Consider the following 461,373-nt stretch of genomic DNA (forward strand, 5'->3'; position numbering starts at 1 on the left):
ACGAATCCTCGCCGACATGGATGAAGTCGAAGAAGCCATCGCCGATCAAGGCGTGCCCAAGGGGCGACTGCGGGTCAGTGCCGCCCTTGGCCATGGACGGCTGGCCATCGTTCCCTTGATCGCAGCCTTCAGCGCCCGTTACCCGAACATCGTCGTCGACCTCAACCTCGGCGACGAAGTGGTCGACATTCTTGGCGGGCAAGCCGACGTCGCGGTGCGCTTCGGCCATCTGCCCGACAGCCCGCTGACCGCACGCAGGATCGGCACCACCGGCCAGGTCGTGGTGGCATCGCCGAAGTATCTGCAACGCCACGGCATCCCTCAGGAACCGGAAGACCTGCTCCAACACAACTGCCTGCGCTTCAATTTCAAGCGTGCCGAACCCAACTGGCCATTTATCCGCGATAGCAAAGCGTTTGCCCTGAAGGTCAGCGGCAACATCGAATGCAGCAGTGGTGAAGCGCTGGCGCAATTCGCGCGAATGGGCGCCGGCATTGCCCGTATCGGGGAGTTCAGCGTGAGTGAGGATCTGCAGCGCGGCAAACTGATTGCGCTGCTGGAAGCGTGGAACCCGGGGGACCAAGAACCGATTCATGCGGTATTCGTCGGTGGCACGGCAATGCCGGCGCGGGTGCGGTTGTTCGTGGACTTCTTGGTGGAACATCATCGGATGTCAGCCGAGACTTAAGCTGATATTTGCGGATATTCGTGATGTTGAATTCAACACATGTCGGCCTGGAGAGCGTGGATCAACTTAAATACCCTATCGCTCCCAGAGACTCAATCAAACGCACCAATGCCGGCTTGTCGGCTGGTTTTTCGCCGATGCAACACACATCTGGGTCGCTGAGAGAGCACCAAACCGACACCGGATCGCCTACCTTCAGCCCGTATGAGGCTTTACGCAGAGTTGCAGTTGACCAAGCGTCAATGGTTTCGTTGAGAGACTTGTGAAACCGCTTCCCGTTGGCGCTATAACTGAAGCTCATGAACTGCGCTCCAATCCACGTCCCCTCACTCCCCAGAAACGTTACGTAGCCTTGTACCACTTGCCCCACAGGTACATCGCCAGCGCTCATCAATTATCTCCTGAGAATGTGCCCGACATGCCGGGACGACGCGATCATCCATGTTCCGCTGCCAACATTGACCTGAACTGAGCAATGCTCTCTGAAGATAGCCCGGCATCTTCAAACACTGCGCAGGTGAAGCTGACGGGGCGGTGCCTGGAGCAGTACAGCCAATCCACCCTGCGAACGAAACTGCCCCATAGCAGGAGCAAAAAACCTGACGTCGATCCCGTAAAACGGGGAAAGCATACTCTCAGTCCGCAAACCGGGTGTCAGTTTCAAACCCACGCGAGCCATCAGCCAGGATCCTCCATGAATGCCCGTAACATATGACGACAACAAACAGACATCAAGGGCAGCTTCGGGCCGTTTTCAGTCGCTCAGTGAACGCTAAATTGCCATTCCCCCTCCAGTGCCCCCAGACAGGAACCTGACCCAGTCATTTCAATGGGGCAGAGCTGATCAACGCCTTCGGCTCCAAATACGCACTCATCCCCCACCTGCCCATTTCGCGCCCAAGGCCTGAATGCTTGAATCCACCGAAGGGCGCACGTGATTCGTGGGCCAGGGTGTTGATGAGCACGCGCCCCGCATCGATCTGACGAGCGACGTTCATACAACGTTCCGAGCTTTTTCCCAGCACCAGGGCGCTCAGCCCATAGTCCGTATCGTTGGCAATGCTGATTGCATCGGCATCATCCTCGTAGGGAATGATTGTCAGCACGGGGCCGAAGATTTCCTCACGCGCGATGCGCATCCGGTTGTTGGCATCAGTGAAGATCGTGGGCTTCACGAACCATCCGGCATGCAAGCCTTGCGGGCGACCTTCGCCACCCGCCAGCAACCTCGCGCCTTCTTCCTGGCCGGTACGGATGTAGCGCTGCACCCGTTCCCATTGTTTCTGGCTCACCATCGGACCGATGTCGGTGTCGGTGTTACGCGGATCGCCCGATCGGATCTGTGAGACGCCCTCCTTCGCAATGCGCTCGAACTCTGCCAGCCGGCGGCGCGGCACGAGGATGCGAGTGCCTGCGATGCAAGCCTGGCCGCTGTTGAGAAATCCGGCTTGCAGCACCAGCGGCATGACTGCCTGGAAATCCGCATCGTCAAGTACGACGGTGGGCGACTTGCCGCCGAGTTCAAGCGTCACGCGCTTCATGGTGTCAGCACCGGTTTTTACCAGGTGTCGCCCGATAGCGGACGAGCCCGTGAACGAGATCTTGGCGACATCGGGATGTCGCGCGATTTCCTCACCGACCACATCGCCTCGCCCGTTGACGATGTTGAATACACCCGGTGGCAGCCCCGCTTCGTGCAACGCCCTGACCACGACCTGCGTCTGCAATGCGCTCATCTCGCTAGGCTTGATGACGGCGGTGCAGCCTGCTGCCAGCGCGGTGGCCAGCTTGTTGCAGATGAAGCCTGCATTGCTGTTCCAGGGCGTGATCAGACCGGTCACGCCCACCGGCGTCAGAATGACCCTGGCCATGCCGACCTGTTCCTCGAAATCGAATGCCTCCAGTGCATCGATTGCCTGCGCGATCACCTCGGCCGGATAAGTCGCCATCCAGCGCCCGCGAACCGCAGGTGCGCCGTACTCCACGAGGATGGCTTCCAGCAGCTCCTCCTCCCTTGCCGCCATGGCCCGGTGCATGCGGTGCAGTGCCGCAATGCGCTCCTCCCGGCTGGTACGGGCCCACGCCGGGAACGCAACCTTGGCGGCTGCGATCGCACGCTGTGCGTCCAGTGCGTCGCCCAGCCGAACCTGGCCGATGACTTCCTCGGTACTCGGGTTATGAAGATCAAACCATTCCTGACCGTGTGGAAGGACGAACTCGCCGTTGATGTAGATATGTTCAATGCGTTGCATGGCGACTCCTCGCTCAAAAACGGCTCGCCTGAATCGAGCCTCTGTGAAGGAGTCTAAGAAGGGTTCATTATTCCGATAAGCCATCCTTTGGCTGATGAAGCATCCTTATATTCAGGACAATCCATGCACAGAACAGCAATGACCGAGCTGGAAGTGGTACTGGCCGTGGCGCGCCGCAGCAGTTTTCGCGGCGCAGCACAGGAGTTGGGCATGTCCACCACCGCCGTGAGCAGCGCGGTGGCCGGCCTGGAAGCTCGCCTGAAAGTGCGCCTGTTCAATCGCTCCACGCGCAGCGTTGCCCTCACCGACATCGGCCAACGCTATGTGGCACGCATCGCACCTGCGTTGGCACAGATCAAAAGTGCCGGCGAGGAAGCCAGCGCCGGCCCCGATGAACCCAGCGGCACATTGCGCATCAATGCACCGCATGGCGCGGCCTACCTGCTGTTGGATCCGCTATTGAAGCAGTACGCTCAGCGCTATCCCGATGTGCGCATCGACATCGTCAGCGAATCAAGCATGGTCGACATCATCGCCGGTGGCTTCGACGCCGGGATTCGTCTGGCAGAGTCTGTGCCGCAAGACATGATTGCCGTGGCACTCTCAGGTGACATCCGCATGCTTGTGGTGGCCACGCCCGAGTACCTCGAACGCCAAGGCGTGCCCGAGCATCCGCGAGATCTGCTCACCCACCGGAGCATCGGCATGCGCATGGCCCATGGTGGCCTCTACCAGTGGGAATTGGAGTGCGATGGCCAAAAACTGCAGATGGATCTGCCGGTGTGCTTCGCGTCCAACGAGTTGCTGGCCATCAAACAGGCCGTAGTGTCGGGCCTCGGCATTGGGTTCATTTCCGAGTGGTTCATCCAGGAAGAACTGGCGAGCGGCGCCCTGGTGCCGGTGTTGCTGCCGTGGTGCCCGTCGTTTGGCGGGTTGAGGCTCTACTACTCGGGCCATCGCTTCGTGCCGGCGCGATTGCGCGCACTGATTGAACTGGCGCAGGAGTTACGGCCCACTGTGGTTTGATCTGGGCTGAGTTGGAAATAGTTGACCTTTACCGGCAGCCACTAATGTTTAGCTTTAACAGTTGCACTTTAAACTTATTGAGGTGCGACAATCTCACATCCCCGTAGAGAACTCAGGTGGATGTTTGATTGCAGTTCGTATCGTACGCAAGGCGTCATTGTATTGGCAAAGAACATGCAAAACCCAATCGGCACGTGCGCGGATGCGCATATCATTTTCATCTGAAGGGCACTCACTGTTAAACATTGATTCAACGTTTCTTATAATCAGTTGCTCAGGCAAATACAGGATCCGGCTATTTTTATAGCTTGAAGCACGTAATTCGGTAATTGGGTAGGCTCCCCCAAGTCCAGCCGAAACGCCAACTAGAAGCGCGGGCTTATGTCCTAGTTCGCTGAACCCTGCGTACAAAAAGAAGTTCTTCAGGGCCGGGCAAGCCATGCCATTCCACTCTGGGCTAATCACGATCAATGCTGTTGCTTTTTTGAGGGTGGATTGCTGGGCACTCCAGGCTTTCTGAGTGTCTTCTTCTGGCCACAGCGGTAGCGGACTCGACGCCAGATCTATCAGTTCGCTTGAGTCACAAAGCTCAAGTGCTTCTAACCGCTCGCGCAGATAATGCGCAACTTTGATTGATTGACTGTTGAATCTATTCGATCCAGACAGCAGAACGATATGGCGACTCATTGTGCGACCTTCTGTTTAGCTTCACTTACCTTGGGTGCCGTGCGATGGGAGCGAACGATTGGCCAGAACAATTCTTCTTTCCAGGTTATCGGTGACAAGTGTTCGATACCGTATGCTGGCGGACGCCTACGGGTAATTTTGGCTGTTCCGAACAACACATCCCATAAAAATAACAGGTTACCGAAATTACCTTTGTAGTGAGTCACGCCATCCTCTGCAGTCAAACCGTGATGCGCAGAATGAGTGGATGGAGTGGAAATGGTTCGCTCAAGAACCCAGATGATCGGCCGTAAAGCGCGAATGCGATAAAGTTTGTCGTCCCACGCAACATTGCTGTGTGCGGCGAAGATCACAGTCATTTTTATAATCAAATAAACATAATAAACGGGTGCGAGCCCCAGATAAATCAACACGCCAGATAGCCAGATGCCCGGCATCAAGAGATAGTAGAAACTATTGTTGCGGTAGACGATGCGAATGCTCATATAGGGCGCGGAATGATGTGCGCGATGCAATGCATAAAGAGCAGGAATACGATGCGTCAGGCGATGCCACCAATATTGGGTCATGTCATCCAGCAGTAGAAACAACGCAAATCCTGCGATCCATGGAATAGAGGTCAGTGCGCCCTTCATTTCCGGGATGGCGTGATTTAATATCAGACCACTTAGCCACATGACTAAAGGAAATGTGACCATCACTAATATACCGGAGCCGACGACTTCAATGAGTACGTCACGTTTACTACCTGACGACTGACGAAGCGAGGAACAGGCAAGTTCCAGTAAAATGAAGGAGAGGAAAATCCCGGCTACTATCACTGCGGGGTTATTGACGAGCATTGTTGTATTCATGGCACTCTCGATTTAGGCCCTTCCGGGCAATGCCCTTTCATTAGAAACCTGCGAGCAAGTCCTCCCAATGCGCGAAATGGACAAAATTGAGCTAGAACCGGCCAACCGCGCCCCCCAACGCTTTCATCGCGGCAGGCTGGGCCAGGTATTGGAGCGCTTCCTTGATAGCCAGGTTGCCCGGAAGAGTACGGATTACAACCTGATCGAACTGGATCAACTGTGGCGCGAAGCGGCACGTATCGATCCGGCGATCGGATTAAAATTGTTCGCGCTATTCACCCCCCAGGACTGGCATGTCTTGGCTTATCTTTGCTTGTACAGTCCAGATATTTTGTCAGCCATGCACCTTTGGGCCCGTTACGCACCTCTTGCCTCGGACACAGACAATGTCAGGTTGGTTAATGACGAAAACGGCGTCGGAGTCGAATTGAACGTTGATGCGCCAGGAGAGTTGGCGCGGTATGTCGTCGAACACTACGGGGTGATGTCCATAGCGCAGTTACGACGAGGTACAGGACACAATGTGCAGCCGATTTTGGCAAAGTTCACTCATTCGCGTCCGTCGTATTACAAGCAATACACCGAATGGTTTGGTGATCGTGTTGAGTTTGATTGCTCGATCAACTGCTTCTATTTTCATGCTCGAAGCTTAAGCCTGCCAATGCAAACCCGTCATCACGGGATGTTGGAATTATTAACGCAGGAGCTGGATCGACGGATCGCCGCGCATCGGAATTTCAGCGGTTGGTCAGCCAAGGTTGCTGAAGGAGCGCGACGATCTCTAGCGAGACGTGAAACTCCCAATCTGGAAAATCTGGCGAAGTCGCTGCACCAGACGCCAAGGACCTTGCGCAGACGGCTGGAAGAACAAGGTACAACCTTCAGACAATTGCTCGATCAGATTCGCGCAGAATTGGAAATGCATCTTGAATTGCAGGGAGAGTCATTAACGGAGATTGCAGCTCAACTAGGTTACAGCGATTTGACGGCGTATCTACACGCCCGAAGCCGATGGCGTGACATGAAATAAGGTGGCGGCCAGAATTTTTCGTAACGGCAGTGCGATCTCAAAAATTCGCCTCATCACGCGCGAGTGATTTCTCTCGTGCAGTTTCAACCCTGCGCCAAGCGGGCATCAAACTTCGCATTGTTCACCCCCTCCACCTCTCAACATCGGCGTGATTCAAGCCAGAGATTCCAACTTGTCGTCACAGACGGCAGAGCGCCTGAGTTCCAGGATCGTGCGTTCATGCACTGCTCCCCACTCTCGCATCGCACTCACCAATGGCGCGAGTGAGTCACCTAACGCTGTAAGCGAATACTCCACTTTGGGTGGCACCTCGCGATAGATTTCGCGATGAATCACCCCGTCAGTCTCCAGCTCTCTCAGCTGGAGTGTCAGCATCCTCTGCGTGATATCTGGAATCAGCCGACGTAGCTCGTTAAAGCGCTTCGTGCCTGACATCAGGTGAAAAAGTATGAGCGATTTCCATTTTCCACCAATGACATCAACAGTGAAGGCGACGGGACACGCGAAAGCCTCAATCTCATCCTGAGGGTTACATTTTTTCACTGTTATCACCTTGGTATAAAAAGTGTGCCTACCGCACAAAATTGTGCGTACTTACGTCGATGTGCTGCAAAAGTTAGCATGCTTCCATGTTCACCACGATGGAATCTGCCAGATGAGTTTGTTGTTATCACCCTATGAAATTAAGGGCCTCACCCTGAAAAACCGGGTCGTCATGTCCCCTATGTGCATGCACATGGCGGCGGATGATGGCTTCGTGACTGACTGGCACCGCGTTCATTACGGAGCTCGTGCCCTGGGTCAGGCAGCACTGATTTTTCCCGAAACGCTGGCGATTCAGGCTGACGGTCGTATTGGAGCCGGTGACCTTGGCATCTGGAGCGATGAGCACGTTGCCGGTTTGAAGGCGCTAACAGAATTGCTTCACGGCTTTGGTGCAAAAGCCGGCGCTCAAATCGGCCATGCGGGGCGCAATGCTGACCTGCCCGGTCTGATTCACATCGCGCCATCGGCGATTCCATTTACGCAAACCAGCCCCGTTCCTCGCGAACTCGCGGCTGATGAGATTCCGGCTCTGGTAAAGCTTTACGGCGATGCCGCACGTCGCGCCAGCGAAGCGGGCTTCGATGTGCTTGAGATCCATGCCGCGCACGGCTACTTGTTAAGTGAGTTTCTCTCGCCGCTGGCTAACACTCGCGACGACGAATATGGCGGTGATGCCAAGCGTCGTTATCGCTTCCTGCGCGAGGTACTGGAAGAGGTTAAAACTCATTGGGGGGATCGCCCTCTATTTGTTCGCATCTCCAGCTCTGATTACGCCGAAGGCGGAAACACGCCCGAGTCGTTCCTCGAATATGGTCGCTGGATGAAAGCTCAGGGCGTTGACTTGATCGACTGCAGTTCCGGCGGGGTCAAGATGGTCAAGGTCGAGACCTACCCGGGTTACCAGGTGCCGGCCGCTGAATTACTGCGTAAGGAATTGCATATTGCGACAGGCGCTGTGGGGGTGATCCAGAGTGGGCGTCAGGCTGAAGAAATCTTGCAGAACGGCCGAGCTGATCTGGTGTTTGTCGGGCGGCAAATGCTCCGAGACCCATTCTGGGTTCGCACCGCTGCAGATGATCTTAAGGAAATCATCGAGATTCCTACCGCCTACACACGTTATGGATCTGTCTGGCTTGATACCAAAGCCTGATGCCTTTGTTGCACTAATCCTATGAAGCAGGAGCAAGCACATGAGCAAACCGACTTACGTTGAAGAATACCAAGCCATCACCGAGGTGCTTAACCAGTACATTGAGGGCTGCAAGCAGGCCAAAAGCAGCATCATGAAGCCGGCTTTCAGTGAGCAAGCGACCATGTTCAGCGTCGATGGCGACGGTAAGCTGGCGGGCGGCGCAATTTCAATCCTGTTCAACGGGATCGACAAGGGTTTCCGCCCTTCTCCTGACGCACCAGCAGCTATCGTCCGCGTCGAAGTCGTCGGTACGGCGGCTAGTGCTCGCATCGACGCCAACGACATGTCAGGCATCTCTTTCACCGACTTTTTTCATCTGCTGAAAGTTGATGGCAAGTGGACTGTGATCAGCAAGATTTTTCAAACGCATGGAGCAGCTTGATGACTAGTGCCGTCCGGCGGTTTAGTGTTCGACTCTCCCTGCTCACGCGTTGACATTAGAATCTGCGGGCAAATCTGCTGCGATGAGCGAGAAAAAAGGCGCCAAATTGGCGCCTTTACGTTATTAAGCGACTTTGATCACAACCTTTCCAAATGCTCCCCTCGCGAGATGCTCGTAAGCTTCTCGTGCTGTCTCGAATGGATAAACCTGATCGATCACGGGACGGATCTTGTGCTCGTTGAGCCCTGGCATTTTTCGGTGAAAGGTCAGGATCGATCCTTTGTGCCTGACGCTGGCATCACCGTCACCGAGTCGAATGCGTACGTTCAGTGTGGCGTGTCGGGCTTCGGAATAATTCAGGCACCCGGGATCGCCGTGGCCAAGCATTTGGAAAGTCGCGGTTTGGTGGAAATTCTAAAGCCTTATCGGCCAGCCCCTCGCCCGGTGTCGTTGCTATACCCGAGCCGGACTCATCTGGCGCCCCAGGTTCAAGCCTTTATCGAGTGGCTGCAAGAGCGATTTCCGCAGCTTCATTCTGACTGGCTGGAACTCTAGCGATCGAGCTGTGTAAACGGTGGTTAAGGGGCGGAACCGGTCCTTCGCGAACGTCGGTTCTTACCCAATTCACATAACACCCTTATGTAACCCGAAAACACGCCGATACCGTGCTGCAGCAAGGAAGCACCGCAGCAGCACTTACTTCATGGACGGCAGGAACCCGATCAATGTTGGAACACCTCTGGCGCAGCATCCATTCCCCGGACTACTTCCCCAACGTACTGGACTGGATGCTCCATATTCTCCTCAGCCCGTTCATGGTGATCATGTGCCTGATGGTCGGGGCGCTGGCCGGCAAATGGTGGAGAGCACTGCCCTACGGCAGTCTGACTTGTTATGTGGTCTTTCTGAGCCGGTCTTCTTTCTATCGCTGGGAAAGCATTTTCCCCCTAGCCGGCCTGCCTGCGCTGGCGATAGATGGCGCACTGCTTGCGCTGCTTGGTTTTTATTTGAAAGGCCTACTCAGAGCCCGCGCAGACGCAAAACCCGAAGGCCATTGGCTGCGCAGGCTTTATCAAGGCCTTAAGGTCGTCATGCTGACAGTCATGGTGTTGTTCTGGGGGCTCGTCGTGCTGTTTGTCGTGGTCTTCACTGTCTCGGTCGCGACCCAACCGTCATTGGTGCACTGAGCAGCTTCCTGCGTGATCAGACAAATCGGGACTCAGGAGCGCCGGAAACAGCGCTCGAATGAGCTGTCGGTTCGACAAGATGCACTTCCGTGGCATTGCGCCCCGCCAGCCAGGCCAGCACTGAGGCGACAACCAAGACAGCGGCGCTAAGCTCGAATGTGGCTTTGTAACCACTCAGATCGAAGGCCAGACCTCCAATGATTGCGCCTCCTGCGATCGCCAGTTGAACAATCGCCACGAGCAAGCCGCCTCCGGCTTCCGCATCATCCGGAAGCGTCTGCGCCAACCATGTCCACCAGCCAACCGGCGCGGCCGTCGCAACCAGTCCCCAGAGTCCGAGCAACATCGCGGTGAGTACCGGTGATTTGCCGAAGCTGACCAACGCCAGCGCGATGGCCGCCATGATCAGCGGGATGATGGTCAACGTGCGGTAGAGGCCGCGACCCATAAACCTTTCAATCAGAAAGGTGCCGATAAAACCGGCCAGTCCCAGCCCCAGCAACATCAAGGACAACGTAGAAACGCTGACGCCCGTCACGCCTTCAAGAAAGGGCCGCAGATAGGTGAACAGCATGAACTGGCCCATGAAAAAGACGCTGACGGCGACCATGCCCAAGGCCACTGGCAATTGCTTCATCAGCCGCAGGACGTTGCCGCTACCGGCCTGGCGCTCGGCCTTGAACGACGGAAGGCTGATCAGCAGCCACACGGCGGCCAGCACTGCGACCGGAACCACACAGAAGAATGCCCCACGCCAGCCGATCAGCGAACCGAGAAAGCTCCCTGCCGGAGCGGCTATCACCGTGGCCAAGGCGTTACCGCCATTGACGATGGCCAGCGCTCGCGAAACCTGTTCAGGCTTCACCAGACGCATTGCGGTCGCCGCCGACAATGACCAGAAACCACCAATCGCGATCCCGATCAGCGCACGTCCGAACATGAATGACGGGTAGCCCGGCGCGACCGCGACGACCGTACCGGAGACGATCATCAGCAAGGTCAGGCCCAGCAGCAGCTTCTTGCGTTCGACGCGAGCGGCGACCGAGGCAATCAGCAGGCTGGTGATCAAGGCAAAGGCTCCGGACACGGAAATCCCCTGCCCGGCCTGGCCTTCGGTGATGTGCAGGTCGGCCGCAATCGGCGTCAGCAGGCTGACCGGCATGAACTCTGAAGCGACCAGGGCGAATGCGGCTAGCGACATGGCCAGCACGGCGCTCAATCCGCCTGTTCTTTTAGAAGGATCTGTAGAAGGAAACGTCATGGGAACTACCTGTGGTGCGAAAAACTTGTGGATGTGATGCGCAGGGGCAAGCAGTTTGATGCCCATCCGGGCACTGCCCCTGTAACAGATAGACACATTCTCCCGGTCAATCCGGCCCTTCCCTAGCGCATTCCTCTTGAATGCTTGCCTGATCCTCTGGGGATGCAGGGTGATGGATAGGAAACGTCTCGCGCGCGGATTAGAGTTCGGTCAACAGGAGTGACCCGACATGATCCCTACCCCTCTGCCCCAGGAATCGCCTTTGGCGTTGAACATCGACCCGCGTGTGAGCGCGCCGGGTGACTTCGCCACAGCCATACCCGGGCTGTCGCTGTTTCGTCGCGACCAGCCGGCGCCGCCCGTGGTGTGCATGATCGAACCCAGCCTGATTCTCGTCGGTCGCGGCGAAAAGCGCTTGTGGGTCGGTGGTGAGGGCTACAGCTATGACCCTTCACGGTTTCTGGTGACGTCGCTGGACCTGCCCGCCAACTCCGAAGTGATGCTCGCCAGTCCCCAACAGCCTTGTGTCGGCCTCGTGCTGAAACTGGATGTGAGCATGCTCGCCGAAGTCATCACCAAGAGCGGCTTGCCGGCCAAGCGCCAGCCAGCAACGGGCACGGGCGCCGCGATTGGCAGCCTGTCGTCCGCGCTGGAGGGCGCACTTGATCGCCTGCTGGCATTGCTCGATGAACCCGAGGCGATCCCGGTGCTGGCGCCGCTGATTCTGCGCGAAATCCACTATCGCTTGCTGCACACCGACCAAGGCGCACGGCTGCGGCAGATCACGGCCGTCGATGGTCAGGGTTATCGCATCGCCAAAGCGATTGACTGGCTCAAGGTCAATTACACAGATGCATTGCGCATCGATGATCTGGCCGCGCGGGTGCAGATGAGTGCGCCGACCTTTCACCATCATTTCCGCCAGCTCACCGGCATGAGTCCGCTGCAGTACCAGAAATGGCTGCGGCTCAACGAAGCGCGACGGCTGATGCTGGTCGAGCGCCTCGACGTTTCGCGGGCGGCGTTTGCGGTCGGCTATGAAAGTCCGTCGCAGTTCAGCCGCGAATATGCCCGGCTGTTCGGCACCGCGCCGAGTCGTGACATCGCCCTTTTGCGCGGGCAGCCATTCGAGGCAGAAGCGCTCGGCACCGTCGCGAATTGAACGAACACCGGTGATGCGCCTCGCCGCGCCACCGCTCATAACAATGCACGTCAACCGATGAACAGCGGGTGAATCATGGAACTACGAATCAACCAGAAGACCTATCAGGTCGATGCCGACGCCGATACGCCCTTGCTCTGGGTGATCCGCGATGATCTGGGCATGACCGGGACCAAGTACGGCTGCGGACTGGCGCAATGCGGCGCCTGCTCGGTGCTGGTGGATGGCAACGTCGTGCGCTCGTGCGTCACGCCGGTGGCGGGTGTGGTCGGCCGCGAGGTCACCACGATTGAGGCCATCGAAAGCGATGAGGTGGGCAAACGAGTGGTCTCGACCTGGGTCGATCTGCAGGTCGCGCAGTGCGGCTACTGTCAGTCCGGGCAGGTGATGGCCGCCACTGCGCTGCTCAAACAAAACCCTAAACCGAGTGACGCGCAGATCGAGGCAGCGATGGTCAATCTGTGCCGCTGCGGTACTTACAACGCGATTCATGCCGCCGTGCATGAGCTGGCCGGCAAGGGAGAAGCGTGATGAACGTTCGTATCGACCCTTCACAGCAAGCCTCAGCACTGGATCTGCACGAACCGATCAATGTTTCGCGTAGACGTTTTCTCACCGGTACCGCCGTCGGCGCACTGGTCCTCGGCTTCGGCCTGCCGCTGGGTGCGACGCGCGTGCAAGCTGCCGTGGCAACGGCGACGGCTGAGCGCGGCACGCAGGTGCCGGCGTTTCTCGAAATCCGCCCGGACAACCGCGTGCGTCTGCTCTGCCCGTTCATGGAGGGCGGGCAAGGTACGTTCACCGCAATGGCGCAGATTGTCGGTGAAGAACTGGATGCCGACCCGGCGACCTTCCTGGTCGAAGCGGCGCCGCCCGGCGAAGCCTATGTGGTGTTGGAAAACGGCATGCGCATCACTGGCGGCAGCATGTCGGTGCGCATGAGTTACCCGGTGATGCGCCGCCTCGGCGCCCTCGCCCGCGCCATGTTATTGCAGGCGGGCGCGCAGCAACTTGGCGTGCCGGTAAGTGAATTGACCACCGAGCCAGGCAAAGTCGTGCACGCCAAGTCGGGCCGCTCGCTGGCTTACGGTGAACTGGCCGAGCGCGCGATGGATCTGCCGGTTCCCGATCCGGCCTCCGTGAAGCTGCGTGATCCGAGCCAGTTCCGCTGGATCGGCAAACCGGTGAAGCGCCTCGATGCTTACGACAAGTCCACCGGCAAGGCGCTGTACAGCATCGATCTGAAGGTCGACGACATGCTCCATGCCGCCGTGCAACATGCCCCGCGCCTGGGCATGACCGTGGGTAACCTGCGCAACGAAGAGCAGGTCAAGGCGATGAAAGGCGTGCATTCCGTGCATCGTCTGCCGGGTGCCGTGGCGGTGGTCGCCGAGCGCTGGTGGCACGCCAAACGTGCCGTCGAGGCGATTCAGGTTGACTGGCAAGAGCCAACGGCCGACAGCAAAGTGCGGCCGATGCCTGCTGACTTTTCCAGCGATGCCTGGTTCAAGCGCCTCGCTGAAGATAAAAGCCCGGCCAAAGATGATGAAAACGAAGGCGACGTGGCGGCGATTCTCAAGGAGACCAAGACCCGGATTGACGCCACTTACCACAACCAATACCTGAACCACGGCCAGTTGGAGCCGCCTTCGGCACTGGCCCGATTCAACCCGGACGGTTCGCTGGAAGTCTGGTTGCCGAATCAGGCGCCGGACATGTTCCGCGCCGACATTGCCAAACGCACAGGGCTGGATCCGTCACGCATCACCTTGCATTCGCCGCTGCTGGGTGGCTTCTTCGGTCGGCATTTTCTCTACGATTCGGCCAGTCCCTATCCGCAGGCGATCGCGCTGGCGAAAGCGGTTGGCCGTCCGGTCAAACTGATCTGGAGTCGCGAGGAAGAGTTCCTGCGTGACGTGCTCCGTCCCGTTGCTGCGGTGAATTTCCGTGCCGCACTGGACAGCGACGGCTGGCCGCTGGCAATCGAAGCGATCAGTGCCACCGAAGGGCCAACCGAAGCGCTCGCTGGCAAGCAAGGTGAAAAGCTCGATCCGACGGCGCTTGAAGGTTTGTCCGGCAAGTCCTACGCAATCGCCAACAAGCGCATCGCGCAGATCTATGTCAAAGGCCCGGCGATGCTCGGTTACTGGCGTTCGGTGGGTAACTCGCTGAACGACTTCTTCTATGAATCGTTCCTCGATGAGCTGGCCGACAAGGGCGGCAAAGACCCGTTCGATTTGCGCCTGCATCTGTTACGCGACAACAAACGCCTGACCACTCTGCTGCAAGCGGTGGGTGAACTGTCCGGAGGCTGGAAGCGCGGGCCGTTTACCGCCGAGGATGGCAGCAAACGTGCGCGCGGCGTGGCCATGGCTTCGCCGTTCGGTACCGAGACGGCGGTGATCGCCGAGGTGTCCATCGAGAACGGCCAAGTCAAGGTGCACGACATCTGGCAGGCGATTGACCCGGGCAGCATCGTCAACCCGGCGATTGTCGAGGCGCAGGTCAATGGCGCCGTGGCGCTGGGGCTGTCGCAAACCCTGGTGGAAGAAGCCGTGTGGGTGGATGGTAAACCCCGGGCGCGCAACTACGACTTGTATCCGATCCTGCCGCCTGCGCGGATGGCTCGGGTCCATGTGCGTGTGGTCCAGAGCGGGGAAAAAATGGGTGGCATCGGTGAGCCGCCATTGCCTGCGGTCGCGCCCGCCGTCGCTAACGCGGTGGCAAGGCTAACCGGTCAGCGGGTGCGCAGCCTGCCCATGAGCCGACACACCTTCACTTGATCAGCGCCGGAGCGTCCATGAATAACAGCCGATTCGCAAGAACCGCTGGCTGGCTGGCAGTGCCGTGCCTGGTCGCGGCAGGCCTGCTGGCCTGGTATGTCACCCGCGAGCCTGTCTCGCGCCTGGAAAACCATCAGATCGCCGTGGCCGACATCGACCCGGCACTGGTCGCCCGTGGCGAATACGTCGCCCGGCTCAGCGATTGCGTGGCCTGCCACAGCGTGCCGGGCGGCGCGCCGTTCGCTGGCGGTCTGGAAATGGCCACACCGCTGGGCTCAATCCATGCGACCAATATCACCCCGGACACGGAAACCGGCATCGGCCACTACAGCCTGGCAGACTTCGACCGGGCGGTGCGCCACGGCGTAGCACCCGACCGTCGCCGTCTGTACCCGGCGATGCCCTACCCGTCCTACGCCAAGCTCAGTGATGACGATGTGCGTGCGCTGTATGCGTTCTTCATGAAAGGCGTGGCGCCCGTGAAACAGGCGAACATCCCCAGCGCGATTCCGTTTCCGCTGAACCTGCGCTGGCCGATTGCGCTGTGGAATGGCGTGTTTGTCGACGCCGAACCCTACGTAGCCAAACCGTCGCAGGATGAACAGTGGAACCGTGGCGCTTACCTCGTTCAAGGCGCCGGGCATTGCGGCAGTTGCCACACGCCGCGCGGTTTGGCGTTCAACGAGAAGGCACTGGATGAGGCCGGCAAGCCGTATCTCGCTGGTGCGTTGCTCGATGGCTGGTACGCACCGAGCCTGCGTGATGATCACAACACTGGGCTGGGCCGCTGGAGCGAACCGGAGATCGTCCAGTTCCTCAAGACCGGTCGCAACCAACATGCGGTGGTCTACGGCTCGATGACCGAAGCATTCAACAACTCCACGCAGTTCATGAGCGATGACGATCTGACCGCGATTGCCCACTACCTGAAGTCCTTGCCTGGCGACCGCCAGCGCGATGGCGAGCCCTGGCAGTATCAAGCGGTTTCGGCGGCGGAGCGCCTGGACTCGCCCGGTGCTCATACCTACGTGACGCGTTGTGCTTCCTGCCATGGTCTGGACGGCAAGGGCCAGTCCGAATGGATGCCGCCGCTGGCCGGCGCGACTTCTGCACTGGCCAAGGAAAGCGCCTCGGCGATCAACATCACCCTGAATGGTTCGCAACGCGTGGTGGCGGCCGGCGTGCCGGACGCCTATCGCATGCCGGCCTTCCGCGAGCAGTTGTCGGATCAGCAGATCGCCGAAGTGCTGACCTTCATGCGCAGCACCTGGGGCAACCAAAGCACTGCGGTTGATGCGCAGACGGTGGGCAAACTGCGTGAACACACCGATCCGGCCAGCAGCAGCCCGATCATTCTGCAGATGCGCTAAGAGGAGACACTGATGGAAAGCATCGACTTGCTGGTCCTGCGCACAGCGCGGGACTGGCTTGCCGCTGGCGAGCGTGTGTTGCTCGCCACGGTGGCGCGCACCTGGGGTTCTTCACCACGGCCGACGGGGTCGATGATGGCGTTGCGTGACGATGGTCGCGTGGTGGGCAGCGTGTCTGGCGGCTGCATCGAGGACGATCTGATCCATCGCTACACCACGGCCCATGGCGGCAGCGCTTTCAGTGGCAGCACGCCAGAAGTGGTGCGTTATGGCGTCAGTGCCGATGAGGCGCATCGCTTCGGCTTGCCCTGTGGCGGCACGCTTGAACTGATCCTTGAGTTCAACCCGGCGTGGCAGTCTCTTGATCAGCTGCTGAGGCAACTGGACGCCGGGCAACTGGTTCGCCGTCGCCTGGCGTTGGAGTCTGGTCAGGTGATGCTCGAACCGACCGCAACGCCGGAACAGTTCAGCTTCGATGGCGTGCAGATGCTCAACACCTTGGGGCCGGGCTATCGAATGCTGATGATCGGTGCCGGCGCGCTGGCCGAGTATCTGGCGACCATGGCTTTGTTCAACGGTTTCAAGGTGGCAGTGTGCGATCCGCGTCCCGAGTACATCGAGACTTGGGCGGTAGACGGTGTGGAGCGCATTGTCGGCATGCCGGACGACGTGGTCCGCGACTTCGCGGTCGATCTGCGCACCTGCATCGTCGCCCTGAGTCATGACCCCAAACTCGACGATCTGGCCTTGCTCGAAGCGCTCCATAGCCCGGCGTTCTACATCGGCGCCATCGGCTCGCGGCGCAACAGCCAGCTGCGTCGCGAACGCCTGATCGAGCATTTTGGCGAGACCGAGGCGTCGCTTGCGCGTCTACACGGGCCGATCGGTCTGTACATTGGCAGCAAGACGCCTGCGGAAATCGCCGTCAGCGTGATGGCCGAGATTCTTGCGGCGAAGAATGGCGCCCAGCTGCCGCAAGCATTTTCCATCGCCAGGGCCAAAGCGCTCGCCGAATGAGCCGCGCTGCTACTCTGCGACGGCGTTTTCGGTCGGCAACGAAGCGAGCATTTCTACGCGGCATACCTCAAGAATCTCGTCTGCCAGCGCGGAATCATCCGGGCAGGCACGCGACAGGATAATCGCGCCGACGGCCCGCGACAGCAGGTCGATCATCTGCTTGCGCCCCTCACCCACCTCGGCATCCGGCGCTGTCGGGTATTTCTCCCCCAGCGTTTGCAGGGTGTGCTCAATGCCCTCGGCAAACGTCGCTTTCACCTCATCCGACTGACGCGCCGCGTCGCCGCCCAACGCGGCCATGGTGCAACCGTCGCCGCGTCCGTCGCGATGTTCTCTGTTCACATAAACGTTGATGAAGCCCGGAACATCCAGTGCTTGGGCGGCGGTCAGCGATTTGGCCAGACTGCACGCCGAGGCTTCGGCCATCAGGTCGGCCTTCGACCCGAAATGTTTGTAGAAACCACCATGGGTAAAACCGGCGGCCGCCATGAGGTCCGCCACGCCGACGCCGTCAAAACCGCGCTCGCGGAACAGCTCTGAGGCGGTTTCAACGATGTGTTCTCGATTGGCCTGCGCCTGGGCCTTGGTCACTCTCACGTGCAATACCTCGTGTTTCCGGGGAAATCCTGCGTCCGATGATACATAGATGTTGGCCATAATCAAAACCGTTGACAGTTTAGATTTAGATCATCATCCTAATTGCTCGCAACAACGATCTTCATCAACGGGCACGGAACAACATCAATCGCCGCTGGCTGAATCAAGCATCAGCGCAAGCTGAGCGCGTTCTGTTTCTCACACCCTCAAAGAGAGATAAACCATGAGCACTCGCCCTACTGTTCTGATCACTGGCGCCTCCACCGGCATCGGCGCGGTCTACGCCGAACGCTTTGCGCAACGCGGCCACGACCTGGTACTGGTCGCCCGCGATCAGGCGCGCCTGGATGCACTGGCTGCGCGCTTGCGCAGCGAACACGACGTCGCCGTCGATGTGATCCCGGCGGACCTGACCCAACCGGGCGATCTGAACACCGTTGAAAACCGCCTGCGCGACGATGCCCGCATCGGCATCCTCGTCAATAACGCCGGCGCGGCGCTGTCTGGCCATTTCGTCGAGCAAAGCACCGATAAAGTGGCGCAACTGGTCGCCCTCAACACCACCGCACTGGTGCGGCTTGCCAGCGCCATCGCTCCACGCCTGGCCAAGGCCGGTGACGGTGCGATCATCAACATCGGTTCGGTGGTGGGCCTCGCACCGGAGTTCGGCATGACGGTCTACGGCGCGACCAAGGCTTTTGTGCTGTTCCTGTCTCAGGGTCTGAGCCTGGAACTGTCGCCTCAGGGCGTCTACGTGCAAGCCGTCCTGCCTGCCGCCACGCGCACGGAAATCTGGGATCGTTCCGGCGTCGACATCAACACCTTGAACGAAATCATGGAGGTGGGTGATCTGGTGGATGCTGCGCTCGTCGGCTTCGATCGTCGCGAACCGGTGACCATTCCGCCGCTGCACGAAGCAGAGCGCTGGGATGCCTTGCAGGGCGCACGACTGGGACTTATCGGGCAAATCCGCCAATCTGAGGTTGCCCAGCGCTACCAGACGCCAGAATGATCTTCAGCTAGCGAGCATGCTCGGCGGATTCGATGCAGTCACAAGGCGCTGCATCGAATCCGCAACGCAGCGACTACCATCCGTACACCGACAAGAGCCGCACCTCGATGAAAGCTTTTTTGATTGATCGCTATGGCAAGCACCCCGGGCGCATCGGCGAAGCGCCTGCCCCCGCAGTGGGTCCTCACGACGTCTTGATCGAGGTCCATGCCAGCAGCGTCAACGTGCTGGACTCGAAGATCAGCACCGGCGAATTCAAGTTGATCCTGCCCTACGCGTTTCCATTGATTCTGGGCAACGATCTGGCAGGCGTGGTGACTGAAGTCGGCACGCAAGTGACACGCTTCAAACCGGGAGACGAGGTGTACGCCCGCCCACCGGAAACACGAATCGGTACCTTCGCCGAGTTGATCGCCGTGAACGAAAACGCGATTGCCCTGAAACCGGCCAATACCAGCATGGCACAGGCGGCTTCCCTGCCCTTGGTGGCACTGACTGCCTGGCAAGTGCTGGTCGACACCGCCCAGCTGAAAAAAGGCCAGAAAGTACTGATTCACGCCGGTTCCGGCGGCGTCGGCACCGTCGCCATTCAGCTTGCCAAACACCTCGGTGCCTTTGTCGCCACAACCACCAGCACCGCGAATGTCGAATGGGTCAAGGCGTTGGGGGCTGACGTGGTCATCGACTACAAACAGCAGAACTTCGAAAGTGTCTTGCACGACTACGACGTGGTGTTGAACAGCCTCGGCGCCGATGTCCTGGAGAAATCACTCAAGGTGCTCAAGCCCGGTGGCCAGCTGATTTCCATCTCTGGGCCACCCACCGCGCAATTCGCACAGGAGCAAGGTTTGTCCTGGCCCTTGCAGCAGGTCATGCGCTTGCTGAGCTTCGCTATTCGGCGCAAGGCACGCAAGCGTGACGTCAATTACGCGTTCGTGTTCATGCGCGCCAACGGCGCCCAACTGCAACAAATCAGCTCGCTGGTTGCGGCCGGCATCATCAAACCGGTGATTGATCGAACGTTCCCCTTTGAATCAACGGCCGAGGCGTTGAGTTACGTCGAGCAGGGCCGCGCGAAGGGCAAGGTCGTTGTTTTGATCAAGTGAAGATTCCGGCTATTGCTGAATTATCCGTAGAAACCAGCTCACTGCGTTCTTCGACAGGTCATAGAACCCCTCCCGGCAAGAAGGGTCTGCTCTCTTATAACCTCTCAGGAATCCCCCCATGTCCGCGCAACGCAACCTTGTCCTCCTCGCTCGGGGAGGCTATGCCGCCCGAGGAATGCTTTATCTGATCATCGGTATCTTTGCGTTGCTGGCAGCCCAGGATTCGACTAAACCGAAGGACAGCCACAAGAGTCTGGAAGCCTTGCTGGCCCAGCCATTCGGCTATTTTCTGGTTGGACTTGTCGTGGCGGGACTGCTCGCATTTGCCGCCTGGCGTGTTCTGCAGGCAACGCGTGATGTCGATCATCACGGCACAAAACTCAAAGGTCTGGTGATTCGCACAGGGCTGTTTGTGGGCGGTCTGGTCAACGGTGCTCTGGCGTTCTTTGCATTGGGCCTGCTCATCAGCGGGATTAAAAGCTCGGGCAATTCCGCAGGACAAACCAAAGACTGGCTGGCGCATCTTCTGTCCTGGGAACATTCGAACTGGCTGGTGTACCTGATCGCCCTCGTGCCGCTCGGTGTAGGCATTGCTCACATCATCAAGGGCTGGAAAGCGTCGTTCGAGAAGTATTTCGAGGCCGACGAAGAGGTCATGCGCTACGTCCGCCCGGTCTCGCGGTTTGGTCTGATCGCGCGCGGCGTCGTGTTTATCGAGATCGCATTGCTGCTGGCAATCAGCGGCTCTACCTATCAAGCCATGGATCCACCGGGCATGAAGGAAGCGCTCGATGCACTGCAGAATTTACCCGCTGGCTGGCTGATCTTGATGGTAATAGCCTTGGGGCTGATGGCGTTCTCGGTCTACAGTCTGTCGGAAGCTTGCTGGCGCAAGATCAATATGGATGTGCCAGGCGTATCGAGCACATAACGTGTAACGTCTTTGCCGATGATCACCCGGGCGCGGCATCGATGAGCGAACCTTTCCCCCGAAAACAACGTCCGAGCTAAAGCGTTAACGCTTACCGCTCGCCACGAGGTTTCCGTTTGAAAGCTGCCATCGTCAGAAAATACCGATTGATCATCAAAACGCTGGGCTACGTCGGCTGGGCCTTGTTCTGGCTGTTGCTCTGGGACATCGCTGTCACTGTCGACTTCATGTTGTTTCTCAACACCAAGCTGAATTTACCCCTCATGCCCCTGACTTTATTGGGTTCGGCGTTGATTGTGTTGATCAGTTTCCGCAACAGCAGCGCCTACAACCGCTGGTGGGAAGCAAGGACGCTGTGGGGGGCGATGATCAACAACTCGCGCAGTTTCGCCCGGCAGGTGCTGACGTTGCTGGATGACGCTGACAACGAGGTCAATCCGGTCAAGTCGACTCTATTACGCCGCCACGTCGCCTATGTGAATTGCCTCGCAGCGCATCTGCAAGGCCAGCCTTGCCCTGAGGAAGTCCGCGCGTTCATTCCCGCCGAGGAGTTCGCCCGCAGCGGCACCACCAATAACTTTGCCAACGATATCCTCACCGGCTCGGCGACTTTGCTCGCGCGGGAATACAAGGCCGGGCGCCTGGACAGCATTCGCCTGGCGCGGTTGGAATCGACGCTGGTGGACCTGTCCAACAGCCAGGGTGGCATGGAGCGAATTGCCAATACGCCGCTGCCCTACCCTTATGTGTATTTCCCACGGCTGTTTATCTCGCTGTTTTGCCTGATCGTCCCGGTCGGTCTGGTGGAGTCGCTGGGCTGGTTCACGCCGCTGGCGTCGACCGTGGTGGGCTTTATGCTGCTGGCCATCGAGCGCATCGGCACCGACCTGCAAAGTCCGTTTCGCCACAGCGAGCATCAGATTCAGATGGAAGCGCTGTGCGAAACCATCGAGAAGAATCTGCAGTCGATGCAGCGTGACTCCCTGGGTGACGTGCGCAGGCTTGCAGAGAACGTTTGAGGTGCAGTAATCGGGAACCGTCAGGATGTCTGACGGTTCCCGAATCAATCAGAACGCCGCACAACATCGCTTGTTATCGCACCGCGCTCACACATTTCCCCGAGCGCTCACCGTCATTCCCCCTCTGCTTCCCGCTCCTCGCGGTCTCACATTTTCCGATGTGAGGTTTTCGCATCTGCATAAAAAAGATTGCCGATTCATTGTCAGGTGATTTTTTTCAGCCTATCTTCAATAAAACCTATACAAAGCACTTCATCGCGTACAACTCTTTCGCTATGGATTGGCCCCACGCACAGCACTGCCGCGAGCACCTTGAATGAACCCACTATTAGCCAGCCATTACCGTGAAATTCTCGTCGGCGTCGGTGAAAACCCCGAGCGCGAAGGTCTGTTGGACACACCCCAACGCGCCGCCAAAGCGATGCAGTATCTGTGCAATGGCTACACGATGAGCCTGGAAGACGTCACCAACGGTGCCCTGTTCGAGTCGCAGAGCGATGAAATGGTGATCGTCAGCGACATCGAGCTGTATTCCTTGTGCGAGCACCACATGCTGCCCTTTATCGGCAAGGCACATGTCGCGTACATCCCCACCGGCCGGGTGCTGGGGCTGTCGAAGGTCGCGCGGGTGGTAGACATGTTCGCGCGGCGCCTGCAGATCCAGGAAAACCTCACGCGGCAGATTGCCGATGCCATTCAGCAAATCACCGATGCCGCCGGTGTCGCGGTGGTCATTGAAGCTCGGCACATGTGCATGATGATGCGCGGCGTTGAGAAGCAGAATTCGGTCATGACCTCCTCCGTGATGCTGGGTGCTTTTCGGGACAGTTCGACGACACGGCAGGAATTCCTGCAACTGATCGGGCGGCGATAAAGCTATACAGGAGACAGTCACTGTACAAGCCGCCAGTTCGAATCTCACCCTCTTCACTCGTGCGTTTCAGGGAGTTAGGCAATGACCCGATTTCTGCTGTTACTGACACTGGCACTCAGCGTCGCAAGCTGCGGCAGCGTGGATGTTGCCCGTTATGCCGAGCAACAACCGGCCTTGGACCTGCAGCGTTTTTTCAGCCAGCCCGTCAAAGCCTGGGGAATGTTTCAGAAGCGCAGCGGTGAAGTGGCCAAGCGTTTTGAGGTCAACATCGTCAGCCGGCGTGAGGGTAACAACCTGATTCTCGACGAGCGCTTCCTGTACAGCGACGGCACCCGCCAACGTCGCGTCTGGACCCTCACGCCCGAAGGCCAGGGGCGCTGGAGCGGTCGCGCGGCTGACGTAGTGGGTGTCGCCGAGGGCCAGGTCGCGGGCAATACGCTGCACTGGCGTTATCGCCTGAACCTGCCGGTCGATGACTCGACTTACGAAATGAGCATGGACGACTGGATGTACTTGATGGACGAGGACACGTTGATTAACCGCACCAGCATGTCCAAATTCGGCGTAGAGGTCGGACAGGTGACATTGTTCTTCCGTCGCCAGGGTGCCGGAGTCAGCGAATGAACCGCGCATTGACCCTGGCCTCGCTCGGCGACGGTTATCGCGCGCTGGTGATCGGCGCCAGTGGCGCCCTCGGCACAGCCTTTTGCCAACGGCTGAAACAGGATCCGCGCTGTGCCGGCGTTCGCGCGCTGGGGCGCCGTACGTTCCCCGCGCTCGACCTTGAACGACCTGAAACGATTGCCAGCGCCGCCGCCGAACTGGCAGGCGAAGCGCCGTATCAACTGATCATCCACGCGGCCGGTCTGCTCCATCGTGACGGGATCAAGCCGGAAAAAAGCTTCAGCGCGATCGAGCCGGAGGCGCTGCAAACCGTGTTTCAAGTGAACACGCTGGGTCCGGCATTGGTGTTGCGTCATTTCCTGCCACTGCTCGATCCTCGGGGAGCAATGGCGATGCTTTCGGCCAAGGTCGGAAGCATTGGCGACAACCGATTGGGCGGCTGGTACGCCTACCGCGCTTCCAAGGCTGCGCTGAACATGCTGATCAAGACCGCCGCCATCGAATTGGCACGCACGCGCCCGCAGAGTCGCTTGCTCAGTCTGCACCCGGGCACGGTGGTGTCGGGGTTGTCGCAACCTTTTCGCGGCGCCTCCAGCGCCCGTCCGGCAGACGTTGCCGCTGAACAGTTACTGACTTTGATTGACCAGTTGACGCCGGCCGACAGCGGCCATTTCTTTGCCTACGATGGAGAACGCCTACCCTGGTAGGCAAGGAGTGAAGCATGAACCTGCAAGCCCTCACCGAACGTGCGGCCAACAGTGAAATACGCGAACTGGAGCTGCTGTCACTCGAAGGTGGTTTTTATCTGGCGCGGATCCGCCTGGATCACGGCCAGTTCACCTTGCTGGATGACGCGGCCAAGCCGATGCACCTGCGCTCGATCACCCACCTGCGGGACTTGCTGCAGACCGTTCCGGCCTTTCCCTGCGTGCTGGTGCAGCAATGCGTGCACGACGAAATGTGCGGGCGCGATTCAGGGCCTGTCGAAGAGCTGCGCATTCCGTTTTCGCTCACTACGCCCGTATGAGTCGAACCACGCACATCAACTGGTAATGAGCGGGGCCTCCCCATTTGTCGCGTACCCGCTAAGCTGGTTTTACGGCCGTGCGTCAGTTGAACGTTGTTGGCTGACTGAAAACAGCAAAATATAAATGCTGTCATAACCATGATTTTTTCTGACAAAACGGCGTCTTTTGCAGGTTTTCAAAAGCTCTGCTGAAGCCTGTTAGAGCGCCATTTGCGGCCCAAGCGGGTTATCAAAAATCCAACAACGCTTTATTACTGAATTAGTGATTTAACTAGGTAGTTACCTAACTATATAATGCCCTCCTCATTTCAACGGGACATTCAACGTGAAGCAGAGTCAACGCCTCTCGGGCATATCAAAATTCATTCTGGTCGGGCTGGGCGTCGTCATCGCCCTGCTCGGCTTGGCGCTGGCTGCGGGCGGCGTGAAGTTGGTCAGCCTGGGAGGCTCGTGGTACTTCCTGGTGGGTGGCTTGGTCATGGCCGTTTCCGGTCTGCTGATCGCGCGCTACAAGCCAGCCGGTGCGTGGTTGTTTGCCGCGTTCCTGGTCGGAACAGCGATCTGGGCGGTGAGCGATGCCGGGCTGGTGTTCTGGCCGGTGTTCTCGCGCCTGTTCATGTTCAGCGTGATCGGCCTGGTCGTGGCGCTGGTTTATCCTCTGCTCAAACGTGCCAACGGTGGCGTTGCGGGTCGCGGCGCTTACGCTGTGGCTGCGGTGCTGGCGGTCGGCGTGGTTGTGGCGGCTGGCAACATGTTCGTCGCGCACCCGACCGTTGCCGCCACCGGCACTGGCCCGGGTCTGACCCCGGTCGAGCCGGACAAGGCGCAAAAGGACTGGGCGCACTACGGTAATACCGAAGGTGGCAGCCGCTTCGCCGCGCTGGACCAGATCAACCGCAACAACGTCGACAAGCTGAAAGTCGCGTGGACCTACCACACCGGTGACGTCGCCGAGAGCGATGGCAATGGCGCTGAAGACCAGCTCACTCCGCTGCAGGTTGGCAACAAGGTGTTCATCTGCACCCCGCACAACAACCTGATCGCCCTTGATGCCGACACCGGTAAAGAGCTGTGGAAGAACGCGATCAACGCCCAGTCGAAAGTCTGGCAGCGTTGCCGTGGCATGGCCTATTTCGACGCCAGCGCTGCCATTGCTCAGCCAGCCAATTCTAAAATCATCGAAGCCAAACCGGCGCCGGCAGCCAATTGCCAGCGTCGTCTGCTGACCAACACCATTGATGCCCGCCTGATCGCAGTTGATGCTGACACTGGCGAGTTCTGCCAGGGTTTCGGCAACAATGGCCAGGTCGATCTGAAGGCCGGTCTGGGTGATGTCCCGGACAGCTACTATCAGTTGTCGTCCGCTCCGTTGATGGCCGGCACCACCGTGGTAGTTGGCGGTCGCGTGGCTGACAACGTGCAGACCGACATGCCCGGCGGCGTGATCCGTGGCTTTGACGTGATGACTGGTGCCATGCGCTGGGCCTTCGACCCGGGCAATCCGCAGGATAAAAAGGCGCCGGCAGACGGCAGCACCTATGTGCGCAGCACGCCGAACAGCTGGGCACCGATGTCCTATGATCCGGCGACCAACACCGTGTTCCTGCCGATGGGCAGCTCGTCTACCGACATTTATGGTGTCGAGCGCAGCAAACTCGATCACACCTACGGCGCTTCGATCCTCGCGCTGGACGCCACCAGTGGTGAAGAACGCTGGGTGTTCCAGACCGTGCACAACGATCTGTGGGACTTCGACCTGCCGATGCAGCCGAGCCTGATCGACTTCACCAAGGACGGTAAAACCGTACCGGCCGTGGTCATCGGCACCAAGGCCGGGCAGATCTACGTGCTCGACCGCGCCACCGGCAAACCGCTGACCGAGGTTAAAGAAGTCCCGGTGAAAGCGGCGAACATCCCGAACGAACCGTACTCGCCTACTCAGCCAAAATCGCTGGGCATGCCGCAAATCGGCGCACAGCACCTGACCGAATCGGACATGTGGGGCGCGACCCCTTACGACCAGTTGCTCTGCCGCATCGACTTCAAAGGCATGCGTTACGACGGCCTGTACACCGCGCCGGGCACCGATAAATCGCTGAGTTTCCCGGGTTCGCTAGGCGGCATGAACTGGGGCAGCATTTCCACTGACCCGGTGCACGGCTTCATCTTCGTCAACGACATGCGTCTGGGCCTGTGGATCCAGATGATCCCGTCGCAGAACAAGGGCCAGGTTGCTGGTGGCGGCGAAGCGCTGAACACGGGTATGGGCGCCGTGCCGTTGAAAGGTACGCCGTACGCGGTGAACAAAAACCGCTTCCTGTCGGTAGCCGGCATTCCGTGCCAAGCACCACCGTTCGGCACACTGACCGCGATCGACATGAAGACGCAGAAAGTCGCCTGGCAGGTTCCGGTCGGTACCGTTGAAGACACCGGTCCACTGGGCATCCGCATGCACCTGCCGATCAAGATTGGTCTGCCAACCCTCGGCGGCACCCTGTCGACCCAAGGTGGTTTGATCTTCATCGCCGGCACCCAGGACTTCTACCTGCGCGCGTTCAACAGCGGCAACGGTGAAGAAGTCTGGAAAGCACGTCTGCCAGTCGGCAGCCAAGGTGGCCCGATGACGTATGTTTCGCCGAAAACCGGCAAGCAATACATCGTCATCACCGCCGGTGGTGCGCGTCAGTCGACCGATCGCGGCGACTACGTGATGGCTTACGCCCTGCCGTAAACCACGGTGTTCACGTAAAGCGCGGCACCTTCGGGTGCCGCGCTGCTTTCCCCCTATTGCTCATGTTTTTTGCAGGAAGATTTACATGCTATCGGCTGTTGGTTTTTCCCGTTCCGACCTGTTCAAAGGCCTGTTGCTGGGCCTGACGTGCACCATCGCCCTCCCCGCGCTGGCCGACAACGATTCCGATCTGTTGACCCGCAGCACCCTCAGCGGTGACTGGGGTGGCTTGCGTCACCAGATGGATGAACAGGGCATCAAGTTCACTGGCGACTACAGCGGCGAAATGGCTTACAACGCCGACGGTGGCTTGCACCGCTCGGCGCGTTACTCGCAGAACATCAAGCTCGGCGTGCAGTTCGACCTGAGCAAACTTTACGGCGTCGACAATGCCGGCAAGGTCCAGTTGACCATCAACGACCGCCGCGGCAACAGCGCCTCGGAAGATCTGGTCGGCAACCGTCTGCCGATCCAGGAAAACTACGGTGGCCTGTACACGCGCCTGACCGAACTGAGTTACGAGCGCACGCTGTTCACTCCAGCGCTCAATGTGAAACTCGGCTACATGGCCATGGGCAACGACCTCGGCGGCCTCGACAGCGGCATTCTGTGCAACTTCATGAACGCTGGTTTCTGCGGCCATCCGCTGAACATGTCCGGCGGCAGCGGCTGGACCAACTACCCCAATGCGCGCCTCGGTGTGCGGGTGAAATACGACCTGTCGTCGTCGTGGCAACTGCGCGTGGCCGCGTTCAACGTCGACCCCGAGAGCAACGGCAACTCCAGCCGCGCCTGGCACCTTGATCCGAAACACACCACCGGCACCGTGGTGCCGATCGAGCTGGTTTACAAACACGCGGGCGCCCTGCCCGGCGAATACAAGCTCGGCTACTACTACGACAGCTCCGACGTAAAACGCATCGGCAGCGACAAAGAAGTGTCCGGTCGCGGCGGTCATTATCTGCTGATCGACCAGGCCGTCTGGAGTTCGTCGACGTCCGAAGGCCGCAGCTTGCACGCGTTCGGCCAATACTCGGCGGCCAGCGAAGCGGCGTCACCGTTCAGCAAGTGGTACGGCACCGGCGTGGTGCTGTACAAACCGTTCGAGGGTCGCCCGCGAGACACCGTCGCGCTGGGTTATGGTCGCGCCGTGCCGAACCCGCGCAGCCGCGATGTGCAGCAGGACGCCGCATTGAACAACGGCACGGCGTTCCCGAACCTGGACAGCGCCGAGCAACTGATCGAACTCGGCTACGGTTATCAGGCCACGCCTTGGCTGACCCTGCGCCCAAATGTGCAGTACATCATCGAGCCGGGCGCGTTTTCCGGGCAGGACATCGACAATGCGCTGGTGATTGGTTTGCAGGTCAAAGCGGCGCTCTGATCTCCAAATAGCAGACAATAAAAAACCCGGCTCGAATTGCCGGGTTTTTTCTTGCCTTCAAGATCACTTTTTCTTTTTGGCCGGCTTATCAGCCTTCTTCGAATCCTTGGCCTTCTCAGGCTTGCTGTCGGCTTTTTTCGCCGACTTCTTGGGCTCGGCGTCTTTCTTCTTGTCTTTCTTGTCGGAAGACTTTGAAAGCGTCGAAGCTGCCGCTGATTTCTTTTCTGGTGATGACTTTTTGTCTTTCAGATCCTTTCTGGCTTTCGAAGCGTCACCTTTGTCTTTGATTTTCTTTTCGTCTTTAGCCACGTTGACCACCTCTCGGAGTGTGCCGTTATTGACACATCGCCTGTGCGATTGACCACAAGCTAATCATTAGGCGAGCGGCTCCGACAGCGGTTCAGATTATTTTCAAGCGTTGAAACAGGCCAAATGAAGGCAGCGCCGGCTATCGCCCACGCCACCTTCAGCAACACCTGGTGAATCAGGCCTTGTTGCCCGCTGCTGCCAGCGCCTTTTCAGCATTGAAACCGTCGAAGTTTTCGAACACGCCCATAAAGCCTGGCACGGTCACCTCGCGCGCCCAGTCGCGCTGCAGTTCGCAGTACATCTGTACCCGGCTGATAAGCTTCGCCCCCGCCTGCTCCATTCGGCGCAACGCTGCCTCGTGTGCGGCGAGCGACGTGCCGCCCACCGCATCGACCGGCACGTAAACTTCATAGCCTTCCTGAATGGCGTCGAGCACCGGGAAGGTCAGGCAGGCTTCGGTCCACAGCGCGGTCATGATCAGTTTCTTGCGCCCAAGCGCTTTGACTGCCTGCTTGAACCCGGTGTCCTCCCAACTGTTGATCGACGTGCGGTCATAGGTGGGCAGATGGCCGAGTACCGCTTGCAACTCTTGAATCGGCGGTTTGTTGCGACCGGTCGCGACATTGACGGTCGAGTGGATGATCGGCAGGTTGTAGTTGAGCGCCGCCTTCGCAACGCTGGTGATATTGAAGACCAGTTCATCCCGTGGCATCGAGCGGATCGAAGACACCTGAACCGGTTGATAGTCGATGATGATCAACGCTGAATTGTCGGGCGTCAGGAGTTGATCGGTGTGCGGGTTACGGATGGGTTCGCTTGCCATTTGCAGGTCCTTTTGTATGGGTAACGCACGTCGGTAAAACGGCCGGAGCCCGTGCGGCTAATGGTTCCAGAATGCACGCGAGTGACGCCGTGCCTGGAAAACCCATTGTGCTGTTCCCCTATTCGCAGCAGTAGTAGCATCCCGAGGCGAACTGTGTCGCGCCAAGGGGAACGCGAAAATGGATATCGAAGAACTGCAAACCTTCGTCGAAGTGGCCGATGCCGGGGGCATTTCACAGGCAGCGCTGCGGCTCGGGGTTTCGAAGTCAATCGTCAGCCGCCGGCTGGCGCGGCTTGAAGAGGAACTCGGCGTGCAACTGCTGGCACGCTCCACGCGCGGGGCTTCACTCACCGAAGCCGGCGCGACATTTCGCGATTACGCCGCCCGAGTCTGCAGCGAAATCGACATCGCCAAGGAAACCATCCTGCCCGCCGGCGCCCTGCGCGGTCGCTTGCGCGTGGCGGTGCCGTTGTCGTTCGGGCCGACACACTTCGCCCCCGTGCTGGCGGAAATGGCTCGCCGTCATCCTCAGTTGCACATGCAGACCTGCTACAGCGATCGCTTCGTTGACCTGATTACCGAGGGCTATGATTGCGCCATTCGCGTGGGTTACCTGCAGGACTCCAACTTGATCGCGAGGCGTATCGGCCCGGTCTACACCAAGCTCGTCGCAAGCCCCGACTACATCAAAGCGCACGGCGCGCCCGATACCCCGGACGAACTGCACGCCCATCAGGCGCTCATGCAAGGCACCGAAGCCTGGCAATTCATGGCGGCTGACAAGGTCATCACGGTTCGCCCGCAAGGACGCTTCAAGGCTGACAACGGCACGGCCCTCGCCGCAGCCGCGGCTGCCGGCCTCGGTATCGCCTACCTGCCCGATTGCCTCACCCACGAACACATCGCCTCGGGTGCACTCGTGCCGATCATGACCAACCATCCACCGCCCCCGGCCGGTGCCTACCTCCTCCGCGCGCCAGGCCCGCATCCCGCGCGCAAGATCCGCGTGCTCACGGATCTGCTGATCGAGTACTTCGGCGAATCTCCGCACCTCGCCGTGCAGCCGCTGTCACAGCACGATGAAATGTCGGCGTCCAACTGAGGAAAGTTCGGTCCTGAAGCGATGAAAGGAGAAGTGAGGTGCCGCAACGCCTGCAACAGTCAACGCGTCGGACTGCATTTATCGCAGACACCACAGCGCTGATCCTGTTTTTCACCATCACCGGCATCCTCAATGAATGTTTCATTGCCGGCATGACGTGGGATCAGGTTCTGCACGCGCGCCTGCTGGGCGCGGTGCTGATGATTCCGGTCGCGCGACCTTACGGTATCTGGCGCGATTGGGTGATGACGCGTGCCGGTCAGGGTCGGGTGTCGAGGTTGTTATGGGACAGCATCGCGCTGGTCAGTTTTCAGGTGCCGATCTATGCCGCGATCATTGGCTTCAGTGGTGCATCGGGCGAAGGTCTGGTGCGCGGCACACTGGGTGCGGCCGTGATGATGCTGGCTCTGGGGCGACCCTATGGGGCGTTTCTTAATCGGGTGCGGAAGCTGTTTGGTTTGCCGCCGGGTGGGGACAGACCGATGTCATTGAAGGAGTAGTCGGGGCTACCTCACCAGAACCGGGTTCAACGCTGCTGGCGTTCGCCAGGTTACGTCAGCCCAAGCCCCACCGCCGGGCGCCAGCAACTGACGCAGTTGCGGCTCGTCAAACGCTTCGCCCAGCGAGTCGACGCGAAACGTCGCGACCCATTGCTTGCGCCCCGACTGATAGGCCTTGCCGAAATCTTCCCAACTGTCGAAACAGTCCTGCGCCCGCTGCGCATTGAGCAGCAGCACGCGCCAGGCGAGGTCAGGCTCGAGCCAACGCATCAGCAGCGCACACCGGACCAGAAACGCCACCCGCACGCAGGCAAAAGCCATGGCCGCAGGCGGGTCATCGGTGGCTGTCAGCGCCTGCAAATCGAGGCCAAACCACTGCTGATCGAGCGTCGCACTGAAGTGCGCCCGCACCGCCTCGTCATTGCTGTTGCTGCGGATGCCGGCCTGGTGCAGCAACGCTGCCCGCAGGATCGTCTGCGATTGCTCGGTGAAGTGATCGCACGCCGGGGAGTAGAAACCCTCGACGGCCATCGCATCGACCATGGGCCGGGCCAGCAGCAGCGACCAGTGTTTGCGCTGGCTGAACAATGAGGCGCCGCGAGGTCTGAACGCTCGCCACAACAACCAGCCTGAAACAACCACTGTGATAAGCAAAAACATGTCGGTTTCCTTACCTTACCCGCGCCTGCCAGGCCTGGATTTCCTCCACCAGCGGCGAAGACATGTCCGGCCACGGCACACCTTCGGTCAGGTACTGCGGGTCATTCGGCTCAGGCTCAATGCGCTTGCTGAAAATATGCCGGGTCGCGTACCTGACCGATACCGCTTGCGGGGCCACCTGCAAGAACTGCTGCGGCTGACGCCCGGCCACCAGCCATTCGACCATGGCCGAAGGCGCATCGAGGCGCTCGTACAATTGCGGATAGCGGGCCACCAACCGAGTCTGGGCGGTCGGGTCGTTGACCTCTTCGATGCGCAGCCAGCCCGCGTCGGTACGCACAATGCCGATGGCGATGCAGTCGGCGGGCGTCTGTTCGTCGGTGTCCAGGGCATTCAGACACTGCAGCAGGTCCGGGTAATAACGCTCGACCGGCGGCCGGTTCTGCTTGCCCTTGACCTGCTCGACAGTCAACGTACCGTCGTCCTGGACGATCAGGCTGATAGTAATGTGCGGCTGGCCTTGGCCGTCGCGCAGACTGAACACGCGCATGCGCTGCTCTTCCATCGCTTCGGCGTAGCGTTCACCGTAGCCGCCGGTCAAGGCGCGGCGATCGGCGAACTGGCCCAGGCAATGGCGCATCACGTAACTTTCAAAGGCCATTTCCGCACGCAGCGAAGCACTCTCGGGCCGCAGCTCCTGCAATACGTGCTCAGCGGTGGTCACTCGCGTGAGCAACGCTTCAGGCTGGCTCTGACACCAGCCCTGCTCGACCCGCGCAGCCATCTGCGCATGCTCCTTTTGCCACAGCGCCAGTGCCTGCGGGCAGTTGATCCGGTCAAGCTTGCCGGCCAGCGCGGTGCCCTGACGCGAGGTCAGGAACTCCACCAGCAAGGTCTCCTCGGCCAGCAGCGGCGCTTGCTGCGGATCGACCCAGACCAGCGGCGCGAACGCCTGCTGCGAAGCTTTGCCGGCGTCGCTTAAATGTTTGGCCACCCAGGACGGCGGCTCGGCGCCCAATGCCTCGACAGCCTGCTCCAACGTCAGGATGCACCGCGCAGGTTCGAAGTTACCGACCAGATGACGATAGAAATGGTTGAGCAACCATTTGCTCACCTCTGGTGCATCTCCGCGAGCCTCACTGCGCTCGGCAATGCCGCGCTTGAGTTGATCGGCATTGAGTGCGTTGCGCGGGGCGTAACCGGACTGGCGCTGCGCAGGTGTCACTTCCATATCTGCCACCAGGCCTTGCCGGCCGATTTTTCCGGCGCCTGCAGTTCGGCGATGAACTGGCGAAACTTTTCATTGTTGCCCTGATCCACCTGGCTGTTCGGATCACTGCGCAGGATCGCGCGCTGGTAATAGGCCACGGCCTCTTCCTTGCGCCCGAGCCCCTTGAGCACATCACCGGCACAGCCCAGCAGGGTTGGTTCGTCGCCTTCGTTGATGAGCGGCGCGTAACGCAACCACAGGCTGGTGGCCGCCTCCGGCAGGCAGTACGACAGGTAAAAGGCAATTTTCATCCGTGCGAACAGCGGCGAATACTCCAGCTCTTTGTCGCTGATTTCGCGCTCTTCCTGCCATTTGAGAATGCGCTCCAGCCAGACCGGAATCTCGCGTTCGCGGTCCAGCCAGTACAGGGCACGGGTGACGTCCTGTATGTATTCTTCTGGATCGTGACGGCTATAGCCGTAGTCGGCCGCGTAGTGCCAAAGCTGTTCGGCGGCGTCGGCGATGCCCTCGTTATCCTTCAGCTCGATGCGGTTGCGGAGGATGCCCTGATAATGTTCGGCGAACGAGCTGGCGGCGATGCCGCGGGTATGCAACTCAAGAGCCTGCTCAACGAGTTGTTCGTTGTAGCAGCGGTAATTGATCGCGAGGTTGTTGCACAGCATCGAGTACAGGTGCGCGCAGGCATCGAAGCGATGTCCGCGGCCGCTGGCGAAGCATTGTTCCATACGGGCCTGGCCGAGTTCATAAGCAAGCTTTTGGACTTCGCGCAGCCGCCACCAGGTCGGCTCGGCCTCCTCGCTCGTGAGATCCTCGACATGCGTTTCGACCAGGTCCTCAAGGGCATTCGCGAACTGGTAGTAGTACATGCCAGCGGCCATGGGCGGCAAAGGCTGGCGCAAGGCATCGGCAATGCCGTGCACATCGGCGTGGGCACTGAACAGGCTGAAGACGCTGCGGTTGTCCTGCATAGCGCCGGCCGAGACGGCCTCGCGCAGCATCGTCAGTTGAGTGTTGGCGTCGATGCGCCCGGCCTGATGTTCGCGCACCGCCATCAGGCGGGTAATCCATGGGTGGTTCGGCGCGCGGCGTTCGGCCTCTGCCAGCGCTTGGTCGAAGACGTTGTCGATTTGTTCAAGGTCATTGCGCGCAGCATGCAGAGCATCGAGCAACGGGCCCAGCGACGGCGTCGACTCGTCACGCCACGGCAGGCCGGAAAGGAACTGCTCCAGCACCGTTTGATCGTCACAGGCACGCATCACGCACAACGGCCACCACGCGGACTGATCCTCCGCATCGAGCAGGCGATCGTGGACCCAATAGGCCGTGCCCGGCCACAGTTCGCCGCGCATTTCATAGATTTCCATGAACGCACGTTGCCCGGCCTCTTCGATCTGGCCGCTTTCCAGCAGCCAGGGCAGATGGAAATCAACGAAGTTGTCACCGCCGCTGGATTCCAGGCTCAGGGTTGCCACTTCACAGATTGCCAATGCGCCGGCCAGATTGCCCTGAGCCTGCAGGGAGCGCGCGGCCAGACGCGCCAGACGCACTTCCCATTCCCGGCGCTGGGGCAGCGACAATTCGGCGATCAAGCGCACCACCGGTTGCTCGAACATCGCCAGACGCAATGGCACGATTTCGATCAGCGCATTGCCCAGCCACAGCCAGTCGTTAGCGTCGACGTCCTGCTCTTCGCCAGCGGTGCGCAATGCGGCAATTGCCGCCAGCGCGGCTTCGCGCGCCTCTTCCTCACGTTCATGGTTGGCCAGCACCCGCGCCCGGCGCCGGTACTGATCAGCATCGTCCCAGGCCCGCAGGGCGTGACGGGCCGGGTTGACCTGGGCCAAGGTGTGACGCACCTCGATAGCCTTGAGGGCGACGTCGACGGTGGCGTGCTGCAGATCATCGAAAATGCGGTAACGCCGGTACTGCTCGATATCGAACGGCAGGGGCTCATGGGTCAATTGCTGGAGGGTGTCGAGCGTCAGCAACAGGCCCTGCTCGTCTTTGAGGTAGTTGCCCAGTCGCAGCTGGTAAATCAGCAAATTGACCTTGAGCTCGTTGCGCGCGTCGTCAGGCGTAGTCTCGATCAGTGCCTGTCCGTCGTCGGCCAATACCGCTTTGGCCCTGTCAACGTCACCGGCGTTGACCCACAGCCCGTGCAGACGACCAATCGACTCCAGCGAGGCCGCCCTGAGCGGCTGGGCGCGCAACTGGTCCAGCAGATAGTCGGCACCGTGCTCCTCATGCTCGACCTCAAGACGATCCATCAATTGATCCAGCTGGATGCCGGACAGCACGGTACTGTTTTGCGTCATTGTGAACTCCATTTGCGAATGACTGTGCATCGCCCGATGCATCCTGCGTCGGCGCCCTCGAGTGGGCAGCGGGGACTCGTTTACGTCTGCCAGTGACCGGCAAAATGACGACAAGGATCGGGTAATACAGCGAGGTGGCGCACGCTACCAGTTGGCGTTTGAAAAACCAAGCGTGCGGGTGGGGCGCAATCAGTGATTGGAGTGCAAACAGTGTACGGGCACGATATCACTGGTTTGACAGCTCACTGCAAACGCTCCTTCGATCAGGATCATTGAGATCAGGCTGTGCCTCATCGATTGAGGACCCGCCCTACCCGTCAAACGTTTTTCGCGGTCATGTACTGGCTGAAATTGTTGATGTGGTCGTCAAGGTTATCCTCGAGCATCATCCGGTACTGCTCACAGAAATACTTCAGCATCGCTTCGCGAGCCTGTGCCATTTCTTCGCCCGACTTGAAACCGCGCGCGCTCACCCAAGCGTTGAATCGAGTGGTGCCGAACATCATCGACGCGCTGACTTTGCCAAGGTTTTCGAACACTTTCAGCTGCTCGTTCGACAGGTTTATATGCGCATCGGCGCGATCGTAGAATGCATCATCGGTCGTATCGGTCATTGCTGATTACCTGTCTGTCAGTGTCGGGAAATTGCGTAATTGGAACACTTCCCGCTTTGGCTCGCTACGCCCCAACAGTGCTGACAAGCACGTCAGTAGCCTGTATCACTGCGTGCTCCCCATGCAATATTCCACGCCCGGGCGCCAATCCATGAATACCTTCCAAGCCGCAAATGGCCATCTGATGATTGAATTAGGCGACTTGTCTGATGCCGACTGGAAGGCGCTGGAGCGCAAATTGGTGAATGTCTGGGGCTTTCGGCGCGTCGGCGCAGTCGTGGCCGGCCTGGACCAGACAATCTATCCAGACTTCGAGCGCCCGGATCTGACGCTCGCTGCAGGTTGGGATATCTGGTCAGGGCATCATTTGCTTTCTGAAAGCGCAGCCGGCGACGAATTCTTGCAACGAATGTGTAATGAGCTGCAGTTTTGAGGTGTCCACTTCGGCTCGATTCCGACCCTCACAGAGGAACGTAATCGGTCAACAGCAGACACTCTCTGCCTAGGCCTTAAAGATCTTTGCGAAACATCACGATCTTTGGATGCGTATCAACATACTGACGTATTTCATTCGGCGTATTTAGCGCGGTGTGCCCATAGATTTCGTCGAGTACGACAAGCGTCTCTGAAATCTTGCGATTTCTGCAATACACCGGTATTTCTTTAGACTTTTCGAAGTGTTCCTGCTGCAGTAAAGCCACCAGCCATAAGGTCGGCCGCCACCAATCGTAGGCAAAATCACAGTGTTTGATGACCATCGACGACGATTTACGCTGTGCCAATAAGGCAAAGAAGTTAAGTACGTCGTCAAGCATCAGTCGATCAGCGCGGTCCGCTTGCTCTATCTGGGTATCATTGAGGTTCTGCTTCGACTCATCGAGCACGCGCAATACCGGAATGACGGAGGCTGGGAACGCCAACTGGTCAACGGCGAATAGCCGACTCGCCAGAAAGCGCGCATACGACTCATCTTTGACGCCGGCGAGCAGCGCACGAAATGCACCGTTCTTGACCTTTTGAAACTCGGGAGTGGTGAACGTTTGAAATAAATCGAAGATAGAGCGCTCTATTTCCTCACGCCTTGAATGTTTGGCTTCTTCAGCCTGGAAGAGCAACGTGATAATAACTCCGCCGAAAGCAAGCGCAGTAAACAGAACATTGAGCCCGTTATAGATCGATCCTACGGGCTCGCTAAAAACACCGTTAGGAAGTGCTTTCGATATCGGCCATACCAACGCCCAGACCGTGATGATAAAAACCATCACGGTAATGCCGATCAGTTTGTTTTTTGAAAACATAGCGCGACTCCTATCGCAAATGACGCCGGAAATCCCTTCCAAAAGGTGTTATCGAGGCAAGGTTGAGGTTCGCTGGAAGATACAGAACTGATTGCAATGGGTCCACGAACGATCGACTGATAGTGCAACGTCGCCACTGGTTGACGTTCCCGTCACTCACAAATACCAGCGATACTCCCGCGCACTGATCTCCTGCATAAACGCCAAATGATCCTGGCGTTTATTCTCGCAATACACATCCACAAACTCCGCGCCCAACCCTTCCCGCAACTGCGGCTGATGCTGCATCGCACGCACTGCCTCGAACATCTCCTTGGGGAAATCAATCCCGCTGCTGCGGTCTTCATTCAGCGGTGCGATCGGTTCTTTAGCCGATTCCAGCCCGTGCTCCAGCCCCACCAGTATCGCCGCCAGCACCAGATACGGATTGGCGTCCGCGCCCGCCAAGCGATATTCAACCCGCAAATTCTTCGCGTCCGACTCGGGAATCCGCAGACACGCATCACGATCCTCAAAACCCCAACTGGCCTTGGTCGCGGTGTTCACCGTGCCGCCCAATCGGCGCATCGAGTTCTGGTTCGGCGCGAAGATCGGCATGCTGTGCGGCAGTAATTCCAGGCACCCCGCGACTGCATGGCGTAGCGGCTGCTGCTCATTGGCCGCCAACAGATTATTGCCGGCTGCGTCGTACAAACTGACATGCACATGCATACCGCTGCCCGGATGCTGCAAGTACGGCTTGGCCATGAAACTGGCGCGATAACCATGCTTGAGCGCCACACCGCGCGTGCTGCGGCAGAACAACGCCGCCCAATCGGCCGCACGCAGGCCATCGTCGAGATGGCCGAAGTTGATTTCAAACTGTCCGGGGCCGAGTTCAGCGGTAATCACCGTGGCGTCGATGCCCTGCGCCCGCGTCGCTTCGACCATTTCATCCAGCACCGGCGCGAAGCGTGAAAGACGTTCGATGTGCAGGTTCGGTTGATCATCGGCGTCGTCAGTCAGGTCGTCGCGGGGGAATTGCGGCAGACCGTCGCGCAGCTTTTTATCGAACAGGTAGAACTCCAGCTCAAAGGCCACCACCGGGTGAATGCCTTTGCGCGCCAGACGCTTAAGCACCTGTGCGAGCACTTCACGGGGTTCGAATTCGATCGGCTTTTCAGTGCCGTCGGAAGTGATCAGCATCTGCCCCAGCGGCTGCGCTTCCCATGTCACCGGTTTCAGTGTGCCCGGCACCAGACGGCGCACGGCATCCGGGTCGCCGTCGTTGAAGCAGTAATCGCCGATCGGAAACAAGCCACCCTGCACGCCCAACAGTACGCAATTCTGCGGCAGCTTCAGTACGCTGCCGGCGGCGACTTTTTCGAGCATGTCTACCGGATAACGCTTGCCGTAAAAATGCCCCGGGATGTCCAGGCAAATCAGGTCGACATAACGCACCTCGGGGTAGCGTTGGCGAAACGCCCGTACTTCGGCGAGCAGGTCAGCGCAGACAGCGTCCATCGTGTTCATCCTTTATGGTTATCAGGTGTAGACCCAGAGCACGCGGGTGAGCTGCTCGGTGAGGTTGCCGTAGCGGCAGCGGGTATGACTGTCGAACTGAAAGCTGTCGCCGGCCTTCAACGTAGCCGGCTCTTCATCGTCGCCCAGCCACAACGTCAGTTCGCCTTCGAGGACGTAACCGCCCTGCTCCGAGCTGTCGGTCAGATGGCGATCGCCGCTGCTGGCGCCGGCTTCGAGATGACTTTCGAGCATGGAGAACGAGGCGCGCATCTGCGGCGATACCAGAATGTCGGTGATGCCATTGGCGTAATACAGCGTGCGACGCTCGTCCGGGCGCGTCACCCACGGCAATTCCTTGGGCTTGGGCAGGCTGTAGAAATACGTGGTCGGCACGCCGAAGGTTTCGCTGATCGCAGTCAGGTCCGCCACGGTAGGCCGCGACAAACCGCGCTCGACCTGCGACAGGAAGCCGACCGAACGGCCGATCTTGTCGGCCAGTTCCTTGAGGGTCCATTTCTTGTGCTTGCGCAGGTCGTGGATGAGGATCGCCAGCGCGGCGATTTCTTCTTGCTTGTTCATGGTCAAAGTCTCATCAAATGCTGTCGCGCAGTCGATACCAGGCCTTGCCGATGGCTTCCAGCGGTGCCGCGAAATGTTTGCCACCGGGAAAACGGCCATTGCTCAGGCCCTGGTACAACGCCAATTCATCACTATCGCCGAGGATCGCATGGGACACCGCACGTGCGGCAGCCAATGTCGGCAGGACGCCGTGCCCCGAGTAGCCTTGCAGCCAATAACGGTTACCCTCGCCGCCAACGTCCGGCGTGCGGTTGATCGTCAGGTCGATATGCCCGCCCCAGGCAAACTCGATGCCGACACCCTGGAGCTGTGGGAACACTCGCTCAAGAAATGGCCGCGTTGCCGCCGCGATGTCCTTGGGCATACCGCCCAGGTAAGTGCAGCCGCCGCCGAACAACAAGCGGTTGTCCGGTGTGCGGCGGAAGTAATCGAGGACGAACTGGTTGTCGGTCACGCAAACGTTGTGCGGCAACAGCGCGCTGGCCTGCTCAGCGGTGAGCGGTGCGGTGGCGACCTGATAAGTGCCCACCGGCAGAATGCAACTGGACAGTTGCGGGTCGAGTTCATCGAGGTAGGCATTGCAGGCCAACACCAGCACATCGGCGCGCACCAAACCGCGCTCGGTGTTGACCCGAAAGCCGTCGCCCTGCTCCTGATAACTCAGCGCCTTGCTTTGTTCATGAATACGCCCGCCGGCCCGCTCGATGGCGGCCGCCAGGCCCAAGGCCAGTTTCAGAGGATTGAGGTGTGCGCCCTCAGGATCGTAAAGCCCGGCCTGATAGCGATCGGTGGCCACCCATTCCGGCAATTGATCACGAGGAATGAACTGCAACCCATCATGGCCCCACTTATGGCTGGCCTCGTGTTGCCATTCGCTGAGCAAGCTGACCCGCCGTGGCATCACCGACGTCCACAAATGCCCGGGGCGATAGTCGCAATCGAAACCATGGCGGCCGGGCAATTCGCGCAGTTCGTCGGCAGCCCAGCGCATACCATCCCAAAGCCGTCTGGCCCGCTCATAACCGAGCGCGGCTTCCAGCGGCGGCATATCGCACGACCAACCGAGAATCGCCTGCCCGCCATTACGCCCCGAGGCCGCCCACGCCACGCGACTGGCCTCCAGCACGATCACGCGTTTACCCGCCAAGGCCAGACGCAACGCGGTGTGCAGGCCACTGAAACCGGCGCCGATGACCACCACGTCGGCGTCATGTTCGCCTTCCAGCACCACTCGATCACGCAGAATATCGGCGCAACTGTGGGCGTAATAGCTGTCGACGTGCTGGCTGGATTGCTGAAACATTCACGACCCCATGAAATTTGTTTCTTGTAATTTCATGAAAATCTACAGAAGAAATTTCACACAGGCAACTCGACCTTCGCGATCAACCCTCCGCTCTTGCGATTGCTCAGCGTCAATTCACCGCCCTGCTCACGGACGATGGCTCGCGCTGCGGAAAGACCCAGACCCACACCGCCGGTGTCACGATTGCGTGAAGTCTCCAGCCGAAAGAACGGATCGAAGACCTGCTCCAACGCCACCTCGGGAATGCCGGGGCCTTCGTCGCTGACCTCGATGCGAATCGAATACTCGTCACGCTTCAACGCAATGACCGGACGCTGCGCATACTTCAGCGCATTCTCCAGCAGATTGACGATCACCCGCTTGATCCCCAGCGGGCGACCTTCGTACACCAGATGCGCCGGGCCGCCGAAGTCGACATTGATCTGCTGATCACGGTAATCGTCGACGATGGTTTGCAGCAGCTCCGACAGATCAAATGCTGTGGTCTGCTCGCGGTGGGTGTCTTCGCGGAAGAACGCCAGCGCGGCGTTGATCATCGACTGCATCTCTTCAACGTCGCGAATCAGTTTGCCCTGATGATCGACGTCTTCCATGAACTCACTGCGCAAACGCATGCGTGTCAGCGGCGCACGTAAATCGTGGGAGATCGACGCCAGCATGTGCGTACGCTCGGCAATGAAATGCTGGATCTGCGCCTGCATGGTGTTGAAAGCGATGATCGCTTGACGGATTTCGTCGGGGCCTTCGAGCTTGATCGGCGGTGCGCGCAGGTCGGTGCCAAATCTTCTGGCGGCACGCGTGAAGCGCTGCAATGGATTGGCCAGTTGCCGGGTGGCGACCCAGGCGACGAGCAATGTGGCAATCAGTCCCAACGCGATGACGATCACGATACGCACGCCAAATTCCAGACCCCAACTGCGCTCCGGCGGGATAAATGACAACCAGCTGCCATCGACCAATTGCACGACGGCGGCGTAATGCGCCTGGGCACTGCCTTTCGGCCAGTCGCCCGGGCTGAACACCTCGATTTTTCGATCATTGCCCAGCAGTTGCTGCAGCACCGGCACCCGGCTCGCTGGCAGGCGAAGGCCGTCATTGGGCAGATCGAAGTCGGCGCGCTGTGCTTTCCACGCCACTTGCAGCATGGCGCTGCTCGCCGCTGCGGCCAGTTGCGGGCGCAGGTTGGCCGGGGCGGCTTCGATCACCCGCGAGGTCGCGGCAATCTGCTCGAGCAGGCCGGTGCGTTCAATCGGCGGCCGTGCCCAGATCCCGGCGACTTGCACGAACAGGGCATTCAACGCCAGCGACGCGACCATCGCCGCAATGATCGTCAGGGCGATGCGCCGGCGCAGGGTGTCGCCACGCCACAGTCGGCGAATCACGAGCGGCTGACCTTGGCGGTGAACAGATATCCGCCGTTGCGCACGGTACGGATCAGGTCCGGGCGCTTGCTGTCCGGCTCGATCTTGCGCCGCAGGCGACTGACTTGCACATCGATGCTGCGGTCGAAAGCGTCATGGCCATGGCCGTGAGTCAGGTCGATCAACTGTTCGCGGGTCAGAATGCGTTGCGGATGATCGAGGAACACCACGAGCAAATCGAACTCGCCGCCGGATAACGGAATCATCACGTTTTCCGGCGAGCGCAATTCGCGGCAGGTGATGTCCAGATGCCAACCGGCGAAGCCGATCACCGGGCGTGATGGCTCAACCGGATGCCGCTGTTCACTGGCACGACGCTGCAAGGCGCGCACCCGCGCGAGCAGTTCCTGCGGGGCGAACGGCTTGGTCAGGTAATCGTCCGCGCCCAGTTCCAGCCCGACAATGCGATCACTCAGTTCGGCCATGGCAGTGAGCATGATGATCGGAATGCCCAGTTGCGTATGCACCTTCTGGCACAGGCTCAAACCGCTTTCGCCGGGCATCATCAGATCAAGAATGATCGTGTCCGGACGGTTCTGCGCGATCGCCGCCCACATGGCCTCGCCATGCGACGCGACGTCGACTTCATAGGCGTGCTGCACGAAGAATTTCTTCAGCAGCGCGAGAATTTCCACGTCGTCGTCGACGAACAGCAGTCTGCTCACAGTTACAGATCCATGCGGCGAAAAAACGCCAATCTAAAGCCATTTCGCCGCCCGGGTCATTTATTTCAATCGAGCAACATTTCTACGCGCCAGACATCAAGCGGACATTCTCTGGCAAAACCGCGCGGGCATTCTGCGGCCATTCCAATCCAGGGGGTTCGCATGAAGCTATTGAACGACAACCATTGCGCCGAGGGGCACAACAGCAATCGTCCCTTGATCCTCAGCCAGCGCACTGCCGCGCTCGGCCCTGATACGCCGATTGTGTTTCAGGAGTCGTGCCTGAGCGTTTCCAGCGATCAGAGCCGCATCGTCCTGCGCCGCTACTTCGAGCAGTTCAGCCCGACCAATGCGCACTGGGTCGAATACGTCCACAGCATCGCTGCCGCCGACCTGATCCAATGGATCATGAGCCACGGCCAGTTGCACATCGAATGCTCGGACAGCATCGCCACGCAACCTCACAAGGAAACCCGTTAATGACCCGCACGCATTCGCTGTCGCTGGCCCTCGCCACCACCCTGAGCCTGTCCGCCTGCAGCAGTAACAAGGTCGAACACAGCGGTTTTCTGCATGACTACAGCGTCTTGGCCGAGCGCCAGTCGCCGTCCGGTCAGCCGGTGCTGGCGTGGGTCAGCCCGGCACTCGCCCGGGGCCGATATACCCAGGTTTACCTGGCGCCAAGCCAGTTTTACCCGAGTGCCGAGCCGACGTCGCGGATTCCGCTGAGCACGCTGTCCGGGGTCACTGACTACTACGATGCGGCGCTGCGACTGGAATTAGGCAAGGTGATGCATCTGGTCAACCAACCGGGGCCGAACACGTTGGTGGTGCGCCCCGCCATCACCCAAGTGGCGACCAGCACTCAGGGTTTGCGCTTTTATGAGTGGCTGCCCGTCACCCTCGTCGCTGCCGGTGTGAGCACGGCGACCGGCATCCGCGATCAGGACAGTCAGGTCGCCACCGAGGTTTCGTTCGAGGACGGTTCGACCGGCGAAGTGATTGCCGAAGTGGTGCGCAAAGGCACCGGCGTGCCATTGGAGAACGACAAGCAGGTGTTGACCGCCGACGACATCAAAGTGGTGCTGGATGGCTGGGCCAGCGACCTGCGGCAATCGTATACGGCCATCCGCCGGTAAACACATATCCCCTGTAGCTGCCGAAGGCTGCGATCTTGTTGGGACGCGGAGCGTCCCCGGCTGCATTCCCACGCAGAGCGTGGGAACGATCAATCGCAGCCTTCGGCAACTCCTACACAGGTGTGCCAGGAAAAAAAGCGCCGGGCAGTGAATTATTTCGTGTCCTCATGTATCTGAGCCAAAGAGTACGCGCCATCAAAAAGATGGCATCTACGCGGCACGATGGATCAGCAAAGAGAAGACCCGGATGAAATCACGCAAGAAAACCGTCAAGCCGATCGGCCTGAACGACATCACCATTGTCGACGACGCCAAGATGCGCAAAGCGATTACCGCTGCCGCCCTGGGCAATGCCATGGAATGGTTCGACTTTGGTGTTTACGGCTTCGTCGCCTATGTGCTCGGCAAAGTGTTCTTCCCCGGCGCCGATCCCGGTACGCAGATGATCGCCGCGCTGGCGACGTTCTCCGTGCCCTTCCTGATCCGGCCTTTGGGCGGCTTGTTCTTTGGCGCTTTGGGCGACAAGTACGGACGACAGAAAGTCCTCGCCGCGACCATCGTGATCATGTCGCTCAGCACCTTTGCCATCGGCCTGATTCCGTCCTATGCCTCGATTGGCATCTGGGCGCCGATCCTGCTGTTGCTGGCGAAAATGGCCCAAGGCTTCTCGGTGGGCGGTGAATACACCGGCGCGTCGATCTTCGTCGCCGAATACGCGCCGGACCGCAAGCGTGGCTTCCTCGGCAGTTGGCTGGATTTCGGTTCGATTGCCGGTTTTGTCCTCGGTGCTGGTGTGGTGGTGTTGATCTCGACGACGCTGGGCGAAGCCAAGTTCGAGGAATGGGGCTGGCGTCTGCCGTTCTTCCTCGCCCTGCCGCTGGGCATGATCGGTCTCTACTTGCGCCACGCCCTGGAAGAAACCCCGGCGTTCCAGCAGCACGTCGAAAAGCTTGAGCAAGGCGATCGTGAAGGCCTCGCCGGTGGCCCGAAAGTCTCGTTCAAGGAGGTCGCGACCAAACACTGGCGCAGCCTGATGACCTGCATTGGCGTGGTGGCGGTGACCAACGTCACCTACTACATGCTGCTCACCTATATGCCGAGTTACCTCTCGCACAATCTGCACTACAGCGAAAACCGTGGCGTGTTGATCATCATCGCGATCATGGTCGGCATGCTCTTCGTACAACCGGCGATTGGCTTCATCAGCGACAAGATCGGCCGCAAGCCTTTCATCGTGGTTGGCAGCATCGGCTTGTTCATTCTGGCGATCCCGGCGTTCATGCTGATCAACAGCGGCAAGATCGGTTTGATCTTCGCCGGTCTGCTGATGCTGGCCGTGCTGCTGAACTTCTTTATCGGCGTCATGGCCTCGACCCTGCCGGCGATGTTTCCCACGCACATTCGCTACAGCGCGCTGGCGGCTGCTTTCAACGTCTCGGTATTGATTGCCGGCCTGACTCCGACCGTGGTCGCGTGGCTGGTCGAGAGCACCAATAATCTGTACATGCCGGCGTATTACCTGATGGTCATCGCCGTGATCGGTCTGGCCACCGGGGTGACCATGAAGGAAACCGCGAACAAGCCATTGCGCGGTGCCGCGCCGGCAGCCTCGGACCTCGAGGAAGCCAAGGAACTGCTGCAAGAGCACCACGACAACATCGAGCAGAGGATCGAAGACATCGACGCCGAAATCGCTGCGCTGGAAGCCAAGCGCAAGGAGCTGGTGCAGCAGCATCCGCGAATTAACTGAGTCGCTTTATTCACTCATCCAAATCGCCCGGTCAGCCAAATCGGCTGACCGCGGCATCGATGAACTGGCGCACTTTCGCGGTCTTCTGCCGATGCGCCGTGTACAGCAGATGCATCGCTCTGCTCGGCGCCTCAAACCCCTCCAACAACCTCACCAACTCGCCTCTGCGCAATGCCGGTTCAAGAAAGTCGGCAGGCCCCAGCACAATCCCGAAACCATCCACCGCCGCTGACAACAACGCCTTGCTCTCGTTGACGTGCAAGCGACTGCTCACCGGCACGCGCTCGACCTGCGCACCGTTGAAAAACGACCACTCGTGATCGGCAGGCCGTGACCAATAGGCATAACCCAGGCACTCATGTTGTTGCAGATCGGCGGGCACTTGCGGTGTGCCGTGTTCCGCCAGATAGCGTGGCGCCGCGCAGACAATCAAGCGATACGCGGCCAAGGGCCTGGCGGTGAGGCTAGCCGTGGCCAACGGGCCGATCCGGAAAGCCACCTCAAACCCCTCCTCCACCAGATCCACCGCACGGTCGGTCAGGTGCAGATCAATTTCCACTTCAGGGAATTCGCGCAAGAACGCGGTCATGAACGGCATCAAGCTGTACGAACCGAAGGTTACCGGCGCGCTGATCCTGAGCTTGCCGCGCGGCGTGTCATTCATGATCTGCGCCAGCGAATCAGCGGCCTCTGCCTCAGTGACGATGTGCTTGCAGCGCTCGTAGTAGGCCTGGCCCAGTTCGGTCAGGCTCTGCCGGCGCGTGGTGCGATTGAGCAACCGCGCACCCAGCCGCTGTTCAAGGGCGGCCACGTATTTGGCGACCATTTGCGCCGACATGTCGAGGCGTTGCGCAGCGCTGGCGTACGAGCCCGCTTCAGCCGCCATCACGAAAGCCGCCATGCTGGTCAACCGATCCATTCGAAACTCCTGTTAGCGAAAGTAAGTAACAGAGTGCAATTTATCTGCATCTGGGCAGGAATCATCATAGTGGCTCCCCACCTGACAGAGGAACACACCATGCGCATTGGAATCGTTGGAGCCGGATTCATCGGGCGCGCCGTCGCGCAAATCGTCCTCGCCGCCGGGCACGAAGTAATGCTCAGTAACTCACGCGGCCCGAAGACCATGAGCAGCGTGCTCGCCGGCATCACCGGCTGCCAGATCGGCACGGCCGAACAGGCCACACAGTTTGCCGACGTGGTGTTGCTGGCCATCCCCTACGAACACATCCCGAGCCTGCCGCCAGCCTGGTTCGAAGGGAAAACCGTGCTCGACGCCAACAACTATTACCCGGATCGCGACGGCCACATCGCCGCGCTCGACACGTTCCAGAGCACCACCAGCCGCTTGCTCGCAGAGCATTTGCGCGGTGCCACGGTGGTCAAGGTGTTCAATGCCATCCTCGCCGCGGACTTGCTTACGGATGGCCGCCCGCATGATTCCAGCGAGCGGCGCGCCCTGCCCGTCGCCGCAGATGACGCTGACGCCAAGGCATTGGTCGTGGGTTTGCTGGACGAACTCGGCTTCGATGCGGTCGACGCCGGAGGCCTCGATGAGAGCTGGCGATTCGAGCGGGCGAAACCGGCTTACTGCGCGCCGCTGGACAAGTCCGGGCTGGAAAAGGCGTTGGCTGCAGCCGAGCGCGAGGTCGAGTTACCCTTGGGCAGTTGGCGGCGCTGATCAAGCCTGAACAGCGTCCAGCCAGTCGTGCTTCGGGTGCAACAGCGTCAAATGTCGAACCAGCCACACGCGCTCCTGCACCGACATCCGCGGTAAAGCCATGGCGAAATCGCTGCGGTCTTTGGCGCGCGTGTGCTTGGCTTTGAACAAGAGAACGGCAGCAGGTCGCAGATACGGAATGCCGGCCGTGCTGCGCATCACCATGTCGGCGCGTGAACAGACGATCGACGGATCGCGTTTATAAACCCAGGTGTCCGGCGTGCCCGGTTCGATCATCACATCCACGCGCCAAGCCTGCGCGGCGCGGTCGTATCCCCAGACCTGAAAAATATCTGCAGCGGGCAAGCAAATCGCTGACAAAACCTGGAACGTACCGTCCTTCACCGCGTAGAAGTCGAGATCGCTCAGCGCCTGACGAAAACACGCAAAATCCGCCCGCAACACCGTGAACTCCAGATCACTGTGAGTCCGGGTTTGCCGCCCGTGCCACAAGTCCAGCGCCCAGCCGCCGACCACACACCACGGGCGGTTTACCGCGCTCAGACGTCGGGCCAATTCGTCAGGTGTCCAGGGTTGCCATTGCTCTTGATCGGGCACCAACGGCCGGGCTGTTGTCATGTCTCAGGCTCGTTGTTCTATTGATGGATAACGGGAGTGCGCCATTCGAACCGCTTTCACCACCCGGCTCAAGATTTTTATCAGCTAGCCTTGAAACGGATCGCACGTCATTCAAGGAGCCGTCATGTTCAAGTTCATCAAGACCACCGTGATCGGCGGGCTGCTGTTCATCCTGCCGCTGGTGCTGATTGTCGTGCTGATCGAAAAAGCCATCCACCTGCTGCGCGGGCCGGTAGAAAAGTTATTGCCGATGTTCAAGGGCTATGACGTGGCGGGCGTGGCGCTGGTGAGTCTGGCGGCGTTGCTGGGCCTGATCGTCCTGTGTTTTCTCGCCGGGCTGCTGGCACGCACGTCTGCGGCGGCGCGGGCGCTGGAGGCCACGGAAAACAAGCTGCTCAGCAACCTGCCGGGTTACCAGTTGTTCAAAGACACCACGGCGCGGTTCGCCGGACTGGAAAACGAGGACGGTTCCAAGGTCGGCCTGATTGCCGAGGGCGAAGGCTTTCGCCTGTGCCTGATCGTCGAAAGCGTGGATGACTGGCTGACGATTTTCATGCCGGACGGTGGCCCGGCGGGCAGTACTGCCGGTGAAGTGCGACTGGTGCCGGCCGCACAGGTCATCGTTACTGAGCTGTCGTGGCTGACCCTCGCCACCGGGTTACGCCGAGGCGGCCGTGGCATGTTGGCGCAGATGCAAGCGTGGGTGCCGAAAGCCTGATCAAGGCGCATTGACCACCACATACGTCACATCACTGCCTTGATACTGCGGCTGGTACCAGGTCGAGCCGCATTGCATGTAGGCGACGTTGTACTGAATCACCTGCACACAACTGCTGGGCATTTGCGCCGGGGTAAAGATCGCCCCTACCACCGCCGCAGTGGCCGCGACGGTTGCCGTTACCGCCACTGCGGCCGCCACCGGATGGTAGTGATCGTCGTAGCCATAACGGCCATGGCCGTCGACATCAATATCGACATCGCGGCTGTTGTCGATGTTGACGTTTCGGTTGCCGTTGTTGACGTTCGTACGGTTACCAACGTTGTTGCCGGCATTGACCCGGTTACCCGAATTGACCCGATTGCCCGAATTGACCCGGTTACCGGCACTGACATTGTTGGTGCGCTGCGGCGCATTGATCCGCTGCGCCCGTTGCGCGTTCGGTGCTGGCGCGCGATTGACGTTGGCGCGGGCATGGCCCTGGGCGCGTTGCCCCCGGGCATCGGCTTCGGCGACATAACCGGCGGTCAGCAGCGTGGCGGCGGCCAGCGACAACAACAGACTCCACGTCATCGACTTGTTCATGTCACTGCCCTCCCTGATCGCTGGCTTGTTTGAACGCAATCGCCACATCGCCTTTGCCCGGTTTGAAGGTGAACTGCGTGTCCGGGATATTCGGCTTGAGGTTCCACTGATACACCGCGCTGTACTCGGGGAAGCTCTTATCGTCGGTGGTGGTGATCACCAGCTTGCACGGCAAGGGTTTGTCGGAGCGGGTCAGCCACAATTGCCAGTCGATGCCCTCCTGGCGAAACGCCAAATGGTCGCAGAGCTGGCCCTTGATGACCGACGGGCCCACGTACAACGCGGCTTTCAAGGCATCGATCTGCGCCTGATCACTGCCGAACAGAAACAGGTCCTCCATCGGTACCTGCACACCGTAGAAGTTCTCGACCTTGTGCAGGGTTTCCGCCACGGTGGCCGGGGCGTCGACGGTGGTGTAGTACTTCAGGTATGGCGAATACTGGGTGAGTTTTTTGCCGTTATAGAAAAACTCGCGGGTGCGCACATCGCCTTCGCTTTTCGCATACAGGCGATCATGGCCGACCACTTTCAGGGTGTTGGCGGACTCGGTCTTGATCTTCTGCCCGGACTCCAGAACCGTGTCGCGCGAGACTTGGGCGTCGACCTGGAATTTCGGCAGACTGCGCAGGTAATCGCCCATATCGATGAGCTTGTCGACCACTTGCGGGTTGATCAACGGCGCGTCGTCGGTGGTCTCGGGAGGGGGCGCCGCCGGCGGGTCTTCGGCGCGGACTCCCGGCGCGAGAACCAGTGTGAACATCAGGCAGACAATACTGGCTGGGGCTTTCATCGGTTCCGCTCCTGTCCCTGCGTGGGCGTTGCGCCCGAAGGGCGACTGACTGACCAGCCTAGACGTCCGCTGAGGTGTACGCCAATGCGTCAGCGAGAGGGATGAGTGTCACGGTAGATTTTCTTTGCGCTGGCTCTCCAGAAGCTCGGTGATATCGGCCGGTTGATAGACCCAGCCGATGAACAATTCATAGCCAACCGCCAGAATCACCGGCCCGGTGAACAAACCAATAATGCCGCTGGTGACCATGCCCCCGAGCGCGCCGATCAGTACTACTGGCATCGGCACCGCGACGCCGCGTCCCAGCAGCATCGGTTTGAGCACGTTGTCGGCAAGCCCGGCAATCGCCATCCACACCGCAAAGATAATCGTGCCGGCGCTGACCCCGTCCACGGCGAAGACATAAATCACGATGGGCAGCGTGATCAGCAACACCGGCAATTGGGTGATGCCCAGCAGCAGCACCATCAAGGCGAGAACACCGGCCGCCGGTACGCCCATGACCACCAGTGCCACGCCGACCAGCAGCATCTGAATAAAGGCGATGCCGACCACACCCTGTGCCACGGCGCGGATGGTTGCCGTGCACAGTTGGGCAATCTGCGGGCCGCGCACCGGCCCGGAAATACGTGTGGTGACTGCAACCGCTGTGCGGTGGCCGCGCTCGCCTTGGTGCATGATCAACCCGGCAACGATCAAGGCAATCACAAACACCACGATGCCTGCGCCGACGCCGGCGGCTTGATGCAACACCACTTTGCTCCAGTCCTTGAGGTGTGGCGCCAGTTCCTGAAACACCCAGCTCAGATCCTGTGACGCATGCATCCAGATGCCGTAAAGCGGCGCGCCAATCAACGGCCAGCCTTCAACACTGGCCGGTGGCGGCGGTATCTCGAACTGCCCCGCTTCGAACGTGTGCATGCTGCCCTTGATCGAATCGGCGATCGAAGCACCCAGCAGGCTCAACGGCAGCATCAGAATCACCAGGCCCAGCAGCACCAGAATGATTGCCGCCCAGCCGTAGCGATTACCGAGTTTGGCGCCCAGAGCCTGATTCAGCGGATACAGCGTGACGGCCAGGATCAGCGCCCACAGCATGACATTGAGAAACGGATGGAAAATGTCGTAGCAGAACAGCACCAGAACGGTGATCAGGCCCGCGCGAATGAGCACGTCGAGCAATGCTCTGGAACTCTGAAACGTGATCAGCGGTTTGTCTTCCATGTCGGCGCTCCTGGGTGGGCCATCGATGAACCGCTGTGAGCCTAGTTCACTTCCGGCACATCGTCTTTTAGCCTTAGCGCTCCAGCATGCCGTGACACAACAGATTCAAAACCCCGCGCATGTGCAAGGCGTGCGCGGCCCGATCCGGGATTTCCTGCGTGGCGAGGCGAATGAACGCCATGTTCGCGTATTGGTTGAACAGCGTCGCCACCACATCGAGATCGATCGATTCGCGCACTTTGCCGGCCTGCTGAAAATGCAGAAGCAGCGCTTTGGTCTCTTCGATCACGGCGGCATTCCACGGGCTCATCGCCTCAGCCAACTCACCGGTCAGCAGAAACGGCGCCAATTCGCGCCACAGCGAGGCCGGCATCGCTTGTAGCTGGTAATCGGTCATCAGCCCTTCGAACTCGCACAGCGCTTCCAGCGGATCACTGGCATCGTCGAGATTCGCCCGCGCCTCGCGCATGGCTTGCTCGTCGGGTTGCTTGAGCAGGGCCAGCAAAATCTCCTGCTTGCCGCCGAAATAATTGACCACGGTGGGGGCGGAAACCCCAGCCTGCACGGCGATCTGGTCCAGCGTGGTAGCCGCAAAACCGTTGCGCTTGAACAACTCGAGCGCCGCCTCGGCAATCACCTGCCGGCGCTGTTCCTTCTGCCGTTCTCTGAGTCCGCTCATGTTGCCTCTGTTGATCGTTGCCAATGGCGGTCAGCCTACGGTTATCTTTTTTTACCCACAATTATTTTCTTTACAAAAATATTTTTAGATGACAAAACTTTCCCCGTGCAGCGCTGTGACGAACGCACCCACTTACCCTTTGCTCTGGAGATCCGCCATGTCCGCCGAATTCGATTCGACCCGCAGTACCCGCGATTACCAAGCCGCCGACGCTGCGCACCACATCCATGCGTTCGTTGATCAAAAGGCCCTCAACGAGGAAGGCCCGCGAGTAATGGTCAGCGGCGATCGGCTGGCGTTGTGGGACAACGACGGCAATCGCTATCTGGATGGCATGTCGGGTCTGTGGTGCACCAACCTCGGTTACGGGCGCAAGGATCTCGCCGCCGCGGCGACCGCACAGCTGGAACAACTGCCCTACTACAACATGTTCTTCCACACCACTCACCCGGCGGTGATCGAGCTGTCCGAACTGCTCTTCAGCCTGCTGCCCAAGCACTACAGCCACGCGATCTACACCAACTCCGGCTCCGAAGCCAACGAAGTGCTGATCCGTACCGTGCGCAAGTTCTGGCAGGTCATGGGCAAGCCCGAGAAGAAAATCATGATCGGCCGCTGGAACGGCTACCACGGCTCGACCCTGGCCGCGACGGCGTTGGGCGGGATGAAATTCATGCATGAGATGGGCGGGACCATTCCCGATGTCGCGCACATTGATGAGCCGTACTGGTTCGCCCATGAAGGCGACCTCAGCCCGGAAGAGTTTGGCCTGCAAGCGGCGCGGCAACTGGAAGACAAGATTCTTGAGCTAGGCGCCGACAAGGTCGCCGCGTTCGTCGCCGAACCGTTTCAGGGTGCGGGAGGGATGATCATTCCGCCGGCGACGTACTGGCCGGAAATCCAGCGTATCTGCCGTCAATACGATGTGTTGTTGTGTGCGGATGAAGTGATTGGCGGTTTTGGCCGCACCGGTGAATGGTTCGCGCATCAGGCATTTGGTTTTGAGCCCGACACGCTGTCGATCGCCAAGGGCCTGACCTCGGGTTACATCCCTATGGGTGGCTTGATTCTGTCGCGGCGCATGGCTGAAGCATTGGTCGAGAAAGGTGGCGTATTTGCCCACGGCCTGACCTATTCCGGGCACCCGGTCGCGGCTGCCGTGGCGATTGCCAACCTCAAGGCCTTGCGCGATGAGGGCGTAGTGAATCAGGTGAAAACCGACACCGGGCCGTATCTGCAGAATTGCCTGCGCGAGGTGTTCGGCAGTCATCCGTTGGTGGGTGAGATTCAGGGGGTTGGTTTGGTGGCTGCGTTGCAGTTTGCTGAGGACAAAGCGACGCGCAAGCGTTTTGCCAATGAAAACGATATCGCCTGGCGTTGCCGCACGATTGGCTTTGAGGAAGGCTTGATCATTCGTTCGACGTTGGGGCGGATGATCATGGCCCCGGCGCTGGTGGCCACGCGCGCGGAGCTGGATGAGTTGATCGACAAGACGCGGATTGCGGTGGATCGGACGGCGCGGGAGTACGGCGTTTTGTGATCGGCTGAAATGATGGGTTGGCCGGGCTGACGCCTTCGCGAGCAAGCTCGCTCCCACATTTGGAATGCATTCCACTTGGCTCTTTGGCTGCAAATTTGAAATGCATTCCCTGTGGGAGCGAGCTTGCTCGCGAAGGGGCCGGCCGGAGAGAAAATCGGTGGCAGATTGATCCCGTCGATTACTCCGCACGCCGCTTGGTGTTAAATAGGCGCCAGTCTTAACCTTGTCGCTTATAGCTGTGCAACGAGAACCGATATGAACACCCACTCCAGGAAAAACACCCAAATTCAAACAGCGGTGAGCGCATGATCGAAGTCACCGAAGTTTCCATTGCCCAACTGCGCGCCGCGCTCGAGTCCGGCCAGACCACCGCAGTCGAACTGGTACAGGCATATCTCGCACGCATCGATGCCTACGATGGCGCCGACACCCCAACGGCGCTGAATGCCGTGGTCGTGCGTAACCCTGAAGCGTTGAACGAAGCCCGGGCGTCCGATGCCCGTCGTGCCGAAGGCAAAACCCACGGCCCGCTCGACGGCATTCCCTACACCGCCAAAGACAGCTATCTGGTCAAAGGCCTCACTGCAGCGTCCGGCAGCCCGGCCTTCGCCGATCTGGTCGCTTATCGCGACGCCTTCACCATTGAACGTCTGCGCGCGGCCGGGGCGATTTGCCTGGGCAAAACCAACATGCCGCCGATGGCCAATGGCGGCATGCAACGTGGCGTCTACGGTCGCGCCGAAAGTCCTTACAACGCCAATTACCTCACCGCGCCGTTTGCCTCCGGTTCGTCGAACGGTGCCGGTACCGCCACAGCCGCGAGTTTTGCCGCGTTTGGTCTGGCTGAAGAAACCTGGTCGAGCGGGCGTGGCCCGGCGTCGAACAACGGCTTGTGCGCCTACACCCCGTCGCGCGGGGTGATCTCGGTACGCGGCAACTGGCCATTGACCCCGACCATGGACGTCGTCGTGCCTTACGCACGCACCATGGCCGACCTGCTCGAAGTCCTCGACATCGTCGTCGCCGAAGACCCGGACACCCGTGGCGACCTCTGGCGTCTGCAACCGTGGGTGCCAATCCCGAGCGTCAGCGAAGTGCGCCCCGCCGCCTACGCCGATCTGGCTGCCGACGCCAAAGCGCTGGCCGGCAAGCGTTTCGCCGTCCCGCGCATGTTCATCAATGCCGACCCCGAGGCTGGCACCAGCGAAGCCCCGGGCATCGGTGGCCCGACCGGCCAGCGCATCAACACCCGCGCCTCGGTGATCGACTTGTGGAAGCAAGCGCGCCAAGCCCTCGAAGCGGCCGGTGCCGAAGTCATCGAAACCGATTTCCCGCTGGTCTCCAACTGCGAAGGCGATCGCCCCGGCGCGCCAACCGTGTTCACTCGGGGGCTGGTCTCCAAAGAGTTCCTTCACCATGAGCTGTGGGACCTGACCGCGTGGGCGTTCGACGACTTCCTGCAAGCCAACGGCGATCCGAAACTCAATCGTCTGGTCGACGTCGACGGGCCGAAAATCTTCCCGCACGACCCGGGCACCCTGCCCAACCGTGAAGGCGATCTGGCTGCCGGCATGGATGAGTACGTGCGCATGGCCGAGCGCGGCATCACCCCGTGGAATGAAATCGGCACCGTGCCTGACGGCCTGCGCGGCCTGGAGCAAACCCGACGCATCGACCTCGAAGACTGGATGGACACGCTGGGCCTCGACGCCGTGCTGTTCCCGACTGTTGCCGACGTCGGCCCGGCGGACGCGGACGTCAACCCGGCGTCGGCCGACATCGCCTGGAGCAACGGCATCTGGGTGGCCAACGGCAACCTCGCGATCCGCCATCTCGGCGTGCCAACCGTCACCGTGCCGATGGGCGTGATGGCCGACATCGGCATGCCGGTGGGCCTGACCTTCGCTGGCCGCGCCTACGACGACTCGAACCTGCTGCGTTTCGCCGCCGCGTTTGAATCGACCGGCAGCAAACGCCAGATCCCGCCACGCACCCCGCCGCTGGCGTAAACGCGGTTAAAACTGTAGGAGTGAGCCTGCTCGCGATAGCGGTCTGTCAGTTAAATTTATCGAGACTGACACACCGCTATCGCGAGCAGGCTCACTCCTACAGGGGGTTGTGTGATGCCGTTCATTGAGCACATCCGCTCAATCCCCTGCCCTACATTCCCGCGATCATCCCAGCCACCTTAATTGCCGCTGGCCACCGACCATGATCGACCGCACCCCTTCGCGTCTCACCCTCCTCGCGCTGCTCTGCGGTCTGACCACCAGCGCCCACGCCAGCGGTTTCTTCGACGATGCCAAAAGCGAAATCCTCAGCCGCAACTTCTATCTGAGCAACGATTACCGCTCGCCCTCACCCTCCGGCAAGAACTACAAACAGGAGTGGGCTCAAGGTTTTATCGGCACTTTCTCATCTGGTTTCACCGCCGGAACGGTCGGTTTCGGTATCGATGCCCATGCCTTCGCCGGGCTCAAACTCGACGGTGGCAAGGGCCATTCCGGCACCGGTCTGCTGCCGGTCGACAGCGATGGCCGCAGCGAAAACGATTACTCCAGCGCAGGCGGTGCGCTCAAGCTGAAAGCCTCGCGCACCACCCTCGCCTTCGGTGAAATGACCGTGGAAACCCCGGTGTTCGACACCTCCGACAAACGCCTGCAACCGGAGTACGCCACAGGCTTTCTGCTCAACAGCGCCGAGCTCGACCACATCAATCTGGTGGCCGGGCATTTCACCGCGTTCAAGAATCAGGACAGCTCATCCGGCAAAGGCGATTTCTATGGCTACGGCGCCAATACCGAGGCCGGTGGGATCAGTTTTCTCGGCGCCGATCTGTTCACCGACAGCCCAGTGGGCGGCGCGCTGTATGCCTCCGACCTGAGCGACACCTGGCATCAGTACTACGGCAATCTGCACTTCAAACAGTCCGGCGTACTGCTCGACGCCAACCTCTACCACACCCGCGACAGCGGCCGAGCGCTGGCCGGCGCCATCGACAACACCGCGTTCAGCCTCTCCGGCAAATACGCCTTCGGCCCGCACGCGGTGATGCTCGGCTGGCAAAAGATCAATGGCGACACACCGTTCGATTTCGTCGGTGGCGACTCGATCTACCTCGCCAACTCGATCAAATACGCCGATTTCAACGGCGCCAACGAACGCTCCTGGCAAGCGCGCTACGACCTCGACCTCGGCGCCTTCGGCATCCCCGGCCTGAAGTTCATGACCCGCTACGTCAGCGGTAGCCACATCGACGGCACCCACGCGCCCAAGGGTGGCGCGTACAACCCGTTTGATCCTGACAGCGGCAGTTATCAGCCACAGCAAGGCGATGGTGGCAAGCACTGGGAGCGCGATATCGATTTGAAGTACGTCGTGCAATCGGGCGCGGCGAAGGATCTGTCGGTGCAGGTGTCACATGTTTCACACCGGGCCAATGAGGCGCAGGCCGGCGATGACATCGACCGGATCTACGTGGTGATCCAGTACCCGTTGGGTTTTTAACCCACCGCCCATCCCGATTTGAAACGCTTTCCCCTGTAGGAGTGAGCCTGCTCGCGATAGCGTCTTTTCAGCAACATTCATGCTGACTGATACGCCGTTATCGCGAGCAGGCTCATTCCTACAGGTTTCTGCGTCGATCATCAGGCTGTGTTTACACCGCCGAACCTGTGGGAGCGAGCCTGCTCGCGAAGGGGCCAGTGAAATCAGCGCAAATCGCCTTTTAAACTCCGGTGTTTAAAAGACACCTCCAGACACGCCTTCAAGGCTACAAATTCTTGCGCCGTTGCCTACAGCTACGCCAGAATCCGCCGGCTTGTGCGCCTTGGGGGCGGGTTCTATTGTGGGTCGGTCGCTGATTATCAGTGATCGGGTTTAGCAGCCCGGTTTTTTCTCTAGACGCACAAAGTTCATTGCCGTTATGGCGGCTTTGCGTGGGGCACTTCGGTGCGCCGGGTTCTAGAGTCCTGGTCTGCTAACCCGCGTACAGCCGCCACCTCCTTCGTTAGCAGCGAACGGTGGCAGCTTCATTACTCTAGAGGCTTTACCGATGATCAAACCAACGCCCAACCCACCCGAAACCGACCTCGCCTCCCCCTACGAATCCCTCGATTCCAAAAAACTCAACGACGCCGCCGAACGCGCCCTCGATCACTACCTCTGCCCACCTGGCTCCACACCGCTGCCCCGTAAAACCCGCCGGATGTACGCCGTCACCGCAGACTTCAAAAACGAGGAACTACTGGCTGATGCCTGCGAAACCCTCGCCTCCGCCAGAACCATCGCCCATGACTTCGCCCACCTCATACCCGCGTCGCAGCGACGGACGCTGTTGGGGATTGCGCAATTGATCATGCTGGGGGAGCTGGCGGTGAATCGGGTGATGGATAATTTGGAGGTGCCGGGCTGAGAAGCAGGCAAGAGCCTGTGGCGCGTGAGCTTGCTCATCGCCACAGTGGGCTTGAGCAGGGTCAGACGGTTTTCCGCTTTTTGGATCAAAAGATCGCAGCCTTCGGCAGTTCCTACACCGATGCCCGTAGGAGCTGCCGAAGGCTGCGATCTTTTGCTTTTGACGCTCGCGCCGATGACCACTCGTCGCCACCTGTCAGATCTGACAGGTGCGCAATTCTCAATTAAGCGCTCTGATAACCCCTGCCCGTTCCCAACACGCAGGAGCCTCATCCATGACCACCTCAACCCCGCCGGACAACACCGTCCTCGTCCTGTACCCGCCAAAGGTCAACGGCCAGACCACGCCCGTGGTAGGTGCACACATCGGCGTGCCCCTGGTGGCCTCTGATCTGGTCGCCGACGGTAAAGGTGCCGTTGTTATCGTCGATCCACCGCTGTCGGGCACCATGGACCCCGGCGATGTCATGGAGCTTTGGCTTGAGGGTGAATCGGCGACACTGGATAGCGAGACCATTACAAATCCGAACGCGAAAACCCAGTTACGGACTAAGGGGCGCCTGCATCCGGACAAGGTCAACAAGCTGTACTACACCGTCATGCGTGGCAGCGACAACATCGGCACTTCCACACCATCGCTGGAAATTCTCTATAACCGCGTCCGCCCCGGCCTGAAGGATCGCTTTCCCCAAATCGACGGCCACTCCGAACTCGACCTGGACTTGTCCGACCTCATTAAACAAGGCGTCGGCAAAGACTTCGTCAGCGCGCCCGTCTGCTTCAGTTATCCCTACTGCCGCGCTTACGACACCATCAGCCTGAAGTGCAACGGCGAAATAAAGACCTTCGCGGTCAGCAAGGATCAGGCCCCCGAACCGCCGAACCCGGGCAGCGAAATGCCAACGACCGTCTGCTTCACGGTGGAGCGTGAGTTTCTCGACAAAGCGAAACGTCAGAACAAGGTCCTCAACTTTTCCTACACCGTGACCGATCAACTGCGCAATGGACCGGATTCCGATGCAGTATGGTCTGCTGCGGTGGCGGTGAATGAGGATCTGGATGGCACGTTGTTGGACAAGCCGATTTTGCTGGAACGCAAAGAAGACTATCCCGGTGACGACGCGGAAACCATCGACCTGGAGAAGCTGGCGGGCAATCCGCTGCTGCTGGTCGTGATGACCAAAGACAACCGTTTTGAGGTAGGCGACGAGATTGTGGCGACCTATACCACTACAGGGCAAACCGACCCCGTGGTCGTCCGGGGCAAAGTCGAAGAGGATCCCTTCCTTGGGAAACTGCCCTGCTTCCTTGAAGTACCCAATGACAAGGTCTTCGCTGACAGCAAGGTGACGGCGACATATGAATTGCGCAGGCCCAATGGCGATCTGGTGGGGAATTCCAACACGGCTATCGCCACTGTGACGGGAAGTACTCCGATTAAGTTGTTACCCCCGTTTCTGGTCGACGCTGTGGAGCCGATCGATATCCTGGCGTACCCGAACGGAGTGACTGTGCGCATCAAGTACCTTGAGGCTCTGTCAGGAGACCGCGCACGACTGGTGGAAGTCAATCCACCAGCAGGCTCGCCGCAGTTTCCGTTGGTGGAGTTCAACAGCGAAAAACAGGTGGATACCGTGTTGAGCGCGGCGTTTATGGCGGCGCGACATGGAAAGAATATTGGATTTCGCTGGAATTTGAATCGCAATAACGCACAGGCTGGGAAATCGCCAGTGGCGACATTTAGTGTATTGAAGATTGCCGATGGAGATTCGCGGTTGCCAACACCATGTATTGCTGGTGAAACGAGTAATTCACTGGATGTGACAAAGTTACTGAGTCGCGACCTACTACAATCCGTTAAATGGTTACATCAAACACCCGGGCAAACGGTGTGGGGCGTGTATGAAGGGATTAGCGATAAAGGCGAAGCCATTACGTGCACCGAACCCAATGGGGAACCGATTAAGCTAATTGGCGATTTCGAATGGCCAGTCCCTGTTAAATGGTTGAAAACCCTGCAACACGGCAGCGACCTTCGCGTCAAACTCATGATCAACTCTAATGGAACATCAGACCGTTCAGAAGCCGTGAGCACTCCGACACGCGTGTACAGGGTCCAGAGACAAATCCTCCAATTAACAGAAAGCTTTAACTCATTTCCTCCCTTCGTTAGTACTGAGGAGGGAGAGTTCATAACACCCAACATTACAATCACAACCAGGAAAACCTCGTCAGCCGCTATCGCTTGGGCAATTGAAACGACTGAAGGCGAGAACTACTTTCCAGCAAAAATAGACGGCAGGCACTTCGCGATAAACGCAGCAAAAACCGAGTTTAATTTTGGCAGAACGTGTTCGCGGGTCAGTTTTTGGTACACACACGTTGACTTTGGTAATCACAGAGTCGAAGTTCGCGATGACACCGGATTTTTATTGGACTCAAAAATCTTGCAACTCAATAGAGGAGTAAGAGCAGATCAACTCGTATTCAATCACGACAACATATATAGCGTCATCGTCATCCCCGATTCCTCTGAATCGCTGGTATTTGACAACTTTGAACTCACTACACAATAAGCTCCCCGATTTTTCGCCTTTTAAACTGGAGTGTTTAAAAGAAATCTCAAGACACGCCTTTCAGGCTACAAATTCTTGCGCCATTGCCTACAGCTACGCCAGAATCCGCCGGCTTGTGCGCCTTGGGGGCGGGTTCTATTGTGGTGCGGTCGCTGACGAATCAGCGATCGGGTTTAGCAGCTCGGTAAATTTCAAGGCACGCGAGTACTGCCATTACGTTATGGCGGCTTTGCGTGGGGCACTTCGGTGCGCCGGGATCCTTGAGCCTGGTCTGCTAACCCGCGTACAGCCGCCACCCTATCCGTTTAGCAGCGATGGAATGACGGCTCCACATCTCAAGGAGCTTCACCATGATAAAACCAACACCCAACCCACCCGAAACCGACCTCGCTTCCCCCTACGAATCCCTCGATTCAAAAAAGCTCAACGACGCCGCCGAACGCGCGCTCGATCACTACCTCTGCCCACCCGGCTCCACCCCTCCGCCCCGCAAAACCCGCCGGATGTACGCCGTCACCGCAGACTTCAAAAACGAGGAACTGCTGGCCGATGCCAGCGAAACACTCGCCTCAGCCAGAACCATCGCCCATGACTTCGCCCATCTCATACCGGCATCGCAACGCAGAACGCTGTTGGGGATCGCGCAACTAATCATGCTCGGCGAGCTGGCGGTGAATCGGGTGATGGATAATCTGGAATTGCCGAATTAATGCGTCGCCACTGATGTACAGATCGTTCCCACGCTCTGCGTGGGAATGCCTTAACGGACGCTCCGCGTTCGGCTCTGGATGGGACGCAGAGCGTCCCGGGCTGCATTCCCACGCGGAGCGTGGGAACGATCAATCTACGGCAGCCGTTCTTTGGCTTGTTGGAAACTGGCGGAAGGCAGCCGGAGTCGAACCTGCCCGGGAACGGATGCCGTCCCCAACCGGGTTTGAAGCCCGGCCGCGCCACCGGGCGCGATTGCCTTCCTTGAACTCATTGTGCGCGGGCGTTAGCCAGCGCGTTGTCGGGGCGGATCTGGCGGGATTCGCCGAGGCGTCGGGTCAGGCCTACGCGGTCGAAATATTCGAGGTACTGAATACAGCGTTTGCGTCCCAAGCCTAGCGCATCGCGGAAGGTTGTCACCTGGATCTGCGGATTTTCGCTGGCGAGTTTGAGCAGCACGTTCGCCATCTGGCGCAGTTGCACGTCACTCAAGAACAGGTCGCGCACGACTTGATGCATCAAACCCAAACGCGCCAGTTTACGCAGCAACAAGCGCACGACGGCGTCGTCCTGCCCCAGGACGTTGGCCACATCACGCACCCACGGCGGGTCGAATCCGGCGTTTTCGAACAACGGTTGTAATGCCTGCCAGAGGCTTTCGTCCTCGGCATTCAGGCGCACCTGATGATCCGGCAGGTGCAGCCACGGCCCACTTGCCTGGATCGAGCCGGCCGCGAGCAATTCATCCAGCAAACTGACAAACGTCGCACGCTCCAGCGCCAATCCACTGAAGCGCCGCAAGCGATCGCGATCCGGCCCCATCTGGTCGGGTTCCAGTTCATGGAACTGCGTCAGTTGCGCCAACAGGGTGAACTTCAGCTGTGCCCAGCGCTGCACGTTGAACAGCACCGGGCCTTGACGGGTGTCGATGAGGCGGACGTTTTCCGCTAATGCCCAAGTCGAGCGCGGGCGATTGAACTGACGTTCCAGGCGCAGCGGGTCGAGGCCGCCGGCGCTGTAGTTGAGCAGTACGGGCAAGACCTTTTCAAACTCGTCGCCCGAGACCAAGGCGCGCAATTGCTCCAGACGTTCGGGACTACGACGTTGTCGCGCCGGGGCGAACGGGTCGAGGACCTGGCCGCCGCCCAAGGTGCGTTGCGCGCTCTGGTCGCGCAGGATCAGGCGATCGCCCTTCACCGCGTGCACCGGCGCATTGATCAGCAGTTGCGCGAACATGCGTTCGCCGGGAATCAAGCGCGGACCTTCGAGCAAGGCCACCCGCGCGATGACATCTTGCGTGCCGAGGTGCACGTGCACCGGGTGAAAGTGTTCGAAAGTGCGTTCGCCGGGCAGCAGTTGAAAGTCGATGTCGACCCGTTGCGTTGACGCGTGCAGCCATTCGCTCAGCAGCCACTGGCCGCGATGGATCTGCGTCAGTTCAAGACGCTCGCCGCTGATATTCAAAGCCACCCGTTGCCCGGCGAAAGCCTGTTCGGCGGGTTGATTTTGCGCGTGCAAGCCGCGAACCCGGACCGATTTGCCGGAAGGTCCGAGCAACAGTTTGTCGCCGACCGAAACAGTGCCCGACAACGCCGTCCCGGTCACGACAATCCCCGCACCGGCGACGCTGAACGCGCGGTCGATGGCCAGGCGAAAACCACCTTCGCGACTGCGCTCCAGTACTTCACGTTGCGTCTGCAATAACGTCTCGCGCAGTTCATCAACGCCGTGCCCGGTCACGCTCGACACAAGCACGATCGGCGCTTCGGCAAACGGCCCGGCCTCAAGCAAATCCAGCACCTGCCGCTGAACCTCCTCCACCCTGCCCGCTTCGACCCGGTCGCATTTGCTGATCGCCACCACGGCGCGCGGGATGCCGAGCAATTCGACAATCGCCAGATGCTCGCGGGTCTGCGGCATCACGCCGTCGTCTGCGGCAATCACCAGCAACACCAGATCGATACCCTGCGCGCCAGCGAGCATGTTGTGGGTGAATTTCTCGTGGCCGGGCACGTCGATAAACCCGGTCAGCCCCGCGCCCGGTTCCAGTTCGGCATAGAGATAGCCAAGGTCGATGGTCATGCCGCGTTCGCGTTCCTGCGGGCGGCGGTCGCCGGTTTGTCCGGTCAGCGCTTGTAACAGCGAAGTCTTGCCGTGGTCGATGTGCCCCGCCGTGCCGACGATCACGGGTCGACCTGCAACTGCGGCAATTGCGCGAGCCATGCCGGTTCATCGTCGAGTTGGCGCAGATCCAGCCACAGGCCATCGTCGTCGATGCGCCCGAGCACCGGGATCGGCAAGGCCCGCAACGCCGCTTCCAGATTCAGCAGGCAGCGCCCGCGCAAACGCTTGGAGACTTGCGGGCGCATACACAATGCCGCACTCGGCAAACGCGCCACCGGTTGGCTGCCGCTGCCGATCATGCCCAAGGCCTCGACTGCGCTAACCTGCCAGCTCTCACCTAACAAGTCAGCCATCAACGGCTGCAAACGTAAGGCCTGGGCGAAGATGTCAGCCTGCGGGCGAGTCAACAGGCGCAGACTCGGCAAACGTTCAGTGAGGCGATCCGGATCGCGATACAAACCCAGCACCGCCTCCAGTGCCGCCAAGGTCAACTTGTCCACCCGCAACGCGCGTTTCAACGGATTCTTCTTGATCTTCGCGATCAGTTCTTTGCGCCCGACAATCAACCCGGCCTGCGGGCCGCCGAGCAATTTGTCGCCGCTGAAGGTGACGATGTCCGCGCCGTCCAGCAGCGCCTGCCGCACCGTTGGTTCGGCCGGCAAACCCCAGCGGGTCAGATCCAACAGGCTGCCGCTGCCCAGATCTTCCAGCAACGGCAAGCCATGCCGATGGGCCAACTCGGCCAATTCCGCAGTCGGCACCCGCGCGGTAAACCCTTCGATGCTGTAATTGCTCGCGTGCACACGCATGATCAAACCGCTACGAGGGTTGATCGCCGCTTCGTAGTCGCGAGCATGGGTGCGATTGGTCGTGCCGACCTCATGCAGGCGCACGCCGGCGCGGGCCATGATGTCGGGGATGCGGAAGGCGCCGCCGATTTCGATCAGCTCGCCACGGGAAATGATGCCCTCCTTGCGCGCGCCCAGACTGTTGAGCGTCAGCAGCACGGCGGCGGCATTATTGTTGACCACGGTGACGGCTTCGGCGCCGGTCAGTTCGCGGATCAGCCCTTCGATCAAGTCATCGCGATCACCGCGCTTGCCGCTGGCCAGATCGAACTCCAGATTGAGCGGATAACGTGCGGCCATTTGCACCGCTTCGATGGCTTCGTCGGGCAACAAGGCCCGGCCGAGGTTGGTGTGCAGCACCGTGCCGGTGAGGTTGAAGACACGACGAACCTGACTGCGCTGCTGTTGCGCCAAGCGTTCGCCGACTCGGCCGGCAAGGACTTCGGCGCCGATTTCAACGGCGGACAACTGCCCGCTCAACACGCCGGGCCGCAGCTCATCGAGCAGCTGACGCAGCCCCGTCAGTAACGAATCCCGGCCGTAACGCTCGGCCAACGGCGCGCACGCCGGGTGACGCAACAAGCCGTCAATAGACGGCAACCGCAGGGCAACGCTGGAAGACATCAGCCACTCCTGATTCCACTGAAACAACCCCTTCGGGAACAAGCTCCCTCCCACAAGGGTTTCAGAAGTGTAGACGCACTGTGGGAGCGAGCCTGCTCGCGAAGGCGGTAAGTCAGTCAAAGCTGATGTGGCTGAAATGGCCCCTTCGGGAGCAGGCTCCCTCCCACAGTTTTGCTCTCGTCATTCGTCTCCCGGGGCCAGCAACAGATTCGGCGCCAGACGCTGATAACCGTCCTGGGCCAGACGCATGTCCAGCAGCAGACTGCCGAGATCGGCCGAAAAAGCCTCGGCGTCAGCATCGTTTTCCAGATAAACCAGTTTCAAATAGCTGTTACAACTTGGGCAGACTTCAGCCCGCAGCGGCGCTTGATTCGCCGCGTGGCGATCATCCTCGAGGCTGAAATAGTCGAGGCCTTTGCTCGACTCGCAGTACACGCACTTGACCCGCACCACATGCCATTCGCAGGCACACAGCGAGCAGACCAGATAACGCAAACCGTTGTGCTTGCCGCGATGGCGGATTACCCCGGCCATGGCCGGTGAACCACAGGCCGGGCATTGGCTGAGGCTGTCGCCGGGTTTCAGTTGCAGATTCGCCGCACTAAGCAGCCAGTGACTCCAGGCCACTTGCAGCGCCGCGCCAAGAAACGGCACCAGTTGCGCCGGCACCAGCGAATACTGGCCACTGACCAACGCCACGGCCCACGCGCGCAATTGGCCGGGACTGGCGGCGCCCAGCGTGTCCACCGCTTCAACAACAGCAGGCTGCCCCAAAGGTTCATAACGCTGCAACAAAGCATCGAGATAAGCCTGCCACCCCTCTTCACGCACTAACGTGTCCGCCGCAAACGGCGGCAAACCATGCTGCTGACAGGCCTCGATCCGTTGCTGATCGAACGGTGCGGTCAGCGGCGGATCATCAAACGCCTGCTGCTGCACCCGGCACAGCCCGGCAATCAGTCGCAGGTACTCTGCCAGCGCATGCCCCTCGGCCAGTTGTTCCAGCCGATCAGCCCGCAGCGCAAACAGGTTCGAAGGCGGCAGATGCAGAAACGGCGGCGAACTGGCCGCCGCTTCGATCTCCCCAGGTTCCAGAATGGTTGGCAAACGTCAGCCCTTTTTGGTGATCGGTCGTTCCGGCGCGTCCGGTTGGCGTTCATCGCGGGTGATGTCGCGATACCAGAGTTCATGGTGTTTCTTCGCCCAGCCGCGGCTGACCCAGCCGTGCATCATCGCGTCCACCGAGCCCTTGATCCACAGCCCGGCGTAAATGTGAATGATGATGCTCAGCACCAGAATGAACCCGGCCAGCGCATGCAGGAGCATTGCCCAGCGAATCACAGTAATGCCGAAATACGCACTGAACCAGGCGCGCCAGATCACCAGTCCGGTGAACAGCAAACCGAGCATGCACAGGAGTAAAGTCCAGAACAGCAGCTTTTGCCCGGCGTTGTATTTGCCTACCGGTGGCACGCTTTCTTCATCGTTGACCAACACTCGGTCAATGCGGCGCATCCACTTCCAGTCGTTGTCGATAAAGAAATTCGAACGCCAGAAACGGAACACCAGACCGAGGAACAACACAAACATCGCGATGCCCATGTACGGATGCAGAATCCGCGTCCACGGCCCGCCGCCAAACAGGTTGCTCAGCCAGAACAACGACGGATGAAACAACGCCAGCCCGGACAGCCCGGCCATGAAAAACAGGATCGCCACCAGCCAGTGATTAGTGCGCTGGTTGGCGGTGTAACGCAGGATCGTCTTGTTGCTCATGGCCGGTCCTCCCCGCGTGGATCGAAGGTGTGCACCGCCGGATCGACGACATGCACCGAGGTGTCGGGCGGCGTCGGATGTTCATCCTCTTCGACGCGATTCGGGCCGATGCGCACGTAATGGAAGAACCCGGCCAGCACCGCCGCGCCCATGGCCAGCAGGCCCAAGGGTTTGCTGATGCCTTTCCACAGGCCCACCAACGGACTGATTGCCGGATCTTGCGGTAAACCAGCATAGATTTTCGGCGTGTCGGCGTGGTGCAGCACGTACATCACGTGCGTGCCGCCAACGCCTGCCGGGTCATACAGACCGGCGTTTTCAAAGCCACGGCTTTTCAGGTCGACGATGCGCTCGGCGGCGTGTTCCTTCATGTCTTCCTTGGTGCCGAAGACGATGGCGCCAGTCGGGCAGGTTTTCACACAGGCCGGTTCCAGCCCTACCGCCACGCGGTCCGAACACAAGGTGCACTTGTAGGCCTTGTGATCCTTTTGCGAAATGCGCGGAATGTTGAACGGGCAACCGGTGATGCAATAGCCGCAACCGATGCAGTGATCCTGATCGAAATCGACGATGCCGTTGGCGTGCTTGATGATCGCGCCGGGACTCGGGCACGCCGCCAGGCAACCGGGTTCGGCGCAGTGCATGCAGCCGTCCTTGCGGATCAGCCACTCAAGGTTGCCGGCGTCGGTTTCGTGTTCGGTGAAACGCATCAACGTCCAGGTTTCTGCGCTCAGATCCTGCGGGTTGTCGTAGGTGCCGTGGTTGTGGCCGACCTCGTCGCGCAGCTCGTTCCATTCCGAGCAGGCGACCTGGCAGGCCTTGCAGCCGATGCATTTGGTGGTGTCGATCAGCTTCGCCACCGCTTCCTGATTCCTCACCGATGGCGGCACCGTGGTGGTGGCCGAGCGGGCAATGATGTCTTGGCTGGCCATTTAAAGATTCTCCATCAGAGCTTCTCCACGTTGACCAGGAATGACTTGGATTCCGGGGTCTGGGTATTGCCATCGCCGAGGAACGGCACCAGGGTGTTGGTCAGGTAACCGTGACGCGTCAGGCCGGTGAACCCCCAATGCAGCGGGATGCCGATCTGATGCACGACCTGGCCGTTGACCTGCAGCGGCCGGATCCTTTTCGTCACCACCGCCACCGCTTCGATAAAGCCGCGCTTGCAACTGACGCGCACACGATCACCGGCAGCGATGCCCTTCTCTTTCGCCAGCACTTCACCGATTTCGACGAACTGCTCAGGCTGGGCAATCGCGTTCAACTTGCAGTGCTTGCTCCAGAAGTGGAAATGCTCGGTGAGCCGGTAACTGGTGCCGGCGTACGGGAAGTCCTTGGCCTCGCCAAGGGTTTCCCAGACCGAATCGAAGATCCGCGCCGCCGGGTTGCTGGTGGCTTTCTTGTTTTGCGGGTGCAACGGGTTGATGCCGATCGGTGTTTCGAACGGCTCGTAGTGCTCGGGAAATGGCCCTTCGTTCATCTTGTCGACGGCGAAGAACCGCGCCACGCCTTCGGGGTTCATGATGAACGGGTTCATCCCGGCTTCCGGCGGCACATCAGCCTTGTAGTCCGGCACATCGGTGCCGCCCCAGGCCTTGCCGTTCCACCACACCAAGCGTTTTTTCGGGTCCCACGGTTTGCCGGCGACGTCCGCCGAAGCGCGGTTGTAGAGAATCCGCCGGTTGGCCGGCCAGGCCCACGCCCAGCCGAGATGCTGATGCATGCCGTACGGATCGGCGTTGTCGCGGCGGGCCATCTGGTTACCGGCCTCGGTCCAGCTGCCGGCGAAGATCCAGCAACCGGACGCGGTGCTGCCGTCATCCTTGAGCAAGCCGAAACCTGCCAGTTGTGAGCCGGCCTTGACCGCCACACCCGTGGCATCGGTGAAATCCGCCACGGCGCTGCCGTTGATTTCCTTGGCCAACTCCTCCGGCGAAGGCTCGTCGGGGATCTTGTACGGCCACGTCAGTTTCAGCAGCGGATCAGGGAATTTGCCGCCCTCGGCCTGATAGCGCTTGCGCAGGCGCAGGAACAGTTCGCTCATGATGCGAATGTCGGTCTGCGCTTCGCCCGGGCCATCGGCGCCTTTCCAGTGCCATTGCAGCCAGCGACTGCTGTTGACCAGTGAGCCGTCCTCTTCGGCAAAACAGGTGGTGGGCAGGCGAATGACTTCGGTCTGGATCTCCGCGCTTTTCACATCGTTGTACGGTCCGACGTTGTGCCAGAACTCCGAGGTTTCGGTAGCGAGCGGGTCCATCACCACCAGCCATTTCAGCTTCGCCAAGGCGCCCATCACGCGGTTCTTGTCCGGCAACGCGGCGATCGGGTTGAAGCCCTGACAGAAGTAGCCGTTGACCTTGCCCTGACTCATCAGGTCGAACATTTTCAGCACGTCGTAGTTGGGGATGTCGAGCTTCGGCAAATGGTCGTAGCACCAATTGTTCTCGGCAGTGGCGTTGGCGCCGTACCACGACTTCATCAGACTGACGTGGAATTTGCTGTAGTTCTGCCAATAGGACAATTGCCCCGGCCGCAGCGGGACTTGCGTGCGTTTGTGGATGAACTGGGCGTAATCCTGCTCGGTGTCGCTGCCCAGTGTCAGGTAGCCCGGCAGCGCATTGGAGAGCAAGCCAAGGTCGGTCAGGCCCTGAATATTCGAGTGACCGCGCAAGGCGTTCACCCCACCGCCGGGCATGCCGACATTGCCTAGCAGCAATTGCACCATCGCCGCGCTGCGAATGATCTGCGCGCCGATCGAGTGCTGCGTCCAGCCGAGGGCGTAGAGAATCGTCATGGTCTTGCCCGGCGTCGAGCAGGTGGCGATCTCTTCCCAGATTTTCTGCATGGCATCGACCGGCATGCCGCAGATCTGGCTGGCGAGGTCGATGGTGTAGCGGCTGTAATGCTGCTTCATCAGTTGATAGACGCAGCGCGGGTCTTGCAGGGTCGGGTCGACTCTGACGAAACCGTCGTCGCCCATCTCGTAACCCCAGCCGGATTTGTCGGTGTAGCTGCGTTTCTCCGCGTCGTAGCCGCTGAAGATCCCGTCTTCAAAGCCGTAGCCTGCTCTGACGATGAACGACATGTCGGTGTAGTTGCGCACGTATTCGTGCTGGATCTTGTCCTCGGTCAACAGGTAATTGATCAAACCGCCCATGAAGGCGATGTCGGTGCCGGTGCGGATCGGCGCGTAATAGTCGGCCACTGACGCGGTCCGGGTAAAACGCGGATCGACCACGATCAGCCGCGCAGCGTTGTGCGCTTTGGCCTCGGTTACCCATTTGAAGCCGCACGGATGCGCTTCTGCTGCGTTGCCGCCCATCACCAGGATCAGATTCGCGTTGGCGATATCGGTCCAGGTATTGGTCATGGCACCACGGCCGTACGTCGGGGCAAGACTTGCCACCGTCGGGCCGTGTCAGACACGCGCCTGGTTATCGAACCCCAGCATGCCAAGACTGCGAATCACCTTCTGGGTGATGTAGCCGGCTTCGTTGGACGCCGCCGACGCCGCGAGAAAACCGGTGCTCAACCAGCGATTCACCGTTTGCCCGTTGGCATTTTTCTCGATGAAATTGGCATCGCGGTCGGCTTTCATCAGGTCGACGATGCGATCAAGCGCTTCGTCCCAACTGATCCGTGTCCATTCGCTGCTGCCCGGTTTGCGGGTTTGCGGGTAGAGCAAACGGCCGGGGCTGTGAATGAAATCGAGAAGGCCTGCGCCTTTCGGGCAGAGGGTGCCGCGGTTGACCGGGTGGTCGGCGTCGCCCTCAATGTGAATGATGCTTTGCGCGACATTCTTCGCAGCATCGCCCTGGCTGTACATGATCAACCCGCAACCGACCGAGCAATACGGGCAGGTGTTGCGGGTTTCATGGGTGTGGGCAAGCTTGAAGTGGCGCACCTGCTCGGCGAAGGCTGGCGTCGGGGCCATGCCCAACGCGCCCAGGCTAGAGCCTGCAAGGCCGATACCGGCGACCTTGAAGAACTGACGACGGCTGAGATCCATCGTGCACTCCTGATCAGGTGGAACCCGGTACTGGTGCCGGGTTTTATCTGGACAATCACGGTTGCGGCAAACGTCTGCCGATTTTTTCACTGTAGACAATGACCACACGATCTGTGTGAAAACCGACCGTCGGCCGTTTGTCGGTTCTTTAACTGAAGACCACCAAACCCTGTGGGAGCGAGCTTGCTCGCGAAAGCGGTGTGTCATTCGACATCGATGCTGACTGACACGACGCCTTCGCGAGCAAGCTCGCTCCCACAGGTATTGTGTGAACCTTATAAGCAGCAAGCTCGCCCCCACAGGGGATGGAGGCTTAGAATGGCCGGCAGGACCATTCCCGCCTTCACGAGACCGCGCATGACTTTCGATTTTGATCAGGTATTCGACCGCCACAACACCGGCAGCACCAAGTGGAGCCGCTATTGCGCCGACGTGTTGCCGATGTGGGTCGCTGATATGGATTTCGCCGCGCCGCCGGTGGTGATCGAGGCGCTGCAACAACGCTTGCTGCATCCGCTGGTGGGCTACAGCGTGGCGCAGGACAACTTGCGCGAAGCCATCGTCGCCGACCTCTGGAACAAGTTTTCCTGGAAGGTCAAACCGCAGGAACTGATTTTTCTGCCGGGCGTCGAGTCGGGCTTCAACATGGCTTTGAAAGCGCTGGTGCAGGCGCAGCAGAACGTCGTGGTGCAAGTGCCCAACTACCCGCCACTGCGCCACGCGCCGGGGCATTGGGGCTTGAACAAGGTTGAACTGGAGTTCGTCGCCCAGGCTGACGGCACTTACCTGACGCCGCTGGACGTGTTGCGTGAATCGCTGAACGGCGGTGGTGCGCTGTTGCTGAGCAACCCGCACAACCCGATCGGCAAGGTGTTTGGCCGTGACGAGCTGCAAGCCGTGGCCGATATCTGCGCGGCGCAGGACGCCTGGATCATCTCCGACGAAATCCACGCCGAGCTGTGCTTCGACGGTCGCGTACACATTCCGACGGCGTCGCTGAGCGCGGAGATCGCCGAGCGCACCATCACGCTGATGTCGGCGAGCAAGGCCTACAACATCGCCGGCCTCAAGACCTCGTTCATGATCATCCAGAACGCCGCCCTGCGCGAACGCGTCAATCACGCCCGTTGCGGCATGGTCGACAGCGTCAACCCGCTGGGCATGGAAGCCACTCGCGTGGCGTACAGCGAAGGCGGGCCGTGGCTGGCCGAGCTGAAAACCTACCTGCAAGCCAATCGCGACTGGCTGGTAGAAGCGGTGCGCAACCGCTTGCCGGGCGTGACCATGAATGTGCCGCAGGGCACCTATCTGGCGTGGCTGGATTGCTCGGCGCTGGACCTGGACAACCCGCAGCAGTTCTTCCTTGAGCAGGGCAAGGTTGGCCTCAGCGCCGGTCTGGACTTCGGCGATCAACACCAGCAGTTCGTCCGCCTGAACTTCGGCTGCCCGCGTTCGCTGCTCGAAGAAGGCATCGCCCGCATGGAGCGTGCGCTGACACAGCGCATTATCTGAGAACACCACATCCCCCTGTAGGAGTGAGCCTGCTCGCGATAGCGGTATTTCAGTCAACAATGATGTTGAATGTCAGGATGCTATCGCGAGCAGGCTCACTCCTACAGGGGATGTATGTTCACGCAAAATCATCGTTGGAAATCCGATCGAACTCACGGCAAACACCCCGGGTCAACCACCCATACCTGCCCTGAGACCTCGGAGACCCGCGATGACCGACTATCCAAAACCACCCTTCCCCGCACAAGCCCAAACCGTGCCCGGCGCCCAAGGCAAGATGCAGCCCTATCCCGATTGCGGCGAGCAGAGCTATGTCGGCTCCGGACGACTGGCCGGCAAGATCGCTCTGATTACTGGCGCTGACAGCGGTATCGGCCGCGCCGTGGCCATTGCTTTCGCCCGTGAAGGCGCCGACGTTGCGGTCGCCTATCTGAATGAACACGAAGACGCCCAGGAAACCGCGCGCTGGGTCGAGCAGGCCGGGCGCCAGTGCCTGCTGTTACCCGGCGATATTGCGCAAAAGGCCCATTGCCAGGCCTTGGTCGACAAGACCGTGGAACGCTTCGGCCGCATTGATGTGCTGGTCAACAACGCCGCGTTCCAGATGACCCACGAAACCTTCGAAGAAATCCCCGACGACGAATGGGTGATGACCTTCGACGTCAACATCACCGCGATCTTCCGCTTGTGTCAGGCCGCGATAAAGCACATGGGCGCCGGTTCGTCGATCATCAACACCAGCTCGATCAACTCGGACATGCCCAAACCCACCCTGCTCGCCTACGCCACGACCAAAGGCGCGATCGCCAATTTCACCGGCGGTCTGGCACAGATGCTCGGGCCAAAGGAAATCCGCGTGAACTGCGTGGCACCTGGGCCAATCTGGACGCCGCTGATCGTCTCGACCATGCCCGATGAAGAAGTGCAGAACTTCGGCGGCAACACCCCGCTCGGCCGCCCCGGCCAACCGGTCGAAGTGGCGCCGATCTACGTGTTGCTGGCCTCGGACGAAGCCAGTTACATCACCGGCCAGCGCTATGGCGTGACCGGTGGCAAACCGATGCTGTGATGACGCCTTCGCCAACGCCTACAGTAAAACTGAAGGCCCATTGAACACGGTGCGATTGCCGTCACATCAAACATTTGAAGGCGGCAGATCATGAGTTTTATCGTGTGGGTCGCCGTACTCGGCGCAGTCCTGCTGACCCTGGCGCTGACGTCGTCATACCTGCGCTGGATGCCGGTGACCACCTCGGCGGTTTGTTTGCTGCTGGGTATCGGCATCGGCCCCAGTGGCCTCGATCTGCTGAAACTATCCCTGGAAGACGCTTCGCTGTGGATGGAGCACCTGACGGAAGTCGCGGTGCTCTTCTCTCTGTTCGTCTGCGGCCTGAAATTGCGCCTGCCGCTGCGCGACAAGCGTTGGCGAATCGCCTTCGGCCTCGCCGGCCCCGTAATGGTGCTGACCATCGCCGGGGTGTGCCTGCTGCTGCATTTTGCTTTGCGCTTGCCGTGGGGGCCGGCGTTGTTGATCGGGGCGATGCTGGCGCCCACCGACCCGGTGCTGGCGGCGCTGGTGCAGGTCAATGATGCGCGGGATGTCGACAGCGTGCGTTTCGGCCTGTCGGGTGAGGCCGGGCTGAATGACGGGGTGGCGTTTCCGTTTGTGATTCTCGGCTTGTTGTTGATTCACGGTGATGGCTCTGCCGCCGAGTGGCAGGGCTGGGTCTTGCGCAGTTTGTTGTGGGCGGTGCCCGCAGGCCTGCTCACCGGTTACTGGATGGGCCGTGGTATCGGCCGCGTGACCCTGTCGCTGCGTATTCACAATGACGACAGCACGCTCAGCCCGAACGACTATCTGGCGTTGTCGTTGATTGCCCTGGCGTATGTCGTTGCCGAGGCGATTGGCGGCTATGGTTTTCTGTCGGTGTTCGCTGCCGGGTTGGGCCTGCGTCAGGTCGAAGTCAAATCCACCGGCGCCGGGCAACCGCCCGCCGAGCACTTGGTGCAGCCGGTGGTCGGTCATCAGAACGTCGAACCGCAGCACGCGGTGCACGGCAACACCGAACGGCTGGAAAGCAGCCAGGTCGCCGCCGGGATCATGATGGGCGACATGCTGTCGTTCGGCAGTCTGGTCGAGCGCGCCATGGAAGTATTTCTAGTGACCCTGCTCGGCGTGGTGCTGGTGGCGCACTGGGACTGGCGGGCGTTGCTGGTGGGCGGCGTGCTGTTCTGCCTGATCCGCCCGGCCTGCGTCGCGTTGATGCCTTGGGGCGCACTGCTCAAAGGAAGGCAACGGCTGTTGATCGGCTGGTTTGGCATTCGCGGTATTGGCAGCCTGTTCTATTTGTTTTATGCCTTGAACCACGGGCTGACCGATTCGGTGGCCAGCCTGTGTACCGATCTGACCTTGTCGGTAGTGGCGCTGAGCATCTTGCTCCACGGCATCAGCACGCAACCGATCCTCGCCCGTTACGAACAGCGCAAAAAACAAAAAACTGATTTTTGATTTGCGGATTTAACCGGGAATTGATCGAATTTTTTTCTATAAAAAAATGGATCCCTGATTAATGGCCGGCAGTCACAAGCATAACCCCTCGCCGGATATGTCCGGCGGGGCCTGGCAGGTTCGGTTCCCCTGCGGCGCTACGCCTATGAAACGGAATCATTGAAGATTAAGGTCACGGTCATGAAAGAATGCTCGACTCCTGCGCAAATCAAGGCTTGCAGAGCACTGGCTCTGGAACGCAATCGTCAATTGTTCGATAACGCCCACACCCTCAACCGCGCGGCCAATGCGCTGCTCGACGTTGAACATCTGGATATCGAGCAATTTGAACATTACCGAGCGCTGCGCAAGAAAGCCGATTTGATGTTTGAAGATGCGATCGATCATTTGTGCGTCTTGAACGAAGACTTCCCGCCGATTCCGGTGTCTTCGCAAAACTCGGTGGCGCTGCGTCGAGAGCTTGAGACCGTGGAGTGAGGCAGAAAAGCCCCTCACCCTAGCCCTCTCCCAGAGGGAGAGGGAACTGACCGAGGTGGATGGTCGAGGTACGCCGACGTGAGATACCAGGTTGCACGCAGATTTTGATCGCGACAGAAATCCGCTCACACGGTGTGAACCCTGACAGCCCCTCACCCTAGCCCTCTCCCAAAGGGAGAGGGAACTGACCGAGGTGAATGGTCGAGGTACACCGACCTGAGATACCGAGTCGAACGCAGATTTTGAGTACAACGAAGATCTGCTCCCTTCCCCCCTCGCCCCCATTGGGGGCGGTCCGACGTTTCGGGAGGGTTGGGGTGAGGGGGATCGATCTGAATGGCAACACAAAATCCAAGCGAATGAAAAAGCCCGGCCACATAAGCCGGGCTTTTCTATTTTTGCCCATCACCCGCCCGGATTGGTCACCTGAATAAACACCGCATAACTCCCCAGCAACACCCAAAACGTTGCAAAGATCCACGGCGTACGCACCGAAAACAGCAGGGATTTGCGGTAGCCCTTGTGGCTCGATTCCATCTCGCTGAACAGCGGCGATTCGTCATACGCCAGGCCCATCAGCGGTTCGCTGTGCAGCAAGTGGCTCTGCTTGAAATGCCAGTGGTCGATGATGTCGTACGCCGCGCGAATCCCCGGCCAGGCGTTCAGTGAGCTGAGCAGCCCGAGCAGCGCAAGAAACGGTGGCACCACCAGCGTGAACAACTTGCCCCACTCCGGGTTGAGGTTGGCCATACACGAGGCAAAGGCAATCACCAGAAACGACTGCGCCGCCAGATAAGCGTCGGTACGGTTGGCGAGGATGCTGGTTTCGTACTGGATCTCCCGCCGATAGAAATCCAGCCGTTCCTTGGGTGAGCCAAACATCTTGGCGTCATGTTCGGTCAGGGTTTCTTCAGCGGTGGGCTCAGTCAGTATGCGAGACAAAAGATGCACGCTCCGGGGCGGGGAAAACGTTTAGAAGTCCCCGTTGGCGCGCAAGTTCAGACGGATTGACCGACGCCTTGTTTCATCGATTGGGCAATGATTGCTACCAGATTCATCTGCGTAAACGGCTTGGGCAATCGTGGCAGTTGCGCGGCAAAGCCTTCCAGACGTTCGGCGTAGCCGGTGGCCAGGATGATCGGCAGATCCGGTTTGAGCACGCGCACGGCATGGGCCAGTTGCGCGCCGCTCATCTTCGGCATGGCCATGTCGGTGATCATCAGGTCGATGACCTCGCCCTGATCGAACAACGCCAGCGCTTGCGCACCGGACGTCGCACTGACCACCCGATGGCCGAGGTCTTCGAGCAGCAGACTGGTGCTGGTCAACACCAGCGAATCGTCATCCACCACCAGCACGCTGAGTCTTGGTACCACCACGGGCTCGGCGTGTGGCTGCAGCGACTTGCTGACGGTACCCTCGCCGGCCACCGGAATCCACAGTTCTGCCGTGGTGCCCTGGGCCTTGGCACTCTTGAGGATGAAACGGCCACCGAGTTGTTCCATGAAGCCGTGGACCATCGACAAGCCCAGCCCGGTGCCCTTGCCCAACCCTTTGGTGGTGAAGAACGGATCTCTGGCCGACGCCAGCGTGTGCTCATCCATGCCCTCCCCGGTGTCGATTACGCTGAGGCAGACGTAACGCCCCGCAGGCAGATCCGAATGCCCCAGTTCAAGCACCACTTGCGGTTCAGCGCTGATGCTCACCGTACCTCCATCGGGCATGGCGTCGCGGGCGTTGGTCGCCAGATTGAGCAAGGCCAGCTCCAACTGATTGGTGTCCGCCAGCACCGGCTCGAGATCGTCGGGAAACCGCGTGTCGACACGGATACCCGGCCCCAGCGAACTGCGCAGCAAACCGCTGATGCCCTGAACCAATTGCGCGATATCGACCGACTCGGTCTTCAATTCCTGACGGCGGGCGAACGCCAGCATGCGCTGGGTCAGCGACACACCACGCAAGGCGCCTTGGGTGGCGTTTTCCAGCAGGCGGCTGATTTTCGCATCGTCGCCCACGCGCTTTTGCACAATCTCGAGGTTACCGAGAATCACCGTCAGCAGATTATTGAAGTCATGGGCAATGCCACCGCTGAGCTGACCGATGGCCTGCATCTTCTGCGCCTGGAACAGCGCTTCACGGGTTTTCTCCAGCGCCTTTTGCGCCTGGTGGGTCTCGGTGATGTCGCGGGTGATCTTGGCAAAACCGAGCAATGTGCCGGTGTCACCACGAATCGCATCGACCACCACATGAGCGAGAAACCGCGTGCCGTCCTTGCGCATGCGCCAGCTCTTGTTCTCGAAACGGCCCTCGCGGGTGGCGATTTCCAGCGCCCGTTGCGGCTCGCCGAGTTCGCGGTCCTCGGGGGTATAGAACAGCGAAAAATGCTGACCGATGATTTCTTCCGGCAGATAGCCTTTGATCCGCTGCGCGCCCTGGTTCCAGTTGCTGACCCGGCCTTCGGGGCTGAGCATGTAGATGGCGTAGTCGGTGACACCCTGCACCAGCAAGCGGAACTGCTGCTCGCTTTGCTTTAGGGTTTCTTCGGCCATTTTGCGGTCGGTCAGGTCGCGGGTGATCTTGGCGAAACCGAGCAATTTGCCGTCGGGATCAATGATCGGGTCGATGACCACATGCGACCAGAAATTGGTGCCGTCCTTGCGCACCCGCCAGCCCTCGCCTTCGAAACGTCCCTCACGGATCGCCGTGTCAAGCGCACGCTGCGGCAGACCGGCGGCGCGATCTTCAGCGGTGTAGAAGCGGGAGAAATGTTCGCCGAGGATTTCCGCTTCTTCGTAGCCCTTGAAGCGTTTGGCGCCGGAGTTCCAACTGGTGATGATGCCGTCGGGATCGATCATGTAGATCGCATAGTCGACCACCGCATCGATCAACAGACGAAAACGCATCTCTTCGATCGCCGCGGTCTTGTTTTTCTCGCTCATCACACTCACCAGCCATTGTCATGAGCAGAAGTATGCGGTAATCCGGCAAATTGGGAAGCGTCCGTCTCATGATTGATTGCCCACCAGCGCGGCAGCAGCTGTTTGATCCGGCTCTCGGTAAAGCGATCGTCAATCAGCATGACCACGCCGCTATCCTCACGGGTGCGGATGACTCGCCCGGCGGCCTGCACCACTTTCTGCACGCCCGGGTACAGGTAGGTGTAGTCGTAACCGGCGCCGAAGATGGCGGCCATGCGGTGTTTGAGTTGTTCGTTGACCGGATTGAACTGCGCCAGCCCCAGGGTGGCAATGAACGCGCCGATCAGCCGCGCACCGGGTAAATCGATGCCTTCGCCGAACGCACCGCCCAACACGGCAAAGCCGACGCCCTGGCTGTGCGCGGTGAACTGATCGAGAAAGGCCTGCCGCGCCCCTTCGAGCATGCCCCGCGATTGCTGCCACAGGGTGATGTGCGGGTAACGCTCAGCGAGTAACGACGCCACTTGTTGCAGATAATCGAAGCTGCTGAAAAACGCCAGATAGTTGCCCGGACGTTCGCTGAACTGCCGCGCGATCAATTCGACGATCGGCTCCAGCGAGGCCTGACGATGGTTGAAGCGTGTCGAGATGCGACTGACGATCTGCACCTGCAACTGCTCGGCGCAAAACGGCGATTCGACGTCGATCCACACGGTGTCGGCGGGCGTGCCAAGCAAATCGGCGTAATAGTGACGCGGGCTGAGGGTCGCGGAAAACAGCACGCTGCTGCGCGCCGCTTTCAGGCGCGGGCCAATGAACGCGGCCGGCACCACGTTGCGCAGGCATAACTGCGACAGCGGCTTTTTGCGGTCGAGGTCGCGCTTGCTGATATCGAACAGGTAATGCTCGTCGTACAGCTCCGCCACCCGGGCGAATTGCAGCAGGTCGAAATAGAAGTTCTGCAAGGCGCTGTCGAGGCCCTGCGGATGGTCATTGAGGTAATCGCCAATGGCCGCGCAACACAACGAGATCGCTTGCAGGAGTTTTTCCGGGGCCTTGTCGTACGCCTGATACGCCGCCAGTTGCGGCGCATGCAACGCGTTCCATTCACGGTTGATCCGTTGCAGGGCATTTTTCAGCGGCGCGGGCGCGGTTTTGCGCACGCTGCCCAGGGTGAATTGATCAAGACTGGCGCTGTACATCTGCCGGCCGCGCTCGACGAGGTTATGCGCCTCGTCCGCCAGCACCGCGACTTTCCATTGATTGAGCTGGGCCAGACCGAACAGCATGGCGCTGAAGTCGAAGTAATAGTTGTAGTCGGCGATCACCACGTCTACCCAACGGGCCATCTCCTGACTCAGGTAATACGGGCACACCGCATGTTGCGTGGCGACCTCGCGCATGGCGGCTTGGTCGAGCAGGCGGATTCGGCTGGCCGCTTCCCGCGCGGCCGGCAGGCGATCATAAAAGCCCTGGGCCAACGGGCAGGATTCGCCGTGACAGGCTTTGTCCGGATGTTCGCAGGCCTTGTCGCGGGCGACCATTTCCAGCACCCGCAAGGGCAAGGCTGGTGACCGATCGAACAACACCTGACTGGCATCCAGCGCCAGTTTGCGCCCCGGTGTCTTCGCGGTCAGGAAGAACACCTTGTCCAGTTGCTGCGGCGCCAAGGCCTTGAGCATCGGGAACAGCGTGCCGAGGGTTTTGCCGATGCCGGTCGGTGCCTGGGCCATCAGGCAACGGCCGGTGCTGACGGCTTTGAACACCGATTCGGCGAGATGCCGTTGACCGGGACGAAAATCGGCATGGGGAAACGCCAGTTGCTGCGCGGCCAGATTGCGCGCTTCTCGATGGGCCATTTCCTGTTCGGCCCATTGCAGGAACAGCGTGCATTGCTGTTCGAAAAAGGCCTTGAGGGTCTCGGCGCTGAAGGCCTCGACCAGACAGGTCTCTTTTTCGCTGACGATATCGAAATACACCAGCGCCAGATTGATTTGCTCAAGTTCGAGTTTGCGGCACATCAACCAGCCGTAGATCTTCGCCTGTGCCCAGTGCAACTGGCGGTGATTGGCCGGTTGCTTACTCAGGTCGCCACGGTAGGTTTTAACCTCTTCAAGGCAAGTCTGCGCCGGGTCGTAGCCGTCCGCCCTGCCCTTGACCTTCAACTGCAGAAACTCGCCTTCGAGCGCCACTTCGCTTTGATACTTTTCGCTGCGCCGCGAGGCCACAGTGCGGTGGCCGGCGATGCCTTCCAGCGCCGTGGGTGATGGCGTAAAACGCAGGTCAAGGTCGCCGGTCTTGGCGGTGAACTCGCAGAGTGCGCGCACGGCAATGCTGTAACTCAAGCGCTCTGCTCCGCCCATTGCACATAACACACGGCCACGGGCATCTGGTGTTGGTGACAGAACTCAAGCCAGCGCAGCTGGTTGTCCTGCAGGCGATCGCCGGGGCCTTTCACTTCAATCATTCGGTAGGTTTTGTGCTGCGGCCAGAACTGGATCAGGTCGGGCATGCCGGCGCGGTTGGCCTTGATGTCGAGCAGCAAACGGGTGAACCAGTGCTTAAGGTGCTCGGCGGGTAGACAGGCCAACGCCTGCTCAAGCAATTGTTCATTCACCGCGCCCCAGAATACAAATGGCGACTGGACGCCCCATTTGTCGACAAAGCGCTGGCGAATGGTCGCGGCATAGCGGCCGTCGTCGAGTTCGCTCAGGCACGCCTGGAACAGCTCAGCGCGGCGTTGCTGGAAATCTTCGTTGAGCAGGTCCACCGGGCCACGCTGAAAAGGGTGGAAGAATGCCCCGGGCAACGGTGCGAAAATCGCCGGCCAGCACAACAGGCCAAACAGTGAGTTGATCAGGCTGTTTTCCACGTAATGCACCGGGCCGTCGTCATCGTGCAGATGCGCCTGCACGTAAAACTCCACAGACAAGGCTGGGTCGGTGCGTGGCAATTGCAGATCCAGCCGCTCGACCGGTCTGGCCGCTACGCGTTTGAGCGGCGGGCCGCCGAGTTTGCGCCGCACCCTTGGCAATATCCGTTGCAGGCCTTGCTGCTCGGCAGCGCTTTCCGGCGCCTGTTCGGCCAGCGTGGCGAGTTCCAGTGCCAATGAGTATTCGCCGCTGCGCTCCAGCACGCGGATCATGCGTATACGGGCGCCGGGATAGGCGCAGTCACGGTAAATGCTCAGGGCCAGGGCAAACTCGCCGATGCGCTCGCAATACTGGCCGATCTGGAACAGTACCTTGCCACGCCGGCGCTGCAGCCACGGGTTGTCGAAGTGCAAGGCGCTGACCTGCGCAACAATGGTGTCCAGTGGCTCACCGGCCTCGAAACGCAATTGACAGTTGTGCAGGAACAGGCACGCATCGACGTCTTCGCGACTGCGCAGGCCCCGCGAGTCGGCGCAGAATTCGACTTTTTCATAAGTGAAGATGCCAAGGTCGGCGAGGACGAATTCCGACCAGTCCTGATACAGGTTGCCGAAGAACATCAGCCGCAAGCGGTCGCACAGGTCCATGATGGTCAGGCTGAACAAGCGATCATCGAGCAGCGGCGCCCAGTCGCGCAGGCTGCGAGCTTCTGCAAACTGCTCGGCGAGGAGCGGCAGCCAATCGTCCTTGCGGCCCTTGGGTTGCTCGATAAAGGCTGCGAACGCTTGCAGGATCTCGGCCTTGAGCAACACATCGAACAACTCGGCGAGGACCAGCGGCGCGTGTTCGTCGATCCAGCCGTGCTCCAGCAAGGGCTGCGCGGCCTCGGCGATGTCACCGATTTCAAGGTAATTGAGTTTGCCGGCACGAAAATGCACACCCTTGCGCATCACCATCCGCACCAGCAAACCCTGCGACGCGCGCGGCAAGGCCTTGAAGTCGCGGATGAACGCGTGTTCCGGTTCGCTCATTACATCGGCATAACGAAGCTCAAGCCAATCAAGCACTTGCCGGAAGTTGTTAAGGTAATAGAACGGATCGTCGAGGGGATTGGCAGTCACGGTAATTCTGGGCCATGGCAAGCGAGTACTGGTTATGCGTACAGATACCAGCTGTGCCCTGCCCGGTGCAAACGGAAAATGATCAATGGCATTTTTTCGCCGGGCTATCGAACTTTTCCTCCGGGGATGGCACCAACCGCGTTAGAGGGCCGACAATGCTCGGCATCACATCGAATGAGGATTTAGAGGTGGGTATGAAAATCAAAGCACTGGGCATCCCTTTCGCCATCGCCGCCGCGCTGGCACTGGCCGGTTGCTCGACGCCGACGGTGGTCACCCTGCAGAACGGCACCCAGTACCTGACCAAGGACATGCCGAAGACCAAAACCAAGGACGGCTTCTATGAGTTCGAGGATATTTCCGGGGCCAAGGTGAAGGTCCGTGCCGATGAAGTGGCCACTGTGCGCGAAGAAGACTAGGTTTCGCTCGCGTCGATCGTTCCCATGCTCTGCGTGGGAATGCAGCCCGGGACGCTCCGCGTCCCATCCAGAGCCGAACGCGGAGCGTCCGTTGAGGCATTCCCACGCAGAGCGTGGGAACAATCATCTCGTGTTATTCGAAGGTCGGCATACCCGGCAGGCTGCCGTCGCACGGCATGTACGTGCCACCCCGCTTGACCACTTCCCCCTGCAAGCGCCGGCAGCGTTCCAGATCCTGCTGCGCCATGCGATCGATGCTCAGATTGCCGGTGGTTTGCGGCTGTTTACCGTCACCCAGACGCAGGGTCACGAACGGTTGTTCGGGCTGAATCTGAAAGCGACTCTTCTCCTCGACCGGTTCGACCACTTCGCTTTTCGGTGGGCTCGGCAGTTGCTCGGTGGTGACGCCGTAACGGCTCAAAATCGAACTTTGAGGCAGATCGGCGCAGGCATTGGCCGAACACAGCGCCAGTGCGACGAACCCGACATACCCCTTGAAACCTTTCACGTTTGAATCTCCTGTACTCAATGGCGGCTAGCTATAGAACGTGTGTGCACGTGCTGACTTTAGGCCGCAACTCCTGTTTTGCAGGGGTTTGAGTCAGGTCGTGGCCATCGAGTCACTTTTAAACCGCGTTATCGTTCTTCGCGAGCAAGCTCGCTCCCACACTGGATCTGTGTCGTTCACAAATCCCCTGTGGGAGCGAGCTTGCTCGCGAAGGGGGCCTTAAAGGCGCCCCATCAACATCAGGCAATCACAATACCGTCAGCACTCAGGCTATTCAGCGACACCCCGACCAACGTCACCGAATCGTTGCCAAACGTCAGCACCGTGTCCTGCCCGACAGTCGCGGCATGAGCCCGGAAATCCTCCGCCGGCAAAACGCCCTGCACTCCGAGAAACACCAGTTTGTCATTGGACGTGAAACCGAGCACCCGATCCTGCCCAAACGCACCGTTGAACAGGAACGTATCCGCCCCGCCCCCCGATTCCATCAGGTCATTACCCGCGCCGCCGACAAACACGTCATTGCCGACGCCGCCAATCAGGTGATCGTTGCCGTCCAGCCCGAACAACCAGTCGCCACCGGCATGCGCCTTCAACGTATCGGCGCCGCTGGTGCCTTTGACGCTGGATTCGTACGCGGTGACGTTGTTGCCGACCTTCAAGCCGCCGGCCGTGACGCTGTGGGTCACATCGTCCTTGAACAGGCCCCAGAGAAAGCCCGGTTCCTTGGTGACAATGCTGCCGATGTCGCGGGTGATGCTGATCCCGCCGTTGGCGTCGCGCACGTACAAATTGCCGGTACCGTCATTGGCGAAGTCGAAGTTTTTCACCGCACTTTGCAGATCGAGGGTGTTGTTGCCCTGCCCGCCGAGGATGACGTTGTAGCCACCACCGTCGCGGAAGGTGTCATTGCCGGCGCGACCTTCCAGGTAATCGTTGCCGCTACCGCCCTGGATCAGATCGTTGGCGTCACTGCCAATGATGAACGTGCTGCCCTTATGGGTTTCGGCGTTGCGGTTGAGGTCCTGTACCCAGGTGTTGGCCCGCGCCGGGTCCGAGAGGTTGGCGACAATGATCGTCGAGTCGCGGCTGGTCAGGTCGTAGAATTTTGAGTCGATCACCCGATTCATGCCGTCGCCATACGCGGTCGGCAAGTGCGAGATCCAGGTGGGAATGTTGAGGATCGAGTACGGCAGCAGATTCCACGCGGTCGAGGCGTAGTGATCGTTGAAGCTGACGATGTTGTCGGTGGCCGATACTTTGGGCGCATCGTGCACGCCGATCGAAGCACCGGTGAAGGTCGAGCCGTCGAGGGCGCGGAACACCGGGTCGTTTTCGTAGCCGACGTTGAGCACTTTGTCGGTGCTGCTTTGCGTTGGCGAGGCGTAGGCGATGTAGTTGGAATCGGCGAAGAAACCACCCCACTTGCCCCCGCTCAGGTCGGCCATGCTGTTGACCGCCAGGCCACCGAGGCTGTGACCACTGACGAGAACGTCCTTGCCGCTGAGGCCGTTGGCCTTGGCAAACGCCACCACGTCATTGAGCAGATTGCCGAAGGCTTCGCCGACGTAATTCTTCGCGTAATCCTTGGGACCGAAGGCGGCGAGCAGGTCGTTGATCACGTCGCCGATGGAGTCGAGGATCAGGTTTTCCCGCGGGCCGCTGGTGCCGCGAAAGGCAACGCCGAGTTCGGTGAGATGGCCCTGGGCGTCGTACTTGCCGAGGATTTCCACTTGCGCGGTGGTGTAGCCGGCCTTCTCGCCGAAGAAGGTTCCGCGCGCATCGGTCTTGCCGTCATAGCCCAGTTGCGAGGCGGTGATGGGCGTCCAGCCGGCCTTTTTCACCGCGTCGAGGGCGAGTTTTTCCGAGTCGGGGTTCCACGGAATGCCGGGAATCACCCCTTGCGAATCGGTGCCGCCGAGCAACGCCGTGACCAGCGTGGCGGGCAGGCCGAGGCCGAAACCGTTGTGCTGATAACCGGCGGCAAAGCCGTTATCGAGGTTGTGATAGGAATACAGCGTGATCGCCATGGCATCGCTGAACAACGCCTTGGAATCGGCTGTGCCGAAGTTCTTGTAGTCATACACACCCATTGCTATTGCCTCTCTCTTGTTGGAATTGTTAGAGATAGCTCACAGCCAGGGCGCCCCACGGGGACGCCCCGGAGCATTTCAGTACTACTTGTTGCTGTTCACTGTGGGAGCGAGCTTGCTCGCGAAAGCGGTGTGTCAGGTACCAATACTTCAACTGACACTACGCATTCGCGAGCAAGCTCGCTCCCACATTGGATCTACGCGAACATGAAACTGGAGTCCGACAGGTTAGCCACTCCCACCCCGACCAGGGTCACGGCATAGTCGCCAATCTTCAGCACGGTGTCGTTGCCAGCCTGCGACGCGTGCTGCTTGTAGTCGTAGCCCTGCCCCGCGCCTTCGACGCCCATGAACACCAGTTTGTCGCTGCCCTGATAACCGTTGATGGCATCAAAACCGAACGCGCCACTGAACAGGAAGGTGTTGTTGCCACCCACGGCGGTCATCACGTCATTGCCGGCGCCACCGACGAAGGTCACATGGCCCTTGTCGCTGATCAGTTTGTCGTCGCCACCGAGGCCGAACAGCCAGTCACCGTCAGCCGTGGCGTGCAGCGCATTGCCGTAGCCATCGCCGCTGAGCGAGTGGTTGTACTGGGTCAGTTCGTTGCCATTGGTCAAACCCTTGGCGGTGACGCTCCAGGTGATTTCCTTGCTGCCCCACCACGACCCCGACTCCTTGCTCACCAGCGCGCCGATGTCGCGGGTCATGCTGATGCCGCCGTAGGCGTCACGCACGTACAGCGTGCCGTCCCCATCGCTGGCGAAGCTGAAGTTCTGCAACGGTTTCTGCAGTTCGAAGGTGTTGTGGCCCTGGCCACCGAGCAGGATGTTGTAGCCGCCGTCATCACGGAACCGGTCATCACCGCCCAGGCCTTCGAGGAAGTCGTTGCCCGCGCCGCCCTTGAGCCAGTCGCTGCTCTGGGTGCCGATGATGAACGTGCTGCCGGTGTGCGGCTCGCCACTGCGGCCGAGATCTTCGACCCAGGTCTTGCCGCGAGAAGCTTCTTCCAGATTGGAGACGATGATCGTCGAGTCTTTATGCGTCAGGTTATAGAACTTCGAGTCGATGACCCGATTCAAGCCATCGGCATAGCCCAGCGAGCTGTGGGCCGACCAGTTCAGCGGATTGACGATGCTGAACGGCACCAGGTTCTGCGCGGTGGACGCGTAGTTGTCGTTGAAGTTGACGATGTTGTCAGTGGTCGAATCGTGCGGCTTGTCGTGCTTGCCCATCGACGCGCTACTGAACGTGGTGCCGTCGAGCACGCGGAACACCGGATCGTTCTCAAAGCCGATGTTCAGCACATTGTTGCCGGTGCTGCTCTGGGTTGGCGAGGCGAAGGTGATGTAGTTGGCGTCCTTGAAGAAGCCGCCCCAGTTGCTCGCGCTCAACTCGGCCACGCTGTTGACGCCGAGCCCGCCGAGGCTGTGACCGCTGAGCAGCACATCCTTGGCGGCGATGCCGTTGGCAATGGCGAATGCGGCGACCGCCTTGAGCAGATTATCGAAGGCGTTTTTAGCGTAATTGCTCGCGTAATCCGACGGCCCGATGGCGGCCAGCAGGTTGTTTTTCAGGTCGCCGAAGGTGTCGCTGTAACCCAGCCCGCCGGTGCCACGAAAAGCGACGCCGATGCCGATCAATTTGCCGGCGGCGTCGTACTTGCCGAGCACTTCGGCCTCGGCACTGGTGAAGCCGTCCTTCTCGCCGAAGAACGTGCCTTGCGGCCCAACCTTGCCCTGATAACCCAGCGCGGTTGCCGTGAGCGGCGCCCAAGCGGTGGCCGGCAGAGGCTTGCCGGTCGGCGTGTAGGCATACAGCGTCAGTGCGATGGCGTCGCTGTACAACGCTTTGCCATCGGCATTTTTATAATCGAACAGTCCCATGTTGTGCTCTCTCTTCCTTCAAAAACCGGCAGCTCCGCAGAACTGCCGGAACGCCTTAGAACTGCCAGTCGAGGGTCAGACCCACGCCGTGGTCTTTCTCGTTGTTACCGATCAGGCCGTTGTAATCCAGGTTCACCCGCACATCGCGATTGAGCGCCAGACCCGCACGCACACCGACCACCGCCGCATCGCGATCCATCGACACGCTCTGCACGGTGAACGCGCTGTTGCCATTGGCAAACGCCAGATGGCTGTCCGCGTCGACATTGCTCAGGTTGTGCTGCCAGCCGAGGCTCGCGCCCAGTTCCAGCTGATGCTGATCCGACAGCGCGAAGCTGCGCTTGGCGCGCACGCCGAGGGTCGACAGCACCACATCGCGGTTGTCCTCACCGCCCTTCAGCGCGGCGGCGTCACCTTTTTCGGTGAAGCTTTCGGTGTTCAGGTGCACATAGGACAGATTGGCGAACGGCTCCAGGTTCATCGGTTGCAGGCCCAGATCATAGGCGGCCTCGGTGAACACTTGCGTGGTTGCAGCATCGTGCTTGGTCTTTTGTTTTCCGCTGACGTCCCCGAACTGCAGGTCACGTTTGACGTCGACACGGTGCCAGCTGTAGGCGCCACCGACGGTCAGACGCAGCGCGTCGATCTGATGGCCCAGGTACGCACCCAAGTGGTAGCTGTCGACTGATGCCGACGAATGCGTGCCGCTGCCCATGCTCAATGAGCTGTCGCTATAACCGGTAACGAAACCGAGACGGGTATCTTCAGCGATCAAGCCATCGACACCGGCGAGCAAGCCACCGATAGAGCTGTTGGAGTCGGCATTGTCATGCCCGTCATCGCTCTTGCCCCACGAACCCAGGACCTTGACCCAGGCGTTGCTGCGATCGTCAGTCGGTGCACCGGCGTTGAACAGATCACGCTCACGCAGACGCTCGCCCACCGCTTCACGCAGGTAACGGCTGTCGTTGATCAGCATCGTGCCGATGGCCGGATGGATCTCGCCGGACAGTTGCTGGAAGGCTTGCTGCGCCGACGCCTCATTCGGCGACAGCAACAGGGTTTCAAACAGCGCGTTACCAGCGCCCAGCCGCTCAGCCGCCGCACCGACCGCACGTTGGTTCGGTGTCAAACCGACGCTGGCGAACGAAGCGTCGTTACGCCCGACCGCCAACTGGATGCCATCGGCCGAGTACGCCAGCGTGCCGCCGAGAAAGGCGTAATCCGGCAACACCTGACCGAAGCGGCCTTCAATACCGCCCGCCGCTTGCAGGATGTTGTAGCGCGTGCCGAGCAGGCTTTGCACTTCATTGGTGCTCAGCAGCGTCGGGCTGTTTTCCAGCGACATGCTCACCGTCGCGCCTTCGATGACAGCTTTGCCAGTGGCGATGATCTGATCGCTGCTGGTCGGCGACAGCTCTACGGCGTAGGTCGAACCCGGTGCAAAGGTCACGTCACCGGCCACATTCATTGTGCCGATGGAGTTACCCGGCGCCACCGTACCGCCGCTGTTCACCGACAGCGCGCCGATGTGGCCATTGCCGCCGAGGATACCGCCGTCATTCACCGTCACCGCCGATTGCAGCGAACCGTTGATGGCCAGGCGCCCCTGATTGACCAGGGTCGGGCCGCTGTAAGTGTTGTTGCCGGTCAGCACCAGCGTGCCGATACCTTGCTTGGTCAAACCGCCGTGACCGGAAATGTCGTTGCGCCAGGTGTCGAGGCCGCAGGTGATGTCGGTGCACACACGCTCGGTCGGTTTGCCTTGATCAATGATCGCGCCGATGCCCGGCAGATCCGCGACAAACTGGCCGGAGCCGTAAGCGCCGTCGATGCGGAATTCGGCCGGGATGTCCTGCTCCGTGACGAACATCGACGGGCCGTCGATGCCCTTGCGCAGGTTGATCATGCCCCAGCCGTACAAGGCGTCGATGCCCGGTGCGCCGAGGTCAGTGGCGGTGGTACGCAAGACCGTGGCGACTTGATCACCGCTCATGTACGGGAAGCGCTCCATCAGCACCGCCATGGAACCGGCGACATGCGGCGCGGCCATCGAGGTGCCGTTGTAGTTTTTGTAACCGGTGGTCAGGTTGTCGGCGTTGGTGCCTTCGATGATCGAGCTGAAAATCTTTGTGCCCGGCGCCGAGACGCAGAAACTCGCGGTATAGCCGCAACGCGAAGAGAACGTACTCATGATGTACGGATTGGCGCTGGCCAGGTCCGGGTTCTTCTGCAGCGCGGCGACGGTGATCCAGTTCGGCGCGATGTCCGGGACAAAATAGCCGAGGCCGGCGATGGCGTCCGGGTTGTTGAGGTTGTAGTCGTTGCCGGCGGCGAAGATCGTCACGATGCCACTGCGCGCGGCGGCAATCGCACCGTCGTAGGCGCCACCGGGTTTGGTGCCGAGCAGTGTACGGATCTCGTTGAACTGCAACTGCGCGTCATTGACGGTGAAGTGCGGGTACGCCGGATCGCGGCCGCCGAGGTCGAAACGGTCAGTGATGCCGATGCCCCAGCTGTTGTTGATGATCCGCGCGCCGCTGGCGATCAGTGCGTCCCAACCGGCCTTGTACACCGCGCCGTCGTTACCGCGAACGATGCCGTCTTCCGGGCCCGGGTCGCCGTTGTCGGCGCTGATGATCTGTGCACCGAATGCCACGCCGTGCATCGGCCCACCGTCGCGACTGCCGGCGGCGATACCGCCGACGTGGGTGCCGTGGGCGCCGAGTTTGCCGTCGGAACCGACCGAGGGCGAACCGTCATAACGGAACGCATCGCCGGCTTTGACCGGGATGTACGGGTCGGTGTATTCGCGAATCCCGCTGGTGACCAGGGTGACGACTTTATTGCTGCCGGAAAACTCCGGGTGCGCGGCATACACCGGCTGATCAAAGATCCCCAGTTTCACGCCTTTGCCGGTATAGCCGCCGGCGTAGGCGTGATCGGCACCGATCGCGCCCAGGCCCCAATCGGCCTGGAACTCGGCACTGCGCCAACTCGACGGATCGCCCGTACGACCGCTCTCCACGTAGGGTGCGGCGTGGGCGGTGCCGATGGCACAGAGCACGGCGAGCGTGAGGGTTTTCAGGGCAAAGCGGCCTCCCGTTTGCGCGGGGGTATTGTTGTTATTCATCCAGCGACCTTCCTTAGTGATGTTGCGAAAAATCCGTCTCTTCAGCTGTTGATCGTTCCCACGCTCCGCGTGGGAATGCCTCTAGGGAAGCTCTGCGTCCAGTGACGCGGAGCGTCACGGGCTGCATTCCCACGCAGAGCGTGGGAACGATCAGCGTGGGTTAGAACTGCCAGTTCAGGCTCAAGCCAACGCCATGCAGCTTTTCGCGACTGGCCAGTTGTCCGTTGTAATCAAGGTTGACCCGTACATCGCGGCTCAGCGCGAGGCTGGCCTGCACGCCGACCAACCCCGCGTCACGCACCAGCGCAGAGCTTTCCACCGCGTACGGCGTGCCACCGCTGGCAAAGCGCAGATGCTGCTCGGAGTCGATGTCGCTGAGGCTGTGCTGCCAGCCGAGATGGCCACTCACGTCGAGTGATTGCGCAGGCGAAAGATTGAACGTCTTGATCGCTCGCACACCGAGGGTGCTCAGCACCGCGTCACGTTGATCGCCGGAGCTTTTCAACGCCGCAGCGTCGCCCTTCTCGGTCAAACCTTCAGTGTTCAGATGCACGTAAGCCAGGTTGGCGAATGGCTCCAGCGCCAGTGGTTGCAGGTGCAAGCGATAAGCCGCCTCGCCGAATACTTGTGTGGTCGCCGCGTCGACCTTGGCTTTCTGTTTGCCACTGACATCGCCGTATTGCAGATCACGCTTCACATCGGCGCGATGCCAGCTGTAGGCTGCGCCCGTGCTCAAGCGCCAGGCGCCGATTTCACGACCGGCGTACGCGCCGAGGTGATAGCTGTCGACCTTGGCCGAGGAATGCGTGCCCGAACCCATGCTCAGCGAACTGTCGCTGTAACCGCTGAGCAGACCGATGCGCGTTTGCTCGTCCAGCGCGCCGTCGACACCGGCCAGCAGCCCGCCAATCGAGGTGTTGTAGCCCGCCGTGTCGTGGCTCGAACCGGTCGTGCCCCAGGCGCCGAGCGCCTTGACCCAGCCATTGCTTTGCGCAGCAGTTGTGTCGTGCAGACGCTCGCCTACTGCGTCACGCAACTGGCGGCTGTCGTTGATCAGCATCGAACTCAACGCCGGGTAGATCTCGCCGCTCAACTGCTGGAAGGCCTGTTGTGCGGAACTCGCATCGGGTGAACGCAACAGGCTTTCGTATACCGAATTGCCCGCGCCCAGGCCTTCGACGGCAGCCGCCACCGAGCGCTGATTCGGCGTTTGCCCGACACTGGCGAAGGTGGTCGCGTTACGTTCGATATCGAGTTGAATGCCATTGGCGGCGTAGTCGAGGCTGCCGCCGATAAACAGGTAATTCGGCAGCACGGCACCGAATTGGCCCTGAATGCCGCCGGCCGCTTGCAGGATGTCGTACTGGCGACCGAGCAGGCTTTGCGCCTCGGTGGTGCTGAGCAGCGTCGGGCTGTTTTCCAGCGACAGGCTGACCGTGGCGCCGCTGATAGTGGCGGTGCCGCCGGCAACGATGCGGTCGCTGCTGGTTGGCGACAGTTCAACGGCGTAGGTCGAGCCCGGCGCGAAGTTCACATCGCCAGCGACATTCAAGGTGCCGATGGAGTTGCCCGGCGCCACGCGGCCGCCGCTATTGGCGGTCAACGCGGCGATGCGGCCGGAACCGCCGAGGCTGCCGCTGTCATTCACCGTCACGGCAGACGTCAGCGAGCCGTTGACCGTGAGCAAGCCGCCATTGACCGTGGTTGCACCGCGATAGGTGTTGTCGCCGGTGAGGATCAACTGGCCGCCGCCGGACTTGATCAGGCTGCCTTGATACACCCGGCTCGCCGCTGCCGTATCACGGGCAGTGCCGACCGCGTAATCGGTCTGATCCTGCTGACTGGCACCGGCAGCAACGCCGTTCTGCCAGCCCTTGTCTTGCAGGGTTTGCTGCCAGGCGCTGTGCTCGGCGAGGTCTTCCGCCTGCCGCTGTATCAACGCCTTGTCGGAGATGTCATTGCTCCAGACATCGCGCTGCCCTGCCCCCAAGTTGGCATCAAACGCACCGAGCAATTGCCCTGGCCCGCGCATCGCCCGGTTCAGGTTGACCACGCCCCAGCCGACCCGCTCGGTCGGCGCAGCGGTGACAGAGCCATCCAGTTGCGTCGCGGTAGTCAGCAGCACTTCGAGCGCCTGCTGATTGGTCATGTACGGGTAGCGTTCCATCACCAGCGCCAGTGCCCCGGTCGCATGCGGCGCCGACATCGAGGTGCCGGACTTGATCGCGTAATCCCCCCCGGGAATGGTGCTGTCGATCTTCGCCCCCGGCGTGGTGATGCACCAGTATTTGGCGAGGCCGCACTGGTTGTACTTTTGCTGATTGCTTTGATCGAGGCCCGACACGGCCAGCCAGTGGCCTTCCAGATCCGGCTGAAAGTACGGCAGCGCGGAACGCACGCTGGCGTTCGGATAGCCGCTGTTGCCGGCGCTGAATACGTTGATCACGCCGCGCCGGGAAACATCCGCTGCCGCATCGAGCCAGGTGCCTTTATTCCAGTGCTGAGCGTACGCGGCGTGCAGATCGGCCAGTGTCCGGTAGCTGACATCCGGCGGCTGGCTGCCCCAGCTGTTGTTTATCGCGCGCACGCCGGCATCGGCGAGGGCGTCGTATACCGCATTGAAATAGCGCGGATCGGGGTTGGGGCCGAAGAGGAAGCTGTCGTTTTTGTTGGTGTTGCCGACGTAGATCTGCGCGTTGTACGCCACGCCGTGCATGCCGGTACCGTCGCGTGAGGCGCCCATGGTGCCAACGACATGCGTGCCGTGGGAGTCGTTGTTGGGGTTGAGGATGCCATTGACGTTGAACAGTGAACCGTCAATGTAGCTGCCGCTGGCCATTACCGGGTGATAGCGGTCGCTGGCAAATTCCGGGTGGGCGGCATCGAAACCGGAGTCGAGGGCGCCGATTTTCACGCCTTTACCGGTGATGCCGGCGGCGTAGGCTTGCTCGGCCTGCATCCGGCTCAGGCCCCAGTCGCGGAGGAATTCGGCGCTGCGCCAACTGCCGGGATCGCCGGGTTGGCCGGTTTCGAGATATTGCGCCTGAGCCTGGGTTGCGGAAATCACAAGCAGCAGGGTACCGACCGAAATTGGCTTGATGCGTACGTCCATGTTCACCACTCACTTTTATTGTTTTATGCAGGTTCTTTTGCGGTTTTGCCTGTTCCCCTCACCCCAGCCCTCTCCCCTAGGAGAGGGAGCTGACGGCGGTGTCTTGCGTCATGCATCGAGCTGAAAAACCGCGTCGCTTATCCCCTCACCCCAGCCCTCTCCCTCAGGAGAGGGAGCTGACGGCGGTGTCTTGCGGCATTCATCGACCTGAAAAACCGCGTCGCTCATCCCCTCACCCCAGCCCTCTCCCTCCGGAGAGGGAGCTGACGGCGGTGTCTTGCGTCATGCATCGAGCTGAAAAACCGGCTCGATGTTGGATTCGGTGCCGCTCGTTCACGTCGGTGTACTTCTGCAATATCCCCGGATCAGTCCCCTCTCCCTCTGGGAGAGGGTTAGGGTGAGGGCTGTTGAGCGACCACAAATGCCTCATCCACCCGCGCCAGATCCTGCTCGTTCAAGGTCCCGGCGTAATAATGCAACTTGGTCCAGGCCATCAAATAGTCGTACCGCGCCTGCGCCAGATCGCGGCGTGTGGTGAACAGTTGCTGCTCGGCGTTCAACGCGTCGAGGTTGGTCCGCTCACCACCGAGGATGCTTTGCTTAGTGGACACCACCAGCGCTTCCGCCGAGCTCAATGCCTTCTGATAAGCGCGCAATTTGCTCACCCCGGACAAACAAGCGCTGAACTGCCGCCGCAGTTCAATCAACGTCTCACGCGTCTTGCCGTCCAGCTCGTACTCCGCCTGCTCCATAGTGCGGCTGGCCTGACGCGTCGACGCCGACACCCCGCCACCGGCATACAACGGCACGCTGACTTCAAAACCGATGGTGTTGGTTTCATAGCGCTGGTTGTAGGTGTTGCCACTTTCCGATTCGTTCTGGCGCATCGAGGCATAGGCGCTGACTTTCGGCAAATGCCCGGCACGATTGCGCTCCACTTCATACCGCGCGACTTCCACGGCTTGGCGTTGCGAAGCCAGATTCGGGTTATTGCTCACCGCCATTTCATGCCAGGTGTCGTAATTGGCCGGCATCAGCGCGAAGGTCTGGAAGTTCTGATCGAGCGGCGCCAGATCCCCGATGTCCACCGCCGGCGTGCCGACCAGTGCACCCAGTTCCCGTAGTGCGGCATCCTGCTCGTTGCGCGCTTCGATCTCTTCGGCAGTCGCCAGCTCATAGCGCGATTCGGCTTCAAGAATGTCGGTACGCGTGCCCTCGCCCTGCTTGAACATGTGTTCGTTCTGCTGGAACTGCTGCTCGTACGCCTTCTTCTTCGCCTGCGCGATGTCGATCTGATCCTGCGCAAACAGTGCCTTGGTGTAGTTATCCAGCACGCGAACCAGCAACTCCTGGCTCTTGCCGCGAAAGTTCTCGTCGGCAAACAACGATTGCGCGACACCTTTGCGATACGCGGCATAAGCCTCGTAGTCGAGCAGCGGTTGTTGCAGGGTCAGCGCCGAGCCGTAACTGCTGTAGTTACGATCGTCGGTACGGTTACGCGCGCGCTCATCGAGAGACGTAGCTTTCGACGAGTTGCGCCCCTTGTTGTAGGTGTAACCGATGCGCGGCAACAGGCCGGCGCGGCCAATGGCGCGGTTTTCCAGGCCGGCATCGCGTTCCTTTATCGCGCCGAGGAACACCGGGTCATTGCGCAACGCCTGTTCGTAGATCTCGAACGGCCCCATGGCCGCCACTGCCGAGTGACTCGCGAGCAGCAAGAATGCTGCTGCGAGCGTGGAAAGCTTATTCATACAGCCGCACATCCTTATTCTTCGGTCAGCGCAGAGCCGGCCCGGTCAAGCAGCGGTTTGAACAGATAGTTGAGCAGTGAACGCTCACCCGTACGCACGAACATTTCTGCCGGCATGCCGGGCTTGATCACCAGACCGTTGAGTTTTTCCATGGCGTGGTCGCTGACACTGCTGCGCAACACGTAGTACGGCACGCCGGTTTTCTCATCGACCATCTGGTCGGCGGAAATCAGGCTGACTTCGCCCGGTACACGCGGGGTTTTGCTCTGGTTGAACGCGGTAAACAGAATGTCCACTGGCAAATGCGCGCCGACCTTGTCGATCAAGTTGATCGGCAAGTGCCCTTCCACTTCCAGCGTGGTGCCTTGCGGGACGATCTCCAGCAATGTTTCGCCCTGACGCACTACGGCACCTTCGGTGTGCACGCCGAGGTTGACCGCGACGCCATCGGCAGTGGCGATGATTTCGCTGTGTTGCAGGTCGAAACCGGCCGAAGTCAGTTGCTCCGACAGAGTCACGCTTTTCAGTTGCGCGTCGGCCAGTTGCGTACGGACCTCCTTCTGATACTCCTCGGCGTGCTGTTGCAGTTTCAGCCGCGACTCGAGGATGCCCTGCTCCACGCGACCGCTTTCACCGGTGTTTTCCGCCAGTTGCTGCTGCACTTGCGACAGTTGCCGCTGGTATTCCATCAAGCGGTTGCGCGGGATGTAGCCGTTGTCGGCGAGCGGCTGCAGATTGCTCAACTGTTGTTGCAGCGAGTCGGCCTGAGCATTGAGATCAGTGCGGGCGCGGCGCATGCCGGCCAGTTGCGCGGTGGCGCCTTCGATGCTTGCGCGCAGTCCGGCCTGCTCGCGGTAGTAGGCCTCGCGACGGCTGCTGAACAATTGCCGCTGACCTTCCAGTACCAGTGCCAGACGCGGGTCCGGATCATTGCTCAGCTCAGCCGGAAAGGTCACTTGCTTGAGGTTGTCACGCTCAGCCTGCCAGCGCGCGAGACTGGCCCAGGCCATGCGGTATTGCGCTTGCAGCGACTGCACGTCAGCGGCGACTTGCGTTTGATCGAGGCGGAACAGCGGCTGGCCCTGCTTGACGATTTCGCCTTCGCGCACCAGGATCCGGCTGACCACGCCGCTGCTCATAGACTGCACGGCTTTGCGCTTGCCCGACACAACGACCGTGCCTTGCACCGGAATGCCTTGATCCAGCGGCGCCAGGGCCGCCCAGGTGAAGAAACTGCCAGCGCCAACGATCGCCAGAATCCAGCCCATGCGCGCGAAAAACTTCGCATCGCGCTCCGGGCGTTCGGTGATGTAGGCGTGCTCCATGCTCGCTTCGTTTTCAGTGTTCATGCTTGCGCTGCTCATACACCCGAATTCCTTGTCGAGGGCTGATACTGTCGGCTCATGCTGAGCCCGCCCGGTGCCGGTGCAGCTTTTTCCCGTTGTTGTTCTTGCTGGCCGGAAAGTGCCTTGAGCACGTCCTGACTCGGGCCGAAGGCTTGCAGACGCCCGTCATTGAGCACCAGCAGCTTGTCGGCCTGGGCCAACACCGAAGAACGGTGCGTGACCAGCACCACCGTAGTGCCTTGGGCTTTGAGCGCGGCGATGGCGCTGGCCAGTGCCGCTTCACCGACGGTGTCGAGGTTGGAATTCGGCTCATCCAGCACCACTAGACTCGGCGTGCCGTACATTGAACGCGCCAGTGCCACACGCTGCTTCTGGCCGCCGGACAAACCACTGCCGTCCTCGCCCAGTTGCGTGTCGTAGCCTTGCGGCAGGCGCAGGATCATTTCGTGGACGCCGGCCTGTTGCGCAGCGGCGACGACTTTCTGCGGATCGGCCTCGCTGAAACGCGCAATGTTCTCGGCGATGCTGCCGCTGAACAGCTCGATGTCTTGCGGCAGATAACCGATATAGGGTCCGAGTTGGTCGCGGTTCCAGCGATGGATATCCGCGCCATCGAGACGCACGGTGCCGCCGAGGGTCGGCCAGACCCCGACCAGCACACGGGCCAGCGTCGACTTGCCGGAACCGGAAGCACCCAGCACACCCAGCACTTCACCGGCGCCCAAGTTGAAATTGACCATTTGCAGGGTCGCCGCACGTTGCCCCGGTGGACCGGCGCTGACTTGTTCGAAGGTGATCTGGCCTTTCGGCGCCGGCAGCGCCATAGCGTCGTCACTCGGCGGGAACGCTTGCAGCAAGGCATCGAGACGGCGGTAAGCCAGCTTCGCCCCGCTCCATTGCTTCCACACTGCGATCAATTGGTCGATCGGGCTGAGCACGCGGCCCATCAGGATCGAACCGGCGATCATCATCCCGGCGGTCATATCACCCTTGATCACCAGCAAAGCACCCAAGCCCAACACCAACGATTGCAGGCACAGGCGCAGGGTTTTGCTCAACGAGCTGATCACCGCACCGGTGTCACTGGCCTGGTTTTGCAGGCCGAGGAAACGCGAATGCACCTGGAACCAGCGCTTGCGCAGGGAACCGAGCATGCCCATCGCCTGAATGGTTTCGGCATTGTGCAAATGGCTGGTGGCCAACTGGCTGGACTTCTGCGAATAACCGGCCGCTTCGCCCAGCGGCTTTTTGGTCATGTATTCGTTGAGGCAGGCCAGGCCGATCAGCAGCAGTGCGCCTGCTGTGGCGAGCACACCGAGCCAGACGTTGAACAGGTAAATCACAAACAGGTAGACCGGGAACCATGGCGCATCGAAAAACGCGAACAGCGCAGGCCCGGTAACGAATTGACGAATGTGCGTCAGGTCGCCCAGTGATTGCCCGGCGTTGCCCTCGCCCTTGAACAGGTTGCGCTCGAACGCCGCCTGGTAGACGCGCAGGTTGAAGCGGCGCTCCAACTGGCTGCCGATGCGAATCACGATAAAGCTGCGCACCACTTCCAGCAGGCCTATAAAGGCGAAGAAACCGACCACCATCAGCGACAACATCGCCAGGGTCGTTTCGTTCTGCGACGACAGCACCCGGTCGTAGACCTGGAGCATATAGATGGAGGGCACCAGCATCAGCACGTTAATCAGTGCGGTAAAACAGCCGACGCTGATCAGGATACTTTTGTAGTCACCCAATGCCTTGAATAAGGGAGCGGTGGCTGGGGCCTTCGCCATCTTCATCGATTTTTCCTGAAATGATTGGGCCCGCCACACTTGGGCGGGGCTTCAATTAATGTTCCGCTTACCTGCGAAAGATGACTTGCAAGTACCCGTTTACACTTTCATAACAACTTGCGCAAATAACAGCGGTGCAGTTGTCGTTCGGCGTTTCTTATAACCAGCTTGTGGCGCTTTATATTAAAACCTTGTCGAAAACTGGATCATCATTACTATTGCGCTGCGCGCTCAAGTGTAATCACCAGGCCCGACTTCAAAGTGGTCAGATAAAGCCCGTCACGTTGTCGGCTGAAGAACTGGATTCTTGAGCCTTCCTTGCCGGTGATGGACAGGCCGTCAGGGTCGGGAAACCAGCCGATCGATGTTTGCTCAAGCCATGCACCGAGGCAATCGGCGCCCTCTCCCAAGGTCTTGTTTACATTCAATACCAGGGCGCAGGTATTGGAAGGTTTGTCCTGCTGCTTTTGCGCTTGTGAGTCCTCACCTCGGGTGGACAACGTCGCTTGCCACTGCCCGGCAAATACTGAAGGTTCTTCAAGTCTGAGGCTGCTTGCCATGCTGGTTTCTCCTGAAATCATGATCAGCGCCGCCGAGAGCCACGCCATTGCCTTGTAGGTAAAAGCTTTACAGATCATAGGAATATTCGCTCCGGCGTGTAGCCTTGCTTACCGAGCAACACGATGCAAGTGGAGAAAGCGGCGTATCACACGCCGCTTTCCACTTCTACATCACGCCACGATGTCGCTGGTGACTGCCTGGCCAACGGTGCTGACCTGGAAGTCCGCCACGCCGTGCCCGGAGAAGTCCACCGACAGCAGGCTGTTGCCGCCCGACGAAGTCAGGATGGCGTCACCGGCAGAACCGGTGAAGCTACTGACGAAGTGCAGGCCGGCACCGTTGGTGATACCGGTCAGATCGATTTTGTCCAGACCGCTGACGAAATCGAGGATCTGATCGATTGCACCTGGCTTGGAGTCCGAACTGGCCGCGAACACAAAGGTGTCGGAACCGGCGCCGCCCCACAGCTTGTCGGCACCACCGCCACCCCAGAGGATGTCGTTGCCGGCACCGCCCTTGAGTTCGTTGGCCACACTGTTGCCGATCAGCAGATCGTTGCCGGAACCGCCGATAGCGTTCTCGATGATCGCGCCTTTGGCGATGGATACGTTGCCCACCATGCCGCCAACGTCGGAGAACGAGGCGTCATTGAGGTTGATCTTCTGGTTCTGGGTGAAGCCCGAGAAGTCCAGAGTATCCTTGCCGCCCGCGTCCCACACTGAGAACACCACTTTGTCACTCGACGACGAAGCGCTGAGGAAATCACGGCCAGTGTTGGAGTTGAAGCCGTAGGTGGTGTCACCGGTACGGGTGGTGGTGTTGGCACCGTACAGCTTCTGGATAGCAGCGATATCGTCCATCAGCGGGCCGGACGAATACGCTTCGACACCGCCCTTGCTGAAGTTCTGACTGGTGTTGCTTTCGCTCCAGTAGCTCATGACGCTATAGCCGCGAGTGTCTTGGCCGTAGGACGCGTCGTTGTAGGTCGGATTGCCATTCCCGGCGTTGTAGTCACCAGGGTGAGCGAGGCCCAGGCTGTGGCCGATTTCGTGAGTCAGGGTCTGACGACCGTAGTTGTTCAGATCCGGATTCTTGTTCTGCGTGTAGCCACTGTTGATCAGGTACCACGAGGTGCCGTCATAACCGGCGCCGGTGCCTGGCAGATAGGCGAACGCTGCAGCGCCATCCTGACCACCGCTGTAGTTACCGAAGGTCATGTGGCCGTCACCGCCCGAGGCTTTCTCGGTGAAGGTCACGTTGGCCACGTCAGCCCAGGATTGCATGGCGAGCTTGGCCTGGGCTTGTTGTTGTGCACTGAACTGACTGAACCCAGTGATCCCGTGCTTGTTCATCGTGCTGGACGATGCCGAGGTCAGGAACGTATAGGTGAGTTCGATCTTGCCGCTGCCATCCTTGTCCTGGTAGGCAGCGCCGTCGCGCAGCAACTGGGTTGCGGCCTGGTCGACGGAAAAGGAGGGTTTGCCATTGACCGTGAGGTTGCCACCGCGGTCGTACTGATGGCTGAAGCTATTGATCTGGTTGTACGCCGAGCTGAAGGCTGACAGCTGGAAAGCCTGTTCGGCGGTATCAATAGCATTCGTTTTAACTTTCGACATAAACACACTTCCTTGTTTAGCAATGGAACAGTTTTTGTCCGATAGGACTCTCTCTGGCGAGATCGTCCTATCACTCGCCCAATGAAGGCGTGAGAAACCTGACACAATTTGAAATCTGCCGTAAAGGATTTTTTTGAGATCAAATCGAGCTGTTTCCGGAAACTGCCGTAAACAAAGCGTGCGAGGTCGAAAGAATGTTTTAGTTGCGAAGCTTTTGCCTAATTGTCTGACGATTTTCTATTTAAATATTAAATATGGGTAAGTTGTTTTTTGTTAGGCGCGTCTCACTTTGCTGCACTTTATTAGTGCAATGACATTGTATTGATATCAACCCTTTAAACGCTGAAAGACATTGTGGGAGCGAGCCTGTTCCGGGCGGCGTTCCGACGAAGGCGTCGAGTCAGACAACATTGATGTTGAATGACAGATCGCCTTCGTCGGAACGCCGCCCGGAGCAGGCTCGCTCCCACAGGGATTTATGTATGCCTGGGTGATTAGCTACCAGTCCGAATCTTGTTCCACACCCGCGTGCGGATCCGGTCAATGTTCAACGGCATCGCCTCCAGCGCAAACAGTTTGCCCATCATCTCCGGGCTCGGGTAAACCTTGGTGTCGTTCTTGATCGCCGGGTCGATCAGGCTGTCGGCCTGCTCGTTACCATTGGCGTAGTGCACGTAGTTGCTGATGCCGGCCATCACATCCGGGCGCAGCAGGTAGTTCATGAAGGCGTAACCGGCCTTCTCGTCCGGCGCATCGGCCGGCATGGCGACCATGTCGAACCAGATGGCTGCGCCTTCCTTGGGAATGTTGTAGCCGATGTCGACACCATTCTTGGCTTCCTTGGCGCGGTTCTCGGCCTGCAGGATGTCGCCAGAGAAACCGACCGCCACGCAGATATCGCCATTGGCCAGGTCGCTGGTGTATTTCGAGGAATGGAAGTAGCTGACGTACGGCCGCACTTTCATCAGCAGTGCTTCAGCTTTTTTATAGTCTTCGGGATTTTTGCTGTGGTGCGGCAGGCCCAGGTAGTTGAGCGCCGCCGGCAGTAATTCCGGGCCGTTGTCGAGGATCGCCACACCGCACTTCTGCAGTTTTTCCATGTACTCGGGCTTGAAGATCAGGTCCCAGGAATCCACGGGCGCATCGTCACCCAGCACCGCTTTAACCTTGGCGATGTTGTAGCCGATGCCAGTGCTGCCCCACAGATAAGGGAAGCCGTGTTCGTTGTTCGGGTCGTTGGTCTGCAGCGCTTTGAGCAGCACCGGATTGAGGTTTTTCCAGTTCGGCAACTGGCTCTTGTCGAGCTTCTTCAGCGCCCCGCCCTGAATCTGCCGGGCCATGAAGTGGTTGGACGGAAACACCACGTCGTAACCGGATTTGCCGGTCATCAACTTGCCGTCGAGGGTTTCGTTGCTGTCGTAGACGTCATAGGTGACCCCCACGCCCGTCTCTTTTTCGAAGTTCTTGGTGGTGTCCGGCGCGATGTAGTCGGACCAGTTGTAAACCTTGACCGTTTCCGCTGCCTGAGCAAGGGAAACGGCGAGCATCAGCGGTGCCAGAGCGAGGGTCTTGCGGATCATGGATCGATTCCTGTGTGGGTTTTCTTTTTTGTTGGCAGGCAATCAAAGGATCAAACAATCAGAAAATCAGCACGTAGCTCTTGCGCACGGTTTCCTGGATATCCCAGATACCGAGCGTGTTGGCCGGCAACATCAGTGCGTCGCCACCTTGTATGTGCAGGGTTTCGCCGCCACCGTCGGGGGTGAACGTGCAGCGCCCGGAAATGAAATGGCAGAACTCCTGCGCGGTGATCTGCCGACGCCAGCGCCCGGGCGTGCATTCCCAGACGCCGGTTTCGACGCCGTCATCGCGCTCGACGCTGGTGGTCGAAGCAATCGCCACCGGCTCGCCGAGGGGCACGGCCACCGGGTTGGACTCATCCAGTTGCAGGGTTGCGGTGTTTTTAAACTGGGTAATGCTCATGGTCTGACCTGTCTTTTGGGCTTTCTTAAAGTAAATCGACGTTCAATGCATGAAGCCTTCCATGAAACCCGCCACCTGGCTGGCGAGTTTGCGCCGCCATGGCGCGGTCGCCGGGTTGGCCAGGGTCTGGTCTTCGTGGACGAAACTTTTGATGATCGCGTTGTAGCCCAACCAGCGGCATGGCTCCGGCTCCCACGCGCGCAGCGCATGAATGCCACCATCCGGAAGCACCCACGGTTGCTGAGTCAGTTCGGTGTCGCGCTCAAGAATCAAGTCCGCCAGGGTGCGCCCGCCGAGATTGCTCGCGCCGACGCCCTCCCCGCCATATCCGCCGGACAACGCGATGCCGTTGGCACGATCGCAAAGCATGTGCGGTTTGAAGTGCCGGGACATCCCGAGGTTGCCGCCCCAGGCGTGGGTGATCTGCACGTTTTTCAGTTGCGGGAACAGTTCGCCGAACAGATAACGGCGCAACTCGACTTCATCACGAGTCAGATCAAAGTTATGGCGCAGCTTGCCAGCAAACTGGTAACCGCCACGGGCGCCGAAGATCAGCCGATTGTCGGCGCTGCGCTGGCCATAAGTGACCTGACGACTGAATTCGCTGAACGCCTGACCACGGCTGAGGCCGATTTCATCCCAGGTCGCGGCAGACAACGGCTCGGTGGCGACAATCAGGCTCTGCACCGGCAATTGATAGCGGCCCAGTGGTGGCAAGGTCACTGAATACCCTTCGACGGCCGGCACGATCCAGCGGCTGCGCACACTGGCCTTGGCGGTGCGCAAGCTGCCAGACTGCCAGTGAGTGACCGGACTGTTTTCGTAGATCTTCACGCCCATGTTCTGCACGGTGCGCGCCAGGCCGCGCACCAGTTTCGCCGGGTGGATGGTCGCCACGTGCGGCGCGTAAATCCCGCCATAAGGCTTGGCGACGCGGATCTGCTGGGCCAGTTGCTCGGGGCTGAGCCAACGATAATCGTCATCGGTCAGGCCTTGGGCGTGCAGTTTGCCCAAGTACTCGCGCAGAGAGGCTTCTTGTTCCGGATAACGCGCGGCGCAGTACAGCACGCCGCCCTTGCGGTAATCGCAATCGATGCCTTCGCGTTCGAGGACGACTTCCACTTCATCGGGAATGCTGTGCAGCAGATCGAAGGACGCGCGACGCTGTTCTGGCGAGAGGCCGGCCAACAACCGATCTTCGCCGAGCAGGTTGCCCATCAACCAGCCGCCATTGCGACCGGAAGCGCCGAAACCGGCGGTCTGTGCTTCGACAATCGCGATGTCGAGCCCCGGCGCAAGCTTCTTCAGGTAGTACGCGGTCCACAGCCCGGTGTAACCGGCGCCGATGATCGCCACGTCGACGTCCAGATCTCGCTCAAGCTCGGGCCGCGCGGTCAGCGGCTCATCGAGTTGGTCCATCCACAAACTGATAGTGCGCCACGCCGGCATGCAAGACTCCGCCACTGAAATTCTTCGATGGCGTCGATCCTAGTGGCTGTGCTCAGTGGATGTCTTGCGCGCGTGCCCGCAAAGAAATTTGTTTGGCGTAAGCCTTCGGCGACTGGCCGGTGTGCTGGCGGAAACAGCTGTAGAACGCCGATAACGAATTGAAACCCGCAGCGAAAGCCAGTTCATCGATGCGCACCGGCGGCGTGGCGTTATCGAGCGAGCGCAGCAGATGTTGCAGGCGCGCCTGATTGACGTAGCGATAGAAGCTTTGCCCAAGCACCTGGTTGAGCAGATAGGAAATCTGATTGCGGCTGTACCCGCACTCCTTCGCCACCCGCTGCAAATCGAGTTCGGGATCAAGATACGGCTGTTGCTTTTCGAAATACTGCTGCAGGTCTTCGGCCATAAAACTCAACTGACGCGGCGACAAGCCCAGGCGACTGACTGCCGGGCGCTGACTTGACGAGGCCTTGCCCGCCGTTTGCGTGCGCACCAGCGAAGCGTATTCGTTGACGCGCCAGATCAGCCCGTCCCTGACCGTGAGCGCCTCGCTGGAGCGAAACGACACCAGTCCGTCGCCGCCGCGCAAGGTCACTTCGTATTGAATGAAAGCGGTGTTGCCGTCGACGCGAATACGGTCGCAATGCTCAAGCAGTTCGTCGGATTCTCGCGGCATGCTGACGCGCACGTACTCGCGTAACTCGTTGAGGCCGAGCACGCGGTTCTGGAAGAAATCGTTGTACTGAATGTCCGGATGATACAGCGCCATGACGCTGTCGAGGTCGCGGTGTTTCCAGCTCAGGTGATAGCGCATGACCGTTGCAGCCGTGGCTTGGGTCTGTTCAGGGCCGTCGTCGTCGGCGTGCATAAAAGGCTCGGCGCAAAAAACCCGAGCTTGCCCAAGTTCGCCACAGGCTTCAATGACTAATCCGTAATGGCGTTTTGGCGATGATTGCGTAGGCCGTGACTTACATCAAAAAATGCGAAGCAATCGCAAAATGAACTGAAAAATCTCACAGGAATTTCACATGCGGATGCTACTTTTAATGTCAGTCACCGGTTGAGCCAATGAAGGCTCTTCCCACCTAACATGAGCAAACGGAAGCGCTCGATGAAGAAGGCGGGCAACATATGAATAAAGGGTCAAGCAAAGTCACGTTTCCCAACGCATGCCAGTTGATGCGCTGGCATTTCCATCCGATGGGTTTCGAGGCAACGATGGACGCACCGGGCAGTATGATCGCCCGACTGTTCGATCGTGCCAGCGGCGAAACCATGATCGCTATCGCCGGGATCCCGTGCGCGACGGTGATGAATGCAGCGGATGTCGAGCGAATCATCGAGGCTGTGGAGGACGAACTGGAAGCGTTCGTTCCTCCGGAGTCTCTCAGGAGTTACGCGTAAGCTTATGATTTAAAACTAAAAGCCCGCAGCGATGCGGGCTTTTTTGTGCTCACGCGGTTTGCTTGGCGGTGCGGTGATCAATGAAGAACGGCTTGCCCTTGGCCACCCGGTCGGACGCCCGGGGCATGTTCACCGCTTGCGCTTCCTGCGGTTCGACATACCAGTAGCAATGGCTGACCGCCCGCGTGATGCCGACATACGCCAGGCGCAGGATTTCGTCTTTTTGCGCCGTGTCGTAGGGCTCGCTGTCGCCCGACTTGCCCAGGCCCGCCATGCGATAGACCTGATTCTTGTAGGGCGAACTGGTCAGATGCTGGCAATCGCCGAGCAGAAACACCGCGTCAGCCTGCAAGCCTTTGGCGCTGTGGTAGGTCAGTTGCTTCAGGCGTCGCGCTTCGTACGGCAAGCTCGAATCAACATTAACTACAGACTGAATATGCTCTTCAATCAATAACTTATCGCTGCTTTTTCGATAAAGCATCAAGATCGAATGACCTTGACGATAATGTTCGGCAAGGCGCTGGCCCAAGGCCTGATCGTCGCGTTCCAGCACGTTGACCGGTTGCAACGGCTTGGGTGCGCCGCTGGCCTTGGCTTTTTTGCCCGGGATCGCCGGCGCCGCGCGAACGATATGTTCAGCGGCATCAATGATGTGCTGGTGACTGCGGTAGTTATCACTGAGCATTACCCGCGTAGTGCTCGGCGACGGGAACTCCTTGTCGAATGCCATGAAATAACTCGGCGAACTGCCGCGCCAACCGTAAATCGACTGCCAGTCATCACCGACGCACAGCAACGACGAACGCTGCGCGCCCCGCCCGACGTGCATGGCCGGGCCACGACTGCGGATTTCCGTCAGACTTGCGCGAATCCACGAGACGATCTGTGGTGAAACGTCCTGAAATTCGTCGATCATCAAGTGCGACAACGGCCTGAGTAACTCGTCGCTCAACAGCTTGAGGTTCTCCGGTGAATGTTCGCTGAACAGCGCGAACATGCGGTTGTAGGTCATGATCGGCGGTTTCTGATCGAGCAAATGATCTTCAAAGGCGCGCCAGAACAGACTCAAGGCCTCAAAGAAGAAACGATCCGGGTCGTCCTTGGCAAAACTCATGCGACCGACGGCGTCAGGCACATCCAGGCCGAGGTTCTCGATGAAGCCTGCCGCCGCCACAAAACAGTCGAGTAATGGCGCGGAAGCCAGCTCACCCTTGACCTTGTAATCGAAGCCCGGCCCGGCACTGGCATCGCCTGCCAATGAAGCCAGAACACGTTTTGATGATTCATAACTATCAAGCCAGATCAAAGGCTTACGACAGAAAGCTTGAAACAGGGTGCGCTTGACTGCCCACTCTGCGCGCACGCTGAGCTTGGCGTTTGGCCGACTGACCTGCGGGTTTTCCCGCGGATCGAAACCGAGCACCACCCACGCATCCAGGCTCGGAATATAACCATGACAATGAAATTTCGCGCCGTTGATATCGAAACTCTGCCGATTCGGCTCAATGCCCTTGATCGGCCAGGCACCCGCACGGAACCACAGATCTTCGATGGCGTCGCACAGCTCTTCGTCGCGCCGCGATGCCAGCTCCGTTACCGCGACACGCTTCTGCACATCCGGGTGATCACGCTCCAGCTCCTTGAGCTGCAAACCGGCGCGGGACAGTGGCTGAATCAAATGTCGAAAACGCTCGTCCTCGTTGAACAAGCGGTGATAGCAGGCGTTGAGTTGCTGACGTTGCGCATCGTTGATGCGCAGGTCGAACGGATTACTGTCGACCTCCTCCTCAGCACCCTGAACTCGATGACTGAGGTTTTCAAAGGCCTGCAAGCGCTCGAAACCCGGCAAGCTGCGCACCATCGGCAGGATGCGCGAGTGGAAGGTGCGCACCAGTTCGCGTGCCTGGCGCAGGTTCAGCGCGTGCCCCCAGAGCGCGAACAGCTCGATCAGTTTGTTGATGAAATCCTTGCGCGACTCGCGGGTGAAGGTCACTACGGTCATCGAATCCAGCTCAAAACCCAGATAGTGGTTGAGCAACAGAATACGCAGAACCAGCGTGGTGGACTTACCCGCGCCCGCGCCGGCAACCACCGAGGTTGACGGGGTTTCGCTGAAAATCATCTTCCATTGCGCGGTACTTGGCTGAGCATGCTCAGGCAACAAACGGGCAACATCGGCCTTCATGCGTTTTTTCAGCTCGGCCGTCAACGGCAGGCGCCAATCATCGAACAGATGATTGTCGACGCTGGGCGGGCGATGCTCGGTGTTGCGGCTGTCACGGATCAGCAGCACCTGCCGGCCCTCTTCCAGCCCCTCAAGCTTGCCTTGCTTAAAGCCATATTCGACGCCAGCGGTATGGCCACTGCGGAAACCATCGGCCTGACCGTGCAACCACGACGCACGGTGCTGCGCGCGCAGTCGGGTCAAACCGTGGCCGAAGAAGCGTGCAGCCAGGCGTTTGAACCATGGCATCTCGGCCAAGGGGCGAAGTTCGGGAGGAAGATCGGGGGTGTGTTGCGCCACGCTGACGGGCTCCAGTGTGTGAGGCTGTTGCGGCTATGGTGTCTGTATTTGCCGCTCAGTTCTAGCGAAATGCTTTCAGGTCATTGGTTTAGGCGATGAACTGAAGGTGGGATGAGATGCTTCACAGCTATTTTCTTATCGAGTATTTCGATTATAACGCCGCACTTTTTACGCTTTTTATCGATTATTGACTGATAGATGATGGCCGTCATAAACCACCGGTCTCGCGTCGGGTGCGCCCTTCACACCTCGCGCCGAACCTTTTGAGGAGACGATCATGCTTGAACTCAGACCCTTCAGCTCGCTGGGCGGCGCCCATCACGGCTGGCTGGATGCCCATCACCACTTTTCGTTCGCCGAGTACTACGACCCGCAGCGCATGAGCTGGGGCAACCTGCGGGTGTGGAACGATGACGTGATCGCAGCCGGCACTGGCTTTCCCCAGCATCCGCATCGCGACATGGAAATCATCACGTATGTCCGTGAAGGTGCGATCACTCACCAGGACGACCTGGGCAACAAGGGCCGCACCGAAGCTGGCGACGTGCAGGTGATGAGCGCGGGTACCGGCATTGCTCACAGCGAATACAACCTGGAAGCCAAGGACACCAAGATCTTCCAGATCTGGATCCTGCCGACAGAAACCGGTGCCCCCCCATCGTGGGGAGCCAAACCGTTCCCGAAAGGCCAGCGCGAAGGTTTTGTCACCTTGGCCAGCGGCAAGGACGGCGATGACCAGAGCCTGCGGATTCGCGCTGATGCGCGATTGGTCGCAGCCAACCTCAAGGCGGGCGAAACTGCCGAATATCATCTGGATGAAGGCCGTCGCGCCTATCTGGTGCCGGCCACTGGCCTGATTGAAGTCAACGGCTTGCGCGCTCAAGCTCGAGACGGCGTGGCGGTAGCGCAGGAGCGAGTGCTGAGCGTTACGGCCCTTGAGGACAGCGAAATCGTCTTGGTGGATCTGGCCTGATGGTTTGAATGGCAGACAAAAAAAGGGGCAACCATCACGGTTGCCCGTTTTTTCATGCGCTCGCCAACATCATCAGCCGGCGATTGCGCCATCCACCAGCGCCTGCGCTTCGACGACCAGTTGCTTGAGGTGGTCGTCACCGATGAAGCTTTCGGCGTAGATCTTGTAGATGTCTTCAGTACCCGACGGACGCGCGGCGAACCAGCCGTTTTCCGTCATCACTTTCAGACCGCCAATCGCCTGATCGTTGCCCGGTGCATGGCTGAGAATGCTCTGGATCTTCTCGCCAGCCAGTTCGGTCGAAGTGACCTGTGCAGGCGACAACTTGCTCAGCAACGCTTTCTGCTCCGGATTGGCCTTGGCGTCGACACGTACCGAGAACGGCTCGCCCAGCTCATCGGTCAATGCCTTGTAGGCCTGGCTCGGATCGCGACCGGTGCGTGCGGTCATTTCAGCGGCGAGCAACGCAGGGATCAGACCGTCCTTGTCGGTGCTCCACACGCCACCGTCCTTGCGCAGGAACGATGCGCCCGCGCTCTCTTCGCCACCGAAGCCGAGCGAGCCATCGAACAGGCCGTCGGCGAACCATTTGAAACCGACCGGAACTTCGTACAGACGACGCCCCAAGCGCTTGGCCACGCGATCGATCAGACCGCTGCTGACCACGGTTTTACCCACGCCGGCATCCGCACGCCACTGCGGGCGGTTCTGGAACAGGTAATCGATCGATACGGCCAGATAGTTGTTCGGCGCAAGCAGTCCACCGGACGGCGTGACGATACCGTGGCGGTCGTGATCCGGGTCGCAAGCGAAGGCCACGTCGAAACGTTCTTTGAGACCGATCAGGCCTTGCATCGCGTGGCTGGACGACGGGTCCATACGAATCTGGCCATCCCAGTCGACGGTCATGAAACGGAACGTCGCGTCGACTTCCTTGTTGACCACTTGCAGATCGAGGCGGTAATGCTCGGCAATCGCCGACCAGTAGCGCACCCCTGCTCCACCCAGCGGATCAACGCCCAGACGCAGCTTGGCGTCACGGATGGCGTCAAAGTCGATCACGTTGATCAGGTCGGCGACGTAGGTGTTCAGGTAATCGTGGCGATGCGTGGTGCTGGCCTTGAGCGCTTGTTCGTAGCTGATGCGCTTCACACCAGCCAGCTTGTTGGCCAGCAACTCATTGGCTTTGGCTTCGATCCACTTGGTGATGTGGGTATCGGCCGGCCCGCCGTTGGTTGGGTTGTACTTGTACCCACCGCTTTGTGGCGGGTTGTGCGACGGCGTGATGACGATGCCGTCAGCCAGGCCCGAAGTACGGCCACGGTTGTAGCACAGAATGGCGTGGGAAATGGCGGGTGTCGGCGTGTACTCATCACCTTCGGCAATCATCACGGTCACACCGTTGGCGGCCAGGACTTCCAGCGCGCTGGCGCCGGCCGGAGTCGACAGTGCGTGGGTGTCGATGCCGACAAACAGCGGCCCGGTGATCCCTTGGGCTTCGCGGTACAGACAGATCGCCTGGCTGATGGCCAGAACGTGCCACTCGTTGAAACTCAAGTCGAACGAGCTGCCCCGGTGCCCGGACGTACCGAACGCCACACGCTGAGTGGAAATCGAGGCGTCGGGCTGTCCGGTGTAATAAGCCGTCACCAGTCGCGGGATATCGACCAACAATTCTGCCGGTGCCGGTTTGCCCGCAAAAGGACTGAGTGTCATGCAAAACCTCTGAAATAGAGTGGTTCAGGAATAGAGCGCAGTTTACTGGCAGTTTGACCGCAGTGCGATGGGATCTATCCGGGACTCTCCCGATGTTTTTTAACGTTAGTCAGCAGGTGCAAGGCGCAAGGCGTCACCGATTAGCCCGACCACACTGGCCAGGTCATGCTCACCATGGCTCAGCGGGCTCAACCGCAGATGGTGCGCATGCAGGCTTTGCAGGCTGAATAGCTCACCAGGTGCAATAACGATCTGCTGTCTGAGCAATCGCTGGAAGACCTGCGCCATGTTCACTGGTCGCAGCGAATGTACCCACACGGTCGCGCCACCCTCGGGTTCGACAACCTGCATCGCATCGCCAAGACGTTCGCGCAACAATTCGATCAATTGCGTACGACGCTCCTTGAGCATTCGCCGCAGTACCAATAAATGCTGATCCAGTCGGCCTCCCCCCAACAACCTGGCAATGGCTTTCTGGCGAATCGGCGACAACCGAAACGCGCGCAACAGGAAATGCCGCTGCAACTCACTGCGCCAATGACGCGACAGCACATAACCGAAAGGCGCCTCGGCCCCGACGAACTTTTCGAACGTGGAAAACACCACTAAACGATCGGGGTCCAGCCAGTCGCGCATCCGTTGCGCGTCATTGCCTTCATGGAGTTCGCTGTAACAATCGTTTTCCAGCACCCAGGTACCATGACGGCCAAGCAAATGCGCGACTGCCTGCTGATTGCTCAGCGGTAGAAGACTGCCCCGGGGCATGCTCAACACTGACGACAAAAGCATCAAACGCACCGTCTCGCTCTTGAGCACCGACTCCAGCCGCTGAAGATCAATCATGCCCCCGGGAAGCAGCGGCAACTCGATGACCCGTACTTCGGCGGCCTCCAGCAGACGCAGGATCACCCAGTCACAGGGCGATTCGACGACCACGGTGGCCCGACGCAACTCAAGCACGGAAATCAGAATTTCCAATACACCGCGCAGGTCGGCGCCGATATAGACGTCATCCGCTCGCCAGTAATTGGCCGTGGATGAGGTGTAGCGGGCGGCCAGCACCGTGCGCAACTCCAGCTCTCCACAAGGTTGCACCAACGCATGTGGCTGACGCGGGTACTGACGCAGCAATTCCCGCTCCAACATCAATAACGGGCTGTCCAGCGGCTGTAGCGAGGCCGGCTCATCGGCGCTCAGCACGCACATGCCCGGGCGCCTGGCATTGACGTAAACGGTTTCCAGCAAATCACTGCCGCTATCCGGCGAATCCATCATGTGCAGCGCTTGCGCGTAGTACCCGGACTTGGCAATTGAATAGACTCGACCTTCCTTTTCCAGCAGCGAGTAGGCGTACTGGACGGTCGAGATCGACACATTGAGCCGGTCAGACAATTGCCGGAGTGAGGGCAGGCGCACCGCCCCACCGTTCCCCGCCTCATCTATCAGCAGCGTCAGGTATCGATAAACCGCCTGATAAACGAAGTCATTCTCCCTCGACCCCTTCACAACCCCGTATCCGTGGGCATGGGTTCATCTCCAGGCAAGCGGCTCACGATCAACCTTCCGCCGATCGATCAGCGGTCGGCTCGGCCGCCGCGTCAACCGCACCGAGGCTCTGCGCGGCCGAATCTCCAGGCGCAGACATACGAACCGGCCCCATTGCATACAAACGCACAATCAACCTGACCGGCAGCCCACTGACATCCGTCATCCATTTCATCACCTGTTCCGGCGCATGCAGGCCCTGCATCGCCCGGTGCAGATCCGGCAATGCCACCAACATGCCGGGGTGACAATTACGCAAAAATCGCTCAAGTCCGGCCCCCGCGTTAATGAACGGTGAAAACAACAGGCACGTCAGCTGGATTTCATTCAGTTCAAAACTGGCCAGCAGAGAGCTTTCCGCCTGGGCGCGCAGATTCCCGGGCTCCTGCAAATTGTCGAAGCTGGCCAGCAACTGTTCGCATACCGGTTCAGGGACCTGTTTTTGCCGCATCGTTATCAGGCTGCGTTTGAGGTAATCACCGACGCCGTCCTCATAGTTCCGCTCCTCGATGAGTTGCGCCTGCAAACCTCGTAAATGTGCAGCCACCTTAGGCTCTACGTGTTCGTCATCACCTTGATAAAGCGTCAGATCGTCAACCTGAAACCCCAGAAAATCACTCAACAAAGGCCAGCGCTCTTCGAGTTTGCCGACAATCATGTCGTTGATACTGATAAAGCTGGTACGCCGACAGGCCTCGAATTGACCCTCCGGACGCCACGCCACCCGCTCCTCTTCGGGATAAAACTCACGGTAATAATCACCGCCCAGCCCGTCGAGCAGCGTAAACAGCATTTCAAAACTGCAAGAACTCCCCGGCGGCGCGGCAATCTCAGCCTTCTGCGCGGCACGCCCCAGCCCTTCGAGGAAGTGGCTCTGTCGACGCGGGGACTCACTGCCGACCATGGCATCGACGCCATTGTTCCAGCGGGCCACCTGACCATAGAACTCGGCAGTTGCCAGATAAGCGTCATCCCATAACTCAAGCTGTTCGTTCCAGGTTCGACGATGTCCGATCAGCAGCAGGTTGATACGGTTGGCCTCGCGACCGGCTTCGCTCATGGGTAGCTGGTGATCAAACGGCAATACCTCGCGGTGGTCAACCATCACCAGTTCTACCCGGGGATCGTCATACAGGAACAGTGCGCTGTAGCTGCGATGCATGTTTTGCAGGGACACCTGGCTGCTGCCGTTCCAGCGCAGGTTGGCCACCCGCAACTGAAAGGTCGCGGGTGAACGGCCAGCGATGGTCAACTGCGCCGCCCGCAATAACGCCAGCGTGTAACAACTGTCGCGCGACCCTGACTGGTTCACCAGCACCTTGAAATGACCGATGTTCTCCATGCCGCCGACGGCCACTGCCAGTCGCTGGATCAGCAGTTGCAGCGCCGTGCGTTCTGCGCGCGAGAAGAAACTCAGCAAACGTTGCAATACTTGCTGGTAGACATAGTTCATTGCCTGATCATGGATCGTGCTCATCGGTATTTACCCGGTATAAAAAGTTTCATGCCGCGCAGACTGACACATCAGCCCAGCGACAATTGATCAATAAGTAATAGACGCTCAGATGCTAACACTTACAAGTTTGAAGTTATTTGAAACACTTGAACTGACAAAGCGCCTTCCGCCGCTCAAAAACGGTCTCAAACCTCTGTAATTACTGGGATATTTTTTTCGGAGCGCAGTCCTAGGAAATTTCCCACAGGGTCCCACGCCAAGTGAGCACAAGAAAAAGAGAAGCAGTTTCCGAATAGCCCTACAACAATTAAACAAAAGTTGCCGCGATCAACGGTTTTCGACGCGTTATATCGAACAGGACAAATTGAATGCACAGACATGGCTCATTCCTTGAGATGAAAGTAATCATTCAATTATCAGGGCTTATATTGTGATTAGAAGATACAGATAGAGAGCAAAAACCAGTTCAGTTGCTGAACGGACCCGGGCATAGCGCCAGGGAGCTCGGTTTTCAGGGGAGGATAAACGCACAAGAGTCCGTGGGGCCACGGACTCTGATTAAAGGGACTTACGCCGGTTCGACCTGCAGAGCGACCCGTTCGCGGCATGGGCATTCGTCCATATAACGATGCGCTTCGACGAACTCGTTGAACGGAAATACACGCGTCTTGAGCGGCAGCAGCACGCGGTCAGCGGTCAACTGGTTGATGTCACGCAAGGCACGTTGCAAGGCGACGTGATCCTGAGTGATGCCCAATTCCGGCTTGCCGGTGAAGTTGCCGATGCAGTGCACAAAGAACTGGATGTTCTTCTGGAACGCTGCGCAGGCCGGGAATGGCGTCTGGTTGCCGCCTTGCAAACCGTACAACACCAGGCTGCCACGTGGCGCCAGCACATCGCCCAACAGCGACATCTGCGGGCCGCCGAGACCGTCGAACACCACGTCGACACCACGGTTGTCGGTGATCTTGTTGATTCGCATCAACAGATCTTCCTCTTCGGTGACGATGACCTTCTCAGCGCCCAGCGACAGCAAGTACTCGCGCTCCTCGGCCTCCTTGGTCGCGGCAATCACCCGCACGCCCATCGCCTTGCCCAACTGGACAAACGAAGGACCGGCGCAATGGCTGGCGTCAGTGACCAGCGCGAACTGCCCCGGCTTGACCCGCGCCAGATCGGCGTAGGCAAAGTAGGCGATCAGCAGCGGCGTGTAGTGCACGCTGGCCTCGATCGGGCTGAGTACATCCGGATAACGGGTCAGCGCAGTACGCGGCAGCACGATCGATTCGCCGTAGACCGGGTAGTCGTTCGCACTCTCAGCCGGAAAGCTGGCGACCTTGTCACCCACTGCCAGATCATCGACACCGTCGCCGACAGCGGTGATCACACCGGCCATCTCGTGACCAAGACCTGCAGGCAGTCGCGCCTGAGACGAGGCCAGATTCTGACGCCAAAGGGTGTCATACCAACTGATGCCGATCGCCTCGACACGCACCTGCACTTCGCCAGGACCTGGCTGAGCGGCCGCATGCTCTTCGCATTTGAGCACCTCGGCCGGACCAAACTTGTGAAAACGGATCGTGCGGGACATCGCAAACCTCGTCAAAGTAACCTCTAATGCCCTGAACTCTATCTGGGCTTTTGACCCAAGACTATCAGTGGCTATTAATAGTCGACATGCCTGTCATTGATTCCGCACCAGGGGCGGCATTGGCAAAATCCATGAAAAAACTACTGCCAACGTCTCACTCAAGCTGAATTTTCCGGTGCAGAGTACCAGTCTTTCCCCGTAAGATTCATGCCGGCCATTGTTCTCATATGGCTGCTCTCGTCAAGCTTGATGACTCTGCCAGGACTCCAGATGAATCGTAATGACCTGCGTCGTGTCGACCTGAACCTGTTGATCGTATTCGAAACATTGATGCACGAACGCAGTGTGACCCGGGCGGCAGAAAAGCTCTTTCTCGGTCAGCCAGCAATCAGTGCGGCCCTTTCGCGCCTGCGCAGCCTGTTCGATGACCCGCTATTTGTACGCACCGGGCGCAGCATGGAACCGTCCGCCCGCGCGGTGGAAATCTTCGCCCTGCTCTCGCCGGCCCTCGATTCGATTTCGACCGCCGTCAGCCGTGCGGCCGAATTCGACCCGGCGACCAGCACCTCGGTATTTCGCATTGGCCTGTCCGACGACGTCGAATTCGCCCTGCTGCCAATGCTGCTCAAACGCCTGCGCGCGGAAGCACCGGGAATCGTGCTGGTGATCCGTCGCGTCAATTACATATTGATGCCGGGCCTGCTGGCCTCCGGCGAGATATCCATTGGCGTCAGCTACACCACAGACCTGCCGGCCAATGCCAAGCGCAAAATCCTGCGCCGCAGCGCGCCAAAATTGCTGCGCGCCGATACCGTGCCGGGGCCGTTGAGCCTGGACGACTATTGCGCGCGTCCGCATGCGCTGGTGTCGTTTGCTGGCGATCTCAGTGGCTTTATTGATGAAGAGCTGGAGAAACTGGGGCGCAAGCGGCATGTGGTGCTAGCGGTGCCGCAGTTCAATGGTTTGAGTACGTTGCTCGCGGGCACCGACATCGTGGCGACCGTACCGGATTACACGGCGGATGCGCTGACGGCGGCTGGTGGGGTTCGGGCGGAAGATCCGCCGTTGCCGACGCGCACGTTTGAACTGCACATGGCTTGGCGTGGATCGCAGGATAATGATCCGGGTGAGCGGTGGTTGCGGTCGCGGATTCAGATGTTTTTTGGCGATCCAGATAGCCTGTGAATCCGCGCTGGCAGTTCTGAATATTATTGAACGCAAGCGTAGCTTGCGGCATTCTTCGCAACGAAATTTCCAGGGACGGTAAAATTTGATGCGTACTTCACGTATGCAAGCGCTTGTGCCCCTCGCCTCTTCAAACACCACCGGTGTGATTGAAGGCGAACACTCGCATCCGTCCGGATGCACATGGGGTCAATGTCTCGCAGAGCTGACACCACATCCTCACCATTCCCGATTACTACGACCACCAAGGCTGTCGATCCAGCGAACAGCCCTGGCTGTTCTACGATACGGCTACTCATCACGGCTGCCCGATCTGCCCTCTTGAAACGGAACTTCGCATGAGCGGAAACCTGCTGCACGCCTCACGGACCCCACTAGCTGCCCTCTTCCGGGACATGGCACGAATCCCATTGCCAGTGGCTCGCCCAATGTGAACTTTGACGGGCTTGCTGCCGCCCGGATGACCGACAAATCCGCTTGTGGCAGTCCGATCACGGGAGGCGTCAGCTCGACCGTTTTCATCAATGGTTTGAATGCTGCGACGATCGACAGCACGGGCGGACACGGCAACATCGTGGTGGGCGGTTCCGGAACAGTCATCATCGGCGACACCTTCGTCTCGGCACCTTTCAGCGGTCTGCTGCCGATGCCGGTGCACTTCAGCGACAAGATCAAATTGATCGACGAAAGCACCGGTGAGCCAATGCCTAATCATGCCTACGCGATCCAGCGCGCAGATGGCAGTTTCGAATACGGCACCAGTGATTCGCTGGGGTTCACCCACGTCGTGAGTTCACACGTGGCAGAAACCTTCAAACTATTTCTGGAAGATTGAAAACATGCCGGCAGAGCAAATCCAGCTTCCCAATGGAAATACCGCGAGTCTGGCCGTCACGCCGACGTTAACACTCGTGAAGGATCAGTCGGTAAAGACGGCTCCCGTTCCCGTAAAGAAGGCGATCGTTTTTTTCATTGGTGGGGCTGCCGACCAAGAGAAATACTATTTTCAAGGCGCGTTCCACAATATCGACGACGCAAAAAAACAGCTCGACGGCAAAATTGCCGCCAGCGCCAAGCTGCCGGCGAAGTACACGGGGTTCCCTAAAAGTTATAAAGATGCAAGGGGTTCCGGCGATATCCAGACTCACTTCATCGACAACATTCCCAGCAAATCCTGTCCGGTTTACATCGTCGGCCACAGCCTCGGCGGATGGAACGGCGCACATCTGTCACAGATCCTTTCCGAAGCCGGTTACACCATCAAATATCTGGTGACACTCGATCCAGTGGGTGAAGGATTCCTGGTATGGCTGGGTTCCGACATCTATTTTTCGGAGCCAACGCCTGTCGCTGAAACATGGATCAACATCCGGGCCAACGCCAGTACACCTGACCAATCTGACGGTGTCGCAGAATTCGGGGAGCGTTGGATGATCGAGTCTGGTCCGACCATCAACAAGACCATTGATAGGCACCATGCATCTGCTGACTGGATGTTTATAGAACCTGTGCAAGGGACGAAGTCCGCCTGCGATCTGATTTTTGACTCAATCAACGGTATTTTCGGCCAATGAACAGCTTCCGCGCGGTCATTTACCTGGGCGTTCTACTCTGCACCGGCTGCGTAAAAACGGCCAGCATTCCGCCCGCCGACCTCACGCTATCGTCGTTTGAACTCGGCCCCGCCAATCTGTTCACGGCCCACTTCAACTCCACTGTGGATTTGCAGAACGCTTTCAATGATTACGAAAACTCCAACCAGCTCAACCCTACCCTGATCTGCTCTCTCAATCGCGACATGGAGTTCTCATCCGAGCATTCAATCGCGGTAAAAGCCGAAGGGCGAGTGAACGCAAGCGGTCAAGCCAGGCCCAATTACAAGTTTTCCTCCGACCTGATCTTCTACTACACCAATCCGGATGGTACGCAACGCGACTTGAATGACTACGACGCCATCAAACCGTTGCTGACGTCGCAAACTTCCATCCCGTGCAAAGTTCGCATAACCGCCTATGGGTATGAGGCCTATTACACGAATACGTTATTCATCCCCTCCAGGATCATGATTGAACAGATCTTCAGATAGCCGCGCTTTGCTGAACCTGGCGCAAGGATTTGGAGAAGCGCTGGTCGTCAGGTGAGCCCCCACAAAAAAGCCCGGAAACCTTCCCCGGGCTTTTTCATTTGTGCGCCTCTTTTGCATTTTTGTGCGACACATCCCCTTTCAGGACTCCCGCAAGGCTCTGACACGGTGTTAGGTTGTAAGCGTATGTGTCTCAACCTTGAGACACGCCTAACTCACTGCCCTGCAAAGGAATGCCCTTCGTAATGAATATCCCTTTCAAAAAACTGGCTGCCACCACGTTGATGCTGGCCGGTCTTGCCGTGTTCACGGCGCCCGCGCAAGCCAATATCACCCCGCAGCAGAGCGCTGAAATTCTCAAGACTTACAGTGCAGACAAAGCCACAGACTTCAGTCAGTTCCTCGGCAGCCTGAGCAAGAGCGATCTGGCGAAAACCGCAAACATTGGTCCGGCAATTGGCGCCTATCTCGATAACAAGACTTTAAACGCCGATCAGCAGAACGAAATCTATCGTCTGCTGGGTCTCTACACGCGAGCGAAATACAGCGCTGCCGCCACTGAAACCCTGCGCGAACTGGTGGAAATCCCGACCTTTCGCAAGGACGGCGTTGAGCAGCACGACAACCCGGAATTCATCAAGATCGCGGCGAAGATCAAAAGTCTCGCCGAGTCGTTCAATCTGAAATTCCGCAACATCGACAACCGAGTCTACGAGATTTCCCTCGATGGCAGCGGTGATGAAGTGGTTGGTATTCACGCGCACGCCGACGTGGTGCCGGTGACGCCGGAAAACTGGGTGCTCAAGGATGGCACTCGCCTCGACCCGTTCAAGATCACCCTGATCGGCGATCGCATGTACGGTCGCGGCACCGAGGATGACAAGAACGGTATCGTCGTCACGCTGTATGCCATGAAAGTCATCAAGGAAGAAAAACTGCCGCTGGTGCGCAACTTCAAGTTGCTGGTCGACACCACCGAAGAAACCACGGGCGACGCGATCCCTTACTACTTCGAACGCAACCCGACGCCAAACTACAACCTGGCGCTGGACGGCGGCTACCCGGTGGTGATTGCCGAGAAAGGCTACGGCACCGTCATGGCCAACTTTGCCAAGCGCAAAGGTGAAGGCAAAGGCGCGGAAATCATCTCGATGACCGGTGGCCTGGCAACCAACCAGATTCCGTCGGCGTCGGTCGCCACCCTGGTAACCGACAAGCCTGCGGAACTGGCCGCCAGTCTGCAAAAGGCCGGTGACGAGTTTGCCAAGCGCAATGGCGGCGATTTCCAGGTGAGCGCCAAGGTCGACGGCAAAGACGTCAAACTCACCGTGACTGGCGTATCTGCGCACTCCTCCGAGCCCGAATCCGGGGTCAACCCGGTCGCGCGGATGCTGGTCTTTATCAATAGCCTTGATGGCAAAGTCGCGTTCAAGCACAACCACATCACCGATGCCGCACGTTACGCTGCCGACAATTGGGGTCTGGATTACCTGGGCAACAAGTTGAATGTCGGTTTCTCCGATGCCTTCATGGGGCCGCTGACGACCTCGCTGACCTACGTCGGCATGGACGAAAAAGCGTTCAAACTCGCGGTCAACCTGCGCGTTCCGAAAGGTAAGTCGCCGGAGAAGCTCAAAGCTGAAATCGCTGAGAAACTGGCGGCATGGAGCAAGAAGAGCCATGTAGCCGTTGCCTTCGACTATTCGATCGCCGAGCCGATGTACCGCAACCCTGAAGGTGAATGGGTCAAGGCGCTGCTGGCGGTATCGACTGAAAACCTCGGTATGAAGCACGAGTTCGGCACTTCCGCTGGCGCCACCTCGGTGCATGAATTGCCGAACGGCGTGCAATTCGGTCTGGCCATGCCGAACGTGAAATACACCGGTCACACCGATGGCGAGTTCAAGACTGTGGAGCAATTCCAGCTGGATCTGCAGATCGTGACGGAAATGATGGGACGCATCGGCCAGTTGCCGAAACTCTGACCGCATTGTCGAACCCGCCGCCATGGCGGGTTCGGCATTTTTAATCCCCGCGTAATCCCCGCCGCGCAGCCTCGCTCCTGACTTTTGCAGGTCAGGCAACAGAGAATTGCCACCAAGTAGATTGATAGCCACCTAACGAAAGGTGCATGCTAGAGGGCTCGTTCGGGTCTTATATCATTCCGAATGATAGTTACCTTTGCTTCATTCGATTCGTGCCATCACACCCCGCCGAGCATCATCCGCCCATCTTCAATACATTGGCGGATGCATCCATGGAACAGTCACTCAAACATTTGCGCTTCCCGTTGGCCATGTTGGCCGTACTGGTGATGAGCGCCTGCGGCAAGACTCCGGAGACTGCCGCCACTATGCCCGCTGCGAAAGTCAGCGTGGCCAAGGTGCTCGAGCAACCGGTCAACGAGTGGGACGAATTCACCGGGCGCCTCGAAGCGCCGGAAACCGTTGAAATCCGTCCACGGGTCTCCGGCCAGATTGATGACGTCGCTTTCACTGAAGGCGCACTGGTCAAGAAAGGCGACCTGCTGTTCCAGATCGATCCGCGTCCATTCCAGGCTGAGGTACGCCGCCTCGAAGCCCTGGTCGCTCAATCCCGCGCCAACGCCACCCGCAGTGAAAACGAAGCCGGTCGTGGTGAACGCCTGCGTGCCAGCAACGCCATTTCCGCCGAACTGGCCGACTCGCGCACCAGCGCCGCTCAAGAAGCTCGCGCCGCCGTCGGTGCCCTGCAAGCGCAACTGGATCTGGCCAAACTGAACCTCAGCTTCACCCGCGTCACCGCGCCGATCAGTGGCCGCGTCAGCCGTGCCGAGATCACCGCCGGTAACCTGGTGACCGCCGACACCACGCCGCTGACCAGTGTGGTTTCCACCGACCGTGTTTATGCCTACTTCGACGCCGACGAGCGTGTGTTCCTCAAATACACCCAGCTCGCCCGTAACGGTCAGCGCGGCGCGACCACCCCGGTGTACATGGGCCTGTCCAACGAAGACGGCAACCCGCACCTCGGTCAGATGAACTTCGTCGATAACCAGGTCAACCCGAAAACCGGCACCATTCGTGGTCGCGCGGTGTTCGACAACAGCGATGGCACCTACACCCCGGGCCTGTACGCACGCCTGAAACTGGTCGGCAGCGGCACCTACAACGCCATGCTGATCAACGATGAAGCGGTCGGCACTGACCTGGGCAAGAAGTTCGTACTGGTGATGGATGCGGACAACAAAACCGCGTACCGCGCCGTTGAACTGGGTCCGAAGATCGAAGGCCTGCGCATCGTCCGTACCGGCCTGAACAAGGACGACACGATCATCGTCAAGGGTCTGCAACGGGTTCGTCCTGGCTCCCCGGTTACCCCTGAAGTGGTGCCGATGGCCAGCGAACAGACCATCGCGGCACTCGCTCAACAACGTCAAGCGCTGGAAGCCAGCAACCTGCCCAAAGTCGCTCCTGCCAAAGGCGCGTCTGGTTCGGTTGTGAAGCTGGCCGCTACGACCCCACGCGGTTAAGGGACGACAACTCCGATGAATTTTTCCCAATTCTTCATTTCACGGCCGATCTTCGCAGCGGTGCTGTCGCTGTTGATCCTGATCGCCGGTGCAATCTCGCTGTTCCAGCTACCGATCAGCGAATACCCGGAAGTCGTGCCACCTACCGTGGTGGTACGTGCCAACTTCCCGGGCGCCAACCCTAAAGTCATCGGTGAAACCGTGGCCGCTCCGCTGGAGCAGGCCATCACCGGCGTCGAGAACATGCTGTACATGTCCTCGCAGTCGACCGCCGACGGCAAGATCACCCTGACCATTACCTTCGCCCTGGGCACTGACCTGGACAATGCGCAGGTGCAGGTGCAAAACCGGGTGACCCGTACCGAGCCGAAACTTCCCGAAGAAGTGACGCGCATCGGTATCACCGTCGACAAAGCGTCGCCCGACCTGACCATGGTTGTGCACTTGACCTCCCCGGACAAGCGCTACGACATGCTCTACCTGTCCAACTACGCGATCCTCAATATCAAGGATGAGCTCGCTCGTCTGAACGGTGTCGGCGACGTACAGCTGTTCGGTATGGGCGACTACTCGCTGCGTGTCTGGCTTGACCCGAACAAGACCGCTTCGCGCAATCTGACGGCGACTGATGTGGTCACCGCAATTCGTGAACAGAACCGTCAAGTCGCGGCCGGTCAACTCGGTGCGCCCCCTGCCCCGAATGCCCAGAGCTTCCAGCTGTCGGTCAACACTCAGGGCCGACTGGTCAGCGAGGAAGAGTTCGAGAACATCATTATTCGCGCAGGCGACAACGGTGAAATCACTCGCCTCAAAGACATCGCTCGCGTTGAGCTGGGCTCCAGCCAATACGCGCTGCGTTCGTTGCTGGACAACCAGCCGGCAGTGGCCATTCCGATCTTCCAGCGCCCAGGCTCCAATGCCATCGACATCTCGAACGAAGTTCGCGGCAAGATGGACGAGCTGAAGAAAAACTTCCCGCAAGGCATGGATTACAGCATCGTCTATGACCCGACGATCTTCGTGCGAGGCTCGATCGAGGCGGTGGTTCACACCCTCTTCGAAGCACTGATTCTCGTGGTGCTGGTGGTGATCCTGTTCCTGCAAACCTGGCGTGCCTCGATCATTCCGCTGGTGGCAGTGCCGGTGTCGTTGATCGGTACGTTTGCGGTGATGCACCTGTTCGGCTTCTCGCTCAACGCTTTGTCGCTGTTCGGTCTGGTACTGGCGATCGGTATCGTGGTGGACGACGCCATCGTGGTGGTGGAGAACGTCGAGCGCAATATCGAGCTCGGATTGAATCCGGTCGAAGCCACCAAGCGCGCCATGCGTGAAGTGACCGGCCCGATCGTTGCCACGGCTCTGGTGCTGTGTGCGGTGTTCATTCCGGCCGCGTTTATCTCCGGCCTCACCGGGCAGTTCTACAAGCAGTTCGCACTGACTATTGCAATCTCGACCGTGATCTCGGCGTTCAACTCGCTGACCCTGTCGCCAGCACTGGCCGCTGTGTTGCTGAAAAGCCATGACGCACCGAAAGACCGCTTCTCCAAAGTGCTCGACAAGATCTTCGGTGGCTGGTTGTTCCGTCCGTTCAACCGTTTCTTCGACCGTGCCAGCCATGGTTATGTCGGCACCGTGCGCCGGGTTATCCGTGGCAGCGGCATCGCCCTGCTGCTGTACGCAGGCCTGATGGTGCTGACCTTCTTCGGTTTCTCCAGCACCCCGACCGGTTTCGTACCCGGCCAGGACAAGCAATACCTGGTGGCTTTCGCGCAATTGCCGGACGCTTCTAGCCTGGATCGCACTGAAGACGTGATCAAGCGCATGTCCGACCTGGCGCTGAAACAGCCAGGCGTGGAAAGCGCCGTAGCGTTCCCGGGCCTGTCGATCAACGGCTTCACCAACAGCCCGAACGCCGGCATCGTCTTCGTGACCCTGAAACCGTTCGACGAACGTAAAGATCCGAGCATGTCCGCCGGTGCAATTGCCGGAGCCTTGAACGGCCAGTACGCGAACATTCAAGAGGCGTACATGGCGATCTTCCCGCCACCGCCGGTACAAGGTCTGGGCACCATTGGTGGTTTCCGCCTGCAAATCGAAGACCGGGGCAACCTGGGCTACGACGAGCTGTACAAAGAGACCATGAACATCATCAACAAAAGCCACAGCGTGCCGGAACTGGCCGGGCTGTTCACCAGCTACACAGTGAACGTGCCTCAGGTCGATGCCGCCATCGACCGTGAAAAAGCCAAGACTCACGGCGTGGCCGTCAGCGACATCTTCGACACCCTGCAGATCTATCTGGGTTCGCTGTATGCCAACGACTTCAACCGCTTCGGGCGCACCTATCAGGTCAACGTTCAGGCCGAGCAACAGTTCCGCCTCGAATCCGATCAGATCGGTCAGCTGAAAGTACGCAACAACAAAGGCGAAATGATCCCGCTGGCGACCTTCATCAAGGTCAGCGACACCTCGGGTCCGGATCGCGTGATGCACTACAACGGCTTCATCACTGCAGAAATCAACGGCGCGGCTGCCCCGGGCTACAGCTCCGGCCAGGCCGAGAAAGCCATCGAGAAACTGCTGAAGGATGAACTGCCAAACGGCATGACCTACGAGTGGACCGACCTGACTTACCAGCAGATCCTGTCCGGCAACACCGCGCTGTTCGTGTTCCCGCTCTGCGTACTGCTGGCGTTCCTGGTGCTCGCCGCTCAATACGAAAGCTGGAGCCTGCCACTGGCGGTGATCCTGATCGTACCGATGACCCTGCTGTCGGCCATCACCGGCGTGATCATCTCGGGCGGTGACAACAACATCTTCACCCAGATCGGCTTGATCGTACTGGTGGGACTTGCCTGTAAGAACGCGATTCTGATCGTCGAGTTCGCCAAGGACAAACAGGAAGAAGGCCTCGATCCGCTCGCGGCGGTACTCGAAGCCTGCCGCCTGCGTCTGCGGCCGATCCTGATGACCTCCTTCGCGTTCATCATGGGTGTGGTGCCACTGGTGTTCTCCAGCGGTGCCGGTGCCGAGATGCGTCACGCCATGGGTGTGGCGGTGTTCTCCGGCATGCTCGGGGTGACCTTCTTCGGTCTGTTGCTGACGCCAGTGTTTTACGTACTGATCCGTAACTTTGTCGAACGCGGCGAAGCCCGCAAAGCGGCCAAAGCTCTGAAACTGGAGGCGCAACAATGAGTCTGAAAGTCTTCCTGCCGAGTCTGCTGGTGCTGGCCCTCAGTGCCTGCGCCGTCGGCCCCGACTACAAGACCCCAGCCACGGAGGCAGCCAATATCACGGCCGCCACCGACGGCGCCGCCGGGCAAAAGAACTTCGACCGTTCTAAATTCGAAGGCATCTGGTGGCAGCAATTCGACGATCCGACCCTCAACCAGTTGGTGACCCAATCACTGCAAGGCAACCGTGAACTGCGCGTGGCGTTCGCCCGCTGGAAAGCCGCCCGGGCGATCCGCGACGACGCCAGCAACGATGCGATGCCGACCATCACCAGCCGCGCCAGCAGTGATCTGGCCAAGGGGCAAATCCCTGGCCAGACCACCGACCGAGTCAATAGCGAACGCTATGACCTCGGTCTGGACATGGCCTGGGAGCTGGACCTGTTTGGTCGCATCCAGCGCAATCTGGAAGCCAGCGACGCCGACCAGCAAGCGGCCGAAGCCGATCTGTACCAACTGCAAGTCACCATGATTGCCGAACTGGTGGACGCCTACGGTCAACTGCGTGGTGCGCAACTGCGCGAAAAGATCGCCGTGGCCAACCTGAAAAACCAGGAAGAGTCGCGCAAGATCACCATCAGCCTGCGAGACGCCGGTGTCGGTGATCAGCTCGATGTCGAGCGCGCGGATGCGCGTCTGGCCAACGTTGAAGCCACTGTGCCGCAATTGCAGGCTGAACAGGTTCGGCAGAAAAACCGAATCGCCACCCTGCTCGGTGAGCGTCCGGACAAGCTGACCGTTGATCTGAGTCCAAAAGACTTGCCGGCGATTGCCAAGGCCTTGCCGATTGGTGATCCGGGCGAACTGCTGCAGCGTCGTCCGGACATTCTCAGCGCCGAACGCAAACTGGCTTCGGCCACGGCGCGTATCGGCGTGGCGAAAGCCGATCTGTTTCCACGGGTCAGCCTCAGCGGCTTCCTCGGCTGGACGGCCGGGCGTGGTTCGCAGATCGGTTCCTCGGCGGCCAACGCCTGGGCACTCGGCCCGAGCATTACGTGGGCAGCGTTCGACCTTGGCAGCGTGCGCGCGCGTTTGCGTGGCGCCGATGCTGATGCCGAAGGCGCATTGGCGACTTACGAGCAACAAGTGCTGCTGGCACTGGAAGAATCGGAAAACGCCTTCAGCGATTACGGCAAGCGTCAGCAACGCCTGATCTCGTTGATCCGTCAGAGTGAATCAAGCCGCAAGGCTGCTGACCTGGCTGAAATCCGCTATCGCGAAGGCACCACGGACTTCCTCGTACTGCTCGACGCTCAGCGTGAACGTCTGAACGCCGAAGACAGTCAGGCCCAGGCCGAAGTCGACCTGTATCGCGGCATCGTCGCGATCTACAAGGCCCTTGGCGGCGGCTGGCAACCGGAGACTGTCGCCAGCAAGTAATCGATTGTTAAAGAGCTCCTTTGGTTGGCCGCAACCAACCAATTTTTTTGCCCCGCGTATCATTCGGTCGCGGGGCTTTTTTTATTTTTGATCAATGAAATCTTGTGGCAGCGAGCCTGCTCGCGAATGCGGTGTGTCAGGCGACACCATCGGGGCTGTTCCATTGCTTTCGCGAGCACGCTCGCTCCCACAGGGTTAACGGTGTTCTTCAGATTGGGTGTTTTCCAGCACGGTGACGGTCGCTGTGGTGCCCGCACGCAAGCGGTTTTTGCCGGCGTAGTCGCCATCGATTTCGATCCGTACCGGCACCCGCTGCGCGAGTTTTACCCAGGTGTAACTTGGATTGATGTTGGCCAGCAGCCGGCTGCCCGGTGCGTTTTCGCGGTCGGCAATGGCGAAGGCAATGCTTTGCACCGTGCCGCCGAACGTCTCCCCGCTCATCAATTGCACGCGTACCCGATCGCCCTCGCCGATTCGTGGCAGCTTGGTTTCTTCGAAATAACCACTGATGTAGAACGAGTCACTGTCGACCAGCGCCAACAAAGCACCGCCGCTCACCGCGTAGTCACCTTCACGGGTCAGGAGGTTGGTCACGTAACCGCTGACTGGGGACTCGACGCGGGTGCGCTGCAAATCCAGTTCGGCCTGGGTCATTGCGGCAATCGCCAACTGCACGTTCGCCTCTGCGAGGCCGAGATTGGCTTGATTGCGCAGCAGATCCGCCTGGGCTACCGCCACATCGGTACTGGACTTCTCCCACTCCTCCCCGGAAATCGCAAAACCCTGCTTGAGCGTACGCCGCCGACGCTCTTCGCTTTGCCGCTGCTTGAGCAAGGCTTCACTGGCAACAATGGCCGCTTGCGACTGCCCCAGCGTTGCCTTCGCCACTTCCACCGAACGCCGCGAGTGCTCTACCGCCAGGCGGTAGCGCGCCGGGTCGATCTCCATCAACAGCTGCCCCTTCTGCACATGCTGGTTGTCCTGCACCGCCAGACTGACAATACGCCCCGACACATCCGCCGACAGCGTCACCACGTCTGCCCTGACCCGGGCATCGCGAGTCCATGGCGCGCGCGTGTAATGTTCCCAGGCAAACCAGCCGAGGACGATCGCCAGCAACACCACTGCCAATGTAATCAATCGCGTGAATAGCACTTTCAAGGCATCAGGCTCCCATCAGCAAAATCAGCGTGGCACACACACAGGCATACAAGGCGCCCTCGAACAGCGCCTCATGCCAGACCAGACGCAACACGCCCAAACGCCGCAATCCCCAGTCCAGCAGCATGAATATCGGGATGGCCAACAATAGCGCCTGAGCAATGGGCGGCAGATAGACACCGCCAATCTCGAAATCAATGGGCAAGGGCTGCTTCTCCTTCCGGAACAGAATGCTGGATGGCGTCACCGTGGCGCTGCAGGAATGACACCACGATCAGCAGGGCCACGCGCATACGAAACAGCGACCACACATGCTCATGGCTGGCGACGTGCAGTTCATCCAGCTCGTCGCCCAATGTGTGTAGCGTGGCCAACAATGGCGCCAGTTGAACGTCCTGCCGCCCGGCGACAAAGCGCCCGGTCTTGCGCACGGCCGAAGCCAGACGCTGATTGAAAGCGTCCGTCAGCAATGCATTGTTGTGTGCCTGCTGCCTCAATTGATGCATCGCTACACCCAGAGCTACGCAAGCCAGACTGATTTCATACAGTTGCTGCATGGGCCGGCTGTTCACCGCCGGCAGCAGGCCGAGCATGCTGGTCAGGCGATCGACCATGCGGCTTTCAAAGGCAAACTGTTGCTCATCGGTCGCGGGGGCTTTGGTCAGCGCATACACCTGCTCGCGCGCTTCGTTATACAAACGGCGAAGGCGCCACGCCGGGCGAAACGGGAAAATCCACGCATAAACGATCAGGGCAAGCATGGCCGCACTGACATAGGCGCCGGCAAATTCGAACCATTGAATCGCGGTGTTCTGCCCGGTACCAACATTCTGCGGACCGAGCATCAGGAAACTCGACAACCCCAGCCCCATGCCGATGCCTGCCGTCGCCGGGCTGGCCAGACCGATCGCGATCACATACAGCAGCGGCGCCAGCAGCATTGCCAGCAGCTCGAAATCACTGATCGCCGGCACCAGCATGAATTGATAGAACGCCGAGACCACCAGCGCCAGCCCCAGGCCACGGGCGTAACTCTGCGCGGCCATCAGCGGGCGCGGGAACGTCGCCATCAGCGAGCAGAGGATTCCCACCAGAATCATCCCGCCCCGCGCGCCGTCCCACGCGGTTTCGATCCAGATCAACCCGGCGACCAGCAGCGCGGTGAACGCACGGATCGCATTCATCGACGCCAGGGTGAAATCCAGATGCAGAGGGCTGACCTGACCGCGATAAAGACAACTGGCCTCGCGCCCTTCCTGAATCGCATCGCTCAGTTCAAGGATTTGCTCCAGTTGCTGCAACAGCCGCGCCTGTTCCCAGCGCAGCGCCCAGGCCAGCGAGCGCAAGGTGGCGCTCATGTTTTCAGTCAACTGCTCGGCCTGATACGCCAACGCTTCGAACTGTTGCTGCAGCTTGACGAAGTGCTGGCGTGCGGGTTCGGGCAGCGCTCGCCCCTGCTCCGCCAACTGATCGAGCAGCGCCAGCTCTTCGGCGCGCAAGCGCTGGATGTCCAGCGGCAGATCGCCTTCCCAGCGTTCGGTAAGCAGTTCGCGCTGATGACGTAATGCGGTCAACCGAGAGGTCAGCAGCATCAGTTGGTTGCCCAACAGCAGCACCAGATGGCTGGCGCTGCGCAAGCGCGGCGCATCGAAATACAAGTGCCGCCGCAGGCCTTCAAGGGCGCTGATCTCGCCGAGCAGTTGCATTTGCCGGCGCTGGAACTCCGCTTCGCTTTCCTCCGTGCGAAGCACTGCCGCGGCATGGCTGGCGGCCAGTTTGATCACCTGATCGACTTTGGCGAAATACCCCTTGGCCACCGCTTGCGGCCGCGCCGTCAGCAGACTGACCACACATACACACGCCACGGCCAGCAAGGTTTCCGTGACGCGGGTTACCGCCAACAGAAACGTGCCGTCCTGGTCGGGAATTGCCAATAGCGCCACGACCACAGCGGTGTAACCACTGAGCACAAACGCTTGCGAGCTGGTGTAGCGCAGCAACGTGCCGCCGGCCGTGCACAGCGCCAGCCACAGGGCCAGGGTGGTAATGAATGGCAGCGGGGCCTGGGGAAAGATCGCCATGATCACTACCGCCACCGCTGCCCCAAGCGTCGTGCCGATCACCTGGCCGAAACTGCGTGCCAGCGCCATCCCGGCCAACGGCTGGCTGACAATGACCACCGCCATGATCGACCACTTGGGCTGATCGAGATCGAACAGAAACGCCAGATACAGCGTCAGCAACCCCGCCGCAATGGTCCGCAGGGCAAACAGCAGGACGGCCTGACCAGGGTGAATCACGGCCTTGAAGTAATTGAACAGGGCTTGCATGGGCACACTCATCGAAGCGACTTCTGCAAGCGTAGACACTTCAACCAAAGACTGACGGGTAACTGAGTCGACGCAGTTTGTAGGGCGATTCGCATGCAAGAGTTTGACTCATGGCCGAAGCTGACCGAAGCTTGCCGCTCTGCTCAAGAACGCCTGTTTCGGAAACCTGCATGCCTCAGTCTCGCCGCTACTTGCTTATCAGCCTGGGCCTTGTGCTTGTCGTCATTGTCGCGTGGTTGTCCGTGCGCAGCACCGTGCCGGTCATACCCGATGCGATCAAACACGGCTATAGCGAGGCGTTGGATGCCGCGCGCAAGGGTCAACCGGGCGCGGCGCGTCAGTTGTATCAGCAACTGGGCCGTCCGGACATTTCGGTCAAGCGCCGCGTGTGGCTGCATGGCGAGCTGCCTAACTACCCAAGTCCACAGGCGTTGAAGCTGGCCGATACAGACCTGCAAAACGAATCCCCCGCCGTGCGGCTGGCGGCGATCAAAAGCGTGGTCGGACTGGTGCCGGGCGGGCAACGAAGCCTGTTGCTCGGGCCAATGCTCGAGGATGAGGATCAAACTGTTCGCTTCGCCGCGATCAACGCCCTGCTCGGCTTGACCCCGGATGAGCTGGGGCTGTATTTCGCGCCGCTGCAACAAGCGATCGACGGTTGGGAGCAAACGCTCAAGGCATTGCCGGAAAGCGCTGCCAACTACGCGCAACTGGCCCGACTGCATCTACACAACGCCGAACTCAAGGAGGCACAGGTCGCGCTTGAGAATACCCTGCGCATGGATCCCGGCAATCTGCAGGCGCTGGTGATGCAGATCGATGTCCTCGATCGCCAGGGCCAAACCGATGCCGCCCGCCAATTGCTGGGCCAACAACTCAAGGCACAACCAGACTCGGCTTATCTGCAACATGCCTTGGGCCTTTGGCTGTTGCACCACGATCAGCGCGAATACGCCCTGCTCGGTTTGTCCAAAGCCGTGGAGCTTGAGCCGGACAACAAGGATTATCGCTACGACCTCGCCACCACCCTGCACAGCGCCGAAGAACTGGAAGCGGCGCAGAAGCAATTGCAGGAAATCGTCCAGCGCCACCCCGCCGACCGCAAGGCGCGGGTCTTGCTGATCAATTACTGGAAGGAAAGCGGACAACTGCAGAATGTGCAGATCCTGCTGGCGCAACTGGAGCAGCTGAACCCGGATGATCCTGAGTTACAGCAAGGCCTCTGAAGTACTTTTGACCGCTCGTTGGACACATCCGGCAAGGAATTTCGGAACTGCCATCACGCCATAGGGTCAAGTTAATCAGGCCGCTCAATTAGTTGGCGGCCTCGCTTCCCTTAGTCATGAGAGGGCATTTTTTGTCTACTTCTAACGAGTTGATCAGTGCGAAAGCCGCTACCGGCATTGTGGGTCTGGATGACATCCTGGCCGGTGGTTTGTCTCGCGGTCATGTTTTTTTGCTGGAGGGTGAGCCCGGAACCGGCAAAACCACGGTCGCGTTGCATTTCCTCCTGGCCGGCGCGAAAGCCGGCGAACGCTCGTTGTACATCACGCTCTCGGAAACCGAGCGCGAACTGAGGCAAGGGGCGTCGTCCCACGGCTGGACGCTGGATGACAACATCAAGATCTTCGAGTTGACGCCCCCGGAAAGCCTGCTCAATGCTGAGCACCAACAGAGCCTGCTGTATTCCTCCGACCTGGAACTGGGCGAAGCCACCAAGCAGATTTTCGAAGCGGTCGAACGCTTCAAGCCCACGCGTGTGGTGCTCGACAGCCTGTCGGAGATTCGTTTGCTGGCGCAGAGTTCGTTGCGTTATCGCCGGCAGATTCTGGCCATCAAGCATTACTTTGTGCGCTACAACGCCACGGTTCTGCTGCTTGACGACCTGACCACCGAATCCCTCGACAAAACCGTGCACAGTGTGGCCCACGGGGTGATCCGCCTCGAAGAGCTGACGCCTAACTACGGCGCCGAGCGGCGACGCGTGCGAGTGGTCAAGTACCGAGGCCAGAAATATCGCGGCGGTTTCCACGACTTCACCATCATGGGCGACGGCGTGCACGTGTTCCCGCGTCTGGTGGCGGCTGAACACCGTGGCGACTATGCGCGCTTGCAACTGTCCAGTGGCATCCCGGAAATGGACGCCCTGCTCGGCGGCGGCATCGAGACCGGCTCCAGCACGCTGATTCTCGGCCCTGCCGGTACCGGTAAATCGCTGATCTCGATGATCTTCGCCGCCGCTGCCGTGCTCCGTGGCGAGAAAGCTGCACTGTTTATCTTCGATGAAGAACTGGGCCTGCTGTTCGAGCGCATGAAAAACATCGGCATCGACCTCAAGGCCCTGCAGGCGACCGGCAATCTGTTGATCGAACAGGTCGACGCCGCCGAACTGTCACCGGGCGAGTTCTCCCACCGCGTGCGCCGCTGTGTCGATGAAGGTCAAATCAAAACCGTGGTTATCGACAGCATCAACGGCTATCAGGCAGCAATGCCGGAAGAAAACGCGCTGGTACTGCACATGCACGAACTGTTGCTCTACCTGAACCGCAAAGGCGCGGCGACGTTCATGACGGTTGCCCAGCATGGTCTGGTCGGCGACATGCAAGCGCCGGTCGACATTACTTATCTGGCTGACACGGTGATTCTGTTGCGCTACTTCGAAGCACTGGGCAAAGTCCGCCGCGCGATCTCGATCATCAAGAAACGCACCGGCAGCCACGAATCGACCATTCGTGAATACCGCATTTCCACGCAAGGCATGACCATCGGCGAACCGCTGGAAGCCTTTCAGGGTGTACTGCGCGGCGTCCCCACCTACCTCGGCGCGAGTAACCCGTTGTTGCAGGAAGAGCGCTTGTGACGGTCCAGGTTCCGCTGGCCGAACGGGCGCTGATTCTGGCGCCCGTGGGTCGCGACAGCCAGATTGCGCAGATGATCCTCAACGAGGCGGGTTACGGTGGAGTCGTCACTCCAAGTCTGAGTTCGTTGTGTACGGAACTGGAAATCGGTGCCGGTCTGTTGCTGGTCGCCGCTGAAGCGTTGCGCGGGCCGGAACTGGAAGCGCTGTTCCTGTATCTGCAAGAGCAACCTGCCTGGTCGGATCTGCCGATTGTGCTGTTGACTCATCACGGTGGCCAGGAACAAGGCCCCTCCTCACGCCTCAGCGATCTGCTGGGCAACGTGACGTTCCTTGAGCGACCGTTTCATCCGGCGACGCTGGTCAGTATGGTTTCCGCCGCATTGCGCGGCCGTCGACGACAATACGAAGCCCGCGACCGGCTGATCGATCTGAGTGAAAGCGAACGGCGCCTGCAGTCGACTCTGGAAACCCTTGAGCAACAGGTCGAAGAGCGCACCGCACAACTGCGCCACAACGAAGAAGCGCTGCGCCAGTCGCAGAAAATGGAAGCGGTCGGCCAGCTCACCGGTGGTATCGCCCACGACTTCAACAACATGCTCACTGGCATCATCGGCAGTTTTGAGTTGTTGCGTCGACGTCTGGCCCGTGGTCGCACCGATGACCTCGACAGCCTGATCGATCTGGGCGTGACTTCGGCCAACCGTGCCGCCGGTCTGACCCACCGCTTGCTGGCGTTTTCGCGTCGGCAGTCGCTCGACTCCAAAGCAGTGCAGATGAACGCCCTGGTGCAGTCCATGGGCGAGTTGCTGCAACGCAGCCTCAACGAAAGCATTCAGCTGGACATGCGCCTCAACGACAATCTGTGGGTTGCGGAGGCGGATCCCAATCAACTGGAAAGCGCCCTGCTCAATCTGGTGATCAATGCCCGCGACGCGATGCCCGACGGCGGCAAACTGGTGGTCGAGACCAGCAACCAGGTGCTCAAGCGCGAATTCACCGAGGCCTACAACAACCTCGAACCCGGTGATTACGTGATGCTCAGCGTCACCGACAACGGCAGTGGCATGCCACAAAGTGTCATCAACCGTGCGTTCGACCCTTTTTTCACCACCAAACCGATCGGCCAGGGCACGGGACTGGGCCTGTCAATGATCTACGGTTTCAGCAAGCAGTCACGCGGCCATGTCTCGATCGACAGCGAGATCGATGAAGGCACCACAGTGAGACTGTACTTGCCGCGCTTTCGCGGCGAAGAACTGGCCAGCCCCGTCGCCGATATTCCGCAATTGCCGGATGCGCTTGACGGCGAAACCGTGCTGATCGTCGAAGACGACCCCGCCGTGCGCGTGCTGGTCTGCGCGGTACTCGGTGAGTTGGGTTATGCCTTCGTCGAGGCCTGGGATGCGGACAGCGCGGTGCCGATTCTGAACTCGACGCAGCGCATCGATCTGCTGATCAGTGATGTCGGTCTGCCGGGCATGAACGGCCGGCAACTGGCGGAGGTTGGTCGACAATATCGGCCAGGTCTGAAGGTCCTGTTTATCACCGGATACGCCGAGCACGCGGGAGTGCGTGGCGGGTTCCTCGATTCGGGGATGCAGATGATCACCAAACCGTTCACTTTCGACCTGTTGACCGCCAAAGTGCGGGAGATGATCAAAAGCTGATAATACTGAAACTGTAGCTGCCGCAGGCTGCGATCTTTTGATGTTGATCGTTAAAAAAGATCAAAAGATCGTCCGATCGCGGCCCGAGCCTGCGGCAGCTCCTACACAGATATCAGGCGAGCAATTCCTGAATCTTTTCCTGCAACACATCCAGGTCGAACGGCTTTTCCAGGATCGGCGCCTTGCGCGTGATCGGGCTGCCGGTTTCGCGGATTTCCTGCGGATAACCGCTGATGAAAATCACTTTAAGGTCCGGGCGCAGCTTGACGGCCGGCTCGGCGATCTGCACACCGGAGATCCCGCCGGGCAAGCGGAAATCGGTGATCAACATGTCCAGATGTGGCTTGCTCGCAAGAATCTCGAACGCCTGCTCGCCGTTTTCGGCCTGCAACACGCGATACCCCTGCCCTGACAGGTAATCCGTCAGGACCATCAAGATAACCGGTTCGTCCTCGACGACGAGTACTACATCTTGTGCATCTACGCTCATGGGAAGCCTTTGTTCGGTCAATAGCTGCTGATACGACCGTGTGGTCACTCAGAGGTTGCGTCGGATTTGCCGTTTTCCTGGATTGGCAGACAAACGCGAAACAGGGCGCCTTCGTTGATTTCACTCTCGACGACGATGGAACCGCCATGGGCGGCGACGATCTGCTCGGAAATGAACAGACCCAGCCCGAGCCCGGCCACTACCGTCTTGGCGGAAACCCGTTCGAACTGTTGAAAAATACGCTTCTGGTTGTCCTGGCTGATGCCGATGCCACGGTCCTGCACCTCGATCCGCGCTTCATCACCTTCACAGTAAACCCGCACCTGAATCGGGCTGCGACCGCCGTAACGCAGAGCGTTAGTCAGTAGATTGGTGACTACCTGCTCGATGCGGAACTCGTCCCAATGGCCTTCCACCGGTACTGGCGCGGTAAACGACACTTCGGTTTCAGCGGCTTCGATCTGTTGCGCAAAGTTTTGCAGCAGGTTGCTGACCAGTTGCACCAGATCGAAACGACTCGGTCGGATCGACAATTTGCCGGTGCGAATGCGCGACACGTCGAGCATGTCTTCGATCAGGCGGATCAGGCTTTTGATCTGCCGTTCATCGCGGTCGACCATGGCGTGCATCTTGTCGAGGGTGAACGCCGCAGCGTTGTCCCGAGCCAAGTGCATCTTGCGCAACTGGGTTTCGAGGATCAGGCCGTTGAGCGGCGTCCGCACTTCGTGGGCAACGATCGACATGAAGTCATCACGCATGCGCACGGCCTGCTCCAGCTCCAGCTGGGTGTTCTGCAGTTTTTGCAGCAGCGCTTCCTGCTCGCGACGGGCCTGCTCCAGGGCTTCAAGCTGTTGCTTGAGCGCTTTGCTCTGGCGGTACAGATCGACGAAGACATTGACCTTGCTTTTGACCGCATGGATATCCAGCGGTTTGTGCAGAAAGTCCACCGCCCCGCTCTCGTAACCCTTGAACGCGTAATTCAGTTCACGGCCGGCGGCGCTGACGAAAATGATCGGGATATTCTTGGTTTTCTCGGTACCACGCATCAACTCGGCGAGTTCGAAGCCATTCATGCCCGGCATCTGCACGTCGAGGATGGCCATGGCGAACTCATGTTGCAGCAACAACGACAGCGCTTCATCCGCCGATAGAGCTTTATAGACGGTACGGTCTTCGCGCTTGATCAGCGCTTCGAGCGCCAGCAGGTTCTCCGGCAGATCGTCGACGATCAGCAGTTTGGCTTGGATATTACTCAGCATGCGATTCGTTCCAGCTCGACAAGCAGACGGCCGATGCCGTGAATGGGTAGGACATGATCCGGCTGCTGAATCTTCAGTGCAGCCAAGGGCATGGTGGCGACTTGCGCGTCTTCGGGGTCCTGGACGATGGTCAAACCGCCGCAACGCTTGACCTCGGCCAACCCGCGCGCGCCATCGTGATTGGCGCCGGTCAGCAGTACAGCGGCCAGGGAAGAACCGTAGGCGTCGGCGGCCGATTCAAACAGATAGTCGATCGATGGCCGTGAATAATGCACGCGCTCCTCCAGGCTCAACGAGAGGCTGCGATCCTGCTCCACCGACAGGTGATAACCCGGCGTGGCGAAATACACGTTGCCGGCAACGATATCCTGTTTGTCGGCAGCCTCGTGCACTGGCATCTCTACACGCCGGGAGAAGACCTCGGCCAATTGGCTGCGGCGCTCTTCGGGCAGGTGCAGGACCACAATGATCGGCAACCTGTAGCCTCGGCGCAGCGGTCCGAGCAGGCTCAGCAGCGCCTCGACGCCACCGGCGGAAGCTCCGACCACTATTGCCTCGACGCGAGGTAAATCCACAGCCTCATTCATGTTTTACGGTAGATCCGTTCTTGTTTGACCAGCGCTTCGAACTGATTCGCGTAACCGGAGAAATCCAGCGTTTCCTTGCTGCCCAGCACTAGAAAGCCGCGGTGGCACAGCGATTCATGAAACAGACCAAAGGCGCGGTCCTGAAGTTTCTTGTTGAAGTAAATCAGTACGTTGCGACAGGAAATCAATTGAGTTTCGGAGAACACGCTGTCCGTCGCCAGACTGTGGTCGGCGAAGGTCACGTTCTCACACAGGCTCTTGTCGAAAATCGCGTAACCGTAAGCTGCAGTGTAGTAGTCGGCAAACGAGCGCTGGCCACCAGCCTGCTGATAGTTGGCCGTGTACGCACGAACATTCTCCATTGAGAAAATCCCCTGCTTGGCCTTGTCCAGCGAGCGCGGGTTGATATCGGTGGCATAGATGATCGTGCGATCGAGCAGGCCTTCTTCGCGCAACAGAATCGCCATCGAATAGACCTCCTCGCCCGTGCTGCACCCGGCGATCCAGATCTTGATCGACGGATAAGTGCGCAACAGCGGCACCACTTCCCGGCGAATCGCGAGGAAGTGCGAAGGGTCACGAAACATCTCGCTGACCGGAATCGTCAGCAATTGCAACAACTGCATGAACGCTGTCGGGTCATGCAGAACCTTTTCCTGCAATGCCGAAATGGTCGCGCACTCGAACTGGCTCAGCGCGTGCTGCACCCGGCGCTTGATCGAAGCGCCGGAGTAATCGCGAAAATCGTAGCTGTACTTGAGGTAGATCGCCTCAATCAACAAGCGCAGTTCGATTTCACTGTTTCGTTCGGCTGGCGTACTGCGTTCCACTAAATGCGTTCCATTTTTGGTAACCACACGCGAATCAGCGAGAACAGGCGATCCAGGTCGATAGGCTTGGCCAGGTAATCATTGGCGCCTGCCTGCAGGCAGCGCTCCTGATCGTCTTTCATGGCCTTGGCCGTCACCGCGATGATCGGCAGTTTGCGCCAGCGCGGATCCTTGCGGATTTCAATGGTGGCTTCAAAACCATCCATTTCCGGCATCATCACGTCCATCAACACCAGATCGATGTCCTCGACTTCATTGAGTCTTTCAATCGCCTCACGCCCGTTACGGCCGATGACCACGACTGCGCCTTTGGTCTCCAGAGCGCTGGTGAGGGCGAAAATGTTGCGCACATCGTCGTCCACCAACAGCACTTTGCGACCCTCGAAGACCTTGTCGCGGCTGCGCGCGGTCTTGAGCATCTTCTGCCGTTCATGGGACAACTGCGATTCGACTTTGTGCAGAAAGAGTGTGACCTCGTCCAGCAAGCGCTCTGGCGAACGTGCGCCCTTGATGATGATCGAGCGCGAATACTTGCGCAGTTCGGCCTCTTCATCGCGGGTCAGGTTGCGCCCGGTGTAGACGATAACCGGCGGGAACGAGCAGATGTCCTCGGTGGACATGCGCTTGAGCAGATCATTGCCGAGCATGTCCGGTAACTTCAGGTCGATGACCATGCAGTCGTAGATCGTGGTGCGCAGCAGCTCCAGCGCGTCCTGCGCGAGGCCGACGGCGGTGATTTCGATGTCTTCGTCGCCGATCAGACGGGCAATGCTTTCGCGCTGCAAATCGTCGTCCTCGACCAACAGCACGCGTTTGACCTTTTGGGTCAGCTTGGCTTCGAGACGGGCGAACACGTCCTTGAGCTCTTCGCGGGTGGTCGGTTTGACCGCATAGCCGATCGCGCCCATGTGCATTGCCGCTTCGACACGGTCCTCGACGGAAATCACATGCACCGGGATGTGCCGGGTTCCAGCGTGTTCCTTCAGGCGTTGCAGCACGGTGAGGCCGGAGTGATCCGGCAGGCGCATGTCGAGCAGGATCGCGTCCGGCACGAACTCTTTGGCGAGGTCGTAACCTTCGTCCGCGCCATGGGCCACCAGGCACTGATAGCCCAGTTCATGCGCCAGATCGTAGAGGATGTGCGCAAAGTTCGGCTCGTCTTCCACTACCAGAATGCAGCGCGTGGCGAATGGCGCCTTGTTGCGGTCATCGGCGAAGCGCGGAATATGCACCGGCGCCAACGGCGAAACAACCGGCGCCAGTGGCGCGCTGGCCACCGCCGCTGGCGGGGTAAAGGTCAACGGTGCGAACGCAACTTCATTGGCCTCGTTGAACTGCTGCGGCAGCAGCAATGTGAACACACTGCCCTGCCCCGGTGTGCTGCTGACGCTGATCGAACCGCCAAGCAAGGTCGCCAGATCCCGCGAAATCGACAGGCCCAGACCGGTGCCACCGTACTTGCGGTTGGTGGTGCCGTCGGCCTGGCGGAAGGCTTCGAAAATGCTCTCCTGCTGGTCGGCAGCGATGCCGATACCCGAATCGCGCACGATGAACGCGACCCGATCATCCGGCTGGCCGGCGACGGTCAGGCTGACCGCGCCCTTCTCGGTGAACTTCACGGCGTTGGACAGCAGGTTCTTGATCACCTGCTCCAGCCGCTGACGGTCGGTGTAGAGCATGCCCGGTGCGCCAGGTTGCACATCGACGCTGAAGGTCAGCTGTTTGTCCGCCGCCAAAGGTTCGAACACGCTGCGCAGGCCATCGGCCAGACGCGCCACGCTGGTGTTCTCCGGAATCACTTCGAGCTTGCCCGCCTCGACCTTGGAGATGTCCAGAATGTCGTTGATCAGGTTGAGCAGATCGTTGCCGGCGGAATAGATCGACTCGGCAAACTTGACCTGTTCGGCGCTGAGGTTGTCCTGTGGGTTCTCCGCGAGCAACTTGGCCAGAATCAACGAACTGTTCAGCGGCGTGCGCAGTTCGTGGGACATGTTGGCGAGGAATTCGGACTTGTACTTGCTCGAGCGTTGAAGCTCTTCGGCGCGCTCTTCGAGTTGTACCTGAGCCTGATTGAGTTCGGTGTTTTTCAGATCCATGGCGTCGCGTTGTTCGGCCAGCGTCTGCGCCTGTTCGGCAAGTTGCTCGTTGGTCTGTTCCAGTTCGACTTGCTGGGTTTCCAGATGCGCCTGGGATTCCTTGAGAATCCGCGACTGCTCTTCCAGTTCTTCGTTGGCGGTTTTCAACTCTTCCTGCTGCACCTGCAACTCTTCGTTGAGTTGCTGGGTTTCCGCCAGCACTTCCTGCAAACGCTGACGGTAGCGCGCGGCTTCGATGGAGGTGCCGATATTGCCGGCAATCAGTTCCAGCAGTTCGATATCGCGATCCGAGAGCGGACGCAGGAAACCCAGTTCGATCACGCCATTGACGCGGTCGTCATCACTGGTCGGCACCACCAGCACACTGTGCGGCAAGCCCTCGCCCAACCCGGAGCTGACTTTGAAGTAGTCCGACGGTACCGAATCCAGACGGATCAACCGCGCCTGCTGCGCCACTTGGCCAACAATGCCTTCGCCGCTGTAGATCGATTGGTCTTGCTCTTCCTGCTCGCGGGAGAAACCGTAAGTGGCCACACGCTTGAGGCCGCCGTGTTCTTCACGCACATACAGTGCGGCCACGGCGGTGCCCAGATATTGCGCGCAGAATTGCAGAATATTGCGCCCCAGCAAATTCAGCGTCAGTTGCCCCAGCACCTGCTCGGCCAGTTCGGTCTGACCATTGCGCAACCACGCCTGCTGCTCCAGACGTTCGGCACTGGCTTGTTGGGCGGCAAGGTTGGCGCTGTAGTTGGTCGACAGGTTGACCAGATCACGCCGGCCGATATAGGCCAGCAAACCACTGATACCGGCAATGAACACCAGATAGAGGCTGATGCTCCAGATCGTGGTGCGGCGCACGTCTTCATTACGCGTGGTGCGCAGGACCTGTTCGGTCTCGATAACGTCTTCGAATTGCTTGCGGATCTCGTCCGTCAGGCGTTTGCCGCGTCCGGCCTTGACCGCGCCCCGGTAATCGCCACTGGAGCGCTGCAGATCGATCATCGACTGGGCGTAATTGGACCACTCAACCTGCAAAGCTTGCAGACGGCGCAGACGATCGGTTTGTACAGGGTTGTCGGCGGTCAGTTCGAGCAAGGTACTGAGGGCCACCGCGATGCGCGGCTTGGCCGTTTCGTACGGGTCGAGGAAATGCTCGTCGCCGCTGAGCAGGAAACCACGCATGCCGGTTTCAAGGTCCACGGTCAGCTTCACCGCTTCGTTGGCGTTATTGATCACCCGGTCGGTGTGCTCCACCCACTGGATTACCGACAGCAGATAAGTGATCAGCGACACGAAGAACACGGCACTGAGCACACCGACGCCCAAAGGCAGACTGATGTTGCGACTCAGGAGTTTGCGAAACCGTTGCTCATCAACCGTAGACGGAGAGGACATGGGGCAGCCTTGTCGAACTGTTGAAAAACCGGCAGTTTGCCCCAAAACGACGGCGTGGATCCATTTTTCTCACATCTTTCGCCGCAAATTCCTACATGCACCAGCACCTTTACAGCCTTGAACAGTTATCCTTGCGACCCCGTCTGCGGCTATGCTTTTTTTGTCTCGGGCAGGGAACTTGTGGCACTGCGCCACTTACTGATGAAAGAGCCCGGCACTTTTGATCGACCGGCGACCCTGAACTGACTTTCGAGAGCCTTAATATGTCTACCCCCGCCCCCACCATCCTTGTCGTAGAAGACGACGACATCGTGCGCATGCTGATCGTCGATGTGCTGGAGGAGCTGGAGTTCAAGGTGCTCGAAGCAGATGGGAGCGAACAGGCTCTGGAGGTTCTCCAGGACGCCACCAAAGAGGTTGACCTGATGATGACCGATGTCGGTTTGCCTGGCATGGATGGCCGCGAACTGGCAGACGAAGCACGGAAACTGCGCCCCGCCCTGCCGATTCTGTTTGCCAGTGGTTATGCCGAAAACATCGTCGTACCAGCCGACATGCACGTCATCGGCAAACCATTTTCGATTGATCAGTTACGCGACAAAGTAAAAAAAATTATTCAGTAACACAACTTTTGCATTACGCCCCTTCAGACAATGACGAAGGGGCAGCACTACACGCCCCACAAAAAACCCAACTTAATTAAACACTGAATAACGCACTTACACAGCAGCGCTTGATGGGCAACAAATAACAAATGAGGATGTCCAGCACACTAGACAAATGGATGCCTCATGAACATTACAAATATAAACTGGACAACTCACAACGGCTTGTCGAATCCAGTCCGCCCTACACAACTTGATCATGCCGAACGCCTGGAAGTTATATACAAATTACAACAGCGCGAAAAATCAACCAGCCCTTCGCAAGCCATCTCTCTGGCTGGCGCAACCATCATACTGGAATCCGGCTCAACGCTTGATAGTGCTTTGCAACCTGGCAGAAAAATGTTGCAGAACCTGTGCGAGCAAGAGGCCTTCAAAAAACTCACCAGCACTTTGAGATTTCCTGATCACTCTCAGTTTGCAGTGACCGGCAACGGTGAAATATTCGCACAATACTCGGGCAATACACTGGAATTTGCCGGCGCATTCAAACTTGCCCCCAACCTCAAAGATGATCTTCTAACGCTTGTTGAAATGGCCAGATTGACGGGTGGAAGCATTTCCCTGGCGGAACAAATCGAACTCGAAGGTTGGCTCAGATTTCATGACTTTCTGATTCCCCGGACCGCCGCCGAATGTTCCAGGCTGACAACATTCTTGACGCAGCCGCCTACAGTGACAGCGTTGTTCGGTAACTATTGGGAAATGATCAAGTCTGTAGCCGACAATTCGGTAACTCTTTCTGCAGATCAACGTAACCAGTTCCGAAGACTCATTAGCAGTTACTTAAAGGGTCAGTCGCTACTGGAGAATCTTTCGCACAGCATCTTTGGCGGGCAAACGACATCTTTCAAGCGCTCGGAAGCCGAAGCTATTCTTCAGCGACTCGTTTCCAGTCCCATTGCGCTGCGATGGGCCAGCGCCTATATCCGGGATCTGGGCTGGTATGGCGCACAAGAAAATCAGCCGCAATCAGATGAATCACTCAAGCAGCTAATGCTGACTTCCCTGCTGCTCGACCTTCATCCCCGGGTCGGTGAGCCAGAGCCACGTAATCATGTCGCGGGTTTCGATTTATACGCCGTCGAGCATATCGAGAAATCATTCGCCGATGTTAAGACGGCATTCGAAAAACACCTCACCCAGCATCACCGAATCAGCGAAAAAAATGCAGCGTTGGCCGCTCACTTGTTGCTCGCTGAGGCGGCGCCTGAATTTCTGGTGAAAGATTTGCCGGCGACCCTGGCGCTGGGGACCCCGCAATGGGTCGAATTTTGCCGAATCGTGGCAGTGCAGGAAACCATCGCGCCCGGATCGACGCGCTCGATGACCTATACCCGGTTGCTCGAACTGTCGAGGCTGGGTGAGGTTTCCGGATTCCGCAAGACGCTCGACGCACTGGCAGCAGGAGATGCGGTGATTGATTGGGGGTTACTCAACAACATCATCACCCCGGAGGACGTAGCGAAATCGATCCCCGGCGCCCTGGCAAAAGCGTCCGCTGCTTACGCCCGGTTTGCCGACACACTTGCCGAGACGGCCGACACACTGGTCCGCCCTTTGCCTACCCGCAGAAGTGTTTCACTGGACATCCTCAAGCAGGTCGCCAAAGGCTGCAGCTATCTGGAACATGACGTCATGTTTCAGAAGAAAAACCACGTGCTGGAAGACGCCTATGGCGACCGGCTTTCGATATCGCCTGTGGAATTGCACATGTCCAATGACCTGGCGAGCGGGGACTGGGACCTGAAGAAAGGTGAAAGCATTTACACCGCGTTTCCTCGCATGCTGCCCAATCTGATTGCGCCTGACGGCGAGTTTCACCGACAGTTCAATCGCGATTACCTCAAGCATATGCAGGCAATGGGCACGCACTTGAAGCAAGCGTTTTGCGCAATGCCCATTGCGCACAGAACGCGTTTGCTGAAAGGCAAGGTAACGGTTTTCAGTCTCAGGCCCTCCGTCGCGAAACTCCAGACGCTCAACAATCTGCCAACCAATCCCCTGTCGTCGACCCTTTACACAATCCTGGGTACCACCTCAGGCAAACCGACGGAAAGCCATAAAGAAATAGAAGCGGCAAAGGGACGCTATGGTGTAGTCCTCTGTTCCGAGTTCGAGGGCCGGATGACGTGTTACGAACTGTTCACGCTGCACGGAACCTGTCGCGAAAATCCACGGCTGGCCGCGCTGATTGAAAAAGAACACCTGCTGACTACCAGCGTGCGCAGCGACGAGAAAGGCTACTCGCTTCCTGCGGCAGTGCATTCATTGCCGACGAATATCGAGTGTTATACCCATGGCGTACCGCCCGGCCTCATTGAAGTCAGTTCGGGCGTGATCGATAAGATCGGTGAGTTGCCGGCGTCTGCGTCCGCCGAAGAAATCAAAGGTTATTACCAGAGTTTCTACTCGAGCGAATTTGACCCGCTGACGAATTTCGTACTCAAGCACCGACCGATCGCGACCTTTGATGAGTTGGTCAGAGAATGTTGGGGGCAGACTCGCCTGGAGGCTTTGCGCGCAAAACGGGAAGCGGATCTGGATACCTTTCTTAATTTCGTGGTGCCCTTCAAATCCTGTATCGAAGACTTGAGCTCGGACGACGTGGAGCGACAAGTGCAAGGGGCCGGGGCATGTGCGCTGGAAGCGGCGATGACGATTTTGCTGGTCGTCGGTGCTGTTGCTCAGGTTGTCAGCCTCGTTGCCAAAACCATGACCGTTGCCACCAAAGCCAGTGCACTGGCCAAAGTGGGCTTGGGATTGGTCAATAATGTGTTCAACCCGCTGGACGGCGTGCCAGATCTGCTGTTCAAGGGCGGAAAACTGTTGCGCAAGGGGCTCAACAGCGGTTTCGCTCAACTGGAAAATGTGCTTTCCGATGCGCGCAAATGGTCGGGCGCCACCCCCCAACTGCACCTGGCCGCGACGATTGATCCAGACATTATCCGCCTCGCCGAGTGGCGGCCTGTACAAGCATCTCAGGACATCTTTCAGGTCTGGGCGACACGCCACAATGATGAATGGTTCGCACTGAACTTACGTGGCCACGCTTGGGGCCCGGCCCTGAAAAACATCAGGCCGCGAGAAAAATTTTCATTCCTCAGATTATTCAAACGAGCAACGCCCTGGAGTTACACAAAGGCCTACTTGAAAAAAGCCACGCCGCTTGCCCAGAGCAAACTGGACAACACACTCCAGCTACTGTCGGAGATCGAAAATGACGACGTACGCTCCATTGTCAAATACGTTTTCGGCACGGATTCGGACGAAGCCATCAACTACGTGAGCAAGAGTCTGCGGGCCATGCGCAAGGATCTCGGAGCGCTGGGGCAGCACCATATGTCTTTCCGCCAACGTGGCACCGATACACTCGCAGCGTTAAAAACCACAACCTATAAACACTGGCAAGCAAGTATTGAAGCGGGTACACAGCTGGATGACAGCGCGACGAAATTCCTTGCGATCTATCCTGACAACCTGGATGAGTGGTACCAAGTGGCCAGGTACGACGATGCCCGGATTGGTGATGTTCTGGTCCACGAAATGTCGCATGGCGCGCCAGGCACCCTTGATTTCTACTACGGAGAAGTCCTGGCCGGTATTACCCCGGCAGAATACGATGCGGCAGGCTTGATGGAGTTCGCTCGAAATGCTCGCAAGGCGCATCCGAAGAATCTGGCCAACCCTCACCACGCTTTTGCGAACCTTAAAGACTTCGAAGAGTTTGAGGCGACACTCGACAACTGGCCGAAACTCGTGCAAGACCACCCGGCATTGATCAATGCCGAATCCTACTCAGTGGCGGTCTCGCTGATCGACCAGTACCGGACGCATCCGGACACCTTTGTGTCTAACCTTGCCACCCTCCGGCATGCCATAGACGGTGCCGACGCGGGGAAATTCCTGAAGGGGCCACTCCTGCTGAATCTGGTACACCCGCCTCTCTGAAGTCGATTTACGCAGGATGCCCGGCGGCGGTATTGAGGGATATCTTTGACAATCGGGCGCATACCCTACCCCTGTGGTTTAATTGCGCCCGTTTTTTACCCCTCGTTCGCCGTGAAGGAATGTTGTCCATGATTCAACCCGCCGCCACCAAAGTCCTGGTCATCGGATACGTCTGGCCAGAACCGCGCTCTTCAGCGGCGAGCGGGCACGTCATGCAGATCCTCGAAACCTTCCTGCAACAAGGCTGGGACATTACCTTCAGCAGCCCGGCCGGCCCCGGTGAGCACAAAGCAGATCTTGCTGCACTCGGCATCCGCGAAGTGGCCATCGAACTCAACAACAGCAGCTTTGACCACTTCATCAGTGAACTGGCGCCGGACATTGTGTTGTTTGACCAGTTCATGATGGAAGAACAGTTCGGCTGGCGGGTTGAAAAACAATGCCCTCAGGCACTGCGCGTGCTGGAAACTTCCGATCTGCAAAGTCTGCGGCATGCGCGCCACCAACGGCTCAAGACTCGCCTCAAGGTCAATCCGGACCAGAATGATTTCAGTGATGTATTTGCCCCGGCCCTGCGCGACGAGTTCGAGCTGATGGCCGAGACCGATCTGGCCAGACGCGAAATTGCCGCGTTGTATCGTTGCGATCTGAACCTGATGATCTCCGAAGTGGAAATCGAACTGCTGATCGAGCAGTTCGGCTTGCCTCGGCAATTGCTGCACTGGTGCCCGCTGATGATCGACCCGCCGACAGTCGAGCCGGCAGCATTTGCAGATCGGGCGAACTTCTTGAGCATCGGCAACTTCCGCCATGCGCCCAACTGGGATGCTGTGCTGTGGATGAAGAGCACCATCTGGCCGCTGATTCGCCAACAGTTGCCCCAGGCCCAATTGCACATCTACGGCGCCTACACGCCGCCCAAAGCCACGGCGCTGCATAACGCCAATGAAGGCTTCCACATCATGAACTGGGCCGAAGATGCGTTGCAGGTGATGTCTGCTGCGCGGGTGTGCCTGGCGCCTTTACGCTTTGGTGCCGGGATCAAGGGCAAACTGGTCGACGCCATGCTGTGCGGTACACCCAGCGTCACGACGCCGGTTGGTGCTGAGGCAATGCAGGGTGATCACACTTGGCCCGGTTCCATTTCAAACAGCGCAATCGAGCTCGCCAACACTGCCGTGGCGCTTTACAAGGACGAGGCGCGTTGGCAAGAAGCTTGTCTGGCGGGAACCCAGCTACTCACCGAGCGCTACCAACAAGCAATACACGGACCGGCACTTATTGAGAAACTTCGTCACTGCCAACAGCACTTGCAAACACTCAGAAACAACAACTTCACCGGCAGCATGCTGCGCCATCACGCGCACAAAAGCACTCAATATATGGCGCAATGGATTGAAGCAAAAAACCGCAACACCACAGCAAACCAAGATTTAAACCGAGCCTCTACATAACTTGCATTCAAACAGCGATTGGCCAAATACAAACTTGACTCTATAACGATCCTGCGCGCACTCATATAACTTTAAATCACTATCCACGCAGGATATACACCATGAACTTTCATGATTTCCAACCCCATCAATGGATGGTCAACACACCACAGATTGATAACTTGTCTCTCAATGAGTTGACCTTACCGGGCACACACAATGCAGGCTGCGACCTGGAAGCCTCCTACGCTCTGCTCCCCGGGAGCCTCTGGCTGGCATGCCAGGACATCCCCTTTTATGCGCAACTCAATCGCGGCTCCCGGGCACTTGATGTGCGCCTGCTGTACGACGCTCAGGCACAGGGGCTTGAGAGATTTCGCTTCCAGCACAACGGCTTTACATCTTCGCGCCATCTCGGCGATCTGATCCGCGACGTCAAGGCATTTCTTGAGCGCAGCTTCGATGAGTTCATCATTCTTGACTTCCACGAATTGGCTAATGGCAACGCGCAATTCAACCACGCTGAATTCAAACAGTTGATGCTCGAGCATTTTGGCCAACACATGATTCCTGCCGAAAACCGCCACCTGACACTGGGCCAACTTAAACAAGTCAGCCGACTACAGCGGGTCCTGGTTGCCGCGCCGATGACATGGGAAACCCGAGACAACCGGTTCCAGGCACAAATCAATCATAAATGGATCAACCAGACCCTGGTGACCACCCATCAGTTGCACGGCTATATAAAAGAAGTCATGGGCACTTCCATCAGCCACTTGCGTCCTTGGTCTCTGAGCGCAACTTGTTATATCGCCAGCGGCCCTTTGCGCATTCTCAATAATCTGGACAACTGGTTTGATCCCGCAAAGTCAGACTGGGCAAAAAAGTGCAATATCATTAACTTCGACTTCATTAAAAACTCGAAAGTGGTGTTTTTTTGCCAACAGGCCAATGTGGAGAAAGCCATCGAGAAGTCCAGAATGCCCCTCCACCAACAGCCGGCTTGAACGAGGCTGGCGCACCACACGGCAAACGAGGCATGATCGCCTGGCGATCATGAAAAAGTACTCAGGCCATGACCCGAACCGCCCGCGTGACCGACCCCTCGTACGAGTTGATGGATGACCATAACGGGTTGTCCATCATCTACCGCCAGCACGGTTTTCCTTGCCCACTGGTGCGCTGGCATTTCCACAAGGAATACGAACTGCACTTGATCGTGGCCAGCTCAGGCAAGGTGTTCATCGGCGACTACATCGGCAACTTTTACCCCGAAACCCTGTTTCTCACCGGCCCCAACCTGCCGCATAACTGGATCAGTCAGGTGGCCGAAGACGAGGTCGTGGAGAAGCGTGACATGCTGGTGAACTTCACCGACGAGTTATTCGAGAGTGGCCACCAGGTGTTTGCCGAACTGAAAACCCTGGCGCCCCTGCTGGAGCGCGCGCAGTACGGCATCGAATTTCGCTGCAAGCGCACGATCCGCCAGGCCATGACGCTGATGCAGCGCATTGCCGACAGTAAGGGCATCACCCGCCTCGGGCACTTCTTCATCCTGATGGAGTTGCTCGCGGCGAGCGATGATTTCCAATTGCTGTCCGGTGCGACCACGCCGCAACTGGCCGATGAACACAATATCGACCGCACTAACCGCGCGGTCGATTACATCTTCAGCCACTACGCCCGCGACATTTCGCTGGAAGAAGTCGCCGAGCATCTGGGCATGACGCCGACCTATTTCAGTCGCGTATTCAAACAGGCCACCGGGCGCAATTTCATCGAGTTCGTCAATCGGCTGCGTATCAGCAAGTCTTGCGAATTGCTGGCTGATGGCGACAAACCGGTGACAGACGTGTGTTTCGAGTCCGGATTCAACAACATTTCCAATTTCAATCGGCGCTTTCAGCAGCTCAAGGGCATGACGCCGTCGCATTACCGACGGCTCGCCGTGCAGCGTCTGACTGAACAAAACCATCACTGACAAAACAACTTTCCCCTGTAGGAGTGAGCCTGCTCGCGATAGCGGTGTATCAGCTAACAAAATTGCAAGCTGACACGACGCCATCGCGAGCAGGCTCACTCCTACAGATGCTATGTGGCGTCCTGAAACCTGTACGCATTCGATAGCGCCCCCTCGCTGAAAAGCCCTGCCCTGCGTTCGCCCCACAAATGCCCAGTGCAAAAAAGTATCGATAAAAGTGCTAGGGATGATTTGTCAGTCCTGCGATTGAAGGCTGTAATCAGCGCACATTCTTCCTGCACAGGAAGACACAAAAACAATAACTGTCCTTCTGTAACCCTCCGGGTGCAGAAAAGGAGTGCACGATGCAACCGACTGCAAAAGCTCTGCTTGCCCTCACCTGCATGACCCTCAGCAGCGTCAGCCTTGGCGCCCAGACCCTGACCATCGCCACCGTCAACAACAGCGACATGATCCGCATGCAAAGGCTCTCGAAAACCTTCGAGACCGAGCATCCGGACATCAAGCTCAACTGGGTGGTGCTGGAAGAAAACGTCCTGCGTCAACGCCTGACCACCGACATCGCCACCCAGGGTGGCCAGTTCGACGTGTTGACCATTGGCATGTACGAAGCGGCATTGTGGGGCGCCAAAGGCTGGCTCGAACCGATGAAGGATCTGCCGGCCAGTTACGCCCTCGACGATGTGTTCCCGTCGGTGCGTGAAGGCCTGTCGGTCAAGGGTTCGCTGTACGCCCTGCCGTTCTACGCGGAAAGCTCGATCACCTATTACCGCACCGACCTGTTCAAGGATGCCGGCCTGACCATGCCCGAGCGTCCGACCTGGGAAGAGATTGCCGGTTTCGCCGAAAAGCTCACGAACAAGGACAAGGAACAGTACGGCATCTGCCTTCGCGGCAAGGCCGGCTGGGGCGAGAACATGGCGCTGATCACCACCGTCGCCAACGCCTATGGCGCGCGCTGGTTCGATGAGAAATGGCAGCCTGAATTTACCGGGCCGGAATGGAAAAACGCGCTGAATTTCTACGTCGACACCATGAAGAAATCCGGCCCGCCGGGCGCTTCCAGCAACGGTTTCAACGAAAACCTCGCACTGTTCAACAGCGGCAAATGCGCGATCTGGGTCGATGCCAGCGTCGCCGGCTCGTTCGTCACCGACAAGACCCAGAGCAAGGTAGCCGATCATGTCGGCTTCACCTTCGCCCCGCATCAAGTGACTGACAAAGGCTCGGCCTGGCTGTACTCGTGGGCGCTGGCGATTCCGACCAGTTCCAAAGCCAAAGACGCCGCGAAAGAGTTCAGCGCCTGGGCAACCTCCAAAGAGTACGGCGAGTTGGTGGCCAAAACTGACGGCATCACCAACGTACCGCCAGGCACCCGCGCCTCGACCTACAGCGATGCCTACATGAGCGCCGCGCCGTTTGCCAAGGTCACGCTGGAATCGCTGAAAGCGGCTGATCCGAGCAAGCCAACGCTGAAACCGGTGCCGTACATCGGCATTCAACTGGTGACCATTCCTGAGTTCCAGGCAGTGGGTACGCAGGTCGGCAAGCTGTTCTCGGCGGCGCTGATCGGTCAGACCACAGTGGATCAAGCCTTGGCTGCTGCGCAGCAAACCACTGAACGCGAGATGAAGCGCGCCGGTTATCCCAAGTAACCGCAACAGCTCGCTCCTGCCTTTTGTAGGAGTGAGCCTGCTCGCGATGGCGGTTTTCAATCTGAAACAGACGGTGACTGACACACCGCCATCGCGAGCAGGCTCACTCCTACATTAGATCTTCATAGGTCTGTATGACTCGGTTGTGATCACCATGAATACTTCAACTGCCAAAGCCCACATCGACCTGTCGCAGCCTGCGCGCAAAGCCCGCGTACGCAATCCCGGCTGGTTTCTGGTCAGCCCTTCGGTGGCCCTGTTGCTGCTGTGGATGATCGTGCCGCTGGGCATGACCATCTACTTCTCGATGATCCGCTACAACCTGCTCTACCCCGGTGAAAACCAGTTCGTCGGGCTGGAGAATTTCAGCTACTTTCTGACCGACTCGGGCTTCATGCCCGGCGCTACCAACACGCTGTTGCTGGTCGGTAGCGTGCTGTTGATCAGCGTGGTCTTCGGCGTGCTGATCAGTGCATTGCTGGAGGCCAGTGAATTCCTCGGGCGCGGCATCGTCCGGGTCATGCTGATTTCGCCGTTCTTCATCATGCCCACGGTCGGTGCGCTGATCTGGAAGAACCTGATTTTCCATCCGGTCTCGGGGATCCTCGCCTACATCTGGAAACTCTTCGGCGCCGAGCCGGTGGACTGGCTCGCGCACTACCCGCTGCTGTCGATCATCATCATTGTTTCGTGGCAATGGCTGCCGTTCGCGATCCTGATCCTGATGACCGCGATGCAGTCGCTGGACCAGGAACAGAAAGAAGCTGCGCGCCTCGACGGCGCCGGGCCGATCGCGATCTTCTGGCACCTGACCCTGCCGCATCTGGCGCGGCCGATTGCCGTGGTGGTGATGATCGAAACGATCTTCCTGCTGTCGGTGTTCGCCGAGATTTTCACCACCACCAACGGCGGCCCCGGCTACGCCTCGACCAACCTCGCCTACCTGATCTACAACCAGGCGCTGGTGCAGTTCGACGTCGGCATGGCCTCGGCGGGTGGTTTGATTGCCGTGGTCATCGCCAACATCGCCGCGATCATTCTGGTGCGGATGATCGGCAAAAACCTGACTGACAAAGCCTGAGGCCTGCCATGACTCTTCAACAATCCCGCCGGCTGCAAAGCCTGCTGCTCGGCACCCTGGCCTGGGCCATCGCGATCGTGATTTTCTTCCCGATCTTCTGGATGGTGATGACCAGTTTCAAAACCGAAATCGACGCGTTCGCCACACCGCCGCAGTTCATCTTCACGCCGACGCTGGAGAACTACCTGCACATCAATGAGCGCAGCGATTACTTCAGTTTCGCCTGGAATTCAGTGGTGATTTCCTTCAGTGCCACGGCCCTTTGTCTGCTGATCGCGGTGCCGGCCGCATACTCGATGGCGTTCTACGAAACCCAGCGCACCAAAGGCACGCTGCTGTGGATGCTCTCGACCAAGATGCTGCCGCCGGTGGGCGTGCTCATGCCGATCTATCTGCTGGCGAAGAGTTTCGGCCTGCTCGACACGCGCATTGCGCTGATCGTGATCTATACGCTGATCAACCTGCCGATTGTGGTCTGGATGGTTTACACCTACTTCAAGGACATCCCCAAAGACATCCTCGAAGCCGCCCGTCTCGACGGCGCCACGCTGTGGCAGGAAATGGTTCGCGTGCTGCTGCCGATCGCCAAGGGTGGCCTCGCTTCGACCGTGCTGCTGTCGCTGATTCTGTGCTGGAACGAGGCGTTCTGGTCGCTGAACCTGACCTCGTCGAAGGCCGCGCCGTTGACTGCTTTGATCGCTTCTTACTCGAGTCCTGAAGGCTTGTTCTGGGCCAAGTTGTCGGCGGTGTCGACCCTGGCGTGTGCGCCGATCCTGATCTTCGGCTGGATCAGCCAGAAACAACTGGTGCGCGGCCTCTCGTTCGGCGCCGTGAAATGAACATCCCGAACCCAACCCTATCCCCTGTGGGAGCGAGCTTGCTCGCGAAAGCGGAGTGTCATCAAACACTGATGGTGACTGACACGCCCCCTTCGCGAGCAAGCTCGCTCCCACAGAAAAGCCGATCCGGTTCATCTGAATAATAAATTGCGGAGGCCCATCATCATGGCCAACCTGAAAATCAAGAATCTGCAAAAAGGCTTCGAAGGCTTCTCCATCATCAAAGGCATCGACCTTGAAGTGAACGACAAGGAATTCGTGGTCTTCGTCGGCCCGTCGGGCTGCGGCAAATCCACCTTGCTGCGGCTGATCGCCGGCCTCGAAGAAGTCAGCGACGGCACCATCGAACTCGATGGCCGCGACATCACCGAAGTCAGCCCGGCCAAGCGCGATCTGGCGATGGTGTTCCAGACCTACGCGCTGTACCCGCACATGACCGTGAAAAAGAACATGTCGTTCGCCCTCGATCTGGCCGGCGTGCCGAAAGCCGAAGTCGAGAAGAAAGTCGGCGAAGCGGCGCGGATTCTCGAACTCGGGCCGATGCTTGAACGCAAGCCGAAACAGCTCTCCGGTGGTCAGCGTCAACGCGTTGCGATCGGTCGCGCCATCGTGCGTAATCCGAAAATCTTCCTCTTTGACGAACCGCTGTCCAACCTCGACGCCGCGCTACGTGTGCAGATGCGTCTGGAACTGCTGCGCCTGCACAAAGACCTGCAAGCGACGATGATCTACGTGACCCACGATCAGGTCGAAGCGATGACCATGGCCGACAAGGTTGTGGTACTCAATGGCGGCAAGATCGAACAGGTCGGCTCGCCACTGGACCTGTATCACAACCCGGCGAACCTCTTTGTCGCCGGGTTCCTCGGCACGCCGAAAATGGGTTTCCTCAAAGGTAAAATCTCCCGCGTCGATGGCCAGAGCTGCGAAGTCTCGCTGGACGCCGGTACGCGCATCACCCTGCCGTTCAATGCTGCCAACCTCAGTGTCGGCAGCGCGGTGACGTTGGGCATTCGCCCGGAACATCTGGAACTGGCGCAACCGGGCGACTGCTCGCTGCAAGTCACCGCCGACGTCAGCGAACGCCTGGGCAGCGACACTTTCTGCCACGTCACCACCAACGCCGGCGAAGCCCTGACCATGCGCGTGCGCGGGGATCTGGCCAGCCGTTACGGCGAACAACTGAGCCTGCACCTAGATGCTGCGCACTGCCATTTATTCGATGCCCAAGGTGTCGCGTTGACCCGTCCGCTGCGCGCTGCGGCCTGATTTCGAGAATTCCCGATGAAACTCAACCAACAGAATCTCCATCGTCTGGCCAGCGAAGTGCAACTGCCGGCCTACAGCCTCAGCGACACCCGCCAGGGCATCGCTCACATTGGCGTCGGCGGCTTCCACCGCGCGCATCAGGCGTATTACACCGATGCCTTGATGAACACCGGCGAAGCCCTCGACTGGGCGATCTGTGGCGTCGGCCTGCGCGCCGAAGATCGCCGCGCCCGCGACGATCTCAAGGAGCAGGATTACCTCTTCACCCTGTTCGAACTCGGCGACAGCGACGACACCGAAGTCCGCGTGATCGGCGCGATTCGCGACATGCTGCTGGCCGAGGACGGCGCTCAGGCGTTGATCGACAAACTCGCCGATCCGCAAATCCGCATCGTCTCGCTGACCATCACCGAGGGCGGTTATTGCATCGATGACAGCAACGGCGAATTCATGGCGCACTTGCCGCAGATTCAGCACGATCTGGCCCACCCGGAAAACCCGAAAACCGTGTTCGGTTTCTTGTGTGCAGCCCTGGAAAAACGCCGCGCGGCAGGCATCCCGGCGTTTACCGTGATGTCCTGCGATAACCTGCCGCACAACGGCGCCGTGACGCGCAAGGCGCTGCTGGCGTTTGCCACGTTGCGTAACAGCAACCTGTGCAGCTGGATCGACGCCAACGTCAGTTTCCCCAACGCCATGGTCGACCGCATCACGCCAATGACCAGCACCGCGCATCGCCTGCAACTGGCCGACAAACACGGCGTCGATGATGCCTGGCCCGTGGTCTGCGAGCCGTTCGTGCAATGGGTGCTGGAGGATAAATTCGTCAATGGCCGCCCGGCGTGGGAAAAGGTCGGTGTGCAGTTCACCGACGATGTTTCGCCGTATGAAGAGATGAAAATCAAACTGCTCAACGGCAGCCACCTGGCGCTGACCTATCTGGGCTTTTTGAAGGGTTACCGGTTTGTGCACGAAACCATGAATGACCCGCTGTTCGTGCGTTATATGCGCGCCTATATGGACCTGGACGTAACCCCGCAACTGGCGCCGGTGCCGGGCATTGATCTGACGGATTACAAAAACACGCTGGTGGCGCGGTTTTCCAATCAAGCGATTGCCGATCAGTTGGAGCGGGTGTGTTCGGACGGCTCGTCGAAGTTTCCCAAGTTCACCATTCCGACGATCAACCGCTTGATTGCCGATGGGCAGGAAACCAAGCGAGCGGCGTTGGTGGTGGCGGCGTGGGCGTTGTATTTGAAGGGGGTGGATGAGAATGGCGATAGCTATTCGATTCCTGATCCGCGCGCGGCGTTTTTTCAGGCGTTGGTGGCGGACGATGCTTTAATCACGCAGCGGTTGTTGGCGGTTGAGGAGATTTTTGGCACGGCGATTCCGCGTTCGGCGGAGTTTGTCGCGGCGTTTGAGTGGTGCTGTAACAGCTTGCGCGAGGATGGTGTGACGCGGACTCTCCAGCGGATTCTGGATTGAAAAGCCCCTCACCCTAACCCTCTCCCGGAGGGAGAGGGAACTGACCGAGTGGTTTGTGCAAGTTACATCGACCTGAACGTCCGGAGTCGAACTCAGGATTTGAACAGCCCCCCAATCGGCTCCCTTCCCCCCTCGCCCCCTTGGGGGAGAGGGTTGGGGTGAGGGGGTAAGCTCTTGATCTTCACCACACCCGAGTGGTCCACACATGACAACACAACAACTATTCCTAGGCATCGACTGCGGCACCCAAGGCACCAAAGCCATCATCCTCGACGCCGCCACCGGCCAGGTCCTCGGCCAAGGCGCCGCCGCACACACGATGATCAGCGGCGCCAACGGCCGCCGCGAACAAGACACCCAGCAATGGCTGGACGCCTTCGCCATCGCTACCCGCCAAGCATTACTGGCGGCAAATGTCGATGGCCAGTCGATCCTCGGCATCGGCGTCTCCGGCCAGCAACACGGTCTGGTCCTGCTCGATGATCAAGGTGAAGTGCTGCGCCCGGCCAAGCTCTGGTGCGACACCGAAACCAGCGCCGAAAACGACCGTCTGCTCACTCATCTGGGCGGTGAAAAAGGCTCGCTGGAACGCCTCGGCGTGGTCATCGCGCCGGGCTACACGGTGTCGAAACTGCTCTGGACCAAAGAACAACACCCCGTGGTGTTCGCGCGCATCGCACGCATCCTGCTGCCCCACGACTACCTGAACTTCTGGCTCACCGGCCGCGCCTGCAGTGAATACGGCGACGCTTCCGGCACCGGCTATTTCAACGTGCGCACCCGCCAATGGGACTTGCAACTGCTGCGCGACATCGACGCCAGCGGACGCCTGCAAGCGGCGCTGCCAGAGCTGATCGATGCACATCAATCTGTCGGCACCATTTTGCCGGCGATTGCCGAACACCTCGGCATCAACCCCGACGCGGTGGTCTCCAGCGGCGGCGGCGACAACATGATGGGCGCCCTCGGCACCGGCAATATTCAGCCCGGCGCGATCACCATGAGCCTCGGTTCTTCCGGCACGGTGTACGCCTATTCCGAAGTGCCGAAAGTCAGCCCGGACGCCTCGGTCGCGACGTTCTGCTCGTCCAGCGGCGGATGGTTGCCGCTGATCTGCACCATGAACCTGACCAACGCCACCGGCGCGATCCGCGAGCTGTTCGACCTCGATCTGCAGCAGTTCAACGACCTCGTCGCTCAAGCCCCCATCGGCGCTGACGGCGTGAGCATGCTGCCGTTCCTCAACGGCGAACGCGTCCCCGCCCTGCCCCATGCCACCGGCAGCCTGCACGGCTTGACGCTGGATAACCTGACGCAGGCCAATCTGTGCCGCGCCGCCGTCGAAGGCACCACCTTCGGTTTGCGTTACGGGCTGGATTTGCTCCGCCAGAATGGTTTACAAAGCCGCAGCATTTGCCTGATCGGCGGCGGCTCGAAAAGCGCGGTGTGGCGGCAGATCGTCGCCGACATCATGAACACCCCGGTGATCTGTACCGAACAAAGTGAAGCCGCAGCCTTGGGCGCAGCGATTCAAGCGGCGTGGTGCAAATCCTGGTCGAACGGCCACGAAGACACCCTCGCCGATCTGTGCCAGCGCTGCGTGAAACTCGACTCAAGCAGTGAAACCCTGCCGATTGCCGCCAACGTCGCGGCGTTCCAGCAGGCCTATGAACGCTATCAACAGCATGTCGCAACCCTATAAAGAGCAAACAATTATGTATTTGGTGTGTGGCGAAGCCCTGTTTGATTTTTTCAGTGAAGACGACGCCAGCGGTCTGGCCTCGAAAGTGAATTTCAAGGCGATTGCTGGCGGCTCGCCGTTCAACGTCGCCGTCGGTTTGCGTCGTTTGGGCGTGGACTCGGCCCTGTTCGGCGGGCTGTCCACTGACTACCTCGGCCGCCGCTTGCAGCAAGTGCTGCAGGACGAAGGCGTGTGTCCGGACTATCTGGTGGACTTCGCCGCACCGACCACGCTGGCCATGGTCGCCGTCGGTGCCAATGGCTCGCCGCACTACAGCTTTCGCGGTGAAGGCTGCGCGGACCGGCAGTTGAGTCTGGCGCATCTGCCAGAGCTGGGCGCTGAGGTGCGCGGCTTGCACATTGGCTCGTTCTCGCTAGTGGTGCAGCCGATTGGCGATACCTTGCTGGCACTGGTACAGCGTGAAAGCGGCAAACGCCTGATCACCCTCGACCCGAACGTACGCCTCAATCCCCAGCCGAATATCGACCTGTGGCGCGAGCGCATCGCGACGCTGGTGCCACTGGCCGATCTGATCAAGGTCAGCGACGAAGACCTGAGCCTGCTCTACCCCGAACAGGACCCACAACGGGTGATCGAAGGCTGGCTCGAACATCGCTGCCAGATCGTTTTCCTGACCCGGGGTGGCGACGGCGCCAGTGTGTTCAGCCGCCAGCATGGCAACTGGTCGGTGCCGGCAGCCTCGGTAAAGATCGCCGATACCGTTGGCGCGGGCGATACCTTCCAGGCCGCGCTGATCACCTGGCTGACCGAGCACGGTCTGGATTCGGTTGAAGGCGTGCAGCAACTCGCTCGCGAACAGATCGACGCCATGCTCAGATTCGCTGTGCAAGCCGCCGCGCTGACTTGCAGCAAGACCGGTCCGGATCTGCCCTATCGTCACCAATTGAGCTGAGCGCGTAGACTGTCGGCCTTTTTGCGCACGACGGGATAACGGCTTTTGAATTACAGGCAGACGCTTGGACTACTGACACTGGCAACGCTTCTGAGCGGGTGCGGCACCTCGCCGCCCCGCTCGCCGGAAGACATCTGCGAAATCTTCCGGGAAAAAAGCGACTGGTACGACGCTGCGCAAGTCACGCAAAAGCGCTGGGGCGTACCGATTCAGGTGCCCTTCGCGATCATGTATCAGGAATCCGGCTACCGTTACGACGCCAAGACCCCACGCAAATACTTGCTGTGGGTGATCCCGTGGGGCCGCGTCTCGACCGCCTCGGGTTATGCGCAAGCCAAAGATGAAGTCTGGGCCGACTACCAGAAAAGCACCGGCCGCCGCGGGGCCGATCGCGAAGACTTCGACGACGCCATCGACTTCGTCGGCTGGTACATGGACAAGACCTACTCGATCAACGGCGTGTACAAGTACGACGCCTACAACCAATACCTCAACTACCACGAAGGCTGGGGCGGCTTCCGCAACAAGACTTACGCGAGCAAAGCCTGGCTGATGCCAACGGCGCGCAAAGTGCAGAATCGTTCGGACGTGTATGCGCGGCAGTATGCCGGGTGCAAAGAGGATTTGAATCGGGGGTTCTGGAGCCGGTTCTGGCATTGGTTGTAGCAGCAATTTCAAGGGCCTCATCGCGAGCAGGCTCACTCCTACAGGGGATCTTCAGCGGACGCGGATATTGCGATCAACATTAATCCATTGTAGGAGTGAGCCTGCTCGCGATAACGCCCGATCAAGCACTACACATCCAAGACCTACAACACCGAAAAGCTATAACTCACAATCAACCGTGTCTCATCCACATCCCGAGCAAACTTCTCATAGTTGGTACGGTAAGTCGCATTACGCAAACGCAAACTCACATCCTTGAACGTGCCCGTCTGAATCACATACTTCAACTCGCTGTCGCGTTCCCACTCCTTGCCTTCCTGATCACTGCCCAACACCTTGATGTGATCACCGTTCACATAGCGCGTCAGGAAACTCAAACCATTAATGCCAATGGCCTTGAAGTCATAGTCATAACGCAACTGCCACGAGCGTTCCTGCGCAGCGGCGAAGTCGTTGACCTGCACGTAGTTGACCAGATACGGGTTGCTGCCATCGAGGTACGGCATCGAGTTGTCGCCGTTCATGCGCTGCCAACCGGCGCTGAACGTATGACCGCTATGCGCATACGACAGCATGCCGCTCAACGCGCGGTTATCGATTGAACCGGCCTTGGCATCACCGCTATCGGCACTTTTCAGCACGCGCAGATCCGCTTTAAGTACACCGCCAGCTAACGGTTGATTACCCAACAGCCCGACGAAGTGCTGACGATAGATGTCTTCCAGTTCGGCGTAGTGATACTGCGCAGTCAGGCGATCGTTGATCTTGTAGTCGAAGCCGTACATGTCGAAATGATCGGCAGTGGTGTTGCAGGCGTAGCGCTTGTTCTTGCAGTGCACGCGGATGTCTTGCGAATCAGTGGAATCGCGCGCGGTGTACTTGTCCAGGCGCGCGGCCATGAAGGTCAGGTCTTTCACCTCTTTAGAAGTCAGCATGGCGCCGTTGAACATGGTCGGCAGCAAACGACCGTCGTTGTATTTCAGCAACGGCAGATCCGGCAGCAGTGCGCCGTACTTCAGCACCGTGTCCGAAACCTTGACCTTGGCGGTCAGGCCCATTTTCGCGTATTGGCCTTTCGAGCCGCGCGGGTCGTTGCCGCTGGAAGGCAGCAAGCCGCTGTTGCTGCGATCCGGGCTGGAATCGAGTTGAAAGCCGAGCATGCCCAGCGCATCGATACCGAAACCCACGGTACCGTCGGTGTAGCCCGATTGCAGGTTGAGAATAAAGCCCTGTGCCGACTCTTCACGCTTGGAGGCGCCCTGATCGTTCGTGGTGTGCCCATCACGGAAATCGCGGTTGAAGTACACCGTGCGCGACTCGATTTTCGCCGTGGTGTCTTCAAGGAATCCGCTGGCCTGAACCTGTGCGGTAAAACCTGCGCACAGCACAAAGGCTCCGAAGCCAAACGACTGGCGCGGGGTGATGAGGGGAAATGGGGGACGCATGAAAAACTCCAACAATGCAGCGTTTGCGCAAGCGCGCAACAAGCCAGAAAAATAGCTTCCGTCCCGGGTCGAATTGAACCAGGAGAAAGTGAACACGCAGGGGTGAGCGGCAATGATGGCAGATGGCTTTGACGTGCTACAGGCGACTTTAGTCTGAATCTGACTGAGGATTCTTCAACGCAGGGTCGTGGGAAAAGTTGCCGGCGATCAACACCAATTCGCACTAAACACCCGGTTTCATTGGGCCAAACACCTCATCTAAGGGTTTTCCCTATACCGCAAACCTGCCAGACCTACGGCTTTTGTGCCTTGAACGAGGCGGCTGAATCCTCCATCATCCGTCACCTGCTTATTCAATGGACGGAATTCAAGGCATGCTGGACGCCAACGCAACCCACATTACCCTCACGCTTGAAGGCGCCAACGCCGACCTGCAAGTCCTCAGCTTCACCGGTCGCGAAGCCCTCAACGAGCCGTTCCGTTTCGACCTCGAACTCGTCAGCGCCCGCCCCGACCTCAAACTCGAAGAGCTGCTGCACAAGCCCGGCGTCCTGACTTTCGGCCCGACCGGCGAAGGCAAGATCCACGGTTTGGTCTACCGCATCGAGCAAGGCGACTCCGGCAAGACCCTGACCCGTTACAACCTCAGCCTGGTGCCACAACTGGCCTACCTGCGGCACAACCACGATCAGCAGATTTTCCAGCAACTGACCGTGCCGAAGATCATCGCCCAGGTGCTGCAAGATCGCGGCATTCTTGCCGACGCCTACAGCTTCCAGCTCAACGCCGAATACCCGCAACGCGACTACTGCGTGCAGTACGACGAATCCGACCTGCATTTCATCCAGCGTCTGTGCGAAGAGGAAGGCATTCACTTCCACTTCCAGCACAGCAGCAGCGGCCACAAACTGGTGTTCGGCGACGACCAGACCGTGTTCCGCAAGCTGAAACCGGTGAGCTACCAGCAAGACTCCGGCATGGCCGCCGACAAACCGGTGATCAAACGCTTCAACCTGCGTCTGGAAACCCGCACTACGCGCGTCAGCCGCCGCGACTACGACTTCGAAAAACCGCAGATCCTCCCCGAAGGCACGGCGAAAAGCACCTTTGCCCCGGACCTCGAGGACTACGACTACCCCGGCCGCTTCACCACCCGCGAGCGCGGCAAGTTCCTTTCCACTCGCGCCCTCGAACGCCATCGCAGCGACTACAAACTCGCCGAAGGCAAAGGTGACGAACCAACGCTCACCAGCGGCCATTTCCTCACGCTCGCCGAACACCCGCGCGCCGAATGGAACGACCTGTGGCTGCTGCTGGAAGTCTTCCACGAAGGCAAACAACCGCAAGTCCTCGGCGAAAACGTCACCAGCGACGTTACCGACAACAAAAGCGATTTCCACCAGGGCTACCGCAACAGCTTCCTCGCCACCCCGTGGGACGCGCACTACCGCCCTGCCCTTGAACACCCGAAACCAAAAGTCCTCGGCAGCCAGACCGCTGTCGTCACCGGCCCGGCAGGCGAAGAAATCCACTGCGACCAATACGGCCGCATCAAAGTGCAATTCCACTGGGACCGCGACGGTCAGTCCAACGACAAAACCACCTGCTGGATGCGCGTCGCCAGCGGCTGGGCCGGCGCCGCGTACGGCGGCATCGCCATCCCGCGCATCGGCATGGAAGTCCTCGTTACCTTCCTCGAAGGCGATCCCGACCAGCCGCTGGTCACCGGCTGCCTGTACCACAAGGAAAACGTCGTCCCCTACGACCTGCCGGCGAACAAAACCCGCAGCACCTTCAAGACCCTGAGTTCACCGGGCGGCAAGGGCTACAACGAGTTCCGTATCGAAGACAAGAAAGGCGTCGAGCAGATCTACATCCACGCCCAACGCGACTGGGACGAAAACATCGAGCACGACCAGAAGATCCGCGTCGGCAACGAACGGCACGACACCGTCGAAGCCAACACGCTGAGCGAATTCAAGCTTGAAGAACACCGCATCACCCATCTGGATCGCATCAGCGAAATGCGCGCCGACGAGCACCTGACCGTCGGCGTGACCCAGCACGTAAAAATCGGCACCGCTCAGTTCGTCGAAGCCGGCAGCGAAATCCACTACCACGCCGGCGACAAGGTCGTGGTAGACGCCGGCATGGAACTCACCGCCAAGGCTGGCGGCAGTTTCGTCAAGGTCGATGCCGGTGGCGTGACCATCAGCGGCGCTGAAGTGAAGGTCAATACCGGCGGCGCGCCTGGCGTGGGCACCGGGATCGGGATTTTGGTGCCGTTGATTCCGGGGTTGGCGGACAAAGACAAATTCGGAAAATTATTAGAATCGGCGCCGCGAAGTCATAAAGCAAGATACCAACTCCTCGATGAGGAATCGGGTGAGCCGGCTATAGGAAGCCCCTATACATTAAAGCTTGCAGATGGAACGAAAGTCGCAGGTTTTACGGATCACGAGGGAAAAACTTTCTTGGCGCGTAGTGCAGAACCAGCAGAAGTCGAGCTTTTTCTTCCAGAGCGTAAACCAGAGCCTAAACAGCCTTTAGTCAGAGCAGGTGAAAGTGCTCCTACGGAAATGACGCTGGACTATAGGGCCACCACGGAGGGTAATTAAATGCCGGTCATACAACCACCCGAAGCTCCAAAGAGTTGCACAACCACCAGTATTAAAGGCGAAGTGACGATTGGCACGGTCGCACCTCACAATCAGGGCTATCTGATGGAAAAAGCGAGGTACGCTGCTCGTTTTCCAAGATTAACCGTCAAGCCTCTCAAGGACGGCGGCGTCACTGATGTTGAGCTAAAACAGCTTGTTATGAGTGGACTTATCAAAGCTGATGAATATCGCCACGACTTCCGTTGGGACTATAAGGCAGAAGTCAGTTTTGATATGTCTCCCAAAAGACCTAAGCCTCCTATTCCGTTTCTGAGTACATCTTTGTTCCGAGACCAAAAACCTGATCCCGATCGGCGCCACACCATGACTTTTTTCCCAAGTGGAAGAACGTCAGGATTGCTACGCCGCCCTGACGTGATCATTGTCCAAAATCCTAAGACGCGCTGGCCGGGTACAAAAAGCCTCGACCATGATGGTGCGGAGCACGAAGACAATCTTGAACGAGTCGTAGAGGTCAAATTCCCCAAGGACTTTTTATCTCAGGATCAACGCCAAGACTACGAGCGTATTGCGGGAAAAAAAAACCGTTTTGCGGTACTGGAAGTAAGTGACTGCCGGGACGACGAGGATCGCGAACGAGATCAGGAATACAATAGGGAGCAGAGGCCAACCCGAGCGACTGACCCTGCCAAATGGATTCCTCTCTTACCACCAAAGCATCCCGGTCGCCCACCACGGCCTGCCCCGGTTCCGGTTCCTGCCTACGGGCCAGAACCTACAGCCCGCCCTGCTCACATCGAAAGTTGGACTCAACAAGTACAAAGCGCTGTCGACAGTTTGTTGGAGCAAGGAGCACAAGGTATTCGCCAACTATCTGAGGATGTACAGCAGCATTTGCACGAAGCCATAACATGGCTTGACGCTAAAGGTGAGTGGGTACGGAACGAAAGCCAGAAGACTTGGCAATGGTTAAGTGAAAAAGGCGGGCAAATTCTAAGCTGGACGGATGATCAGTTGAGAGCAATCTGGTTGGAAGTACAGCGCTACACCGATGTCACCCTGGAGATGCTGAAAGAAATCAACTGGGTTCAAGTGCTTATCGATTTAGGCATAGCTGCGGCAACGGTTGTCGTTGTGGTAGCGATCGGTGCGGGACTAGTCAGTTTGGGGATTCCCGCAGCGTTGGTGTCAGGCTTCTTGCTATTAGTGCGCTTGGCTATCGCAGCCTGGGGAACATTAGCTGCAATTCTGAGTACTGGCGCAGCAGCAGTCGGCACTGCAGTGGCAAGCGTAACTACAAGTGTTACTGGAGCCGTAGCGAGCACGGCTGCGGCCTTCACCGGATTAGCTGTCGGACCGGCCGTAGCAGCACATTGAGATTAGAAAATGAATAAACTAGAAAAGCTTGTGGAAAATGCGCCAGATTTGTCGTTTGAGTTGGCGGACGGAACCTCAGTAGTGAGACTTGGCGTGATCGCTACGGTTTACTTTAAAGACGGTTACACAGCCGAAAAAAAGTTGAAAATCATCGAATGTTTTCGAAGATTCCATGATGAATTCGGAGCCAATCTTAAAGGTTTGCTTCAGGACAGCTATAAAACACTAACGTCGACAACATTAGAAAAAGCCATCACCAAAATCCAGACATCATCTGGTAATGACCGTTGCGAGCTGCACCTGACCAGTGCCACTAGTACCAAAGAAGCCGCAAGCTATGGAATTTCCACGCTTAATTCTCGAGAAATACACGAGGATAGCGAACGCTCGTATATAAAGTTGGTCTTCCCCTGGGAGTTCATTACCACAGACGAAGGGCGTGGCAATTACAAAGCATGGGTAACGTACCTTTGCAATCAGGTCGAAGCAGAGCATGGCTATGGCGGTTTATCGAGCATATTGCCGTTCGACTACGACAGCTATATGCCCATAGAATTTGAACTTTCTCAAAAATATAGCGGATTGGACGTCGACTCCATGCCTCATAGCTTGGCATCGGAACTGGTCAACCATATAAAAGGAGTTAACTGGCAGTCAATTATTGGAAATTCATTCATCGAGAACCTAGGCGGGGAGTCCGTTCTGCGACAAAAATTAAGCGGAAGTGGGAACATCGATATTGTCAACTATGATAACGGAGTAATTATTCAAGCAGGTGAGTATCCTGAGTTAGGCCCGATAGGTGAAGGTGGTCTCGACTCGTACATCGCGGTTAATCGCATTCTGAAATTAGTCCGAAATCCTGAACCCGATCAACTCCATCATTATTCTCCCTATGGAAACTGCTTCGAGGAGCAAAGTACCAACCTTTGGTACGAGCGTTTTGATCAAAATGAGAGCATCGCCCCCCCGTCCCGTATCGAGTCAAATAAACCGTGCACAAAAGATGGTTACTGGTTCACTCCCGCTAAAGCAAATTCGAGAAAATTTTTCAAACAAGGTGAGTTAATGCCTAGCTTCAATGACTCCGACTGGGGCGATACACTCTGGTATTGGTCGGGAGAAGAATAAATCGTTCGGCAGCGCTAACTTTTAGGTATTGGACGAATCACGCAGAAAACACATTTAAATTTTACAATTAATTATTGCTCTGCGGAGACTTGGCCGCTGCGGCCAAGTTCAGGCATGAAAACATGCGAAAAAGACAAAAACTCTTCAGTGACGCCCATTACAAGAATTTCTTGAGAGAGCACGGTGACGCGACTGAGTTTTTAAAGGCAACGAAATTCAAGTCCGACACGCCTGAAGGTGAGGCGACACTTCGCTCAAGATTTGCTCAGCGCTTAGCACTTCGAAAGCTAATGGCCATGTATACAGCAGGCGAAGAAATAACCTCACTGGTTCCTCAGCTTGAATATCTAGTTGAAAAATATGAGATCCGGCAGGCCGCACTAGCCGTATCTGAACAATCTCCTGAAATTTCACCACTCGCAATAGACGATTGGCCACACGAATATGAGGAGTGCGTGCAAGTTATAGGCCTTTGCATTCTATTACATCGCACAGACCTGCTTAAGCGCTTTGTTAAGTTGATAGATAATGCTGGTTATGCGGGCGATGATACATTGTACGAAGATTTACTCTGCAAAATATTACCCGGCAGAGCTGATGTAGACCAATGGTACCATGATGTTTATTCTCCATTAGTGCAAGCTACATATGCAAAAACAAAAGAAGAGGCCACAAGTTTTTTAAAAAAATATTGCAGCCAATGGTATCCGGCGTTTAAACAAGCTCCTTGGCATGATACTCACCTGCAAGGCGAAGAAGGAAATTATGTCGGATACTGGGCGTTCGAGGCAGGAGCTATTGCATTTTTATATGGGATAGATGACAGCAAAATTGATCACATGGTTTATCCGAAGGACTTGGTCGAATACGCCCGGAATTATAAGCCTGCTAATGAATACCAGGTTGCTCGCATAGATGCTGGTCAACCATGCAGTATGACTGGCTGTTGGTTCACACCGGCACAAGCGAATTCAAGACGTCACTTCCTTCAAGGTGAAACCATGCCGAGTTTCAGTGACTCCAAATGGGGTGAAACTATTTGGTATTGGTCAGGCGAAGAATAAAGTTGCTTCCTATTCGCTCAGAACTTGGCCAACAGTTCTGAGCGAACTACTCATGGCACACTATTACAACCCCTGCAATCCAAATAGTAAATACGCCTCCACATAACTCACCATAAACCATAAACACGTTGCATCAGACTCGCTCAAGATGAGACTGGCTAACATGAAAATAAGACAAGCTTATTTTAGCGAAAACCATTATAAAAACTTCTTAAGAGAACACGACGAAGTAATCGAGTTCTTCAAGAGTAACAAATTCAAATCCGACACTGCCGAGGAAGAAGCGTCACTTCGCTCAGCTTTTTTTCAGACTCTAGCTCTTGACAAGCTTCTTGCCAGCTATACCGCAGGGGAAAACATAGAGAAACTCGTCCCTCTGTTGGAGGATCTAATTGAAAAATACGAGATCCGTCAAAAAACTCTGGCCGAATATGAAAAATCATCCAAAATATCGCCATTGGCACTTGATGACTGGCCGGATCAGTACGAGGAAGCCGTTCAAGTTATCAGTCTCTGTATCTTGTTGCATCGAACTGACCTATTACCTCGCTTCGTAAAACTCATTGACCAAGCAGGGTATGCTGGTGATGACACTCTTTACGAAGACTTATTAAAGAAAGTTCTGCCAAACCGCCACAACGTCGATCGCTGGTATCACGACGTATATACACCACTTGTACAAGCCCTATACATTAACAATAAAGAAGAATCTTCAAAGCTTCTAAAGAAATATTGCCAACAATGGTACCCAGCCTTTAAACAGGCTCCTTGGCACAATACTCACTTACAAGGAGAGGATGGAAATTATGTCGGGTACTGGGCCATCGAAGCAGCAGCTATTGCATTTTTATATGGCATAGACGACAGCAAAATAGACCATATGGTCTATCCCAAAGACTTGGTCGAGTACGCTAGAAATTATCGACCAACAAATGGGTCACAGGTTGCTCGTGTTGACGCTGGTCAGCCATGTAGCAAAACTGGCTATTGGTTTACCCCTGCCAAAGCTGAGTCTCGTCGTCACTTCATTCAAGGTGAGGTTATGCCTGACATCAAAGACTCTCATTGGGGGGACACTATTTGGTATTGGTCAGGCGAAGAATAAGCTGCTTTACCCTTCGCTCGGCGCTAGCGCTTTGAGCGCTGAGCGAAGCGTCTAAGAACGGAAAATGAATATACTTGGACGCACTTTCAGGACCACTTCGCACTCCCTAATGGAGGCGAAGTCAAACTATCTGTATTAAACAAAAAAACGTTTCACGAAGAAATAGCGTAACTATCACTTTCACTCTTGAGTAAAAACTCTGTTATGAACAGAAGACAAGATTTTTTAACCGAGGTCAGATATAACGACTTTCTCGCTTACAGCGACGAAACCAAAGAGTTCTGGGCGAACAATACATTCGAGTCAGACACTCCAGAGCAAGAAGCCTCTTTAAGAGCTACGCGTTTCAAAAACGCAGCCTTAAAGAAACTGTTCATCTCGTACACCGAAAAATTAGAAATAACCTGGTGATTTGCCAGATTTATATGGAGTCACGCTTTGATGCGAATGCGGGTTTAGGTAAACATTCAGCCCGAGGCCTTATGCAGATGCAAGAGCCTGCGGTAAAACAAGTCTATAAATACCGAAAGAAAAAACAATTGGGACGTTCTCCGAGCGATGCTCAGACTGAAGAAGCCTTTGCGGCTGGGGCAGCCTTTTACGCATCCCAATCCATATGGGACGAAGCTCAGAATATTCAACTGGGAACAGAGTACATGCAGTACTGGCTGGACATTTCCAGTTCAACGGAAGAGGCGTATAAAAAATACCGGGGCAAAACCAATGGAATCTATTACAAAAAAATAAGTGAGTGCGCCAAAAAACTAGCGGCGAATCCTGACTCGATGGACGCTTTGCGGACGGCATTACAATGAAAAACTTGTGGATTGTTTTAGTTTTCGCCATTTTTTGTCGTCCGCTTTTAGCTGATCCTAAGAAAGTCGTCCTGGACTGCCCATTTCCCGACGGAACCAGTGCGGCCTTGCTCGCCAGCTCAAGTGAGGATGGTCAGCAGCTATTCGTGATGATTGGCGATAATGTCGATACCGCTTTTCCGGACATGCCAGATACAAACTTCGTTGGCGACATCGTATTAGCAAGATGCTCAGGATCCAGTCTGGTTTACGCTTTGAACTATGGCTCCCCCTACTTGAAAGGAGCCGTTGTACGCAAAAATCCAAAGACTAAAACCCTGGAGCGAATCGATTTCGCCGAAAAAGCGCTTCCGAGCCTGTTGTACTTAAATGCACAACAAATGCGCTTAGTGATACCGAATGAGGGTTATGAAGGCCCCTCAAAATTCCTTGTCTATGACTACATCGCAATCAAAGGGCAGCCAGAGGAACCGAAAGGTGTCAACACTCTGCCCGGTCGAAAAGGTTTTGAGGTGTTCGATCTGAAGTAACAAGCATTCATTCGGGTTTGTTCTTTGAGCGCTGAGCGAGGTTATTGGTTTACGCCAACCCAAGAAAACTCTCGCAGACAACTTCAACAGGGTGAGATCTTTCCTAACATCACCGACTCTCGCCGGGGCGACACACTCTGGCATTGGTCAGGGGAGTCGAGTATGCAAGAAGCCAACGGCCTACCAACAACGTTCAACCTTCGTAGCGGATATCTCAAAAAGGCTTTTCAGTTCTCGATCTTGAGCAGGTGTTATGGAAAAGGAAGATCCCCTAGTGCGTAAACGCCAAGCGTTTCTCACTGACTCGTACTATCGAAAATCCATCCGACTCTATGATGAAACCGAGTCCCGCTGGGTGGGCGAGACCATGCAGGCGGATAGCGCTGCTGAAGAGCAGGCGTTGCGCACTACTTATTTCAAAGATGCCGCGTTCAACGCTTTGTTGGTCAGTTACACGGCAGGCGAACCGATAGCCTCTTTGGTTCCGCGACTGGAGAAGCTCGTAGATCACTATGAAATCAATCAGCAAGCGCTTGCTCTGAACGATGAACCCAACGTTTCGCCTTTGGCAATCGATGATTGGCCGGAGCAGTACGAAGAATGCGTCCAGGTCATGAGTTTGTGCATCCTGCTGCATCGCATCGATTTACTGGCCAGGTTCTCCGCCCTGATTGACCGAGCCGGCTACGCAGGCGAGGACACGTTATATGAGGATCTGCTGCGCAAGTGCTTGCCCGGGCGAGCTGACCTTGATGAGTGGTATCACGATTTGTACACGCCGCTGATTCGGGCGATTTACGCGGAGAGCGCTGAAGAGTCCAGCGAGCTACTTGAGCAATACTGTGACGGTTGGTACCAAGGCTTCGAAGATTTACAAACTAACTGGCATGACAGTCATCTCGACATTGAAGACGATGACGGCAACTACGTTGGTTATTGGACTTTCGAGGCTGCTGCCATCGCGTTTTTATACGGCATAGACGACAGCAAAATCGATCACATGGTCTACCCCAAAGATCTGGTCGAATACGCTCGCAACCTGCAACCCCAATGAGCTTTTCGAATCCAGCGCCACTACTCTCTCAGCCTGCCCTCTTTCGACGGCAGGCTTTTTTGAGAGGTGAACTCAGGCAGGCGCTTTCCAGTTCAACATTTGCTGCTGTGCGACCTGCAGCAAATCATTGCCATCCTGCGTCAGCAGGTAAAGCGCATGGGTGATGTGTGGAATGTCTTGCACGTCGGCGTGCTTGAAGCACAGGCAATGCAGGGTTTCGAGCAGGTCGGCGGCGGCGCGGATGCGCTGGACGGCGGCTTCGAGGATGTCTTTCGGGTTGGCTTGGGTGTCGATGAGCAGTGTCGGGGTTTCGGTGACGTTGCTTGTGAGGGGGAGGTAGCGGTTTTGTAGCAGTTTGATTATCGGCATAGGTGATTACTCAATTGGGTCGAAAGTAACCGCCAGCACTGTGACCAAACAGTGGGAGGCGGACTGTGTGCAGGCTTGGTCAACCGAGAACAACCCCAACTCAGCTCGCCCGAAGGCGTCCTGCACACAGCCGCCACAGCTATGCACCGCACGGACACAGATGTCCGCAGCGCAAATGATGGCACATCTGCAATAAGGGAAGTTATCAGGTGACCAAACCCGAACCACTGATTTTGCAGCGGCAACCGACAATAACCGCCCCGCTCCAGCCGCCGAAAGCAGACAAGGCACCAGCCTTTGTAGGAATTCGCCAAACCTTCCTGAGAAAACCGCCGCACTCCCTGACAGCCGGCGTTCAGCTCGGTTAACCATCCCTTAACGCCGTGGTCAAAAACTCTACTGAACCGCACGCCCTCAGCCATTCTGGCTGTTGCCCAGTGCGGCAGGTTCGGGTGCATCACGCCGAACTCTAGAACCGCCACTCGGGAGTCCTTTCATGAACATTCGTCCTTTATTGCTCACCGCCGCCCTCGCCTGCACTGCGTTCGCCGGGCTGGCACAGGCCAATGACACTTCGGCCACGTCCAAAGCCGTGCCGTATCAGTACGGCATGCCGCTGCAGGTGGCCAAAGTGGTGTCGTTGACCGAGCCGCCAACGCAACTGTGCAAAGTGGTCACGGCCGATATGAAGTACATCGACAATGCCGGTAAGCCTGAAGAAATCAGCTATCGGAAATTGTCTGACGCGTGCAACTTCCAGAACTGACAGAAACGTCTGATTTGCGGGTTTGCGGTAGGCGTGGGGAGTTTCGGCGGTTATGCTCGGAGCCCTCCTCACTGCCGCAAGGATTCGCCATGCAGTTGTCGTTTCGCTCGTTGTCGGGCTTCACGTGTTCGTTGTGTTTTTTGCTGGCGCTGGCCTGGGGCGTTTTCCCGGAGAGGCTGCTGGCGATCTGGAGCATCGAGTATTCCGACGCTGCGGGGTTTGTCGCGCGGCGCAGTGCGGTGCTTTTTGCGGCGTTGGGGGTGATGTTTTATCTGGTGCGCAACGCGCCGCCGTCGCTGGGGCGCAATGCGCTGAGCAACGGCTTTATCGTCGGTTGTTTTGGTTTGGCGGTGCTGGGTTTTGCGGAATGGCTCAACGGCCATGCCGGCCCCGGGATTTTGCTCGCGGTGCTGGTCGAGTTCGCGCTGGGCCTTGGTTTTGTGCAGGCCCGGCGCGTGACGGTCGAACTGGGTGAAACGGTGCGTTAGACGGCTCTGGAGCGTGGGCTGTAGTGATGTGGCGTAGTTTGTTCTTTCAAGTCCGAGCGCAGCCCCGCGATCAGTTCGTTGATTTCACGACAGCCATTGAGGTGGCTGGCGTCGATACCGCTGACCAGCAGATCGACCTGATCGGTCTGGTGATCGCCGAAGACCTTGACGGTCATCGACAAGTCCGGCGACAGCGTGCACTGGCAGCGTTTCGGCAGAAAACTGCTTTCAATGATATTGCGTAGTTCCAAGGCAGACAGAAACATGGCGAAACCCTCTCCTTACTGTGAGATGCCAATCAAGTATTCACGCTGACCGTTGCGGCCCCTGCACGGGTGTGTCCCCGCTGTTTCCCTGGGTGCGACAAGCGGTGGTACTGCGAAATGCCCATTGGAGTGTAGGCGCCCAAGGCCGGTGCGCCGCACTGAAAAGACGCATAAAGCGTGCCTTTCATCGGTTCATTTTCACCCTTATCAAATCAAGCACTTGGCGGCGGTGCCAGTATTTGGCTCTTGCAATTTGCAAGAATGACCCCTGCTGGCACTGCAATTTGCAACTCGACGCTGGTTTGCAATCACGGCCCATGACGGTAAGAATGCCCGTAATCCACCCTACACCCGCACGGAGGCTTCCATGGGTTCTTTCCGCGTTTACGCGACCACCGGGCTGATCATCGCCAGCCTGTCCACCCTCGCCCACGCCGCCAAGCTTGAAGACGTCGCGCCGTACCCAAAAGCTGAAGCAGGGTTTACCCGCCAGGTCATTCACTTGCCCAAGCAGGAGCAGGAAGAAAACTTCCAGGTGGAAATCCTCGCCGGCACAACCCTTGAAGTGGATTGCAACCGTCAGCGTTTGGGCGGTGTTCTCGATGAGAAGAATCTTGAAGGCTGGGGTTATCCGTTCTATCGGCTGGAAAAAGTCATTGGGCCGATGAGCACGATGATGGCCTGCCCACCCGGCAGCCAGAAGAAACGCGCCTTCGTGCCGGTCGTTGGTGACGGCTTCATGCTGCGGTACAACAGCAAGTTGCCGGTCGTGGTGTATGCGCCGTCCGATGTCGAAGTGCGTTATCGCATCTGGTCGGCGTCCGACAAAGTCGGTACAGCCCTGCAGGAATAACCCGAACAAGGAGTGCGTCGTTTGATTACCTGCCACGTCCGATATGTCATTGATCCATACCAATTGCCTGAGTTCGAAGCCTACGCCAAGGCCTGGCTCGGCATCGTCGAGCGCTTGGGCGGCACCCATCATGGCTACTTCCTGCCGTCCGAGGGCGCGAGCAACATCGCTTATTGCCTGTTCAGTTTTCCGTCGCTGGCGGATTACGAAAGCTATCGGCACATCGCGATGACTGACCCGGAGAGCACCGCACTGGTGGCCAGCCTGGTCGAGAAGAAGTTTATCGTCAGCTACGAGCGCAGCTTCCTGCGCCCCTTGCTGCCGTAAGCCTCATCATGCCGAGACGCCGCACAACGCGGCGCGCTCGGCGACATGGCGCAGGCTGTCGAAGTTGATATTAGCGCCCGAGTCGATCGCCACGAATGTCTGCTCTTTCGCCCCGGTTCGCGCTACGTATTGCTTGATGCCTGCAACGGCCAGAGCGCCGGAAGGTTCGGTGATCGAGCGGGTATCGTCGTAGATATTCTTGATCGCCGCGCAGAGGTCGTCGTTGCTGACGGTGATGACTTCGTCGACGCAAAAGCGGCAGACCTCAAATCCGAACGCGCCAATTTGCGCTACCGCCACGCCATCGGCGAACGTCCCGACATTCGGCAGCACCACGCGCTGATCGGCTTCGAGCGCGGCCTTCAGGCACGCTGAGTGTTCGGATTCGACGCCGATGATCCGCACTTCCGGGCGCAGGTATTTGACGTAGGCCGCGATGCCGGCGATCAGACCGCCACCACCTACCGGGATAAAAATCGCATCCAGCGAACCTTGGTGCTGACGAAGAATTTCCATCGCCACAGTGCCCTGCCCGGCGATCACCTCCGGGTCATCGAACGGTGACACGAAGGTGCGTCCGCTCTGTTCTGCCAGTTGCAGCGCATGCGCCAGGGCGAACGGGAAACTCTCGCCATGCAGCAGCGCTTCAGCGCCACGACTGCGCACACCCAGCACTTTCAATTCTGGCGTCGTCGCCGGCATGACGATGGTCGCCGCGATACCCAGCTCGCGCGCTGCCAACGCCACACCTTGTGCGTGATTGCCGGCCGATGCGGTGATCACCCCGCGCGCCTTTTGCTCCTCGGTGAGTTGCACCAGTTTGTTGTAGGCGCCACGGATCTTGAAGGAGAACGTCGGTTGCAGGTCTTCACGCTTGAGCAGAATCCGGTTGCCCAGCGCCTCAGACAACGCCGGCGCCGCTTGCAAAGGCGTGCGCACCGCGAGGTCGTACACCGGCGCGGCGAGGATCTTTTTCACGTAGTGCTCAAGCAGGGTTTGCTGATCGGGGCTGTGCGGCATGGTCGTCTCCTGACATTTTTCAAAACCCCGGAGACAGAAAGTAAAAACCCGCCTCTAGGGCGGGTTGGGTGCTGCAGTCGTGAGCTAGCCCGCCAAATGAGGAATGGCGGTAATAATCATTGGCTGGCAGCGCGATACAGTCGAAGTCATGGGCTGGAAATTAGCCTGTGCGCTATTGGCGAGTCAATGGCCAATTTTGCGCGGCGGCGTTAGTCTGGCGACTCTCTCATCACACCACGGAAGGAATACATGATGTCGATCGCCCTGCCCCTCACGGCTTTGCTCGCGTTTAGCGGTTACACCGTTTCGGTGATGCTCCAGGCTGAACAGTCGTTGATCGACTTCGGCATCAGCCTGATGTCGCGGCCCGACACCGCGCAGGTTGTGATTGATCTGTATCTGCTGGCCACGCTGGCGGGTATCTGGATGGTTAAGGATGCGCGGTCGCGTGGGCAGTCGGTTTGGTCGGTGGTGCCATATTTGTTGTTGACGGCGGTTTTCGTGTCGATCGGGCCGTTATTGTATCTGGTGGTGCGTGGGGTTCGCGAGCGGCGCAAGGCGGTGGAAAAGTGCAGCCAGATACTATGAACACCTGAAAACCCTGTAGGAGTGAGCCTGCTCGCGATAGCGGAGTGTCAGCCAAAGATGAGGTGACTGACAGTCCGGTATCGCGAGCAGGCTCACTCCTACACTGAAATGTCTTGGGATTCAGCCCTTTTTTACGGCGACGAACGCCGCCGTTTCATACGGCACTGTCACCACATCCCTGCCACGCAGTTCCGGCTCTGTGGCGATTAACGCACGAATCTGTTCATCGATTTTCGCCCGTTGCGCCTCCGGCAGCGCGGCGATGAAACTGGTGGAGCGCACCCGATTGAGAATCACGTCTTCTGGCGAGCCGGTATGGCCATGGTGGAACCGCTCGACCTGCAAAGGCGCGAATGCCGGGTGCGGAAACGCTTTGCGCCAGGCACCTGTGTAATAGCGCGGCGTGTCCCCTTCCAGTGCGTTGACGATGGCGTCCAGTTTCGGCACCCAACTGACGTCGGTGTCACGCAGGTTCCAGATCAGCCCCAACTTGCCTCCGGACTTGAGTACTCGAGCGATTTCGGTCAGCGCCTCTGCACTGGCGAACCAGTGAAACGCTTGCGCGCAAATCACTGCATCGACTGAAGCGTCCGGCAACGGCAGATCGGTCGCCGTGCCGCTCACGGCCAGCACATCAGGCCAGACGTCAGACAGCTTTTCCAGCATCTGCGGCACCGGTTCAACCGCGATCACTTGCGCGCCGGTCGCCACCAAGCGTCCGGTGAACTTGCCGGTGCCGGCGCCCAGATCAATCACCGTTTTATGCCCATCCAGGCCCAGCGTCGCGGCCAACCACTCACTGACCTGCGGCGGATAGTCCGGCCGACCTTTCACATAGGTGTCGGCAGCCGTTTTGTAGCCGGCAGCGGCTGAGTGATGGACGTGGTCGGTCATGGCAACTCTCCTTACGGCAAAACATCGGATCGACGGCAGACGCTCCCGAGCATAGCGCTTGAATTTACGCTTACCTTGAACAGTCACTGATAAAGCAATGAATAAAAATTCACCCTGTGGTGTTCAAAGTGAACCATAACTTTCTGTGGAGCCTTGCCCATGACTATCCGTTCCGTTATGTTCGCCGCCCCGTTGTTACTGGTCGCGGCGATGTCCAGCCAATCGGCCCTGGCCAATGGCGATGAAGACGCGCCGGTGCAGAAGCCGGAATGCCCGAAAGGCCAGGTCTGGGACAGCAAAACCCAGAAGTGTGTGATGCAAGTCAGCAAAGCACTTTCGGATGCCGACCGTACTGATTACGCCTATCGCCTTGCCAAGGCCGGTCGCTACGAAGAGGCCCTGGCGTTGCTCGACACGCTGAAGCAACCGCACACCGCCAAGGCTCTCAACTATCGCGGCTACGCCACGCGCAAGCTGGGGCGCACTGACGAGGGCATCGGTTATTACCTGCAATCGGTAAAACTCGACCCGCAGTACGCGCAAGTGCGCGAATACCTCGGCGAGGCCTATGTGATCAAAGGCCGCGTTGACCTGGCGCAGGAGCAGTTGCAGCAGATCCAATCGATTTGCGGCACGTCGTGCGAGGAATATCAGGACCTGGCCGAAGCCATCAACGACTCATCGAAAACCTGAGCACTTATAAGGGCCGCCATCATCTTCAACGATCAGGCATTCAGAGCAGAACTCGGGCAGCACCTGGCGCGACTGTGGCGCTACGGTCTACTGCTGTCGCGCAATCGGCACGTGGCCGAGGATCTGGTGCAAGCCACCTGCGTGCGAGCGCTGGAGCGCGCCAATCAGTACATCGCCGGCTCGCGCATGGATCGCTGGTTGCTGAGCATTCTGCATTCGATCTGGCTCAATGAAGTGCGCGCTCGGCGCGTGCGTCAGGGTGCGGGCCAGGTCGATGCCGATGGACAACTGGCGTTTGATGGTGAGTACGCCGCGCAGACGCATGTGATGGCCGCGCAAGTGATCCGCCGCGTCGACGCGCTGCCCGAGACCCAGCGCGAAACGGTCTACCTCGCCTATGTCGAAGGCTTGTCCTACCGCGAAGTCGCTGAAATCCTGCAAGTGCCGATCGGCACGGTCATGAGCCGCCTGGCCACCGCCCGCCTCAAACTCGCCGAATACCCACCGCTGCAGACCGTGCCGAAATCCACCGAAGGAGACCGATCATGAACCCACCTTCGGATGAGCAACTGGTCGCCTACCTCGACGGCGAACTCGACGGCGACTATCGCCATCAACTCGACAACGCCATTGCCGAAGACTCACTGCTGAGTCTGCGCGTGCAATGGCTCAGTCGCAGCAACCTGCCGTACAAGAACGCCTATAACGAGCTGGCGCAACAGGCCCCGCTGGAGCGTCTGCAAGCGCGGCTGGACGCCATTCCAGCGCCGCAGCCTCCGGGCTTCAATCGCCGCTGGTTTATCGGTGGCGCCGCCGCTGCGCTGTTGGCCGGAGGCGTGTTGGCCGACCGGTTATTCCTCGGCTGGCACGCCGCGCAATCGAACAACTGGCGGGCATTGGTGGGCGATTACATGGCGCTGTATGTGCCGCAAACGCTCGATCACCTGCCCACCGACGAAGCCTCCCAACGCGCGCAACTGCGCACCGTCGATGCGCGCCTGGGCCTGAACCTTGCGCCAGCCACTTTGAAGCTGCCTGATGCCGAATTCAAACGGGCGCAGATGCTGGAGTACGACGGCGTACCGATTGCGCAGATCGTTTATCTGGATGCGAAACATGGGCCATTGGCGCTGTGTGTGACCCGCTCGAACAGCGGCAGTCAGCCGTTGGCCCATGAGCGTCGGCGAGAGATGAACGTGGTGTATTGGACTGAACGTGAACACGCCTGGATGCTGATCGGACACGACGCCCCGATGGCGCTGGAAGACAAGGCAAAACTGTTAAAAAGCCGCTTAATCACCAGCTAGTTCCTGCACTATGCTCAGCGCGTATTTTTTCCGAGGATGCCTCCACGATGCCAGATTCATCCCGCTCTGCCTTACTGGTGATCGACGTTCAAAACGACTTCACCCCCGGCGGTCAATTAGCGGTCCCCGAAGGAGACCTGATTGTGCCGCTGATCAACCGGCTCGCCCGCCAGTTCACCCAGGTTGTCGTCGCACAGGACTGGCACCCGACCGGTCACGCCTCATTTGCGTCCAGTCATTCCGGGCACCAGCCCTACGATGTCATCCAATTGCCTTATGGCGAGCAGACGCTCTGGCCCGACCATTGTGTGCAATCGACACCGGGGGCAGAGTTTCACCGGGAACTTGACCTGCCTCACGCCCAACTGATCATTCGCAAGGGCTGCAATCCGGATATCGACAGCTATTCAGCCTTTCTGGAAGCCGATCGCCGCACCACCACGGGGCTGTCCGGTTACCTGAAAGAGCGCGGGATCGATACGGTCTACATGGTGGGGCTGGCACTGGATTTCTGCGTGATGTTTTCGGCGCTGGATGCACGGGCGGCGGGGTTCAATACTTATGTGGTGCTGGATGCGTGCCGGGCGATCGATCTGAATGGATCACTGGCGGCAGCGATTGAGCGGATGCAAAGTGCCGGGGTCGGGTTGATTCAATCCACAGAGCTGGTCTGAACAAAACAATCCCCATGTGGGAGCGAGCCTGCTCGCGAAGGCGGTATGTCAGCCAGGTATGCGTTGACTGACCCGACGCTTTCGCGAGCAAGCTCGCTCCCACAGGTAGATTTTCAGCGTCACGCAGCTCAGGCGTTATTGGGCAACCACAACCGAAAGCGTGCCCCGCCCAACGGTGAAGACTCTACGGTCAGTGTGCCGCCCTGTGCTTCCAGCGCGCGACGGCTGATCGCCAGACCAAGACCAAACCCACCCGTAGCCCGATCCCGACTGCGATCAAGTCGATAGAACGGCTCGAAAATCCGCTCTCGCTCATCATCGGGAATACCGATGCCGTCATCATCGACCCAGATCTCACAGCCCTCGGCATTGACCTGCACGCCAATCTGAATGCGTTTTTCGCAATAGCGCATGGCATTGCGCAGCAGGTTCTGGATCGCCCGCGCGGTCAGGCGTGGATCGAGCGAAAAACGCTCCAACTGACCGTGCAGCAATACATCAATAACGATCTCCGGCGACTCCAGCTCTTCATCGACACTGCCCAGAATACTGTCGATGAACTCATCCAGCGACACCTCGACCTGCTCCGGCAGTTGCGCCGGATTCTGCAAGCGGCTGTAGGAAAGCAACTCCAGCACCAACTCATCCAGCTCACGAATGTGCGCGACCAGTCCCAGCAAGCGCTCGCGGCTGGCGCTCGGCAAGTCATCGGACAGGGCTAAAGCCAGGCCGAAATCCAGACGAGTCAGTGGCGTACGCAGTTCATGGGACACGGCGTTGAGCAGGTCACGTTGCTGATTGAGCAGGTTTTCGATATCGCCCGCCATGGTGTCGAAAACATTGGCGAGGCTGCCGATGTTGGAGCTCGGGGCGATTTTTGTGCGCTCGCTCAAGTGACCTTTACCGAAGCGTTCGGCAGTGCCTTTGAGGCGTTCCAGATCACGCCAGTGCGGGCGCAGCCACATCAACAGGCAGGCGAGCAGACTCGCGCCGATCAGCACGTTGATGCTCCAGTACAACAGATTGACGTCCAGCGGATCCGGCGGCACGACCATTTGCACGGCGGTGGTGTCGTCCAGCGGCGTCACCGCCAGCGTGCGCCAGCCCCAGTCGCCAATGCGAACGACGTTTTCACCACGGCGCAGGCGTTGCTGCTCGATAGCGGTGAACCCGGCATCGTCGATCCGCGCGAGGACGATGTGTAGCGGCTGAAAATCCTTGTCCATCGACGCCGCCAGCGCCGGCCACTGCTCCTGCGGCACGGCGTGAAACTGACGGGTAATCAGCGATTGCAGACCGCGCGAATAATCGAGGTTGTAAGTGACGAAGCGATCCCGGAACGCCATGACCACCAGATCCGGCACCAGATAGATCGCCGCGCTGTAGGAGACGATCGTCACCAGATACAGGCGAAACAGGATGCGAAACATCAGCTCAGCATTCCCACTCTGAGCGGCTGAACAGATAGCCCTTGCCCCACACGGTCTTGATCTTGCGCGCCTCGCCCGCATGGTCGTCGAACTTGCGGCGCAACTTGGAGATCGCCACGTCCACCGAGCGATCGGTGCCGTTGAATTCGATCCCGCGCAGACGCTGCAGGATCTGGTCGCGGCTCAACACTTCGCCGGCATGTCGGGCCAGCACCACGAGCAAGTTGTATTCGCCGCTGGACAGCTCGACCGGCTGATCGCGCCACGTCACGGTGCGCTCAGACAGGTCGATGCACAGATTGCCCATGAGAATGCGGTCATTGGCGGTCAGCGGTTCGCCGAGGCTGCTGCGGCGCAACAAGGTGCGCACCCGTGCCAGCAACACGCGCGGCTCGCACGGTTTGGTGACGTAATCGTCGGCGCCCATTTCCAGGCCCAGCACTTGATCGTGACTGTCATCGCGAGCCGTCAGCATCAGGATCGGCAGCGTCGCCGAATCGGCGCGCAATAAACGGCAGACTTGCAGTCCATCAAGGCCGGGCAGCATCAGGTCGAGGATCACCAGATCCGGCGGATTGACCCGCGCTCGCTCACGCACGTGGTCGCCACGGCCGATCACACTGACGGAATAACCGTTGCGTTCCAGGTAGCTGGAAATCAGTTCGGCGAGGGCGGTGTCGTCTTCGACCAGGAGGATGTTGGGCATGGGGTGATCCAGAAAGTGCTGTGGCGACTGATAAGGCCCATTCGCGAGCAGGCTCGCTCCCACACTTGGAATGCGATCCCCTGTGGGAGCGAGCCTGCTCGCGAAAGCTATCTATCTGTCGCAATAAATTTCAAGACCTGAAGGATATACGCCCTCGCCCATCCCTGAGCAAAACCCTTACACAATTTCACACAGCGCCTACAAAGCTTCACCGCTAATCTCGGCGTCTGCCCGTAGGATGCGGACATCAATATTGGGGGTTGTACATGTCGAAGAAACTGCTGGCCGGACTCGGCCTGATCGCGATGGCGCTGACACTGAGCGCCTGTGATTCATCCTCGAAAGCCGAGGATCAGGCATCACCGGCCACGGTGCGCATCGAGACGCTCGAAGCGCATCCCCTGACAATCAGCAGCGAACTCAGCGGCCGCATCGCCGCACCACGGATTGCCGAAGTACGGGCACGGGTGGCCGGTGTGGTCTTGCAACGCACCTTCCGCGAAGGCAGTGACGTGAAAAAGGGCGACGTGCTGTTTCGCATCGACCCGGCGCCGTTCAAGGCTGACCTCGACAGCGCTGAAGCAGCGTTGCGCAAGGCAGAAGCCAATGCCTTTCAAGCGAAACTGCAAGAGCAACGCTACGCCCAGTTGATCGATGACAAAGCCATCAGCGCTCAGGACTACGACAACGCCCGCGCCAATGCCCGGCAAACCGCCGCTGACGTTGCGGCCAACAAGGCTGCCGTCGAGCGGGCGAAACTGAATCTGGGTTATGCCACCGTCACCGCGCCGATTTCCGGTCGCGTCGGCCGTGCGCTGGTCACCGAAGGCGCACTGGTCGGGCAGAACGAAACCACACCGTTGGCACTGATTCAGCAGCTCAACCCGATTCACGCCGACCTCACCCAGTCGACCCGTGAACTCAACGAGTTGCGCCGCGCGTTCCGTTCCGGGCAACTGCAGGAAGTCGGCCAGGATCAGGTCAAAGCCACGCTGATTCAGGATGACGGCAGCCTGTATCCGCTGCCAGGCAAATTGCTCTTCAGCGACATCACCGTCGACCCGGGCACGGGTCAGATCATCCTGCGCAGCGAATTCCCCAACCCGGATCTCGACTTGCTACCGGGCAGTTTCATCCGCGTGCGTCTGGAGCAGGCCACCATCCAGAACGGCATTACCGTGCCGCAGCGTGCCGTGCAGCGTGACAGCGCCGGCATTGCTCAGGTGTTGACCGTCGATGAGCAGATGCGCGTCGCTGAGCAACCGGTGCAACTGGGTGCGGTGCAGAACAATCGCTGGATCGTCACCGGCGGCCTCAAGCCCGGCGACCGCATCGTCATCGAAGGCCTGCAACACGCCCGCCCCGGCGAAACCGTGCAGATCGACGACACCCCTCTTCCACTTGCCCAGACCTCTGGTCAGTAAGCAGGACGCTTTTCTATGCCGCAGTTCTTCATCGACCGCCCGGTGTTTGCCTGGGTCGTCGCGCTGTTCATCCTGTTGGCCGGTGCGCTGGCCATCCCGCAGTTGCCGGTGGCGCAATACCCCGACGTCGCCCCGCCGCAAATCGAAATCTACGCCGTGTATCCCGGCGCCTCGGCGCAGACCGTCGATGAAAGCGTAGTCAGCCTTATCGAGGAAGAGCTTAACGGCGCCGATCACTTGCTGTATTTCGAATCGCAAAGCAGCCTCGGCAGTGCGACGATCAAAGCCACGTTCCAGCCGGGCACCAACCCGGAGCTGGCGCAAGTCGACGTGCAAAACCGCCTCAAAGTGGTCGAGTCGCGCCTGCCGCAAGCGGTGACTCAGCAGGGTTTGCAGGTTGAAAAAGTCTCGTCCGGTTTTCTCTTGCTGATCACCCTGACCTCCAGCGATGGCAAGCTCGATGACGTAGCGCTCAGCGATTATCTGGCGCGTAACGTGATGAACGAGATCAAGCGTCTGGACGGTGTCGGCAAGGCGCAGTTGTATGGCGCCGAACGGGCCATGCGCATCTGGATCGATCCGCAGAAGCTGATCGCGTTCAACCTGACGCCTGCCGATGTCAACGCCGCCATCGTCGCGCAGAACGCCCAGGTGTCCGCTGGCAGCATCGGCGATCTGCCGAATCCGTCCAGCCAGGAAATTACTGCGACCATTCTGGTGAAAGGTCAGTTGTCGACACCGCAAGAGTTCGCCGACATTGTGCTCAAGGCCAATCGCGACGGCTCCACCGTGCGCATCGGTGACGTCGCGCGAGTCGAGATCGGCAGTCAGGAATACCAGTTCGGTACGCGTCTCAACGGCAAACCGTCGACCGCTGTCGGCGTGCAGTTGTCGCCGGGCGCCAACGCGCTGAACACCGCGACCCTGGTGCGGGCGAAGATGGATGAGCTGTCGCGCTACTTCCCGGCGGGCGTGGAGTACAAGATTCCGTACGACACTTCGCCGTTCGTCAAAGTCTCGATCACCAAAGTGATTTACACCTTGGGCGAAGCGATGCTGTTGGTGTTTGCGGTGATGTTCCTGTTCCTGCAGAACGTGCGCTACACGTTGATCCCGACGCTGGTCGTGCCCGTGGCACTGATGGGCACGTTCGCGACCATGCTCGCGCTGGGCTTCTCGATCAACGTGCTAACGATGTTCGGCATGGTCCTGGCCATCGGTATTCTGGTGGACGACGCCATTGTTGTAGTGGAGAACGTCGAGCGGATCATGGCCACCGAAGGCCTGTCGCCCAAGGAAGCCACACGCAAGGCGATGACACAGATTACCGGCGCGATCATCGGCATCACGCTGGTGCTGGTCGCGGTGTTTATTCCGATGGCGTTCATGCAAGGCTCGGTCGGGGTGATTTACCAGCAGTTCTCGCTGTCGATGGCGACGTCAATTCTGTTCTCGGCGTTCCTCGCCCTGACCCTGACACCGGCATTGTGCGCGACGCTGCTCAAGCCGATTGCCAAGGGCGAACACCACGAAAAATCCGGGTTCTTCGGCTGGTTCAACCGCCGCTTCGAGCGCCTGACTGATCGCTATCAGGGCTGGGTCGGCTATGCGCTGAAACGCAGCGGCCGTTACCTGCTGATCTACGCTGTGCTGCTGGTTGGACTGGGCCTGTGCTTTGCGCGTCTGCCCTCCTCGTTCCTGCCGGTGGAAGATCAGGGCTACACCATGACGGATATTCAACTGCCGCCCGGTGCGACCAAGAACCGCACGGTGGCCGTGGCTGAACAGCTTGAGGCGCATAACGCCAACGAGCCGGGGATCAGTGACACGGTGGTGATTCTCGGTTTCAGCTTCTCCGGTAGCGGCCAGAACGCAGCGTTGGCGTTCTCGACGCTGAAGGACTGGTCGCAGCGCAGCAGTGATGATGCCGCCAGCTCGATTGCCGATCGCGCCAATATCGCACTGACTGAAATCAAGGACGCCATGGCATTCTCGGTGCTGCCACCGCCCGTGGATGGCCTCGGCACATCGAGCGGCTTCGAGTTCCGCTTGCAGGATCGCGGCGGCCTCGGCCATGCGACCTTGATGCAAGCGCGCACCGAACTGCTCGCAGCCGCCGAGAAAAGCCCGGTACTGATGAACGTGCGAGAAAGCGCGCTGGCCGAAGCGCCGCAGGTGCAATTGGTGGTCGACCGCAAGCAGGCCAATGCCCTTGGCGTCTCATTCGCCGATATCGGCAACGTGCTGTCGACTGCCGTCGGCTCCAGCTACATCAACGATTTCCCCAATCAGGGGCGCATGCAGCGTGTTGTCGTGCAAGCCGAAGGCGATCAACGCAGCCAGGTGGCCGATCTGCTGAAAATGCACGTACGCAACAACACCGGGCACATGGTGCCGCTGTCCGCGTTCGTGCAGGCCAACTGGATTCAAGGCCCGGCGCAGTTGACCCGTTACAACGGCTATCCGGCGATCGCGATTTCCGGCGAACCGTCGCCGGGGCACAGCACCGGTGAGGCCATGGCGGAGATTGAACGCCTGGTGGCGCAGGGGCCGAAAGGACTGGGCCAGGAATGGACCGGGTTGTCGTTGCAGGAACGCTTGTCCGGCAATCAGGCGCCGATTCTGCTTGGGCTGTCGTTGCTGGTGGTGTTCCTGTGTCTGGCGGCGCTGTACGAGAGCTGGTCGATTCCGACCTCGGTATTGCTGGTAGTGCCGCTGGGCGTGCTCGGCGCGGTGCTGGCGGTGACATTGCGCGGCATGCCCAACGATGTGTTCTTCAAGGTTGGTCTGATCACCATCATCGGTCTGTCGGCGAAGAACGCGATCCTGATCATCGAGTTTGCCAAGAGCTTGTACGACGAAGGTCACGATCTGATTGATGCGACGTTGCAGGCTGCTCGCTTGCGCTTGCGGCCGATCGTGATGACGTCGCTCGCGTTCATTCTCGGCGTGGTGCCATTGGCCATTGCCACGGGTGCCAGTTCGGCGAGTCAGCAAGCGATCGGTACAGGAGTGATCGGCGGGATGATTACCGCGACGCTGGCGGTGATCTTCGTGCCGGTCTTCTTCGTCGTCGTCATGAAGCTCGTACAACGCTTCACCAAACCCCACTGATACCAATTGTGGGAGCGAGCTTGCTCGCGAAAGCGTCGGTACATTCAACGTCGATGTTGACTGACCGGACGCCTTCGCGAGCAGGCTCGCTCCCACAGAGATTCTGCAAACATCCAGCACTGTGGTCACACCGGCCATCGCTGGGCTAAGGTGTCTGAACTACCCTGGCCCATCGAGTCCCCATGCGCTTCCTCGCCCGCACCCACCCTCGCCTGTCTGCCGCCGCCCTCTTCGGCCTCGCCACTGGTCTGTTGGCCCCCGCCGATTCCATCGTCAGCAAAATCCTCATCGGCTGGAACGCCGGTGTCTGGACTTACCTGATCCTGATGTTCTGGCTGACCGTGCGCGCCAAGGCGCCGGACGTCAAACGTATCGCTGAGGTCGAAGACGAAAACGCCGGGCTGGTGCTGTTCGTGGTGTGCATCGCCGCTTTGGCTAGCCTGGCGACCATTACCTTCGAACTGGCAGGCAGCAAGGATCTGGAAACCACGCGCAAGCTCATGCATTACGGGTTCACCGCTCTCACGGTGATCGGTTCGTGGCTGCTGATCGGAGTGATTTTCTGCGTGCACTACGCGAGGTTGTATTACACCTGGGATGGCAAGGAGCCGGCGTTGCGTTTTGCTGAAGGGCTTACCACGCCCAACTATTGGGACTTCCTGTACTTCTCGTTCACCATCGGCGTGGCGGTGCAGACGGCGGATGTCGGGGTGGCAACGCGGGATATCCGTAAAATCGTACTGGCGCAGTCGTTGATCGGATTTGTGTTCAATACGGCGATCCTGGGGTTTTCGATCAATATTGCAGCAGGGTTGTTTGGATGAATGGCTAATACGGAAGGCTATCTTCGATACGCACATTGGGCTGACAGGCGTTTTGATAAAGCTTCACACTAAACCTGGTTTGTAAACTGTCAGGTCTTACAGGTTACAAAGTTGTTGACTTGGCATTAGATAAGCTGATCCCGCCAGTTTATTCCTGAAGGCGAGATATCACTTGTCATGACAGCGGAGACTGAATAATGAACGCACTTGCAAAGGTCGCATCATCTACGTTTCAAGGAAAATGCCACGGTTTAGTAAACGGAATAGAACCCTTCGATGCTGGGTTGGTTGAGATGTTCGACGCCATCTATCCACCGCCGCACGGTGAAGCTCATGTCATGCTCGGAACGCAAAGGACGCCTGCACCTGATTACACGACCAAAGAACTGAAAATCTCATTTTCAAAAGGGAAGCCGGACGCTACATATGGTCTCTTTCCGGATGCCTACACGGTGCGGGTACTTTTTGTCGATAACAGCGATCCCGAGAAACCCGTCGTTTACTCGCAGTATCAGGGACAGGCACGAGTGGCGTTCGACGCCCAGAGCCATACTTTTTCCGGACAAATCAGCGTAACTCTCGAAAACATGGATGAAGATACGCGCAGGACTATTGATGTAAAAGTTGATTTCGAAGCCTATCAACGCGTACCTGCCAAAAAAATCCATCGTCGCCCATCTGCCAAAGTTGTGGGTTGCTGATTTAGTTGCTTGCAGTCAATAAAAAAAGGAAGCCAAGGCTTCCTTTTTTATTGACTACCAACCTTACGTTAGAACGAATAACGAAGCCCCAGGGTTAGCCCCGCCGGTTGGCGGAAATTTTTGCCATCACTGTATTCATAATCTGCATGCATTTGCAGCTTGTCTGTCATTGACACGGACATCCCTGCGCCGAGCAACGACCGCGCACCGGAAAGATCGTTCTTGAACACGTTATTGTTGACCTGAACTTCATTGTTTTTGGCGAACTCGTAAGCTCCCCCCACACGCAGGTAGGGCTGCACCCCAATATCGTTGTTCAATGAGTAGTTCCGGCCTACTGTAATTCCTGCCTCACCCAGTAGCGAGCGCGCGCGATCACCTTCGGCATGCAAATCGTTATCAAGAGAAAAATCCTTGCCCTGAATAACCACGGCAGACCATTTTGTGAACGGCTCTATGAAATAACCGTCATCGAATTTGATATGCCGGCCGAACTCGATCGAACCACCTACTCCCGTATTGTCGTAGCCACCCTTGGCGCGCTCCCCGTCGCTCAGACCGACCTTCGCATCATTGCGAAAACGGTTCGCTTTGATAACCCCGTCGAGATAGTAACCACTCGCGGCATCCAGCCAGGTGACATAGGTGCCGAGATAATAGCTGTCGACTTTACCTGAGGTGCCCGCATCGAGATTGAGATCGGATTGACTATGGCCACCCATGATTCCCAATAACCATTGTCCATCACCGATCGGCAACTGTGTGTCCGCCCCAAGCGTGAAACCGTATTGGGTCTGTTCGTAACCGACACCGGATCCATCGGCAATTTGATACTTGTTGCCATAGGTGCGTCCCCACGTGCCCGCCTTGCCACCGTTCAATCGCAATTCGCCCATTCGAGTACGCAAAGAGGTCAGCTCTCCGTACCAGGCTGGCAACGGCGTATTGAACAATGCGAGCACCGAACGAGCTCCAGGGCTGATAACCCGTGTTTCCGGATCCAGAATCCAGTCATTACCACTTTTGGCCAAACCGTAGGAATAAGCGCCCTGATCGACATTACGGGGAAGCGTAAAAACCGCATCGCCCCCAGCGGTTTTGACGACCGTAACCGGTTGACCTGCCGGCAGTTCCGTACCACTACTTTCGATCAGCAACTGGTGCGAACCACTGGCGGTTCCAGTGACATTCAACAGGTCCGTGCGCCCCGTCGCCAGATCAGTGGCCATGATGAACTTGCCACTCCCGGACAATTCGGCCACGTTCAGTTGGTAGAACGCATTGTTGTCACCAAACTTGATCGAGCCACCATTAAGCACCAGTTTTTCAACCTGACTATTGTCAACCAACACCCATTGGGACGTATCACTTATGGTCGCACTGCTGACGTTCTCCAGACGCCCGGTGAGAACGGAGTTGTTCTGCAGGGTCAACTCGGAATGGCTTCCGTTTTCAACAATGATGTTGCCATTCAACGTGCTCGCGTTGACCGTCATCAATGCAGTCGCGCCGCCTTTGACCTCTAACAACGTGTTATTGCCCGCTAACAAACGGGAGTTATTCAGCGTCAAAGTGGCCGTCTCCACAGCCACATTGCCGAAATCGACGACCCGGTTACGCCATGGACAGTGGTGTTATCAAGATCAAGCGTCGCAGGTGCAGTACCCGTGATATCCAGTTCGATCAATACGCCGTTCTGGTTGCCAGTGATCGTGCTGCTTCTGACGATCGCATCGGCACTCTGCAACCACATGCCATAACTGGTAGAGCCCGTTCCAACCAACGTGGAGTCCGCAATATTGATCAAGCTATGCGAGGTTGCGAATGCTCCAGCGTCAACACCAGTGATGGTGCTGTTACCCGTTATGTTCAGGATGGAACCGGCCTGAGCAGTAGAAAACCGCACGGCTGAGGCGCCAAACTCTTCACCACTGACGGTGCTGTTATTGACGTTACCCTGACTTGAAATTAGGAGCAGACCTGATTGTCCGTTTGTTCCCGTGACCGTCGCCCCATCGATGGAAAGAGTGGAACTATCGCTGACACTGATTTCCCTGGTACTACTGCCCGCGCTTATGTTGACCCTCGAGCTATCCGCGTTGATACCAAGAGTCTGTGCATTGTTGATATTCAGCGTTGCGTTTTGCGTCAGGAACCAGCTTTCGATGGCATCGCCGTTGTTGACAGTGGCAGTTCCCCCTACCAACGAACCCGCGGATACAAAGGAAGATGGCAACACAAGCGAGACACACAGCGCTGTCATCCTGGAAGGGGGGAAATAAAGGACCTGAAAGGTATTTGCATACTGACAACCTGCCTCGAGAAAAGGATCGACTTCATTGACGAGATTTCAATGAAACCTCGCGCATCTGAAAGGTTCGCTAGGCTAAAGAGTAATTACGCGTTGTTATGTAGGACTTATCCCTAATGCGTAAGGAAAAATCGACGAAACCTCCATCCTATTGGGAAACGACTACGGCGGACACAAAAGCGCTGCTCGGTGCCCACCGTATTCATAGGTCAAGGAACCGGATTGGCTATCTCACAGTAAGCGCCGTCGTTATCCAGCAAGAACACAAAATGGACAGCCGCATCAGACTCTGGGACAACACCGGTGATGGTATAGGTAAGTTTTCCGTAGCCATCGGAAACAGGTTTGAAATGGGTCATGTACGCACCAATATCCGTTTCAATACCTTCAGGAGGTACAGTTCCGCTAATAGCTATGTCTCTGGTAACTAAAGTTCCAGTAATAGGTATCGTTGCACTTTCATCTTCATAGCCTTGCCACTTCAGTGTCACTGTCCGCCCATCGATCAGCGAAGCGCTAAACGGAATAATGACTTTGAGATTGCGACGATTAGTGCCATCACCCGGAAAGCTTGGGTCATCGGCTGGCAGAAAATTAAGCGTCGGGCAGGAAATCTCATCAAAAATGAGACCTTGCACCAGTACCTTGGGCAAATCGATTTTGGTGATATTAACGACAACCGTTTCTTCATTTGAAAATACCGGATTAGCCCCCCCACCGCCGTCAACCGCCACTTGATCTTCACATCCGCGATCTGTTTCTTTTCGATAACGGACCAGGGAACAGTAAACGGGCCGATTTCTTTACCCTCTTCACCCGGCTGCAATAACCAAGGTGGCGTCAACTCCTGATCGTCATAAAAGACCGTGACGCTCTGCGCTGACTCGGTAGGAGGCGCATCATAGAGTTGAATGAAAATCTCGGCGTCTTCGCCGTGGTCATTATCATCAAGCTCATTATCTACACCTTGTGACGACACCAACCGAGGCAACTCAAGCAACGGATTGACTTCACTTGGTTCATCCGGATTCACAGGACCGGGGTAAGAAATATCCACGGAGATATCTGCTTTCTCTGTGGCGATGGGAGCACCCGAGCCGCGAAACATTTCATAACTGACGGTCGTAGGCACCGGCCCATCAGTTGAACCATAGGCAACCTTGATCACAGTGGTGTAATCCACAGGAAAAATCAGAGTTGTACTGGTGCCGACTCGTTGCTCTGGTAGTGAGATACCCTGCCACTTGGCTATGATGGTGTCAGACGGCGAGTTTGGCAGTGGAACCGGTACTTCAATGGTTACACCCAGTTTGCAGTCAGCCACATCAATCAACGTATCCCCGTCAGTGCCATCTGCCAACGGTACAACAGGCGGCAACGGTACGGGTGGCGCCAAGCGTCGGACATTGCGCTGATTGGGTTTGGATTGCCTGCTAATGTTGCTTGCAAGATCTCTGACAATAAAAGTCAGCGTATTCAAACCTTCTGTCGATTTCTGAAAAATATCAACCGGGATCAGTATTTCACCCGAGGCAGGCAATGGAATGTCTTTCATGACGGGGGTTGCGTAAGCAGGGTCCGAAGGCACCCCCCAATAGACGTCACAAACGTCTGAGGGATTGGCATTGGCCGCAAGCGTCACGGTTACCTTAATGCCTGTAGGATTTGCGCCCAGATAGGCATCATCGATATCCTTGGTCGGTGGCAAGTCGGCGGGAAATGAAATGGCTGGCGGGGAAAAATCGGTCGCTGGTGTTTTGGTTTGATAAGGTTTGGTTCTATCGATGTGGTACTCAGTAATAACCGGAGCGCCCGGGTTATTTCCGTTTGCAAATAATAGATAGATCAACTCCCACTCGGTGGGTGCTTCAGGCGTTGCAAGTTCCCTCAGCTCAGAGAGGGGAATAAATAATGGCAATGGCCATACACGGTCAGCGATATCCCCCAAATCCAGTCTAGGAACGATTGGAATCAGGGTTGCAGTGCCTTTTACCCGCAAATTGACGGTCAGCCTATCCCGGTCGTATTGATTTGGAGGTTGGGGGATCTGGTATTCCAACGGAGCCGTAAGCGATGCAATCGGGATGCGCAAATCACCGCCAGGCAAATTCTGAGCCGGAATCTTTGCCGGATCTACAAGAATATTGCCAGCACTCGTTAGCGATACTTTCTGAGCCAATGTCGAACCTTCAACTTTCGCATTCATGTAATTGCTCCTTTTAAACATACGATTGCGCCACGCCAGGCTTTCAGCGTACATCGGCACTCATTTTCACAGCGCTATGTACCACCCATTTCAAGGACCGCAGGGTGAGTTTCCTCCCGTAACGACCCGATCTATCTTTACCAACCCTTTTTTTGATGTACCAATCAACTTTAAACCACGGTAAATGGAGTACGTCGCAATCGCCGATGCCTTATCGATCATGGGTTCAATATGCGGAACAAAGGGTTCAACAACGACAGAAAAACCTTCATCAATTTCTGTCTGAGTCAATGAACTCTTGATGATTTTCTTATAGGTCCGATCGATAGCCACGCCACTGCCGTTTAGACTCAGATAACCAATCCACTCGATTTCGCATCTATCACCACTGTCCACAAACGTGGGAAGAGGTGGTACTTTTATCTCTATACCTGTCCAGATCGGAGGCTTTGTTTCACAGTTAAGATATCCATGTACATCCTTCTTCGGATAAGTTACCTCCTTTAAATCCCTCACGACCGGCAGGTGATCGATAGTGAGCTTGCGAGGCAGAGAATTTGACGGATTTTGAACGTAGTTACGGGTTTGATAGAAGACTTCAACTACACCATCCGTCGTTAAATACTCAGGACCAATCGGAATGACAAACTCACGCTCGGTGATCGGCGTGGTGTAAGTTTGGCTCCAATCAAATTCAATGACTGTTCCCCGTCTCATCCGCACAATAAGCGTGTCTTGCCTTCCATCTGGTGATTGCACCGGCCAAATCGGAACAACCACTTCTATTCCTGTAATCAACAACTCCAGCGGGATATGCCCGTCAGGATCATCATCTGCAACTCCGACTACTTTTGGCGGGTTGTACAGCAGGATTTCACTAGGCGGCATGACCATCTCCACAGGCGAACTTTCAAAGCGTTCCTGCAACAAATTAGGCGCTTGCTTTAACTTCTTGCCTACTGTCAGATCTGACAGGTAATTCGACCGTTCATCGGAATCTCCCCCTGCGCTCGGAGGTTTATTACTTGACGCTTTCCGGCAAATACTGTTTTCTGAAACCGGTTTCAGTACCACCCAATAACAAAAAGGTCCGCAATGAACGACTTCTCCGCCGCCCAGCGCAGCCGCGTGACCATGCTTGATGTCGCCGAACGCGCTGGCGTATCCAAAGCCAGCGTCTCGCGCTTCATCGGCGATGATCGCGTCCTGCTCTCGGATGCAATCGCCCTGCGCATCGAACAGGCCATCAGCGAGCTCGGCTACCGCCCCAATCAGATGGCGCGCGGCCTGAAACGTGGACGCACGCGCCTGATCGGTATGCTCGTCGCCGATATCCGTAACCCTTATTCGATTGCCGTAATGCACGGGGTGGAAACCGCTTGCCGTGCCCACGGCTACAGCCTGGTGGTGTGCAACACCGACCGCGATGACGAGCAGGAACGCCAGCACCTGGCCCTGTTGCGCTCGTACAACATCGAAGGGTTGATCGTGAACACCCTTGGCCATCACCGTGACGAACTGCACGAGCTGCGCCGGGAGATGCCGCTGGTGCTGGTGGATCGCAAGGTCGACGGACTGGACAGCGACATGGTTGGGTTGAACAACCCGCAGGCTGTCGGCATGGCGCTTACGCATCTGCAACAACGTGGCTATCGGGATCTGGTGCTGGTGACTGAACCGTATGACGGCACCAGTTCGCGGATTGAGCGGGTCAGCAGTTTTCAGGCGCAGATTGCCCAACGCTCGGGGTTGACCGGGGCGGTGCTGGAAACCGGCGATGATCTGAACGCGCAACTTCAAACCTTTTTAAACACACCCGGTAACGGCCCGAAAGCGCTGTTTTGCGCCAATGGTGTGGCGGCGCTTGCTGCGACGACTGCGTTACGCCAAATGGGTTGCCGATTGTTCAAGGACGTCGGGCTGATGGCCCTGGATGATCTGGATTGGTATCCGTTGGTGGGCAGCGGGATTACCGCGCTGGCTCAGCCGACGCAGGAGATCGGCGCGCGGGCGTTTGAGTGTTTGCTCAAGCGCTTGCGTGGGGATGATGAGGTGGCGCGGGTGGTGGATTTTGCGCCGGTGCTGGTTGAGCGTGGGTCAACCTTGGGGATTAGCGTTGTTTGAGCTGACGCTATCGCGAGCAGGCTCACTCCTACATTTGGAATGCGTTCCCCTGTAGGAGTGAGCCCGCTCGCGATAGCGCCCGAGAGAACAACACAGAAACACCTGATATTTTTTTGAACAAAAATGAAACCGGTTTCAGAGGTCAATAACAATGAATAAACCCGACGTTTCCATCAGCCTGTCCAGCTACGGCGCCGAGCTTGTGCGTCAGCGCGGGCAGGATGCTTTCATTGATGTTCTGGCTGCCGCCGGGGCCAATCGCATCGAATGGCGCGAAGAGCTGCTGACGCGCGAAGACCCGGCGCAACTGGCGCAGGCCACGCAGGCGCAGGGCTTGCTAAGCATCTATTCCTCGCCGACCGAACTGTGGCTTGCCGGGCAGGCGCAGCCCAATCCCGAGTTGATCACCGCGCTGCAACAGGCCGAAGCGTTCGGCTCAAAGTGGCTCAAGGTTTCTCTCGGCTACTTCACCGACACCAACGATCTGCAAGCCCTGGCCGAACGCTTGAAGCACAGCCCGGTACAGTTGCTGGTGGAAAACGACCAGACCTTGCACGGCGGACGCATCGAACCGTTTCAGCGCTTCTTCGCTGCGGTCGAGCAGCACAACCTGCCAATCAAGATGACCTTCGACATCGGCAACTGGCAATGGCAGGACCAGTCCGCTGCCAGCGCCGCCCGCCTGCTCGGCCGGCATGTCGGTTATGTGCACTGCAAAGCCGTGGCCCGTCGCGCCGACGGCAAACTGGTGGCGGTGCCGCCGGCCGTCAGTGACCTGCATCTGTGGGAACAACTGTTGCGGCACATGGCCCAAGGCGTTATGCGCGCCGCCGAATATCCGTTGCAGGGCGATGATCTGGTGCAACTGACCACCGAGCACGTCGCCGCCCTCGCCCGCCTCGGCCAATCCCGTCTGGAGCCTGCTCATGTCTGAGATCGATATTCTTTCGTTCGGCGAAACCATGGCGATGCTGGTCGCCGAGCAGACCGGTGATCTGGCGGCGGTCGAGCACTTTCACAAGCGTATCGCCGGGGCCGACAGCAATGTCGCGATCGGGCTGTCGCGCCTGGGTTTCAACGTCGCGTGGCTGAGCCGGGTCGGCGACGATTCGCTCGGACGCTTTGTGGTCGAGACCTTGATCAAGGAGGGTCTGGATTGCAGTCACGTCGACGTCGACAAACAGCACCCGACCGGGTTCCAGTTCAAATCGCGCAATGACGATGGCAGCGACCCGCAGGTCGAGTATTTCCGGCGCGGTTCGGCGGCCAGTCATTTGTCGCCGCAGTCGATCACGGCCAGTTTGCTGAGTGCTCGCCATCTTCATGCGACTGGCATTCCTCCAGCGCTCTCGGCCTCGGCGCGGGAGATGTCCTTTGAATTGATGACACGCATGCGCAACGCCGGACGCAGCGTGTCGTTCGATCCCAATCTGCGCCCGAGCCTGTGGGCCAGCGAGCGCGAGATGATCGGCGAGATCAACCGCCTCGCCGCCCTCGCCCATTGGGTGCTGCCGGGGTTGAGTGAAGGTCGTTTGCTCACCGGTTTCGAAGACCCTGCGGACATTGCTGCGTTTTATCTTGATCAAGGTGCCGAAGCGGTGGCGATCAAGCTTGGCCCGCAAGGCGCTTATTACCGAACGCATCTGGCATCGGGGTTTGTCGCCGGTGTGCCGGTGGCGCATGTCGTCGACACGGTCGGTGCCGGTGATGGTTTTGCGGTGGGGATGATCAGTGCCCTGCTTGAGCACCAGAGTTTTGCCGAGGCGGTGCAGCGTGCAAACTGGATTGGCAGTCGGGCGGTGCAGAGTCGCGGGGATATGGAGGGCCTTCCAACCCGGGCTGAACTCCTCACTGAATTCGAAGGCGCCGATCGCGAGCAGGCTCACTCCTACAAGGGAACGCATTTCAAATGTAGGAGTGAGCCTGCTCGCGATGGGGCCGTCACAGACAACTGATCAATTGAACCTGCTGCGACAAAAACAACAAGCTCAGGAGCAAGACCCATGAAAACCGCAACCCTCGCCACCCGCCGCTGGTGGTACATCATGCCGATTGTGTTCATCACCTACAGCCTGGCGTATCTGGATCGCGCCAACTACGGCTTCGCCGCCGCATCGGGCATGGCCGAAGACCTGATGATCACCCCGGGCCTGTCTTCGCTGCTTGGTGCGCTGTTCTTCCTCGGTTACTTTTTCTTCCAGGTGCCCGGTGCGATCTACGCGCAAAAACACAGCGTGAAGAAGCTGATTTTCGTCAGCCTGATTCTCTGGGGTGCTCTCGCCACGTTGACCGGCGTGGTCTCCAACGCCTATTGGCTGATCGTCATCCGCTTCATGCTCGGCGTGGTCGAAGCCGCTGTAATGCCGGCGATGCTGGTTTATCTGTGCCATTGGTTTACCCGTGCCGAACGCTCACGGGCCAACACCTTCCTGATCCTCGGCAACCCGGTGACGATGCTGTGGATGTCGGTGGTTTCGGGGTATCTGGTGCAACATTTCAGCTGGCGCTGGATGTTCATCATCGAGGGCCTGCCGGCGGTGCTGTGGGCGTTTATCTGGTGGCGTCTGGCCGATGATCGGCCGGCGCAGGCCAAGTGGCTCAACGAGCAGGAAAAGCAGGATCTGGAAAGCGCACTAGCTGCTGAACAGGTCGGTATCAAAGCAGTGAAGAACTACGCCGAGGCATTCCGTTCGCCGAAGGTGATCATTCTCGCGCTGCAGTTTTTCTGCTGGAGCATCGGCGTTTACGGCTTTGTGCTGTGGCTGCCATCGATTCTCAAGGCCGGCGCGCAAATGGACATGATCGAGGCCGGCTGGCTGTCGGCGCTGCCGTATCTGGCGGCGGTGATCGGCATGCTCGTGGTGTCGTGGGGTTCGGACAAGTTGCAGAAGCGCAAACGCTTTGTCTGGCCACCGCTGCTGATCGCCTCCATCGCGTTTTACGGCTCCTACGCGCTGGGCGCAGAACACTTCTGGTGGTCGTACACGCTGCTGGTGATTGCCGGCGCCTGCATGTACGCACCTTACGGGCCGTTCTTTGCCATCGTCCCGGAGATTCTTCCGGCCAACGTCGCCGGTGGCGCGATGGCGTTGATCAACAGCATGGGCGCGCTCGGCTCGTTCGGCGGCTCGTACCTGGTCGGTTACCTGAACAGCTCCACCGGCTCGCCCGGCGCTTCGTATCTGTTGATGAGCGGCGCGTTGCTGCTGTCGGTGGTCCTGACGATTTTTCTCAAGCCCGGCGCCAGTGATCGCGTCGTCGCCAAAGCCGTCGCCACGCGTGCCGTGCCGGCGCATTCCTGAAGAGACTTTTGCCATGAAAAAACAGGTCGTGTTGTACAAGAAACTTTCGCCCGTGCTGATGGCGCGTTTGCAGGAACAGTGCGAAGTCACGCTGATCGAAAGCCTCGATGCCGACGGCCTCATGCAACTGCGCGATGCCCTGCCCCGCGCCCAAGGCATGCTCGGCGCCAGCCTGAAACTTGATGCGGCGTTGCTTGATCTCGCGCCGCAACTGGAGGCGATTGCCAGCGTCTCGGTGGGCGTGGACAACTACGACATCGATTATCTGACCCGGCGCAAGATCCTCCTGAGCAACACCCCGGACGTACTTACCGAAACCACCGCCGACACCGGTTTCGCCCTGATCCTCGCCGCAGCCCGGCGTGTGGTGGAACTGGCGAACATGGTGCGCAGCGGCCAATGGAGCCGCAATATCGGCCCGGCGCATTTCGGCACCGATGTGCATGGCAAGACGTTGGGGATTATCGGCATGGGCCGCATCGGCGAAGCGCTGGCGCAGCGTGGGCATTTCGGGTTCGGCATGCCGGTGATCTATCACAGCCAGTCGCGCAAACCGGCGGTCGAAGCGCGATTCGATGCGCAATACCGCAGCCTGGAAGATCTGCTCAAGCAGGCCGATTTCATTTGCCTGACCTTGCCGCTGACGGCGCAGACCGAAGGCTTGATCGGCGCCGAGCAGTTCGCGCTGATGCGCCCGGAAAGCATCTTCATCAATATCTCGCGGGGCAAAGTGGTCGATGAGGCGGCGATGATCGAGGCGCTGCGTCATCAACGGATTCGGGCGGCGGGGCTGGATGTGTTCGAGCGTGAGCCGCTAAATCACGATTCGCCGTTGTTGCAGCTGAATAATGTGGTGGCGACGCCGCACATGGGTTCGGCGACGCATGAGACGCGCGAAGCGATGGCGCGGTGTGCGGTGGAAAATCTGTTGGCGGCATTGGCTCGGGAGAAGCCGGCGAATCTGGTGAATCCATCGGCTTGGCAGGGCTGAATTCTTGGGTGGCAGTCATGCCGCCTTCGCGAGCAAGCTCGCTCCCACAGGGGAATGCATATCCAATGTGGGAGCGAGCTTGCTCGCGAAGAGGCCGGGACAGGTAACCCAAAACCATCAGGCACTGCGCGCCTGTAACAGCTGCGCCGCACACAAGGCAATCCGCGCACAGGCATCCGCGAGTTTCACCCGATCGACCACCAAACCAATGCGGATATGCCCCGCCGCGCTCGGCCCGAACGCTTCACCGGCGAGGACCGAAACCCCATAGCCCTCCAGTAACCGCTCGGCAAACGCCTGAGCGCCCAAACCGGTTTGGCGCACATCGACCATCACAAACATGCCGCCGTCGGGGCGAATCGGGTACAGCCCCGGACAACCATTCAAACGCTCGCAGACCAGATCCCGGCGCAGGCGATATTCCTCGCGCATCTGCGTCACTTCCGGCAGGTCTGACTGCAACGCAATCTCTGCGGCTTTCTGCACAAAATCCGGCAGCCCGAACAACATGCTCAGCGACAAATTGACCAAATGCTCGGCCAACGACTTCGGCCCGATCATCCAGCCGATGCGCCACCCGGTCATGGCGTGGGATTTCGACAGGCTGTTGATCGTCGCCGTGCGCTCGGCCATGCCCGGCAGACTCGCCGGGCTGACGTGCTGACCTTCGTAAAGCAAATCGCTGTAGACCTCGTCGCTGATCAGCCACAAGTCATGGCGGATGCACAGCGCCGCCAGTTCTTGCCAGATCAGCAGTGACAGGCTCGCGCCGCTGGGGTTGTTCGGACTGTTGAGCAGCATGGCGCGGGTTTTCGGGGTGATACGCGCGGCAACATCCACCGGGTCGACGCGAAAGCCGTTTTCCGGACGCACCGGCACCGGCACCACCGTTGCGCCACACGCGCCAAACACGCCTTCGTAGGTGACATACATCGGTTCGGCGACGATCACTTCATCGCCGGGATCAAGCAGACATTGCGCCACCGAATACACCGCGCATTGCGCGCCGGGCATGACGATTACGTGGTCGGCATCCACCGCTTGACCGCTGCGCCGACGATGGCGGTCGGCAATCAGCTTGCGCAGCGCCAAACGGCCACGCACTTCGGAATAATGGGTATCGCCCGCCAGCAAGCTGTCGATCGCGCCGTGGACAATCGGCAGCGGTGTATCGAAATCCGGGTCGCCCACGCTCAGCAGCAGGATATCGACACCCTCGGCGCGCAGCTCCAGCGCTCGGTCGTGAATCTGCCAGGCAGCGGCTCCCTCCCCGGCGATTCGTTGGGTCAAGGCTGAATAGCGCATGTACGTCTCCTGATTGCGCGGTCTCCAGCCTTCACCGTATCTCAAATCACGAAACGCGCCACCATGGCGTTCAAATCCACCGCCAGACGCGACAGTTCGTGGGTCGCGGCGCTGGTCTGGTTGGCCCCGGCGGCCGATTGAGTAGCCAGATCGCGGATGTTGACCAGGTTGCGGTCGACTTCACGCGAGACTTGCGCCTGCTCTTCCGAGGCGCTGGCGATCACCAGATTGCGTTCGTTGATCTGATGGATCGACTGGGTGATCTGCTCCAGCGCAACCCCAGCGGCGCGGGCCATTTCCAGGGTGGTCTGGGTGCGCTGGTTGCTTTGCTGCATCGACGACACCGCTTCGCCGGTGCCGTTCTGGATGCCGGCGACCATTTTTTCGATTTCCTGGGTCGATTGTGCGGTGCGATGAGCCAGCGCGCGCACTTCGTCTGCAACCACGGCAAAACCGCGTCCGGCCTCACCGGCGCGGGCGGCTTCGATCGCTGCGTTGAGCGCCAGCAGGTTGGTCTGTTCGGCGATGGCGCGGATCACATCGAGCACTTTGCCGATATCACGGCCCTGCGCGGCGAGGCCTTCGATCATCTGCGCGGTGTTCTGCACGTCGTGGGTCATGGTCTGGATCGCATCGACGGTTTTCACCACTTGATCGCGACCTTCGCGGGCGGCGTGGGTCGACTGGTTCGAGGCTTCGGAGGTCGACACGGCGTTGCGCGCCACTTCTTCGACAGCGGCGGTCATCTCGTTGACGGCGGTGGCGGCTTGCTCGATTTCGTTGTTCTGCTGCTGCAGGCCACGGGAGGCTTCTTCGGTCACCGCGCTGAGTTCTTCGGCAGCGGCGCCCAGTTGTGTGGCGGAACCGGCGATCTGTTCGATGGTTTTGCGCAGGTTGCTCTGCATGGTGGCGAGCGCCTGCAGCAACTGCGTCGCTTCGTCCTTGCCGTCGACTTCGATGGTTTTGCTCAGGTTACCGTCGGCAATGGTTTGCGCGGCCAGTACGGCACGGTTCAGCGGGGTGACGATGCTGCGGGTCAGCAGCAGTGCCAACAGCACCGTCGCCAACGCCGCAATCACGGCAACAATGACGATGCCGGTAATGGCGCTGTCGTAATGCTCACCCGCCTGAGTCGAGGCGACTTTCGCACCTGCGGCGTTGATTGCGATCAGCTTGTTGAGCTGTTCACCCATCTGGTCGGTGCCGTCCTTGATCCGCGTGTTGATGAGCGTGCGCATCTCATCGACCTTGTCCTGACGCGACAGCTCCATCATCTGGTTTTGCGCTTGCAGGTAGTTGTCGAGCGTCGTCGCGAAAGCCTGATACAAGGCACGTTCATCGGCCTCGGCAGGTAGCGCAGCGTAACTCGCCTGAGCACTGCGTACCTTGTCTACCAGCACGCCAATGCGTGTTTGCGCCTCTTGCAGACCGGCAGGGTCGCGGTTGACCAGAATCCGGAACGACAGAATCCGCAGACGCAGAACGTTTTCCGTCACCACGCCAAGGTACGTCACGCTGGGCAGCTGGTTGGTATCCATGTCGATCGAGGCTTGACGGATAGTGCTCATGCGATTGACGGCGAACACGCCGAGCACGATCACCAACAAGGCGATAAAGGCAAAACCGAGGAAGGCACGGGGCGCGATATTCAGGTTACGCAGGGACATAGTTGAGCTCTCGAAAGATAGAAACTACGAGCGTCCATGCGTCGTCACTGGCCCGAGGGGGGCGGGCTCAGTCTGGCGTCGCTGTTTTCAGGAAGTTTGGTGCGCGCCTGTTAGCTGTATCGGCCAGGCTTTAGGAAGATTGCGGGTCAAGAGAAATTATTTTTCAGAGTGTTACAACAATGAAACACAGTTGGTCGCTTGGTGTAGGAGCTGCCGATCTGGCTCAGCGTTTGGCGGCCATTTGCCAGACGCGGGCGATGTCCGTCGCCCGTTCACGCAACAGGCGCGGAGCTTCGGCGCAGGCCTGCTCCAGCGTCATTGGGCCGCTGGTCACGGCGAATGCCGCATCGATACCGTGATCGTAGAGGTCTTGATAACCCTCGCCCAATGTCCCGGCGATGACAATCACCGGCACGTTGTGTTGCTTGGCAATCCGTGCGACGCCGAACGGGGTCTTGCCGCGCAACGTCTGCGCATCGAATCGCCCCTCTCCGGTGATTACCAGATCAGCGTCTTTGACCGCTTCGGCGAGGCCGACCAGTTCGGCAACCACTTCAACCCCGGCTTGAAATTGCGCGCCGAGAAAAGCCTTGGCCGCAAAGCCCAAACCGCCCGCCGCACCGCTACCCGGCTCATCGCGGACGTCATTGCCCAACGCTTGTGCACACAGCTCGGCGAAGTGCCCTAACGCCTGATCGAGTTGCTGCACTTGCGCCGGCGACGCACCTTTCTGCGGGCCGAAAATCGCCGAGGCACCGTGCGGGCCACACAGCGGATTGTTCACATCAGCGGCGATATCGAAACGCACCTGCGCCAGTCGCGGGTCGAGTTCGCTCAGGTCCAGTTGCGCCAGTTGCGCCAGTGCCAAGCCGCCGGGCACCAGCGACTGATGTTGCGCATCGAGCAATTTCACACCCAACGCCTGCATCGCCCCGGCACCACCATCGTTGGTGGCACTGCCGCCAATCGCCAGAATCACCCGGTGCGCACCAGCATCCAGCGCCGCACGAATCAGTTCGCCGGTACCGAAAGTGCTGCTGATGCAGGCATCGCGTTGTCCCAGCGGCACCAATTGCAAGCCGCTGGCCTCGGCCATTTCGATGATTGCCGTGTGGTTGTGCGGCAACCAGCCCCACGCGGCGTCGACGGCTGTGCCCAGCGGGCCACGCACGCGGGTGCGGCGCAGTTCGCCTTCGCAAGCAGCCAGAATCGATTCGACCGTGCCTTCGCCGCCATCAGCCATCGGGCATTTGATCATCGTTGCCTGCGGCCAGACCTGGGCCAGGCCGAGGGCAATGGCTTCGGCGACGCCTTGGGCACTGAGGCTGTCCTTGAACGAGTCGGGGGCGATGACGATCTTCATGGGAATTCTCCGTTTGCAATGCCCCTCATGCTGCCAGTCGGCATGCGCCTTGACGCCTGTCCGCTGCACAAGTGGCGGGGGCGTTTATTGTTCATTTTCACAAAAGGCTGTGCGGTGAATGTACCGCCGCCATCGCGAGCAGGCTCACTCCTACAGGGAAATGCATTCCAAATGTAGGAGTGAGCCTGCTCGCGATGGCGTCTTTGAAGACGCCCAATTAACCCGGATCAGTCTGTGGCAGCAACTGCACCCCGAGATACAGCGCCAGCATCCCATCGAGCCGCAGCGGATCAACCCCGCTCAGTTCAGCAATCCGCTCCATCCGATAACGCAAACTGTTGCGATGAATGCCCAAGGCATCGGCACAGGCCTGACTCTGGCCATCGTGCTCGCACCAACTGCGCAACGTCGCCAGCAACTGGCCGTTGCCGTCCTTGGCAATCACCTTGCGCAGCGGCTTAAGCAATTCGTCCAGTGCATCATCGTTACGATGCCGCCACAACATCACTGGCAATCGATAACGGTTCAGCGTCAGCAATCGCGAATGCGGCAACACTTCGCGACCATAGGCGAGCAAGTCGCCCACGCGGCGATAACAACGGCGCAGCCCGGCGAGTCCATCGGCCTGCCCGCCCACGGCAATGCGCAGAATCTTCCAGCCGAGGCTGTCGAGTTTTTCCAGCAAGCGATCATGCTCGACGTTTTGACTTGCCGGGCGGCACCACAACAGCGATGACTTCGCCGAACTCACGCACCAGCTATCGGGATAACGCGACGTCAGCCAGGCACTCAACGCCTCGACGGTTTGCCCCGGCCCATGTTCAAGGCCCAGCTCGAACAGATACGGTACTCGCGTCAATTGCGGCTTGAGCCCAAGTTGCTGCGCCTCATCGACCAGACGCGGCGAGTCCCCCGCCTCGCTCAGCAGCAGCGCCAGCAAATCATCACAACGCTGGCGCCGCCATTGCTGCTCGGCCTGCTGATTGCGCTGGCCAACGAGCATTTCGGCGGTCATGCGCACCAGTTCGGCGTAAGTGCGCAACTGCTCCGGTTCGCCAGTGATGCCAAGTACTCCGATCAAGCGCTGATCGAGCAACAGCGGCAGGTTGATCCCCGGTTGCACGCCTTTCAAATGCACAGCGGTCTGCGCGTCGATCTCCACCACGCGCCCATTGGCCAACACCAGTTGCGCACCTTCGTGACGGGTATTGATACGCTCCGGTTCGCCACTGCCGAGGATCAACCCCTGGCTGTCCATGACGTTGACGTTGTAGGGCAAAATGGCCATGGCCCGGTCGACGATGTCCTGGGCGAGGTCGTGATCGAGTTCAAACATAGCGGCGGCAATCCTTGATTTATGGCACTGGCGGTTGTTCACCCGCACAGGGTCTGACGGCAAACCCTGTGCGCAGGCACAAAGACAATCCAGCCAAAGGTGGCCGAGACTCTCGGGGCGATCAACGTTACCCTTTGCATCGCAAAAAATCATAATAAAGAGAGAGCCGCTATGTCGCAGAGCGCCGCAGCTACCCAGACCATCGATGACGGTAAAAACGCCGTTTATAAACGCATCACCCTGCGTTTGATTCCCTTCATTTTCATCTGCTACTTGTTCAACTACCTCGACCGGGTCAACGTTGGATTTGCCAAATTGCAGATGCTTGATGCCCTGAAATTCAGCGAAACCGTGTACGGCCTCGGTGCCGGTATCTTCTTCATCGGCTACGTGCTGTGCGGCGTGCCGAGCAATCTGGCGTTGACCAAATTCGGCCCACGGCGCTGGATCGCGCTGATGATGATCACCTGGGGCACGCTGTCGACCTGCCTGTTGTTCGTCACCACCCCGACCGAGTTCTACACCCTGCGCCTGTTCACCGGTGCGGCTGAAGCCGGGTTCTTCCCGGGCGTCGTGTTGTACCTCTCGCAGTGGTTCCCGACCTTCCGCCGTGGGCGGATCATGGCGCTGTTCATGTCGGCGATCCCGGTGTCCGGCTTGCTCGGTAGCCCTTTCTCGGGGTGGATTCTCAATCACTTTGCTGCAGGCCAGGGCGGTCTGGCCGGTTGGCAGTGGATGTTCCTGCTGCAAGGCATTCCAACGGTAATCCTCGGCGCCCTCGCCTGGTTCCTGCTGAGCGACAGCTTCGCCAACGCCAAGTGGCTGAGCCCGCATGAGCGTGCAGTGCTGGAAGCGGATCAGGCCGAAGATTTGGCGAACAAACCGAAAACCACCTCCGACTCGCTGCTGGCGGTGTTCAAGAAGCCGGCGATCTGGGCGTTCGGCCTGATTTACTTCTGCATCCAGAGCGGCGTGTACGCGATCAACTTCTGGTTGCCGTCGATCATCAAGAACCTTGGCTTCAGCGATAACCTGGTGATTGGCTGGCTGAGTGCAATTCCTTATCTGCTGGCGGCGGTGTTCATGCTGGTGGTCGGGCGCTCGGCGGACCTGCGCAAAGAACGCCGCTGGCATTTGGTGGTGCCGATGCTGATGGGCGCGATCGGTCTGGTGATCGCGGTGAATTTCGCGGCGAATCCGGCGATTGCGATCCTCGGCCTGACCATTGCCACCATGGGCGCACTGACCGGCCTGCCGATGTTCTGGCCAGTGCCGACGGCCATGTTGAGTGTCGGTGCTGCAGCCGGTGGGCTGGCGTTGATCAACTCGATGGGGCAGATGGCCGGGTTTCTCAGTCCGTACCTGGTGGGTTGGGTCAAGGACAGCACGGGTTCGACCGATGCGGCGTTGTATTTGCTGGCGGGTGTGATTGTGGGCGGGAGTCTGCTGGCGTTGCGCATGACGCGGACGTTGCGGGCTTGAGTTTTTGATGCACGGAAGAACGGCCCTTTTCAGGGTCGTTTTTTATTGGGGGTTCGGCTTGGAGTTTGTGGTGTTCTGTAGATCCTTTTCCCCCTCACCCCAGCCCTCTCCCCCAGGGGGGCGAGGGGGAAAGGGAGCCGATTGCCGGGCTATTCAGGATCCGAGTTCGACTCGGTATTGCACGTCGGTGTACCTCGCTCAAACACCTCGGTCAGTCCCTTCTCCCCTTGGGAGAGGGTTAGGGTGAGGGCTGTATTGAGCTAATAATTCACTTTGCCGCGTCACGCGCTTCTGGTATTTGATTAGGGCTTTCCCACCGACAAAAGGATTTCGGCATGAGCTTTCGCACTCTCGGGCACTCAGGGTTACAGGTGTCCACCCTCACCCTCGGCACGATGATGTTTGGCGAGCAGACCAGCGCAGAGGATTCGCTGCGCATCATCGACAAAGCCTGGGATCAGGGGATCAATTTCATCGACACCGCCGATGTCTACACCAACGGCCGTTCCGAAGAGATCGTCGGTGAAGCAATTGCCCGGCATCGGCATGAATGGGTGCTGGCGACCAAGGTCGGTTTCGGCCCGGTGGACGGCGTGCCAAACCGCAGCGGCTTGAGCCGCAAACATATCTTCAATGGCATCGATGCCAGCCTGACCCGGCTCGGCACCGACTATCTCGACATTTATTATCTGCACCGTGAAGACCACAACACACCGCTTGAAGTCAGCGTGTCGGCGATTGGCGATCTGATCCGTCAGGGCAAGATTCGCTACTGGGGTTTGTCCAACTATCGCGGCTGGCGGATCGCCGAGGTGATTCGTATCGCCGATAAACTCGGTGTTGACCGCCCGGTGATCAGCCAGCCGCTGTACAACATCGTCAACCGTCAGGCCGAGACCGAGCAGATCACAGCAGCGCAAAGCTATGGCCTTGGTGTGGTGCCTTACAGCCCGCTGGCCCGGGGCGTACTGAGCGGCAAATACGCACCGGACGCCAAACCGGACGCCAACAGCCGCGCCGGACGTCAGGACAAGCGCATTCTGGAAACCGAATGGCGCGTCGAGTCGCTGCGTATTGCCCAACAGATTCAGCAGTACACCGAGCAGCGCGGCGTCGGAACTGTGGAGTTTGCGATCGCTTGGGTGTTGAACAACAGTGCCGTGACGTCGGCGATCGTCGGCCCACGGACGGAGCAGCAATGGGATGCGTACACCAAGGCGCAGGCCGTGAAGATCAGCGCTGAAGATGAGGCATTTATCGATTCGCTGGTCACGCCAGGGCACTCATCGACACCTGGGTTCAACGATGTGAGTCATTTTGTGTCGGGGCGTAAACCGCACCAGGCTTGAGTTTGCCCGCCTCCCTTCGACAGCCGACACCCTCGGCTGTTTTTTCAGCGGTCAAAGCGCGATCAAACGGAATGAGTTGATTGATCGTTCAGAAATAACCAAGGACTGATAAATGCCCAATCGCCCCATTGCGGTTTCCAGCAAGCTTTTGCGCAGTCTGCTGTTCAAACTGCCAGGCGATAAGCTGCGCTCTTCGTCGCAAGCGAATGCGGCTACCGGTAAACGCAAACCGTCGATTGAATACCGTGCGGATATTGACGGACTGCGCGCAATCGCGGTGTTGTTGGTATTGATTTTTCACGGTGGCCTGACGTTTTTTCCGTCCGGTTTTATTGGCGTCGATATCTTCTTCGTGATCTCGGGTTATCTGACGACCGCGATCATCATGAAATCGCTGAACAACGGCACGTTCACTTTCTCGGGGTTCTACACGCGTAGAATCTGGCGCTTGCAACCGGCCGTGATTGCGTTGCTGGTCGTAACGCTGATAGTCAGCACGCTGCTGTATTTGCCCGATGACTATGTCGATTTTCTCAAAAGCGAAAAGTACACGTCGTTAATCATCTCCAATCAATACTTTTCCAAAGTGACAACGGGTTACGCCACGCCGGATACGGCGAGCCTGCCACTGCTGCACACCTGGTCACTGGCCATCGAATGGCAGTGGTATCTGGCCCTGCCGCTGGGCCTCTGGTTGCTTAACCGCTATCTGGCAAAAAGCGTTTTCAAAGCGGCGGTGCTCGGTTTGACCCTGGCGGCAATGGCGCTCGCGCTGTACCTGTCTTACGCCAATCCAGAAAAAAATTACTACTTCTTCACCGCGCGAATTTTCGAATTGATGATTGGCTCCTGCGCAGTCATCTTCGGCACAGGCAAGTTCAGGCTCAATCGCCTGAGCGCCTCTCTGGTCTGTGCACTTGCGCTTGTCACCATCATCTATTGCGCCACCCTCGACGATATCCTGCCGGGCTTCCCGCAGTACCACGCCATTGCCGTGTGCCTGGCCACTGCAGCGTTGTTGTTTCAGGGTATTGGTGATGCGAGCATCACCTCGAAACTGCTGGCCTTCAAACCGCTGGTGTTTATCGGCACGCTCTCGTACTCCTTGTATTTGTGGCACTGGCCGATACTGGCGGTGATGAGTTACATGGGCATCGCCCTCACCCTGCCGATGACCATCTTTTACTTTGTTTCGACGTTCGTTATGGCCTGGCTCTGCTATGTGCTGGTCGAAAACCGGTTTCGAAAGGCCAGGCTCGGCTTTGCCAAAACGCTGGTCGTGCTGATGATCGTACCGGCTATCGGTCTGTCGCTGCTCCACGCTGCCAGCGTCAGGCATGAAGGCTGGCCCGACCGTTTCAACCAAGGCTATAACGAGGTGTTCAATGGCTTGAAAGCCTCTGTTCCAGCCAATCGGGAAGGATGCCTGGGCGTCAGCGATGGCGCCGATCCTGGCTGCATATCAGGCGCCGTGCAGGCCGCGCCGCAAATATTGCTGATGGGCGATTCGTTTTCGAATCATTACTGGGGTTTCGTTGAAACACTGGCCAGGGATGCCAACCTTGCCGTCCTCACACAGGGCTACCCGGCGTGCCTGGCCTTGCCCGGGATCTACCTCTATGACGAGAGTAAATACACGAACGGGCTGTATCAAAAATGCCATAACGCCACTCAACGCTATTACGAGATGATTGCGAAGCAGCATTTCAAGTATGTGATCGTGGGTCAGTTCTGGGAGGCCTATCTCGACGACGACATCGTCACCAGCCGGGACGACCCGCGCAGCCCGGAACTGTCGCAACAACGCCTCGGCACCGCGATCCGCAAGGCGCTGGACAAGATTGTCGAGTCAGGCGCTACGCCGGTCCTTCTGGAAAACACGCTGCCCATGCCTGCCGGGATCAACACCTGCCTGCTGCAACAGGTCAAGTTGCGCGGCTTGATGGGCAGTGCCGAGCAAAGCAGTCTCTGCGCCACAGCGCCATGGTCAGGTGCCAAAGAGCCGGTGCTGCAAAAACTCTTCAATGACATGAAGGCTGAATATCCCGGCTTGATCGTCATTGACCCGAAAATCGTGCAATGCAAAGACGACGCGTGTATGACCACCGTCGATGGCTTGCCGGTCTATCGTGATATTGGTCACGTCACCGATTACGCCTCTTACAAGTTCGGCGAGATGTACCTCAAGCGCTTCGGTAATCCGTTGAAGGTTGCTCAGTGATGTTTTCCTGGCACTGACTACGCTTGTGGAGGAATGGCCGCAGGCTGCGATCTTCGACTTTTAAAGGCAAGACCAAAAGATCGCAGTGGGCGGCAACGCCTAGACGGTATATGTGTGAAGAATATTGAGCATCTGCCCAATATTCAGCACAAAAACCACGTATCCTTCGCGCCCCGTTTGACCATCAACCCGCGAGGACAGTTTGTCTAAAGGTATCGCTCTATCGGTTTCAGCCTCGGTGCTGTTTGCCGTCATGTATTACTACACCTCGTTGCTCACACCGTTGAGCGGCGTGGAGATCTTTGGCTGGCGGATGCTCCTGACGGTGCCGTGCATGACCGTGTTCATGCTGGTGTCCGGAGAATGGCGGCGGGTGCTGGAGCTGGTGCGGTTGATGGCGGTAAAACCGAAATTGATCGCCGGCCTGCTCGTCTCCTCTGCCCTGCTCGGTGTGCAATTGTGGCTGTTCATGTGGGCGCCGCTTAATGGCTACAGCCTCGACGTGTCGCTGGGCTACTTTCTGTTGCCACTGGCGATGGTGCTGACCGGACGGATTGCCTACGGCGAGAGCCTGTCTTATTTGCAGAAAATTGCAGTGTTCTTCGCCAGTTTGGGCGTGCTCAATGAGCTGTATCAGGTCGGTGGGTTTTCCTGGGCGACGCTGGTGGTGGTGGTCGGCTATCCGCTGTACTTCGTGCTGCGCAAATACCTCAAGACTGACAACCTGGGTGGCTTGTGGGTCGATATGACCTTGATGCTGCCGGTGGCGTACTGGTTTGTGCAGGGTGGCGAGCAAGGCTTCGGCGTGTTCGATCAGTACCCGGGGCTGATGTGGCTGATTCCGTTGCTGGGTTTGATCAGCGCATCGGCGCTGGTGGTGTACATCATTGCCAGCCGTTTGCTGCCGTTCAGTCTGTTTGGTTTGTTGAGTTATGTTGAGCCGGTGCTGTTGCTCGGTGTGGCGTTGTTGCTCGGTGAGAGCATCAAGTCCGGGGAGTGGCTGACGTACATTCCGATCTGGCTGGCCGTTGTGGTGCTGGTCTTCGAAGGCTTCAAACACCTGATGCGCCAACGCCGTCCTTAAAAGCGAAGGCTACGATCTTTTGATCTACAAAAAAAATCCCGGCTCTGCATTTCAGCAGGCCGGGATTTTTTCATTTCAGTGGCCGATTACTCGGTAGCAAGCACACCACGACGCACCTGATCGCGCTCGATCGACTCGAACAGGGCCTTGAAGTTGCCTTCGCCGAAACCATCATCGCCTTTGCGCTGGATGAATTCGAAGAACACCGGGCCCATCAGGGTTTCCGAGAAGATCTGCAGGAGCAGGCGCTTGTCGCCCTGCTCCGAGGCGCCGTCGAGCAGGATGCCGCGCGATTGCAGCTGATCAACCGGCTCGCCGTGGTTCGGCAGGCGACCTTCGAGCATTTCGTAGTAAGTATCTGGCGGCGCGGTCATGAAGCGCATGCCGATCTTCTTTAACTGATCCCAGGTCTTGATCAGGTCATCGGTGAGGAACGCAACGTGCTGGATGCCCTCACCGTTGAACTGCATCAGGAACTCTTCGATCTGACCTGCGCCCTTGGACGACTCTTCGTTCAACGGGATGCGGATCATGCCGTCCGGTGCGGTCATCGCTTTCGAGGTCAGGCCGGTGTACTCGCCCTTGATATCGAAGTAACGGATCTCGCGGAAGTTGAACAGCTTCTCGTAGAAGTTCGCCCAGTAGGCCATGCGACCGCGATACACGTTGTGGGTCAGGTGGTCGATGATCTTCAGGCCGGCACCGACCGGGTTGCGATCGACGCCTTCGAGGAACACGAAGTCAATGTCATAGATCGAGCTGCCTTCGCCGAAACGGTCGATCAGGTACAGCGGCGCGCCGCCAATGCCTTTGATCGCCGGCAGGTTCAGCTCCATCGGACCGGTTTCGATATGGATCGGCTGAGCGCCGAGTTCCAGTGCGCGGTTGTAGGCTTTTTGCGAATCCTTGACGCGGAACGCCATGCCGCACACGGACGGGCCGTGTTCGGCGGCGAAGTACGACGCCACGCTGTTCGGTTCGTTGTTGAGGATCAGGTTGATCGCGCCCTGACGGTACAGGTGCACGTTCTTGGAGCGGTGGGTCGCGACTTTGGTGAAGCCCATGATCTCGAAGATCGGCTCCAGGGTGCCCGGCACCGGCGATGCGAGCTCAATGAATTCAAAGCCCATCAGGCCCATTGGGTTTTCGTATAAATCTGCCATGGTGGCGCCTCATCATTTCTTATCAATTAACCAGGGTTATTTGTCAGTCATGCGAGGTCGGTGGGTGGCGCGCAGGAGATGCCACGCACACTGCGGGCGAGGAAGTCACCGTAGATCAGTTGAAACCCGAATATCTTCATTGTCGACCCAAGGCTCTTGCGGGCGAGGCTTCTGCTGCCAGAAGACGATTATTATTGTATGCGTAACCCGATTCTACACAGCGTAAATAGGCTTGTCTGCCCTCCCTATAAAATCCGCTTTTTTGCGCCCGGTGCAAGGGGTTTGTTGCACAGGTAGATGCCACTCAGGATCAGCGCGCCACCGAGGTACATGGCCGGTGTCAACTGTTCGCCCAGCAGCAGCGCGCCAAGGATGACCGCCGTCAAAGGATTAAGCGCGATAAACACCCCGCTGCGCGTCGCGCCGATTTTACGGATGCCATCGTAATAGCCGATGTAGGCCAGCGCCGAGCCCAGGACACCGAGGTACAGCAGGCTCAGCCATTGCGCCACGCCCAGATTATTCAGCGCCTGCCAGCTCAGCTCGCCGCGTACCGCCGCCAGAGCCCACAACATGAGTGTGCCGATCAGGATCGAGTACGTCACGGTCTGCACCGGCCCTAACGTCCGATTCAGATCACGGGAAAACAACGAATAAACGCCCCACCCCAGCACACAGCCGAGAATCAACAGATCGCCGATCCATGCCTGCGGCGTTGCGGCCAGCCATTGCGGATTGCGGCTGACGATCACCAGGCCAGCACCGCCAATACAGATCGCGATACCAGCAGTTTCAAGTCTTCCCAGACGCTCTTTAAACAACCACCACGAGGCGAGACCGATTACCGCCGGGTTCAACGCCACAATCAACGAAGCGCGCGACGCGTTGATGTATTGCAGGCCGTAAAAAAAGCACAGGTTATAGAAGAAGATCCCGAAGAACCCCAGCAACGCCAGGTGCAGCCATTGTCGTGGAGTCGGCCGTGCCAAAGGGATCCGCGCCAGCCACAGAAAGCCGAGCAGCACCGCACTGGCGAGCAGGAAACGCAGGCTGGCGGCGAACACCGGACTCAGGCTGCCGGCGAGAAAACGTCCAGCGACAAAGGTGCCCCCCAAACCATAGTCACCATCGCGAGTGTCAGATAAACCGGGATGTCGGATGATGTTGTGTGCAGTTGCTCGACGTTGCGCATGAGGCTCCAGACCAAAGCTTTTGAGGAATGCCGTATCATTCACCTCATTTCACATCATCGTAAAATGAGTAAAAACTCATGACCCTCACACAACTGGAAATCTTCTCGCTGGTCGCCGAACTGCGCGGCTTCACCCTCGCGGCCCATCGCCTGGGGATTTCGCAGTCGGCGGTGTCCCACGCAATGAAGTCGCTGGAGCAGGAACTGGGTGTCGAACTGCTGCGCCGGCATCAGTCGTCCGTGGAGCTCAGTGACATCGGTGAGCAATTGCTGCTGCGCGCCCGCGCCATGCTCGGGCTGGCCAACACCTTGCGCCAGGAAGCCGCCGATGCGCGCGGCATGAAAAGCGGCACCTTGCGCATCGGCTCGTTCGGCCCGACTTCGTCGATCAAGTTGCTACCCAACATTCTGCGGCAATATCGCGAGGCGCATCCGGGCATCGAAGTGCACATCGATGAAGGGCCGGATCGACAAGTGACGCAATGGCTGGAGGAGCGGCGGATCGACATCGGCTTCGTGGTGCTGCCAGAGGAGCGCTTCGACACCTTCACCTTGATCGAAGACCAGATGGTTGCGCTTCTCCCGGTGGGCCATGTGCTGGCAGCCCGAACCGCGTTGAGCCTCAAGGATTTGTGCGATGCACCGTTTGTCCTGACCGAAGCGGGTTCTGCGGAGCTGGTGTCGCGACTGTTCATGGCCGCGCGTTTGCAACCGAACATTCGCTATCGCTGCTCGCAGTTGCTCAGCACACTCGATACGGTTGGCCGTGGCGACGCCATCACGATTGTCGCCGAAGGTTCTTTGCCGCAAGAGGCAGCGCCTCGCTACGTAAAGAGGCCATTGCTGCCCGCCGTACAACGTCAGGTCGGACTCGCCGTGCTTGATCGGCGCCAGGCATCTCCCGCCGCTCTGGCCTTTATCGCGCTGGCGAAGCGAATGAAGCACTGATGAGCGGCGCAAGCGCCTTCTGCCATCTATCCTCCCCTCTGGCTGAAGTTATTTCAGCGGCGCGCCGTTATCCGGCCTGAATTCAATAGTTCCATTCCACCGCGACAGGATGCGCCCATGCCGTTGACCGTCAGACTCCGCCGCAAACGCAGCACACGCATTCTCGTCACACTACTCAGCGGTTTGCTTCCGGTGCTGCTGGGCAGCGCCATTCTTTACATCCAGGCCGGACGCACGCTGGAGCAAGGTTCACAACAGACCGCCGAAGAGGCACTGCAGCAGTTCGAGTTGATGCTCGACAACACCGCGCAAGCGGCGCGCGAATTGCTGCCATTGGCCGGTCAGAATTGCGAAAACGTCAAACTCGCCTTGCGCGAGCAAGTAACCCGCCGCCCGTTCGTGCGCTCGACCAATCTGGTGTGGGACGACAACCTTTATTGCAGCTCTTTGTTTGGCGACTTCAAGGAAGCCGTCAACGCGGGCGACTACAACCAGGGCAAGTTGTGGCTGATGAACGGCAATCCGGTCACCCCCAACACCGCGCTGCTGGTTTATCGGCTCAGCGAAGGTCGCGGCGGCGCATTGACGACACTGGACGGTTACCATCTAAGCAATATGTTGCGTTTGATCGGCCGGCACATGTTGCTGGTGCTGCAAGTGGGCGATAACTGGCTGTCGGCCGACGGCAAAGTCCACGCCGGCCCCCTCCCCACGCTGCCGATAGCGCAAAACACCCTGGCCTCCTCCCGTTATGCGTTCAGTGTTTCTGCCGGGTTTCCCGAGGGCGAAACCTGGCGCTACATGGTCGATGAATATCCGCCGCTGTTCAGTCTGCTGATCTTTTTTGGCGTGGTGTCGGGGGCCATCGGCCATGTCCTGCAGAAGCGCTCCACTTCGCCGAGCCACGAAATGCTCCGCGCGCTCGAGGCTGGCGAGTTCATTCCCTACTTCCAGCCCGTGGTGCATGGCGACAGCAAGGCATGGTCGGGAGCTGAAGTGTTGATGCGCTGGACTCACCCGAAAGAAGGCCTGGTACGTCCGGATCTGTTTATTCCATTCGCCGAGCATTCGGGGTTGATCGTGCCGATGACCCGCGCCCTGATGCAACAAACTGCCGCGCTGCTGGGGCCGCTATCAGCAACGTTCACCGCGCCATTTCATATCGGCATCAATATCACCGCGAGCCATTGCAAAGACCTGGAACTGGTGCAGGATTGTCGAACGTTTCTCGCCGCGTTCGCCGCCGACAGCATCAACCTGGTGCTGGAGTTGACCGAGCGCGAATTGATCGAGCCGACCGACATCACTCACCAGCTGTTCGAGCAACTGCACGCGCTGGGCGTGAAGATCGCGATTGACGACTTCGGCACCGGCCACTCAAGCCTGGGCTACTTGCGCAAATTCAATGTGGATTTCCTCAAGATCGATCAGAGTTTCGTCGCCATGATCGGTGTCGATGCGTTGTCCCGACACATTCTCGATACCATTATCGACCTGTCGGCCAAGCTTGATCTGGGTATTGTTGCCGAAGGTGTCGAAACTCAGGCGCAAGCCGATTATCTGACCGCACATCACGTCAACTTCCTGCAAGGGTATCTGTTCGGCAAACCGATGCCGGCTGCGGAATTCATCAGCGCGTTAACTCACCATTAACTAAGCCAGATTAAGACGAGCGTACCGGCCAGGCGCACCAAATTGATACAAAAGACCGCTGTTGTTACATGAGGACAACATCAGGATTTACTCTTGGCGCATTAACTACTACAATTTTTTCAACCTGAGCAAGATTGGCAGGTGAGCCATTTATCACCGAGTCGCTTCAAGGCTCTTGGCTTATTAGCTTTGTTTGCGGTTGGTATCAGCCAAACACACTATTGGAGTAAAGATATTGTCCAGACTCGCTGAATTTCGTGCAGCTGAAAAGGCCCTTCAGGAACAGCTCAAACAGCTGGAATCGCTGAAGAACGATGCCGGGCTCAAGAAAGAAATCGAATTCGAAGAAAAGCTCCAGGGGCTGATGAAAACCTACGGCAAAGGCCTGAAGGACATCGTCGCCATCCTCGATCCGAACCCGGCAAAATCCGCTTTGCAGACTTCTGCAGCCCCTAAAACCCGCCGCGCTCGCGTAGTCAAGGTTTATCAGAATCCGCATACCGGTGAACTGATCGAAACCAAGGGCGGCAATCACCGTGGCCTGAAAGCCTGGAAGGAACAATACGGTGCAGCCGCCGTTGATTCCTGGTTGCGCGGTTAATCCAACGCCAATAAAAAAGCCCTGCATGACGCAGGGCTTTTTTGTTGACAATATCTAACAAATGAAATGAATTTCATCGAACAAGTTGCGGGTTTTCTGTAACGTTGCTGAGTCAGAAAGCTAAAAATTTTGCGGCGCGATGTTGCGATCAAGGCCGCCATTAAACTTTGTGCTTAATCCGTTCGGGTATCTAACCTCCTCCGTGAAGAGTACAGCGCCTTAAAGTTTCAAGCTGTTTCTCAGCGCCACTATCTCGTCTGCGCTGGCCTTATAAATCTCAGCTTGCCCGGCGTAAGAAAGAACATAAGCCTTGTCCGCCTCGACTGCCGCCACGAGGGTTTGCGACAACACATGCCGACCGTTTTCGGTGATGGTGCAAGTGGTTTCCAGCGCCGACAAAGTACCCAGCGTCGCCGGATGCACTTTGTTGCAGACACTTTGGTAACCGCCCTGGAAGAAGTCCTTCTGTATCGACTTGCGCATCTCCAGCAGCACGCCCTGCAAATTGACCTGATGCCCTGCTTCGACATGAGTCATGGTCAATTCCATGACCATCACCTGATTGCCATCGGCGTCATTCTTGACCGCGCGCTGACGGGAAACCTGTGCAGCCGCCTCGGGCAGCGCCTCGACTTGCCAACCGGCTGGCCAGGTAATGCTTGGTTCGTCCGCTGACGCGCAGACCGCCACAAGCGACAACACAAAAAAAACAAACACGGATTTAAACAGTCGGATCATTGCCGGACGCACTCGCAGATTGAGCCGTAAAGTCTGAGGCTCGCCCGCACGCAGGGCAAGCCTGCCCTTTCATTTGGCGATGCCGACAGGCATGCGTATCATTGCGTCCATTCACTCGCCCATAGTTATTGGAGGGCTCATGAGCCTGCACGAACTCAATACGTTCCCCGGCGTCACCGCCACCCCAGACAGCGCAACCCGCAACTTCGTTTTCAACCACACCATGTTGCGCGTCAAAGACATCACTAAATCCCTGGACTTCTACACCCGCGTCCTGGGCTTCTCGCTGGTGGAGAAACGCGATTTCCCGGAAGCCGAGTTCAGCCTGTACTTCCTCGCACTGGTCGACAAAGCGCAGATCCCGGCCGACGCGGCTGCCCGCACTGAGTGGATGAAGTCGATCCCGGGCATTCTCGAATTGACCCATAACCACGGCACCGAAAACGATGCGGATTTTGTCTATCACAACGGCAATACCGACCCGCGTGGTTTTGGTCATATCTGCATTTCGGTGCCGGATATCGTCGCGGCCTGTGCGCGCTTTGAAGAGTTGGGCTGTGACTTCCAGAAGCGCCTGACCGATGGCCGCATGAAGAGCCTGGCTTTCATCAAGGATCCGGATGGTTACTGGGTCGAGATCATTCAGCCTGCACCGCTTTAAAAGCTGAAAAGCCCCTCACCCTAACCCTCTCCCATAGGGAGAGGGAACTGATTGGGGGATATGCAAGAATTCCGCCGACGTGAAAGATCTTTACCGAATCCATAATCGACTCGGTCATTCAGGTCGATGGAAAACGCCAGACACCTCGGTCGGCCCCCTCTCCCTCGGGAGAGGGCTGGGGTGAGGGGCAGCTTTTCACGCGCAATAAAAAACCCGTGATCGCTCACGGTTTTTTTCATTTCTGGCTGGACGCTTACGCCGGAGCCGAAGTGCGGATCAGGTGATCGAAAGCACTCAGCGAAGCCTTGGCGCCCTCGCCCACCGCGATCACGATCTGCTTGTACGGCACGGTGGTCACGTCGCCGGCAGCGAAGATGCCCGGGATCGACGTTTCACCCCGGTTATCGACAATAATCTCGCCCCGTGGCGACAGCTCGATAGTGCCCTTGAGCCAGTCAGTATTCGGCAGCAAACCGATCTGCACGAAGATCCCTTCCAGCTCGACGGTACGCAACTCATCGGTGTTGCGATCCTTGTAGCGCAGGCCGTTGACCTTCTCGCCATTGCCGGTGACTTCAGTGGTTTGCGCACTGGTGATCACCGTGACGTTCGGCAGGCTGCGCAGTTTGCGCTGTAATACGGCGTCGGCGCGCAGCTGTACGTCGAACTCCAGCAGCGTCACGTGCGAGACAATGCCGGCCAGGTCGATGGCCGCTTCAACGCCGGAGTTACCGCCGCCGATCACTGCCACGCGCTTGCCTTTGAACAGCGGACCGTCACAGTGCGGGCAGTACGCCACGCCTTTGTTGCGGTATTCCTGCTCGCCCGGCACGTTCATTTCACGCCAGCGCGCACCGGTCGCGAGAATCACGCTCTTGGCTTTGAGGGTTGCGCCGCTGGCGAAGCGGACTTCATGCTGCTCGCCGTTCTTGCCAGGGATCAGCTTGTCGGCGCGTTGCAGGTTCATGATGTCGACGTCGTACTGTTTGACGTGTTCTTCCAGCGCCGTGGCCAGTTTCGGTCCTTCGGTTTCCTGTACGGAAATGAAGTTCTCGATGGCCATGGTGTCGAGCACCTGGCCGCCGAAACGCTCAGCGGCGACGCCGGTGCGGATACCTTTACGTGCAGCGTAAATCGCTGCCGACGCACCGGCCGGTCCACCACCGACGACCAACACATCAAAGGCCTCTTTGGCGCTGATTTTCTCAGCCTGACGCTCGATGGCACCGGTGTCGAGTTTGGCCAGAATCTCTTCCAGGCCCATGCGGCCTTGACCGAAGTTCTCACCGTTGAGGTAGATGCTCGGCACGGCCATGATCTTGCGATCGTTGACTTCGTCCTGAAACAGCGCACCGTCGATGGCGACGTGGCGGATGTTCGGGTTGAGCACAGCCATCAGGTTCAGCGCCTGGACCACGTCCGGGCAGTTCTGGCAGGACAGCGAGAAGTAGGTCTCGAAGCTGAACTGGCCTTTGAGCGAGCGGATCTGCTCGATCACTTCAACACTGGCTTTCGATGGGTGGCCGCCGACTTGCAGCAGGGCCAGCACCAGCGAGGTGAACTCGTGGCCCATCGGGATACCGGCGAAACGCAGACTGATGTCGGCGCCCGGGCGGTTGATCGAGAACGATGGCTTGCGTGCATCGTCACCGCTGTCGATCAGGGTAATTTGGCTCGAAAGACTGGCAACGTCTTTCAGCAGTTCCAGCATTTCACGGGATTTCGCACCGTCGTCGAGGGAGGCAACGATCTCGATCGGCTGGGTGACCCGTTCCAGGTACGATTTCAACTGGGCTTTAAGATTGGCGTCCAACATACGGGCGATTTCCTTTATTTGAGGCGAAAAAAAGCCCGAGCGAAACTCGCCCGGGCATTTTTATTGGGCGGTGCAGCGTACTTAAGAAGGTGCGGCGTACCGCCCTGCGTTGCGTGTCACAGACTTAGATCTTGCCGACCAGGTCCAGGGACGGTGCCAGAGTGGCCTCGCCTTCTTTCCACTTGGCTGGGCAAACTTCGCCTGGGTGAGCAGCAACGTACTGAGCAGCCTTGATCTTGCGCAGCAGCTCGGAAGCGTCACGGCCAACGCCGCCATCGTTCAGTTCAACGATTTTGATCTGGCCTTCTGGGTTGATCACGAAGGTGCCACGGTCAGCCAGACCAGCTTCTTCGATCAGCACGTCGAAGTTACGGGAGATGGCGTGGGTCGGGTCGCCGATCATGGTGTATTCGATTTTGCCAATGGCTGGCGAAGTGTTGTGCCAGGCAGCGTGGGCAAAGTGGGTGTCGGTGGAAACGCTGTAGATCTCTACGCCCAGTTTCTGGAAGGCAGCGTAGTTGTCAGCCAGGTCTTCCAGCTCGGTTGGGCAAACGAAGGTGAAGTCGGCTGGATAGAAGAATACAACCGACCACTTGCCTTTCAGGTCAGCGTCCGAGACTTGAACGAAGTCGCCGTTTTTGAACGCGGTAGCTTTGAACGGTTTTACTTGGCTGTTGATGATAGGCATTGATGACTCTCCGTCAGGGTTGTGAATTCGATGGGTGAATCCTACCCACTCACTCGACGGATGGCTCATTGGCAAACCTGATGCTGCTGATTTGTTTTCGCTATTAGCCGACTGTATTAATAGAAGAAAACGATATCTACGACGAAGCCGGGTTATCCGTAATCCGAGGCATCCCTTGGAATGGGCTGGCTTCAACATAGCGCATCGCCGACTTCATATCCTTCCAGCCGACGTAACTCATCAACGATTTCAGATCCCAGCCACTTTGGTGTGCCCAAGTGGCAAAGCCGCGACGCAGGGAATGGCTGGTGTAGTTTTCGGCGGCAATCCCGGCACGCTGCAACGCCTGGCGCAGCAAAGGAATGATGCTGTTGGCGTGCAGGCCCTCCTCGTTCAGATTGCCCCAGCGGTCGATGCTGCGGAAAACCGGGCCGCGTACCAGCGCCGCTTCGGTGATCCAGTCGATGTAGGCCTGCACCGGGCAGAGCTTGAGCAGCGCCGGCGCTTGATAGGTCTGCCCGAGGTTTTCCCGATCGCCTTTGCTGCGCGGCAAATACAAGGTGATGCCTTTGCCGGCATGCGCTTGCACATGTTCGATTTGCAGGCGGCACAGCTCATCGCTGCGGAAGCCGCGCCAGAAACCCAGCAGAATCAAGGCGCGATCACGATAAGCCTTGAGCAGTAGCGGACGATCCTGCTGTTCTTTTGCGGTTTGCGCCTCATGCTCCAGCCATTCGATGACGCGCTGCAAATCCTGCAACTGCAACGGCTCAGCCTGTTTCTCCTGCGCTGGATGCAAAGCCCGAATCCCTTTGAAAACCTTGCGCACCACCGGCGCCTTGGTCGGATCGGCAAACCCTTGGCTGTTGTGCCACTGCGCCAGCGCCGACAGACGCAGCTTCAGCGTGTTTATCGACAACTCTTCGGCGTGCGCTACCAGATACCGCGCGACGCTGTCGGCCGTCGCCGGCAAGAACCCGCCCCACTTCACTTCGAAATGCTCGATGGCCGCGCGATAGCTACGGCGCGTGTTGTCACGGGTGGCGGCTTGCAGATAGCGATCCAGATCGCTCATGGGCTGTTTTCTCGCTGGCGTACTGATGCAGGAATGCAAAGGCGCATTTTGCCGCCTGACACTGGGTAATACCAGTATATCCCGCGTCTTCAATATCAAAGGTTTATCTTTATTTTTGAGATGGTACACTGCGTACTTTAGTGGCATGTACCACAGTACGTAAACGTAGGAGTTCACATGGCCCGTGGCGGCATAACCAAAGCACTGGTGCAGATCGCGCGCACAGCGATCCTCGCCCGTGGCGAACACCCGAGCATCGATGCAGTACGCATTGAAATGGGCAACACCGGCTCGAAAACCACGATCCATCGCTATTTGAAAGAACTGGATGACGGCGCCCAGCCCGTTGAAGCCTCGGCTGAGCCTATCGATGACGAGTTGACCGCCCTCGTTTCCAGGCTCGCCCAACGTCTCAAGGAACAAGCGCAAGAGCCCATCGAGCAAGCCCGCGAGCAGTTTGAGGAGCAGCGCGAAGCACTGGAGTCGGAGCTGCAACAGACGCGTCAGGCACTGGAAAAGCTCGAACACGAGCACGACATTCAAGGCGCTGCACTGGCGCGTGAATCCGAAGCGTTGAACAACACACGCTCGATGCTGCAGACCGAGCAGACCCGCAATGCCGGGCTGAATCAGGCATTGGCCGACTTTGAGTTGCGCTTGCAGGACAAGGACGAGCAGATCCGCTCACTGGAAGAAAAACACCTGCATGCCCGTGACGCGCTGGAGCACTACCGCAACGCCAGCAAAGAGCAGCGCGAGCAGGAACAGAGCCGCCACGAAGCGCAGGTGCAGCAGATTCAGGCCGAATTGCGTCAGGCGCAGCAAAGTGCATTGGTCCGCCAGGACGAGATCACGCAACTGCACCGCGACAACGAACGCCTGCTCACGGAAAACCGTGGCACGCAGCGCGAACTGAGTCTGCTGCAGGATCAGCTCAAGCAGAGCAATCAGCGTCAGGATCAACTGCTCGAGCAAGCGACCCGCGTCGACAGCGAACGCACCCTTCTCCAGGAACGCCTGCGCGTGGCCACCCTGGAAAGCCAGACACTCAAGCAGAGCGTCGAGGAGCAGACGCTGCTCAACCAGTCACTGAAAAAGGAATTGAACAAGGCTCAGGCAAGCCTGGAAGAAAGCCAGCGTCTGGCGGCTGCCGTTACGGCAGCGCCAGACTCAGCCAAGCCGAAAGACGCTTAAGCGCCGACCGGCGTACGCATGGTGACGAATTCTTCGGCGGCCGTCGGGTGTACCCCGATCGTGTCGTCGAAGTCACGCTTGGTTGCGCCAGCTTTCAACGCAATCGCCAGGCCCTGGACGATCTCACCAGCGTCCGGGCCGACCATGTGGCAGCCGAGGACTTTGTCAGTCTTGCCGTCGACCACCAGTTTCATCAGGGTTTTTTCCTGGCACTCGGTCAAGGTCAGCTTCATCGGGCGGAAGCGGCTCTCGAAAATCACCACGTCGTGGCCAGCCTCGCGTGCATCTTCTTCGGTCAAACCGACCGTGCCGATGTTCGGCAGGCTGAACACCGCCGTCGGGATCATCTTGTAATCTACCGGACGGTATTGCTCTGGCTTGAACAGACGTCGCGCCACAGCCATACCTTCAGCCAGCGCCACCGGCGTCAGTTGCACACGACCAATGACATCGCCCAGCGCCAGAATCGATGGCTCGCTGGTCTGATACTGCTCGTCGACTTTGATGAAGCCTTTGTCGTTGAGCTGCACATCGGTGTTTTCCAGCCCCAGATTGTCGAGCATCGGACGCCGGCCGGTTGCATAGAAAATGCAATCCGCTTCCAGCTCACGACCGTCCTTGAGGGTGGCTTTCAGGCTGCCGTCAGCCTGCTTGTCGATGCGCGCGATATCGGCGTTGAATTGCAGATCCAGTCCACGCTTGGTCAGCTCTTCCTGCAAATGCTTGCGCACCGAACCATCGAAGCCGCGCAGGAACAGATCGCCGCGATACAGCAGCGTGGTGTTCGCGCCAAGGCCGTGGAAGATCCCGGCAAATTCGACCGCGATGTAACCGCCGCCAACCACTAGTACACGCTTTGGCAGCTCTTTCAGGAAGAACGCCTCATTGGAACCGATCGCGTGCTCGCGCCCCGGAATCTCCGGAATCTGCGGCCAGCCACCGGTAGCAATCAGAATATTCTTCGCGGTAAAGCGCTCGCCATTCACCTCAACCTCATGCGGGCCGACAATCTTCGCGTGCGCCTCATGCAAGGTCACGCCGCTGTTGACCAGCAGATTGCGATAAATGCCGTTGAGGCGATTGATCTCGCGATCCTTGTTGGCAATCAGCGTCGCCCAATCGAAATTTGCCTCACCCAGGCTCCAGCCAAAACCGGACGCCTGCTCAAAGTCTTCGGCGAAATGCGCGCCGTACACCAGCAACTTTTTCGGCACACAGCCGACGTTAACGCAGGTCCCGCCCAGATAACGGCTCTCCGCCACCGCCACTTTCGCACCGAAACCGGCCGCAAAACGCGCAGCACGCACACCGCCGGAACCGGCACCAATCACATAAAGGTCAAAATCGTAGGCCATTTCTATCTCCTCGGCAGGGGATCAGCATACCTGCAGCCACCCATTGGGCAAGCGCTGCCAATCATATGGGGGCGCAAAATAAAAAAACCCGCCGAAGCGGGTTTTTCTTACAGACAATTCAAGCGCTCTTAATAAGCCTTGCCAGTCTTGTAGAAGTTCTCGAAGCAGAAGTTGGTTGCTTCGATGTAGCCTTCAGCACCACCGCAGTCGAAACGCTTGCCTTTGAACTTGTAAGCCATGACGCAGCCGTTCTGGGCTTGTTTCATCAGGGCGTCGGTGATCTGGATTTCGCCGCCCTTGCCTGGCTCGGTTTGTTCGATCAGGTCGAAGATGTCCGGAGTCAGGATGTAACGACCGATGATTGCCAGATTCGACGGCGCATCTTCCGGCTTTGGCTTCTCGACCATGCTGTGAACGCGGTAGATGTCGTCGCGGATCATCTCGCCGGCGATAACGCCGTACTTGCTGGTTTCCTGCGGATCGACTTCCTGGATGGCGATGATCGAGCAACGGAACTGCTTGTACAGCTTGACCATCTGGGTCAGTACGCCGTCGCCTTCGAGGTTGACGCACAGGTCGTCCGCCAGCACCACGGCGAACGGTTCGTCACCGATCAGCGGGCGACCGGTGAGGATCGCGTGGCCCAGACCTTTCATTTCGGTTTGACGGGTGTAGGAGAACGAGCACGAGTCGAGCAGTTTGCGGATACCTACCAGGTATTTCTCTTTGTCGGTGCCTTTGATCTGGTTTTCCAGCTCGTAGCTGATGTCGAAGTGGTCTTCCAGAGCACGCTTGCCACGACCGGTCACGATGGAAATTTCCGTCAGGCCAGCGTCCAGAGCTTCTTCAACGCCGTACTGGATCAGTGGCTTGTTTACCACCGGCAGCATTTCTTTAGGCATGGCTTTAGTCGCTGGCAGGAAGCGAGTACCGTAACCGGCTGCTGGGAACAAGCATTTCTTGATCATATAAGTCCTTGAAAGGGCTGTGTGTACGAGTTTCGGCGCAGTCTAATCAGGCGGCGTGCACCTTACAATGCCCCGCACTGGCTAACCGATGCCAACATAGAGAAATATTCTCGCCGATAGTTCCATCGACATCCTGGCGCAGCCAGATCAGCGTAGCTCAAAGCAGCCGAGAAACTGAATCACCATACGCTCATCGCCCCCCAATGCGAGCATTTGCCGGTATCATGGCGCCTTTGAACCAGCGAACGAGACAGATAGATGGCTGCGGTAAAAATCGTCAACGGGTATGTGATCGACAAGAAAGACGGCAAGTGGACGCTGACCACGACCAATGGCGAACACATCGCCGGGCCTTTCGACAGCGAACAAATGGCGACCGATGTAGCGGCAGTGTTCACCGACACTCCGGCATCGGCCAAGCGCCGCGGCAAAGATCAGGACTGATCGACTGCGACGCCCCAAGCCCTGCCCTTGAGCAGGGCTTTTTTGTGCCCACTTACAAACAAGTGGCCAAACGCTATAACCTTTTCACACCGGCGCTGTCAGAGCGTCTAGTCCCCCTCGCTGAAGACCACAAACATGAATCTGAAAAAATGGCTGCCCCTGATCGCGTTATTGGCACTGGCCGGTTGCGCCACCTCCCAACCCACATACCTGAACAATGGTGAACAGGGGCTGTCGATCGATTGTTCCGGCGAAGCGAATTCCTGGGCGACCTGCTATGAAAAAGCCGATGCCTCCTGCGCGGGCACTGGCTACCGAATCGTTGGCACCGACGGCACACCCCAGCCCAAGGAAAGCGACAAAACCCTGGGCGTTGATGTCGGCAACTACAAGAACCGCAGCGTTGTCGTGGTCTGCAAATAGACCTTACATATGAATTTCGGCGAACTTGATCCCGAGTCCACGAACGACTTCGATCAGATCGTCGAGACGGTTGAAGGATTCGACTTCGTCGTTATCGTCGACCAGAAAGTAGCTGCGCCCGGCGCTCTTCTTGAAAAACACGATCCACTCACCCGGATTCGCCGGGTTCTGGATAACATGGGTGGCAGAGATCAGGCCCTCTACGTGGCGCTCCCGTACTTGCTCTCGCTTCATCGCGACTCCAGAAATGAAAATGCCGTCACAGCATGACTGCGACGGCATCGGTGCTGATGACTGTCAGTCTATCAGCCGGAAATACACGCATTGGCGGCCTTTTGCACGTCATGCGGGCGAACCGGCACATTCGACATGCGCTCATGCAACTTGATGCTGCTGCCACCGGAGCGATCTTCGATATCAAACACTGCGGCTGCACCCGTAGAAAGCTTCCCCGGTACGATGACCCGAACCCCGTCCTTGTGCGGCTGCACTTGCAGCGCGCCGCGGCTGTCTGCCAGTTTATCGGCCAGACACTGGGCATATTCATGGGGTTTCTTGCCGGAGATCACGCTCATGGTCGGCAGCGTTTCATTGATTTCGGAAACACTCGCACAACCACCCACAGCCAGAATCAACGGCAGACACACCACACCCCACTTCATACAAAACCTCCGTTAAAGACCGTCCGACAGCACAAATGCCGTTTTTCTCCGGGGCCTTCTGCATTTAACCCGCATCCGATTGCGAATATCTGTTCAAAATTGTCAAACCAACGCCCGACGGCCAGATAATAACCCGTGCGGGCTGATAAACTGCGCGCAATTACAAGCTATCGTTTTGATTTTGTAGAAAAAGCCCTTCTGGAGGCGCCCATGAAATTCATTCACCAGCGCGAACACCTCAACGAAGACGACATCGTCGTCATCCAATGCTCGCAAATGTGCAACATCCGTCTGATGAACGACGCCAATTTCCGCAGCTTCAAGAACGGCGGCCGTCACACCTATCACGGCGGCGCCTTCGACACCTTCCCGGCCCGTATCACCGCGCCGAGCACCGGTTTCTGGAACATCACCATAGACACGGTCAACCGCCGTGCGATCAGCGTAACCCGCAAGCCGACGCTGACCCACTCGATCAAGATCATCCGTCGCTCCAGCACCAAACTCAGCTGAGACACACCGCTCAACCAGAAAGGAAAGCATGACCGTGGCCCAAACAACCAAATACGTCATCAAGTACAAACTCAACGGTGAACGCCGCTTCGAGTTCGCGCAGCTGGAAAACGGCACTGCCGAAGAAGCCAAGGCCGCTCTGGAGGCCCTTCACGGCCAGAGTGACGACGTGATCAGCGAAATCTCGGTAAGCAAAGCACTGTAAGGCGCGGCAGCGAATTCGACCGCAAGCGGCGGAGTGTTCTGCCGCCAGGCCTTGCCTAGACTGACCTTCTTCGACCAAGCGTCAAGGAGTCAGCATGTCGATGTCACCCTCGCGTCTGGATTCGCTCGACTGGGCAAGCCTTGCGCAGCAACTGGATCAGGACGGCTACGCGATCATCCGTTCGCTGCTGCTGACCAACACCTGCGATCACCTGAGTGCGCTGTATCCACAGACCGAACCGTTTCGATCGCAGGTCATCATGGCCCGCCACGGTTTCGGTCGCGGCGAGTACAAATACTTTCGATATCCCCTGCCGACACCGGTAGAACGCCTTCGCTGCGCGTTGTATCCGCGCTTGGTCCCCTTGGCCAATCGCTGGTACGAACGCATGCACCTGCCCGAGCGTTTCCCTCCGAACCACGCCGAGTTTCTTCAGCGTTGCCATGCCGCCGGTCAACGACGCCCTACCCCTCTTCTGTTGCAGTACGGCCCGCAGGACTACAACTGCCTGCATCAGGACCTGTACGGCGAATCGGTTTTTCCGCTGCAAGTGGCGATTCTTCTGTCAGAACCCGGGCAAGACTTCAGCGGCGGAGAGTTCGTTCTCACCGAGCAGCGCCCGCGCATGCAATCTCGCCCGCACGTACTCGATCTGACGAAAGGTGATGCGCTGATCTTTGCCGTGAATCAGCGCCCCGTCAAAGGCGTGCGCGGCGACTACCGGGTGACCATGCGCCACGGTGTCAGTCGCCTGCACAGTGGAAAAAGGCATACCCTAGGCATCATCTTTCACGACGCAACCTGATGGCCATGTCCTCAACAACTCTCGACCTGTTCGCTGACCACGAACCCGAACAACAAGCCCGAGCCGAACAGATTGGCGAACAATCCTGGCTATTGCGGGGCTTCGCCCTGCCGATTGTCGATCAATTGCTGCCGGCACTGGACGCCGTTCTCGCAGTGGCCCCCTTGCGCCACATGGTCACACCGGGCGGTTTCAGCATGTCTGTCGGCACCAGCAGTTGCGGTGAGCGGGGCTGGATCACTGATCGCAGCGGCTATCGTTATTCGGCTGTCGACCCGCTCAACGGGCTGCCTTGGCCGCAGATGCCGAAATCCTTCGCTGCTCTGGCGCATTCGGCAGCCGAGCGAGCTGGTTTCTCTGGCTTCAATGCAGATTCCTGCCTGATCAATCGCTATGTCCCCGGCGCAAAAATGTCATTGCATCAGGATAAAGACGAAAAGAACTACGCCGCGCCGATCGTTTCCCTGTCACTCGGATTACCAGCCATATTTCTGTTCGGCGGTTTTGCGCGCAGCGACAAGACCCGGCGAATTTCGCTGCTGCACGGTGACATGGTGGTCTGGGGCGGCGTCGACCGATTGCGCTACCACGGCGTATTGCCAATCAAGCAAGGTCAGCATCCGCGCTTGGGTCAACAGCGGATCAATCTGACATTTCGGCTGGCTCGCTAAACCCGAAAAATTTGACCGCAAGGCCCGGAGTGTTGTGCCTGGCGAGGCTGGTTAACCTGAATCAAACAGGTCAACGGATTACTCATCATGAAAACGCTTTCGACCCCGTTTGATACCGAACATGATCCACGCTGGGCCGCCGTGCTCGCACGGGATCCGCAGGCGGACGGACAGTTTGTCTATGCGGTAAAAACCACGGGCATCTACTGCCGCCCGAGCAGCCTGGCACGCTTGCCGAAACCGCAAAATGTCGAGTTTTTCGACACCGCCCAACAGGCCGAAGCCGCGGGGTATCGGCCGAGCAAACGTGCGAGCAAGGATCAAAGTGATGTCGCCGCGCAGCATGCCGCGACCGTTGCCGCGGCATGCCGGCAAATCGAGATGGCCGAAAATCCGCCCGCCCTGAACGAGCTCGCAGAGGCGGCCGGTTTGAGCCCGTTTCACTTTCATCGCGTGTTCAAAGCCGCCACTGGCCTCACGCCAAGAGCCTACGCCGCCGCCCATCGTTCGCGCAGAGTGCGTGAACGTCTCGCGGACGGCAATTCGGTGACGGACGCTCTATACGACGCAGGCTTCAACTCCAACAGCCGTTTCTACGAATCAGCCAACCAACTGCTGGGTATGAAACCTGGCGACTACCGCGCTGCCGGTCAAAACAACGACATCCATTTTGCCGTAGGCCAATGCTCGCTGGGCGCGATTCTGGTGGCGCAAAGCGAGCGTGGGGTGTGCGCGATTTTGCTGGGTGACGACCCGCACCAACTGGTGTGCGACCTGCAGGATCAGTTTCGCAACGCCAACCTGATTGGCGCAGACAGCGGGTTTGAACAGTTGATCGCCAAAGTCGTGGGTTTTATCGAAGCACCGGCCATTGGCCTGGATCTGCCACTGGACGTGCGGGGGACGGCGTTTCAGGAACGTGTCTGGCAAGCCTTGCGGGAGATTCCGCTCGGCAGCACCGCCAGCTATGCCGAGATTGCCCAGCGCATCGGCGCGCCGACGTCCATGCGCGCAGTGGCTCAGGCATGCGGGGCCAACCGCCTGGCGGTGGCGATCCCTTGCCACCGCGTGGTGCGCAGCGATGGCAACCTTTCCGGTTATCGCTGGGGGGTCGAGCGCAAGCGTCAGTTGCTTGAGCGCGAGACGTCGGCGTGAACGGTCAATGGAAGCTACGCAACCTGAAAACCTCAGCGATTGACGTCCACCACAACCCGTCCGCGAAGTTGCCCGGCGAGCAGTTTTGGCGCCGCCTCGATGGCTTCACTCAGGCCGATTTCATGGCTGATCAATGCCAGCAGCGAGAAATCCAGATCCTTGGCCAGACGCTCCCACGCTTGCAGCCGGCGGGCCTTGGGCTGGGTCACGCTGTTGATGCCGGCGAGGGTCACACCGCGCAAAATGAACGGCGCCACTGACGCCGGGAAATCCATACCTTGGGCCAGACCACAGGCGGCGACGGTGCCTTCGGAGCGGGTGCTCGCGCAGGCATTGGCCAGGGTGTGACTGCCAACCGAATCGATCACCGCCGCCCAACGCTCTTTGGCCAGTGGCTTGCCGGGCGCTGACAACGTCGCACGGTCAATGATTTCGCCGGCGCCCAACTGCTGCAGATATTCATGCTCGGAGACCCGGCCGGTGGACGCGACGACGCGGTAGCCGAGTTTGCTCAGCAGGGCGATGGCAAAACTGCCGACACCGCCGTTGGCCCCCGTGACCAACACCTCACCCTGCTCCGGCGTCACGCCATTGCGCTCGAGCGCCAGAATGCACAGCATCGCCGTATAACCGGCCGTACCGACAGCCATCGCTTGCGCCGCCGTAAAGGCCTTGGGCAATGGAATTAGCCAATCGCCATCGAGTCGCGCCTTCTGCGCCAGACCGCCCCAGTGATTCTCGCCAACACCCCAGCCGTTGAGCAGCACCTGATCACCCACCTTATAGTCGGGGTGTGAACTGGCTTCCACGGTGCCCGCAAGATCGATCCCCGGCACCATCGGAAACTTGCGCACCACCGGACTGCTGCCGGTTATCGCCAAGCCATCCTTGAAGTTCAGCGTGCTGTACGCAACAGCCACGGTGACATCGCCTTCAGGCAATTGCTCCTCGTTGACCTGTTGCAGGTTGGCGCGGTAACCGCTGTCGTCTTTGTCGATCACAATGGCGTTAAACATGACTGCCTCGCTGGACTGTTTTCAGAATGTCGTGCCTTGAAATAGCACATCGCAACACCCTGCCACATTCGACTTTGCGCCAATCGGCAAATCGGCCGGGTATTTCGATGGCCCGCGTCTATGCTTTTTCGACGGTCGTGGTTTCGCCGAGTTTTTTAAAGAGTTCGCCACTGCCGCGACCACCGGCGTACCAGCAATTTTCATCACGCTTCTGGAGGCCGAAGAGCGGCGGATGTCATCGACGCTGAAAAACTGCACGGGTTGTTCTGAATTTCGAACTGGCCCCGAATCCGGTTTTGCTGCTAAAAACCGGTTTTGCCCCCTGCCCGCTGCACCGTTCGGAGAACCGCCCTCATGAGCCAATGGCCAGACACCCGTCTTCTTGATCTGCTCGGCATTGAATTGCCGATCATCCAGGGTCCGATGGCCGGTGCGACGAATTCGTCCATGGTCATCGCCGTGTGCAACGCCGGTGGCCTGGGTTCGATGCCGGCGGCGATGTTGAGCATCGAGCAATTGCGCGAAGAGCTGAAAACCATCCGCCAGCACACCGACAAGCCCTTCAACGTGAACTTCTTCTGCCATCAGCCACCGGCAGCCGATGAGCAACGTGCACGTGACTGGAAGCATTTGCTGGAGCCTTACTATCGTGAACTGGGCGCCGATTTCGCTGCACCGACTCCGGTATCCAACCGCGCGCCATTCGATGCCGCAGCCTGTGAAGTGCTGGAAGAGTTTCGACCTGAAGTGGTGAGCTTCCATTTCGGTCTGCCAGAGAAATCCTTGCTCGAGCGGGTCAAGGCAACCGGGGCGAAAATTCTCTCTTCGGCCACGACGGTCGATGAAGCGATCTGGCTGGAACAGAACGGCTGCGACGCGATTATCGCGATGGGCTACGAGGCCGGCGGCCATCGCGGCATGTTTCTCAGTGATGATCTGAGCAGTCAGGTCGGCACGTTTGCCCTGGTGCCTCAGGTGGTCGATGCGGTGAGCGTACCGGTGATTGCCGCCGGGGCAATTGCTGATGCGCGCGGCATGGCGGCGGCATTTATGTTGGGGGCCTCAGCAGTACAGGTCGGCACCGCCTATCTGTTCACGCCGGAAGCAAAAGTCAGCGCCGCTCACCACAAGGCGCTGCGCACCGCCAAGGAAAGCGAAACGGCAATCACCAATATTTTTACCGGGCGGCCGGCACGGGGCATTCTCAATCGCATCATGCGTGAACTGGGCCCGATTTCGCCCCAGGCACCTGCATTTCCCTTGGCCGGGGGTGCGCTGATGCCGCTGCGAGCGATCAACGAAGCAGAGTTTGCCAACCTCTGGGCCGGTCAGGCATTCACCTTGGGCAAAGACCTCGGTAGCGCTGAACTGACTCGACAATTGGCCGAAGGCGCACTGGCAAAACTCGCTCGCCGCTGAAGCTGCACAGCGTGAAGATTCAAACATCCTCACGCTGGTTTTAACCAACACTTCCTGTTTGGCGGCATTTCGCTATATATTTCGCTATATAGCGAATTCACCCCTCGCATCGGCGCAGCCCACTTCAAACAATAGCTGCCCGCTGCACTCGTCAATAACGGAGCTGTTACATGACCATTCGTGCCTCACGTCTTGCCCCTGGTTGCCTGGCCTCTTTGCTCGCCGTCTTCGCCGTCTTCGCCGTCGGCACAGTTCAGGCTGATGAAGTGCAGGTGGCCGTGGCAGCCAACTTCACCGCGCCGATCCAGGCCATCGCCGCCGATTTCGAAAAAGACACCGGGCACAAACTGGTCGCAGCCTATGGCGCCACTGGCCAGTTCTACACTCAGATCAAGAACGGCGCGCCGTTCGAAGTGTTCCTCTCCGCTGACGACACCACCCCGGAAAAACTCGAAAAAGAAGGCGAAACCGTCAAAGGTTCGCGTTTCACCTACGCGATCGGCACGCTGGCGTTGTGGTCGGCGAAAGAAGGTTATGTCGATGCGAAAGGCGAAGTGCTGAAAAAGAACGAATACCAGCACCTGTCCATCGCCAATCCGAAAGCTGCGCCATACGGCCTGGCCGCCACGCAAGTGCTGGAAAAACTGAAATTGACCGACGCCACCAAAGCCAAGATCGTTGAAGGCCAGAACATCACTCAGGCTTATCAGTTTGTCTCGACCGGCAACGCTGAGTTGGGCTTTGTCGCCCTGTCGCAGATCTACAAGGACGGCAAAGTCAGCAGCGGTTCGGCATGGATCGTCCCTGCGAGCATGCACGACCCGATCAAACAGGATGCGGTCATTCTGAACAAAGGCAAAGACAACGCCGCCGCCAAAGCCTTGGTTGAATACCTCAAGGGCCCGAAAGCCGCTGCGGTGATCAAGTCCTACGGTTACCAGCTCTAAAATGTCACTGACGAGCGCCGATTTCGCGGCGATCTGGTTAACCCTGAAACTGGCGTCCCTGACCACCGCGATCCTGCTGGTGGTCGGCACGCCGATCGCCCTGTGGCTGTCGCGCACCGATTCATGGCTGCGCGGCCCGATCGGGGCGATCGTCGCCCTGCCCCTCGTACTGCCTCCGACCGTGATCGGTTTCTATCTGTTGCTGATGATGGGCCCGCACGGCTTTCTCGGCCAGTTCACCCAATGGCTGGGCCTGGGCACTTTGACGTTCAGCTTCACCGGGCTGGTGATCGGTTCGGTGATCTATTCCATGCCGTTCGTGGTGCAACCGTTGCAGAACGCGTTCTCGGCGATCGGCACCCGTCCCCTGGAAGTGGCCGCGACCTTGCGTGCCAATCCGTGGGACACGTTTTTCAGCGTGATTGTGCCGTTGGCGCGCCCCGGTTTTATCACCGCAGCGATACTCGGTTTCGCGCATACCGTCGGTGAGTTCGGCGTGGTGCTGATGATCGGCGGCAACATTCCCGACAAGACCCGCGTGGTTTCCGTACAAATTTATGACCACGTCGAAGCGATGGAATACGCGCAGGCTCACTGGCTGGCCGGGGCGATGCTGGTGTTTTCGTTTCTGGTGTTGCTGGCGCTGTACTCCAGCCGCAAGACCCGCGCAGGCTGGAGCTGATCGATGATCGATGTGCGTTTGAAACGGGTCTATACGGGCTTCAGCCTCGATGTCGACCTGCACTTGCCGGGCCGTGGCGTGACTGCGCTTTATGGGCATTCCGGCTCGGGTAAAACCACCTGTCTGCGTTGCATTGCCGGGCTTGAGCGCGCTGAACATGGCTTCATCCAGATCAACGATGAAGTCTGGCAGGACAGCGATAACGGCATTTTCGTCCCGCCACACAAACGCGCGCTCGGCTATGTATTTCAGGAAGCCAGCCTGTTTCCGCATCTGTCGGTGCTGGCCAATTTGCAGTTCGGCCTCAAGCGCATCGCCAAGTCCCAGCGTCGGGTCGACATGGCGCAGGCCACCGAACTCTTGGGCATCGAGCATTTGCTCGAGCGTCATCCGCAGCATTTGTCGGGAGGCGAACGCCAGCGTGTCGGCATCGCCCGCGCCCTGCTGACCAGCCCGAAACTGCTGCTGATGGACGAGCCGCTGGCCGCTCTCGATAGCCAGCGCAAAAGTGAAATCCTGCCGTACCTGCAACGTCTGCACGACGAACTGGACATTGCGCTGTTGTACGTCAGTCATGCCCAGGATGAAGTGGCGCGACTGGCCGATCATCTGGTCTTGCTCAGCGAAGGCAAAGCGCTGGCCAGCGGCCCGATTGGCGAAACCCTCGCACGTCTTGACCTGCCGATGGCGATGGGCGATGACGCCGGGGTGATCATTGAAGGGCAGGTCAGCGCCTACGATGCGCAATATCAACTGCTGAGCCTGCAATTGCCGGCCACCGAGATGAGCATCCGTGTGACGCACGCGCCGATGGAACCGGGTCAGCCCCTGCGCTGCAAAGTACACGCGCGGGATATCAGCCTGAGCCTGCAGAACAGCGAATTCAGCAGCATCCTCAATCGACTGCCGGTGACGGTGGTCAGCGAACAATCGGCGGACAACGCCGCCCACGTGTTGATTCGCCTTGATGCTGGCGGCACTCCGCTGCTCGCGCGTATTACACGCTATTCCCGGGACCAGTTGGGCGTGCATCCGGGCCAGCATTTATGGGCGCAGATCAAAGCGGTCGCAGTCCTCGCTTAAATCATTCGGCACCACGGCAACGGCGTGCGGTCAATCGTTTTACAGACCGCCGCGCCATCAAAGGAAACTGCCATGCCCGACACCGTGCTGACTGCCGACCTGCCATCCGACCTGCATTACGTCGACGACACCCAGCCCGGTATCACCCGCAAGAAGCTGCGTGGCAAGTTCAGCTATTTCGAGCCGTCCGGCCAGCGCATCAGTGATCCGGATGAAATCAAACGCATCAATGCCCTTGCCGTACCACCCGCCTATACCGATGTGTGGATCTGTCCGGATCCGCGCGGTCATCTGCAAGCCACCGGCCGTGATGCCCGTGGCCGCAAGCAATATCGCTATCACACGCGCTGGCGCGAAGTGCGCGATGCCGACAAGTATTCGCGCCTGCGTGAGTTCGGTCTCGCGTTGCCGAAACTGCGCAAGCAACTGGAGGCGCTATTGGCCGCGCCCGGCTTCAGTCGTGACAAGGTCATGGCGACGGTGATCACCCTGCTCGACGCCACATTGATCCGGGTCGGCAATACGCAATACGCCCGCGACAACCGTTCCTACGGCCTGACCACCCTGCGCAGCCGACATGTCGAAGTCAACGGCAGCGCGATCCTGTTCCAGTTTCGCGGCAAAAGCGGCATCGAACACCAGATCACCGTCAAGGATCGGCGTCTGGCACGCATCATCAAGCGTTGCCTGGAGATTCCCGGGCAGAACCTGTTTCAGTATCTGGATGAAAACGGTGAGCGACACACCGTCAGTTCTTCCGACGTCAACGCCTACCTGCAAACCCTGACCGGCGCCGATTTCACCGCCAAGGATTACCGCACCTGGGCCGGCAGTGCCTTGGCGCTGGCGGTGTTGCGCGAGTTGCAATGGGAGTCCGAGACCGAGGCCAAGCGGCATGTGGTGGAGATGGTCAAAGGCGTCGCCAAGCAGTTGGGCAACACCCCGGCGGTGTGCCGAAAATGCTACATTCACCCCGCCGTGGTGGAGAAATTCATGCTCGGCGCCCTCGCCGAACTACCTCGCCCGCGCGTGCGCAAAGGCCTGCGTGCGGAGGAAGTGGCACTGGCGATGTTTCTCGAGCGAATGAGCGAGATGACCGATGCATCTTGATCCGCAAGGGAGCGTCATCTAGGCTAGCGACCTCTCCTCCTTCGGACGACCGCAGCAGTGAACAATCCAGCCTTCTAAAAATGTAATCGCGACACGCCGTTCTCGGCGCTTGTCAGTTTTCACGACATTTTTTGGAGGTGCCGATGACTCACGTCTCGCGTACACCCGCACTCGTTTCCCTGAATCAACTGGGCTTTCAGTTCGCCAATGGCGCAACACTGTTCGAAGACCTGAACCTGACTTTCGATCATCAACCGACTGCGATCGTCGGGCGCAATGGTGTTGGCAAAAGCGTGCTTGCACGTTTGATTGCCGGGCAGTTACAACCCGGCACCGGCACCGGCAGCGTGGCACGCTCGGTTTGCGTGCATTACGTCGCACAAACGTTCATCGCCACACCCGGGCAAACCGTCGCCGATGTAACGGGGACGGCCCCGGCGCTCAGCGCACTGGAGCGACTAAGATGCGGTGCTGCCACTGCGCACGACTTCGACCTCATCGATGAACGCTGGGATCTGGCCGAGCGCTTGCGCCAGATGCTTGATGGGGCCGGGCTGACCGACCTCACCGGGTCGGATCTGACCGAGCACCTCAGCGGTGGCCAGCAAGCCAGAATCGCTTTGATCGGCGCACTGCTGAGTCAGGCGCCATTGCTGGTGCTCGACGAGCCCACCAATCACCTCGACAGCGCCGGTCGGCAATGGTTGATGAGCCTGCTTGAGCGCTGGCGTGGTGGCCTGATTATCGTCAGTCACGACCGCCAGCTTCTGGAGCAGATGCAGCGAATTGTCGAACTCACGGCGTTGGGAGTAACAGTTTTCAGCGGAAGGTTTTCGGATTTCACCGAGCAACGCAGGATCCATCAACAGGCGGCGCAGGCACAGCTCGATCAGGCCCGTATCGAACGTCAGCACGAACGTACGCGGCTGCAACGCGAGCACGACACGATCCAGCGCCACGCGGCCGGCAGCCGTCGCCACGCACAAAGTGCCAACGTTTCGGGCTTCGAGCGGGCAGCGTTGAAAGCCGCTGCGCGGGACATCATAGGGCAGGTAAAAGTCGGCCACCAGGCACGCAAGGCCGATCTGGATCAGCGTGTTCGCGAGGCGTACGAAAACGTCCTGCCCGCCGACGGCGTGCTGATCAATCTGCCGGGCAGCGTGGTGCCGAGCAATCGGCGGGTGTGCACGCTGATCGACGCGTGCCTGCCATGGTTACCGGCAGATGCGCCCAGCACCCGCCTTGACCTCGCCATTCAAGGGCCGATGCGCATCGCTGTCAGCGGTCACAACGGTTGTGGCAAATCGACGCTGTTGAAATTGCTGGCAGGTGAATGGGCGCCGGTAAGTGGCGAGTGCATCACGCACGTGCCTTTTGCCTTTCTCGACCAACAACTGAAGCTGCTGGATGATCACACGTCGATTGTCGATCAGTTGCAGGCACAGCAAACACTTTTGAGCGAAGGTGAGTTGCGCAGCTTTCTCGCTCATCTGCAACTCGACGCACAACGCGTTAACCGTCCGTGCGCCTCACTCAGTGGCGGCGAACGCTTGAAAGCAGCCCTTGCGCTGGCGTTGTGGCGCCAGACGCCCGCACAATTACTGCTGCTGGATGAGCCCACCAATCATCTGGACCTGGCATCGGTGCACGCTTTCGAACACGCCTTGCAGGCATTTCCCGGAGCGATTGTCGCGGTTTCCCACGATCAAGCGTTTTTACAGGCGTTAAACCCAAGCCATTGTTTGACCTGGCACCCCGAAGGCTGGCGCTGGCAACCGACGAGCTGACCTGCCTATTTTTTGCACGATTGCCGAGGGCTTCTATAGTTGATCTGACACGAATCAGCTGCGGTGACGCCATGGAAGACATTTTCGTCGTGAAGCGTTGCAACAAGATCATTATTTACGGCCGACGTGCCGAAGACAGCCAGCATGATCCCGCGAAAGCCACTAGCTGGTTTCGCATCTGCGACACACGTACTGGCGGTTTCATCGGCGATGGCTACGACACGGAGGGTGAAGCAGGACGTGAATGCAGACGCCTCAACGCAGCGAGTTCCCCATCAGCGGCCCGCCAGTCTTCAGGCTGATGCCGATCAGAAGCGGGTCTATACTGAAACCAGCTGAAGGAGCAGCGCCCCACGGCAGAAGGCTCGCAACACGCGGGCTTTTTGCTGCAGCTCAGGTTTCATAGAACGGAGGTGTTCCATGTCCGAAAAAGAGTCCATCACCACCCTCCTCACCCTGCTCGACGCTCGACAAGCGCGCCTCGCCGCCGCTTGCAAAGAGATCGCCGACTGGGTCGATCACCAAGGTGGACACCCCACCGCCCTGCGCATCCGAGACCGGCTGAACGACATCGAGAAGGATGCTCCGCTGATTCGCAACACGCTGTCGGCGCTAAAGCCTGTTGATCGGCCACTGCCTCGGTTCAGATGACCTCGACCCGGCCAGGGTGTCAGGAATTTGCTCATTAGCGGTGACATAGGAGTCACCGCGCTTGTGTCTGCCCGTAATGTCTATTTTTCCAGTTTTTCACGTGACGACTGCATCTGCGCGACGACAGTGAAATCACTCCTTTGCAAAGTAACGCCCTCTCCCGCCCGCATGTGGGTGTTTTTTTGGCCAGCGCCCAAATGGCGAACGGTTGCCGTGCGTGAGTTGTCATAACTTATACATGTCGCAAAGGAGACAGTTATGGTTATCCATTTCAACGTCGACGGGCATCTGGCCTGCGGCCATAAAGGCAAACAACTGTCGGCAAGCCGCGAACTCAATCGCGTGAAGTGCCGCAGTTGCCGCAATACCGATGCCTACAAACAGGCGCGAAAGGATCAGCGCAACGCCACCCGCCGGATGGCCCGTCAGGCCAAAACCTCCCACGGCGCAACCAACTGGCGCGCAGAGTGGATCGAGCGCCTGACTGCAATGGCCGGCCTTCAGCGCTTGCCTCGCGGCTTTAGCGGGCAAGCATTCGTCTAGCAGTGCGTTTAAGCAAGGCACAAAAAAGGCCTGCATGAGGAAACTCATGCAGGCCTTTGCTATTCAGGGTGGTCGAACCGGCACACCTTTATGAGCGGCCACCAGTACCAGGACAAAAGCCTGACACGGACAGCACTCACAAAATCATTTCAACAACCGATGCATCCATTTTGATCGCTGGCTCGTAGATCCAATACCCTCACTCGGAGGGCACAAGAGCCAAGGAGATACATCATGCATGCCTTTTACAAAAAAATTGCTGCAGCAGCCTGCTTCGCCATTCTCTGTGTAACTGCAACGCTCAGCTTTGCCGCCGACTCGGTGATGGTCGGAGGAGCAGCGATGTACCCCACTAAAACCATCGTTGAGAACGCAGTCAACTCGAAGGATCACACGACACTTGTAGCGGCGGTCAAGGCTGCCGGGCTGGTTGATACGCTCAACAGCAAAGGTCCATTCACCGTCTTCGCTCCGACAAACGAAGCGTTTGCGAAGCTTCCGGCAGGCACCGTCGACACGCTGGTAAAGCCTGAACACAAAGCCGATCTGACCAAAATCCTGACCTACCATGTTGTGCCCGGCACTCACACATCCACACAAATAATGGCCGAGGCCAAAAAGAACGGCGGCACCGTTATGCTGAAAACCGTTCAAGGTGAGTCGCTGAGTATCAAGCTGTACGAAGGCAAGCTATGGGTGGTGGACGCCAAAGGCGGTAAGGCAAGTATCAGCATCGCAGACGTGATGCAGTCAAACGGCGTGATCCACGTTGTCGATTCTGTCTTGATGCCTTAAACGCACCGGGTTCCCGGCGGACGCACAGTTTGCCGGGTGCTAATACCCGAACAGGCACTTCACAAGCGGATTTAGCATTGAGCAAATGGTTTTGTCTGGCGGTTGCGCGGCGATACAGCGAATGTTTTACGAACCAAATTTCAAATAACCCAGCCAACTCGGGAGGGTCTTTTGGTTGCTCGCTGATTTCCAGATACCGCCTGACTGGTGAGCCTGGCTGTAGCACAACCGAGGCGCTGAAGGATGAATATACGTTCATCGATAACATGGTTCGATGCGTCTAGGCTGCGGGTTCCGACATAGTGACTACAGGAGTAACCCACCATGTTCTCGCACGAAAGCATCCCGCTTGTGTCCATCTTCATCATCATGCTCATCGGCGTGCTTGTGGCCTTCCTGCATCCGGTACACGCGTTCTTTAGCTGGCTTCGGAGACGAAGTGAAAAAACTTCGTCTCGTTCTCCGAAAGAAGCGGATTCGCGCTGAACTCTTCCCTAAAAGCCCGGCTACGTCCGGGCATCTTTTCGTAACGCCATGCAGCTTGCAGATATTAGCCGCTGGGCAATCGAGAGATTTGGATGAAACTGCGAGCTATGACAACCGCCTCGTATCAAACCGCTGGCACACCACCTGAATGCATTCCCCTCCGCGCCCAACGGCGACCAGCGGAACGGATGGCTTAAGGCTGAGTTTCAGAGGCAAGATTTGCGCGCCAAGGCAGGTACAGACAAGGCAGAGTCCAGCGTGAGATTTTGCAGGCGGGGAATCAACTTGAGTGTACGACCGTGATAATGACCGAGCCATACATCAGGAATCGCAAGGGCAAACAGCAATGCCAACCAAATGATTGTGGACCAGAAACAAACAAGGGCTTGCATCAGCTTTCGCCCGCAAACCCTTGATTTAAGATGGTGCCCGAAGCCGGAATCGAACCGGCACGCCCTTACGAGCGGGGGATTTTAAGTCCCGAGTGGAAATCAATCAGGCCGCGCCTTGCGATAGGTTTTCCGGTCCGCAATCAAGCTCGAAAGCCTGTCATGCAGCCCAATGTTTCCGCATACCTTGAAATGATTGCGGACCGGAAAAAGGCTCTGAAATCCGTTTAAAGTCTCTCGTTTTATCGGCTACTGCAGGCTCGCGGTATGCCGATTCTGCATGATCCAGCTGTCTGCCCTCCTCCGGCGTCCTGCCGACAATGAGTCCCCCTGCTACTCTGGTTTCGTCCAAGGAGGAAACCAAAATGCCAAACTCAGACCTACTGCCTTCCCTGCTTTTCAAGATCAACGAAAACCAACTCGCCCTCGAGGCGGCCATCATGGAGCTGTCGAATTGGGTCGAGCAGCGCGGATCGGCCGACGTCGCCGAGAACGTCCGCGGCGCCCTCTGGGCAATCGACAAAAATGAAGAGTTCATCAAGATGACCTTGGCAGTTTTAATGACGCCCGACTGACAGCTCGTCGCCTCCCCCTCGCCCACCTGCCTCGACTCGATTACTGTACATGCATACAGCATTTGTACAGCGAATCCCGCAGCATGAATTTCGACCAGGCCAAAACCCTACGGCTCCAGCGATGGCGCGCGACTCTCGACGATCAGGACTTCCGTATGCAAAACCCAGAGGGGCATCGGGAAACCCTTCACGAGATGGCAGCTACGCTCCGCGATGAGGGGCTGATCGACCAGCTTGAACGGTTCGACATGAACGAAATGGCAGACGCAGCGTACTGGCATGCCGTCGAGGAGCTGCAGAACTCGTCCGGGCACTACCGCGGCGCCTCGACCTATGACGTCGTTCAGATCGAAAACGGGAGTCTGCTGGGCACTATCAGCCGGTCAATCTTCAACTTCGAAAGTGATGAACCACGCGGCGCTTCCTTCGCTTATGACGGCAAGGTCTACTCTGGCGCGGACGGTGTGCGGCTGACCTTGGGTCTTTCTCCGAAGATTGGACGGATTTCAGGCCTTGTGTTGGAAATGAATGGGTGCCGATATCAATTGGTAGAGACCGAACGAATGATCGCTGGCGTAACGCACCGACCAATTTCCGATGCTGATGCTTACCGGGCGCTTATAGATGCAGCGCAAGTCGCGCATGAAGAACGAGATCTGCGCACCTTTGAAAAGGTGCGGCCTCACATTGAGTCGGCGGTCTTCTGCATGTGCCCCGCCTGCCTCGATCGCTTTGATGCCCGGGAGGACTGTCCGAACTGCGCCGGAAAAGGTTTTGTAACGAAGCCCGCGCCGTCGGGTCTACGCTGATAGATCATGCGAGGGCTTGGCAATGTGCGGACGACTTTCCCAATACAGCGGCATTCACGACTTCGTGGAGGCGCTCAGCATGCCGAACGCCCTGATCAATTCGACCGGGGAACAGCCCTTCGAACGGTACAACGCCGCGCCGACTGCGCAGCTCGCTCTCTTTCACCAGGAAGGCCAGTTCCTGCATGCCGATATGGTCCGTTGGGGATGGCGCCCGCACTGGGCCAAGGATCGCGCGGCGCCGATCAATGCACGAGTTGAGAAAGTCGCCCACGGCCCGTTCTTTCGCGCAATCTGGCCACATCGCGCAATCATCGCGATCAACAACTGGTTCGAGTGGGTCGACGAAGGTGGGCCAAAGAAGCAGCCCTACCTGATCAGACATCGGGATCAGTCGCCGATACTGTGCGCCGCCATCGGCCAATACCCGAATGAAGAACATGACCCCGGTGAGCACGACGGCTTCGTGATTATCACTGCCGACAGTGCCGGTGGGATGGTCGACATCCATGACCGTCGGCCGGTGGTACTTTCTCCGGAGCTTGCACGGGAATGGCTGGACCCGGCTACACCGAAAGAGCGCGCCGAACAGTTGGTGCTGCACCAGGGCGAGCCGACAGAGGTTTTCGAGTGGTTCAAGGTCGACCGAGCGGTCGGGAATGTCCGCAACCAGGGCCCGGAGCTGATCAAACCGGTCGGATGATCAGCTCCGGGCCAAAGTCTTCAGGCGCTCCACCAGCGCTGCTTCAAAAGTGATGTACAGCCGTTCAGCATCACCGGTGCGCAAAGCGCCGCCGGTTTCCAGTCCAAGCACGAAGCCATCGGCCCGCGCTCCCGCCTTCACAGCGATAATCATCGAATCTGCCCGGACAATCTGAGCCAGCAGCCGATCCGCTTCTCTCTGCATCTTCTCGCTCAGCACCACGCCTTCCAATTCAACCACCCATTACCTTCACTACGACATCCAATACATGATGGAAAGAACGACTGAAACCCAAATAATCGTCATCAGAATTGAGTAGCCCGCCAGTTGCTTGTCCATGTTCACCATTCATCCCGTCCGAGTCTAAATGATGGTTCACGGCTTGCGACCTCGCAAGAATGGCGCGGCGCCATCACTGCCGCAGATTATTCACGTATGCCTGGCATGCCTGAAGCGCAATCAATCCCCGGTCGCCCTCGTCGGTGATGGCGATAATTCGTTGAGCATGCGCCGGGTCAAGTCGGGCGCGTACGGCTGCATGATCCACGCCGCCGGCGCCGGAGGTGGCTGGCACGTCGCAGCCTTTGGCAGCGTCGGCTGCGTCGACGAGGACTGACAGCCGCACATCAGCAGTGGCAAGGCGATCGCGCAGGCGATCCTGGTCACGTTGGGCATCGCTCAATTTCCTGTAATGGGTTTGCTCACTGGTCGCCAGCCGCTGTTCGAGGGCCATGCGCTTGTCCTGCTCAGCCTGCTGCGCGGTGGCCGCTGCCTGGGTCAGTTGATTGAGGGTTTCGGCGTGCAGTCGCGCCTGTTCGGCCAACTGCTTTCCGTAGCGCCAGTCCTGAAACTGCCACGCGCCGGCGCCGCCGATCAGCACCAGGGCCATCGCGCCAACCGCTTTCCACGGAACGACCATCACGGGACATCCTTGAAGAAGACGTGCCCGCCCAACTTGAGCGTCTGCTTTGCCTTCGCCGCCCAGGCCGGGGCCTTGATGCTGGTGGCGTAATAGTGCGTGGCGCCGCCGGTGGGATCCGGGACCTTGCCATCGATCACCTGGTCAGCAGCGATCCGACATTGCGCCAGCTCGCGGAACGGTATCTGCTTCACGCCGATCAGGAACTGATAGTTTGGGTCGGTCTTGTTCCAGCAGCTGAACTGGTATGGCTTCTGGCACACACCGGCGTAGCCCTCGCCCCACCACGAATTGGTCTTGCCATCGAACACACGGTTGCGGATAGTCCAAGCCACGGCGATCTGGCCGGCCGTACCTTCGCCGCGAGCTTCACCCCACAGGGTGCGGGCAAGGATGTCGCGTTCTTTCTCGGTTACAGGCATAACTTTTCTCCAGGCAAAAAAATACCCGCCTGTTGGCGGGATCTTCGGGGTAACTACCTAAAACAGCTTGATCTAAGCGCGGGCGACCGTTGTCTCATCGTTATAGAGCGCCGGCTGTTCTGGCCAAGTCGGCGCCGTCGGCCAGATCGGCTGGCCGGTCACGCGGCCGAGAAACACTCGGTACTTTTTCCACTCGGCCAGCATTGCCACTCGGTGCGGTTTTTCTTCAACCTCCTCCGGCAAAGCGTAATCGCCGTCGATGGCATCGTTGATCGCATCGACTCGACCCTGCAGGGCAGTGACCTGGGCAGTCGCAAGGCGGGTCCGCGCATTGAGATCGGCCGTCGTTTCTCGCAATAAATCCTGGGCGGCGATCGCATCAATCAACGATTGCGGAATCTCCTGAACAAGGCTTTCACCTTCTGCCAGATCTGCATCGGTGAAGTCGTCGCCAACCGCGCGCCAGCCGTAGCTTGTGATTGCGTAAGGCATCATCTATCCATCCCGTAACCGGAAATATCAATTGAAAGCGAACCGCCTGATCCAGAATTGAAGTACCAAAGGTTTCCTGACTCATCCAGCGTCGTGTCACATGACACCTTTCCACCTGGCTCTACCCCGATCATGGTTACGTTGAAGTTGCCGGGAGCAAGGTTGGCTACAGGGGTGCCGTTGTTATTGAGGTTAAGCCGAACAGTCTTTGTCACGTTGATTGGCACAATTGCCGAGGTAACAACAATGGTCTGAGCGGTTGCCGCTCCGTTTGAAAGAACACGGTACGGTGCCGCGATAAGGTTGTCCCGACAATTTAGTATCCCATCACTGCCCATCGCAAAGCCGAGGACGCCGCCATTGGTGTTTGAGCGGAATACACCAATGAATCGCCGTGAGGTATCGCCGGATTTCGTCCGAGCGGTGCCCGTGTATGGGGCTGCTGGAGCGGTCGTGACCAATTCAATCGCTGCTGCTCCAGCGTTTTCGTACAGATAGGCGTAATGCCAAACTGATGAAGGCAGCGCCAACGAGCTCAGAGTGATTTCCGTAGAGACCGTCACTCTCCGGCCAAGACCGGGGATGTATGCCGTACCTGTGGAGAATGTAAGCGACGTTGGCGATGGTCGAGACGGGACCAAGCCAGAAATCAGCGCGGTATCGATCACCGTGTTCAGGCTTGAGGTATCAGCCTTGGCAGCCTGCAACTTGCCGAGAGCTGCCAACACGGTATCGGTCGCGACAACCGGCGTCTTCACCGTCAAATCAAGGCCGGTGAGCGTTGTACTGCGAACACCCGACGCAGTCATGTACTTGTTGGTTGCCCCCTCCGGGAGGCCATCTGTGTTCGTCAAGTTGAGAGACGCGCGCACCCCCTCCTGAGTTGCGGTCTCGCCCAAAACCGCCAAGACGCCACCGAACTGATTGACCAGCGCACGCAAAGCATCAGCTGAGTCTTTGACGTAGCCCTGCATCGGCGCCAGCGCATAGGCCCCGGACGCGGCGGTGACGCCTTGATAGTTTGGGGAGATCGACAGCGCGGTATCGCTGGCGATGTTGGTCACCTCGTACCAACCACCATCAGGGCCACGAAAGGCATCGCCGACCCGGCTATTGGCAATGAATGCAGTGCCGGTACCGATTACTGCGTTGGAATTTTGGACGACAGAAACCGTCCCGGACTTGTACCAGGGCATAGAGTATCTCCAAATAAGTAAGAGGATCAGGCCAGCAATTTGGCGCAGAGAAACGGGCGGTGGCCCTGATTGGTCCATGCAGTGAAAGCGAGGCTGTACATCATGATTCGGCCGTTGGCGTAATCGACGCCGATCGCGCAACTACCGCCGGTACCATCGTTATGACAGGCCATGGTGAAAGGGTTTATAGATACGTACTCCCCTGCTCCAAGCGCTTTGTTGATGCCCCAGATATATCGGCGACCAACGCTCAGTTGCTCCGTACCTATATACGTCCAGTCTCCCGCCGCGAATGTCACGATGACCGCCGGCGCACCGCTGTCATAGCAAAGCGAACCGTTCTGATCCCATAAGCGAAGACCGTACGAGGCGGTGCCCATCGACGCCCATGCCGCAACGAAATACTGACCGCTCAACGACTCATTGACCTTTGAGGCGTTCATCGAAAACCCCGTCCAGTTGCCAGGCCCTCCGGTGAACCAGACCGAATACGGAACCTGAATTACTCCCGTTTGATCAGGTCGAATGAAAACAAGCGGCGGATCTTGGCTCATTACTGCGCGAGAAAATGTTGCCGTGGCATTGGCCGTCCCTGAGTACGATCCCCGCGTCAGCATACAAAGCCGTGGAGCCTCCGAGTCGATTTGCACGAAAGCGTTGTCATTGATGCTCTGAAAACCGTAACTCATGTTGCGTACCTGATTGCATAACCCTTCGCGACAACCCTTGTTCCGATCGTCGAACCTGTAGCCGATGGATTTCTGAACCTAACGACAACCTGCCCCACTGATACCGTCACGTACGGATAAGATTTGCTGTTCCCTGATCCGTCGGTTTCTGACGGTTGAACGTCCTGCAGCCTCGTTGGGATGATCATGAACACGCAGTTGGCCGGGTTGAAACCCGGAATATTCAGCGTGTAGCTAGGAACGGACCCACTGAAATCGATGACACCCTGCCAGATCACTTGATAGGTGAAGCTGTTGGTGTCCATAGCGAGCTGACCGCTCTCGTTAAAGACACGCAGTCCAAATAGCGCCATTGATTACCCCAGATAGCCGAGACGAACGCGCAGCACATTGTTGGCGTCGTAGACCGAGACGTTCAGTGAGTTGATCACCAGACGCCCCTGTCCTGGAACGATGCCGTTGATTTCGAGCGTGCCGTCTTTGTTCAGGATCCAGCCTTGCTGGCCGGCGATGTAGTTGGTGGAGCTGATGTAGCTACCGATTTTTGCGTTGGTGATCGTCCCGTCTTGGATAAACGCCGAGTTCATGAACACCTGCCCGCCTTGCACGGCAAACGGAACCGAGATGGCCCCGCCGGCGATGGTGTTAACGATGGCGAACCGGTCGGCACTGACCAGGAACTGGCTCTGCAGCCCGGCCCCGGTGTTCTCGATGCCCAGACCAATGCCTGCCGCAACGTACTGCCCATTCGCTGTGACTTGCATCTTCACCGACCACATCGTCGAGAGCTTTCCGCTGGTATCTGCGTACGCCGTTGAGGTTTCCTGAATGGCAGCAGTGTTCTCGCCGACCTTGACGTTTACCTGGGTGATCGCCTGTGCTGTGGCTTCCTTATCGGTTGCAACCGTCTGGCGAAGCTCTGTCACATTTGCTTCGTTCTCGCCGACCTTGGAATCAAGGGTAGTGAGCTTTTGTGTGCTGGCCAGGTTCTCAGATGCCCTCACCCGTTCTTCGGTTGCAATGGATGCAGTACTGCTCCACCCCTTCAACGCATCCGCCAGCTCACCCTCGCCATCATCATCACGGAAAGACGCCCGCAACGCCTGAAATGCCGTTGCTTGCGCGGTGACCACACCGTCGAGTTCGGTAATCTCGGCAGTGTTGGTAGCCACCTGCTGGGCAAGTCCGTTCGCAGTCTCAACGGTCTGCCCGACATCGAGCCAGTAGAGCGGGTTCGGTGGTGGCATGTTGAGCGGCACCGGGCCGGTGGCTTGGTAGATCCGCTTGCCCTGCACCACCAGGTCGTACTCTTCATAAGTGTCATCGGGGTTGTAGCCTTTCAGGCCGTCGAGCGCATCGATCTGCTCCTGCAAGCCCGGGATTTTGTCGATCTCATCGACTATGTCCTGACCCAATTCCGTGCGGCCGATTTCTCCCTTGATCATCTCCAATATCGGACTGGATTCAGAACTGGATTGCCCCTGCACGCCAAGGCCGATCGGATACCAAGGCCCGATGTTGCCGATCTTGTCGACGATGCGGCCCCAGAAGTAAAAGGTCACGCCGGCGCGCAGGCCAAGCATGGAGAAATCACTCTGCGGATAGGCCAGGTCTGTCAGCTTGGTCGCAGCATCCAGTTCAGTAGTCGGCCCGTACCAGATCTCCGTGCGCTGGCTGTCCTCGGCGCCAGCAGGGAAGCCCCACTTGAGATAGATGCCGAACAACAGCGGTGTAGCGGTCAGGTAAGCCAGCGCCGGCGGCAACCCTTGCTTGCCGCTGAGGTTAGTCAGGATCGAGTTGCGCCACGGAGACGTAATGTCGAAAGCACTCACCGCGCGCACCCGGGCCACGTAGGCACCGGCATAGATACCGACCACGTCCACGTTGGTCATACCGGTGCGCTGCAGCTTTATCCAGTTGCCGCTGTCCTTGCGCCATTCCACGTCATAGCCGACCGCACCATCCACGGCCGGCCAAGTGATCGTCATGGTGGCCACGGCCAGACCCTGCACAACCGATGAAGTCGACGACAGCGAAACGCTCGCCGGCGCCGGAACAACGGTGATCGGGATCACGCTGATTGGGCGCTCTTCCAGTCGTGCGCCGGTGTCGATGAAAGCGAACTTGCTCGGCTCAAACTGCAGCGCGCTGATTTCGTAATCGCCTTCGGTGGTGCGCTTGGTGCGAAGAACGCGGTACAGCGGAATGGCCAGATCATCGGCGTCGAGCGCCCATTGCAGCTGTGCAACCGGCGGTTCGCTGTAGGCGACCGTGACGGTCACGGCGCGGCCGGTGACGCTCTGCACGGTACGACCTTCTGCGCGTCCGCCCGGCAGGTTGATGATCAGACGATCACCAGCCTTGGCCTGGGTATCACGATCGAGCGTGACCACCCGCCCCGCCACCGCCGAGATCCGGCCGCCGACTTCGCGGCCCGCCAGCAAAGAGTCCGCCACCGGGATGATGTGACCCGGCAGCGGAATCACACCTTCCATGCCGGTCTTGAACGACACGGTCCGGTCTTGGTTGTTGCTGAGGATCGCCCACTTGCCACGGCGCTGGGCCTCGGAGGCTCGGGTGCAGCCAATGGCGCTCAGTTCGGTCGGGCGATCGCCATAGCGGCGCTGCAGATCCAGGTCAGCGAACGGAATGACGTCGGTATCGTAGTTGTTCGCCGGGTTGTCGTAGCTCACCAGTGCCCGGGTGTAACGGGTCTTCGCCGAGGCGCTGCCATAGGAGAACTTGCCGTCGATCACGTTGGCCCGGGTGAAGACGTAGTCGAAGTCCTGCGCGCGCGGCATGTCCGCCTGCATCACAAGCTGACCTTGCGCCCAGTACGTCATGCCCCGATAGATCGCCGAGATATCGCGCAGTAGCGACCAGGCGTCGGCTTTGCCCTGCAGGTTCATGTCGCAGAGAAAGCGCGGTTCCTGCCCACCGAGTCCGTTCGGTACCAGCTGGTCGCAATACTGGGCGATTCGGTACAGCTCCCACTTGTCGACCATGAACGGCTTGATGCGCTTGCCCAAGCCGAAGCGGTCTTCAGTGCAGATGCCGTAGGTGATCCACGCCGGGTTATTGGTCCAGGCCGACTTCATCGAACCGTCCCATGTCCCGGTATAGGTGCGCAGAATAGGGTCGTAGTTGCTCGGCACCATCCAGCGCCGTGCCTTGCACTTCACGGTAACGGCCGGGATGTTGGTGAACTGCTCGGCGTCGAATTCGATATAGAGCAGCGCCGTGTTCGGGTAGCGCAGCTTGGCGTCGATGACTTCGGTATAACCGGCCACCAGCATGGTGTCGGCGATCTTGTTGGTGTTCTGGTTCGGCGTCAGGCGGCGCACGCGGATCTGCCAGCCGGTGGTGGCGTCAGGCAGATCGATGCGGCGCGAGCGCTCGTAGCGCGTGGTGGTTTTGCCGTCGACTGCGTCCACCAGCACCTGCTGATAGGCGCCCCCATCGGTGGCCACGTCGATCGCGTATTCGATACGGTACCCGCCGACGTTGCCTTGATCATCGGAGCGTTGCAGCGCCGGCCACGCCAGACGCATGCGCACTGCCGAAAGCTGAGTGTTGGTGATCGAGCGCACCCATGGCGAATCGCTGCGCAGCTCAATGTTCAGCGACGTCTCGTTCTCCACGGATGGAATGCCCGGGATGTAAGTCTGATCCACCGATCCCGGGCGCCAGTCCCACTTCACGTTCGGGAAGTTGTAGTTGCCGCTGGCATCGCGGATCGGTGTGTTGTCCAGGTAGATGTCGTAATCAGTCGGGACGCTGTCGAACTCACCCTCACCCACGGCGATCAGCAGCTTGGCCAGGTTGGTCGAGCGCAGGCTGTCGCTGGCTTCGGTCGGCGACTTCGGCTTGCTGCTGCCGCCCTTCTCGCCGTGGATATCGATCTGTGCTGCTGCGCCCATGCTTTCCTCCAGGCATAAAAAAACCGCCTCGCGGGCGGTCGTTGTGCTGCTGTCCTGATTACACTTTGTCTTCAGCCAGGATGGAGGCTGAGATGATCATCCCGCCCCACCGGCGCTCTCCGATGCAGATCGGTACCGGGTTGCCGCTGGCCGTGGTGTTTTTGGCGCTACCGAAGGCATAGGACGGGGAGTTTTCGGGCGAGGCACTTTGCTTCAAGCCCGAGGCCTGCGGACTGAGCATTTGGATGACACCTCCGATGGCCATCGACGCGCCGGCCGCATACAAAAACGGCGATGCGGCTGCAAACGGAGTGAATGACAGTACGTAGGCTGCGGCAATCATCACCGTGCCGATGATGGTCTGCAGTCCACCGGCGCGCTTGCTCCCGGCAATCACCGGAACGATGCGAATTTCGCGCGTACCGCCGAGATCGAATCCATCCATCCCAATGTTTGCGCGATTCCTGAAGATCGCAAACTTCAGTCCAAGGCGTTCCAGTCGTTTAATTTCCTCAGCGAAACCGTCGATGGTCGCATTGAGCGCACGGAACACCTCCACGGCCGATCCGCCGTCGAGCAGGAATTGCTTGCTTCGAAAAAACTTCTTCGCAAGCGAGCCGGACAGCATGACTTTCGTCATTGGCGTGTAGGTAATTGCTGAGCACATGCCATTCTCCAGGCAATAAAAAACCGCCCGCAGGCGGTCTGATCAGAGGGTCGTGGGCAATATGTCGATCTGCCCGTCGCCCCCAGTAAAAACTCGGTATTTCTTCACTGCGCCGTCTTTGACGATCGCTTCCCGCTCCACTCGGGCTGCACCCATGGAGCAGATGCCAGAGCCGGTGTAAGCGGCGCCAATTGAAACCGAATCAGGCGGCAGATAGAAAGATGCCTTCTGACCCGGGTCGAGCTTGGCAGCTTGTTTGCCATCGATAAAAACGGCCATTGAACAAAGGCTTCCGGTCTGCCCAGAGTCGCGGATCACTTGCAGTGTCCCATATGCCCCTGATGGCTTGGCCTGGTAGGCCGACAGCTGGCTGGCCGGAGCCTGCTTGGCTTCATTGGAAGGCGTCGGCGACGTCGCACACCCCGCCAACAGCGATACCGCCAGCGCCCCTATTAAAACTCGCATGTTTTTTTCCTTGTGTCTTGCTCGCTAAAAGCAAAGAAATAGAACGAGATCTATTCGCTCTATTTTAGCTTTGCAGGAGTTTGGCCTTTTCAGCCTCAAATTCACTCTCAGTGAGCAGGCCCTTCTCCTTCAGGCTACCGATTCTTTCGAGCTTCTGATACTTGTCTTCTTCAGACTGAGGCTGAGGCTGAGGCTGAGGCTGAGCGCGTGTCGTGTCTGCAGATGGTATTGGGGAGACGGACCAAACGAGCGAAACAACCCAGCCAATGATGGTCCAGCCGAGAAAAAGATCCAGCATAAAAATAGGCCATCTATCCGGGTGCTTTCGACTGAAAGCATTGAATGAAGGCAAAAAATATGTGGCGATCGTCAAGAAGATGAAAACTATCGCCATTCCAATGTCCAACATTTCCAATACTCACCTCTCTAAATTGATCGCAGCAATCTATCACTATCCAAAGGCAGCGTTATAGCTAGTTGTAACCCCACCGATGAAGCTTCGCATCATGTGTTTGGTCGCGCGTTTTTGTGCCTGAGAATCAGGCGTGTGCGATCGAGCCATGGACCACCCCAAATGATGATTTCGCTGGGCCTGCCGTACAGGTGGTGCAGCAGGAACGGCCCGGGGCCGAAGGTCGCAGCATCCTCACCCGGTAGCACCGGATCAGAGCCGAGGAATATCCCGGCGTGGTTCGGGTAAACCGTGCGGCCTACTTCCATAACGATCATGTCGCCGCGCTGCGGCTGGTCGACCCGGTAGAAGCCGGCAGCCTCATAGTTCGCCTCGTACATACTGGTGTTGTCCTTGCTCTCCCACCAGCCATCGGCGCGCTTGAAGGCTTCGAACTCCAGGCCCCATTCGCGCTTGTACCAATCGGCGCACACCTGCCAACAATCCCAGGCGCCGTGCACGAAAGGCCGCTTCAGCAAAGCCACCTCGCCGGATGGCATGACGGTACGCAAATCGCCCTCTGGCCAGCTCAGGATGTGCCACGGCAGCGCGGTCGCCTCACACATGGCGAGATCGCGCGGTGAAGGGCGGCTGGTAGCGTCAGGATGCGAGTGCACGACGCCGATCACTTCGCCGACATCCTCGGCCGCTGCGTATTGCTCGGGATCGATCCGGAACTCTTCGTTCGGCTCGGTCGAGATGTTGGCGCAAGGGAAGTATTGCTGCTTACGCCCGATCGCGAGCAGCAGCCCGCAGCACTCTTTCGGGTACTCGGCCGCCGCGTGCGCCTGGATGGCGCTCAAGATGTGCTTTCGCATTTATTTTCACTCAACAAAAAGGGCGCCGAAGCGCCCTTAACTAATTTGGAGTTCTCTTTGATATCGGAGGTTTGAGCACATCTGCACCCACAAGTCCTGCGTTCATTCTGTTGCGAATGGTCTTGCGTGTCACTCCAGCAACTACAGCCCAATCGACTAGCGTCTTTTCAACACCATCAATTACCAGCGTGGCGTTGTGCTCTCTCACAGGCTTAGAACTTGCCTCGTCAACGGTTAGACCAGCTTTGAGTCGATTGTATAGGGTCGACTCCTTCATCCCGGTATCGCGCCAAACCCCAGCGAGATGCTTTGTAACACCTTGATGGTTCACCATCGCGTTATTGCGCTTGTGCTCGCCTTGGCCCATCGCGTCGGTCCAGCGACAATTGCCGGGCGCGTAGTCACCGTTCTCGTCAATTCGATCGATACTCTGACCTTTCTGCTTTTCGCCCATCCCAGCGATAAAACCAGCGACTTCCTGCCAGTCTTCACAAACTTGGATTCCGCGGCCTCCGTAATCTGGATAGTCCTTACTAAGCGGGTTATAGCAGCGGTCCATCATCGCCTTCCACGTACCGTAGGCTGAGTGCCCGTGCAATCCATGGATGGTATGAGTTTCGATTACGCGCTTTTTATTGTAGCAACCACATGACACCTGTATCCCGCACACAAGCGCGCTTCGCTGGACTACTCGCGATTCTCCGCAATCGCAAATGCATTTCCACAAGCTGGTTTTGTACGGTCTGTCGTTCGGTTGCTTGCTTTCGACTGTGAGATTGCCAAATCGCAATCCCACTAAATCTGATGGATATTTTACTTTCACTTCACACCCCTACAGCATGAACCCTAAATGTGGGAGTGGCAGACCGGTTAGGGGCCGGCTTTTCGGGAGCTACCCTAGCCACAAAGGCATTCTACTATGATCTTGCCACGAGACTCACAGCGGGAAATCCACCGAACGGCAGCGGGTTACCCTCTCCGAAGCGCGGGATGCAACCCTTGCCCAGTGTGGCGTCGCACTCGTCCAGTTCGGGGTTGTCGGTAACGAAGCCATCTTTCGTGACGTATGGCCCGGTGTACCCGCAGTTCGGCCCGCGATATCCGCCGGTGAGGCACCAGTGGCACAGCGTTGTGGCCTGCCGCCCGATCGATTCATTACCCACATCGCCCGGGCTGGCCAGTTCCCAGCTGACCGTCTCCCCGTCCTCGTTCGTTTTCTGGTCGATGTACCAGACCTCGATCGTTTCTTGGGTTGGGTCTGCCGTTGGATTGCCGGCGGGGAAGTTCGCGGCGTCGAGGTAGCTGCCGAGCGTGTGCCGCATCGTCAGCTTGAACTCGAGCAAGTCCTCGAACGCCAGACAGAGCGCGGTGATACGCCCATTCACGTTGCCCACCGACAGAGTTGGCCGGACCGCTGTGCCGTCGCCGTTCGCCTCGATGCCATCGATCTGCATCGGCCAGGCGCTGTACTCGTTGCCCTGCCAGTAGATCGCCTTCGCCGGCAACTGGTCCGCGTCGGCGCCGGCGGCGATCAACTCGGCCGCCGTGTGCGGAATCGCGTGCCCGTGAAAGCGCAGCACGTCCGCGCCGTAGTCCGTGCCGTCCAATTCAAAGAGCAGCACTTCGCTGCCAGGCTCAAGCACCTGGATGTCACTGATCAGCGGCATGATTGCCCCTTATGGATGGAATGCACGCTCGAACGTGGCGGTAAGTTTGAAAACCCCACCGCCCACCGGAGTGGGCACGGGGTTCTTGCACGTGAACAGGCCAAGCTGGCCCAAGGGAGTCGTCCAAAGGAAGGCTTTCGCGCCGGCGTGCCGATCAAGGAACGCCATGATCTCCAGTACCTTGGCTTGAGGGCCGCTGTAGGTGATCGGGTACGCGTCTTCCTTGTTGTTCGGCCCGTCGCCAACTTCCTGTTTGTAGCCGCCGCCAAACTGCGAGGTGCGTACCCGATAGGAAATCTCGGGAGAATCACCATGCTGAGTCGGCCAAGTAAATTTTTCGATGGCCATCAGCCCCTCCCATTTGTAAGACGCCAGATAGAACCGCCTGGCTGAAGCGCTCGGGCAATTGCAGTTTCAGCTTCGGTTTTCGCCGCCTGTTGAATGCCCTTGCCCAACTGCGAGGTGTCTTCCGTGCTGGCCGCGCCGCCGCCTTGGGTTTGCACCGACACTGCGACGGGGAAGTTGTAGACGTTGCTGCCACCACTCCCGCCACCGCTGATTGCACGAACTCCCAGTTGACCGCCGGCGGTGCGGGTCAGTGGCATGATTGCCTCTGGCCCTGCCTCACCCATGACGCCAGTCTGCCCGCCAGCCATTCCGAACGCTGTCGGCTTGCTCACAACGGAGTTGGTGAACGCAGCGCCATTTGCGAACATCTGCACGCCGTTGGCCCACGCCCCGCCGTCAGCCTGAAAGTAGGTGGACGAGTAACCAGCCTGGGAGGCCCCGAGGTTGGATGACGTTGCGCCAGCGGATCCTGCCGCCAATCCATTACCCCCACCGCCTCCGGTGAAGTAGCTGGTTGCAGCGCCGACGAGACTACTTAGCAGCGCCGAACTGGCCTGTCGAGTTGCTATCCGCGCCATGTCCGCCAGAATCGACTTGGTGAAGTCAGCAAACGAAAGCTTGCCGGTCATGGCGAAGTTGACGACCGCGTCCTCCATCGAGCTGAAGGCATTGCTGAAAAGGTCGCGGGTTTGGCCTGCAATGTTGCGTGCACTCTCCAGATAGTTGCTGAACGCCGAGGTTGCACCGTTGCGCCAATCGCTTTGCGCGGCCGACATCTGCTCGTAGTTGCTGAGCACTGTTTCGCTCAGGTCCGTCTCGCTTCTGTTGATCGCATCCAGCTTGGCCTGGTATTCCTCGGCGCTCATGTTGCGCGCCTTGTCGGCCCTGTCCCGAGCGAGATCCAGACGCTGCTGGTTGGCTCGATCGGCAATTCCGTTCAGTTCGCCATTGATGGCGTTCTCGCGGTCGCCACGGCCGACGCCATCCGCTGCACGGCCCCCGGCGCGCCGTAGGGCGACGTTCTGTTGATCGAGAGCATCGGTGTAGACCTTGATCGCCTGCGCCTGCTTGGCAAGCCGGCCCTGCTCGTTCGTCGCGATGACTTCGAGCTCACTGTCGGCTTCCTTCTGGGCCTTGACCATGTTAGCCCTGGCATCGGCGATCTTCTGGTCGAGCTGGATGCGTTGCGCGGCCGATGTGCTGGCCTTGCCTTTGGCAGCCTCCAGCGAGCTGATTTCGGACTGATACGCGGCGGTTACCTCGTCGCGCTCATTGCCGATCAGCGCCTGGCGCTTGAGCAGGTAGTCTTCCTGTGTGATCAATCCGGCCTTCTGCGCGGCCTCCAGCTCCTTCTGGGCGTTTTTGTATTCGCCGAGGATCAGCGACAGCTGGTTTTTCGAGTCGTTGAACTCGGTCAGGTTGACAGAACCAGTAGCTGCCTTCGGGTCCTTATTCTTGTCGCGGATGTTCTGAATCGTCTTCGAGACAACCGCTTCCTGCACCAGCGGATCGTTCGGGTTCGCCTTGCGCAGCGCCTCAACGTCCCGTTTGTACTCCTTGATCAGCTTGTTGCGCTTCTCCTCATTGGTGAGGTTCGAATCGCTGATTGCTTTGAGTCGCAGGCTTGCGTCGATCCCGTCGCGCTCGGTTTTTGCGCGGTCAGCGTCAGCCTTGGCGCCGACGGTTATTTCCTCCTTGCGCTTTTGCAGCAGAACGATCTGTTGCTCAAGGAACTTGGTCGACTGGCTATCGGCGCCCAACTCGTCGCCGAAAAACGATGATAGAAAACCGCCGGACTTACGCCCATCAAGGATTTTCTGGTAGTTGGATATCTGCGAATCAATTGACTGGGTGCGGCCAACATCCAGAGTCGCGTCCAGCGCACCGGCCGCTGCTGCTTTGATCTTCTGCCAGGCGCCCTCAATCAGGCCGAGATTCGCCGTCACCTCACCGGTTCGATTTTTGATCGTGTCGGCATAGGTGTCGGTGAGAAGCTTGGCCGCTCCAATGGTGTCGCCCTGTTCTTTCAGCGCCACAATCTGCGAATAGACCGAGGCAGTGAGGAAGTTGTACTGGTCGTTCAGCTCCTTGGCGGCTGCGACCGGATCCTTGGCGATCTTCGCGAACTCAGCAATCGTCTCGTCGATGGCTTTGCCGGTAGCCTTTTCCATTTGCAGAGCGGCTTCGGTGATCTCTTCGAAGCTGCCGCTGGCGATTTTTCCGTTGCCTGCCAGCTTTGCCAGTACCTCGGCAGCAGCGCCAGTAGTGCCAACCGTTGCGCTTACCTGCTGCGCCATCGACGCCAGCTGAGTAGCGCTTGTGCCGGCAGAGTTGCCGGTGAAGATGATTGCCTTGTTGTACTCGTCGGCCTCTTGGCTGCCCTTGTAATAGGCCAGCGTCAGCGCACCCACCGCAGCAGCAGCAACGGTGTAAGGGTTTACGAGTCCAAGGATGTAGCCGCCGAGAGCTCGAGCGGCAGGGCCAATCCCGCCGAACATGTCTTTAAGCTGTCCGCCTTGCTGCAAGGCAACCATTGTGATCGGCTGACCTGCGGCAATAGACGTGAAAATATCGGTAAATTGCGCAGGCACGCCACGCAACGCTGCGGCATTTTGTTTCGCAGTATTCCCAGTTCGCGAAAGCGAGTCATCAAAGCGCGTCAGCTCGGTGCGAGCCTGATTGATCTTGGCCTGGTACTCGCTGAACGTCGCAGCATCTAAACCGATGCCCTTGTGCTTCGCCAGTCTGCTTTCGAGCTCGTCCAGACGCCCCAACGCCTTGACGGTCGGGTCAATCTGCCCAAGCAGATCGCTCAGCTCGTCCCTTTGATTCTTGATCGATGTCGAGGCCTTGTCAGCACCTTTAGAGACGCCTTCTGCGGCTTTCTCAGCCCGCGCGCCCGCCGCCGTAAGCTTGTCGAGGTCGGAGCTCGCCTGCGCAGCATCGGTCGAATCGACCTTGATGCCGAGTTCAGCAATAGAAGTCATGCGGGCTCCGTTATTTCGATTCGCTCATCACGAGCATGGCTTCTGCTTCCATGACTCGAATGTCGTGGAAGACTTCAGGGATGTCGCGCCGCTTCATGCCCAGCATCGAGGCCACCGGCGGCAAGGCGTTGTAGTCCAGCCCGGTGGCCCCACCCATGCCTACGCGCCACTGCGTGGACATCGCCTCGAACAGTAGGAAGGCCGGCCAGTTGTCTGGCCAGACCTCGTACTCTTCTTCAGGGATGTCAGCGAGTGTCATGCCGAAGGCTGCCAAATCAGCTTCAGACGGCCCGGGCTCGTACAGGACGCGGGCGGCGCCGGTCAGTTTCCCAGGCGGGCCGGTTGATACGCGCTCTGGTACGCGGAAAGCACAGCCTGAGGAGCGCCAATGCAGGTGGTGACCAACGCCGTCAGCGACTCGTCCGAGAGCTTCTCGTCGAAGCCCCAGCCCTCGATGATGTCCTTGAGCTGGCCGACCTGCAGCGCGATTTCGGCGCCGGTCGCTTCCTGCCAGTTCAGTTCGTCTTCCTGCACCTTCTTGGCATGCTCGTCGCGTGCCGCATTCCACTTATCGAAGTGAGCGGCCAGGGCCAGTCGATCCATGTACTTGAACTCGAACTCAACGCTGACTGGCTCAGCGCCAACACGCGGAATCGCGACCTTCGCCTTGAAGGTCGGGTTCTGGGAGATCTTGATCTTGGCCATTGGTTACACCGCCGCTGCGTAACGGGTTGGGCGGCCAGCGAGCGACAGAGTGATGACTCGGGTCATCAGGTTGTTGCGGCTGAGCGCTGGGGTCGACGTGATCGACACGTAGCAGTTGTAGACGATGCTGCTACCGCCTGGCAGGTTCAGGCGAAGCACACGGGTCTGCTTGTCTTCGTCAGCCGCTTCGACAATGGCCACGTAAGGCAGGTCAGGATCGTCGGCGACAGTGACCGCCATGCTGATTGGGTTCTTGGTCGTTGGAAGCTGGCGATCATCGTCATCTGCGAGAAAGCCGAAGGTGAGGAACTGCTGATCGCCGCCGCTGGAGTTCAAGTCGGTGATCTGCGAGATCTCGGTAAAGCCGGTGACTTCGCGCACGGAGCCAGCGCCGGAGCCCGCCGGGTACGGTTGGAGGTTGGTGGTGTTGATGCCTTCCAGCGCAAAAGTACCGGTCAGACTGCTCGCAACGCGGGCAGCCCGATCATTCAAGCGAGTCCAGCCCGAGGTCACAGCGATAATGTCGCCATCAGACAGGCCGTGCGCTGCTGCGGTCGCCACGGCTGGGTTGGCATTGCTCAGCGCTGTGACAGGAATGGCAGGGCCGAATGCAGATGCGATTTCGAGCGTGGCGCCGTTGGGGAGTCGAAAGCCCATGGTTGTGTTTCCTCTGTGCAGAAATGACAAAACCCGCTCAATGGCGGGCTCTGGGTTTGCCCAATGGGCGGATTAGTTGGTGTCGGCTCGATAGGAGAACGAGACCGGGACGGTGTACGCAGAATCACCGGTGATGCCGGGCCCTTGGTCGACTGGCGACATAGTCACCACAGTGACTGCTCCTTTCGTGTCCCGAGAGTACAGAGGGAACAGGCTCGTCAGCTCATCGACGATCGGATTAGTCTTCGTTTTCCCGGTACCGGCTGGCGCAATAACACTTACCTGAAACAAGCCGGTAAACAGCCGATGATCGCCGCCGAGTGTGTTGCTCGCGGTATCGCCCGGGATCGTGAACGCCCGCAGATAGGTTTCATCCGCTAACGGCGTATAGGCAATGTTCTCGAAGACGATCTTCAACTTCTGCGGCTTGGCATTATTCCAAGTGATGAGCTTTGCCTCGTAGATAGAGGCGATGATCGCGTGACTCATACCTGATTATTCCTGATGGCCTCCTGCACGATCTGCTGGAAGCGGGCCACGGTTACCCGAACCATTCCGCCGGGGGCCTGAGTGGAATGGCCGAACTCCAGAGGAATCGCATAGGGCAAGTTGTTGATGATGTAAGCCATCTGGCCGGCAGTGAAATCGCTCATCGCGGCGACCAGCGCGGCGGTAGTTTCGGCGCCGCTCGGGTCAACCTCGTCGAAGGTGACGCTTTCGACCACACCGAGGGAAATATGCCAGTTCGCGCGGAACCGGCCGCCGACGTAGCCTTCTGGCGCCTTGATGTCCATGCCGTCGTTGAGCTTGCGGCCCTTCTTCAGTCTGCCGCCCTTCGTGAGGTTGGCCGGGTCACTGCGCAAAGCGCTGTTGTGGTCGTCGACGGCCTTGTTGTACTCGGTCGCAATCGCGTTCTGCGCCCAGATCTCCGGGTTACCGACGGGAGACATGCGGATCAGGCTGCTGCCGACCTCGATGATGATCTCGCGCACACTGGCGTCGATGGCTTCGCTGGTCTGGGCCGCAAACTCGGCGAGACTCAGCGCGAAGCTGCCGGATTGACCGGCGCCCGCCCGGCTCACGACCTCACCTGCAATTCATAGAGAATCGGTGTGCCGGCCGGGTTGATTTCTTTCAAGGGAGGGACGATTGACCAGGTACGACCTTGAACAACGACCTTGTTCAGTAACTCAGGCGCCCACTCCAGCCCCTGCGCGGCGATCTTGAGCTTCTTGTCGCCCTGCTTGATGAGGCTGTTGTTCTGGAATTCCTGACCGGTGAAATCGAGCAGGATGCCTTGGGCGGTCTGCTCAATGGCGGCGCCCGGCGTGTCGCCACCGGTCTCAGGGTCGTACTCACCCGGCTCTGTCTTGCTGATGGTTACGGGCTGGCCGAACTGCGTTATCAATCGCAGAGCGGTAGCGGCCGTGCGGTCGTAGAACGCATTCATAGTCAGGCCCTTACAGCAAAGAGGCCTCGTTTGGCCAAGTAATCGGCGAACTGGGTTCGGCTTGGACGGTCCGGCGCGGCCGGCAATAGTCTGCCGCTTTTGTTGCTGATCGGGGCGTATTCAACATCGACCGCGCCTTCGACTCGCTCGCGAATTACCGCCCCCTGACGCTGATCGACCGGGTCGATATCGTCGGTGTGGATCTCGGCTGCCAGCGCCACTTGACCGTACTGGATTCGCGCCGGCAGATAGTTGTCGGGCTTGATCTCGTAATCCAGCTCGACGCCCCGGCGCGGCCAGGACAGGGCCTGCTCGCTGTTGGACTTTCGCCCTTTCCAGGTCATGCCGTCCATTGCCAGCGCGGCCCGGCGCAGTAGCGCTTCCTGTGCTGGCACCTCCGCCGGGATGACCACACCGAACTTCACGGCGTACATGGCCAGATCTTCGGCGGATGCGTAGCTTTCGGCGTCAGGCTTGCCGGTGCCGTCCTCAATGATGAGAGTCATGAATCAGCTCGCTGTGGTGTTCTGGATCGGATGCCCAGTTACCGGACACCCGGATTATTACGCCTGCTGAAGATCAGCAACTGCCTTTTCCAGCGATTCTACCGAAGCATTCGCCCGATACGTCACGTTGGCAGCGTCGAGTAGCGCTTTGAGGCTCGCGATCTTCTCGGCATTGTCGACCGGTTCCGCTGCCGCCTTGAGGCGTTCGACTTCAGCGCGGAGAGATTCAACCTCGCCCGCCAAGTTGTCACGTTCACCCGTAAGGGATTCGAAACCCTCGTGAATGGCTTTCAGCGCGCCGAACAAGCGGATTGGCAGTTCGCCGGCGCCCGGGTGCTCCAGTTCAGACAGACCTTCAGCGGCATCGATCAGCAATACGATGCCGTCACGTTCTGCGTTCAACTTGTCGATCAGTTCCTGCAACGCAACGCCGTCAACGGCAGCGCTGTCGGCGATCAGCAGCACCTGTGCCGGCTCAACCTGTCGCACTTTCACCTCCGGCACATCATCAGCTTCATCCTCGCGACTTTCGGTGACATTCGCGTCGATGATTCGGAGGCCTCGTTCCTTCGCCATAGCTTTCACGTCCTCCATATACTGGTGGAACGGGCCAGGCAGATACCAGATTTTGTTGCTCATGGTTGCATCTCCGCCAAGCCGGAAACACGTCCCGGCTTGGACATCAAAGAGTTACTTGGAAGCGTCACCGATCAGAGCCACACCGGCGGTGTGCTTGATGCTCGCGGCAGTCTTGTCCCAGTTGGTACCGGTCGCCAGTTCGGCGTCGGTTGGAGACGCGCCGCCGGCAGTGGTGTCCCAGGTGTAACCCTTCAGGCCCAAACCAAACGTATAGTCAGTCTGGATGGTGGTCTCGATGCGACCCTTGCCGTTGGTGGTCTCGACGTTCGAGATGATGTCGCGATTGTCGTGAACCAGCGCTGCGCCGGCGACCAGGGACAGGATGATTTCCTTGTTCGGTGTGCCCGCCTGCATCAGCGCTGGCGCATCGGTGACGATGGAGATCTTGCCCAGGATGTCGACCACGCGGACGTTGCCCGCCAGGAACAGGTTCGCCGAGTTCACCAGGCCTTGACCAACCAGTTTGTGCCAGCTGGAACCCTGCATAACCTGAGTGACCAGGTTCTGGCTGGAGTCGCCGAACTTCGCGTGCGAGTTGTTCAGGCCGGACTGGGTGATCCCTGCGGTAGCCGAGATATCGTTCGTCGCGGCCGCCTGCGCGGTGATCGCGGCCACAAGCGCGGCGATTGCTGTGTTCAGTTGATCCTTCAGCAGAACCTCGGCGAATGCGCGACTGGCAACTTCAATGCCTTGTGCAGTTGGGCGCTGCAGCCAAGTCATTTGCGACGGCTCATAGCGCAGCGGACCGAAGCCACCGGCGATTTTCACAGAAGTGTTTTTCAGCTCAGTCAGATCGGTCGCACCGACAGTGGCGTTGGCCGCATAGCGATCAACACGGCGTTGAGCCGAGGCCAAGTTTTGAAAGAACGACTCCTGCAAGAAGTCGCCAGTGAAGCCGTCCGGAGAAAGCACGATCGCGCCATTGCTTGCTTGGTTGAACGCATCGGTCATCTGATCGAGCGTTTCCAGAGTGGCAGGCATGACGAATTCGTTGAAGACCTGCATTTGAGCCAGAGACATGAATTATTTCCTTACTTGAGAGGGAGATCCGGGAACCGGCTCGCGATTGCTGCCTGTCGTTCCTCTTTGGTGCCGCCGATTTTTCCTTTTGCGGCCCCGCCGCCACCTCCAGCACCGCCAGCCCCGCCGCCAGATGCCTTGCTACCCGCGATCAACGGCGCGAACGCCGCGTCATTCGCGATTTCTGATTTCAACTCGTCCAGCGTTGCCGCCGAGAGCTTGCCCTGTGCGTCGAGGACGACCACAACAGGCTTCCCATCGCGCTGCTCGACGCTAAGACGGCGCTCGATGTGCGGCAACAGGGCTTTTGCGCTGCCTTGCACTGCCAGTGCAGACGCGATGTCAGTAGCGGTACGACCGACAGTCAGATCCCGGATCTGCCCGCTCAGCGTTCCACGCTCCTGTTCCAGCATGCCGTTCAGCTCAGCTTCGCGGCGGTTGAATTTTTCAGTCCAGGACCGTTCGAGCTCTTCGACGTTGCCGGACTTGCGGGCGGCCTCTTCACGCTCCAAACGCGCGGCATCTTCAGCTTCGCGCGCCTTCTTCTCGGCGGCTTTCTTCTCGCCGAGCAGCTCATCAACCTTGGCCTTCAGGCCGGATACATCTTCTTGCTGCGGCAGACCTTCAATGCCGAGTACGAACTTGCCGTCCTTCTCGGTGTAAAGAGCGCGCACGGCTTCATCTACCCCTTCCAGGGTATCCAGTTGGAATTTCAGCATTGGTTGTCTCCCAGAGACGTAGGTGCAGGCCCTGCCTGCGGGCATAAAAAAACCCGCCGAAGCGGGTTTATTTGTCTAGTGAATCAAGTATGGGTTTGGGCAGTTCAACCCGAGGCTCGGTCATTTTTACAACCTTGTGGTTGATCGCAATGCCTCGAACGTTTACAGGCTCTGATTTTGTCTTAAGAAAGGAGGCAAACTCTGAGTCATTCAACAGATAGCACTCCCCGCCGGCAACCCAAACCTTATTGAGCTTGGCGTACTCACCTGTTGAAGCAGCAATAAGACCCAGCCGAGGAAGAGGCTCCTTATCAAGAAAGTAACTTGTCACATAGCTACTCATTGGCAAATCTTCAGACATACAACGCTCCATGTTTTACGGGAGCGGCAATCAATACCAGCTCTTCCATGGAGTAGCAATTCGTCATCCAAAGGCCCGCTCGAACGCCAGAGGTTCAAGGGCCTTCATCTGCACGAGGGTCAAAGGTTTGAAATTCCGGTCAAGCTGTAGCTCGGCAAAGCGCTCTACGCTCAGCCCGCCCTCCCGAAATAGTTTCGCCCGAACCGAGCCGATGGCCTTGTCCTGAAACGCCGCCGGCTGCTGCTTGAGCCAGTCGTAGTAGCTGAGGTCTGCCCTCACCTGCTGCGCTCCAGCGTTGCCAACGGATGCCCGCGTGGCGCCCTCGGCGAACAGGGCACTGAACCGAGTCACTGCCACTACCGTCGAGCGACAGTTGATGTGGATCGGGGGCCGTGGCCCTTCGGTCAGCTTGAATCGACGCTTGTCGAGCGTCCGGCACTGGCTGGTCGTCTTCGAATCCAGCGTACTGACCCACTCCACCGACGGCACAACATCGGAGTTCGCTTTCAGCGTCTCCATGCGCGCCTGGGTGGCGACGTGCTGCACTGCCGTTCGCACAATGGCGCCGGCGTTGCGGTTGGTCGTGGCCAGGATGCCGTCGTTGTACTTGAGCGCTTTGGTGCCGCGAATGTTCTTGATGATCTGGAAGTTGGTTTGGCCTTCGAAGAAGCCCTGCCGGACCGCGCCTATGAGGCGTTGTCGCTCGGTGGTGGTGAAGCCATCAATGAACGACTTGAGCAGCTTGCCGCCGTCCGCGCCGCGCACGCTGAGCGGGTTTGTGAGTATCGCCGCGCGAATCGCCGCCGCACCAGGCACCGCCGCATCGAACGACACACCTACCGGTGCCGCCCGGGTCAGGCTGGTTGCTTCAAATTCGGCCTCGTAGTTGGCGATATCCACCAGGTCGAGGCTCAGCTTTTCACTGTACCGATCTAAGATGCCCAGCAGCAGGCTGTCGACCTCGCTCAGCAGCCGCTCAAGGCGGGCGACGGTGTAATCCGTCAGATCGGCCCGGGTCAGCCGCTCGCGGATCGAGCGGTCGATCTCCTTGAGGAAAGGTGCGAATTTGGCCACCTCCCCCGACTTCAGTTGCTCAAGGAAGACGGCGTGCCGAATCGTGGCATCAAGGATCGCTTGGTTTGCCGCCATTTAGGTTTGCCTCGTCGTCGTCATCCAGATCCGGTCCGGTGCTTTGCGCTTCGAGCTCACCCCGAATTTCATCATCCGTTTTCTCTGGGTTGATCACGCCTCGATCACGCAGGTACTGCCAGAAGTCGCCTTCCGGTAGCTTGCCGCCTTGCACTGCGTTGAACAGTGCTGCCAGGATCGTCGCGTCCAGAGTGATCTGGCTGAAGTCCTGATTGAGTTTGTAGACCACCTCACCGGTGGCATTCACGAACTCAGCCATCCATGTCAGGCACTGGCTGTAAGCCTCGCTGACGTTGCTGACCACCAGCGAGAGAACGCTGTGTTCTGCTGCGCTGTCGTTGTCGGCCTGCGTGGCGGTCTTCACCGCGCTGCCGCGCTCAATCAGGCGGGCGCCGAGCGAAACCATGTCCTGCTTCTTGCATTCCATGGCCTCCTTGGCGACCGTATTCGGCTGAGCCTGCCAAACGCCGCAGGTGCCGTTTACTGGAAGCATCCAGGGTGCACGGGAGCCGAGGAAGATGCCGCTTTCCTCCATGTGATCGCGCCACTGCTCATCGAGACCGGCCATCCACGGCTGAGGCTGGCCCACCAAGTAGGCAGCTTCTTCGTAGTCCGCACTGTTGCGGTAATGGCCGATGTTCACCTCAGCCATGTCGTACAGCGGGGCGTCGTCGATGGTGGTGTCGTTGTTCTCGCTGCCAACGAATTGGAACGGGATCACTTGCCACGGTCGACCCAAGCCATTCAATGGGGTGAATGGCGCGACCTTCTGAGTTGTCGCACTTGAACCCTCCTCCCACACCTCTTGCGTGTACTGGCCGGAGACATCAAGGCGCAATACCCGGTATTGCACGACCTGCTCACTACCGAAACCATCGTCCGTATCTACGTCGACCGTTTCGCGCAGCACGACAAGGCTCAACAGGTGCTGTCCGCCGACTTGGCGGGTCTTCCAGTTGATAATCGACTCCGCGGTGTAGCTGGCGATGTTCGCTCGGGCGCGACCGGATAATTCGTCGGCCCTGCTGACAGTTCCAGCCTCGACCGCGGCGTAATCGACCAGCAGCCCGTGACGCCCCACTTCGAGCAGGTGGCCGATCACCGACTGGGATTGTTGGTAGACGCTCACGCCCTGCCCGTCGATATCCTTTGCAACGTAATCGAGCGCGCCGGGAACAGTCAGGGTTGGCCAGGTGCGGAATACTGCGCCAACCAGGCTGTGCTTGGTACGGCCGGTGGCGTTGTAGAACACGGCTCGCTTCTTGTACGCCTCGTAGCGCTGCTTGTTGTCCTCGCTGGTGTCGGCCGCGTTCGGCCTTGGCAGGTAACGGTCACCGGCAGCCTTGATGGTTTCCGACCCTTTACAGACGTCGCGCACCAAGCGCCAGCGGTACTGGGCCGCTTTGTACTCGGGGCGAGTAAAAGTGACGTCCGTCATCGGGCGACTCCCATTTTCATTGAGATGACCGGTTTAACGATCGGGTACTCGCGGTGAATGAAGTAACCGCCGCCGTCGTTGGCGTGGTCGTTGCCTTGGCTCTTGTCCGGCTCGCCGTTGGGCGCCCAGATCTGCTGCTCAAGGCCGTCGGCGTATGTCGGGCATGTAAACGGGTTCACCAGGTAACGCCGCTCGCCCTGCGCGTTGCAGAACATGGCGTTCATGGCGTTGATCCGATCCTTCACCGGAGGGTTGGCCGCCGGCGCGATGACTGTGAACCCGGCCTGTTTGAGCATGGCGATATCAGTGAGGCTGGCATTGACCGACTTGCGCGAATCACCGGAGGCGTCCGGGTAGATCCGAATCTCGCAGGTCTTCTTGTAGTCGTTGCCGGTGTGCTCCCAGTAGCGTTCCTTGATCCGGCGGATCATGTCCGGCGTGTCGTAGCCATCCATCAGCTCATCCACGGCGCGCGGCAGGCCCTGGTCACGTTTGACGTGTGTGATCGCCGCCATCTTGCCGACGTTGAAGTCCATGCCGATGAATAACGGCTCACCGGGCTGCACGGTGTCGAAACACTGGTTCAGCTTGCGGTCGTAGGCGTGATAGATCGACCCGGACGTCAGGTTGACGAACTGGCCATTCAGGTACGCGCGAATCAGTTGCTCGGGGTACGACTCCATCAGCGAGGCGATGTAGTCGTCTGGCAGGTTCAGTTCGTTGTCGAAGGTGCTGGCCTGGATGAGGCCATACATTTCCTTCAGAGCCGGTTTGTCGCGCAACTGCTTCACGAACTGCAAAAAGACGAACTTGAAGCCTTCCGGCGTCGTGGTCACGTCCACGCCGTTTTTCAGCCCCGGCAGGTTGTAGCGCATCCGGGCGATGATCTTGCGCCAAGCCTGCTGTGCCTTGATCGACGTCAGCACGTCCAGCTCATCCACTAGTGCGTGCCCGATTTTGAAACCGACAATGGTCTGTGGCTTCTCCATCGATCGACAAATCACTGTGCCGCGATATTGCCGGCCGCTGTAGATGTGAACCTCATGGTTCGCCTGGTTGATCTTGGTCTTCAGGCCCCACTCGTAGGCCACCTCCTCCATCGTCGGATAGAAGATGTCGCGGATCTGCGGATATGTCGGAGCAAAGTAACCTGCGTTAACGCCGGGCCACTCCATAAAATGCTTGCTCAGCGCCGAGCACCCGACCCAGGTCTTCCCAGAGCCGAACCCAGCAACGAATGCGCGAAACTTATGGGGTAACAGGAGGAACTGCGACTGCGGAACGTTAAGGCTCGGCATTCGGCTTCCTCGCATCCACTACGTCTACCTGAATGCGTGTCGGGATTACCGGCTCATCGTCAGGCTCATCCTTCCGGCTTCGGTTAACGTAGACGTCGCCGACTTCCTTCGCTGCCTGCTCAAGGATCTGCATGGCGAGGCCGATGTTCTTCATCCCCTCAGCGCGCTCAACGAATCGATTCATGGCGCGGAGCCGGTACGCTCGGTTGGCGATCGGGATGTCAGCTGTTTCTTCGCGGAAGCGCTTGCGGGTGTCGTGAAACAGAGTCTGCCACTTCGCCGCCAAGCCTTTGCTGCATGCCTTGGTCGGATCGTGGCTCTCAACTTGTTGACGGGTCAGTGCCACGCCGAATTCGTTCTTGACGGTCTCAGCCACCTGAGATGGTGTGTCAAAGCACGCCAACGCCTGAACGATGAAGCTCTTCACCTCATTTTTCAGGGCTGCCATAAATTCTTTATCCGTCTAGGGCCTGTCTAGAATCAGGCCGACTTGAGCAGACAGGTTCCGCAGGCCCTCGATATGTTCAATTTCCCCACCTCAGCAGGATTGTTTGCAGCATCCACTAGCTCTTGAACTGCTGAGCTTGCACCGTAGCGGCGGACAACACCGACGAACTCTTCAACGTCGTGTCCGCGTATCTCAAGCTTGGGCAATCCTTCCTGGGTGAACTTGGGTGCGCCGTACTTATCCTTCGCCTGGGCGATGTGGTACAGCTCGTGTTCGACCAGCGCGCAGAAGTCAGAATCGGAACATTGGGCGCAGTAGTCGGCAGCCAGGGTGATGATGTAGGCCGGCACGTCGCCAAACCAATCCAGCATTTGTTGCTCCATCCGGGCCTTCTGCCAACCACCAGCGCGGAAAGCCACCTGCTCGGCCTGGCCCACCACCGTCCGCCCCTTCTTCGTGAAAGCCGCAGACGCCCACATCACACTAATGTCCGCATCGATCAGATGGGCGTGCTCTTCGTTGTGGATGCTGCCAGTGTCGGCAAGGATCTCGGCTTGGAGCCACTCCCATACCTCAGGCGCGGGGATGAGGCGGATGCCGAAGCTGGAGAGGTCAGACAGGTCGAGCAGTGACTCCGGCGGCATCGGCCTGTTCATAGCTCACCTTGCACTTGTAATGATGGCTGGTTGCCGGTATTGGTGAGCTTCAACTCTAAGCAAGGAAAGCAACATGTCTGACAAACCGTTATTCAACTCAACCCAATACCACGGCGCTGACAATCTTGGCCGCCGACTTGTCGCTCTATCCGCCGCCATCGAGCTCATCGCGGCGCGCATGACCTCTGCTCCCGCCAATGGCACACATCTGGATCAAGAGATGAAGAAGCTCACGCAATACGTGGACGCCATCCAAGAAGCAGCGAAACTTCCCGAACAACCGTAGTTATCCAGTGTCGCGACACAATTTGCACTCTCGCGAAACGTGTCGCGACCTACTTGCTCTGACTGCGCTTGATCTGCGCGTCCACCTGGTCTGCGCAAGTGTCGAGCAGGTTGATAGCTTGATTCTTCAGCTCCCAAAGCTGGCCGTTGTCGGCGAGGTCTTCATCAGCTACCCGCTCGCATGGCACCAGCTCAGGGGGTTCGACTCTTACCGCCGCTGTCTTTGTTACCACTTGCGGCTTTCCCGCGCAGGCCGTCAGGCAGAGGCTGAGCAGCCCAATCACGAACAGGCTTGCTGTTGCGTTTGAGTTCTTCAAAGTTCTTCTCCGCCTTTCTGGCTTTGGCCTGGCTGGCCTGTAACCGCTTGTTCAGGTCTTTCTGGTAATCGGCGTTGCGCTGGGCTTCGGCGCGCAGGGTGGTGATCGTTGCCTGGCTTTCGAGGTTGGCGTCGACCGCCTTCTTCTTCTCGCTGGCTTCGAATGCCACCTCCCCGCGAAGGGCGACGACGCGCGACTGCTGAATCCCAATGAGGAGCAGGCCGACCAGGGCGATGATGATTGCAGCAGCGAAGGCCTTCATGCGGCATCCGCCTTGCGACCGAGGAAGCGGGTCACCAGTTCGCGTATGGCTGTCACGCCAAGAAAGCCGATCGTGCCACCGGCAGCGACCGACAAACTGGAAGGCCAGGCCATCCACTCGATAATGCTGGACGCGACCAAGCTCAGCGATCCGCAGATCAGCGCCTCGAAAACGATGCGGCGCTTACTGGTTTCCTTCGCGTCGTACATGACTCGAAGCAACGATACGGTGATGGACATGATCACGCCCTGCCAGAGCGGATTGCTCAACGCCAGCCAGATCTTGGCCCATGTGTGTGGCTTGTCAGGCATGTTTGGCATCCGGGTTGCCTCCCCCTTGGGGAGATTGATAGATACGGCGTCCGCTGCACTCCCAGCTGGGAGCAATGGGCGTGGGAGCCGAATAAAAAACTTCTGTCCACTCATGACAAACGATACAAGGGATCTAAGTTTGTAGAGGTTTTATGTATTAATCGGCACGAACAGTTCACATTATTAGAAATAAATTGTGCCGGAAGTTAAACATTGTTTCGTAGGCGATTGTCGATGCACTACGACAATTGGGGAGTATCTCGGAATATCACGCTAGGTCTCCCTTTCCGATCATCAGTCATCATTTGCGATACCCACTAATAAAGTTCATAAAATGGAGCGAATAGGAAAATTTGGGTGCCGGCAGGCAATCAGGGATGCCGGTCAGAAGAGCGAAGAAAAGATGAAAAATAATCCGAGCACGACATCAGCGTGGCATATAGCCACCGACCGCAGCAGCGCGCTTTTCAAAGAGGCGGATCGGCTGAACGCTATTGCTTACGAGCTTCTAACTCATGCAGCGGACTCACCCGAAGCAATGATTGAATTTCAGAACGCAAGGGCCGCAGCCGATGCTAAAACGCTTGAAGGCAAAAAAGCGTGGGATGAGGCTCGCTCTATCTTCAAGAAAAACCATTAATCCGCGGCTGTAAATATCCTCTCGCGGATCGATGCGCCAAGGTATTTACGAATAAATGTGCTACTGCGTCGTATTTAAAAAATTTGATAATAACTTGAATTTCCGTGATCCCGTGAACTCACTTACCAATGAGCAAACGGAGACATACCCATGAGCACCACATATTACGTCGAGTACTTACTCCGCGGAGAGTCAAGAACTTTTGTTATTCGCACGAGTACGATGAATAACGCAGAAGCATGGCAATGGGCTAGCTGCGACGCGGGACTTGTTCCGATACCTAAGCCTGGTCGACCGCCACTAAAACGGGTCTCAAAACCAATGGCAGAAAGGTTCGGCCTCACTGATGTGAAATGGCGCGAATCGGCTGTAGTCACTTGGGACGAGGATTAAACGCCCGTCATTCAGCAGCCGAAACATCTCGCTTGAAATAGGCAATGCTTAAACCACAAAAAAGCCCGACGCAATGGCCGGGCTGCTATCCAATCCTGAAACACGCAGGAATGACAGGATGGGTGAATCATGCGACATGGCGACATGACATTGCAAGCCCTTTTGAGGGACTATTTTATGCCGCCTCGCCTTCCAGCACTCCGACTGCTTCAAGCATGTGTTGCGCCTCGACCAGAGCCTCGTTCACAAGCGACTCCAAGCCGTCCTTGATGGCCTTGTTCCAGCGCTGGTAGGTGCGCTCTGTAAGCCCTTGGGAATCCCAATTCGTCATGTCGTAGTTCGAGTCGGCCAGGACGATCATCTCGCCGGGCTTGTCCTCTGCTACCGCGCGCGCATGCTTGTTGGCCCGTGCAACATCAGCGTCTGCTGCCGCGTTGCGCCAATCCCACTGCCCCTCCTCCTTGTTCTCCCTGTGCTTCGGCGCCTTGATCTGGGTCACCGCTCGCTGAATGCCCTTCAACTGCTGCGGTACCGCCCACACCAATACAGCCTGCTGCGTGAAGCGCTGCGGTGCCGGCGTCTTCACGACGGCGACCAGCCGGCCGATGGAGTCGATCTTGCGGCCACGGTGCGTGCTGTACTTCGCGACGAGCGCGTTCCAGTGCCTCGGGGAAAGCTGGGCGTGCAGTAGCTTGTGCACGATGCAGTCAGCCAACAGCGCGGCATCCTTCCCGGATATTTCTCCCTTGAGCTTGCTGGCCTGCACTCGAGGTTCGACGTTGCATCCGCCGGAACTGTTGATCGTCTCGGCGGCCAAGGCCCGAACTACTGCTGAGATCACGTTGTGGTAATTCATGCTGCCTGCCCCTTCTTCAGTTCGCGGGTCTTTGCCCGGTATTCGGCCTTGATGGTTTTGATTTCTTCGACGGTGTACTTCCGGGGCTCATGAGGCCCTTCCAACCAAGCCACGGTTTCGGCGCCGATGCGCAGCACCAACCGGATGCGGTACTCGACCGCGTTACCGGACAGGTTGCGGTTGCACTTCACGCACTGGCGGTGGATGTTCAGCGGCTCGAAACGGAGTTCGGGACAGGCGCCGACAGATCGGTAGTGGCCAGCATCCCAGCGGCTGCCCGTCATGAGGTCGTTGTCGTTCGGCATCGAGTCGCAGCTGATGCAAGGCAGGTGCGCGTCACGCAGCCGGACGTACTCATTCACCGCGGCCTGGGCTTCGCGCAGATGATCCGCCCTGCTCTTCAGCTTCTCCTTGCGTGCCTGGATCTCGCGGCGCCCAATCTGGGCCAGTGCCTTGCCGGCCTTCGCCTGATTGACATCCTTGATGGCAAGGCCGCACTTGTATCCGCACACCGCCTGCCCGAGGCGCTGCGGGACGAATGAGTCCCCGCAAGCTGGGTTCTTGCACTTCTTCGGCTTGGGCGCCTTCGATTCCTTGATGGCTACGCGCATCAGTAGCGCCCTCCCCACTTGTCCTGCTCAGTCCAGCGAACGTCATGCTCGGCGCCGAAGGCATGCATCAGCTCGAACAGATCGCTGAACCACTTCTGCGATTGCTTGCGGGTCGATACGGCCATCACAACGAATCCACCGTCGAGGCCAGGCTCGGCGCGCTGCTTCTCCAGCGAGGCACTGAAGAGGCACTTCCAGTCCTCACTGGTCAGTTTCTTGCCATGCCAGATCACCTGCTCGGATACGTCCTTGAGCATTGCCCACATCTTCCGGTTACAGACGTCCGGCCGTTTCTCGTCCTTGATGACCACGATCTTGGGTTTGGTGAAGTCAGTGGCGTGCAGGACACCCATCAGGCGACTTATGTCGCGCTGACTGCGGATTGGGAACTCGTTCATGGCTCCTCCCGCTCGATCATGGATCGCAGGTCGCGATCGAGGTCATGCACGGGCACCCAGTCGTGGCCAATGTTCATTTGCACAGCCACAAAATCATTGCTCGGCTGATCGCACTTCTTGCGCAGCCAGGTGTAGAGAACGTGGGTTTCGGTCATGGCCTGCTTGTCCTCGTCCAGACGATCGCAACGAAGGCGCAGCGCCTCGTTCTCGGCCTTGAGCCGGTCACGGTCGGCCATCAGATCCGCGCAATCGCCACGCAGCGAACGTATGGCCCCCATACCCGGGGATTCACGCAATAGCTCGTTCTCGGCAATGATGGCCAGCACAACCTCAGGAGGGAGAGCGTCTTGCAGCGCATCATCAGCTGCATGGAACCGCTCCTGATTTTCGATGCAGCAGCTGTCTTCCAGATAGGCTTCGTTCGCTGAAATCAAAACAGCGCACAGCCGCTTCAGTCCGGTGTAGTCGGTCATGTCCGTTGCTCCGTGGTCTTCTTGCCGAACTTGGCCAGCAGTTGGACCCTTGCCGCTGCGCCAGCGGTTGGGACGCCCTGAGTAGCCAGCAGTCGTGCTTGGCGCTGGCTGGCGAATTCCTCGGCCAGTTCCAGTTCGCTCTTCTGGCTGTCGTGCCCAATGCCTGCGGCGATCTTCCCGTCCAGCGGTTGGCTGGCCTGAGCGCGGCGCAGGATCACCTCGTAGTTGCGGTCGAATCTGGCGCGAAGGCCCTTGTCTTCCTGTTTTGCCGCACGTAAATCGAACAGGCCCGTCGCTTCCGCCGCGAGCTTCACCGCTTCATGGCTGTAGGTGCCCATCAGCGCTTCGAGCCAGGCATCGGCCGGCGCAGGCATGCCGAAGTCTTCAGGGCTCGGCACGCACATGGCGATGAATTCACCAACACTTGGCGCGAAAGGCTTCTTGAGCTTGCGGCACTTCTGGATACCGAACTCGATCTGCAACAGGGTGCGAATGCCGGCTTCTGCAAACTCCTTGATCCATTCGGCCTTGGCAGAGTCCAGCGCTTCGGTGGAAGGCCACGCCTGGCGCCACGCGGGGAAGATCCCACGGAGGCGACGGAACAGGTCGTTCACCACTTCTGCGGTCTGCGGAGTCACCTGGAGCGGTTGAGCGTGAACGGCTGGCGGAAGGTTGCCCATGGTCGCCATCAGTTGGTTGGCTGGCTTCATGGGCTCACCACAAGCCCTTCGGCCCAGGCATTGCTCTCGAAGTCAGGCTCGGCAGGCTGTCGACGCTGCGGGAACTGGCGGACATTGCTGGCCGTCGCCTTATCGCGCTTCACCCACTTCACTAGCAGGCTCACCCAAGAGGCCTGCGTCTCGACGCGACCAGAAGCTGCGTAATGGCAGACGAAGGCGGCGGTGGCCTCGTTGGTAAAAGCGTCGACGGGGATTGCCATGCGCAGCGCGTACGACTTCAGCAGCTTCTGGTCGGGCACCCAGTCAAGGGTCATATCAGTCGGCGACTTTGGGTCGACCGAATTTTCCTCACCCGCGTGTAGTGAGTTGTGTTGATCTTCTCCTATTCCCTTCCCTTCCCTTCCGGGGTCTACCGGTCGACGATCAGTCGACGACTCCTCGGCGAATTGTTGGCGAATGCTCTCCGACTGGTCGTCGAATTCTGATGGTGGTCCGGGGTATTTGAAGTTCTTTTTCTCGATCTTCTGGTGCTTCCAGCCGCGGACATGGAAGTAGTTTTTCCCGTTTACCCAGTAGCTCTGGATCAGCTCGGCGCCTTCCAGTTCCCCCAGGAGATTGCTCACCTCTTCGGTGGTGATGTCGTCACCGGGGAACACCAAAGCCTTGATGGTTCGCGGTGCTAGCGGGTGGTTGCCGCCGTCATCGCAGAAATTCCACAGACCGATGAACAGCAGCCGAGCCATCGGGCGGCAGGACATGACCTGCTCGCTCGACCAGAACTCGGGCTTGACGGTACGGATGCGAGCCATCACGCGGCCCCCTTGAGTGCTTTGTCATGGGTGAACAGCCCGTCCCAGGTCTTCTTCATTGGCAGCTCGCCGGCCAGGTACAGGTCGTACAGCCGCACGGCGCCCTTCTTGAGCAAGACTGGCGTGAAGGAAACGAACGGCTCCTTCCCGTGGGGAGTGACTTCGTGCTGATGCTCGGTCATGTACTTGTCGCGGGCGTAGGACGCCACACGGAAGCGCAGGCCGGATTTGCTCTCGTTGTAGAGCCAGTTGCGACCTTCGAGGAACTTGCCCACCTGCATGACGTTGACCCCATTGAGGCCCTTGCAGAATTGGGTGTGGGTCATCCCTTCCTTGAAGAGGTTCTCCATGGAGTGGATTTTCGAGGCCTGCGCTTCGACCTGAATCGAAAGCTGCAAACGCTGCTGCTCAGCCTCGAATGCGAGCTGGATAAGGTCCATACGGGACAGTTCGCGAGGCTGCGACAGAGCATTGATCTTCAACACGACCGAGCGTCGAACCGCTTTCGATTCGCGCATCGAGATAAAGAGGCACTGATCCTTGGTCAGCATCAAAGCCTCAGAGGCTGGGCCGCGCTGATTCCTTACTACGAAAGTTTCGTAGTATTCGCCGTCCAGTTCGTCGCGGCATCGCGCCGTGAAATCATTGCGACGTACTTCGCTTTCGCCAAATTCTTTGCGCGCCGCGTTGACCAGGTCGAGCAAGTCGAAGCTGCTTATTTTTTCACGCGACACGTTTTCACCGTTACCAAATTGTGTCGCGACACTGGCCGGGGTATTGATCGTTTGGATTGATTGGTGCATGATTTGCTCCAGTTGTTACTGCTGTTGAAAAAGCCACCCTCGTCCGGTGGTTTTTTTATGCCTGTTGAAAAGTGGGTCCTTCTTCAGGCCCTGTGTGAGGGCCTCACCTATCCGGTAGAGGACCTCTTAAGTCCCACCAGCGTCAGGACTGGCGCTTTGTGCCTGCCAACGAAGACCGTTGCTCCCGAGGTGATCGCCTCGAGAAGGATCTCGTTTACCGCCTCTTCAAACGTCCACCCTCTTGCCTCCATGAGTTGGTGAACTTTGGCGCGGGTCTCTGGCGGCACGTTTTCTTCTGAAAATTGCATTCGTGCCCTCCTGAGGGCCTCTAGCCCGCGATATTCTTGAGGTCCTTAAGGTCCTCGGGCATGAGTGCTTCGATTGCGCCATTGACTGCTGCCCACTCCAACATCTCGAACAGGTAGGTCGCGTACTCCCGACGACTTTTGTCGGCGGCACGCTGCAGCTGTCGGTCGAGCAATGGATACAGACGGATCTTCCTGGCGATGTCTCGGCGCTGGTTGAGGGGGTCTTTGAAGCCCATACGGGGATTGCTCCTTGGTGGTTGAAATTGGTTATGCGGCGGATTTCTTTGGGTGGGCCTCGGCGAGCAGCCAGGCAGGGTCGAATGGCTTGCCTTTTTTGGCGGCCAGATCGGCAATCTTTTGGGCGTATTCGGTTTCGCCGGTGTACTCGGTGCGCGGCAAGGCGTCGGCCTCAAGCCACTTGTAGATAGCGCGCGGAGTCTTGCCGCAAGCCAGAGCTACAGACGGAACACCACCGGCGTCATCGATCGATTTCTTGAGCGGCCGCATATGGCCTCCGAGTTAAATATGAACTTGAGGTACATATTATGTCGGAACTGAAAGTACATGCAAGCGCATGCAACCATGTACCCATGGTTCAAATAGAAGATTTGCGCGCTGCGTTCGTCGCCCGCCTAAAAAAGGCGCTGGCAGAAAAAGACATCCCTGAATGGGGGGCCGGCGCTCGCCTGGCGAAAATGGCTGGCGTCACACCGAAGGCCACCAGCAAGTGGATGAACGGTGAGTCCATGCCTGGCGGCGCGAAGATGCTGGCTGTGGCCAATGCTCTTGGCGTGCGCGTCGAGTGGCTGGAATATGGTCGGGGCGACATGCTGGAAAGTTCACTCCCTCATCCGGTTGAGGATGAACGAATTCCCCCGCGAGGCTTCGAGCTGCAGGATGATCCGAATTACACTGGGGTTCTCCAGCTCACTGCCCAAGGGTCGGCAGGCACCGGCGAAGACAACACCCACGTCGAGATTCGCGGCGTCATGGCTTTCAAGTCTTCTTGGCTGCGCGCCAACCATCTCAACCAGCGACACCTCGACGTGATCTACGCGAGCGGCCACAGCATGGATCCGACAATTAACGACGGCGACGTCCTGCTAGTGGATGAGTCGAAGATTGAGCCGAAGGACGGTCAGATCTTCGCCATGCAAAGCGCCACAAAAGGAACGATCGTCAAGCGTTTGGTGAAGTCCGATATAGACGGCTGGATCATCAGAAGTGACAACCAGGACAAGGCGCGCTATGGCGATGAAATTCTGCGTGATGGTGAGATAAATGAAATTCGAATTATTGGTCGCGTAGTTTGGCGCGGCGGGATGCTGTAGCGCTCTATAGAGAAAAGGACTATCTGGATGTTGCCCAGATCAAGCACGCTGTTTCATTTCACAAAAAATTTAGATATTTTAAAGTCAGTTTTATTGGAGGGTTTTTGGCCTAGATACTGCCTTGAAGATATAGCATGGCAAACTCTTAATAAGGAATTTGTCGCATACCCCATGGTTTGTTTTTGTGATATCCCCATAAGCAGAATTGCTGAACATGTTAAATTTTACGGATCCTTTGGGCTTGGACTGACAAAAGAATGGGGAATTAGAAATCATCTGAACCCGGTCATCTATTTCTCCGGAAGCAACCCACTACATCGATCAATCAGGAATTTGACCAAGCTCGCTTCAACCACCGAGGATGAAAAGAAAAAGAAAGCCGGGCTAAAAGAAGTTCGCAATATTTTAGCCTACTCCAAACCGGTTTCAGGAAGAATGATACTTCGGGGAGAACCGGTTAACAAAGACTTCTACCAAGAATCAGAATGGCGTTTTGTACCGCAGCATAAAAAAATTAGCGATTTTTTGCATGAAACAACTTACAACAATGAAAAAATATTAAATAACGCAAACAGAAAAACTCAAGAGAACTGTATGCTGAAATTCTCACCGGTTGATGTGCGGTATATTTTCGTACCTACTGATGATGACATACCTGGAGTTATAGATTTTTTGCAGACAGAGTTAACCGATATCCCAATTGCCGATTTAAGAGTCCTGATGTCCAGAGTTACGTCACTGCAGAGCGTGACCCTCGACGCCTAAAATGAAGGCGGCTCACTACCGCTTGCGCTCCTCCCAAAAAACCGCTTTCGAGCGGTTTTTTTGTGCTCACCCGAAATTTATGTACTTTTGGTACTTGACTCAATGTGAACCATTGGTACATATTTAACCCATCGCAGCGACACACAGCCACTGCGAAGGGCCTCAAGAGACCCGCTGCTCTTTAGCGATACCGCTCCACCTTGCCGGATCACCACCGGCACAGATTCGAAGGCAGCGATGAACCGGCCTCAACGGTTCAGAGGGTTGGCAACTGACCCGGGCGTGCAGCGTAAAACGTCGAAAGCAGTTATCCAGCGGGAGAACAAGCCGAAAGGTCCGCGGCTGGAGGAACAATTTGAATCGATCTGTACCGCGCCAGTAGCGCCGAAAGATCAGCGGAAGGTTTCACTGATGCGCCTGGTTGGCCGGGCGCATTGGGAAAACAACCGGAGGCAGCAGCATGCAAATCAACACGCAGAAAACGGTGCAGGTCGACGTGACTGAGCTGCACCTCTACATCAAGGTCCGCGATGGATTCGCCGCGGGTCTGAAAGATGCTCAGGGCGAGGAAGTCGGCAGCTATGAAGGCTACGTGCCGGACTTCTTCCCCGGACAGCACTACGGCGATTACCTGATCCTGAACGTCGATCTGGAAACCGGGCTGATCAAGAACTGGAAGAAGCCCGGCGCCGCCGACATCGAGAAGATGCTCGCCCAAGGCGAAGACGACTGACCAACCAGCGCCACGACAGCCTGTCGTTAACTGCCCGATCCTCTCTATGAGAGCGCATCGGGGTGTGATCTGAGGCTAAGTCTCGGGCAGCGGATGTGCCAACCGGTCGCCTATTGGGCTACCCCTTCCGCCAAATGCCGGTTGAGCCCCGGCCAGATCACACCCCGATGCGGACGAAACTGCGGCCTATAACCGCCCACCTGCATCAAATCCCAGAATCGGTTGTTATCGAGCGCTGGCGAACTGAACACGGCCGTGGAACTCGGCGCCGGAGACGTAACCGGCAGCTCGGGTAACTTGAGATGGTCCCGCAGGCATGGTCAAATGAGTAATGGCCTTTTGCTACGGTAATCTCAGTTGAAACAGAATCGCGGAATAATCATATTTTTCTCGGCAATGACTTTGCTCTTTATCTTGGTACAGGTATGGCACGCGAAGACTGCTCCGGAAGAGAAAGTGCAGGAGCGTGAACGCCAGCTCAAAGGTCTCGCGCTAATCATGAGTGTTCAGTCCGGAAAAGCATCTGATGACTCAACTCGCATCGACTCGGTGACCTACAGCGATGAGGTCATGCGTATCTCTTACACACTCACAAAAGTAGCGAAGAACGAAATCGATACCGATGAATTCACCAAGGACGCTAAAGCGCTTGCAGTTTCTGCATTCTGCAATGAAAAAGGTTTAGGACAGTTCGTAAAAACGGGTCTTTCCATTAACCTTCTGTACAAGGATTCAACCAACTCACCGATAGTTGAGTTTCAGATAGGCAAGTCCGACTGCCTCTAAAGACTGCCCACTGAAGCCCGCCTCTCTCGCGGGCTTTTTTCTGCGTGTCGTACCGCAATGAGTCCGCGCAGCTAGTCATCAATCTACCGACCAATCCCGAATGCACTCCCCTCCGCGCCCATCGGCAACCAGCGGAGCGGATGAGTGCATCCGAGTTTTGTTGCATCAACACCCGCCACCACGGAGGCGACCATGGCAACCAGCTATGCAGACAGTGCGCAGGCCCGAGAGTGGGACAGGCGTTACGACGATTGGGGGCGCCCGAAAGCGCCGAAGGTTGAGGACTTCCACGACTACGAAGCTGCTGAGCAGCAACGCACACAGCGTCAAGCGTTGATGGCCGCTCAGGAAATCGTCGACCGTAAGGCGCGGGCCAAGCGAGTCGCGGCAGCAGTGGTCGCTTACGGTGAGTTCTGGGGGCTGAAATGAATACTCAGCAGCGTGACCACCAGACGGCGATCACTTGGATCGAGGGCGAGATCGAAAACATGATCCGCGACCTCGGCAAACCCAACGCCAGCGCCGCCGCAACATCTGCAATCACCCTCGCCTTCTTGCTCCGCGCCATTGATAACGATGAACACCGGCATTACCGGGCGCGCATCGACCAGATCTACACCTCCTACAACGCTTCGATCACGCAAGGAGCTGCAGCATGACCATCATCGCACGCAACGCGAAAGCAATGACCGAAGCCCTGCAACGACAGGGATTTTTTCTGGTCTCCGACCTGCCAAACCGTATTTCCATCCGGTCGCGCCGGGGAATGCTCATCGCGAGGATCAGCTGATGAAGATCATGTTCTGGTGTCTTTCTGCTGGCCTTGTTGTCGTTCTGGCGGCGTATAGCGCAGTTCGCGAGTCCTCCGCAACGTGCCAGGTTCCTCACTCAACTACCTACCGGGTTTTCCGGTGACCAGTCTTCAGCGAGCGCGCCGTCTGCTGATTCGGCGCGGCTCGTTCTCCGCCATCGGCGTTTACACCTTCTTGATGCTGCTCAGCGCTCTCGCCGAACGCATCACCCAATAAACAACACCACCAAACGCTGCGCTCGGCGCGGCAAGGAATCGTCATGTCCGCAAACGCCAAACAAGCCTCCGTATCGGCCGACCTCGATCTGAGTGAAACCGGAGAGAGCCCTGTAGCCCCTGCAGTTGCAGTTACCGATATCGCCGAGTATCGGCCGCATGAGGAACAGATCGTCCGCTTGGAAACAAGCTACGCGAAGCTCGTCGTTGACTGCTCGACCAGTGAGGGACTGGCAAACGCCAAGGAAGTGCGGGTCGACATCCGCGACGTGCGCTACGCCTTGGCGAACACCACGAAGACTGCACTCATTCCTTACCAGCAGAAAGTCAAAGAGGCCCAGGCTCGCGTCAACCAAGTCAAAGAGTTTGGCGAGGCGCTGAAGGATCGAGTTCTGGCGATTGAAGCGCCTATCGACGAAGCCATCAAAGCTGAAGAAAAGCGTGCCGCTGACGCCAAGGCCGAACGCGAGCGTGTCGAGGCTGAACGTGTCGAAGCCATCCGAAAAAAATTACCCGCTTCAGCTCTGTAGCAGCAGCGTACGCAAGCCGCAGTGCTGCCGATGTTGCAGCCGTGCTGCAAAACGTCAAAGAGTCGGTAATCCTGCCAGACGAATACGCCGAGTTTGAAGCTGAAGCCACCATCGCCCGGGACAACGCTATTGATCAGCTTGAAGCGCTGCAACGGGCTGCTGTTGACCGCGAAGAGGCGGCAGCCAAGTTACTGACCCAACAAAGAGAGCTCGACGATCTGCGCGAGAGGCAACGCATCGCCGACGCTGAAGCAGAGGAGTTGCGCAAGCAGCGCGCCGAGGAAGACCGCCAGCGCTTGAAGAAGCAGCAGGACGAACTCGACCAGCAGCGCCGCGACATGGAGGCGCAGCAACGCCAACAGCGCGAGCGCGATGCACAGTATCAGCGTGACCAAGAGGAGCTGGTTCGACTGCGGGCTCTGGCTGCTGCACCTGCATCAGTCGCAGAGGTCGTCGCAGCCCCAGTTATCGCCGACGCAGCGCCAGCGGTTGTGCCAGAAGCCTCCCCCGCCCCCATGGAAGACGTGTCCGCTGACTCGAACATGCCGAGCGCCATCGAAGTGGTCGAGGTCGTGGCAATTGCCTTCTGCGTCACCAATGACGAGGCTTCGGCCTGGCTGCGCGCCCTGTCGTTCTAATGAACCCTGAAATCACCCCGGAGGCCGGCCAAAGTCGTCGGCTATGGAGTTAGGAATGAACGCTCAAACTCAGATTGCTACCGTACCAATGGACACCAGCCCGACAGGACTGATCCTCAACCGCGACAGCATGCAGTCGATGACTGAGCTCGCGGGAATCATGGCAGGCGGCAAAACCACCCTGCCGAAACACTTTCATGGCAACACTGCCGACTGCATGGCAGTGATCATGCAGTCCATGCAATGGGGCATGAACCCCTTTCAGGTGGCGCAGAAGACGTTCATCGTGAACGGTGGCCAACTGAGCTATGAAGCACAGCTGGTCAATGCGGTTATCACCACGCGAGCGCCGACGCTTGATCGAATCCATTACGAGTGGTTTGGCGACTGGGACAAGGTCATTGGCAACTTCCGTGAAATCGAAAGCAAAAAGCAAACGGATGATCACGGGCATCCGAAAAAGTACCGCGTTCCAAACTGGAACATCAACGACGAGAAAGGGCTTGGTGTCCGCGTCTGGGCTACTTTCGAGGGTGAAGACGCTCCCCGCGAACTGACCACCTTGATGACTCAGGCACGAACCCGAAACTCTACGCTATGGGCGGACGATCCAAAGCAGCAGATCGCGTACCTGGCCCTCAAAAAATGGGCTCGTCTGTATTGCCCCGACGTGATTCTGGGCGTGTACACACGTGACGAGTTGGACGACGGCTACGCGCCTCCGGAAACGGATGTTACCCCCCGATCTACCAACGAGAAGCCAGCAGATGTGGGAGCCGCGTCGGTTCCTCAGGGCGACACAACCGACGCAACTACGGACTTGTTCGAGCAGCTCAAAAAGATCGCTCAAGAGCAAGGTATTGAAGGCTACGAAAAAGCATGGAAGGCGCTGAAGCCGCAGCAACGTGGTGCTATTGGCGTGACACGTCACGGTGAGCTGAAGTCGATTGCACAGACAATCGAAGCAGAGTTCACAACCCTCAATGAAAGCTCGAGCGTCAGTGCTGACAACGATCTGCAGGACGGCGATCAATGAACGCCTCAGTAGACCTTCAGCGCACCGAGCAGTGGCATCAAGACCGCAGCGGACGCCTAACGGCAAGCAGGTTCAAGGATGTGATTGCTTGGGGTGATCGTGACAAGCACGGAAAGCGTAAGCCGCTTGCTGCCCGCACCACTTACATGCGCGAGCTGGCCTTCGAGCGACTGGCCAACCGGTCAAAGCATTCGGTCAGCAGCAAGTCGATGGCGTGGGGAACCGAGGTCGAGCAGTCGAGTCACGACTTTTACGAAATTCTGACCGGCAATACCGTCATCAAGTCGGGATTCTTGGTTCATCCAAAATACGACTGGTTGGGCTGTTCGCCGGACGGCTTGATTGGCGAGGACGGTGGCATTGAGTCGAAGTGTCCATTCAATGAAGCCGTCCACGTCCGTACCTGGCTCGAAGGAATGCCCGACGAACACAAGCCGCAGGTTCAAGGCTGCATGTTCGTCACAGGCCGGGAATGGTGGGATTTCCTGTCGTTCGATCCGCGCCAAGACGAAGACTGCCGGCTGTACATCGAAACCATCAAGCGTGATGACGAATACATCGCGATGCTTCATCAAGAGCTGGTTCAGTTCAATTTGGAGCTTGGCCGGATGGTTGACGAAGTAGCGGATAAAGCGCGGGCACAAGCCCATCGATTAGGAGCCTGAGCATGATCAGCCTCAACCTAAACGCAGTTCGTGAAAAGCAGACTGAGTCGGATCGAATCGCGGCTGCGATGGCTGACTTCTGGACGCGGCCCGGCGGCAGCTTCAAAGAGTTGCCGCCAGCGCGCATGGAGCCAAGGCCAGCGCGGCGCGACTGGGTAGACCCTGAAACGGTCCTCAAGCGGCGCCCGAAGCCGATATCGGCAGCCGACCGCAAGGTTCTGCGCAAAATGGCGGACGCAATATGAAGTCGAAACGCAAACCCAACAACGGTTTCGCCCGGGCTGAACGCAGTTGCCGGGCGCTGCTGCGTACCAACCACGTCGCGGTGGTCAACATCGATCCCAGCGGCAGCCAGATCATGGCGAACTGGAAGAGCTGCCGGCAGATCCGCAGCTTGGCGATCGCCAACGCGATATTCGATTTCTCCTACCGCTGGACGATCTACATCGGCGCCATGTGTCGCGACGAGCGCGGCGCTGAGTACATCAAGTCGGTCGAGATATCGCCCGAGGGCATCTACAAGGTCGAGCGCCTTACCGACGCCATCGAGCATTACTACCTGGAGCTGCGCAACAGCGCGAACCCGACCCATCTGGTCGCGTCAGGCTGGATCGCTATTCCGGATGAGATATCAATGGACGAAGCCCAAGCCGCGAAGCTGTTCTACGCCGCCGGCGCCTGGCATCAGGTGAAGGTCGCAGCGTGAGACATTTTCGCACCCAACAACGCAAACGACAGACCTGGCTGGACTTGCCGGCCAGCGGAATTGAAGAGGTAGCCTCTAAAATAATAATCGTCACTACCGACCAAAAAAGCCATCTCTTAGGTGGAACCATTTCTTTTGAACATACGTAAAAACATAAAACGCTTATTTATGCCCAGATCTTCCTGGGTATGACCCCAAGCTCTCTCAAGCTCCGCCCGCAGCAAATGTTTATATGCAGATACATAACTCAAAATTTTGTCCTTGTCGTCCTGATAGTTAGCACTCGAAACTTTTTTTAGAGTCTCTAGCCCGGCCGACATTATTTCCTTAGACGTTTCATCATCCCTACTTAGCAGTAAGTCAATTTTTGCTCTAAGCTGAGACGCTTTTGAACAGTTTTCAAAATACTCTGGCGTTTTCTTGTATCCTTGGTTCATAGTTACAGAGTTTGCTAAAAGCGTCATCAATTGAATAAGTTCAGAGGCTGCACTACGCAGCTCCACCATCCAGTGATGCCTGAAATTACTGATATTTGATTTTATCTGATTTCGCTGAACTCCAATTGTCAAAATAGCAACAAGAACTGCTACGATAACGCCTGCTGCACTTGGGCCGAATGCTATCCAGTCGGTATCTGAGCTTACATAGACAGTTAGTGGATGTTCTTTAGTACCGACAGAGGTAGTTGTCGCCTGATCAACAAGAATTCCTTTACCATCATAACGAATATCCGCAACATTCAATGTGTAGCCTTCCATGTATCCACCCTTGCGTTTTTTCGGGATATTACGCGAGATGGCATAGATGCACCATCGTTAAGCCATCACGCTTATCTATTCGCTGAATCTCGTCCGTGCAATACATGGTGTTTGACCGCAGACAGCGGAATTGAAGAGGTAGGCCATGGCCAAGAGCAATGCAGATCGCTCAGCGAAAGCCGCGGCGAAGAGGAAGGAGCGCGGCGAAGAGGAAATCAGGCTGCACTGCCTGCCCGGTACGCGCCAAGCACTTGCTGAGTTGATGGCCTGGAGCGGCATCGAGGAAGCAGGCGAGGCAATCACGCTGATGATTCACCACCTGCATGGCCTTGGCCCGGGCGGCGCCCTCCCCCTACTCACCCCGCCGCGACACGAATACGTGATACCCGAAAACGTGTCGCGGAAGTTGAAGCTGGCATACCAGCGCGAAGCTCTTCGCCTCAGCCAGGATGAATGACGGCTAGAGCAAAGACTGCAGAGCTTGGAGTAACGCCGGCGAAAGGGCGACAAGCCCTTGAATCACAGTCGTTGCGTTGGCCGAATTTTGCATGAGCGCGCCAAACCTAGATGCGCTAACCGCTGCTTTCTTCTCCTCATCAGTCGCTGTTTGCTTTTGTCTAAGCAGATCAATCACCTCGGACACGAACTCACGAGGTGTTCCATAAGGAATACCAAGTGCAGAAAGGGCGCCGGCCGAGTCTCGTTGCACGATTGCTGTTTCGCACCGCTCAATAATAACGCCGGTCATGTTCAGTTCGTCGCATTCACTTCCGACGGAGATACCACCCCCGCAGTCCGCAATTGTGACGTTGTTCATTGTGATCTTTAGCGCCATTTCTCAGCTCCTGCCGGCACCATGCCGGGCCTAACACAAATACCCCACTTCTACGAATCACGCCAGCCGGCGAGGATCCCCCTATGTCCGCACAACAGAAGAAACACCCCTTCGATTTCAAAACTCAATACGGACTCGGCTTCAGCACTCAGGACGATGAGATCGTTGTCGACTTCTTCTGCGGTGGCGGCGGTGCCGGTACCGGGCTGGAGATGGGCCTGGGTCGCGCGGTGAATGTCGCGAAGAATCACAGCCCGCAGGCGATCAGCATGCACACCGTGAATCACCCGGGCGCCGTGCACTACACCACCGACGTGTTCGAAGGTGATCCAGACACCGAGTGCGGCGGCAAGGCCGTCGGCTGGTTCCACATGTCGCCGGACTGCACGCACCACAGCCAAGCCGCCGGCGGACAGCCGCGCAAGCGCGAGATTCGCAACCTGTCGTGGATCGGCCTGAAGTGGGCCGGCAAGAAGAAGCCACGCGTCATCAGCTTGGAGAACGTGAAACAGATCCTCCAGTGGGGGCCGCTGATTGCCAAACGCTGCAAGGCTAATGGCCGGGTGATGACTCTGGACCTGGTACCACATCCAACAAATCCTAAAAGCATGGTCAACCGCATCGCTGAGCCGGGCGAGGTCGTGCCAGTGCACAACCAGTTCCTGGTGCCTGACCCGAAGCGTCGCGGTCAGACATGGGCGGTGTTCGTCGCCAAGCTGCAGCGTCTGGGCTACGCCGTTGAATGGCGGGTGATCAAGGCCTGCGACTTCGGCGCGCCGACCAGCCGGGAGCGCCTGTTCATGATCGCCCGCTGCGACGGTCAGCCAATTGTCTGGCCTGAGCCGACCCACGCAAAGCATCCGGTCAAAGGACAGCAGAAGTGGCGCACCGCCGCCGAGTGCATCGACTGGACGATCCCGAGCAAAAGCATTTTCGACCGGGCCAAGCCGCTGGCACCCGCAACGCTGCGACGGATCGCCAAGGGTATGAAGAAGTTCGTCATCGATGCGGCTGACCCTTTCATTGTGCCGATCGCTAACTGGTCGGGCGAAAGCGTCCAGTCGGCGCATGACCCACTGCGCACAATTACGTCTTGGCCGCGCGGCGGATCGTTCGCCATGGCCAGCCCGATCATTGCGCCAGCAACGCACCAGGGTAGCGACCGGATCAACGACCCTCACGTCCCGCTGCCGACGGTCACCTGTGCGAATCGAGGCGAGCTGACGTTGATCAGCCCGGTGCTGGTTGGTGCCGGTGGCCCAGAGTACAGCGGCAAGCCGGCGACAGCAGATCAGCCGGCCGGCACGCTGATGACTCAAAACCACCGCGCGATCGCCGCGGCGCATCTGGTGAAGTTCCGGTTTGCGGACGAAGGCAAGGCGCTCGACGAACCGCTGCCGACCATCACAAGCGGCGGCAACTACCAGCGCCCTGCCGGTGCTGCCCACGCCATGGGCATTTCAACGGTGTTCATGGCCCAGATGAATGGCGGCTTCAACACCACGGCAGCCAAGAGCATTGAGGATCCTATGACCACGGTGACGAACACCGGCAGCCAGCAGCAGCTGGTGACAGCGAACCTGGTGCACCTGCGCGGCAACTGCGATGCGCGTGACGCCGCCGATCCGCTGCACACCATCAGCGCCGGCGGCACTCACCATGGACTGGTCACTGCTTTCATGGAGCGCCAGTTCGGCGCCAGCGTCGGCCAGGGCGTGGATGAGCCGGCGCCAACCATCACTGCCGGCGGTAGCGGCAAGAGCTCGCTGGTCGAGCTACAGCTTTCGCCAGAGGTTGAAGCCGGCGCGCTGCGGGTAGCGGCATTCTTGATCAGCTACTACGGCACCGAGAACATGAGCGCCGCCGATGCGCCAGCGCCAACCATCACCACCAAGGATCGGTTGGGACTGGTGACCGTCACTATCAAGGGCACGCCCTACGTGATCGTCGACATCTGCCTCCGCATGCTGCAACCGGCAGAGCTTTATAAGGCTCAGGGCTTCCCGGCCGACTACATCATCAGCCACGGTGCCGACGGCAAGCCGTTCACCAAGACCCAGCAGGTTCACATGTGCGGCAACAGCGTAAGCCCGCCGCCGATGGCTGCATTAGCCCGAGCAAATGATCCTTGGCGGATCGCTGAACGGGAAGCCGAGGCGGCTTAGTCTTTGTCTCGGTAATCAGAGCACGCGTAACACTCATCTGCCGCAGATTCGACGACTTCCTTTACATGATCAGTCATGTCACGAGAGTTTTCGAAATTTCCAATCTCTCCGTTTTTTATCAATGCGTTACCCAGCTTGTAGGCTGGAGTAGGGTCATTGCCGGGATTGTAGTGATTGGAATGACGATCGCAGTATTTGAGTACCCCTGCCCTTACGGCGATACCGATTGCTGCCGCTTGTTTTTCTTCCTCTTCCATCATCGCGTGCTTGGCTTGGCCCATTGCGGTAACTCCGAATGAAGTGAGTTCCCATCCTGAGCTTCAAGCTCAAGCCGTTCAAGTACATCCGCAAAAAGTAGTATCTGACCGTTTATCACCCTCCACCGCCCGGGCATGCCCCGGCATAGGACGCCATCCATGCTGAACCTCTTCTGGCGAATCATCGCCAAGGTACTCGCGCGCCCGGCAATCGCCGACTGGCTTATCGCCCGAGCCAAGCTCACCCCGTACCAACACATCATGTCCGCCGACGGCACCGAGATGTACATGGGCCGCTGGTGGCTGTTCAACCCGTACAGCCGGGAGACGCACAAGGCGGCACTGTGGTGGTGCCCGTGGTCGTTCCGCATTCACCACATCATGCGGCCGGATGAAGATCGGGACTTGCACGATCACCCATGGAACGCCCGGACGATCATCCTGCGCGGCTGGTATATCGAGCAGCGCCAAATCATGTGCCGCCGGCGAGCAACCGGCGATACCGCCCGCCTCAACCACGGCGAATACCACCGAATCGACCAAGTATCCCCCGGCGGCGTCATCACCCTCTTCATCACCAGCAAGTGGCGCGGTGACTGGGGATTCCTCGTAAACGGCGTGAAGGTGCCTTGGCGCACATACACCGGTACTGACAATTGAAGGGGTTCAAAGTGAGCGAGCCAAAAATCAACTATCTCGGCCCAGCGTGCGAGGCTGATACCGGAGATCGCATAGTGAACAGTCAATGGAAACTGGTGCCGGTCGAACCGACTGAAACCATGGTGATCAACGGTTTCGAATCGGTACCAGACGAGTGCTTCACCGACGATGAAGTCTGGAAGCAGTACCAAGAGATGAGCGGCTGCCAGCAAGCGGCGTTCCGCGCGAAATTGTGCTGGGCCGCAATGATTGGCGCAGCGCCTGCATTGCCGGAAGAGGATGCGCAGCCGGTGATGAAGTTGGAAGCCGAGCGACTGTGGGGCGGCGCCGGTGAATATGTCGTCAGTTTCGTGAAGGCCGGCTGGCTTGATGAATGCCGAAAGACTGGCGGGGAATTCTTGCTCTACACCCAACCCGAAGCGAAAACAGTAGTGCGCCTGACCGCCGAGCGTGACGCCCTGCAGCAGCGCCTGAACGCAGCGGATCAGCGGATTGATGATTTCGCCGGCGGCGATTGTGAATGGAGCCAAGACGGCGAAAGAGGAATCTGGAACACCGGCTGCGGCTCTACGTGGTCATTTCACGATGACGGTCCGGAAGAAAACGGCATGCACTTCTGCCATTCCTGCGGCAAGCACCTGGTGGTTGAGGTGGTTGAGGTGGTTGAGGTGGTTGAACAGGAACAGGATGACGACTGGCATATGAACCCGTGCAAGCAAGGTCACCGCGATGTCGGCGCGGCCGGCGGTGTGGCGGCGTGCAACCAGTGCGACGAGAAGATCGAAGCCGCTACCACGCAGGAGGCTTTCGATCGCTGGAACGCGACACACCCAACCAGTGAATCAGTCGAAAGCCGATAAGAGTACATCTGTACTCCACCCGAACATCTACTCCCTCCCCTTCAAAGTCAGCCGCTATAGCGGCAAGGACGAAGTCATGTCTGCACAAAAGCCAATCATCATGTACGACGCCCCGGAAGCGGCCAGCCTCCAAACGGTAACCGGTTGGGTTTCCTCTGGCGGTCGATTTTTCGGCGACGATGAAAACCTTGCCCGCTACTGCGGTGCAACTCACCGCCGCTGCGACGTGAACCCCGAACACCCCATCTACGAGGTGAACAGTTCCTGCAATGAGTGCCGGCACGACCGGCGCCAGACAAAGTTCGCGGCGATGCCAGTCAAGGACTGGGCCGGCGAGCCTCTGGTTATCTTCGATGGAGACCGCTACTTCTTCGATCAGGACAGCCTGCGCGACTACCTGATCGACAGCGATATCGAACCGGCTTGCGTGCAGCTCTGCATCTGTGAGCCCAACTACCCCCGCGAAATCGAGCCGGCAGACCATTTCTGTGACGACCTGCCGGAGGACGGCGAGATCAACGATGACCAGCTGCTCGCGGCATTCGATCTGCTGAACGAGATGATCCGCCAGTCTCAGCCGCTGTCGTGGTCCGAAGGCGAATTCGTAGCTCGGCTCCCGCAGTCGCTCATCGATGAAGTCATCGCCGCGAGAGCAGCAGCGTGCGAGGTAAAGCCATGACCGCGATCAAGGAACGGCCGATCCTGTTCTCGGCGCCGATGGTGCGCGCCATTCTGGATGGACGGAAGACGGTCACGCGGCGGCCGGTCAAGGGTTGGCAGGTTCCAACTGAAGACACCACCGTTGCTGCCGGCGAGCGCCATCGCTGGATGGCCATTGCCCAGCGCGACCCGCGCTACGGTTTCGGCGTGTTCGGAGCAACCGAAGCGGAGTGCGCCAAGGAGCTGGAAGAGTTCGCGCCTTGCCCATACGGGCGTCGCGGCGAACGACTGTGGGTGCGTGAGGCTTGGCAGGATGTGCATCCGGTCCAAGTCATTGATCGCTACTCACAGCCAGGCCGAGCCGGAATTCCTGGTCCTCCGGGAGTCACTTATCAAACGATCTACCGAGCGGACGGAAACTACCCGCCAGTCCATTACACACATGAGCATCCCTACAGATGCCTCGAGCCAGACCCAAACCATGGATTTCGCGGAGCGGCAAATTCCGGTTGGACGGGCTGGACACCAAGCATCCACATGCCGCGCTGGGCCTGCCGCATCGTGCTGGAGATCACAAACGTGCGCGTCGAGCGGTTGCAGGACGGACAAGGCGAGACTGCCTTCGAAAGCCGATACGTTGCCGAGGGCATCAACCGAATCCACCAGGGCGACGGCGAGCACGCATTTCACCCATTCAAAAACGAACCGGGACCGGGCAACTGGACTGATCCATTCGACGCCTGGCGCGAGTTGTGGATGTCGGTGAACGGCGCCGACTCGTGGAACGCCAACCCGTGGGTCTGGGTCGTCGAGTTCAAGCGGGTGACGCCATTATCGCCCTCGCCTGGTTCGCCTACGTGTACTGCTACAAGGGGCCGCGGTGATGAGTGAGTATCAAATCATGATCGGCGATTGCCTGGAGCTTCTGCGACGAATGCCGGACAGCAGCGTCGACAGCATCGTCACTGACCCGCCGTACGGCCTTTCCTTCATGCGAAAGAAATGGGACTACGACGTTCCAGCCACCGAGGTTTGGGTGGAGTGTTTGCGCGTACTCAAGCCCGGCGGGCACTTGCTGGCATTCGCCGGGACTCGCACCCAGCACCGCATGGCGGTGCGCATTGAAGACGCCGGTTTCGAGATCCGCGACATGATTGCATGGGTCTATGGATCTGGATTTCCCAAGTCAATGGATGTGAGCAAGGCGATCGACAAGGCTGCCGGTGCTGAGCGTGAAACTGTTGGCCGAAAGAGCGGCAGAGCCGCAACACCGGTTGCGGACATGCGCGGCGGAAACTACGCAAACAACCCTTCCAGTAGCATTGATACATCCGCTATCACCGCGCCAGCCACCGACGAGGCCGCCCAATGGGAAGGCTGGGGCACTGCTCTGAAACCAGCAATGGAGCCAATTACCGTGGCGCGGAAACCTTTCACCGGCACAGTCGCGGGGAACGTCCTCAACCATGGCACAGGGGCGCTGAACATTGAGGCCTGCCGTGTCGGCGTAGTCGACGCAGATTACGCGCGTAACTGCTCTGGTGATCGCATGGCCGCGGGTACTCGACCAGCTGATGCTCAGGGTGTAACCAGTCTTCGCGCTGGTGGTGGATCAGCGGCATCTGGGCGGTGGCCTGCCAACCTGATCCATGACGGCAGCGCGGAGGTGGTCGCGCTGTTCCCTGCTCAAGCTGGCGCAGCGGCGCCCGTGACTGGCAACGAACCGACAGCCAACGGATTCAGCGGATCCGTGAAGTACAGCGGTATGCGAGCCCGGGCACCTGGTGCATTCCACGCCGATATCGGCAGCGCCGCGCGGTTTTACTACTGCGCCAAGACCAGTCGCAAAGATCGAAACGAAGGTCTGCTCAGCTCGAACGCTCCCGCTGTCGCCAAGGATGCAAGCATGCGCGACTGCGAAACCGCCGAGTGGAGTACTCGCAACGGCAACAGCCATCCCACGGTGAAGCCGACTGACCTGATGGCCTACCTGCTGCGCCTGGTGACACCGGCCGGCGGCGTCGCGCTCGATCCATTCATGGGCAGCGGCAGCACCGGCAAGGCCGCTATGCGCGAAGGTTTCCAGTTCATCGGGTGCGAGATCGACGCGCAGTACGCAGCTATCGCCCGGGCGCGGATCGATCACGAAATCACCCGACAGCAAGAGCTGCAAGCCGAATCTGATCAGCTCGATCTATTCGGCACCGCCTAACCCCTCCCCCAACTCAACAGCCTGCCGGTGTACGGCGGGCGAGGAATACTCATGCCTGCAAACTGCGAATACAGCATGACCCGGGACGATGCCACCGAGCTGGCCGGCATTGTTCAATTCGATCTCGCTATGCGGCGCCAGGCGCTCACCGGTTATCTGCAACGGAATGGTTCACAGCGGCTGGTGGAGCTTCTGGCCCAGTTCATCGGCATGGCCAACGCCGTAGCGGCGAACTGTGCGGAGATGAGCGACCAGGTGTTGATCGAAGAGTGCGGCGTTCATCCCGACAAATTCACCAGCGTGAACCTGCCGACCATCATCGGTGCCTGCCAAGGCGTCCAGATCGCCAGCAAGTGCGACCCGAAAGGCGCGTGCCATGGGTGCGCGTACAGGCTGGGCTCAATTGCAAATCAGTCACCCATTACCACCTGCGATGCCGAGTTCATGGGTCACGACCGAAAGGGCTTCATGTGCCACGCGCACCTGGATGAACACGGCGAGCCCACGAAGTTCTGCGTCGGCCATGCCAAGGCAGTCACCCAATAACCACCTTCTGCCGCCACGCGCGGCATGGAGCATCTCATGACCATCCAGTTTTTATCTCACGAGGAGGTTTGCGAGCTCACCGGCGCGCGGACCAAGGCAGGTCAGATCCTCAACCTGAAAAAAAACGGCGTCCGCCATACGATTAAAGTGAACGGCTGGCCGAGCGTCACCGCGATGGCGGTCACCGCCGTCGGCGCATTTGAATCTGAAAAGCCCGTATGGAAATCACGTAAGGCCAGCTGACATGGGAAGACGACCAAGTAAACCCGGCTCGATCGCCAGGCTGCGGGAACGCAAGAAAGCCAGCGGCCGAGTGTTTTACTACTACGACACGGGCGGCAAGGACCGCAAGGAAATTCCGCTGGGCAGCGACTACGGCTTGGCGATCATGGAGTACGCGAAGCTTGAGCGTGATCGCACCGCAACCGATCTGGTCGCCAAGGTCATCACGTTCCGCTACGTCGCCGAAAAATACGTGGTCGACGTCGTTCCCACCAAAGGCACGGCGACCCAGGCTGACAACAAGCGCGAGCTAAAAAACCTGATCGCTTTCTTTGATGACCCACCCGCGCCGCTGGAAACGATCGAGCCGTTGCACGTACGCCAGTACCTGACATGGCGCAAGGCCGCGCCGGTGCGCGCTAACCGCGAGAAGGCACTGCTCAGCGCCATCTGGAATTACGCTCGGGACAAGGGTTACACCTCTCTTGCCAATCCATGCGCGGGCGTCAAGGGCAACAAGGAAACCGGGCGCGACACGTATGTCGAAGATGCGCTGTTCAAGCGTGTGCACGACAAGGCAGACGTGGGCCTACAGGACGCAATGGACCTCGCCTATCTGACCGGGCAACGGGTGACCGATACCCGGCTGATGGACGAGCGCGACGTGCGCGACGGGCAGATTTGGGTGCTGCAGGGCAAGACAAAGGCGAAGCGTCGGATCGAGATAACTGGGGAGCTGAAGGTTTTGATTGATCGAATCATGTCCCGGAAGTCAGAACACAAGGTCCGCTCGACGCGGCTGATCGTTACGGAGGACGGCACACCGATGACGGTGGCGATGTTGCGCAGGAGATTCGACTTGGCCAGGGAGGCGGCCGGCGTGCCGAAAGCGGAGTTTCAGATGCGCGACTTGCGCGCCAAGGCGGGTACCGATAAGGCGGAATCCAGTGGTGATATCCTGCAAGCCAGAGATCAACTTGGGCATACGACGGTGGTGATGACCGAGCAATACATCCGCAATCGAAAGGGCAAAAAGGTCATGCCCACTAAGTGAATTGCGGACCAAGTCAAGAATTGCGGACCAGAAACATACAAGGGCTTGCATCAGCTTTCGCCTGCAAACCCTTGATTTAAGATGGTGCCCGAAGCCGGAATCGAACCGGCACGCCCTTACGAGCGGGGGATTTTAAGTCCCATGCGTCTACCAGTTTCGCCATTCGGGCGGTAGCGCGGTGCTGCTGTCTTCTGCTGCCCAGTCGCGATCCTGACAGGATCCAGCCTTGAACAACAGTGCGGGAAATATATACATCACTTCCCGGTGAAGCAAGTTTGCAATGACCGTTTTTCAAGACTAAATCTTGCGGTACTTTGCAAATAAAAAAGCTCCGTAAATCATGGATCTACGGAGCTTGTTTATAGTGGAGGCCGAGGTCGGAATCGAACCGGCGTAGGTGGATTTGCAATCCACGCTACAAAGCTAAGTAGATCAACAGGTTAGCACGTAATGCGTTCCGCAAGCTACTGATTTTCAACGCGCTGCATGTCATACCCGTCAAGGGTTTGTGCCGGGGTTGCGGAACGTTTTTCGCTCGCTTTCCGGCCTCTGGATGTAATCAGACAACGCCACTAGCAGGCTTCACCTCGTAAGCGTCGCTTCAGCTTCGGACTGTTCACGGTCCCAATCCTCCCAAGCCCTCCGATCCGCCATGAATTTCTCTGCACAGGCTGTCCTAGGGCGAATCAGGTGCTCGTCGCTCGGCTCTTTAGAAAATACATAACGGTCGGCATGCTCGATAATGATCCGACGCATGAACTGAGCGGTCTCATGATCTAACGTACTGTCACGAATCTTCGGACGGTTTCCGATGCACGTATAAAGGAGGTGTTTGGGACTTAAAGGGAGAAGAATGTCCCCGTTTTGAACCTTCCAACCGCCCTTGAAATCATATTGTTCATTCCCATGATAATTGAGCCTAACAAGTGGGTTGTCGCTGGTCGGCCAACTCAGACCTGAAGGCGCCTTAAGAATTGTCCAGCCTTTCATTGGTATTTTTTTGATAGTGTCCGTTAGCAATCGCCGAGCGTTCCAGACCCACAGTCGCCGCCCAACGATTGTATGAGCTTGCAGCATTCCACTTCCATCGGGCTGACGATCAATAACTAAATTGAACGGAAAACTTTCTGCCCCTGCATTTTCCACGCGCCCTATAGAACGGCCCTCAGAAACCGCAAGCTCTAAATCGGCAACTGATCGTTCTAGCGTTTCGTTCAAAAGCGTTTGCAGCGACTCCGACTGTCGGGCAACGAACTCTCTGTAACGCGCCGGTGTTCTCACGTCCTGAGACATTGCAAAACGAATGAGTGTCCGCCAGTGATTTGGTAATAGCCTTTGCTCACAAATCACACGACTAATCACCTCTTCTGCGGGCGCCTCAAACTCCTTGTCAAGCCATCGCTCAAACTCATCTGTCTGCTCACCACCTACAATGTAGTTATAGAGGTGTTCCTGATGGGCTATCCCCTTGAGGGAGTACGTCTTCCAAAGCGGGATTTTTTCATTGGAAACCAAAAGACGATATGTAGAAATCACCCCGCCTTTCGCCCACTGCTTCAAGTAAAGCCTAGGCACGCGTTGAATTCGTTTTGATCCGCAAGCGTATTTAACCCATTCACCGACCAGAACCACGCGGCTGACTCAGCAGCCCATTGCGGCAGCTCCAGCAGCTCCGGAGTGCGTAGCAATCGCTCATCGCCGAACAGCGCCAGGCTGCAGCGCAGGTAGTTGTCATGGCCGGTGACCTGGATCAGTCCGCGACCGCGATAGCGTTGTCCATCGCCATCCGCTGCAGGGGTGTTGCCCAGTTTTGCGGCCAGCGTACCCGTGTCGTATTTGCTCAGGTATTGATCGCCGCCCAGCTCGCGCACGTACTGCAGTTGACCAGACTCGTGACCGACTTGAGCCAAGAATGCGGCTTGGCGTTTCGGTGTGTTGATCTGTCGATGCGCCATAGCTGCGTTGAGGGCGGAAACAAAAACGCCCGCTTGGCGGCGGGCGTTGGGCATGATGGTTTGAATCTGCTGCGTCGTTATCTGCATAAATGCTCCAAATGAAAAAGCCCGCTTTACGCGGGCTTCTCAGTTAATTGACCTTTCGATCAAAGGGTACATTTCGAGGTGGTAGGGTGGCGGACCATTTCATGCGCGCATTCTAAGTCAGCATTCCTCTTCTCCACGAATGGCGGCAACGCTGCTGCTGCAAATGCGAGCATCGGCACGAAATAAAGGGTTAGGTACAGTCTTCCAAGCATCACAAGCTACCTTTCTGGTGGGTTTCAGAGACGCTAACGAAAAACCAAACTCCGTGCCATCGAACACGATGTAATTACTCCAGCCCGGTTCAATCTCAATACGACCAAGGACACTTCGCTACTCCTTGAGCTGAACGACCTTCAGATCCTTCACCGCTTTTTTCTTCTTGCCTTTGGCCTTCGCCTTGCCTTTTTTGCCACCGTTGCACTCGACCGTCGTGCTCCAGCCGGACTGTGTGAACACCTGTTCCACCGAGTCGACCAGGTACTCGCCATCGAGGCCAACCTTGAAGCCTTGGGCATTGATCGATCGCTCGGCGAACAGATCGGTGCGCCCTGGCATTTCCAACCGGACACCGGCCGTAGACCGATTGAAAGCCGCCAGCCGTGCCTTAGCTGCTTCTTCAGCTGCAGACTTGTTCGGGTAGATGTGGCGGTCGGTATGCACAGGCGGCAAGCCGTCCGGTGATTCGTCGTTGTCGAGAGTGACGACAGCGAGCTTTCCGGTTTTCTTGTCTTGGTGCTTGGTCGATACTGCTTTGTGCGTGTTGCGATCACCGAGGCGAAACTGGAAGCGACTCACGTCGCGCCGCTGGATCAATACAACGCCAAAGCTCTTGCCCGAGGCGCTCTGCCCGGCTTGGCGCGGCATCACCAGCAGCTTGCCGTCGGCGACCTTGGCCGTGCAGTCGTACTGCTTGGCCAGGCGGGTGATGAAATTGAAATCCGATTCGCTGAGTTGATCCGCGCGAGGCACTTTGGTTTGCACCGGACACACCGGTTGCCAGCCATTGCGTGCGGCGACGTCGGCAACGATCTGCGACAGTGGCACGTTTTCCCAGCTGTCACTGCGGGTGGTCTTGCCGCTGCCACGCATGTCACTGGCCTTGCCGGTGATCACGAGCGTATCCGGTGGACCGGACAGCTCAATCTCGTCGACGACATAGCGGCCGATGCGGGTCAGCGACGTTTCGACGTAACCGAGAAAGATCTCAATGCTGGCTCCGCGCGGGGGCAGCAGCACCGCACTGTCGCGGTCATCAATGCGTAGTTCGAACTCATCGGATTCCATGCCGGGCTTGTCCGTGGTTTTCAGCTGCAGTAGCCGGTCATTGATCAGTGTGGTGATGTCGGCGCCATTTGCCACGACTCGAAAGGCTGGGGTCATTTGTTTCATCCATAAAAAAGCCCGCTCAAGGCGGGCTAGTTTCATCAATTTGCTAGCTACACGACATTGCAGATCAGTCGGTCTTAACGATGGTCAGACTATCATCTCCTACAGCAATCACACTGTTACAGACGGGACAGGCAAACACGTCAGTATCAGGCACCGGCAACAACTTGGTACAGGTCGGGCAGTTGCCAACTAGAAAGGACTCCCGAGAGCCGAAGATCTTGGTGAAAACCGCGAACACCATCACCAACGCCAGAATCCACCCAACAATTGGGATCAAGGCTAATAGAGCTATTACTGCTGCGGAGATGATGAACCAAATGATGCGATGAGGGATTTCCTCTTTGATACTGCGTTTAACTTCCCTCAGTTCCGTCGACTTTTCCATGACCGGCTCTCACCTATTCCTAAAATGACAAGTCTATCGGCACCGGAAATCCATGGCAAACTGCCATCGCAATATCAAAGGACGTGTTAGCCCCACAATATTACTCCTCCGTTGGTGGACGCTGGCAGATCCGGCAGCTCAATCACGATGCCGGCGCGGTAAGGCTGCGGTTCATCGGCCAGCCCCTGATTGGCATCGAGCACCGCCTCGACAGTGCCATCCAGATGCCCATAGGCGTGATAACAGAGGGTATCGAGCAGATCTCCGTCAGACGTTCTGCAGGTCATCGCCATAACGCGCGAACTCCAAAGTAAATGCCTGCTTGCGCGGGATCCCGCCCTGCAGCAGCGCGGTCTGTTCTTCTTCAACGTTCTTCAGGCACCAGGTGCCCAGCACGTCGCCATAACCGGTGGTGAGTGTCAGCGGTTTTAGCTGGGAACCGAGACTGCGCAGGGTATCCAGTTGTTTGAGACCTCCCTTGAAGCCCGGGAAGATCGCCCCTTTCAAGGTAATTTTTTCCTCGCCGATGCCCACCGCTTGTTGCGCCGGCCGGCGGGTCAGGCGTTCCTGCGACGCCCAGCGAAACTCTGTCGAGCGCCGCAGCTCATCAAAGGCTGCTGTGTCCAGATTGAAGTAGTACGGCTGTGCGTTGGGATCGAGCGGCTGCACGATCAGCAAGTGCGGGAACGGCTGGACCGCTTCCGGTAACGGCGTAGCGTCGCCGGCCAGCGAACCGGTCGGCACGATGTTGATCAGCGACGGGCTGACCTTGCCGGCGATCTTGTTGATCGCGGTGGAGGCACGTGCCGCCTGCTCCTTGAGTTCACCCATGCGCTCATCGATCTGCGACACGGCGCGAGTGGCCTTGTTGTAGGTGGCCACGACCTGACCGACCTTGGCTTGAGCCGCGTTGACGCTGCGCATCACGCGCTGCAGTTTGGCCCCAACCGCCGGCCCAACGATGGGAATGCCTTCCAGCTCGGAAGCCGCGCCGCTGATCTCGCTGATGGCACCGTTGACCGGTCCCATCATACCGTCGAGGCTACGGCGTCCGGTCTCCCCCGCTGCCGCCAGATTTTTCAAACCGGACTGCAGCTGTTCCATGTAAGCCATCGATCCTCCTTACACATGTGGTTCGTTATACAGCTTGCGGTTCTGCAGTTGCTGCGTGGCCTGCTGCATCTGCTGCTCGATAAAGGGCCGCAGCTCGCGGGCCATTTGCGCCGGGTCCTTCGCATCGCCTTGCACGGTGATGTGCAGCGGCGCCGAGATCTCGATGCGCTGCTCGATCTTTGGAGGCTCGACCTTGATCGCTGCAGGCGGAGGAGCCAGCAGTGCCGGTACGCTCGGCGGTGCGGGTTCGCTCAGGGAGCGTGTCACATCTCCCATCGCAGCCGCATCGGCGGCGCGCTCCGGCAACAGGCTCTGCACGGCCGAGGGCGTTGATGCACTTGGGGCAACCGGACTCGCAGCGCCGGGCGCAAATGATCGGGCGATGTTGCCCATCACCGGCGGCAGGTGCTGCCCAGCGTTGGCCATCATCAGTGGCCCGGCATCGGGTACCTTCTTTAAGGTCTCGTCCGCGCCGAACAGCGACTTGCCAAGCGATCCACCCAAGGCATCGCCGCCCATATAACCGAGGTAACCACCGATCAGGCCACCGACGATGTTGCCAATGATCGGCACAGCTGTTCCGATGGCGGCGCCCGCAGCGGCACCGGCCAGCGTGCCCGCCAGGCCACCGGCGGCTTGGCCGTAACCCTCGGCTTTTTCGTCCTGTGTTTCAGCATTCTGATAGGTGTCGTAAGCCTGATAGCCCGCCTGGGCAACGGCGAGAATTGCCGGGCCTTTAATGCCGCCACCGATATTGGCGCCACGGCCACCACCGCCTCGGCTGCCCCCCTTTCCACCTTTGCCCTTCTTGCCATTGCTGTCGGCATCAAGGCCACCGCCATCCAGTCCAGCGCCACCGGGCGGCAAGTTGGTAACGATGACTTTTTGCGGGATGTTCGGGTTGCCCATCAGAGTGCCGCGTCCGATGTTCATCAAACCCTTGCCGACCTTGAAAGCGCTGACGGCCCCCTTGAGCGCAATCAAGCCGGCGACGGCGGAGCCGATACCGGTCGTGACTCGCGGGAACTCATCGGCGAACCCTGCCAGCTTGCGGCTGACATTGTTCATGCCGTCAAGGTGCGCGCCAACCGGGAGATAGCATTGCTTTCAACCATGTTCACCTTTGCCCGCGAATGGGGACTGACCGACAAGGCTAACCCCTGTTTTGGTCTGCGCCGGAACAAGGAAACGCCCCGAGACTATTACGCAGGCGATATCGTGTGGAGCGCGGTTTACTGCCAAGCACCGCAGGAACTGAAGGACGCCATGGATCTGGCATATCTGACGGGCCAGCGCCCGGCTGATGTACTCAAGGCGTCAACGACCGACCTGAACAATGGCTTCTTGATGGTCGGCCAGGGTAAGACAGATAAGCGTTTAAGGATCCGCCTCTATATTGGCGCAGAAGAGACCGACCTGTGTATCTTCATCAACGACTTGCTCGACCGGCGAGCGCAGGCGGGCACCAAAACTTCAGTCTTAATAACGAACCAGGTTGGTCTCCGTATGAGCTACAACATGTTGCGCAACCGCTGGGACGAAGCCAGAGAAAAAGCTGCGACTCAGGCGGCGGCGGCGGGTGACACAGAGCAGGCGGCGAGAATACGAGATTTCCAGTTCAGGGATATCCGACCGAAAGCTGCAAGCGAGATTGAAGACATCGCCGACGCAAGTCGTCTTCTAGGGCACTCAACTCAAGAGATGACGAAAAAGGTCTATCGACGAGTAGGGGAAATCGTGAAACCCACGAAATGAGCGAGATCACTGTTTGTTCTTTATGACCTCAATCAATGTTTCAACAGAGACCGCATTGTTTATTCGAAGTAGCGATCGAACCAACCATATCGCGCAGCCAACTCCGAACAAAATAAAAATCGCAGCCCAGGTGTCAGCGGTGACGCCGAAGGCAGCTTTAAAATTTGACGAGCAGAAAACCACAATTACACCAACCAGTAGGCTAAGCGGCATTTGCCATGCGTCTTTTTTAGCCAAGCATTCCATGTGATTTATAAGCGCAAGTTCCAGCTTATCAGCAGTAATCGTGATCACCTCCTGCGAGATATTGTCATGAATTTGCTGAACTGGAATGAATTGAGATGGCTTCCTACGCGGAACAGGCACCGACTCTGGTGAACCGGGTTTCATAGTCATGCGAAGTCCCCACCGAGCATAAATTGAAACTCCACCTTTCGCATGCCTCCCAGTTTCTGAACTGAGGCCAAGAACGAAACAATCTCTTTGTTGTCCGCCACAGCGATTGGATATGGTGCCGTCAGGCTCTGTCCAAAACCTTTTCCAAAGTTAAAAAATTTTAAAACCAAGCAATCGATGTGAATGCTTTCTGGAGGATTTTCATATTGGACATCAAATCTAGGCTGAGGGCGTTTGTCTTCTGGAAGACTTTCGTCAAAGGACTCATCGGGGAACTCCATCCGTACCGTCAGTTCATCGTCACCCTCTACCGGGCATATGAATGTAACGACGTCGTTATCAGGAACGAAGATTACTTCATTCATTAAAACTCTTCGTCCGCCAATATTCATGCTCAACCATATCCATCAAACAAAACGTTGCATCATATTGCCATCATCTGCAATGGGAATCCAGCCTCTCATTATTTTGCTCCGAGGGCCAAAACCTTCAGATCGCACAGGCCGGATGGCCAAGCTGGTGAATGCAGATTGCGGAACACGTTAGAACAATTGCGGAACACATGATTTTTGGCAGACCAAAAAAAGCCCCGTAGATCGTTGATCTACGGGGCTTTTAATAGTGGAGGCCGAGGTCGGAATCGAACCGGCGTAGGTGGATTTGCAATCCACTGCATAACCATTTTGCTACTCGGCCTCAAAGTATCTGCTGTCAGTAGCACAACAACAAACACTGTACAAACTTGGAGCGGGAAACGAGACTCGAACTCGCGACCCCGACCTTGGCAAGGTCGTGCTCTACCAACTGAGCTATTCCCGCTTGGTGATGCGCATTCTATAGAATTAAGAAGCTCCGTCAACCCCTTGATTCAAAAAAGTTTTATTTCTTTTCAACATCGGTCTTCAGGTGCGGCCAGGCGGCGCGCAGGTACTGCACCATCGACCACAAGGTCAGGCCGGCAGAGACCATCAGCAAGGCATAACCCAAGATAACCCAGAAACTGAAGTCCTTCGGGTTGGCCAACAGAATGACCAGCGCAAGCATCTGCGCCGCGGTTTTCCACTTGCCCAGATTTGAAACGGCTACGTGGGCACGAGCACCAAGCTCGGCCATCCACTCACGCAATGCCGACACCACAATCTCGCGACCGATGATGACAGCAGCCGGAAGAGTGAGCCAGAGATTGCCGTGTTCTTGAACGAGCAGCACCAGTGCCACCGCAACCATGAGCTTGTCGGCTACCGGATCGAGAAACGCCCCGAACGGAGTGCTTTGCTCCAGACGGCGAGCCAGATAACCGTCCAGCCAATCCGTCGCTGCCGCAAAGGCAAACACCGAGGCGGAGGCCATGTAACTCCACTGATAAGGCAGATAGAACAGCAAAATGAAGATCGGAATGAGCAGGACGCGTAGAACGGTAATCAGATTAGGGATATTCATCGGCACAACTGGCTACGAGGTGAAGGGGCATTCTACTCGCTATGCAGGTTCGCATAAATCGACTCTGCGAGCTTTTTACTGATCCCCGGGGCTTTGGCGATCTCTTCGATGCTTGCACGAGTCAGCTCCTGCAATCCACCAAAATGTTTCAACAAGTCGCGACGTCGGGTCGGCCCAACGCCGGCAACGCCTTCCAGCGTTGACGTACGGCGGGTTTTGCCTCGGCGTGCGCGGTGTCCGGTAATCGCGAAGCGGTGCGCCTCATCGCGAATCTGTTGAATCAAGTGCAGCGCCGGCGAGTCGCCACGCAAGGTGAACTCATGCGCCGCATCATTCAGATACAACGTTTCGAAGCCCGCCTTGCGAGTAGCGCCTTTGGCAACACCGAGCAGAATCAGATCTGGTACGGCCAACTCGTTGAGAACATCGCGAGCCATCGACAGCTGGCCCTTGCCACCGTCCACCAGCAAGATGTCTGGCAACTTGCCCTCGCCTTCCTTGAGTTTGCTGAAGCGTCGCGTCAAGGCCTGATGCATGGCGGCATAGTCGTCACCCGCCGTGACCCCTTCGATGTTATAGCGCCGGTAGTCCGACTTGATCGCGCCTTCCGGGCCAAAGACCACACAGGAAGCAACCGTCGCCTCACCGCTGGAATGGCTGATGTCGTAGCATTCCAGGCGCTGCGGCGGTTCATCGAGATTCAACACTTCGGCCAAGGCTTCAAAGCGCGCGGCGGTGTGTTGGCGGTTGGCCAGGCGTGCGCCCAACGCCTGCTCGGCGTTGGTGACGGCCAGTTGCTGCCAGCGTGCCCGCGTACCGCGCACCCGGTGACTGATGGCAAGCTCGCGACCACGCAACTCATGGATCGCTTCGATCAACGTTGGAAAATCTTCATGCACCACGTTGACGATCAGTTCGCTCGGCAAATCGCGCTCAGGGCTGCTGATGAAATACTGGCCAAGAAACGCGGCCATGACTTCCGACACGTCCTCCTCGATGCCGACTTGCGGAAAGAAATTCTTGCTCCCCAACACGCGCCCGCCACGCACACTGATCAGGTGCACGCAGGCGCCACCCGGGTTGACGAATGCCGCGATGACATCGATGTCCCCTGTGCCGCCTTCCATGCTTTGTTGATCCTGAACCCTGCGCAGCAGCGCGATCTGGTCACGCAACTCGGCGGCTCGTTCGAACTCCAGGTTGATCGCCGCCTCCTCCATCGCCGTAGACAGCTCGTTGGTCAGCGCGTGACTGCGCCCCTCAAGAAACATGACCGAGTGGCGCACGTCTTCGGCATACACGTCAGGCTCGACCAGCCCCACGCAAGGCGCCTTGCAGCGCTTGATCTGATACTGCAGACATGGACGGGTACGGTTCTTGTAGTAGCTGTCTTCACACTGCCGAACGAAGAAGGTCTTTTGCAGCAGGCTCAGGCTTTCACGTATGGCGCCGGCACTCGGATAGGGACCGAAGTACTTGCCCTTGGCCTTTTTGGCCCCGCGATGAATGCTCAGGCGCGGAAACTGGCCGTCCGACAGAAACACATAGGGATAGGATTTGTCGTCGCGCAGCAGGATATTGTACGGCGGCCGCCACTCCTTGATCAGCGTCTGCTCAAGCAGCAGCGCTTCGGTTTCGTTGGCGGTGATGGTCGTTTCGACCTGCGCAATGCGCCCCACCAACGCGGCAGTCTTCGGCGCCAGGCCGGTTTTGCGAAAGTAGCTGGCCAGGCGTTTTTTCAGGTTCTTGGCCTTGCCCACGTACAACAGGCGTGCATCGCTGTCGAACATGCGATAGACGCCTGGGCGCCCGCTGACTGTCGACAGAAACGCGCCGGAATCGAATGTTTCAGTCATGGTCAGAGGCTGGCATCAACCATGCCGTGACGAACCGCCAACAGGGTCAACTCGACATCGCTGCTGATCGAAAGCTTCTCGAAAATACGATAGCGGTAGGTGTTCACGGTTTTCGGCGACAGGCACAATTTGTCGGAAATGATCTGAACCTTCTGACAGCCGACAATCATCAAGGCGATCTGAATTTCGCGCTCGGACAAGGCATCGAAGGGAGAGTCGTTGGAGGGCTGGAAGGATTTGATCGCCAATTGCTGGGCAATCTGCGGACTGATATAGCGTTGGCCGGCAAATACCAGGCGAATCGCCTGGACCATTTCCGGCAAACCCGCGCCCTTGGTCAGATAACCCGCAGCACCGGCCTGCAACAAGCGTGTCGGGAAAGGATCCTCCTCACACACCGTGACCGCGACCACCTTGATATCCGGATGACTGCGCAACAGTTTGCGCGTGGCTTCCAGGCCGCCGATGCCAGGCATCTTGACGTCCATCAGCACCACATCGGGCTTCAACTCTCGGGCCTTGATCAGGGACTCTTCCCCGGATTCGGCCTGGCCAACCACCTGCAAGCCATCGATATCGGCCAGCATACGTGTAATGCCTGTACGAACGAGATCATGGTCATCGACCACTAGCACCCTAATCAAGCAGACACCTCGCGATATGGTCATATTGGGATGCCGGACACCTTAGCAAAAAGTGCCACGCAGACCTAGCGGAAAGCGTCATTTAAAAAGTTTCAATTCATCATTGAAGGCTTGCCGGCCGTGGGTTTCAGAGCACATGTGTACTGATATCAAGCTGCATTCGCAGAAAACACTCGTCCGCGCCCTGAACCTGTAGTCCTTTTCTCTCATACAAGTTTCTCGCCGGATTATTTTCAAATACGGTCAGGCGTAGAGCCGGGCGTCTTTCTTTGCGGACCATGTCGATAACCTGATCGATCGCCCAAGAACCAGCACCCTGCCCCTGATACGTTTCAGCAATTTGCAGTTCACGAATGTACAGCGCGCGCATATCCCGACTGAGACTGAGAAAGCCCACTGGCACATCACCCTTCACTATCAGCCAGTTTTGCCGCCCCAACCATGCCACGTCGAACGCTTCGTCCTGCCATAGCAGGTCATGGCGAATGTAGTAGCGCAGCATGTTCTGACAGGTAAGATCACGGGCAAACGCCAGATCTTCTGGAACCGCCAATCGTAAGTGGAATGTCATCAGGCTTGCACAACAGGAACAATTCGCCCCAGCCACGCACCCACGACGCGCTCGGCCTTGACCAACAGATCATCGGCAATGAGCAGAGACTGAGCAGCAGCAATGTTTTGTGTCGACACGGTTCATCCTTGGTCATCAAGCGAAGTGCAGAATGTCACAACTCCAGCGCGACGCTAGCAATAGATGTTTTGTTGATTACGCGATAGCAATTTCTGATTGCTGAGGCGTATCGGCCTCTAGTAAGCTCGGCCCATTCATTGGAGACAGACCATGTTCAACGCCCTCTCACAGCTTCGTACCGCCAGCGCCTTGCGCTCGGTTGCGGCTGCCCGGGTGAATGACGTTTGCGCTCCGGTCAGCTTTTATTTTGGGTATTGGTTTAGCCACTGGCGCGCCTGATACCCAAACGGCGCCCATAACAACGGGTCGCCTACCAGAGAATTCTCAACCCCCGGTCGGCCTCCCGACCGGGGGTTTTGTTTTTTCAGCCCCAAACTTTTCAGCAACACACCAGACACTTTGAGGATTCACGAAATGAACTACGCCACTTATTACCGTTACGACAGCTTTAACGCCTGGCGATTTACCAGCTTCCGCTCGGGACAGCCTGCCGCCTCCGATCGGTCACCTACAGGTGGCAAGCACACACACGTAGCCAATACGGCCAATTGTCGAACACCCCAGTAGGGCCGAGCGAGCGGGAGAACCCGCCGCCAGCCCAGGAAGACCGAATATGAACTCGTCCGTTTCTGCTCTGCCGCTGTCCACTCTGAATCCTGCCAACGAAGCATTGACTCTGCGTCTGCCCAGCTCGTTGCAACTCAGACAGCAATTGCCCCTGAGCAATGCCTTGAGTCAGCAAGTCACCGCCCACCGTCAGGCGGTTCGCGCCATTCTCAACGGCCAGGATCAGCGCCTGCTGGTCATCGTCGGGCCCTGCTCTATCCATGATCCGCAATCCGCACTCGAATACGCTGGCAAGCTCGCTCGACTGGCTGAAGAAGTCAGCGGCGAAATGTTGTTGGTGATGCGAGCCTATGTCGAAAAACCGCGCACCACGGTTGGCTGGAAAGGTCTGGCCTACGACCCGCATCTGGATGGCAGTGATGACATGGCTGGCGGTCTCACGCTTTCGCGCGAGCTGATGCTGGAAATGATCCGCCTCGGTTTGCCGGTGGCCACCGAGCTGCTGCAACCCATGGCTGCCGGCTACTTCGATGACCTGCTGAGCTGGGTGGCCATTGGCGCGCGTACCACTGAATCGCAGATCCATCGGGAGATGGCCAGTGGATTGGGCATGCCCGTCGGCTTCAAGAACGGCACCGACGGCGGTGCCGCCATTGCGGTGGACGCCATGCGTTCGGCAGCCCATCCGCACCGGCATTTCGGCGTCGATAGTCAGGGCCATCCAGCCATCATTCAAACGCCAGGCAACCCCGACACCCACCTGGTTCTGCGCGGCGGCCATAAAGGGCCGAACCATGATCGCGAGAGTGTGGCCAAAATCCATGCCGACCTGGATCGCCTGAAGATTCCGAGCCGGATCATGGTCGATTGCAGCCACGCCAACAGTGGCAAGGACCCGCTACGCCAGCCTGGCGTCTTCAACGAAGTGCTTGAGCAACGCCTGCAAGGTGACCGTTCTCTGATCGGCATGATGATCGAGTCTCACCTGTTCGAGGGCTGCCAGCCGCTGAGCGAATCCCTGCGTTACGGGGTTTCGATTACCGATGGCTGCCTCGGTTTCAGCGCAACGGAGCGTTTGCTGCTGGACGCCTCTCAACGCCTCAGTACACAGACAAAAGGCTGATTATCCGGCCAGCCCCGCGGTTTTATTGCAAACCGCAGGGCTGGTCACGCCGCGTTACCCCTCCACTCGCACCTGTGTGGCCGCAGACGTCTGACTGACATCGTCCAGACGTTCAACCGTGTAGGCCACCCGCACGGTCGTGCCATGGTGCTCACGCCAGAATCGGTGCGGCACAATGAAGATCAGCGGCTTCCCCGCCGTCTCCCGAGTGATTTCACGGTCATCCCGATGATTGAACAGCTCCCCGTCGCACTTGAGATAGACCAACTCGCCTTCCTGCGTCCGGGCATTACCGATCACGATGGTGACGCCATCGACGGAGTCCTCTTTCAACAGCACGCCGTCTTCAGCTTCAAGTACATCGGGAGCCTCAAGCTCTCCCCGCAGGAACGGGGTAACGAGAATTCTTGCCGCCTCGGACTCGCGAATGACTCCGCCCGCCTGCTCGACCTGATAGCGCACCACCACCTCGCCGCCGAGATGAGCAGCGATGTGCGCCCCTTCAACCCAGAATGACAGTACGTCTGCGACAGCAAAGGCTTCGACCTTCAAGCTGTCGCTGAACGTTGCGGACAATGCGTCAGCGCCCCACAGCAACGTGACTCGATCCCCCGCCGCCATTCGGGCATAAGGCTGGAGCACGATAAGCGTGCCGTCCGGCACCCGCGCCGGATCCAGCGCCCCTCCGATGGCCCCCTCGACAATCGGTGCAAGCAATTGTGGCCGGACATCCCCCACGGACAAATGCACACGGGCAGACACCGCCGGTTCAGCCGAGCGCGCACTGAGCAGTTTCCAGTAGACCGCCAGCGAACCGCCATCCAGTGCAGCGATGTGCAGGCCTTTGATCACGAAAACGATGTCTTTGCCGACCTGGGCTTCGCTGATATAGCGAACCATTTCATGCTGATAAGCAAAGCCCTCTATGTCCAGACCGTCCCAACTCAAGAGCAACTGATCGCCGCAGCTCATGTTTGCATAAGGAGCAATACGGACAACGACCTTGCCCAGCGATGGATCAAGCACCGCCCCCTTCAGACTATCAACGGTTGCCGCTGGCAGCAGTTCGTTCGAAACACAGGGGCTGGCGGGGTGGCGCATCCGGTAGCAAAACTCGACTTCGTGCGTGTGCATTAGTGGCTCCATTCCTTGGAAAGAACGCCGCTTTCATGGGCGGCGTCGACAGCCAACATTGAACGCTATTGCGCACACTTTCGATGTCAGCCTCAGCCGCCGCGAACATCCGGCAAAGGCCTCCCACCGGGTAGGCAAACTACGCAAAAACGCCATCAACCGAGCGAAAGATGTCCTCAACTTCCGATTCGGATTTCATAAGTATCTGAAAATTCGTACAGCCACTAGTCCAGATTCAACGGCCAAGAGAAGCCCCTTCTTACTTCTTCAACGGGATGAGTGTTTTAGAGTGGCCTCCGGATTCCCCGATGAACTTCTGCGAAAAAGGTAAGAACATGCAACGGAATGCTTCAACTCGCTATCCCGTCCTGTTGGTACATGGCCTGTTCGGATTCGAGCGCATCGGTCACTTCGAGCTGTTCCATGACGTAAAGGACGCTCTGAAAACGGCCGGCAGCCGAGTGTTTGTTCCGCACCTTTCTGCCACCCATAAAAACGAAACCAGGGGTGAACAATTACTTGCACAGATTGATCGTGTCTTGCGAGGCACAGGTGCAGACAAAGTCAACCTCATAGGACACAGTCAGGGAGCGCTGGCTGCTCGATACGCTGCGGCGCTCGCGCCACACGCCGTCGCTTCCGTAACCTCCGTCAGCGGCCCGAATCACGGTTCGGAACTGGCCGACTTTCTGCGTAAGGCCCTGATACCCGGGCGACTGCCGGAGGTCGTCGCCCAAAATATAGCGACGCTATTTGCCGATTTTCTATCGTTGCTCAGTGGCAGTGCCACCTTGCCGCAGAACGCACTGGCGGCGCTCAATGCACTAACGACCGAAGGCGTAGGCGAGTTCAACGACAAGTTTCCGCAGGGATTGCCCAGCACTTGGGGCGGACAAGGCCCGGAACAGGTCAACGGCGTACGCTATTACTCATGGAGCGGCGTCCTGCCGGCCAACAGCCCGTCGACACTCGATCCAACCCAAAGCATTTGCCACGCGTTATCGCAGTACTTCATGACCGAAACGCAGCAGAATGACGGCTTCGTTGGCCGCTTCAGTTCTCACTTGGGGCAAGTGATCCGCTCCGACTACCCGCTGGACCATCTGGGCAGCCTGCGCCGCACGGCCAGCACGGCAACCGCACTGCCCGACCCGATTGAGCTGTACGTCGAACATGCTGAACGTTTGCAAGCCGCGAATCTCTGATCAAGGCCACGGACAATCGAACGGAACTTTGCCGAGAATTCGCCCACTGAATCCGGTAGGCTCCACACTTTTACTGAAATAGATTGGAGAGTTTCCCCATGGCTAAAGCCACTGCCCGCCACATCCTGGTTTCCAGCGAAGCCAAGTGCAACGAACTCAAGGCCCAGATCGAAGGCGGCGCTGATTTCGCCGAAGTTGCCAAGGCCAACTCTACCTGCCCATCGAGCCGTCAGGGCGGTGATCTGGGTTCGTTCGGTCCTGGCCAGATGGTCAAGGAATTCGACACCGTGGTCTTCAGCGCGCCAATCAACGTCGTGCAAGGTCCGGTAAAAACCCAGTTCGGTTACCACCTGCTGGAAGTCACCAGCCGTCAGGACTGATCCGTCGCCTGATTGCTTGCCAACGGCCCGCCTTCTGGTGGGCCGTTGTGTTTCAGTTACATATACGGCTGGCGACTGACGCGCCTCTCGCGTACAACTTGCGCTTATCGATTTCCCGGTTCCAAGGCTGACAATGCGACTGGTTTTCCCCACATTGATGCTCACCGCCCTCGCCCTGTTGACGGGCGCCATCGGCGCAAACGCTGCACCGCAACACGCGTTGACCGTTTATGGCGAGCCTGCCAAGTATCCTGCCGGTTTCAGTCATTTCGACTACACCAACCTGCAAGCGCCAAAGGGCGGGACAATGCGCCGCTCGGCCATCGAGATCGGCCACTTCGACCATGTCCTTCCTTATATAGACAAAGGCATCGGCGTCACTCAGATCGATGGCTTGCTCTATTCGCCGCTGGCCCAGCGTTCGCTCGACGAGCCTTACACGGTCTACGGTCTGGTCGCGCAAAAGATGGAACGCTCGGACGATGGTCTGTCGCTGCGCTTCTACATCAATCCCAAGGCACGCTTCGCCGACGGCAAAGCGATCACCGCCGAAGACGTGCGTTACACCTACGATTTATTGATGACCCAGGGCAGCCTGCGTTATCGCACCCAGTTTGCCGACGTCAAAGGCGTCGAAGTCGAAGCGCCGCTAACCGTGCGCTTCGATTTCAAGAGTAATGAAAACCGCACCCTGCCACTGGACATCGCGACCCTGCCGGTATTCCCCGAGCATTGGTGGAAGAGTCGCGATTTCGCCGGCGGCGGCGGTTATGAAGCCCCCTTGGGCAGCGGCCCGTATCGAGTCGGCAAGGTCGATTCGGGGCGCAGTATCACGTTTGAACGCAACGCCGACTGGTGGGGCAAGGATCTGCCGGTCAGTCGTGGCTTGTACAATTTCGATCATTTCAGCATCGAGTACTTCGGTGATACCGACGTCGCCCGCCAAGTGCTGCGCGGTGGCGCTTATGACTACAACCGCGAGTTCTCGGCCACCGGCTATTCAATCGGCTACGACAGCCCGGCACTAAGCGATGGGCGTTTGCAAAAGGCGCATCTGGCCACCGAGGCTCCCCAGTCGGCCCAAGGCTTTGTGTTCAATCTGCAGAAACCCATGTTCGCCGATCGCCGCGTACGCCAGGCACTGGCCATGCTGTGGGACTTCGAGTGGAGCAACCGGCAGATGATGCGCGGTATGTATATCCGCCAGCAGAGCTACTTTTCCAACACGCAACTGGCGGCAAGCGAACTGCCCGATGCGCAGGAACTGAAAATCCTCGAACCGCTGCGCGGCCAGGTTCCCGAAGAGGTTTTCACTAAAGTCTTCGAGGCGCCGAAAACCGATGGCAGCGGTGTCATCCGTGACAAACAGTTGCAGGCCCTCGAACTGCTCGAACAGGCGGGCTGGAAACCGGATGGCGATCAGTTGGTGAACGCCCAGGGCGAACCACTGAGCTTCACCTTCCTGGTCAGCCAGAACGGCATGGATCGCTTGCTGCTGCCGTACAAGCGCACGCTGAAACAGATCGGCATCGATCTGAACATCCGCCGTATCGACTCCTCGCAATACGTCAATCGCTTGATGAGCCGCGACTACGACATGATCGTCACCGGCTACCCGGTCAGCACCTCGCCGGGGGGCGAATTGCTCAATTACTTCGCCTCCGCGTCGGCCAACGACCCAGGCGCGAACAACTACATGGTGTTGAAAAATTCTGCCGTGGATACGTTGATCAACGGCCTGATCCGCGCCTCCACCCAGTCCGACATGCTGCATTACGCGCACGCCCTGGACCGGGTCCTGCAATGGAATTACTACTGGATTCCCAACTACTATCCACCGGGCACCTCGACCGTGTGGTGGAACCGCTTCGGCATACCGTCGGTGCAAGCCAGCAATGACGAAGCCATCGAGAGCTGGTGGGAAATCAGCAGCACACCGCTGACCAATCAGCAGATGACCGCGGAAAAAATTGCCCGTGGCAGACCCGGAGGGCCGCACTGATGTGGGGTTACATACTGCGGCGCCTGCTGCTGATCATCCCGACGCTGGTGATCATTCTGCTGGTCAATTTCGTGATTATCCAGGCCGCGCCCGGCGGTCCGGTGGAACAGGCCATCGCTCACCTGCAAGGGATCGGCGGCGCCAGTGTCGGCGGCGGCGCCAGCGAAACCATGAGCGGTACTTCCCGCGCCAGTCGCGGCCTCGATCCGCAACTGATCAAGGACATCGAAAAACAGTACGGCTTCGACAAACCGGCCCATGAACGTTTGTGGCTGATGCTGAAGAACTACGCACAACTGGATTTCGGCAAAAGCTTTTTCCGTGGCGCGACAGTCACCGACCTGATCCTGGAAAAAATGCCGGTGACCATTTCCCTCGGGCTATGGGCGACACTGATCACCTATCTGGTGTCGATCCCGCTGGGGATCCGCAAGGCCGTGCACCATGGCAGTCATTTCGATATCTGGAGCAGCACGGCGATCATCATCGGCTACGCGATGCCGGCGTTTCTGTTTGCGATGTTCCTGATCGTGGTGTTTGCCGGCGGCACGTCGCTGAACTGGTTTCCGGTGCGTGGCCTGGTGTCGGACAACTTCGAATCGCTGTCGACCCTCGGCAAAATCGCTGACTACTTCTGGCACCTGGTGCTGCCGGTCACGGCGCTGGTGATCGGCGGTTTCGCCACGCTGACCATCCTGACCAAGAACTCGTTTCTCAATGAAATCACCCGCCAGTATGTGGTGACCGCGCGCGCCAAAGGCCTGAGCGAGCGTCGCGTGCTGTACGGCCATGTGTTCCGCAACGCGATGCTGCTGGTGGTGTCCGGCATTCCTCAGGCATTCATCAGTGTGTTCTTCGCCGGTTCCTTGCTGATCGAAGTGATCTTCTCCCTCGATGGTCTTGGGCGCATGAGCTACGAAGCAGCAGTTTCGCGGGACTATCCGGTGGTGTTTGGTTCGCTGTTCATCTTTACCCTCTTCGGCCTGCTGATAAAACTGGTGGGTGACCTGTGCTACACGCTGGTCGACCCGCGCATCGACTTCGCCGCGAGGAACGCCTGATGTTCAAGCTCTCGCCTCTGGGCCGCCGGCGCTTCGAGCGCTTCAAGAAAAACCGTCGTGGCTGGTGGTCGTTATGGCTGTTTATCGGCCTGTTTGTGGTGACACTGGGTGGTGAGTTGATCGCCAACGACAAGCCTCTGGTCGTCAGCTATCAGGACCAGTGGTACTTCCCGGTGTTCAAGCGCCACACCGAGCAGGAGTTCGGCGGACAGTTGCCGTTCCAGGCCGATTACCGCAGCGACTATGTGCAGAACCTGATTCGCAAAGACGGTGGCTGGCTGCTGTTCCCGCCGATTCCGTTCAGCGATGACACGCCGAACTACGACCTCAACAAACCGGCGCCGAGCCCGCCGACGGCGGTCAACTGGCTGGGCACTGATGATCAGGCGCGAGACGTGCTCGCGCGGGTGATTTTCGGTGCTCGGGTGTCGATTCTGTTTGCCTTGATGCTGACCTTTGTCAGCGCTCTGATCGGCATCGCCGCCGGGGCATTGCAGGGCTACTACGGTGGCTGGGTCGATTTGCTCGGGCAGCGCTTGCTGGAAGTCTGGTCGGGGCTGCCAGTGTTGTACCTGCTGATCATCCTCTCCGGTTTCGTCGAGCCGAATTTCTGGTGGCTGCTGGGGATCATGGCGCTGTTCTCATGGCTGGCGCTGGTGGATGTGGTGCGCGCCGAGTTCCTGCGCGGGCGCAATCTGGAGTACGTCAAAGCTGCTCGTGCGCTGGGCCTGAGCGACCGCAAGGTGATTTTCAGGCACATACTGCCCAATGCGATGAACGCGACACTCAGCTACTTGCCGTTCATTCTGACCGGTGCCATCTCCACCCTTACCGCACTGGATTTCCTCGGTTTCGGCATGCCCGCCGGCAGTGCTTCGCTGGGTGAGTTGATCGGTCAGGGCAAACAGAATCTGCAAGCGCCTTGGCTCGGGTTGACGGCATTTTTCACCCTGGCGCTGATTCTTTCTTTATTGGTGTTCATCGGCGAAGCGTTGCGTGACGCGTTCGACCCTCGATCCTGAAGCGTGGCCATGACTGACAACCTGATTGAAATCCGTAACCTCAACGTTGCCTTCCATGACCAGAGCGTGGTGCGCGACCTGTGCCTGGACATTCGCCCCGGTGAGTGTCTGGCCCTGGTTGGCGAGTCGGGTTCAGGCAAATCGGTGACTGCCCATTCGATTCTGCAATTGCTGCCCGAAAGCGAAGCGCAAACCACTGGCAGCATTCGCTATCGCGGACAGGAACTGATCGGCGCCGATCCCAAAGTCTTGCGCGAACTGCGTGGCAACCGCATCGCCATGATTTTTCAGGAACCGATGACCTCGCTGAATCCGCTGCACACCATCGAAAAACAGATCGGCGAAACCCTGCTGCTGCACCGTGGCCTCGGCGGCAAAGCGGCGCAGGCGCGGATCCTCGAACTGCTCGGACTGGTGGGCATCCAGAAGCCCAAGGAACGCCTCAAGGCTTACCCGCATCAACTTTCCGGCGGACAACGACAACGGGTGATGATCGCCATGGCCCTGGCCTGCGAACCGGAGCTGTTGATCGCCGACGAACCGACCACCGCGCTTGACGTGACCGTGCAGCGCAAGATCCTGCTGCTGCTCAAATCCCTGCAACAGCGCCTGGGCATGTCGCTGCTGCTGATCAGCCATGACCTCAATCTGGTGCGCAGCATTGCGCAACGCGTGTGCGTGATGAAGGCCGGGGAAATCGTCGAGCAGGCACCCTGCGAAACCCTGTTTACCGAACCGAAGCATCCTTACAGCTGCGTGCTGCTCAACGCCGAACCCGAAGGCGAAGCACTGCCTCGGGATGAGCGCGAAAACGTGCTGGAAGTTGACGATCTCAAGGTTGAGTTTGTCGTCGGTGGCGGTCTGTTCCAGCGTAAGCAGTACCTGCGGGCGGTGGATGGCATCAGCCTGAGCATCCAGCGTGGCAAGACGCTGGGCATCGTCGGCGAGTCGGGTTCGGGCAAGTCGACGCTGGGTCAGGCGATCCTGCGTCTGCTCGACTCCGAAGGCAGTATCCGCTTTCAGGGCGAGGCACTCGACGGTCTCAGTCAGAAGCAAATGCGCCCATGGCGCCGCCAGATGCAGGTGGTGTTTCAGGATCCGTTCGGCAGCCTCAGCCCGCGCATGTCAGTCGCGCAGATCATCAGCGAAGGCCTGGAAGTGCACTGCGAGTCGACGGCTGATGAATGCGATGAGCAAGTCATCCGTGTACTCAAAGAGGTCGGTCTCGACCCGCAAAGTCGCCATCGCTATCCCCACGAATTCTCCGGTGGCCAGCGCCAACGCATCGCTATCGCCCGAGCTCTGGTGCTGAAACCGGCGCTGATCCTGCTTGATGAGCCGACGTCGGCGCTGGATCGCACGGTGCAGAAACAAGTGGTCGCCCTGCTCCGCCAGCTTCAGGAAAAACACGGTCTGACCTATCTGTTCATCAGCCACGATCTGGCGGTGGTGCGCGCCCTGGCCCACGACATGATCGTGATCAAGGACGGCAAAGTGGTCGAGCGTGGCGCCAGCCATGAGGTGTTTGATGCGCCGCAGCATCCGTACACCAAAGAGCTGTTGGCGGCGGCGCATCCGGGGTAGGCGTCATATGTGTTCGGCGTGAAACCGGGTCGAGGCTTTCGCGAGCAGGCTCGCTCCCACAAGGTTCACGCCGGACACAAAATTTGGCCACGACCCAATCTACTGTGGGAGCGAGCTTGCTCGCGAAAGGGCCGGCACAGGCAACATACAATCAGGATCAGCCTCCATGAACACCACCGAAAGCCTCAAGGACTACCAACGGGTGCGCACCCTGGCAATCCGTTCGCTGTTCGAGATCATCGAGCAGTCCAGCGAAGGCACGGTGATTGTCGATCGCGATGCCAACATCGTCTGGATGAACGAGCGCTACGCTCGGCGTTTCGGTCTTGAATCGGCTGCAGGCGCGATCGGCAAACCCTGTGAAAGCGTGATTCCCGGCAGCCTGTTGCGGGAAGTCGTGCGCACCGGTCGCCCTATTCTTCTGGACATGCAGGACACGCCGAAGGAGCCTTTGGTGGTGATGCGCCTGCCGATCCACGATGACGCCGGCACGGTGATCGGCGCGATCGGTTTTGCCCTGTTCGACGAGTTGCGCACGTTGTCGCCGATGCTCAAACGCTACTTGAGCATGCAGGAAGAACTGGCCTCGACCCGTTCTCTGCTGCGCGCCCGGCAGACCAAATACAACTTCGCCCATTTCATCGGCACCAGCGCCGCCAGTCTTGAAGTCAAACGCCGCGCCCGGCGCAGTGCCAGCGCCGAGTCACCGGTGTTGCTGCTCGGTGAAACCGGCACCGGCAAAGAGCTGCTGGCCCAAGCGATTCACAGTGCCTCGCCACGGGCGCACAAAGCATTCGTCAGCATCAACAGCGCGGCAATTCCCGAGGCACTGCTGGAGGCGGAATTTTTCGGCACGGCACCGGGCGCGTTCACCGGCGCCGACCGCAAGGGTCGCACCGGCAAGTTGCAAATCGCCCAGGGCGGCACGTTATTCCTCGACGAGATCGGCGACATGCCGCTGCCCTTGCAGAGCAAGCTGCTGCGCGTGTTGCAGGAAAAGGAGTTCGAACCGGTCGGTTCCAACGACGTGATTCAGAGTGACGTTCGGGTGATTGCCGCGACTTCGACCGATCTGCAAGCGGCGATCAAACGCGGTGAGTTCCGCGCCGACTTGTACTACCGCCTCAATGTGTTGCCGATTCAAGTGCCGGCGCTACGTGAACGTCTTGATGACCTGCCAGCGCTCAGCGAAGCCATTCTTGAAGAACTGCGCAGCCAGCATGAACTGCACGGTGATGCGCTGGCATTGCTCGGACAGCACGCGTGGCCGGGGAACATTCGCGAACTGCGCAATGTGCTGGAGCGAGCGGCGTTGCTCAGTGATGACTTGATGCTGACCGAGCAGGATATTCGTGCGGCGATTGGCACGTTGACGCCGGTCGAGCGTGCGCTGACGCCAATGGCTGAAGCGTCGGTGTCTGAGACGTTCACCGAGGCGCGGGCGCGTTTCGACCGGCAACTGATTCAGTCGACCCTTGTGCAATGCGCGGGAAACGTGCCGGAAGCGGCGGCTCGACTGGGGCTTGGGCGGTCGACGTTGTACAAGAAAATGGTGGCGTTGGGAATCGCCTGAATCTCCATATAGAGACGTTAATCTCTATATGTAGATATGCACAAAGGAGTGCTTCGCACTCATCGCGAGCAGGCTCACTCCTACAGTTTTACCGGTGTACACATCCCCCCTGTAGGAGTGAGCCTGCTCGCGATGACGCCAAATCGATCAACACCATCTCAAAACAGAGACAAACAACTCATTCGCCACTCAATCACTCAGATTAACTTCATATATTTCAATTGCTTACGTATCTGGCACAGATCTCGCTAACACCTCTCCCACACCCGTTCTACCCACAAAAATAACAATTCTGGAGAGACACACCATGAGTGTGATCATTGCCTTGGCAGCCCTGGCGCTGCTAATGCTGGCCGCCTACCGTGGCTACAGCGTTATCCTCTTCGCCCCGATTGCCGCCCTCGGCGCGGTTCTGCTCACCGACCCTTCCGCCGTCGCCCCTGCGTTCACCGGGGTGTTCATGGAGAAAATGGTCGGCTTCATCAAACTGTATTTCCCTGTATTCCTGCTCGGTGCCGTGTTCGGCAAGTTGATCGAACTGTCGGGCTTCTCCCGTTCGATTGTCGCGGCGGCCATTCGCTTGCTCGGCACCAAGCAAGCGATGCTGGTGATCGTGCTGGTCTGCGCTCTGCTTACTTACGGCGGCGTGTCGCTGTTCGTGGTGGTCTTCGCGGTCTATCCGTTTGCTGCCGAGATGTTCCGCCAGAGCAATATCCCCAAGCGGCTGATCCCGGCCACCATCGCTCTCGGCGCTTTCTCGTTCACCATGGACGCCCTGCCGGGCACGCCGCAGATCCAGAACATCATCCCCAGCACCTTTTTCAACACCACCGCATGGGCGGCGCCGTGGCTGGGGGTGATCGGCACGATTTTCGTGTTCTGCACCGGCATGCTGTTTTTGCAGCGGCAACGCAACAAGGCGCAACGTGCTGGCGAAGGCTACGGCACTGAATTGCGCAACGAGCCGGAAACCGCTGAAGATCTGAAACTGCCAAACCCATGGCTTGCCCTGTCGCCATTGCTGGCGGTGGGCATCATGAACCTGCTGTTCACCCAATGGATTCCGCAGTGGTACGGCAAGACCCACAGTCTCGCGCTGCCGGGCATGGCGGCTCCGGTGACCACCGAGATCGCCAAACTGACGGCGATCTGGGCCGTGCAGGCGGCTTTGCTGGTCGGCATTCTGATGGTGCTGGCGTTTGGCTTTCAGGCGATTCGCAGCAAGCTCGCCGAAGGCAGCAAAAGTGCCGTAAGCGGCGCATTACTGGCGGCGATGAATACCGCCTCGGAGTATGGCTTCGGCGCGGTGATCGCGTCGCTGCCAGGCTTTTTGGTGCTGGCGGACTGGCTCAAGCAGATTCCCAATCCGCTGGTTAACGAAGCCATCACCGTGACCCTTTTGGCCGGTATCACCGGTTCCGCTTCCGGCGGCATGAGCATTGCGCTGGCGGCGATGTCCGAGCAGTTCATCAGTGCGGCCCACGCCGCGAACATTCCGCTGGAAGTGCTGCACCGCGTCGCCGCGATGGCCAGTGGCGGCATGGACACCCTGCCGCACAACGGTGCGGTCATCACCTTGCTCGCGGTGACGGGCCTGACCCACCGCGAAGCCTACAAAGACATTTTCTGTATTACGCTGATCAAGACCCTGGCGGTTTTCGTAGTGATCGGCACCTTCTACGCCACTGGCATTGTGTGAGGTATTCATGACGACTCTTTCCGGCAAGACCGCGCTGGTGACTGGTTCCACCAGCGGCATTGGTCTGGGCATCGCACTGAGCCTGGCCAAGGCTGGCGCGAATCTGATTCTCAATGGTTTTGGCGACGCGTCGAAAGTCATCGCCGAAGTCGCCCGGTTCGGCGGCATGGTCGGCCATCATCCGGCCGATGTCAGTGACCCGGCGCAGATCGCCGACATGATCAATTACGCCGAGCGCGAATTCGGCGGTGTCGACATTCTGGTCAACAACGCCGGCATCCAGCACGTCGCCGCCGTGGAGGATTTTCCGGTCGAGCGCTGGGACTCGATCATTGCCATCAACCTGTCTTCGGTGTTTCACAGCACGCGTTTGAGCTTGCCGGGAATGCGCGCCAAAGGCTGGGGGCGGATCATCAACATCGCCTCCGTGCATGGCCAGGTCGGCTCGACCGGCAAAGCGGCATATGTCGCCGCCAAGCACGGCGTGATCGGCTTGACCAAAGTGGTCGGCCTGGAAACCGCGACCAGCAATGTCACCTGCAACGCGATCTGCCCGGGCTGGGTGCTCACGCCACTGGTGCAGAAGCAGATCGACGACCGTGCGGCCAAGGGGGTCGATCCGCAGCAGGCGCAGCATGATTTGCTGGCCGAGAAGCAACCATCGCTGGAATTCGTGACGCCGCAGCATCTGGGCGAACTGGTGTTGTTTTTGTGCAGCGAGGCTGGCAGCCAGGTGCGCGGCGCGGCGTGGAATATTGATGGTGGGTGGTTGGCGCAGTAATGCTGCGTCCCGGTAGGAGTGAGCCTGCTCGCGATAGCTTTGTGTCAGTTAAATTTTACCGTTCTGGCACACCGCTATCGCGAGCAGGCTCGCTCCCACAGGTGCTATGTGTGCGCTCGACCTTGTGCATGAATAAAACAAGAGGCAAACAATGTCCGACATCCTCTGGCAACCCGACGCCAACCGTATCGCCCAGTCGCGCATGGACACCTTCCGTCGTGCGGTCAATCAACGCCATTCACTGAAAGTCGACGATTACCCTGCCCTGCACCAATGGAGCGTCGAGCAGCGCGCGGAATTCTGGCAGGCGATTGTCGATTTCTTCGATATCCGCTTCCACACGCAACCCGATGCCGTGCTGCGTGAAGGCTCAAAGATGCCCGACGCCGAGTGGTTTCCAGGCGCCACGCTGAACTTCGCCGAACACCTGCTGCGGCGGCGTGACGATGCCGTGGCGGTGATCAGCGTGGCGGAGAACGGTCAACGCGAGCAGCTGACCTGGGCCGAACTCGCCGAGCATGTCGCCGGATTTCAAGCCGGTTTGCGCGCCGCCGGTGTTGGTCTTGGCGATCGCGTCGCCGCCTGCATGCCCAATACCTGGCAGACCCTGGTGGCGATGCTCGCCACCACCAGCCTCGGTGCGATCTGGTCGTGCTCCTCGCCGGATTTCGGCACCCATGGAGTGATCGATCGCTTCGGCCAGATCGAACCCAAGGTGCTGCTCACCTGCGCCGGTTATCGCTATGCCGGCAAAGTCATCGAGCAGACCGACAAAATCAACGGAATACTCGAGCAACTGCCAACCCTGAGGCAGTTGATCATCGTGCCTTACACCCAGCCGCAGGCCCGTGTCGAGGCATACAAGACTCCCGCCGAAGTGACTGTGTGGGATGACTTTTATCAGGTCGGCGGCGAACCGGACTTTGTCCCGGTGCCGTTCCATCATCCGCTGTACGTGCTGTATTCCAGCGGCACCACCGGCGTGCCGAAATGTATCGTTCACAGCACCGGCGGCGTGTTGCTGCAACATGTCAAAGAACACGGCCTGCATTGCGATCTCGGCCCCGGCGATCGACTTTTCTACTACACCACCTGCGGCTGGATGATGTGGAACTGGCTGGTCTCGGCGCTCGCGGTCGGCAGCGCCGTGGTGCTGTACGACGGCTCGCCGTTTCACCCGGACAACCAGCGTTTGCTCGACTTGATCGACGACGAGCGCATCAGTGTGTTCGGCACCAGCCCCAAGTTTCTCGCCACCCTGGAAAGCAGCGGCGCCAAGCCCCGGGAAAGTCATGATCTGAGCAGCCTGAAGACGCTGCTGTGCACGGGCTCAGCGTTATCGCCGCAAAGCTATGACTTCGTCTATCGCGACTTGAAAGCGGATGTATGCCTGGCGTCGATGTCGGGCGGCACTGATATTGTTTCGTGCTTCGTCAACGCCAATCCGCTGTCCTCGGTGCGGCGCGGCGAGATCATGGGCAAGAGCCTGGGCATGGCGGTCGAAGTCTGGAATGACGCCGGCCAACCGGTGCTCGGTGAAAAAGGTGAACTGGTCTGCACCCGGCATTTCCCGGCCATGCCGATTGGCCTGTGGAATGACCCGGACGGCGCAAAATTGCGGCAATCGTATTTCAGCCTGTTTCCCGGGGTCTGGGCACAGGGCGATTATGCCGAGCAACGGCCTCACGGCGGGATGCTGATCCATGGTCGCTCTGACGCAGTGCTCAACCCGGGTGGCGTGCGCATTGGCACAGCGGAGATCTATCGGCAGGTCGAGAAAGTCAGCGAAGTGCTGGACAGCGTCGCTATCGGTCAGCAGTGGCAGGATGACGTGCGGGTTGTGCTGTTTGTGAAGTTGCGCGAAGGGCTGGCACTGGATGACGCATTGGAGCAACGCATCCGTCAGGAGATCCGCGCCAATACCACCCCAAGGCATGTACCGGCGAAGATCGTTGCGGTGACGGACATTCCGCGCACCATCAGCGGCAAGATTGTCGAACTTGCAGTGCGCGAGGTGGTGCACGGCAGGCCGGTGAAAAACACCGATGCGTTGGCCAATCCCGAAGCGCTGGAGCAGTTTCGGGATCGGCTGGAACTGAGCATTTGAACCCGGCGCTGATACGCTTACGGCAAGCGTTGGCGACGGTGCCTGGCGTCAGCGGGGTTTGTTCAGCGTAATCACAACCGGCTGACCAATCGCTCTACCGCCACTGGCATCGAGCGCCCTGCGAATGATCGTCATGTTGCGGTCGAATGTCGTTTTGTCCGTAGCCATTTGACTCAGTAACGAAGTGGCAATTGCCAGCGAGTCGGCATTCTCAAAGGCCTTGGATACCGCATGATTGCCAGCGATCGAGTCCGCGACAGGGAGGTTGCCGGACGCAAGATCCAGCAACTGCGCTACATCCAGTCGCTGCCCGCTGTGGCTTGCATGCTCTGTGTCCGTGGCGTAGCCGACATCCACGGTCTGCGCACTGCCATGGAACAGTTCATGGATCAGGTCATCGGCCACCACGTCATGGTTGAAGCCCAGATTGACGAAGTGTTTGTTCAGGTTTTGAGTATAAATCTCGATAAACGCAATACCCGATGCGTCGTTGGAGCTGGCACTTTTCCATCGTTTGTAGTTGTTCACATCAAAAGAGGCGAGTGTCTCGTTATGCTTCACTGCATCGAGAAGCGTGTTGCTCACCGAGAAGCCAGCGAAATCAAAGCGAATCAAGCGCAGATAATTCACCAGTCGATCAGTCGCTACCTGCGACGTGTTACCGAACAGTGCCTTCATCAGCAGATCGCCGTCTCGCTTGAACTCATGTCGGCTGATCACAGCAATAGCGTTGTCAATCTTCGCCCGAGCGCGAGGCAGACTTGATTCGATGAAGTTGCGCGTGTAGCTCGCGGGAAGTGTCTTGGTCGAATACGGCAACTGCAAGGGCGTTTGATAGGCGAAGCCGCTCAGCGGTTGACCCCACAACTTGCCACGGCGGTTCAAGGCGTACCATTCGTTGCCACTGCGGGCCGCCAGAACAACAACGCTGCCAGGCGTGCCGCGAGGTTGCCAGTGACCCAACCCCAAATGGGTACTTTGCGACGCACCGAGCAAATCATAGGACTGCCGACGACCACTGAGTTTGTGCAATTGGCTGTTGGCCCTGGCAACCAGTTCATGGCTGTTTTTGCTACAACGCAACAAGCCCTTGTTCACCAGTTTTCCGCCCGACTGAATGCCAGAGGGCACCCCATCCAGCGGGTTGAAAAGGGAAACGGCCGAGGTGAATGCCAATCGGGTAAAACGCGCCGCCCTGGATGTGGTTGAAATAGCCTTCGCCGAAATGCTCAAGACTTTGGAGGTGGCTCCTGTCACCGTGCCCACCAGGCCGATGCCATCCATCAGACATCCGTAAACTCCGTCGACGACCTTGTCATGTTCACCCGAGGCAATATCCTCGATGCACTTTTTGAAAGGCACCACCAGGTCGATGAAATAAGTCAGCAATCGTTCGCCCTCCTCCCTGGAAAGTTCAAGCGGAGTCGGGACGCGTACCAGTTCTCTCAGCTCGTTCTTGTTCAGATAAGGTCGATTTTTAACCAGAAACGTGGCGATACGTTCGATATTCGCGTCGTTGAATTTTTGATAGAACCCTGACTTTGGCGTCGACGATGCTTGCGGTGCGTTCAGCAGGCCAAAATTATCGATAATGGCCATGCTGCTGGTGATCGAAGAGTCCTCGGCAGCCGCATGGGTATAGCGTTTTACATCGAGCGGCAGGAGTTGCGTCGCGGTGATGCTCAGTGGAAACGTTAGATCCGCACTAGCACTCATTCTTGAACGTTGTCGCAGTTTTCGCTCTCGCTTGATGAAAGCCGCCAAGGCGTCATTTTTTCGAGTCTCGGCGCGCGATGTGAACAGTTCGTAGCAGATGTCCGCATTCTCGTGAGACGCATACATCACAATGCCAAAACGTCCCGTGGCGGCATCTCTGCTTTGCATTGTTTCCTGGTCAAGATCAATTTTCAGGGGCCCGCCCAGGCCGCGCGATTTAGAATAAATGGCGGACTCGCGTACGGTCAGGAAGTGAATATCGGCATTCATGAAGACGTGCAAATCCGCCTCTGGCATCTGCGCCAAAGCCAGTTTCACGCTAGACAACATGGCGCTGTTCAAATCATCGAAATGCACAGCCAGCTGACGATCCATCTCCTCGTCACAGGATCCTAGCTTCAACAGGTTCGGGTAACGCGCGTAAAGGCTGACACCGGACGGGTTGTAGTTGATGGCCGGCCTGAGGACACCGTTAGTGACCAGGCGCACGGTACGCCTATCCCACTGGCCAGTGACCAGATCACCTGATTGATGCAAGTCGACCATCGACATGACTTGCTGTCCGCCTTTCTCGGACAGTGCTTTTTCGTCCAGGCTGTCGCAACCTGGCGCGGCGACTTGCAAAGCGGATCGGGCAATCTTCGCTCTGTCGGGTAACGGCGTCGAAAATGCCTTGGCGATTTGAGCGAACGTTTCCGAGTGGCGCTCGAATGCGTCAATTGCACGTCGGGTAGTGGTTTGCTCGGCCTGCTCGAGTTCAGCGGCGGTCACAATCTGGTTGATCAATGCCCAATCGACGATCGGGTCAATCATGGCCAGGTCACGCTTGTGTTTCTGCGACTCACTGACCGGTTCAAGTTCGCCATACGCCATGACCTGCGCATAGGTCATGCCACGCGTCGCACCGGATTTCAGTGTCTCGACCAGCATGACGGCGCGACAGAAATTGATCCATCCAATCGAACCCAAGGTAACCGACGAGGGAATCTCCCTGACCAGAAACTCGGGTGCGTTGCGTGCCAACAGCAAGTGGGCAACCAACAGCTCCAGACCAGCCTCAACCCATTGTCGGGTTCGCAGCACAGCCGTCAGCGCCTCAAGTATGACCGAGGGGTGACGATCAACATTTTTCGGCGCATACAGATCAAGTCCGACCACGCGATTACGCTGTATGCCGTGACCAATCGATGGATCAAGGTCGAGCAATATCGCCGTCATCAGCAATTGCCGGAGAATGTCATCGGAAGCCTGCTGTCCCTCGTTCACACCGAACCAGCCCAGTTCTTTCAGGTAGTCACCGGCGAGATTCAGAGCAATCGGATGATTGACGAGTTCAATGACCCGTTGAGCCGCACGTTCATGTGTGACGGCGGCGCGACCGGTAACATTGTAGAGGGCCGTGAGAAGTTTTCTGTTGGGCATCAACTTGGCAGTCGCATTACGAATAGCTGAAAACTGTTCCTCGCTTAATACGACCAATGCCGGATCTTCGGTTTGAAAATGCTCCCAGTAGTTGCCCGGCTCTGGCACTGGCGGATCAAACTCGAATAAATCGATCAAATTCCTGACCTTTGCCTTGTTGTCGGGCAAGTTTATGTCATGAAAGCGGAACCATTGATCGAGGGTTATAGCGTTATCAGGCCATATATAACCACCGGCCACTTTTGCTATATCCGAAATCAACGTCAGTGCAGATTGTGTCGGAACACTGTATTCAAAGTGCCGCGCCGCGACCAGATCCACCCACCCCCTGACCGCACGGACTTCCATCTTGCCGTCGGGCGTAACACGCAGAAGTCCGTCATGATCGCTTGCGCCTTCCCTGGCAATCGCACCGAATACCGGGCCGGTAGCAAGCAACTCATTAAGCAAAAGACTGCCGGGATTATAGATCTCGAACAACGACGATCCGGTTTGCAACTCTACTTCATGCCCATACCAATTGATCTTTTGATCATCCGTGTATTGGCTTAACGCCCCCTCTAGTTGAGCCAAAACCAATTGACGCTCAACGGCATCGGCTTCATCCCTGCTCTTCCATTCGGAAAGAGCAACAGGCGAAGACCAGAAGGTTTTATTCCGGGTCTTATCATTCATATTAGAACCTCATCAAGTTAATTAGCTGACAACTTCAGCGCGATGACGTTCTACTTTCTTTGATACGACCAATCCATCTAAAAAACATGAATAACTGTTTCCGGGCGCCCACACACAAACAATCAAGAAAATATTAATCGATCAAACCCCATTCTTCGGACGCTGTATCGTTACCAGCATTTGCCTCTTCAGAAAGTTTCATCCGCAACTTCAGATTATTCACCGAATCTGCATTCTTTAAAGCTTCCTGTGCACTGATTGCACCTTCAGCGACTAATGCGTACAGCGCCGCATCAAATGTCTGCATACCCAGTTCGGGGGATTTTTCCATTATCGGTTTCAGCTCCTCGAACTGTCCGCGCCGAACCAGATCTGCGATGGTTGGCGTGCCCAACAGCACCTCGACAGCCGCCCTGCGTTGCCCATCGACGGTGCGCACTAAGCGTTGCGAGATAAATGCTTTCAGGTTGTTTCCCAGCGTATGCAACAACTGCGGTCGCCGTTCTTCCGGGAACATATTGATAATCCGATCCAGTGCCTGATTGGCGTTGTGCGCGTGCAACGTCGAGAGCACCAGATGCCCGGTATCGGCAAACGCCAAGGCATGTTCCATGGTTTCGCGGTCACGGATTTCGCCGATCAGCACCACGTCCGGTGCCTGGCGCAGGGTGTTTTTCAGGGCCGCGTGGAAGCTGCGTGTATCGACCCCGACTTCCCGTTGATTGATGATCGAGCGCTGGTGGCGATGGATGTACTCGATCGGGTCCTCGATGGTGATGATGTGCCCACTGCTATGGCGGTTGCGGTGATCGATCAGCGCGGCCAGCGAGGTCGACTTGCCCGAATCGGTGGCCCCGACAAAGAGGATCAACCCCTGCTTGAGCATGACGGTGTCGAGCAGTACTGTCGGCAATTTCAGATCGGCAAAACGCGGGATGTCGAGTTTGACATTGCGAATGACGATCGATACATCGTTGCGCTGCTTGAAGATATTGACGCGAAAACGCCCGATGCCCGCTCGCGAAATCGCCAGGTTCATTTCCAGATCCCGGTCGAACTCCCGTCGTTGCTCGGCGTCCATCAGGGAGGCAGCGATGGCGGCGGTTTCAGCGTTTTTGAAAGGTCGTTCGCTCAACGCCGTGAGCACGCCGTCGATACGCGCACTGGGCGGTGCCCCCGTTGACAGGAACAGATCCGAACCGTTTTTATTGGACAAAATTGACAACAGTGCATCGATTTCCATGGCAAAAAGCACCCGCGAAGCATTCAATGAACAGACAACGGCCTGCGCCTGGCGCAGATCAACTGCAACAATGATAGACGTCGCCTCAACGAACCACGCTCAGGATTGATGTAATGAATGCTGTACCGAACACCGACGACGCACAGGCACTGATCGCCCGTACCGACTGGAGCCGCAGCCCCCTGGGCGCTGCCGGCAACTGGCCGCAGAGCCTGCGCACCGCGGTGGACATCGTGATTCACTCGCCGATGCCGATGCTGTTGTTGTGGGGGCCGCAGCTCACGCAGATCTACAACAACGGTTTCGCCCTGCTTGCCGGCCACAAGCATCCGCACGCTTTCGGACAGCCTGCGCACCAGATCTGGCCGGAACTTCGCGACTTTACCGACCCTATTTACAGCGCCGTCCTACAGGGCCAGGTTCGCACCTACAGCGAAAGACGCTTCACCCTGCAACGAGACGGCAGAGAATCCGACTTCTGGCTGGATCTGACCTATAGCCCGATTCGTGATGAGACCGCGCAAGTTGCCGGAATCCTCGTCACCGCCATCGAAACCAACGAACGCCGCCGCATCGCTCTGGAGCTGCAGCGACGCTCGGAAGAAAGCCTCAAAGCCCAACGGGAAACCGAGGAGCGCCTGCAACTGGCCCTGGCTGCGACCGATGCTGTCGGCACCTGGGATTGGGACATCGGCGAAGACCGCTTTATCGCCGATGCGCATTTCGCCCAATTGCATGGCGTCGACCCCAGCCTCGCCGGCCGATTGCCGATCAGCGACTACTTGCAAGGCGTGCACCCGGAAGACCGCGCCATGATTGCGCGCAGCATCAAGCACTGCATCACCCACGGCACCGAATACGCTGAGGAATATCGCTTGCAGCAAGGCGATGGCGAGGTGCGCTGGGTGTTCGCTCGCGGGCGCTGCTACAAGGATCATCACGGCCGGCCCATGCGTTTTCTCGGCGCGGCGCTGGACCTGACCGAGCGCAAACACACCGAACAGGCGTTGCGCCAAAGCCAGACCGAACTGCAATTGATCATCAACGCCATGCCGATCCTGATCAGTTATGTCGACTGTGAAGAGCGCTTTCGCCTCAACAACGCGGCCTATCTGGACTGGTACGGCCTCACGCCACAGGAACTCTACGGGCGCACGATTCGCGAAGTCATCGGTGAAGAAGCGTATTTCCTGCGCCGGCCCTACATTGCCGAGGCGCTGGCCGGCAGACCGTGCTCATTCAGCCTGTATACCCCGCACCGCGATGGCAGCAATCGCCACGCGCTGATGAATTACCTGCCGCGTTACGCCGCCGACGGCGCGATCAGTGGTTTCTATATCTTCGTGATCGATGAGACCGAGCGCAAGAAAACCGAAGAAGCCTTGCGCAATCTCAACGAAACCCTGGAAGAACGGGTCAGCGCCCGCACCGAACAGTTGGCCCAGGCCAACCAGCGTTTGCAGAACGAGATGTTCGAACGCGAGCGCGCCGAAGATGCCTTGCGCCACGCGCAGAAGATGGAGGCTGTCGGCCAGCTCACCGGCGGTATCGCCCACGACTTCAACAACATGCTCACCGGGATCATCGGCAGCCTCGATTTGATGCAGCGCTACATCGCCAACGGCCGGGCTGACGAAATTGGCCGTTTTACCGAAGCCGCTGTGTCATCGGCCAACCGTGCGGCAGCGCTGACCCATCGATTGCTGGCGTTCTCGCGGCGCCAGTCGCTGGATCGCAAAACCCTCGACGCCAATGAACTGGTGCATTCGCTGGAAGATCTGATCCGCCGTACCAAGGGCGACCCGATCGAACTGACCCTGCGTCTGGCCGAGAACGTGTGGCCGGTCAGTACCGACGTCAGTCAGCTGGAAAACGCCTTGCTCAACCTGGTCATCAATGCCCGTGATGCGATGCCCGAGGGCGGTGAACTGGTGATCGAAACGGCCAACGTCTATCTCGACGGCAGCGACATCACCACGCTTGAACCGGTCAAGGCCGGCGATTACCTGATGCTGGCGGTCAGCGACAACGGCACCGGCATGACGCCCTCGGTGCGTTCCAAGGCCTTCGATCCATTCTTCACCACCAAGCCCATCGGCCAGGGCACCGGGCTGGGGCTGTCGATGATTTATGGGTTTGCCCAGCAGTCGGGTGGTCATGTCAGCCTCGACAGCCTGCCGGGCCAGGGTACTTGCGTGCGCTTGTACCTGCCGCGCTTGTATGGCGTCGAACCGGAACGGCCGGCCATCGTCGCCGTTGAACAACCGTCGGCGACGGCGACCGGTGAAACCGTGATGGTGGTTGAGGACGACCCGGCGGTGCGCATGCTGGTGCTCGATCTGCTCCGGGAGTTGGGTTATCAGGCCCACGAAGCGGAAGATGCCAAGACCGCCCTGCCCCTGCTGGAGTCCGATCTACGCGTCGATCTGCTGGTCACCGACGTCGGCCTGCCGGGCATGAACGGCCGGCAACTGGCGGAGATCGCCCGCCAGCATCGGCCGGGCCTCAAGGTGTTGTTCATGACCGGTTATGCGCAGAAAGCCGCCGAGCGTCAGGGATTTCTTGAGGATGGCATGGACATGGTTGCCAAACCGTTTGCCATTGAGCTGCTGGCCAGCAAGATCCGCACGATGATCAGCCAAACCCTGTGACTTGAGGCATAATCCGCGCCCCGCCGTCACCCCGTTATCAGGTATCGCACGATGAAAGCCCAAGCCCGCCACATTCTGGTGAAAACCGCCGAAGAGGCCGAACAGCTCAAACAACGCATCGCCAAGGGTGAAGCGTTCGATGTGCTGGCGAAGAAATTCTCGACCTGCCCGTCCGGCAAGCGCGGCGGTGATCTGGGTGAAGTGCGGCCGGGGCAGATGGTTGGCGCGATTGATGCGGTGATTTTCAAAAAACCGCTGCGCACCGTGCATGGGCCGATCAAGAGCAAGTTCGGGTACCACCTGGTGCAGGTGTTTTACCGCGATTGAAGGTTTGGCTTTAGGGCCCTATCGCGAGCAGGCTCGCTCCCACATTTGGAATGCATTCCCTTGTGGGAGCGAGCCTGCTCGCGAACCGATTGCGCAGCAAGCGGCCATTCAAGCCTGTTTCGGAATCAATGCCCCCCGGCACCTGAATCACCTTGCTGGCCAGCAGATGCCCGGCCTCGGCAGCCTCCGCCGGACTTCCGCCCAGCAATCGACTGGCCAGATACGCCGCACTGAACGAATCCCCCGCCGCCGTGGTATCCACCACTTTCTCGACCTTCTGCGCCGGCACTTCGAACGCTTCACCATCACACTGAATCAAACAAGCTTCGGCGCCACGCTTGAGCACCACTTCCAGCGTGCCGAACTGCGCGTAAGCAGCAAACACCGCTTCGCAATCGGCGAAACCAAACAGCGCCTGTTCGTCATCCACCGTCAGCAACGCCAGATCAACGTACGGCAACACGTTGCGATAAGCCGCCCGCGCGTCTTCGACCGAGGCCCACAGGCGTGGCCGGTAATTGTTATCGAAGACGATGCGCGCATCCCGCTGCCGCGCTTCGATCAAAGTCTGGATAAGTTTTTCCCGGCCCAACGCACCGAGCACAGCCAGGGTAATGCCGCTGAAATACAGCACATCGTAATCCGGCAACGCCGCCAGAATCGGCTCGGCGGCCGGGGTGGTGAAACAGTCGCGAACTGCCGCTTCGTTGCGCCAGTAGAGAAAACGCCGCTCACCGCTGGCATCGGTCTGGATGCAATACAGGCCCGGTAAACGCCCCGGCAGACGCTGCACCAGATCCAGGCCAATGCCTTCATCGGACCAGATCTGGCACATGGCGTCGCTGAAGCTGTCGTCACCCAGTGCGGTGACGTAATCGACCTGCGCCTTGTCGCCCATGGCGCGGGACAGATACACCGCGGTGTTCAGGGTGTCGCCGCCGAAGCTTTGTTGCAGGCTGCCGTCGGCGCGTTGCTGCAGTTCGATCATGCATTCGCCAATCAGGGCGATGCGTGGGGTGTTCGGGCCCAAGGGGCTGAGGGTGTTCATCTTGTGCTGTCTCTGGTTGATCGGTGGTGTCTGGACTGGCGCCTTCGCGAGCAAGCTCGCTCCCACACTTGGAATGCATTCCCCTGTGGGAGCGAGCTTGCTCGCGAATGGCCGCGACTCGGTTTCAAGTCTTAGAAACAAGTCTCCATGCTCTCGATCACCGACAACTGCTCATCCACCAACAACCCCACACGCCACTTGTCGAACGTCAGGCACGGGTGCGACGTACCAAAGGAAATGATGTCGCCCACGCGCAACTCAACGCCCGGCGCCAGCGTCATGAACGCGTGCTGATCCATCACCGCCGTGACCTTGCACGCACCGACGTCATCGCCCAGCGCCGGCACCACACCCGCCTTGTAACGCAGCAATGGCACCGGCAAACCGGCATCGAACGCGACATCACGCTTGCCCAGTGCGATCACCGCAAAACCCGGCTCGGGCAGCGACTGCACGTGGGCCCAGACTTCCAGCGCCGGGCGTAAACCTTCGTGAAGATCACTACGGCGGTCGAGCACGCAGCACTGCGCCTCTTTGTAGATGCCATGGTCGTGCGCCACGTAACTGCCCGGGCGCAACACGCTGAGGAAACGCCCAGCGGCGTTTTGCGCTTCGAACGACTCGGCAATCAGGTCATACCAGGCCGAACCCGAGGCGGTGATGATCGGCTTGCCGATGGCGAATGCGCCGCTGTCCTGCAACTGCACCGCAAGGCGCACCAGCGACGCGGCAAATTCACGAATGCCGCTGACGGCGTGATCGCCGTGGATCACCCCTTCGTAACCTTCGATGCCGGTCAGGGCCAGCGCCGGTTGCGCGCTGATCGCCTTGGCCAGCTCAATGACTTCCTGCTCGCTGCGGCAACCGCAACGCCCGCCGACCACGCCGTACTCGATCATCACGTTGAGCCTCACCCCGCGCGAGGCGAAGTACGCGCCGAGATCAGCGACGTTGTCCGGGTGATCGACCATGCAATAGAAATCGAACGACGGATCGGCAAGCAAATCGGCGATCAATGCCATGTTCGGCGTGCCGACCAATTGGTTGGCCATCAGCACCCGACGCACGCCATGGGCATAAGCCGCCCGGGTCTGGGTCGCGCTGGCGAGGGTGATGCCCCACGCGCCGGCGTCGAGCTGACGCTTGAACAGTGCCGGGGTCATGCTGGTTTTGCCGTGGGGCGCCAGTTCCGCGCCGCTGTCGCTGACGAATTTCTGCATCCAGTGGATGTTGTGCTCCAGCGCTGCGCGATGCAGCACCAGCGCCGGCAGGCTGACGTCACTTACCAGGTGCGCGCCGATGGCAGCGTCGCCCTTTTCTCCAGCAGTATTGATGGCAGTGGTCATGGTCGAACTCCTCACATTCGCGGCTGCAGCCAGCCGCCGTTATTCGTTGATGCGCCGGGCGAGGCTGTTGGCGCTCTCGATCAGCACCCGGCGATAGTCGTTGTAATTGTTTTTCGCATCGGCCCGTGGCGCGACGATGCACAAGGTGCAAATGGCCACGCCTTGTGCGTCTTTGACCGGCGCGGCGAAGCAATGGGTAAAGGTGTCGGCAACACTGTCGAAGGAGAAGAAACCATCGATGCCGGCCTGACGGATTTCCGCCAGAAAACGCTCCAGCGGCAGGCGCTCGCCGTCGGGCAGGATGAAGTCGTTTTCGTCGATCAGGTCGATGATCTGTTGATCGCTTAAATGCGCAAGCAGCAGGCGCCCGGAAGCGGTCCACGGGATGGGGGCGTTTTCACCGATGTCGGAGGAAATGCGGAAATGCCGCTCGCCCTCCTTCATCAGTGCCACGGTGTATTTACGCCCGTTGAGCAGACACATCTGCGCGGTTTCACGGGTCTGGCTGACGATTTCCTGCAAGGCATGATCGGCCTCGCGGCTGAGGTCGAAGTGGCGTAAATGCGCCTGACCGAGGAAGTACAGCTGCCGACCCAGGTAGACATGACCGTCCTTGCCCACCGGTTCCAGAATCCGCCGCTCCAGCAACGATGCAACCAGTTCGTAGACCGTGGATTTCGGGCTGCCGATGCCGTTGGCGATGTCGTTGGGGCGCAGCGGCTGGCCGATCTCCTTGAGGAAATCGAGAATATCGAACGCCCGGTCCAGACCGCGAGCCCGGCGTTTGATGGTGTCTTCGGTCATTTCAGTGGTTCCCATTCAAAGTCGCCGGATGGTAACTGGCCCTTGGTGTTGTGTCAGTTGGATTGCTGCCCTCACCCCCCGCCCTCTTTCAGAGGGAGAGGGAGCCTGACCGTATCGATGTAAATGTAAGCGTCATACGCAAAATCCGCATCGATACAGATCAGTCCCCTCTCCCTTGGGAGAGGGTTAGGGTGAGGGGCTGCGGCCTAAGCAACGCAGCAATTTTCAAGCCTTCTTCTTGTAGGCGATGCAATCGATCTCGACCTTGCAATCCACCATCATGCTCGCCTGCACGCAGGCCCGCGCCGGTGCGTGCTCAGGCTTGAAGTACTCGCCAAAGACCTTGTTGAAACTGCTGAAATCCCGCGGATCATCCAGCCACACGCCGGCACGCACCACGTCTTCGAGGCCATACCCGGCCTCTTCGAGAATCGCGATCAGGTTTTTCATGGTCTGATGGGTCTGCTCGACAATACCGCCGACAATAATCTCGCCATCCACCGCCGGTACCTGGCCGGACACATGCAGCCAGCCATCCGCTTCAACGGCGCGAGCGAAGGGACGTGGCTGGCCGCCAGCGGCGGTGCTGCCGGTGCCGTAACGCGTAATGCTCATGGGTGTTTCTCCTGATGTGAAAACGTAAGATTAAAACCGCGTATTTTTCAGAAACTCAGCCAGACGCGGCGATTGCGGGCGCTCGAACAGCTCCTTGGGAGGCCCCTGCTCTTCGATCCGCCCCTGATTCATGAAAACGATCTTGTCCGAGACCTCGAAGGCGAAACGCATCTCGTGGGTCACCAGCAACATGGTCATGCCGTCTTCGGCCAGGCCCTTGATCACGTTGAGCACTTCGCCGACCAGCTCCGGGTCGAGTGCCGAAGTGACCTCATCGAAGAGCATCAGGCTCGGGTTCATCGCAATCGCCCGGGCAATCGCCACGCGCTGTTGCTGACCGCCGGACAACTGACCGGGAAAGTGATTGCGTCGCTCCAGCAGGCCGACGCGCTCCAGCCATTTTTCGGCGAGCGCCACAGCTTCATCCTTATGCATTTTCTTCACCTTGAGCAGGCCCAGGGTGACGTTCTGCAATGCGGTCAGATGCGGGAACAGGTTGAATTGCTGGAACGCCATGCCGGTCATCGCACGATGGCGGGCGATGAGTTTCTCCGCATGCCGCACACGCTTGCCGTTGACCTCGTCATAGCCGATGGATTCACCGTCGAGCAGGATCTGCCCGCCCTGGAATTCTTCGAGCATGTTCACGCAACGCAGCAGCGTGGTTTTACCCGAGCCGCTGGAGCCGATCAGCGTGACCACGTTGCCGCGCTGCATGCTCAGATCGACACCTTTGAGCACTTCGACTGCGCCGTACTGTTTGTGCAGGCCACGGATATCCAGCAACGCCTGATTCTGAGGGGAAACTTGAGCTTGAGTCATGGCAGGGCCACCCGCTTTTCAATGTGCCGGCCGAGTAATTCGATGCCGTAGTTGATGACGAAGAACAGAAAACCGGCGAACAGGTAGAACTCCAGGGTCATGAAGTTCCGGGCGATGATCTGTTGCGTGCTGAGGAGCAATTCGGCGACGCCGATCACCGAGAGCAAGGTCGACGCCTTGACGATTTCCGTGGACGAGTTGACCCAGGTCGGCAGGATCTGCCGCAGCGCCTGTGGCAACAATACGTAGCCAAGGGATTGATAGAACGTCAGACCGATGGCTTTGCTCGCCTCCATTTGCCCGCGCGGCAAGGCTTGCAATGCACCGCGAACAATCTCGGCGACGTGGGAACCGCAAAACAGCGTCAGGCCCAAGGCCCCGGCCTGAAATGCGCTGATCTGCCAACCGAGTGCCGGCGCCATGTAGAAGCAGGCCAGCACCAGCACAAACACCGGTGTGCCACGAATCAGGTCGACGTAAAAACGAAACGGCGCGCGCATCCAGAATTTGCCGTAGGTCAGCACCAGACCGGTGATCACGCCGAGCATCGTGCCGAGCAGAATCGCCAGCGCCGACACTTGCACGCTGGTCAGAAAACCCTGCCACAACGGCTCACGCGCGAGCCACAATTCATGTAACCAACTGGGAGATTCGTACATCGCAGCCTCCTATCGGCGGATCGCCAGACGCTGCTCCAGGTATCGCAGCAGCATGGCAATGAGGTAACAGGCCGCGACATACAACGCCGTGGTCACCAGCCAGGTTTCGATTACCCGGTAGCTTTCGACGTTGATCTTGCGCGCGTAATAGGTCAGCTCCGGCACCGCAATTGCGGCGGCCAGTGAGGTGTCCTTGAACAGCGAAATGAAGTTGTTCGACAGCGCCGGCAAGACGTTGCGCAACATCACCGGCACGGTGACGTAGGCCTTGACCTGCCACTCGCCGAGACCAATGGCCAGTCCGGCCTCGCGCTGGCCTTTGGGGATACTCAGCAAACCGCCACGGAACACTTCGGTCAGGTACGCCCCGGCATACAACGACAGCGTGATGATGAACGACGGAATCTTGTCCAGACGAATGCCCAGGCTTGGCAGCGCAAAGTAGATCAACAGAATCAACACCAGAATCGGCGTGTTACGCACCACCGTGACGTACACCGAGGCCAGCACGCGCAAGGCGCGATGCTTCGAGAGCAAGGCAAACGCCATCAGCAGGCCGATCACGCAGCCGATGGCGATCGACACCAAGGCCAGTTCAAGGCCCAGACCGAGCCCCGCCAGCAAGGTGTCGAAATCGCGCCACACGGCGGCAAAGTTCAACTGATAGTTCATGGTCAGCAGTACCTTGAGCGGGGCGACTTTAATCGCCCCACTCTCACGGGATCATTTGAATTCGACTGGGAAACCGATCGCAGGCGACGGCAGGTCAACGCCGAACCATTGTTTGAACGACGCCGCATAAGTCGGGAATTCAACGCCGGTCATCGCTTCATGCAGTGCGGTGTTAACGAAGTTCAGCCAATCCTGATCGCCGCGTTTGACTGCACACGCGTAAGTCTGGGGGCTCCACGCATAGGTCGGGCTGCGGTAGCGACCTGGGTTCTGCACCATCAGGTATTTGACCGAAGACTGGTCAGTGGCGGCGGCATCGGCGCGGCCGGAGTTCACGGCCTGGTACATCAGGTCGACGCTGTCGTACTGATCGACCTTGGCTTTTGGCAATGCTTGATGCACCAGCTCTTCGGCGTAGACGTTTTGCAGCACGGCCACGGTGACGCTGTCGCCAGCGGCTTGCAGGTCTTCGATTTCCTTGTACTTGCTGTTGTTCGGCAGCAGCAGGCCGACGCCTTCGCGGTAGTACGGCAGGGTGAACGCCACCTGCTGCGCACGGCTGGCGGTGACGGTGATGAACTGGCAACTCATGTCGACCTTGTCGGTGAGCAGATTGGGAATCCGCGCATCGGACGACTGCACGACGAACTCGACTTTGCTCGGGTCGTTGAACAGACCTTTGGCCACCATCCTGGCGATGTCGATATCAAACCCCTGCAACTTGCCGTCCGCGCCCTGAAAGTGCCACGGCGCATTGGTGCTACCGGTACCCACGATCAACTTGCCACGGGCCAGAACACTGTCGAGCTTGCTGTCGGCTGCCTGGGCCAGGCCCATGACAGCGGACGAAGCCGCAAGAACAAAAACACACGCTTTGAACAACGAAGGACGGCGATGCATGGCAAGCACTCCAGGATGGTGTTTATTCCGCTATACCGGAACACGGTTTGTTACTACGGAATAGACAGCAGAAAGTGTGCCACAGGATTGTTGGAGAATCTGTAGTGCAATGAAATGTTTTCGAAATCAAAGAGATGCAGAAACAGACAGTGCCGCTGCTTCCAAAAACGCCAAGTAGACTCGCTACCGTAGGCTACACACGCCGGGTATTCGCGCCACATTTCGAGGCGCCTTGCACAAAACAAGGCGCGTTGCACCTGTCAGGTCTGACAGTAGGCGGACGCCTCGCGCTGGATTACCGTCAAGAGATACAGGCACACCTGAAACGGAGATTCTGATGAGCGCGAATATCCCTCTCGCTACTTTGCCGCCCACTTACCGCAAAGCCCTGAAAACCTGGCGCCCGGTGATTCTGTATTTCGCCAACGAACACTGCCCCGCCTGCGAATGGGCCGGACCGATTTTTCGCCAGACGGCCGAGCCATACCGATATCGCGCCAATATCTACATGCTCAATACCAGCGAGTCCCCGCGCCATCCGCTGGTCACCGGCACGCCCACCGTGCTGTTTTACAAGAACGGTAGACTGGTGAAAAAACTCAAAGGCATCGGCACTGAAGAAACCCTCGCACGGGATTTCGCCGAGCATATCGGCAAGACCAAAGCACCCGTTGCCGTCCGCAAACAAACGCATGATTTGCCTTGGCTGCGTCAGACACTTCGTACCTTGTGCACCGTTGCCCGTGCGCGTGCGCGTCCGCGTCCGCGTCCGCGTCCGCGGAGTCAGTACTGAACAGGCTGAAGGTTCCGAAGTAGCGTTAACCAAAAAGTCTCAGGGAGAGATAGGACATGACGAATTTGATCAGGAATGGCGAGTTCTACGAAGGCGAAAAAGACTGGTCAGTGAGCGATCCGGAGCACGTGAAATTCAACGAGGATGACTGCAAGATCACTTCACCCGGATACATCAGTCAGGACATCATTTTCCCATCTGCAGCCGAAGAATATGCGCTGTCCGCCAGAATGAAGACTGCGCCAGGCTTCACGGCGTGCGTGACATTGACGCTACACCCATCTGGAAAGGTACTTGCGCTGCTGCTCGAAAACGCATCGAACTGGCAGGTGTTGACCGACTGGACGGAAGCGCCGCCCGGCACAACCGGAGCCACCGTAAAACTTGAGACGAAAGCAGAAACCGGGGTCGCTACTTCGCAATTTGGCAGTCTGGAGCTATTGAAACTGGACGAGAAGCCATCGGGAAACATTCTGGAGCAAATCGTCGCGTGGTGGCGATCCTTGTTCGGTGCCAGGAGATAAACCCCGCTTCGACAGTCGCTCAGCTAGTTTTTCCTTGAACTGATCCCGTAGGCCAGCGCCCAGCTTCTCCCATTCTCTCCAGGCCTTTTCAGAAAATTCCAGCTCATAGGTCATCTAGTGAGACCTTGATGGTGGGGTCGTTTTCTCGCTCCTTGCAAAGCGCGATCAACTCCAGATCATCAAGGCGCGTCATCATCGCCTCGTATTCTTTGGCTGGTACGCAATAAAACGCTGGTTCATTTCGGTTGAGAATCGCTATAGAGCGTCCACCACCAGCAGCTACGGTGCCCATCGGATTTTTTTTCAACTCGGAAATACTCGCTACTACGTGGGAAAGAACGATGTGTGCCATTAAGGTGCTTCCTGAAGTACTTTTAGTAGCACCTAAAATAGCACCCTCGAAGCTCTTAACTTCGATCCATTTGACGATACCACGTGATTTCCGGCGACGTTTCTGCGTTGTCCGTCAGACGTTTCTCGCACTTGGGTGGGAACAGGAAGGATCGCTACACTTTTCATCAGTGAATACTGCGGTGCCTGAACCCAAGCATTCGCGAGCAGGCTCGCTCCAACATTTGAAACGCGTTCCAAGGTGGGAGCGAGCTTGCTCGCGAAGAGGCCGGCACAGTTAGTAGAGAACTCAAGGATTACGCTGGCGCGCGCTCCAAAAGCACTCGCGTCACCCGCCGCTCTTCCACCGCTTTGACCGTCATCTGCCAGCCTTCAAGTTCCAGACGATCACCAATGACCGGGAGACGATCAAGAAGGCTCATGACCAGCCCGGCCATCGTCTGATAGTCCTCGGTCGGCTGCGCACCAAACCCGGTGCGCTGGCGCACTCGCGACAGGTTCAACGCACCACTGACGATAAACCCGCCCTGCTCCTCGACCACATCCGGGCCTTCGATTTCGCTGGCATCGGGCAACTCACCGGCAATCGATTCGAGGATGTCGGTCATGGTCAATACACCAACGAAATCACCGAACTCGTTGACCACAAAAGCAATGTGCGTCGAGGCGGCGCGCATTTGCTCCAGCGCGTTGAGGATCGAATAGCTGTCGAGCAAATTGATGGTCTTGCGCGCCAGGTGTTCCAGGTTCGGCTCGGCGCCGGCCAGGTACTCCTTGAGCAATTCTTTCTTGTGCACGAAGCCCAACGGCTCATCCACCGCACCGTTACGAATCAACGGCAGACGCGAGTAGGACGAGTGCATCAAGCGAGCCCGAATCGCTTCACGATCATCGGCCAGATCAAGCGTGTCGACATCGGCGCGCACGGTCATCAGCCCGCGAATCGGGCGTTCGGCGAGTTGCAGCACGCCGCTGATCATCACCCGTTCGCGACGGTCGAACAGTTCCGCGCTTGGCGCGTCACCGTCGTCGAGCAGGTCGGCAATTTCCTCGCCGACCTCTTCCGCCGCCAGTTTACGCCCACCCAGCAAGCGCATGACCGCGTGAGCCGTGCGCTCGCGGATCGGCCGCAAACCCTGCATCGAACGCTTGCGCCGAGCCCGGGCGATCTGGTTGAACACCTCGATCAGAATCGAGAAACCGATGGCGGCGTACAGATAACCTTTCGGAATGTGGAAGCCCAGACCTTCGGCCGTCAGGGCAAAACCAATCATCATCAGGAAGCCCAGACACAGCATGATCACCGTCGGGTGCGCGTTGACGAAGCGCGTCAGCGGTTTGCTGGCGACAATCATCAAGCCAATCGAGATGATCACCGCGATCATCATCACCGCCAGTTCATCGACCATGCCGACGGCCGTGATCACCGCATCCAGCGAGAACACCGCGTCGAGCACCACAATTTGCGCAACGATCGGCCAGAACAGCGCATAGGCGGTGTTGCTCGAGCGTTCGCCAACGTGGCCTTCCAATCGCTCATGCAACTCCATCGTCGCTTTGAACAGCAGGAACACACCACCGAACAACATGATCAGGTCGCGACCAGAGAAACTCTTGTCGAACACCTCGAACAATGGCTGCGTGAGGGTGACCAGCCAGGAAATACTCGCCAACAGGCCAAGGCGCATGATCAGCGCCAGCGACAGGCCAATAATCCGCGCGCGGTCACGCTGATGCGGTGGCAGCTTGTCTGCCAGAATTGCGATGAACACCAGGTTGTCGATACCCAGCACCAGTTCCAGCACGATCAAAGTCAACAAGCCTAACCAGGCCGTGGGATCCGCTAACCATTCCATAAAACGTCTCTATCTCTCTCGATGAATTCAGGCTGCCGGACACGGCAAAGCGCAACGCGAAGGCTCTGGGGCCGCGTTAGCAACGATAGTCGGATGTCGGAAAACCGGATGCTGCGAGTGCGTCAAGACCGCGCCATGGCGCGAGGGGAAGGTGCGACTGGGAGGCTCCGAGAGGGTGTTCATGCAAATCCTGAATGAAAAATGGCCTTGGAGCGTACAGGCTTTGGGAACATTTCCTATAGCGGCAAATCATTTCTAAATTTGTAACAGCGCTCCAGATTCCCCCGTAGGAGCTGCCGCAGGGGCAATGTCAGCGGCCAGCGAAGCGTAGGCGGGACAACTGCCGCAAATCCCCTTCGATGTAATAGTCATTCGTCCAATGGTCATCCACCGCCAACGGACTCACCTGCTTCAACGCCAGCTTCTTGGCGAAATAACGAAAGCGGTAATGCTCATAAAACCGCAGCAGCTCCAGCCCGTAACGATCTGCCAGATCGGTGTCGCCGCGAATGATCAGGTAGTTTTCATCGTTGCCATTACTCGCCGAAACGCTGAGGTTGTGGCTGCCGCTGATGATCGTTGGTGTGTCCGTGGTGAAGTCGGTGACCACGGCTTTGGTGTGCACCAGCAGATTGCCTTTCTGGCCTTTCATGTTCTCGCGCAGCCAGCCTTCCAGCCCGGTGTTGAGCAATGCGGTGGCGGCGAATTCGGCGCTGCGGTCGGCGTGAAAACCGGTGATTCGGCTGGCAGTGTTCTGCAGGCCATAACGCAAAACATCGTCGTGGGGCTGGCCGAGTAACGCGTTAAGAATCGCGTCCGGCAGCGAGAACGCGGTGACGAACAGCACGTCCTTTTTCGCCGCGCTGATGATCTGCACGAACGCCTGCAGATCGGCCCCGCCGGTGCGCGGCGAGAACCCGGCGAACACAGGTTGCTGCGGATTCATCGGGTTGTGTTCAGTAATCCAGTCACGGGTAACGCCGATATCATCCGGCTGCGCCCAGATCTGCTCGAACGTCTGCAGATAACTGGCGGCAATCGATGTATCGTCCAGCACATGCACCACGTTGGCCTGACGATAAACCCCGTTGGCGGTGAAATTGGTGCTGCCACACAAAACCGCTTCAGGCTGATGAGTGCCGCTGGCATCGACGCGGCGCAGGACCATGAATTTGTTGTGAAAGATGTTGTGGGTCACTCGCCCGCGTTTGCTCGCGGGAGGCAGTGCCGCCAGGCTCGCTTCGTTGAGCGTGGTGTCTTCATCATCGGGCCGGGCGTGATACAGCACCCGCACCTGTACGCCTCGCGTGAACGCCGCGTTGACCGCATCGACGATTGCCTGCAACTGATACTCGTAAATCGCGATGTCCAGCGCCCACTGACCATCGACCGCACGCTCGATAAACCCCAGCAAGCGCCCGAGCAAACCGTTTTCCAGCCACTGTCGCGCGGCATCGGGCCAGGCTTCGATGGGCATGTTTTTGTTGGCGCTGATCTGCGCGTCCAGATCGGGAAACTTGCGCTGGAATGCCTGACTGGCGGCGACCGCACGGTTGAATATCACGCTTTGATTGCTCGGGTGACCGTCATCGGAGGTGATCGTCAGTTCCAGCGACTCACCCAACTGCACGGCATCCGCAGTGCCGTAGGCCAGATGCACGCGATAGTGAAGGGTCATGCCCGGATTGACCGCGTAATCGGCCCAGCGAAATTTCTGCAGCGGGGCTTTATCGCTTGGGGTGGCGTGGAACTGGGGAAAGGTGTGAGCCTTATTCGGGAAGGTCAGGCTGTTGAACAGGAACAACCAGGGTTTGGCGCCCTGCTGCTTTTCGATGGCAAACCCGAGCAGGCCTTGGCGCCGGGACTCGGCGAGGTCCATGGCCAGCAGCACGCCGTTGGTGCCGGCGTAGGCTTTGACGCGGAAGTCGTCTTGAGGGTTTTTGACCAGAACGCGCATCGCTCACTCCTTGTGATTGGGGCTGGGTGCAGCATAGAGCAGTGATTCGGGTTTTGAGTGTTCGGCTCTAGACCGGGTCGATGCAATCGCGAGCAGGCTCACTCCTACATTTGGAATGCGTTCCCCTGTAGGAGTGAGCCTGCTCGCGATGAGGCCCGACCAGACACAGAAAGTATCAGAGGGAAATCAATTCATCGATATGTTGATACTGCGCATCCAGCTCCGTCGCCAGATCCTTGGCCCGGCCCAACCGGATCGGCCCACGCTCGATGTCAATCAGCAACCCCGGACACCCCAGCGCGGGTAATCCCGACCACTGTTTCAGACGCCCATCGGTCACCACCAGCAAGCGTTGCTGCTCGGCAGGAAAGCGCTTGCGCCGCACCGTCAGCCACTGCCCGGCCTGCTCCAGCGCCGCCAGCAACGGCGTGCCACCGCCTGCACCCAAAGCGTCCAGCCAGACACGCAAGCCACTCGAGGCCTTCAATCCCTGCACCTGCCATTTCGGCACCGAGCCACTGGCCGTCAACAATGCGAGTCGCGCCCGTTGCCGGTAAGCATCATCGAACAATTGCGCGAGCAAACCTTTGGCATCGCTCAAGGCCTGATGGCGGCGGGTCGAGGCGGAGGCATCGACGATGACCAGCCATAACTCATGCGGCGTACGCGTGCGCAGTTGAAACAGCAAATCTTCACGCGTCCGGGGACGCCCGTTGAGCAACGTGCCCGGCCAATTTACCGTACCGCTGCGCGCCTTATGGCGCTTGCCTTGGCGTCCGTTGTCCAGCCGACCGGCGCGGGGTCTGGCATTCGCCCCCGCGTCGGATCGGGGGCGAATGCCTAAGGCTTTTTTGGCCAGCTCGGCACTTCGCGGCGGGCGCCGGTGGCGAGCGCAGGCGCCGGCATGTCGCCCCACTGGCCCTGCCCTTCACTCGGTGATGCCTGAGTCGCGGCCGGCGACTGGGCCGGTTGCGGCGGATTCGATGGCGCTTGCTCACGGCGCCGATGGCGCAGGGCAAACTCGGCGACAGCGTCGATATCCTCTGCGCCAATCACCTCAGCTCCGCGCCACGCTGCGTGGGCACGTGCGGCGCGCAACCAGACCAGGTCGGCACGCAGACCATCAACCCCGGCGGCGAAACAACGCTCGGTGATCTGCGCCAGTGCGGCATCATCCAGCGGAATATCGGCCAGGGCACGACGAGCGTTTTCGCAACGTGCACGCAAGGCTTGCTGCTCGCCTTGCCACTGTGCGCAGAACGCTTGCGGGTCGCTGTCGAAATCCAGTCGCCGACGGATGATCTGTCCGCGTTCGGTCGGTGCCGTGTGGCCACTGAGGGCGACGTTCAGGCCAAAGCGGTCAAGCAGTTGCGGACGCAACTCGCCCTCTTCCGGGTTCATCGTGCCGATCAGCACGAACTTCGCCGAATGCCGATGGGAAATGCCGTCGCGCTCGATCAGATTGGTGCCGCTGGCGGCAACGTCGAGCAGCAGATCGACGAGGTGATCGGGCAGCAGATTGACTTCATCGACGTAGAGTACGCCGCCGTCAGCCTTGGCCAGCACACCTGGTGAGAATTGCGCGCGGCCCTCGCTGAGGGCAGCGTCAAGGTCGAGGGTGCCGACCAGGCGTTCTTCGGTGGCGCCCAACGGCAAGGTGACAAATTGACCGCTGGCGAGCAGATCGGCCAGGCCCCGGGCCAGGGTGGATTTGGCCATGCCGCGCGGGCCTTCGATCAGCACGCCGCCGATTTTCGGGTCGATGGCGGTGAGGCACAGGGCGAGCTTGAGGTCATCGGCGCCGACCACGGCGGAGAGCGGGAAATGCGGGGTGTCGGTCATTTGGGTTTTCTCTGTCGTGGTCTTTGGTGTGCTTGAGTGTTGTGGTGTGTCAGTCGGGGTGGCCCTCACCCTAGCCCTCTCCCAGGGGGAGAGGGAACTGATTGCGGTGTTCTTGCAAGTTGCGCCGACCCGAATTATCGAGTTGAACTCAGGCTCCAAAGCCAACACAAATCGGCTCCCTTACCCCCTTACTCCCCTGGGGAGAGGGAACTGACCTAGGTGTTCTTTCGAATTCCGTCGACCTGATATGTCGGGCCGAACTCAGACTTCGACAGCAACGCAAATCGGCTCCCTCTCTCTCCGGGAGAGGGCTGGGGTGAGGGTAGCTTTTGGCCGGTTACATATCTTCCTCAATATCCAGCAGCAGATTCTCCAGCGCTTCCTTATAAGCCCCAGGCTCCTGCCACATCCCCCGCTGCTGTGCCTCAAGCATCCGCTCGGTCATATCCCGCAGCGCGTGCGGATTATGCTCACGAACAAATTCCCGCGTTGCCGGATCCAGCAGATAAGCATCGGCCAGCAAAGCGTACTGGTGGTCATCAATCAACTGCGTCGTCGCATCGAACGCGAACAGGTTATCAACCGTCGCAGCCATTTCGAACGCGCCTTTATAGCCGTGGCGCTTGACCCCGTCGATCCATTTCGGATTGACCGCTCGTGAGCGAATCACCCGGTTCAGCTCTTCTTTCAAGGTGCGAATCTTTGGCAGATCCGGTTGACTGTGATCGCCGTGATAACTCGCCGCCGCTTCACCGCGCAAGCTTTCCACGGCAGCGAGCATGCCGCCCTGGAACTGGTAGTAATCATTGGAATCGAGCAGGTCGTGCTCGCGGTTGTCCTGATTCTGCAGCACCGCTTGTACCTGACTCAGGCGCTGAACGAATTGCTCGCGTGCAGCGGTGCCTTCGTCGGCACCGCCGTAAGCATAAGCGCCCCAGTTCAGATAAACCTCAGCGAGATCTTCACGGCTCTGCCACAAGCGACCGTCGATGGCGCCCTGCACGCCTGCGCCGTACGCGCCGGGTTTGGCGCCGAAGATCCGCCATCCGGCCTGACGCCGCGCGGTGTCCTCATCGAGGCCCGATTGCCGCAGCGCCTCGCGCTCGGCACGCACTTTCGCGGCCAGCGGATTGAGGTCGTCCGGCTCGTCCAGCGCTGCCACTGCTTGCACGGCGGCGTCGAACAGGCGAATCAGGTTGGCGAAGGCATCCCGAAAAAACCCGGAAACTCGCAGCGTGACATCGACGCGCGGACGATCAAGCAGGCTCAGCGGCAGAATCTCGAAATCATCAACGCGCTGACTGCCAGTGGCCCACACCGGACGCACGCCCATCAGTGCCATGGCCTGGGCGATGTCGTCGCCACCAGTGCGCATGGTCGCGGTGCCCCACACGGACAATCCGAGCTGGCGCAGGTGATCGCCGTGGTCTTGCAGGTGCCGTTCCAGAATCAACGTCGCCGACTGGAAACCGATGCGCCACGCGGTGGTGGTCGGCAGGTTGCGCACGTCGACCGAGTAGAAGTTGCGGCCGGTGGGCAGCACGTCAAGGCGACCACGGCTGGGTGCACCGCTGGGGCCCGCGGGGACGAAGCGACCGCTGAGGGCGTCGAGCAGGCCGCGCATTTCGGCGGGGCCGCAGGCATCGAGGCGTGGGGCGACGACTTCGCGCAGCGACTGGATAATCGCATTCACATCAGACCACCCCGGACCTTGTGGGAGCGAGCTTGCTCGCGAAAGCGGTGTGTCAGTGAATGAAGTGTTGGCTGACACGACGCCTTCGCGAGCAAGCTCGCTCCCACATGGATCGTGCAGGGCTTGGGAAATCAGCTGTGTGGCAAACAGTTCGAGGCGTTCGCGGGTATCGCCGGCGGTGCGCCAGACTTCGTCGCCGATTGATCGCAATTGATCGGGGCGCGGACCAGACCAAGGGTCGGCCAGCGCGCAATCGAGCGGGTCGAAACCCAGTTCGAACGCTTTGGCCAATGCCCGCAATAAACTCGACTGCGCGCCTTTGCCATCGCCACGCGGTATACGCAGCAAAGCCAACAACGTATCAATGCGCAAACGCCCGCTCGGCGATTCACCAAAAATGTGCAAACCATCGCGAATCTGCGATTCCTTCAAATCACACAAATACGTATCCAGGCGCGGCAACCAGATCGCCGCGTCGGCATCACTGTCCAGCGCGGCATCGAGTTGCAGTTCGCGGTCGATCTGCGTCTCGCGGACCAATAGCAGAATGTCGCGCTGCAGTTCACGGGCGCGGCGCGGATCAAGCAGCTGCGCTTCGTAATACTCGTCGGCCAGCAGCTCCAGATTGCGCAACGGCCCGTAGGTTTCGGCACGGGTCAGCGGCGGCATCAGGTGATCGATAATCACCGCTTGCGTGCGCCGTTTGGCCTGCGCGCCCTCTCCCGGATCGTTAACGATAAACGGATAGATATTTGGCAGCGGACCGAGCAACGCATCCGGCCAGCAGTTCTCCGAAAGACCGACGCCTTTGCCCGGCAGCCATTCGAGGTTGCCGTGTTTGCCAACGTGAATCACGCCGTGGGCGCCGTAGGTGTTGCGCAACCAGAAATAGAACGCCAGATAAGCGTGCGGCGGCACCAGATCGGGGTCGTGATAGACCGCGCTCGGGTCGACCTGATAACCGCGCGCCGGCTGAATACCGACGAAGGTCAGGCCGAAGCGCAGACCGGCGATCATCATCCTCCCGTCGCGGCACATCGGGTCGTTTTGCGGCGTGCCCCAGCGTTCGATCACAGCGCTGCGATTGGCCTCGGGCAGCGCGTTGAACATCGTCAGATAAGCGTCCATCGCCAGGCTTTGCTGGCACGGACGCAGATCAATGGTGTCGAGATCGTTGCTGACGCCACCGAGCAATTGCTCGATCAACTCGGTGCCGCTATTCGGCAGTTCAGCGGTGAGCGGATATCCCTCAGCCTGCAATGCACGCAGGATGTTCAGCGCCGCCGCCGGCGTGTCGAGACCGACACCGTTGCCGATGCGCCCATCACGGGTCGGATAGTTGGCGAGGATCAATGCGATGCGTTTTTCGCCATTTGGTACTTGCGCCAGATCAATCCAGCGCCGCGCCAGTTCAGCGACAAAATCCATGCGCTCGGGCTGCGCGCGATAGCAGACGACATCGGACTGACTGCGCTCACTGCGCCAGGCCAGATCCTTGAAACTGATCGGCCGGCTGATGATGCGCCCGTCGAGTTCCGGCAAGGCAATGTGCATGGCCAGATCCCGTGGCCCCAGGCCTTGCTCGCTGTCGCGCCAGCCGGGCTCGTTGTCCTGCGCGCAGATTGCCTGGATCACCGGGATATTTCGGCGAAACGGTCGCAGATGCGGCGCTTCCGGGCTGGATTGAGCGAACCCGGTGGTGTTGAGAATCACCCCGGCCTCAACCTCGTCCAGCCAGTCCTCGACCACCGTCAGGCAGCCGGGTTCTTTCAGACTGGCCACCGCGATCGGCAGCGGATTCAGCCCCGCCGCTTGCAAGCGCTGGCAGAACACATCGATGAACGCGGTGTTCGCCGCTTGTAAATGCGAGCGGTAAAACAACACCGCCGCGACCGGGTGCGCAGGCAGCCAATCGGCTTGCCAGTCACTCAGTGCGGCGCTGGTTTTATCCGGATGGTAAATCGCCGTGCGCGGCAGCGCCTGCGGTTCTTCCCAGGCGTAATCGCGAGCCAGCCAACGGTTGGCGAGGCAGCGGAAAAAGTCCAGCGCATTGCCCAGGCCGCCCTGACGCAGGAATTGCCAGAGGCGATCACGATCCACAGCGTTGACGGTGCTCAGGTCGCTGAGTTCCGGATCAGGACGGTCATCGCCCGGCACCAGAATCACCTGCACACCGCGCTCGGACAGTTCGATCAGACGCTCGACGCCGTAGCGCCAATAGGCGATGCCGCCGTGCAGCGAAATCAGAATCACCTTGGCGTGGCGCAGCACTTCATCGACGTACAAATCGACCGAAGCGTGATTCTGCACCTGCATCGGGTTGGCCAGACGCAGGCTCGGGTAATCTTCCGGCAACTGCTGCGCGGCTTCGGCGAGCAGCGCCAGACTGGAGTCGCCGCTGCACAGGATCACCAGCTCGGCGGGGGTTTGGCCAAGGTCGGCAATGTTGTCATCCGAGACGAAACCGCCGGGCTGAGTCCTGAGCAGGTGCATGGCTTAAACGCTGAGCGCAGCGCGCAGTTGCGCTTCGAGTTGCGCGGCGTCGAGTTCCTGACCGATCAACACCAGACGCGTGACGCGCGCTTCATCAGCGCCCCACTGACGGTCGAAATGCTTGTCAAAACGCGTACCCACACCCTGGATCAGCAGACGCATTGGCTTGTTCGGGATGGCGGCGAAACCTTTGACGCGCAGGATGCCGTGCTTGACCACCAGTTGCGCCAGGGCGTCGAGCAGCAGGGTTTCGTCGGCTTGTGGCAGTTCGATGGAGATCGAATCGAAGGCGTCGTGATCGTGGTCATCGTGGTCGTCATCGCCTTCACCGTGGTGGTGATCATGATGGCTGTGGCGGCTGTCGATGTGCTCCTCGGAACCGGCGCCGAGGCCGATCAGCACGTCCAGCGGCAGACGGCCGTTGCTGGCTTCGATGATTTTCACCGCTGGCGGCAGTTCTTCGGCGACTTCAGCGCGGACACGAGCGAGATCTTCAGCGCTGGTCTGGTCGGCCTTGTTGAGGATCACCAGGTCGGCGCTGGCCAGTTGATCGGCGAACAGTTCGTGCAGTGGCGATTCGTGGTCGAGGTTCGGGTCGAGTTTGCGCTGGGCATCAACCTGATCCGGGAACGCGGCGAAAGTGCCAGCGGCGACGGCCGGGCTGTCGACCACGGTGATCACCGCATCAACGGTGCAGGCGCTGCGGATTTCCGGCCACTGGAAGGCTTGTACCAGCGGTTTTGGCAGGGCCAGGCCCGAAGTTTCGATAAGGATATGGTCGAGATCGCCGCGACGGGCAACCAGTTCGCGCATCACCGGGAAGAACTCTTCCTGAACGGTGCAGCACAGGCAGCCGTTGGCCAGCTCGTAAACGCGGCCGGTGGCTTCCTCTTCGGTGCAACCGATGGTGCATTGCTTGAGGATTTCACCGTCAATGCCCAACTCGCCAAACTCGTTGACGATCACCGCGATACGACGGCCCTGAGCGTTGTCGAGCATGTGCCGCAGCAGCGTGGTCTTGCCCGAGCCGAGGAAGCCGGTGACGATGGTGACGGGGAGTTTGGCCAGTGTTTTCATCGGTATGCCCTTTGGCAAGCGGCGGGCATACGGGACGAGAACCGGCAACGCGCGCGCGTGCCTGGAGAGTTCGCCACCGGATCACCCCGCCCGGTTGTAGTGAGAATCTGTGACGAGGCAGGTCTCCTGGCTGACGGCGTTCAGGCGCTGGGCCTGGCGTTGGCTGCGCCTTCCCGCGGGCTCATAAGTTGAGCTGGCAGTGGCGTGGCAGCGAACATCACCGTTCACAGTTGCGGGGGCAGCCGCGGCATTGACCGCGTTCCCTTCTTAGCTCCGGCACACGCCGGAGAACCTCGATTGCGCAAGGCTACGCATGCACGGCAGGCGGGTCAACGCCTGGATCATTGTGGTTATAAGGACAGCAACTTTTTCATCTAATGATCGCGAACACTTCTCACTTAAGAAGTAGTTGTAAGTTATGTCTTACATGCCCTCTCCGTTAAATTAAAAAACCACCACCGGGTTAAACCCTGAAATAGAGCGGCTGCGCGTATTTGATTACATATCTTTACAAAAACCAAATTGATAAATCAATACAAGATATGAACGATGAGTTCGCACAAGGACTATGAGTCTCTCAAGAAAGGATTTCTTGCATGGCTGATTATTATCAGTATTTGATCCTGCCTGTTTCTTTCCTGCACCCATGGGTATCCACAACATGAGTGCCGGTAACGCGTTACGGCTTTCAAGTGATGCCGGACTAAAGGAACTTTCCGAACTACTGCGCAATTGCCACTATGCGCACAGTGCCCACTATCCAGCATTGGATGTTGCGCTGCTGGGACGCGAAGCATGCCGGGCATTCAATGCGACCTGGGAGCATTTGCATACCGATGCGTATCTCAGCGCAGAGAACGGTCTTCGCGAACGACGCATCTGCAAGTTCCAGTATCGCCAACGGGAACGCCAGTGGACGGCGCTGCAAGACTGCCACTTTTTTCAAGCCGAGACCGACAACCCGCTGTTGGGCGGGGTGCAGCGCACCTACACCCGCTGCGAGGCGACGTTCATTGACTCCCCGATTCTGCAGACACTGCTGGCCGCCGACCTGGCACTGCTGGACATGGCGCTGGGGCCGCGCGACTGGCTCGTGACCTGCCATCAGTTCCGTATCCTCTGCGATCAAGGCAATGCTGGCCAGGCCACCCCTGAGGGCAGACATCGCGACGGGCACGATTTTGTCTTTCAACACCTGATTCAACGTCAGCATGTCATCGGTGGCGAAAGCCGGATATTTGATGAAGAAGGTGGCCAAGTATTCAGTGCAACTTTGACTGACTATCTGGAAACCGTCGTCTTGAATGACCGAATACTTCTGCATGAAGTTTCCCCACTGCAAACATCGAGCATTAATTCGGATCGCGGCAGTCGCGATATGTTGATTATCGACTTCGACCTGGCGGACTACTAATGAATCATTCGACTCATGCACTTTCAGTCAGTACCCCACTCGCGCATAGCTTCATCATTGAACAGTTTCAACAGGCGTGCGCACGAAGAACTTCCACACTATCGCTGACCGCCAATGAAAACATATTGTCCGAGACTGCACGCACGCTAGGACAGAATCGCCATTACGAGCGTTACTTGTTCAATGCACAGGCCATTGACGGTCAATGCTATGCCGCCGAATTCAATGGCATGCAGGTCGAACACTTCCCCGAAGTCGAAACATTAAAGGCTTTGGCGACCCAAGCCGTGCAGGCAATGTTCAACGCGCCGTTCGTCGAATACCGTGTGCTCTCCGGCGTGCACTGCACGCTGAGCGTGCTGGCCGCCCTGACCGAGCCGGGCGACTGCGTATTATCACTGGCGCCCGAAAGTGGCGGGCATTTCGCTACCGGGCCTCTGGTGCAGAAGATGGGCCGGCACAGCGTCTTTTTGAAACTGACGGCTGACGGACAAATTGATCTCGGGGACGTTGATCGGCAACTCCAGGCGTGCGGTGTACAACCGGCAGCCGTACTGCTCGACCATGGTCTGACCACACGGGCAATCGCCCTTAAACCACTGCGCGCGCTGCTGAACCGCCGGGGCTTTGAGCGGACACTGATCATCTACGATGCGTCGCACACTCTGGGCCTCATCGCCGGGAAGGTCTTTCCCAACCCGCTTGACGAGGGGGCGGATATTCTTCAAGGCAACACCCACAAATCCCTGGCAGGTCCGCACCGGGCACTGATCGTCTGCCGGCGTGCCGATCTGGCCCAGCGGATCGAGCAAACGCTCAGTGGTGCGCTGGTGTCCTCGCCCAATCTGCCCGGTCTGCTGCAACTGTTCGTCAGCCTGCTGGAAACCCAGCGCTACGGCCAGGCCTACGCCCAACGCATGTGCGCCAATACTCGCCAGTTGCACGACGCACTCGCCGACCTGCCGGGCTGGACGCTGCACCCCTCCGACACGCACCTGCTGTTGCTCGAAGGCGAACGGGCCCGGCAAGCGGCGCAGCAGCTCAATGAACTGGGGATCCGGATCAACAATAAACAGATCAATGGCCGCGACTGCCTGCGCTTCGGCCTTCAGGAAATCACTCGTCTGGGCATCAGCAGCGAAGACCTGGATGCCTTGGCGCACATCATTCGCAATGTCTTGAGCGGTGGCGCCAACGGCGTGGACCGGATTCGTCTGGCTCACATTTGCCAGCGCCTGAACCGGGTCCACTACAGCTTCGATCAGGAGGTTGACTAATGAGTGCAGCGGCCTGCCTGATCATCGGCAATATTCGTGACGGAGAATACGAGGGCCTGATTGCCGAGGGCATCACCCCTTTGCTGATTGCCGATAGTCGCAAAACCAGCAAGATCGCCGATGCGAAACAGATCTCGCCGGTGGCGCTGTACGACTTTTCCAGAGGGCTGACCGCGGATCTGATCCAGCTGACGCAGCAGTTGCTGGACGAGCATGGCTTCACCAGTGTCCTGAATTTCCGTGAAGGCTATGTCGCGATCACGGGGCGGCTGTGTGCGGCGCTGCCGGCGCTGGCCCACTTGCACCGTAACGTGGAAAACACGCTGGACAAGGTGCTGCAACGCCAATGCTTCCAACAGTCGCGCAACCTGGATCTGCACGTGCTCTCTCGCCAGGTTCGTATCGACGACCTGCTGGCGCGCCCGGGCGATCTGCCCTACCCGTTCATCCTGAAGCCAGCGAACCTTTACAGCAGCCTGTTCGTACGCTGCATCGACGATCAGCAGGATCTGCTCGACTACGCCCGTCATGAATGGCCGGCGCTGCAGCGCTATGTGGCGGGCAAAAGCCGCGAAACCGATCAACTGCTGCTGGAGGAATTTCTCCAGGGCTCCAACCATTCCATCGACTGCACGATTGCCGCCGATGGCACGATCAGCAGTTTTCCGATCGTCGATGTGATTGCCGGCGTCGATATCGATCGCGGCGACTTTCACCATTTCGCCCGCTACACGCCGTCGCTGCTGGAGCCCGACGCAGCGCTGAAGGAGCGTTGCCATCGCCTGGCCCATGACGCCGTGAAAGCGTTAGCGCTCAAAGGCACGTTTGCCCATGTCGAGTTCATTCTCACCCCCCGCGGGCCAAGAGTCCTCGAAGTCGGCGCACGCCCCGGCGGCAGCCGGATTCATGTGATTCGCCAAGCCTGGGGACTGGCGCTGGATGCCTGCTACCACCGCGCGCTGTCCGACGAGCCTCTGCCCAGCGCCAGCGAAGCGCCGGATGCGTTCGGCATCGCCACCCCTTTCGCCCGCACAGACCGGCTCTATGACGGACTGCACGGCGCCGACCGGATCTGCCGCTTGCCAGGTTTCCAGCGTTGGTACGCCTACGTCACTCCGGGCGAAGCCATCGGACCGGTCAGCAACGGTTTTCAGAACTACCTGTACATCGAGTTCAGGCAACCCGACACCGCCCGCCTGCGACAATCCTTGCTCGCCGTCAGCGACATTGATGTCTATGGCGAGCAGCCCACGGCGGCGAACACCAAACACATTCTGCTCATCGGCGGGCGTGATTCGGGACTGGATTGGGATACTGCGCGGCAGTTTCGATTTACTCTCGTCCAGCAACCCGGCGAGTTGTCTGACTATCAGCGCGAGCGCGCAACGCTACTGCTGACGCCTGACATCGCCGATCTGCCGGCCTACAGCACGATGGTAGAACGGCTGCACCGGCAATCGCCATTCGATGCCGTGGTTTCGTTTTCGGAACTGGGCCTGCTGCCCGCGTCACGCTTGGGCGAACGTCTGGGCATCGTCCACAACAACCTGCGCAGTGTGGAAGTCAGTCGCGACAAGCTGCTGTTTCGCCAATTGCTCAAAGGCAGTCGCTACGAGTTGCCCACTGCCGCTATCAACCATGGTGCCGAGGCTCGCGCTTTCGTGCTGCGCCATGGCCCGGCCATCGTCAAACCCGTCAACGGTTCGGGCAGTCAGGGCGTCTATGCCATAGACAGGCCCGAGGATGTCGAACACCTCTCGCTGGAGGGAAACAATCTGATCGAGGCCTTCGCCAGCGGCGACGAATACAGCGTTGAATCCCTCAGCCTGGATGGCCAGCACCGGATTCTCGGCATCACGCGCAAATACACCAGCGGTGCCCCCGGTTATGTCGAAACCGGGCATGACTTTCCTGCCGGGCTCGACGAGAAAACCGCCGCGCAGATCGAAGAAGCGGTGCTGTGGCTGCTCGGGCGAATGGGCAACCGCTGGGGCCCGGCCCACACGGAAATCAAGCTGGACGGTTCACGCCTGCAATTCATCGAAACCCAGACCCGCTTCGGCGGTGACCAGATCTGGGAAATGGTCTGGAAAACCACGGGGGTGCATTTGGCAGCCAGCACCATCGCCGCGATGGCCGGCACGTCACTGCCGACGCCCGAGAAAACCTACGCCAAAATGGCGATCCGCTACATCGAGGCGGCCCCGACCGCCGATCCGCAACAGCTCCAGGCACGCCTGCTGCAACACCCGTTTGCATTACGCGTGAACCTCAACCCCGACAAGTTCGGCCAGAGCATCAGCCGTTCCGCAGACCGCCACGGCTACACGCTGCTGGGCTGCAGCGACGCCGACGACCCGGCGGACTTCAACGCCGCGATCACCCACCCAGAGTTCACTACGCAAGGACCAGCGCAATGACCCGTAAAGACCCGCTATATCACATCGAAGGCCCGATCAGCGCTCACTTCCCGATGATCTCCTTTTCCACCAATGTCTACGACAACCCTGCAGACATCCTGGGTTCGATCACCGATCTGGCCAGACATTTCCAAGCGGTCGAGTTCGAGATCGGCGAAGACGCCGAAAAAACCTTCTGGTCGCTGAGCGCCGAAGACCGGTCTGAGCTTGCCGGGAAAATCCGCAGCTTCGCCGAACACAATGGCATCACGCTGACCGTCCACGCCGGATGGTGGGGTCGCCAGTACAACCTGTGCTCCCCGGATTTGACCGAACGTGCCCAAGCGGTGGACTGCCTGAGTGCCGCCGTGGAGTTTTCCCACGAGGCCGGCGCCACCAGCGTCACTTTTCATCCCGGCTACAAAGATCAACTGGAAAACGGCGAACTGCTGGACAACCTGATAGTAGCGATCAACCAGGTGACCAAGCGCTGCAACACCGATGGCATCGCCCTGTGCCTGGAGAACATGGGCGGTCAGCGGCCGAAATTCCCGGTCTTCACCGTCGAGGAACACCTGCGCTTTCACAAGGAAACCGGGTGCTTCGTGACCATCGACGTGACGCATCTGTGCTCACTGCTGCCGTATGGTGAAAGCCTGTTCAAAGCCATTGCCGATCTGGCGCCGGTTACCCGGCATCTGCACATTGCCGACCTCAACAACACCCACCATCAACATCTGCCGATTGGCGAAGGCAACTTGCGCCTGAGCGATGTGCTCAATCGCTTCGCGGTCAACGGCTATCGGGGGGTGGCCGTGGTGGAAGAGTTCATTCCGCGCTTCTCCACCGAGTACTACCTGGAAAAAGCTCTGGCCTACAAGAACGGCGTAGAGCAATTGCTGGCCGGCTCGCGGCACAGCACTCATGCTGGTTGAGTCGAACCTGGCAAAACCGGCGTCGCGCAGCGAGATCGCGACCGGTATCCGCGATGCGCTACCGTTCGTCTTCTCGCTGCTGCTGACCTTCATCCTGATCGGCATGCTCGGGCGCCGCCATGGTCTGGATCTTCCGGCCATGGTGGTTTTCAGCGGTACGGTAATGGCCTCGCCGTTGCAACTGACGCTGCTGGAAACCCCCGCGCACCTGCTTAACGCCTTTGGCGTGCTGGTCTCGGCGCTGAGTATCAACTTGCGTTTTCTGGTCTTCACACTGAGCCTGAAATCCAGCCTCCAGGGCCCGGTCAAAGCGTTTGTCCCCGCCCTGGCGGTGATGGCAAATGCGGCTTTCACGTTGATGTCGATCCGCAAGGATCAGCAACCGATCAGCCGCCCGTATGCCAACACCGTGTGCTTTCTGCTGTACGCCGCCGCCCTGCTTGGCACCGTGGTCGGGTACTGTTTCGCCAGCGTGGCCGACAACGCAGTGATGGATCACGTCAGTGTGGTGATCGCGATTTTCATCAGCGCTTCGCTTGGCAAGATGGCCCGCGACCGTCACAGCTTCCATGCGCAATGGATTGCCGGCCTGGCCACCGCCGCGAGCTTGCTGTGGCTGGGCGAGGTCAGCTTGCTGCTGGTGCTCGCCATCACCGTTCTGACGAGCTATGTCTATGATTGAACCTGGTACTTTCTGGCTGTACGTACTGATTTGCGCGCTGGTTTCGATCGTCTGCCGCTTGCTGCCGCTGGCCGTCGATGTCGAACGGCTTTCGGCAACTGCCCGCGCTTTCATCGATCGTCTGGGAAAATACACATCGGTGGCGATGCTCGTCAGCCTGCTGGCGGTCTCACTCTATCCTTTGGCCAGCCAGCACCTGGCGGCCATGCCATGGATCCTCCCGGTGGCGTTGGCGTGGCTGCTGAGCCTGACGCGAATCAAATCCTATTATGCGTTCCTGATGGCGCTGGGGGTGTACGTCCTGCTGATCATGCGCTAGGCGTCGATTGACTCAAATCCCCCGCCCATGCTCTCCTACACAACTTGTTACGGGTGCCCTTCACAGGGTGAAACGGGAAACCGGTGAATCATGTGCTTTACTCAAGCCCATGTCAGTCCGGTGCTGCCCCCGCAACGGTAAGCGAGCGAAGCGTCAAAACCACTGTGCCAATACGGTATGGGAAGGTGACGCTTGCAGGTCGGCCTGACGCCAGCCCCTCGTGAGCCCGGAGACCGGCCCGCAACACACAGCCCGCATTTGTGCGGCGCTGCACATAACAAACCCGCGGTGGGCGGGCGCTGTTCGAACCTCTGCGAGCCCGACCCGCAGGGGTTTTCATGCGCTCTATTCACCCGCTGACACTCCAGAGGGAAGCGCCATGTCGATCATCAGCAGCACCGGCAGCAACACGGACAAAATCGCCAGCACCACCACCCTGAGCCAACGCCTGACCGCCGCAATCTTTGCGTCGATCCTCGGCGCCAGTCTGGTTTACTTTGCCGGTTTCTCGCACATCGAAGCGGTGCACAACGCCGCCCACGATACCCGCCACAGCGCCGCGTTCCCGTGCCATTGAGACCTGCCGACATGATCAAGCGTATCGCGCAAACTGCAGGTTTCTCTGGTCTGCTGGCCGCCCTGCTCCTCACTCTGCTGCAAAGCTTCTGGGTTTCGCCGCTGATTCTGCAGGCGGAAACCTTCGAGAAGTCCGAGCCGGTGGCGGTTCACGAACATGCCGCTGGCGTGGCTGCGCACACCCATGATGCCGAGGCCTGGGAGCCGGAAGACGGCTGGCAGCGCGTAGTCTCGACCACTGGCGGTAATCTGGTCGTAGCCGTCGGTTTCGCCCTGATGCTCGCCGGCCTCTACACCCTGCGCGCGCCGACCAAAACTTCGCAGGGCCTGCTCTGGGGCCTGGCCGGTTACGCGACGTTCGTGCTTGCTCCGACCTTGGGCCTGCCACCAGAACTGCCGGGCACCGCTGCGGCTGATCTGGCTTCGCGGCAGACGTGGTGGATCGGCACGGCCGCTTCGACGGCTGTAGGTCTGTCGCTGATCGCGTTCAGCCGTCACTGGCTGATGAAGGTCCTCGGTGTGGCCATCCTCGCTGTGCCCCACGTGATCGGCGCACCGCAACCGGAAGTGCATTCGATGCTCGCCCCCGAAGCACTCGAAGCTCAGTTCAAAATCGCTTCGCAGTTGACCAACGTGGCGTTCTGGCTGGCCCTGGGCCTGATCAGCGCCTGGTTGTTCCGCCGCAAAAGCGCTGGTCAATACCACGCATGACCGATGACCGCGCAGCGCCGACCTTCGTGGTCGGCCTGGGCTGCCAGCGCGGCTGCCCGGCCAGCACGCTGCGCGCGTTACTCGATCAAGCGTTACAGGCGCATCGCATTGAGCTTGAGGCGGTGAAAGCGTTGGCCAGTATCGACTTGAAGCGCGACGAGCCGGGCCTGCAAGAACTTGCTGCACAACTGGCTCTGCCCCTGCTGTACTTCAGCAGTGACGAACTGGCCAGCTACCAACAGCGGCTCAGTCACCATTCACAGATTGCTTACGAACGCACCGGTTGCTACGGCGTCGCCGAAAGTGCCGCGCTTGCGCTCGCTGAACAGCTGATTCAAGCGCCGGCAAAACTGCTGATCTCCCGGCAAAAATACGCTCAGGCCACGCTGGCATTGGCCGGCGCGGCGTAAAATCCCGATAATCCCCGCCATTGATCATGAGCGTTGTTCATCTGCAACGCAGTCGTGCCCTCTTTTACTCAGGATTCAACGATGACCGTCTACTTCATCGGCGCCGGCCCCGGCGACCCGGAATTGATCACTGTCAAAGGCCAGCGGCTGATTCGCAGTTGCCCGGTGATTATCTACGCAGGTTCGCTAGTGCCGGCGGCGTTACTCGACGGCCATCAAGCCGAAACAGTGGTGAACAGCGCCGAATTGCATCTGGAACAGATCATCGAATTGATCAAGACCGCGCATGCCAAGGGTCAGGATGTGGCGCGGGTGCATTCCGGCGATCCGAGTCTGTATGGCGCGATTGGCGAGCAGATCCGTTATCTGCGTGAGCTGGATATTCCGTTCGAGATCATTCCCGGCGTGACGGCCACCGCAGCCTGTGCGGCGTTGCTTGGCGCGGAATTGACGCTGCCGGACGTGTCGCAAAGCGTGATTCTGACTCGCTACGCCGACAAAACCGCGATGCCGGCAGGCGAAGAGCTTGGCAGTCTGGCGCAGCATGGCGCGACCATGGCGATTCATCTGGGCGTTAACCATTTGCCGAAGATTCTGGTGGAACTGCTGCCGCATTACGGCGCGGATTGCCCGATTGCGGTGATTCACCGGGCGACGTGGCCTGATCAGGATTGGGTGGTGGGGACGCTGGCGGATATTGCCGAAAAGGTTGAGGCCAAAGGGTTTCGGCGTACGGCGTTGATTCTGGTGGGCCGAGTGCTGGGCAGCGAGGTGTTTAGCGAGTCATCGCTGTATCGCGCCGGGCATGCTCACCTCTACAGACCATGAATTGGAACGCGGAGCGTCCCGGGCTGCATTCCCACGCAGAGCGTGGGAACGATCAAAGGCCCTTTCGCGAGCAGGCTCGCTCCCACATTTGATCGTATTTCAAATGTGGGAGCGAGCCTGCTCGCAAATGCATTCCTGAATTTCACCCATAAAAAACGGCGCTCACGGGGCGCCGTTTTTCATGTCCGCAGCGAACACCTTAGTAGTAGGCGTTTTCTTTCTGCGTGTGGTCGGTCACGTCGCGAACGCCCTTCAGCTCCGGAATACGCTCGAGCAAGGTGCGCTCGATGCCTTCCTTCAAGGTTACGTCCGCCTGGCCGCAGCCCTGGCAACCGCCACCGAACTGCAACACGGCGATGCCGTCTTCAACCACATCGATCAGGCTGACCTGACCGCCGTGGCTGGCCAGCCCCGGGTTGATTTCGGTTTGCAGGTAATAGTTGATGCGCTCGTTGACCGGGCTGTCGGCGTTGACCATCGGTACTTTGGCGTTCGGCGCCTTGATGGTCAGCTGGCCGCCCATGCGGTCGGTGGCGTAGTCGACAACGGCGTCATCGAGAAACGCTTCGCTGAAGTGATCGATATACGCGGTGAAGCTTTTCAGCCCCAGCGCGGTGTCTTCAGGTTTTTCTTCGCCCGGCTTGCAGTAGGCAATGCAGGTTTCAGCGTACTGGGTGCCAGGCTGGGTGATGAAGACGCGGATGCCGATGCCCGGGGTGTTCTGCTTGGAGAGCAGATCAGCCAGGTAATCGTGGGCGGCGTCGGTAATGGTAATAGCGGTCATGGAAACTCCTCGCAGGCTTGGGCGCAGTTTACGCCAATCATTGCGCCGGACAAAGTCCTAGTATTTTTGTCGGGAAAGATTCTCGTCCGGCTCCATGTCAACCCGCGCCTTGAGCCAATGGTAACTGCGCTTTTCCACCCATTCGTAGCTCAACCACGAGCCAACGCCAATCGCCAGCGCGCACACGGCAAACATCAAATACGGGTTGATCGCGTAGCGCTGCGCGATAAATCCCCCCGTCGACAGCACCAGCACGTGCATCAGGTAAACCGAATACGAGCAATCGCCAAGCAGTTTGAGCATTCGGCTGCGCTCGACATAACGCTCAAGTGAGATACACGCCATGACCAGCACTGCACTCGGCACGCCCCAGCTCAGCAGCCTTGGCGCCGGTGCCAAGTAATAAATCGCCAGCAGTGCCACGACGATGCAAGTCAGCGGCAACCAAAAACCGGGGCCGATCCAGCCCCGCCGATAGAGCATGCCAATGCCGATCCCCAGCAGAAACTCATAAACGATGTCCGAGCGATAGAACGCGCTGACCCAGCCAAACCCGGTCCAGGCCTGACACACGGCAAAGAGCAGCGCGGCGACCACCAGCAGGCGCACCTGCAAACGAAACAGCAGCGCCCAGGCAAACAGCACGTAGAAAAGCATTTCGTAATTCAGTGTCCAGCCGACATTCAACGTCGGATAGATACCGTAGCCGCCAGGATTCTCGGTAGGAATGAACAGCAACGACAGCAGCAGATGGCCCCAGTCCACCGTCTGATCCGGCAGCAAAGGTTGGGCGAACACCACCAGCAGCGCCATCAGCAGCGTGTACAGCCAGTACGCCGGGACGATGCGAAACAGCCGGTACAGCAGGAAACGCGCGGGCGGCAGCGGTTTGTTTTCGGTCGAGAGGAAAATCACCAACCCGCTGATGACAAAGAAAATGTCGACGCCCACCGCGCCTTTGTCGATAAAGAACTGGCCGACCGGTCCGCGCGCCTTGAAGTCAAAAAAAATCTGCATGAAGTGGTGGCAGACCACCGTCCACGCGGCCAGCGCACGCAGGGCTTGCACTGAAATCAACATCACCTGCTCCCGATCACAATTCCTGAATCCACCTCAGATCCCTTGTAGGAGTGAGCCTGCTCGCGATAGCGGAAAATCAGGCACTAAAGATGTTGAATGTACCGCCGCCATCGCGAGCAGGCTCACTCCTACAAGGGTTTGGTTGTGTTGCTTCAAGTTGGGACAGCAGGCCAATCTGAAACGATCAAAGATTCTCGTAGCGGTTCATGTCCAGCACGCCCTCTTCCACCGGGTCGGTTTCGTGCAGGTATTGGCTCAGATCGTGGAAATAGAACCAGAATTGCGGGTGACTGCGCCGAATACCCCAGCGTTCGACGATTTTTTCGAAACGATTGGCGTCCTTGGCGTTTTCCATTGCATCGACAAACTCCGGCACCTGATCGGCCGGGACATTAAAGATGAAGTTCGGATAGCTGCTGAGCACGCCCGGGTAAATGGTGATCGTGTCCAGCCCGGGCTGATAGCGCAGCGACTCACCAAGCAGGAACGCCACGTTGCTGTGCGCGCGGTTGCGCAACAGGCTGTAGACCTCGCGTTTGCCGTTGGCGGTTGCAATGCGCAGCATGGTGGCTTCCGGCAGTTGGTCGATGACCTTCAAACCGGCCGCCGGACGCGAGGTCAGGCGGCTCAGCGCCTGCTCGGCATTTTGCAGGGCCGGGTCAATATTCGGCCGCGAGCAGTAAGCCCCATCGCAGCGGTTGATCGGATCCGGGTGCGCATTGAGATCACCGTAACGCGCCAGCAACTGCATGGCGAAGTCGTATTTCGGGTCTTTCTCATCAAGTTTCAGTGCCGTCGGCTTGTCGTCGTCGATCGCTTCGTAATCGAGCCACATCTTGAACTGGCCGCTGTTCTGATACCAATCGTCGAGGTAATCCTCTCGGGAGTCGGCCGGCATCAGGCGCAGGAAGTTTTGCTCGGCGCCATTGCGGATCAAATCGAAATACAGACGGGTTTGCGCCTGATGCGAGACGTTGCCGAACACGTCGAAGTTGACTGCCAACTGGTAATAGGTGCGTTCGAGCAGCGGATAGTCGAACAGCCACATTGTCTGCGGCACCTCGCCGATCAGGCCTTTGGTCACCGAGGCGCTGTCGAAGTGGCGGAAAATGCTCAACAGCGCGTTGTCGTTGCCGGCCCACAGGGTCGACCAGCTGGGCGCCGGCAAATCAGCGTAGCTGTCGCGGCGCAAGGCTTCGTATTCGTTTCGTTTGTCACGGTAGTTGCGCCACAGGCTCAGTACGCTGCCGACGTCATCGTTCTGCCCGGGCATGGCCAGCAACGGCGTGGCCTGGCCGCGATAGTTCGGGTCAGTGATATAGAGGTCATGTTCCGGCGCCTGGAACAGCGCCCAGAAGTTGTCACGGATCACGTCGGTGGCGATCTGCCCACGGCACACCGGGCCGCGAATGAAGGTGCGGACAAAGTATTCGGCGTTGTCGAGCATGAACTGATAACGCGCCTGCGCCGGGATCGCTTCAAATGTGGCGAACGGGTTGGCGCGGCTCTGCGGGCCGTAACCGGGCAAGGCATTAACCTGCCAGTTACCGCTATAGAACAGACTTTTGACCCGCGCCATTTTCGCCGCGCTCAACGGATAGGTGATGTGGGTCTTGTGCACGATCACCCCTTGCACCGGCCACAAGCGGTAATACACCTGAGTGCCCGGATCATCGTTGGGGCGACGGGTGGCGATCAGGTCGATCGGCTGCCCGGTCGGCGTGCGCGAACGTACCCACTGGAAATAATGGCCCGGCTCGCCGTCCTTGAAATAGATATGCGCAAGGTACCAATGCTCGTACAACCAGCGACCGACCAGACTTTGCCGTGCGCCGGGAGTGTTGAGCAGGTTTTCCCACTGGACGATCTGCAGCGCCTCTTTGGTGCTTGGCGCCAGGCCTTGTTCGTCAATCGGCGCACCCGAGGCCAGCCAGCGTTGCAGCGTCTGATATTGCTGATCGGTCAGCCCGGTGACTGCCAGCGGCATGCCTTCTTTCGGATGCGCGCCGGCATAGCCTTCGAACTCGGCGGGCATCGCGCACAGGTTTTCGCGGTTCAGACCCAGCACGATGTCTTCCGGGAGCTTGGCGTTCGGCGTCAGTGGCGTCTTGTGCCCAAGTTCAAGCATGCGCGCCATCAGCGCAGCCTGGCTGCCTTGGGCATCGAGCACCGAATAGAAGTCTTTTTGCTGCCAGGCACGTTTACCGAAGGCATCGTAAAACAGTCGGGTGGTGGGTGCCGCTTGTGTGCGCTCGCCGTCGTAGACCGGCATTTTGCTCGCACCACGGGCCGCGCCCTCACCGCTGCCCAGATTCAACTGGCAGGCCGAGTCGTAACACGCATGGCAGGCCACGCACTTCTCGGTGAAGATCGGTTGGATATCACGGCTATATGAGATCGTGGGTTCCTGCGCAACGGCGCCCCAGCTTAAAAGCAGCAAAAAAATGCTGATGACGCGGTACGACATGCCCTTGATCCCGATCCTGAAAAAAACGCCGCGATTCTACAGTATGACGCTCGTACCAACATGAGCGATATTCATGCAAAAGCCCAACATGCTCTAAAAGCGCACAGGTTTGCTATGATCCCGCTCCTTCGTAATGGTCTTTCCGAGTAGTCCAAATGTCCGATCGCAGCGTCCGCCTTCAAGCTCTCAAGCAAGCTCTCAAAGAGCGCATCCTGATACTCGATGGCGGTATGGGCACGATGATCCAGAGCTACAAGCTCGAAGAGCAGGACTATCGCGGCAAACGCTTCGCCGACTGGCCGAGTGACGTCAAGGGCAACAACGACCTGCTGGTCATCACCCGTCCGGACGTGATCGGCGGCATCGAGAAAGCCTATCTGGATGCCGGCGCCGACATCCTCGAAACCAACACGTTCAACGCCACGCGCATTTCCATGGCCGACTACGGCATGGAAGAACTGGCGTACGAGCTAAACGTAGAAGGCGCACGTCTGGCGCGCAAGGTTGCCGACGCCAAGACCGCCGAGAACCCGGCCAAGCCGCGCTTCGTCGCCGGCGTGCTCGGCCCGACCAGCCGCACCTGCTCGCTGTCGCCCGACGTCAACAACCCGGGCTACCGCAACGTCACCTTTGATGAACTGGTGGAAAACTACACCGAAGCCACCAAAGGCCTGATCGAAGGCGGCGCGGATCTGATCCTGATCGAAACCATTTTCGACACCCTCAACGCCAAAGCGGCGATCTTCGCCGTGCAAGGCGTGTTCGAAGAGCTGCACATCGAACTGCCGATCATGATTTCCGGCACGATCACTGACGCCTCCGGCCGGACCCTGTCGGGGCAAACCACCGAAGCGTTCTGGAACTCCGTGGCGCACGCCAAGCCAATCTCCGTTGGTCTCAACTGTGCGCTCGGCGCCAGTGAGCTGCGTCCGTACCTGGAAGAGCTGTCGAACAAGGCCAGCACCCACGTATCCGCGCACCCGAATGCCGGCCTGCCGAACGAGTTTGGCGAGTACGACGAACTGCCGTCGGAAACCGCCAAAGTCATCGAAGAATTCGCCCAGAGCGGCTTCCTCAACATCGTCGGCGGTTGCTGCGGCACCACCCCGGGGCACATCGAAGCCATCGCCAAAGCCGTCGCCGGTTACGCGCCGCGTCAGATTCCGGATATTCCGAAGGCTTGCCGCCTCTCGGGTCTGGAACCGTTCACCATCGATCGCAACTCGCTGTTCGTTAACGTTGGCGAGCGTACCAACATCACCGGTTCGGCCAAGTTCGCCCGTCTGATCCGTGAAGACAACTACACCGAAGCTCTCGAAGTCGCCCTGCAACAGGTCGAGGCCGGCGCGCAGGTGATCGACATCAACATGGACGAAGGCATGCTCGATTCGAAGAAGGCCATGGTGACCTTCCTCAATCTGATTGCCGGTGAACCGGACATCTCCCGCGTGCCGATCATGATCGACTCGTCGAAATGGGAAGTGATCGAAGCCGGCCTCAAGTGCATTCAGGGCAAGGGCATCGTCAACTCGATCAGCATGAAAGAAGGCGTCGAGCAGTTCATCCATCACGCCAAGCTGTGCAAACGCTACGGCGCGGCCGTGGTGGTGATGGCGTTCGACGAAGCTGGCCAGGCCGACACCGAAGCGCGCAAGAAAGAAATCTGCAAACGCTCCTACGACATTCTGGTCAACGAAGTCGGCTTCCCGCCGGAAGACATCATCTTCGACCCGAACATCTTCGCCGTCGCTACCGGTATTGAAGAACACAACAACTACGCGGTGGACTTCATCAACGCCTGCGCCTACATCCGCGACGAACTGCCGTATGCGCTGACCTCGGGCGGCGTGTCCAACGTGTCATTCTCGTTCCGTGGCAACAACCCGGTGCGTGAGGCGATCCACTCGGTGTTCCTGCTGTACGCGATCCGCGCGGGCCTGACCATGGGCATCGTCAACGCCGGGCAGTTGGAGATCTACGACCAGATCCCGCAGGAACTGCGCGACGCCGTGGAAGATGTGATTCTCAACCGCACGCCAGAAGGCACCGACGCCCTCCTCGCCATCGCCGACAAGTACAAGGGCGACGGCAGCGTCAAGGAAGCCGAGACCGAAGAGTGGCGCAGTTGGGAGGTCAACAAGCGTCTGGAACATGCGCTGGTCAAAGGCATCACCACGCATATCGTAGAAGACACCGAAGAATCGCGTCAGTCGTTCGCGCACCCGATCGAAGTGATCGAAGGCCCGCTGATGTCCGGCATGAACATCGTCGGCGACCTGTTCGGCGCCGGCAAAATGTTCCTCCCGCAAGTGGTGAAATCCGCGCGAGTGATGAAGCAGGCGGTGGCGCACTTGATCCCGTTCATCGAACTGGAAAAAGGCGACAAGCCGGAAGCCAAAGGCAAGATCCTCATGGCAACCGTGAAAGGCGACGTGCACGACATCGGCAAAAACATTGTCGGTGTGGTACTTGGTTGCAACGGCTATGACATCGTCGACCTTGGCGTGATGGTCCCGGCGGAGAAGATTCTGCAGGTCGCCAAAGAACAGAAATGCGACATCATCGGTCTCTCCGGCCTGATCACGCCTTCTCTGGACGAAATGGTTCACGTTGCCCGTGAAATGCAGCGCCAGGACTTTCACCTGCCGCTGATGATCGGTGGCGCGACCACTTCCAAAGCGCACACGGCGGTGAAGATCGAGCCGAAGTACAGCAACGATGCCGTGGTCTACGTGACCGACGCCTCCCGTGCAGTGGGCGTGGCGACGCAGTTGCTGTCGAAAGAATTGAAGGCCGGTTTCGTCGAAAAGACGCGTCTGGAATACATCGATGTGCGCGAACGTACCTCGAACCGCAGCGCCCGCACCGAGCGCCTGAGCTACGCAGCGGCCATCGCCAAGAAGCCACAGTTCGACTGGGCCAATTATCAGCCGGTCAAACCGACCTTCACCGGCAGCAAGGTACTGGACAACATCGACCTCAAGGTCTTGGCCGAATACATCGACTGGACGCCGTTCTTCATTTCGTGGGACCTGGCTGGCAAGTTCCCGCGCATCCTCGAAGATGAAGTGGTCGGTGAGGCCGCCACCGCGCTGTACAAGGACGCGCAGGAGATGCTCGCCAAGCTGATCGACGAGAAGCTGATCAGCGCCCGTGCGGTGTTAGGCTTCTGGCCGGCCAATCAAGTACATGACGACGACATCGAACTGTACGGCGATGACGGCAAGCCATTGGCCAAGCTGCATCACCTGCGCCAGCAGATCATCAAGACCGACGGCAAACCAAACTTCTCGCTGGCTGACTTCGTAGCGCCGAAGGACAGCGAAGTGACCGACTACGTCGGTGGTTTCATCACCACCGCCGGCATCGGCGCCGAAGAAGTGGCCAAGGCTTATCAAGACGCTGGCGACGACTACAACTCGATCATGGTCAAAGCCCTGGCCGACCGTTTGGCCGAGGCCTGCGCCGAGTGGCTGCACCAGCAAGTGCGTAAAGAGCACTGGGGTTATGCCAAGGACGAAGAGCTCGATAACGACGCGCTGATCAAAGAGCAATACAGCGGCATCCGCCCTGCTCCGGGTTACCCGGCGTGCCCGGATCACACCGAGAAAGCGGCGCTGTTCGCCTTGCTCGATCCGCAAGCCGAAGAAATGCGCGCCGGTCGCAGTGGTGTGTTCCTCACCGAACACTACGCGATGTTCCCGGCGGCTGCGGTCAGCGGCTGGTACTTCGCCCACCCGCAAGCGCAGTACTTCGCCGTGGGCAAGGTCGACAAGGATCAGGTGCAAAGCTACACCTCGCGCAAAGGCCAGGAGCTGAGCGTGACCGAGCGCTGGCTGGCGCCGAACCTCGGCTACGACAACTGAAACCCGCCACGGATCTGGGAGCTCAGTCCCAGGTCCGTTCAGGCATTCATTGGCGTCTTGAGGGCCCCGGTTGCGGTGATGATGGCGCGGGTGGTGCATCGATAACCACCGTCGCCAGCTTTTGCAATTCCGTTCGGGACAGTTCCTTCAGCCTGTCGGCGCGTGCCAGCGCCAACTCGATCTCCAGCAGGTTCATGGCCTCTAGATAGCGCTCGCGCGACGCTTCATCGCCGTGTTTGTCCGGATGGGCGTCCTCGACCTCTTCCAGGCGTTGTGTGGCGTTGCGTTCCAGTTCGTCGAAAACGTCAGGGTAAATATCTTTCAGGTAACGGCTCCAGTAGTCACGCGAAATCAGATCGTCCAGAAACAGGCTGGACGCCTCATCCGCCAATACCGCAGCCCGAGCATTGATCAAGCGCTGCCCGCTGATCGGCGTGTCGTATAGCGAGTGTTCTGGCTGACCCGGCAACTCCAGCCCGTCCGGCCAGCCGCGAGTCATGCCAAGCCGGTAACGCAGGCGGATTTGCGCCCGGTCTTGATGGCGTCCGGCGACTTCTGCCAGCCTGTCGACCCGTTCCAGTCGAAACAGCCGCCGAGTCAGATCGAGCAAGGCTCGCCCGCGAAGGTCCGGACGGTCGTGCGGAATATCGCGCAGTGCGGTGTATTCATAAGCGCGAACCTCCAGCTCGCTGAACGTCAGGATTCGGCCATCCGGACACGCACCGTGCGTCTCGGCGTTGTGGAACATCAATTCGCGCAGTTCGCTGTTCTCACTGGCAGCCTCCATGACACGCCACAACCGATGGGTCAGTTCGGCGCGCGCAATCCGGAAGTCCTGGGCATAACGCAACAGGTAGATCAGCTGAAAAAAGCGCTCGTGATTGGGCTCTTCCGCCAACCGCGTCCAAAGGGTTGTTCGCGTGGAGGCCAATGCCGGCGGAGCACCCGCAAGCCAGGGATTCAATGCTTCAGGCGATATAGCCAGAGCCGGATTAGAGACGGGTTCGACGGGCGCCACCACGGCATATATGTCAACGCCGACAGCCCCCTCAGCAGAACCGTTGCTGTCACTGCCCGACTCTGAAAAACCGCTTTCGTCGATGCCGAAGACGTGCGCGTCAATCATGCCGTCAATGTCCTCACGCGCAATGCCCAGTATCTCTGGAGCGTGGTTGACGCGGCTTTGGAACCTGAGTCGCTGTAACGCGTGAAGTGACAGTTCAGTGTTCTCCGACAAGTCCGTGCCCGCGATCAGTTGCGCGTGACTACCGTCGAAGAGTTCATCGGGAATCTCGGTAATGTCGTTGCCACTGAGGTTCAACGTCCGCAGGTTTGGCGCCTCGAGTGCTCCACCGGGCCAATCAATCAGCTGGTTGAAGCGCAGATCAAGCGTTTCGACAGCACCTGATCCAGGCGGGTTGAAAACCTGAAGTTCGTTATAACTGAGGTCGAGCCAGCGCAACCGGATACTACCGAGCAACGGATAGACGCTGGTGGCGCTGGACAGGTCGCAATATTGCATTTCCAGACGTTCCAGCTGACTCATGCGCAGCAGTGGCTCTGGAACAGCCGTCAGCTCATTGCCACTCAGTCTCAATGTCCTGAGATTGGCAAAGGCTCCCAGAAAACCGGATGCGCCGGCGGAGGTCATACCCACACCACTCAGATCCAGCGTGGTGACGCTCGCAAGCGGCACCGTCAGGCTTGGCAAGTCGCCAGTCTGCAAGCCCTCAAGGCCAAGTGTCAGCCCTTCTGCACCGGGGCTATGTCCGAGTCCCGCACGCCAGGCTTCGCGGATACGTACCGCCGCGCGGGAACGGCTTTGCGCAGATACTCGGCGCTCGCCTGTGGGTACACCCCGCGTAAACAGCCAGCCATTCAACTGCCGGGTCAGCCCTTCGCAAGCCTGATGCCATTGAGCGATCTGCACATCTATTTGCCCACTGCTCAAACCTGTTTCACGCAGGTTCTGCAATACCTGCACGGCGCGTTCCTGCGTCATGCCCGGATGCAGGCGCTGCAGATTGGTCAGTCTCCCGGCTTCGCCCGGGGATGCGATACGCTGTTCGGGAAGCTTCAATAACAAGCTCGTCAACGACCAGCCCGACTGGCTCGGCAAAATGTTGTCCGGGACGGGCTCCTCGGCAAAACGTGCGAGTGTGCCTTCGGGTAACACGAAGCTGTGTTCGATGCGCTGCAACGCGGCGTTCAGGGCAACCTCACCGGCAGGACTGAAAGCATTGCCGCTCAGATTGACTTTCATCAGCGCGTGCGGATCGGCCAAGGCTTGTGGCGGGAGCGCTGCGATCGCGTTGTCACGCAAGTCGAGCCAGTACAACCGCTCGAGACGCTCGGCACCGGCAGGCCAGGCTTGCAACCGCGTTGCTCTGAGGTTCAGCGCCTGAAGGTGGCTGAAGGCGCTTACATCCAGTTGGCCCAGCGGGTTTGCTTGCAGGTTCAGGCTGCCGAGTCGTTGCAAGCCATTGAATTGTGCCTGCACCGCCGGGGTGATCACGATGCTGTTGGCCGATACATCGAGTTGTCTCAACGCTGGCAGATCAGCGGCAGCGAACGGCAACTCGGTGAAGTTGTTCCCCGCCATGACCAGCGTTTCGGTCGCACTGAACCCCCGGATAAAGGCACGCGCCTGTTCGACGGGAACGTCCAGTTGCCCCAGACGCAGCGTGCGGACATGGGCAAAGCTGCCGGCCGGCAATGCTGGCAATTCGATGATCTGCTCCATGCCTGCCTGTTCAATCAGCCCCACTCTCGATACAGGCAATTCGAACGTGGCAATGTCGCCGGGCACGCCATAACGTTGGCGGATGGCGGCATTCCAGCTTTGCTTGAGGGCGCGTAAAGTCCCCGCGTTGCGCCCCGTTGCCCATTGCCAGCGAAGCCCTGCAGAGCGCATCGCCTGCGGATGCGCCGGCATATGAAATTGGGCAAAGATTGCGTCGTGTTCAGCCCTGAGTCGGGTAATCGCCGTCATTCTCGCCTCGGGCGTTGTCCATGCGGCATCGAAGCTTGCCGGTAAGGGATCGAGCAGATCGGGCAAGGTCGCCATGAAGTCCAGCTCCGCCCGGCAATACTGGCTGACCATCTGATTCAGATCGACCAGATGGCCGAGCTCACCGGAGTAGTTGCGGACATATTCGTAAGCACGCATGAACTGCGCCGGAGCCAGCGCCGCCCAGTCCAGCGACAGTCCGGCCCAGAGCCGCTCTTGTCCGCTATACAGCGATTCGGGCAGCGTGCGTATTGCGCTGTGCGTCAGATCCAGACGTTCCAGTTGCGCGAGCCGCTCGACGTACGCCGGCCATTGCCATAACGCATAGGGCGCGTCGATGCGCAAGGAGCGCAAGTGCCGCAAAGGGCTCAGATCCAGCGCATGCAGGCTTCTGGCGTCGAAGCCGGCATAGTCGAGATGTAGCGTTTCCAGCGACGTAAGCGTACCCAGCGTTGCCGGAAAGTCCGCTGCCAGTGCTGGCGCATGGGTGGAAAAGCGCAGACTGACAAGCCGGGGCAACCGGGCGACCGCCGACGGCACTGAAGTGAGCGGCCGGGTTCTGGACGATAGATATTCCAGACCACGCTCAAGGTTGCCTATCGACAGATGGGTCACCTCGGGAAATTGCGCCAGAAAGGCATCCGCATTGGCGTCCGTCAAGCCGCTGCCAGCCACCGACAGCTCACGTATGTGTGCAAAAGAAGTGTTCAGCTCTGGCAACGGCGCATCACACACCAGCGCCAAGCGTGCCGCGTCCGGAACCTGCGCGGCGAGCGGCGCATTGCGCCATGCGTCGCGCACGGCCTGGGCAAACCGCGCCCTGCCCTGTGCAGCCTCGCTGCCGGACGGACCGGCCTGCCAATGGTCAAGCGCAGCGTTGAGCCCTTCCCACTCACGTTGGCGCATCTGCAACACCGAGAAGATTTGCTGGTCGGTCCGGCCACGTTGCTGCTGGAGAAATGCCTCCGCCTGTTGCGGGCCCGGATAGAGCTCCATCACCCGCACCCAAAGCGAGGGAAGCAGGCCGGAGCCACGCCCGCTCGCGTAATAGCCCTTCAGCGTGGCGCCGATTCGGCTCGGTGCTTTGAACCGCTTGGCCTGTGGCGCCAGCAATTGCGCAACGCCCTCACGGTGCTTGAACGCAGACTCGATAACCTTGCGCTGCAACGCATGACTTCGGCTGCCATCGCTCAATCCCATCGCGGCGGCATTGTCATCGGGCAGCACACGCATGATCGCGCGGTAAAAGCTGTCAGCCGGTCTGGGCGTGCTGTTGAGCGGTTGCCCTCGATCGTCGAAGGCCTGGTAAAACAGCCCGTCCTTGATTAGATACTTTCGGTTGGCTGCGGTGTTTTCACCGAGGCTGTCGAGCAACGCGCCAGTCGGACTGCCCGCGCGAATTTCCAGACGTAACGACTGCGGCCAGCCCGGTAACTTTGACATCGCATGTAATGCGAGGCGGCGGCTATCCGCCGACGCGAGGTTTTCGCTGTGCAAACCGGCAAATGCACGCGTCTGGCGGCCGCGACCGGCATGCCAGCGCGCTTCTTCAAGCATGTTCAGCGGTGCCCGCCTGGTTGTGTCCAGACGCACCCGTTCTGCCGGTGTGGCGTGATCGAGCACATCCTGCGCCGCGGCCTCGCTCAGACCAGGCGTTTCGCGCCGCAGGATACGCAGGCGAACACTGTCCGGCTCACTGCTGCGGTACAGACTCTCAACAATTGAAGCCTGGCGCGTATAAACATGCTCCGTCATCTGCTGGCCGAACGCCTCGGGCCGCGCTACACGAAATTGCGCGGTTTCCCTGCCAAGCAAATAGTTGATCTCGTTCTCTTCCAGTGCCGCAAGAATCCGTTCGGGCATTTGCCCATTCAGCACCTGTGTGCGCGTGAGCTGGATCGCTGGCTTGATGCTGACTCCGGGCACGACTTTTTCGCTGCCATAGCGAATCGACGGCCCTGACAGCTCGGGGCCGGCGAAGACCTCCAATACCCGATCGTAGGGCCAGCGCGGCATTTGCGTGACCAGCGGCAAAGCCAGCAAATAACGGTCATCAATCGGTGTCGCGCCGCGCAATTGCTCGATCATTTGCACGGCTTGTGCATCAGCTTTGAACAAGCGCAGGGCGTCGCGCAACTCGGGCGGCGCGGACGCGTGATCCAGGTGCATCTTGCGTAAGCTGTTTTCGCTGACGCCGCTGACATCGGCCAGCGTCAGCAACATTTCATCAGAGAGCCCATCGGTCACATGCCCCATGCGCCGCAACAGCGTCAGGCGATTCCAGCTCATCGGTTGTTCCAGCGTATGGCGCCAGGCACCCTGGCCATTGTGTTGCAGCACTGGCTGGTAAGCGTTGGGCTCAGCGGGATGTTTGATCCGCCACTGCGCTGTGCTCGGATCGACAATCAGCTCGTAGACCTTTTCGCCCTGACGCAGGTAAGTCTTGCCGTCGAGTTGATACCGGCCCGACTGATCCGGCCCGGTCGCGTCACTCAAGCTGATGTCTTGCTGGTAGCCGCTGAGGTCTGGGTTCCACAGGCGTGTTTCGCCGTTGGGCAAGGTCACCGGGTGCAAGTCCTCGATCACCGGTTCCGGCTTGACCGCGCCGAGCTTGCGAAGACCTGCCCCGGCGGCGCTCATTACACCGAGGAGTGCGAGGTTTTCCGCGACATCGATCAAATGCGCCTTGGCTGCGTGCTTGTCGCCCTCACTCCATTCGAGCGCGCCCTCGAAGGTTTCGTACAGCAGTTGCCCCGCCATGATCGCCAGCATGACCTCGCCGAGTACCGGCACGAACATGGACACCAGGTTGAGCACCAGCAGCCCGACTTGCAGCAGGGCCGCAAGTTTTGCATCGCGCACCTTGGCGTCGATGTCACTCGACGGCACCGCATGACTACGGGCATCGGCCAGCACTTTTTCGCAATGCTGCGTATAGAGCCTGGCCCAGAGGTCGCTGTTTTCAGCCCATGGATCGCGCTCATTGTGCGCCATGATCGAGACGGCAATATAAGGGTCAGGCTCTGGTTCCATTGGCGGATACTCAGGTGGCAACTCCTTGAAATCGACAAAAGCCGACAACATACCGAATGCCGCCGGAACTCTGCGCCAGGGCGACGAAATGATATTCGGCGGCGAATCGGCTGACTCGCGCACGAACTGACTGAAATAGTAAGGGCGCTGGTCATAATCCAGGAACTGGCTGATGAACTGCTGGTACGGCGTCGGCCCGGCACTCTGCTCCGCTTGTGTATCCCGGGCGGTCAATCGGCGCTTGAACGTCTCCTCCATTTGCGTCCCGGTGTAGCGCTTCAGCGGATGCTCGGGATCATTGGGCACGTAGACAATGACTGCTTCAGGGGCGCGACGCCTCTGGCCAATAGCAAAAGCGACGCAGCCGGTCAGTCTGTGCCGCATCAGACTCAAATCGTGAAACCAGACCTGCCTGCCGCTCACCTCAGGATGTTTTTCACCGTCGATGACCGAGACGATCATCGCGTGTTCCTCAGACCGAATATCCTTGGTCAGCAACGCTTGCTCGGCCGCCGCCCGCATGGCGGCTTTCTGGCTGGCAATGAACTGCGAGCGCAATGTCTTTGCCAGGTCTGGGTCGGCAGTGTGGAAAAACGCCTTGAGATACGCCTGGTACTTCGCGCCAAGATCCAGATGACGGCACAAACGCAGAAACTCCATGACGGTCAGGTTGACCGTTACGGGCGCAAAAGTACCGGCCGTGGTGGTTTCTTCCTCAAAACCCGAACTGTCGTGAAAGGCACCGGGCAGGCATTCGCGGATTTCGAAATTGTGCAGTGCAGCCTGAAGCATCGTCAGGTTCAAGACTTCGAACGAGCCGATTTCCACACTGAAAATACCCATGGTCAAAGAACGCCGGAGGCTGAGGAACGTCTTGTCGACATCGACAGTGACCTTGCAGCGTTCTTGCAGCGCTTGCGTCAGTAGCGGGCGGGCAAACGCGTCGATGTCCTTGAGCGGAGACATTGTTTTGTCCAGTGCAGACTGGGCCAGGACACTGTTCCTGAAACTGCTGTCCAGCGCCTGGCGTTGCTGCGACGACGCTTGTCTGTACCAGGCCGGTATCACTGGCCTGGCCTGTCTGATCTCATCCTTCCTTTGCGCAGCAGCGTCGACCAGCCATTGCGGAACCGCGCCTTCGAGATACTCAGCGTGGAGACTGCCCGTGACCACAGGTTTGGCTGGTTTGTCGTTGACCTGCTGGGGGCTGGAATCGGGGGACATACATCGCTCCTGTAAATGGAGCGTCAGCAGACCATCCCGGGCGAACGCCTCTGCGGTACATAGTTATCGCGCCATGACGCAGTTGTAACGATATGTCTGGGCGGCCACCTCAGGCGCATGCGCGTATGTTGACTATGCTTGTAAGGCACGACTTTCGAAGAGGGATTTATGGACGATCCAGTCGACAACAAACCGCCGACCTTCTGGCAGATGCTGCACAGCGTGATGGCGGCGGCGTTCGGGGTGCAGAGCGGCAAGAACCGGGCAAGGGACTTCACCCATGGCAAACCCAGCCATTTCGTGATGCTGGGCATTCTGTTCACGGCGGTGTTTGCGCTGACGCTGTTTGCCATCGTCAAACTGGTGCTGCATTTCGCCGGGGTCTGACGCGGTCAGCGCATCAGGGTCTGCAAGGTGAACGGGTAGCGATACGACGCCGGTTGCCCTTTGGCCGAGAGCTTGCGGAAATTCACGCCGTAGTCAGGCGACGTGCCCATGGCCAGCATTTGCCGGGCGTGCGCTTTGTCGATCAATTGCAACAAGGGAATCTGCCGGTCACGGCCGCCGTAGTGATTCAAATCGACGCCCTGCTCAACATCATGCAACTCGACCAACGCCCAGCCGCCCAGGGTGAAATGCCCGCCGACCAGCGCGCTCAAACGCCCGTCAACCAACGCCTGCAAGGCCGCCGGTGAGGTATTGACCGCACTGAACAAGGCATCTTTGCCGGGGACTTTGCCGGTCTCGGCGTAAGCGCGCATCGCGCCGAAGGCCATTTCATCATTGGCCGACCACACCAGCGACACCTTCGGGTAGCGGGCAAACAGCTGTTTGGCCTGCTCATAGGCGCGCTCTTGGGTCCAGCCGCTGTAGACCAATTGGCGCAGACGCATCTGTGGGTGTTCGGCCAACGCCCGCTGCATGCCGCGCTCGCGCAATTGTGCCGAGGGGGTGACCTTCAACCCGGAGAACGCCAACACTTCAATCGGCTCAGCAGCGGGCGTCGACGGGTGCAGGCGGATCAGTTCCTTCATCATCAGGTAACCACCCTCCTCGTCGTTCGGCACCAGGCTGCCGATGCGGTCGTTCCGCTCACCGACCAGCGCTTGCTGGTCAGGTGTCAGCGCCGCGTTGACCATAAACAGCTTCACGCCGCTGTTCTCGGCCAGACGCAGAATTTGCGGGGCGACGTATTGTTCGTTGACGAACACCAGGTACTCGGGACGATTCGGCCCCTGCAACGCGATGCGCGCCTGAGCCAGGGTCAGTTCGGGCTGGCGTTGGGAATAGAGAATCTGCAGATCGATGCCCAGATCATGAGCGGCTGCCTGCATGAATTGCGAATAGCTGACCCAGAACGCTTCCTGCGTCGAGCCTGGATTCAAAAACAGCACAGACTCTGCCCGCGCGCCGGTCTGAAACAGCGCGCCGAACAATAGAAGACTGATGTGGACAAACTTGAACATGAAGCATCCAGGCCCAAGGAAAAATGGCCGCGCATTATAGCCCTCGTTCCACCGGCTATTGATGCCTGATCCCGTTTTTTGTCCGACAATCTGTCGGAAGCGGGCCCGGATGGGTCGTTTACTGATGACTGACCCAGAATACCGCTGTCCCTACTACGAGAATGATCAGGAACAAAATGGCCCACGCATCGACACTGCTGTCGCTTTTTCTTGCCTTGGTCGGATTGCTCATTGCATCGCCTCTTGTCGGTTTTATCGGTGATTGCAGAAAGACTCGACCACAGTTAAGACGATGATTGTCCGCACGACAAATGTGGGTTAGTTGACAGCCATTCTCGTTAGGCGATTTGGTTCTTTACATATACTCAAACATCACTTTTGCGCATAACTGCAAACGGGTATATTGCCCCGGCTCCGTTAGGGAGTGCGCGGCCGTGCGCGCAGAATTGCAGAGGCACAATCGGACTCCAGCAAGCGAAAACGCAGTGCTACTCCGAATGGCCCAAGCCTGAGAACAGGACTTATATGTACGTATACGACGAGTACGATCAGCGGATCATCGAGGACCGCGTCAAGCAGTTCCGTGATCAGACCCGACGCTATCTGGCAGGTGAGCTGAGCGAAGAAGAATTCCGCCCCCTGCGCCTGCAAAATGGCCTGTACATCCAGCGCTTCGCGCCGATGTTGCGTGTGGCGGTGCCTTACGGCCAGCTGACTTCGCGTCAGACGCGCATGATGGCCAAGATTGCCCGCGACTACGACAAGGGCTACGCCCACATCAGTACGCGGCAGAACGTGCAGTTCAACTGGCCCGCGGTGGAAGACATCCCGGACATTCTGGCTGAACTGGCCACCGTGCAGATGCACGCGATCCAGACCAGCGGCAACTGCCTGCGCAACGTCACCACCGACCAGTTCGCCGGTGTCGCTGCGGACGAAGTGATTGATCCGCGCCCATGGTGCGAGATCGTCCGTCAGTGGACCACGTTCCACCCGGAATTCGCCTACCTGCCGCGTAAGTTCAAGATCGCCGTCAACGGTTCGACCGCTGACCGTGCGGCCATTGAAGTTCACGACATCGGCCTTGAGCCGGTGCACAACGCCGCTGGCGAACTGGGCTTCCGCGTGCTGGTCGGTGGTGGCCTCGGTCGTACTCCGGTGGTCGGCGCGTTCATCAACGAATTCCTGCCGTGGCAGGACCTGTTGAGCTACCTCGACGCGATCCTGCGCGTGTACAACCGCTACGGCCGTCGCGACAACAAATACAAGGCGCGGATCAAGATCCTCGTCAAAGCCCTCACGCCGGAAGTGTTCGCGCAGAAAGTCGATGCGGAAATGGAACACCTGCGCGGTGGCCAGACCACACTGACCGAGGCTGAACTGCATCGCGTCGCCAAGCACTTCGTCGACCCGGACTACAAGGCGCTGGACAACCAGACCGCGCAACTGGCCGAGCTGGACAAAGAGCATCCAGGCTTCGCTCGCTGGCGCACCCGCAACACCCTGGCGCACAAAAAGCCGGGCTACGTGGCCGTGACCCTGTCGCTGAAACCGACCGGCGTTGCCCCGGGCGACATCACCGACAAGCAGCTCGACGCCGTCGCCGATCTGGCCGACCGCTACAGCTTTGGTCAACTGCGCACCTCGCACGAGCAGAACATCATTCTTGCCGACGTCGAGCAAAGCCAGTTGTTTGCTCTGTGGGGTGAGCTGCGTGAAGGCGGTTTCGCCACGCCGAACATCGGCTTGCTGACCGACATCATCTGCTGCCCTGGCGGTGATTTCTGCTCGCTGGCCAACGCCAAGTCGATCCCGATTGCCGAGTCTATCCAGCGTCGCTTCGACGACCTCGACTACCTGTTCGACATCGGTGAGCTGGACCTGAACATCTCCGGCTGCATGAACGCTTGTGGTCACCACCACGTCGGCCACATCGGCATCCTCGGGGTGGACAAGAAAGGCGAAGAGTTCTATCAGGTCTCCCTCGGCGGCAGCGCCAGCCGTGATGCGAGCCTGGGCAAGATCCTCGGCCCGTCCTTCGCCCAGGAAGCCATGCCGGACGTGATCTCGAAGCTGATCGACGTGTACGTTGAACAACGTACTGAAGACGAGCGCTTCATTGACACCTACCAGCGTATTGGCATCGACCTCTTCAAGGAACGCGTCTATGCAGCGAATCATTAAGAACAACGCGGTCGTCGACGAAACCTGGCACTTGCTGCCCAAGGATTTCAACATCGACGAGATCAGCAACTGCGACGACCTGATCGTGCCGCTGCAACTGTGGCGTGAACACAGTCGCATGCTCAAGGCTCGCGACGGTGGTCTGGGTGTGTGGCTGGACGCCGACGAAGAAGCCGAGGAAATCGGTGAAGACGTCGCCGAGTTCCAGGTGATTGCCCTGAACTTTCCGGCGTTCACTGACGGCCGCAACTACTCCAACGCCCGTCTGCTGCGCGACCGTTACGGTTTCAAAGGTGAACTGCGGGCGATTGGCGACGTGCTGCGCGATCAGCTGTTCTACATGCACCGCTGTGGTTTCGACGCCTTTGCCGTGCGTGCGGACAAAGACCCGTACGAAGCTTTGGAAGGTCTCAAGGACTTTTCGGTGACCTATCAGGCCGCCACCGACGAACCGCTGCCGCTGTTCCGTCGCCGCTGAAGGTTTGCTGCGGACAAAAAAACGCCGGTCATGTGACCGGCGTTTTTTTATGCCTGCTCGAATTACCAGAAGCGCTGCTGGGTCAGACGACTCCACCAGCTCAGCAGTACGCGGTCGACCGAGCCGCTGGCGGCCATGCCAATACGTTCCTGCAAGCTTTTGCGCTCGGCGTAGTGCAGGTGGTAGACCTCAGCCTTTTTCGCCCGGTCGGCCAGGTATTCATCGCTGGTCTTGAGTTCATCGACCAGTTGTTTATCCAGCGCCGCGACGCCGAGCCAGACTTCACCGGTGGCCACATCGTCAATCGCCAGTTGCGGGCGATAGCGGGCCACGAAGTTCTTGAACAGTTGATGGGTGATGTCCAGGTCTTCCTGAAACTTCTCCCGGCCCTTCTCGGTGTTTTCGCCAAACACGGTCAGGGTGCGCTTGTACTCACCGGCGGTGAGGACTTCAAAGTCGATGTCGTGTTTCTTCAGCAAGCGGTTGACGTTGGGCAGCTGTGCAACCACGCCGATCGAGCCGAGAATCGCGAACGGCGCGCTGATGATCTTCTCGCCGATGCACGCCATCATGTAGCCGCCGCTGGCCGCGACCTTGTCGATGCACACGGTCAACGGTACGCCGGCCTCGCGGATACGCGCCAGTTGCGATGATGCCAGACCATAGCTGTGAACCATGCCGCCGCCGCTTTCCAGACGCAGGACCACTTCGTCCTTTGGCGTGGCGAGCGTCAGCAACGCAGTGATTTCGTGGCGCAGGCTTTCGGTGGCGGAAGCTTTGATGTCGCCGTCGAAATCGAGGACGAATACGCGGGATTTGGCGTCAGGTTGTTTCTTCTGCTTTTTCGCGCTTTTTTCGGACTTGGCTTCGCCTTTGCGCAAAGCCTTGAGCTGATCCTTGTCGAGCAACGTCTGCTCCAGGCGCTCACGCAGGCCCTTGTAGAAATCATTGAGTTTGCTGACCTGCAACTGACCGGCCGATTTGCGCCGGCCCTTGCTGCGCAATGCGGCAAAACTGGCAAGCACCACCAGAATGGCGACTACCAGGGTGACGGTCTTGGCCAGGAAGCTGGCGTATTCGGTGAAAAACTCCACAAAGACTCCTTAAACGATGCGCGGATGTGAGACACACGCGGGATGGCTCCAGCATACCCATGCGTCGGCTTGTCGGCCAGCCGTGAAACCTCTGGCAACACCCCTGTAACAGGCATTTCAAACAAGCGTATGTTTTTTCATTGACAGCTACCCGTCATCCTCATAACCTCGCCACAACCTTCAACGTACCGGGATGACGCGGACGTGGGCAGCATCTACTTGATACGACATGGCCAGGCCTCCTTTGGTGCAGACGACTATGACGTCCTGTCGCCGACCGGTGTGCGTCAGGCAGAAATCCTCGGTCAGCACCTCGCTGAACTGGGCATCAGCTTCGATCGCTGCCTCGCCGGTGACCTGCGTCGCCAACAGCACACGGCCACCAGCGCGCTGGCGCAATACGCCGCCAAAGGCCTGCCGGTGCCGCCCCTGGAAACCGATTCTGCGTTCAACGAATTCGATGCCGACGCGGTCATTCGCGCGCTGCTCCCGGACATGCTGGCGGACGAGCCGGAAGCCCTCGACATCCTGCGCAACGCCGCACAGAACCGTGGCGAATTCCAACGGATTTTCGCCTTGATCATCGAGCGCTGGCTGGCCGGCACTTTTGACACGCCGGGGCTGGAAAGCTGGCTGGGTTTCGTCGAACGGGTTCACGCCGGACTGCAGCGAATTCTTGAACAGGCTGGCGACAAACAGAAAATCGCCGTGTTCACCTCCGGCGGCACCATCACCGCCCTGCTCCACCTCATTACGCAAATGCCTGCCAGACAGGCCTTTGAATTGAACTGGCAAATCGTCAACACCTCGCTCAACCAGCTGAAGTTCCGCGGTCGCGAGGTGGCTTTGGCCTCCTTCAACAGTCATGCACACCTGCAGCTGTTGAAGGCACCGGAACTCATCACTTTCCGCTGAGTCCGGTTAACTGTGAACCTTGCTGTAATCAACCCATAAGGATCGAACCATGACCTCCGTAGCCGATGCCGTAAAAGCAATGCAAGCCAAGTTCAACCCAGCCGCTGCTGCCGGTCTGGATCTGGTTTTCGGTTTCAACATCACTGACGAAGACAAGCAGTACTCGCTGATCGTCAAAGACGGCACCTGCGATATCCAGGAAGGCGAGAACCCGGACGCCAACTGCACGCTGGTACTGGATAGCGAAACCCTTAAAGGTATCGTCAGCGGCGAAACCGACGGCATGCAGGCTTTCATGGGCGGAAAGCTGCGCGTTGAGGGCGACATGATGCTGTCGATGAAACTGTCCGAGCTGTTCCCGTCGTAATAGCGACGTTCAGCGGCATAAGAATCCCGCCTTCATGGCGGGATTTTTTCATTCGCGCGCTCAAATTTACTGCGCATTCCCGCTCCCACATTCTGTTGCCATGCCGTCGGCGACAATGGCCGGCAGCGTGTTGATGGCCAGCCGCAAGGCCAGGCTCAAAGGTAATTTGACGGGTAAAAACTGAATCATGAACAGCATCTTTGCTTGTCAGGCCAATGCCATGTCCTTCAACAACCGGGTATCCAGGCCAAACCTTTCTTGAGAGACCATCTTGAACTGCCCCTCTGCCAGCTCGCAGCTCACCAGCAGATTCCAGGAATACCGAGTCGCCGCCGAGGGGATCAGCACAAACGGATGTTCGGCCAGCAGCGCCTCGGCAAACAACTGCTGATTGGGTGAAGGTCGGGCAGGGCTTAACCAGTACGGATTCGGCACCTCTTCCGGCTGCACGATTCTGACCTTGGCATCGCTGATGACTTCAAAGCACGTCAGCACGTACGGCTCACTGTCGAGCGCATCAAAACTGTTGTTGGCTGCCACCTCCAGAATGGCCGAAGACGGATCGACTGATGCATAAACGACTCGCCGGCCAGGCACATTCCATCGACCTCCATTCAGTTCTGAGCCTATCCCGCTGTCCCACGTAGTCCCGTAAACCTCGGGATCCAGCCGCCAGGCATACCAGTGCTCGTCCCAAGGCAAGGGATTCATGGGTAAACCCCGGACATGATCTGCCACAAATATTGTTCCACCATCTGGAAACCCAGTGGATGTCGGATAAATTCCAATGGCACGCGGCCGCTCAGATAAGGGCTGGGTTTCTGCATCCATACCTCCGCCCGCGATTGCCCGGCGAATGCCCGAGTGGCCATCTCCAGCACCAGCGCATATTGGTAGGCGACGACACTCTGTTGCGGGTCAAGCCGTACCGGTTTGCCTTCCTTCATGAGCCGGCGCACGGTTCTTACAGACTTGCCGGTGATACGTTTGACCATGTCTTCGCGCAGATACAACTCGCAAGTTGAAAGCATGTTGACGACATCGCTCAGCTCAAAGCCCTCGTCGGTAAGGCGGATGATCAGCAGGGCATCGTCACCGATGTTCTGGCCGTTCACGAGCAGATCGACAGGCTTGCCCGCGACCTTCTTCAGCCCCGTCAGCCGGGGCGCTTTGGGTGTGGGCATCGCGATATCCTCCATGGGGCATCTGGCGCGATCGTCGATCCAGAAATTGCGCAGGGAATAAACAGAGGTTTCATGCTCAATGTGTGGGGTACGCATAATTGATCCTTGATCTGGGAGCCTGAGCGTTCAAGCCGCTCAGCGACTTCAATGTCAGGACCGATGCTATAGATCGCGCTTCCGACGACCAACCTGAAAAGATCGTCGGAAATATCCCCTGCTTGCCGCAAAACCCTGCATTTTCCGTAGGACGTAAACACAAAAATCCTGCCAGCAGCTGCCGCAGTGATCACTCACATCCAGCCACCACTGCCGCCCGCCTGGCTCTAAGCCAGGCGCGACTGTGCAGCAGCCTCGGCGACATTTTAAGCAATAAAAAATCACCACATTCAAACCACTGAACATAAGGCGCTTGGTCGCCGCAGAAACATTGGCTGACAGAACGTTGACCTCGATCACTGGCGCGTGGGTGGTCACTGATTAATCTCGCGGCTCAATCGAAGGCCAGGGACGGCTCAGCGAGAGCCCACGGCCGAATCCACTCAAGGAAGAGCAATCATGCGATCACTCAACATCATTCTGCTGTCGTCAGCGTTCAACGGCCTGACCCAACGCGCTTGGCTGGAACTGCGCGAGGCCGGGCATTCACCCAGCGTTGTGCTGTTTACCGATGAACAGGCCGTGTGCGAACAGATCGAACACAGCGGCGCGGATCTGGTGATCTGCCCGTTCCTCAAGGATCGCGTGCCGCAGGCGCTGTGGAGCAACACCGAACGGCCGGTGGTGATCATCCATCCGGGTATCGTCGGCGATCGGGGCGCCAGTGCCCTCGACTGGGCGATTACCAATGAACTGCCAAGCTGGGGCGTCACCGCGTTGCAGGCCGTTGAGGAAATGGACGCCGGCCCGGTGTGGGCCACCTGCGAATTCAACCTGCCGGCGGGCCTGCGCAAATCCGAGCTGTACAACGGCCGGGTCAGTGATGCGGCGATTCGTTGTATTCGCGAAGTGGTGGAGAAATTCATCGAAGGGTTTGAACCGGTTGCCCTCGACTATGCCGATACGAAAGTACGCGGACGCTTGCAGCCGAACATGAAACAGGTCGACCGCAGCTTCAGCTGGCACGATTGCGCACGCTTCATCAAACGCTGCATCGATGCTGCCGACGGCCAGCCCGGCGTGTTGGCGAGCCTCGCCGGCGGTCAGTATTACGTGTACGACGCGCAGCTGGATTCGCGTAGCGGCATGCCCGGCGAGATTCTTGCGGTGCATGACGATGCGGTGCTGGTCGCCGCCGGTGATCAAAGCCTGTGGATCGGCGCCCTACGGCGCAAACCGCAACCTGGCGAAGAGACCTTCAAGCAACCGGCGCGGCACTTGCTGGCCGGGCAACTGGCCGAGGTGCCTGTGCTGGACTGGTCGATCGCCACGCAGCCGTTCAGTGACGAAGCCTATCAACCGATCCGCTACCGGGAATCCGGCATCGTCGGTGAACTGACCTTCGAGTTCTACAACGGCGCCATGAGCACCGAGCAGTGCCAGCGCATGGTCGCCGCACTGCGCTGGGCCAAATCCCGTGATACCCAGGTGTTGTTGATCAAGGGTGGGCGCGGCAGTTTTTCCAACGGCGTGCATTTGAACGTGATTCAGGCCGCGCAGGATCCTGGCGCCGAAGCCTGGGCGAATATTCAGGCAATCGACGATGTCTGCGCAGAACTGCTGACCGCCCGGCAACTGGTGGTCAGTGGCGTCACCGGCAACGCGGGCGCCGGTGGTGTGATGCTTGCGCTGGCGGCCGACATTGTCTTTGCCCGCGCCGATATCGTGCTCAATCCGCATTACAAGAGCATGGGCTTGTACGGCTCCGAATACTGGACCTACAGCCTGCCCCGCGCCGTCGGCCCGGCAATGGCCGAGCAATTGACCCAGGCTTGCCTGCCGGTAAGCGCGGTACAGGCGTGGCAACTGGGCATGGTTCAGGAAATCGGCCCGCGCTGCCCGGACGAGTTTGCCCTGTGGTTGCTGCAACGGGCCAACAGCGTGGTGAGCGATCCGACTTACGCGGCGGTACGCGAGCGCAAGGTGCGGGTTGATCAGGTATTGATCCAGCAATGCCGCGAAACCGAGCTGCAGGAGATGCAGGAAGACATGCTCTACAACCGTAATCAGTTTGCCGAGAAGTGCCGAAATTTTGTCTTCAAGCGCAAGGTGTGTGGCACGCCGGCGCGGTTGATTGAAGAGTGGGCGCGGGTGCGTTCGGTTGAGTTGGCCAGTTGATTTCGCGGTGACTGCTTTCCCCTCACCCTAGCCCTCTCCCAAGGGAGAGGGAACCGAGACGGGGATATTGGCGATCTTCACCGACCTGAGGGTCTTGCTTTGAATCCATAATCGACGCGATCTTTCAGGTCGATGTATGACGCCAGACACCTCGGTCAGTCCCCTCTCCCTCCGGGAGAGGGTTAGGCGGGCGGCGATCCGATGAGGGGCTTTTGCCTTTACAATGCCCGCCACCTCAAACACCGGCCCGCCCATGGACATCGATCTCGCTCGCACCTTTCTGGAAATCGTCCGCCACGGCAGCCTCGCCGCGGCGGCGCAGAAGCTGTTCGTCACGCAAACGGCGATCACCGCTCGCGTGCAGAAACTCGAAAGTCAGCTGGGCAGCACGCTGTTCGTGCGTAACCGCGCCGGGGCGAAACTGACGCCCAATGGCGAGGCGTTTGTGGTTTATGCCAATCAACTGGTGCAAACCTGGGAAGCCGCGCGCCGCGACCTGCCGCTGCCCGAGGGCTATCACAACGTGCTGCACATCGGCGGCGAAGTCAGCCTGTGCAACCCGTTGATGCTCAGTTGGGCGGCGGAACTGCGCGAGAAGATTCCGGGGCATGCCCTGCGCATGGAAATTCGCGACGGCGAAAACCTCCTGCGCCAACTCGAACTCGGTGTGCTCGACGCCGCACTGGTCTACCAGCCGGAATACTGGCCAGGCTTGCAGGTCGAGCAAGTGCTGGAAGAAAAACTGATCCTGGTGCGAGCCCCCGATCGTCCCGATCCCTACGTCTACATCGACTGGGGCCCGGACTTCCGCCGCCAGCATGACGCGGCCCTTCCGGAAAAAGCCAAAGCCGCGCTGAGTTTCAACCTCGGCCCGCTGGCCCTGCAGTACATTCTCGAACACGGCGGCAGCGGCTATTTCCGTACCCGAGTCGTGCGTACTTACCTGGAAAGCGGCGCCCTTGAAGCGGTGACCAAAGCCCCGGAGTTCGGCTATCCGACTTACCTCGTGTACTCACGTGATCGCGATTCGGCGACGCTGCAGCAAGCCTTCCATCTGCTGCGCGAAGTGATCCGCACCGATGATGACTGGTCGCAACGCTGGAACCCGCTGAGCTGAAGCGGCGGCTTCACAGCCGATCATGGCGCATGTGCCATTGAGGTCCGGCCTGCACATACGGCCGGATCGGCTAATCTGCCGGGTATAACAACAATCCAGCAGGTGATGCAGTGAGGCAGACCACCGAGGCATTTCGCAGCCGCTATCGTGCGGCCATTCATCCGCTGTACAACCCGTGGTTGCACGGCGCCTTCGTGCTGCTGTTCGGTGTGTTGGCCATTGGTGGTTTCTGGAGCAGCGTGCAGCAGGTCAGCCTGCTGGAATGGCTGACGGTGCCGTTGACCCTGCTGTTCTTCAATTTCGCCGTGTACATGGTCCATCGTCATCTCGGCCACCACAAAAAGACCTTCGCGAAAATGTTCTACGCCCGGCATGCCGGCGATCATCACAGTTTCTTCACCCCCGGCCACATGACCTACGACAGCGCCCGCGACTGGCGAGTGATTCTGTTCCCCGCGTGGCTGATCGTGCTGCACACACTGCTGATCACCCTACCGTTGTGGTGGCTGCTCGCGCAGGTAGACGCCAACGTGGCCGGGTTGTTTGGCGGCTGCATGGTCCTCGGTTATCTGACTTACGAGATATTTCACGCCTGCGAACACCTGCCGCCGCACAACCCGCTGACCCGCCTGCCGTGGATCCGCCAGATGCGCCACTTGCACGAGCTGCATCACCGCCGCGAGCGCATGCAGGAGCGCAATTTCAACATCGTTTTGCCGCTGATGGACTACCTGTTCGGCACCCTTTACCGGGAGCCGGAAATCACCCTTTTGAGCGATTCGAAAATGCCCATGACCCGCCTGCAACACCCGATCGATATCGCTGGTGAACCCATCGCCGTGCTGGCCTATGCCGCCAGTGTCAGTCGCTGGCCGGAGTGGCACCCCTCGTCGCTGAAAATCGATGGTGCGCAAGGCCCGTTGCATGCCGGCGCGCGCTTCGAAGAGGACATTCATGCCGGCGGGCGCGCGGGCCATTTGCGCTGGGAAGTCACCGAATACCTGCCCGGCCGGCGCTGGTGCGCGCGGGCGCAGGGCGATCATGGTTTGTCGCTGCTGCTGACCTATGAATGCAGCCCCGAGGGCAGCGGCACACGGTTTGTGCGCACGCTGGATTATCGCTTCGACGGACTGGGCATGCGCATCGCCAATCGCTTGCTGCTCAAACGGCGCATCGAGCGCGAATCCGCCGCATCGATGCTGGCGCTGCGCGACATGGCCGCCCGCTACCTGGCCTCGGCGAGGACCAGCGCGTGAAGCTGAGACATCTGCTGTTGTTGCTGGTCCTCATCGTCATCGGCTTTTTATTGTTGATGCCCACCAAGGTCGAACCCGTGGCCTGGACGCCGCCGCCAGCGCCATCGCTGACAGAAGGTCTCTACGCCGAGAACCAGAAACTCAAAGGCGCAGCGCAGGTCGGGCCGAGCGACATCGAAGGGCCGGAAGCCTTGCTGCTGGAAAGTGACTTCCTGATCACCGGGCTGCACGACGGCCGACTGATCCGCACCAGCCTCGACGGCCACCAACGCAAAGTACTCGCCGACACCGGTGGCCGCCCGCTGGGCCTGGCCCGGCATCCGAACGGCATGCTGGTGATTGCCGACGCGGTCAAGGGTTTGCTGTCCCTTGATGCGCAGGGTCAGCTGGTGCCTTTGACCACGGCGGCCAATGGTCTGGCGTTCGGTTTTACTGATGACGTCGCCATCGACAAGTCCGGGCATTACGCCTATTTCAGCGATGCTTCCAGTCGCTGGGGTTATGGCCATGACGGCGAAGCAATCATCGAGCACGGCGGCGATGGACGTTTGCTGCGCTATGACTTCCAGAGCGGCAAAACCAGTGTCCTGCTGGACAAGCTGGAGTTCGCGAACGGCGTGACCCTCGGCCCGGATGACGCCTATGTGCTGGTCAACGAAACCGGCGCCTATCGCATCAGCCGCTATTGGCTGACCGGGCCGAAAGCCGGCACTCACGACCTGTTTATCGATAACTTGCCGGGGCTGCCGGACAACCTGGCGTTCAATGGCAGCAATCGGTTTTGGGTGGCGTTGTATGCGCCGCGCAACAAGCTGCTAGACACCACCGCAGGGCATCCATTCGTGCGCAAGATGATCGTGCGGGCTTTGGCGGTTTTGCCTAAGCCGGTGGAGAAGCGCGGGTTTGTCCTGGGGCTGAATCTGGAGGGCAAGGTAATTGCCAATTTGCAGGATGCCAGCAGTGGCAATTACTCGCCGATTACCACGGTGCGTGAGTATGGGCCGTGGTTATATTTTGGCTCGTTGAAGGCGACGCATATGGCGCGGATGCCGTTGGATGTGGCCCTGAAGTGAATCTGGCAACTTTGTGGTGAATGCGCTGACGCCATCGCGAGCAGGCTCGCTCCCACAGGGTTATTTGCTGACCACAGCATTTGGGCTCAACGCAATCCACTGTGGGAGCGAGCCTGCTCCGGGCGGCGTTCCGACGAAGACGGTCTGTCAGTTGCTGGACTTGTCGAACTTGTCCGGATCTTCGTCTTCGGGCAGATCCTCATCCGGCTCTTCGGGATTGGCCGTGGTATGCGCCGGGCTGTTCGGTTCGGGATGCGTGGGAACCGGGTCGAATGCGCCCTGCTCTTCACTGGGGAATTTGGGATCGTTCATATGGCACCTCGCAATGAGTCGGATGGAAGACTCTGTACATTCGAGGTGCCGGTCGTGGCTGTCGTTCCCGTCAATCCGCAACCGCAGGTCGGCGGGTCAACCGGGCTTCAGGATCGCGCCTGTAATTGCTCGACGATCTTGTCTTTGACCTGCAAGCGCTTCTCTTTGAGTTTTTTCAGCGTGTCGTCGCTGGGAGCATCCGAGGTGGCAGTCTCGGCCTTGACTACGTCGGCGTCCGCCTGGGAATACTTGTTGATCAGTGCGTCCAGATGTGGATCCGCGGTGCGTTTTTGCTGGATCTCTTCCTTTGTAAGCTTCAAGTCCTGAAACAGGTCATGGGGAACCGGCATGGAACACCTCCGTCAGTTGATCGGCTGGCCAACGCGACCGATTGCGCTGGCCAGTTATCAGAATGGCCTCGGTTGCACGGTTCTGTCGACCACCTGTCAGACCAGCGGTGCCCGTTCGTCGCCCTGTCGCAAATGCGATCAAACCTTTGCTCGCCGTATTCCGTCCATTGGTTAACACCAACAAAAACTGCGTGGAGATACACCAATGGACGGATTCAACCTGCGTCATCTGGTTCTGGCTGTCGCGTTGAGCAGCGGCATGGGCAGCGCTTTCGCTGCGACTGACAATGACTTCGTCGATAACGCCGCGGCCGGTGGTATTGCCGAAATCGAAACCAGCCGCCTCGCTTTGGAAAAAAGCCAATCGGCTGACATCAAAGCGTTCGCCAACATGATGATCACCGATCACGGCAAGGCCAACGATGAGCTGGCGACTATTGCCAAGGCCAATGACATCGAAGTTCCGGACGAAACGACGCTGGTCAAACAGGCCAAGGAAAAGATCCTCGATATGCGCGATGAGTCCTTCGACGCCGCTTACGCCAATAATCAGGTGAAGGCTCATGAAGAGACCATCGAGCTGTTCAAGAAACAAGCCAATACCGTGACGGATGACAAGGTCAAAGGCGCCCCTGAACTGAAGGCATTTGCACAGAAAATGTTGCCGGCGCTGGAGAAACATCTGGCTGCGGCGAAAGAGCTGCAGGCCAAGCATCCGAGCAAGTAAAAAGCTTTACCCTCACCCCAGCCCTCTCCCGGAGGGAGAGGGAGCCGATCGAGGTGAATGTTCGAGTTACATCGACCTGAAAGTCTTGCGTCGAACTCAGGTTCTGAATAGACCCCGATCGGCTCCCTTTCCCCCTCGCCTTTCTGGAGAGCGAGACGGAGCCGATCGTGTTGAATGTTCGAGTTACGCCGACCTGAAAGTCTTGCGTCGAACTCAGGTTCTGAATAGACCCCGATCGGCTCCCTTTCCCCTCGCCCCCTTGGGGGAGAGGGCTGGGGTGAGGGGGGATCGATGTCAGCAACACCACAAACCCAAAGCAAAAAAAGGCCGCATCCAGATAGATGCGGCCTTGTCATATCCGCCGAAATCAACCGCCATCGGTATCAATATCGGCATCCGTCTCCTCCCCCGGCTTCGCCCGATCCGGTTGCGGTTCGAAGCCCGGACTGAACTCGTTGTCGTTGTCCGTGTGCTTGTTCTTCTGGTCCACTGCCGGGTCTGCGCTCTGCGCCTGACCATCCTCGCCCTGCTGCTGCGTCGGCGCCGGCTGCCCCGGCACCTGCGGGTCAATCGCTGGATCATTGCGGTTAATCGGTTCGCCAGATTGACTCTGTTGCCTGGTTTGCTCGTTCATGGCCACCTCGTTGGTCAAAACACCCCCGACACACATCCGTCGGGTGTCAAAGATTCGAAGCCTGGCCCGCGCCAACGTTCAAAACTTCGCCGCCCGCTTGATGGTGCCAGTCGGAACGCCGCAATTACCGGCTCAAGGACCGGGCCAGAAACGGCGCGGTTTTGCTTTTCTTGCTCGCCGCAACCTTCTGCGGTGTACCCGCCACCACGATTCGACCACCCTGATCCCCCGCGCCCGGACCGATGTCGATCACCCAGTCACTCTGCGCGACCACGCGCATTTCGTGCTCAACGACAATCACCGTGTGCCCCGCCGTCACCAGTGTATCCAGCTGTTCGAGCAGCCGATCGACATCACGCGGATGCAGCCCGGTGGTCGGCTCGTCCAACACATACAAGGTCGCGCCGCGCTGATTGCGCTGCAACTCGGTGGCCAGTTTGATCCGCTGCGCTTCGCCACCGGACAACTCCGTGGCCGGCTGACCCAGGCGCAGGTAACCCAGGCCAATATCGCGCAGCACTTCCAGTGACCGGCGAATCCCCGCTTGCTCGGCAAACACCGTCACCGCTTCCTCAACGGTCAATTGCAGCACCTGCGCAATGCTCAAACCCTCCCAGAGAATCGCCAGGGTCTGCGGGTTGTAGCGCGCGCCATGGCAAGTCGGGCACGGCGCATAAACACTGGGCATGAATAACAACTCGACACTGACAAAGCCTTCACCCTCGCAGGTGGCGCAACGGCCCTTGGCGACGTTGAAGGAAAACTGCCCGGCGTCGTACCCGGCGGCCCGTGCCGCGTCGGTCGCGGCATAGAGCTTGCGCACGTTGTCGAACAGCCCTGTATAAGTGGCCAGATTGGAGCGTGGCGTGCGGCCGATGGGTTTTTGGTCGACCTGCACCAGTCGCTTGATCGACTCCAGCCCCGACGTCACCTGGCCGCTGCTGATCTGCGGCGCGTCGTCCTCGAGGCTGAGTTCTTCCGGCTCGCTGTCCACCGTTGGCCGCCCCAACTGCGCGCCGACCAGTTCCAGCAGGGCCTGACTGACCAGACTCGACTTGCCCGAGCCGGACACGCCAGTCACCGAGGTGAAGCAACCCAGCGGAAATTCGGCGCTGAGGTTATTCAGGTTGTTGCGGGTGATGCCATCAAGTTTCAGCCACGCCGTCGGTTTGCGCGCGGTGCGTGCCTGGCGCTGCGCTTCGGCAAACAGGTAGGCGCGAGTCTGCGACTGTTCGATCTCGGCCAGACCTGCCGGCGGGCCGCTGTACAGCACCTGCCCACCCTGCTCGCCCGCCGCCGGGCCGACGTCGATCAGCCAGTCGGCGCGGCGCATGGTTTCTACGTCGTGCTCGACCACAAACAGCGTGTTGCCGTCTGCCTTCAAGCGCTGCAACGCCTCGAACAACGCCTCGCCATCGGCCGGGTGCAAACCGGCGGAGGGTTCGTCAAGCACGTAGATCACCCCGAACAATTGCGAGCCCAGTTGCGTCGCCAGTCGCAAGCGCTGCAACTCACCGGACGACAGCGTCGGGGTGCTGCGCTCCAGCGCCAGATAACCGAGGCCCAGATCGGTCAGGGTGCTGACCCGCTCCAGCAGATCCTCGGCGATGCGCTGCGCCGCCAGGCGTTTCTCCAGCGACAGGTTTGGCGTGTGGCGCACGTCTGGCGCGCTGCCGTGGCCGCTGGCGCCGTGGGCCACGCGTTGCTGGCGGGCCTCGCGGGTTTGCGCGTGACTTAAGGTCTCGCCGGTTTCTTCAGCGTGTTCGAGGTAGCTGGCCGCCGCCACCGGCCGCAGCACCTCGGCCACTTGCAACAATGGCATCTGCGACAGCTCACCGATGTCATACCCGGCAAATGTCACCGACAACGCTTCACGTTTCAGGCGTTTGCCATCGCACAGCGGGCAAGGGCTGCCGAGCATGAACTGCGAAACGCGCTTCTTCATCAGCGCACTTTGCGAGTGAGTAAACGTGTGCAGAATGTAGCGCCGGGCGCCGGTGAAGGTGCCCTGGTAACTCGGCTCCATCTTGCGTTTGAGGGCGACGCGGGTTTCTTCCGGGGTCAGCCCGGCGTACACCGGCACGGTCGGGGTTTCTTCGGTGAAGAGAATCCAGTCGCGCTGTTTTTTCGGCAGCTTCTTCCATGGAATGTCGACATCGATGCCCATGGTCACGAGGATGTCGCGCAGGTTCTGCCCCTGCCACGCCAGCGGCCAGGACGCCACCGCGCGCTGGCGGATGGTCAGGTTCGGGTCCGGCACCATCAGCGCTTCGGTGACTTCATACACCCGCCCCAAGCCATGGCATTCGGGGCACGCGCCTTGCGGGGTGTTCGGCGAGAAGTCCTCGGCATACAACATCGGTTGCCCCGACGGATAACTGCCGGCGCGCGAATAGAGCATACGGATCAAGCTCGACAGCGTGGTCACGCTGCCCACTGACGAGCGCGTACTCGGCGTGCCGCGTTGCTGTTGCAGGGCCACGGCCGGCGGCAGGCCTTCGATGGAGTCGACATCCGGCACGCCGACCTGATCGATCAGCCGTCGCGCGTACGGCGCCACCGACTCAAAGTAACGGCGCTGGGCTTCGGCATACAAGGTCGAGAACGCCAGTGACGACTTGCCAGACCCGGACACCCCGGTGAACACCACCAGCGCATCGCGGGGAATGTCGACATCAACGTTCTTCAGGTTGTGTTCACGGGCGCCACGTACCCGGACCATGCCGGTGGGCGCTTTGGAGGTGCGTTTGGAAGTCATCGACCTGCCTTGGTGAAGGAATGTTCTACGCTCAGCTACCGAGCACCACCCGAATCATCTGCAACATGGCCTCCGGGCTGTACGGTTTGCCAAGCAAGTGTGTGTCAGGGCTTAACTGGTGATTGCGTGAAATGATGTCGCGGGTGTGCCCGGAGGTGAACAGCACCGCCACCGGCGGTGTCTGCACCTTGGCCCAAGCGAACAGGTCGGAGCTTTTGATCAGCCCCGGCATGACCACGTCAGTGAAGATCAGGTCCACCTCGACACCTTCGAGGAGCATTTGCATGGCCGCATCGCCATGACCGGCGGTCAGCACGCGATAACCCTCCTCGCGCAACAATTCGACCGCCGAAGCGCGCACGGCGTCATTGTCCTCGACCACCAGAATCGTTTCGTGGCCGCCGCTCTGCTGCCTTTGCAGACCGGGCGCCTCATCAAGGATCGGCCGCAGACTGCGCGGGAAGTACAACTGCACCCGCGTGCCCTCGCCGAGGGTGCTGGTGATCTCGACATGCCCGCCGCTCTGTTTGACGAAGCCAAACACCATGCTCAAGCCCAGCCCGGTGCCCTGACCGTCAGCCTTGGTGGTGAAGAACGGCTCAAACACTTGCTCGAGAATCTCTGGCGGGATGCCGGCGCCGGAGTCACTGACCGCGACGCGGACAAACTCACCGGGGACGATGCCTTTACCGGCACAGAACTCGCGTTCGAGCCGCACGTTGGCAGCGCTGAGCGCAATGGTGCCCTCGCCCTTCATCGCATCGCGAGCATTGATCGCCAGGTTGAGAATGGCGTTTTCCAACTGGTTGCGGTCGACGTTGATGTGCCACGGCTTTTGCGGCAGTTGCACGTCGATCTGAATGGTTTCACCCAGCGCACGCTGCAGTAATTCGCCGACACCTTCGAAAATCTGCTGCGGGTTGCACACCGCCGGCGACAAAGGCTGGCGCCGGGCGAACGCAAGCAATTGCGAGGACAGCTTGGCGCCGCGCTCGACTGCTGCCAGCGAGGCGCTGACGCGGCGCTGCACGTTGGCATTGTTCGGTTCATGGCGCGCGAGCAGATGCAGATTGCCGGCGATCACTTGCAACAGATTATTGAAGTCGTGGGCGACGCCGCCGGTCAGACCACCAATCGCTTCAAGCTTCTGTGACTGGCGCAACTGCTCTTCAGCCGCCAGCCGCGCCTCGACTTCTTCGCCTACGCGCTGTTCGAGGTTGCGGGTAAATTTGAGCAGGGATTCTTCGGCGATCTTGCGTTCATGAATGTCGATCAGAACGCCGGGGAAGCGCAACGGCGCACCGTGTTCGTCGAATTCACAGGCGCCACTGGCCAACACCCAGGAATAACTGCCGTCACTGCGCCGCACGCGATACTCGGCGTTATACGGCTCACCGGTCTGCACGGAATGGGCGACGCGCTCTTGTACCCAGGCGTGGTCATCGGGATGGATGCGCGACTCGGCAATGTCCTGGGCCAGATTGCTCAGGTCATGCTCCGGCGGATACGAGAACGTGCGGGCGAATCGCTCGTCTGCCGACAACGTGTTGTTTTTCACGTCCCAGACAAACGAGCCGAGCAAGGCCCCGGCATTCAACGCCAGACGCACCCGCTCGTTGTCGGCGCGGTAAGCGCTTTCAGCTTCCTGCCGCCGGCGTTCGGAGTGCATGAACTCGGTGGTTTCCACCACCATCGCCATCACCCCGGCCGGCTTGCCGTCATCATTGGCCACCGGGCTGTAATACAGGTCCATCCAGACGTCTTCGGGGACGCCATCGCGCAACAGCACCAACTCTTTATTGCGAAACGACAAGGTGCCGCCGGCCAGGCAGGTATCGACCACATGCCGGTTGAAATCGGCGACTTCCGGCCAGCCCAGCTCCACCGGCGCACCGAGTAGATACGGGTGCCGACCACCGGCAAATTTCGAATAGGCATCGTTGTAGATCATGTACCCGGCATAGCCCCAGAGCATGACCATCGGCAGCGGCGACGCCAGCATCAGTTGCACCGCGCTGCACAGGCTGGCCGGCCAGCTGTTCAGCGGACCGAGTTCAGTATGGCTCCAGTCGAACGCACTGATGCGCCCGGCCATTTCGCCTTTCCAGCCGTCACAACCATGGCTATCGGATAAAAACTGCATCGACTGACTCAGTGTCCTGTTGTGATTGCCCGATAAATCGCGACGCCATAACGACGCGACGCCCGTCTGTTTCGAGCGCCTCCAGTCGCATTGGTTTCATATGATATATAGCCGATTTCATCCGCGCCCGGAACCTAAACCCCGATCAGGTGCTTGAGCGGGTGGTAGCCGGTTTTCATTTTGGCGGCGGCGTCGAGAATGGCCTTCTCGATGCCGTTCAGATGCGTGCAGGTCAGCTCGATGGCGGCGCTCTGATTGCCGGCCTCGATGTATTCGATCAGGCGCAGGTGTTCGTTGTCGCGGCAGACTTCATGGCTGTCGTCGTCCAGCGCTGCAGCGTACAGCGAAGCGCGGGAGATCAGTTTCTGGAACCAGTCGAGCAGCACCGGGTTATTCAGGCTGCACGCCAGTTTGATGTGGAACTCACCGAGCAGATGGATCAGCCGTTCGTGATCGCCCGCCGCGTGGGCTTCATCTTCCAGCAGCAGGTGTTCGCGCAAATCCTGCATCGCCGCGCTGTCCTTGCGCCGGCACAGTTCGGTAACGATGCCGATCTCGATCAGCCGGCGGGTTTCAAACAGCGAGCGGAGCTCTTCATTGCTCGGCAGCGACACCGATGCCCCTTTATTCGGCTCGGTGGTGACCAGTCCATCGGCCTCCAATTGCTTCAATGCCGCGCGCACCGACGTGCGGCTGACATTGAATAATTCGGCCAGCGAGGCCTCACCCAGTTTCATCCCCGGGCGCAACGAACGCTTGCTGATCGCCTCGTAAACCCCTTGGTAGACGCGGTCGACCGTGGTTTCCGGTTTCTTTTCGGTCATTTGGGCACTCCTTTAACGTCGAGCAACTGAGTGCCACGCAGGATATAGCCTTCGGCTTCGAGATGCAGGGTCTTGATTGCACGTTGAGTGCGGATCAGCCATCGAGGCGGCGTCGCGCTACTTGTCTGCTCGTTGCAAGCAGGACATATGTGCCGGGAGGGGGCGGTGAGCAGGCTCACGCGTACATTTGATCTTTCCCACGCAGTACGTGGGAAAGATCTTACCGGGCTCAGTCAGTGCCGTACTTCGGCGAGCGCGGGCCGTATAGCAGGCCTGCCCGGTGTCCGGCCGAGAGCAGACGATTGCTCGCCACACCGGCAATCGGGTAGCCGGCATCGGTGGAGCTGTTGATGATCTGCTTCACTGCCGCCGAGATCAGCATGCCGACGATACCGCCGGCATTGCTATTGCCGCCCTCTTCACTCGACGCCCGGGCCGAACCGGTCCACAGCGTCGTGCCACTTTTCAGGTCGACCAGTTTCGCCGTCGCGGTCACTGCCGTTTCGCTGCTGATCACCATGTAGCGCGTACCGTATTCGGTCACGGTGATGTACAGCGCAGCGTCCGCACCGAAGATTTCCTTCAGTTTGCCTGGCGGTGCCTGGTGGATGTCGTCCGGGGTGCTCAGACCGTTCTGGCGGAACGTCTCGTCAACCAGCGCAATCGGCAGCACGTAGTAACCGGCTTCGGCCAGTGGGAAGGTCACCTGCGACAACAGGCTGTAGGACGCCTTCACATCCGGCGAAGTGTTCAGCGGAGGCAGCACCAGAATGGTTTTCGGCCGCGCCTGTTTGTAGGCCGAGTAATCCACGGTCTTGGGCGCAACGCAGCCACCCAGCACGGTCAGGGCCAGACCGGCGACCAGCAGTTTCAAGGTGCGCGCGATCATTTCGCGTCTCCGGTCTTGGCGTTTTTGAGCAGGAAATCCATGTACGTCCCAGACTCAGGGAACAGGGTTTTCTCGGTTTTGAACTGCTGCACCATCTGGTCGTCCTTGCCCATGCTCAGATAGAGCAGGCCAAGGTGCGCGTGGTAACCCGGCGGTACAGCCTTGCCGGTGGAGCGGATTTTCTGCAAGTCACGTTCCAGCGCTTCGGCCTGGGCTTCTTTCGGCTCTTCGCCTTTGAAGTATTCGTAGACCTGGGGCTCGTAACCTTCCCACTGGTACAGGGTTTGCGGGCCGGAGGCACAACCGGCCAACAAGGCGCTGGCGGCCAGCGTCAGCGCCATCAGCGCGCGCGACAAAGTCAGATTCATGGGTGTTGCTCCTTGCAATGGGCGTCGATCAGTTGCCCGGTTTCCAGGCACCGGCGTTCATGCCATCGACCAGACGATTGATCGCCTCGCGCATGGCCAGATCCAGTACTTTGCCGTTGAGGGTGGAGTCGTAGGCAGCGGTGCCGCCGAAACCGATGATTTCGCGGTTGGACAAGGCGTATTCGCCGGCGCCCTGGGTCGAATAGACCACTTCGGAGGTACTGATATTGACGATATTCAGGTTGACCTTGGCGTAGGCCACCTGAGTCTTGCCACGGCCGAGGATGCCGAACAGCTGGTGATCGCCGGTCTCTTTGCGGCCGAACTCGGTGACGTCGCCAGTCACCACGTAATCAGCACCTTTAAGACGCTGAGCCTGGCCCTTGATCGCCGCTTCCTGCTGGATTTCGCCCATGTTGTCGCGATCCAGCACGCTGAAGCGGTTGGTCTGCTGCAAATGGGTGATCAGGATGGTCTTGGCCTGACCGCCGAGACGGTCGACGCCGTCGGAGAAAATCCCGCGCATATAGCTGGAGCGGTTGTCGAACTTGCCCACGGCCATCGGCACACGAACGCCGGTCCAGACTTGTGTGGCGCTTTCAACCTTGGCCACCGGCAGCGCGCGGGAGCTTTCAGTGGCGCAACCGGCGAGTGTGCCGGCAATCGTGCCGAGCACGGCAATCGCAACGCCTGAGACCAGCATCCGGGAGATCATTCTCACTGAGTATTCCTTTTGAAAAACGGGGATGCCCCGACACGGCAAGGCGCTCGGGAGCTGAAAAGGGGCGGCATTATGACAAAGTGCCATCATTCACGACAGGTTTTTTTTGACGCCAATGAATTGGCCGTCTTGAACATAAGCAAAACCCCTGTAGGAGTGAGCCTGCTCGCGATAGCGGTGTGTCATTCACGTTAATGTTGTCTGACACACCGCTATCGCGAGCAGGCTCACTCCTCCAAGGGTTGTGTTGATCAATGGAAATCGCGGCTCTGCACGCGGATGCCATTGAGCAGCGAGCTGAGGTCGCTCAGGCGGCCGGCGATCAGGTGGCGCACTTCGCCTTCGCGCTCCCAGCGGCCGTCGACTTTCAGCAGTTGCGAGCCCACCAGCACTTGCCGTTGACGCTCGGCCAGATCCCGCCAGACCACCACGTTGACGTTGCCGAACTCATCTTCCAGCGTCACAAAGGTCACGCCACTTGCGGTGCCCGGTCGTTGCCGTCCCGTCACCAGCCCGGCGATGCTCACCGGTCGGCCATGTTCGACTTCAAGCAACTCCTGCGAACTGCGGCAGCGCCGGGCTTTGAGTTCGCCGCGCAACAGTGCCAGCGGATGCGGCCCCAACGTGGTGCCGACGGTGCTGTAATCGGCGTGCAGATCCTCGCCAACGCTGGGTTTGGGTAGTACCACCTCCGGCTCCTCCTGACTCGGCAACCCGGCAAACAGGCCCAGCTGTTTCTGCACCCCGGCGACTTCCCAGCGCGCCCGATGCCGATGTCCGGCCAGGCCACGCAACGCCCCGGAATCGGCGAGCAACGCCTGCGCCCGACTGTCGAGCGCCGCCCGCTCGCCCAGGTCGGCGACATCGGCAAATGCCCCGCGCGCCCGCGCCGCTTCGATGCGCCGGGCATCGTCCTCGCGAAAGCCCTTGATCATCCGCAGGCCCATGCGAATCGCCGGTTGCGCCGTCGTGGTGGTTTCCAGGCTGCAATCCCAGTCACTGGCGCGCACGTCGACCGGGCGGATCTGCAACTGATGGCGGCGCGCATCCTGGAGAATCTGGTCCGGGCTGTAGAAGCCCATTGGCCAGCTATTGATCAACGCGCAGGCGAACGCCGCCGGTTCGTGGCACTTGAGCCAGCAACTGGCGTAAGTCAGCAAGGCAAAACTGGCGGCGTGGGACTCGGGAAAACCGTAGCTGCCGAAGCCTTTGATCTGCTCGAAAATCTGCGCGGCGAACTCCGGCGTGTAGCCGTTCTTCTTCATGCCGGCGGCGAGGCGTTCCTTGTGCGGTTCCAGTCCGCCGTGGCGTTTCCACGCAGCCATCGAGCGACGCAACTGATCAGCCTCGCCGGGGCTGTAATCGGCGGCGACGATGGCGATCTGCATCACCTGTTCCTGAAACAGCGGCACGCCGAGGGTTCTTTCCAGAACAACCTTGAGCTCTGGTGACGGGTAGGTTTCCTCTTCTTCCTTGTTCCGGCGACGCAGATACGGATGCACCATCCCGCCCTGAATCGGTCCCGGGCGGACGATGGCCACCTCAATCACCAGATCGTAGAACTTCGCCGGTCTCAGGCGCGGCAGCATCGACATCTGCGCCCGCGACTCGATCTGGAACACGCCGATGGTGTCGGCGCGGCTGATCATGTCGTAGGTCGGTTTGTCTTCGGCTGGAATCGTCGCCAGGCTCAGATCCAGATTGCGATGGTAGCGCAGCAGGTCGAAGCAGCGGCGAATCGCGCTGAGCATGCCGAGGGCGAGAATATCCACCTTGAGCAGGCCGACTGCATCGAGGTCATCCTTGTCCCACTGAATGATCGTGCGCTCGGCCATGGCGGCGTTCTCCACCGGCACCAGCGTGTCCAGCGGCTGCTCGGAAATCACAAAGCCGCCGGGATGCTGCGACAGGTGCCGGGGGAAACCGATCAACTGCCCGGTCAGGCTCAGCACCCGGCGCAGCACCGGGCTGTCCGGGTCGAAACCGCCTTCGAGCAAACGCGCGACCGGCGGTGTTTCATCGCTCCAGTGGCCGCAGCAATCAGCCAGTGCGTTGATCTGATCCGGCGGCAGGCCCAAGGCCTTGGCCACGTCGCGCACCGCGCCGGCAGCGTGGTAGGTGCTGACCACCGCCGTCAGCGCCGCACGACCACGGCCGTAACGGCGAAACACGTATTGCAGGACTTCTTCACGGCGCTCGTGCTCGAAGTCGACGTCGATGTCCGGCGGCTCGTTGCGCTCCTTGGACATGAAGCGTTCGAACAGCAGCGTGGTGCGATCCGGGTCGATTTCGGTGATGCCCAAGGCAAAACACACCGCCGAGTTGGCCGCAGAGCCACGGCCCTGACACAGAATCTTCTGCTCGCGGGCGAAGTGCACCACATCGTGCACGGTGAGAAAGTAGCTTTCGTAACCGAGTTCGGCGATCAGCTTCAGTTCATCGTCGATCTGCTTGAGCACTTTGGCTTGAGGCCCCTGTGGCCAGCGCCAGGCGATGCCCTCTTCGGTCAGATGCCGTAGCCAGGAACTGGCGCTGTGCCCTTCCGGCACCAGTTCTTTCGGATACTGATAACGCAACTCGCCCAGGTCGAAGGTGCAGCGCCGGGCCAGGCTCACCGACTCATCGAGCAAGGCCTGCGGATACAACTCGCGCACGACCTCGACACTGCGTAAATGCCGTTCGCCATTGGGGTGCAAACGTAACCCCGCCTCGGCCACCGGCACGTGATGACGGATCGCAGTCATGGTGTCCTGCAAGGCACGCCGGCCACGGGCGTGCATGTGCACATCGCCGCTGGCCACGGCAGGAATCTGCAACTCGGCGGCCAGCCCCGACAATGCCGCCAACCGCTGCTGATCGTCCTGGCCACGATGCAATTGCACTGCCAGCCACAACCGTTCGCCAAAGGTCTGCTGCAGCCAACGACCCTCCTCCACGTCATCAAGCGAGTCCGGCACCCACAACACCAGCAACCCCGGCAACGGCTCGGCGAAGTCTTCGCGCAGCACCTGATACTGGCCTTTCTGCGTGCGCCGTCGGGCGCGGGTGATCAGGCCGCACAGCGCTTGATAGCCCGCCAGATTCTCCACCAGCAGCACCAGTTTCGGGCCGTTTTCGATACGCACTTCGCTGCCGATGACCAGCGGCAGCTCCACCGATTTCGCCGCTTGCCAGGCCCGAACGATCCCGGCCAGCGTGCATTCATCGGTGATCGCCAGTGCCTGATAGCCGTGCTTTTTTGCGCGCTGGAACAGTTCCAGCGCACTGGACGCACCGCGTTGAAAACTGAAGTTCGACAGGCAGTGCATTTCGGCATAACCGTCGTTCATGCAAACCAGCCCTGCAGCCACAGCGGACCGCCCTCACCCACCGCCCGATAAGCCCAGCCCTGCTGACCGGCGCGGTTCTGGATCAGGTAATAATCGCGACGCACGTCGTCACCGTCCCACCAGCCGGACTCGATGCGCTCCGGGCCCATGAGAATCCGCGCCGAACCTTCCGCCACGCTTTGTGGCTCGCCGAGTAACCAGCCCGGACGATGCACGTTCGGCAAGCCTGCGCAGCGTTGTTTGTCGACTCCGTGCTGCCACGCGCACTCGGGACGATGATCGGCCTGAAAACGCAACCCCTGCACCGCGTCATCGCCCAAGCGCGCACGCAGGCGTTCGCGCAACTGCTCCCACGGCAAGGTCTGCTGCGGACGGTCGTCGAACAGTTGCTGAAACTGCGGCACGAAACTCGGCAGGTCCTCGGCGCGCAGACGAAAGCCGCGCACGGGCGCCTCGACTTGCACTTGTTCCAGCCGGCCACGGGCCAGTTCGAAGAGCATCGCCGGATCACGTTCGGCGCTGAGCAGGCCGACCTTGATGATGCTGTCCGGCAGCCCGGCGTGTTCCAGGTGCAGATCGAAACGCTGCACGCCGCTGTCACGCCCGCAGAGGAACGCCGACAGATCGCCGGTCAAACGGCGTAACGGGAACAACAGTGCCTGATGGGACTGCACGTCAAAGTTGAGTTCGATGCGTACGTCGAAACGATCCGGCGGCAGGTAAAACGCCAGCGCCAATGGCCGCGCGCCGAACAAAGTATCGAGGTGTTTGAGCATCTGCGCTTCGAACCGTCGGGCCAGCGCCTGACGCGGCAGGCTCTGCACCTGACTGAGATTGCGCAGGCCCATGCGCGACAACGCCGTGGCCACCGCTGGCTCCAGACCGACACGGTCGACCGGCAACTGACCGAGATGATGCTGCAAGGCCTCGCCGTCCGGCACCACCAAGCCGTCATAGGCGTTGGCCAGCACCCGCGCCGCCACGGGATTCGGTGCCGCGACGATGCGATGGCGGAAGCCCAGGTCGGTCAGTTCCCGGCGCAGTCGTGCTTCGAACTGCGCCCACGAACCGAACAGACCCAGGCTGGATTCGATCTCGAACACCACGGTACGCGGGTAATGCACGCTGACCTGCGAGCTGAAACGGTAGGCCCACGCGGCGAGAAACTGCTGCCAGTGTTCGACCTCGGCGGCCTCGTAATCAGCCGTGGCAAAGCCTTTGCTCATCGCCTGCGCAGCGGTCATCGACTGGCCTGCGCGCAAACCAAGCTTGCGCGCCGCCGGGTTGACCGCTTGCAACACCCGGCGCTGGGCCGGGCCGTTAAGCAGCACCAACGGTTCATCGGGATCGGGACGCTGACGCAGCACGGCGTCCAGGGCCAATTGCGGAAACAGGATACACACCCAGCGCATGCTGACCTCAGTGCCCCACAGCAAAGGCAATCGGTGCCGTACGCGCCAGCCCGCCACGGCACTTGAGCACGCGCAACTGTGCAGGTCTGGCGTCGATGGCAATGCGTAACGCCGCCGGTGACGGGTTGATCGCTTCGCTCAACGGCCGCCAGGCAAACGCCAGGGTCTGACCGGTTTCCGCCGCCACCTGCAAACGGCGCAACGCGCGATCATCAGCCTTGTGCGGCCAGCACAGCACCGCGCCGCAACTGCCCGAACGTAAACATTGTTCCGCCGCCCACAAGGCATCGCGCTCGGTGGCCTGGATCACCGACAACTGGCGCAGATCGACCCCGGCGCTTGCCCAAGCCTGCGGGTACGGCACGAACGGCGGCGCCACCAGCACGATGCGCTCGCCCGCCGCCGACAACCGCGCCAGCGTCGGCCAGACCAGCTGCAGTTCGCCGACACCGGGACCGGCCAGGAGGATTTCGCTCAACGCCGCTTCCGGCCAGCCACCGCTGGGCAGTGCCGCGTCCAGCGCGGCGTGGCCGGTCGGCTGCGGGCTGGCGGCCGGTGGCGCAGGCCGGCCTTTCCAGACCTGGCCACCATTAAACAGCGTATCCAACGCAACGACGGCGCCCATCAGCCTTGCCTCACCAGACCGCAAAACACCCCTTCGATGGCCAGATCCTGATCGTCACGCACGACAATCGGCTGATACGCCGGGTTGCGCGGCAACAGCCGCACGGCATCGCCCAGCCGTTCGAAACGTTTGATGGTGACTTCACCGTCGAGGCGCGCTACGACGATCTGGCCGTTGAGCGCCTCGGGATTGCGCTTCACGCCGACCAGATCGCCGTCGAGAATGCCGTCCTCGATCATCGAATCGCCCTGCACCCGCAGCATGTAATCGGGCGTGCGGGAGAACAGCACCGGGTCGAGCAGCAAGCGGCTATGGATGTCGGCATCGGCGCCAATCGGCGCACCGGCAGCGACTCGGCCGAGTACGGGGATGTCGAGCAATTCCGGGCGCGCCGGCTGCCCGAGCAGGCGAATACCCCGGGCCTGATGCGGATTGACCTCGATAAAACCGGCTTCGGTGAGCGCGAGTACATGCTTGCGCGCCACGCTGCGCGAGGCAAAACCAAAAGCCTCGCTGATTTCAGCGAGGCTTGGGGGCTGACCGTGTTCGGCGATTCGATCGCGGATAAAAGTCAGAATGGCAGTACGGCGGGGAGTCAGGTTCGTCATGGAGTACATTTGTACTCCTGTAGGATTTTCCTGACAAGCACCGCAGGTCGGCCCAGGCCGACGCAGGAGTTGCCGAAGGTTCGGCAGCGCCTGCATTGATCTTCAATGGTCACTTGATCAGGGTGAAGTGGCCTGCCGATACTCGCGTGGCGTAAACCCGGTCGACGCCTTGAACTGGCGCGTGAACGCGCTGTGATCGGTGTAGCCGCATTGCAGCGCCACGTCCGTTATCGGCAGGTCGGTGTGCAGCAATCGATGCGCATGCTCCAGGCGTACTTTCTGGATCATCTGCCGTGGCGTCAGGTGGAATACCCGTTTGCAGTAACGCTCCAGTTGCGCCACGGAAATACCGGCGATGCGGGTCAGTTCACCGAGGGTCACGCGGCGATTGAAATTCGCGCGAATATGCTCATCGACAGCCGCCAGCCGCTCGAATGCCGGGTGGGTTTCACTGGCCGATTGCAGGTCCACCGAAATCCCCGCCAGACCGATAATCACCCCGTCACGGTTATACAGTGGCTGCTTGTGCGTCAGGCACCACCCCGGTTCGCGGCTGCCGTACAGATGCAGTTCGAGCTGATCCTCCAGCACAAAACCCTCCTCCAGCACCTTGCGATCCTGCTCGGTGTAGCCCGGCCCGAGTTGCGCCGGAAACACCTGCGCGCTGGTCTTGCCCAGTAACGGACGCAAATCCTTCAAGCCACAGCGCTGCACCAGCGTGCGGTTGGCAAGCACGTATCGGGCCTGCACATCCTTGATGAAAATCGCCGCATTGGGGATCACATCAAGCATCGGCAACAACAGCGCTGCACCGGCCAAGAGTTCCTCCAGTGTCTGCGGACGCTGGCCATTCATGCCTTGAGCGAGGATCGAAAACGCCTGCTGCATCAAAGATTCCCCTCGTAACGTGGACAGACCAAATGCCCGCCATGCGCCGTTCGCACGCAGATTGCAGCATCGTTCGCGGCGTGTCGAGGGCCATGTTTTATCGGCGTCATTGTGCTGATTTCGTCATCGAAGCCAGCAAAAAACATCAATCGCCGCGAGGTCGATGAGTTCAAAGTCTGGCCGTCCCAGTGACACAACTGCCTATCCAATAACTCACAAGAAGGCGATGCCATGTCAGGCCAAGGCAAGTTCAAAAAACAGCTTTCACTGATCGACCTCACATTTATCGGGCTGGGGGCGATCTTCGGTTCCGGCTGGTTGTTCGCGGCCAGTCATGTGTCCGCCATTGCCGGCCCGGCGGGGATTTTTTCCTGGCTGCTGGGCGGCTTCGCCGTGTTGTTGCTGGGCATCGTCTATTGCGAACTCGGCGCTGCACTGCCGCGTGCCGGCGGCGTGGTGCGTTATCCGGTTTACTCCCACGGGCCGCTGCTCGGCTACTTGATGGGCTTCATCACCCTGATTGCGTTTTCCAGTCTGGTCGCCATCGAAGTGGTCGCTTCGCGCCAATACGCAGCGGCGTGGTTTCCCGGCCTGTCCAAAGCTGGCACCGGCGATCCGACGATTCTCGGCTGGCTGGTGCAGTTCGGGCTGTTGTGCGTGTTCTTCCTGCTCAACTACCGCAGCGTGAAAACCTTCGCCAAGGCCAACAATCTGGTCAGCGTGTTCAAATTCATCGTGCCGTTGCTGGTGATCGGGGTGCTGTTCACCTTCTTCAAACCGGCCAACTTCGAGGTGCAAGGCTTTGCCCCGTTTGGCCTGTCCGGCGTCGAGATGGCCGTGTCGGCGGGTGGCATCATTTTCGCGTATCTGGGCCTGACGCCGATCATCTCGGTGGCCAGTGAAGTGAAGAATCCGCAGCGCACCATTCCCATTGCGTTGATCCTCTCGGTGCTGCTGTCGACACTGATTTACGTGCTGCTGCAAATGGCCTTTCTTGGCAGCATCCCGACGGAAATGCTCGCCAACGGCTGGGCCGGAATCAGCAAGGAATTTGCCCTGCCGTATCGCGATATCGCGCTGGCGCTGGGCGTGGGCTGGCTGGCGTATCTGGTGGTCGCCGACGCGGTGATCTCGCCGAGCGGCTGCGGCAACATCTACATGAACGCGACCCCGCGAGTGATCTATGGCTGGGCGCAGACCGGGACCTTCTTCAAGGTCTTCACCCACATCGATGAAAAGTCCGGCATCCCGCGCCCGGCGCTGTGGCTGACCTTCGCCCTGTCGGTGTTCTGGACGTTGCCGTTCCCGTCGTGGGAGGCGCTGATCAACGTGGTCTCCGCTGCGCTGGTATTGAGCTACGCCGTGGCGCCGGTGTCGGTGGCTGCGCTGCGCCGCAATGCGCCGGACATGCCACGGCCGTTCCGGGTCAAGTGCATGGGCGTGCTCGGGCCGGTGTCGTTCATCATCGCCGCGCTGATCGTCTACTGGTCGGGCTGGAGCACCGTGTCGTGGCTGCTCGGTCTGCAGATCCTGATGTTCGTGGTGTATCTGCTGTGCGGTCGATTTGTGCCAACCGCTCACCTGAATCTGGCCAGCCAAGTGCGTTCCTCGGCGTGGCTGATCGCCTTCTACGCGGTGACCATCGTGCTGTCGAAACTCGGCACCTTCGGCGGCCTCGGCATCCTCGCCCATCCATTCGACACCCTTGTCGTCGCGGCGTGTGCCACCGGCATTTACTACTGGGGCGCGGCGACCGGTGTACCGGCGCATCTGCTGCGCCTGGAAGAGGACGACGAGGAAAGCGAAATCGCTGCCCCCGCCTCGACCGTCTCTGCGCGCCCTGCCGGCGCCTACTGAAATCATCCAACGGGACATGTTCATGAAACGAGTACACGTGATTGATTCCCACACCGGCGGTGAACCGACGCGCCTGGTAATGAACGGCTTCCCCGAGCTGCCCGGCAACAGCATGGTCGAGAAGCGCGATGCGCTGCGCACTCAACATGATCAATGGCGCCGCGCCTGCCTGCTGGAACCGCGCGGCAATGATGTGCTGGTCGGCGCGTTGTATTGCGAACCGGTCTCGGCGGACGCCACTTGCGGGGTGATCTTCTTCAACAACGCCGGCTACCTCGGCATGTGCGGCCACGGCACCATCGGCCTGATCAACTCGCTGCAGTACCTGGGGCAAATCGAACCGGGCGAGCACAAAATCGACACCCCGGTCGGCCCGGTCAGCGCCACGTTGCATGACGACGGAACCGTCACCCTGGGCAACGTCGCCGCTTATCGCCATCGCCAACAGGTGCCGGTGGATGTGCCGGGTTACGGCCGCGTGTTGGGCGACATCGCCTACGGCGGCAACTGGTTCTTCCTCGTTTCCGAGCACGGTCAGACGCTGACCATGGACAACGTCGAACACCTCACGGCATACACCTGGGCCATGCTCAAGGCCCTCGAAGACCAAGGCATTTACGGCGAGGACGGCGCGGTGATCGATCACATCGAACTGTTCGCCGATGACGATCAGGCCGACAGCCGCAACTTCGTCATGTGCCCCGGCAAAGCCTACGACCGCTCCCCGTGCGGCACCGGCACCAGCGCCAAACTCGCCTGTCTGGCCGCCGACGACAAGCTGCAACCCGGCGCAACCTGGGTGCAGGCAAGCATCACCGGCAGCCAGTTCGAAGGTCGCTTCGAATGGCAAGGCGAACGCATCCGCCCGTACATCACCGGCCGCGCCTACATGACCGCCGACAGCACCTTGCTGATCGACGAAGCAGACCCGTTCGCGTGGGGCATCTGAACCGCCACGCTGACTTTTCACCTCAATTTGAATGATGTGCCAAGGAGTTAAAACAATGAGCGACAACATCTTCACCGGTTGCATGCCGGCCCTGATGACCCCGTGCACCGCCCAGCGCAAACCGGACTTCGACGCGCTGGTGGCCAAGGGTCGCGAGCTGATCGATATCGGCATGAGCGCCGTGGTTTATTGCGGCTCGATGGGGGACTGGCCGCTGCTGACCGAGGCCGAGCGTCAGGAAGGCGTGGCGCGTCTGGTCGCGGCAGGCATTCCGACGATCGTGGGCACTGGCGCGGTGAACTCCCGCGAAGCGGTTTCCCATGCGGCCCATGCGGCGAAAGTCGGCGCGCAGGGTTTGATGGTGATTCCCCGCGTGCTGTCTCGCGGCGCTTCGGTCACCGCGCAAAAGGCCCATTTCGCCGCGATTCTGCAAGCCGCGCCAAATTTGCCGGCGGTGATCTACAACAGCCCTTACTACGGCTTTGCCACCCGCGCTGACCTGTTCTTTGAACTGCGCCGCGAGTACCCGAACCTGATCGGCTTCAAGGAATTCGGCGGTGGCGCCGACCTGCGTTACGCCGCCGAAAACATCACCTCCAAGGACGATGACGTGACCTTGATGGTCGGCGTCGACACGCAAGTGGTGCACGGTTTCGTCAACTGCAACGCCACCGGCGCCATCACCGGTATCGGCAACGCTCTGCCCCGCGAGGTGCTGCAACTGGTCGCCCTGAGCAAGCAAGCGGCCAAAGGTGACGCCAAGGCCCGGCGTCAGGCGCGGGAACTGGAATCGGCGCTGGCGGTGCTGTCGTCGTTCGATGAGGGCTGCGATCTGGTGCTGTATTACAAACACCTGATGGTGCTCAACGGCGACAAGGAATACACCCTGCACTTCAACGAAACCGATGCGTTGAGCGACTCGCAGCGGCGGTATGCCGAGAAGCAGTATTCGCTGTTCCGTCACTGGTACGAGAACTGGTCGGCGGAACAGAACTTCGCCTGATCACGTCCCCCTCACCTGCCGCGAAGCCTTGTGATTCGCGGCAGGCCTCCCTCTTTTTATCAGGAAGACACCATGACTTTGACGGGCCACATGCTGATCGGGCAGCACATGATTGCCGGCAATCGCAGCGCCATTCGCGGGATCAATCCGGCTACGAATGAAACGCTGGAACCGGCGTACGCCGGTGGAGCGGCCGAGCATGTCGAACAGGCCTGCGCGCTGGCCTGGGCAGCGTTCGATGTTTATCGCGAGACAACCCTGAATGTCCGCGCTGAATTCCTGCAATGCATTGCCGAAGAAATCGAAGGCCTCGGCGATGAACTGATCGGCCGTGCCCACGCCGAAACCGGCCTGCCGCACGCGCGTCTGCTAGGTGAACGCGGGCGTACTTGCCAACAATTGAGAATGTTCGCTCGCACGGTCCGCGCCGGTGAATGGCTGGATGTGCGTGTCGATAGCGCGCAACCGCAACGTCAGCCGTTGCCGCGCGCCGACCTGCGTCAACGGCAGATCGCGCTGGGGCCGGTCGCGGTGTTTGGCGCGAGCAATTTCCCGCTGGCGTTCTCCGTGGCCGGCGGTGACACCGCAGCGGCGCTGGCCGCCGGTTGCCCGGTGATCATCAAAGCGCACAGTGCGCATCCCGGCACCAGCGAACTGGTCGGCCGCGCAGTCGCTCGGGCGGTAAAAACCTGTGGTTTGCCGGAAGGCGTGTTCTCGTTGCTGTACGGTTCCGGCCGCGAAGTGGGCATTGCGCTGGTCACGGATCCACGGATTAAAGCAGTGGGTTTCACCGGCTCGCGTAGCGGTGGTCTGGCGCTGATGCAAGCGGCGCAAGCGCGGCCCGAGCCGATTCCGGTGTACGCGGAAATGAGTTCGATCAATCCGGTGTTGCTGTTTCCAGCGGCGTTGGACAATCGCACGCAAGCATTGGCGGAAGGGTTTGTGGCTTCGCTGACATTAGGCGCGGGCCAGTTTTGCACCAATCCGGGCTTGGTGATTGCCTTGAAAGGACCGGCGTTGGACAAGTTCATCGCCGCCACCGCCGAGGTCATTCAACGCAGCCCCGCGCAGACGATGCTGACACCCGGCATCTTCAGTGCTTACGAATCTGCCGTGAATGCGCTGGCCGAAAATGCCGCTGCACGCATCACCGGCATCGGTCAGACCGGCAACGGCCCGAATCAATGCCAAGCCCATGTATTCGTGACCGAAGCCGCCGACTTTCTCGCCGATCAGCGCCTGCAAGCCGAAGCCTTCGGTGCGGCGGCGCTGATCGTGCAATGCAGCAATGAAGCGGAAATACGCCAGGTCGCTGAACACCTGGAAGGCCAGTTGACCGCGACGTTGCACCTGGATGAGCCAGACCTGCAACAGGCCCGCGCTCTGCTGCCGACGCTGGAGCGCAAGGCCGGCCGGTTGCTGTTCAACGGCTGGCCAACCGGCGTCGAGGTGTGTGACGCGATGGTGCATGGCGGGCCTTTCCCGGCCACCTCCGACGCCCGCACGACTTCGGTCGGTACCGCGGCGATCCTGCGTTTCCTGCGCCCGGTGTGCTATCAGGACTTCCCGGACAGCTTGTTGCCTGCCGCACTGAAACAGGCCAATCCGCTGCAATTGCGCCGTCTGCTCGATGGCCAAAGGGAAGCGCAGCACCATGGCGAATAACGTCTCCCACGACATCGCCGTGGTCGGCGCCGGCATCATCGGCGTCGCCTGCGCACTGCGTCTGGCTCGCCAAGGGTTGCGCGTGGTCGTGATCGATCAGCAGCAACCCGGCCACGGCGCCTCGTTCGGCAACGCCGGGCATCTGGCGACCGAGCAGGTATTTCCGATTGCCGACGTGTCCATCCTCAAGCGCCTGCCGGCCATGCTGATGGACCCGATGGGGCCGTTGCGACTGGACTGGAAATACCTGCCGCGCGCCCTGCCATGGTTCACCCGCCTGCTGCTGAATCTGCGCCCGGTGTCTTTTCAGAACACCGTGGCGGGTTTGCGCGCGCTCAATGAAAACAGCCTGGACGCCTGGCAGCGCTTGCTCGCCGACATCCAGAGGCCGGACTTGCTGAAGATCGATGGTTCGCTGCTGGTGTTCGAACGCCCCGAATCGCGTCAGGCCATCCAGGCATTACAGGCTCGCCTGCATCAGCAGCAGGTGCCGGTCGATTACTGGCAGGCCGGCGCCATCCGCGAAACCGCGCCGCAACTCAGTGAACAGATCCAGGGCGGTTTGTTCTTTCCACGCACCGGGCACTTTATCGATCCCTACCGCGTGGTGTGCGAACTGGTCGAAGCGGCCAAGGCCAGCGGCGTGAGTTTTGTCCAGCAACAGGTTCAGGGCGGCTACGTGCAGGAGCACGGGGTTACGCTGACCACTGGCAATGGCGGCCTGACTGCCAGCCGCGTCCTGATCGCCTGCGGCGCACATTCAGCAAAACTCACCGCCGCCCTCACCGGCAAAAAAGTCCCACTGGACACCGAGCGCGGCTATCACCTGATGCTGCCGCAGGAACACGACCGACTGCCCTTCCCCGTGACCTCGCTGGAGCGCAAATTCATCATGACGCCAATGTCCGAAGGGTTGCGCCTGGCTGGCACGGTTGAATTCGCCGGACTGGAGAAACCACCGAGCATGGAGCGTGCGTGGCAATTGCACCGGTTGAGTCAGGGCTTGTTTCGCCAGGATCTGAATGCTGAAGCGGCGACGCCGTGGATGGGTTTTCGACCGTCATTGCCCGATTCATTACCGGTGATTGATCAGGTGTGCGGGGGCAAGGTGTTGCTTGCTTTTGGGCATCAGCATCTGGGGCTGACGCAGGCGGCGGTGACGGCGGAGATGGTGGTGCGGATGGCGGGCCTGTACGCCTTCCCGGCAACGGCATTGCCGAGTGGCGAGCCCTATAGGTTGGCGCGTTTCTGACGGCACTGATCTGCAAGTTCGACGGTGAGCGAGCGTAGCTGCGTTGCCGCCGTTTTTTTTCAACATCAAGAGCGCCCGATAGGAATAGGCAATGCTCGAAGATAAACCGGCATAGGTGCCCCGTTTGCTGATCGCTACCATGGACTCAGACCTGACCCAATGGGAGCTCGACATGACTCACGCTAAAACCCTGTTCATCACCGGCGTCAGCAGCGGTTTCGGCCATGCGCTGGCCAATGAAGCCATTGCCAACGGCCACCGTGTCATCGGCACTGTGCGCAATGAAACCGACCTGAAAAACTTCCAGGCACTGTCCCCGGACAACGCTTACGGGGTGGTGCTGGACGTCACTGATTTCGAGCGGATCGACAGCGTCGTTATGCAGGTCGAAGCCACCCACGGTCCCGTCGACGTTTTGGTCAACAACGCCGGATATGGCCACGAAGGCATTTGCGAAGAATCAGCGCTGCAAGACATGCGTCGTCAATTCGACGTCAACGTGTTCGGCGCGGTGGCGGTGATCAAAGCGTTTCTGCCCTTCTTTCGCCAGCGTCGTGCGGGGCACATCCTCAATATCACCTCCATGGGTGGCACCATTACCATGCCGGGCATCGCTTACTACTGCGGTAGCAAATTTGCGCTCGAAGGGATCTCCGATACCCTGAGCAAGGAGCTGCAGCCGTTCAACATCTTCGTCACTGCCGTCGCACCGGGTTCGTTCCGCACGGATTGGGCGGGCCGTTCGATGCAACGCACCGCGCGCAGCATTGCCGACTATGACGCCAGTTTCGATCCGATCCGCAAAGCCCGCGAAGAGAAAAGCGGCAAGCAACTCGGCGACCCGCAAAAGGCTGCCCAAGCGATGCTGCAGATCATCGCCAGCCCGACACCACCGGCCCATTTGCTATTGGGCAGTGACGCCTTGCGTCTGGTCCGTGACAAACTGAAAAATGCTGCCAGCGAGATTGACCAATGGGAAGCGCTGAGCCGGTCCACCGATCATTGAGAGAGGATGTGATGACGCAGGTCGATGCAGGCACCGCGCGCATGGTGCAGCTCATGAAAGCCCTCGCACCGATCGAGGGCTACAACCTCAGCGCCCTCGAAGGCGTGCGCTTCCTGCGTTCGAATCGCCCCCTGACGCGCACCCCGGTGCTGTATGACCCCGGCATCGTGATTCTCTGCCAGGGCCGCAAACGCGGCTATCTGGGAGAGGACACCTACGTCTATGACGCCCAGCACTATCTGGTGGTCTCGGTGCCGATCCCTTTCACCATGGAGACCGATGCCACTGAGACCGAGCCGATGCTCGCGATCTACATGCACCTCGATTTCCAGTTGGCCAGCGATTTGATGCTGCAAGTGGATGACGTGCATGGCCCAAGCGATGCCCCGCCCAAAGGTATGTATGCCTCGCCGATGGACGCTTCACTGCGGGCAACCACCCTGCGTTTTCTGGAAGCGATGAGCGTTGCCGGCGAAGCGCAAATCCTCGGGCCGGCACTGTTGCGGGAAATCTATTACCGCATCCTGACCGGCGAGCAAGGTGGCTCCATGCGCGCCGCGCTCAACCGACAGGGACATTTCGGCAAAGTGACCCGTGCGATCCGCAAGATCCATAGTTGTTATCAGCAGCGACTCGACGTCGAGCAACTGGCCCATGAAGCGAGCATGAGCGTGCCGAACTTCCACCTGCACTTTCGCAGCGTGACCGACACCTCACCCATGCAGTATTTGAAGTCGACGCGTTTGCATCAGGCGCGCCTGTTGATGTTGCGCCAGGCCATGAGTGCCTCGGCAGCCGCCTTCAACGTTGGCTATGAAAGTGCTTCGCAATTCAGTCGTGAGTTCAAACGCTTCTTCGGCAGGACGCCACAGGCAGAGATCGAATGGATGAAGGCAACGTATGCACTGCCATTGCCAACCACACCGTCGGAGTATGTTTCGTCGCATTGACGGTCACGCCACAAACGAAAAGCCTGCTTTTCAGGGCAGGCTTTTTTCGTTGTGTGTAGCGGTGAGCGCTGAAGGTGCACTAGTCGTAAAACGCCTCAACCAACACCCGACTGCCGACAAAGAAACTGTCCGCCACCAAGCGCAACGGCTGCACATCCAGGTCACTGGCCTTGTCGCCAATCAACTGCTGAAAATGCCGATACACCGCTGCGTACTCACCCTCCTCCGACACCGCTTGGCGCACACCGTCAATGCTCAACAGCGCGCCGCCGTTATCCAGGCGCAACACGCCTTCAGCGCAACGCACCTCAATGCTCCACAGCTCATCATGCCCATGGTCAAAATCAAACTCTGCGCGCACATCGAGGCAGCGCGGGTCGGACATTTTGATCGACGCGGCAATTGGCGACTGGCAGTTGCTCGGTACGCGCAGTTCAGCCGATTCGACAAACAACGGCAGCGCCAGCAAATGAGTGACGATCGACAAGGCATTGATGCCCGGATCGAATACGCCGAGGCCGCCGGGTTGCCAGATCCAGGCCTGACCGGGGTGCCATTTGCGCACGTCTTCTTTCCAGTCGATCTGCACGCTTTGCAGGGTGCGCGAGGCGAGCCAGTCGCGGGCGGCTTCGATGCCTGGCGCGTAGCGTGAGTGCCAGGCAAACAAGGCGCTGACGCCCTGCCCGGCAGCCTGATCGACCAGCGCCAGCGCCTCGCCCAAGGTGGCGCACGGCGGTTTTTCCACCAGCACGTGTTTGCCGGCGGCCAGTGCCTGCTGCACCAGCGCAAAACGACCTTGCGGCGGCGTGCAGAAGGCAATCGCATCCACCGGCGGACCGTTTTCCAGCAACTCGCTCAAGGACTGGAAGTTCTCCACGCCCGCGCAGGGTTTGCCTTGAGTGGCGACGGAGACCAAGTGGAAAGCGGGATTGGCGTTGATCGCCGGGACGTGTTGATCTTGGGCGATCTTGCCGTAGCCCACCAGACCGAGACGGATTGGTTGCATCAATGACTCCTGTTTTGATTTTGTTGTCGTCAGTGAACCGGGAGATTACCTGCAAACGCCACGAGCGTCTGTCCGCGCAATGTCACAACGACGCACAGGATCAGGCAAGGATTGCACAGGAATGCACTACTGCCCGCAGCGCTGAACAAGCAACAATGCCTTACGACAAACCGATTGAGGATGTTCCCATGCTTGTTCAAGCCTACGGTGCCCACGCTGGCGACAAACCCCTTGAGCCGATGCAGATCAACCGCCGCGCGCCGGCCGCCCATGATGTGCAGATCGACATCGCGTTCTGTGGCATCTGCCATTCCGACCTGCACCAGGTACGGGCGGAATGGGCCGGTACGCAGTTCCCGTGCGTACCGGGGCACGAAATTGTCGGTCGTGTTTCGGCCGTCGGCGCGCACGTCGCGGATTTCAAGGTTGGTGATCTGGTCGGCGTCGGTTGCATCGTCGACAGCTGCAAACATTGCGATGACTGCGAAAGCGGGCTGGAAAACTACTGCGACGGCATGATCGGCACCTACAACTTCCCGACCCCGGATGCACCGGGCTGGACGCTGGGCGGCTACTCGCAAAACATCGTCGTGCATGAACGCTACGTGCTGCGCATCCGTCATCCCGAAGCGCAACTGGCCGCCGTCGCACCGCTGCTGTGTGCCGGCATCACTACCTACTCGCCGTTGCGCCACTGGAACGCTGGCCCGGGCAAAAAAGTCGGTGTGGTCGGCATCGGCGGCCTCGGCCACATGGGCATCAAACTGGCCCACGCCTTGGGCGCCCACGTTGTGGCGTTCACCACCTCCGAATCCAAACGCGAAGCGGCCAAAGCCTTGGGTGCCGATGAAGTAGTGGTATCGCGCAATGCCGAAGAAATGGCCGCCCACGCCAAGAGTTTCGACTTGATCCTCAACACCGTCGCCGCGCCGCACGATCTCGATGCATTCCTCGTGCTGCTCAAGCGAGATGGTGCGTTGACGCTGGTGGGTGCGCCGGCCACCTCGCACCCTTCGCCGAACGTGTTCAATCTGATCATGAAGCGCCGCACGATTGCCGGCTCGATGATCGGCGGCATTCCGGAAACCCAGGAGATGCTGGATTTCTGCGCCGAGCACGGCATCGTTTCCGACATCGAACTGATCCGCGCCGACCAGATCAACGACGCCTACGAGCGCATGCTCAAGGGTGATGTGAAGTATCGTTTCGTGATCGATAACGCAACGTTGGCCGGCTAAGCCTCAGCGCCCATTGGCCATTAAGTGCGGCCAATGGGCCATTGAATTCCGTCGCCGGGATTTGACAGGCCCGGCGTTGCTCGCCAGAGTCGCACCCCTTTGCCTGCCATCAAGGGGTTGCCGTTGAACGAACAGACATTGTCCATGCGCCTCGAGCGCGTGGCTGCCCACGTACCTGCCGGTGCGCGACTGGCCGATATCGGCTCGGATCACGGCTATCTACCGGTGGCGCTGATGCGTCGTGGTTTGATCAGCGCGGCCGTGGCTGGCGAGGTTGCGGCGACGCCGTTCCAAGCGGCTGAACGCACCGTGCGCGAGAACGATCTGCAACAGCACATCAGCGTACGCCGGGCCGATGGTTTGGCAGCAATCAAACCTGACGACGGCATCACCGCCGTCAGCGTCTGCGGCATGGGCGGCGAAACCATCCGCGACATCCTCGACAGCGGCAAGGCTCACCTCAGCGGCCAGGAACGTCTGATCCTGCAGCCCAACGGCGGTGAACAACCCCTGCGCCAGTGGCTGATGGAAAACGGCTACCGCATCCTCAGCGAAGAAGTGCTGCGGGAAAACCGCTTCGACTACGAAATCATCGTCGCCGAACGCGCCGAACCGGTGAGCTATTCCGACCAGGAACTGTACTTCGGCCCCTTGCACCTGCAGACCCGCAGCCCCGCATTCCTGACCAAGTGGCAGCACAAACTCCGCCACAAGCAAAAGACCCTGAGCCATCTCGCTCGCGTGCAGCACAATCTGCCTGAGCAAAAGCTGCAGGACATCACCCGACAAGCACGCTGGATCAACGAACTGCTGGCCTGAGCGCCAGCGTTTCGCGCCAGGATCACCTGAGTCCTCACGCCCTCATTTGATACACCACATCACAAATGATGTACCTCAAGCCCCATTTATCAATTCCAGCCCTCCCCCTAAAGTCCTCTCCAACAGCCGCCCATCACTCCGACGGGTCAGCGACTGGAGATACCCCAAATGCCTTTCATCAGCGTACGTATCACCCGTGACGGCGTGACCCGGGAGCAGAAAACCCAGGTCATCAAGGAAATCACCGAAACGATGGAGCGGGTGCTGCACAAGGATCCGAAACTCACCCACATCGTGATCGAAGAAGTCGACACCGATAACTGGGGTTATGCCGGCATCACCACCACCGAGTATCGCCAGCAGTTGGCGGACTCGCAGTCATGAGCCGGGCCGTGAAAATCGATTTCGTCTCGGATGTCGTTTGCCCTTGGTGCGCATTGGGCGCTACCGCTCTGGAGCAAGCGATCAAGAATCTGGCGGGCGAAGTCGATGTGGACCTGACCTACAAACCTTTCGAACTGAATCCCGACATGCCGGCCGAAGGTGAACACGCCATCGAGCACATGATGCGCAAATACGGACGCAGCGCCGAGCAAGTGGCGGACCGCAACGCGATGATCGTCGAGCGCGGCGAGCAGATCGGTTTTCACTTCGACCTGGAAAAACGCAGCCATTTCCACAACACCTTCGACGCCCATCGACTGCTGTTCTGGGCCGCCACACAAGGACGTCAGCGTGAGTTGAAGCAGGCGTTGCTCAAGGCCTACTTCACTGACGGCAAGAATCCGAATGACCACGCCACGCTGGTGACACTGGCAGAAGCAGTCGGACTCGACGGCCCGCGTGCGCAAGCGCTGCTGGCCACCGCTGAGTTCAGCCAGGCAGTGCGCGAACTCGAACGGTTTTATCAGCAACGCGGCATCGATTCGGTTCCGGCCATGGTGATCGATGACAAACAGGTCATCCCCGGTTCCCAGTCCGTTGCTTATTACGAGCAAGCGTTACGTCAGGCAGCACAGGTTGCGGCTCACGCCTGACCTTCGAAATCCGTTTATTCAAACCATCCAGATTGCATGAGGAGACATCATGAGCACGTCCAAGAAAGTTGTAGTGATTACCGGCGCCTCGCAAGGCATTGGCGCAGGCCTGGTCAAGGGATTCCGTGAGCGCGGCTATCAGGTTGTCGCGACCTCGCGCTCGATCAAGCCTTCCTCTGACCCGGACATTCTCGCCGTCGCCGGTGACATCGCCGACCCGCAGACCGCCGAGCGCGTGATCCGCGAAGCCGTTGCACGTTTCGGACGTATCGACACGTTGGTCAACAACGCCGGGATCTTCGTCGCCAAACCCTTCACTGAATACAGCCAGGAAGACTACGCACAAGTGGTGGCGACCAACATGAGCGGCTTCTTCCATATCTCGCAACTGGCGATTGCCGAAATGGAGAAAAACGCCAGCGGCCATATTGTCAGCGTCACCACTAGCTTGGTCGACCACGCGATTGACGGCGTACCGTCGGTGCTCGCTTCGCTGACCAAGGGTGGCATCAACGCGGCGACCAAGTCTCTGGCCATCGAGTACGCCAAGCGTGGTATTCGGGTCAACGCGGTATCGCCCGGCATCATCAAAACGCCGATGCACGGCGAAGAAACTCACGCCGCCCTCGGCAGCCTGCACCCGGTCGGGCATATGGGTGAGATCGATGACATCGTACAAGCGATCCTGTACCTGAACGGCGCGAACTTCGTCACTGGCGAAATCCTCCATGTCGACGGTGGTCAAAGCGCTGGCCATTGACTCCTCCCTGCTGCATCGTCGGTGTGTACCGGCGGTGCCGCTTCATGAGATAAGCCTGAAGATGAACCGTCAGTTGATCCTCAGGCTTATCTCATGAAGCGCCACTTTGAAGACTTGCAGTTAGGCAGCATCGAACTCTTTTGCCTCGCCGCTGAAGCCGGCAGTTTCACCGCCGCCGCCCAGCTCGCCGGGGTTACACCGGCCGCCGTGAGCCGGTCGATTCTTCGCTTGGAAAAGCGCTTGGGTTCACGCCTGTTTGCCCGCACTACCCGCAGCATTCGCTTGACCGAGGCCGGCAGAAACTTTTTCTTGCAGTGCAGCCAGGCCCTGACTCAACTGGTCGAAGCGCAACAAGAAGTCATGGGCGCACAGACCTCACCGTCCGGTCAGTTGCGCATCAGCCTTCCCACCACTTACGGCCATCACCGTATCCTGCCGCTGCTGCCGAAATTCCGTGCGCTCTATCCCGACGTCACCGTCGACATCCACTTGGGCAACCGCAATATCGACTTCGTCGGCGAAGGCTACGATCTGGCGATACGTGTTCGTGCCCAACCGGACTCGACCATGGTCGCGCGCCTGTTGGAGGATGCAAAACTGGTGGTGGTCGCGTCTCCCGACTATCTGAAAAAGGCTGGCACACCGCAGACGCTGGAAGACCTGGTGCAACATGAATGCATTCAGTTCGAACTGCCGAGCAGCGGACGGCGGATCTCCTGGCTGTTCGAGGAAAACGGCCACGACCGTGAAGTGTATTCCGACGGCGGCTACTCCTGTTCCGATGATGTGCTCGGTGGCGTGACCTTGGCCAAGCATGGCGCCGGGGTCTTTCAGACCTACAAATTCATTGTCGAAAAAGAACTGGCCGACGGCAGCCTCGTCGAGGTTCTGCAACCTTACGCCGGGCGCTCGCGACCTTACACCTTGCTCTACCCGCACGGCCGGTATGTGCCGCAACGGGTCAGGGCGTTTGTCGATTTTCTGCTGCAGTTTCGTGATGAGTGGGCCGGTTAACGCGGATTAAATCGGCGCAACAAATGACAAAAGCCTGCTTTTCAGGGCAGGCTTTTGTCCGGATCGCGCAGGCTTACTTCTGCTGAGCGGTCAGCGCCGAGTAGCTGTTCATCAGGTTGCGGTAGTTGGGGATGCGCTGCGACAGCAGATTGCCCAAGCCTTCAATATCGTTGCGCCAGTCGCGGTGCAGCTCACAGGCTACCGAGAACCAGTTCATCATCTGCGCACCGGCTTGGGTCATGCGGCTCCATGCAGCCTGTTGCACTGTGGTGTTGAAAGTGCCGGAAGCGTCGGTCACCACAAACACATCAAACCCTTCTGCCAGCGCCGACAAGGTCGGGAACGCTACGCACACATCCGTCACCACACCGGCAATGATGATCTGCTTGCGGCCGGTGGCTTTGATCGCCTTCACAAAATCTTCGTTGTCCCAGGCGTTGATCTGGCCTGGACGGGCGATGTACGGCGCGTCCGGGAACATCTCTTTCAGCTCTGGCACCAGCGGGCCGTTCGGGCCTTGTTCGAAACTGGTGGTGAGGATGGTTGGCAGTTCGAAGAACTTCGCCAGATCCGCCAGGGCCAGCACGTTGTTCTTGAACTCGTTTGGCGAGAAGTCCTGCACCAGGGAAATCAGGCCGGTCTGGTGGTCGACCAGCAGCACAATGGCGTCGTCTTTGTTGAGGCGGTTGTAGGTTGGAGTGGTCATGATTTGCTTCCCTTTTGAGTTTTTGAAGTTGTTGTTGCGTTCAAGTTGGGTACAGATTACTGACGCATAGGGACGGGATAAATCGGCTGAAAAGCGTTTATCCGTCAACTCAAAAAGGACAATCTCTAGCGACCACAATCGCGCCACTTCGCCCACGAGCGCGTGCTGTTGAGCAAAAAATTGCGCGCCGCGTGCATCCTGATTTCGAGCACTCGCTCACTAACGGGCATGTGCCGAAGCTGCTGCCCTCACCCTAGCCCTCTCCCTCAGGAGAGGGGACCGATTGGGGGAGATTGGCGATGAGCGCCGACGTGCAATAGCACCGGTGAGTTCGATACCGCCAAGCATTACCGATGCCCGCGTAATCGACGCGACCTTTCAGGTCGATGCATAACGCAAGACACCTCGATCGGCTCCCTCTCCCTCCGGGAGAGGGCTGGGGTGAGGGGCTGTGGTTGCAGCGTCGAGCTCGGCTTACAAGGTGTAGGAAATCCCCACCTGCACGGTTCTTGGTGCACCTGGATAGGCGTAGACGTTACCGAACGCGCCCTCTTCATAATCGCGGTCAAACAGGTTTTTCAGGTCAAGGTTGAGCCGCACTTTCTCGTTGACCTTGTAGAAGCCGAGCAGGTCGACAACGGTGTAACTGTCCATCGAGAACGCGGTATTGGCGGTTTGCCCGGCACGCTGGTCGACGTACTTGAGTCCGGTGCCCAGGCCCAGACCTTTTAGTGCACCGTCCTGAAACTCGTAGACGTTGAGCAGGCTGAAGCTGTTCTGCGGAATGTTCATCAGGCGCGTGCCAGAGCGGATCACGTTGTCCTTGGTCACCTCGGCATCGACGTAGGCGTAGCCGCCGATCACCCGCCATTCGGGTGTCAGGTTGCCGGCGACGTTCAGGTCAAAACCACGGCTGCGCACTTCCCCGGCGGCGACGCTGAAGGTCGAGTCCACCGGGTCGGTGGTCAGCACGTTGCGTTTTTCGATCTGGTAGATCGCGGCATCCACGCTCAACTGATGATCCAGCGCTTCCCACTTGATGCCCATTTCGTAAGACTTGCCTTTCTCCGGTGCGAAGCCTCCGCCCGTGCGGCTCGCGCCGGTGTTGGGCTTGAACGAGCGCGCCGTGTCGGCATAGATCGCCAGGGTCTCGGTCAGGTCGTAGGTCACGCCGAGGCGTGGAGTCACCGCGTTGTCACTGGCCTGCCAGTTTTTGCCGCCCGGCACATAGGTTTCATAGTCGTGCTCGAAACGCTCGAAACGTGCGCCGGCCAAGACCTTCAGACGCTCGGTCAACGCGACCTGATCCTGCACGAATGCGGCATAGGTCTTGAGATTTTCCTTGTCATGGGTCGGCGTGCGCGTCAGTGCCGGACGCGACTGGCCGTAGACCGGATCGAAGATGTCGATCGGGTAGGCGCCGACCGCGCCGCTGGAGCGCTGAATGATCGACTTGTAGTCATAATCTTCATACTCAATGCCGGTCAACAAGGTGTGCTGCAAACCACCAGTGCTGAAATGCCCGGTCAGATTGAGCTGCGTGTCCTTGTCGGTCCACTCCAGTTTGCGGTAGTTGAAGTTGCGCCCCAGGGTTCGACCGTCAGCGGCAATGCCGTTGGCCTCGATTGCATTGCCCTGCAGCGAACCGTCGAGCCACTGGAAACCACCGCCCAGCGTCCAGTCATCATTGAGCAGATGTTCGAAACGCAGTTGCGCCATGTTGTTGTCGTTGTGCAATTTGCCGGCGTCTTTCTCACCGAAAAACGTATCCCGCGAGGCGGTGCCAATCTGCTTGGCGTAACGCGTCACGCCGCGATCCAGCGGATGATTGTTGCGCATGAAATCACCCTCGAAGATCACCCGGGTGGCATCGCTGGCCTGCCAGGTCAGCACTGGCGTGATGCCGTAGCGCTCAGTCTCGACGTGATCGCGGAAGGTATCGCCGCCCTCACCCACAACGTTCAGTCGATAGGCCAGGCGCCCCTCTTCATCCAGCGGGCCGGAGGCGTCCAGGGTGCCGCGCTTCATGCCTTGATCGTTCAACTGGCTGCCCAACGTGACCGTGCGCTCGGCCAACGGCTGTTTGGACACGACATTGAAGGTGCCGCCGGGATCGCCACGGCCATAGAGCATCGTTGCCGGCCCGCGCAACACTTCCAGACGCTCGATGGTGTTGGCGTCGGGCATGTTCGGGTAGCCACGATTGATCGGGAAACCGTTGCGATAGAACTCGCCGGTAGTAAAGCCACGCACAGTGAACGTCGTCAGACCCTGCCCGCCGAAATTGTTCGCCCGGCCCACACCACCGGCATAGTCCAGCGCATCTTGCAGACGCGTGGCGCCGAGGTCTTCGACAGCATCCTTGGTGACCACGCTGATCGATTGCGGGGTTTCATGAATCGAGGTGTCGGTACGGGTAGCACTGGCGGAACGTGTGGCGCGGTAACCCTGCACCGGGCCGTCGGCCCGTTCGTAATCCGCTGTACCGACCACGTCGGTCGCCTCCAGCTCTAGCGCTGCGGGTGTTGATTCGGCCTGTTCGGCCCATGAGGAAGGGGACAACGCCTGCAGCACGCAAATTGAAAGCAGAGTACGACGCATGAAATGAAAACCTTACGAATAGGCCAGAACGAAGGGTAAAACCGCCAGCAAAACGCGGCGATGGTATACCAAGCGTTCCGTTATTGAAACTTATTCCCATTCGTATATTTAACCGATCGAGTGCCGACAGGTAGGTCACCCATTGCGTCGCACAAAAATCTTGGTCAAACGTGCAATAGTTGTTTCGTCATCGCCATCGAGGTCTCCAGCGACTGCCCGGTACGCTGCAACTTGTTCAGCAAACTCGCGCCCAACCACAGCTGATACAAGGTTTCCGCCAGATGCCGGGCATCGCCTTTGGGCAGGCTGTCTTCGGCCTGACCCTGTTCGATGCATAGCGCAATGCGCGCCACCACTTGCTCGGCGCCATCGCGCAAGGTGAGGCGCATCGACTCCGACAGGTCGGCGACTTCGGCACTGAGCTTTACCACCAGACACTCATCGCCGTGGCCTTCGAGGGTGCAGCGGTTCTGCCAGCCCTGCCAGTAATCCATCAGCCGCTCGTACGCGCTCAGTCCTGGCAGCGTCAGGCGCCGCTCCATGTCGGCGAGGTAATCGACGAAGTAATCCGCCAGCAATGCCTGGCCGTACAGTTCTTTGGATTTGAAGTAGTGATAGAACGAACCCTTGGGCACACCGGCGGTTTGCAGGATCTCGTTGAGGCCGACACTGGTGAAGCCCTTTTCGGCCATCATCCGGTGGCCGGTGTCGAGCAAGTGTTGGCGGGTGTCGTCGTAGGTCGGTTTCATGGGGCGCGAATTACCAGGCAATAGACCAGTCGTATTTTCGGAGGAACGGAAGTTTGCCATACCTGTCGATGAAAAACCTTCGGATAAAAAATTACTAGACGACTGGTCTAATTGGAATCTATGCTGCGCCCCGACAAACGTTTTCTGACCGGTGTGGCCGATGCGCGAATGTTTCGCCCAATCGAAGACGCCCAACCTACGCAAGGTGCTCTATGAAAATCTTGATGGTTCTGACTTCCCACGATCAACTCGGCGACACCGGCAAGAAAACCGGCTTCTGGCTGGAAGAGTTCGCCGCGCCCTACTACGCCTTCAAGGACGCCGGCGCCGACGTCACCCTGGTTTCGCCAGCCGGTGGCCAGCCGCCGCTCGACCCGAAAAGCGATGAGCCTGATGCTCAAACCGCCGAGACCGATCGCTTCCGCCAGGATCCGGCCGCACAACAGGCACTGGCCAACACCGGCCGCTTGGCCGACGTCAACGCTGATGACTTTGATGCCGTGTTTTACCCGGGTGGCCATGGCCCGCTGTGGGATCTGGCCGAAGACAAGCAGTCGATCGCGTTGATCGAAGCGTTTGACCGCGCCAACAAACCCCACGGTTTCGTCTGCCATGCGCCTGGCGTATTGCGTCATGTCCTTACCGCTGACGGCAAACCGCTGGTGCAGCATCGCCAGGTCACCGGTTTCACCAACGCCGAAGAAGAAGCAGTCGGCCTGACAAAAGTGGTGCCGTTCCTGATCGAGGACGAATTCCAGCGTCTCGGTGGTTATTACTCGAAAGTCGCTGACTGGCAGGTTCATGTGGTCGCCGACGGGCAACTGGTCACTGGCCAGAATCCGGCCAGTTCCGCCGCCGTCGCCGAGAAACTGCTGAAGATGCTCGGCTAAAACCTCGAACAACCCTTCCAAACGCCGGGTGCGTCTTGCCCGGCGTTATTTTTTCGCCCAGCCAATAGACGACTGGTCTAATAAGCCACAAACAAGGTCATCCATGAACCACAGCAGTTTCTTCACCCCCGCCAAACTGGGTCATCACACCCTGAAAAACCGTATCGTCCTGCCGCCCCTCACCCGCCAGCGCAGCACGCAACCGGGCAATATCGCCAACGAGCTGATGGCCGAGTATTACCAACAGCGCGCCGGCGCCGGTCTGCTGGTCACCGAAGGCACACAAATCGAACCTCGTGGCCAGGGTTATGCGTGGACGCCGGGCATTCATACGCCTGAGCAAATCGCCGGTTGGCGCAAAGTCACCGACGCCGTGCATGCCGTGGACGGGGTGATTTTCGCCCAGTTGTGGCACGTTGGCCGTGTCTCGCACACCGCGTTGCAGCCCAACGGCGCAGCTCCGGTTTCAGCCTCCGCCGTGGCTACCGACCGCGTCAGCGTGTTTATCGAAACCACGCCCGGTGCCGGTGAACTGGTCACCCCGTCGGCACCTCGCGCACTGAGCACTGATGAAGTTCAGGAGCTGGTTCAGCTGTATATCCAGGCTGCGCGCAACGCGATGGATGCCGGTTTCGACGGCATCGAACTGCATTGCGCCAACGGCTATCTGGTCAACCAGTTCATCTCGGCCCACAGCAACCTGCGTACCGATCAGTACGGCGGCTCGCTGGACAATCGCCTGCGTTTTCTGCGCGAAGTGGTGGCCGGTGTTGCCGAATGCATCGGCAAGGAAAAAGTCGGCGTGCGCTTCGCCCCGCTGTTCACCACCACTGATGAAGCGCGGACCTATTTGGGCATGGTCGAGGAAGACCCACACACGACTTACATCGAAGCGATCAAAGTGCTGCAGGACGTGGGCATCGCCTATCTGTCGATCGCCGAAGCCGATTGGGACAACGCCCCGGCGATGCCATTGACGTTTCGTCAGGCAGTACGCGCAACCTTCAGCGGCGCGATCATTTACGCCGGGCGCTACACCGCCGAATCCGGGGCGCAACTGCTCGACTCCGGGCTGGCGGATCTGGTCGCTTTCGGCCGCCCGTTCATGGCCAACCCCGACCTGCCGGCGCGCATTGCCAATGACTGGCCGTTGAATGTACTGAACCCGGCGACGGTGTATGGCGGCAACGCCGAGGGCTATGTGGATTACCCCGTTTATCCCGGCTAACCCTTTCCTCGCGGCGTCAAGCGCTCCCGCAACAGCGGGAACGTTGATCCGAGTCGCAGTGCAAGCCCTTGTGGGAGCGAGCCTGCTCGCGAAAGCGGCATGTCAGTCAGCCAAAATGTTGAATATGACGACGCCTTCGCGAGCAGGCTCCCTCCCACAGGGGAGATCTGAATATCACGCAATTCACCGCACAAAAACCTATACACAAACTACAATCTGTACAACTATCTGGATTTAGCACTTAAACGTCCACGCGGCAGCCTGCTGCCCTTACGCTGAATTCGTGAAATGAACAAAACCCGTCGGTTGTGCCTGGTGCTGGGTGACCAGTTATCGTTTGATCTGGCGTCATTGGCCGGACTGGATAGCGAACACGACCGTGTGCTGATGGTCGAGGTCATGGAAGAAGCCACCCATGTCGCCCATCACCCGCAGAAGATCGCGCTGATTTTCAGTGCCATGCGTCACTTTGCTCAGGCGCTGGAGAACCAGGGCATCCACGTGCATTACGTGGCCCTCGACGACCCGCAGAACAGCGGCTCGGTGCCCGGCGAGCTGAAGCGCTGGCAGGCTTTGTTGCAGGCCAGCGAGTTGCACGTGACGGAGTGCGGAGACTGGCGCCTGGAGCAATCGCTCAAAGCATGTGGTGTGCCGATCCACTGGCACGCCGACGGCCGCTTCCTGTGCAGCCGCGATGAGTTTCGCGCTTGGGCCGCAGGCAAAAAACAGTTGCGCATGGAATTCTTCTACCGCGAGATGCGCCGCAAAAGTCGCCTGTTGCTCAACGGTGACGGCACGCCGGTCGGCGGCGCGTGGAACTTTGACGCCGAGAATCGCAAAGCTTTGCCGAAAACCGTCAAGGCACCCTACCCGGCCGGTTTTGCCAACGATGCAATCACCGTCGAAGTCCTCGCCTTGGTAAAACACCGTTTCGCCAGTCATTACGGCAGTCTGGAGGACTTCAACTATCCGGTGACGCACGCCGATGCGCAGGCGCTCTGGGCGTACTTTCTCGACTACGCCTTGGCCGGCTTCGGCGACTATCAGGACGCCATGGCCAGCGGCGAGCCGTTTCTGTTCCATGCGCGCATCAGCGCGGCGCTGAACATTGGCTTGCTCGACCTGCGCCAGCTCTGCGCTGATGTGGAGTCGGCCTATTGGTCCGGCAGCATCGCGCTGAATGCTGCCGAAGGTTTCATCCGCCAACTGATCGGCTGGCGCGAATATGTCCGAGGCGTTTACTGGCTGCACATGCCCGAGTACGCCGAGGGCAATGCATTCGCCAACCAGCGGCCATTGCCGGAGTTCTACTGGACCGGTGCAACCAAAATGAATTGCATGCGCCAGGCCATCGGCCAAAGCCTCAAACACGCCTACGCCCATCACATCCAACGCCTGATGGTGACCGGCAATTTCGCCCTGCTCGCCGGCATCGCACCGAAGCAGATCTGTGAATGGTATCTGGCGATCTACATGGACGCCTTCGATTGGGTCGAACTGCCCAACACCCTCGGCATGGTCATGCACGCCGATGGCGGTTACCTCGGTTCCAAGCCTTATTGTGCCAGCGGCCAGTACATCAACCGGATGTCCGACTACTGTCGCGACTGTGCTTACTCGGTGCGCGAAACCACGGCTGACAACGCCTGCCCGTTCAACGCCCTGTACTGGCATTTCCTGATGCGCCACGCCGACCTTCTACGGGGCAATCAGCGCATGGCCATGATGTACAAAAACCTCGACCGCATGCCGCCAGCCAAACAACAGGCACTGTGGCAACGTGGCCAACAGTTGCTCGACACGCTGGATAACGGCGACTCGTTATGAAAACGCACGCGCCCGTGCCCCGCGTGCAACTTAAACAGGGCGCCCCGGGTCAATGGCTCACAAAGCTTACGAAGCAACCTGGGTGTTCGCTTGAAACACGCCTATTGAACGCAGACCAATAATCAAGGCATGAGGGGTGGATATCCTGAAACAGCTTACTCGCGAGGAGCTTGAGTCCGAGGTCACGCGCCTGCGCCTGGCCGTCAAAGCGACCTGCGACGCCGTCTGGGACTGGAATCTGACAACCCATCAGATTGTCTGGAACGACGCGTTGGAACAGGCGTACGGCTATGCCCCCAGCGCCATCGAACCGACGTGTGACTGGCGCTTTGCGCAGATCCACCAGCAGGATCGCGCGCGGGTCGAGACTTCGATTCGGGCGGCGATGGCGGGCACAGGCACCACCTGGAGTGCCGAGTACCGCTTCCGCTGTCAGGACGGATCCTACGCCGAGGTGCTCGACCGCGGGCATTTGATCCGCAATGCCGATGGCAAAGCCGAACGCATGATCGGGGCCATGCTCGACCTGACCCGTTCGCGCAGTGCCGAAACCGCACTGCGCAAAAGTGAAGAGCGCTTCAGCACCATTCTGGAAACCATCGAAGCCGCGTTCGCCATCGTCAAAGTCAAATTCGACGCCGACGACTACCCCATCGATTATTGCTTCGTTGAGGCCAACCCGGCGTTCGAGCGTCAGGCCGGGGTCAACCTGCGGGGCAAGTGGGTCACCGAGTTTGCGCCCAACCTGGAGAAATTCTGGTTCGAGACCTACGGCCACGTCGCCAAGACCGGCGAGCCGGCCAACTTCGAGAACTACGCCAACACCTTCGAACGCTGGTTCGACGTACGCGCCGTCCGTGTCGGTGACCCGGCCGATCGGCAGATTGCGATCTTCTTCAGCGACGTCACCGAGCGCCGCGACGCGCAGGAACGCTTGCGCGTCAGCGAGGCGATTGCTCGGGAAAACGTCGAACGGGTCCAACTGGCCTTGGCCGCCGGCGCCATTATCGGCACTTGGCACTGGCACTTGCCCACCGATCGTTTCTACGTCGACGAAGCTTTCGCCCGGGTCTTCAACCTTGACCCGGCACTGGGCCGCGACGGTCTGAGCCTGGAGCAAGTGGTAGTCACCGTGCACCCCGATGACCGCGAGGGGCTGACAGTGGCAATCAATGACGCCCTTGCCCGCGGTGGCGCCTATTCGCACCAGTACCGAGTGCGCGGTGCGGATGGCAAATACACCTGGATCGAAGCCAACGGACGCGTCGAATGCGCCGAAGACGGCACGCCTTTACGCTTTCCCGGCGTGCTGATCGATGTCGAAGACCGGCGCAATGTCGAAGACGAACGCGACCGGGTCACCGCCGCTTTAAAAGCGCTCAACGACACACTGGAACAACGGGTCTCGGCGCGCACCGCAGAACTGATGCAGGCCGAAGAGAAGTTGCGCCAATCGCAGAAAATGGAAGCCGTCGGGCAACTCACCGGCGGTCTGGCCCATGACTTCAACAACCTGCTGGCGGGGATCTGTGCCTCTCTGGAGCTGATGGAAAAACGCATCGCCCAAGGTCGTCTGAAGGACATCGACAAATACATGCTGATCGCCCAGGACGCCGCCAAACGCGCGACCGCCCTGACCCATCGCCTGCTGGCGTTCTCCCGCCGGCAGACCCTCGATCCTCGGCCGACTGAAGTCAACGCACTGATTGCCGGCATGACCGAACTGATCCAGCGCACCGTCGGCCCGAGCATTCGCCTGAAGACGGTCGTTGCCGCCGATCTGTGGCCGGCGCTGGTCGACGCCAGCCAACTGGAAAACGCTTTGCTCAACCTGTGCATCAACGCCCGTGATGCGATGCCCGATGGCGGCAGCATTACCGTTGAAACCGCCAATCGAACCTTCGATGCTGAATCGGCGCGCATCAGGGAGATGCCCGAAGGGCAATACCTGTGCCTGTCGGTTGCCGACACCGGTACCGGTATGAGTGCGGAGGTCATGGCCAAGGCGTTCGACCCGTTTTTCACCACCAAACCGCTGGGCCAGGGCACCGGGCTGGGGCTGTCGATGATCTACGGTTTCACCAAGCAATCCGGTGGCCAGGTGCGGGTGCAGTCGACCGTGGGGCAAGGCACCATCATCTGCATTTACCTGCCGCGCTACCGCGGCGAAACGCAGCGCAATCACGATGACACGCAAAACTCGGCAACCCTGCCGGCAAAGGCCGGTGAGACCATCCTGATTGTCGACGACGAACCCACCGTTCGAACGCTGCTCAAAGACGTGCTGAACGACCTCGGCTACAACCTGCTCGAAGCGGCCGACAGCGTTGAGGGACTGGAAGTATTGCGTTCCAGCGCGCACATCGATTTGCTCATCACCGATGTCGGCTTGCCGGGCGGCATGAACGGCCGGCAGATGGCCGATGCGGGCCGGGAAATCAGGCCGAGGCTGAAGACTTTGTTCATCACCGGGTACGCGGAAAACTCAGTGATCGGCAACGGTCAGCTCGGCCCGGGCATGCAGGTACTGACCAAACCGTTTGCCGTCGACACGCTGGTGTCAAGGGTCGGTGGCCTGCTGTCCATCGACGTTGAGTGAGGGTTGCGCAGCGGATGTCATGAACCTGTTGCGCCCTGCCGTTTTCGCTTGATACAGCGCTTGGTCGGCGCACTCGATCAGAGCGCTCACCGGCTCCAGGTGCGCACCGCGCGCAGCGGCGATGCCGATGCTCAGGCTCACACGAGCCACCGGACTGGTGGGGTGGGCAATGTTGGCTTGCTGCAGGCGCTCGATAATCAGCTGCGCCACCACCGCAGCGCCGCCCATATCGGTGTCGGGCATGATCACGGCGAACTCTTCGCCGCCGTAGCGCGCCACCAGGTCCGACGGTCGCCGCACACACTCATCCAGCACGCTACCGACGGTTTGCAGACAAGCGTCGCCGGCAACATGCCCGAAGGCATCATTGAAGCGCTTGAAATAGTCGATATCGATCATCAGCAAGGCCAGTGACGAACCGTCGCGCTTTGCCCGACGCGCCTCTGTGGCCAGGGTCTGGTCGAAGCAGCGCCGATTCGCCAGCCCGGTCAGCGCATCCTTCATGGCCAACAACTCAAGTTGCCGATTGGAGCCGAGCAACTGCTGCTGAGCGATGCGCAGTTCGCCTTCAACCTGGGTCCGACGGCGGATGTCGAGGATCAAGAACCAGCCGATCAGACCGGTGAGCCCCAACAGCCCCGCCACCACCACCGCCGACAGCAGTGCCTCGGTTCGCCACGCCTTGAGCGCTTCACGCTTGCCGATGGCGACCGTGGTGATCAGTGGCAATTTCTCACTTTTGCGGAAGGCGTAGAGGCGTTCGACGCCATCCAGGCTGGAGGTATAAGACGCGGTGCCGACCGATTGATCGACCAGGTACTTGGCGTAGATCGGCGATTTGGAAAAGTTGCGACCCATGTCCTGCTCGCGGAAGGGATAGCGCACCAGCAACGTGCCGTCGGTATAGGACAAGCCGATGGCGCCGTCCTGGCCGATGTCGAGTTTGCCGAACAGGCGCAGAAAGTTTTCCACGCCCAGGGTCACGGCCACAACCCCGGCGAACTCGCCGCGATCATTATTGAAACGGCGGCTGACGGTGATCACCCACTCCTGATTGGAACGGCTGCGGATCGGTGGCCCGATAAAGGGTTCGCGGCTCGGATCGGCGCGATGATGAATGAAATAGGCTCGATCACTGCTGTTGGCACCGACCGGAATCGGCCGGTTCGAAGACATCAGCCAATGGCCATGGCGGTCATAGATGGTGATACCGCTCAGTTGTGGCATCAGCGGTTGCTGGCGGTTGATCAGGGCACTCAGGCGCTGAATCTGCGCGGGGCCACTGCCTTCGGTTTCCAGGCGTTCGACCAGCCCGAGCAACAGCAGCGAACTTTGCCGGACAATGCCTTCGGAATAGGTCTCGAGTGCTTGGGTCAGGTTCAACCCGTGCACGTTGACTTCCTCCAGCGCGCGATCGCGCGAAGACAGCACTTTCCAGATGGTCAGCGACGCCAGGGAGCAGCCGATGACCAGCAGCAAGAGGATGACGAGGTGTGTATCACGCTTCACGAAAGTACCTAATGGAAAGTCCGGTTTCCGGTTCCGGCCGTTACTGATTCAAGGCAATAACAGCGGTCGTATGTCCTCGACCGGCGCAAGGATACAAGTAGCGCGTCGAACGTGCAGCAACCGTATGACGGAACGTCGTTTTCAGCCCCTTGGTGTTGTTTCGCAACGACACGGCAGCGGCCTGCAACTTATATTCACGGGCGCAGGTCATTAGGCTTGCTGAGGTTGAATCCATCCGCAAACCTCGAACATTGAAGACACCGCCGTGGCCGCTGACCTCGATCGCCGCAACAACCTGTCCCTGGACAGCCTGAACTTTTTCCTCGCCGACGTGCGCGACGGCCTCGGTCCCTATCTGGCCATCTACCTGTTGGCGGTGCATCACTGGGAGCCGGCCAGCATTGGTCTGGTGATGACCATCGCCGGGGTCGCCGCGCTGATCACCCAGACACCCGCCGGCGCCTGGGTCGACAACAGCCGACGCAAACGTGCGTTGATTGCGATCGCCGCGCTGCTGGTGACCGGAAGCTGCCTGGTGCTGCCGTTCGTGACGTCGTTCACTTGGGTGGCGCTGACGCAAACCTTGAGCGCAATGGCCGCCTCGATATTCGCCCCGGCCATTTGTGCGATTACCCTGGGCATGACCGGGCCACGGGCGTTCACTCGGCGAACCGGGCGCAACGAAACCTTCAATCATGCCGGCAATGCCTGCGCCGCACTGCTGGCCGGCGTGTTCGCGTATCTGTTCGGCCCGGTGGCGGTGTTCTATCTGATGGCGGCCATGGCGCTGGCCAGTGTCATCGCCATTGCCTGCGTGTCGCCAGCCGCCATCGACCATGATCTGGCCCGTGGACTTGATCCGGCCGACGCCAGCCACCGCCAGCCTTCCGGTTTGTCGGTGCTACTGAGCAACCGGCCGCTGTTGCTGTTCGCCATTTGCTGTGCGCTGTTCCACCTCGCCAATGCGGCGATGTTGCCGTTGGTGAGTCAAAAACTCGCGCAAGCCAATTTGCAGATGGCCACCCCGTTGACTTCGGCCTGCATCGTCGCGGCGCAATTGGTGATGGTGCCGGCGGCATTGCTGGTCGGGGCAAAAGCCGATCTGTGGGGACGCAAGCCGCTGCTGCTAGCCGGATTCCTGATCCTGCCCTTGCGCGGCGTGCTCTACACGCTGTCGGACGATGCCTATTGGCTGGTCGCGGTGCAACTGCTCGACGGCGTCGGCGCCGGTCTGTTCGGCGCCTTGTTTCCGATCATGGTCAAAGACCTCACCCAGGGCACCGGTCACTTCAACATCAGCCTCGGCGCGCTGACGACAGCCTTCGGACTCGGCGCGGCACTGAGCAACGGCCTCGCCGGACTCGTGGTGCAAGAGGCCGGTTACAGCGCGGCGTTTCTGACCCTGGCCGCTATTGCGGCGGTAGCGGTTGTGTTGCTCGCGATGGGTGTTCCGGAAACTCAGCGCAGTGGCCGGCAAGCTGAAACCGGATTGGTCGAGGCCAGCACCGAATCCTCAGCGTAATCCATATCCCGTCCCTGCCCTCTCATCGCCGCCAAATCGTGTTTGCGCGGCATTAAAAATCCAGGACTCAGTGGATCAGGCAAGCAATCCAGAGGAATGCACTTCGGCGCCGAGGCGCTGATCGAGAGAATGTTCGTGCACAGGCTCAGACGAATAAACCCTCAATCGCAAGGACATTCCAGTGAAAGGTTTTTGCTTGGCCTTCGGGCTGCTCTTCAGTACTTTTTCAGCCATGGGAGCCGATATGTCGAACGGCGCAGACAACTTCTACACCAGCGATAAAGTGACCGTGGAAAAGGTCACCTTCAAGAACCAGTACGGAATGAAGGTCGCAGGCAATCTGTTCAGCCTGAAGAACCTCGACCCACAGTCAAAAAATGCCGCAATCATCGTCGGCCACCCGATGGGCGCAGTGAAGGAGCAAAGCGCCAATCTCTACGCGACCAAAATGGCGGAACAGGGTTTCGTCACGCTGTCGTTCGACTTGTCCTTCTGGGGCGAAAGCGAGGGCCTGCCACGCCAGTCGGTTGCGCCGGACATTTATGCCGAAGACTTCAGCGCAGCGGTGGACTTTCTCGGCACTCGCCCACTGGTCGATCGCGAGCGTATCGGCGTTATCGGTATTTGCGGCAGCGGCAGCTTCGCCATCAGCGCCGCCAAGATCGACCCACGTTTGAAGGCGATTGCCACCGTCAGCATGTACGACATGGGTGCTGCCAACCGTAACGGTCTCAAACATTCGCTCACGCCAGCGCAACGCCAATCGATCATTGAACAGGCGGCGCAGCAGCGTGACGCGCAGTCCTGGGGCGGCCCGGTCCGCTACACCGGCGGCACACCGCTCAAACTCACTGGCAATGCCGTGGGTGACGAGTTCTACGATTTCTACCGCACCCCGCGTGGCCAGGTCACCCCGGCCGGTGCTTCGCCGCAGACCACCACCATGCCGACGCTGATCAGCAACGTGAAGTTCATGAACTTCTACCCGTTCAATGACATCGAGAGCATCTCTCCGCGCCCGCTGCTGTTCATTGCCGGCGCTCAAGCGCACTCCCGCGAGTTCAGTGAAGACGCGTACCAGCGCGCGGCCGAGCCCAAAGAGCTGCTGATCATTCCAGGGGCCGGCCATGTCGACTTGTACGACCGGGTCAACCTGATTCCCTTCGCCAAATTGACCACGTTCTTCAGCCATAACCTGAAGTAACGTCATCGAAACGCTGCTAGCACGTTAAAGCGCAGACACGACAAAAGCCTGCTTTCAGAGCAGGCTTTTGTTCGGTCGCGTCGGCTTACTTCTGCTGAGCCGTCAGCGCCGAGTAGCTGTTCATCAGGTTGCGGTAGTTGGGGATGCGCTGCGACAGCAGATTACCCAAGCCTTCAATATCGTTGCGCCAGTCGCGGTGCAGCTCACAGGCCACCGAGAACCAGTTCATCATCTGCGCACCGGCTTGGGTCATGCGGCTCCATGCAGCCTGTTGCACTGTGGTGTTGAAAGTGCCGGAAGCGTCGGTCACCACAAACACATCAAACCCTTCTGCCAGCGCCGACAAGGTCGGGAACGCTACGCACACATCCGTCACCACACCGGCAATGATGATCTGCTTGCGGCCGGTGGCTTTGATCGCCTTCACAAAATCTTCGTTGTCCCAGGCGTTGATCTGGCCTGGACGAGCGATGTACGGCGCGTCCGGGAACATCTCTTTCAACTCCGGTACCAGCGGGCCGTTCGGGCCTTGTTCGAAACTGGTGGTGAGGATGGTTGGCAGTTCGAAGAACTTCGCCAGATCCGCCAGGGCCAGCACGTTGTTCTTGAACTCGTTTGGCGAGAAGTCCTGCACCAGCGAAATCAGGCCGGTCTGGTGGTCGACCAGCAGCACGATGGCGTCGTCTTTGTTCAGGCGGTTGTAGGTTGGAGTGGTCATGGTGTGCGTCCCTTTTCAATGTTGGAAAGTTGTTGTTGCGTTCAAGTTGTGTACAGGTTACTGACGCATCGAAAAGGGATAAATCGGTTGAAATGGGTTTCACCGTCAACCTGAGCAGGACAATTCAACGGCGGTGTTCTCTTCGTTCCCACGTTGAAGCCAGCAAATTCAGGGTTATTAGCTAATAACACCTTCATTAAACCGTCGCTCAAACGTTGTACTAGGATAGGATCCAAGTCTGCGGTTTTTCGTCGACCAAGGAGATCGTCGACAGGACTGCAGACGTTTTTGAATTAACGCCTCTCAGGGATGACACGCACATGAATTCACACTTGTTCCCCCACATCGGCAAGGTCATCGCCAGCACCGGCAGCCGGCACTTTCCGCGCATGCTGCATGACCTGATCCTGACGCAACTGGCGGTCGACGCCACGCACATCCGGCAGATGCGTGTCGAACCGGTGAGCCGCGCGTCGAGCCGCAGTGAGCCGGAGCCGCTGAAAGAGCCGGCCCTGCTCGCAGAAACGGTGTTTTCCGAACACAGTGCGGCAGCTCACCATTTACAGAATCCGCCGGCCGCGACCAGTGCGGACGCCTCGCAACTGCACCTGACCCGGCGCAAGGACGGCTATCGCTACGTGATTTCGGTGTACCGCAACGGCGAGTCGCAGCGTTTCTCCGCGCAGGAGCGCAGCCTGTTGCAGGACATCTCCCCGGTGCTGCTGCCGATGGTGGAAAAACACATCAACGCCCTGCAACCGGCCACCCTGATCCACAAATTCCGTCCGAAGCAGCCGAAGGCAGCGGCCTGGAAACCTTGCGCCTGCGCTTTGACGAGCGCCTGGAGCAACTGGGACTGAGCCTGTCGAACCGCGAAACCGAAGTCTGCGTCGGCCTGCTCGCCGGCCGCACGGCGCCGGAACTGGCGGAGCAATTGGCGTTGAAGGTCAACACCGTCGAGAGCTATCTGAAACGCGCGGCGATCAAGTTGGGCATCAGCGGGCGGCATTCGTTGATGCGCTGGATGTATTCGCCGTTGGAGGCGTTGGCGTCGAGTGCGGCGTGATACGCCGGGATTGCGACGCCTTCGGTATTTGGGTGGGTCAGTTGGATCTACCCCCTCACCCCAGCCCTCTCCCCCAAGGGGGCGAGGGGGAAAGGGAGCCGATCTTTGTGCTGTTCAAAACCTGAGCTCGGCTTGGGAGCCGATCATTGTGGTTTTCAAAACCTGAGTTCGACTCGGTAGTTCACGTCGGTGCATCTTCAGCAAACACCGCGGTCAGTCCCCTCTCCCACTGGGAGAGGGTTAGGGTGAGGGCACTCCCGCGACGTGCTCCAATGCCTGATTCACCGCCAATTCCCCCAACATCACCACTTGCGCAATACCCAGCAAGGTATTGCGATGCGGCCCCTCCAGCATCCCGGCAAAATCAGACAACATGACCGAGGCGGATGCCAGCGATTCACAGGCGTTTGCCAGCAGGGATTCGGTATCGGTTTGCGGATTGACCCGGAACATAGCGTTGGGCGTGTAGGGCGTGGCCATGATGTTGGCCGCAGTCACCGGCGGATCGGGTGTCTTGGACATCAGCTCAAACTCCTTCTGCGCAGCGAGGGAGCAGGCTCCCTCACGCGGCCGTTTCGCAATTAATTGGGCAAGCGCTGATTGTCGAGGACGCGACTCACCACCAATTCACTCAACATGATCACCTGTTGCAGGATCAACATCTTCTTGCGATGAGGGCTGTCGATCGAGTCGGCAAGGTCGCGGGCCATGTCACTTGCCGATGACAGCGATTCGTAGGCTTCAACCAGCAGGGTTTCGTCGTCGACGGTGGGGTCGATCAGGTAGATCTTGCCGGTTTTGCGGGTGGGCTTTGAGGTTTTGAGCGCGGACGGATTGAGGTAGAAATTGATCGCCCGTTCTGTGGCCTCTTTGATGTTTTGAGGTTCCAGTGCGGCGTCGTAGGGGATCGGGTCGGTGTCCGGAGGGTTGGGTGTGGCTTTGAACATAGATAAAGTCTCGTATCGAAATTAACCGGAGCCATCACTTTCGCTACCAAACGAAGGTGGCGGCCATGCGCGGGTTGGTAGACCGGTCGATACGGAAACCCGGCGCTCATGAATGAGCCCCACGCATGTCCACCATATAAAACGCAGCCGCAAAAAGAGACTGCATAAGGTGGCGCCATACGGCGGTACCGAAGCGGGCTACCAAACCCGATCACTGATTTGCAGTGACAGGCGAACGATATATCCCGACCCATAGCCGCGTAAGCCGGCGGATTCTGGCGTACGCGTAGGTAACGACGCAAGGTGTTGTAGGCGGTATGACGTAACGGTTCGTGTAATTTAAACGCGCTCACGGCGTTATGTTTATTGATGGAAATTCTGGATGGCGGTGATTCGAGGTTTTGCGGTGTGTCAGTTGGATCTACCCCCTCACCCCAGCCCTCTCCCCCAGGGGGGCGAGGGGGAAAGGGAGCCGATTTTTGTGCTGTTCAAAACCTGAGTTCGACTCGGTATCCCACGTCGGTGTACCTCGAAAGAACACCGAGATCAGTCCCCTCTCCCTCTGGGAGAGGGTTAGGGTGAGGGCAATCCCGCGACGTGCTCCAATATGCCTGATTCACCGGCAATCCCCCCCAATGCCCAGCAGGTTTGATGAGGGCCGCTTTTAATCCCGCGCCAACGCCTCGATCGGATCAAGCCGCGAAGCATTCCGCGCCGGCACAAAGCCAAACACAATCCCGATCAACGTCGAGCACACCACCGCCGTCAACACCGACGCCAGCGAGAACACCATCTCCCACTCCTTGATAAACACCGAAAACAAATGCCCGATGGCATACGACAGGGAAATGCCGATCGCCCCGCCCAACAGACAAACCATCACCGCCTCCACCAGAAACTGCTGACGAATGTCCGACTGCCGCGCCCCCACCGCCATGCGAATGCCGATCTCACGGGTCCGTTCGGTCACCGACACCAGCATGATGTTCATCACCCCGATACCACCCACCACCAGGGAAATCACCGCAATCAGCGACAGCAGCAACGCCAGCGAGCGGCTGGTTTTCTGCACGGTCTGCAAGACGCTGTCGAGGTTGTTGGTGAAGAAATCCTTGGTGCCGTGGCGTTGCAGCAGCAGTTGGGTGACGTGCTCTTCCACCACTTTGCTCGGCTGGCCGTCCTTCATGCGCACGCTGATGCTGTCCAGATAACGCTGGCCCAACACCCGCCCGGCCGCCGTTTCGTAGGGCACCCAGACGTTGAGGGTCTTGCCCGAGGCAAACAGGCTTTTATCCTGCGCGGCCACGCCGATCACTGTGCATGGCAGGTTGCCAATCAGGATCACCTGGCCCAACGGGTCGACATCCTGGCCAAACAGACGCTGCCGGGTGTTGTGATCGATGACCACCACCTGCGCCTGGCGCCGCGCATCGCTTTCGCTGAACGGGATGCCCGCGGCCATTTTGATCCCGCGCACCTTGAAGTACTGATCGCTGACGCCGTTGACCTGCGCATCCAGATCGATATTGCGATAACGCAACAACAGGCTGCGGCCGATCATCGGCGTGGCGCTGTCGACGTAGTACAACTGATTCAGCGCGGTGACGTCGGCCGGCGTCAGGGTTTCAATGGCGGCGGCACGTTTGTCGCCATAACTGCTGCCGGGGTAGACATCGATGGTATTGCTGCCAATCGCGGCGATGTCCTTGAGCACGTAGTTTTTCGCGCCCTCCCCGACCGCCGAAATCGACACCACCGACGTGATGCCAATGACGATGCCGAGCATGGTCAGCAAGGTACGCATGCGGTGCGAGATCAACGCCACCCACGCCATGGCGAACGCCTCTTTGAACAACCCGAGACTGGCGACCAGGCGACGCGAAGCGGTGGCTTTCGGTGCCACCGGTTCTTCGCTGAGCAGGTGCGTGGTATCGCGTTCATTGCTGCGGTCGCTGAGGATTTCGCCGTCGCTGACTTCGATGATGCGCTCGGCATTGGCCGCCACTTTCGGGTCGTGAGTGACCAGAATCACCGTGTGCCCCGCCGCGTGCAGCTCCAGCAGGATGCGCATGACCTCCTTGCCGCTGGCCGTGTCGAGGGCGCCGGTCGGTTCGTCGGCGAGGATCACTTCGCCGCCGTTCATCAAAGCGCGGGCGATACTCACGCGCTGTTGCTGACCGCCGGAGAGCTGGCTCGGCCGATGCGTCAAATGGCCTTCCAGACCCAGTCGTGCCAACAACTCACGGGCACGGGCATGGCGTTGAAGCTGGGGCGTACCGGCGTAAATCGCCGGCATCTCGACGTTGTGCATTGCGCTCAAATGCGGCAGCAAGTGGTAACGCTGGAAGATGAAACCAAAGTAATCGCGGCGCAACTCGGCCAGGGCCTGATTGTCCAGATCGCGGGTTTCCTGGCCGTTGATCCTGTAGCTGCCGGCGGTGGCGTAATCGAGGCAACCGAGAATGTTCATCAGCGTCGATTTGCCGGAACCGGAGGCACCAATGATCGCCACCATTTCCCCGGCATTGATCGTCAGGTTGATGTTGTTCAGCGCGAGAAACTCGCGGTCGCCAGCGGTGAAACTGCGGGTGATGCCGCTCAGCTGTAGCAGTGGCTCAGTCATGCTCAGGCCCCCGCCACATTGTTCACCGGATCACCGATCACCACGCGGTCGCCTTCTGCCAGACCGGCGTTGATCTGCACTTTGACGTTGTTGTTGATCCCGGTCTGCACGTTGCGCGACTTCGCGTGGCCCTTGGCGTCGAGCACCCGTACCGGAAAACTGCCATCGGCATTGCGCGGGCCGAGCGCCGCCACCGGCACGGTCAGCACCGACTTGGCGGTGTCGAGGATAATGCGCACCTGCGCGGTCATCGAGATGCGCAGGCGATGGTCGGGATTGGGCACCTCGAACAACGCGTTGTAAAACACCGCGCTGCTTTGCTTAGGCGTACCGGCGGGCGGTGTTTCAAGAAAGTTCTGCGGCGCAGGGTCCGTGCCGCGCAGTTTCGCGTAGTAGCGTTTGTCCTCGCCGAGAATGGTGAAATACACCTCTTGCCCCGGGGCGATGTGAATTACATCGGCCTCGGACACCTGCGCCTTGACCGTCATGGTGTCCAGATCCGCCAGTTTCAGCAGGACCGGTGCCAATTGGCTGGCGATCACGGTCTGGCCTTCCTGAGTGACCACGCCGACCACGTCGCCATCAATCGGCGCGACAATCCGCGTGTACGCCAGATTGACCTTGGCCGTGTCGATCTGGATATGCGCACTTTTGATCTGCGCATCCAGCGACATCAGGTTGGCCTGCTGCACCTGATAGTCCGACTCGGCGGTTTCAAAATCCTGGCGCGAGATCGACGCGTCGTCCTGCAAGTTCTTGTAGCGCTCGTAAATCGCTTTGGTTTGCCTGAGCTGAGCCTGGGTCGCGCGTTTTTGCGCTTGCAGGTTTTCCTCATCAACCTGGGCCTGACGCAAAGTGTTCTGCAACACCAGCGGATCGATTTCCGCCAGCCACTGCCCTTTCTTCACCTTGTCGCCAACCTTGACCTTGAGCGACTTCAATTGCCCCGACACTTGCGCGCCGACGTCCACTTGCTTGATGCCTTCGAGCAACCCGGTGGCGAGCACCGCGTTTTCAATGTCACTGCGTTCCACCGGGGCGGTCAGGTATTGCGGCGCCTCGGCCGGTGCCTGCACCGTGTAGAAAGCCAATCCCGCTACTGCCACTAACGCTAAACCCATACCGACTTTGCGCAACTTCGACTTTTCCATAAATAACCACAAGTCCGTTCAGGGGTGAGCCCGGCCAGCAGCCGGGTTCTGGTAGATAAACAACAATCAGGAAACCACTTGGCCGGCCGGCACTTTCAGGCCGTCATGCCACCACGCCGCGAGACTGAAAACATTGGGCGCCTTGAGAATCGTGAAGTGGTTGCCCGGCCCGTACCACACCGCCAGATCCGTCACCTGGCGTTGCCAGCCTTCGACCATCGCCGCTTGCTCGCGCTGATTGCCCCACGCATCCAGCGTCGGGTCATCGACCAGCGCCAGCCGCACCGGCCCGGTGTAGGCCAACTGCGGTTGATAGACCGTGCGCAAGGCTGTGGCGAAGGTGCGGACCGGGCCGTGCATGGCCTGCGCTGACGAACGCGCAGACAACACTCCGGCGCGCACCATGCCCTCGTGCAACAGGCGCATTTGCGTGGTGTCGTCAGCCTCGGCGAACGCCAGCGGGTCGATGCCCAACGACTTGCCGCTGGACAGTTGCAGCGTCTCGATCAAGCGTTCCAGCGCGGCAGTCGTGGTGTACGGTTTGCCCGCCGTACCGTTGCCGCCGGGAGACTCGCTGTCGATCAGGGTCAATGACGCCACCTCACGCCCCGCCGCCTGCAACTGCGCGGCCATGGCATGCGCGACCCAGCCGCCGAAGGAATGGCCGATCAGGTGCACCGCACCTTGCGGATACAACTGCTCGACCGCTTGCAGATAGCACTTCGCTGCCGCTTCAACCTGGCTGTGCGGCACGCCGTTGCCATCGAGCCCGCGCGGTTGCAGGCCGATGATCGGCCACTCCGGGCCCAAGGCCTCGGTCAGGTGAATGAACCCGGTGACACTGTCGCCCGCCCCCGGCACGCAGAAGATCGGCGCATGCCCGGCGTGCCCGCTCTGAATGGTCAACAGCGGCTGATAGGTCTCTGGCTCCGGAACCAGCGCAGCGGCCATAGCCTGACTCAAGGCCTGACCGAGCGCCTGAATATCCGGAGCTTTCATCATGCTGCGGTGATCACCCGGGACATCGATGCAGCGCAGCAAACCTGTACTGATCTTGTTTTCCCAACCGCGGATCGGACTCGGCTGCGCCTGCCCCGGCATCAGTGCCTGAGCGCGGAACAAGTGCACCGGCAGACTGGCCGGGCTGACCCGGTAATGCGCCAGCGCCAGGCCATGAGCGGCCTCACGATCAAAGTAACTCCAGGCATCCGCTGCACTCAGTGCGACCAGTTCCGGGTCAGGCAATTGCTGTTCGCAGCAGCGCTGGAACAGCTCATCGAACGCAATGCGTTCGACTTCAGCCTCAAGCCGCTCGACCTCAGCCAACGCCGGCAGCCCTTCTGCACCGCGCATCTGCGAACGCGCGCGGCAGTGCTCCAGCAACTGATGCTTGTCGCGATGCGCGCCGCTCCAGCGGGTTTTATCCTGACTGGCCGGATGCGGCGCGTAGGTATCGAGCAGGCCGACAAACGCCACCGTCTCATCGAGACCCAGCAACTGCTGAGCGATTTCATACGCCAGCAAGCCACCAAACGACCACCCGGCCAGACGATACGGCCCATGCGGTTGTACCGCCCGGATAATCCCGACCATCCGCGTGGCCATGCACTCAAGCGTGCGCAGCTGCGGCTGCCCCAACGGCACACCGGGCAAACCGTAAATCGCAAACTGCCCCTCGATGTGCATCGCCAATGCCGGGAAATACACCTCCCTGCCGCTGAACTCATGGATCAGGAACAGCGCATCGCCGCCCTCGCCCGGCCGCACCACAACCAGTCCTTCCGGCTGTTCGGGCGCGGCATGGCGTTGACCGAGCAATGCGGCCAGCGACTCGACACTCGGACGCTGGAACAGCTCCGCCAGTGTCACCTGTTGCCCCGCACGTTGCAGCAGGTTGACCAGACGAATCGCCAGCAGCGAATGCCCGCCCAATTCGAAGAAGTTGTCGTGGCGTCCGACCTGTTCGACATTCAGCACCTCAGCCCAGACCCGCGCCAACACGGTTTCGACCTCGCCTTCAGGTGCTTCGTAATGTCGGCTGAGTACCGCGTCGAGGCCCGGCGCCGGCAACGCCTGACGGTCGATCTTGCCGTTGGGACTCAAGGGCAGGACGTCGAGCGCAACAAACGCACCCGGCACCATGTACTCGGGTAACTGCTCAAGAATGAACGCGCGCAGCATGTCGATAGCCGGAGCAGCGCTGCCCTCGCGCACTGTGAAATACGCGACCAGACGCTCGTCGCGCATCAGCACGACCACCTCGCGCACACCCGGGTGCTGGATCAACCGCGCTTCGATTTCACCGAGTTCCAGGCGCAAGCCGTGCAGCTTGACCTGGAAGTCATTGCGCCCGAGGAATTCGAGGTTACCGTCCGCGCGGTAACGCACCAGATCGCCGGTGCGGTACAAGCGGTCCCCGGGCACAAACGGACTGTCGATAAAGCGCTCGGCCTGCATCTGTGGCAGTCCCATATACCCTCGCGCCACGCCGATGCCGCCGATGTGCAACTGGCCAATAACACCGAGCGGTACCGCTTGGTCATGCGCATCGAGCACGTACAAACGGGTGTTACAGATCGCCTTGCCAATCGGCAATTCGGTGGATGGCACGGGCATGTGCGGTTCCAGTGTCCACGCGGTGCTGTCGACCGTGGCTTCGGTCGGGCCATACACGTTATGCAGGCGCACCCACGGCAGTTGCTGGCGCACTTCGCGGGCCAGGGCCGCCGTGAGTTCGCCGCCACCGCAGAACACATCGGTGAGGCTGGTGCATTCACTGACGTCTTGCAGCTCGAGAAATTGCTGCAACAGCGCCGGCACGAACTTGACCACCGTAACCCGCTGTTGACGAATCACTTGCGCCAGGTACGCCGGTTCCCGGTGACCTCCCGGCCGTGCCAGCACCAGACGCACACCGGCCGTCAGTGGCCAGAAGAATTCCCACACCGAACCATCGAAACTGAATGGGGCTTTCTGCAACAACGCGCCCTCTGGAGCTGGCGGGCAAATCTGCGAGCCCCAATGCACCAGATTGCACAAGCCACGATGTTCGAGCATCACGCCTTTTGGTGTGCCGGTCGAACCTGAGGTGTAGATCATGTACGCCAGGTTCGAAGGACTCAGGCCTGGCACTTGCGGATCGTTTTCCGACTGGTCGTGCCAAGTGCATTGGTCAAAGTCGATCAGCACTGCCCCAGCCTCGGCAAACAGCGATCGCGTGGCCGTCTGCACCAGCACCGCCACCGGCGCGCAATCCCTGAGCATAAAGTCCAGGCGCTCCGCCGGATAAGCCGGATCCAGCGGCACGTACGCGCCACCGGCCTTGAGAATGCCGAGCAGCCCCACCACCAGATCAAGCCCACGCTCGACGCACAGCGCCACCCGCGCATCCGGCCCGACGCCTTGCTCACGCAGGTGATGCGCGAGGCGGTTGGCACGGGCATTCAGCTCGCGATAGGTCAGGCTGTGTTCGCCCGACTGCACGGCGATGGCGTCCGGCTGACGCCGCACCTGTGCTTCGAACAGGCTCTGCACCGGTTGCTCGACCGGGCAATCAAGCGCCGTCGCGTTGAAGTCGCCGAGCAGGCGTCGCTGCTCATCCTCGGCAAGCAACTCGACTTGCGCCAACACCGCCTGATCATCACTGACCAGCGCCGCCAGCAAGCGCTGGAAGTAACCGACAAAACGCTGCACGGTCGACTCATCGAACAGCGCGGTGGCGTAGCGCAGCGAGCCACGCACCCCGTGCTGGCTTTCGCCCAGACTCAGCGACAGGTCGAACTTCACAAAGTGATTTTCCCCGGCCAGGCCTTCCAGCGTCAGCTCGTCGAGTGCCAGGGCTGGCGCCCCGCTGCTGTCCCAGCTCAGCAAAGTCTGGAACAACGGTGTGTGGGAAAGGCTGCGCAGCGGTCGGGTGACTTCCACCACGTGTTCGAACGGCAGATCCTGATGCGCCTGCGCGGCCAGAGTCTGGGCCTTGACCCGCGCCAGCAGCGCTGCCCCCGTCAGATCACCCGAGGTATCGATGCGCAGCGCCAAGGTGTTGACGAACATGCCGATCAACCCTTCGATTTCGGCGCGGGTACGGTTGGCGACGGGCGAGCCGATGACCACATCGGACTGCCCGGACAGACGCGTAAGCAGCATCGCCCAGGCGCTCATGATCACCATGTACGGCGTCACGCTGTGGCGCTGACACAACGCCTTGAGACCGGCGCTGGTCTGCGCGTCCAGTACGATCTCGACACTGCCGCCGCGGTGATCCTGTTGCGCCGGCCGTGGTCGGTCAGTCGGCAGGCTCAACAATGCCGGGGCGCCGGCCAGGGTCTGCTGCCAGTAATCACTCTGGCGCTGCAACACCTCGCCGCTCAGCCAGCGCCGTTGCCATACCGCGTAGTCGGTGTATTGCAAGGCCAGCGGTGGCAGCGGATCGTCCTCGCCACGGCTGAACGCCTGATACAGCGCCATCAATTCATGGGTCAGCACGCCCATCGACCAACCGTCGGAGATGATGTGGTGCATCGTCAGCAACAGCACATGGTGATCATCGGCCAGACGCACCAGCCGACCGCGAATCAACGAGTCGTCCTGCAAGTTGAACGGTCCGCGCGCTTCAGCGTCGACCAAAGCACGCAAGGCCTCCTCGGTCTGCGGCTGTTGCCGCCAGTCTTCCACAATCAGCGGCAGACCACTGTCGACCGGGGCAATCAGCACCTGAGCTTCGTCGTGCAATTGTGCGAAACGGCTGCGCAGGGTTTCGTGACGAGCGACGATTCGCGCCAATGCCCGTTGCAGTGCCACGGCGTCGAGTCGGCCACGCAGGTGCAAGCCCAGAGGAATGTTGTAGGCGGTGTTGCCGCCATCCATTTGCGCGAGGAACCACAAGCGTTGCTGGGCGAACGACAACGGCAGTGCCTGATCGCGCGGCGCCGGCAGAATCGGCGGCAAGCTGCTGCGTTCGGCCTGACTCAACACTTCGGCGACCGCCGCCAGTTCCGGGTTGGCAAACAGATCGGCCAGCGCCAGCTCCACGCCCAATTGCTGGCGCACCTGAGAGAGCATGCGCATGGCCAGCAATGAATGGCCGCCGAGCTCGAAGAAGTTGTCATAGCGACCGACCTGCCCGACCTGCAACACCTCGGCCCAGACCTGCGCCAGGCTTGCTTCCAGAGGATTGGCCGGTGCCTCGTAGGCCCGACTGAGCAGTGCCTCCTGCGTCGGTGCCGGCAGCGTCTTGCGATCGACCTTGCCGTTGTTGTTCAACGGCAATACATCGAGTTGCACCCACGCGGTGGGCACCATGTATTCCGGCAGTCGCGCGTGCATTTGCGCGTGCAGCTCAGCGCTGTCCAAGTGTTCATCGTGCGCCGTGTAGTACGCCACCAGACGCGGGGAGTCCTGTCCGTCGCGGCGCGCCAGCACCACCGCTTCCTTGATCCCCGGGCAATTCAGCAGGCGGTTTTCGATTTCTCCCAGTTCGATGCGGAAACCGCGAATCTTCACCTGATCGTCGTTGCGCCCGATGCAATCGAGTTGCCCCGGCGCCAGCCAGCGCGCGAGGTCGCCGGTGCGATAAAGCAGCGCGCCCGGCATCTCGCTGAACGGATCGCAGAGGAATTTCTCGGCAGTCAGATCCGCCCGGTTCAGATACCCCAGCGCCACGCCCTGCCCGCCGATATACAGCTCGCCGGTGACGCCCATCGGCACCGGCTGCTGATACGCATCGAGCACGTAAACCTGCGTATTAGCGATCGGCCCGCCAATCGGCACGCTCTCGGCGTTTTCCGCAACTTCGCGCACTTCAAAGGTTGTGGCGTAGGTGGTGGTTTCGGTCGGGCCGTAGCAATGCACGATGCGCAATGTTGGCGCCTCGGCCAACAGGCGACGAAACGCCGCCGGATCGCCACGCTCACCGCCGCACAGCAGAATCCGCAGGCCCTTGAGCGCCTGCGGAATCAGTTGCACGTATTGATTGAACAGCGCGGTGGTGACGAACAGGATCGTTGCGCCACTGCTGCTCAGTTCACGGCCGAAAGCATGCGGATCGAGCAAGGTTTGATGGTCGATGATCACCACGCGACCGCCATTGAGCAGTGGCCCCCAGATGTCCATGGTGCTCGCATCGAACGCCGGGTTCGAGGCGAAGACCACACGATCCTGCGCATTGAATTCGGCGTAACCGTTGTTGAGCACCAAGCGGCCGATGCCCCGGTGCGGCACCATCACCCCTTTCGGCGTGCCGGTGGAACCGGAGGTGTACATGATGTACGCCAGCGACTCGGACGACTGCAGCAGATTCGGGTTGTGCGTCGGCTGGCCGTTGAGGGTTAGCCTGTCGAGGTCGATACGCGGCGCGGCGTAGTCGATGACTTCGCCGCTCAAGGTCAACAACGCCACCGCGCGGCAATCCTCGACCATGAACGCCTGGCGTTCGCTCGGTGCATTGATGTCCAGCGGCACATAAGCGGCCGCGCATTTGGCAATGGCCAGTTGCGCGACCAGCAGCTCCAGCGAGCGTGGCAGCAGGATCGCCACGTGGTCACCCGGTTGCACGCCGTGAGCGATCAGGTGATGGGCCAGGCGGTTGGCTTGCGCGTTCAGCTCAAAGTAGCTCAGTGAATGTGCGCCATGCACCGCTGCCACAGCTTTGGGATGCGCGGCTGCCTGCTGTTGGAAAACCCCGTGCACGGTCAGCGTTTGCGGGTAGTCACGCGCCGTGGCGTTGAAGTCGTACAGCAAGCGCTGGCGCTCATCGTTTACCAGCAATGGCACACGTTCCAGCACCGTTTGATCATCGGCAACCATCGCCTCGAGCAGACGTTCGAAGTAGCCGATGTACCGCTTGATCGTCGGCGCATCGAACAGCGCCGTGGCGTAGTTCAGCGTGCCGCGCAGCACTCCGTTGACCTCGCCCAGTGTCAGCGTCAGGTCAAACTTGGCGACATTGCCGGTCCCGGCAACACCCTCCAGCGTCAGCTCGGCCAAGGCCAGTTGCGGGCCAACGCTGCCGTCCCAGCTTAACGTGGTCTGGAACAACGGGCTGTGCGCCAGGCTGCGCACCGGGCGGACGATTTCCACCACTTGCTCGAACGGCAGATCCTGATGCGCCTGCGCTTCCAGTGTCCGCGCCTTGACCTGTGCCAGCAGCGCTTCGACGCTCGGCGCGCCTGAGGTGTCGATGCGCACGGCGAGCGTATTGACGAACATGCCGATCAGGCCTTCGATTTCGGCGCGGCTGCGGTTGGCCACCGGCGCGCCGATCACCACATCGGATTGCCCGGACAGCCGACTCATCAGCAACGCCCAGGCACTCATCAGGGTCATGAACAGGGTCGCGCCATGACGCTGGCTCAACGCTTTGAGGCCAGTACTCAGGCGCTCGTCCAGCAACACTTCGACGTTGCCGCCGGTGTAATCCTGCTGCGCCGGTCGCGGGCGATCGGTGGGCAGCGTCAACAAGGCCGGCGCACCGTCGAGGGTCTGCTGCCAATATTGGCTTTGCTGCTGCAGCACTTCACCGCTGAGCCAACGCCGTTGCCACACGGCATAGTCGCCGTATTGCAACGTCAGGACTGGCAACGGGTCAGGCTGTCCCTGGCTGAACGCCTGATACAACGCCATCAACTCGCCGGTCAGCACACCCATCGACCAGCCGTCGGCAACGATGTGATGCACGGTCAACAGCAGCACATGATGATCGTCAGCCAGACGCACCAACCGTCCACGAATCAACGAATCGTTTTGCAAATCAAACGTTGTCGAGGCTTCCTGCGCCAGCAATATTTGCAAGGTGTGCTCGGCCTGCGGCTGTTGGCGCAGATCTTCTACACGCAGCAGCCAACCGTTATCGACCGGGGCAATCGACACCTGCGCGCTGTCGTCGAGGCGGATGAAACGGCTGCGCAGGGTTTCGTGGCGGGCGACGATCCGCGCCAGCGCCGATTGCAGGGCATCGACGTCGAGGTGACCGCGCAGGCGCAAGCCGAGAGGAATGTTGTACGCCGAGTTGCCACCCGCCATTTGCGCAAGAAACCACAGGCGTTGTTGGGCGAAGGACATCGGCAGCGCCTGATCACGCGGTGCCGGCAAGATCTCCGGTAACGCGCTGCGCCCGGCGCGGTTCAATACTGCAGCGATTGCGCTCAATTGCGCATCGGCAAACAGATCACTCAGCGCCAGTTCGACGCCGAGGCGCTGACGGATCAGCGAGACCATGCGCATCGCCAACAGCGAATGACCGCCCAGTTCAAAGAAGTGGTCGTGACGGCCGACCTGCCCGGCTTGCAGCACTTCGGTCCAGATCTGCGCCAGCGCGGTTTCCAGCTCGCCTTGCGGAGCCTCGTATTCGCGGGTCGGCAGCGCGGCCAGGTCCGGTTTCGGCAATGCCTTGCGGTCGACCTTGCCATTGGCGGTCAGCGGCAAAGCCTCGAGCCGGACAAACGCTACCGGCACCATGTAGTCCGGCAACTGCGTCAGCAGATGCTCGCGCAACTCGCCCACTGCCAGTGGCTCGGCCCCCGCCTGTTCGGTGAAATAGGCCACCAGTCGCGGCTGGCCGGGTTGGTCCTCGCGGGCCAGCAACACCGCTTCGTTGATACCTGGGAGCTGATTGAGGCGAGTCTCGATTTCGCCCAATTCAATGCGCATGCCACGGACTTTCACCTGGTCGTCGTTACGCCCCAGGTAGTCGAGCGAGCCGTCTTCGCGCCAACGGGCAAGGTCACCGGTGCGGTACATGCGCGCATTCGGCAAGGGGCTGAACGGGTCGTGCAGAAAGCGCTCAGCGGTCAGATCGGCGCGGTTCAGATAACCCCGGGCCACGCCCGCGCCACCGACGTACAACTCGCCCATGACGCCCATAGGCACTGGCCGTTGCTGCTCGTCGAGCAAATAAACCGCCGCATTCGCCACCGGTTTGCCGATGTGCAACGCCGCGCCAACGTCGATACGCCCGGAAGTCGCGACCACGGTGGCCTCGGTCGGGCCGTAGTTGTTGATCACGGCGAAGCGCTGCTGACGGCTGAACTGGCGCAAGCGATCGCCACCGATCAGCAAGATGCGCAAGGTCGGATGATCGAGGTTCTGGCTGAACGCATATTCGGCGACCGGTGTTGGCAAAAAGCTCACGTCCAGCGGCTGCGCACGCCACCAGTCGAGCAACCCATCGATGTCTTCAGCGCCGTCATGGGTTGGGGCCAGGTGCAGGGTCGCGCCCGCGCACAGGGCCGGCCAGACTTCCCACGCCATCGCATCGAAACCGAATCCGGCAAGGCTTGAGGTGTGGCTGCCGGCGCGTAAATCGAACGCTTCACAGTGCCAGTCGACCAGATTGGACAACGTCTGATGTTCGACCATGACGCCTTTGGGCAGACCGGTCGAACCCGAGGTGTAGATCACGTACGCCAGATGCGCAGTGCTCAGGCCCGGCACCGCAGGGTTGTGCTGCGCCTGCGCCGGCCATGCGCACAGATCGACATCAATCACTGGCACGTCCGGTTGTGGCAGTCTCTCGTGCAGATCGCTTTGAGTGAGCACCGCGACCGGTGCGCTGTCGCTCAGCAAATAACTGATCCGCTCGACGGGATGCGCCGGATCGATCGGCACATAGCCGGCGCCTGCCTTGAGGATGGCGACCAGCCCGACCAATGTATCCAGACCCCGGCGGGCGACGATGGCCACGCGGTCATCGGCTTTCACCCCGATGGCGATCAAGTGATGCGCCAAGGCATTGGCCTGGCGATTGAGCTGCAAGTAAGTCAGTGGCTGTCCGGCAAACACCGCTGCAATAGCCTGCGGACGCTCGGTGACCTGCGACTCGAAGCGCCGGGCAATCGTCAGCCCACGCGGGTAGTCAGCCTCGGTCGCATTGAAATCCACCAGCAACTGTTCGCGCTCAGCTGCCGGCAGGATCGACAACCGGTCAAAGCCCACGTGCGGCGTGTGCTCCAGTGCATCCAGCAACGTCATCAACGCTCCCTGCATGTACCCGCAGATACGCTGCGCATCAATGCCGGCCCCGGCCAATACCTTCAGGCGGAAGTCTTCACCGAGATCATCAACGCTGAGAGTCAGGCGATAGTTGGTGTGTTCCTCGGCAGCGAGCAATTGCATGCCGTGCCACGCCGCTTGCACCTCAGCGGATACCGGCCCGACCGGGGCGCTGTGACGATAGTTGAGCAGCGTACTGAACAACGGTGTGCCCGCCGGCATCGCGCTGTACTGTTGCACCTGCGCCAGTTGCGCGTGCTCATGAGCGAGCAACTGACTCAGGCGTTCGTGGGTCGCCAGTGCCGCACCTTTAACGCTGTGCGCATTCAGTACGATGCACAGCGGTAAGGTATTGATGAACACACCGAGTGCGCGCTCCGATCCTTCACCGCCCTGCAATCGCCCGAGCAACACCGTGCCAAACACCACGGCGTCGCGTCCGGACAATTGCCCCAGCACCTGTGCCCAGGCGAGGTGCATCAGGCTGGCAGCGCTGACACCCAAACGGCGTGCCTGTTGCCGGACGCTGTGGCTGAGTGTGTTTTCCAGCGTCAACTGCGCTTCTTGCGCGGGACCGTCATGGGCAAGATTTTGACCGTAAGGCAAGGTCGGTTCATCGATCGCGCCGAGCATTTCGCGGAAGAAGCTTTCGTGCTCTTGCTCACTCAGACCGGCCTGGGTGTGCGCCACGTAATTGCGATACGGCACCGGATCGCTCAGTTGCCCGGCGTTGCCCAGCAGAAACGCCTGCATTTCGTGCTGCAACACCTCAAGCGCCACGTGATCCATGACCAAATGATGGAACAGCAACAACGCCACCACCCGTTGATTGACGGCATCGCGGCTGTAGACCACGCGCATCAGCGGTGCCTCGGCAATTGGCATCCGGTAGTTCGCGATGGTGAAGCGGCTCCGCAATTGGCTCAACGCATCGCCTGCTTCGGTATCCAGTTCCAATGCCTCGCAGCTCAGCGAAGCCTGACGCCAGACCACTTGCACCGGCTCTTCAAGGCCTTCCCAGAACAGCGAAGTGCGCAGAATGTCGTGGCGCTCGATCACCCGTTGCAGGGCGTCGGTGAAGGCTTGCAAACGCTGTTCATCGGCAAAGGCAAACTGCGCCTGCAACACATACGGATCACCCTGCGCGGCCGACAGATGATGGAACAGGATGCCGGTCTGCAACGGCGCCAGCGGGTAGATGTCCTGCACGTTGCGCACACCGCCGGGGACACTCGCAACGATGCGGTCGATGGTCGCTTGATCCAGCGCCACCAGCGGCAACAGTTCAGGGGTGATGCGCGCGCAATCGGCTGGAATCAGGTTTGCCGGCACCGGCGCTTCGGGCTCCCCGCCTACTGCCGCCGCCAGTGCGGCCAGCGTCGGTTGGCCGAACAGCACACGAATGTCCGCCGACAGGCCGGCCCGGCGCATGCGTGCAACCAGATTGACCGCCAGCAACGAGTGACCGCCCAGTTCGAAGAAATGATCAAAGCGCCCTACCCGCTCGACCTTGAGCAACTCAGCCCAGATACCGGCAATCACCGTTTCGACTTCACCGACCGGGGCTTCGTACTCGCGGGTCAACAGCGCCGATTGGTCGGGAGCCGGCAAGGCCTGGCGATCGAGTTTGCCGTTGGGGCTCAGTGGCAAGGCCGGCACATGCACAAACACGGCAGGCACCATGTAATCCGGCAGGTGCTTGAGCAGTTGGCTGCGCAACTGATCGATTTCCAGCGACTCGCCGCTGTAGTACGCCACCAGCCGCTGATCCCCCGGCACGTCCTCACGGGCCAGCACCACCGCCTCGCGTACGCCGTCGACATGCGCCAGATGCGCCTGAATTTCGCCCAGCTCAATACGCAAACCACGGATCTTGACCTGATCGTCGTTGCGCCCCAGGTACTCGATATTGCCATCGGCCAGGTAGCGCGCGACGTCACCGCTGCGGTACAGGCGTGCGCCGGCCTGATCGCTGAACGGGTCGTCGAGGAAGCGTTCGGCCGTCAGCTCAGGCCGATTCAGATAACCCCGCGCCACTTGCACACCGCCCAGATACATCTCACCGACCACACCCAATGGCACCGGTTGCTGATGAGCATCGAGGATATACACGCGGGTATTGCACAGCGGTTTGCCAATCGGTGGCGCGCTTTGTGGCACCGGCGAATGCGCTTCCAGCGTCCACACCGTGCTGTCGACAGTGGCTTCGGTCGGGCCATAAACGTTGTGCAGGCGCACCTGCGGCAGACGCTCGCGGATGCTGCGCACCAACGCGGCGGTCAGCTCACCGCCACCACAGAACACATCGCTCAGGCTGCTGCACTCAACGACTTCTTCCACTTCAAGGAATTGCTGCAACAGTGCCGGTACAAACTGGATGACATTGACCTGTCGCTCACGAATCAGCTGCACCAGTGCGGCCGGATCGCGATGATCGTCCGGGCCAGCGAGGATCAGACGCATACCGCAGCTCAACGGCCAGAACAGCTCCCACACCGAGGCGTCGAAACTCAGCGGGGTTTTCTGCAACAGCGCGGCGCCGGTAGAAAGCGGACACAGGCTGGCGCTCCAGTGCAGCAGATTGCCCAGATTGCGGTGTTCGACCATCACGCCCTTCGGCATGCCGGTGGAGCCCGAGGTGTAAATCACATAGGCAAGGTTCGCGGCGCTCAGGCCTGGCACCTGCGGATTGCTTTGCGCAAGGTCTTGCCAGGTGCACTGGTCGAAATCGACCAACACGCCGGCCCACTCGCCGATCAGCGCACGCGTCGGCGCATGCACCAGCACCGCCACTGGCGCGCTGTCCTCAAGCATGTAGGCCAGACGCTCAGCAGGATACCCCGGGTCCAGCGGCACATAAGCGCCGCCGGCCTTGAGAATCGCCAACAGACCGACCAGCAATTGCGGCCCGCGCTCGACGCAGATCGCCACCCGCGAATCGCGGCCCACGCCGCACTGGCGCAGGTGATGGGCGAGCTGGTTGGCGCGAAGGTTCAACTCGGCGTAACTCAAACGCAATTCACCGGCCACCACGGCATCCGCGTCTGGCGTGCGCAACACCTGCGTCTCGAAGCGAGCATGAACAGTCTGCTCAAGATCGTGGGTGACAGTGGTTGCGTTCAGATCGACCAGCAGATGCTGACGCTCATCGTCCGCCAACAACGTCACCTGCTCCAACACCGCTTGATCGTTGCTGACCATCGCCTGCAACAGGCGCTGGAAGTAGCCGACGTAACGTTGAATAGTCGACTCATCGAACAAGGCAACGGCGTACTCCAGCACACCGCGTATCCCGTCCGGCGCGTCTGCCAGCGTCAGTGACAGATCGAATTTGGCAAAGTGGCTCGGTTCGGCAACACTTTCCAGCGTCAGCTCGCCGAGACTCAGGCTGGCACCGTGGCCACTGTCCCAACTGAACATCGCTTGAAACAACGGGCTGTGCGCCATGCTGCGTGCAGGCTTGGTGATTTCCACCACTTGTTCGAACGGCAGGTCCTGATGCGTCTGCGCATCCAGCGTCCGCGCCTTGACCCGCGCCAGCAACGCCTCGGTGCTCAAAGCGCCCGAGGTATCGATACGCAGCGCCAGGGTGTTGACGAACATGCCGATCAGGCCTTCGATTTCGGCCCTTGTGCGGTTGGCCACCGGCGAACCGACGACCACTTCCGATTGCCCGGACAATCGACTCAACAGACTCGCCCATGCGCCGAGCATGAGCATGTACATCGTCACGCCGTGACGCTGGGCCAAAGCCTTGAGCCCGGCGCTCAGGCGTTCGTCGAGCACCACCTCGACGGTGTTGCCGGCGTAATCCTGCTGCGCCGGGCGCACGCGATCAGTCGGCAGCGTCAACAGTGCCGGAGCGCCCGCCAACGTTTGTTGCCAATACTCGCTTTGACGCTCCAGAACCTCGCCACTGAGCCAGCGCCGCTGCCACACTGCGTAGTCGGTGTATTGCAGCGCCAGCGGCGGCAGTGGATCTGGTTGACCGTGGCTGAACGCCTGATATAACGCCATCAGTTCACGGGTCAGAACCCCCATCGACCAGCCATCGGAGATGATGTGGTGCAGGGTCAGCAACAGCACATGATGATCGTCGGCCAGCCGCACCAGGCGGCCGCGAATCAGCGCATCGTCTTGTAAGTCAAACGGCCCCGAGGCCTCGCCCTGAATCAGCGCCGCCAAGGTCTGGTCGGCTTGCGGATGCTGGCGCAGGTCTTCAACGCGCAGCAGCAGACCGCTGTCGACCGGGGCGATCAGCACTTGCGCCTGGTCATTGAACTGGGCGAAACGGCTGCGCAGGGTTTCGTGACGCGCAACGATACGCGCCAAGGCTTGTTGCAGCGCATGCTCATTCAGTTGCCCACGCAGGCGCAGGCCGATGGGAATGTTGTACGCGGTGTTGGCGCCTTCCATTTGTGCGAGAAACCACAAGCGTTGCTGGGCGAACGACAGCGGCAACGCGCCGTCACGAGCCACCGCGACAATCTCCGGTTGCGTGCTGCGCCCGGCTTGCGCCACCGCCTCGGCAACCGCTGCCAGTTCGGCGTTGGCAAACAGGTCGCCCAGCGCCAGCTCGACACCAAGACGCTGGCGAACCTGGGACACCATGCGCATGGCCAACAGCGAGTGCCCACCGAGTTCGAAGAAATGGTCCTGACGCCCGACTCGCTCGACTTGCAGCACCTGCGCCCAGATCTGCGCCAAGGCGCTTTCCAGTTCGTTGTGCGGCGCCTCGTATTCGCGGGTGAACAGCGCCGCTCGCTCGGGTTTCGGCAGGGCCTTGCGGTCGACCTTGCCATTGGCGGTCAACGGCAGCGCGTCGAGTCTGACAAAGGCCACCGGCACCATGTACTCCGGTAACTGGGTCAACAGGTGCGCGCGCAACTCGGCCACGGCCAACGGTTCGACCTGGCTCTGCTCGGTGAAATACGCCACCAGCCGCGGCTGGCCGGGTTCATCTTCGCGCGCCAGCAGCACGGCTTCCTGAATGCCGGGCAACTGATTGAGGCGGGTTTCGATTTCACCGAGTTCGATACGCACGCCACGGATTTTCACCTGATCGTCGTTACGCCCCAGGTACTCGATCGTGCCGTCCGCGCGCCAGCGGGCGAGATCGCCGGTGCGATACATGCGCGGGTTCGGCAAAGGGCTGAACGGGTCATGAAGGAAGCGCTCGGCGCTCAGGTCGGCACGGTTCAAATAGCCGCGAGCGACCCCGGCACCGCCAACATACAACTCGCCCATGACGCCAATCGGCACGGGGCGCTGCTGTTCATCGAGCAGATACACCGTGGCGTTGGTCACCGGTTTGCCGATGTGCAAGGCATCGCCGGCCTCGATTCGCCCAGAGGTCGCGACCACGGTGGCTTCGGTCGGGCCGTAGTTGTTGATCACGTCGAATTGCTGGTTGCGGCTGAACTGGCGCAAGCGGTCGCCACCGATCAGCAGTGTGCGCAGCGTCGGGTGTTCAAGGTTCTGGCTGAAGGCGTATTCGGCGACGGGCGTCGGCAGGAAACTCACGTCCAGTGGCTGCGCGCGCCACCACTCGAGCAACGCATCGATGTCCTCGGTGCCCTCGTGAGTCGGTGCCAGATGCAGGGTCGCGCCGGCACACAGCGCCGGCCAGACTTCCCAGGCCATGGCGTCGAAACCGAACCCGGCAAGGCTTGAAGTGTGACGACCGGCGCACAGATCAAACGTTGAGCAATGCCAATCGACCAGATTCGACAAGGTGCGGTGTTCGACCATCACGCCTTTGGGCAGGCCGGTGGAGCCGGAGGTGTAGATCACGTAGGCCAGATGCGCGGCGGTCAGGCCCGGCACCTGCGGATCAAGGGTCTCGCTCAGCGGCCAGGTGCGCGGGTCAAGATCGATCACCGGCACCGCCAGCGTCGGCAAGCGCTCCCGCAGATTATTTTGGGTCAGCACAGCAACGGGGCCGCTGTCGCTGAGCAAGTAGTGCAGACGTTCGGCCGGGTGCGCCGGGTCGACCGGCACATAACCGGCACCGGCCTTGAGAATCGCCACTAGCCCGACCAGCGTATCGAGGCCACGGCGAGCGACGATGGCGACGCGATCATCGGGTTTCACACCCAGTGCGATCAGATGATGAGCCAAGGCGTTGGCATGCCGGTTGAGCTCGGCGTAACTCAATTGCTCACCGAGGTATTGCGCGGCCACGGCTTCGGGCCGCTGCGCCACTTGCGCCTCGAAACGCTGGGCGATGGTCAACATTGCCGGGAATTCGGCGTGGTTGTCATTGAACGCCAACAGCACCTGCTCGCGCTCGGCCGTCGGCAGAATCGGCAACTGGTTGAGCGCGGTGTCGGGTGCCTGCTCCAGTGCCAGCACCAGACTCTCCATGGCGCAGTGCAGGTAATCACAGATGCGCTGTGGATCGACCTCGGTGGTGGCCAGCAACGTCAGGCTGAAGGCATCGCCGAAATCGTCGACGCTCAGGGTCAGCGGATAGTTGGTGCGTTCTTCGGAGCTGATCGTGCTGATGCCTTCCCAGGCCGCCAGGGTCTCGGCACTCGCCGTCGCCGCGTTGTGGCTGTGGCGGTAATTGAGCAAGGCACTGAACAACGGCGTCGGCGCGACCACGCCGCTGCAACGCTGGGCGAGTGCCAGTGGTGCGTGTTCATGGCGCATCAGCGTGGTCAGGCGTTTGTGCGTCGCCTCCACCGCCGCACGCACGCCCTGTGCATCGACATCGACCCGCAGCGGCAAGGTGTTGATGAAAATCCCCAGCGCCCGCTCGGTGGCTTCGGCACCTTGCATACGGCCCATCAGCACCGTACCGAACACGACGTTTTGTTTGCCGGTGAGCACCGCCAGTACCTGCGCCCAGCCCAGATGAAACAGGCTCGCGACACTCACGCCAAGCTGCCGCGCCTGTGCGCGCAAACGCTGGCCGAGCAATGGGTTGACCGGCAGGCTCAGCTCGGCGATACCGAGGCCGTCACCCTGCACGTCCTGCAAACCGTAGGGCAGGGTCGGCTCGGCTATGTCGCCGAGCATCTCGCGAAAAAAAACCTCGTGTTCGGCTTCGCTGATGCCCAGTCGCGCTTGCGCCACGTAATTGCGAAACGGCACCGGACGCCCGAGCGATTGAGCCTGGCCAGTGAGGCAGGCGAGCAGTTCGTGACGCACCACGTCGAGCGCCGAGTGGTCCAGCGCCATGTGATGGAACAACAACGTCGCGACCACCCGCTGACCGCCCTCATCCCACGCGTAGGCCAGACGCATCATCGGCGCGCACCGGACGTCCAGACGGAAATGCCGCGCATCGAAACGTTCGTGCAGTTGCTGCAGCGCATCACTTGCGCCGTCTCCCAGCACGATCTCCTCCATCGGCAACGGTGCCTGACGCCAGACCACTTGCAGCGGCACGTCCAGCCCTTCCCAATGCACCGCAGTACGCAAGATGTCGTGGCGATCGATGACCTTTTGCAAGGCTTGAGCGAAGTCCTGCAGACGCTCGCGGCTGCTGAACGCAAAGTACGATTGCATGACGTACGGATCGCCCTGCTCGTTGCTCGCGTGGTGATAGAGGATGCCTTCCTGCAACGGCGCCAGTGGGTAGATGTCCTGCACATTGGCGGCGCCGCCTGGTACCTCGGCGAGCAAGCGGTCGAGGGTCGCCTGATCCACGTCAGCCAGGGTCACCATCGCTGGCGTGATGCGCGTGGTGCCGGGGAGGATGCCGTTGGCCGGAACGTCGATCTGGCCGACGCGGGTGGCCGAGTATTGGCCGGCCTTGATCAGTTCGATCAGCGCCGGTTTGTGCTCGCGCAGCGCGGCCAGCAGCGCCGGATCGCTCAACGCCTGTTTGTTGCCGTTGACGCGCAATTGCTCATCGGTCACCGCCAACTGAATGTCTTTTGTCTTCAGGGTTGCCAACAGTTCGAGCACATTCACAGGACGATCTCCATTCTTTCCGTAATTGCGGCGTAGCCGGCCAGGGTCGGTTGTTCGAACAACGCCCTGACATCGGCTTCCATGCCTTCCTGACGTAACCGGCCGATCAGACTGACCGCCAGTAATGAGTGACCACCCAGTTCAAAGAAATGGTCGTGACGCCCTACCCGCTCGACGTTAAGCAGCTCGGCCCAGAGCCGTGCCAGGGTGATTTCGACGTCGCCGACCGGGGCTTCGTATTCGCGGATTTTCAGCGATTGCTGATCCGGCGCCGGCAGCGCCTTGCGGTCGAGCTTGCCGTTGGGACTCAGCGGCAAACTATCGAGATGCACAAACACCGTAGGCACCATGTAATCCGGCAAGTGCTCGAGCAGTTGACTGCGCAGTAGGTCGATTTCCAGGCGTTCGCCGGTGTAATACGCGACCAGACGTTTGTCGCCGGGCACGTCTTCGCGGGCGACCACCACCGCCTCCTGCACAGCTTCGATCCGGGCAATGCCGGCCTGAATTTCGCCCAGTTCGATACGCAAGCCACGGATCTTCACCTGATCGTCGTTACGCCCCAGGTATTCGATGTTGCCGTCCGCCAGATAGCGGGCGACGTCACCAGTGCGATACATCCGCCCGTTGGCCTGGAACGGATCGTCGAGGAAGCGCTCGGCACTCAGCTCAGGTCGGTTCAGATAACCGCGCGCCACCTGCACGCCAGCGATGTACAGCTCGCCGATCACGCCTTGCGGCACGGGTTGCTGTTGCGCATCAAGGATGTACATGCGGGTGTTGGCGATCGGTTTGCCAATTGGCGTGTTGTCCGGGGTCTGCTCGATCGTTCCCGCGCAGTCCCACGCGGTGACATCGACGGCGGCTTCGGTCGGGCCGTACAGGTTATGCAACGCGCTGCCCGGCAATTGCAGTTTGAAACGCCGCACCACACGGCCCGGCAACGCCTCGCCGCTGCACATTACCTGCCGCACGCTGTCGCAGCGTGTGGTGTCGCTGTTGGCGAGGAACACATCGAGCATCGACGGCACAAAGTGCAGCGTGGTGATGTGTTCGCGCTCGATCACTTCGCTCAGGTACTGCGGATCCTTGTGCCCGCCGGGCTGCGCCATGACCAGGCGCGCGCCGGTCATCAGCGGCCAGAAGAACTCCCATACCGAGACGTCAAAACTGAATGGGGTTTTCTGCAACACCGAATCGGCAGCGGTCAGGCGATAGGCGTCCTGCATCCACAGCAAGCGGTTGACCACCCCGGCATGCTCGTTGACCACGCCTTTGGGTTGGCCGGTGGAGCCGGAGGTGTAGATCACGTAGGCGCTGTGCTGTGGTGTCAACGTCGGGATTTGCGGATTTTCGGCGGACAAGGAGTGCCAACTGTTCTGATCAAGATCGACCACTGCCGCTGTGATATCTCCCAGCAACTCGCTGGTAGCCCCGTGCACCAGCACCACGGCCGGCGCGCTGTCCTCGAGCATGTAGGCCAGACGCTCCGGCGGATAGGCCGGATCGAGCGGCACATAACCAGCGCCGGCCTTGTTGATTGCCAGCAGGCCGATGACCATTTCCAGGCTGCGCTCGACGCAGATCGCCACCCGCGAATCCACTTGCACGCCGAGACTGAGCAAGTGTCCGGCCAGGCGGTTGGCGCGTTCGTTCAACTGCGTGTAGCTCAATGCCTGTTCGCCGGCGACGACGGCCACAGCCTGCGGCGTACGCTGCACCTGCGCTTCGAACAAGCCGTGCAGCGTCTGCTGCAAATCGTAATCGACGTCCGTGGCATTGAGGCCGAACAGCAACGCCTGCCGCTCCTCGTCCGGCAACACCGTCAGGCGATTCAACGCTTGCTGCGGTGTGTGCTCCAAGGCTTCAACCAGCGCAGTCAGCGCGTTCTCCATGTACTGGCCGAGACGTGCCGCACCGATGCGCGAAGGGGTCATCACCGTCAGTTCAAAACCGCTGCCCAGATCGTCGACGTTGAGGGTCAACGGGTAGTTGGTGCGCTCCTCGCCAGCAAGGGATTGGATGCCCTGCCAGGCCTCACGCTTGGTAGTTTGCTGAGCTTCGCTGTCGCTATGGCGGTAATTGAGCATCGCGCTGAACAGTGGTGACGGCGCCGCGACACCGCTGCAACGCTGGGCCAATGCCAGCGAAGCATGTTCGTGAGCCAACAGCGCACTGAGCCGCGCATGCGTGGCCTTGACCCCGGCGCGCACATCGGTTTCGTCGACATCCACGCGCAATGGCAAGGTGTTGATGAACATGCCCAGCCCGCGATCTGCGCCCGCGCCGCCCTGCATGCGGCCCAGCAGCACCGTGCCGAAGACAACGCGCTCCTGAGCCGACGTTGCCGCCAGCACCTGCGCCCAGGCGAGATGAAACAGACTGGCGACGCTGACGCCGAGCAAGCGCGCCTGACTGCGCAAACGCTGCGCCACCGAGGCAGGCAGTGGCTGGCAGACTTCCTCGATGTCATTCCCGTCGCCATGCACATCCTGCAAACCGAACGGCAGTGTCGGCTCGTCGATGTCGCCGAGCATCTCGCGGAAGAACGCTTCGTGCTCTTGTTCGCTGACGCCGAGGCGGGTTTGCGCGACATAATTGCGGTATGGCACGGCGGATACAGGCAGTCGCTCATCGCCCTGCAAAATCGCCTGCATTTCTGCGCTGACCACCGCCAGCGCGGTGTGGTCCATGGCAATGTGATGGAACAACAGCATGGCGACGACACGCTGATTGTCCGGATCGAGGGCATACACCAAACGCAGCAACGGTGCCTGATCAAGTTCCAGACGCCAGTGCCGCGCATCGAAGCGTGCACGTAGTTGATCGATGGCTTCGCCCTGCGCGGGTTCCAGCGCCACCACTTGGACCGGCAACTCCGCACGGCGCCAGACCACTTGTACCGGCGCCGCCAAGCCTTGCCAGACAATCGATGTGCGCAGGATATCGTGGCGCGTCATGACCTGACGCAACGCCGCCGCGAACCCTTGAAACCGTTCAATGCTGTCGAACGCCAGACACGATTGCAGCAGGTACGGATCGCCCTGAGCCGCACTGAGGTGGTGATACAGAATCCCTTCCTGCAACGGTGCCAGCGGGTAAATGTCCTGCACGTTGGCCGCGCCGCCCGGCACCGTGGCGACGATGCGCTCGATACTGGCCTGATCCAGTTGCACCAGCGTCAGCATGTCCGCAGTGATGTGCGTGCAATCGGCAGGAATCAGATTGTCCGGCACGGCGACCTCGCGGCCACTGCCCACCGCCGCCGCCAGCGCGGCCAGGGTCGGTTGGCTGAACAGCACACGCACGTCGGTGCTCAGATCGACCTGACGCATGCGCTCGATCAGCGTCACCGCCAGTAATGAATGCCCGCCCAGTTCGAAGAAGTTGTCGTGACGGCCGATCTGTTCGACCTTGAGGACGTCCGACCAGATCTGCGCCAAGGCGATTTCCACCGAACCTTGTGGCGCGGCATATTCGCGGCTCAGCCACGCCGTTTGATCCGGTTCTGGCAACGCCTTGCGGTCGAGTTTGCCATTGGCGGTCAGCGGCAGTGCTGGCAGGCGCACGTAAGCGGCAGGCACCAGGGCTTGCGGCAACTGCGCTTGCAAATGACTGCGCAAATCCTCGATCTCGACGTTCAGGCGTTCGGTAAACCACGCCAGCAACTGGCCGTCGCGCACCAACACCACGCAATCCTGCACAGCCTCGTGAGCGCTCAACGCCGCTTCGATTTCGCCCAATTCGATGCGCACGCCGCGCAGTTTGACCTGATCATCGTTGCGCCCCAGGTATTCGACGTTGCCGTCAGCCAGCCAGCGTGCGAGGTCGCCGGTGCGGTACATGCGCGCCTGCGGTTCATCGCTGAACGGATCGTCGAGGAAGCGTTCGGCAGTCAGCTCGGGGCGATGCAGATAACCGCGCGCCACGCCGGCACCGCCGACATACAACTCGCCAGCAACGCCAACCGGTACGGGGCGCTGCTGGTCATCGAGCAGGTAAATCTTCGCGTTGGCCATCGGCCGACCGATATGCAGCACCTGCCCGGCCTCGACCGCGCCGCAGGTGGCAACCACCGTAGCTTCGGTCGGGCCGTAGTTGTTGATCACCGCGAACGTCTGCTGACGCGGGAACTGGCGCAATTTGTCGCCACCGATCAGCAGCGTGCGCAAGGTCGGGTGGCCGAGGTCACGACTGAAGGCGTATTCGGCGACAGGCGTGGGCAGGAAACTCACCTGCAACGGCTGCGCGCGCCACCACGCCAGCAATTCGTCGAGGTGCTCGTTGCTCACCGATTGCGGTGGCAGA

At 59.1% G+C, this 461,373-nt stretch carries 403 protein-coding genes, 5 tRNA genes, 9 pseudogenes and 2 riboswitches (2 of these 419 only partly in view); of the genes and pseudogenes, 208 read left to right on the forward strand and 209 right to left on the reverse strand.

Annotation, left to right across the window (positions count from 1 at the left end):
* A protein-coding gene (locus AB4N74_RS09720) for a LysR substrate-binding domain-containing protein (protein WP_460099724.1) crosses the window boundary here: on the forward strand, positions 1–688 show its 3' portion. It extends 218 nt beyond the left edge of the window; the window shows 688 of its 906 coding nt (coding positions 219–906); its start codon lies off the left edge, out of view; it ends in the stop codon at positions 686–688.
* Positions 689–749: 61 nt separating this feature from the next.
* Here the strand turns inward: AB4N74_RS09720 and AB4N74_RS09725 are convergent, their stop codons facing one another.
* Together AB4N74_RS09725 and AB4N74_RS09730 are read right to left on the reverse strand one after the other, a co-directional pair.
* Complete coding sequence (locus AB4N74_RS09725) at positions 750–1,079, reverse strand: hypothetical protein (RefSeq protein WP_095126000.1); 330 nt, start codon at positions 1,077–1,079, stop codon at positions 750–752.
* A gap of 430 nt (positions 1,080–1,509) precedes the next feature.
* Positions 1,510–2,940 carry an aldehyde dehydrogenase family protein gene (locus AB4N74_RS09730; protein ID WP_460099727.1) on the reverse strand — a complete coding sequence of 477 codons (1,431 nt, stop codon included), beginning with the start codon at positions 2,938–2,940 and terminating at the stop codon, positions 1,510–1,512.
* 123 nt (positions 2,941–3,063) lie between these two features.
* Here AB4N74_RS09730 and AB4N74_RS09735 point away from each other — a divergent pair, with 123 nt between their 5' ends.
* Positions 3,064–3,966: a LysR family transcriptional regulator gene (locus AB4N74_RS09735; RefSeq protein ID WP_175559576.1), complete on the forward strand. Its 903-nt coding sequence runs from the start codon at positions 3,064–3,066 to the stop codon at positions 3,964–3,966.
* Positions 3,967–4,059: 93 nt separating this feature from the next.
* Here the strand turns inward: AB4N74_RS09735 and AB4N74_RS09740 are convergent, their stop codons facing one another.
* The gene (locus tag AB4N74_RS09740; protein WP_093431523.1) at positions 4,060–4,653 is read right to left on the reverse strand and encodes an NADPH-dependent FMN reductase; all 594 of its coding nucleotides are present in this window, start codon (positions 4,651–4,653) and stop codon (positions 4,060–4,062) included.
* Positions 4,650–5,507 (reverse strand): sterol desaturase family protein, encoded by an 858-nt coding sequence (locus AB4N74_RS09745; protein WP_093431520.1) that lies wholly within the window; start codon positions 5,505–5,507, stop codon positions 4,650–4,652. Before AB4N74_RS09745 ends, AB4N74_RS09740 begins: the two co-directional genes overlap by 4 nt.
* Before the next feature lie 67 nt (positions 5,508–5,574).
* On the opposite strand from AB4N74_RS09745, the gene AB4N74_RS09750 reads away from it, so the two are divergent.
* Positions 5,575–6,537 (forward strand): AraC family transcriptional regulator ligand-binding domain-containing protein, encoded by a 963-nt coding sequence (locus AB4N74_RS09750; protein ID WP_093431517.1) that lies wholly within the window; start codon positions 5,575–5,577, stop codon positions 6,535–6,537.
* A 153-nt stretch (positions 6,538–6,690) separates the two neighbouring features.
* Here AB4N74_RS09750 and AB4N74_RS09755 read toward each other — a convergent pair whose 3' ends face one another.
* Positions 6,691–7,080, reverse strand: a complete 390-nt coding sequence (locus tag AB4N74_RS09755) for a winged helix-turn-helix transcriptional regulator (RefSeq protein ID WP_093431515.1) — start codon at positions 7,078–7,080, stop codon at positions 6,691–6,693.
* Between the two features lie 112 nt (positions 7,081–7,192).
* On the opposite strand from AB4N74_RS09755, the gene namA reads away from it, so the two are divergent.
* Both namA and AB4N74_RS09765 read left to right on the forward strand, forming a co-directional pair.
* Entirely contained in the window at positions 7,193–8,233 is a 1,041-nt protein-coding gene (namA, locus tag AB4N74_RS09760; RefSeq protein WP_099759174.1) for an NADPH dehydrogenase NamA, read from the forward strand.
* 40 nt (positions 8,234–8,273) lie between these two features.
* Positions 8,274–8,657 (forward strand): nuclear transport factor 2 family protein, encoded by a 384-nt coding sequence (locus AB4N74_RS09765; protein WP_093431509.1) that lies wholly within the window; start codon positions 8,274–8,276, stop codon positions 8,655–8,657.
* A 123-nt stretch (positions 8,658–8,780) separates the two neighbouring features.
* Here AB4N74_RS09765 and AB4N74_RS09770 read toward each other — a convergent pair.
* Positions 8,781–8,906 (reverse strand): annotated as a pseudogene (locus AB4N74_RS09770) (zinc-binding dehydrogenase); the annotation flags it as partial.
* Between AB4N74_RS09770 and AB4N74_RS09775 the strand changes: the two are divergent.
* Together AB4N74_RS09775 and AB4N74_RS09780 are read left to right on the forward strand one after the other, a co-directional pair.
* Positions 8,901–9,212 (forward strand): annotated as a pseudogene (locus AB4N74_RS09775) (LysR substrate-binding domain-containing protein); the annotation flags it as partial. The pseudogenes AB4N74_RS09770 and AB4N74_RS09775 overlap by 6 nt on opposite strands.
* A 170-nt stretch (positions 9,213–9,382) precedes the next feature.
* Positions 9,383–9,844: a hypothetical protein gene (locus AB4N74_RS09780; protein ID WP_099759175.1), complete on the forward strand. Its 462-nt coding sequence runs from the start codon at positions 9,383–9,385 to the stop codon at positions 9,842–9,844.
* Positions 9,845–9,860: 16 nt separating this feature from the next.
* Here AB4N74_RS09780 and AB4N74_RS09785 read toward each other — a convergent pair whose 3' ends face one another.
* Positions 9,861–11,105, reverse strand: coding sequence for an MFS transporter (locus AB4N74_RS09785; protein ID WP_460099735.1), 1,245 nt, complete (start codon positions 11,103–11,105; stop codon positions 9,861–9,863).
* A gap of 229 nt (positions 11,106–11,334) precedes the next feature.
* On the opposite strand from AB4N74_RS09785, the gene AB4N74_RS09790 reads away from it, so the two are divergent.
* The 5 genes from AB4N74_RS09790 (at position 11,335) to AB4N74_RS09810 (ending at position 17,437) form a co-directional block, all read left to right on the forward strand.
* Complete coding sequence (locus AB4N74_RS09790; protein WP_093431503.1) at positions 11,335–12,267, forward strand: AraC family transcriptional regulator; 933 nt, start codon at positions 11,335–11,337, stop codon at positions 12,265–12,267.
* A gap of 75 nt (positions 12,268–12,342) precedes the next feature.
* The gene (locus AB4N74_RS09795; RefSeq protein WP_186622230.1) at positions 12,343–12,798 is read left to right on the forward strand and encodes a (2Fe-2S)-binding protein; all 456 of its coding nucleotides are present in this window, start codon (positions 12,343–12,345) and stop codon (positions 12,796–12,798) included.
* Complete coding sequence (locus AB4N74_RS09800; protein ID WP_460099738.1) at positions 12,798–15,050, forward strand: xanthine dehydrogenase family protein molybdopterin-binding subunit; 2,253 nt, start codon at positions 12,798–12,800, stop codon at positions 15,048–15,050. Before AB4N74_RS09795 ends, AB4N74_RS09800 begins: the two co-directional genes overlap by 1 nt.
* 17 nt (positions 15,051–15,067) lie before the next feature.
* A complete protein-coding gene (locus AB4N74_RS09805; protein WP_460099741.1) occupies positions 15,068–16,420 on the forward strand; it encodes a c-type cytochrome in 1,353 nt (450 codons plus the stop codon).
* A gap of 12 nt (positions 16,421–16,432) precedes the next feature.
* Positions 16,433–17,437, forward strand: a complete 1,005-nt coding sequence (locus AB4N74_RS09810; protein ID WP_257355148.1) for an XdhC family protein — start codon at positions 16,433–16,435, stop codon at positions 17,435–17,437.
* A 9-nt stretch (positions 17,438–17,446) separates the two neighbouring features.
* Here the strand turns inward: AB4N74_RS09810 and AB4N74_RS09815 are convergent, their stop codons facing one another.
* Entirely contained in the window at positions 17,447–18,034 is a 588-nt protein-coding gene (locus AB4N74_RS09815; RefSeq protein ID WP_257355149.1) for a TetR/AcrR family transcriptional regulator, read from the reverse strand.
* 223 nt (positions 18,035–18,257) lie between these two features.
* On the opposite strand from AB4N74_RS09815, the gene AB4N74_RS09820 reads away from it, so the two are divergent.
* The 10 genes from AB4N74_RS09820 (at position 18,258) to AB4N74_RS09865 (ending at position 28,742) form a co-directional block, all read left to right on the forward strand.
* A complete protein-coding gene (locus AB4N74_RS09820; protein WP_460099745.1) occupies positions 18,258–19,046 on the forward strand; it encodes an SDR family NAD(P)-dependent oxidoreductase in 789 nt (262 codons plus the stop codon).
* 107 nt (positions 19,047–19,153) lie between these two features.
* Positions 19,154–20,152 (forward strand): NADP-dependent oxidoreductase, encoded by a 999-nt coding sequence (locus AB4N74_RS09825; protein ID WP_460101107.1) that lies wholly within the window; start codon positions 19,154–19,156, stop codon positions 20,150–20,152.
* 118 nt (positions 20,153–20,270) lie between these two features.
* Positions 20,271–21,083 (forward strand): DUF1206 domain-containing protein, encoded by an 813-nt coding sequence (locus AB4N74_RS09830; protein WP_099759180.1) that lies wholly within the window; start codon positions 20,271–20,273, stop codon positions 21,081–21,083.
* Between the two features lie 116 nt (positions 21,084–21,199).
* Entirely contained in the window at positions 21,200–22,102 is a 903-nt protein-coding gene (locus AB4N74_RS09835; RefSeq protein WP_093431486.1) for a bestrophin family protein, read from the forward strand.
* A 316-nt stretch (positions 22,103–22,418) separates the two neighbouring features.
* On the forward strand, positions 22,419–22,976 hold the full coding sequence (folE, locus tag AB4N74_RS09840; RefSeq protein ID WP_034154114.1) for a GTP cyclohydrolase I FolE: 558 nt from the start codon (positions 22,419–22,421) through the stop codon (positions 22,974–22,976).
* Positions 22,977–23,057: 81 nt separating this feature from the next.
* Entirely contained in the window at positions 23,058–23,600 is a 543-nt protein-coding gene (locus AB4N74_RS09845) for a DUF3833 domain-containing protein (protein ID WP_093431483.1), read from the forward strand.
* The gene (locus tag AB4N74_RS09850) at positions 23,597–24,307 is read left to right on the forward strand and encodes an SDR family NAD(P)-dependent oxidoreductase (RefSeq protein ID WP_257355150.1); all 711 of its coding nucleotides are present in this window, start codon (positions 23,597–23,599) and stop codon (positions 24,305–24,307) included. The genes AB4N74_RS09845 and AB4N74_RS09850 overlap by 4 nt, the downstream gene beginning before the upstream one ends.
* A 14-nt stretch (positions 24,308–24,321) precedes the next feature.
* Complete coding sequence (locus AB4N74_RS09855; protein WP_034154117.1) at positions 24,322–24,627, forward strand: DUF6482 family protein; 306 nt, start codon at positions 24,322–24,324, stop codon at positions 24,625–24,627.
* A gap of 325 nt (positions 24,628–24,952) precedes the next feature.
* Positions 24,953–27,358 (forward strand): glucose/quinate/shikimate family membrane-bound PQQ-dependent dehydrogenase, encoded by a 2,406-nt coding sequence (locus tag AB4N74_RS09860; protein WP_460099752.1) that lies wholly within the window; start codon positions 24,953–24,955, stop codon positions 27,356–27,358.
* A gap of 85 nt (positions 27,359–27,443) precedes the next feature.
* The gene (locus AB4N74_RS09865) at positions 27,444–28,742 is read left to right on the forward strand and encodes a carbohydrate porin (protein WP_460099755.1); all 1,299 of its coding nucleotides are present in this window, start codon (positions 27,444–27,446) and stop codon (positions 28,740–28,742) included.
* A gap of 63 nt (positions 28,743–28,805) precedes the next feature.
* Here the strand turns inward: AB4N74_RS09865 and AB4N74_RS09870 are convergent, their stop codons facing one another.
* Both AB4N74_RS09870 and AB4N74_RS09875 read right to left on the reverse strand, forming a co-directional pair.
* Positions 28,806–29,060 (reverse strand): hypothetical protein, encoded by a 255-nt coding sequence (locus AB4N74_RS09870; RefSeq protein WP_460099757.1) that lies wholly within the window; start codon positions 29,058–29,060, stop codon positions 28,806–28,808.
* Positions 29,061–29,226: 166 nt separating this feature from the next.
* A complete protein-coding gene (locus AB4N74_RS09875; protein WP_194935116.1) occupies positions 29,227–29,874 on the reverse strand; it encodes a hydrolase in 648 nt (215 codons plus the stop codon).
* A gap of 178 nt (positions 29,875–30,052) precedes the next feature.
* Between AB4N74_RS09875 and AB4N74_RS09880 the strand changes: the two genes are divergently transcribed.
* Positions 30,053–30,976 (forward strand): LysR family transcriptional regulator, encoded by a 924-nt coding sequence (locus tag AB4N74_RS09880; protein WP_460099760.1) that lies wholly within the window; start codon positions 30,053–30,055, stop codon positions 30,974–30,976.
* A 38-nt stretch (positions 30,977–31,014) separates the two neighbouring features.
* Positions 31,015–31,476, forward strand: coding sequence for an L-alanine exporter AlaE (gene alaE / locus AB4N74_RS09885; RefSeq protein ID WP_460099763.1), 462 nt, complete (start codon positions 31,015–31,017; stop codon positions 31,474–31,476).
* Positions 31,477–31,482: 6 nt separating this feature from the next.
* On the opposite strand, the gene AB4N74_RS09890 is transcribed toward alaE, so the two are convergent.
* The 4 genes from AB4N74_RS09890 to AB4N74_RS09905 form a co-directional block, all read right to left on the reverse strand.
* Entirely contained in the window at positions 31,483–32,136 is a 654-nt protein-coding gene (locus AB4N74_RS09890) for a DUF1266 domain-containing protein (RefSeq protein WP_460099766.1), read from the reverse strand.
* 10 nt (positions 32,137–32,146) lie between these two features.
* Complete coding sequence (locus AB4N74_RS09895) at positions 32,147–33,367, reverse strand: hypothetical protein (protein WP_099759189.1); 1,221 nt, start codon at positions 33,365–33,367, stop codon at positions 32,147–32,149.
* The gene (locus tag AB4N74_RS09900) at positions 33,358–35,682 is read right to left on the reverse strand and encodes a hypothetical protein (protein ID WP_099759190.1); all 2,325 of its coding nucleotides are present in this window, start codon (positions 35,680–35,682) and stop codon (positions 33,358–33,360) included. Before AB4N74_RS09900 ends, AB4N74_RS09895 begins: the two co-directional genes overlap by 10 nt.
* 317 nt (positions 35,683–35,999) lie before the next feature.
* Entirely contained in the window at positions 36,000–36,296 is a 297-nt protein-coding gene (locus AB4N74_RS09905) for a DUF3144 domain-containing protein (RefSeq protein WP_099759191.1), read from the reverse strand.
* Positions 36,297–36,447: 151 nt separating this feature from the next.
* Here AB4N74_RS09905 and AB4N74_RS09910 point away from each other — a divergent pair, with 151 nt between their 5' ends.
* Positions 36,448–36,729, forward strand: a complete 282-nt coding sequence (locus tag AB4N74_RS09910) for a hypothetical protein (RefSeq protein WP_257355160.1) — start codon at positions 36,448–36,450, stop codon at positions 36,727–36,729.
* A gap of 76 nt (positions 36,730–36,805) precedes the next feature.
* Here AB4N74_RS09910 and AB4N74_RS09915 read toward each other — a convergent pair whose 3' ends face one another.
* The 6 genes from AB4N74_RS09915 to AB4N74_RS09940 form a co-directional block, all read right to left on the reverse strand.
* The gene (locus AB4N74_RS09915) at positions 36,806–37,594 is read right to left on the reverse strand and encodes a hypothetical protein (protein ID WP_099759193.1); all 789 of its coding nucleotides are present in this window, start codon (positions 37,592–37,594) and stop codon (positions 36,806–36,808) included.
* A 156-nt stretch (positions 37,595–37,750) separates the two neighbouring features.
* Positions 37,751–39,097, reverse strand: a complete 1,347-nt coding sequence (locus AB4N74_RS09920) for a glutamine synthetase family protein (protein ID WP_257355161.1) — start codon at positions 39,095–39,097, stop codon at positions 37,751–37,753.
* Positions 39,098–39,118: 21 nt separating this feature from the next.
* Positions 39,119–39,676, reverse strand: a complete 558-nt coding sequence (locus AB4N74_RS09925) for a helix-turn-helix domain-containing protein (RefSeq protein WP_093431445.1) — start codon at positions 39,674–39,676, stop codon at positions 39,119–39,121.
* Positions 39,677–39,689: 13 nt separating this feature from the next.
* The gene (locus AB4N74_RS09930; protein ID WP_460099773.1) at positions 39,690–40,979 is read right to left on the reverse strand and encodes an NAD(P)/FAD-dependent oxidoreductase; all 1,290 of its coding nucleotides are present in this window, start codon (positions 40,977–40,979) and stop codon (positions 39,690–39,692) included.
* A 56-nt stretch (positions 40,980–41,035) separates the two neighbouring features.
* Positions 41,036–42,364, reverse strand: a complete 1,329-nt coding sequence (locus tag AB4N74_RS09935; protein ID WP_460099776.1) for an ATP-binding protein — start codon at positions 42,362–42,364, stop codon at positions 41,036–41,038.
* Positions 42,361–43,068: a response regulator gene (locus AB4N74_RS09940; protein WP_460099780.1), complete on the reverse strand. Its 708-nt coding sequence runs from the start codon at positions 43,066–43,068 to the stop codon at positions 42,361–42,363. The genes AB4N74_RS09935 and AB4N74_RS09940 overlap by 4 nt, the downstream gene beginning before the upstream one ends.
* Positions 43,069–43,230: 162 nt before the next feature.
* On the opposite strand from AB4N74_RS09940, the gene AB4N74_RS09945 reads away from it, so the two are divergent.
* The 3 genes from AB4N74_RS09945 to proP all read left to right on the forward strand — a co-directional run bounded on the left by AB4N74_RS09945 (position 43,231) and on the right by proP (position 45,957).
* On the forward strand, positions 43,231–43,548 hold the full coding sequence (locus AB4N74_RS09945) for a hypothetical protein (RefSeq protein ID WP_093431433.1): 318 nt from the start codon (positions 43,231–43,233) through the stop codon (positions 43,546–43,548).
* Entirely contained in the window at positions 43,548–44,207 is a 660-nt protein-coding gene (locus tag AB4N74_RS09950; RefSeq protein WP_093431430.1) for a DUF3313 domain-containing protein, read from the forward strand. The genes AB4N74_RS09945 and AB4N74_RS09950 overlap by 1 nt, the downstream gene beginning before the upstream one ends.
* A gap of 247 nt (positions 44,208–44,454) precedes the next feature.
* Entirely contained in the window at positions 44,455–45,957 is a 1,503-nt protein-coding gene (gene proP / locus AB4N74_RS09955; RefSeq protein WP_460099783.1) for a glycine betaine/L-proline transporter ProP, read from the forward strand.
* 31 nt (positions 45,958–45,988) lie between these two features.
* Here the strand turns inward: proP and AB4N74_RS09960 are convergent, their stop codons facing one another.
* Positions 45,989–46,876 (reverse strand): LysR family transcriptional regulator, encoded by an 888-nt coding sequence (locus tag AB4N74_RS09960; protein WP_460099786.1) that lies wholly within the window; start codon positions 46,874–46,876, stop codon positions 45,989–45,991.
* A gap of 99 nt (positions 46,877–46,975) precedes the next feature.
* Here AB4N74_RS09960 and AB4N74_RS09965 point away from each other — a divergent pair, with 99 nt between their 5' ends.
* Positions 46,976–47,638, forward strand: a complete 663-nt coding sequence (locus AB4N74_RS09965; protein ID WP_371748243.1) for an NADPH-dependent F420 reductase — start codon at positions 46,976–46,978, stop codon at positions 47,636–47,638.
* On the opposite strand, the gene AB4N74_RS09970 is transcribed toward AB4N74_RS09965, so the two are convergent.
* The gene (locus AB4N74_RS09970; RefSeq protein ID WP_099759201.1) at positions 47,639–48,256 is read right to left on the reverse strand and encodes a nucleotidyltransferase domain-containing protein; all 618 of its coding nucleotides are present in this window, start codon (positions 48,254–48,256) and stop codon (positions 47,639–47,641) included.
* A gap of 124 nt (positions 48,257–48,380) precedes the next feature.
* Between AB4N74_RS09970 and AB4N74_RS09975 the strand changes: the two genes are divergently transcribed.
* Positions 48,381–48,974 carry a DUF502 domain-containing protein gene (locus tag AB4N74_RS09975; protein WP_460099790.1) on the forward strand — a complete coding sequence of 198 codons (594 nt, stop codon included), beginning with the start codon at positions 48,381–48,383 and terminating at the stop codon, positions 48,972–48,974.
* On the opposite strand, the gene AB4N74_RS09980 is transcribed toward AB4N74_RS09975, so the two are convergent.
* From AB4N74_RS09980 to AB4N74_RS09995, 4 genes are all read right to left on the reverse strand, one after another.
* A complete protein-coding gene (locus tag AB4N74_RS09980; protein WP_460090969.1) occupies positions 48,975–49,559 on the reverse strand; it encodes a hypothetical protein in 585 nt (194 codons plus the stop codon).
* Position 49,560: 1 nt separating this feature from the next.
* Positions 49,561–50,349, reverse strand: coding sequence for a DUF2092 domain-containing protein (locus AB4N74_RS09985; protein ID WP_460099793.1), 789 nt, complete (start codon positions 50,347–50,349; stop codon positions 49,561–49,563).
* Positions 50,350–50,457: 108 nt separating this feature from the next.
* Positions 50,458–51,573: an AI-2E family transporter gene (locus AB4N74_RS09990; RefSeq protein ID WP_093431408.1), complete on the reverse strand. Its 1,116-nt coding sequence runs from the start codon at positions 51,571–51,573 to the stop codon at positions 50,458–50,460.
* A 73-nt stretch (positions 51,574–51,646) separates the two neighbouring features.
* Entirely contained in the window at positions 51,647–52,252 is a 606-nt protein-coding gene (locus AB4N74_RS09995; RefSeq protein WP_093431406.1) for a TetR/AcrR family transcriptional regulator, read from the reverse strand.
* A gap of 157 nt (positions 52,253–52,409) precedes the next feature.
* Between AB4N74_RS09995 and AB4N74_RS10000 the strand changes: the two genes are divergently transcribed.
* From AB4N74_RS10000 to AB4N74_RS10025, 6 genes are all read left to right on the forward strand, one after another.
* Positions 52,410–53,792, forward strand: coding sequence for an aspartate aminotransferase family protein (locus tag AB4N74_RS10000; protein ID WP_460099796.1), 1,383 nt, complete (start codon positions 52,410–52,412; stop codon positions 53,790–53,792).
* A gap of 305 nt (positions 53,793–54,097) precedes the next feature.
* The gene (locus tag AB4N74_RS10005) at positions 54,098–55,801 is read left to right on the forward strand and encodes an amidase (protein WP_460099799.1); all 1,704 of its coding nucleotides are present in this window, start codon (positions 54,098–54,100) and stop codon (positions 55,799–55,801) included.
* A gap of 202 nt (positions 55,802–56,003) precedes the next feature.
* On the forward strand, positions 56,004–57,299 hold the full coding sequence (locus tag AB4N74_RS10010; protein ID WP_460099802.1) for an OprD family porin: 1,296 nt from the start codon (positions 56,004–56,006) through the stop codon (positions 57,297–57,299).
* A 547-nt stretch (positions 57,300–57,846) separates the two neighbouring features.
* On the forward strand, positions 57,847–58,206 hold the full coding sequence (locus tag AB4N74_RS10015; RefSeq protein WP_257355173.1) for a DUF6124 family protein: 360 nt from the start codon (positions 57,847–57,849) through the stop codon (positions 58,204–58,206).
* Between the two features lie 274 nt (positions 58,207–58,480).
* Positions 58,481–60,781, forward strand: coding sequence for a hypothetical protein (locus AB4N74_RS10020; RefSeq protein WP_460099805.1), 2,301 nt, complete (start codon positions 58,481–58,483; stop codon positions 60,779–60,781).
* A gap of 350 nt (positions 60,782–61,131) precedes the next feature.
* Positions 61,132–61,491, forward strand: a complete 360-nt coding sequence (locus AB4N74_RS10025) for a DUF6124 family protein (protein WP_116255475.1) — start codon at positions 61,132–61,134, stop codon at positions 61,489–61,491.
* A gap of 166 nt (positions 61,492–61,657) precedes the next feature.
* Here the strand turns inward: AB4N74_RS10025 and AB4N74_RS10030 are convergent.
* The 7 genes from AB4N74_RS10030 to fdnG all read right to left on the reverse strand — a co-directional run bounded on the left by AB4N74_RS10030 (position 61,658) and on the right by fdnG (position 70,873).
* Positions 61,658–61,753, reverse strand: a tRNA-Sec gene (locus AB4N74_RS10030).
* Between the two features lie 6 nt (positions 61,754–61,759).
* Positions 61,760–63,676 (reverse strand): selenocysteine-specific translation elongation factor, encoded by a 1,917-nt coding sequence (gene selB / locus AB4N74_RS10035; RefSeq protein WP_460101110.1) that lies wholly within the window; start codon positions 63,674–63,676, stop codon positions 61,760–61,762.
* The gene (gene selA, locus AB4N74_RS10040) at positions 63,673–65,085 is read right to left on the reverse strand and encodes an L-seryl-tRNA(Sec) selenium transferase (protein ID WP_460099809.1); all 1,413 of its coding nucleotides are present in this window, start codon (positions 65,083–65,085) and stop codon (positions 63,673–63,675) included. The genes selB and selA overlap by 4 nt, the downstream gene beginning before the upstream one ends.
* Before the next feature lie 180 nt (positions 65,086–65,265).
* The gene (gene fdhE / locus AB4N74_RS10045; RefSeq protein WP_460099812.1) at positions 65,266–66,192 is read right to left on the reverse strand and encodes a formate dehydrogenase accessory protein FdhE; all 927 of its coding nucleotides are present in this window, start codon (positions 66,190–66,192) and stop codon (positions 65,266–65,268) included.
* Positions 66,193–66,195: 3 nt separating this feature from the next.
* Entirely contained in the window at positions 66,196–66,861 is a 666-nt protein-coding gene (locus tag AB4N74_RS10050; protein WP_427120735.1) for a formate dehydrogenase subunit gamma, read from the reverse strand.
* Positions 66,858–67,793 (reverse strand): formate dehydrogenase subunit beta, encoded by a 936-nt coding sequence (fdxH, locus tag AB4N74_RS10055; protein WP_093431371.1) that lies wholly within the window; start codon positions 67,791–67,793, stop codon positions 66,858–66,860. Before fdxH ends, AB4N74_RS10050 begins: the two co-directional genes overlap by 4 nt.
* Before the next feature lie 14 nt (positions 67,794–67,807).
* Complete coding sequence (gene fdnG, locus AB4N74_RS10060) at positions 67,808–70,873, reverse strand: formate dehydrogenase-N subunit alpha (protein WP_139213394.1); 3,066 nt, start codon at positions 70,871–70,873, stop codon at positions 67,808–67,810.
* A gap of 357 nt (positions 70,874–71,230) precedes the next feature.
* On the opposite strand from fdnG, the gene AB4N74_RS10065 reads away from it, so the two are divergent.
* From AB4N74_RS10065 to AB4N74_RS10080, 4 genes are all read left to right on the forward strand, one after another.
* Positions 71,231–72,385 (forward strand): MalY/PatB family protein, encoded by a 1,155-nt coding sequence (locus AB4N74_RS10065; protein WP_460099817.1) that lies wholly within the window; start codon positions 71,231–71,233, stop codon positions 72,383–72,385.
* A 211-nt stretch (positions 72,386–72,596) separates the two neighbouring features.
* Positions 72,597–73,454, forward strand: a complete 858-nt coding sequence (locus AB4N74_RS10070; RefSeq protein WP_460099820.1) for a glucose 1-dehydrogenase — start codon at positions 72,597–72,599, stop codon at positions 73,452–73,454.
* Between the two features lie 90 nt (positions 73,455–73,544).
* Positions 73,545–74,894 carry a cation:proton antiporter gene (locus AB4N74_RS10075; protein ID WP_460099823.1) on the forward strand — a complete coding sequence of 450 codons (1,350 nt, stop codon included), beginning with the start codon at positions 73,545–73,547 and terminating at the stop codon, positions 74,892–74,894.
* Between the two features lie 180 nt (positions 74,895–75,074).
* The gene (locus AB4N74_RS10080; RefSeq protein ID WP_093431354.1) at positions 75,075–75,371 is read left to right on the forward strand and encodes a hypothetical protein; all 297 of its coding nucleotides are present in this window, start codon (positions 75,075–75,077) and stop codon (positions 75,369–75,371) included.
* Positions 75,372–75,776: 405 nt separating this feature from the next.
* Here the strand turns inward: AB4N74_RS10080 and AB4N74_RS10085 are convergent, their stop codons facing one another.
* The 4 genes from AB4N74_RS10085 to AB4N74_RS10100 are packed head-to-tail and all read right to left on the reverse strand — an operon-like array spanning position 75,777 to position 82,283.
* A complete protein-coding gene (locus AB4N74_RS10085) occupies positions 75,777–76,313 on the reverse strand; it encodes a hypothetical protein (protein WP_016983364.1) in 537 nt (178 codons plus the stop codon).
* A gap of 56 nt (positions 76,314–76,369) precedes the next feature.
* The gene (locus AB4N74_RS10090; RefSeq protein WP_460099827.1) at positions 76,370–78,310 is read right to left on the reverse strand and encodes a hybrid sensor histidine kinase/response regulator; all 1,941 of its coding nucleotides are present in this window, start codon (positions 78,308–78,310) and stop codon (positions 76,370–76,372) included.
* Positions 78,311–78,315: 5 nt separating this feature from the next.
* Positions 78,316–80,634: an ATP-dependent DNA helicase gene (locus AB4N74_RS10095; protein WP_460099830.1), complete on the reverse strand. Its 2,319-nt coding sequence runs from the start codon at positions 80,632–80,634 to the stop codon at positions 78,316–78,318.
* Positions 80,631–82,283: a VRR-NUC domain-containing protein gene (locus AB4N74_RS10100; protein ID WP_460099833.1), complete on the reverse strand. Its 1,653-nt coding sequence runs from the start codon at positions 82,281–82,283 to the stop codon at positions 80,631–80,633. The genes AB4N74_RS10095 and AB4N74_RS10100 overlap by 4 nt, the downstream gene beginning before the upstream one ends.
* A gap of 194 nt (positions 82,284–82,477) precedes the next feature.
* Between AB4N74_RS10100 and AB4N74_RS10105 the strand changes: the two genes are divergently transcribed.
* Positions 82,478–82,702 carry a YgdI/YgdR family lipoprotein gene (locus AB4N74_RS10105; protein WP_095049074.1) on the forward strand — a complete coding sequence of 75 codons (225 nt, stop codon included), beginning with the start codon at positions 82,478–82,480 and terminating at the stop codon, positions 82,700–82,702.
* A gap of 133 nt (positions 82,703–82,835) precedes the next feature.
* Here AB4N74_RS10105 and AB4N74_RS10110 read toward each other — a convergent pair whose 3' ends face one another.
* The 14 genes from AB4N74_RS10110 to AB4N74_RS10175 all read right to left on the reverse strand — a co-directional run bounded on the left by AB4N74_RS10110 (position 82,836) and on the right by AB4N74_RS10175 (position 104,792).
* On the reverse strand, positions 82,836–83,210 hold the full coding sequence (locus AB4N74_RS10110) for a hypothetical protein (RefSeq protein WP_460099836.1): 375 nt from the start codon (positions 83,208–83,210) through the stop codon (positions 82,836–82,838).
* A gap of 239 nt (positions 83,211–83,449) precedes the next feature.
* Positions 83,450–85,303 carry a polyurethane esterase gene (locus tag AB4N74_RS10115; RefSeq protein WP_460099839.1) on the reverse strand — a complete coding sequence of 618 codons (1,854 nt, stop codon included), beginning with the start codon at positions 85,301–85,303 and terminating at the stop codon, positions 83,450–83,452.
* 197 nt (positions 85,304–85,500) lie between these two features.
* Positions 85,501–87,189 carry a polyurethane esterase gene (locus AB4N74_RS10120; protein ID WP_460099842.1) on the reverse strand — a complete coding sequence of 563 codons (1,689 nt, stop codon included), beginning with the start codon at positions 87,187–87,189 and terminating at the stop codon, positions 85,501–85,503.
* 55 nt (positions 87,190–87,244) lie between these two features.
* Positions 87,245–90,322, reverse strand: coding sequence for an autotransporter domain-containing protein (locus tag AB4N74_RS10125; protein ID WP_460099844.1), 3,078 nt, complete (start codon positions 90,320–90,322; stop codon positions 87,245–87,247).
* A 160-nt stretch (positions 90,323–90,482) separates the two neighbouring features.
* Entirely contained in the window at positions 90,483–93,434 is a 2,952-nt protein-coding gene (gene eprS / locus AB4N74_RS10130) for an autotransporter serine peptidase EprS (protein WP_460099846.1), read from the reverse strand.
* A 392-nt stretch (positions 93,435–93,826) separates the two neighbouring features.
* Positions 93,827–95,197, reverse strand: a complete 1,371-nt coding sequence (locus AB4N74_RS10135; RefSeq protein WP_093431325.1) for a TolC family outer membrane protein — start codon at positions 95,195–95,197, stop codon at positions 93,827–93,829.
* A gap of 2 nt (positions 95,198–95,199) precedes the next feature.
* A complete protein-coding gene (locus AB4N74_RS10140) occupies positions 95,200–96,549 on the reverse strand; it encodes an HlyD family type I secretion periplasmic adaptor subunit (protein WP_099759227.1) in 1,350 nt (449 codons plus the stop codon).
* Positions 96,546–98,321, reverse strand: a complete 1,776-nt coding sequence (locus AB4N74_RS10145) for a type I secretion system permease/ATPase (RefSeq protein ID WP_460099850.1) — start codon at positions 98,319–98,321, stop codon at positions 96,546–96,548. The genes AB4N74_RS10140 and AB4N74_RS10145 overlap by 4 nt, the downstream gene beginning before the upstream one ends.
* A 209-nt stretch (positions 98,322–98,530) precedes the next feature.
* Positions 98,531–98,953, reverse strand: a complete 423-nt coding sequence (locus AB4N74_RS10150) for an AprI/Inh family metalloprotease inhibitor (RefSeq protein WP_460099853.1) — start codon at positions 98,951–98,953, stop codon at positions 98,531–98,533.
* A 93-nt stretch (positions 98,954–99,046) separates the two neighbouring features.
* On the reverse strand, positions 99,047–100,492 hold the full coding sequence (locus tag AB4N74_RS10155; protein ID WP_186621607.1) for a serralysin family metalloprotease: 1,446 nt from the start codon (positions 100,490–100,492) through the stop codon (positions 99,047–99,049).
* 494 nt (positions 100,493–100,986) lie between these two features.
* Positions 100,987–102,072 carry a polyamine ABC transporter substrate-binding protein gene (locus AB4N74_RS10160; protein WP_077572997.1) on the reverse strand — a complete coding sequence of 362 codons (1,086 nt, stop codon included), beginning with the start codon at positions 102,070–102,072 and terminating at the stop codon, positions 100,987–100,989.
* A 58-nt stretch (positions 102,073–102,130) separates the two neighbouring features.
* Entirely contained in the window at positions 102,131–102,475 is a 345-nt protein-coding gene (locus AB4N74_RS10165) for a cupin domain-containing protein (RefSeq protein ID WP_093431317.1), read from the reverse strand.
* Between the two features lie 42 nt (positions 102,476–102,517).
* Positions 102,518–103,924 carry an NAD(P)/FAD-dependent oxidoreductase gene (locus AB4N74_RS10170; protein WP_460099857.1) on the reverse strand — a complete coding sequence of 469 codons (1,407 nt, stop codon included), beginning with the start codon at positions 103,922–103,924 and terminating at the stop codon, positions 102,518–102,520.
* A 52-nt stretch (positions 103,925–103,976) separates the two neighbouring features.
* Positions 103,977–104,792 (reverse strand): helix-turn-helix domain-containing protein, encoded by an 816-nt coding sequence (locus AB4N74_RS10175; protein WP_093431311.1) that lies wholly within the window; start codon positions 104,790–104,792, stop codon positions 103,977–103,979.
* Positions 104,793–105,055: 263 nt separating this feature from the next.
* On the opposite strand from AB4N74_RS10175, the gene AB4N74_RS10180 reads away from it, so the two are divergent.
* Positions 105,056–105,328 (forward strand): DUF1652 domain-containing protein, encoded by a 273-nt coding sequence (locus AB4N74_RS10180; protein ID WP_038367758.1) that lies wholly within the window; start codon positions 105,056–105,058, stop codon positions 105,326–105,328.
* Positions 105,329–105,377: 49 nt separating this feature from the next.
* On the opposite strand, the gene AB4N74_RS10185 is transcribed toward AB4N74_RS10180, so the two are convergent.
* The gene (locus AB4N74_RS10185) at positions 105,378–107,852 is read right to left on the reverse strand and encodes a UvrD-helicase domain-containing protein (protein ID WP_460099860.1); all 2,475 of its coding nucleotides are present in this window, start codon (positions 107,850–107,852) and stop codon (positions 105,378–105,380) included.
* Between the two features lie 277 nt (positions 107,853–108,129).
* Here AB4N74_RS10185 and AB4N74_RS10190 point away from each other — a divergent pair, with 277 nt between their 5' ends.
* The gene (locus tag AB4N74_RS10190) at positions 108,130–108,825 is read left to right on the forward strand and encodes a pirin family protein (RefSeq protein WP_460099863.1); all 696 of its coding nucleotides are present in this window, start codon (positions 108,130–108,132) and stop codon (positions 108,823–108,825) included.
* Between the two features lie 72 nt (positions 108,826–108,897).
* Here the strand turns inward: AB4N74_RS10190 and pgm are convergent, their stop codons facing one another.
* The 4 genes from pgm to AB4N74_RS10210 form a co-directional block, all read right to left on the reverse strand.
* On the reverse strand, positions 108,898–110,541 hold the full coding sequence (pgm, locus tag AB4N74_RS10195; protein ID WP_320336713.1) for a phosphoglucomutase (alpha-D-glucose-1,6-bisphosphate-dependent): 1,644 nt from the start codon (positions 110,539–110,541) through the stop codon (positions 108,898–108,900).
* A 105-nt stretch (positions 110,542–110,646) separates the two neighbouring features.
* Positions 110,647–112,047: an aminotransferase-like domain-containing protein gene (locus AB4N74_RS10200; protein WP_093431301.1), complete on the reverse strand. Its 1,401-nt coding sequence runs from the start codon at positions 112,045–112,047 to the stop codon at positions 110,647–110,649.
* Positions 112,048–112,096: 49 nt separating this feature from the next.
* A complete protein-coding gene (locus AB4N74_RS10205) occupies positions 112,097–113,563 on the reverse strand; it encodes a hypothetical protein (protein WP_460099866.1) in 1,467 nt (488 codons plus the stop codon).
* 547 nt (positions 113,564–114,110) lie between these two features.
* On the reverse strand, positions 114,111–115,133 hold the full coding sequence (locus AB4N74_RS10210) for a zinc-dependent alcohol dehydrogenase family protein (protein WP_016983050.1): 1,023 nt from the start codon (positions 115,131–115,133) through the stop codon (positions 114,111–114,113).
* A gap of 270 nt (positions 115,134–115,403) precedes the next feature.
* On the opposite strand from AB4N74_RS10210, the gene AB4N74_RS10215 reads away from it, so the two are divergent.
* The 8 genes and pseudogenes from AB4N74_RS10215 (at position 115,404) to AB4N74_RS10250 (ending at position 126,525) form a co-directional block, all read left to right on the forward strand.
* Positions 115,404–116,318: a LysR family transcriptional regulator gene (locus tag AB4N74_RS10215; protein WP_460099869.1), complete on the forward strand. Its 915-nt coding sequence runs from the start codon at positions 115,404–115,406 to the stop codon at positions 116,316–116,318.
* Between the two features lie 346 nt (positions 116,319–116,664).
* Positions 116,665–117,153: pseudogene (locus AB4N74_RS10220) on the forward strand (PAAR domain-containing protein); the annotation flags it as partial.
* Between the two features lie 4 nt (positions 117,154–117,157).
* Positions 117,158–117,892, forward strand: a complete 735-nt coding sequence (locus AB4N74_RS10225) for an alpha/beta hydrolase family protein (RefSeq protein ID WP_186621559.1) — start codon at positions 117,158–117,160, stop codon at positions 117,890–117,892.
* Positions 117,889–118,404 (forward strand): hypothetical protein, encoded by a 516-nt coding sequence (locus AB4N74_RS10230; RefSeq protein WP_093431292.1) that lies wholly within the window; start codon positions 117,889–117,891, stop codon positions 118,402–118,404. Before AB4N74_RS10225 ends, AB4N74_RS10230 begins: the two co-directional genes overlap by 4 nt.
* Positions 118,405–118,646: 242 nt before the next feature.
* The gene (locus AB4N74_RS10235; protein WP_460099873.1) at positions 118,647–120,386 is read left to right on the forward strand and encodes a dipeptidase; all 1,740 of its coding nucleotides are present in this window, start codon (positions 118,647–118,649) and stop codon (positions 120,384–120,386) included.
* A 272-nt stretch (positions 120,387–120,658) separates the two neighbouring features.
* A complete protein-coding gene (gene mexE, locus AB4N74_RS10240; protein ID WP_093431287.1) occupies positions 120,659–121,912 on the forward strand; it encodes a multidrug efflux RND transporter periplasmic adaptor subunit MexE in 1,254 nt (417 codons plus the stop codon).
* A 15-nt stretch (positions 121,913–121,927) separates the two neighbouring features.
* Positions 121,928–125,107: an efflux RND transporter permease subunit gene (locus AB4N74_RS10245; RefSeq protein WP_099759239.1), complete on the forward strand. Its 3,180-nt coding sequence runs from the start codon at positions 121,928–121,930 to the stop codon at positions 125,105–125,107.
* Positions 125,104–126,525 carry an efflux transporter outer membrane subunit gene (locus AB4N74_RS10250; protein WP_116255504.1) on the forward strand — a complete coding sequence of 474 codons (1,422 nt, stop codon included), beginning with the start codon at positions 125,104–125,106 and terminating at the stop codon, positions 126,523–126,525. The genes AB4N74_RS10245 and AB4N74_RS10250 overlap by 4 nt, the downstream gene beginning before the upstream one ends.
* Positions 126,526–126,720: 195 nt before the next feature.
* Here the strand turns inward: AB4N74_RS10250 and AB4N74_RS10255 are convergent, their stop codons facing one another.
* Genes AB4N74_RS10255 through AB4N74_RS10265 form a run of 3 tightly spaced genes read right to left on the reverse strand, consistent with a single transcriptional unit; the run spans position 126,721 to position 130,016 of the window.
* Positions 126,721–127,686, reverse strand: a complete 966-nt coding sequence (locus AB4N74_RS10255) for an HlyD family efflux transporter periplasmic adaptor subunit (protein ID WP_186621554.1) — start codon at positions 127,684–127,686, stop codon at positions 126,721–126,723.
* A gap of 4 nt (positions 127,687–127,690) precedes the next feature.
* Positions 127,691–127,891 (reverse strand): DUF1656 domain-containing protein, encoded by a 201-nt coding sequence (locus AB4N74_RS10260; protein ID WP_007914938.1) that lies wholly within the window; start codon positions 127,889–127,891, stop codon positions 127,691–127,693.
* On the reverse strand, positions 127,881–130,016 hold the full coding sequence (locus AB4N74_RS10265; protein ID WP_460099878.1) for an FUSC family protein: 2,136 nt from the start codon (positions 130,014–130,016) through the stop codon (positions 127,881–127,883). Before AB4N74_RS10265 ends, AB4N74_RS10260 begins: the two co-directional genes overlap by 11 nt.
* A 170-nt stretch (positions 130,017–130,186) precedes the next feature.
* Between AB4N74_RS10265 and AB4N74_RS10270 the strand changes: the two genes are divergently transcribed.
* The 3 genes from AB4N74_RS10270 (at position 130,187) to AB4N74_RS10280 (ending at position 134,543) form a co-directional block, all read left to right on the forward strand.
* A complete protein-coding gene (locus AB4N74_RS10270) occupies positions 130,187–131,242 on the forward strand; it encodes a tetratricopeptide repeat protein (protein ID WP_257355214.1) in 1,056 nt (351 codons plus the stop codon).
* 131 nt (positions 131,243–131,373) lie between these two features.
* Complete coding sequence (locus tag AB4N74_RS10275) at positions 131,374–132,876, forward strand: ATPase domain-containing protein (protein ID WP_093431272.1); 1,503 nt, start codon at positions 131,374–131,376, stop codon at positions 132,874–132,876.
* On the forward strand, positions 132,873–134,543 hold the full coding sequence (locus AB4N74_RS10280) for an ATP-binding protein (protein WP_460099883.1): 1,671 nt from the start codon (positions 132,873–132,875) through the stop codon (positions 134,541–134,543). The genes AB4N74_RS10275 and AB4N74_RS10280 overlap by 4 nt, the downstream gene beginning before the upstream one ends.
* A gap of 112 nt (positions 134,544–134,655) precedes the next feature.
* Here AB4N74_RS10280 and AB4N74_RS10285 read toward each other — a convergent pair whose 3' ends face one another.
* Genes AB4N74_RS10285 through AB4N74_RS10305 form a run of 5 tightly spaced genes read right to left on the reverse strand, consistent with a single transcriptional unit; the run spans position 134,656 to position 141,200 of the window.
* Positions 134,656–135,033 (reverse strand): response regulator, encoded by a 378-nt coding sequence (locus tag AB4N74_RS10285; protein ID WP_003225116.1) that lies wholly within the window; start codon positions 135,031–135,033, stop codon positions 134,656–134,658.
* Positions 135,034–135,077: 44 nt separating this feature from the next.
* Positions 135,078–136,292, reverse strand: coding sequence for a hybrid sensor histidine kinase/response regulator (locus AB4N74_RS10290; RefSeq protein ID WP_093431264.1), 1,215 nt, complete (start codon positions 136,290–136,292; stop codon positions 135,078–135,080).
* Positions 136,286–136,879, reverse strand: coding sequence for a chemotaxis protein CheB (locus AB4N74_RS10295; RefSeq protein ID WP_099759244.1), 594 nt, complete (start codon positions 136,877–136,879; stop codon positions 136,286–136,288). The genes AB4N74_RS10290 and AB4N74_RS10295 overlap by 7 nt, the downstream gene beginning before the upstream one ends.
* Complete coding sequence (locus AB4N74_RS10300) at positions 136,876–137,709, reverse strand: CheR family methyltransferase (protein WP_093431257.1); 834 nt, start codon at positions 137,707–137,709, stop codon at positions 136,876–136,878. The genes AB4N74_RS10295 and AB4N74_RS10300 overlap by 4 nt, the downstream gene beginning before the upstream one ends.
* The gene (locus AB4N74_RS10305; RefSeq protein ID WP_460099887.1) at positions 137,709–141,200 is read right to left on the reverse strand and encodes a response regulator; all 3,492 of its coding nucleotides are present in this window, start codon (positions 141,198–141,200) and stop codon (positions 137,709–137,711) included. The genes AB4N74_RS10300 and AB4N74_RS10305 overlap by 1 nt, the downstream gene beginning before the upstream one ends.
* A gap of 263 nt (positions 141,201–141,463) precedes the next feature.
* On the opposite strand from AB4N74_RS10305, the gene AB4N74_RS10310 reads away from it, so the two are divergent.
* The 13 genes from AB4N74_RS10310 to AB4N74_RS10370 all read left to right on the forward strand — a co-directional run bounded on the left by AB4N74_RS10310 (position 141,464) and on the right by AB4N74_RS10370 (position 158,882).
* On the forward strand, positions 141,464–141,823 hold the full coding sequence (locus tag AB4N74_RS10310) for a response regulator (RefSeq protein ID WP_320336708.1): 360 nt from the start codon (positions 141,464–141,466) through the stop codon (positions 141,821–141,823).
* A gap of 168 nt (positions 141,824–141,991) precedes the next feature.
* Positions 141,992–145,816: a hypothetical protein gene (locus AB4N74_RS10315; protein WP_460099890.1), complete on the forward strand. Its 3,825-nt coding sequence runs from the start codon at positions 141,992–141,994 to the stop codon at positions 145,814–145,816.
* Between the two features lie 128 nt (positions 145,817–145,944).
* The gene (locus AB4N74_RS10320; RefSeq protein WP_460101113.1) at positions 145,945–147,270 is read left to right on the forward strand and encodes a glycosyltransferase; all 1,326 of its coding nucleotides are present in this window, start codon (positions 145,945–145,947) and stop codon (positions 147,268–147,270) included.
* Positions 147,271–147,371: 101 nt separating this feature from the next.
* On the forward strand, positions 147,372–148,256 hold the full coding sequence (locus AB4N74_RS10325; RefSeq protein ID WP_257355221.1) for a PI-PLC domain-containing protein: 885 nt from the start codon (positions 147,372–147,374) through the stop codon (positions 148,254–148,256).
* A gap of 68 nt (positions 148,257–148,324) precedes the next feature.
* Entirely contained in the window at positions 148,325–149,230 is a 906-nt protein-coding gene (locus AB4N74_RS10330) for an AraC family transcriptional regulator (protein ID WP_095050859.1), read from the forward strand.
* A 344-nt stretch (positions 149,231–149,574) separates the two neighbouring features.
* Complete coding sequence (locus AB4N74_RS10335) at positions 149,575–150,885, forward strand: ABC transporter substrate-binding protein (protein ID WP_460099894.1); 1,311 nt, start codon at positions 149,575–149,577, stop codon at positions 150,883–150,885.
* A 154-nt stretch (positions 150,886–151,039) separates the two neighbouring features.
* The gene (locus AB4N74_RS10340) at positions 151,040–151,966 is read left to right on the forward strand and encodes a carbohydrate ABC transporter permease (protein ID WP_460099897.1); all 927 of its coding nucleotides are present in this window, start codon (positions 151,040–151,042) and stop codon (positions 151,964–151,966) included.
* 8 nt (positions 151,967–151,974) lie between these two features.
* Positions 151,975–152,805, forward strand: a complete 831-nt coding sequence (locus AB4N74_RS10345) for a carbohydrate ABC transporter permease (protein ID WP_034154211.1) — start codon at positions 151,975–151,977, stop codon at positions 152,803–152,805.
* Positions 152,806–152,970: 165 nt separating this feature from the next.
* Positions 152,971–154,074 carry an ABC transporter ATP-binding protein gene (locus tag AB4N74_RS10350; RefSeq protein ID WP_460099900.1) on the forward strand — a complete coding sequence of 368 codons (1,104 nt, stop codon included), beginning with the start codon at positions 152,971–152,973 and terminating at the stop codon, positions 154,072–154,074.
* 15 nt (positions 154,075–154,089) lie between these two features.
* A complete protein-coding gene (locus AB4N74_RS10355) occupies positions 154,090–155,562 on the forward strand; it encodes a mannitol dehydrogenase family protein (RefSeq protein ID WP_460099902.1) in 1,473 nt (490 codons plus the stop codon).
* A gap of 205 nt (positions 155,563–155,767) precedes the next feature.
* The gene (gene xylB, locus AB4N74_RS10360) at positions 155,768–157,264 is read left to right on the forward strand and encodes a xylulokinase (RefSeq protein WP_460099905.1); all 1,497 of its coding nucleotides are present in this window, start codon (positions 155,768–155,770) and stop codon (positions 157,262–157,264) included.
* Positions 157,265–157,277: 13 nt separating this feature from the next.
* The gene (locus AB4N74_RS10365) at positions 157,278–158,216 is read left to right on the forward strand and encodes a carbohydrate kinase family protein (protein WP_460099908.1); all 939 of its coding nucleotides are present in this window, start codon (positions 157,278–157,280) and stop codon (positions 158,214–158,216) included.
* Between the two features lie 45 nt (positions 158,217–158,261).
* Complete coding sequence (locus AB4N74_RS10370) at positions 158,262–158,882, forward strand: transglycosylase SLT domain-containing protein (RefSeq protein WP_093431224.1); 621 nt, start codon at positions 158,262–158,264, stop codon at positions 158,880–158,882.
* 143 nt (positions 158,883–159,025) lie between these two features.
* Here the strand turns inward: AB4N74_RS10370 and AB4N74_RS10375 are convergent, their stop codons facing one another.
* On the reverse strand, positions 159,026–160,327 hold the full coding sequence (locus AB4N74_RS10375; RefSeq protein WP_460099911.1) for an OprD family porin: 1,302 nt from the start codon (positions 160,325–160,327) through the stop codon (positions 159,026–159,028).
* A gap of 374 nt (positions 160,328–160,701) precedes the next feature.
* On the opposite strand from AB4N74_RS10375, the gene AB4N74_RS10380 reads away from it, so the two are divergent.
* The 8 genes from AB4N74_RS10380 to AB4N74_RS10415 all read left to right on the forward strand — a co-directional run bounded on the left by AB4N74_RS10380 (position 160,702) and on the right by AB4N74_RS10415 (position 170,024).
* Positions 160,702–162,945, forward strand: a complete 2,244-nt coding sequence (locus tag AB4N74_RS10380; protein ID WP_460099914.1) for a type VI secretion system Vgr family protein — start codon at positions 160,702–160,704, stop codon at positions 162,943–162,945.
* Positions 162,946–164,325, forward strand: coding sequence for a VRR-NUC domain-containing protein (locus AB4N74_RS10385; RefSeq protein WP_460099917.1), 1,380 nt, complete (start codon positions 162,946–162,948; stop codon positions 164,323–164,325).
* Between the two features lie 9 nt (positions 164,326–164,334).
* Positions 164,335–165,456, forward strand: coding sequence for a type VI immunity family protein (locus tag AB4N74_RS10390; protein WP_460099920.1), 1,122 nt, complete (start codon positions 164,335–164,337; stop codon positions 165,454–165,456).
* 122 nt (positions 165,457–165,578) lie between these two features.
* Complete coding sequence (locus tag AB4N74_RS10395) at positions 165,579–166,520, forward strand: PoNe immunity protein domain-containing protein (protein WP_460099922.1); 942 nt, start codon at positions 165,579–165,581, stop codon at positions 166,518–166,520.
* Between the two features lie 163 nt (positions 166,521–166,683).
* Complete coding sequence (locus AB4N74_RS10400) at positions 166,684–167,625, forward strand: PoNe immunity protein domain-containing protein (protein WP_460099925.1); 942 nt, start codon at positions 166,684–166,686, stop codon at positions 167,623–167,625.
* A gap of 482 nt (positions 167,626–168,107) precedes the next feature.
* Positions 168,108–168,440 carry a hypothetical protein gene (locus AB4N74_RS10405; protein ID WP_460099928.1) on the forward strand — a complete coding sequence of 111 codons (333 nt, stop codon included), beginning with the start codon at positions 168,108–168,110 and terminating at the stop codon, positions 168,438–168,440.
* Positions 168,437–168,970: a hypothetical protein gene (locus AB4N74_RS10410; protein WP_460099931.1), complete on the forward strand. Its 534-nt coding sequence runs from the start codon at positions 168,437–168,439 to the stop codon at positions 168,968–168,970. Before AB4N74_RS10405 ends, AB4N74_RS10410 begins: the two co-directional genes overlap by 4 nt.
* Positions 168,971–169,223: 253 nt before the next feature.
* Entirely contained in the window at positions 169,224–170,024 is an 801-nt protein-coding gene (locus AB4N74_RS10415) for a PoNe immunity protein domain-containing protein (RefSeq protein ID WP_460099933.1), read from the forward strand.
* A 72-nt stretch (positions 170,025–170,096) separates the two neighbouring features.
* Here AB4N74_RS10415 and AB4N74_RS10420 read toward each other — a convergent pair whose 3' ends face one another.
* On the reverse strand, positions 170,097–170,393 hold the full coding sequence (locus AB4N74_RS10420; protein WP_093431206.1) for a hypothetical protein: 297 nt from the start codon (positions 170,391–170,393) through the stop codon (positions 170,097–170,099).
* A gap of 496 nt (positions 170,394–170,889) precedes the next feature.
* On the opposite strand from AB4N74_RS10420, the gene AB4N74_RS10425 reads away from it, so the two are divergent.
* Both AB4N74_RS10425 and AB4N74_RS10430 read left to right on the forward strand, forming a co-directional pair.
* Complete coding sequence (locus tag AB4N74_RS10425) at positions 170,890–171,159, forward strand: DUF2790 domain-containing protein (protein WP_427119641.1); 270 nt, start codon at positions 170,890–170,892, stop codon at positions 171,157–171,159.
* Between the two features lie 89 nt (positions 171,160–171,248).
* On the forward strand, positions 171,249–171,647 hold the full coding sequence (locus AB4N74_RS10430) for a hypothetical protein (protein ID WP_095126326.1): 399 nt from the start codon (positions 171,249–171,251) through the stop codon (positions 171,645–171,647).
* Here the strand turns inward: AB4N74_RS10430 and AB4N74_RS10435 are convergent.
* On the reverse strand, positions 171,644–171,913 hold the full coding sequence (locus AB4N74_RS10435) for a DUF1652 domain-containing protein (protein WP_093431200.1): 270 nt from the start codon (positions 171,911–171,913) through the stop codon (positions 171,644–171,646). The two genes, AB4N74_RS10430 and AB4N74_RS10435, sit on opposite strands and share 4 nt — an antisense overlap.
* Positions 171,914–172,280: 367 nt before the next feature.
* On the opposite strand from AB4N74_RS10435, the gene eco reads away from it, so the two are divergent.
* Both eco and AB4N74_RS10445 read left to right on the forward strand, forming a co-directional pair.
* The gene (gene eco / locus AB4N74_RS10440; protein WP_460099938.1) at positions 172,281–172,766 is read left to right on the forward strand and encodes a serine protease inhibitor ecotin; all 486 of its coding nucleotides are present in this window, start codon (positions 172,281–172,283) and stop codon (positions 172,764–172,766) included.
* A gap of 21 nt (positions 172,767–172,787) precedes the next feature.
* Positions 172,788–173,093: an NIPSNAP family protein gene (locus AB4N74_RS10445; protein ID WP_064362707.1), complete on the forward strand. Its 306-nt coding sequence runs from the start codon at positions 172,788–172,790 to the stop codon at positions 173,091–173,093.
* A gap of 24 nt (positions 173,094–173,117) precedes the next feature.
* Here the strand turns inward: AB4N74_RS10445 and ilvA are convergent.
* Positions 173,118–174,113 (reverse strand): annotated as a pseudogene (gene ilvA, locus AB4N74_RS10450) (threonine ammonia-lyase, biosynthetic); the annotation flags it as partial.
* 249 nt (positions 174,114–174,362) lie between these two features.
* On the opposite strand from ilvA, the gene AB4N74_RS10455 reads away from it, so the two are divergent.
* Positions 174,363–174,701: a DUF2834 domain-containing protein gene (locus AB4N74_RS10455; protein WP_460099941.1), complete on the forward strand. Its 339-nt coding sequence runs from the start codon at positions 174,363–174,365 to the stop codon at positions 174,699–174,701.
* A 120-nt stretch (positions 174,702–174,821) separates the two neighbouring features.
* Here the strand turns inward: AB4N74_RS10455 and AB4N74_RS10460 are convergent, their stop codons facing one another.
* Positions 174,822–175,595 (reverse strand): class I SAM-dependent methyltransferase, encoded by a 774-nt coding sequence (locus AB4N74_RS10460; protein ID WP_320336695.1) that lies wholly within the window; start codon positions 175,593–175,595, stop codon positions 174,822–174,824.
* A 159-nt stretch (positions 175,596–175,754) separates the two neighbouring features.
* On the opposite strand from AB4N74_RS10460, the gene AB4N74_RS10465 reads away from it, so the two are divergent.
* The 4 genes from AB4N74_RS10465 (at position 175,755) to pncA (ending at position 178,269) form a co-directional block, all read left to right on the forward strand.
* On the forward strand, positions 175,755–176,288 hold the full coding sequence (locus tag AB4N74_RS10465) for a tetratricopeptide repeat protein (protein ID WP_460099944.1): 534 nt from the start codon (positions 175,755–175,757) through the stop codon (positions 176,286–176,288).
* A 63-nt stretch (positions 176,289–176,351) separates the two neighbouring features.
* Positions 176,352–176,837, forward strand: coding sequence for a sigma-70 family RNA polymerase sigma factor (locus AB4N74_RS10470; RefSeq protein ID WP_460101116.1), 486 nt, complete (start codon positions 176,352–176,354; stop codon positions 176,835–176,837).
* On the forward strand, positions 176,834–177,595 hold the full coding sequence (locus tag AB4N74_RS10475; RefSeq protein ID WP_460099947.1) for an anti-sigma factor: 762 nt from the start codon (positions 176,834–176,836) through the stop codon (positions 177,593–177,595). The genes AB4N74_RS10470 and AB4N74_RS10475 overlap by 4 nt, the downstream gene beginning before the upstream one ends.
* Positions 177,596–177,642: 47 nt before the next feature.
* Positions 177,643–178,269, forward strand: a complete 627-nt coding sequence (pncA, locus tag AB4N74_RS10480) for a bifunctional nicotinamidase/pyrazinamidase (protein WP_460099950.1) — start codon at positions 177,643–177,645, stop codon at positions 178,267–178,269.
* A 128-nt stretch (positions 178,270–178,397) separates the two neighbouring features.
* Here pncA and AB4N74_RS10485 read toward each other — a convergent pair whose 3' ends face one another.
* Entirely contained in the window at positions 178,398–179,699 is a 1,302-nt protein-coding gene (locus AB4N74_RS10485; RefSeq protein WP_093431171.1) for an ATP-binding protein, read from the reverse strand.
* 4 nt (positions 179,700–179,703) lie between these two features.
* Positions 179,704–180,405, reverse strand: coding sequence for a response regulator (locus AB4N74_RS10490; protein WP_007912171.1), 702 nt, complete (start codon positions 180,403–180,405; stop codon positions 179,704–179,706).
* A gap of 266 nt (positions 180,406–180,671) precedes the next feature.
* On the opposite strand from AB4N74_RS10490, the gene AB4N74_RS10495 reads away from it, so the two are divergent.
* The 4 genes from AB4N74_RS10495 to AB4N74_RS10510 all read left to right on the forward strand — a co-directional run bounded on the left by AB4N74_RS10495 (position 180,672) and on the right by AB4N74_RS10510 (position 186,468).
* Positions 180,672–181,829 carry an efflux RND transporter periplasmic adaptor subunit gene (locus tag AB4N74_RS10495; RefSeq protein ID WP_099759267.1) on the forward strand — a complete coding sequence of 386 codons (1,158 nt, stop codon included), beginning with the start codon at positions 180,672–180,674 and terminating at the stop codon, positions 181,827–181,829.
* 15 nt (positions 181,830–181,844) lie between these two features.
* The gene (locus AB4N74_RS10500) at positions 181,845–184,943 is read left to right on the forward strand and encodes a multidrug efflux RND transporter permease subunit (RefSeq protein ID WP_460099954.1); all 3,099 of its coding nucleotides are present in this window, start codon (positions 181,845–181,847) and stop codon (positions 184,941–184,943) included.
* 182 nt (positions 184,944–185,125) lie between these two features.
* Positions 185,126–185,767, forward strand: a complete 642-nt coding sequence (locus tag AB4N74_RS10505; RefSeq protein ID WP_016984456.1) for a DUF1345 domain-containing protein — start codon at positions 185,126–185,128, stop codon at positions 185,765–185,767.
* A gap of 197 nt (positions 185,768–185,964) precedes the next feature.
* Positions 185,965–186,468 (forward strand): hypothetical protein, encoded by a 504-nt coding sequence (locus tag AB4N74_RS10510; protein WP_460099957.1) that lies wholly within the window; start codon positions 185,965–185,967, stop codon positions 186,466–186,468.
* Between the two features lie 68 nt (positions 186,469–186,536).
* On the opposite strand, the gene AB4N74_RS10515 is transcribed toward AB4N74_RS10510, so the two are convergent.
* The 5 genes from AB4N74_RS10515 to AB4N74_RS10535 all read right to left on the reverse strand — a co-directional run bounded on the left by AB4N74_RS10515 (position 186,537) and on the right by AB4N74_RS10535 (position 191,873).
* The gene (locus AB4N74_RS10515; RefSeq protein WP_460099960.1) at positions 186,537–188,039 is read right to left on the reverse strand and encodes an autotransporter outer membrane beta-barrel domain-containing protein; all 1,503 of its coding nucleotides are present in this window, start codon (positions 188,037–188,039) and stop codon (positions 186,537–186,539) included.
* On the reverse strand, positions 188,036–188,707 hold the full coding sequence (locus AB4N74_RS10520) for a hypothetical protein (protein ID WP_460099962.1): 672 nt from the start codon (positions 188,705–188,707) through the stop codon (positions 188,036–188,038). Before AB4N74_RS10520 ends, AB4N74_RS10515 begins: the two co-directional genes overlap by 4 nt.
* A gap of 281 nt (positions 188,708–188,988) precedes the next feature.
* Positions 188,989–189,270 (reverse strand): hypothetical protein, encoded by a 282-nt coding sequence (locus tag AB4N74_RS10525; RefSeq protein WP_460099965.1) that lies wholly within the window; start codon positions 189,268–189,270, stop codon positions 188,989–188,991.
* A 14-nt stretch (positions 189,271–189,284) separates the two neighbouring features.
* Positions 189,285–190,985, reverse strand: a complete 1,701-nt coding sequence (locus tag AB4N74_RS10530; RefSeq protein ID WP_460099968.1) for a hypothetical protein — start codon at positions 190,983–190,985, stop codon at positions 189,285–189,287.
* 90 nt (positions 190,986–191,075) lie between these two features.
* Positions 191,076–191,873: a hypothetical protein gene (locus tag AB4N74_RS10535; protein WP_460099971.1), complete on the reverse strand. Its 798-nt coding sequence runs from the start codon at positions 191,871–191,873 to the stop codon at positions 191,076–191,078.
* A gap of 207 nt (positions 191,874–192,080) precedes the next feature.
* On the opposite strand from AB4N74_RS10535, the gene AB4N74_RS10540 reads away from it, so the two are divergent.
* From AB4N74_RS10540 to AB4N74_RS10560, 5 genes are all read left to right on the forward strand, one after another.
* Positions 192,081–193,109, forward strand: coding sequence for a LacI family DNA-binding transcriptional regulator (locus AB4N74_RS10540; RefSeq protein WP_460099974.1), 1,029 nt, complete (start codon positions 192,081–192,083; stop codon positions 193,107–193,109).
* A gap of 151 nt (positions 193,110–193,260) precedes the next feature.
* Positions 193,261–194,043, forward strand: a complete 783-nt coding sequence (locus AB4N74_RS10545; RefSeq protein ID WP_257355256.1) for a sugar phosphate isomerase/epimerase family protein — start codon at positions 193,261–193,263, stop codon at positions 194,041–194,043.
* Positions 194,036–195,064 carry a sugar kinase gene (locus AB4N74_RS10550; protein ID WP_257355257.1) on the forward strand — a complete coding sequence of 343 codons (1,029 nt, stop codon included), beginning with the start codon at positions 194,036–194,038 and terminating at the stop codon, positions 195,062–195,064. The genes AB4N74_RS10545 and AB4N74_RS10550 overlap by 8 nt, the downstream gene beginning before the upstream one ends.
* Before the next feature lie 48 nt (positions 195,065–195,112).
* Complete coding sequence (locus AB4N74_RS10555; RefSeq protein WP_257355258.1) at positions 195,113–196,411, forward strand: MFS transporter; 1,299 nt, start codon at positions 195,113–195,115, stop codon at positions 196,409–196,411.
* Positions 196,412–196,424: 13 nt separating this feature from the next.
* Positions 196,425–197,402, forward strand: coding sequence for a 2-hydroxyacid dehydrogenase (locus AB4N74_RS10560; RefSeq protein WP_460099978.1), 978 nt, complete (start codon positions 196,425–196,427; stop codon positions 197,400–197,402).
* 117 nt (positions 197,403–197,519) lie between these two features.
* On the opposite strand, the gene AB4N74_RS10565 is transcribed toward AB4N74_RS10560, so the two are convergent.
* The 4 genes from AB4N74_RS10565 to AB4N74_RS10580 all read right to left on the reverse strand — a co-directional run bounded on the left by AB4N74_RS10565 (position 197,520) and on the right by AB4N74_RS10580 (position 203,073).
* Positions 197,520–198,707: a pyridoxal phosphate-dependent aminotransferase gene (locus tag AB4N74_RS10565; RefSeq protein WP_460099981.1), complete on the reverse strand. Its 1,188-nt coding sequence runs from the start codon at positions 198,705–198,707 to the stop codon at positions 197,520–197,522.
* A gap of 41 nt (positions 198,708–198,748) precedes the next feature.
* Positions 198,749–200,374: a methyl-accepting chemotaxis protein gene (locus AB4N74_RS10570; protein WP_460099984.1), complete on the reverse strand. Its 1,626-nt coding sequence runs from the start codon at positions 200,372–200,374 to the stop codon at positions 198,749–198,751.
* 223 nt (positions 200,375–200,597) lie between these two features.
* A complete protein-coding gene (locus AB4N74_RS10575) occupies positions 200,598–201,737 on the reverse strand; it encodes a glycerate kinase (RefSeq protein WP_460099987.1) in 1,140 nt (379 codons plus the stop codon).
* A gap of 217 nt (positions 201,738–201,954) precedes the next feature.
* Positions 201,955–203,073 (reverse strand): sugar diacid recognition domain-containing protein, encoded by a 1,119-nt coding sequence (locus AB4N74_RS10580; RefSeq protein WP_093431128.1) that lies wholly within the window; start codon positions 203,071–203,073, stop codon positions 201,955–201,957.
* A 171-nt stretch (positions 203,074–203,244) separates the two neighbouring features.
* Here AB4N74_RS10580 and AB4N74_RS10585 point away from each other — a divergent pair, with 171 nt between their 5' ends.
* The 4 genes from AB4N74_RS10585 (at position 203,245) to rarD (ending at position 209,209) form a co-directional block, all read left to right on the forward strand.
* Complete coding sequence (locus AB4N74_RS10585; protein ID WP_116255549.1) at positions 203,245–204,555, forward strand: MFS transporter; 1,311 nt, start codon at positions 203,245–203,247, stop codon at positions 204,553–204,555.
* Between the two features lie 335 nt (positions 204,556–204,890).
* Complete coding sequence (locus AB4N74_RS10590; RefSeq protein WP_099759281.1) at positions 204,891–205,904, forward strand: aldo/keto reductase; 1,014 nt, start codon at positions 204,891–204,893, stop codon at positions 205,902–205,904.
* A 112-nt stretch (positions 205,905–206,016) separates the two neighbouring features.
* Complete coding sequence (locus AB4N74_RS10595; protein ID WP_460099991.1) at positions 206,017–208,125, forward strand: acyltransferase family protein; 2,109 nt, start codon at positions 206,017–206,019, stop codon at positions 208,123–208,125.
* A gap of 202 nt (positions 208,126–208,327) precedes the next feature.
* Positions 208,328–209,209 (forward strand): EamA family transporter RarD, encoded by an 882-nt coding sequence (gene rarD, locus AB4N74_RS10600; protein WP_460099993.1) that lies wholly within the window; start codon positions 208,328–208,330, stop codon positions 209,207–209,209.
* Positions 209,210–209,295: 86 nt separating this feature from the next.
* Here the strand turns inward: rarD and hppD are convergent, their stop codons facing one another.
* Together hppD and AB4N74_RS10610 are read right to left on the reverse strand one after the other, a co-directional pair.
* Positions 209,296–210,372, reverse strand: a complete 1,077-nt coding sequence (gene hppD / locus AB4N74_RS10605; RefSeq protein WP_093431113.1) for a 4-hydroxyphenylpyruvate dioxygenase — start codon at positions 210,370–210,372, stop codon at positions 209,296–209,298.
* Positions 210,373–210,617: 245 nt separating this feature from the next.
* Positions 210,618–211,564 (reverse strand): annotated as a pseudogene (locus AB4N74_RS10610) (DMT family transporter).
* 78 nt (positions 211,565–211,642) lie between these two features.
* Between AB4N74_RS10610 and AB4N74_RS10615 the strand changes: the two are divergent.
* From AB4N74_RS10615 to AB4N74_RS10625, 3 genes are all read left to right on the forward strand, one after another.
* Positions 211,643–212,512: a LysR family transcriptional regulator gene (locus tag AB4N74_RS10615; RefSeq protein ID WP_460091063.1), complete on the forward strand. Its 870-nt coding sequence runs from the start codon at positions 211,643–211,645 to the stop codon at positions 212,510–212,512.
* Positions 212,513–212,629: 117 nt separating this feature from the next.
* On the forward strand, positions 212,630–214,165 hold the full coding sequence (locus tag AB4N74_RS10620) for an EAL domain-containing protein (protein ID WP_460099996.1): 1,536 nt from the start codon (positions 212,630–212,632) through the stop codon (positions 214,163–214,165).
* A gap of 235 nt (positions 214,166–214,400) precedes the next feature.
* Positions 214,401–214,766 (forward strand): histone-like nucleoid-structuring protein, MvaT/MvaU family, encoded by a 366-nt coding sequence (locus AB4N74_RS10625; RefSeq protein ID WP_460100000.1) that lies wholly within the window; start codon positions 214,401–214,403, stop codon positions 214,764–214,766.
* Positions 214,767–214,985: 219 nt separating this feature from the next.
* Here AB4N74_RS10625 and AB4N74_RS10630 read toward each other — a convergent pair whose 3' ends face one another.
* A complete protein-coding gene (locus AB4N74_RS10630; RefSeq protein WP_093431098.1) occupies positions 214,986–215,504 on the reverse strand; it encodes a DUF4946 domain-containing protein in 519 nt (172 codons plus the stop codon).
* A gap of 139 nt (positions 215,505–215,643) precedes the next feature.
* Between AB4N74_RS10630 and gloA the strand changes: the two genes are divergently transcribed.
* Positions 215,644–216,165, forward strand: coding sequence for a lactoylglutathione lyase (gene gloA, locus AB4N74_RS10635; protein ID WP_093431095.1), 522 nt, complete (start codon positions 215,644–215,646; stop codon positions 216,163–216,165).
* Between the two features lie 253 nt (positions 216,166–216,418).
* Here gloA and ahpF read toward each other — a convergent pair whose 3' ends face one another.
* The 3 genes from ahpF to AB4N74_RS10650 all read right to left on the reverse strand — a co-directional run bounded on the left by ahpF (position 216,419) and on the right by AB4N74_RS10650 (position 219,744).
* The gene (ahpF, locus tag AB4N74_RS10640) at positions 216,419–217,981 is read right to left on the reverse strand and encodes an alkyl hydroperoxide reductase subunit F (protein WP_460100003.1); all 1,563 of its coding nucleotides are present in this window, start codon (positions 217,979–217,981) and stop codon (positions 216,419–216,421) included.
* 124 nt (positions 217,982–218,105) lie between these two features.
* On the reverse strand, positions 218,106–218,669 hold the full coding sequence (gene ahpC, locus AB4N74_RS10645; RefSeq protein ID WP_034154256.1) for an alkyl hydroperoxide reductase subunit C: 564 nt from the start codon (positions 218,667–218,669) through the stop codon (positions 218,106–218,108).
* Positions 218,670–218,805: 136 nt separating this feature from the next.
* Complete coding sequence (locus AB4N74_RS10650) at positions 218,806–219,744, reverse strand: site-specific integrase (RefSeq protein ID WP_460100006.1); 939 nt, start codon at positions 219,742–219,744, stop codon at positions 218,806–218,808.
* 177 nt (positions 219,745–219,921) lie between these two features.
* On the opposite strand from AB4N74_RS10650, the gene AB4N74_RS10655 reads away from it, so the two are divergent.
* The gene (locus AB4N74_RS10655) at positions 219,922–220,938 is read left to right on the forward strand and encodes a DNA-binding protein (RefSeq protein WP_093431083.1); all 1,017 of its coding nucleotides are present in this window, start codon (positions 219,922–219,924) and stop codon (positions 220,936–220,938) included.
* Here AB4N74_RS10655 and gorA read toward each other — a convergent pair.
* Together gorA and galU are read right to left on the reverse strand one after the other, a co-directional pair.
* A complete protein-coding gene (gorA, locus tag AB4N74_RS10660; RefSeq protein ID WP_460100008.1) occupies positions 220,935–222,293 on the reverse strand; it encodes a glutathione-disulfide reductase in 1,359 nt (452 codons plus the stop codon). The two genes, AB4N74_RS10655 and gorA, sit on opposite strands and share 4 nt — an antisense overlap.
* Positions 222,294–222,421: 128 nt before the next feature.
* Positions 222,422–223,261, reverse strand: a complete 840-nt coding sequence (gene galU / locus AB4N74_RS10665) for a UTP--glucose-1-phosphate uridylyltransferase GalU (RefSeq protein WP_093431079.1) — start codon at positions 223,259–223,261, stop codon at positions 222,422–222,424.
* Positions 223,262–223,519: 258 nt separating this feature from the next.
* On the opposite strand from galU, the gene AB4N74_RS10670 reads away from it, so the two are divergent.
* Positions 223,520–223,705, forward strand: coding sequence for a hypothetical protein (locus AB4N74_RS10670; protein WP_090283267.1), 186 nt, complete (start codon positions 223,520–223,522; stop codon positions 223,703–223,705).
* A gap of 135 nt (positions 223,706–223,840) precedes the next feature.
* Positions 223,841–224,128: a hypothetical protein gene (locus AB4N74_RS10675; protein ID WP_460100012.1), complete on the forward strand. Its 288-nt coding sequence runs from the start codon at positions 223,841–223,843 to the stop codon at positions 224,126–224,128.
* A 3-nt stretch (positions 224,129–224,131) separates the two neighbouring features.
* Here the strand turns inward: AB4N74_RS10675 and AB4N74_RS10680 are convergent, their stop codons facing one another.
* Positions 224,132–224,362: a hypothetical protein gene (locus tag AB4N74_RS10680; protein ID WP_008082673.1), complete on the reverse strand. Its 231-nt coding sequence runs from the start codon at positions 224,360–224,362 to the stop codon at positions 224,132–224,134.
* Between the two features lie 71 nt (positions 224,363–224,433).
* Positions 224,434–224,790, reverse strand: coding sequence for a hypothetical protein (locus AB4N74_RS10685; protein WP_460100015.1), 357 nt, complete (start codon positions 224,788–224,790; stop codon positions 224,434–224,436).
* Positions 224,791–225,000: 210 nt separating this feature from the next.
* Between AB4N74_RS10685 and AB4N74_RS10690 the strand changes: the two genes are divergently transcribed.
* The 5 genes from AB4N74_RS10690 (at position 225,001) to ada (ending at position 228,139) form a co-directional block, all read left to right on the forward strand.
* On the forward strand, positions 225,001–225,303 hold the full coding sequence (locus AB4N74_RS10690) for a DUF1883 domain-containing protein (protein ID WP_007912251.1): 303 nt from the start codon (positions 225,001–225,003) through the stop codon (positions 225,301–225,303).
* A gap of 34 nt (positions 225,304–225,337) precedes the next feature.
* Complete coding sequence (locus AB4N74_RS10695) at positions 225,338–225,508, forward strand: hypothetical protein (protein ID WP_093431686.1); 171 nt, start codon at positions 225,338–225,340, stop codon at positions 225,506–225,508.
* A 94-nt stretch (positions 225,509–225,602) separates the two neighbouring features.
* On the forward strand, positions 225,603–226,313 hold the full coding sequence (locus AB4N74_RS10700) for a 2OG-Fe(II) oxygenase (protein ID WP_093431067.1): 711 nt from the start codon (positions 225,603–225,605) through the stop codon (positions 226,311–226,313).
* Positions 226,314–226,318: 5 nt separating this feature from the next.
* Positions 226,319–226,984 carry a DNA oxidative demethylase AlkB gene (gene alkB / locus AB4N74_RS10705; protein ID WP_095048095.1) on the forward strand — a complete coding sequence of 222 codons (666 nt, stop codon included), beginning with the start codon at positions 226,319–226,321 and terminating at the stop codon, positions 226,982–226,984.
* An 87-nt stretch (positions 226,985–227,071) separates the two neighbouring features.
* Positions 227,072–228,139, forward strand: a complete 1,068-nt coding sequence (ada, locus tag AB4N74_RS10710) for a bifunctional DNA-binding transcriptional regulator/O6-methylguanine-DNA methyltransferase Ada (RefSeq protein ID WP_258708319.1) — start codon at positions 227,072–227,074, stop codon at positions 228,137–228,139.
* A gap of 32 nt (positions 228,140–228,171) precedes the next feature.
* Here ada and acuI read toward each other — a convergent pair whose 3' ends face one another.
* Complete coding sequence (acuI, locus tag AB4N74_RS10715; protein WP_220556305.1) at positions 228,172–229,155, reverse strand: acrylyl-CoA reductase (NADPH); 984 nt, start codon at positions 229,153–229,155, stop codon at positions 228,172–228,174.
* Between the two features lie 354 nt (positions 229,156–229,509).
* On the opposite strand from acuI, the gene AB4N74_RS10720 reads away from it, so the two are divergent.
* The 11 genes from AB4N74_RS10720 (at position 229,510) to AB4N74_RS10770 (ending at position 238,658) form a co-directional block, all read left to right on the forward strand.
* Positions 229,510–230,574, forward strand: coding sequence for an NAD(P)H-dependent flavin oxidoreductase (locus tag AB4N74_RS10720; RefSeq protein WP_460100019.1), 1,065 nt, complete (start codon positions 229,510–229,512; stop codon positions 230,572–230,574).
* Between the two features lie 170 nt (positions 230,575–230,744).
* The gene (gene modA / locus AB4N74_RS10725) at positions 230,745–231,521 is read left to right on the forward strand and encodes a molybdate ABC transporter substrate-binding protein (RefSeq protein ID WP_099759289.1); all 777 of its coding nucleotides are present in this window, start codon (positions 230,745–230,747) and stop codon (positions 231,519–231,521) included.
* 1 nt (position 231,522) lies between these two features.
* A complete protein-coding gene (gene modB, locus AB4N74_RS10730; protein ID WP_093431052.1) occupies positions 231,523–232,203 on the forward strand; it encodes a molybdate ABC transporter permease subunit in 681 nt (226 codons plus the stop codon).
* A gap of 3 nt (positions 232,204–232,206) precedes the next feature.
* Positions 232,207–233,286, forward strand: a complete 1,080-nt coding sequence (gene modC / locus AB4N74_RS10735) for a molybdenum ABC transporter ATP-binding protein (RefSeq protein ID WP_460100023.1) — start codon at positions 232,207–232,209, stop codon at positions 233,284–233,286.
* A gap of 72 nt (positions 233,287–233,358) precedes the next feature.
* A complete protein-coding gene (locus tag AB4N74_RS10740) occupies positions 233,359–234,396 on the forward strand; it encodes a DNA topoisomerase IB (RefSeq protein ID WP_427119668.1) in 1,038 nt (345 codons plus the stop codon).
* Positions 234,397–234,539: 143 nt separating this feature from the next.
* A complete protein-coding gene (locus AB4N74_RS10745; RefSeq protein ID WP_460100026.1) occupies positions 234,540–236,183 on the forward strand; it encodes an ABC-F family ATP-binding cassette domain-containing protein in 1,644 nt (547 codons plus the stop codon).
* Between the two features lie 71 nt (positions 236,184–236,254).
* Complete coding sequence (locus AB4N74_RS10750) at positions 236,255–236,485, forward strand: hypothetical protein (RefSeq protein ID WP_099759293.1); 231 nt, start codon at positions 236,255–236,257, stop codon at positions 236,483–236,485.
* Between the two features lie 118 nt (positions 236,486–236,603).
* Positions 236,604–236,834 (forward strand): hypothetical protein, encoded by a 231-nt coding sequence (locus tag AB4N74_RS10755; protein ID WP_008082703.1) that lies wholly within the window; start codon positions 236,604–236,606, stop codon positions 236,832–236,834.
* A 258-nt stretch (positions 236,835–237,092) separates the two neighbouring features.
* Positions 237,093–237,377: a hypothetical protein gene (locus AB4N74_RS10760; protein ID WP_093431037.1), complete on the forward strand. Its 285-nt coding sequence runs from the start codon at positions 237,093–237,095 to the stop codon at positions 237,375–237,377.
* A gap of 234 nt (positions 237,378–237,611) precedes the next feature.
* Positions 237,612–238,172 carry a fasciclin domain-containing protein gene (locus AB4N74_RS10765; protein WP_099759294.1) on the forward strand — a complete coding sequence of 187 codons (561 nt, stop codon included), beginning with the start codon at positions 237,612–237,614 and terminating at the stop codon, positions 238,170–238,172.
* 324 nt (positions 238,173–238,496) lie between these two features.
* Positions 238,497–238,658 (forward strand): hypothetical protein, encoded by a 162-nt coding sequence (locus AB4N74_RS10770; protein WP_177413104.1) that lies wholly within the window; start codon positions 238,497–238,499, stop codon positions 238,656–238,658.
* Between the two features lie 423 nt (positions 238,659–239,081).
* Here AB4N74_RS10770 and AB4N74_RS10775 read toward each other — a convergent pair.
* Positions 239,082–239,159: transfer RNA gene (locus AB4N74_RS10775), tRNA-OTHER, on the reverse strand.
* Positions 239,160–239,412: 253 nt separating this feature from the next.
* On the opposite strand from AB4N74_RS10775, the gene AB4N74_RS10780 reads away from it, so the two are divergent.
* From AB4N74_RS10780 to AB4N74_RS10790, 3 genes are all read left to right on the forward strand, one after another.
* Complete coding sequence (locus tag AB4N74_RS10780; protein WP_016774031.1) at positions 239,413–239,622, forward strand: hypothetical protein; 210 nt, start codon at positions 239,413–239,415, stop codon at positions 239,620–239,622.
* An 83-nt stretch (positions 239,623–239,705) separates the two neighbouring features.
* Positions 239,706–240,431 (forward strand): hypothetical protein, encoded by a 726-nt coding sequence (locus tag AB4N74_RS10785; RefSeq protein ID WP_460091078.1) that lies wholly within the window; start codon positions 239,706–239,708, stop codon positions 240,429–240,431.
* 22 nt (positions 240,432–240,453) lie between these two features.
* Complete coding sequence (locus AB4N74_RS10790; protein ID WP_460091079.1) at positions 240,454–241,134, forward strand: SOS response-associated peptidase family protein; 681 nt, start codon at positions 240,454–240,456, stop codon at positions 241,132–241,134.
* Here the strand turns inward: AB4N74_RS10790 and AB4N74_RS10795 are convergent, their stop codons facing one another.
* The 31 genes from AB4N74_RS10795 to AB4N74_RS10945 form a co-directional block, all read right to left on the reverse strand.
* Positions 241,135–241,365 (reverse strand): hypothetical protein, encoded by a 231-nt coding sequence (locus AB4N74_RS10795; protein WP_460092229.1) that lies wholly within the window; start codon positions 241,363–241,365, stop codon positions 241,135–241,137. It lies immediately after the preceding gene.
* 181 nt (positions 241,366–241,546) lie between these two features.
* Entirely contained in the window at positions 241,547–242,053 is a 507-nt protein-coding gene (locus tag AB4N74_RS10800; RefSeq protein ID WP_460091080.1) for a lysis system i-spanin subunit Rz, read from the reverse strand.
* Positions 242,053–242,475 (reverse strand): cell wall hydrolase, encoded by a 423-nt coding sequence (locus AB4N74_RS10805; RefSeq protein ID WP_460100033.1) that lies wholly within the window; start codon positions 242,473–242,475, stop codon positions 242,053–242,055. The genes AB4N74_RS10800 and AB4N74_RS10805 overlap by 1 nt, the downstream gene beginning before the upstream one ends.
* A gap of 72 nt (positions 242,476–242,547) precedes the next feature.
* Positions 242,548–242,967 carry a tail fiber assembly protein gene (locus AB4N74_RS10810; RefSeq protein ID WP_460091083.1) on the reverse strand — a complete coding sequence of 140 codons (420 nt, stop codon included), beginning with the start codon at positions 242,965–242,967 and terminating at the stop codon, positions 242,548–242,550.
* Positions 242,967–244,163 carry a phage tail protein gene (locus tag AB4N74_RS10815; RefSeq protein WP_460091084.1) on the reverse strand — a complete coding sequence of 399 codons (1,197 nt, stop codon included), beginning with the start codon at positions 244,161–244,163 and terminating at the stop codon, positions 242,967–242,969. The genes AB4N74_RS10810 and AB4N74_RS10815 overlap by 1 nt, the downstream gene beginning before the upstream one ends.
* Before the next feature lie 26 nt (positions 244,164–244,189).
* Positions 244,190–244,606 carry a hypothetical protein gene (locus AB4N74_RS10820; RefSeq protein ID WP_460100036.1) on the reverse strand — a complete coding sequence of 139 codons (417 nt, stop codon included), beginning with the start codon at positions 244,604–244,606 and terminating at the stop codon, positions 244,190–244,192.
* A gap of 602 nt (positions 244,607–245,208) precedes the next feature.
* Positions 245,209–248,772 carry a TipJ family phage tail tip protein gene (locus AB4N74_RS10825; protein ID WP_460100039.1) on the reverse strand — a complete coding sequence of 1,188 codons (3,564 nt, stop codon included), beginning with the start codon at positions 248,770–248,772 and terminating at the stop codon, positions 245,209–245,211.
* A 58-nt stretch (positions 248,773–248,830) separates the two neighbouring features.
* Positions 248,831–249,439 (reverse strand): tail assembly protein, encoded by a 609-nt coding sequence (locus tag AB4N74_RS10830; protein ID WP_122843581.1) that lies wholly within the window; start codon positions 249,437–249,439, stop codon positions 248,831–248,833.
* Positions 249,440–249,481: 42 nt separating this feature from the next.
* Positions 249,482–249,904, reverse strand: a complete 423-nt coding sequence (locus AB4N74_RS10835) for a hypothetical protein (RefSeq protein WP_460091089.1) — start codon at positions 249,902–249,904, stop codon at positions 249,482–249,484.
* A gap of 64 nt (positions 249,905–249,968) precedes the next feature.
* Positions 249,969–250,313: a superinfection immunity protein gene (locus AB4N74_RS10840; RefSeq protein WP_460092230.1), complete on the reverse strand. Its 345-nt coding sequence runs from the start codon at positions 250,311–250,313 to the stop codon at positions 249,969–249,971.
* A 95-nt stretch (positions 250,314–250,408) separates the two neighbouring features.
* A complete protein-coding gene (locus AB4N74_RS10845) occupies positions 250,409–251,173 on the reverse strand; it encodes a C40 family peptidase (protein WP_460100043.1) in 765 nt (254 codons plus the stop codon).
* Positions 251,174–251,213: 40 nt separating this feature from the next.
* Complete coding sequence (locus AB4N74_RS10850; RefSeq protein ID WP_460100046.1) at positions 251,214–251,732, reverse strand: hypothetical protein; 519 nt, start codon at positions 251,730–251,732, stop codon at positions 251,214–251,216.
* Positions 251,733–252,090: 358 nt separating this feature from the next.
* Positions 252,091–252,840, reverse strand: a complete 750-nt coding sequence (locus AB4N74_RS10855) for a phage minor tail protein L (RefSeq protein ID WP_460100049.1) — start codon at positions 252,838–252,840, stop codon at positions 252,091–252,093.
* Positions 252,841–252,849: 9 nt separating this feature from the next.
* The gene (locus tag AB4N74_RS10860) at positions 252,850–253,188 is read right to left on the reverse strand and encodes a phage tail protein (RefSeq protein WP_016774017.1); all 339 of its coding nucleotides are present in this window, start codon (positions 253,186–253,188) and stop codon (positions 252,850–252,852) included.
* Positions 253,188–256,175, reverse strand: coding sequence for a phage tail tape measure protein (locus tag AB4N74_RS10865; RefSeq protein WP_460100052.1), 2,988 nt, complete (start codon positions 256,173–256,175; stop codon positions 253,188–253,190). The genes AB4N74_RS10860 and AB4N74_RS10865 overlap by 1 nt, the downstream gene beginning before the upstream one ends.
* Positions 256,176–256,185: 10 nt before the next feature.
* Positions 256,186–256,449 carry a DUF1799 domain-containing protein gene (locus AB4N74_RS10870; RefSeq protein ID WP_460100055.1) on the reverse strand — a complete coding sequence of 88 codons (264 nt, stop codon included), beginning with the start codon at positions 256,447–256,449 and terminating at the stop codon, positions 256,186–256,188.
* A 47-nt stretch (positions 256,450–256,496) separates the two neighbouring features.
* Positions 256,497–256,880, reverse strand: coding sequence for a phage tail assembly chaperone (locus AB4N74_RS10875; protein WP_310219791.1), 384 nt, complete (start codon positions 256,878–256,880; stop codon positions 256,497–256,499).
* 3 nt (positions 256,881–256,883) lie between these two features.
* Positions 256,884–257,537 carry a phage tail protein gene (locus AB4N74_RS10880; RefSeq protein ID WP_460100058.1) on the reverse strand — a complete coding sequence of 218 codons (654 nt, stop codon included), beginning with the start codon at positions 257,535–257,537 and terminating at the stop codon, positions 256,884–256,886.
* 72 nt (positions 257,538–257,609) lie between these two features.
* Positions 257,610–258,026 (reverse strand): phage tail terminator-like protein, encoded by a 417-nt coding sequence (locus AB4N74_RS10885; protein ID WP_099759313.1) that lies wholly within the window; start codon positions 258,024–258,026, stop codon positions 257,610–257,612.
* Positions 258,023–258,619 (reverse strand): hypothetical protein, encoded by a 597-nt coding sequence (locus AB4N74_RS10890; protein ID WP_460100060.1) that lies wholly within the window; start codon positions 258,617–258,619, stop codon positions 258,023–258,025. The genes AB4N74_RS10885 and AB4N74_RS10890 overlap by 4 nt, the downstream gene beginning before the upstream one ends.
* Entirely contained in the window at positions 258,616–258,987 is a 372-nt protein-coding gene (locus AB4N74_RS10895; RefSeq protein WP_460100063.1) for a hypothetical protein, read from the reverse strand. The genes AB4N74_RS10890 and AB4N74_RS10895 overlap by 4 nt, the downstream gene beginning before the upstream one ends.
* A 2-nt stretch (positions 258,988–258,989) precedes the next feature.
* A complete protein-coding gene (locus tag AB4N74_RS10900; protein WP_460100066.1) occupies positions 258,990–259,493 on the reverse strand; it encodes a DnaT-like ssDNA-binding protein in 504 nt (167 codons plus the stop codon).
* Between the two features lie 57 nt (positions 259,494–259,550).
* Positions 259,551–260,132, reverse strand: a complete 582-nt coding sequence (locus tag AB4N74_RS10905; protein ID WP_460100068.1) for a hypothetical protein — start codon at positions 260,130–260,132, stop codon at positions 259,551–259,553.
* 51 nt (positions 260,133–260,183) lie between these two features.
* Entirely contained in the window at positions 260,184–261,152 is a 969-nt protein-coding gene (locus AB4N74_RS10910; protein ID WP_460100071.1) for a major capsid protein, read from the reverse strand.
* An 11-nt stretch (positions 261,153–261,163) separates the two neighbouring features.
* On the reverse strand, positions 261,164–261,871 hold the full coding sequence (locus AB4N74_RS10915; RefSeq protein WP_460100074.1) for a hypothetical protein: 708 nt from the start codon (positions 261,869–261,871) through the stop codon (positions 261,164–261,166).
* Positions 261,872–261,938: 67 nt separating this feature from the next.
* Positions 261,939–262,232, reverse strand: coding sequence for a hypothetical protein (locus AB4N74_RS10920; RefSeq protein ID WP_460100077.1), 294 nt, complete (start codon positions 262,230–262,232; stop codon positions 261,939–261,941).
* A 63-nt stretch (positions 262,233–262,295) separates the two neighbouring features.
* Positions 262,296–263,381 (reverse strand): minor capsid protein, encoded by a 1,086-nt coding sequence (locus tag AB4N74_RS10925; protein ID WP_460100080.1) that lies wholly within the window; start codon positions 263,379–263,381, stop codon positions 262,296–262,298.
* Positions 263,356–264,819 (reverse strand): DUF4055 domain-containing protein, encoded by a 1,464-nt coding sequence (locus tag AB4N74_RS10930; RefSeq protein WP_460100083.1) that lies wholly within the window; start codon positions 264,817–264,819, stop codon positions 263,356–263,358. The genes AB4N74_RS10925 and AB4N74_RS10930 overlap by 26 nt, the downstream gene beginning before the upstream one ends.
* Positions 264,816–266,117, reverse strand: coding sequence for a terminase large subunit domain-containing protein (locus tag AB4N74_RS10935; RefSeq protein WP_460100086.1), 1,302 nt, complete (start codon positions 266,115–266,117; stop codon positions 264,816–264,818). The genes AB4N74_RS10930 and AB4N74_RS10935 overlap by 4 nt, the downstream gene beginning before the upstream one ends.
* Positions 266,104–266,565 (reverse strand): DUF2280 domain-containing protein, encoded by a 462-nt coding sequence (locus tag AB4N74_RS10940; RefSeq protein ID WP_460100088.1) that lies wholly within the window; start codon positions 266,563–266,565, stop codon positions 266,104–266,106. The genes AB4N74_RS10935 and AB4N74_RS10940 overlap by 14 nt, the downstream gene beginning before the upstream one ends.
* Before the next feature lie 32 nt (positions 266,566–266,597).
* Positions 266,598–267,221, reverse strand: coding sequence for a putative metallopeptidase (locus AB4N74_RS10945; protein WP_460100091.1), 624 nt, complete (start codon positions 267,219–267,221; stop codon positions 266,598–266,600).
* Between the two features lie 73 nt (positions 267,222–267,294).
* Here AB4N74_RS10945 and AB4N74_RS10950 point away from each other — a divergent pair, with 73 nt between their 5' ends.
* Positions 267,295–267,507 (forward strand): hypothetical protein, encoded by a 213-nt coding sequence (locus tag AB4N74_RS10950; RefSeq protein WP_460100093.1) that lies wholly within the window; start codon positions 267,295–267,297, stop codon positions 267,505–267,507.
* A 49-nt stretch (positions 267,508–267,556) separates the two neighbouring features.
* Here AB4N74_RS10950 and AB4N74_RS10955 read toward each other — a convergent pair whose 3' ends face one another.
* From AB4N74_RS10955 to AB4N74_RS10965, 3 genes are read right to left on the reverse strand one after another with little or no spacing between them, the layout of a single operon-like run.
* Positions 267,557–267,739 carry a hypothetical protein gene (locus AB4N74_RS10955; protein WP_047297581.1) on the reverse strand — a complete coding sequence of 61 codons (183 nt, stop codon included), beginning with the start codon at positions 267,737–267,739 and terminating at the stop codon, positions 267,557–267,559.
* Positions 267,699–268,085, reverse strand: a complete 387-nt coding sequence (locus tag AB4N74_RS10960) for a hypothetical protein (RefSeq protein ID WP_457263679.1) — start codon at positions 268,083–268,085, stop codon at positions 267,699–267,701. The genes AB4N74_RS10955 and AB4N74_RS10960 overlap by 41 nt, the downstream gene beginning before the upstream one ends.
* Positions 268,082–268,405: a phage holin, lambda family gene (locus AB4N74_RS10965; protein WP_460100096.1), complete on the reverse strand. Its 324-nt coding sequence runs from the start codon at positions 268,403–268,405 to the stop codon at positions 268,082–268,084. The genes AB4N74_RS10960 and AB4N74_RS10965 overlap by 4 nt, the downstream gene beginning before the upstream one ends.
* Positions 268,406–268,799: 394 nt before the next feature.
* Between AB4N74_RS10965 and AB4N74_RS10970 the strand changes: the two genes are divergently transcribed.
* Complete coding sequence (locus AB4N74_RS10970) at positions 268,800–269,036, forward strand: hypothetical protein (protein ID WP_375123581.1); 237 nt, start codon at positions 268,800–268,802, stop codon at positions 269,034–269,036.
* A 150-nt stretch (positions 269,037–269,186) separates the two neighbouring features.
* Entirely contained in the window at positions 269,187–269,429 is a 243-nt protein-coding gene (locus AB4N74_RS10975) for a DUF6555 family protein (protein WP_310219756.1), read from the forward strand.
* Positions 269,430–269,604: 175 nt separating this feature from the next.
* Here AB4N74_RS10975 and AB4N74_RS10980 read toward each other — a convergent pair whose 3' ends face one another.
* From AB4N74_RS10980 to AB4N74_RS11025, 10 genes are all read right to left on the reverse strand, one after another.
* Positions 269,605–270,285: a hypothetical protein gene (locus AB4N74_RS10980; protein WP_460100099.1), complete on the reverse strand. Its 681-nt coding sequence runs from the start codon at positions 270,283–270,285 to the stop codon at positions 269,605–269,607.
* Positions 270,282–270,896 carry a recombination protein NinG gene (locus AB4N74_RS10985; protein ID WP_460100102.1) on the reverse strand — a complete coding sequence of 205 codons (615 nt, stop codon included), beginning with the start codon at positions 270,894–270,896 and terminating at the stop codon, positions 270,282–270,284. Before AB4N74_RS10985 ends, AB4N74_RS10980 begins: the two co-directional genes overlap by 4 nt.
* The gene (locus tag AB4N74_RS10990) at positions 270,896–271,294 is read right to left on the reverse strand and encodes a recombination protein NinB (RefSeq protein ID WP_076567235.1); all 399 of its coding nucleotides are present in this window, start codon (positions 271,292–271,294) and stop codon (positions 270,896–270,898) included. The genes AB4N74_RS10985 and AB4N74_RS10990 overlap by 1 nt, the downstream gene beginning before the upstream one ends.
* Positions 271,291–271,767 (reverse strand): hypothetical protein, encoded by a 477-nt coding sequence (locus AB4N74_RS10995; RefSeq protein WP_460100104.1) that lies wholly within the window; start codon positions 271,765–271,767, stop codon positions 271,291–271,293. The genes AB4N74_RS10990 and AB4N74_RS10995 overlap by 4 nt, the downstream gene beginning before the upstream one ends.
* Positions 271,764–272,477 carry a replication protein P gene (locus tag AB4N74_RS11000; RefSeq protein ID WP_460100107.1) on the reverse strand — a complete coding sequence of 238 codons (714 nt, stop codon included), beginning with the start codon at positions 272,475–272,477 and terminating at the stop codon, positions 271,764–271,766. The genes AB4N74_RS10995 and AB4N74_RS11000 overlap by 4 nt, the downstream gene beginning before the upstream one ends.
* Entirely contained in the window at positions 272,474–273,256 is a 783-nt protein-coding gene (locus tag AB4N74_RS11005) for a DnaT-like ssDNA-binding domain-containing protein (RefSeq protein WP_460100109.1), read from the reverse strand. Before AB4N74_RS11005 ends, AB4N74_RS11000 begins: the two co-directional genes overlap by 4 nt.
* On the reverse strand, positions 273,256–274,059 hold the full coding sequence (locus tag AB4N74_RS11010) for a Rha family transcriptional regulator (RefSeq protein ID WP_460100111.1): 804 nt from the start codon (positions 274,057–274,059) through the stop codon (positions 273,256–273,258). Before AB4N74_RS11010 ends, AB4N74_RS11005 begins: the two co-directional genes overlap by 1 nt.
* Positions 274,060–274,166: 107 nt before the next feature.
* Complete coding sequence (locus AB4N74_RS11015) at positions 274,167–274,367, reverse strand: hypothetical protein (RefSeq protein WP_460100114.1); 201 nt, start codon at positions 274,365–274,367, stop codon at positions 274,167–274,169.
* A 20-nt stretch (positions 274,368–274,387) separates the two neighbouring features.
* Positions 274,388–274,603 carry a hypothetical protein gene (locus AB4N74_RS11020; protein WP_064588254.1) on the reverse strand — a complete coding sequence of 72 codons (216 nt, stop codon included), beginning with the start codon at positions 274,601–274,603 and terminating at the stop codon, positions 274,388–274,390.
* Between the two features lie 31 nt (positions 274,604–274,634).
* Positions 274,635–274,874, reverse strand: a complete 240-nt coding sequence (locus AB4N74_RS11025; RefSeq protein WP_456254911.1) for a helix-turn-helix domain-containing protein — start codon at positions 274,872–274,874, stop codon at positions 274,635–274,637.
* A gap of 83 nt (positions 274,875–274,957) precedes the next feature.
* Between AB4N74_RS11025 and AB4N74_RS11030 the strand changes: the two genes are divergently transcribed.
* From AB4N74_RS11030 to AB4N74_RS11095, 14 genes are all read left to right on the forward strand, one after another.
* Positions 274,958–275,698, forward strand: coding sequence for a LexA family transcriptional regulator (locus AB4N74_RS11030; RefSeq protein WP_460101120.1), 741 nt, complete (start codon positions 274,958–274,960; stop codon positions 275,696–275,698).
* Between the two features lie 27 nt (positions 275,699–275,725).
* Complete coding sequence (locus AB4N74_RS11035) at positions 275,726–276,463, forward strand: abortive infection system antitoxin AbiGi family protein (RefSeq protein ID WP_460100116.1); 738 nt, start codon at positions 275,726–275,728, stop codon at positions 276,461–276,463.
* A gap of 460 nt (positions 276,464–276,923) precedes the next feature.
* Positions 276,924–277,196 (forward strand): hypothetical protein, encoded by a 273-nt coding sequence (locus AB4N74_RS11040; protein ID WP_460100118.1) that lies wholly within the window; start codon positions 276,924–276,926, stop codon positions 277,194–277,196.
* Between the two features lie 357 nt (positions 277,197–277,553).
* Positions 277,554–277,982 (forward strand): hypothetical protein, encoded by a 429-nt coding sequence (locus tag AB4N74_RS11045; RefSeq protein ID WP_460100120.1) that lies wholly within the window; start codon positions 277,554–277,556, stop codon positions 277,980–277,982.
* Between the two features lie 192 nt (positions 277,983–278,174).
* Positions 278,175–278,411, forward strand: a complete 237-nt coding sequence (locus tag AB4N74_RS11050) for a hypothetical protein (RefSeq protein WP_460100122.1) — start codon at positions 278,175–278,177, stop codon at positions 278,409–278,411.
* Complete coding sequence (locus AB4N74_RS11055) at positions 278,408–278,641, forward strand: hypothetical protein (RefSeq protein WP_460100125.1); 234 nt, start codon at positions 278,408–278,410, stop codon at positions 278,639–278,641. The genes AB4N74_RS11050 and AB4N74_RS11055 overlap by 4 nt, the downstream gene beginning before the upstream one ends.
* Positions 278,638–278,772: a hypothetical protein gene (locus tag AB4N74_RS11060; RefSeq protein ID WP_460100127.1), complete on the forward strand. Its 135-nt coding sequence runs from the start codon at positions 278,638–278,640 to the stop codon at positions 278,770–278,772. Before AB4N74_RS11055 ends, AB4N74_RS11060 begins: the two co-directional genes overlap by 4 nt.
* Before the next feature lie 82 nt (positions 278,773–278,854).
* The gene (locus AB4N74_RS11065) at positions 278,855–279,010 is read left to right on the forward strand and encodes a hypothetical protein (protein WP_460100130.1); all 156 of its coding nucleotides are present in this window, start codon (positions 278,855–278,857) and stop codon (positions 279,008–279,010) included.
* A 43-nt stretch (positions 279,011–279,053) separates the two neighbouring features.
* Positions 279,054–279,539: a hypothetical protein gene (locus tag AB4N74_RS11070; RefSeq protein ID WP_460100133.1), complete on the forward strand. Its 486-nt coding sequence runs from the start codon at positions 279,054–279,056 to the stop codon at positions 279,537–279,539.
* Positions 279,540–279,580: 41 nt separating this feature from the next.
* Positions 279,581–280,177, forward strand: coding sequence for a hypothetical protein (locus tag AB4N74_RS11075; RefSeq protein ID WP_460100135.1), 597 nt, complete (start codon positions 279,581–279,583; stop codon positions 280,175–280,177).
* A gap of 55 nt (positions 280,178–280,232) precedes the next feature.
* On the forward strand, positions 280,233–281,213 hold the full coding sequence (locus tag AB4N74_RS11080; RefSeq protein WP_460100138.1) for a RecT family recombinase: 981 nt from the start codon (positions 280,233–280,235) through the stop codon (positions 281,211–281,213).
* The gene (locus tag AB4N74_RS11085) at positions 281,210–281,878 is read left to right on the forward strand and encodes a lambda exonuclease family protein (protein WP_460100142.1); all 669 of its coding nucleotides are present in this window, start codon (positions 281,210–281,212) and stop codon (positions 281,876–281,878) included. Before AB4N74_RS11080 ends, AB4N74_RS11085 begins: the two co-directional genes overlap by 4 nt.
* A 2-nt stretch (positions 281,879–281,880) precedes the next feature.
* Positions 281,881–282,123 (forward strand): hypothetical protein, encoded by a 243-nt coding sequence (locus AB4N74_RS11090; RefSeq protein WP_460100145.1) that lies wholly within the window; start codon positions 281,881–281,883, stop codon positions 282,121–282,123.
* The gene (locus AB4N74_RS11095) at positions 282,120–282,584 is read left to right on the forward strand and encodes a hypothetical protein (protein ID WP_105706803.1); all 465 of its coding nucleotides are present in this window, start codon (positions 282,120–282,122) and stop codon (positions 282,582–282,584) included. Before AB4N74_RS11090 ends, AB4N74_RS11095 begins: the two co-directional genes overlap by 4 nt.
* Positions 282,585–282,700: 116 nt before the next feature.
* Here AB4N74_RS11095 and AB4N74_RS11100 read toward each other — a convergent pair whose 3' ends face one another.
* Positions 282,701–283,342, reverse strand: coding sequence for a hypothetical protein (locus tag AB4N74_RS11100; RefSeq protein WP_460100148.1), 642 nt, complete (start codon positions 283,340–283,342; stop codon positions 282,701–282,703).
* Positions 283,343–283,487: 145 nt separating this feature from the next.
* Between AB4N74_RS11100 and AB4N74_RS11105 the strand changes: the two genes are divergently transcribed.
* Entirely contained in the window at positions 283,488–283,799 is a 312-nt protein-coding gene (locus AB4N74_RS11105; protein WP_460100150.1) for a hypothetical protein, read from the forward strand.
* 3 nt (positions 283,800–283,802) lie between these two features.
* On the opposite strand, the gene AB4N74_RS11110 is transcribed toward AB4N74_RS11105, so the two are convergent.
* Positions 283,803–284,177 carry a hypothetical protein gene (locus AB4N74_RS11110; RefSeq protein WP_456254862.1) on the reverse strand — a complete coding sequence of 125 codons (375 nt, stop codon included), beginning with the start codon at positions 284,175–284,177 and terminating at the stop codon, positions 283,803–283,805.
* An 83-nt stretch (positions 284,178–284,260) separates the two neighbouring features.
* On the opposite strand from AB4N74_RS11110, the gene AB4N74_RS11115 reads away from it, so the two are divergent.
* Positions 284,261–286,342: a DNA cytosine methyltransferase gene (locus AB4N74_RS11115; protein WP_460100152.1), complete on the forward strand. Its 2,082-nt coding sequence runs from the start codon at positions 284,261–284,263 to the stop codon at positions 286,340–286,342.
* On the opposite strand, the gene AB4N74_RS11120 is transcribed toward AB4N74_RS11115, so the two are convergent.
* On the reverse strand, positions 286,339–286,623 hold the full coding sequence (locus AB4N74_RS11120; protein WP_460100155.1) for a hypothetical protein: 285 nt from the start codon (positions 286,621–286,623) through the stop codon (positions 286,339–286,341). The genes AB4N74_RS11115 and AB4N74_RS11120 overlap by 4 nt on opposite strands.
* A 135-nt stretch (positions 286,624–286,758) precedes the next feature.
* Between AB4N74_RS11120 and AB4N74_RS11125 the strand changes: the two genes are divergently transcribed.
* The 8 genes from AB4N74_RS11125 (at position 286,759) to AB4N74_RS11160 (ending at position 292,813) form a co-directional block, all read left to right on the forward strand.
* On the forward strand, positions 286,759–287,259 hold the full coding sequence (locus tag AB4N74_RS11125) for a hypothetical protein (RefSeq protein ID WP_460100157.1): 501 nt from the start codon (positions 286,759–286,761) through the stop codon (positions 287,257–287,259).
* A gap of 74 nt (positions 287,260–287,333) precedes the next feature.
* On the forward strand, positions 287,334–288,119 hold the full coding sequence (locus AB4N74_RS11130) for a hypothetical protein (protein WP_460100160.1): 786 nt from the start codon (positions 287,334–287,336) through the stop codon (positions 288,117–288,119).
* A gap of 76 nt (positions 288,120–288,195) precedes the next feature.
* Entirely contained in the window at positions 288,196–288,798 is a 603-nt protein-coding gene (locus tag AB4N74_RS11135; protein WP_460100163.1) for a hypothetical protein, read from the forward strand.
* Positions 288,795–289,670 carry an ASCH domain-containing protein gene (locus AB4N74_RS11140; protein ID WP_460100166.1) on the forward strand — a complete coding sequence of 292 codons (876 nt, stop codon included), beginning with the start codon at positions 288,795–288,797 and terminating at the stop codon, positions 289,668–289,670. Before AB4N74_RS11135 ends, AB4N74_RS11140 begins: the two co-directional genes overlap by 4 nt.
* On the forward strand, positions 289,663–290,991 hold the full coding sequence (locus tag AB4N74_RS11145; protein ID WP_460100168.1) for a DNA-methyltransferase: 1,329 nt from the start codon (positions 289,663–289,665) through the stop codon (positions 290,989–290,991). The genes AB4N74_RS11140 and AB4N74_RS11145 overlap by 8 nt, the downstream gene beginning before the upstream one ends.
* Before the next feature lie 51 nt (positions 290,992–291,042).
* Positions 291,043–291,537, forward strand: a complete 495-nt coding sequence (locus tag AB4N74_RS11150; protein WP_460100170.1) for a hypothetical protein — start codon at positions 291,043–291,045, stop codon at positions 291,535–291,537.
* Positions 291,538–291,573: 36 nt separating this feature from the next.
* Positions 291,574–291,780 carry a DUF4224 domain-containing protein gene (locus AB4N74_RS11155; protein WP_056785291.1) on the forward strand — a complete coding sequence of 69 codons (207 nt, stop codon included), beginning with the start codon at positions 291,574–291,576 and terminating at the stop codon, positions 291,778–291,780.
* 1 nt (position 291,781) lies between these two features.
* Positions 291,782–292,813 carry a site-specific integrase gene (locus tag AB4N74_RS11160; RefSeq protein WP_460100172.1) on the forward strand — a complete coding sequence of 344 codons (1,032 nt, stop codon included), beginning with the start codon at positions 291,782–291,784 and terminating at the stop codon, positions 292,811–292,813.
* An 82-nt stretch (positions 292,814–292,895) separates the two neighbouring features.
* Here AB4N74_RS11160 and AB4N74_RS11165 read toward each other — a convergent pair.
* The 8 genes from AB4N74_RS11165 to AB4N74_RS11200 form a co-directional block, all read right to left on the reverse strand.
* A tRNA-Leu gene (locus tag AB4N74_RS11165) sits at positions 292,896–292,982 on the reverse strand.
* Between the two features lie 413 nt (positions 292,983–293,395).
* On the reverse strand, positions 293,396–294,388 hold the full coding sequence (locus AB4N74_RS11170; protein WP_460100174.1) for a DUF4238 domain-containing protein: 993 nt from the start codon (positions 294,386–294,388) through the stop codon (positions 293,396–293,398).
* Positions 294,370–294,855, reverse strand: coding sequence for a glycoside hydrolase family 19 protein (locus AB4N74_RS11175; protein WP_460100176.1), 486 nt, complete (start codon positions 294,853–294,855; stop codon positions 294,370–294,372). The genes AB4N74_RS11170 and AB4N74_RS11175 overlap by 19 nt, the downstream gene beginning before the upstream one ends.
* Before the next feature lie 330 nt (positions 294,856–295,185).
* Positions 295,186–296,235, reverse strand: a complete 1,050-nt coding sequence (locus tag AB4N74_RS11180; RefSeq protein ID WP_460100179.1) for a phage late control D family protein — start codon at positions 296,233–296,235, stop codon at positions 295,186–295,188.
* Positions 296,236–296,308: 73 nt separating this feature from the next.
* Positions 296,309–296,629: a hypothetical protein gene (locus tag AB4N74_RS11185; protein ID WP_093431007.1), complete on the reverse strand. Its 321-nt coding sequence runs from the start codon at positions 296,627–296,629 to the stop codon at positions 296,309–296,311.
* 86 nt (positions 296,630–296,715) lie between these two features.
* Positions 296,716–296,922 (reverse strand): tail protein X, encoded by a 207-nt coding sequence (locus AB4N74_RS11190; protein ID WP_460100182.1) that lies wholly within the window; start codon positions 296,920–296,922, stop codon positions 296,716–296,718.
* Positions 296,897–297,742 carry a phage tail protein gene (locus tag AB4N74_RS11195; protein WP_460100184.1) on the reverse strand — a complete coding sequence of 282 codons (846 nt, stop codon included), beginning with the start codon at positions 297,740–297,742 and terminating at the stop codon, positions 296,897–296,899. The genes AB4N74_RS11190 and AB4N74_RS11195 overlap by 26 nt, the downstream gene beginning before the upstream one ends.
* A gap of 9 nt (positions 297,743–297,751) precedes the next feature.
* Positions 297,752–298,810, reverse strand: a complete 1,059-nt coding sequence (locus tag AB4N74_RS11200; protein ID WP_460101258.1) for a hypothetical protein — start codon at positions 298,808–298,810, stop codon at positions 297,752–297,754.
* A gap of 6 nt (positions 298,811–298,816) precedes the next feature.
* Between AB4N74_RS11200 and AB4N74_RS11205 the strand changes: the two are divergent.
* A pseudogene (locus tag AB4N74_RS11205) lies at positions 298,817–299,497 on the forward strand (tyrosine-type recombinase/integrase); the annotation flags it as partial.
* Positions 299,498–299,503: 6 nt separating this feature from the next.
* On the opposite strand, the gene AB4N74_RS11210 reads toward AB4N74_RS11205, so the two are convergent.
* The 8 genes from AB4N74_RS11210 to AB4N74_RS11245 all read right to left on the reverse strand — a co-directional run bounded on the left by AB4N74_RS11210 (position 299,504) and on the right by AB4N74_RS11245 (position 304,404).
* Positions 299,504–299,893, reverse strand: a complete 390-nt coding sequence (locus AB4N74_RS11210; RefSeq protein WP_320336662.1) for a hypothetical protein — start codon at positions 299,891–299,893, stop codon at positions 299,504–299,506.
* Entirely contained in the window at positions 299,890–300,258 is a 369-nt protein-coding gene (locus AB4N74_RS11215) for a hypothetical protein (protein WP_320336661.1), read from the reverse strand. Before AB4N74_RS11215 ends, AB4N74_RS11210 begins: the two co-directional genes overlap by 4 nt.
* A gap of 257 nt (positions 300,259–300,515) precedes the next feature.
* Positions 300,516–300,589: transfer RNA gene (locus tag AB4N74_RS11220), tRNA-Cys, on the reverse strand.
* A 47-nt stretch (positions 300,590–300,636) separates the two neighbouring features.
* Positions 300,637–300,712 (reverse strand) — tRNA-Gly (locus tag AB4N74_RS11225).
* 60 nt (positions 300,713–300,772) lie between these two features.
* On the reverse strand, positions 300,773–301,333 hold the full coding sequence (pgsA, locus tag AB4N74_RS11230; RefSeq protein ID WP_007950102.1) for a CDP-diacylglycerol--glycerol-3-phosphate 3-phosphatidyltransferase: 561 nt from the start codon (positions 301,331–301,333) through the stop codon (positions 300,773–300,775).
* Positions 301,334–301,365: 32 nt separating this feature from the next.
* Positions 301,366–303,189 (reverse strand): excinuclease ABC subunit UvrC, encoded by a 1,824-nt coding sequence (gene uvrC, locus AB4N74_RS11235; protein ID WP_093430986.1) that lies wholly within the window; start codon positions 303,187–303,189, stop codon positions 301,366–301,368.
* Between the two features lie 2 nt (positions 303,190–303,191).
* Entirely contained in the window at positions 303,192–303,833 is a 642-nt protein-coding gene (gene gacA / locus AB4N74_RS11240; protein WP_016984198.1) for a response regulator transcription factor GacA, read from the reverse strand.
* Positions 303,834–303,960: 127 nt separating this feature from the next.
* The gene (locus tag AB4N74_RS11245) at positions 303,961–304,404 is read right to left on the reverse strand and encodes a GNAT family N-acetyltransferase (RefSeq protein WP_093430983.1); all 444 of its coding nucleotides are present in this window, start codon (positions 304,402–304,404) and stop codon (positions 303,961–303,963) included.
* A 733-nt stretch (positions 304,405–305,137) separates the two neighbouring features.
* Between AB4N74_RS11245 and AB4N74_RS11250 the strand changes: the two genes are divergently transcribed.
* A complete protein-coding gene (locus AB4N74_RS11250; RefSeq protein ID WP_460100190.1) occupies positions 305,138–306,214 on the forward strand; it encodes a 3-deoxy-7-phosphoheptulonate synthase in 1,077 nt (358 codons plus the stop codon).
* 54 nt (positions 306,215–306,268) lie between these two features.
* Here AB4N74_RS11250 and AB4N74_RS11255 read toward each other — a convergent pair whose 3' ends face one another.
* Positions 306,269–307,348: a hypothetical protein gene (locus AB4N74_RS11255; RefSeq protein WP_460100192.1), complete on the reverse strand. Its 1,080-nt coding sequence runs from the start codon at positions 307,346–307,348 to the stop codon at positions 306,269–306,271.
* Positions 307,349–307,683: 335 nt separating this feature from the next.
* On the opposite strand from AB4N74_RS11255, the gene AB4N74_RS11260 reads away from it, so the two are divergent.
* The 10 genes from AB4N74_RS11260 (at position 307,684) to AB4N74_RS11305 (ending at position 320,762) form a co-directional block, all read left to right on the forward strand.
* Entirely contained in the window at positions 307,684–308,553 is an 870-nt protein-coding gene (locus AB4N74_RS11260; RefSeq protein WP_460101123.1) for a lipase family alpha/beta hydrolase, read from the forward strand.
* A gap of 98 nt (positions 308,554–308,651) precedes the next feature.
* A complete protein-coding gene (locus AB4N74_RS11265) occupies positions 308,652–308,933 on the forward strand; it encodes a peptidylprolyl isomerase (RefSeq protein ID WP_007952068.1) in 282 nt (93 codons plus the stop codon).
* A 133-nt stretch (positions 308,934–309,066) separates the two neighbouring features.
* Positions 309,067–310,935: an extracellular solute-binding protein gene (locus tag AB4N74_RS11270; protein WP_460100195.1), complete on the forward strand. Its 1,869-nt coding sequence runs from the start codon at positions 309,067–309,069 to the stop codon at positions 310,933–310,935.
* A complete protein-coding gene (locus AB4N74_RS11275; protein WP_034154280.1) occupies positions 310,935–311,996 on the forward strand; it encodes a microcin C ABC transporter permease YejB in 1,062 nt (353 codons plus the stop codon). The genes AB4N74_RS11270 and AB4N74_RS11275 overlap by 1 nt, the downstream gene beginning before the upstream one ends.
* Positions 311,996–313,018: an ABC transporter permease gene (locus tag AB4N74_RS11280; protein ID WP_093430971.1), complete on the forward strand. Its 1,023-nt coding sequence runs from the start codon at positions 311,996–311,998 to the stop codon at positions 313,016–313,018. Before AB4N74_RS11275 ends, AB4N74_RS11280 begins: the two co-directional genes overlap by 1 nt.
* Positions 313,019–313,027: 9 nt before the next feature.
* A complete protein-coding gene (locus AB4N74_RS11285) occupies positions 313,028–314,602 on the forward strand; it encodes an ABC transporter ATP-binding protein (RefSeq protein WP_093430968.1) in 1,575 nt (524 codons plus the stop codon).
* A gap of 166 nt (positions 314,603–314,768) precedes the next feature.
* Positions 314,769–316,175 (forward strand): sigma-54 interaction domain-containing protein, encoded by a 1,407-nt coding sequence (locus AB4N74_RS11290; protein ID WP_099756428.1) that lies wholly within the window; start codon positions 314,769–314,771, stop codon positions 316,173–316,175.
* Positions 316,176–316,482: 307 nt separating this feature from the next.
* On the forward strand, positions 316,483–317,874 hold the full coding sequence (locus tag AB4N74_RS11295; protein ID WP_093430962.1) for a GntP family permease: 1,392 nt from the start codon (positions 316,483–316,485) through the stop codon (positions 317,872–317,874).
* A gap of 7 nt (positions 317,875–317,881) precedes the next feature.
* Positions 317,882–318,655, forward strand: coding sequence for a 3-hydroxybutyrate dehydrogenase (gene hbdH / locus AB4N74_RS11300; RefSeq protein ID WP_093430959.1), 774 nt, complete (start codon positions 317,882–317,884; stop codon positions 318,653–318,655).
* Positions 318,656–318,806: 151 nt separating this feature from the next.
* The gene (locus AB4N74_RS11305; protein WP_460100201.1) at positions 318,807–320,762 is read left to right on the forward strand and encodes an acetoacetate--CoA ligase; all 1,956 of its coding nucleotides are present in this window, start codon (positions 318,807–318,809) and stop codon (positions 320,760–320,762) included.
* Positions 320,763–320,810: 48 nt separating this feature from the next.
* Here the strand turns inward: AB4N74_RS11305 and AB4N74_RS11310 are convergent, their stop codons facing one another.
* Both AB4N74_RS11310 and AB4N74_RS11315 read right to left on the reverse strand, forming a co-directional pair.
* Complete coding sequence (locus tag AB4N74_RS11310) at positions 320,811–324,575, reverse strand: hypothetical protein (RefSeq protein WP_460100204.1); 3,765 nt, start codon at positions 324,573–324,575, stop codon at positions 320,811–320,813.
* Positions 324,576–324,708: 133 nt separating this feature from the next.
* The gene (locus AB4N74_RS11315) at positions 324,709–325,818 is read right to left on the reverse strand and encodes a PilT/PilU family type 4a pilus ATPase (protein WP_460100207.1); all 1,110 of its coding nucleotides are present in this window, start codon (positions 325,816–325,818) and stop codon (positions 324,709–324,711) included.
* A 113-nt stretch (positions 325,819–325,931) separates the two neighbouring features.
* Between AB4N74_RS11315 and AB4N74_RS11320 the strand changes: the two genes are divergently transcribed.
* On the forward strand, positions 325,932–328,469 hold the full coding sequence (locus AB4N74_RS11320; protein WP_093430942.1) for a PAS domain-containing hybrid sensor histidine kinase/response regulator: 2,538 nt from the start codon (positions 325,932–325,934) through the stop codon (positions 328,467–328,469).
* A gap of 51 nt (positions 328,470–328,520) precedes the next feature.
* Complete coding sequence (locus tag AB4N74_RS11325) at positions 328,521–328,796, forward strand: peptidylprolyl isomerase (protein ID WP_007912322.1); 276 nt, start codon at positions 328,521–328,523, stop codon at positions 328,794–328,796.
* 108 nt (positions 328,797–328,904) lie between these two features.
* Here the strand turns inward: AB4N74_RS11325 and kdgK are convergent.
* The 8 genes and pseudogenes from kdgK to AB4N74_RS11365 form a co-directional block, all read right to left on the reverse strand.
* Positions 328,905–329,844, reverse strand: a pseudogene (gene kdgK / locus AB4N74_RS11330) (2-dehydro-3-deoxygluconokinase).
* 131 nt (positions 329,845–329,975) lie between these two features.
* Positions 329,976–331,190 (reverse strand): amino acid deaminase, encoded by a 1,215-nt coding sequence (locus AB4N74_RS11335; protein ID WP_460100210.1) that lies wholly within the window; start codon positions 331,188–331,190, stop codon positions 329,976–329,978.
* A gap of 39 nt (positions 331,191–331,229) precedes the next feature.
* Entirely contained in the window at positions 331,230–331,994 is a 765-nt protein-coding gene (locus AB4N74_RS11340) for an IclR family transcriptional regulator (RefSeq protein WP_093430933.1), read from the reverse strand.
* Positions 331,995–332,219: 225 nt separating this feature from the next.
* Positions 332,220–332,609, reverse strand: a complete 390-nt coding sequence (locus AB4N74_RS11345) for a RidA family protein (protein ID WP_007912330.1) — start codon at positions 332,607–332,609, stop codon at positions 332,220–332,222.
* A gap of 30 nt (positions 332,610–332,639) precedes the next feature.
* On the reverse strand, positions 332,640–333,431 hold the full coding sequence (locus tag AB4N74_RS11350; protein WP_093430931.1) for an amino acid ABC transporter ATP-binding protein: 792 nt from the start codon (positions 333,429–333,431) through the stop codon (positions 332,640–332,642).
* Entirely contained in the window at positions 333,428–334,090 is a 663-nt protein-coding gene (locus tag AB4N74_RS11355) for an amino acid ABC transporter permease (protein ID WP_116254839.1), read from the reverse strand. Before AB4N74_RS11355 ends, AB4N74_RS11350 begins: the two co-directional genes overlap by 4 nt.
* Before the next feature lie 9 nt (positions 334,091–334,099).
* The gene (locus AB4N74_RS11360; RefSeq protein WP_003225455.1) at positions 334,100–334,762 is read right to left on the reverse strand and encodes an amino acid ABC transporter permease; all 663 of its coding nucleotides are present in this window, start codon (positions 334,760–334,762) and stop codon (positions 334,100–334,102) included.
* 51 nt (positions 334,763–334,813) lie between these two features.
* A complete protein-coding gene (locus tag AB4N74_RS11365; protein WP_099756438.1) occupies positions 334,814–335,662 on the reverse strand; it encodes a transporter substrate-binding domain-containing protein in 849 nt (282 codons plus the stop codon).
* 337 nt (positions 335,663–335,999) lie between these two features.
* On the opposite strand from AB4N74_RS11365, the gene AB4N74_RS11370 reads away from it, so the two are divergent.
* Together AB4N74_RS11370 and AB4N74_RS11375 are read left to right on the forward strand one after the other, a co-directional pair.
* Positions 336,000–336,455, forward strand: coding sequence for a thioredoxin family protein (locus tag AB4N74_RS11370; protein ID WP_460100215.1), 456 nt, complete (start codon positions 336,000–336,002; stop codon positions 336,453–336,455).
* Between the two features lie 56 nt (positions 336,456–336,511).
* The gene (locus AB4N74_RS11375) at positions 336,512–336,979 is read left to right on the forward strand and encodes a hypothetical protein (protein ID WP_186624555.1); all 468 of its coding nucleotides are present in this window, start codon (positions 336,512–336,514) and stop codon (positions 336,977–336,979) included.
* Between the two features lie 12 nt (positions 336,980–336,991).
* Here AB4N74_RS11375 and AB4N74_RS11380 read toward each other — a convergent pair.
* From AB4N74_RS11380 to cobW, 8 genes and pseudogenes are all read right to left on the reverse strand, one after another.
* Positions 336,992–337,093 (reverse strand): annotated as a pseudogene (locus AB4N74_RS11380) (type II toxin-antitoxin system RelE family toxin); the annotation flags it as partial.
* Positions 337,083–337,331 (reverse strand): type II toxin-antitoxin system Phd/YefM family antitoxin, encoded by a 249-nt coding sequence (locus AB4N74_RS11385; protein WP_099756441.1) that lies wholly within the window; start codon positions 337,329–337,331, stop codon positions 337,083–337,085. The pseudogene AB4N74_RS11380 and the gene AB4N74_RS11385, both read right to left, overlap by 11 nt.
* Before the next feature lie 295 nt (positions 337,332–337,626).
* A complete protein-coding gene (locus AB4N74_RS11390; RefSeq protein WP_093430921.1) occupies positions 337,627–339,186 on the reverse strand; it encodes a TerC family protein in 1,560 nt (519 codons plus the stop codon).
* Positions 339,187–339,496: 310 nt separating this feature from the next.
* Positions 339,497–341,143: a phospholipase D-like domain-containing protein gene (locus tag AB4N74_RS11395; RefSeq protein ID WP_460100219.1), complete on the reverse strand. Its 1,647-nt coding sequence runs from the start codon at positions 341,141–341,143 to the stop codon at positions 339,497–339,499.
* Positions 341,144–341,318: 175 nt separating this feature from the next.
* On the reverse strand, positions 341,319–342,002 hold the full coding sequence (locus AB4N74_RS11400) for a vWA domain-containing protein (protein ID WP_257358562.1): 684 nt from the start codon (positions 342,000–342,002) through the stop codon (positions 341,319–341,321).
* Positions 341,984–342,985 carry an ATP-binding protein gene (locus tag AB4N74_RS11405; RefSeq protein ID WP_093430917.1) on the reverse strand — a complete coding sequence of 334 codons (1,002 nt, stop codon included), beginning with the start codon at positions 342,983–342,985 and terminating at the stop codon, positions 341,984–341,986. The genes AB4N74_RS11400 and AB4N74_RS11405 overlap by 19 nt, the downstream gene beginning before the upstream one ends.
* A gap of 337 nt (positions 342,986–343,322) precedes the next feature.
* Positions 343,323–347,171 (reverse strand): cobaltochelatase subunit CobN, encoded by a 3,849-nt coding sequence (cobN, locus tag AB4N74_RS11410; protein ID WP_093430914.1) that lies wholly within the window; start codon positions 347,169–347,171, stop codon positions 343,323–343,325.
* Positions 347,172–347,174: 3 nt separating this feature from the next.
* Positions 347,175–348,248: a cobalamin biosynthesis protein CobW gene (gene cobW, locus AB4N74_RS11415; RefSeq protein WP_460100223.1), complete on the reverse strand. Its 1,074-nt coding sequence runs from the start codon at positions 348,246–348,248 to the stop codon at positions 347,175–347,177.
* A 99-nt stretch (positions 348,249–348,347) separates the two neighbouring features.
* Positions 348,348–348,559: riboswitch (cobalamin riboswitch) on the reverse strand.
* A 350-nt stretch (positions 348,560–348,909) separates the two neighbouring features.
* Here cobW and AB4N74_RS11420 point away from each other — a divergent pair.
* From AB4N74_RS11420 to cobM, 10 genes are all read left to right on the forward strand, one after another.
* The gene (locus AB4N74_RS11420; RefSeq protein WP_186624549.1) at positions 348,910–349,662 is read left to right on the forward strand and encodes a 2OG-Fe dioxygenase family protein; all 753 of its coding nucleotides are present in this window, start codon (positions 348,910–348,912) and stop codon (positions 349,660–349,662) included.
* On the forward strand, positions 349,662–350,939 hold the full coding sequence (locus AB4N74_RS11425; RefSeq protein ID WP_257355320.1) for a hypothetical protein: 1,278 nt from the start codon (positions 349,662–349,664) through the stop codon (positions 350,937–350,939). Before AB4N74_RS11420 ends, AB4N74_RS11425 begins: the two co-directional genes overlap by 1 nt.
* Positions 350,939–353,359, forward strand: coding sequence for an ATP-grasp domain-containing protein (locus AB4N74_RS11430; protein ID WP_460100226.1), 2,421 nt, complete (start codon positions 350,939–350,941; stop codon positions 353,357–353,359). The genes AB4N74_RS11425 and AB4N74_RS11430 overlap by 1 nt, the downstream gene beginning before the upstream one ends.
* Positions 353,356–354,273 carry a sugar phosphate isomerase/epimerase family protein gene (locus AB4N74_RS11435; protein WP_099756449.1) on the forward strand — a complete coding sequence of 306 codons (918 nt, stop codon included), beginning with the start codon at positions 353,356–353,358 and terminating at the stop codon, positions 354,271–354,273. Before AB4N74_RS11430 ends, AB4N74_RS11435 begins: the two co-directional genes overlap by 4 nt.
* Positions 354,263–354,955: an AzlC family ABC transporter permease gene (locus tag AB4N74_RS11440; protein WP_460100229.1), complete on the forward strand. Its 693-nt coding sequence runs from the start codon at positions 354,263–354,265 to the stop codon at positions 354,953–354,955. Before AB4N74_RS11435 ends, AB4N74_RS11440 begins: the two co-directional genes overlap by 11 nt.
* Complete coding sequence (locus tag AB4N74_RS11445) at positions 354,948–355,274, forward strand: hypothetical protein (protein WP_093430893.1); 327 nt, start codon at positions 354,948–354,950, stop codon at positions 355,272–355,274. The genes AB4N74_RS11440 and AB4N74_RS11445 overlap by 8 nt, the downstream gene beginning before the upstream one ends.
* A 34-nt stretch (positions 355,275–355,308) precedes the next feature.
* Positions 355,309–355,530, forward strand: a riboswitch (cobalamin riboswitch).
* A 123-nt stretch (positions 355,531–355,653) separates the two neighbouring features.
* Complete coding sequence (locus AB4N74_RS11450; protein WP_093430890.1) at positions 355,654–355,851, forward strand: CbtB domain-containing protein; 198 nt, start codon at positions 355,654–355,656, stop codon at positions 355,849–355,851.
* Between the two features lie 11 nt (positions 355,852–355,862).
* Positions 355,863–356,561 carry a CbtA family protein gene (locus AB4N74_RS11455; RefSeq protein WP_093430887.1) on the forward strand — a complete coding sequence of 233 codons (699 nt, stop codon included), beginning with the start codon at positions 355,863–355,865 and terminating at the stop codon, positions 356,559–356,561.
* A complete protein-coding gene (locus tag AB4N74_RS11460; RefSeq protein WP_003225490.1) occupies positions 356,558–356,971 on the forward strand; it encodes a cobalamin biosynthesis protein in 414 nt (137 codons plus the stop codon). The genes AB4N74_RS11455 and AB4N74_RS11460 overlap by 4 nt, the downstream gene beginning before the upstream one ends.
* An 81-nt stretch (positions 356,972–357,052) precedes the next feature.
* Positions 357,053–357,799: a precorrin-4 C(11)-methyltransferase gene (gene cobM, locus AB4N74_RS11465; RefSeq protein WP_460100233.1), complete on the forward strand. Its 747-nt coding sequence runs from the start codon at positions 357,053–357,055 to the stop codon at positions 357,797–357,799.
* A gap of 199 nt (positions 357,800–357,998) precedes the next feature.
* Here cobM and nfuA read toward each other — a convergent pair whose 3' ends face one another.
* The 3 genes from nfuA to AB4N74_RS11480 form a co-directional block, all read right to left on the reverse strand.
* The gene (nfuA, locus tag AB4N74_RS11470) at positions 357,999–358,583 is read right to left on the reverse strand and encodes a Fe-S biogenesis protein NfuA (protein ID WP_007912592.1); all 585 of its coding nucleotides are present in this window, start codon (positions 358,581–358,583) and stop codon (positions 357,999–358,001) included.
* A gap of 57 nt (positions 358,584–358,640) precedes the next feature.
* A complete protein-coding gene (locus AB4N74_RS11475; RefSeq protein WP_099756451.1) occupies positions 358,641–359,663 on the reverse strand; it encodes an acyltransferase family protein in 1,023 nt (340 codons plus the stop codon).
* A gap of 184 nt (positions 359,664–359,847) precedes the next feature.
* On the reverse strand, positions 359,848–362,130 hold the full coding sequence (locus AB4N74_RS11480) for a fatty acid cis/trans isomerase (protein WP_460100236.1): 2,283 nt from the start codon (positions 362,128–362,130) through the stop codon (positions 359,848–359,850).
* A 155-nt stretch (positions 362,131–362,285) separates the two neighbouring features.
* Here AB4N74_RS11480 and metH point away from each other — a divergent pair, with 155 nt between their 5' ends.
* The gene (gene metH / locus AB4N74_RS11485; RefSeq protein WP_460100239.1) at positions 362,286–365,996 is read left to right on the forward strand and encodes a methionine synthase; all 3,711 of its coding nucleotides are present in this window, start codon (positions 362,286–362,288) and stop codon (positions 365,994–365,996) included.
* Positions 365,997–366,042: 46 nt separating this feature from the next.
* On the opposite strand, the gene AB4N74_RS11490 is transcribed toward metH, so the two are convergent.
* Positions 366,043–373,263, reverse strand: coding sequence for a dermonecrotic toxin domain-containing protein (locus tag AB4N74_RS11490; protein WP_460100243.1), 7,221 nt, complete (start codon positions 373,261–373,263; stop codon positions 366,043–366,045).
* Positions 373,264–373,431: 168 nt separating this feature from the next.
* Between AB4N74_RS11490 and AB4N74_RS11495 the strand changes: the two genes are divergently transcribed.
* Positions 373,432–373,650: a DUF2970 domain-containing protein gene (locus AB4N74_RS11495; RefSeq protein ID WP_016983294.1), complete on the forward strand. Its 219-nt coding sequence runs from the start codon at positions 373,432–373,434 to the stop codon at positions 373,648–373,650.
* A gap of 5 nt (positions 373,651–373,655) precedes the next feature.
* On the opposite strand, the gene AB4N74_RS11500 is transcribed toward AB4N74_RS11495, so the two are convergent.
* The gene (locus tag AB4N74_RS11500; RefSeq protein WP_460100246.1) at positions 373,656–374,729 is read right to left on the reverse strand and encodes an ABC transporter substrate-binding protein; all 1,074 of its coding nucleotides are present in this window, start codon (positions 374,727–374,729) and stop codon (positions 373,656–373,658) included.
* Positions 374,730–375,254: 525 nt separating this feature from the next.
* Here AB4N74_RS11500 and AB4N74_RS11505 point away from each other — a divergent pair.
* Entirely contained in the window at positions 375,255–376,913 is a 1,659-nt protein-coding gene (locus AB4N74_RS11505; protein ID WP_095126375.1) for a nitrite/sulfite reductase, read from the forward strand.
* Positions 376,897–377,391: a DUF934 domain-containing protein gene (locus AB4N74_RS11510; RefSeq protein ID WP_093430863.1), complete on the forward strand. Its 495-nt coding sequence runs from the start codon at positions 376,897–376,899 to the stop codon at positions 377,389–377,391. Before AB4N74_RS11505 ends, AB4N74_RS11510 begins: the two co-directional genes overlap by 17 nt.
* A 62-nt stretch (positions 377,392–377,453) precedes the next feature.
* On the opposite strand, the gene sohB is transcribed toward AB4N74_RS11510, so the two are convergent.
* Positions 377,454–378,485, reverse strand: coding sequence for a protease SohB (gene sohB, locus AB4N74_RS11515; RefSeq protein WP_093430860.1), 1,032 nt, complete (start codon positions 378,483–378,485; stop codon positions 377,454–377,456).
* Positions 378,486–378,689: 204 nt separating this feature from the next.
* On the opposite strand from sohB, the gene AB4N74_RS11520 reads away from it, so the two are divergent.
* Both AB4N74_RS11520 and AB4N74_RS11525 read left to right on the forward strand, forming a co-directional pair.
* Complete coding sequence (locus AB4N74_RS11520) at positions 378,690–379,400, forward strand: histidine phosphatase family protein (RefSeq protein WP_460100250.1); 711 nt, start codon at positions 378,690–378,692, stop codon at positions 379,398–379,400.
* 49 nt (positions 379,401–379,449) lie between these two features.
* Positions 379,450–379,767: an SCP2 sterol-binding domain-containing protein gene (locus tag AB4N74_RS11525; RefSeq protein WP_007912567.1), complete on the forward strand. Its 318-nt coding sequence runs from the start codon at positions 379,450–379,452 to the stop codon at positions 379,765–379,767.
* Between the two features lie 66 nt (positions 379,768–379,833).
* On the opposite strand, the gene AB4N74_RS11530 is transcribed toward AB4N74_RS11525, so the two are convergent.
* From AB4N74_RS11530 to AB4N74_RS11540, 3 genes are read right to left on the reverse strand one after another with little or no spacing between them, the layout of a single operon-like run.
* The gene (locus tag AB4N74_RS11530) at positions 379,834–379,956 is read right to left on the reverse strand and encodes a hypothetical protein (RefSeq protein WP_256573835.1); all 123 of its coding nucleotides are present in this window, start codon (positions 379,954–379,956) and stop codon (positions 379,834–379,836) included.
* A gap of 18 nt (positions 379,957–379,974) precedes the next feature.
* Complete coding sequence (locus AB4N74_RS11535) at positions 379,975–380,478, reverse strand: RES family NAD+ phosphorylase (RefSeq protein WP_093430855.1); 504 nt, start codon at positions 380,476–380,478, stop codon at positions 379,975–379,977.
* Positions 380,475–380,951 carry an MbcA/ParS/Xre antitoxin family protein gene (locus tag AB4N74_RS11540; RefSeq protein WP_175559577.1) on the reverse strand — a complete coding sequence of 159 codons (477 nt, stop codon included), beginning with the start codon at positions 380,949–380,951 and terminating at the stop codon, positions 380,475–380,477. The genes AB4N74_RS11535 and AB4N74_RS11540 overlap by 4 nt, the downstream gene beginning before the upstream one ends.
* 555 nt (positions 380,952–381,506) lie before the next feature.
* Here AB4N74_RS11540 and AB4N74_RS11545 point away from each other — a divergent pair.
* The 4 genes from AB4N74_RS11545 (at position 381,507) to AB4N74_RS11560 (ending at position 386,671) form a co-directional block, all read left to right on the forward strand.
* Positions 381,507–383,225 carry a hydrogenase maturation protein gene (locus AB4N74_RS11545; RefSeq protein WP_093430852.1) on the forward strand — a complete coding sequence of 573 codons (1,719 nt, stop codon included), beginning with the start codon at positions 381,507–381,509 and terminating at the stop codon, positions 383,223–383,225.
* A 253-nt stretch (positions 383,226–383,478) separates the two neighbouring features.
* On the forward strand, positions 383,479–384,342 hold the full coding sequence (locus AB4N74_RS11550) for a LysR family transcriptional regulator (RefSeq protein WP_007912548.1): 864 nt from the start codon (positions 383,479–383,481) through the stop codon (positions 384,340–384,342).
* Positions 384,343–384,452: 110 nt separating this feature from the next.
* A complete protein-coding gene (locus AB4N74_RS11555) occupies positions 384,453–385,598 on the forward strand; it encodes a sterol desaturase/SRPBCC family protein (RefSeq protein WP_460100256.1) in 1,146 nt (381 codons plus the stop codon).
* A complete protein-coding gene (locus AB4N74_RS11560) occupies positions 385,595–386,671 on the forward strand; it encodes an SMP-30/gluconolactonase/LRE family protein (RefSeq protein WP_460100259.1) in 1,077 nt (358 codons plus the stop codon). The genes AB4N74_RS11555 and AB4N74_RS11560 overlap by 4 nt, the downstream gene beginning before the upstream one ends.
* A gap of 147 nt (positions 386,672–386,818) precedes the next feature.
* Here the strand turns inward: AB4N74_RS11560 and AB4N74_RS11565 are convergent, their stop codons facing one another.
* Together AB4N74_RS11565 and AB4N74_RS11570 are read right to left on the reverse strand one after the other, a co-directional pair.
* The gene (locus AB4N74_RS11565; RefSeq protein WP_007912545.1) at positions 386,819–386,983 is read right to left on the reverse strand and encodes a hypothetical protein; all 165 of its coding nucleotides are present in this window, start codon (positions 386,981–386,983) and stop codon (positions 386,819–386,821) included.
* 107 nt (positions 386,984–387,090) lie between these two features.
* Positions 387,091–387,333 (reverse strand): YdcH family protein, encoded by a 243-nt coding sequence (locus AB4N74_RS11570; RefSeq protein ID WP_099756464.1) that lies wholly within the window; start codon positions 387,331–387,333, stop codon positions 387,091–387,093.
* On the opposite strand from AB4N74_RS11570, the gene AB4N74_RS11575 reads away from it, so the two are divergent.
* Both AB4N74_RS11575 and AB4N74_RS11580 read left to right on the forward strand, forming a co-directional pair.
* Positions 387,332–387,508 carry a hypothetical protein gene (locus AB4N74_RS11575; RefSeq protein ID WP_186624532.1) on the forward strand — a complete coding sequence of 59 codons (177 nt, stop codon included), beginning with the start codon at positions 387,332–387,334 and terminating at the stop codon, positions 387,506–387,508. The two genes, AB4N74_RS11570 and AB4N74_RS11575, sit on opposite strands and share 2 nt — an antisense overlap.
* A 30-nt stretch (positions 387,509–387,538) precedes the next feature.
* Positions 387,539–388,060, forward strand: a complete 522-nt coding sequence (locus AB4N74_RS11580; RefSeq protein ID WP_186624531.1) for a DUF4142 domain-containing protein — start codon at positions 387,539–387,541, stop codon at positions 388,058–388,060.
* A gap of 367 nt (positions 388,061–388,427) precedes the next feature.
* Here the strand turns inward: AB4N74_RS11580 and AB4N74_RS11585 are convergent, their stop codons facing one another.
* The 12 genes from AB4N74_RS11585 to AB4N74_RS11640 all read right to left on the reverse strand — a co-directional run bounded on the left by AB4N74_RS11585 (position 388,428) and on the right by AB4N74_RS11640 (position 403,259).
* The gene (locus AB4N74_RS11585; RefSeq protein ID WP_093430830.1) at positions 388,428–388,694 is read right to left on the reverse strand and encodes a hypothetical protein; all 267 of its coding nucleotides are present in this window, start codon (positions 388,692–388,694) and stop codon (positions 388,428–388,430) included.
* 124 nt (positions 388,695–388,818) lie between these two features.
* Entirely contained in the window at positions 388,819–391,452 is a 2,634-nt protein-coding gene (locus AB4N74_RS11590) for an excinuclease ABC subunit UvrA (RefSeq protein ID WP_460100264.1), read from the reverse strand.
* Between the two features lie 31 nt (positions 391,453–391,483).
* Positions 391,484–393,595, reverse strand: a complete 2,112-nt coding sequence (locus tag AB4N74_RS11595) for an ATP-binding protein (RefSeq protein WP_460100267.1) — start codon at positions 393,593–393,595, stop codon at positions 391,484–391,486.
* A 134-nt stretch (positions 393,596–393,729) separates the two neighbouring features.
* A complete protein-coding gene (locus AB4N74_RS11600) occupies positions 393,730–394,419 on the reverse strand; it encodes a GntR family transcriptional regulator (protein WP_095047854.1) in 690 nt (229 codons plus the stop codon).
* A 229-nt stretch (positions 394,420–394,648) separates the two neighbouring features.
* Entirely contained in the window at positions 394,649–395,308 is a 660-nt protein-coding gene (locus AB4N74_RS11605; protein ID WP_093430822.1) for a DUF799 domain-containing protein, read from the reverse strand.
* Positions 395,305–395,676: a DUF4810 domain-containing protein gene (locus AB4N74_RS11610; RefSeq protein ID WP_093430820.1), complete on the reverse strand. Its 372-nt coding sequence runs from the start codon at positions 395,674–395,676 to the stop codon at positions 395,305–395,307. Before AB4N74_RS11610 ends, AB4N74_RS11605 begins: the two co-directional genes overlap by 4 nt.
* A 28-nt stretch (positions 395,677–395,704) precedes the next feature.
* Positions 395,705–396,391, reverse strand: coding sequence for a CsgG/HfaB family protein (locus tag AB4N74_RS11615; RefSeq protein ID WP_161986630.1), 687 nt, complete (start codon positions 396,389–396,391; stop codon positions 395,705–395,707).
* Between the two features lie 257 nt (positions 396,392–396,648).
* Positions 396,649–399,747 carry an error-prone DNA polymerase gene (locus AB4N74_RS11620; RefSeq protein ID WP_460100271.1) on the reverse strand — a complete coding sequence of 1,033 codons (3,099 nt, stop codon included), beginning with the start codon at positions 399,745–399,747 and terminating at the stop codon, positions 396,649–396,651.
* A complete protein-coding gene (locus AB4N74_RS11625; RefSeq protein WP_220556363.1) occupies positions 399,723–401,138 on the reverse strand; it encodes a Y-family DNA polymerase in 1,416 nt (471 codons plus the stop codon). The genes AB4N74_RS11620 and AB4N74_RS11625 overlap by 25 nt, the downstream gene beginning before the upstream one ends.
* A 7-nt stretch (positions 401,139–401,145) precedes the next feature.
* Positions 401,146–401,763, reverse strand: a complete 618-nt coding sequence (gene imuA, locus AB4N74_RS11630; RefSeq protein ID WP_093430813.1) for a translesion DNA synthesis-associated protein ImuA — start codon at positions 401,761–401,763, stop codon at positions 401,146–401,148.
* Positions 401,763–402,380 (reverse strand): transcriptional repressor LexA, encoded by a 618-nt coding sequence (gene lexA, locus AB4N74_RS11635; RefSeq protein ID WP_116254867.1) that lies wholly within the window; start codon positions 402,378–402,380, stop codon positions 401,763–401,765. Before lexA ends, imuA begins: the two co-directional genes overlap by 1 nt.
* A gap of 108 nt (positions 402,381–402,488) precedes the next feature.
* Positions 402,489–403,259 (reverse strand): AraC family transcriptional regulator, encoded by a 771-nt coding sequence (locus AB4N74_RS11640; protein WP_093430807.1) that lies wholly within the window; start codon positions 403,257–403,259, stop codon positions 402,489–402,491.
* A 231-nt stretch (positions 403,260–403,490) separates the two neighbouring features.
* Here AB4N74_RS11640 and AB4N74_RS11645 point away from each other — a divergent pair, with 231 nt between their 5' ends.
* From AB4N74_RS11645 to AB4N74_RS11675, 7 genes are all read left to right on the forward strand, one after another.
* Positions 403,491–405,116 (forward strand): APC family permease, encoded by a 1,626-nt coding sequence (locus tag AB4N74_RS11645; RefSeq protein ID WP_099756469.1) that lies wholly within the window; start codon positions 403,491–403,493, stop codon positions 405,114–405,116.
* A 22-nt stretch (positions 405,117–405,138) separates the two neighbouring features.
* Positions 405,139–406,065, forward strand: a complete 927-nt coding sequence (locus AB4N74_RS11650; protein ID WP_460100277.1) for a 4-hydroxyproline epimerase — start codon at positions 405,139–405,141, stop codon at positions 406,063–406,065.
* 55 nt (positions 406,066–406,120) lie between these two features.
* A complete protein-coding gene (locus tag AB4N74_RS11655; protein ID WP_007916052.1) occupies positions 406,121–407,068 on the forward strand; it encodes a dihydrodipicolinate synthase family protein in 948 nt (315 codons plus the stop codon).
* Positions 407,069–407,140: 72 nt separating this feature from the next.
* Positions 407,141–408,733 carry an aldehyde dehydrogenase (NADP(+)) gene (locus AB4N74_RS11660; protein WP_460100280.1) on the forward strand — a complete coding sequence of 531 codons (1,593 nt, stop codon included), beginning with the start codon at positions 407,141–407,143 and terminating at the stop codon, positions 408,731–408,733.
* The gene (locus AB4N74_RS11665) at positions 408,723–409,985 is read left to right on the forward strand and encodes an NAD(P)/FAD-dependent oxidoreductase (RefSeq protein WP_460100283.1); all 1,263 of its coding nucleotides are present in this window, start codon (positions 408,723–408,725) and stop codon (positions 409,983–409,985) included. Before AB4N74_RS11660 ends, AB4N74_RS11665 begins: the two co-directional genes overlap by 11 nt.
* Positions 409,986–410,157: 172 nt before the next feature.
* Entirely contained in the window at positions 410,158–410,991 is an 834-nt protein-coding gene (locus AB4N74_RS11670) for an oxidoreductase (protein ID WP_460100285.1), read from the forward strand.
* An 11-nt stretch (positions 410,992–411,002) separates the two neighbouring features.
* Positions 411,003–411,941 (forward strand): AraC family transcriptional regulator, encoded by a 939-nt coding sequence (locus AB4N74_RS11675; RefSeq protein WP_093430792.1) that lies wholly within the window; start codon positions 411,003–411,005, stop codon positions 411,939–411,941.
* Between the two features lie 79 nt (positions 411,942–412,020).
* On the opposite strand, the gene AB4N74_RS11680 is transcribed toward AB4N74_RS11675, so the two are convergent.
* The gene (locus AB4N74_RS11680; protein WP_093430789.1) at positions 412,021–412,947 is read right to left on the reverse strand and encodes a Gfo/Idh/MocA family protein; all 927 of its coding nucleotides are present in this window, start codon (positions 412,945–412,947) and stop codon (positions 412,021–412,023) included.
* Between the two features lie 188 nt (positions 412,948–413,135).
* Here AB4N74_RS11680 and AB4N74_RS11685 point away from each other — a divergent pair, with 188 nt between their 5' ends.
* The 6 genes from AB4N74_RS11685 (at position 413,136) to AB4N74_RS11710 (ending at position 417,815) form a co-directional block, all read left to right on the forward strand.
* Positions 413,136–414,185 (forward strand): NAD(P)-dependent alcohol dehydrogenase, encoded by a 1,050-nt coding sequence (locus AB4N74_RS11685; RefSeq protein ID WP_093431666.1) that lies wholly within the window; start codon positions 413,136–413,138, stop codon positions 414,183–414,185.
* Between the two features lie 123 nt (positions 414,186–414,308).
* Positions 414,309–415,004 (forward strand): tRNA (adenine(22)-N(1))-methyltransferase, encoded by a 696-nt coding sequence (locus tag AB4N74_RS11690; RefSeq protein WP_460100288.1) that lies wholly within the window; start codon positions 414,309–414,311, stop codon positions 415,002–415,004.
* A gap of 168 nt (positions 415,005–415,172) precedes the next feature.
* Positions 415,173–415,388, forward strand: a complete 216-nt coding sequence (locus AB4N74_RS11695; protein WP_194933116.1) for a tautomerase family protein — start codon at positions 415,173–415,175, stop codon at positions 415,386–415,388.
* Positions 415,385–416,041, forward strand: a complete 657-nt coding sequence (locus AB4N74_RS11700; protein ID WP_460100291.1) for a DsbA family oxidoreductase — start codon at positions 415,385–415,387, stop codon at positions 416,039–416,041. The genes AB4N74_RS11695 and AB4N74_RS11700 overlap by 4 nt, the downstream gene beginning before the upstream one ends.
* Positions 416,042–416,090: 49 nt before the next feature.
* Entirely contained in the window at positions 416,091–416,801 is a 711-nt protein-coding gene (locus tag AB4N74_RS11705) for an SDR family NAD(P)-dependent oxidoreductase (protein WP_460100294.1), read from the forward strand.
* A 93-nt stretch (positions 416,802–416,894) separates the two neighbouring features.
* The gene (locus tag AB4N74_RS11710; RefSeq protein WP_099756478.1) at positions 416,895–417,815 is read left to right on the forward strand and encodes a LysR family transcriptional regulator; all 921 of its coding nucleotides are present in this window, start codon (positions 416,895–416,897) and stop codon (positions 417,813–417,815) included.
* 73 nt (positions 417,816–417,888) lie between these two features.
* On the opposite strand, the gene ycaC (AB4N74_RS11715) is transcribed toward AB4N74_RS11710, so the two are convergent.
* The 3 genes from ycaC (AB4N74_RS11715) to AB4N74_RS11725 form a co-directional block, all read right to left on the reverse strand.
* On the reverse strand, positions 417,889–418,521 hold the full coding sequence (ycaC, locus tag AB4N74_RS11715; RefSeq protein ID WP_007916011.1) for an isochorismate family cysteine hydrolase YcaC: 633 nt from the start codon (positions 418,519–418,521) through the stop codon (positions 417,889–417,891).
* A 474-nt stretch (positions 418,522–418,995) separates the two neighbouring features.
* Complete coding sequence (locus AB4N74_RS11720; protein ID WP_460100298.1) at positions 418,996–421,122, reverse strand: TonB-dependent siderophore receptor; 2,127 nt, start codon at positions 421,120–421,122, stop codon at positions 418,996–418,998.
* A 164-nt stretch (positions 421,123–421,286) separates the two neighbouring features.
* Positions 421,287–421,871, reverse strand: coding sequence for a TetR/AcrR family transcriptional regulator (locus AB4N74_RS11725; RefSeq protein ID WP_093430772.1), 585 nt, complete (start codon positions 421,869–421,871; stop codon positions 421,287–421,289).
* 212 nt (positions 421,872–422,083) lie between these two features.
* On the opposite strand from AB4N74_RS11725, the gene AB4N74_RS11730 reads away from it, so the two are divergent.
* The 4 genes from AB4N74_RS11730 (at position 422,084) to AB4N74_RS11745 (ending at position 428,415) form a co-directional block, all read left to right on the forward strand.
* Positions 422,084–422,761 (forward strand): type 1 glutamine amidotransferase domain-containing protein, encoded by a 678-nt coding sequence (locus AB4N74_RS11730; protein ID WP_116254878.1) that lies wholly within the window; start codon positions 422,084–422,086, stop codon positions 422,759–422,761.
* Positions 422,762–422,864: 103 nt separating this feature from the next.
* A complete protein-coding gene (locus AB4N74_RS11735; RefSeq protein ID WP_257355355.1) occupies positions 422,865–423,989 on the forward strand; it encodes an alkene reductase in 1,125 nt (374 codons plus the stop codon).
* A 288-nt stretch (positions 423,990–424,277) separates the two neighbouring features.
* Complete coding sequence (locus AB4N74_RS11740) at positions 424,278–425,816, forward strand: cryptochrome/photolyase family protein (protein ID WP_460100301.1); 1,539 nt, start codon at positions 424,278–424,280, stop codon at positions 425,814–425,816.
* A gap of 136 nt (positions 425,817–425,952) precedes the next feature.
* Positions 425,953–428,415, forward strand: a complete 2,463-nt coding sequence (locus tag AB4N74_RS11745; RefSeq protein ID WP_099756482.1) for a hybrid sensor histidine kinase/response regulator — start codon at positions 425,953–425,955, stop codon at positions 428,413–428,415.
* Here the strand turns inward: AB4N74_RS11745 and AB4N74_RS11750 are convergent.
* On the reverse strand, positions 428,377–429,924 hold the full coding sequence (locus tag AB4N74_RS11750) for a sensor domain-containing diguanylate cyclase (protein WP_099756483.1): 1,548 nt from the start codon (positions 429,922–429,924) through the stop codon (positions 428,377–428,379). The genes AB4N74_RS11745 and AB4N74_RS11750 overlap by 39 nt on opposite strands.
* A gap of 265 nt (positions 429,925–430,189) precedes the next feature.
* Here AB4N74_RS11750 and AB4N74_RS11755 point away from each other — a divergent pair, with 265 nt between their 5' ends.
* Positions 430,190–431,446, forward strand: coding sequence for an MFS transporter (locus AB4N74_RS11755; RefSeq protein ID WP_460100306.1), 1,257 nt, complete (start codon positions 430,190–430,192; stop codon positions 431,444–431,446).
* Between the two features lie 181 nt (positions 431,447–431,627).
* Positions 431,628–432,650 carry an alpha/beta hydrolase gene (locus tag AB4N74_RS11760; RefSeq protein WP_099756485.1) on the forward strand — a complete coding sequence of 341 codons (1,023 nt, stop codon included), beginning with the start codon at positions 431,628–431,630 and terminating at the stop codon, positions 432,648–432,650.
* Between the two features lie 85 nt (positions 432,651–432,735).
* Here the strand turns inward: AB4N74_RS11760 and ycaC (AB4N74_RS11765) are convergent, their stop codons facing one another.
* Positions 432,736–433,368 carry an isochorismate family cysteine hydrolase YcaC gene (gene ycaC, locus AB4N74_RS11765; protein WP_007916011.1) on the reverse strand — a complete coding sequence of 211 codons (633 nt, stop codon included), beginning with the start codon at positions 433,366–433,368 and terminating at the stop codon, positions 432,736–432,738.
* A 320-nt stretch (positions 433,369–433,688) separates the two neighbouring features.
* On the opposite strand from ycaC (AB4N74_RS11765), the pseudogene AB4N74_RS11770 reads away from it, so the two are divergent.
* Positions 433,689–434,434: pseudogene (locus tag AB4N74_RS11770) on the forward strand (response regulator transcription factor).
* A gap of 240 nt (positions 434,435–434,674) precedes the next feature.
* Here the strand turns inward: AB4N74_RS11770 and AB4N74_RS11775 are convergent.
* From AB4N74_RS11775 to AB4N74_RS11800, 6 genes are all read right to left on the reverse strand, one after another.
* Positions 434,675–434,914 (reverse strand): DUF6124 family protein, encoded by a 240-nt coding sequence (locus AB4N74_RS11775; protein ID WP_460101128.1) that lies wholly within the window; start codon positions 434,912–434,914, stop codon positions 434,675–434,677.
* A 101-nt stretch (positions 434,915–435,015) separates the two neighbouring features.
* Complete coding sequence (locus tag AB4N74_RS11780) at positions 435,016–435,381, reverse strand: DUF6124 family protein (RefSeq protein WP_460100308.1); 366 nt, start codon at positions 435,379–435,381, stop codon at positions 435,016–435,018.
* Between the two features lie 664 nt (positions 435,382–436,045).
* A complete protein-coding gene (locus tag AB4N74_RS11785) occupies positions 436,046–438,004 on the reverse strand; it encodes a MacB family efflux pump subunit (protein ID WP_093430744.1) in 1,959 nt (652 codons plus the stop codon).
* Positions 438,005–438,006: 2 nt separating this feature from the next.
* On the reverse strand, positions 438,007–439,155 hold the full coding sequence (gene macA / locus AB4N74_RS11790) for a macrolide transporter subunit MacA (RefSeq protein WP_460100312.1): 1,149 nt from the start codon (positions 439,153–439,155) through the stop codon (positions 438,007–438,009).
* A gap of 66 nt (positions 439,156–439,221) precedes the next feature.
* The gene (locus AB4N74_RS11795; protein WP_460100315.1) at positions 439,222–457,065 is read right to left on the reverse strand and encodes a non-ribosomal peptide synthase/polyketide synthase; all 17,844 of its coding nucleotides are present in this window, start codon (positions 457,063–457,065) and stop codon (positions 439,222–439,224) included.
* Positions 457,062–461,373, reverse strand: partial view of an amino acid adenylation domain-containing protein gene (locus AB4N74_RS11800; protein WP_460100318.1) — the 3' portion only. 8,705 nt of this gene lie beyond the right edge of the window; 4,312 of the gene's 13,017 nt are visible here — the last part of the coding sequence; its start codon lies off the right edge, out of view — the gene reads right to left on this strand; it ends in the stop codon at positions 457,062–457,064. Before AB4N74_RS11800 ends, AB4N74_RS11795 begins: the two co-directional genes overlap by 4 nt.

The sequence above is a fragment of the Pseudomonas sp. H3_C08 genome, from assembly GCF_054669455.1.

Coding starts and splice junctions, on each gene's coding strand:
- AB4N74_RS09725 (WP_095126000.1), bottom strand. CDS start 1,079: ATGAGCGCTGGCGATGTACCTGTGGGGCAAGTGGTACAAGGCTACGTA.
- AB4N74_RS09730 (WP_460099727.1), bottom strand. CDS start 2,940: ATGCAACGCATTGAACATATCTACATCAACGGCGAGTTCGTCCTTCCA.
- AB4N74_RS09735 (WP_175559576.1), top strand. CDS start 3,064: ATGCACAGAACAGCAATGACCGAGCTGGAAGTGGTACTGGCCGTGGCG.
- AB4N74_RS09740 (WP_093431523.1), bottom strand. CDS start 4,653: ATGAGTCGCCATATCGTTCTGCTGTCTGGATCGAATAGATTCAACAGT.
- AB4N74_RS09745 (WP_093431520.1), bottom strand. CDS start 5,507: ATGAATACAACAATGCTCGTCAATAACCCCGCAGTGATAGTAGCCGGG.
- AB4N74_RS09750 (WP_093431517.1), top strand. CDS start 5,575: ATGCGCGAAATGGACAAAATTGAGCTAGAACCGGCCAACCGCGCCCCC.
- namA (WP_099759174.1), top strand. CDS start 7,193: ATGAGTTTGTTGTTATCACCCTATGAAATTAAGGGCCTCACCCTGAAA.
- AB4N74_RS09765 (WP_093431509.1), top strand. CDS start 8,274: ATGAGCAAACCGACTTACGTTGAAGAATACCAAGCCATCACCGAGGTG.
- AB4N74_RS09780 (WP_099759175.1), top strand. CDS start 9,383: ATGTTGGAACACCTCTGGCGCAGCATCCATTCCCCGGACTACTTCCCC.
- AB4N74_RS09785 (WP_460099735.1), bottom strand. CDS start 11,105: ATGACGTTTCCTTCTACAGATCCTTCTAAAAGAACAGGCGGATTGAGC.
- AB4N74_RS09790 (WP_093431503.1), top strand. CDS start 11,335: ATGATCCCTACCCCTCTGCCCCAGGAATCGCCTTTGGCGTTGAACATC.
- AB4N74_RS09795 (WP_186622230.1), top strand. CDS start 12,343: ATGGAACTACGAATCAACCAGAAGACCTATCAGGTCGATGCCGACGCC.
- AB4N74_RS09800 (WP_460099738.1), top strand. CDS start 12,798: ATGAACGTTCGTATCGACCCTTCACAGCAAGCCTCAGCACTGGATCTG.
- AB4N74_RS09805 (WP_460099741.1), top strand. CDS start 15,068: ATGAATAACAGCCGATTCGCAAGAACCGCTGGCTGGCTGGCAGTGCCG.
- AB4N74_RS09810 (WP_257355148.1), top strand. CDS start 16,433: ATGGAAAGCATCGACTTGCTGGTCCTGCGCACAGCGCGGGACTGGCTT.
- AB4N74_RS09820 (WP_460099745.1), top strand. CDS start 18,258: ATGAGCACTCGCCCTACTGTTCTGATCACTGGCGCCTCCACCGGCATC.
- AB4N74_RS09825 (WP_460101107.1), top strand. CDS start 19,154: ATGAAAGCTTTTTTGATTGATCGCTATGGCAAGCACCCCGGGCGCATC.
- AB4N74_RS09830 (WP_099759180.1), top strand. CDS start 20,271: ATGTCCGCGCAACGCAACCTTGTCCTCCTCGCTCGGGGAGGCTATGCC.
- folE (WP_034154114.1), top strand. CDS start 22,419: ATGAACCCACTATTAGCCAGCCATTACCGTGAAATTCTCGTCGGCGTC.
- AB4N74_RS09845 (WP_093431483.1), top strand. CDS start 23,058: ATGACCCGATTTCTGCTGTTACTGACACTGGCACTCAGCGTCGCAAGC.
- AB4N74_RS09850 (WP_257355150.1), top strand. CDS start 23,597: ATGAACCGCGCATTGACCCTGGCCTCGCTCGGCGACGGTTATCGCGCG.
- AB4N74_RS09855 (WP_034154117.1), top strand. CDS start 24,322: ATGAACCTGCAAGCCCTCACCGAACGTGCGGCCAACAGTGAAATACGC.
- AB4N74_RS09865 (WP_460099755.1), top strand. CDS start 27,444: ATGCTATCGGCTGTTGGTTTTTCCCGTTCCGACCTGTTCAAAGGCCTG.
- AB4N74_RS09875 (WP_194935116.1), bottom strand. CDS start 29,874: ATGGCAAGCGAACCCATCCGTAACCCGCACACCGATCAACTCCTGACG.
- AB4N74_RS09880 (WP_460099760.1), top strand. CDS start 30,053: ATGGATATCGAAGAACTGCAAACCTTCGTCGAAGTGGCCGATGCCGGG.
- AB4N74_RS09890 (WP_460099766.1), bottom strand. CDS start 32,136: ATGTTTTTGCTTATCACAGTGGTTGTTTCAGGCTGGTTGTTGTGGCGA.
- AB4N74_RS09895 (WP_099759189.1), bottom strand. CDS start 33,367: ATGGAAGTGACACCTGCGCAGCGCCAGTCCGGTTACGCCCCGCGCAAC.
- AB4N74_RS09900 (WP_099759190.1), bottom strand. CDS start 35,682: ATGACGCAAAACAGTACCGTGCTGTCCGGCATCCAGCTGGATCAATTG.
- AB4N74_RS09905 (WP_099759191.1), bottom strand. CDS start 36,296: ATGACCGATACGACCGATGATGCATTCTACGATCGCGCCGATGCGCAT.
- AB4N74_RS09910 (WP_257355160.1), top strand. CDS start 36,448: ATGAATACCTTCCAAGCCGCAAATGGCCATCTGATGATTGAATTAGGC.
- AB4N74_RS09915 (WP_099759193.1), bottom strand. CDS start 37,594: ATGTTTTCAAAAAACAAACTGATCGGCATTACCGTGATGGTTTTTATC.
- AB4N74_RS09920 (WP_257355161.1), bottom strand. CDS start 39,097: ATGGACGCTGTCTGCGCTGACCTGCTCGCCGAAGTACGGGCGTTTCGC.
- AB4N74_RS09925 (WP_093431445.1), bottom strand. CDS start 39,676: ATGAACAAGCAAGAAGAAATCGCCGCGCTGGCGATCCTCATCCACGAC.
- AB4N74_RS09930 (WP_460099773.1), bottom strand. CDS start 40,979: ATGTTTCAGCAATCCAGCCAGCACGTCGACAGCTATTACGCCCACAGT.
- AB4N74_RS09945 (WP_093431433.1), top strand. CDS start 43,231: ATGAAGCTATTGAACGACAACCATTGCGCCGAGGGGCACAACAGCAAT.
- AB4N74_RS09950 (WP_093431430.1), top strand. CDS start 43,548: ATGACCCGCACGCATTCGCTGTCGCTGGCCCTCGCCACCACCCTGAGC.
- proP (WP_460099783.1), top strand. CDS start 44,455: ATGAAATCACGCAAGAAAACCGTCAAGCCGATCGGCCTGAACGACATC.
- AB4N74_RS09960 (WP_460099786.1), bottom strand. CDS start 46,876: ATGGATCGGTTGACCAGCATGGCGGCTTTCGTGATGGCGGCTGAAGCG.
- AB4N74_RS09965 (WP_371748243.1), top strand. CDS start 46,976: ATGCGCATTGGAATCGTTGGAGCCGGATTCATCGGGCGCGCCGTCGCG.
- AB4N74_RS09970 (WP_099759201.1), bottom strand. CDS start 48,256: ATGACAACAGCCCGGCCGTTGGTGCCCGATCAAGAGCAATGGCAACCC.
- AB4N74_RS09975 (WP_460099790.1), top strand. CDS start 48,381: ATGTTCAAGTTCATCAAGACCACCGTGATCGGCGGGCTGCTGTTCATC.
- AB4N74_RS09980 (WP_460090969.1), bottom strand. CDS start 49,559: ATGAACAAGTCGATGACGTGGAGTCTGTTGTTGTCGCTGGCCGCCGCC.
- AB4N74_RS09985 (WP_460099793.1), bottom strand. CDS start 50,349: ATGAAAGCCCCAGCCAGTATTGTCTGCCTGATGTTCACACTGGTTCTC.
- AB4N74_RS09990 (WP_093431408.1), bottom strand. CDS start 51,573: ATGGAAGACAAACCGCTGATCACGTTTCAGAGTTCCAGAGCATTGCTC.
- AB4N74_RS09995 (WP_093431406.1), bottom strand. CDS start 52,252: ATGAGCGGACTCAGAGAACGGCAGAAGGAACAGCGCCGGCAGGTGATT.
- AB4N74_RS10000 (WP_460099796.1), top strand. CDS start 52,410: ATGTCCGCCGAATTCGATTCGACCCGCAGTACCCGCGATTACCAAGCC.
- AB4N74_RS10005 (WP_460099799.1), top strand. CDS start 54,098: ATGATCGAAGTCACCGAAGTTTCCATTGCCCAACTGCGCGCCGCGCTC.
- AB4N74_RS10010 (WP_460099802.1), top strand. CDS start 56,004: ATGATCGACCGCACCCCTTCGCGTCTCACCCTCCTCGCGCTGCTCTGC.
- AB4N74_RS10015 (WP_257355173.1), top strand. CDS start 57,847: ATGATCAAACCAACGCCCAACCCACCCGAAACCGACCTCGCCTCCCCC.
- AB4N74_RS10020 (WP_460099805.1), top strand. CDS start 58,481: ATGACCACCTCAACCCCGCCGGACAACACCGTCCTCGTCCTGTACCCG.
- AB4N74_RS10025 (WP_116255475.1), top strand. CDS start 61,132: ATGATAAAACCAACACCCAACCCACCCGAAACCGACCTCGCTTCCCCC.
- selA (WP_460099809.1), bottom strand. CDS start 65,085: ATGTCTTCCAGCGTTGCCCTGCGGTTGCCGTCTATTGACGGCTTGTTG.
- AB4N74_RS10050 (WP_427120735.1), bottom strand. CDS start 66,861: ATGAGCAACAAGACGATCCTGCGTTACACCGCCAACCAGCGCACTAAT.
- fdxH (WP_093431371.1), bottom strand. CDS start 67,793: ATGGCCAGCCAAGACATCATTGCCCGCTCGGCCACCACCACGGTGCCG.
- AB4N74_RS10065 (WP_460099817.1), top strand. CDS start 71,231: ATGACTTTCGATTTTGATCAGGTATTCGACCGCCACAACACCGGCAGC.
- AB4N74_RS10070 (WP_460099820.1), top strand. CDS start 72,597: ATGACCGACTATCCAAAACCACCCTTCCCCGCACAAGCCCAAACCGTG.
- AB4N74_RS10075 (WP_460099823.1), top strand. CDS start 73,545: ATGAGTTTTATCGTGTGGGTCGCCGTACTCGGCGCAGTCCTGCTGACC.
- AB4N74_RS10080 (WP_093431354.1), top strand. CDS start 75,075: ATGAAAGAATGCTCGACTCCTGCGCAAATCAAGGCTTGCAGAGCACTG.
- AB4N74_RS10090 (WP_460099827.1), bottom strand. CDS start 78,310: ATGAGCGAGAAAAACAAGACCGCGGCGATCGAAGAGATGCGTTTTCGT.
- AB4N74_RS10105 (WP_095049074.1), top strand. CDS start 82,478: ATGAAAATCAAAGCACTGGGCATCCCTTTCGCCATCGCCGCCGCGCTG.
- AB4N74_RS10115 (WP_460099839.1), bottom strand. CDS start 85,303: ATGGGTGTGTATGACTACAAGAACTTCGGCACAGCCGATTCCAAGGCG.
- AB4N74_RS10120 (WP_460099842.1), bottom strand. CDS start 87,189: ATGGGACTGTTCGATTATAAAAATGCCGATGGCAAAGCGTTGTACAGC.
- AB4N74_RS10125 (WP_460099844.1), bottom strand. CDS start 90,322: ATGAATAACAACAATACCCCCGCGCAAACGGGAGGCCGCTTTGCCCTG.
- eprS (WP_460099846.1), bottom strand. CDS start 93,434: ATGGACGTACGCATCAAGCCAATTTCGGTCGGTACCCTGCTGCTTGTG.
- AB4N74_RS10135 (WP_093431325.1), bottom strand. CDS start 95,197: ATGTGCGGCTGTATGAATAAGCTTTCCACGCTCGCAGCAGCATTCTTG.
- AB4N74_RS10140 (WP_099759227.1), bottom strand. CDS start 96,549: ATGAGCAGCGCAAGCATGAACACTGAAAACGAAGCGAGCATGGAGCAC.
- AB4N74_RS10145 (WP_460099850.1), bottom strand. CDS start 98,321: ATGAAGATGGCGAAGGCCCCAGCCACCGCTCCCTTATTCAAGGCATTG.
- AB4N74_RS10150 (WP_460099853.1), bottom strand. CDS start 98,953: ATGATCTGTAAAGCTTTTACCTACAAGGCAATGGCGTGGCTCTCGGCG.
- AB4N74_RS10155 (WP_186621607.1), bottom strand. CDS start 100,492: ATGTCGAAAGTTAAAACGAATGCTATTGATACCGCCGAACAGGCTTTC.
- AB4N74_RS10160 (WP_077572997.1), bottom strand. CDS start 102,072: ATGATCCGCAAGACCCTCGCTCTGGCACCGCTGATGCTCGCCGTTTCC.
- AB4N74_RS10165 (WP_093431317.1), bottom strand. CDS start 102,475: ATGAGCATTACCCAGTTTAAAAACACCGCAACCCTGCAACTGGATGAG.
- AB4N74_RS10170 (WP_460099857.1), bottom strand. CDS start 103,924: ATGCCGGCGTGGCGCACTATCAGTTTGTGGATGGACCAACTCGATGAG.
- AB4N74_RS10175 (WP_093431311.1), bottom strand. CDS start 104,792: ATGCACGCCGACGACGACGGCCCTGAACAGACCCAAGCCACGGCTGCA.
- AB4N74_RS10180 (WP_038367758.1), top strand. CDS start 105,056: ATGAATAAAGGGTCAAGCAAAGTCACGTTTCCCAACGCATGCCAGTTG.
- AB4N74_RS10190 (WP_460099863.1), top strand. CDS start 108,130: ATGCTTGAACTCAGACCCTTCAGCTCGCTGGGCGGCGCCCATCACGGC.
- pgm (WP_320336713.1), bottom strand. CDS start 110,541: ATGACACTCAGTCCTTTTGCGGGCAAACCGGCACCGGCAGAATTGTTG.
- AB4N74_RS10205 (WP_460099866.1), bottom strand. CDS start 113,563: ATGAGCACGATCCATGATCAGGCAATGAACTATGTCTACCAGCAAGTA.
- AB4N74_RS10210 (WP_016983050.1), bottom strand. CDS start 115,133: ATGTCCCGCACGATCCGTTTTCACAAGTTTGGTCCGGCCGAGGTGCTC.
- AB4N74_RS10215 (WP_460099869.1), top strand. CDS start 115,404: ATGAATCGTAATGACCTGCGTCGTGTCGACCTGAACCTGTTGATCGTA.
- AB4N74_RS10225 (WP_186621559.1), top strand. CDS start 117,158: ATGCCGGCAGAGCAAATCCAGCTTCCCAATGGAAATACCGCGAGTCTG.
- AB4N74_RS10230 (WP_093431292.1), top strand. CDS start 117,889: ATGAACAGCTTCCGCGCGGTCATTTACCTGGGCGTTCTACTCTGCACC.
- AB4N74_RS10235 (WP_460099873.1), top strand. CDS start 118,647: ATGAATATCCCTTTCAAAAAACTGGCTGCCACCACGTTGATGCTGGCC.
- mexE (WP_093431287.1), top strand. CDS start 120,659: ATGGAACAGTCACTCAAACATTTGCGCTTCCCGTTGGCCATGTTGGCC.
- AB4N74_RS10245 (WP_099759239.1), top strand. CDS start 121,928: ATGAATTTTTCCCAATTCTTCATTTCACGGCCGATCTTCGCAGCGGTG.
- AB4N74_RS10250 (WP_116255504.1), top strand. CDS start 125,104: ATGAGTCTGAAAGTCTTCCTGCCGAGTCTGCTGGTGCTGGCCCTCAGT.
- AB4N74_RS10265 (WP_460099878.1), bottom strand. CDS start 130,016: ATGCAAGCCCTGTTCAATTACTTCAAGGCCGTGATTCACCCTGGTCAG.
- AB4N74_RS10270 (WP_257355214.1), top strand. CDS start 130,187: ATGCCTCAGTCTCGCCGCTACTTGCTTATCAGCCTGGGCCTTGTGCTT.
- AB4N74_RS10285 (WP_003225116.1), bottom strand. CDS start 135,033: ATGAGCGTAGATGCACAAGATGTAGTACTCGTCGTCGAGGACGAACCG.
- AB4N74_RS10290 (WP_093431264.1), bottom strand. CDS start 136,292: ATGCTGAGTAATATCCAAGCCAAACTGCTGATCGTCGACGATCTGCCG.
- AB4N74_RS10295 (WP_099759244.1), bottom strand. CDS start 136,879: ATGAATGAGGCTGTGGATTTACCTCGCGTCGAGGCAATAGTGGTCGGA.
- AB4N74_RS10305 (WP_460099887.1), bottom strand. CDS start 141,200: ATGTCCTCTCCGTCTACGGTTGATGAGCAACGGTTTCGCAAACTCCTG.
- AB4N74_RS10310 (WP_320336708.1), top strand. CDS start 141,464: ATGTCTACCCCCGCCCCCACCATCCTTGTCGTAGAAGACGACGACATC.
- AB4N74_RS10315 (WP_460099890.1), top strand. CDS start 141,992: ATGAACATTACAAATATAAACTGGACAACTCACAACGGCTTGTCGAAT.
- AB4N74_RS10320 (WP_460101113.1), top strand. CDS start 145,945: ATGATTCAACCCGCCGCCACCAAAGTCCTGGTCATCGGATACGTCTGG.
- AB4N74_RS10325 (WP_257355221.1), top strand. CDS start 147,372: ATGAACTTTCATGATTTCCAACCCCATCAATGGATGGTCAACACACCA.
- AB4N74_RS10330 (WP_095050859.1), top strand. CDS start 148,325: ATGACCCGAACCGCCCGCGTGACCGACCCCTCGTACGAGTTGATGGAT.
- AB4N74_RS10335 (WP_460099894.1), top strand. CDS start 149,575: ATGCAACCGACTGCAAAAGCTCTGCTTGCCCTCACCTGCATGACCCTC.
- AB4N74_RS10340 (WP_460099897.1), top strand. CDS start 151,040: ATGAATACTTCAACTGCCAAAGCCCACATCGACCTGTCGCAGCCTGCG.
- AB4N74_RS10345 (WP_034154211.1), top strand. CDS start 151,975: ATGACTCTTCAACAATCCCGCCGGCTGCAAAGCCTGCTGCTCGGCACC.
- AB4N74_RS10350 (WP_460099900.1), top strand. CDS start 152,971: ATGGCCAACCTGAAAATCAAGAATCTGCAAAAAGGCTTCGAAGGCTTC.
- AB4N74_RS10355 (WP_460099902.1), top strand. CDS start 154,090: ATGAAACTCAACCAACAGAATCTCCATCGTCTGGCCAGCGAAGTGCAA.
- xylB (WP_460099905.1), top strand. CDS start 155,768: ATGACAACACAACAACTATTCCTAGGCATCGACTGCGGCACCCAAGGC.
- AB4N74_RS10365 (WP_460099908.1), top strand. CDS start 157,278: ATGTATTTGGTGTGTGGCGAAGCCCTGTTTGATTTTTTCAGTGAAGAC.
- AB4N74_RS10375 (WP_460099911.1), bottom strand. CDS start 160,327: ATGCGTCCCCCATTTCCCCTCATCACCCCGCGCCAGTCGTTTGGCTTC.
- AB4N74_RS10380 (WP_460099914.1), top strand. CDS start 160,702: ATGCTGGACGCCAACGCAACCCACATTACCCTCACGCTTGAAGGCGCC.
- AB4N74_RS10385 (WP_460099917.1), top strand. CDS start 162,946: ATGCCGGTCATACAACCACCCGAAGCTCCAAAGAGTTGCACAACCACC.
- AB4N74_RS10390 (WP_460099920.1), top strand. CDS start 164,335: ATGAATAAACTAGAAAAGCTTGTGGAAAATGCGCCAGATTTGTCGTTT.
- AB4N74_RS10395 (WP_460099922.1), top strand. CDS start 165,579: ATGCGAAAAAGACAAAAACTCTTCAGTGACGCCCATTACAAGAATTTC.
- AB4N74_RS10400 (WP_460099925.1), top strand. CDS start 166,684: ATGAAAATAAGACAAGCTTATTTTAGCGAAAACCATTATAAAAACTTC.
- AB4N74_RS10405 (WP_460099928.1), top strand. CDS start 168,108: ATGCAGATGCAAGAGCCTGCGGTAAAACAAGTCTATAAATACCGAAAG.
- AB4N74_RS10410 (WP_460099931.1), top strand. CDS start 168,437: ATGAAAAACTTGTGGATTGTTTTAGTTTTCGCCATTTTTTGTCGTCCG.
- AB4N74_RS10415 (WP_460099933.1), top strand. CDS start 169,224: ATGGAAAAGGAAGATCCCCTAGTGCGTAAACGCCAAGCGTTTCTCACT.
- AB4N74_RS10420 (WP_093431206.1), bottom strand. CDS start 170,393: ATGCCGATAATCAAACTGCTACAAAACCGCTACCTCCCCCTCACAAGC.
- AB4N74_RS10425 (WP_427119641.1), top strand. CDS start 170,890: ATGAACATTCGTCCTTTATTGCTCACCGCCGCCCTCGCCTGCACTGCG.
- AB4N74_RS10430 (WP_095126326.1), top strand. CDS start 171,249: ATGCAGTTGTCGTTTCGCTCGTTGTCGGGCTTCACGTGTTCGTTGTGT.
- AB4N74_RS10435 (WP_093431200.1), bottom strand. CDS start 171,913: ATGTTTCTGTCTGCCTTGGAACTACGCAATATCATTGAAAGCAGTTTT.
- eco (WP_460099938.1), top strand. CDS start 172,281: ATGGGTTCTTTCCGCGTTTACGCGACCACCGGGCTGATCATCGCCAGC.
- AB4N74_RS10455 (WP_460099941.1), top strand. CDS start 174,363: ATGATGTCGATCGCCCTGCCCCTCACGGCTTTGCTCGCGTTTAGCGGT.
- AB4N74_RS10460 (WP_320336695.1), bottom strand. CDS start 175,595: ATGACCGACCACGTCCATCACTCAGCCGCTGCCGGCTACAAAACGGCT.
- AB4N74_RS10465 (WP_460099944.1), top strand. CDS start 175,755: ATGACTATCCGTTCCGTTATGTTCGCCGCCCCGTTGTTACTGGTCGCG.
- AB4N74_RS10475 (WP_460099947.1), top strand. CDS start 176,834: ATGAACCCACCTTCGGATGAGCAACTGGTCGCCTACCTCGACGGCGAA.
- pncA (WP_460099950.1), top strand. CDS start 177,643: ATGCCAGATTCATCCCGCTCTGCCTTACTGGTGATCGACGTTCAAAAC.
- AB4N74_RS10485 (WP_093431171.1), bottom strand. CDS start 179,699: ATGTTTCGCATCCTGTTTCGCCTGTATCTGGTGACGATCGTCTCCTAC.
- AB4N74_RS10490 (WP_007912171.1), bottom strand. CDS start 180,405: ATGCCCAACATCCTCCTGGTCGAAGACGACACCGCCCTCGCCGAACTG.
- AB4N74_RS10495 (WP_099759267.1), top strand. CDS start 180,672: ATGTCGAAGAAACTGCTGGCCGGACTCGGCCTGATCGCGATGGCGCTG.
- AB4N74_RS10500 (WP_460099954.1), top strand. CDS start 181,845: ATGCCGCAGTTCTTCATCGACCGCCCGGTGTTTGCCTGGGTCGTCGCG.
- AB4N74_RS10505 (WP_016984456.1), top strand. CDS start 185,126: ATGCGCTTCCTCGCCCGCACCCACCCTCGCCTGTCTGCCGCCGCCCTC.
- AB4N74_RS10510 (WP_460099957.1), top strand. CDS start 185,965: ATGAACGCACTTGCAAAGGTCGCATCATCTACGTTTCAAGGAAAATGC.
- AB4N74_RS10530 (WP_460099968.1), bottom strand. CDS start 190,985: ATGAATGCGAAAGTTGAAGGTTCGACATTGGCTCAGAAAGTATCGCTA.
- AB4N74_RS10535 (WP_460099971.1), bottom strand. CDS start 191,873: ATGCCGCCTAGTGAAATCCTGCTGTACAACCCGCCAAAAGTAGTCGGA.
- AB4N74_RS10540 (WP_460099974.1), top strand. CDS start 192,081: ATGAACGACTTCTCCGCCGCCCAGCGCAGCCGCGTGACCATGCTTGAT.
- AB4N74_RS10545 (WP_257355256.1), top strand. CDS start 193,261: ATGAATAAACCCGACGTTTCCATCAGCCTGTCCAGCTACGGCGCCGAG.
- AB4N74_RS10550 (WP_257355257.1), top strand. CDS start 194,036: ATGTCTGAGATCGATATTCTTTCGTTCGGCGAAACCATGGCGATGCTG.
- AB4N74_RS10555 (WP_257355258.1), top strand. CDS start 195,113: ATGAAAACCGCAACCCTCGCCACCCGCCGCTGGTGGTACATCATGCCG.
- AB4N74_RS10560 (WP_460099978.1), top strand. CDS start 196,425: ATGAAAAAACAGGTCGTGTTGTACAAGAAACTTTCGCCCGTGCTGATG.
- AB4N74_RS10565 (WP_460099981.1), bottom strand. CDS start 198,707: ATGCGCTATTCAGCCTTGACCCAACGAATCGCCGGGGAGGGAGCCGCT.
- AB4N74_RS10570 (WP_460099984.1), bottom strand. CDS start 200,374: ATGTCCCTGCGTAACCTGAATATCGCGCCCCGTGCCTTCCTCGGTTTT.
- AB4N74_RS10575 (WP_460099987.1), bottom strand. CDS start 201,737: ATGAAGATCGTCATCGCCCCCGACTCGTTCAAGGACAGCCTCAGTGCC.
- AB4N74_RS10580 (WP_093431128.1), bottom strand. CDS start 203,073: ATGTTTGAACTCGATCACGACCTCGCCCAGGACATCGTCGACCGGGCC.
- AB4N74_RS10585 (WP_116255549.1), top strand. CDS start 203,245: ATGTCGCAGAGCGCCGCAGCTACCCAGACCATCGATGACGGTAAAAAC.
- AB4N74_RS10590 (WP_099759281.1), top strand. CDS start 204,891: ATGAGCTTTCGCACTCTCGGGCACTCAGGGTTACAGGTGTCCACCCTC.
- AB4N74_RS10595 (WP_460099991.1), top strand. CDS start 206,017: ATGCCCAATCGCCCCATTGCGGTTTCCAGCAAGCTTTTGCGCAGTCTG.
- hppD (WP_093431113.1), bottom strand. CDS start 210,372: ATGGCAGATTTATACGAAAACCCAATGGGCCTGATGGGCTTTGAATTC.
- AB4N74_RS10615 (WP_460091063.1), top strand. CDS start 211,643: ATGACCCTCACACAACTGGAAATCTTCTCGCTGGTCGCCGAACTGCGC.
- AB4N74_RS10620 (WP_460099996.1), top strand. CDS start 212,630: ATGCCGTTGACCGTCAGACTCCGCCGCAAACGCAGCACACGCATTCTC.
- AB4N74_RS10630 (WP_093431098.1), bottom strand. CDS start 215,504: ATGATCCGACTGTTTAAATCCGTGTTTGTTTTTTTTGTGTTGTCGCTT.
- gloA (WP_093431095.1), top strand. CDS start 215,644: ATGAGCCTGCACGAACTCAATACGTTCCCCGGCGTCACCGCCACCCCA.
- ahpF (WP_460100003.1), bottom strand. CDS start 217,981: ATGTTGGACGCCAATCTTAAAGCCCAGTTGAAATCGTACCTGGAACGG.
- ahpC (WP_034154256.1), bottom strand. CDS start 218,669: ATGCCTATCATCAACAGCCAAGTAAAACCGTTCAAAGCTACCGCGTTC.
- AB4N74_RS10650 (WP_460100006.1), bottom strand. CDS start 219,744: ATGAGCGATCTGGATCGCTATCTGCAAGCCGCCACCCGTGACAACACG.
- AB4N74_RS10655 (WP_093431083.1), top strand. CDS start 219,922: ATGGCCCGTGGCGGCATAACCAAAGCACTGGTGCAGATCGCGCGCACA.
- gorA (WP_460100008.1), bottom strand. CDS start 222,293: ATGGCCTACGATTTTGACCTTTATGTGATTGGTGCCGGTTCCGGCGGT.
- galU (WP_093431079.1), bottom strand. CDS start 223,261: ATGATCAAGAAATGCTTGTTCCCAGCAGCCGGTTACGGTACTCGCTTC.
- AB4N74_RS10670 (WP_090283267.1), top strand. CDS start 223,520: ATGGCTGCGGTAAAAATCGTCAACGGGTATGTGATCGACAAGAAAGAC.
- AB4N74_RS10675 (WP_460100012.1), top strand. CDS start 223,841: ATGAATCTGAAAAAATGGCTGCCCCTGATCGCGTTATTGGCACTGGCC.
- AB4N74_RS10680 (WP_008082673.1), bottom strand. CDS start 224,362: ATGAAGCGAGAGCAAGTACGGGAGCGCCACGTAGAGGGCCTGATCTCT.
- AB4N74_RS10685 (WP_460100015.1), bottom strand. CDS start 224,790: ATGAAGTGGGGTGTGGTGTGTCTGCCGTTGATTCTGGCTGTGGGTGGT.
- AB4N74_RS10690 (WP_007912251.1), top strand. CDS start 225,001: ATGAAATTCATTCACCAGCGCGAACACCTCAACGAAGACGACATCGTC.
- AB4N74_RS10700 (WP_093431067.1), top strand. CDS start 225,603: ATGTCGATGTCACCCTCGCGTCTGGATTCGCTCGACTGGGCAAGCCTT.
- alkB (WP_095048095.1), top strand. CDS start 226,319: ATGTCCTCAACAACTCTCGACCTGTTCGCTGACCACGAACCCGAACAA.
- ada (WP_258708319.1), top strand. CDS start 227,072: ATGAAAACGCTTTCGACCCCGTTTGATACCGAACATGATCCACGCTGG.
- acuI (WP_220556305.1), bottom strand. CDS start 229,155: ATGTTTAACGCCATTGTGATCGACAAAGACGACAGCGGTTACCGCGCC.
- AB4N74_RS10720 (WP_460100019.1), top strand. CDS start 229,510: ATGAGCCAATGGCCAGACACCCGTCTTCTTGATCTGCTCGGCATTGAA.
- modA (WP_099759289.1), top strand. CDS start 230,745: ATGACCATTCGTGCCTCACGTCTTGCCCCTGGTTGCCTGGCCTCTTTG.
- modB (WP_093431052.1), top strand. CDS start 231,523: ATGTCACTGACGAGCGCCGATTTCGCGGCGATCTGGTTAACCCTGAAA.
- modC (WP_460100023.1), top strand. CDS start 232,207: ATGATCGATGTGCGTTTGAAACGGGTCTATACGGGCTTCAGCCTCGAT.
- AB4N74_RS10740 (WP_427119668.1), top strand. CDS start 233,359: ATGCCCGACACCGTGCTGACTGCCGACCTGCCATCCGACCTGCATTAC.
- AB4N74_RS10745 (WP_460100026.1), top strand. CDS start 234,540: ATGACTCACGTCTCGCGTACACCCGCACTCGTTTCCCTGAATCAACTG.
- AB4N74_RS10750 (WP_099759293.1), top strand. CDS start 236,255: ATGGAAGACATTTTCGTCGTGAAGCGTTGCAACAAGATCATTATTTAC.
- AB4N74_RS10755 (WP_008082703.1), top strand. CDS start 236,604: ATGTCCGAAAAAGAGTCCATCACCACCCTCCTCACCCTGCTCGACGCT.
- AB4N74_RS10760 (WP_093431037.1), top strand. CDS start 237,093: ATGGTTATCCATTTCAACGTCGACGGGCATCTGGCCTGCGGCCATAAA.
- AB4N74_RS10765 (WP_099759294.1), top strand. CDS start 237,612: ATGCATGCCTTTTACAAAAAAATTGCTGCAGCAGCCTGCTTCGCCATT.
- AB4N74_RS10770 (WP_177413104.1), top strand. CDS start 238,497: ATGTTCTCGCACGAAAGCATCCCGCTTGTGTCCATCTTCATCATCATG.
- AB4N74_RS10780 (WP_016774031.1), top strand. CDS start 239,413: ATGCCAAACTCAGACCTACTGCCTTCCCTGCTTTTCAAGATCAACGAA.
- AB4N74_RS10785 (WP_460091078.1), top strand. CDS start 239,706: ATGAATTTCGACCAGGCCAAAACCCTACGGCTCCAGCGATGGCGCGCG.
- AB4N74_RS10790 (WP_460091079.1), top strand. CDS start 240,454: ATGTGCGGACGACTTTCCCAATACAGCGGCATTCACGACTTCGTGGAG.
- AB4N74_RS10800 (WP_460091080.1), bottom strand. CDS start 242,053: ATGGTCGTTCCGTGGAAAGCGGTTGGCGCGATGGCCCTGGTGCTGATC.
- AB4N74_RS10805 (WP_460100033.1), bottom strand. CDS start 242,475: ATGCCTGTAACCGAGAAAGAACGCGACATCCTTGCCCGCACCCTGTGG.
- AB4N74_RS10810 (WP_460091083.1), bottom strand. CDS start 242,967: ATGCCTTACGCAATCACAAGCTACGGCTGGCGCGCGGTTGGCGACGAC.
- AB4N74_RS10815 (WP_460091084.1), bottom strand. CDS start 244,163: ATGCCCTGGTACAAGTCCGGGACGGTTTCTGTCGTCCAAAATTCCAAC.
- AB4N74_RS10820 (WP_460100036.1), bottom strand. CDS start 244,606: ATGAACGCCTCAAAGGTCAATGAGTCGTTGAGCGGTCAGTATTTCGTT.
- AB4N74_RS10825 (WP_460100039.1), bottom strand. CDS start 248,772: ATGGGCGCAGCAGCACAGATCGATATCCACGGCGAGAAGGGCGGCAGC.
- AB4N74_RS10830 (WP_122843581.1), bottom strand. CDS start 249,439: ATGTGCTCAGCAATTACCTACACGCCAATGACGAAAGTCATGCTGTCC.
- AB4N74_RS10835 (WP_460091089.1), bottom strand. CDS start 249,904: ATGCGAGTTTTAATAGGGGCGCTGGCGGTATCGCTGTTGGCGGGGTGT.
- AB4N74_RS10840 (WP_460092230.1), bottom strand. CDS start 250,313: ATGTTGGACATTGGAATGGCGATAGTTTTCATCTTCTTGACGATCGCC.
- AB4N74_RS10845 (WP_460100043.1), bottom strand. CDS start 251,173: ATGCGAAAGCACATCTTGAGCGCCATCCAGGCGCACGCGGCGGCCGAG.
- AB4N74_RS10850 (WP_460100046.1), bottom strand. CDS start 251,732: ATGGACCGCTGCTATAACCCGCTTAGTAAGGACTATCCAGATTACGGA.
- AB4N74_RS10855 (WP_460100049.1), bottom strand. CDS start 252,840: ATGCCGCTGATCAGTGACATCCAGGTGCTTGAGCCTGGCAGCGAAGTG.
- AB4N74_RS10860 (WP_016774017.1), bottom strand. CDS start 253,188: ATGGCCATCGAAAAATTTACTTGGCCGACTCAGCATGGTGATTCTCCC.
- AB4N74_RS10865 (WP_460100052.1), bottom strand. CDS start 256,175: ATGACTTCTATTGCTGAACTCGGCATCAAGGTCGATTCGACCGATGCT.
- AB4N74_RS10875 (WP_310219791.1), bottom strand. CDS start 256,880: ATGGCCAAGATCAAGATCTCCCAGAACCCGACCTTCAAGGCGAAGGTC.
- AB4N74_RS10880 (WP_460100058.1), bottom strand. CDS start 257,537: ATGGGCTTTCGACTCCCCAACGGCGCCACGCTCGAAATCGCATCTGCA.
- AB4N74_RS10885 (WP_099759313.1), bottom strand. CDS start 258,026: ATGAGTCACGCGATCATCGCCTCTATCTACGAGGCAAAGCTCATCACT.
- AB4N74_RS10895 (WP_460100063.1), bottom strand. CDS start 258,987: ATGAATGCGTTCTACGACCGCACGGCCGCTACCGCTCTGCGATTGATA.
- AB4N74_RS10900 (WP_460100066.1), bottom strand. CDS start 259,493: ATGACTCTCATCATTGAGGACGGCACCGGCAAGCCTGACGCCGAAAGC.
- AB4N74_RS10905 (WP_460100068.1), bottom strand. CDS start 260,132: ATGAGCAACAAAATCTGGTATCTGCCTGGCCCGTTCCACCAGTATATG.
- AB4N74_RS10910 (WP_460100071.1), bottom strand. CDS start 261,152: ATGTCTCTGGCTCAAATGCAGGTCTTCAACGAATTCGTCATGCCTGCC.
- AB4N74_RS10915 (WP_460100074.1), bottom strand. CDS start 261,871: ATGCTGAAATTCCAACTGGATACCCTGGAAGGGGTAGATGAAGCCGTG.
- AB4N74_RS10920 (WP_460100077.1), bottom strand. CDS start 262,232: ATGTCTGAAGATTTGCCAATGAGTAGCTATGTGACAAGTTACTTTCTT.
- AB4N74_RS10925 (WP_460100080.1), bottom strand. CDS start 263,381: ATGGCGGCAAACCAAGCGATCCTTGATGCCACGATTCGGCACGCCGTC.
- AB4N74_RS10930 (WP_460100083.1), bottom strand. CDS start 264,819: ATGACGGACGTCACTTTTACTCGCCCCGAGTACAAAGCGGCCCAGTAC.
- AB4N74_RS10935 (WP_460100086.1), bottom strand. CDS start 266,117: ATGCCGAGCCTTAACGTTCCGCAGTCGCAGTTCCTCCTGTTACCCCAT.
- AB4N74_RS10940 (WP_460100088.1), bottom strand. CDS start 266,565: ATGGCAGCCCTGAAAAATGAGGTGAAGAGCTTCATCGTTCAGGCGTTG.
- AB4N74_RS10945 (WP_460100091.1), bottom strand. CDS start 267,221: ATGAACAGGCCGATGCCGCCGGAGTCACTGCTCGACCTGTCTGACCTC.
- AB4N74_RS10950 (WP_460100093.1), top strand. CDS start 267,295: ATGTCTGACAAACCGTTATTCAACTCAACCCAATACCACGGCGCTGAC.
- AB4N74_RS10960 (WP_457263679.1), bottom strand. CDS start 268,085: ATGAAGGCCTTCGCTGCTGCAATCATCATCGCCCTGGTCGGCCTGCTC.
- AB4N74_RS10965 (WP_460100096.1), bottom strand. CDS start 268,405: ATGCCAAACATGCCTGACAAGCCACACACATGGGCCAAGATCTGGCTG.
- AB4N74_RS10970 (WP_375123581.1), top strand. CDS start 268,800: ATGAAAAATAATCCGAGCACGACATCAGCGTGGCATATAGCCACCGAC.
- AB4N74_RS10975 (WP_310219756.1), top strand. CDS start 269,187: ATGAGCACCACATATTACGTCGAGTACTTACTCCGCGGAGAGTCAAGA.
- AB4N74_RS10980 (WP_460100099.1), bottom strand. CDS start 270,285: ATGAATTACCACAACGTGATCTCAGCAGTAGTTCGGGCCTTGGCCGCC.
- AB4N74_RS10985 (WP_460100102.1), bottom strand. CDS start 270,896: ATGCGCGTAGCCATCAAGGAATCGAAGGCGCCCAAGCCGAAGAAGTGC.
- AB4N74_RS10990 (WP_076567235.1), bottom strand. CDS start 271,294: ATGAACGAGTTCCCAATCCGCAGTCAGCGCGACATAAGTCGCCTGATG.
- AB4N74_RS10995 (WP_460100104.1), bottom strand. CDS start 271,767: ATGACCGACTACACCGGACTGAAGCGGCTGTGCGCTGTTTTGATTTCA.
- AB4N74_RS11000 (WP_460100107.1), bottom strand. CDS start 272,477: ATGAAGCCAGCCAACCAACTGATGGCGACCATGGGCAACCTTCCGCCA.
- AB4N74_RS11005 (WP_460100109.1), bottom strand. CDS start 273,256: ATGGCTCGCATCCGTACCGTCAAGCCCGAGTTCTGGTCGAGCGAGCAG.
- AB4N74_RS11010 (WP_460100111.1), bottom strand. CDS start 274,059: ATGCACCAATCAATCCAAACGATCAATACCCCGGCCAGTGTCGCGACA.
- AB4N74_RS11015 (WP_460100114.1), bottom strand. CDS start 274,367: ATGCAATTTTCAGAAGAAAACGTGCCGCCAGAGACCCGCGCCAAAGTT.
- AB4N74_RS11020 (WP_064588254.1), bottom strand. CDS start 274,603: ATGGGCTTCAAAGACCCCCTCAACCAGCGCCGAGACATCGCCAGGAAG.
- AB4N74_RS11025 (WP_456254911.1), bottom strand. CDS start 274,874: ATGCGGCCGCTCAAGAAATCGATCGATGACGCCGGTGGTGTTCCGTCT.
- AB4N74_RS11030 (WP_460101120.1), top strand. CDS start 274,958: ATGGTTCAAATAGAAGATTTGCGCGCTGCGTTCGTCGCCCGCCTAAAA.
- AB4N74_RS11035 (WP_460100116.1), top strand. CDS start 275,726: ATGTTGCCCAGATCAAGCACGCTGTTTCATTTCACAAAAAATTTAGAT.
- AB4N74_RS11040 (WP_460100118.1), top strand. CDS start 276,924: ATGCAAATCAACACGCAGAAAACGGTGCAGGTCGACGTGACTGAGCTG.
- AB4N74_RS11050 (WP_460100122.1), top strand. CDS start 278,175: ATGGCAACCAGCTATGCAGACAGTGCGCAGGCCCGAGAGTGGGACAGG.
- AB4N74_RS11055 (WP_460100125.1), top strand. CDS start 278,408: ATGAATACTCAGCAGCGTGACCACCAGACGGCGATCACTTGGATCGAG.
- AB4N74_RS11060 (WP_460100127.1), top strand. CDS start 278,638: ATGACCATCATCGCACGCAACGCGAAAGCAATGACCGAAGCCCTGCAA.
- AB4N74_RS11070 (WP_460100133.1), top strand. CDS start 279,054: ATGTCCGCAAACGCCAAACAAGCCTCCGTATCGGCCGACCTCGATCTG.
- AB4N74_RS11080 (WP_460100138.1), top strand. CDS start 280,233: ATGAACGCTCAAACTCAGATTGCTACCGTACCAATGGACACCAGCCCG.
- AB4N74_RS11085 (WP_460100142.1), top strand. CDS start 281,210: ATGAACGCCTCAGTAGACCTTCAGCGCACCGAGCAGTGGCATCAAGAC.
- AB4N74_RS11090 (WP_460100145.1), top strand. CDS start 281,881: ATGATCAGCCTCAACCTAAACGCAGTTCGTGAAAAGCAGACTGAGTCG.
- AB4N74_RS11095 (WP_105706803.1), top strand. CDS start 282,120: ATGAAGTCGAAACGCAAACCCAACAACGGTTTCGCCCGGGCTGAACGC.
- AB4N74_RS11100 (WP_460100148.1), bottom strand. CDS start 283,342: ATGGAAGGCTACACATTGAATGTTGCGGATATTCGTTATGATGGTAAA.
- AB4N74_RS11105 (WP_460100150.1), top strand. CDS start 283,488: ATGGCCAAGAGCAATGCAGATCGCTCAGCGAAAGCCGCGGCGAAGAGG.
- AB4N74_RS11110 (WP_456254862.1), bottom strand. CDS start 284,177: ATGGCGCTAAAGATCACAATGAACAACGTCACAATTGCGGACTGCGGG.
- AB4N74_RS11115 (WP_460100152.1), top strand. CDS start 284,261: ATGTCCGCACAACAGAAGAAACACCCCTTCGATTTCAAAACTCAATAC.
- AB4N74_RS11120 (WP_460100155.1), bottom strand. CDS start 286,623: ATGGGCCAAGCCAAGCACGCGATGATGGAAGAGGAAGAAAAACAAGCG.
- AB4N74_RS11125 (WP_460100157.1), top strand. CDS start 286,759: ATGCTGAACCTCTTCTGGCGAATCATCGCCAAGGTACTCGCGCGCCCG.
- AB4N74_RS11135 (WP_460100163.1), top strand. CDS start 288,196: ATGTCTGCACAAAAGCCAATCATCATGTACGACGCCCCGGAAGCGGCC.
- AB4N74_RS11140 (WP_460100166.1), top strand. CDS start 288,795: ATGACCGCGATCAAGGAACGGCCGATCCTGTTCTCGGCGCCGATGGTG.
- AB4N74_RS11145 (WP_460100168.1), top strand. CDS start 289,663: ATGAGTGAGTATCAAATCATGATCGGCGATTGCCTGGAGCTTCTGCGA.
- AB4N74_RS11150 (WP_460100170.1), top strand. CDS start 291,043: ATGCCTGCAAACTGCGAATACAGCATGACCCGGGACGATGCCACCGAG.
- AB4N74_RS11155 (WP_056785291.1), top strand. CDS start 291,574: ATGACCATCCAGTTTTTATCTCACGAGGAGGTTTGCGAGCTCACCGGC.
- AB4N74_RS11160 (WP_460100172.1), top strand. CDS start 291,782: ATGGGAAGACGACCAAGTAAACCCGGCTCGATCGCCAGGCTGCGGGAA.
- AB4N74_RS11175 (WP_460100176.1), bottom strand. CDS start 294,855: ATGCAGATAACGACGCAGCAGATTCAAACCATCATGCCCAACGCCCGC.
- AB4N74_RS11180 (WP_460100179.1), bottom strand. CDS start 296,235: ATGACCCCAGCCTTTCGAGTCGTGGCAAATGGCGCCGACATCACCACA.
- AB4N74_RS11185 (WP_093431007.1), bottom strand. CDS start 296,629: ATGGAAAAGTCGACGGAACTGAGGGAAGTTAAACGCAGTATCAAAGAG.
- AB4N74_RS11190 (WP_460100182.1), bottom strand. CDS start 296,922: ATGGCGATGACCTGCAGAACGTCTGACGGAGATCTGCTCGATACCCTC.
- AB4N74_RS11195 (WP_460100184.1), bottom strand. CDS start 297,742: ATGGCTTACATGGAACAGCTGCAGTCCGGTTTGAAAAATCTGGCGGCA.
- AB4N74_RS11200 (WP_460101258.1), bottom strand. CDS start 298,810: ATGAACAATGTCAGCCGCAAGCTGGCAGGGTTCGCCGATGAGTTCCCG.
- AB4N74_RS11210 (WP_320336662.1), bottom strand. CDS start 299,893: ATGACTATGAAACCCGGTTCACCAGAGTCGGTGCCTGTTCCGCGTAGG.
- AB4N74_RS11215 (WP_320336661.1), bottom strand. CDS start 300,258: ATGAATGAAGTAATCTTCGTTCCTGATAACGACGTCGTTACATTCATA.
- pgsA (WP_007950102.1), bottom strand. CDS start 301,333: ATGAATATCCCTAATCTGATTACCGTTCTACGCGTCCTGCTCATTCCG.
- uvrC (WP_093430986.1), bottom strand. CDS start 303,189: ATGACTGAAACATTCGATTCCGGCGCGTTTCTGTCGACAGTCAGCGGG.
- AB4N74_RS11245 (WP_093430983.1), bottom strand. CDS start 304,404: ATGACATTCCACTTACGATTGGCGGTTCCAGAAGATCTGGCGTTTGCC.
- AB4N74_RS11250 (WP_460100190.1), top strand. CDS start 305,138: ATGAACTCGTCCGTTTCTGCTCTGCCGCTGTCCACTCTGAATCCTGCC.
- AB4N74_RS11255 (WP_460100192.1), bottom strand. CDS start 307,348: ATGCACACGCACGAAGTCGAGTTTTGCTACCGGATGCGCCACCCCGCC.
- AB4N74_RS11260 (WP_460101123.1), top strand. CDS start 307,684: ATGCAACGGAATGCTTCAACTCGCTATCCCGTCCTGTTGGTACATGGC.
- AB4N74_RS11265 (WP_007952068.1), top strand. CDS start 308,652: ATGGCTAAAGCCACTGCCCGCCACATCCTGGTTTCCAGCGAAGCCAAG.
- AB4N74_RS11270 (WP_460100195.1), top strand. CDS start 309,067: ATGCGACTGGTTTTCCCCACATTGATGCTCACCGCCCTCGCCCTGTTG.
- AB4N74_RS11275 (WP_034154280.1), top strand. CDS start 310,935: ATGTGGGGTTACATACTGCGGCGCCTGCTGCTGATCATCCCGACGCTG.
- AB4N74_RS11280 (WP_093430971.1), top strand. CDS start 311,996: ATGTTCAAGCTCTCGCCTCTGGGCCGCCGGCGCTTCGAGCGCTTCAAG.
- AB4N74_RS11285 (WP_093430968.1), top strand. CDS start 313,028: ATGACTGACAACCTGATTGAAATCCGTAACCTCAACGTTGCCTTCCAT.
- AB4N74_RS11290 (WP_099756428.1), top strand. CDS start 314,769: ATGAACACCACCGAAAGCCTCAAGGACTACCAACGGGTGCGCACCCTG.
- AB4N74_RS11295 (WP_093430962.1), top strand. CDS start 316,483: ATGAGTGTGATCATTGCCTTGGCAGCCCTGGCGCTGCTAATGCTGGCC.
- hbdH (WP_093430959.1), top strand. CDS start 317,882: ATGACGACTCTTTCCGGCAAGACCGCGCTGGTGACTGGTTCCACCAGC.
- AB4N74_RS11305 (WP_460100201.1), top strand. CDS start 318,807: ATGTCCGACATCCTCTGGCAACCCGACGCCAACCGTATCGCCCAGTCG.
- AB4N74_RS11310 (WP_460100204.1), bottom strand. CDS start 324,575: ATGAATGATAAGACCCGGAATAAAACCTTCTGGTCTTCGCCTGTTGCT.
- AB4N74_RS11315 (WP_460100207.1), bottom strand. CDS start 325,818: ATGGAAATCGATGCACTGTTGTCAATTTTGTCCAATAAAAACGGTTCG.
- AB4N74_RS11320 (WP_093430942.1), top strand. CDS start 325,932: ATGAATGCTGTACCGAACACCGACGACGCACAGGCACTGATCGCCCGT.
- AB4N74_RS11325 (WP_007912322.1), top strand. CDS start 328,521: ATGAAAGCCCAAGCCCGCCACATTCTGGTGAAAACCGCCGAAGAGGCC.
- AB4N74_RS11335 (WP_460100210.1), bottom strand. CDS start 331,190: ATGACCACTGCCATCAATACTGCTGGAGAAAAGGGCGACGCTGCCATC.
- AB4N74_RS11340 (WP_093430933.1), bottom strand. CDS start 331,994: ATGACCGAAGACACCATCAAACGCCGGGCTCGCGGTCTGGACCGGGCG.
- AB4N74_RS11345 (WP_007912330.1), bottom strand. CDS start 332,609: ATGAGCATTACGCGTTACGGCACCGGCAGCACCGCCGCTGGCGGCCAG.
- AB4N74_RS11350 (WP_093430931.1), bottom strand. CDS start 333,431: ATGACTCAAGCTCAAGTTTCCCCTCAGAATCAGGCGTTGCTGGATATC.
- AB4N74_RS11355 (WP_116254839.1), bottom strand. CDS start 334,090: ATGTACGAATCTCCCAGTTGGTTACATGAATTGTGGCTCGCGCGTGAG.
- AB4N74_RS11360 (WP_003225455.1), bottom strand. CDS start 334,762: ATGAACTATCAGTTGAACTTTGCCGCCGTGTGGCGCGATTTCGACACC.
- AB4N74_RS11365 (WP_099756438.1), bottom strand. CDS start 335,662: ATGCATCGCCGTCCTTCGTTGTTCAAAGCGTGTGTTTTTGTTCTTGCG.
- AB4N74_RS11370 (WP_460100215.1), top strand. CDS start 336,000: ATGAGCGCGAATATCCCTCTCGCTACTTTGCCGCCCACTTACCGCAAA.
- AB4N74_RS11375 (WP_186624555.1), top strand. CDS start 336,512: ATGACGAATTTGATCAGGAATGGCGAGTTCTACGAAGGCGAAAAAGAC.
- AB4N74_RS11385 (WP_099756441.1), bottom strand. CDS start 337,331: ATGGCACACATCGTTCTTTCCCACGTAGTAGCGAGTATTTCCGAGTTG.
- AB4N74_RS11390 (WP_093430921.1), bottom strand. CDS start 339,186: ATGGAATGGTTAGCGGATCCCACGGCCTGGTTAGGCTTGTTGACTTTG.
- AB4N74_RS11395 (WP_460100219.1), bottom strand. CDS start 341,143: ATGCGCGTTCTGGTCAAAAACCCTCAAGACGACTTCCGCGTCAAAGCC.
- AB4N74_RS11405 (WP_093430917.1), bottom strand. CDS start 342,985: ATGACCGACACCCCGCATTTCCCGCTCTCCGCCGTGGTCGGCGCCGAT.
- cobN (WP_093430914.1), bottom strand. CDS start 347,171: ATGCACCTGCTCAGGACTCAGCCCGGCGGTTTCGTCTCGGATGACAAC.
- cobW (WP_460100223.1), bottom strand. CDS start 348,248: ATGAAAACACTGGCCAAACTCCCCGTCACCATCGTCACCGGCTTCCTC.
- AB4N74_RS11420 (WP_186624549.1), top strand. CDS start 348,910: ATGAGTGCCGGTAACGCGTTACGGCTTTCAAGTGATGCCGGACTAAAG.
- AB4N74_RS11425 (WP_257355320.1), top strand. CDS start 349,662: ATGAATCATTCGACTCATGCACTTTCAGTCAGTACCCCACTCGCGCAT.
- AB4N74_RS11430 (WP_460100226.1), top strand. CDS start 350,939: ATGAGTGCAGCGGCCTGCCTGATCATCGGCAATATTCGTGACGGAGAA.
- AB4N74_RS11435 (WP_099756449.1), top strand. CDS start 353,356: ATGACCCGTAAAGACCCGCTATATCACATCGAAGGCCCGATCAGCGCT.
- AB4N74_RS11440 (WP_460100229.1), top strand. CDS start 354,263: ATGCTGGTTGAGTCGAACCTGGCAAAACCGGCGTCGCGCAGCGAGATC.
- AB4N74_RS11445 (WP_093430893.1), top strand. CDS start 354,948: ATGATTGAACCTGGTACTTTCTGGCTGTACGTACTGATTTGCGCGCTG.
- AB4N74_RS11450 (WP_093430890.1), top strand. CDS start 355,654: ATGTCGATCATCAGCAGCACCGGCAGCAACACGGACAAAATCGCCAGC.
- AB4N74_RS11455 (WP_093430887.1), top strand. CDS start 355,863: ATGATCAAGCGTATCGCGCAAACTGCAGGTTTCTCTGGTCTGCTGGCC.
- AB4N74_RS11460 (WP_003225490.1), top strand. CDS start 356,558: ATGACCGATGACCGCGCAGCGCCGACCTTCGTGGTCGGCCTGGGCTGC.
- cobM (WP_460100233.1), top strand. CDS start 357,053: ATGACCGTCTACTTCATCGGCGCCGGCCCCGGCGACCCGGAATTGATC.
- nfuA (WP_007912592.1), bottom strand. CDS start 358,583: ATGACCGCTATTACCATTACCGACGCCGCCCACGATTACCTGGCTGAT.
- AB4N74_RS11475 (WP_099756451.1), bottom strand. CDS start 359,663: ATGTTGATTTCAGTGCAAGCCCTGCGTGCGCTGGCCGCGTGGACGGTG.
- AB4N74_RS11480 (WP_460100236.1), bottom strand. CDS start 362,130: ATGTCGTACCGCGTCATCAGCATTTTTTTGCTGCTTTTAAGCTGGGGC.
- metH (WP_460100239.1), top strand. CDS start 362,286: ATGTCCGATCGCAGCGTCCGCCTTCAAGCTCTCAAGCAAGCTCTCAAA.
- AB4N74_RS11490 (WP_460100243.1), bottom strand. CDS start 373,263: ATGTCCCCCGATTCCAGCCCCCAGCAGGTCAACGACAAACCAGCCAAA.
- AB4N74_RS11495 (WP_016983294.1), top strand. CDS start 373,432: ATGGACGATCCAGTCGACAACAAACCGCCGACCTTCTGGCAGATGCTG.
- AB4N74_RS11500 (WP_460100246.1), bottom strand. CDS start 374,729: ATGTTCAAGTTTGTCCACATCAGTCTTCTATTGTTCGGCGCGCTGTTT.
- AB4N74_RS11505 (WP_095126375.1), top strand. CDS start 375,255: ATGTACGTATACGACGAGTACGATCAGCGGATCATCGAGGACCGCGTC.
- AB4N74_RS11510 (WP_093430863.1), top strand. CDS start 376,897: ATGCAGCGAATCATTAAGAACAACGCGGTCGTCGACGAAACCTGGCAC.
- AB4N74_RS11525 (WP_007912567.1), top strand. CDS start 379,450: ATGACCTCCGTAGCCGATGCCGTAAAAGCAATGCAAGCCAAGTTCAAC.
- AB4N74_RS11530 (WP_256573835.1), bottom strand. CDS start 379,956: ATGATTCAGTTTTTACCCGTCAAATTACCTTTGAGCCTGGCCTTGCGG.
- AB4N74_RS11535 (WP_093430855.1), bottom strand. CDS start 380,478: ATGAATCCCTTGCCTTGGGACGAGCACTGGTATGCCTGGCGGCTGGAT.
- AB4N74_RS11540 (WP_175559577.1), bottom strand. CDS start 380,951: ATGCCCACACCCAAAGCGCCCCGGCTGACGGGGCTGAAGAAGGTCGCG.
- AB4N74_RS11545 (WP_093430852.1), top strand. CDS start 381,507: ATGCGATCACTCAACATCATTCTGCTGTCGTCAGCGTTCAACGGCCTG.
- AB4N74_RS11550 (WP_007912548.1), top strand. CDS start 383,479: ATGGACATCGATCTCGCTCGCACCTTTCTGGAAATCGTCCGCCACGGC.
- AB4N74_RS11565 (WP_007912545.1), bottom strand. CDS start 386,983: ATGAACGATCCCAAATTCCCCAGTGAAGAGCAGGGCGCATTCGACCCG.
- AB4N74_RS11575 (WP_186624532.1), top strand. CDS start 387,332: ATGGAACACCTCCGTCAGTTGATCGGCTGGCCAACGCGACCGATTGCG.
- AB4N74_RS11570 (WP_099756464.1), bottom strand. CDS start 387,333: ATGCCGGTTCCCCATGACCTGTTTCAGGACTTGAAGCTTACAAAGGAA.
- AB4N74_RS11580 (WP_186624531.1), top strand. CDS start 387,539: ATGGACGGATTCAACCTGCGTCATCTGGTTCTGGCTGTCGCGTTGAGC.
- AB4N74_RS11585 (WP_093430830.1), bottom strand. CDS start 388,694: ATGAACGAGCAAACCAGGCAACAGAGTCAATCTGGCGAACCGATTAAC.
- AB4N74_RS11590 (WP_460100264.1), bottom strand. CDS start 391,452: ATGACTTCCAAACGCACCTCCAAAGCGCCCACCGGCATGGTCCGGGTA.
- AB4N74_RS11595 (WP_460100267.1), bottom strand. CDS start 393,595: ATGCAGTTTTTATCCGATAGCCATGGTTGTGACGGCTGGAAAGGCGAA.
- AB4N74_RS11600 (WP_095047854.1), bottom strand. CDS start 394,419: ATGACCGAAAAGAAACCGGAAACCACGGTCGACCGCGTCTACCAAGGG.
- AB4N74_RS11605 (WP_093430822.1), bottom strand. CDS start 395,308: ATGATCGCGCGCACCTTGAAACTGCTGGTCGCCGGTCTGGCCCTGACC.
- AB4N74_RS11610 (WP_093430820.1), bottom strand. CDS start 395,676: ATGAATCTGACTTTGTCGCGCGCGCTGATGGCGCTGACGCTGGCCGCC.
- AB4N74_RS11615 (WP_161986630.1), bottom strand. CDS start 396,391: ATGATCTCCCGGATGCTGGTCTCAGGCGTTGCGATTGCCGTGCTCGGC.
- AB4N74_RS11625 (WP_220556363.1), bottom strand. CDS start 401,138: ATGCGCTGGGTGTGTATCCTGTTTCCGCAATTGGCCCTGGACGCCGTG.
- imuA (WP_093430813.1), bottom strand. CDS start 401,763: ATGGGCGCCGTCGTTGCGTTGGATACGCTGTTTAATGGTGGCCAGGTC.
- lexA (WP_116254867.1), bottom strand. CDS start 402,380: ATGTACTCCATGACGAACCTGACTCCCCGCCGTACTGCCATTCTGACT.
- AB4N74_RS11640 (WP_093430807.1), bottom strand. CDS start 403,259: ATGCAGCAGGCGTTTTCGATCCTCGCTCAAGGCATGAATGGCCAGCGT.
- AB4N74_RS11645 (WP_099756469.1), top strand. CDS start 403,491: ATGTCAGGCCAAGGCAAGTTCAAAAAACAGCTTTCACTGATCGACCTC.
- AB4N74_RS11650 (WP_460100277.1), top strand. CDS start 405,139: ATGAAACGAGTACACGTGATTGATTCCCACACCGGCGGTGAACCGACG.
- AB4N74_RS11655 (WP_007916052.1), top strand. CDS start 406,121: ATGAGCGACAACATCTTCACCGGTTGCATGCCGGCCCTGATGACCCCG.
- AB4N74_RS11660 (WP_460100280.1), top strand. CDS start 407,141: ATGACTTTGACGGGCCACATGCTGATCGGGCAGCACATGATTGCCGGC.
- AB4N74_RS11665 (WP_460100283.1), top strand. CDS start 408,723: ATGGCGAATAACGTCTCCCACGACATCGCCGTGGTCGGCGCCGGCATC.
- AB4N74_RS11670 (WP_460100285.1), top strand. CDS start 410,158: ATGACTCACGCTAAAACCCTGTTCATCACCGGCGTCAGCAGCGGTTTC.
- AB4N74_RS11675 (WP_093430792.1), top strand. CDS start 411,003: ATGACGCAGGTCGATGCAGGCACCGCGCGCATGGTGCAGCTCATGAAA.
- AB4N74_RS11680 (WP_093430789.1), bottom strand. CDS start 412,947: ATGCAACCAATCCGTCTCGGTCTGGTGGGCTACGGCAAGATCGCCCAA.
- AB4N74_RS11685 (WP_093431666.1), top strand. CDS start 413,136: ATGCTTGTTCAAGCCTACGGTGCCCACGCTGGCGACAAACCCCTTGAG.
- AB4N74_RS11695 (WP_194933116.1), top strand. CDS start 415,173: ATGCCTTTCATCAGCGTACGTATCACCCGTGACGGCGTGACCCGGGAG.
- AB4N74_RS11700 (WP_460100291.1), top strand. CDS start 415,385: ATGAGCCGGGCCGTGAAAATCGATTTCGTCTCGGATGTCGTTTGCCCT.
- AB4N74_RS11705 (WP_460100294.1), top strand. CDS start 416,091: ATGAGCACGTCCAAGAAAGTTGTAGTGATTACCGGCGCCTCGCAAGGC.
- AB4N74_RS11710 (WP_099756478.1), top strand. CDS start 416,895: ATGAAGCGCCACTTTGAAGACTTGCAGTTAGGCAGCATCGAACTCTTT.
- ycaC (WP_007916011.1), bottom strand. CDS start 418,521: ATGACCACTCCAACCTACAACCGCCTCAACAAAGACGACGCCATTGTG.
- AB4N74_RS11720 (WP_460100298.1), bottom strand. CDS start 421,122: ATGCGTCGTACTCTGCTTTCAATTTGCGTGCTGCAGGCGTTGTCCCCT.
- AB4N74_RS11725 (WP_093430772.1), bottom strand. CDS start 421,871: ATGAAACCGACCTACGACGACACCCGCCAACACTTGCTCGACACCGGC.
- AB4N74_RS11730 (WP_116254878.1), top strand. CDS start 422,084: ATGAAAATCTTGATGGTTCTGACTTCCCACGATCAACTCGGCGACACC.
- AB4N74_RS11735 (WP_257355355.1), top strand. CDS start 422,865: ATGAACCACAGCAGTTTCTTCACCCCCGCCAAACTGGGTCATCACACC.
- AB4N74_RS11740 (WP_460100301.1), top strand. CDS start 424,278: ATGAACAAAACCCGTCGGTTGTGCCTGGTGCTGGGTGACCAGTTATCG.
- ycaC (WP_007916011.1), bottom strand. CDS start 433,368: ATGACCACTCCAACCTACAACCGCCTGAACAAAGACGACGCCATCGTG.
- AB4N74_RS11775 (WP_460101128.1), bottom strand. CDS start 434,914: ATGGCCACGCCCTACACGCCCAACGCTATGTTCCGGGTCAATCCGCAA.
- AB4N74_RS11780 (WP_460100308.1), bottom strand. CDS start 435,381: ATGTTCAAAGCCACACCCAACCCTCCGGACACCGACCCGATCCCCTAC.
- AB4N74_RS11785 (WP_093430744.1), bottom strand. CDS start 438,004: ATGACTGAGCCACTGCTACAGCTGAGCGGCATCACCCGCAGTTTCACC.
- macA (WP_460100312.1), bottom strand. CDS start 439,155: ATGGAAAAGTCGAAGTTGCGCAAAGTCGGTATGGGTTTAGCGTTAGTG.